The 441,517-nt window shown below is 66.4% G+C and carries 444 protein-coding genes, 6 tRNA genes and 5 pseudogenes (2 of these 455 cut by a window edge); 232 read left to right on the top strand and 223 right to left on the bottom strand.

Features of this window, described 5'->3' with window-relative positions:
- On the bottom strand, positions 1-117 hold the 5' end (the start) of the coding sequence (locus tag AVZ66_RS07370; RefSeq protein ID WP_058983259.1) for a Gfo/Idh/MocA family protein. It extends 849 nt beyond the left edge of the window; the window shows 117 of its 966 coding nt (coding positions 1-117); its start codon is at positions 115-117; its stop codon lies beyond the left edge, outside the window.
- A 101-nt stretch (positions 118-218) separates the two neighbouring features.
- Between AVZ66_RS07370 and AVZ66_RS16590 the strand changes: the two genes are divergently transcribed.
- Positions 219-386, top strand: coding sequence for an HEWD family protein (locus AVZ66_RS16590; RefSeq protein ID WP_197407735.1), 168 nt, complete (start codon positions 219-221; stop codon positions 384-386).
- On the opposite strand, the gene AVZ66_RS07365 is transcribed toward AVZ66_RS16590, so the two are convergent.
- On the bottom strand, positions 383-595 hold the full coding sequence (locus tag AVZ66_RS07365; protein WP_058983257.1) for a helix-turn-helix domain-containing protein: 213 nt from the start codon (positions 593-595) through the stop codon (positions 383-385). The two genes, AVZ66_RS16590 and AVZ66_RS07365, sit on opposite strands and share 4 nt — an antisense overlap.
- A gap of 87 nt (positions 596-682) precedes the next feature.
- On the opposite strand from AVZ66_RS07365, the gene AVZ66_RS07360 reads away from it, so the two are divergent.
- Complete coding sequence (locus tag AVZ66_RS07360) at positions 683-1,201, top strand: DapH/DapD/GlmU-related protein (RefSeq protein WP_058983255.1); 519 nt, start codon at positions 683-685, stop codon at positions 1,199-1,201.
- Here AVZ66_RS07360 and AVZ66_RS07355 read toward each other — a convergent pair.
- From AVZ66_RS07355 to AVZ66_RS16585, 8 genes are all read right to left on the bottom strand, one after another.
- Positions 1,198-1,761, bottom strand: coding sequence for a hypothetical protein (locus AVZ66_RS07355; RefSeq protein WP_058983253.1), 564 nt, complete (start codon positions 1,759-1,761; stop codon positions 1,198-1,200). The two genes, AVZ66_RS07360 and AVZ66_RS07355, sit on opposite strands and share 4 nt — an antisense overlap.
- Positions 1,758-2,534 (bottom strand): mechanosensitive ion channel domain-containing protein, encoded by a 777-nt coding sequence (locus AVZ66_RS07350; protein WP_058983250.1) that lies wholly within the window; start codon positions 2,532-2,534, stop codon positions 1,758-1,760. Before AVZ66_RS07350 ends, AVZ66_RS07355 begins: the two co-directional genes overlap by 4 nt.
- Position 2,535: 1 nt before the next feature.
- Positions 2,536-3,348 carry a diadenylate cyclase DacZ gene (dacZ, locus tag AVZ66_RS07345; protein ID WP_058983248.1) on the bottom strand — a complete coding sequence of 271 codons (813 nt, stop codon included), beginning with the start codon at positions 3,346-3,348 and terminating at the stop codon, positions 2,536-2,538.
- A gap of 83 nt (positions 3,349-3,431) precedes the next feature.
- Positions 3,432-4,778, bottom strand: coding sequence for a hypothetical protein (locus AVZ66_RS07340; RefSeq protein WP_058983246.1), 1,347 nt, complete (start codon positions 4,776-4,778; stop codon positions 3,432-3,434).
- Entirely contained in the window at positions 4,775-5,377 is a 603-nt protein-coding gene (locus AVZ66_RS07335; protein WP_157575629.1) for a hypothetical protein, read from the bottom strand. The genes AVZ66_RS07340 and AVZ66_RS07335 overlap by 4 nt, the downstream gene beginning before the upstream one ends.
- A gap of 39 nt (positions 5,378-5,416) precedes the next feature.
- Positions 5,417-6,856 (bottom strand): MATE family efflux transporter, encoded by a 1,440-nt coding sequence (locus AVZ66_RS07330; protein ID WP_058983242.1) that lies wholly within the window; start codon positions 6,854-6,856, stop codon positions 5,417-5,419.
- The gene (locus tag AVZ66_RS07325; protein WP_058983240.1) at positions 6,856-7,449 is read right to left on the bottom strand and encodes a TetR/AcrR family transcriptional regulator; all 594 of its coding nucleotides are present in this window, start codon (positions 7,447-7,449) and stop codon (positions 6,856-6,858) included. Before AVZ66_RS07325 ends, AVZ66_RS07330 begins: the two co-directional genes overlap by 1 nt.
- An 86-nt stretch (positions 7,450-7,535) precedes the next feature.
- Complete coding sequence (locus AVZ66_RS16585) at positions 7,536-7,685, bottom strand: hypothetical protein (protein WP_197407734.1); 150 nt, start codon at positions 7,683-7,685, stop codon at positions 7,536-7,538.
- Positions 7,686-8,191: 506 nt separating this feature from the next.
- Between AVZ66_RS16585 and AVZ66_RS07320 the strand changes: the two genes are divergently transcribed.
- The gene (locus AVZ66_RS07320; RefSeq protein WP_058983238.1) at positions 8,192-8,917 is read left to right on the top strand and encodes a hypothetical protein; all 726 of its coding nucleotides are present in this window, start codon (positions 8,192-8,194) and stop codon (positions 8,915-8,917) included.
- Between the two features lie 668 nt (positions 8,918-9,585).
- Here AVZ66_RS07320 and AVZ66_RS07315 read toward each other — a convergent pair.
- A tRNA-Leu gene (locus AVZ66_RS07315) sits at positions 9,586-9,669 on the bottom strand.
- A gap of 39 nt (positions 9,670-9,708) precedes the next feature.
- A complete protein-coding gene (locus tag AVZ66_RS07310) occupies positions 9,709-10,128 on the bottom strand; it encodes a hypothetical protein (protein ID WP_231727090.1) in 420 nt (139 codons plus the stop codon).
- A 119-nt stretch (positions 10,129-10,247) separates the two neighbouring features.
- On the opposite strand from AVZ66_RS07310, the gene AVZ66_RS07305 reads away from it, so the two are divergent.
- Positions 10,248-10,556, top strand: a complete 309-nt coding sequence (locus AVZ66_RS07305) for a hypothetical protein (protein WP_058983236.1) — start codon at positions 10,248-10,250, stop codon at positions 10,554-10,556.
- Positions 10,557-10,559: 3 nt separating this feature from the next.
- On the opposite strand, the gene AVZ66_RS07300 is transcribed toward AVZ66_RS07305, so the two are convergent.
- The 5 genes from AVZ66_RS07300 to AVZ66_RS07280 form a co-directional block, all read right to left on the bottom strand.
- Positions 10,560-11,036, bottom strand: a complete 477-nt coding sequence (locus tag AVZ66_RS07300) for a phosphopantetheine adenylyltransferase (RefSeq protein ID WP_058983234.1) — start codon at positions 11,034-11,036, stop codon at positions 10,560-10,562.
- A gap of 39 nt (positions 11,037-11,075) precedes the next feature.
- A complete protein-coding gene (locus AVZ66_RS07295) occupies positions 11,076-11,747 on the bottom strand; it encodes a winged helix-turn-helix domain-containing protein (RefSeq protein WP_058983232.1) in 672 nt (223 codons plus the stop codon).
- 75 nt (positions 11,748-11,822) lie between these two features.
- Positions 11,823-12,932 (bottom strand): glutamate--cysteine ligase, encoded by a 1,110-nt coding sequence (locus AVZ66_RS07290; RefSeq protein ID WP_058983230.1) that lies wholly within the window; start codon positions 12,930-12,932, stop codon positions 11,823-11,825.
- A 101-nt stretch (positions 12,933-13,033) separates the two neighbouring features.
- Complete coding sequence (locus AVZ66_RS07285; protein ID WP_058983226.1) at positions 13,034-13,663, bottom strand: fibrillarin-like rRNA/tRNA 2'-O-methyltransferase; 630 nt, start codon at positions 13,661-13,663, stop codon at positions 13,034-13,036.
- Entirely contained in the window at positions 13,660-14,493 is an 834-nt protein-coding gene (locus tag AVZ66_RS07280; protein WP_058983224.1) for an NOP5/NOP56 family protein, read from the bottom strand. Before AVZ66_RS07280 ends, AVZ66_RS07285 begins: the two co-directional genes overlap by 4 nt.
- A gap of 150 nt (positions 14,494-14,643) precedes the next feature.
- Between AVZ66_RS07280 and AVZ66_RS07275 the strand changes: the two genes are divergently transcribed.
- The 5 genes from AVZ66_RS07275 to AVZ66_RS07255 all read left to right on the top strand — a co-directional run bounded on the left by AVZ66_RS07275 (position 14,644) and on the right by AVZ66_RS07255 (position 17,505).
- On the top strand, positions 14,644-15,207 hold the full coding sequence (locus AVZ66_RS07275) for a DUF2391 family protein (protein WP_058983222.1): 564 nt from the start codon (positions 14,644-14,646) through the stop codon (positions 15,205-15,207).
- Between the two features lie 59 nt (positions 15,208-15,266).
- Positions 15,267-15,452, top strand: coding sequence for an HVO_2753 family zinc finger protein (locus AVZ66_RS07270; protein WP_058983221.1), 186 nt, complete (start codon positions 15,267-15,269; stop codon positions 15,450-15,452).
- Positions 15,453-15,454: 2 nt separating this feature from the next.
- On the top strand, positions 15,455-15,721 hold the full coding sequence (locus AVZ66_RS07265; protein WP_058983219.1) for an elongation factor 1-beta: 267 nt from the start codon (positions 15,455-15,457) through the stop codon (positions 15,719-15,721).
- Between the two features lie 156 nt (positions 15,722-15,877).
- On the top strand, positions 15,878-17,056 hold the full coding sequence (locus tag AVZ66_RS07260; protein ID WP_058983215.1) for a tRNA sulfurtransferase: 1,179 nt from the start codon (positions 15,878-15,880) through the stop codon (positions 17,054-17,056).
- Positions 17,053-17,505 (top strand): DUF5804 family protein, encoded by a 453-nt coding sequence (locus tag AVZ66_RS07255; protein WP_058983213.1) that lies wholly within the window; start codon positions 17,053-17,055, stop codon positions 17,503-17,505. The genes AVZ66_RS07260 and AVZ66_RS07255 overlap by 4 nt, the downstream gene beginning before the upstream one ends.
- On the opposite strand, the gene AVZ66_RS07250 is transcribed toward AVZ66_RS07255, so the two are convergent.
- The 3 genes from AVZ66_RS07250 to AVZ66_RS07240 all read right to left on the bottom strand — a co-directional run bounded on the left by AVZ66_RS07250 (position 17,506) and on the right by AVZ66_RS07240 (position 20,745).
- The gene (locus AVZ66_RS07250; protein ID WP_058983211.1) at positions 17,506-18,504 is read right to left on the bottom strand and encodes a PLP-dependent cysteine synthase family protein; all 999 of its coding nucleotides are present in this window, start codon (positions 18,502-18,504) and stop codon (positions 17,506-17,508) included.
- Between the two features lie 73 nt (positions 18,505-18,577).
- Entirely contained in the window at positions 18,578-20,002 is a 1,425-nt protein-coding gene (locus AVZ66_RS07245; RefSeq protein ID WP_058983209.1) for a hypothetical protein, read from the bottom strand.
- Positions 20,002-20,745, bottom strand: coding sequence for an ABC transporter ATP-binding protein (locus tag AVZ66_RS07240; protein ID WP_058983207.1), 744 nt, complete (start codon positions 20,743-20,745; stop codon positions 20,002-20,004). The genes AVZ66_RS07245 and AVZ66_RS07240 overlap by 1 nt, the downstream gene beginning before the upstream one ends.
- Positions 20,746-21,119: 374 nt before the next feature.
- On the opposite strand from AVZ66_RS07240, the gene AVZ66_RS07235 reads away from it, so the two are divergent.
- Positions 21,120-21,482, top strand: coding sequence for a thioredoxin family protein (locus AVZ66_RS07235; RefSeq protein ID WP_058983205.1), 363 nt, complete (start codon positions 21,120-21,122; stop codon positions 21,480-21,482).
- A 16-nt stretch (positions 21,483-21,498) separates the two neighbouring features.
- On the opposite strand, the gene AVZ66_RS07230 is transcribed toward AVZ66_RS07235, so the two are convergent.
- Positions 21,499-22,467, bottom strand: coding sequence for an arsenic resistance protein (locus tag AVZ66_RS07230; RefSeq protein ID WP_058983203.1), 969 nt, complete (start codon positions 22,465-22,467; stop codon positions 21,499-21,501).
- The gene (locus AVZ66_RS07225; RefSeq protein ID WP_058983201.1) at positions 22,467-24,701 is read right to left on the bottom strand and encodes a thioredoxin domain-containing protein; all 2,235 of its coding nucleotides are present in this window, start codon (positions 24,699-24,701) and stop codon (positions 22,467-22,469) included. Before AVZ66_RS07225 ends, AVZ66_RS07230 begins: the two co-directional genes overlap by 1 nt.
- A gap of 123 nt (positions 24,702-24,824) precedes the next feature.
- Between AVZ66_RS07225 and purD the strand changes: the two genes are divergently transcribed.
- From purD to AVZ66_RS07210, 3 genes are read left to right on the top strand one after another with little or no spacing between them, the layout of a single operon-like run.
- Complete coding sequence (purD, locus tag AVZ66_RS07220; RefSeq protein WP_058983199.1) at positions 24,825-26,111, top strand: phosphoribosylamine--glycine ligase; 1,287 nt, start codon at positions 24,825-24,827, stop codon at positions 26,109-26,111.
- Between the two features lie 60 nt (positions 26,112-26,171).
- Positions 26,172-26,627, top strand: a complete 456-nt coding sequence (locus AVZ66_RS07215; protein WP_058983197.1) for a ferritin-like domain-containing protein — start codon at positions 26,172-26,174, stop codon at positions 26,625-26,627.
- 45 nt (positions 26,628-26,672) lie between these two features.
- A complete protein-coding gene (locus AVZ66_RS07210; RefSeq protein WP_058983194.1) occupies positions 26,673-26,867 on the top strand; it encodes a XapX domain-containing protein in 195 nt (64 codons plus the stop codon).
- A gap of 39 nt (positions 26,868-26,906) precedes the next feature.
- Here AVZ66_RS07210 and AVZ66_RS07205 read toward each other — a convergent pair whose 3' ends face one another.
- The 5 genes from AVZ66_RS07205 to AVZ66_RS07185 all read right to left on the bottom strand — a co-directional run bounded on the left by AVZ66_RS07205 (position 26,907) and on the right by AVZ66_RS07185 (position 31,567).
- Entirely contained in the window at positions 26,907-28,739 is a 1,833-nt protein-coding gene (locus AVZ66_RS07205; RefSeq protein WP_058983193.1) for an FAD-binding protein, read from the bottom strand.
- Between the two features lies 1 nt (position 28,740).
- Positions 28,741-29,610 carry a succinate dehydrogenase/fumarate reductase iron-sulfur subunit gene (locus AVZ66_RS07200; RefSeq protein ID WP_058983191.1) on the bottom strand — a complete coding sequence of 290 codons (870 nt, stop codon included), beginning with the start codon at positions 29,608-29,610 and terminating at the stop codon, positions 28,741-28,743.
- Between the two features lies 1 nt (position 29,611).
- Complete coding sequence (locus AVZ66_RS07195; RefSeq protein WP_058983189.1) at positions 29,612-29,974, bottom strand: succinate dehydrogenase hydrophobic membrane anchor subunit; 363 nt, start codon at positions 29,972-29,974, stop codon at positions 29,612-29,614.
- 1 nt (position 29,975) lies between these two features.
- The gene (sdhC, locus tag AVZ66_RS07190; protein ID WP_058983187.1) at positions 29,976-30,368 is read right to left on the bottom strand and encodes a succinate dehydrogenase, cytochrome b556 subunit; all 393 of its coding nucleotides are present in this window, start codon (positions 30,366-30,368) and stop codon (positions 29,976-29,978) included.
- Positions 30,369-30,550: 182 nt separating this feature from the next.
- Positions 30,551-31,567: a succinylglutamate desuccinylase/aspartoacylase family protein gene (locus AVZ66_RS07185; RefSeq protein WP_058983185.1), complete on the bottom strand. Its 1,017-nt coding sequence runs from the start codon at positions 31,565-31,567 to the stop codon at positions 30,551-30,553.
- 82 nt (positions 31,568-31,649) lie between these two features.
- Between AVZ66_RS07185 and AVZ66_RS07180 the strand changes: the two genes are divergently transcribed.
- Positions 31,650-32,966, top strand: coding sequence for a RimK/LysX family protein (locus AVZ66_RS07180; protein ID WP_058983181.1), 1,317 nt, complete (start codon positions 31,650-31,652; stop codon positions 32,964-32,966).
- Between the two features lie 85 nt (positions 32,967-33,051).
- Positions 33,052-34,140 carry a putative sulfate/molybdate transporter gene (locus tag AVZ66_RS07175; protein WP_058983179.1) on the top strand — a complete coding sequence of 363 codons (1,089 nt, stop codon included), beginning with the start codon at positions 33,052-33,054 and terminating at the stop codon, positions 34,138-34,140.
- On the opposite strand, the gene AVZ66_RS07170 is transcribed toward AVZ66_RS07175, so the two are convergent.
- Positions 34,141-34,719, bottom strand: a complete 579-nt coding sequence (locus AVZ66_RS07170; RefSeq protein WP_058983177.1) for a DNA-3-methyladenine glycosylase — start codon at positions 34,717-34,719, stop codon at positions 34,141-34,143. It lies immediately after the preceding gene.
- A gap of 83 nt (positions 34,720-34,802) precedes the next feature.
- On the opposite strand from AVZ66_RS07170, the gene AVZ66_RS16200 reads away from it, so the two are divergent.
- The gene (locus AVZ66_RS16200) at positions 34,803-35,780 is read left to right on the top strand and encodes a hypothetical protein (RefSeq protein WP_157575628.1); all 978 of its coding nucleotides are present in this window, start codon (positions 34,803-34,805) and stop codon (positions 35,778-35,780) included.
- Positions 35,781-36,118: 338 nt separating this feature from the next.
- The gene (locus AVZ66_RS15685; RefSeq protein ID WP_082678805.1) at positions 36,119-38,107 is read left to right on the top strand and encodes a DUF262 domain-containing protein; all 1,989 of its coding nucleotides are present in this window, start codon (positions 36,119-36,121) and stop codon (positions 38,105-38,107) included.
- 27 nt (positions 38,108-38,134) lie between these two features.
- Here AVZ66_RS15685 and AVZ66_RS07155 read toward each other — a convergent pair whose 3' ends face one another.
- Positions 38,135-38,560, bottom strand: coding sequence for a hypothetical protein (locus tag AVZ66_RS07155; RefSeq protein WP_157575627.1), 426 nt, complete (start codon positions 38,558-38,560; stop codon positions 38,135-38,137).
- Positions 38,561-38,717: 157 nt separating this feature from the next.
- On the opposite strand from AVZ66_RS07155, the gene AVZ66_RS07150 reads away from it, so the two are divergent.
- Positions 38,718-40,685: a 3-hydroxyacyl-CoA dehydrogenase/enoyl-CoA hydratase family protein gene (locus AVZ66_RS07150; protein ID WP_058983170.1), complete on the top strand. Its 1,968-nt coding sequence runs from the start codon at positions 38,718-38,720 to the stop codon at positions 40,683-40,685.
- Between the two features lie 56 nt (positions 40,686-40,741).
- Positions 40,742-40,816, top strand: a tRNA-Glu gene (locus AVZ66_RS07145).
- A 374-nt stretch (positions 40,817-41,190) separates the two neighbouring features.
- On the opposite strand, the gene AVZ66_RS07140 is transcribed toward AVZ66_RS07145, so the two are convergent.
- A complete protein-coding gene (locus AVZ66_RS07140; protein ID WP_058983168.1) occupies positions 41,191-41,814 on the bottom strand; it encodes a sensor domain-containing protein in 624 nt (207 codons plus the stop codon).
- Between the two features lie 95 nt (positions 41,815-41,909).
- Positions 41,910-43,202: an RNA-guided endonuclease TnpB family protein gene (locus tag AVZ66_RS07135; protein ID WP_058983166.1), complete on the bottom strand. Its 1,293-nt coding sequence runs from the start codon at positions 43,200-43,202 to the stop codon at positions 41,910-41,912.
- A 181-nt stretch (positions 43,203-43,383) separates the two neighbouring features.
- Here AVZ66_RS07135 and AVZ66_RS07130 point away from each other — a divergent pair, with 181 nt between their 5' ends.
- Complete coding sequence (locus tag AVZ66_RS07130) at positions 43,384-44,082, top strand: HAD family hydrolase (RefSeq protein ID WP_058983164.1); 699 nt, start codon at positions 43,384-43,386, stop codon at positions 44,080-44,082.
- Positions 44,082-44,708 carry a class II aldolase/adducin family protein gene (locus AVZ66_RS07125; RefSeq protein WP_058983162.1) on the top strand — a complete coding sequence of 209 codons (627 nt, stop codon included), beginning with the start codon at positions 44,082-44,084 and terminating at the stop codon, positions 44,706-44,708. The genes AVZ66_RS07130 and AVZ66_RS07125 overlap by 1 nt, the downstream gene beginning before the upstream one ends.
- Positions 44,709-44,775: 67 nt before the next feature.
- Here the strand turns inward: AVZ66_RS07125 and AVZ66_RS07120 are convergent, their stop codons facing one another.
- The gene (locus AVZ66_RS07120) at positions 44,776-44,976 is read right to left on the bottom strand and encodes a hypothetical protein (protein ID WP_058983160.1); all 201 of its coding nucleotides are present in this window, start codon (positions 44,974-44,976) and stop codon (positions 44,776-44,778) included.
- Positions 44,977-45,122: 146 nt separating this feature from the next.
- Between AVZ66_RS07120 and AVZ66_RS07115 the strand changes: the two genes are divergently transcribed.
- Together AVZ66_RS07115 and AVZ66_RS07110 are read left to right on the top strand one after the other, a co-directional pair.
- The gene (locus AVZ66_RS07115) at positions 45,123-45,950 is read left to right on the top strand and encodes an RNA ligase family protein (RefSeq protein WP_058983159.1); all 828 of its coding nucleotides are present in this window, start codon (positions 45,123-45,125) and stop codon (positions 45,948-45,950) included.
- A 66-nt stretch (positions 45,951-46,016) separates the two neighbouring features.
- Positions 46,017-47,735, top strand: a complete 1,719-nt coding sequence (locus AVZ66_RS07110) for a hypothetical protein (protein WP_058983157.1) — start codon at positions 46,017-46,019, stop codon at positions 47,733-47,735.
- A 7-nt stretch (positions 47,736-47,742) separates the two neighbouring features.
- Here AVZ66_RS07110 and AVZ66_RS07105 read toward each other — a convergent pair whose 3' ends face one another.
- On the bottom strand, positions 47,743-48,084 hold the full coding sequence (locus tag AVZ66_RS07105) for a hypothetical protein (protein WP_058983154.1): 342 nt from the start codon (positions 48,082-48,084) through the stop codon (positions 47,743-47,745).
- A 155-nt stretch (positions 48,085-48,239) separates the two neighbouring features.
- The gene (locus AVZ66_RS17040) at positions 48,240-48,362 is read right to left on the bottom strand and encodes a hypothetical protein (RefSeq protein WP_269432465.1); all 123 of its coding nucleotides are present in this window, start codon (positions 48,360-48,362) and stop codon (positions 48,240-48,242) included.
- A 167-nt stretch (positions 48,363-48,529) separates the two neighbouring features.
- Between AVZ66_RS17040 and AVZ66_RS07100 the strand changes: the two genes are divergently transcribed.
- From AVZ66_RS07100 to AVZ66_RS07090, 3 genes are all read left to right on the top strand, one after another.
- Entirely contained in the window at positions 48,530-48,907 is a 378-nt protein-coding gene (locus tag AVZ66_RS07100; protein ID WP_058983153.1) for a putative zinc-binding protein, read from the top strand.
- Positions 48,908-49,023: 116 nt separating this feature from the next.
- A complete protein-coding gene (locus AVZ66_RS07095; protein ID WP_058983150.1) occupies positions 49,024-50,025 on the top strand; it encodes a hypothetical protein in 1,002 nt (333 codons plus the stop codon).
- Positions 50,022-50,297, top strand: coding sequence for a hypothetical protein (locus AVZ66_RS07090; protein ID WP_082678804.1), 276 nt, complete (start codon positions 50,022-50,024; stop codon positions 50,295-50,297). Before AVZ66_RS07095 ends, AVZ66_RS07090 begins: the two co-directional genes overlap by 4 nt.
- A 23-nt stretch (positions 50,298-50,320) precedes the next feature.
- Here AVZ66_RS07090 and AVZ66_RS07085 read toward each other — a convergent pair whose 3' ends face one another.
- Positions 50,321-50,878 (bottom strand): GNAT family N-acetyltransferase, encoded by a 558-nt coding sequence (locus tag AVZ66_RS07085; RefSeq protein ID WP_082678864.1) that lies wholly within the window; start codon positions 50,876-50,878, stop codon positions 50,321-50,323.
- A 200-nt stretch (positions 50,879-51,078) separates the two neighbouring features.
- Here AVZ66_RS07085 and AVZ66_RS07080 point away from each other — a divergent pair, with 200 nt between their 5' ends.
- The gene (locus tag AVZ66_RS07080) at positions 51,079-52,191 is read left to right on the top strand and encodes an alanine--glyoxylate aminotransferase family protein (protein WP_058983148.1); all 1,113 of its coding nucleotides are present in this window, start codon (positions 51,079-51,081) and stop codon (positions 52,189-52,191) included.
- Between the two features lie 67 nt (positions 52,192-52,258).
- Here the strand turns inward: AVZ66_RS07080 and AVZ66_RS16580 are convergent, their stop codons facing one another.
- Complete coding sequence (locus AVZ66_RS16580) at positions 52,259-52,429, bottom strand: hypothetical protein (RefSeq protein ID WP_197407733.1); 171 nt, start codon at positions 52,427-52,429, stop codon at positions 52,259-52,261.
- A 106-nt stretch (positions 52,430-52,535) separates the two neighbouring features.
- A complete protein-coding gene (locus AVZ66_RS07075; RefSeq protein WP_058983146.1) occupies positions 52,536-53,216 on the bottom strand; it encodes a bacterio-opsin activator domain-containing protein in 681 nt (226 codons plus the stop codon).
- Between the two features lie 97 nt (positions 53,217-53,313).
- Here AVZ66_RS07075 and acs (AVZ66_RS07070) point away from each other — a divergent pair, with 97 nt between their 5' ends.
- The 7 genes from acs (AVZ66_RS07070) to AVZ66_RS07040 all read left to right on the top strand — a co-directional run bounded on the left by acs (AVZ66_RS07070) (position 53,314) and on the right by AVZ66_RS07040 (position 62,230).
- The gene (acs, locus tag AVZ66_RS07070; protein WP_058983144.1) at positions 53,314-55,269 is read left to right on the top strand and encodes an acetate--CoA ligase; all 1,956 of its coding nucleotides are present in this window, start codon (positions 53,314-53,316) and stop codon (positions 55,267-55,269) included.
- A gap of 129 nt (positions 55,270-55,398) precedes the next feature.
- Complete coding sequence (locus AVZ66_RS07065) at positions 55,399-57,189, top strand: bacterio-opsin activator domain-containing protein (RefSeq protein WP_058983142.1); 1,791 nt, start codon at positions 55,399-55,401, stop codon at positions 57,187-57,189.
- A gap of 211 nt (positions 57,190-57,400) precedes the next feature.
- Positions 57,401-59,398, top strand: coding sequence for an acetate--CoA ligase (acs, locus tag AVZ66_RS07060; RefSeq protein WP_058983140.1), 1,998 nt, complete (start codon positions 57,401-57,403; stop codon positions 59,396-59,398).
- A gap of 57 nt (positions 59,399-59,455) precedes the next feature.
- Positions 59,456-59,863: a DUF4212 domain-containing protein gene (locus AVZ66_RS07055; protein ID WP_058983137.1), complete on the top strand. Its 408-nt coding sequence runs from the start codon at positions 59,456-59,458 to the stop codon at positions 59,861-59,863.
- A complete protein-coding gene (locus tag AVZ66_RS07050; protein WP_058983135.1) occupies positions 59,860-61,554 on the top strand; it encodes a cation acetate symporter in 1,695 nt (564 codons plus the stop codon). Before AVZ66_RS07055 ends, AVZ66_RS07050 begins: the two co-directional genes overlap by 4 nt.
- On the top strand, positions 61,554-62,021 hold the full coding sequence (locus tag AVZ66_RS07045; protein ID WP_058983134.1) for a universal stress protein: 468 nt from the start codon (positions 61,554-61,556) through the stop codon (positions 62,019-62,021). Before AVZ66_RS07050 ends, AVZ66_RS07045 begins: the two co-directional genes overlap by 1 nt.
- A complete protein-coding gene (locus AVZ66_RS07040) occupies positions 62,018-62,230 on the top strand; it encodes a hypothetical protein (protein WP_058983132.1) in 213 nt (70 codons plus the stop codon). The genes AVZ66_RS07045 and AVZ66_RS07040 overlap by 4 nt, the downstream gene beginning before the upstream one ends.
- Before the next feature lie 17 nt (positions 62,231-62,247).
- Here the strand turns inward: AVZ66_RS07040 and AVZ66_RS07035 are convergent, their stop codons facing one another.
- Positions 62,248-62,802 (bottom strand): DoxX family protein, encoded by a 555-nt coding sequence (locus AVZ66_RS07035; protein WP_058983130.1) that lies wholly within the window; start codon positions 62,800-62,802, stop codon positions 62,248-62,250.
- A 527-nt stretch (positions 62,803-63,329) separates the two neighbouring features.
- A complete protein-coding gene (locus AVZ66_RS07030) occupies positions 63,330-64,490 on the bottom strand; it encodes an acyl-CoA dehydrogenase family protein (protein WP_058983129.1) in 1,161 nt (386 codons plus the stop codon).
- A gap of 134 nt (positions 64,491-64,624) precedes the next feature.
- Between AVZ66_RS07030 and AVZ66_RS07025 the strand changes: the two genes are divergently transcribed.
- Together AVZ66_RS07025 and rdfA (AVZ66_RS07020) are read left to right on the top strand one after the other, a co-directional pair.
- Positions 64,625-65,413 (top strand): SDR family oxidoreductase, encoded by a 789-nt coding sequence (locus AVZ66_RS07025; protein ID WP_058983126.1) that lies wholly within the window; start codon positions 64,625-64,627, stop codon positions 65,411-65,413.
- 86 nt (positions 65,414-65,499) lie between these two features.
- On the top strand, positions 65,500-66,126 hold the full coding sequence (rdfA, locus tag AVZ66_RS07020; protein ID WP_058983125.1) for a rod-determining factor RdfA: 627 nt from the start codon (positions 65,500-65,502) through the stop codon (positions 66,124-66,126).
- Positions 66,127-66,998: 872 nt separating this feature from the next.
- Here rdfA (AVZ66_RS07020) and AVZ66_RS07015 read toward each other — a convergent pair.
- Positions 66,999-68,228 carry an FAD-dependent monooxygenase gene (locus tag AVZ66_RS07015; protein ID WP_082678803.1) on the bottom strand — a complete coding sequence of 410 codons (1,230 nt, stop codon included), beginning with the start codon at positions 68,226-68,228 and terminating at the stop codon, positions 66,999-67,001.
- A gap of 187 nt (positions 68,229-68,415) precedes the next feature.
- Between AVZ66_RS07015 and AVZ66_RS07010 the strand changes: the two genes are divergently transcribed.
- Entirely contained in the window at positions 68,416-68,835 is a 420-nt protein-coding gene (locus AVZ66_RS07010; protein ID WP_058983124.1) for a pyridoxamine 5'-phosphate oxidase family protein, read from the top strand.
- An 80-nt stretch (positions 68,836-68,915) separates the two neighbouring features.
- Positions 68,916-69,443 carry a winged helix-turn-helix domain-containing protein gene (locus AVZ66_RS07005; RefSeq protein WP_058983122.1) on the top strand — a complete coding sequence of 176 codons (528 nt, stop codon included), beginning with the start codon at positions 68,916-68,918 and terminating at the stop codon, positions 69,441-69,443.
- Positions 69,444-69,446: 3 nt separating this feature from the next.
- Here AVZ66_RS07005 and AVZ66_RS07000 read toward each other — a convergent pair whose 3' ends face one another.
- The 4 genes from AVZ66_RS07000 to AVZ66_RS06985 are packed head-to-tail and all read right to left on the bottom strand — an operon-like array spanning position 69,447 to position 74,711.
- Positions 69,447-71,081 (bottom strand): long-chain fatty acid--CoA ligase, encoded by a 1,635-nt coding sequence (locus AVZ66_RS07000; RefSeq protein ID WP_058983120.1) that lies wholly within the window; start codon positions 71,079-71,081, stop codon positions 69,447-69,449.
- A gap of 2 nt (positions 71,082-71,083) precedes the next feature.
- Entirely contained in the window at positions 71,084-71,584 is a 501-nt protein-coding gene (locus AVZ66_RS06995) for a Zn-ribbon domain-containing OB-fold protein (protein WP_058983114.1), read from the bottom strand.
- A complete protein-coding gene (locus AVZ66_RS06990) occupies positions 71,581-72,774 on the bottom strand; it encodes a beta-ketoacyl synthase N-terminal-like domain-containing protein (protein WP_058983112.1) in 1,194 nt (397 codons plus the stop codon). Before AVZ66_RS06990 ends, AVZ66_RS06995 begins: the two co-directional genes overlap by 4 nt.
- Positions 72,774-74,711 (bottom strand): 3-hydroxyacyl-CoA dehydrogenase/enoyl-CoA hydratase family protein, encoded by a 1,938-nt coding sequence (locus AVZ66_RS06985; protein WP_058983110.1) that lies wholly within the window; start codon positions 74,709-74,711, stop codon positions 72,774-72,776. The genes AVZ66_RS06990 and AVZ66_RS06985 overlap by 1 nt, the downstream gene beginning before the upstream one ends.
- A 220-nt stretch (positions 74,712-74,931) precedes the next feature.
- Between AVZ66_RS06985 and AVZ66_RS06980 the strand changes: the two genes are divergently transcribed.
- A complete protein-coding gene (locus AVZ66_RS06980; RefSeq protein ID WP_058983109.1) occupies positions 74,932-75,828 on the top strand; it encodes an SDR family NAD(P)-dependent oxidoreductase in 897 nt (298 codons plus the stop codon).
- On the opposite strand, the gene AVZ66_RS06975 is transcribed toward AVZ66_RS06980, so the two are convergent.
- Positions 75,825-77,180 (bottom strand): methyl-accepting chemotaxis protein, encoded by a 1,356-nt coding sequence (locus AVZ66_RS06975; protein WP_082678800.1) that lies wholly within the window; start codon positions 77,178-77,180, stop codon positions 75,825-75,827. The two genes, AVZ66_RS06980 and AVZ66_RS06975, sit on opposite strands and share 4 nt — an antisense overlap.
- A 126-nt stretch (positions 77,181-77,306) precedes the next feature.
- Between AVZ66_RS06975 and AVZ66_RS06970 the strand changes: the two genes are divergently transcribed.
- The 3 genes from AVZ66_RS06970 (at position 77,307) to AVZ66_RS06960 (ending at position 80,390) form a co-directional block, all read left to right on the top strand.
- Entirely contained in the window at positions 77,307-78,182 is an 876-nt protein-coding gene (locus AVZ66_RS06970; RefSeq protein WP_058983107.1) for a fumarylacetoacetate hydrolase family protein, read from the top strand.
- 47 nt (positions 78,183-78,229) lie between these two features.
- Entirely contained in the window at positions 78,230-79,615 is a 1,386-nt protein-coding gene (locus AVZ66_RS06965) for a DUF3179 domain-containing (seleno)protein (RefSeq protein WP_058983105.1), read from the top strand.
- Between the two features lie 76 nt (positions 79,616-79,691).
- Positions 79,692-80,390: an ABC transporter ATP-binding protein gene (locus tag AVZ66_RS06960; RefSeq protein WP_197407789.1), complete on the top strand. Its 699-nt coding sequence runs from the start codon at positions 79,692-79,694 to the stop codon at positions 80,388-80,390.
- A 154-nt stretch (positions 80,391-80,544) separates the two neighbouring features.
- Here AVZ66_RS06960 and AVZ66_RS06955 read toward each other — a convergent pair whose 3' ends face one another.
- The 9 genes from AVZ66_RS06955 to AVZ66_RS06915 form a co-directional block, all read right to left on the bottom strand.
- On the bottom strand, positions 80,545-81,627 hold the full coding sequence (locus AVZ66_RS06955) for a branched-chain amino acid ABC transporter permease (protein ID WP_058983102.1): 1,083 nt from the start codon (positions 81,625-81,627) through the stop codon (positions 80,545-80,547).
- Positions 81,627-82,508, bottom strand: coding sequence for a branched-chain amino acid ABC transporter permease (locus AVZ66_RS06950; protein ID WP_058983100.1), 882 nt, complete (start codon positions 82,506-82,508; stop codon positions 81,627-81,629). The genes AVZ66_RS06955 and AVZ66_RS06950 overlap by 1 nt, the downstream gene beginning before the upstream one ends.
- Positions 82,509-82,547: 39 nt before the next feature.
- Positions 82,548-83,807: an ABC transporter substrate-binding protein gene (locus AVZ66_RS06945; RefSeq protein WP_082678799.1), complete on the bottom strand. Its 1,260-nt coding sequence runs from the start codon at positions 83,805-83,807 to the stop codon at positions 82,548-82,550.
- A 134-nt stretch (positions 83,808-83,941) separates the two neighbouring features.
- On the bottom strand, positions 83,942-85,021 hold the full coding sequence (locus AVZ66_RS06940; protein ID WP_082678798.1) for a cupin domain-containing protein: 1,080 nt from the start codon (positions 85,019-85,021) through the stop codon (positions 83,942-83,944).
- 64 nt (positions 85,022-85,085) lie between these two features.
- Positions 85,086-85,268: a hypothetical protein gene (locus AVZ66_RS06935; RefSeq protein WP_058983095.1), complete on the bottom strand. Its 183-nt coding sequence runs from the start codon at positions 85,266-85,268 to the stop codon at positions 85,086-85,088.
- Positions 85,269-85,322: 54 nt separating this feature from the next.
- Complete coding sequence (locus tag AVZ66_RS06930; protein ID WP_058983093.1) at positions 85,323-85,730, bottom strand: thioesterase family protein; 408 nt, start codon at positions 85,728-85,730, stop codon at positions 85,323-85,325.
- Position 85,731: 1 nt separating this feature from the next.
- Complete coding sequence (locus tag AVZ66_RS06925) at positions 85,732-86,433, bottom strand: acetate--CoA ligase family protein (protein WP_058983091.1); 702 nt, start codon at positions 86,431-86,433, stop codon at positions 85,732-85,734.
- Positions 86,426-87,802 (bottom strand): acetate--CoA ligase family protein, encoded by a 1,377-nt coding sequence (locus tag AVZ66_RS06920; protein WP_058983089.1) that lies wholly within the window; start codon positions 87,800-87,802, stop codon positions 86,426-86,428. Before AVZ66_RS06920 ends, AVZ66_RS06925 begins: the two co-directional genes overlap by 8 nt.
- 93 nt (positions 87,803-87,895) lie before the next feature.
- Positions 87,896-88,417: a gamma carbonic anhydrase family protein gene (locus AVZ66_RS06915; protein ID WP_058983087.1), complete on the bottom strand. Its 522-nt coding sequence runs from the start codon at positions 88,415-88,417 to the stop codon at positions 87,896-87,898.
- Between the two features lie 92 nt (positions 88,418-88,509).
- Here AVZ66_RS06915 and AVZ66_RS06910 point away from each other — a divergent pair, with 92 nt between their 5' ends.
- Positions 88,510-89,265, top strand: coding sequence for an ABC transporter ATP-binding protein (locus AVZ66_RS06910; protein ID WP_058983085.1), 756 nt, complete (start codon positions 88,510-88,512; stop codon positions 89,263-89,265).
- On the opposite strand, the gene AVZ66_RS06905 is transcribed toward AVZ66_RS06910, so the two are convergent.
- A complete protein-coding gene (locus AVZ66_RS06905) occupies positions 89,262-89,888 on the bottom strand; it encodes an MBL fold metallo-hydrolase (protein ID WP_231727087.1) in 627 nt (208 codons plus the stop codon). The two genes, AVZ66_RS06910 and AVZ66_RS06905, sit on opposite strands and share 4 nt — an antisense overlap.
- A gap of 103 nt (positions 89,889-89,991) precedes the next feature.
- On the opposite strand from AVZ66_RS06905, the gene AVZ66_RS06900 reads away from it, so the two are divergent.
- Positions 89,992-91,401, top strand: a complete 1,410-nt coding sequence (locus AVZ66_RS06900; RefSeq protein ID WP_058983083.1) for an SLC13 family permease — start codon at positions 89,992-89,994, stop codon at positions 91,399-91,401.
- 36 nt (positions 91,402-91,437) lie between these two features.
- Here the strand turns inward: AVZ66_RS06900 and AVZ66_RS06895 are convergent, their stop codons facing one another.
- Positions 91,438-92,985, bottom strand: a complete 1,548-nt coding sequence (locus tag AVZ66_RS06895) for a class I adenylate-forming enzyme family protein (RefSeq protein ID WP_058983081.1) — start codon at positions 92,983-92,985, stop codon at positions 91,438-91,440.
- A 129-nt stretch (positions 92,986-93,114) separates the two neighbouring features.
- Here AVZ66_RS06895 and AVZ66_RS06890 point away from each other — a divergent pair, with 129 nt between their 5' ends.
- Positions 93,115-93,975 (top strand): UbiA family prenyltransferase, encoded by an 861-nt coding sequence (locus tag AVZ66_RS06890; protein ID WP_058983079.1) that lies wholly within the window; start codon positions 93,115-93,117, stop codon positions 93,973-93,975.
- Here AVZ66_RS06890 and AVZ66_RS06885 read toward each other — a convergent pair whose 3' ends face one another.
- Complete coding sequence (locus AVZ66_RS06885; RefSeq protein WP_058983077.1) at positions 93,976-94,743, bottom strand: IclR family transcriptional regulator; 768 nt, start codon at positions 94,741-94,743, stop codon at positions 93,976-93,978.
- Between the two features lie 110 nt (positions 94,744-94,853).
- Between AVZ66_RS06885 and AVZ66_RS06880 the strand changes: the two genes are divergently transcribed.
- Complete coding sequence (locus AVZ66_RS06880) at positions 94,854-97,889, top strand: FAD-binding and (Fe-S)-binding domain-containing protein (protein ID WP_058983076.1); 3,036 nt, start codon at positions 94,854-94,856, stop codon at positions 97,887-97,889.
- On the opposite strand, the gene AVZ66_RS06875 is transcribed toward AVZ66_RS06880, so the two are convergent.
- The 4 genes from AVZ66_RS06875 to AVZ66_RS06860 form a co-directional block, all read right to left on the bottom strand.
- Positions 97,886-98,437, bottom strand: coding sequence for a hypothetical protein (locus AVZ66_RS06875; RefSeq protein WP_058983074.1), 552 nt, complete (start codon positions 98,435-98,437; stop codon positions 97,886-97,888). The genes AVZ66_RS06880 and AVZ66_RS06875 overlap by 4 nt on opposite strands.
- A gap of 56 nt (positions 98,438-98,493) precedes the next feature.
- Entirely contained in the window at positions 98,494-99,984 is a 1,491-nt protein-coding gene (locus AVZ66_RS06870; RefSeq protein WP_058983072.1) for an aldehyde dehydrogenase family protein, read from the bottom strand.
- 83 nt (positions 99,985-100,067) lie between these two features.
- Positions 100,068-101,309 carry an amino acid ABC transporter substrate-binding protein gene (locus tag AVZ66_RS06865; protein ID WP_197407732.1) on the bottom strand — a complete coding sequence of 414 codons (1,242 nt, stop codon included), beginning with the start codon at positions 101,307-101,309 and terminating at the stop codon, positions 100,068-100,070.
- Positions 101,310-101,870: 561 nt separating this feature from the next.
- Positions 101,871-102,356 (bottom strand): DUF3237 domain-containing protein, encoded by a 486-nt coding sequence (locus tag AVZ66_RS06860; RefSeq protein ID WP_058983068.1) that lies wholly within the window; start codon positions 102,354-102,356, stop codon positions 101,871-101,873.
- A gap of 99 nt (positions 102,357-102,455) precedes the next feature.
- On the opposite strand from AVZ66_RS06860, the gene AVZ66_RS06855 reads away from it, so the two are divergent.
- From AVZ66_RS06855 to AVZ66_RS06830, 6 genes are all read left to right on the top strand, one after another.
- Positions 102,456-102,947: a universal stress protein gene (locus AVZ66_RS06855; protein WP_058983066.1), complete on the top strand. Its 492-nt coding sequence runs from the start codon at positions 102,456-102,458 to the stop codon at positions 102,945-102,947.
- A gap of 38 nt (positions 102,948-102,985) precedes the next feature.
- A complete protein-coding gene (locus AVZ66_RS06850; RefSeq protein WP_058984670.1) occupies positions 102,986-103,492 on the top strand; it encodes an LUD domain-containing protein in 507 nt (168 codons plus the stop codon).
- A complete protein-coding gene (locus AVZ66_RS06845; RefSeq protein WP_058983064.1) occupies positions 103,489-105,711 on the top strand; it encodes an LUD domain-containing protein in 2,223 nt (740 codons plus the stop codon). Before AVZ66_RS06850 ends, AVZ66_RS06845 begins: the two co-directional genes overlap by 4 nt.
- 241 nt (positions 105,712-105,952) lie before the next feature.
- Positions 105,953-106,735: an ABC transporter ATP-binding protein gene (locus AVZ66_RS15680; protein ID WP_082678797.1), complete on the top strand. Its 783-nt coding sequence runs from the start codon at positions 105,953-105,955 to the stop codon at positions 106,733-106,735.
- 2 nt (positions 106,736-106,737) lie between these two features.
- On the top strand, positions 106,738-107,529 hold the full coding sequence (locus AVZ66_RS06835; RefSeq protein ID WP_058983062.1) for an ABC transporter permease: 792 nt from the start codon (positions 106,738-106,740) through the stop codon (positions 107,527-107,529).
- Positions 107,520-108,299 carry an ABC transporter permease gene (locus AVZ66_RS06830; RefSeq protein WP_058983060.1) on the top strand — a complete coding sequence of 260 codons (780 nt, stop codon included), beginning with the start codon at positions 107,520-107,522 and terminating at the stop codon, positions 108,297-108,299. Before AVZ66_RS06835 ends, AVZ66_RS06830 begins: the two co-directional genes overlap by 10 nt.
- Before the next feature lie 64 nt (positions 108,300-108,363).
- Here the strand turns inward: AVZ66_RS06830 and AVZ66_RS06825 are convergent, their stop codons facing one another.
- From AVZ66_RS06825 to AVZ66_RS06815, 3 genes are all read right to left on the bottom strand, one after another.
- Complete coding sequence (locus AVZ66_RS06825; RefSeq protein ID WP_058983058.1) at positions 108,364-109,392, bottom strand: ABC transporter substrate-binding protein; 1,029 nt, start codon at positions 109,390-109,392, stop codon at positions 108,364-108,366.
- Positions 109,393-109,529: 137 nt separating this feature from the next.
- Positions 109,530-109,907 (bottom strand): Rieske (2Fe-2S) protein, encoded by a 378-nt coding sequence (locus AVZ66_RS06820; protein WP_058983056.1) that lies wholly within the window; start codon positions 109,905-109,907, stop codon positions 109,530-109,532.
- Complete coding sequence (locus tag AVZ66_RS06815) at positions 109,904-110,992, bottom strand: amidohydrolase family protein (protein WP_058983055.1); 1,089 nt, start codon at positions 110,990-110,992, stop codon at positions 109,904-109,906. Before AVZ66_RS06815 ends, AVZ66_RS06820 begins: the two co-directional genes overlap by 4 nt.
- A gap of 179 nt (positions 110,993-111,171) precedes the next feature.
- Here AVZ66_RS06815 and AVZ66_RS06810 point away from each other — a divergent pair, with 179 nt between their 5' ends.
- The 10 genes from AVZ66_RS06810 to AVZ66_RS06765 all read left to right on the top strand — a co-directional run bounded on the left by AVZ66_RS06810 (position 111,172) and on the right by AVZ66_RS06765 (position 122,426).
- On the top strand, positions 111,172-112,335 hold the full coding sequence (locus AVZ66_RS06810) for a thiamine pyrophosphate-dependent enzyme (protein WP_058983053.1): 1,164 nt from the start codon (positions 111,172-111,174) through the stop codon (positions 112,333-112,335).
- A gap of 3 nt (positions 112,336-112,338) precedes the next feature.
- Entirely contained in the window at positions 112,339-113,304 is a 966-nt protein-coding gene (locus tag AVZ66_RS06805; RefSeq protein WP_058983051.1) for an alpha-ketoacid dehydrogenase subunit beta, read from the top strand.
- A 60-nt stretch (positions 113,305-113,364) separates the two neighbouring features.
- Positions 113,365-114,810 carry a 2-oxo acid dehydrogenase subunit E2 gene (locus AVZ66_RS06800; protein ID WP_058983049.1) on the top strand — a complete coding sequence of 482 codons (1,446 nt, stop codon included), beginning with the start codon at positions 113,365-113,367 and terminating at the stop codon, positions 114,808-114,810.
- 51 nt (positions 114,811-114,861) lie between these two features.
- Complete coding sequence (gene lpdA, locus AVZ66_RS06795; protein WP_058983047.1) at positions 114,862-116,286, top strand: dihydrolipoyl dehydrogenase; 1,425 nt, start codon at positions 114,862-114,864, stop codon at positions 116,284-116,286.
- A 40-nt stretch (positions 116,287-116,326) separates the two neighbouring features.
- Positions 116,327-117,265, top strand: a complete 939-nt coding sequence (locus AVZ66_RS06790; RefSeq protein WP_058983044.1) for a D-2-hydroxyacid dehydrogenase — start codon at positions 116,327-116,329, stop codon at positions 117,263-117,265.
- Positions 117,266-117,317: 52 nt separating this feature from the next.
- Positions 117,318-118,088, top strand: a complete 771-nt coding sequence (locus tag AVZ66_RS06785; protein WP_058983043.1) for an IclR family transcriptional regulator — start codon at positions 117,318-117,320, stop codon at positions 118,086-118,088.
- 1,951 nt (positions 118,089-120,039) lie between these two features.
- The gene (locus AVZ66_RS06780; protein WP_058983040.1) at positions 120,040-120,915 is read left to right on the top strand and encodes a ParA family protein; all 876 of its coding nucleotides are present in this window, start codon (positions 120,040-120,042) and stop codon (positions 120,913-120,915) included.
- Positions 120,915-121,304, top strand: a complete 390-nt coding sequence (locus AVZ66_RS06775; protein WP_058983039.1) for a hypothetical protein — start codon at positions 120,915-120,917, stop codon at positions 121,302-121,304. The genes AVZ66_RS06780 and AVZ66_RS06775 overlap by 1 nt, the downstream gene beginning before the upstream one ends.
- A 42-nt stretch (positions 121,305-121,346) precedes the next feature.
- Positions 121,347-121,694, top strand: coding sequence for a hypothetical protein (locus AVZ66_RS06770; protein WP_058983037.1), 348 nt, complete (start codon positions 121,347-121,349; stop codon positions 121,692-121,694).
- 93 nt (positions 121,695-121,787) lie between these two features.
- Positions 121,788-122,426, top strand: coding sequence for an NAD(P)-dependent oxidoreductase (locus AVZ66_RS06765; RefSeq protein WP_058984668.1), 639 nt, complete (start codon positions 121,788-121,790; stop codon positions 122,424-122,426).
- Here the strand turns inward: AVZ66_RS06765 and AVZ66_RS06760 are convergent.
- From AVZ66_RS06760 to AVZ66_RS06745, 4 genes are all read right to left on the bottom strand, one after another.
- The gene (locus AVZ66_RS06760) at positions 122,423-123,181 is read right to left on the bottom strand and encodes a TrkA family potassium uptake protein (RefSeq protein ID WP_058983036.1); all 759 of its coding nucleotides are present in this window, start codon (positions 123,179-123,181) and stop codon (positions 122,423-122,425) included. The two genes, AVZ66_RS06765 and AVZ66_RS06760, sit on opposite strands and share 4 nt — an antisense overlap.
- Before the next feature lie 271 nt (positions 123,182-123,452).
- Positions 123,453-123,722: a hypothetical protein gene (locus AVZ66_RS06755; protein WP_058983033.1), complete on the bottom strand. Its 270-nt coding sequence runs from the start codon at positions 123,720-123,722 to the stop codon at positions 123,453-123,455.
- A gap of 85 nt (positions 123,723-123,807) precedes the next feature.
- On the bottom strand, positions 123,808-124,815 hold the full coding sequence (locus AVZ66_RS06750; protein WP_058983031.1) for an aldo/keto reductase: 1,008 nt from the start codon (positions 124,813-124,815) through the stop codon (positions 123,808-123,810).
- A 60-nt stretch (positions 124,816-124,875) separates the two neighbouring features.
- On the bottom strand, positions 124,876-125,937 hold the full coding sequence (locus AVZ66_RS06745) for a zinc-dependent alcohol dehydrogenase family protein (protein WP_058983029.1): 1,062 nt from the start codon (positions 125,935-125,937) through the stop codon (positions 124,876-124,878).
- A gap of 123 nt (positions 125,938-126,060) precedes the next feature.
- On the opposite strand from AVZ66_RS06745, the gene AVZ66_RS06740 reads away from it, so the two are divergent.
- Together AVZ66_RS06740 and AVZ66_RS06735 are read left to right on the top strand one after the other, a co-directional pair.
- Positions 126,061-126,273, top strand: coding sequence for a hypothetical protein (locus tag AVZ66_RS06740; protein WP_058983027.1), 213 nt, complete (start codon positions 126,061-126,063; stop codon positions 126,271-126,273).
- A gap of 106 nt (positions 126,274-126,379) precedes the next feature.
- The gene (locus tag AVZ66_RS06735; protein ID WP_058983025.1) at positions 126,380-127,345 is read left to right on the top strand and encodes an NADPH:quinone reductase; all 966 of its coding nucleotides are present in this window, start codon (positions 126,380-126,382) and stop codon (positions 127,343-127,345) included.
- A 21-nt stretch (positions 127,346-127,366) separates the two neighbouring features.
- Here AVZ66_RS06735 and AVZ66_RS06730 read toward each other — a convergent pair whose 3' ends face one another.
- Together AVZ66_RS06730 and AVZ66_RS06725 are read right to left on the bottom strand one after the other, a co-directional pair.
- Positions 127,367-127,840 carry a redoxin domain-containing protein gene (locus AVZ66_RS06730; protein ID WP_058983023.1) on the bottom strand — a complete coding sequence of 158 codons (474 nt, stop codon included), beginning with the start codon at positions 127,838-127,840 and terminating at the stop codon, positions 127,367-127,369.
- Positions 127,841-127,934: 94 nt separating this feature from the next.
- Complete coding sequence (locus tag AVZ66_RS06725) at positions 127,935-128,729, bottom strand: hypothetical protein (protein WP_058983020.1); 795 nt, start codon at positions 128,727-128,729, stop codon at positions 127,935-127,937.
- A gap of 379 nt (positions 128,730-129,108) precedes the next feature.
- On the opposite strand from AVZ66_RS06725, the gene AVZ66_RS06720 reads away from it, so the two are divergent.
- From AVZ66_RS06720 to AVZ66_RS06685, 8 genes are all read left to right on the top strand, one after another.
- Positions 129,109-130,119 (top strand): HEAT repeat domain-containing protein, encoded by a 1,011-nt coding sequence (locus AVZ66_RS06720; protein ID WP_058983018.1) that lies wholly within the window; start codon positions 129,109-129,111, stop codon positions 130,117-130,119.
- A gap of 62 nt (positions 130,120-130,181) precedes the next feature.
- Positions 130,182-131,342: an ABC transporter substrate-binding protein gene (locus AVZ66_RS06715; RefSeq protein ID WP_058983016.1), complete on the top strand. Its 1,161-nt coding sequence runs from the start codon at positions 130,182-130,184 to the stop codon at positions 131,340-131,342.
- Positions 131,339-132,256: an FAD-dependent oxidoreductase gene (locus AVZ66_RS06710; RefSeq protein WP_058983015.1), complete on the top strand. Its 918-nt coding sequence runs from the start codon at positions 131,339-131,341 to the stop codon at positions 132,254-132,256. The genes AVZ66_RS06715 and AVZ66_RS06710 overlap by 4 nt, the downstream gene beginning before the upstream one ends.
- Entirely contained in the window at positions 132,253-133,434 is a 1,182-nt protein-coding gene (locus AVZ66_RS06705; RefSeq protein ID WP_058983013.1) for an iron ABC transporter permease, read from the top strand. Before AVZ66_RS06710 ends, AVZ66_RS06705 begins: the two co-directional genes overlap by 4 nt.
- On the top strand, positions 133,434-134,324 hold the full coding sequence (locus AVZ66_RS06700) for an ABC transporter ATP-binding protein (RefSeq protein WP_082678796.1): 891 nt from the start codon (positions 133,434-133,436) through the stop codon (positions 134,322-134,324). Before AVZ66_RS06705 ends, AVZ66_RS06700 begins: the two co-directional genes overlap by 1 nt.
- Positions 134,325-134,426: 102 nt before the next feature.
- Complete coding sequence (locus AVZ66_RS06695) at positions 134,427-135,650, top strand: ABC transporter substrate-binding protein (RefSeq protein WP_058983011.1); 1,224 nt, start codon at positions 134,427-134,429, stop codon at positions 135,648-135,650.
- A 141-nt stretch (positions 135,651-135,791) separates the two neighbouring features.
- Positions 135,792-136,280, top strand: coding sequence for an Lrp/AsnC family transcriptional regulator (locus AVZ66_RS06690; RefSeq protein WP_058983008.1), 489 nt, complete (start codon positions 135,792-135,794; stop codon positions 136,278-136,280).
- On the top strand, positions 136,277-137,422 hold the full coding sequence (locus AVZ66_RS06685) for a pyridoxal phosphate-dependent aminotransferase (protein WP_058983007.1): 1,146 nt from the start codon (positions 136,277-136,279) through the stop codon (positions 137,420-137,422). The genes AVZ66_RS06690 and AVZ66_RS06685 overlap by 4 nt, the downstream gene beginning before the upstream one ends.
- A 15-nt stretch (positions 137,423-137,437) precedes the next feature.
- Here the strand turns inward: AVZ66_RS06685 and AVZ66_RS06680 are convergent, their stop codons facing one another.
- A complete protein-coding gene (locus tag AVZ66_RS06680) occupies positions 137,438-138,451 on the bottom strand; it encodes an NADP-dependent oxidoreductase (protein WP_058983005.1) in 1,014 nt (337 codons plus the stop codon).
- Positions 138,452-138,690: 239 nt separating this feature from the next.
- Between AVZ66_RS06680 and AVZ66_RS06675 the strand changes: the two genes are divergently transcribed.
- The 5 genes from AVZ66_RS06675 (at position 138,691) to AVZ66_RS06655 (ending at position 143,356) form a co-directional block, all read left to right on the top strand.
- Positions 138,691-140,148: a hypothetical protein gene (locus AVZ66_RS06675; protein WP_157575625.1), complete on the top strand. Its 1,458-nt coding sequence runs from the start codon at positions 138,691-138,693 to the stop codon at positions 140,146-140,148.
- On the top strand, positions 140,145-140,807 hold the full coding sequence (locus AVZ66_RS06670; RefSeq protein WP_058984666.1) for an ABC transporter ATP-binding protein: 663 nt from the start codon (positions 140,145-140,147) through the stop codon (positions 140,805-140,807). Before AVZ66_RS06675 ends, AVZ66_RS06670 begins: the two co-directional genes overlap by 4 nt.
- Complete coding sequence (locus AVZ66_RS06665) at positions 140,804-141,940, top strand: ABC transporter permease (RefSeq protein WP_231727085.1); 1,137 nt, start codon at positions 140,804-140,806, stop codon at positions 141,938-141,940. Before AVZ66_RS06670 ends, AVZ66_RS06665 begins: the two co-directional genes overlap by 4 nt.
- Before the next feature lie 119 nt (positions 141,941-142,059).
- Positions 142,060-142,530: a peptidylprolyl isomerase gene (locus AVZ66_RS06660; protein ID WP_082678795.1), complete on the top strand. Its 471-nt coding sequence runs from the start codon at positions 142,060-142,062 to the stop codon at positions 142,528-142,530.
- Positions 142,531-142,666: 136 nt separating this feature from the next.
- Positions 142,667-143,356 carry a hypothetical protein gene (locus AVZ66_RS06655; RefSeq protein WP_058983001.1) on the top strand — a complete coding sequence of 230 codons (690 nt, stop codon included), beginning with the start codon at positions 142,667-142,669 and terminating at the stop codon, positions 143,354-143,356.
- 486 nt (positions 143,357-143,842) lie between these two features.
- Here AVZ66_RS06655 and AVZ66_RS06650 read toward each other — a convergent pair whose 3' ends face one another.
- The 3 genes from AVZ66_RS06650 to AVZ66_RS06640 form a co-directional block, all read right to left on the bottom strand.
- On the bottom strand, positions 143,843-145,795 hold the full coding sequence (locus AVZ66_RS06650) for an archaea-specific SMC-related protein (RefSeq protein ID WP_058983000.1): 1,953 nt from the start codon (positions 145,793-145,795) through the stop codon (positions 143,843-143,845).
- A gap of 26 nt (positions 145,796-145,821) precedes the next feature.
- Positions 145,822-146,442, bottom strand: coding sequence for a rod-determining factor RdfA (rdfA, locus tag AVZ66_RS06645; RefSeq protein WP_058982999.1), 621 nt, complete (start codon positions 146,440-146,442; stop codon positions 145,822-145,824).
- Between the two features lie 90 nt (positions 146,443-146,532).
- The gene (locus tag AVZ66_RS06640) at positions 146,533-148,791 is read right to left on the bottom strand and encodes a glycoside hydrolase family 3 N-terminal domain-containing protein (protein ID WP_197407731.1); all 2,259 of its coding nucleotides are present in this window, start codon (positions 148,789-148,791) and stop codon (positions 146,533-146,535) included.
- Between the two features lie 592 nt (positions 148,792-149,383).
- Between AVZ66_RS06640 and AVZ66_RS06635 the strand changes: the two genes are divergently transcribed.
- A complete protein-coding gene (locus AVZ66_RS06635) occupies positions 149,384-151,642 on the top strand; it encodes a beta-glucosidase (RefSeq protein WP_058984662.1) in 2,259 nt (752 codons plus the stop codon).
- Positions 151,643-151,737: 95 nt separating this feature from the next.
- Here AVZ66_RS06635 and AVZ66_RS06630 read toward each other — a convergent pair whose 3' ends face one another.
- On the bottom strand, positions 151,738-152,622 hold the full coding sequence (locus tag AVZ66_RS06630; RefSeq protein WP_058982998.1) for a fumarylacetoacetate hydrolase family protein: 885 nt from the start codon (positions 152,620-152,622) through the stop codon (positions 151,738-151,740).
- A 198-nt stretch (positions 152,623-152,820) separates the two neighbouring features.
- Positions 152,821-154,059, bottom strand: coding sequence for a mandelate racemase/muconate lactonizing enzyme family protein (locus AVZ66_RS06625; protein WP_058982995.1), 1,239 nt, complete (start codon positions 154,057-154,059; stop codon positions 152,821-152,823).
- Positions 154,060-154,182: 123 nt separating this feature from the next.
- Here AVZ66_RS06625 and AVZ66_RS06620 point away from each other — a divergent pair, with 123 nt between their 5' ends.
- Complete coding sequence (locus AVZ66_RS06620) at positions 154,183-155,088, top strand: HEAT repeat domain-containing protein (protein ID WP_058982993.1); 906 nt, start codon at positions 154,183-154,185, stop codon at positions 155,086-155,088.
- Here AVZ66_RS06620 and AVZ66_RS06615 read toward each other — a convergent pair.
- Both AVZ66_RS06615 and AVZ66_RS06610 read right to left on the bottom strand, forming a co-directional pair.
- Positions 155,085-155,324, bottom strand: a complete 240-nt coding sequence (locus tag AVZ66_RS06615; RefSeq protein WP_082678794.1) for a hypothetical protein — start codon at positions 155,322-155,324, stop codon at positions 155,085-155,087. The two genes, AVZ66_RS06620 and AVZ66_RS06615, sit on opposite strands and share 4 nt — an antisense overlap.
- Positions 155,325-155,409: 85 nt before the next feature.
- A complete protein-coding gene (locus AVZ66_RS06610; protein WP_058982991.1) occupies positions 155,410-157,479 on the bottom strand; it encodes an alpha-glucuronidase family glycosyl hydrolase in 2,070 nt (689 codons plus the stop codon).
- 197 nt (positions 157,480-157,676) lie between these two features.
- On the opposite strand from AVZ66_RS06610, the gene AVZ66_RS06605 reads away from it, so the two are divergent.
- The 5 genes from AVZ66_RS06605 to AVZ66_RS06585 all read left to right on the top strand — a co-directional run bounded on the left by AVZ66_RS06605 (position 157,677) and on the right by AVZ66_RS06585 (position 164,149).
- Positions 157,677-159,473, top strand: coding sequence for an ABC transporter substrate-binding protein (locus tag AVZ66_RS06605; RefSeq protein ID WP_082678793.1), 1,797 nt, complete (start codon positions 157,677-157,679; stop codon positions 159,471-159,473).
- 34 nt (positions 159,474-159,507) lie between these two features.
- Positions 159,508-160,506, top strand: a complete 999-nt coding sequence (locus tag AVZ66_RS06600; protein WP_058982989.1) for an ABC transporter permease — start codon at positions 159,508-159,510, stop codon at positions 160,504-160,506.
- Positions 160,496-161,509 carry an ABC transporter permease gene (locus AVZ66_RS06595; RefSeq protein ID WP_197407730.1) on the top strand — a complete coding sequence of 338 codons (1,014 nt, stop codon included), beginning with the start codon at positions 160,496-160,498 and terminating at the stop codon, positions 161,507-161,509. Before AVZ66_RS06600 ends, AVZ66_RS06595 begins: the two co-directional genes overlap by 11 nt.
- Entirely contained in the window at positions 161,510-163,705 is a 2,196-nt protein-coding gene (locus AVZ66_RS06590) for an ABC transporter ATP-binding protein (RefSeq protein WP_058982985.1), read from the top strand.
- Positions 163,706-163,780: 75 nt separating this feature from the next.
- On the top strand, positions 163,781-164,149 hold the full coding sequence (locus tag AVZ66_RS06585) for a hypothetical protein (protein WP_058982983.1): 369 nt from the start codon (positions 163,781-163,783) through the stop codon (positions 164,147-164,149).
- Between the two features lie 13 nt (positions 164,150-164,162).
- On the opposite strand, the gene gfo6 (AVZ66_RS06580) is transcribed toward AVZ66_RS06585, so the two are convergent.
- Positions 164,163-165,248: a D-xylose 1-dehydrogenase Gfo6 gene (gene gfo6 / locus AVZ66_RS06580; protein ID WP_058982981.1), complete on the bottom strand. Its 1,086-nt coding sequence runs from the start codon at positions 165,246-165,248 to the stop codon at positions 164,163-164,165.
- 100 nt (positions 165,249-165,348) lie between these two features.
- On the opposite strand from gfo6 (AVZ66_RS06580), the gene AVZ66_RS06575 reads away from it, so the two are divergent.
- Both AVZ66_RS06575 and AVZ66_RS06570 read left to right on the top strand, forming a co-directional pair.
- Positions 165,349-166,791: an aldehyde dehydrogenase family protein gene (locus tag AVZ66_RS06575; RefSeq protein ID WP_058982979.1), complete on the top strand. Its 1,443-nt coding sequence runs from the start codon at positions 165,349-165,351 to the stop codon at positions 166,789-166,791.
- Positions 166,792-166,876: 85 nt separating this feature from the next.
- Positions 166,877-167,332, top strand: a complete 456-nt coding sequence (locus tag AVZ66_RS06570) for a universal stress protein (protein ID WP_058982977.1) — start codon at positions 166,877-166,879, stop codon at positions 167,330-167,332.
- An 18-nt stretch (positions 167,333-167,350) separates the two neighbouring features.
- Here AVZ66_RS06570 and AVZ66_RS06565 read toward each other — a convergent pair whose 3' ends face one another.
- Positions 167,351-169,390 (bottom strand): endo-1,4-beta-xylanase, encoded by a 2,040-nt coding sequence (locus AVZ66_RS06565; protein WP_058982976.1) that lies wholly within the window; start codon positions 169,388-169,390, stop codon positions 167,351-167,353.
- Between the two features lie 228 nt (positions 169,391-169,618).
- On the opposite strand from AVZ66_RS06565, the gene AVZ66_RS06560 reads away from it, so the two are divergent.
- The 3 genes from AVZ66_RS06560 to uxaC are packed head-to-tail and all read left to right on the top strand — an operon-like array spanning position 169,619 to position 172,812.
- A complete protein-coding gene (locus tag AVZ66_RS06560; RefSeq protein ID WP_058982973.1) occupies positions 169,619-170,389 on the top strand; it encodes an SDR family NAD(P)-dependent oxidoreductase in 771 nt (256 codons plus the stop codon).
- Positions 170,390-170,445: 56 nt separating this feature from the next.
- Positions 170,446-171,399 carry a mannonate dehydratase gene (locus AVZ66_RS06555; protein WP_197407729.1) on the top strand — a complete coding sequence of 318 codons (954 nt, stop codon included), beginning with the start codon at positions 170,446-170,448 and terminating at the stop codon, positions 171,397-171,399.
- Positions 171,400-171,444: 45 nt separating this feature from the next.
- Positions 171,445-172,812, top strand: a complete 1,368-nt coding sequence (gene uxaC, locus AVZ66_RS06550) for a glucuronate isomerase (RefSeq protein ID WP_058982971.1) — start codon at positions 171,445-171,447, stop codon at positions 172,810-172,812.
- A 435-nt stretch (positions 172,813-173,247) separates the two neighbouring features.
- On the opposite strand, the gene xacR is transcribed toward uxaC, so the two are convergent.
- Positions 173,248-174,003 carry an HTH-type transcriptional regulator XacR gene (xacR, locus tag AVZ66_RS06545; RefSeq protein ID WP_058982969.1) on the bottom strand — a complete coding sequence of 252 codons (756 nt, stop codon included), beginning with the start codon at positions 174,001-174,003 and terminating at the stop codon, positions 173,248-173,250.
- A gap of 105 nt (positions 174,004-174,108) precedes the next feature.
- Here xacR and AVZ66_RS06540 point away from each other — a divergent pair, with 105 nt between their 5' ends.
- Together AVZ66_RS06540 and AVZ66_RS06535 are read left to right on the top strand one after the other, a co-directional pair.
- Positions 174,109-175,146 carry an NAD(P)-dependent oxidoreductase gene (locus AVZ66_RS06540; RefSeq protein WP_082678792.1) on the top strand — a complete coding sequence of 346 codons (1,038 nt, stop codon included), beginning with the start codon at positions 174,109-174,111 and terminating at the stop codon, positions 175,144-175,146.
- 88 nt (positions 175,147-175,234) lie between these two features.
- On the top strand, positions 175,235-176,677 hold the full coding sequence (locus AVZ66_RS06535; protein ID WP_058982967.1) for an MATE family efflux transporter: 1,443 nt from the start codon (positions 175,235-175,237) through the stop codon (positions 176,675-176,677).
- Between the two features lie 9 nt (positions 176,678-176,686).
- Here the strand turns inward: AVZ66_RS06535 and AVZ66_RS06530 are convergent, their stop codons facing one another.
- A complete protein-coding gene (locus AVZ66_RS06530) occupies positions 176,687-177,316 on the bottom strand; it encodes a polysaccharide deacetylase family protein (RefSeq protein ID WP_058982964.1) in 630 nt (209 codons plus the stop codon).
- A 312-nt stretch (positions 177,317-177,628) separates the two neighbouring features.
- Complete coding sequence (locus AVZ66_RS06525) at positions 177,629-179,143, bottom strand: phosphoenolpyruvate carboxykinase (ATP) (RefSeq protein WP_058982963.1); 1,515 nt, start codon at positions 179,141-179,143, stop codon at positions 177,629-177,631.
- A gap of 203 nt (positions 179,144-179,346) precedes the next feature.
- On the opposite strand from AVZ66_RS06525, the gene AVZ66_RS06520 reads away from it, so the two are divergent.
- Together AVZ66_RS06520 and AVZ66_RS06515 are read left to right on the top strand one after the other, a co-directional pair.
- Positions 179,347-180,126 carry a hypothetical protein gene (locus AVZ66_RS06520; protein WP_058982961.1) on the top strand — a complete coding sequence of 260 codons (780 nt, stop codon included), beginning with the start codon at positions 179,347-179,349 and terminating at the stop codon, positions 180,124-180,126.
- Between the two features lie 113 nt (positions 180,127-180,239).
- The gene (locus tag AVZ66_RS06515) at positions 180,240-181,781 is read left to right on the top strand and encodes an FAD-dependent oxidoreductase (RefSeq protein ID WP_058982959.1); all 1,542 of its coding nucleotides are present in this window, start codon (positions 180,240-180,242) and stop codon (positions 181,779-181,781) included.
- Positions 181,782-182,317: 536 nt separating this feature from the next.
- On the opposite strand, the pseudogene AVZ66_RS16195 reads toward AVZ66_RS06515, so the two are convergent.
- From AVZ66_RS16195 to AVZ66_RS06495, 5 genes and pseudogenes are all read right to left on the bottom strand, one after another.
- A pseudogene (locus tag AVZ66_RS16195) lies at positions 182,318-182,485 on the bottom strand (aldehyde ferredoxin oxidoreductase N-terminal domain-containing protein); the annotation flags it as partial.
- Positions 182,486-182,547: 62 nt separating this feature from the next.
- Positions 182,548-183,108, bottom strand: coding sequence for a class I SAM-dependent methyltransferase (locus AVZ66_RS06510; RefSeq protein WP_058982957.1), 561 nt, complete (start codon positions 183,106-183,108; stop codon positions 182,548-182,550).
- A complete protein-coding gene (locus AVZ66_RS06505; protein WP_058982955.1) occupies positions 183,108-183,545 on the bottom strand; it encodes a DUF302 domain-containing protein in 438 nt (145 codons plus the stop codon). Before AVZ66_RS06505 ends, AVZ66_RS06510 begins: the two co-directional genes overlap by 1 nt.
- 255 nt (positions 183,546-183,800) lie before the next feature.
- A complete protein-coding gene (locus AVZ66_RS06500) occupies positions 183,801-184,373 on the bottom strand; it encodes a DsrE/DsrF/DrsH-like family protein (RefSeq protein WP_058982953.1) in 573 nt (190 codons plus the stop codon).
- Positions 184,374-184,375: 2 nt separating this feature from the next.
- On the bottom strand, positions 184,376-184,621 hold the full coding sequence (locus tag AVZ66_RS06495) for a sulfurtransferase TusA family protein (RefSeq protein WP_058982951.1): 246 nt from the start codon (positions 184,619-184,621) through the stop codon (positions 184,376-184,378).
- A 248-nt stretch (positions 184,622-184,869) separates the two neighbouring features.
- Between AVZ66_RS06495 and AVZ66_RS06490 the strand changes: the two genes are divergently transcribed.
- The 5 genes from AVZ66_RS06490 (at position 184,870) to AVZ66_RS06470 (ending at position 188,384) form a co-directional block, all read left to right on the top strand.
- Positions 184,870-186,111 (top strand): MBL fold metallo-hydrolase, encoded by a 1,242-nt coding sequence (locus tag AVZ66_RS06490; protein WP_058982949.1) that lies wholly within the window; start codon positions 184,870-184,872, stop codon positions 186,109-186,111.
- Between the two features lie 8 nt (positions 186,112-186,119).
- Complete coding sequence (locus AVZ66_RS06485; protein WP_058982947.1) at positions 186,120-186,611, top strand: YeeE/YedE family protein; 492 nt, start codon at positions 186,120-186,122, stop codon at positions 186,609-186,611.
- Entirely contained in the window at positions 186,611-187,072 is a 462-nt protein-coding gene (locus tag AVZ66_RS06480; RefSeq protein WP_058982945.1) for a YeeE/YedE family protein, read from the top strand. Before AVZ66_RS06485 ends, AVZ66_RS06480 begins: the two co-directional genes overlap by 1 nt.
- Positions 187,073-187,167: 95 nt before the next feature.
- Complete coding sequence (locus AVZ66_RS06475; RefSeq protein WP_058982943.1) at positions 187,168-187,872, top strand: DUF2270 domain-containing protein; 705 nt, start codon at positions 187,168-187,170, stop codon at positions 187,870-187,872.
- Between the two features lie 107 nt (positions 187,873-187,979).
- The gene (locus AVZ66_RS06470; protein WP_058982941.1) at positions 187,980-188,384 is read left to right on the top strand and encodes a helix-turn-helix domain-containing protein; all 405 of its coding nucleotides are present in this window, start codon (positions 187,980-187,982) and stop codon (positions 188,382-188,384) included.
- Between the two features lie 142 nt (positions 188,385-188,526).
- Here AVZ66_RS06470 and AVZ66_RS06465 read toward each other — a convergent pair whose 3' ends face one another.
- Positions 188,527-189,021, bottom strand: a complete 495-nt coding sequence (locus AVZ66_RS06465; RefSeq protein ID WP_058982939.1) for a hypothetical protein — start codon at positions 189,019-189,021, stop codon at positions 188,527-188,529.
- Between the two features lie 177 nt (positions 189,022-189,198).
- On the opposite strand from AVZ66_RS06465, the gene AVZ66_RS06460 reads away from it, so the two are divergent.
- Entirely contained in the window at positions 189,199-191,706 is a 2,508-nt protein-coding gene (locus tag AVZ66_RS06460) for a PAS domain S-box protein (RefSeq protein WP_058982936.1), read from the top strand.
- A 30-nt stretch (positions 191,707-191,736) separates the two neighbouring features.
- Here AVZ66_RS06460 and AVZ66_RS06455 read toward each other — a convergent pair whose 3' ends face one another.
- Both AVZ66_RS06455 and AVZ66_RS06450 read right to left on the bottom strand, forming a co-directional pair.
- On the bottom strand, positions 191,737-192,336 hold the full coding sequence (locus tag AVZ66_RS06455; protein WP_058982934.1) for a PH domain-containing protein: 600 nt from the start codon (positions 192,334-192,336) through the stop codon (positions 191,737-191,739).
- On the bottom strand, positions 192,333-192,953 hold the full coding sequence (locus AVZ66_RS06450; protein ID WP_058982933.1) for a PH domain-containing protein: 621 nt from the start codon (positions 192,951-192,953) through the stop codon (positions 192,333-192,335). Before AVZ66_RS06450 ends, AVZ66_RS06455 begins: the two co-directional genes overlap by 4 nt.
- A 172-nt stretch (positions 192,954-193,125) precedes the next feature.
- Between AVZ66_RS06450 and AVZ66_RS06445 the strand changes: the two genes are divergently transcribed.
- The 3 genes from AVZ66_RS06445 (at position 193,126) to AVZ66_RS16190 (ending at position 194,976) form a co-directional block, all read left to right on the top strand.
- Complete coding sequence (locus AVZ66_RS06445; protein WP_058982931.1) at positions 193,126-194,013, top strand: alpha/beta fold hydrolase; 888 nt, start codon at positions 193,126-193,128, stop codon at positions 194,011-194,013.
- Between the two features lie 60 nt (positions 194,014-194,073).
- Entirely contained in the window at positions 194,074-194,718 is a 645-nt protein-coding gene (locus AVZ66_RS06440) for a helix-turn-helix domain-containing protein (protein ID WP_058982929.1), read from the top strand.
- A gap of 84 nt (positions 194,719-194,802) precedes the next feature.
- Positions 194,803-194,976, top strand: a complete 174-nt coding sequence (locus AVZ66_RS16190) for a hypothetical protein (RefSeq protein ID WP_157575624.1) — start codon at positions 194,803-194,805, stop codon at positions 194,974-194,976.
- A gap of 595 nt (positions 194,977-195,571) precedes the next feature.
- Here AVZ66_RS16190 and AVZ66_RS06435 read toward each other — a convergent pair.
- A complete protein-coding gene (locus AVZ66_RS06435) occupies positions 195,572-196,687 on the bottom strand; it encodes a Xaa-Pro peptidase family protein (RefSeq protein WP_058982927.1) in 1,116 nt (371 codons plus the stop codon).
- 49 nt (positions 196,688-196,736) lie between these two features.
- Entirely contained in the window at positions 196,737-196,898 is a 162-nt protein-coding gene (locus AVZ66_RS16185; RefSeq protein WP_157575623.1) for a hypothetical protein, read from the bottom strand.
- A gap of 99 nt (positions 196,899-196,997) precedes the next feature.
- On the opposite strand from AVZ66_RS16185, the gene gfo6 (AVZ66_RS06430) reads away from it, so the two are divergent.
- On the top strand, positions 196,998-198,068 hold the full coding sequence (gene gfo6, locus AVZ66_RS06430; RefSeq protein WP_058982925.1) for a D-xylose 1-dehydrogenase Gfo6: 1,071 nt from the start codon (positions 196,998-197,000) through the stop codon (positions 198,066-198,068).
- Positions 198,069-198,176: 108 nt separating this feature from the next.
- The gene (locus AVZ66_RS06425) at positions 198,177-198,953 is read left to right on the top strand and encodes an SDR family NAD(P)-dependent oxidoreductase (RefSeq protein WP_058982923.1); all 777 of its coding nucleotides are present in this window, start codon (positions 198,177-198,179) and stop codon (positions 198,951-198,953) included.
- Between the two features lie 113 nt (positions 198,954-199,066).
- On the opposite strand, the gene AVZ66_RS06420 is transcribed toward AVZ66_RS06425, so the two are convergent.
- Together AVZ66_RS06420 and AVZ66_RS06415 are read right to left on the bottom strand one after the other, a co-directional pair.
- The gene (locus AVZ66_RS06420; protein WP_058982922.1) at positions 199,067-200,509 is read right to left on the bottom strand and encodes an aldehyde dehydrogenase family protein; all 1,443 of its coding nucleotides are present in this window, start codon (positions 200,507-200,509) and stop codon (positions 199,067-199,069) included.
- A gap of 109 nt (positions 200,510-200,618) precedes the next feature.
- Positions 200,619-201,353 carry a fumarylacetoacetate hydrolase family protein gene (locus AVZ66_RS06415; RefSeq protein ID WP_058984657.1) on the bottom strand — a complete coding sequence of 245 codons (735 nt, stop codon included), beginning with the start codon at positions 201,351-201,353 and terminating at the stop codon, positions 200,619-200,621.
- Between the two features lie 599 nt (positions 201,354-201,952).
- Here AVZ66_RS06415 and AVZ66_RS06410 point away from each other — a divergent pair.
- Positions 201,953-202,978, top strand: a pseudogene (locus tag AVZ66_RS06410) (ABC transporter ATP-binding protein); the annotation flags it as partial.
- A 422-nt stretch (positions 202,979-203,400) separates the two neighbouring features.
- Here AVZ66_RS06410 and AVZ66_RS06405 read toward each other — a convergent pair.
- Positions 203,401-204,132 carry an MBL fold metallo-hydrolase gene (locus tag AVZ66_RS06405; protein WP_058982920.1) on the bottom strand — a complete coding sequence of 244 codons (732 nt, stop codon included), beginning with the start codon at positions 204,130-204,132 and terminating at the stop codon, positions 203,401-203,403.
- Positions 204,133-204,441: 309 nt separating this feature from the next.
- Here AVZ66_RS06405 and AVZ66_RS06400 point away from each other — a divergent pair, with 309 nt between their 5' ends.
- Entirely contained in the window at positions 204,442-204,759 is a 318-nt protein-coding gene (locus tag AVZ66_RS06400) for an RPA12/RPB9/RPC11 RNA polymerase family protein (RefSeq protein WP_058982918.1), read from the top strand.
- Between the two features lie 40 nt (positions 204,760-204,799).
- Here AVZ66_RS06400 and AVZ66_RS06395 read toward each other — a convergent pair whose 3' ends face one another.
- From AVZ66_RS06395 to AVZ66_RS06365, 7 genes and pseudogenes are all read right to left on the bottom strand, one after another.
- Entirely contained in the window at positions 204,800-206,131 is a 1,332-nt protein-coding gene (locus AVZ66_RS06395; protein ID WP_058982916.1) for a hemolysin family protein, read from the bottom strand.
- A 266-nt stretch (positions 206,132-206,397) separates the two neighbouring features.
- Positions 206,398-207,267 carry a universal stress protein gene (locus AVZ66_RS06390; RefSeq protein ID WP_058982914.1) on the bottom strand — a complete coding sequence of 290 codons (870 nt, stop codon included), beginning with the start codon at positions 207,265-207,267 and terminating at the stop codon, positions 206,398-206,400.
- Positions 207,268-207,406: 139 nt separating this feature from the next.
- A pseudogene (locus AVZ66_RS06385) lies at positions 207,407-207,607 on the bottom strand (IS5/IS1182 family transposase); the annotation flags it as partial.
- Between the two features lie 98 nt (positions 207,608-207,705).
- Positions 207,706-208,521 carry a hypothetical protein gene (locus AVZ66_RS16880; RefSeq protein WP_058982910.1) on the bottom strand — a complete coding sequence of 272 codons (816 nt, stop codon included), beginning with the start codon at positions 208,519-208,521 and terminating at the stop codon, positions 207,706-207,708.
- Positions 208,522-208,696: 175 nt separating this feature from the next.
- On the bottom strand, positions 208,697-211,519 hold the full coding sequence (locus AVZ66_RS06375) for a UvrD-helicase domain-containing protein (protein ID WP_058982907.1): 2,823 nt from the start codon (positions 211,517-211,519) through the stop codon (positions 208,697-208,699).
- 193 nt (positions 211,520-211,712) lie between these two features.
- A tRNA-Glu gene (locus AVZ66_RS06370) sits at positions 211,713-211,787 on the bottom strand.
- A 216-nt stretch (positions 211,788-212,003) separates the two neighbouring features.
- The gene (locus AVZ66_RS06365; RefSeq protein ID WP_058982906.1) at positions 212,004-213,065 is read right to left on the bottom strand and encodes a TrmB family transcriptional regulator; all 1,062 of its coding nucleotides are present in this window, start codon (positions 213,063-213,065) and stop codon (positions 212,004-212,006) included.
- A 198-nt stretch (positions 213,066-213,263) separates the two neighbouring features.
- Here AVZ66_RS06365 and AVZ66_RS06360 point away from each other — a divergent pair, with 198 nt between their 5' ends.
- Positions 213,264-215,963: a glycoside hydrolase family 3 C-terminal domain-containing protein gene (locus AVZ66_RS06360; RefSeq protein WP_082678789.1), complete on the top strand. Its 2,700-nt coding sequence runs from the start codon at positions 213,264-213,266 to the stop codon at positions 215,961-215,963.
- Between the two features lie 18 nt (positions 215,964-215,981).
- On the opposite strand, the gene thyX is transcribed toward AVZ66_RS06360, so the two are convergent.
- Positions 215,982-216,725: an FAD-dependent thymidylate synthase gene (gene thyX, locus AVZ66_RS06355; RefSeq protein WP_058982904.1), complete on the bottom strand. Its 744-nt coding sequence runs from the start codon at positions 216,723-216,725 to the stop codon at positions 215,982-215,984.
- 88 nt (positions 216,726-216,813) lie between these two features.
- On the opposite strand from thyX, the gene AVZ66_RS06350 reads away from it, so the two are divergent.
- Entirely contained in the window at positions 216,814-217,152 is a 339-nt protein-coding gene (locus AVZ66_RS06350; RefSeq protein WP_058982903.1) for a cupin domain-containing protein, read from the top strand.
- Positions 217,153-217,202: 50 nt separating this feature from the next.
- Positions 217,203-217,781, top strand: a complete 579-nt coding sequence (locus AVZ66_RS06345) for an MBL fold metallo-hydrolase (protein WP_058982901.1) — start codon at positions 217,203-217,205, stop codon at positions 217,779-217,781.
- On the opposite strand, the gene AVZ66_RS06340 is transcribed toward AVZ66_RS06345, so the two are convergent.
- On the bottom strand, positions 217,778-218,050 hold the full coding sequence (locus tag AVZ66_RS06340; RefSeq protein ID WP_058982899.1) for a DUF5827 family protein: 273 nt from the start codon (positions 218,048-218,050) through the stop codon (positions 217,778-217,780). The genes AVZ66_RS06345 and AVZ66_RS06340 overlap by 4 nt on opposite strands.
- A gap of 103 nt (positions 218,051-218,153) precedes the next feature.
- On the opposite strand from AVZ66_RS06340, the gene AVZ66_RS06335 reads away from it, so the two are divergent.
- Positions 218,154-218,609 (top strand): hypothetical protein, encoded by a 456-nt coding sequence (locus AVZ66_RS06335; protein WP_058982897.1) that lies wholly within the window; start codon positions 218,154-218,156, stop codon positions 218,607-218,609.
- A 29-nt stretch (positions 218,610-218,638) separates the two neighbouring features.
- Here the strand turns inward: AVZ66_RS06335 and sod are convergent, their stop codons facing one another.
- Positions 218,639-219,241, bottom strand: a complete 603-nt coding sequence (gene sod, locus AVZ66_RS06330) for a superoxide dismutase (RefSeq protein ID WP_058982895.1) — start codon at positions 219,239-219,241, stop codon at positions 218,639-218,641.
- A gap of 150 nt (positions 219,242-219,391) precedes the next feature.
- Between sod and AVZ66_RS06325 the strand changes: the two genes are divergently transcribed.
- Positions 219,392-220,558 (top strand): MFS transporter, encoded by a 1,167-nt coding sequence (locus tag AVZ66_RS06325; RefSeq protein ID WP_082678862.1) that lies wholly within the window; start codon positions 219,392-219,394, stop codon positions 220,556-220,558.
- On the opposite strand, the gene AVZ66_RS06320 is transcribed toward AVZ66_RS06325, so the two are convergent.
- Positions 220,555-221,952, bottom strand: coding sequence for a deoxyribodipyrimidine photo-lyase (locus tag AVZ66_RS06320; RefSeq protein WP_058982893.1), 1,398 nt, complete (start codon positions 221,950-221,952; stop codon positions 220,555-220,557). The genes AVZ66_RS06325 and AVZ66_RS06320 overlap by 4 nt on opposite strands.
- A 203-nt stretch (positions 221,953-222,155) precedes the next feature.
- On the opposite strand from AVZ66_RS06320, the gene AVZ66_RS06315 reads away from it, so the two are divergent.
- A complete protein-coding gene (locus AVZ66_RS06315; RefSeq protein ID WP_058982891.1) occupies positions 222,156-222,701 on the top strand; it encodes a hypothetical protein in 546 nt (181 codons plus the stop codon).
- Between the two features lie 23 nt (positions 222,702-222,724).
- On the opposite strand, the gene AVZ66_RS06310 is transcribed toward AVZ66_RS06315, so the two are convergent.
- Entirely contained in the window at positions 222,725-223,174 is a 450-nt protein-coding gene (locus tag AVZ66_RS06310; RefSeq protein ID WP_058982889.1) for a PaaI family thioesterase, read from the bottom strand.
- Between the two features lie 99 nt (positions 223,175-223,273).
- Between AVZ66_RS06310 and AVZ66_RS06305 the strand changes: the two genes are divergently transcribed.
- The 3 genes from AVZ66_RS06305 (at position 223,274) to AVZ66_RS06295 (ending at position 226,341) form a co-directional block, all read left to right on the top strand.
- Positions 223,274-224,830 (top strand): long-chain fatty acid--CoA ligase, encoded by a 1,557-nt coding sequence (locus AVZ66_RS06305; protein ID WP_058982888.1) that lies wholly within the window; start codon positions 223,274-223,276, stop codon positions 224,828-224,830.
- 70 nt (positions 224,831-224,900) lie between these two features.
- Positions 224,901-225,902: a TIGR04024 family LLM class F420-dependent oxidoreductase gene (locus AVZ66_RS06300; protein ID WP_058982886.1), complete on the top strand. Its 1,002-nt coding sequence runs from the start codon at positions 224,901-224,903 to the stop codon at positions 225,900-225,902.
- Positions 225,903-225,978: 76 nt separating this feature from the next.
- On the top strand, positions 225,979-226,341 hold the full coding sequence (locus tag AVZ66_RS06295; RefSeq protein WP_058982884.1) for a hypothetical protein: 363 nt from the start codon (positions 225,979-225,981) through the stop codon (positions 226,339-226,341).
- Here AVZ66_RS06295 and AVZ66_RS06290 read toward each other — a convergent pair whose 3' ends face one another.
- Together AVZ66_RS06290 and folP are read right to left on the bottom strand one after the other, a co-directional pair.
- Complete coding sequence (locus AVZ66_RS06290; protein WP_058982882.1) at positions 226,342-227,019, bottom strand: 6-hydroxymethylpterin diphosphokinase MptE-like protein; 678 nt, start codon at positions 227,017-227,019, stop codon at positions 226,342-226,344.
- Positions 227,020-227,150: 131 nt separating this feature from the next.
- On the bottom strand, positions 227,151-228,263 hold the full coding sequence (gene folP / locus AVZ66_RS06285) for a dihydropteroate synthase (RefSeq protein WP_058982880.1): 1,113 nt from the start codon (positions 228,261-228,263) through the stop codon (positions 227,151-227,153).
- Between the two features lie 113 nt (positions 228,264-228,376).
- Here folP and AVZ66_RS06280 point away from each other — a divergent pair, with 113 nt between their 5' ends.
- From AVZ66_RS06280 to AVZ66_RS06270, 3 genes are all read left to right on the top strand, one after another.
- Positions 228,377-228,934: a hypothetical protein gene (locus AVZ66_RS06280; RefSeq protein WP_058982877.1), complete on the top strand. Its 558-nt coding sequence runs from the start codon at positions 228,377-228,379 to the stop codon at positions 228,932-228,934.
- The gene (locus AVZ66_RS06275; protein WP_058982876.1) at positions 228,927-229,643 is read left to right on the top strand and encodes an RNA methyltransferase; all 717 of its coding nucleotides are present in this window, start codon (positions 228,927-228,929) and stop codon (positions 229,641-229,643) included. Before AVZ66_RS06280 ends, AVZ66_RS06275 begins: the two co-directional genes overlap by 8 nt.
- A gap of 116 nt (positions 229,644-229,759) precedes the next feature.
- Positions 229,760-231,670: a methyl-accepting chemotaxis protein gene (locus AVZ66_RS06270; protein WP_058982875.1), complete on the top strand. Its 1,911-nt coding sequence runs from the start codon at positions 229,760-229,762 to the stop codon at positions 231,668-231,670.
- A gap of 78 nt (positions 231,671-231,748) precedes the next feature.
- Here the strand turns inward: AVZ66_RS06270 and AVZ66_RS06265 are convergent, their stop codons facing one another.
- Together AVZ66_RS06265 and AVZ66_RS06260 are read right to left on the bottom strand one after the other, a co-directional pair.
- Positions 231,749-232,201, bottom strand: coding sequence for a MaoC family dehydratase (locus AVZ66_RS06265; protein WP_058982873.1), 453 nt, complete (start codon positions 232,199-232,201; stop codon positions 231,749-231,751).
- 49 nt (positions 232,202-232,250) lie between these two features.
- Positions 232,251-233,183 carry a DMT family transporter gene (locus AVZ66_RS06260; protein ID WP_058982871.1) on the bottom strand — a complete coding sequence of 311 codons (933 nt, stop codon included), beginning with the start codon at positions 233,181-233,183 and terminating at the stop codon, positions 232,251-232,253.
- Between the two features lie 169 nt (positions 233,184-233,352).
- Here AVZ66_RS06260 and AVZ66_RS06255 point away from each other — a divergent pair, with 169 nt between their 5' ends.
- Positions 233,353-233,838: an Lrp/AsnC family transcriptional regulator gene (locus AVZ66_RS06255; protein ID WP_058982869.1), complete on the top strand. Its 486-nt coding sequence runs from the start codon at positions 233,353-233,355 to the stop codon at positions 233,836-233,838.
- Here the strand turns inward: AVZ66_RS06255 and gatE are convergent, their stop codons facing one another.
- The 5 genes from gatE to AVZ66_RS06230 form a co-directional block, all read right to left on the bottom strand.
- Positions 233,839-235,707 carry a Glu-tRNA(Gln) amidotransferase subunit GatE gene (gene gatE / locus AVZ66_RS06250; protein ID WP_058982867.1) on the bottom strand — a complete coding sequence of 623 codons (1,869 nt, stop codon included), beginning with the start codon at positions 235,705-235,707 and terminating at the stop codon, positions 233,839-233,841. It abuts the gene before it with no gap.
- Positions 235,708-235,772: 65 nt separating this feature from the next.
- Positions 235,773-236,267: a hypothetical protein gene (locus AVZ66_RS06245; RefSeq protein ID WP_058982865.1), complete on the bottom strand. Its 495-nt coding sequence runs from the start codon at positions 236,265-236,267 to the stop codon at positions 235,773-235,775.
- Positions 236,268-236,351: 84 nt separating this feature from the next.
- Positions 236,352-237,812 carry a PH domain-containing protein gene (locus AVZ66_RS06240; RefSeq protein WP_058982863.1) on the bottom strand — a complete coding sequence of 487 codons (1,461 nt, stop codon included), beginning with the start codon at positions 237,810-237,812 and terminating at the stop codon, positions 236,352-236,354.
- Positions 237,809-238,294, bottom strand: a complete 486-nt coding sequence (locus tag AVZ66_RS06235) for a PH domain-containing protein (protein WP_058982862.1) — start codon at positions 238,292-238,294, stop codon at positions 237,809-237,811. The genes AVZ66_RS06240 and AVZ66_RS06235 overlap by 4 nt, the downstream gene beginning before the upstream one ends.
- Before the next feature lie 66 nt (positions 238,295-238,360).
- Complete coding sequence (locus tag AVZ66_RS06230; RefSeq protein ID WP_058982861.1) at positions 238,361-239,770, bottom strand: class II fumarate hydratase; 1,410 nt, start codon at positions 239,768-239,770, stop codon at positions 238,361-238,363.
- 357 nt (positions 239,771-240,127) lie between these two features.
- Between AVZ66_RS06230 and AVZ66_RS06225 the strand changes: the two genes are divergently transcribed.
- Genes AVZ66_RS06225 through AVZ66_RS06210 form a run of 4 tightly spaced genes read left to right on the top strand, consistent with a single transcriptional unit; the run spans position 240,128 to position 244,479 of the window.
- Entirely contained in the window at positions 240,128-241,414 is a 1,287-nt protein-coding gene (locus AVZ66_RS06225; protein WP_058982856.1) for an ABC transporter substrate-binding protein, read from the top strand.
- A gap of 36 nt (positions 241,415-241,450) precedes the next feature.
- Positions 241,451-242,464: a carbohydrate ABC transporter permease gene (locus tag AVZ66_RS06220; protein ID WP_058984655.1), complete on the top strand. Its 1,014-nt coding sequence runs from the start codon at positions 241,451-241,453 to the stop codon at positions 242,462-242,464.
- The gene (locus AVZ66_RS06215) at positions 242,461-243,321 is read left to right on the top strand and encodes a carbohydrate ABC transporter permease (RefSeq protein WP_058982854.1); all 861 of its coding nucleotides are present in this window, start codon (positions 242,461-242,463) and stop codon (positions 243,319-243,321) included. Before AVZ66_RS06220 ends, AVZ66_RS06215 begins: the two co-directional genes overlap by 4 nt.
- Positions 243,322-243,339: 18 nt before the next feature.
- On the top strand, positions 243,340-244,479 hold the full coding sequence (locus tag AVZ66_RS06210; protein ID WP_058982852.1) for an ABC transporter ATP-binding protein: 1,140 nt from the start codon (positions 243,340-243,342) through the stop codon (positions 244,477-244,479).
- 77 nt (positions 244,480-244,556) lie between these two features.
- Here AVZ66_RS06210 and AVZ66_RS06205 read toward each other — a convergent pair whose 3' ends face one another.
- From AVZ66_RS06205 to AVZ66_RS06185, 5 genes are all read right to left on the bottom strand, one after another.
- Positions 244,557-244,814 (bottom strand): BolA family protein, encoded by a 258-nt coding sequence (locus tag AVZ66_RS06205; protein ID WP_058982850.1) that lies wholly within the window; start codon positions 244,812-244,814, stop codon positions 244,557-244,559.
- A 46-nt stretch (positions 244,815-244,860) separates the two neighbouring features.
- Complete coding sequence (gene fen, locus AVZ66_RS06200) at positions 244,861-245,844, bottom strand: flap endonuclease-1 (RefSeq protein WP_058982849.1); 984 nt, start codon at positions 245,842-245,844, stop codon at positions 244,861-244,863.
- An 88-nt stretch (positions 245,845-245,932) separates the two neighbouring features.
- The gene (locus AVZ66_RS06195; RefSeq protein ID WP_058982846.1) at positions 245,933-246,334 is read right to left on the bottom strand and encodes a PIN domain-containing protein; all 402 of its coding nucleotides are present in this window, start codon (positions 246,332-246,334) and stop codon (positions 245,933-245,935) included.
- Complete coding sequence (locus AVZ66_RS06190; RefSeq protein ID WP_058982845.1) at positions 246,331-246,567, bottom strand: antitoxin VapB family protein; 237 nt, start codon at positions 246,565-246,567, stop codon at positions 246,331-246,333. Before AVZ66_RS06190 ends, AVZ66_RS06195 begins: the two co-directional genes overlap by 4 nt.
- Positions 246,568-246,631: 64 nt before the next feature.
- Positions 246,632-247,210, bottom strand: coding sequence for a GNAT family N-acetyltransferase (locus AVZ66_RS06185; RefSeq protein WP_058982842.1), 579 nt, complete (start codon positions 247,208-247,210; stop codon positions 246,632-246,634).
- Between the two features lie 59 nt (positions 247,211-247,269).
- Here AVZ66_RS06185 and AVZ66_RS06180 point away from each other — a divergent pair, with 59 nt between their 5' ends.
- Together AVZ66_RS06180 and AVZ66_RS06175 are read left to right on the top strand one after the other, a co-directional pair.
- Positions 247,270-247,863: a class I SAM-dependent methyltransferase gene (locus AVZ66_RS06180; protein ID WP_058982840.1), complete on the top strand. Its 594-nt coding sequence runs from the start codon at positions 247,270-247,272 to the stop codon at positions 247,861-247,863.
- 23 nt (positions 247,864-247,886) lie between these two features.
- Positions 247,887-248,285: a DUF3054 domain-containing protein gene (locus tag AVZ66_RS06175; RefSeq protein WP_058982838.1), complete on the top strand. Its 399-nt coding sequence runs from the start codon at positions 247,887-247,889 to the stop codon at positions 248,283-248,285.
- 6 nt (positions 248,286-248,291) lie between these two features.
- On the opposite strand, the gene AVZ66_RS06170 is transcribed toward AVZ66_RS06175, so the two are convergent.
- Complete coding sequence (locus AVZ66_RS06170) at positions 248,292-249,509, bottom strand: MFS transporter (protein ID WP_058984654.1); 1,218 nt, start codon at positions 249,507-249,509, stop codon at positions 248,292-248,294.
- A 139-nt stretch (positions 249,510-249,648) separates the two neighbouring features.
- Here AVZ66_RS06170 and AVZ66_RS06165 point away from each other — a divergent pair, with 139 nt between their 5' ends.
- Positions 249,649-249,855 carry a hypothetical protein gene (locus AVZ66_RS06165; RefSeq protein WP_058982836.1) on the top strand — a complete coding sequence of 69 codons (207 nt, stop codon included), beginning with the start codon at positions 249,649-249,651 and terminating at the stop codon, positions 249,853-249,855.
- A gap of 39 nt (positions 249,856-249,894) precedes the next feature.
- Positions 249,895-250,893, top strand: a complete 999-nt coding sequence (locus tag AVZ66_RS06160) for an ornithine cyclodeaminase family protein (protein ID WP_058982835.1) — start codon at positions 249,895-249,897, stop codon at positions 250,891-250,893.
- A 125-nt stretch (positions 250,894-251,018) separates the two neighbouring features.
- Here the strand turns inward: AVZ66_RS06160 and AVZ66_RS06155 are convergent, their stop codons facing one another.
- The 7 genes from AVZ66_RS06155 to btuC form a co-directional block, all read right to left on the bottom strand.
- A complete protein-coding gene (locus AVZ66_RS06155) occupies positions 251,019-251,993 on the bottom strand; it encodes a presenilin family intramembrane aspartyl protease PSH (RefSeq protein WP_058982833.1) in 975 nt (324 codons plus the stop codon).
- 39 nt (positions 251,994-252,032) lie between these two features.
- A complete protein-coding gene (locus AVZ66_RS06150) occupies positions 252,033-252,260 on the bottom strand; it encodes an H/ACA ribonucleoprotein complex subunit GAR1 (RefSeq protein ID WP_058982831.1) in 228 nt (75 codons plus the stop codon).
- Positions 252,260-252,541 carry a signal recognition particle subunit SRP19 gene (srp19, locus tag AVZ66_RS06145; protein ID WP_058982829.1) on the bottom strand — a complete coding sequence of 94 codons (282 nt, stop codon included), beginning with the start codon at positions 252,539-252,541 and terminating at the stop codon, positions 252,260-252,262. The genes AVZ66_RS06150 and srp19 overlap by 1 nt, the downstream gene beginning before the upstream one ends.
- A gap of 268 nt (positions 252,542-252,809) precedes the next feature.
- Positions 252,810-254,285 (bottom strand): PGF-CTERM sorting domain-containing protein, encoded by a 1,476-nt coding sequence (locus tag AVZ66_RS06140; protein WP_058982827.1) that lies wholly within the window; start codon positions 254,283-254,285, stop codon positions 252,810-252,812.
- Positions 254,282-254,806, bottom strand: a complete 525-nt coding sequence (locus AVZ66_RS06135) for a hypothetical protein (protein WP_058982825.1) — start codon at positions 254,804-254,806, stop codon at positions 254,282-254,284. The genes AVZ66_RS06140 and AVZ66_RS06135 overlap by 4 nt, the downstream gene beginning before the upstream one ends.
- Positions 254,807-254,853: 47 nt before the next feature.
- Positions 254,854-256,071 carry an ATP-binding cassette domain-containing protein gene (locus AVZ66_RS06130; protein WP_058982822.1) on the bottom strand — a complete coding sequence of 406 codons (1,218 nt, stop codon included), beginning with the start codon at positions 256,069-256,071 and terminating at the stop codon, positions 254,854-254,856.
- Positions 256,068-257,171: a vitamin B12 ABC transporter permease BtuC gene (btuC, locus tag AVZ66_RS06125; RefSeq protein WP_058982819.1), complete on the bottom strand. Its 1,104-nt coding sequence runs from the start codon at positions 257,169-257,171 to the stop codon at positions 256,068-256,070. The genes AVZ66_RS06130 and btuC overlap by 4 nt, the downstream gene beginning before the upstream one ends.
- Before the next feature lie 58 nt (positions 257,172-257,229).
- Here btuC and AVZ66_RS06120 point away from each other — a divergent pair, with 58 nt between their 5' ends.
- The 3 genes from AVZ66_RS06120 (at position 257,230) to AVZ66_RS06110 (ending at position 260,497) form a co-directional block, all read left to right on the top strand.
- Positions 257,230-258,375, top strand: coding sequence for a PGF-CTERM-anchored ABC transporter substrate-binding protein (locus AVZ66_RS06120; protein WP_058982817.1), 1,146 nt, complete (start codon positions 257,230-257,232; stop codon positions 258,373-258,375).
- Between the two features lie 66 nt (positions 258,376-258,441).
- Complete coding sequence (locus AVZ66_RS06115; RefSeq protein ID WP_058982815.1) at positions 258,442-258,987, top strand: thermonuclease family protein; 546 nt, start codon at positions 258,442-258,444, stop codon at positions 258,985-258,987.
- A 49-nt stretch (positions 258,988-259,036) separates the two neighbouring features.
- A complete protein-coding gene (locus AVZ66_RS06110; protein WP_058982813.1) occupies positions 259,037-260,497 on the top strand; it encodes an HTTM domain-containing protein in 1,461 nt (486 codons plus the stop codon).
- Here the strand turns inward: AVZ66_RS06110 and AVZ66_RS06105 are convergent.
- The gene (locus AVZ66_RS06105; RefSeq protein WP_058984653.1) at positions 260,494-261,870 is read right to left on the bottom strand and encodes a short-chain fatty acid transporter; all 1,377 of its coding nucleotides are present in this window, start codon (positions 261,868-261,870) and stop codon (positions 260,494-260,496) included. The genes AVZ66_RS06110 and AVZ66_RS06105 overlap by 4 nt on opposite strands.
- 267 nt (positions 261,871-262,137) lie before the next feature.
- Between AVZ66_RS06105 and AVZ66_RS06100 the strand changes: the two genes are divergently transcribed.
- Positions 262,138-262,905 carry an MOSC domain-containing protein gene (locus AVZ66_RS06100; RefSeq protein ID WP_058982811.1) on the top strand — a complete coding sequence of 256 codons (768 nt, stop codon included), beginning with the start codon at positions 262,138-262,140 and terminating at the stop codon, positions 262,903-262,905.
- A gap of 3 nt (positions 262,906-262,908) precedes the next feature.
- Here the strand turns inward: AVZ66_RS06100 and AVZ66_RS06095 are convergent, their stop codons facing one another.
- The 4 genes from AVZ66_RS06095 to AVZ66_RS16875 form a co-directional block, all read right to left on the bottom strand.
- Complete coding sequence (locus tag AVZ66_RS06095) at positions 262,909-263,628, bottom strand: DUF4396 domain-containing protein (protein ID WP_058982809.1); 720 nt, start codon at positions 263,626-263,628, stop codon at positions 262,909-262,911.
- A gap of 149 nt (positions 263,629-263,777) precedes the next feature.
- Positions 263,778-264,182 (bottom strand): hypothetical protein, encoded by a 405-nt coding sequence (locus AVZ66_RS06090; RefSeq protein WP_058982807.1) that lies wholly within the window; start codon positions 264,180-264,182, stop codon positions 263,778-263,780.
- Between the two features lie 210 nt (positions 264,183-264,392).
- A tRNA-Thr gene (locus tag AVZ66_RS06085) sits at positions 264,393-264,466 on the bottom strand.
- Between the two features lie 108 nt (positions 264,467-264,574).
- Positions 264,575-265,672, bottom strand: a complete 1,098-nt coding sequence (locus AVZ66_RS16875) for a class I SAM-dependent methyltransferase family protein (RefSeq protein ID WP_058982806.1) — start codon at positions 265,670-265,672, stop codon at positions 264,575-264,577.
- An 82-nt stretch (positions 265,673-265,754) separates the two neighbouring features.
- Between AVZ66_RS16875 and dph5 the strand changes: the two genes are divergently transcribed.
- Positions 265,755-266,555: a diphthine synthase gene (gene dph5 / locus AVZ66_RS06075; protein ID WP_058982804.1), complete on the top strand. Its 801-nt coding sequence runs from the start codon at positions 265,755-265,757 to the stop codon at positions 266,553-266,555.
- A gap of 123 nt (positions 266,556-266,678) precedes the next feature.
- Here dph5 and AVZ66_RS06070 read toward each other — a convergent pair whose 3' ends face one another.
- From AVZ66_RS06070 to AVZ66_RS06060, 3 genes are read right to left on the bottom strand one after another with little or no spacing between them, the layout of a single operon-like run.
- Positions 266,679-267,464: a VOC family protein gene (locus AVZ66_RS06070; RefSeq protein ID WP_058982802.1), complete on the bottom strand. Its 786-nt coding sequence runs from the start codon at positions 267,462-267,464 to the stop codon at positions 266,679-266,681.
- Between the two features lie 60 nt (positions 267,465-267,524).
- On the bottom strand, positions 267,525-267,944 hold the full coding sequence (locus tag AVZ66_RS06065; protein ID WP_058982799.1) for a hypothetical protein: 420 nt from the start codon (positions 267,942-267,944) through the stop codon (positions 267,525-267,527).
- A 1-nt stretch (position 267,945) separates the two neighbouring features.
- Entirely contained in the window at positions 267,946-269,058 is a 1,113-nt protein-coding gene (locus AVZ66_RS06060; RefSeq protein WP_058982797.1) for a GTP-binding protein, read from the bottom strand.
- A 100-nt stretch (positions 269,059-269,158) separates the two neighbouring features.
- On the opposite strand from AVZ66_RS06060, the gene AVZ66_RS06055 reads away from it, so the two are divergent.
- Together AVZ66_RS06055 and AVZ66_RS06050 are read left to right on the top strand one after the other, a co-directional pair.
- Complete coding sequence (locus AVZ66_RS06055; RefSeq protein WP_058984652.1) at positions 269,159-269,359, top strand: hypothetical protein; 201 nt, start codon at positions 269,159-269,161, stop codon at positions 269,357-269,359.
- Between the two features lie 69 nt (positions 269,360-269,428).
- Complete coding sequence (locus AVZ66_RS06050; RefSeq protein WP_058982796.1) at positions 269,429-269,920, top strand: 50S ribosomal protein L11; 492 nt, start codon at positions 269,429-269,431, stop codon at positions 269,918-269,920.
- Between the two features lie 118 nt (positions 269,921-270,038).
- On the opposite strand, the gene AVZ66_RS06045 is transcribed toward AVZ66_RS06050, so the two are convergent.
- Entirely contained in the window at positions 270,039-270,839 is an 801-nt protein-coding gene (locus AVZ66_RS06045; RefSeq protein WP_058982795.1) for a trans-aconitate 2-methyltransferase, read from the bottom strand.
- A gap of 230 nt (positions 270,840-271,069) precedes the next feature.
- On the opposite strand from AVZ66_RS06045, the gene AVZ66_RS06040 reads away from it, so the two are divergent.
- From AVZ66_RS06040 to AVZ66_RS06025, 4 genes are all read left to right on the top strand, one after another.
- On the top strand, positions 271,070-271,708 hold the full coding sequence (locus tag AVZ66_RS06040; protein WP_058982794.1) for a 50S ribosomal protein L1: 639 nt from the start codon (positions 271,070-271,072) through the stop codon (positions 271,706-271,708).
- Positions 271,709-272,755 (top strand): 50S ribosomal protein L10, encoded by a 1,047-nt coding sequence (locus AVZ66_RS06035; protein WP_058982792.1) that lies wholly within the window; start codon positions 271,709-271,711, stop codon positions 272,753-272,755.
- A gap of 2 nt (positions 272,756-272,757) precedes the next feature.
- A complete protein-coding gene (gene rpl12p / locus AVZ66_RS06030; protein ID WP_058982790.1) occupies positions 272,758-273,096 on the top strand; it encodes a 50S ribosomal protein P1 in 339 nt (112 codons plus the stop codon).
- A gap of 104 nt (positions 273,097-273,200) precedes the next feature.
- Positions 273,201-274,436 carry a tripartite tricarboxylate transporter permease gene (locus tag AVZ66_RS06025; RefSeq protein ID WP_058982788.1) on the top strand — a complete coding sequence of 412 codons (1,236 nt, stop codon included), beginning with the start codon at positions 273,201-273,203 and terminating at the stop codon, positions 274,434-274,436.
- Here AVZ66_RS06025 and AVZ66_RS06020 read toward each other — a convergent pair.
- The 6 genes from AVZ66_RS06020 to AVZ66_RS06000 all read right to left on the bottom strand — a co-directional run bounded on the left by AVZ66_RS06020 (position 274,433) and on the right by AVZ66_RS06000 (position 279,488).
- Positions 274,433-274,753, bottom strand: coding sequence for a cupin domain-containing protein (locus AVZ66_RS06020; RefSeq protein ID WP_058982787.1), 321 nt, complete (start codon positions 274,751-274,753; stop codon positions 274,433-274,435). The two genes, AVZ66_RS06025 and AVZ66_RS06020, sit on opposite strands and share 4 nt — an antisense overlap.
- 67 nt (positions 274,754-274,820) lie before the next feature.
- A complete protein-coding gene (locus AVZ66_RS06015; RefSeq protein WP_058982785.1) occupies positions 274,821-276,323 on the bottom strand; it encodes an HVO_2922 family protein in 1,503 nt (500 codons plus the stop codon).
- A gap of 78 nt (positions 276,324-276,401) precedes the next feature.
- A complete protein-coding gene (locus tag AVZ66_RS16180) occupies positions 276,402-276,539 on the bottom strand; it encodes a rubrerythrin-like domain-containing protein (protein ID WP_231727133.1) in 138 nt (45 codons plus the stop codon).
- A 225-nt stretch (positions 276,540-276,764) separates the two neighbouring features.
- Positions 276,765-277,397, bottom strand: a complete 633-nt coding sequence (locus AVZ66_RS06010; RefSeq protein WP_058982783.1) for a DUF6517 family protein — start codon at positions 277,395-277,397, stop codon at positions 276,765-276,767.
- Between the two features lie 76 nt (positions 277,398-277,473).
- Positions 277,474-278,955 carry a cysteine--tRNA ligase gene (cysS, locus tag AVZ66_RS06005; protein ID WP_058982781.1) on the bottom strand — a complete coding sequence of 494 codons (1,482 nt, stop codon included), beginning with the start codon at positions 278,953-278,955 and terminating at the stop codon, positions 277,474-277,476.
- A gap of 56 nt (positions 278,956-279,011) precedes the next feature.
- Positions 279,012-279,488 (bottom strand): hypothetical protein, encoded by a 477-nt coding sequence (locus AVZ66_RS06000; RefSeq protein ID WP_058982779.1) that lies wholly within the window; start codon positions 279,486-279,488, stop codon positions 279,012-279,014.
- A gap of 87 nt (positions 279,489-279,575) precedes the next feature.
- On the opposite strand from AVZ66_RS06000, the gene AVZ66_RS05995 reads away from it, so the two are divergent.
- Both AVZ66_RS05995 and AVZ66_RS05990 read left to right on the top strand, forming a co-directional pair.
- Positions 279,576-279,920 carry a winged helix-turn-helix domain-containing protein gene (locus tag AVZ66_RS05995; protein WP_058982777.1) on the top strand — a complete coding sequence of 115 codons (345 nt, stop codon included), beginning with the start codon at positions 279,576-279,578 and terminating at the stop codon, positions 279,918-279,920.
- Positions 279,920-280,225: a hypothetical protein gene (locus AVZ66_RS05990; protein ID WP_058982775.1), complete on the top strand. Its 306-nt coding sequence runs from the start codon at positions 279,920-279,922 to the stop codon at positions 280,223-280,225. The genes AVZ66_RS05995 and AVZ66_RS05990 overlap by 1 nt, the downstream gene beginning before the upstream one ends.
- Here the strand turns inward: AVZ66_RS05990 and AVZ66_RS05985 are convergent, their stop codons facing one another.
- Positions 280,226-281,395 (bottom strand): outer membrane lipoprotein carrier protein LolA, encoded by a 1,170-nt coding sequence (locus AVZ66_RS05985; RefSeq protein ID WP_058982773.1) that lies wholly within the window; start codon positions 281,393-281,395, stop codon positions 280,226-280,228.
- Between the two features lie 113 nt (positions 281,396-281,508).
- On the opposite strand from AVZ66_RS05985, the gene AVZ66_RS05980 reads away from it, so the two are divergent.
- The gene (locus AVZ66_RS05980; RefSeq protein ID WP_058982772.1) at positions 281,509-282,390 is read left to right on the top strand and encodes a CbiX/SirB N-terminal domain-containing protein; all 882 of its coding nucleotides are present in this window, start codon (positions 281,509-281,511) and stop codon (positions 282,388-282,390) included.
- Complete coding sequence (locus AVZ66_RS05975; RefSeq protein ID WP_058982770.1) at positions 282,390-283,529, top strand: DR2241 family protein; 1,140 nt, start codon at positions 282,390-282,392, stop codon at positions 283,527-283,529. Before AVZ66_RS05980 ends, AVZ66_RS05975 begins: the two co-directional genes overlap by 1 nt.
- A gap of 1 nt (position 283,530) precedes the next feature.
- On the opposite strand, the gene AVZ66_RS05970 is transcribed toward AVZ66_RS05975, so the two are convergent.
- From AVZ66_RS05970 to AVZ66_RS05960, 3 genes are all read right to left on the bottom strand, one after another.
- On the bottom strand, positions 283,531-284,091 hold the full coding sequence (locus AVZ66_RS05970; RefSeq protein WP_058982768.1) for a hypothetical protein: 561 nt from the start codon (positions 284,089-284,091) through the stop codon (positions 283,531-283,533).
- A 44-nt stretch (positions 284,092-284,135) separates the two neighbouring features.
- Positions 284,136-284,330 (bottom strand): methytransferase partner Trm112, encoded by a 195-nt coding sequence (locus AVZ66_RS05965; RefSeq protein ID WP_058982766.1) that lies wholly within the window; start codon positions 284,328-284,330, stop codon positions 284,136-284,138.
- A gap of 256 nt (positions 284,331-284,586) precedes the next feature.
- Entirely contained in the window at positions 284,587-285,912 is a 1,326-nt protein-coding gene (locus AVZ66_RS05960) for an adenylosuccinate synthase (protein ID WP_058982763.1), read from the bottom strand.
- Between the two features lie 238 nt (positions 285,913-286,150).
- Here AVZ66_RS05960 and AVZ66_RS05955 point away from each other — a divergent pair, with 238 nt between their 5' ends.
- Positions 286,151-286,453, top strand: coding sequence for a hypothetical protein (locus tag AVZ66_RS05955; RefSeq protein ID WP_058982761.1), 303 nt, complete (start codon positions 286,151-286,153; stop codon positions 286,451-286,453).
- Between the two features lie 21 nt (positions 286,454-286,474).
- Here AVZ66_RS05955 and AVZ66_RS05950 read toward each other — a convergent pair whose 3' ends face one another.
- The 3 genes from AVZ66_RS05950 to AVZ66_RS05940 form a co-directional block, all read right to left on the bottom strand.
- The gene (locus AVZ66_RS05950) at positions 286,475-288,604 is read right to left on the bottom strand and encodes a hypothetical protein (protein WP_058982760.1); all 2,130 of its coding nucleotides are present in this window, start codon (positions 288,602-288,604) and stop codon (positions 286,475-286,477) included.
- A gap of 90 nt (positions 288,605-288,694) precedes the next feature.
- Entirely contained in the window at positions 288,695-288,973 is a 279-nt protein-coding gene (locus AVZ66_RS05945) for a UPF0058 family protein (RefSeq protein ID WP_058982757.1), read from the bottom strand.
- A gap of 108 nt (positions 288,974-289,081) precedes the next feature.
- On the bottom strand, positions 289,082-289,300 hold the full coding sequence (locus tag AVZ66_RS05940; protein WP_058982755.1) for a hypothetical protein: 219 nt from the start codon (positions 289,298-289,300) through the stop codon (positions 289,082-289,084).
- Positions 289,301-289,459: 159 nt separating this feature from the next.
- On the opposite strand from AVZ66_RS05940, the gene AVZ66_RS05935 reads away from it, so the two are divergent.
- From AVZ66_RS05935 to AVZ66_RS05915, 5 genes are read left to right on the top strand one after another with little or no spacing between them, the layout of a single operon-like run.
- Positions 289,460-290,056 (top strand): sulfite oxidase-like oxidoreductase, encoded by a 597-nt coding sequence (locus tag AVZ66_RS05935; RefSeq protein ID WP_058982753.1) that lies wholly within the window; start codon positions 289,460-289,462, stop codon positions 290,054-290,056.
- Positions 290,057-290,112: 56 nt separating this feature from the next.
- Positions 290,113-291,441 (top strand): isochorismate synthase MenF, encoded by a 1,329-nt coding sequence (locus AVZ66_RS05930; protein ID WP_058982752.1) that lies wholly within the window; start codon positions 290,113-290,115, stop codon positions 291,439-291,441.
- A complete protein-coding gene (menD, locus tag AVZ66_RS05925; protein ID WP_058982749.1) occupies positions 291,438-293,195 on the top strand; it encodes a 2-succinyl-5-enolpyruvyl-6-hydroxy-3-cyclohexene-1-carboxylic-acid synthase in 1,758 nt (585 codons plus the stop codon). The genes AVZ66_RS05930 and menD overlap by 4 nt, the downstream gene beginning before the upstream one ends.
- 26 nt (positions 293,196-293,221) lie before the next feature.
- Positions 293,222-293,602, top strand: a complete 381-nt coding sequence (locus tag AVZ66_RS05920; protein WP_058982747.1) for a hypothetical protein — start codon at positions 293,222-293,224, stop codon at positions 293,600-293,602.
- A 36-nt stretch (positions 293,603-293,638) separates the two neighbouring features.
- The gene (locus AVZ66_RS05915) at positions 293,639-294,553 is read left to right on the top strand and encodes a 1,4-dihydroxy-2-naphthoyl-CoA synthase (protein ID WP_058982746.1); all 915 of its coding nucleotides are present in this window, start codon (positions 293,639-293,641) and stop codon (positions 294,551-294,553) included.
- Here AVZ66_RS05915 and AVZ66_RS05910 read toward each other — a convergent pair.
- Both AVZ66_RS05910 and AVZ66_RS05905 read right to left on the bottom strand, forming a co-directional pair.
- The gene (locus AVZ66_RS05910; protein ID WP_058982743.1) at positions 294,547-295,758 is read right to left on the bottom strand and encodes a sensor histidine kinase KdpD; all 1,212 of its coding nucleotides are present in this window, start codon (positions 295,756-295,758) and stop codon (positions 294,547-294,549) included. The two genes, AVZ66_RS05915 and AVZ66_RS05910, sit on opposite strands and share 7 nt — an antisense overlap.
- Positions 295,759-295,919: 161 nt before the next feature.
- Positions 295,920-297,575, bottom strand: a complete 1,656-nt coding sequence (locus AVZ66_RS05905; RefSeq protein ID WP_082678785.1) for a histidine kinase N-terminal 7TM domain-containing protein — start codon at positions 297,573-297,575, stop codon at positions 295,920-295,922.
- A gap of 115 nt (positions 297,576-297,690) precedes the next feature.
- Between AVZ66_RS05905 and AVZ66_RS05900 the strand changes: the two genes are divergently transcribed.
- From AVZ66_RS05900 to AVZ66_RS05870, 7 genes and pseudogenes are all read left to right on the top strand, one after another.
- Positions 297,691-298,623, top strand: a complete 933-nt coding sequence (locus AVZ66_RS05900; protein WP_058982740.1) for a 1,4-dihydroxy-2-naphthoate polyprenyltransferase — start codon at positions 297,691-297,693, stop codon at positions 298,621-298,623.
- Entirely contained in the window at positions 298,620-299,627 is a 1,008-nt protein-coding gene (locus AVZ66_RS05895; protein WP_058982739.1) for a mandelate racemase/muconate lactonizing enzyme family protein, read from the top strand. The genes AVZ66_RS05900 and AVZ66_RS05895 overlap by 4 nt, the downstream gene beginning before the upstream one ends.
- On the top strand, positions 299,620-301,077 hold the full coding sequence (gene menE, locus AVZ66_RS05890; RefSeq protein WP_058982737.1) for an o-succinylbenzoate--CoA ligase: 1,458 nt from the start codon (positions 299,620-299,622) through the stop codon (positions 301,075-301,077). The genes AVZ66_RS05895 and menE overlap by 8 nt, the downstream gene beginning before the upstream one ends.
- Positions 301,078-301,221: 144 nt before the next feature.
- Positions 301,222-301,743: a hypothetical protein gene (locus AVZ66_RS05885; protein WP_058982736.1), complete on the top strand. Its 522-nt coding sequence runs from the start codon at positions 301,222-301,224 to the stop codon at positions 301,741-301,743.
- A gap of 6 nt (positions 301,744-301,749) precedes the next feature.
- The gene (locus AVZ66_RS05880) at positions 301,750-302,205 is read left to right on the top strand and encodes a hypothetical protein (RefSeq protein ID WP_157575621.1); all 456 of its coding nucleotides are present in this window, start codon (positions 301,750-301,752) and stop codon (positions 302,203-302,205) included.
- A gap of 55 nt (positions 302,206-302,260) precedes the next feature.
- Entirely contained in the window at positions 302,261-302,950 is a 690-nt protein-coding gene (locus AVZ66_RS05875) for an NRDE family protein (RefSeq protein WP_058982732.1), read from the top strand.
- Positions 302,951-302,975: 25 nt separating this feature from the next.
- Positions 302,976-303,329, top strand: a pseudogene (locus AVZ66_RS05870) (helix-turn-helix transcriptional regulator); the annotation flags it as partial.
- Between the two features lie 106 nt (positions 303,330-303,435).
- Here the strand turns inward: AVZ66_RS05870 and AVZ66_RS05865 are convergent.
- The 8 genes from AVZ66_RS05865 to AVZ66_RS16175 form a co-directional block, all read right to left on the bottom strand.
- Positions 303,436-303,792, bottom strand: a complete 357-nt coding sequence (locus AVZ66_RS05865; protein WP_058982730.1) for a hypothetical protein — start codon at positions 303,790-303,792, stop codon at positions 303,436-303,438.
- Positions 303,793-303,851: 59 nt separating this feature from the next.
- The gene (locus AVZ66_RS05860; RefSeq protein ID WP_058982728.1) at positions 303,852-304,787 is read right to left on the bottom strand and encodes a DUF368 domain-containing protein; all 936 of its coding nucleotides are present in this window, start codon (positions 304,785-304,787) and stop codon (positions 303,852-303,854) included.
- Positions 304,787-307,996: an oligosaccharyl transferase, archaeosortase A system-associated gene (locus AVZ66_RS05855; protein WP_082678784.1), complete on the bottom strand. Its 3,210-nt coding sequence runs from the start codon at positions 307,994-307,996 to the stop codon at positions 304,787-304,789. The genes AVZ66_RS05860 and AVZ66_RS05855 overlap by 1 nt, the downstream gene beginning before the upstream one ends.
- Positions 307,997-308,061: 65 nt before the next feature.
- Positions 308,062-309,498 carry a lipopolysaccharide biosynthesis protein gene (locus tag AVZ66_RS15660; protein ID WP_082678783.1) on the bottom strand — a complete coding sequence of 479 codons (1,437 nt, stop codon included), beginning with the start codon at positions 309,496-309,498 and terminating at the stop codon, positions 308,062-308,064.
- Positions 309,495-310,358, bottom strand: coding sequence for a glycosyltransferase (locus AVZ66_RS15655; protein WP_082678782.1), 864 nt, complete (start codon positions 310,356-310,358; stop codon positions 309,495-309,497). The genes AVZ66_RS15660 and AVZ66_RS15655 overlap by 4 nt, the downstream gene beginning before the upstream one ends.
- Before the next feature lie 26 nt (positions 310,359-310,384).
- Positions 310,385-311,470, bottom strand: coding sequence for a sulfatase-like hydrolase/transferase (locus AVZ66_RS15650; RefSeq protein ID WP_082678781.1), 1,086 nt, complete (start codon positions 311,468-311,470; stop codon positions 310,385-310,387).
- Entirely contained in the window at positions 311,467-312,270 is an 804-nt protein-coding gene (locus tag AVZ66_RS15645; protein WP_082678780.1) for a glycosyltransferase family A protein, read from the bottom strand. Before AVZ66_RS15645 ends, AVZ66_RS15650 begins: the two co-directional genes overlap by 4 nt.
- Positions 312,267-313,172 (bottom strand): hypothetical protein, encoded by a 906-nt coding sequence (locus tag AVZ66_RS16175; protein WP_157575619.1) that lies wholly within the window; start codon positions 313,170-313,172, stop codon positions 312,267-312,269. The genes AVZ66_RS15645 and AVZ66_RS16175 overlap by 4 nt, the downstream gene beginning before the upstream one ends.
- 207 nt (positions 313,173-313,379) lie before the next feature.
- On the opposite strand from AVZ66_RS16175, the gene AVZ66_RS15640 reads away from it, so the two are divergent.
- A complete protein-coding gene (locus AVZ66_RS15640; protein WP_082678779.1) occupies positions 313,380-314,363 on the top strand; it encodes a glycosyltransferase in 984 nt (327 codons plus the stop codon).
- Positions 314,364-314,512: 149 nt separating this feature from the next.
- On the opposite strand, the gene AVZ66_RS05840 is transcribed toward AVZ66_RS15640, so the two are convergent.
- Positions 314,513-315,655 carry a glycosyltransferase gene (locus tag AVZ66_RS05840; protein WP_058982722.1) on the bottom strand — a complete coding sequence of 381 codons (1,143 nt, stop codon included), beginning with the start codon at positions 315,653-315,655 and terminating at the stop codon, positions 314,513-314,515.
- An 89-nt stretch (positions 315,656-315,744) separates the two neighbouring features.
- Between AVZ66_RS05840 and aglJ the strand changes: the two genes are divergently transcribed.
- Positions 315,745-316,665 carry an S-layer glycoprotein N-glycosyltransferase AglJ gene (gene aglJ, locus AVZ66_RS05835; protein ID WP_058982721.1) on the top strand — a complete coding sequence of 307 codons (921 nt, stop codon included), beginning with the start codon at positions 315,745-315,747 and terminating at the stop codon, positions 316,663-316,665.
- Here aglJ and AVZ66_RS05830 read toward each other — a convergent pair.
- The gene (locus tag AVZ66_RS05830) at positions 316,662-317,324 is read right to left on the bottom strand and encodes a hypothetical protein (protein WP_058982719.1); all 663 of its coding nucleotides are present in this window, start codon (positions 317,322-317,324) and stop codon (positions 316,662-316,664) included. The genes aglJ and AVZ66_RS05830 overlap by 4 nt on opposite strands.
- Positions 317,325-317,460: 136 nt before the next feature.
- On the opposite strand from AVZ66_RS05830, the gene AVZ66_RS05825 reads away from it, so the two are divergent.
- Positions 317,461-317,808, top strand: coding sequence for a TRAM domain-containing protein (locus tag AVZ66_RS05825; protein WP_058982717.1), 348 nt, complete (start codon positions 317,461-317,463; stop codon positions 317,806-317,808).
- Between the two features lie 179 nt (positions 317,809-317,987).
- Here AVZ66_RS05825 and AVZ66_RS05820 read toward each other — a convergent pair whose 3' ends face one another.
- Together AVZ66_RS05820 and AVZ66_RS15635 are read right to left on the bottom strand one after the other, a co-directional pair.
- Positions 317,988-319,205: an RNA-guided endonuclease TnpB family protein gene (locus AVZ66_RS05820; RefSeq protein ID WP_058982715.1), complete on the bottom strand. Its 1,218-nt coding sequence runs from the start codon at positions 319,203-319,205 to the stop codon at positions 317,988-317,990.
- Positions 319,206-319,265: 60 nt separating this feature from the next.
- The gene (locus AVZ66_RS15635) at positions 319,266-319,901 is read right to left on the bottom strand and encodes an IS6 family transposase (protein ID WP_082678734.1); all 636 of its coding nucleotides are present in this window, start codon (positions 319,899-319,901) and stop codon (positions 319,266-319,268) included.
- A gap of 76 nt (positions 319,902-319,977) precedes the next feature.
- Here AVZ66_RS15635 and AVZ66_RS17035 point away from each other — a divergent pair, with 76 nt between their 5' ends.
- Positions 319,978-322,656: a nucleotide sugar dehydrogenase gene (locus AVZ66_RS17035; RefSeq protein WP_394326152.1), complete on the top strand. Its 2,679-nt coding sequence runs from the start codon at positions 319,978-319,980 to the stop codon at positions 322,654-322,656.
- 26 nt (positions 322,657-322,682) lie between these two features.
- On the opposite strand, the gene AVZ66_RS05810 is transcribed toward AVZ66_RS17035, so the two are convergent.
- From AVZ66_RS05810 to AVZ66_RS05795, 4 genes are all read right to left on the bottom strand, one after another.
- A complete protein-coding gene (locus AVZ66_RS05810; protein WP_058982709.1) occupies positions 322,683-322,976 on the bottom strand; it encodes a DUF5779 family protein in 294 nt (97 codons plus the stop codon).
- 75 nt (positions 322,977-323,051) lie between these two features.
- A complete protein-coding gene (locus AVZ66_RS05805) occupies positions 323,052-323,495 on the bottom strand; it encodes a DUF5799 family protein (protein WP_058982707.1) in 444 nt (147 codons plus the stop codon).
- A 72-nt stretch (positions 323,496-323,567) separates the two neighbouring features.
- On the bottom strand, positions 323,568-323,963 hold the full coding sequence (locus AVZ66_RS05800; RefSeq protein WP_058982704.1) for an OsmC family protein: 396 nt from the start codon (positions 323,961-323,963) through the stop codon (positions 323,568-323,570).
- A gap of 82 nt (positions 323,964-324,045) precedes the next feature.
- On the bottom strand, positions 324,046-324,768 hold the full coding sequence (locus AVZ66_RS05795) for a metal-dependent hydrolase (RefSeq protein WP_058982703.1): 723 nt from the start codon (positions 324,766-324,768) through the stop codon (positions 324,046-324,048).
- Positions 324,769-324,849: 81 nt separating this feature from the next.
- On the opposite strand from AVZ66_RS05795, the gene AVZ66_RS05790 reads away from it, so the two are divergent.
- The 5 genes from AVZ66_RS05790 (at position 324,850) to AVZ66_RS05770 (ending at position 329,061) form a co-directional block, all read left to right on the top strand.
- Positions 324,850-325,068, top strand: coding sequence for a hypothetical protein (locus AVZ66_RS05790; protein WP_058982701.1), 219 nt, complete (start codon positions 324,850-324,852; stop codon positions 325,066-325,068).
- A 57-nt stretch (positions 325,069-325,125) separates the two neighbouring features.
- Entirely contained in the window at positions 325,126-326,109 is a 984-nt protein-coding gene (locus AVZ66_RS05785; RefSeq protein WP_058982699.1) for an aldo/keto reductase, read from the top strand.
- 65 nt (positions 326,110-326,174) lie between these two features.
- Positions 326,175-326,903: a fumarylacetoacetate hydrolase family protein gene (locus AVZ66_RS05780; RefSeq protein WP_058982697.1), complete on the top strand. Its 729-nt coding sequence runs from the start codon at positions 326,175-326,177 to the stop codon at positions 326,901-326,903.
- 47 nt (positions 326,904-326,950) lie between these two features.
- Positions 326,951-327,466, top strand: a complete 516-nt coding sequence (locus tag AVZ66_RS05775) for a gluconate 2-dehydrogenase subunit 3 family protein (protein ID WP_058982695.1) — start codon at positions 326,951-326,953, stop codon at positions 327,464-327,466.
- Positions 327,463-329,061 carry a GMC family oxidoreductase gene (locus tag AVZ66_RS05770; RefSeq protein ID WP_058982694.1) on the top strand — a complete coding sequence of 533 codons (1,599 nt, stop codon included), beginning with the start codon at positions 327,463-327,465 and terminating at the stop codon, positions 329,059-329,061. The genes AVZ66_RS05775 and AVZ66_RS05770 overlap by 4 nt, the downstream gene beginning before the upstream one ends.
- Before the next feature lie 32 nt (positions 329,062-329,093).
- Here the strand turns inward: AVZ66_RS05770 and AVZ66_RS05765 are convergent, their stop codons facing one another.
- From AVZ66_RS05765 to proC, 4 genes are all read right to left on the bottom strand, one after another.
- A complete protein-coding gene (locus AVZ66_RS05765) occupies positions 329,094-330,269 on the bottom strand; it encodes a Fic family protein (protein WP_082678778.1) in 1,176 nt (391 codons plus the stop codon).
- A gap of 204 nt (positions 330,270-330,473) precedes the next feature.
- A complete protein-coding gene (locus AVZ66_RS05760) occupies positions 330,474-331,805 on the bottom strand; it encodes a glutamate-5-semialdehyde dehydrogenase (protein WP_058982692.1) in 1,332 nt (443 codons plus the stop codon).
- Positions 331,798-332,646 (bottom strand): glutamate 5-kinase, encoded by an 849-nt coding sequence (proB, locus tag AVZ66_RS05755; protein ID WP_058982690.1) that lies wholly within the window; start codon positions 332,644-332,646, stop codon positions 331,798-331,800. Before proB ends, AVZ66_RS05760 begins: the two co-directional genes overlap by 8 nt.
- Positions 332,639-333,415, bottom strand: a complete 777-nt coding sequence (proC, locus tag AVZ66_RS05750) for a pyrroline-5-carboxylate reductase (RefSeq protein ID WP_082678777.1) — start codon at positions 333,413-333,415, stop codon at positions 332,639-332,641. Before proC ends, proB begins: the two co-directional genes overlap by 8 nt.
- A 102-nt stretch (positions 333,416-333,517) precedes the next feature.
- Between proC and AVZ66_RS05745 the strand changes: the two genes are divergently transcribed.
- Positions 333,518-333,910, top strand: coding sequence for a DoxX family protein (locus AVZ66_RS05745; protein WP_058982688.1), 393 nt, complete (start codon positions 333,518-333,520; stop codon positions 333,908-333,910).
- A 6-nt stretch (positions 333,911-333,916) separates the two neighbouring features.
- On the opposite strand, the gene AVZ66_RS05740 is transcribed toward AVZ66_RS05745, so the two are convergent.
- Positions 333,917-334,336 (bottom strand): Rieske 2Fe-2S domain-containing protein, encoded by a 420-nt coding sequence (locus AVZ66_RS05740; RefSeq protein WP_058982686.1) that lies wholly within the window; start codon positions 334,334-334,336, stop codon positions 333,917-333,919.
- Between the two features lie 104 nt (positions 334,337-334,440).
- Here AVZ66_RS05740 and AVZ66_RS05735 point away from each other — a divergent pair, with 104 nt between their 5' ends.
- Both AVZ66_RS05735 and AVZ66_RS05730 read left to right on the top strand, forming a co-directional pair.
- Positions 334,441-334,644 (top strand): type II toxin-antitoxin system HicB family antitoxin, encoded by a 204-nt coding sequence (locus tag AVZ66_RS05735; protein WP_058982684.1) that lies wholly within the window; start codon positions 334,441-334,443, stop codon positions 334,642-334,644.
- Positions 334,644-334,889 (top strand): type II toxin-antitoxin system HicA family toxin, encoded by a 246-nt coding sequence (locus AVZ66_RS05730; RefSeq protein ID WP_058982682.1) that lies wholly within the window; start codon positions 334,644-334,646, stop codon positions 334,887-334,889. The genes AVZ66_RS05735 and AVZ66_RS05730 overlap by 1 nt, the downstream gene beginning before the upstream one ends.
- A gap of 9 nt (positions 334,890-334,898) precedes the next feature.
- On the opposite strand, the gene AVZ66_RS05725 is transcribed toward AVZ66_RS05730, so the two are convergent.
- Positions 334,899-335,324: a hypothetical protein gene (locus tag AVZ66_RS05725; RefSeq protein WP_058982679.1), complete on the bottom strand. Its 426-nt coding sequence runs from the start codon at positions 335,322-335,324 to the stop codon at positions 334,899-334,901.
- Positions 335,325-335,421: 97 nt separating this feature from the next.
- On the opposite strand from AVZ66_RS05725, the gene hisC reads away from it, so the two are divergent.
- Genes hisC through AVZ66_RS05695 form a run of 6 tightly spaced genes read left to right on the top strand, consistent with a single transcriptional unit; the run spans position 335,422 to position 339,140 of the window.
- A complete protein-coding gene (hisC, locus tag AVZ66_RS05720; RefSeq protein ID WP_058982678.1) occupies positions 335,422-336,495 on the top strand; it encodes a histidinol-phosphate transaminase in 1,074 nt (357 codons plus the stop codon).
- The gene (locus AVZ66_RS05715; RefSeq protein ID WP_058982675.1) at positions 336,492-337,049 is read left to right on the top strand and encodes an adenylate kinase family protein; all 558 of its coding nucleotides are present in this window, start codon (positions 336,492-336,494) and stop codon (positions 337,047-337,049) included. Before hisC ends, AVZ66_RS05715 begins: the two co-directional genes overlap by 4 nt.
- Positions 337,046-337,645, top strand: a complete 600-nt coding sequence (locus AVZ66_RS05710; RefSeq protein WP_058982673.1) for a CDP-alcohol phosphatidyltransferase family protein — start codon at positions 337,046-337,048, stop codon at positions 337,643-337,645. Before AVZ66_RS05715 ends, AVZ66_RS05710 begins: the two co-directional genes overlap by 4 nt.
- Before the next feature lie 48 nt (positions 337,646-337,693).
- Positions 337,694-338,227: a multiprotein bridging factor aMBF1 gene (locus AVZ66_RS05705; RefSeq protein ID WP_058982671.1), complete on the top strand. Its 534-nt coding sequence runs from the start codon at positions 337,694-337,696 to the stop codon at positions 338,225-338,227.
- A 39-nt stretch (positions 338,228-338,266) separates the two neighbouring features.
- Positions 338,267-338,914: a triose-phosphate isomerase gene (gene tpiA / locus AVZ66_RS05700; protein WP_058982669.1), complete on the top strand. Its 648-nt coding sequence runs from the start codon at positions 338,267-338,269 to the stop codon at positions 338,912-338,914.
- 43 nt (positions 338,915-338,957) lie between these two features.
- Positions 338,958-339,140 carry a hypothetical protein gene (locus AVZ66_RS05695; protein ID WP_058982667.1) on the top strand — a complete coding sequence of 61 codons (183 nt, stop codon included), beginning with the start codon at positions 338,958-338,960 and terminating at the stop codon, positions 339,138-339,140.
- 26 nt (positions 339,141-339,166) lie between these two features.
- Here the strand turns inward: AVZ66_RS05695 and AVZ66_RS05690 are convergent, their stop codons facing one another.
- The 6 genes from AVZ66_RS05690 to AVZ66_RS05665 form a co-directional block, all read right to left on the bottom strand.
- Positions 339,167-339,613 carry a universal stress protein gene (locus tag AVZ66_RS05690; protein ID WP_058982665.1) on the bottom strand — a complete coding sequence of 149 codons (447 nt, stop codon included), beginning with the start codon at positions 339,611-339,613 and terminating at the stop codon, positions 339,167-339,169.
- Between the two features lie 64 nt (positions 339,614-339,677).
- Complete coding sequence (locus AVZ66_RS05685; protein WP_058982663.1) at positions 339,678-341,072, bottom strand: GntP family permease; 1,395 nt, start codon at positions 341,070-341,072, stop codon at positions 339,678-339,680.
- 115 nt (positions 341,073-341,187) lie between these two features.
- Complete coding sequence (gene dinB / locus AVZ66_RS05680; protein WP_058982662.1) at positions 341,188-342,432, bottom strand: DNA polymerase IV; 1,245 nt, start codon at positions 342,430-342,432, stop codon at positions 341,188-341,190.
- 39 nt (positions 342,433-342,471) lie between these two features.
- Entirely contained in the window at positions 342,472-343,239 is a 768-nt protein-coding gene (locus AVZ66_RS05675; RefSeq protein WP_058982660.1) for a GTP cyclohydrolase III, read from the bottom strand.
- 64 nt (positions 343,240-343,303) lie between these two features.
- Positions 343,304-343,903: a hypothetical protein gene (locus AVZ66_RS05670; protein WP_058982657.1), complete on the bottom strand. Its 600-nt coding sequence runs from the start codon at positions 343,901-343,903 to the stop codon at positions 343,304-343,306.
- Positions 343,896-344,309, bottom strand: a complete 414-nt coding sequence (locus tag AVZ66_RS05665) for a hypothetical protein (RefSeq protein ID WP_058982651.1) — start codon at positions 344,307-344,309, stop codon at positions 343,896-343,898. Before AVZ66_RS05665 ends, AVZ66_RS05670 begins: the two co-directional genes overlap by 8 nt.
- A 178-nt stretch (positions 344,310-344,487) precedes the next feature.
- Between AVZ66_RS05665 and AVZ66_RS05660 the strand changes: the two genes are divergently transcribed.
- Both AVZ66_RS05660 and AVZ66_RS05655 read left to right on the top strand, forming a co-directional pair.
- A complete protein-coding gene (locus AVZ66_RS05660) occupies positions 344,488-345,030 on the top strand; it encodes a SprT-like domain-containing protein (RefSeq protein WP_058982649.1) in 543 nt (180 codons plus the stop codon).
- Positions 345,031-345,236: 206 nt separating this feature from the next.
- Positions 345,237-345,656, top strand: coding sequence for a hypothetical protein (locus AVZ66_RS05655; RefSeq protein ID WP_058982646.1), 420 nt, complete (start codon positions 345,237-345,239; stop codon positions 345,654-345,656).
- Here AVZ66_RS05655 and AVZ66_RS16170 read toward each other — a convergent pair.
- Complete coding sequence (locus AVZ66_RS16170) at positions 345,653-346,603, bottom strand: hypothetical protein (protein ID WP_157575618.1); 951 nt, start codon at positions 346,601-346,603, stop codon at positions 345,653-345,655. The two genes, AVZ66_RS05655 and AVZ66_RS16170, sit on opposite strands and share 4 nt — an antisense overlap.
- 288 nt (positions 346,604-346,891) lie before the next feature.
- Between AVZ66_RS16170 and AVZ66_RS05650 the strand changes: the two genes are divergently transcribed.
- Both AVZ66_RS05650 and AVZ66_RS05645 read left to right on the top strand, forming a co-directional pair.
- Positions 346,892-347,149: a hypothetical protein gene (locus tag AVZ66_RS05650; RefSeq protein WP_058984648.1), complete on the top strand. Its 258-nt coding sequence runs from the start codon at positions 346,892-346,894 to the stop codon at positions 347,147-347,149.
- Positions 347,150-347,211: 62 nt separating this feature from the next.
- The gene (locus AVZ66_RS05645) at positions 347,212-347,604 is read left to right on the top strand and encodes a hypothetical protein (RefSeq protein ID WP_058982644.1); all 393 of its coding nucleotides are present in this window, start codon (positions 347,212-347,214) and stop codon (positions 347,602-347,604) included.
- 309 nt (positions 347,605-347,913) lie between these two features.
- Here the strand turns inward: AVZ66_RS05645 and AVZ66_RS16165 are convergent.
- Positions 347,914-348,090: transfer RNA gene (locus tag AVZ66_RS16165), tRNA-Trp, on the bottom strand.
- 95 nt (positions 348,091-348,185) lie between these two features.
- Between AVZ66_RS16165 and AVZ66_RS05640 the strand changes: the two genes are divergently transcribed.
- Complete coding sequence (locus tag AVZ66_RS05640) at positions 348,186-348,488, top strand: hypothetical protein (RefSeq protein WP_058982642.1); 303 nt, start codon at positions 348,186-348,188, stop codon at positions 348,486-348,488.
- A gap of 37 nt (positions 348,489-348,525) precedes the next feature.
- Positions 348,526-348,732, top strand: coding sequence for a hypothetical protein (locus tag AVZ66_RS05635; RefSeq protein WP_058982640.1), 207 nt, complete (start codon positions 348,526-348,528; stop codon positions 348,730-348,732).
- Here AVZ66_RS05635 and AVZ66_RS05630 read toward each other — a convergent pair.
- Genes AVZ66_RS05630 through AVZ66_RS05620 form a run of 3 tightly spaced genes read right to left on the bottom strand, consistent with a single transcriptional unit; the run spans position 348,729 to position 350,072 of the window.
- Positions 348,729-348,953 carry a DUF5795 family protein gene (locus AVZ66_RS05630; RefSeq protein WP_058982638.1) on the bottom strand — a complete coding sequence of 75 codons (225 nt, stop codon included), beginning with the start codon at positions 348,951-348,953 and terminating at the stop codon, positions 348,729-348,731. The genes AVZ66_RS05635 and AVZ66_RS05630 overlap by 4 nt on opposite strands.
- Positions 348,954-348,998: 45 nt before the next feature.
- Positions 348,999-349,883, bottom strand: coding sequence for a DUF5794 domain-containing protein (locus AVZ66_RS05625; protein WP_058982636.1), 885 nt, complete (start codon positions 349,881-349,883; stop codon positions 348,999-349,001).
- A 3-nt stretch (positions 349,884-349,886) separates the two neighbouring features.
- A complete protein-coding gene (locus tag AVZ66_RS05620) occupies positions 349,887-350,072 on the bottom strand; it encodes a hypothetical protein (RefSeq protein WP_058982635.1) in 186 nt (61 codons plus the stop codon).
- 308 nt (positions 350,073-350,380) lie between these two features.
- Here AVZ66_RS05620 and guaB point away from each other — a divergent pair, with 308 nt between their 5' ends.
- Positions 350,381-351,877, top strand: coding sequence for an IMP dehydrogenase (gene guaB, locus AVZ66_RS05615; RefSeq protein ID WP_058982633.1), 1,497 nt, complete (start codon positions 350,381-350,383; stop codon positions 351,875-351,877).
- 90 nt (positions 351,878-351,967) lie between these two features.
- On the opposite strand, the gene AVZ66_RS05610 is transcribed toward guaB, so the two are convergent.
- From AVZ66_RS05610 to AVZ66_RS05590, 5 genes are all read right to left on the bottom strand, one after another.
- A complete protein-coding gene (locus AVZ66_RS05610) occupies positions 351,968-352,387 on the bottom strand; it encodes a universal stress protein (RefSeq protein ID WP_058982631.1) in 420 nt (139 codons plus the stop codon).
- 31 nt (positions 352,388-352,418) lie between these two features.
- Positions 352,419-353,843: a HAMP domain-containing sensor histidine kinase gene (locus AVZ66_RS05605; RefSeq protein WP_157575617.1), complete on the bottom strand. Its 1,425-nt coding sequence runs from the start codon at positions 353,841-353,843 to the stop codon at positions 352,419-352,421.
- A gap of 48 nt (positions 353,844-353,891) precedes the next feature.
- Positions 353,892-355,355, bottom strand: a complete 1,464-nt coding sequence (locus tag AVZ66_RS05600) for an ATPase domain-containing protein (protein WP_058982627.1) — start codon at positions 355,353-355,355, stop codon at positions 353,892-353,894.
- Entirely contained in the window at positions 355,355-355,969 is a 615-nt protein-coding gene (locus AVZ66_RS05595; RefSeq protein WP_058982625.1) for a response regulator, read from the bottom strand. Before AVZ66_RS05595 ends, AVZ66_RS05600 begins: the two co-directional genes overlap by 1 nt.
- 201 nt (positions 355,970-356,170) lie before the next feature.
- Positions 356,171-356,608, bottom strand: coding sequence for a TRAM domain-containing protein (locus AVZ66_RS05590; RefSeq protein ID WP_058982623.1), 438 nt, complete (start codon positions 356,606-356,608; stop codon positions 356,171-356,173).
- 331 nt (positions 356,609-356,939) lie between these two features.
- Between AVZ66_RS05590 and nadA the strand changes: the two genes are divergently transcribed.
- From nadA to nadC, 3 genes are read left to right on the top strand one after another with little or no spacing between them, the layout of a single operon-like run.
- Positions 356,940-358,058 carry a quinolinate synthase NadA gene (nadA, locus tag AVZ66_RS05585; protein WP_058982621.1) on the top strand — a complete coding sequence of 373 codons (1,119 nt, stop codon included), beginning with the start codon at positions 356,940-356,942 and terminating at the stop codon, positions 358,056-358,058.
- A complete protein-coding gene (locus AVZ66_RS05580; protein ID WP_058982619.1) occupies positions 358,055-359,509 on the top strand; it encodes an L-aspartate oxidase in 1,455 nt (484 codons plus the stop codon). Before nadA ends, AVZ66_RS05580 begins: the two co-directional genes overlap by 4 nt.
- Positions 359,500-360,312 (top strand): carboxylating nicotinate-nucleotide diphosphorylase, encoded by an 813-nt coding sequence (gene nadC, locus AVZ66_RS05575; protein WP_058982617.1) that lies wholly within the window; start codon positions 359,500-359,502, stop codon positions 360,310-360,312. Before AVZ66_RS05580 ends, nadC begins: the two co-directional genes overlap by 10 nt.
- A gap of 124 nt (positions 360,313-360,436) precedes the next feature.
- Here nadC and AVZ66_RS05570 read toward each other — a convergent pair whose 3' ends face one another.
- The 3 genes from AVZ66_RS05570 to AVZ66_RS05560 form a co-directional block, all read right to left on the bottom strand.
- Positions 360,437-360,775, bottom strand: coding sequence for a hypothetical protein (locus AVZ66_RS05570; protein WP_058982615.1), 339 nt, complete (start codon positions 360,773-360,775; stop codon positions 360,437-360,439).
- 2 nt (positions 360,776-360,777) lie between these two features.
- Positions 360,778-361,122, bottom strand: coding sequence for a helix-turn-helix domain-containing protein (locus AVZ66_RS05565; protein WP_058982609.1), 345 nt, complete (start codon positions 361,120-361,122; stop codon positions 360,778-360,780).
- A gap of 328 nt (positions 361,123-361,450) precedes the next feature.
- Entirely contained in the window at positions 361,451-362,041 is a 591-nt protein-coding gene (locus tag AVZ66_RS05560) for a TetR/AcrR family transcriptional regulator (protein WP_058982607.1), read from the bottom strand.
- Between the two features lie 422 nt (positions 362,042-362,463).
- Between AVZ66_RS05560 and AVZ66_RS05555 the strand changes: the two genes are divergently transcribed.
- Positions 362,464-363,123, top strand: a complete 660-nt coding sequence (locus AVZ66_RS05555; RefSeq protein WP_157575616.1) for a polyprenyl synthetase — start codon at positions 362,464-362,466, stop codon at positions 363,121-363,123.
- A gap of 20 nt (positions 363,124-363,143) precedes the next feature.
- Here the strand turns inward: AVZ66_RS05555 and AVZ66_RS05550 are convergent, their stop codons facing one another.
- Together AVZ66_RS05550 and AVZ66_RS05545 are read right to left on the bottom strand one after the other, a co-directional pair.
- On the bottom strand, positions 363,144-363,917 hold the full coding sequence (locus tag AVZ66_RS05550; RefSeq protein ID WP_058982602.1) for an SDR family NAD(P)-dependent oxidoreductase: 774 nt from the start codon (positions 363,915-363,917) through the stop codon (positions 363,144-363,146).
- A 368-nt stretch (positions 363,918-364,285) separates the two neighbouring features.
- Positions 364,286-364,359, bottom strand: a tRNA-Lys gene (locus AVZ66_RS05545).
- A 218-nt stretch (positions 364,360-364,577) separates the two neighbouring features.
- Between AVZ66_RS05545 and AVZ66_RS05540 the strand changes: the two genes are divergently transcribed.
- Entirely contained in the window at positions 364,578-366,035 is a 1,458-nt protein-coding gene (locus tag AVZ66_RS05540) for a DHH family phosphoesterase (RefSeq protein ID WP_058984647.1), read from the top strand.
- A 39-nt stretch (positions 366,036-366,074) separates the two neighbouring features.
- Here AVZ66_RS05540 and AVZ66_RS05535 read toward each other — a convergent pair whose 3' ends face one another.
- From AVZ66_RS05535 to AVZ66_RS05525, 3 genes are all read right to left on the bottom strand, one after another.
- Positions 366,075-366,983 (bottom strand): AEC family transporter, encoded by a 909-nt coding sequence (locus tag AVZ66_RS05535; RefSeq protein ID WP_058982600.1) that lies wholly within the window; start codon positions 366,981-366,983, stop codon positions 366,075-366,077.
- A 97-nt stretch (positions 366,984-367,080) separates the two neighbouring features.
- Positions 367,081-367,371, bottom strand: coding sequence for a PRC-barrel domain-containing protein (locus tag AVZ66_RS05530; RefSeq protein WP_058982598.1), 291 nt, complete (start codon positions 367,369-367,371; stop codon positions 367,081-367,083).
- Positions 367,372-367,434: 63 nt separating this feature from the next.
- Positions 367,435-368,532, bottom strand: coding sequence for a pyridoxal phosphate-dependent aminotransferase (locus AVZ66_RS05525; RefSeq protein ID WP_058982595.1), 1,098 nt, complete (start codon positions 368,530-368,532; stop codon positions 367,435-367,437).
- Between the two features lie 187 nt (positions 368,533-368,719).
- Here AVZ66_RS05525 and AVZ66_RS05520 point away from each other — a divergent pair, with 187 nt between their 5' ends.
- Together AVZ66_RS05520 and AVZ66_RS05515 are read left to right on the top strand one after the other, a co-directional pair.
- Positions 368,720-369,937, top strand: coding sequence for an RNA-guided endonuclease TnpB family protein (locus AVZ66_RS05520; RefSeq protein WP_058982593.1), 1,218 nt, complete (start codon positions 368,720-368,722; stop codon positions 369,935-369,937).
- Positions 369,938-370,029: 92 nt separating this feature from the next.
- Positions 370,030-372,329: pseudogene (locus tag AVZ66_RS05515) on the top strand (DEAD/DEAH box helicase).
- Here AVZ66_RS05515 and AVZ66_RS05510 read toward each other — a convergent pair.
- Together AVZ66_RS05510 and AVZ66_RS05505 are read right to left on the bottom strand one after the other, a co-directional pair.
- The gene (locus AVZ66_RS05510) at positions 372,316-373,218 is read right to left on the bottom strand and encodes a hypothetical protein (protein WP_058982592.1); all 903 of its coding nucleotides are present in this window, start codon (positions 373,216-373,218) and stop codon (positions 372,316-372,318) included. The pseudogene AVZ66_RS05515 and the gene AVZ66_RS05510 overlap by 14 nt on opposite strands.
- A 48-nt stretch (positions 373,219-373,266) precedes the next feature.
- On the bottom strand, positions 373,267-374,691 hold the full coding sequence (locus AVZ66_RS05505) for a S8 family serine peptidase (protein WP_058982590.1): 1,425 nt from the start codon (positions 374,689-374,691) through the stop codon (positions 373,267-373,269).
- 189 nt (positions 374,692-374,880) lie between these two features.
- Here AVZ66_RS05505 and AVZ66_RS05500 point away from each other — a divergent pair, with 189 nt between their 5' ends.
- From AVZ66_RS05500 to AVZ66_RS05455, 10 genes are all read left to right on the top strand, one after another.
- Positions 374,881-375,522, top strand: coding sequence for a hypothetical protein (locus AVZ66_RS05500; RefSeq protein ID WP_058982589.1), 642 nt, complete (start codon positions 374,881-374,883; stop codon positions 375,520-375,522).
- A gap of 68 nt (positions 375,523-375,590) precedes the next feature.
- Positions 375,591-376,133 carry a chemotaxis protein CheW gene (locus AVZ66_RS05495; protein WP_231727079.1) on the top strand — a complete coding sequence of 181 codons (543 nt, stop codon included), beginning with the start codon at positions 375,591-375,593 and terminating at the stop codon, positions 376,131-376,133.
- A 47-nt stretch (positions 376,134-376,180) separates the two neighbouring features.
- Positions 376,181-376,543, top strand: a complete 363-nt coding sequence (gene cheY / locus AVZ66_RS05490; RefSeq protein ID WP_058982587.1) for a chemotaxis protein CheY — start codon at positions 376,181-376,183, stop codon at positions 376,541-376,543.
- On the top strand, positions 376,540-377,586 hold the full coding sequence (gene cheB / locus AVZ66_RS05485; protein WP_058982585.1) for a protein-glutamate methylesterase CheB: 1,047 nt from the start codon (positions 376,540-376,542) through the stop codon (positions 377,584-377,586). Before cheY ends, cheB begins: the two co-directional genes overlap by 4 nt.
- The gene (gene cheA, locus AVZ66_RS05480; RefSeq protein WP_058982583.1) at positions 377,587-379,611 is read left to right on the top strand and encodes a chemotaxis protein CheA; all 2,025 of its coding nucleotides are present in this window, start codon (positions 377,587-377,589) and stop codon (positions 379,609-379,611) included.
- Between the two features lie 2 nt (positions 379,612-379,613).
- Entirely contained in the window at positions 379,614-380,201 is a 588-nt protein-coding gene (locus AVZ66_RS05475; protein WP_058982581.1) for a chemotaxis protein CheC, read from the top strand.
- A complete protein-coding gene (locus tag AVZ66_RS05470; protein ID WP_058982579.1) occupies positions 380,201-381,367 on the top strand; it encodes a chemotaxis protein CheC in 1,167 nt (388 codons plus the stop codon). The genes AVZ66_RS05475 and AVZ66_RS05470 overlap by 1 nt, the downstream gene beginning before the upstream one ends.
- Positions 381,364-381,840, top strand: coding sequence for a chemotaxis protein CheD (locus AVZ66_RS05465; protein ID WP_058982577.1), 477 nt, complete (start codon positions 381,364-381,366; stop codon positions 381,838-381,840). The genes AVZ66_RS05470 and AVZ66_RS05465 overlap by 4 nt, the downstream gene beginning before the upstream one ends.
- The gene (locus AVZ66_RS05460; RefSeq protein WP_058982575.1) at positions 381,837-382,640 is read left to right on the top strand and encodes a protein-glutamate O-methyltransferase CheR; all 804 of its coding nucleotides are present in this window, start codon (positions 381,837-381,839) and stop codon (positions 382,638-382,640) included. The genes AVZ66_RS05465 and AVZ66_RS05460 overlap by 4 nt, the downstream gene beginning before the upstream one ends.
- Before the next feature lie 59 nt (positions 382,641-382,699).
- Positions 382,700-383,563: a CheF family chemotaxis protein gene (locus AVZ66_RS05455; RefSeq protein ID WP_058982573.1), complete on the top strand. Its 864-nt coding sequence runs from the start codon at positions 382,700-382,702 to the stop codon at positions 383,561-383,563.
- 76 nt (positions 383,564-383,639) lie between these two features.
- Here AVZ66_RS05455 and cheF1 read toward each other — a convergent pair whose 3' ends face one another.
- Entirely contained in the window at positions 383,640-384,509 is an 870-nt protein-coding gene (cheF1, locus tag AVZ66_RS05450) for a chemotaxis protein CheF1 (RefSeq protein ID WP_058982571.1), read from the bottom strand.
- 174 nt (positions 384,510-384,683) lie between these two features.
- A complete protein-coding gene (locus tag AVZ66_RS05445) occupies positions 384,684-385,904 on the bottom strand; it encodes a HEAT repeat domain-containing protein (RefSeq protein WP_058982569.1) in 1,221 nt (406 codons plus the stop codon).
- Positions 385,905-386,043: 139 nt separating this feature from the next.
- On the opposite strand from AVZ66_RS05445, the gene AVZ66_RS05440 reads away from it, so the two are divergent.
- On the top strand, positions 386,044-386,709 hold the full coding sequence (locus tag AVZ66_RS05440; protein ID WP_058982567.1) for a hypothetical protein: 666 nt from the start codon (positions 386,044-386,046) through the stop codon (positions 386,707-386,709).
- A 78-nt stretch (positions 386,710-386,787) separates the two neighbouring features.
- Here AVZ66_RS05440 and AVZ66_RS05435 read toward each other — a convergent pair whose 3' ends face one another.
- Positions 386,788-387,594 (bottom strand): archaellin/type IV pilin N-terminal domain-containing protein, encoded by an 807-nt coding sequence (locus tag AVZ66_RS05435; protein ID WP_058982565.1) that lies wholly within the window; start codon positions 387,592-387,594, stop codon positions 386,788-386,790.
- A 9-nt stretch (positions 387,595-387,603) separates the two neighbouring features.
- Positions 387,604-388,434: an archaellin/type IV pilin N-terminal domain-containing protein gene (locus tag AVZ66_RS05430; protein ID WP_058982563.1), complete on the bottom strand. Its 831-nt coding sequence runs from the start codon at positions 388,432-388,434 to the stop codon at positions 387,604-387,606.
- A 157-nt stretch (positions 388,435-388,591) separates the two neighbouring features.
- On the opposite strand from AVZ66_RS05430, the gene AVZ66_RS05425 reads away from it, so the two are divergent.
- The 10 genes from AVZ66_RS05425 to minD all read left to right on the top strand — a co-directional run bounded on the left by AVZ66_RS05425 (position 388,592) and on the right by minD (position 399,137).
- Positions 388,592-388,825: a hypothetical protein gene (locus AVZ66_RS05425; protein ID WP_058982561.1), complete on the top strand. Its 234-nt coding sequence runs from the start codon at positions 388,592-388,594 to the stop codon at positions 388,823-388,825.
- Positions 388,826-388,897: 72 nt separating this feature from the next.
- Complete coding sequence (locus tag AVZ66_RS05420) at positions 388,898-390,796, top strand: methyl-accepting chemotaxis protein (RefSeq protein ID WP_058982560.1); 1,899 nt, start codon at positions 388,898-388,900, stop codon at positions 390,794-390,796.
- Entirely contained in the window at positions 390,793-391,263 is a 471-nt protein-coding gene (locus AVZ66_RS05415) for a FlaD/FlaE family flagellar protein (protein ID WP_058982558.1), read from the top strand. Before AVZ66_RS05420 ends, AVZ66_RS05415 begins: the two co-directional genes overlap by 4 nt.
- A gap of 165 nt (positions 391,264-391,428) precedes the next feature.
- Positions 391,429-392,883: a FlaD/FlaE family flagellar protein gene (locus AVZ66_RS05410; RefSeq protein ID WP_058982555.1), complete on the top strand. Its 1,455-nt coding sequence runs from the start codon at positions 391,429-391,431 to the stop codon at positions 392,881-392,883.
- Positions 392,867-393,310 carry a fla cluster protein FlaF gene (locus AVZ66_RS05405; protein ID WP_058982552.1) on the top strand — a complete coding sequence of 148 codons (444 nt, stop codon included), beginning with the start codon at positions 392,867-392,869 and terminating at the stop codon, positions 393,308-393,310. The genes AVZ66_RS05410 and AVZ66_RS05405 overlap by 17 nt, the downstream gene beginning before the upstream one ends.
- A complete protein-coding gene (locus tag AVZ66_RS05400) occupies positions 393,311-393,757 on the top strand; it encodes a flagellar protein G (protein WP_058982550.1) in 447 nt (148 codons plus the stop codon).
- Positions 393,754-394,509, top strand: a complete 756-nt coding sequence (locus AVZ66_RS05395; protein ID WP_058982548.1) for an ATPase domain-containing protein — start codon at positions 393,754-393,756, stop codon at positions 394,507-394,509. The genes AVZ66_RS05400 and AVZ66_RS05395 overlap by 4 nt, the downstream gene beginning before the upstream one ends.
- Positions 394,510-394,524: 15 nt before the next feature.
- On the top strand, positions 394,525-396,414 hold the full coding sequence (locus AVZ66_RS05390; RefSeq protein WP_058982546.1) for a type II/IV secretion system ATPase subunit: 1,890 nt from the start codon (positions 394,525-394,527) through the stop codon (positions 396,412-396,414).
- A 1-nt stretch (position 396,415) separates the two neighbouring features.
- Positions 396,416-398,155 (top strand): archaellar assembly protein FlaJ, encoded by a 1,740-nt coding sequence (flaJ, locus tag AVZ66_RS05385; protein WP_058982543.1) that lies wholly within the window; start codon positions 396,416-396,418, stop codon positions 398,153-398,155.
- Positions 398,156-398,198: 43 nt separating this feature from the next.
- Positions 398,199-399,137, top strand: a complete 939-nt coding sequence (gene minD / locus AVZ66_RS05380) for a MinD/ParA family protein (RefSeq protein ID WP_058982541.1) — start codon at positions 398,199-398,201, stop codon at positions 399,135-399,137.
- Positions 399,138-399,143: 6 nt separating this feature from the next.
- Here the strand turns inward: minD and AVZ66_RS05375 are convergent, their stop codons facing one another.
- Together AVZ66_RS05375 and AVZ66_RS05370 are read right to left on the bottom strand one after the other, a co-directional pair.
- Positions 399,144-399,428 carry a hypothetical protein gene (locus tag AVZ66_RS05375; protein WP_058982539.1) on the bottom strand — a complete coding sequence of 95 codons (285 nt, stop codon included), beginning with the start codon at positions 399,426-399,428 and terminating at the stop codon, positions 399,144-399,146.
- A gap of 91 nt (positions 399,429-399,519) precedes the next feature.
- Entirely contained in the window at positions 399,520-399,861 is a 342-nt protein-coding gene (locus tag AVZ66_RS05370) for a helix-turn-helix domain-containing protein (protein WP_058982537.1), read from the bottom strand.
- 155 nt (positions 399,862-400,016) lie between these two features.
- Between AVZ66_RS05370 and AVZ66_RS05365 the strand changes: the two genes are divergently transcribed.
- Complete coding sequence (locus tag AVZ66_RS05365) at positions 400,017-400,412, top strand: chemotaxis protein CheW (RefSeq protein ID WP_058982535.1); 396 nt, start codon at positions 400,017-400,019, stop codon at positions 400,410-400,412.
- Here AVZ66_RS05365 and AVZ66_RS05360 read toward each other — a convergent pair.
- From AVZ66_RS05360 to AVZ66_RS05350, 3 genes are all read right to left on the bottom strand, one after another.
- Entirely contained in the window at positions 400,409-401,470 is a 1,062-nt protein-coding gene (locus tag AVZ66_RS05360; RefSeq protein WP_058982532.1) for a phosphotransacetylase family protein, read from the bottom strand. The two genes, AVZ66_RS05365 and AVZ66_RS05360, sit on opposite strands and share 4 nt — an antisense overlap.
- Positions 401,467-403,563, bottom strand: a complete 2,097-nt coding sequence (locus tag AVZ66_RS05355) for an acetate--CoA ligase family protein (protein ID WP_058984645.1) — start codon at positions 403,561-403,563, stop codon at positions 401,467-401,469. Before AVZ66_RS05355 ends, AVZ66_RS05360 begins: the two co-directional genes overlap by 4 nt.
- Positions 403,564-403,627: 64 nt before the next feature.
- Positions 403,628-403,930 (bottom strand): MazG nucleotide pyrophosphohydrolase domain-containing protein, encoded by a 303-nt coding sequence (locus AVZ66_RS05350; RefSeq protein ID WP_058982530.1) that lies wholly within the window; start codon positions 403,928-403,930, stop codon positions 403,628-403,630.
- A 107-nt stretch (positions 403,931-404,037) separates the two neighbouring features.
- On the opposite strand from AVZ66_RS05350, the gene AVZ66_RS05345 reads away from it, so the two are divergent.
- Positions 404,038-404,835 carry a ZIP family metal transporter gene (locus tag AVZ66_RS05345; RefSeq protein ID WP_058982529.1) on the top strand — a complete coding sequence of 266 codons (798 nt, stop codon included), beginning with the start codon at positions 404,038-404,040 and terminating at the stop codon, positions 404,833-404,835.
- A gap of 32 nt (positions 404,836-404,867) precedes the next feature.
- Complete coding sequence (locus tag AVZ66_RS05340) at positions 404,868-406,157, top strand: MFS transporter (protein WP_082678775.1); 1,290 nt, start codon at positions 404,868-404,870, stop codon at positions 406,155-406,157.
- Here the strand turns inward: AVZ66_RS05340 and AVZ66_RS05335 are convergent.
- Entirely contained in the window at positions 406,147-407,592 is a 1,446-nt protein-coding gene (locus AVZ66_RS05335) for an aldehyde dehydrogenase (RefSeq protein ID WP_058982525.1), read from the bottom strand. The two genes, AVZ66_RS05340 and AVZ66_RS05335, sit on opposite strands and share 11 nt — an antisense overlap.
- 95 nt (positions 407,593-407,687) lie before the next feature.
- Between AVZ66_RS05335 and AVZ66_RS05330 the strand changes: the two genes are divergently transcribed.
- Positions 407,688-408,461: a nitrilase-related carbon-nitrogen hydrolase gene (locus AVZ66_RS05330; RefSeq protein WP_058982523.1), complete on the top strand. Its 774-nt coding sequence runs from the start codon at positions 407,688-407,690 to the stop codon at positions 408,459-408,461.
- A gap of 10 nt (positions 408,462-408,471) precedes the next feature.
- Here AVZ66_RS05330 and AVZ66_RS05325 read toward each other — a convergent pair whose 3' ends face one another.
- Both AVZ66_RS05325 and AVZ66_RS05320 read right to left on the bottom strand, forming a co-directional pair.
- Positions 408,472-409,341 (bottom strand): transcription initiation factor IIB family protein, encoded by an 870-nt coding sequence (locus AVZ66_RS05325; protein WP_058982520.1) that lies wholly within the window; start codon positions 409,339-409,341, stop codon positions 408,472-408,474.
- Positions 409,342-409,420: 79 nt separating this feature from the next.
- Positions 409,421-410,104: a haloacid dehalogenase type II gene (locus AVZ66_RS05320; protein ID WP_058982519.1), complete on the bottom strand. Its 684-nt coding sequence runs from the start codon at positions 410,102-410,104 to the stop codon at positions 409,421-409,423.
- A gap of 99 nt (positions 410,105-410,203) precedes the next feature.
- On the opposite strand from AVZ66_RS05320, the gene AVZ66_RS05315 reads away from it, so the two are divergent.
- Together AVZ66_RS05315 and AVZ66_RS05310 are read left to right on the top strand one after the other, a co-directional pair.
- Positions 410,204-411,634 carry a dihydrolipoyl dehydrogenase gene (locus tag AVZ66_RS05315; RefSeq protein ID WP_058982517.1) on the top strand — a complete coding sequence of 477 codons (1,431 nt, stop codon included), beginning with the start codon at positions 410,204-410,206 and terminating at the stop codon, positions 411,632-411,634.
- Between the two features lie 79 nt (positions 411,635-411,713).
- Positions 411,714-412,070: a DsrE family protein gene (locus AVZ66_RS05310; RefSeq protein WP_058982515.1), complete on the top strand. Its 357-nt coding sequence runs from the start codon at positions 411,714-411,716 to the stop codon at positions 412,068-412,070.
- Positions 412,071-412,073: 3 nt separating this feature from the next.
- Here AVZ66_RS05310 and AVZ66_RS05305 read toward each other — a convergent pair whose 3' ends face one another.
- Complete coding sequence (locus AVZ66_RS05305) at positions 412,074-412,679, bottom strand: TetR/AcrR family transcriptional regulator (protein ID WP_058982513.1); 606 nt, start codon at positions 412,677-412,679, stop codon at positions 412,074-412,076.
- A gap of 142 nt (positions 412,680-412,821) precedes the next feature.
- Here AVZ66_RS05305 and AVZ66_RS05300 point away from each other — a divergent pair, with 142 nt between their 5' ends.
- Together AVZ66_RS05300 and AVZ66_RS05295 are read left to right on the top strand one after the other, a co-directional pair.
- A complete protein-coding gene (locus AVZ66_RS05300) occupies positions 412,822-413,463 on the top strand; it encodes a nitroreductase family protein (protein ID WP_058982511.1) in 642 nt (213 codons plus the stop codon).
- A gap of 87 nt (positions 413,464-413,550) precedes the next feature.
- On the top strand, positions 413,551-413,814 hold the full coding sequence (locus AVZ66_RS05295; RefSeq protein WP_058982509.1) for a hypothetical protein: 264 nt from the start codon (positions 413,551-413,553) through the stop codon (positions 413,812-413,814).
- Here AVZ66_RS05295 and AVZ66_RS05290 read toward each other — a convergent pair.
- Complete coding sequence (locus tag AVZ66_RS05290; RefSeq protein ID WP_058982507.1) at positions 413,811-414,479, bottom strand: hypothetical protein; 669 nt, start codon at positions 414,477-414,479, stop codon at positions 413,811-413,813. The genes AVZ66_RS05295 and AVZ66_RS05290 overlap by 4 nt on opposite strands.
- A 132-nt stretch (positions 414,480-414,611) precedes the next feature.
- Between AVZ66_RS05290 and AVZ66_RS05285 the strand changes: the two genes are divergently transcribed.
- From AVZ66_RS05285 to AVZ66_RS05275, 3 genes are all read left to right on the top strand, one after another.
- Entirely contained in the window at positions 414,612-415,709 is a 1,098-nt protein-coding gene (locus AVZ66_RS05285) for an NADH:flavin oxidoreductase/NADH oxidase (protein WP_058982505.1), read from the top strand.
- Positions 415,710-415,902: 193 nt separating this feature from the next.
- Positions 415,903-416,268 carry a hypothetical protein gene (locus AVZ66_RS05280; RefSeq protein WP_058982502.1) on the top strand — a complete coding sequence of 122 codons (366 nt, stop codon included), beginning with the start codon at positions 415,903-415,905 and terminating at the stop codon, positions 416,266-416,268.
- Positions 416,265-416,834, top strand: coding sequence for a hypothetical protein (locus AVZ66_RS05275; RefSeq protein WP_058982500.1), 570 nt, complete (start codon positions 416,265-416,267; stop codon positions 416,832-416,834). Before AVZ66_RS05280 ends, AVZ66_RS05275 begins: the two co-directional genes overlap by 4 nt.
- Before the next feature lie 3 nt (positions 416,835-416,837).
- Here the strand turns inward: AVZ66_RS05275 and AVZ66_RS05270 are convergent, their stop codons facing one another.
- The 3 genes from AVZ66_RS05270 to AVZ66_RS05260 form a co-directional block, all read right to left on the bottom strand.
- Positions 416,838-417,203 carry a Zn-ribbon domain-containing OB-fold protein gene (locus AVZ66_RS05270; RefSeq protein WP_058982498.1) on the bottom strand — a complete coding sequence of 122 codons (366 nt, stop codon included), beginning with the start codon at positions 417,201-417,203 and terminating at the stop codon, positions 416,838-416,840.
- Positions 417,200-418,351, bottom strand: a complete 1,152-nt coding sequence (locus AVZ66_RS05265; protein WP_058982496.1) for a 3-ketoacyl-CoA thiolase — start codon at positions 418,349-418,351, stop codon at positions 417,200-417,202. Before AVZ66_RS05265 ends, AVZ66_RS05270 begins: the two co-directional genes overlap by 4 nt.
- Before the next feature lie 85 nt (positions 418,352-418,436).
- The gene (locus AVZ66_RS05260) at positions 418,437-419,483 is read right to left on the bottom strand and encodes a PAS domain-containing sensor histidine kinase (RefSeq protein ID WP_157575615.1); all 1,047 of its coding nucleotides are present in this window, start codon (positions 419,481-419,483) and stop codon (positions 418,437-418,439) included.
- A gap of 197 nt (positions 419,484-419,680) precedes the next feature.
- On the opposite strand from AVZ66_RS05260, the gene AVZ66_RS05255 reads away from it, so the two are divergent.
- Both AVZ66_RS05255 and AVZ66_RS05250 read left to right on the top strand, forming a co-directional pair.
- Positions 419,681-420,550 (top strand): universal stress protein, encoded by an 870-nt coding sequence (locus tag AVZ66_RS05255; RefSeq protein ID WP_058982491.1) that lies wholly within the window; start codon positions 419,681-419,683, stop codon positions 420,548-420,550.
- Positions 420,551-420,622: 72 nt separating this feature from the next.
- Positions 420,623-421,024 (top strand): hypothetical protein, encoded by a 402-nt coding sequence (locus tag AVZ66_RS05250; protein WP_082678774.1) that lies wholly within the window; start codon positions 420,623-420,625, stop codon positions 421,022-421,024.
- Between the two features lie 4 nt (positions 421,025-421,028).
- On the opposite strand, the gene AVZ66_RS05245 is transcribed toward AVZ66_RS05250, so the two are convergent.
- Complete coding sequence (locus AVZ66_RS05245; RefSeq protein ID WP_058982487.1) at positions 421,029-422,357, bottom strand: glycerate kinase; 1,329 nt, start codon at positions 422,355-422,357, stop codon at positions 421,029-421,031.
- 90 nt (positions 422,358-422,447) lie between these two features.
- Between AVZ66_RS05245 and AVZ66_RS05240 the strand changes: the two genes are divergently transcribed.
- The 7 genes from AVZ66_RS05240 (at position 422,448) to AVZ66_RS05210 (ending at position 431,852) form a co-directional block, all read left to right on the top strand.
- Entirely contained in the window at positions 422,448-423,956 is a 1,509-nt protein-coding gene (locus AVZ66_RS05240; RefSeq protein WP_058982485.1) for a protein kinase, read from the top strand.
- The gene (locus AVZ66_RS05235; protein ID WP_058982484.1) at positions 423,953-424,660 is read left to right on the top strand and encodes a hypothetical protein; all 708 of its coding nucleotides are present in this window, start codon (positions 423,953-423,955) and stop codon (positions 424,658-424,660) included. Before AVZ66_RS05240 ends, AVZ66_RS05235 begins: the two co-directional genes overlap by 4 nt.
- Before the next feature lie 64 nt (positions 424,661-424,724).
- Positions 424,725-425,873, top strand: coding sequence for an alpha-1 4-glucan-protein synthase (locus AVZ66_RS05230; RefSeq protein ID WP_058982482.1), 1,149 nt, complete (start codon positions 424,725-424,727; stop codon positions 425,871-425,873).
- Between the two features lie 54 nt (positions 425,874-425,927).
- On the top strand, positions 425,928-427,082 hold the full coding sequence (locus AVZ66_RS05225) for an extracellular solute-binding protein (protein WP_058982480.1): 1,155 nt from the start codon (positions 425,928-425,930) through the stop codon (positions 427,080-427,082).
- Complete coding sequence (locus AVZ66_RS05220) at positions 427,083-428,690, top strand: iron ABC transporter permease (RefSeq protein ID WP_058982478.1); 1,608 nt, start codon at positions 427,083-427,085, stop codon at positions 428,688-428,690. It begins immediately after the preceding gene.
- Positions 428,683-429,813 carry an ABC transporter ATP-binding protein gene (locus tag AVZ66_RS05215; protein WP_058982476.1) on the top strand — a complete coding sequence of 377 codons (1,131 nt, stop codon included), beginning with the start codon at positions 428,683-428,685 and terminating at the stop codon, positions 429,811-429,813. Before AVZ66_RS05220 ends, AVZ66_RS05215 begins: the two co-directional genes overlap by 8 nt.
- A complete protein-coding gene (locus tag AVZ66_RS05210) occupies positions 429,810-431,852 on the top strand; it encodes a glycosyltransferase family 39 protein (RefSeq protein WP_058982474.1) in 2,043 nt (680 codons plus the stop codon). The genes AVZ66_RS05215 and AVZ66_RS05210 overlap by 4 nt, the downstream gene beginning before the upstream one ends.
- 1 nt (position 431,853) lies before the next feature.
- On the opposite strand, the gene AVZ66_RS05205 is transcribed toward AVZ66_RS05210, so the two are convergent.
- Complete coding sequence (locus tag AVZ66_RS05205) at positions 431,854-432,171, bottom strand: hypothetical protein (protein ID WP_058982472.1); 318 nt, start codon at positions 432,169-432,171, stop codon at positions 431,854-431,856.
- Between the two features lie 75 nt (positions 432,172-432,246).
- On the bottom strand, positions 432,247-432,954 hold the full coding sequence (locus AVZ66_RS05200; RefSeq protein ID WP_058982469.1) for a dolichyl-phosphate hexose transferase: 708 nt from the start codon (positions 432,952-432,954) through the stop codon (positions 432,247-432,249).
- A gap of 112 nt (positions 432,955-433,066) precedes the next feature.
- Here AVZ66_RS05200 and AVZ66_RS05195 point away from each other — a divergent pair, with 112 nt between their 5' ends.
- Together AVZ66_RS05195 and AVZ66_RS05190 are read left to right on the top strand one after the other, a co-directional pair.
- Positions 433,067-433,663, top strand: coding sequence for a response regulator (locus AVZ66_RS05195; protein WP_058982468.1), 597 nt, complete (start codon positions 433,067-433,069; stop codon positions 433,661-433,663).
- A complete protein-coding gene (locus tag AVZ66_RS05190; protein ID WP_058982466.1) occupies positions 433,653-435,971 on the top strand; it encodes a GAF domain-containing protein in 2,319 nt (772 codons plus the stop codon). The genes AVZ66_RS05195 and AVZ66_RS05190 overlap by 11 nt, the downstream gene beginning before the upstream one ends.
- Here AVZ66_RS05190 and kynU read toward each other — a convergent pair whose 3' ends face one another.
- Positions 435,972-437,243, bottom strand: a complete 1,272-nt coding sequence (kynU, locus tag AVZ66_RS05185; RefSeq protein WP_058982464.1) for a kynureninase — start codon at positions 437,241-437,243, stop codon at positions 435,972-435,974.
- Positions 437,244-437,488: 245 nt separating this feature from the next.
- Between kynU and AVZ66_RS05180 the strand changes: the two genes are divergently transcribed.
- Positions 437,489-440,677, top strand: coding sequence for a methyl-accepting chemotaxis protein (locus tag AVZ66_RS05180; protein ID WP_058982462.1), 3,189 nt, complete (start codon positions 437,489-437,491; stop codon positions 440,675-440,677).
- 132 nt (positions 440,678-440,809) lie between these two features.
- Positions 440,810-441,517, top strand: partial view of a DMT family transporter gene (locus AVZ66_RS05175; RefSeq protein WP_058982460.1) — the 5' portion only. 225 nt of this gene lie beyond the right edge of the window; the window shows 708 of its 933 coding nt (coding positions 1-708); its start codon is at positions 440,810-440,812; its stop codon lies off the right edge, out of view.

The raw sequence follows: 441,517 nt of genomic DNA, 5'->3' as shown, positions 1-441,517 counted from the left end.
GGCCGCGGCGTCCGCGCTCCGGGACGCGACTGCCTGAACGTCGTGGTTGGTCGACCGAATTGCGGGGACGACCGCTTCGTCACCGATGTTCGCCGTGGAGAGAATGCCAAAGCGCATGCCGGAACCCGGACGCGCCGACGCCGTAACTGTTTGGACCGACGTCCGTCGAAACCGCGTGGGCAGAACACTCAAGCCGGCGGGCCGACTGCGTACGCCCGATGACCGAAATTCGAGCCCCGAAAGAGCGCACATGTACGCAGTGTGGGCGCTCCGAGCGCTGGGACGAGGAAACGAGCAACTGGCGGGTCGACGGCGAGGTCGGTGACGTCTACTGTGTCCACTCGTGGGACGTCACGGGGTCGTTCACTCCCGTCGAGGAGCCTTAGAGCGGGCGCGCGGCGACGTAGTCGTCGCCCTGTTGTTCGACGAGCCCGCGGGTGCGTAGCGTTTTCAACACGCTGTACAGCGTGATTCGTGGGACGTCGAGTTCGCCGTGGAGGTCGTCCAGTGTCGCGCTCTCGTTCGTGGAGAGGTAGAGGTAGACGAGCTTCCCGCGCGGCGACTCCACGCCAGTCGGCAGCTGTCGAGTAGACATTCGTCGTTTGCCGACTGTAGTTCGACGATAATAAATCCTACCTTCGACAGTAGTCGTACTTTCGGAACCGCCGGGACACGTAGGTTCATGGCGACCGCCCGCGAACCCGCGAGCGTGTCGCGCCACGACCGCCTCGACCGAACGCCGACGCCCGGCCGACGCAACTCCCTGTGGCACTGGCCGGACGCCAAACACCCGCTGCGGGTCGCGCTCAACTACGTCGTCGTCGTGCTCGCGCGCATCTGCCCGAGCCTCCGCGCGAAGAACTGGCTGCTGCGGCGACTCGGGGTCACCGTCGGCGCCGGCGCCGCGTGGGGGTTAGAGTCCACGCCCGACGTCTTCTGGCCCGAACTCGTCACGGTCGGCGAGGACGCCGTCGTCGGCTACGACGCCACGCTGCTGTGCCACGAGTTCCTCCAAGACGAGTACCGCACCGGCGAAGTCGTCGTCGGCGACCGCGCGATGATTGGCGCGGGCGCAGTCGTCCTCCCCGGCGTCCGCATCGGCGAGGGCGCGCAGGTCGCCGCGAACTCGCTGGTCGCCGACGACGTGCCGCCCGGCGAAACCGTCGCCGGCGTCCCCGCCGAACCGCTCGACCGCGACTAGTGTACCGCGCGGACGCGCTCGGCGGCGTCCTCGTCGTAGCTGCCGGGGACGAACGTGCCCGTCGCAGCCAGCGCAGTGAGACTTGCGAACGCCGCGCCGACCGAGAACGACCCGACGGCCCGCAACACGGGGTCGACGGCGACGCCGGCGACGATAGCCGCCAGCGCGAACGCCACGAACGCGAGCACGAACGCCGCCCGCGTCTCCCGGAAGTACCTCCCCGCCGCGTACCAGAACGCTCGAACGCGGCGCGCGAACGGCGCGCGCTCACCGGTCGCCGCGTCCGCTAGTCCGGCCGCGCCCGCCGCCGCCGTGACGCCCGCGCCGTATCCGAGGACGCCCGCCGCCGCGAGCACGTAGACGCCCGCCTGCTCCCACACCGAGAACAAGCCCGCGGCGACGGCTATCAGCACGCCCGAGAGCGCGCCAAGCCACAGCGCCAGCCGCGAACCGTGGTCGCGCGCCCACGCCTGCCGGCCGTCGCCGGCGGCCACAGCGTACCCACCGGCCGTCAACACCGCCCACGCCACGACCGCCGACACTGACGCGACGGGGGTCATTCGCGGACCACGACGACGCCGCGGTCGAACACGAGGTGGTTCGGGAGCACGTACTCCCGGCCGTCGTTCTCGACGCGCGTCACGAACACGTTCACTTCCTGCACGATGCCCTCGTGCTCGCCGATGGCGACGCGGTCACCGATGCCGTACGGCTGCCGCAACAGAAGGTAGATGCCGGACGCCGCGGCCGTCAGCAGTTTGTGCGTGGCGACGGCGGTGAACAGGATGAGCGCCGCGACGTACGCCAACAACAACACGAGCAGCGCGTCGATAGCGACGCCGACCTGCGAGAGCGCGACCAGCGCCGCGACGAACAACACGCTGTACTTCACGGCCTTCGGCAGCACCGACATCTCCGGCACCTTCACGCTCCGCAGTCGCTCGCTGACGAACAGTTCGGCCTTGTCGCCGGCGATTACGCCGAGGAACAACACGACGACCGCGATGACGAACGACGGGAGAAAGCCGACGACGGGATACCAGACGGCGTCTTGGACCGTGAGCCGCGCGACCTCCAGCGACACCAGCACCGCGAACGCGTAGATTATCCACGACGTCAGCCGCGCGACCATCGACACCGTCGACGACCCGACGTCGTGAGCCATCCGCTCGATGCTCGTGCCCTCGACGGCGTCGTCGACCCCGAGCGCCAACAGCAGGCGCTCGTTCACGCGGCCGACGAGGTAGCCGAGCGCCAGCCCCGCGAACAGCACCGCGACGGCGAGCACGTACCGGAAGTCGGGGTCTAGTACCGGACTGAAGTCGACTTGCATGTCAGTACTCCTCGGGGTCGAGTTCGAGGACGAGTTCCCCGCCCTTGAACGCGCGGACGAGGCCGTCGGATTCGGAGAGCACGATGGCGACAGCGGTCGTGTCTCGCGTGATGGCGCCCGCGGCCATGTGGCGCGCGCCCAGTCCCTTCGGGATGTCCGTGCCCTCCGCGCCGGGTTCGAGGTAGCGGTACGCGGAGACGATTTTCCCGGAGTCGCTGATGACGAACGCGCCGTCCAGCCGCGAGAACTCCTTGAGCATCACGTTCACGATGGGGTCACCGACGTGGACGTGGCTCTTCTCGAAGGGGTTGTACGACAGCGGGCGGGACTTGTTCATCACCTTCCCGGCGTCCCCGACGACGAACAGCGCGCCGACGGGTTCGCCCTTCTGTCCCTTCTGCCCGAGTTCGATGGCGACCTCGAAGACGTCCCGGATGACGCCGGGTTCCGCCCGAGAGTTCGCGAACAGGTCGTAGATGCCCGAGTGGCGGGACTCGTCGACTTTCGTGCGCGCCACCATGTCGATGTCGTCACCGAACAGCGGCGCCGCACAGCCGAGTTGGTCGCCGTCGTCGACGGCGCCCTCCGTGAGCGCGCCCTCGATACCGAACCGGATGCGTTCTTTGACGTCGTCGAACGCCAGCGGCAGTTCGACGAACGTCTCCGCGCCGACGGCGTTCTCCGTGGCGACGACCACCACGTCCGCTCCCTCGACGCCCTTCACGCGGTCGTAGTACGAGCTGCTCGGGGAGAACACGAGCAACACGTCGATGCCGTCGAGCACGTCCTCGAGGAGTTCCGGTGGCCTGGCCATTTACTGGAGGAAGCCACCCCACGCGCAAAAAGGTTAGCGGCCCGGCTGCCGCCCGTCTGACAGGAGTGCAGCCTCGAAACGCGCTACGCGTTCGACGCGCCGCTCTCGACCGCGGCGTGCAGTTCTTCGCGAACACGTTCGGTCACCGCGGGAATCGCGTTCGCAGTGTGTACGGCGAGAGCGTAGTTCGCGACGGCGTCCCGCACCTCCCGACGGTCCGGCAGGTCCTCGTAGTCAGACTCGGGGTAGCCACCGAGCCGGTAATCCCCCGTGGCGAGCGCCGTCCGCGCTCGCCACCCGAACAGGTCGGTCAGCGGCGCTGCGTCCACCGACGCTACCGCGTCGACGGCGCGTTCGCGCGCGTCGAGGACGGCGTCCGTCGACGGCGGCATCTTGTACTCGTCGTTCTGGATTGCGTCGGTAATCGAATCGAGCGCCAGCAAGTCGACGAGCGCGCGACCGCTGCTGGTCACTGCCCGCGCGTACTCGGCGTTGTCGACGCGCGACTCCGCGAAATCCATCTCGTGTCGGGCGCCTCCGCTCGTCAGGTCGAACAACCGCTCGGCGGGCGTGTTCGCGACGTTCCGCCAGAAGTCCGACGCCTCGGCGTCCCTGTCGACGTACGACGACACTCGAATGCGCGTGGACCGAGTGGCTGCTCGCAGTCGCTCCGCAGCGGTCGCGACCGCGCTCCAGTAGCCCGACATCGACGAGTCGCGGTAGGTGTCGCGCAGCGCGGCGGCGTCCGTGACCTTCGCGCGCGCCGCTTCGACCCCGCCGACCAGCGAGCCGACGTCCGAGACCGCCCGCTTCGGCTCGTCCGGGAACGGCCGGTCGGCCACGAGGGACTGCTCGATGTCCGCCGCGAGCGTCTCCAAGCGCCGGTGAACGGTGACTGCTTCCACGGCGTTCTCGGCGCGGTACGCCCAGTCCCCTCGGAACGCGTGAAGGTCGTCGCGTATCGACGTACGGCGCTGCCGTAACGCGTCCCGGTCGGCGTTCCCGGTCGCGGCCTCGTACGCGCCCCGGACCGTCGCAGCGTCGACGCGGTAGCGCCGCCAGTCGCCGAGCGCGTCGAGCGTGTCGACCGCAGCAGGCGGCTCCGCCAGCGCTTCATCGGCCTCCTCGCGGTCGGTCGACACGTCGGCGGCGACGACCCCGTTCGGAATCTCCGGGAATTCGGGCACCGCAGCGAGGAGTTCGCGCCCGCGCTCGTAGTGTGTGGTCGCGAGCGCGTCCGGGACGGGACCGGGGTACGTCGGCGACGCGGGTTCGTTCACGGGTTCGACGGCGGACTGCAGTCGCTCGGCGTCGTAGTCCACGCCCGAGTCGCTGTTCCCGACGACGGGCAGCCTCGAACAGCCCGCCGTCGCTGCCAGCGCGACGCCGCTCGCCGCCGCGAGGAACGCGCGCCGACTGCGCTCGGTCACGACCCGTCACCCCCGTCGGCGGAGACCGGTTCCGGACGCCTGTCGCAACTGCTGCTCCACCGAGTCCCCATCGACGTAACGTCGTCCTCCGCGAACGGGAGCCGAATCGCCATGCCGACGGTCTGTTTGTCGCCCTTCGAGCAGGCCACGTCGGCGGACCGAAGGCGCGAACAGAACGCCGTCTGGAAGCCGTCGTCTTCGCGCCACACGCCGCGAAGATGGAGGTCGTAGCACTCTTTTACCGGCCGAGACTGGACGAGTATCGACTCGGAGTCGTAGTCGGTTTCGCGGACGAACGCCGCCAGCTTGCCGGCGGGCTCGCTGTCCACGAACGTCACGTCGTTGAGGGCTGATTCCGTGTTGATGTAGGTGTATCCGCCGGGCTGGCGGTTGTCGCTTGTCGGGCGTTCGCCCTCCCAGAACAGCGCGTCGTCCCCCGACGTTCTCACGGTCAAGAGTTCGTAGTCGGTCACTCGGTCGCCGCGTCGACTGTCGGCTGGCTCCTCAAACTCGCCGTCACTGCTACTGCATCCAGCGAGCGCTACCGCTGTCGCCGTACCGAGCGCGTGGAGGGCGCGTCGGCGAGACCAATCGGGCATCTCGTCGGGCTTCGACCCCCTCGAAGAAGTCGTTTCTGCTCAGTCGTCGGTCGCGGCGGCCTCCGGGGAGGCAACGTCGGACTCCGTGAGGTCGGCGTCCCGCCACGTGCCGCGCTGGTACCACGCGTACGCGACGAGCGCGCCGACGACGTTCGAGACGGCGAACGCCACCCAGATGCCGGTCTCACCGATTTCCTGCGCGGCGAACCACGCCACCGGCAGGCGGATGACGCCGAGCATCAGCACGGAGATGGCAGCCGCGGTGAGCGTCTTCCCCGCGCCGCGGAAGCTCCCGGTGTACGCCCGCATGATGCCGATGAAACCGAACGTGAGCGCGACGTACCGCAGGAACTCCGCGCCCACGGAGACCACTTGGTCGGCGTTCTCTTGGCCCGCGCCGACGAACACGGAGACGATTTGCTCGGGCACGAGGAACGTCACGACCCCGAGCACGGACAGCACCACGAACAGCACTTTCGCGGCGAGCGCCGCGGCTTCCTCCGCGCGGTCCTGATTGCCCGCGCCGATGTTCTGCCCGGTCATCGTCTCGACGCCGCGCGCCACCGCGATGGCCGGCAGGAAGATGACCGAGAACACTCGCGTTCCGATGCCGTACGCGGCCACCACGGGGTCGGGGAACAGCGCCACGACCACCAACAGGAGGTTCATCGAGAGCGCGCGCCCCGTCCCCTCGACGGTCGCGGGGAGGCCGATGCGCGCGAGTCGGCGGAGGTAGCCGAAGTCCGGCGCCATGTCGCGGAGGTTGATTTGGACGCCGCGCGTCCCCTCGAACATGATGGCGATGCCGACGACCAGCGCGAGCGCTCGCGAGAACACCGTCGCGACGGCTGCGCCCTGAATGCCGAGTTCGGGGAACACCCACCACCCGAAGATGAGGAACGGGTCGAGGACGATGTTCAGGACGACGGAGCCGAACATCACGAGCATCGGCGTGATGGTGTCGCCGTACCCGCGCATCAGCGCGATGAACACGAAGAACCCGAACATGAACACCAGCCCCAGCGTGATGACTTCGAGGTAGCTGGTGGCCAGCGGCAACACGTCCGCGGACGCCCCGAGCAGGCGGAGGAGGTCCTCGACGAAGATGAACCCGATGCCGCCGAGCAGGAGGGAGGCGATGCCGGCGAACGTCACCGTCTGACTCGCCGCGTACTCCGTCTCGCGCTCCTCGCCGGCACCGGTGTGCTGGGCGACGAGCACGCTGCCCGCGACCGAGACGCCCATCCCGAGCGAGATGAGCAGGAAGACGAGCGGGAACCCGAAGCTAATCGCCGCGAGCGCGTCCGTGCTGTACTGGCCCAGCCAGAACGTGTCCGCGAGGTTGTACGCCGTCTGGAAGAGGTTCGTGACGACGATAGGCAACGCGAGGAAGAACAGCGGCTTCCCGACGCCCCCGGAGGTCAGGTCGAACTCGTCGGGCCCCTTGAACACCGAATCGAGGCGGCTGCGCAGTCCCATCAGGCAGACACCTCCGTTCGGTCGTCGACGAGGCGCGTCTCGACGTACTCGACGAGCGTCTCGCGGATTCTATCCAGCGGGTGGTCGACGGAGACGCGGCGCGTGTGCGCGCCCTTGATGGTCGTCACGAGGAACTCCGCCGTCGTCTCCGGGTCGACATCGCGGAACTCGCCCGCTTCCACGCCGGCTTCGACGACGTCGCGGATGCGGTCCGCGAGGTAGCGGTCGAACTTCGTGAGTCGCTCCCGGAAGTCCTCCTCGTAGGGCGCTTGCGCCTTGATTTCGAGCATCGCCGTTCGGAAGTCGATGCCGGGCACGTCGCCGCCCTCCGCCAGCGAGAACTCCACGAGCGCGAGCAGGTGCTCGCGGTGGGTCTCCCCCTCGACGCTGTCGAGGTGGTCGACGTAGTCGCCGTAGAGGTCGTCGAGGAACGCCGTGAAGAGGTCGTGCTTGCTGTCGTAGTGGTAGTGAATCGTCGCCTTGCTCTTCTCCGAGTGGTCCGCGATGTCCTGCACCGTGAGGTTCGCGAACCCGTGCTCGCAGAGCGCGCGGTACGTCGCGTCCAGAATCTCGTCGGTCGGTTGCGCCGCCATACTATTCTTATCGGAACTTACTGACTGTTCAGTCAAAAGGGTTCGGGAGGGAGAAGTCGCCTGCCGCTATCCGCGCGTGAGAACGTCTACCGCGGGTGAACCGGCTCCACGCACTCCGGACACTCCGCGTACACCACCGGGCCGTCGGCGCGCTCGTACTCCACGAGCACCGCGCCCGGCGAGATAGCCGCACCGCACTCCGGGCACACACCGAGCGTCTGGGATTCCGTAGACATGGCCTCTCTCAGGACACACGCCGCGGCACCGCAAAAAGTCGACCCAACCGGAGTGAAAGTGGAATGCAGGGGCAGTGTCTCTCGTGGCGCGAGGCCCGGATTTGAGTCAGCGGACCTCTACGGGATAGCGTCCTAAGCACTACTTAGCTCGCACCTGTCTCGCAGTCACGCCGCTTGCTCACGTAGCGGGATTATCTAGAAATGTCGGCGCGAGTCAGTCCTCGGAGGAGGACCGAATCGGCCACAGCGAACGAGGCTCCGATAAACATTATATTAATTATAATTAAAAACACAAAATACTTAGTATCAGAGATATATTTTTTCCTCCCGTGTCGGAACAAAATAATACACGGCGGTCATTCTTGAAGCGTACCGCAGCGGCGGGAATCGGCGGACTAGCACTCACTACCGCGAGCTCGGGAACCGCACTCGCTGCGTCACCCGGGGAAATCTGGGAACTAGAACCCGAGACAAAACGCACTGACGACTACGTCTCGGAGGGTCGCGTGGGCGGCTACACGGAGTGGCTGGAAATGGAACAACAGTTGGCCGTCAGGTTTAGAGATTACAATAGCAACGGTGACGCAAAGCTTGACCTGTTCGCCATCCACCAAGCCAAGTACGGAAATGACAAGGATGGAGAGACGGTAACGCAAGCGGAGAAAAGCTGTCTTACCGGGGCAGGCCTCGGTATTCTTGGACGTGATGGAACGACCACAGTCGCTCCGGACACCGTGGACTACGAGTATATCACGGCCGGTGGGTTACCGTCGGAGGCAACGGTGAAAGATGCGTTGAACCTCGATGACGACGAGGTGGACGACGAAGCGGCTGTCCGACAAGCCCTTGAGAACTCGGATGGTCCGCTAAACACCGAACAAGCCGCCTCGCTCGTCAGTATCGCCGCAGAGATTGCCGCCACGCTGGGGTACGTCGCGGGTAGCTACGTTAGTGTCGGAATGCTCGCATTCGGTGCGGTCATGGCGTTCAGCGGCAATTCGTGGCATACTAATTGGGATAATCACGGTGAGACGTACCAGTGGGGTTGGGATACCTATGATGAACCGGTTGCTGCTGTGACGTTCGTGCCGGACATCGACGTGGTCGAGCCGAACTCCGAACCGACGATCAAAGTAAGAGGAGTCACTGATGGCTTCAAGCAGCGGACCAATGCTCGCGAGTCGTTCGATGAGACCCTCATGAATACAGAGGAAGTTAGCTTCCAGTACTGACTGCTTCCAACGACGCCTCTACTCTTCTTTAGCGGTCACGACAGTGATACAGGATCGTACTACCACACGCTCTTCGTTGTGAGAATTGCTATGATAACAGTACCAGCAGGACGACCAGCTTTGCGATACCGGTCGCAGCCCGGCATCAAGACTGGTTAGGGTGAGTGACGCGGCTCGCACCCGGCGCCGGTATCGAGGCGGTTTCGCGCGTGAGACGGTGTATAGTCTGAGTAGCCTTCGCGCGTCTTGGAGTTCTTCCCGACCGTTTGCAGCCACTCGACCCAGTTGCGTCGGTACTCCACGTAGTCGATGAGCTGCTTTTCGTTGAGGGAATCCCGGTTGGTTCCGGGACTAATTTGAGCTCGCGTCTGTCGTCGATCTCGACGGCGTAGCGTTCGTATCTGTTGGCGGTCATGCTTGTCTGCACAAGCAAAACCACTAGACAGCGAAAGAACCCAGTGCGCGGGACCGGATTTGAACCGATGCGAGAAATGCTCGCTCACTGCGTTCGCTGCGCGTTCATCGCAGGGTTCAAATCCTCTGCATTTTCGTTCTCGCTTCGCTCGAACAGAAAATGCGCGGGACCGGATTTGAACCGAAGGAAGACTCGCTTCGCTCGCCTTCCAGGGTTCGAATCGGTCCTGCTCTTCGCTCACTGCGTTCGCTCATGCGCGGGACCGGATTTGAACCGGCGGACCCCTACGGGACAGCGTCCTAAGCGCTGCGCCGTTTCCTGGCTTGGCTACCCGCGCGCACTTCGAGGTATCGCGGGCAGTCAAATGAGAATTGCGTTACGCGCCCGGGACGCCGAGCGCGCCCAGCGACCCGACGCCGAGGAGTGCGAGCGCCGCGAGCACGACGGTTGCGACGGCCCACGCGGCGACGCCGATAATGCCCGCGCGCGTCCAGCCGACGGGGTAGCGCCACTTGATGACAGCAACCCACGCGACCAGCGCGAGCAGGCCGCCGACCAGCGGCACGCCGTCGAGGAGCGCCCACGCGACAGCGCCGAACAGGGCGGTGAGCACTGCGTCCCCGTACTCGCCGGCGCCGGCGACGTAGTTCGCGGCGACGTGGATGGCGACGCCGCCGACGAGCAGGCTCCCCGCGAACACGACAACGGAGTCGCCGACGGGGCTGGCTTGCGCGGGCGTCGACAGCCCGGCGAACAGTTCCACGAACCCGACTGCGAACGCGAGTGGTGTCGTCATCTGTGGTCGCCACGAGGGCCGTCCGACCCTTGAACTGTCGAGACCGTCGCGCCGGATTCACTCGATTTGTCCCGAGTTCGCCGGCGAAGATTTAGGTGTGGCGCGCCGAACCTACGGGTATGTACCGGGCGGGCGACGAGTTCGACCAACAACGGTGGCTGGACGACCTCGACGGCGTGGCGCGCGAGCTAGAGTTGGACGCGGAAGCGAAGACGACTGCGAAGGACCTCTTCTTGTCGGCGGTGCCCGGCGACGAACGGTCCAAGCCCGCGGTCGTCGCGGCCAGCGTCTACGCGGGCGCGCTCATCGCGGGCGACCAGCGCTCGCAGACCGCGGTCGCGGAGGCCGCCGACGTCTCGCGACTCGCTATCCAGCAGCGCTGGAAGGACCTCCTCGAGGAAGCCGGCTTCGACGCGCCGACGTGGTGAGAACTAGGGACTGTCGGTGTCCGCGGTGAGGGCGCCGTGTTCGTCGATTTCGCCCTGCACGATGCGCGTCGAGGAGATGATGTCGCCGTCCTCGGCGCGGACGTGGTCGACGACCTCGATGTCCAACGGGTCGAGGCCGCGCTCGTCGCGGATGTCGTTGATGCGTTCGCCGGTGGCCTTCGTCTCCGGGGAGACCACGAGCACGTCGAACGGTGGTTCCGTGGCGATGCCGGTCGGTGATTCGAGTTTCCGAACGTCGAACTCGCTGTCGTAGTCACCGGCGATAGCCGCGAGTTCGGCTTCGAGGTCGCGTTCGCGGGCCTCGAACGGCCGGACCTCGCGGTCGACGCTGCGCGTCTGTGCGGCGAGTTCGTCGCTGGTCAACCCGACGGTGACGTCACCGAGTTCGAACGCGCGCTCGAAGAGTTTGCGGTGACCGTCGTGAATCGGGTCGAACGTCCCACCGAGGGCGACGTTCATACGCCGGCGGACGACCCGGCAGCGTTTACCAGTTTGGGTTCAGGAGCGCTGTTCGTCTTCGTCTTCGTCGTCGACATCTCCGACTTCTGCTTCGCCCTCGACGCCGGCTTCCGTGTCGTCGACTTCGCCCTCAGCTTCGACGTCCACGTCGATGCCACCGTCGCCGTCGCCGCCCTCCGCTTCGGCTTCGACGTCCACGTCGACGCCGGCTTCCGTGTCGCCGACTTCCGCTTCTACCTCGAAGCCGTCCTCGACCTCGATGCGGACCGGTTCGTCGGCGGTGTCGGCGTCGTTGCTGCCGAGGTGCGCGTCGAGGTTGAACACGGTGTTGAGTTCGTCTTGGACGCGGCCGACGACCCCGCCGACGAGGTCGCTCGGCGCGATGGCCGTGTACTCGTAGGGGTTGTTGCCGGCGCCCTCGCTCTGTCGTTTGCGGCGCTCGACGACGTCCTCCTCGGCGAGTTCCGCGAGCGCCTCCCGAACCGTCGACGGGTAGAGGCCGGTGCCGTCGGCGACCTCCTCGCTGGTGCTCCACGGGTGCTGGCGGAGGTAGACGAAGATGCGCGCTCGCGTCTCGGTGTCGAGCACCCACGACAGGATGTCGACGACTCCTTGGTCGAAGCCCGCGACGGCGCGCTCTTTCTCCTCCCCGAGTCGGTCCCGCGGCGACTGGTCCTCCCCCGCTGTCTCGTCGGATGTGTCCTCGGACATGCGTCGTCTCGTTCAGGTCAAAAGCGACGTGCCAGTGAAAAACTCTTCGCACGTCGCGGTCTCACCCGGTACTCGCTACAGGACCAGCGACTCGTACAGCGCGGCTTCGCCCGCGTCGTCGAGGAGTCGGCGCTGCGCGCTCGCGCCGGACTCGGCGTCGTAGACGTCGCGGATGCCGGAGACACCGAGGCGCTCGCGCTCCCGGTCGACGACCTCGCCCAGCGACACCTCGCCGCCTGCGTCGCGGCGCACGAACGACGCGTCGTGGCCGCGTCGGGTCGCCCGCCACTTGTTCTCGTCTAAGACCTCTCGCCGGAGCGCGTTGCCCGGGTCGCCGTCCCCGAAGATGTCCGTGACCGTGGGGTCGGCGGCGTCCTCGTAGCGCTGGGCGTAGTCCACGACGAGCGCGTGCGTGTACTCCACGAACGCCTGCACGTTCTCGGGATCGGCTTGGCCGTCGGGCGCGCGCACCTCGACGGTGCCGTGGCCCGAGTGTGGGCGCACGTCGTACCAGAGTTCGCCGCGGTCGTCGATGGCGCCGTTCTCGACCATCAGGTGCTCGAAGCGCTCGAACTCGTCGTAGGAGTCGAACGCCGTGGGAATTCCGGTGTTCGGGAGCGCTTCGAAGATTTTCGCGCGCGCCGACGCCAGCCCCGTGTCGAAGCCGTTCCAGAACGGCGAGTTCGCCGACAGCGCCAGCATCACGGGGACGTGCCAGCGCAGTTGGTTCGCCACCCAGACTGCCTTGTCCGCGTCGTCGACGCCGACGTGGACGTGCAGGCCGGCGGTCGTGTTCCGCTGCTGTGGGTACTGGATGCGTTCGAGTTGGGAGCGATACCGGGGTTTCTCGGCGTGTTCGCGTTCGCGCCAGCGCGCCCCGGGGTGGAGGCCCGCGGCCGCGATGCGGTAGCCGTTCGCTTCGGCGTGCGCGACCAACGCCGCGCGAACGTCCCGGACGGACTCCGCTGCGTCGCCGGGGCCGTCGAGTTTCGGCGTCTGCGTCTCCACGACGAACTTGAACAGTTCGTGGTCGAGGCGTCCCTCCAGCAGTTCGGGCGGGTCGCTCCCGTAGACTAACTGGTCGGTCCCGGCGGTCGGGACGCCGTCATCGCCGACGACGAAGAACTCCTCTTCGACGCCGAGCGTCCCCAGTTCCGTGAACGCCTCCCGCGAACCCACGTCCATGCTGCCGGGAGTTTTCCGCGGCGGCCGTAAATAGTTCTGGAAGTCGGCGGAGCTACCGGGTTACCGCCGCGAACCGGAGTTACCTATTCGACCTATTGTGGCTATTTCGGCGTCGCGACGACCGCGAGGTGGTCGTCGTGGTGTGGCTCCAGCCGCTCGGTCGCCAGCACTTCGTAGCCGTCCCGCAGTCGGTCCAGCACGTCCTCGAAGACCGCCTCGGGTTCGCGCGTGACGTCCTCGCTACGCGCCTTGACCGCGCCGACGAACCGCCCGTCGTCCGCGAGGAACTGCCGGTTCGCGAGCGCGACGTCGGCCTGCCCCCGCGTCGCCACGTCCTGCACGATGACGTCCAACTCCGACTCGACGACGTGCGCGTACGTCTCGGGCTTGCGCGCGTCCTTCAGCAGCGGGAAGAGGTTTCCGCGGTCCTCGGCGACCCCGAGCAGGTCCCGGACTGGTCGCGGCGCGAACTCGACGGCGTACGTCGGCCCCGCGAAGTCCGCGACGTGGCTGACCGTCGTGCCGTTCGCTGCGCCGAGGTAGAGCACGCTGTCGCCGCCCGCGAGTCCCGCGTCGAGGCCGTGTTCGAACGTCGCGCCGAGCTTCGAGCGGTGGGCGTCCCAGCGCCGCCACCCGTCGACGACGGGTTCGCCGTACACCGGCTCGCCGCGCGTCGCGAGCGCGTCCTCACCGTCGAACGCTCGCCGCTGGACGCCGTCGGGCAGACTCATTCCGTCTCACGAGCGCGGATGCGCTCCATTCGCTCGTCCAGTTCCTCCCGCAACTCCGGCCGCAAGTCCCCCGAGTAGTGGTCGATGCGAGCGGCAATAGAGAGTTTCCCGGCGAGCGCGCGCGCCGCCGACCCCCGGTTCTCGGGGTGGGTGTTGCGCACGTAGTCGTGCGTGTAGATGGCGCCGTGCTTCGGCGACGGCGCGTGCCCGCGGAGATGCGCGAACAGGGCGTCCTCCGCGCCCAGCACTTGGACGGTGCCGCTGGGCTGTTTCGCGAGGTCGCCGAGGCCGCCCGCGAGCGCGACGAGTCGCGCCGCCAGCATCGGCCCCGCGAGATTCGAGAGGTTCGGCGCCACCGTCGGCGCCTGCCGCTCGACGTACTCGCGTACCTCGTCTCGTTCGTCGGCGAGGTCCGCGACGCGCTCGCAGAGCGCGACGGCTCGCTCCTCGGTGGCGTTCTCGGGGTCGCGCTCGGCAACCTCGCGCGCGCCGTCGACGCCGCTGTCCACGTCCTCGAAGACACTGCCAGCCCACTCGGTGCCGCGCTCCGCGAGTTCGTTCGCGGCGTCCGCGAGGTCCGCGGCCGCGCGCACCGCGTGAATCAGTTGCTGGTCGTCGGCGCCCTCGCGCTCGCGGACGGCGGCCCGCGTCCCCGCGAGCGTCGCGTCGCGCAGCAGCGCGTAGTAGTCGTCCGTGTCGTCGGCGAACCCCGCGTCGACGGCCCGCTCGGGCCAGTCCGCGGGCGCGTCCGCCGTCCCGTCTCGGACGGCGTCACCCATCGCGTCGGCGTCGCCGGCCTCCGCGCCAGCGAACCACCCTGCTTCAGTCATGTGCAGGCGTACCCGCCGCGCGGGGTTAAACCCACGCGGTCGGCGCCCGACGGACTCCGGCCGCCGCCATCGCTCGGGGCATCCCTCCTGTCGCGCTCGCTCCCGAACCCGTACTGGCCGTTTAAGTCCCCGGCGGGTGTGCGTTCGTCCATGAGCGCGCCGCCCGAGGGGGACCGGAAGGGCTTCTCGGACCTCTTCGACGAACTCGAAGACTTAGACGACCACGTCGAGGACGACGAAGCCCGCGCACAGCTCCGCGAAGTGAAAGAGATGGCGACCGACATGCAGCCCGAGGGCACGTTCGGCCGCGTCATCTACGGCTTCGACGCCAACGACCTCGCGGAAGCGTTCCTGGGGAGTCTCCTGTTCGGCATCCCGATGGCCGTCGAAGGCGGTACCAACGAAGCTGGCGTATTCCTCGCCGGCCACCCCTCCCTGCTCGCCGGTAGTGTCGCTGCCACAGTCGTCATCGTCTACGGCCTGCTGTACGTCGCGCAGTTTCAGGACGTCCGCGTCGCGAACCGGATTCTCGGCCTCGTCCCGCGGCGCCTCGTCGGCGTGCTCGGCGCGTCCACGGTCACCGCGACGCTGCTGTTGACCGCGTGGGGCCGCATCTCGTGGACGGATCCGACGCTCGCCGCATCCACCGTCGTCGTCGCCCTCCTGCCGATGGCCATCGGCGCCGCGCTCGGTGACATCCTGCCGGGGAGCTAGGTCGCGGTCGGCGATGCCGAAAGACAACGGTTAAAACGCGTCCGGGCGCAAAACAATCTATGAGCGAATCCGAAACCGAAGCCAAACGCGCGCGAAAGTGCGTGTCCTGTGGCATCAACATCTCGGGCACCACCGCCGCCGCGTTCAAATGTCCGGACTGCGGCCAGCAGATTTACCGCTGCGCGAAGTGCCGCAAGCAGAGCAACCTCTACGAGTGCCCCGACTGCGGGTTCCGGGGGCCGTAACGATGGGTAAGGTCGCCGCCGTCCTCAAGGTCATGCCGCAGAGCCCGGACATCGACCTCGACGACCTCGAAGAGCGCCTCTCCGAGTCCCTCCCCGAGGGCGCGAAAATCAACGGCGTCGAGACCGAGGAAGTCGCGTTCGGCCTCACCGCGCTCCTGACGACGGTCATCGTCCCCGACGACGCGGGCGGCACCGAAGCCGTCGAGGAGGCGTTCTCGAACGTCGACGACGTCGAGAGCGTCGCCGTCGAAGAAGTCGGTCGCATCTAAGGCGTCTCGCAGTTCGCTCGCCGACTCCCGAACGCTGTTTCTCCCGCTTCCGCGGGGTGTGCGCTCTCGGCTCGGAGCTACGCCCACCCCGGTCTGCGAGTGTTCTGCCCGCCGGCAGGCGATAGGTGTTTACTGCCGGGTCGGCTTCCCTCTACCATGTTACCGCCCGGTGCGGACGCCGTCGTCGTCAGGCACGGCGACATCGGCGTGAAGTCGAGTTCGGTGCAGTCCGACATGGAGCGCCGACTCCGCGAGAACCTCCAAGCCGTCCTCGACGACCGCGACGTCGACGCGACGGTCGACCGCGAGTGGGGTCGGCTGCTCGTCCGGACGCCCGACCCCGACGCCGCCGCGGACGCCGCCGCGGACACGTTCGGCGTTGTCTCCGCGAGTCCCGCGCTCTCCGTTCCCGCGGAGATGCGTTCGATTCGCGGCGCGCTCGCACTCACCGCCCGCGAGTGCTACGACGGCGGCGCGTACGCCGTCGACGCCCGCCGCGCCGGCGACCACGACTTCGGGAGTCACGACGTCAACCGCGAGGGCGGCGACGCCGTCTGGCACGCCGTCGAACAGGACCTCCGCCCGGAGGTCGACCTCGACGACCCCGACATCACGTTCTTCGTGGAAGTCCGCGAGGAGGAGGCGTTCGTCTTCGTCGAGAAGCGCGACGGCCCCGGCGGGATGCCGCTGGGCAGTCAGAAGCCGGTCGTCGCGCTCGTCTCCGGCGGCATCGACTCGCCGGTTGCGGCGTGGGCGGCGATGAAGCGCGGGTCCCCAATTGTGCCGCTGTACCTGGACCTCGGGCCGTACGGCGGCCCCGACCACCGCGCTCGCGCCGAGGAGACGGCGCGCCGGCTATCGGCGTTCGCACCGAACTTCGACATGCGACTCCGGGTCGCGCCCGCTGGCGACGCGGTGCGGCGCCTCGGCGAACAGGTCGGCCGCACGCGCATGCTCTCGTACCGCCGGTTCATGTACCGGGTCGCCGAACGCGTCGCCGAACAGGTCGGCGCCGTCGGCGTCGTCACCGGCGAGTCGCTCGGACAGAAGTCCAGTCAGACCGCCGCGAACTTCGCGGTCGTCGACCGCGCCAGCGACCTCCCGGTCCACCGGCCGCTGTTCTCGCTGGACAAACAGGAGATCATCGCTCGCGCCCGCGAGATCGGGACCTATCGCGACTCCACGCTGGACGTGGGCTGCGAGCGCCTCGCGCCGAACCAGCCGCTGACGGCCGCGTCGATGGAGAGCGTCCGCAAAGACGAACCCGACGACCTCTTCGAGTGGGCGCGCGAGGCCGCCGACGGCGTCGAAGTCTCCGGGGGGATGCCGGCGTGACGCGGGTCTGTATCGTCGGCAGTGACGACGTCGACCTCCGTGCGGACCTGTTCGCGTACGAAACGGCGCGGCGGGCGCTGGCGACCTACGACGTTCGGTCGCCCTACGAGAACGCGGTCGCCGTCGACACCGTGAGCCTCGGCGCCGCGGTGTCGCTGTTGAACGACCTGAACTGGTATCTCGTCCGTCTCGCGGACGCCGCGTTCGTCCTCGAACCGTCGGTCAGCGACGACGAGTGGCTCTCTCGTGACCTCGCGGCCGCGGTCCGCGACGGCGAGGTCCGCGCGCCGGAGACGGACGCGCGACTGAAAGTCTACGGCGTCGAGGACGGCGAACTCGTCGAGCCGATGTACGTCACGCGCGTGCAGGGCGAGCGCCCCGAGTACGACCTCCGTGACGTCGACGAGACGGTCGTCGTGCGCGTGACAGAAGCAGAGTTCGAAGCGTAGTCAGGCGTCGAAGACGCCCGCAGAGAGGTAGCGTTCGCCGGAGTCAGGGAACACCGTGACCACGAGCGGGCAGTCGTCGTACTCGCTGCCGCCGTCCGCGAGCGCGTCCTCGTCGAGGCCGGCGTCCGCGAGGTCCGCAGCGTCGAACGCGGACTCCGGGCAGTTCAGACCGGGTTCGGCGATGCGGTCGGCGACGCGCTCGGCGGCGACGTAGGCGGCGCCGCTGGACTGCCCGACGAGGATACCTTGGTCGCTGGCGAGCCGGCGGGAGGCCGCCTCGGCGTCCTCGACCGGGACGGACTCGACGCTGTCGATGAGGTCGAGGTCGAGGATGTCGCTGACGAAGCTCGGGCCCATCCCCTGGAAGTCGTCGTCGCGGGGGTCGCCGGCCGACAGCACGGGATTGGACTCGGGTTCGACCGCGACGACCTCCATGTCGGGGTACTCCTCCTTGAGCCGGGTCGCGGTGCCCGTGATGGTGCCGCCGGTCCCGACGCCGGCGACGAACGCGTCGATCTCGCGGCCCTCCACTTGGTCGATGATTTCCTCCGCGGTCGTCCGGTAGTGCGCGCGCGGGTTCGCTGGGTTCTCGAACTGGGCGACGCGGAACCCGCCGTCCTCGGCGGCGATGCGGTCGGCGCGCTCGTTGGCGGTCTCCATGTTGCCGTCGACGAGTTCGAGGTCGGCGCCGTACGCGCGGAGGAGGCGCCGGCGCTCCTCGCTCATCGACGCCGGCATCACGATGGTGAGGTCGTAGCCGCGCGCGGCGGCGACGACGGCGAGGCCGATGCCCGTGTTCCCGCTGGTGGCCTCCACGAGCCGGTCGCCCGGCGAGACGTGTCCCTCCCGCTCGGCGGCCAGCACCATCTCTCGCGCCGGTCGGTCTTTCGCCGACCCGCCGGGGTTGAACGCCTCGAGCTTCGCCGCGACGGTCGCGCCCTCGGGAGCGGGGACGCGGACCAGCGGCGACCCGATTGCTTCGAGGATGCTGTCCTTCATTGGTCACGTCTAGGCAGTCCCCCACTAAACGTGTGACGGGCATCGACAGTCCTCGCCGCCTTCGACACTCGGGCTAGCCGGCTGCGTAGACGGCCGCCCAGCGCGGTCCCGCGCGTTCGGAGAGCGCCGCGCCGGCAGCGGCGAGGACCGCGCTCGCGGCGACGAGCGCGCCGGCGTACGTCAGTGGAAGCCCACCGGACGCAGCGGCGAACGCGGCGAGCAACACCGGCACGACGGGGACGGCGACGCCCGCGGTGAACATCGCGAACCGCCGGGCGTCGAAGAGGAACTCGTTCGGGTCGAGGCCCGCGAGCGCGACCGTCACCCCGAACAGATACACCGAGAGGCCGCCGAGCAGTGACAGTCCGACGACGGCGTCGACCAGCGCCACGTCGTACCACACGAGGACGACGACGTACGCGGCTATCGCGGTGGGGAGTCCGGTGAGCAGGAACGCCGTGCGTTTCGCTCGGAACACCGCGGGCACGGACACCGGCAGCGCGAGGTACTCCTCGATGCTGTCGAACTGGGTGAGCCAGTTGTACGTCGTGAACGCGCTCAGCGAGAGAATAGTCCCGAAGAAGACGCCGGGCGTCGGCGCGACACCGACGATGCGCTCGACGACGCCGACGAGGAACGCGGCGAGCGCGAGCAGAATCGCCGCGGAGACGACGGGCTTGAGGAGTCCGCCGCTGGATCGCGCGAGGTCCAGCAGCGTGCGCGCGACCAGTCCGCGCTCGTCGCGGATGGCGTCCGCGAGCGGCCCGAACTGGTTCCGCCGCGTCTCGGCGGGGTCGCGGTGCGTCGGGACGTAGACGGCCAGTGCGGCGGCTCCGGCGGCGAGCGCGGCGACGAGCAGCACGAGCGCGTGGGCGACGCCGGTGGCGGCGACGGCGTTCCACGCGGCTACCGTGTTCCCGGTCGTCCAGACCGCTGCGGCGCCGCCCGCGACGACGACGCCGAGTGCCCGCGACGGGATGCCGCGCGTGCGGGCCGCGATGGCCGCGAACGTCGTGACCATTCCGACAGCGAACACCGCGAGCAGCGACACCCACAGCGACGCGACGGCCGCTGGCGCGAGCGCGCCCGTCACCGCCAGTGGGATGAAGCCGACGCAGACCGGCAGCAGGAACAGCACCGCGTAGTAGCCGGCGTCCTTCAGGAGGAACACGCCGAGCAGCCGACGCCGCGAGAGCGGCAGGTAGCCCGCTGTCGACAGCAGGACTTCGGTTTCCCCGAGCGCGCGCTCCAGCAGGTCGTCGCCCACGAGTCCTGCGGTCCCCGTGTAGAGGCCGAACGCGAGCACGAGGACGCGTGCGCCGTCCGCGATTGCGGCCGCGTCCGTGCCGGTGAACCCGAGTGCGGCGACCGTGGCCGCGCTCGCAACTGCGACGAAGAGGGGGAGCGCGCCGAAGTGCTGGCCGCCGAACAGCGCCGCGTGCAGGCGGTGTTCCTCGCGAACCATCGCACGGAACACCAGCCACGTCTTCGACGCCATCAGTCGCCCCCGCTGGCCGGTGTGTCCCGCGGGTCGGCGCCCTCGACGGCGTCGAGGAACGTGTCCAGCAGCCCCGGCGCTGTTTCCGCGACCGCTCGCTCGGCGACGACGCGACCGTTCGTCACGATGCCGACGCGCGAGCAGACATCCTCGGCGACGTCGATGTTGTGCGTCGAGAGGAACACCGCGTTGCCGGCCGCGGCGTACGACCGGAGGTAGCGCTTGACCTGCTCCTGGACGATGGGGTCGAGGTTCGCGAGCGGTTCGTCGATGACCACCACGTCTGGCTCGTGGACGAACACCTGCGTCAGCATCACTTTCTGCTGTTGGCCCCGGGAGAGGTCAGCGCACAGCGTGTCGAGTTTCGCCGCGAACCCGAGGCGCTCGCTCCACTCGTCGACGCGGTCCGCGAGCACGTCGTCGTCGAGGCCGCGCACCCGTCCGACGAACTCGAAGAATTCCGCGGGCGTGAGGAAACTCGGCGGCGACTGCTGCTCGGGGAGGATGCCGACCCAGCGACGAGTCTCGACGGGGTCGCTGGCGGGGTCGGTGCCGAGCACATCCACTTGGCCGCTGTCCGGCCGGAGCTGTCCGGTCAGCATCTCGATGGTCGTCGTCTTCCCGGCGCCGTTCGGCCCGAGGAAGCCGTACACCTCCCCGCGGTCGACCGCGAGGTCGAGTCCGTCCACTGCCCGCACGTCCCCGTAGGCCTTCCGCAGGGAGTCGGCCTCGATGACACTCATTACGGCGGACTGCGTCGGGCTCGTAAATGAGTCTGTGGGGCCGTCGCCATGGGTGTTCAAATGAGTATTCGTCTGAACCCCGGTTTAGCCGGTGAATCAGTAGATATCCTGGTGGATTGAAAGGGCGAGGCGGTCTCGGCGAACCCCGACGAAGCAAGCACGCGAGCACAGCGAGCGCGCGCAGCGAGTCGCGGGAGTCTCGTGAGTGAAACGAACGAGACCTCGGGAGACGAGCATAGCGAGTCTCCCGCTGGCCGAGAACGTCGAGGGCTTTCAAAACACAACGTCGTCTCCGCTCGTCTCGTCTGCTCATCTGATTACTGCTCGTCGCCGCGAGCGCGAGCCTTTTGCACGCGCCACGCCAACCACTCCCCATGAGTCTGAGCACGATGGAGCCGAACCCGGCGTGGGACGCGGACTCCTACCCGGAGGTCGTAGCGGCGTTCGAGAACCTCGGTGACGACGTGACGGTTCACGTCTGGGGCGCCGACTGGTGTGGCGACTGCCGCGGCCAACTCCCGGACTTCGCCGCCGCGCTCGAAGCCGCGGGCGTCGAGAACGTCGAACAGTACCCCGTCGAACGCGAGGACGGCGAGAAGTACGGGCCGAAAGTCGAGGAGTACGGCATCGAACTCATCCCGACAATCATCATCGAGCGCGACGGCGAGGAACTCGCGCGCTTCGTCGAGGAGGAGAGCGTCTCGCCCGCGGTCTACCTCGCCGAACAGCTCCAGTAGCTGTCTTTCTCCGAATTCATCGCTCCGGCACGAGGTACGCCGGCACGACGCGCGTGAGCGCGACCATCCCGCAGAGTTCGACGAGCGTCTGCGTCACGACGACGGCGGGCGCGAGCGCGTACTCGGCGGGGAGCGCGAGCGCGAGCGGCAACACGACCAGCGAGTTCCGCGTGACCGACGTGAACACGAGCGCGCGGCTCGCCCCCGTGTCCACGTCGAGGCGGCGCCCGGCGGCGCTGGCGAGCAGCGGCATCGCGACGAGGAACGCGACGTAGACGGGGACGACGCTGGCGACGCGGCCGAGCGCATCCTGCACGCGCGGCAACTGGGAGGCAATCACGACGAACAGCGTCGCGGCCATCGCGGGCACCGGCAGCCACTCCACGGCATCCTGCCACTCGCGAGCGCGCTCGGAGTGTTCCGCGCGGCGCTCGGTGAGGTACGCGGCCGTCAGCGGCACCGCGATGAGGTACGCGAACGCTTCCACGAACGGCCGGGCGTCGACGACGGCCGCGGCCTGCGGGCCGACGAACAGCCAGAGGTACGCGGGCAACAGGAGGAGTTGGACGACCATCAGCGCGGGCGTCGTCGCGGTCACCTGTTCGGCGTCCCCGCCCGCGAGCTCCGTGAACGGGACCACGTAGTCGATGCACGGCGTCAGCAACACGAGCAGCGCGCCCACCAACACCACGGGGTCCGAGGCGAGGGGGCGCGTGAGCGCGAACGCGACGACGGGGACGACGAGGAAGTTCATCGCGAGCGCCGCGCCGAGATAGCGCGCGTTCCGGAACGCCGCGCGGATGCGCACGAACGGGATTTCGAGGAACGTCGCGTACAACAGCACGGCGAGCACGGGGTTCACGAGCGCTTCGAGCGCTGTCTGCGTGCTCGGCTGCACGAGTGCAACCACGACCGCGAGCGCCACCGCGACGGCGTACACCGCGACCTGATTGTGCTGGAGCCACCGCTTCGAGGGACGACCCATTACGACGCGTCGGCGGTGACGCGGAACTCCGCGAGCCACTCCGTGATTTCTCCGGTCGTCGTCACGGGCGGCGAGCACGCGCGCCGGCAGACGTACGCCGCCGGTTCGCCGTCGACGGCGCCGCGCTGCGCCCAAATCGGCGGCGCCGACGACAGTTCGAGGTCGTCCAGCCACGCCTCGACTCCGGCCTCGGTCGGCGGCCGAACACTCAGCAGGCGATGCGGGAGGTACGCCCCACCGACGGATTCACGCCACTCCTCGGGGAGCGCGTCCGCGGCGACTGTGACCTCCAGTAGGCCGTTGGCGTGCGTGTCGGCGGCGAGCGCGAGCGTCGCGTGGCTCGTCGGCGTGGTCTCGGCGCGGCCGCCGTACCGTTCGAGCATCGCGCCCGCGGCGTCGCCGTAGCCCGCGTCGGGATCGAAGGCGTCCAGCGCGAGCAGGGCTTCGGCGGCCACGCCGACCGGGGACGGCGTCGGGCCGTCGGCCACGTCCTGCGAGCGCACGCCCACGTCCTCGACTGACTCGGGCGTCTCGTAGAGCGCGCCCGTCTCCGCGTCGTAGCACTCCGCGAGCAGCGCGTCCGCGAGGTCGAGCGCGAATCCGAGGTGGTCGCGGTCGCCGGTCGCCTCGTAGGTCGCGAGCGCGCCCGCGGCGAGGTACGCGTAGTCCTCGGCGTAGCCCACGCCGGCGACGTCGCCGTCGATGACGCGCCGGGAGAGCCGCTCGCCGTCCCACAGCGTCTCCCGGACGTACTCGATTGCGTCGGCCGCGCGCTCGGCGTACGCGTCGTCGAGCGCGAGCCCCGCCTCCGCGTACGCCGACGCCATCAGGCCGTTCCAGCCTGCCAGCACCTTCTCGTCCCGAGCGGGCCGCGGGCGGTCCTCGCGAGCCACGCGCAAGCGCTCCTCTGCGGCGTCGAGCGCGCTCGCGACCTCGGCCTCGGAGCGTTCGAACTCCTCCGCGAGTTCGGACAGTGACGCGGACACCGTGAGCACCGTCTGCCCGTCCTCGAAGTTCCCCGCGGCGTCGACGCCGTAGCGCGCGCAGAAGAGGTCCGCGAGGAAGCCCTCGGACTCGTCGGCGGACGCTTCGTCGGCGTAGTCGCTCACGGCTTCTCGGACGTCTCCGGGCGTCCACACGTAGAACGCGCCCTCCTCGTGGTCGCCGTCCGGTCGTTCCTCAGTACGTTCGTCACGACCGGACGAGCCCGCGGCTTCGCCGCGGACGCCCTCGGGGTTCTCGGGCGGCGCGCTGCGGGCGTCCAGCGTCGCGTAGAAGCCGCCGTCGGAGTGACCGAGTTCGCGGTCCACGAACGCCAGCGTCTCCTCGACCACGTCGGCGTAGCGCTGGTCGCCGAACAGCCGGTAGCCGTCGACGTACAGGTCCGCGAGCGCCGCTTGGTCGTACAGCATCTTCTCGAAGTGCGGGACCGTCCAGTCGGCGTCCGTGCAGTAGCGGTGGAAGCCGCCGCCGAGGTGGTCGAAGAGGCCGCCGTCGGCCATCGAGTCGAGGACGTGCTGGGCCGCGTCGCCGTACCGAGTGTCCGCTGCCGACTCTCGATCGTGCGCGCGCAGGAGCGCGTCGACGCGCCCGGCCTGTGGGAACTTCGGTGCGCGCCCGAACCCGCCGTGGTCGTGGTCGAACGCCCGCAGCAGGTCGTCCGCGGCGGGGAGCAGCGGACTCTCGCCGACGGCGTCGATTGGGTCCGGGAGGGATTCGAGTTCGCCGCGCGCTGTGCTCATCCACTGGTCGGCGCGCTCTTCGAGTTCCTCGCGGTTCTCGCTCCACTCCTCGCTGACGCGCTCGGTCAGTGGGAGGAATCCGGGTTGGTTGCCCTTCGCGTGCTTCGGGAAGTACGTGCCCACGTAGAACGGCTCCTTCTCGGGCGTGAGGAACGCCGACAGCGGCCAGCCACCGCCGCCGCGGACGGCCTGACAGACAGTCATGTACAGCGAGTCGACGTCCGGGCGCTCCTCGCGGTCGACCTTGATGGGGACGAAGTGCTCGTTCAGGACCTCGGCGACCTCCGGGTCCGAGAACGACTCCTCCTCCATGACGTGGCACCAGTGGCACGCCGAGTAGCCGATGGAGAGGAAGATGGGGACGTCGCGCTCGCGCGCGGCCTCGAACGCCTGCTCGTCCCACGGCTGCCAGTTGACGGGGTTGTCGGCGTGCTGGCGGAGGTACGGGCTCGCGGTCTCGTCGAGCCGGTTCCGCGCGGTCGGGTCGGTCATACCCCACCGAGGGCGCGCCGGCGGGTAAACCCCATCCTCGCGGCACGCCGAGATACACGAACGCGTACAACGAGCCGGACGAGTAGGGGAAGATTTACACTTGCTTGCTCACTCTCATCGGACATGACCGAACGAGTCCTGCTGGTCGGCGGCGGCGGCCGCGAGCACGCCATCGCGGACGAACTTGCCGACGACTGCGAGCTGTACGCCGCCGCGGGCAACCGGAACCCGGGCATCGCCGAACCCGCCGACGGCTTCCGCGAACTCGACACCGAAGACCCCGACGCCGTCGTCGACTACGCGCTCGACGTGGACGCGACGCTGGCCGTCGTCGGCCCGGAGGGGCCGCTGGCCGCGGGCGTCGTGGACGCCCTCGACGACGAGGACGTCTACGCGTTCGGCCCGAAGCAGGCCGACGCGCGCATCGAGACGGACAAGACGTTCCAGCGGGAGTTCATGGCCGACCACGACGTGCCCGGGCAGGCCGGCTTCGAGACGTTCGACGACCCGGACGCGGCCGCCGACTACGTCGAGAGCGTCGACCACCACGTCGCGGTCAAGCCCGCCGGACTCACGGGCGGGAAGGGCGTCCGCGTCACCGGCGACCAAGTGTCGAAGGCCGAGGCCGCCGAGTACGTGCGCAACGCCGGCCACGAACAGTGGGTCGTCGAGGAGCGCCTCGTCGGCGAGGAAGTCACGGTGCAGGCGTTCGTCGCGAACGGCGACGTCCGCCCCACGCCGGTCGCCCACGACCACGGCCGCGCCCTGGAAGGCGACGAGGGCGCGAACACGGGCGGCATGGGTAGCTACACCGGCCCGGACTGGACGCTCCCGTTCGTGACGGCGGACGAGTACGAGGCCTGCGTCGACACGCTCGAAGCGGTCGTCGACGGCCTCCCGAAGTACCGCGGCGTCCTCTACGGCCAGTTCATGCTCACCAGCGACGGCCCGAAGGTCGTGGAGTTCAACGCGCGCTTCGGCGACCCGGAGGCGCTGAACACGCTCCCGACGATGGAGACGCCGCTCATAGACGTGCTCACGGCGGCCCGCGACGACGACCCGCTCCCGGACCCCGAGTTCGCGGACGTCGCGACCGTCTGCAAGTACGTCGTCCCCGAGGGCTACCCGACTGACCCCGAGGGCGGCGTGCGCGTCACCGCCGACGCTTCCGACCTCGACGACGCCAAGCTGTTCTACGCGAGCGTCGACGCGCGCGACGACGGCATCTACACGACGACCTCGCGGTCGTACGCCGTCGTCGGGTTCGGTTCCTCGATTCCCGACGCGGAAGCCGAGGCCAGCGCCGCGCTCGGCGACCTCCCCGAGGGGCTGCGCGTGCGCCGCGACATCGGCACGGAGGAACTCCTGCAGGCGCGCATCGATCACGTGAACGCCGTCCACGACGAGTAGCCTCCGACGCGCCGCGAACCGCCACCTGGTTCTTTAACACCTCGCCGCGTAGTCCCCGGTATGACGAGCGAAGAAGTCACGCGACTGCTACGGAAGGCGTACGGCGACGAAATCGAGACGGTCATGAACTACATGACGAACTCCATCGTTCTCGACGGCGTGCGCGCCGAGGAGATCAAGGAGTCCCTCCAGACGGACATCCAGGAGGAGCTGGGGCACGCCGAACAGCTCGGCGAACGCCTCAAACAGCTCGACGAACAGCCGCCCGCGTCCGCCGAATTCGAAGCCCACCAGCACTCCCTCCAGCCCCCGAAGGACACCACCGACGTCCTGTCGGTCATCGACGGCGTGCTCGACGCCGAGGAAGACGCCATCGACACGTACCGCGACCTCATCAACGCCGCCGAGGACGCCGACGACCCTGTCACGGAGGACCTCGCGGTGACGATTCTCGCCGACGAGGAAGCCCACCGCACGGAGTTCCGGGGCTACCGCAAGGAGTACCGCTCGGACTAATCGGTTCCGCGCTCCTTTTGCCGCCGCCGACGCGTAGCTACGGCCATGAACGTCGCTTTCGTCGCCGCCGCCACGCTGACTGGACTCCTCGTCGGCGTCCTGTTCGCGTCCCTCCGCATCCCGATTCCGGCGCCGCCGTCGCTGGCGGGCGTCATGGGCATCGTCGGCATCTGGCTCGGCTACCGACTCGTCAAACACTTCGGGTTCGGCTTCGACCTGCTGGACGCGCTCGGGGTGTAAATCGCGTCGTCGCCGAAACGAGAACAGAAAGCGGCGCCGTCAGTACGACCGGACTTTCGGCTCGTAGGTCTGCTCGGCGCCTTCGAGGATGACCGGCCGGTACCAGAGTTCCGGCTGGCCGTCGTTCCACGAGACGAGCGTGTGCTTGAGGTACTCGTCGTCCTTGCGTTCCTGGTGTTCTTTCCGCCAGTGGGCGCCCCGGAACTCGTCGCGGGCGAGCGCGCCCATCGTGATGGCTTCCGCGACGTCCAGCAGGTTCCGCGTCTCGATGGTGTGCTGGAGGTCGGTGTTGAACGTCCGGGACTTGTCCGCGACGTAGACGTCCTGATAGCGCTCGCGGGCGTCCTGAATGTCACGGAGCGCCTGCTTCAGGCCGCCTTCCTCCCGGAACACGTTGACGTTCTCCGTCATCGACTCCTGGAGGTCCGCGCGCACGTCGGCGTGGTTGACGCCGTCCTCGCGCTCGAGCAGCGTCTCGATGCGCTCGCGCTCCTCCTCGGCGGTCGTCTCGACGACGGCCTTCGGGTCGCTGTCGGGGTTCTCGACGGCGCCGCCGTCCGCGGCGGCCTCCGTCGCGCCGGGTTCGCCGACGGGCACGCCGATGTCCTCGCGCTCGGCGTCCGGGTCGGGACCGGTCTGAATCTTCGGCTCGGGCATGTCGGCGCCCGCTGCGTGGCTGCCGGCGCGCGCACCGAACACGAGCAGCTCGGGGAGCGCGTTGCCGCCGAGGCGGTTGCCGCCGTGGAGGCTCACGCACGCGCACTCGCCGGCGGCGTAGAGGCCGTCGATGCACGTCTCGCCGTGCTCGTTGACCTCGATGCCGCCCATCGCGTAGTGCTGGCCTGGCTTGACCGGCATCGGCTCCTCGAGGCCGTCGACGCCCTCGAAGTCGCGCGCGAGGTGGAGGATGTTCTCCAAGCGGTCGGTGATGCGCTCCTCGCCGAGGTGGCGCATGTCGAGGTAGACGTACTCGTCGTCGACGCCGCGCCCCTCCTGCACTTCGGTGAGTTCGGCGCGCGCGACGACGTCGCGGGAGGCGAGTTCGCCGTCGTTGGTCGCGTACCCGTACTCGAACATGAAGCGTTCGCCCTCGGAGTTGTAGAGGATGCCGCCCTCCCCGCGGACGCCCTCGCTGATGAGCACACCAGTCGAGGGGAGCGTCGTCGGGTGGAACTGAATCATCTCCATGTCCTCCATCGGCACGCCAGCGCGGTACGCGATGGCGACGCCGTCCCCAGTGTTGGCGACGGCGTTGGTCGTGTGGTCGAACGCCTGCCCGAGACCACCCGTTGCGAGAATCACGCCGTCGTTGGCGCGGAAGCCCGCGATTTCGCCGCTCTGAACGTCCCACGCGACGACGCCGTGGCAGTCGCGCTCGTTGGGGTCGTCCTCGTCGGTGACCGCGACCTGGCTGACGTACCACTCGTCGTACACCTCGATGCCTCGTTTGACCACTTGCTCGTACAGCGTGTGGAGCATGTGGTGGCCGGTCTCGGCGCCCGCGTACGTCGTCCGCGGGAACGAGAGGCCGCCGAACGGCCGCTGGCTGACCGTGCCGTCCTCCTCGCGGGAGAACGGCATCCCCCAGTGTTCGAGTTGGATGACTTCCTCGGGTGCGTCCTGCGCGAACGTGTCGACTGCCGGGGCGTCGCCGAGGTAGTCCGACCCCTTCATCGTGTCGTACGCGTGGTCCTGCCACGAGTCGCCCTCCTGCAGGGCGGCGTTGATGCCACCCTCGGCGGCACCCGTGTGCGAACGCACCGGGTGGAGTTTCGTGACAATCGCTACGTCTGCGCCTTGCTCGTCTGCGGCGATTGCGGCGCGTAGTCCCGCGCCACCGCCGCCGACTACGATTACGTCGTGCTCGTACATGTTACCAGAATTTGAGGTTCTGCTTGACGGCCTCGCGCTTCAACTCTTGGATGTGCTCGGTCAGCGGGATGTCCTTCGGACAGACGTTCGTACACGAGAACTGGGTCTGACAGCGCCAGACGCCGTGCTCGGCCTCGATGATTTCGAGGCGCTCTTGGCGCTTGTTCTCGCCCTCGCGCTCGTCCATGTAGAAGCGGTAGGCCTTGTTGATGGCCGCCGGGCCGAGGTACTTGTTGTCGCCCGCGGCGATGTTACACGAGGACATGCACGCGCCACACCAGATACACCGCGTGGAGAGCTTGACCTTCTCGCGGTTCTCGCGGTCCTGTCGCTGCTCTTCGAGTTCGTCGTCGGGCGTCTCGTCGGGGTCGAAGAACGGGTCGACGGACTCCATCTGGTCGTAGAAGTGGTCCATCTCCACGACGAGGTCCTTGACGACTTCCTGATGCGGGAGCGGTTCGACCCGGACGGGACCTTCGAGGTCCGCGATCTGGGTCTGACAGCCGAGTCGCTGGCTGCCGTTGACGAAGAACGCGTCCGACCCACAGACCGCCTGCCGGCAGGAGTGCCGGAAGGTGAGACTGGAGTCGTACTCGTCGCGCGCGTAGATGAGCGCGTCGAGGACGGTCATCCCCTTCTCGAAGGGCACGGTGAAGGAGTCGAACCGCGGCTCCTCTTTGCCCTCGATTTCGGGGTCGTAGCGGAACACCTTCAGTTCGACCGTCTCGCCCTGAATCTCGTCGGCGGCGGCCGCTTCGTCGGCGTCGCGTTGCTCCTTGCGCGCTTGCTTCTCGGCCATCCGCCGCTCCTGTGGCGACGTGGACGAGGGCTGTTCCGTCTCCGAGTCGGTGTCGGGTGTCTGCGTACTCATGTTAGAATCCCGCGAGCGTGTTTGCGACGCGAATCCCCTGCACGACGAGCAACAGCGCCGCGGCGCCGAGGACGACCTGTGCGATGCGCTTCTGAGCGCCGTCGATGCCCTGGTTGACCAGCGCGTTGTAGACGCCGTTGACGCCGTGGAACGTCGCGGTCAGCAGGAACAGAATCATCGTCACGAAGTAGCCGATGTTCTGCATGCGCGCCTGACTGCCCGCGAACTCGATCTCGTAGGCGTGGTGGACGAAGTGGAGGTTGAAGAAGTGGAACGCCAACACGACGACGAGGAACGCCGCCGTGATGCGCTGCAGTAGCCACGCCGTCGAACCCGAACTGAACGAGGAGTATCGTTGTGCCATCTTAGAATGCCCCCGAGACGAACGTCGGCACGCTCGCGACGACGATGACGCCGGTCAACACGAGCGACGCGTAGAAGCTCTTGTCTTGCGATTCCAGGCCGACGCCGAGGTCGACGAACAGCAGGCGGATGCCGTTCAGGATGTGGAAGACGGCGACCGCCAGCAGGCCGACTTCGAGCAACCGGACGAGCGCGAGGCTCTCCAGCCCCTGAATCGTGCTGTTGAACGTCTCGGCGCCCTGCATGGACGTGCTCAGGACGGCGATGTGGGTGAACAGGTAGCCGATGAGCACCCACCCCGTAAACTTGTGAAATACCCAGGCCCACATGCCGGCCGTGAACTCCCGCCACCGGCCGAAGTCCTCGATGAGGCCTCGGTCGTACGACTGACTCATACCATTCAGAGCGTGTGGTCCCTCCGCACATAGAAGTTACTACACGGGCGTGTCGCGCGAACCGCGACGCGGCGGGCGCGTGACACCCGCGCTCGCGGCGAGGAGAGATGCGGAGGCAGTGGCAGGCTGTGGCGGCAGTGACGCTGGCGACAGCCTCCAGAACCGGAGTGTCGGAGGAACGCCTACGACTCTGACGGCCGGGACGACGCCGCTCGCTCGTAGGCGCGCTGGGTCGCCGCGTCGAGTTCCACGAGGTGGACCAGCGGGTTCCCCGGATAGACGACGGGATTCTCCAGTTTCCCGACGAGCAACCCCGTGAACGGCGCCTCGACGGCCGCGACGTCGGTCTTGAACGGGTTCGAGATGCTGCAGATGGTGTCGCCCTCGCGGACAAGGTCACCGCGCTCGTAGTGCATGTCCACGAGGCCGCCGTCGTCCGCGCGAATCCACGTCTTCTGGTCGCTGGTGACGACGGTCCACCACGCCGGCAGGTCGACGGCCGCCGTCGGGAAGACGTCGAACCCCGCGAGCACGCTCTGGACGCCGTCGAGCGCGCGGTCGATGAGTCCTCTTTGGAACCGGTGGGCTTCCCCCATCTCGATGGTGATGGTCGGGACGCCTGCCTCGCTCGCCTCGCGGCGGAGCGTTCCCGACGACCCATCGCTGTCGATGATGACGTTCGGCCCGAACGAGCGCGCGAGTTGCACCACGTCGTCGTCGCTCATGTCCGCGCGAACGTGGAGCATATTCGTTCGGCCGCGCGTCGACGTGTGGAAGTCCAGTCCGAAGTCACACGGCTCAACGAAGTTCCGGAAAATCTGGTCGGCCATCCGCTTGGCGCTCGTGGACGTGTCGTCGCCGGGGAACGAGCGGTTGAGGTCGCGGTCGTAGACGGGGAGGTAGCGTTGCTGGGTGACGAACCCCGGGACGTTCAATACGGGCAGACAGACCAGCGTCCCGTGGAGGTTCGCGTGGGACCACTCGTGGGAGACCTCCCGAACCACTTCGATGCCGTTGAGCTCGTCGCCGTGAGAGGCCGCCGAGAGGAAGACGGTCGGACCGGGCTGCTCGCCGTTCACGATGGAGACGGGGATGCGGACGGGGTCGCCGAGGTACGTCTCGCTGATGGTGTACCGGATGTCCGCGCGCTCCCCCGGGTCCACCCGGCCGCCGTCGTACGTGAACGCCCCGTCAGTCATGGCTCGGTGTTCACGGCCGATGCATAAAACAGGGCCGTCCGCGTCGGCACCGTTTAGTCGCTGCCCCGCGACTGTCTACGGGATGGACAACTCCGTTTCTGTCGGCGTGCTCAGCCTCCACAACAGCAAGGAGACGAAGGCGATACTGAACGCGGTGGAAGCGCTGGGTCACACGGGCGTCTGGCTGCGCGAGGACAACCTCTGCGTGGACATCGCGGACAACGACTCGACGCTCGACCCGAACGTCGACGTCATCGCGAACCGACTCCTCCTCTCGAAGACCGAACAGCCCGCCGAACTGCTGGGGCTCGCGCTGTCGCTGAGCCAGCTGCGACCGATGCTGAACCGCCCGCGGAACGTGCTCACGGCGTTCCACAAGTTCGCGACGGCGACCACGATGGCGGACGGCGACGTCCGACTCCCGGACGCCACGCTCGCGCTCGACGCCGACCGGCTGAACGACGAGAAAGCCAAGTACGGCGACGAGGTCGTCTACAAGACTGCCATCGGCACGCACGGCGGCGGCACGTGGAAAATCGGCGCGGACGAGCGCGTCAACCCCCGCGTCGGCGACCGGTACGCGTTCCTCCAGGAACTCGTCGAACGGGACAGCGACCGCCACCGCGACCTCCGCGTGTACGTCGTGGACGGCGACATTATCGCGACGATGCGGCGGTACGCGCCCGACAACGACTGGCGGACCAACGTCGCGCTCGGCGGCTCCGTCGAGGGCGTCGACGACGTGCCCGAGGAGGCCGCCGAGATGGCGCTGACGGTCGCCGACACGGTCGGCCTCGACTACGCGGGCGTCGACCTCGTGGAGGGCACCGACGGCTGGTACCTCCTCGAAGTGAACCCCACTGCGGGGTTCAAGGGGCTGTTCGAGGCGACCGGCGTCAGCCCCGCGCCCTACGTCGCCAAGCTCGCCATCGAGACGGCGGGCGGCGAAGTCGACGACGAGGCGGTCGCCGAACTCGCCGAGACGCTGGACGACTCGATGCCCGACGCTGTCGCGACCGAGCCCCAGCCCGCCGCCGAGGAGTCCGCGACCATCGGCTACACGGAGGACGTGTTGGTGTCCGGAACGAGCGGCACCGAGCGGGTCGTCGCGAAGTCCGACACGGGTGCCGCGCGCACCAGCATCGACACCCGGCTCGCCGCGGAAATCGGCGCCGGCCCCATCAAGTCGATGACGAAAGTGCGCTCCGGCAGCACGAAGACCGGGAAGTCGCGACCCGTCGTCGACATCGTCGTCGGCGTCGGTGGCGACCGCCACACCGTCGCGGCGTCGCTGGAGGACCGCGGCCACATGGACTACCCGCTGTTGCTCGGCCGGGACATCCTCCAAGAGTACCAGGTCGACGTCAAGCGCCGCGTCGACGCGCCCGACGAAGAGTAACCGAAATCACTCACTCTTTCTTTCCGATAGAACGACTTCCGGGCACGCGCCAAGCTCTTGCGTGCGGCGGCCATCACCGGTGACGATGGCATTCTCGGAGCGGTTCGCCGCGCGCGCCGCGCTCGTCGAACTCCCCGGCGATATCACCGGCGCGATAGGGGATTCGGTTACGGTCGTCCCCGTCGTAGTCGCGCTCGCGGCGCTCTCGGACGTGGCGCTGGCGCCCGTGCTCGTCTGGTTCGGCGTCTTCCAGGTCGTCTGGGGAGCCCGCTACGGCGTGCCCGTGTCCGTCGAGCCGATGAAAGCGCTGGCGGCGCTGGCAATCGCGGGGTCGCTGTCCGCGAGCGGGCTCGCTGCCGCTGGACTGCTCGCCGGTGGGACGCTGCTCGTCGCGGGCGCGACCGGGACGCTCGGGCGCGTCAGTCGCTTCGTCGGTCAACCGGTCGTCCGCGGCGTCCAACTCGCGGTCGCGCTCGTCCTCTTCCGGACCGCCTTCGACCTCGCTGCGACGGACCTCGCGTTCGCCGGCGCCGCGATTGCCGTCGGCGCGCTCGTCGCCGTCGTCTCCGTTCGCGCCAGCGCGCTCGCTATCGTCGCAGTCGGAGCCGCGCTCGCGCTCGCCGAAACCGGCGGCATCTCTCCAGCGATACCCGCGTTCACGGTCGCGCTCCCGTCGCCCGCGGTCTTCCTCGACGCCGGCACCGCGCAGGCCGCAATCGGCCAGCTCGCGATGTCCGTCGGGAACGCCGCCGTCGCGACCGCGCTCCTGCTCGGCGAGTACTTCGACTCGGACGCGACCGCCGACGACCTCGCGACGAGCATGGGCGCGATGAACCTCTTGGCGGTCCCGCTGGGCGCGATTCCGATGTGCCACGGCAGCGGCGGCGTCGCCGGCAAGTACGCGTTCGGCGCGCGCACCGCCGCCGCGAACGTCGTGCTCGGCGTGCTCTACGTGCTCGCTGCCGTGTTCGCGGTCGGCGTCGTCGCGGCGTTCCCCGTCGCGATGCTCGGCGTCGTGCTCGCCGCCGTCGCCGCGCAACTCGCGCACACCAGCCTCGAAACCGACCAGTACGCGCTCACGCTCGGCGTGGGCGTCCTCGGATTGCTCGCCGGCGTCGGCGTCGCGTTCGTCGCCGGCTTGCTCGCCGACCACGCGTACCGCCGGCTCGCGTAGCTACCCCTCGTAGGCGCGCCAGACGTACAGCGACGCGTACGACCGATACGGCTGCCAGTGCCCCGCGATGTCGCGCATCTCCGCGCGCGTCGTGTCCTCGCCGTACAGCGACTGCATCCCCTTCCGGATGCCGAGGTCACCCACTGGGAAGACGTCCTCGCGGCCGAGCCCGAATATTAGCTGCATTCGGGCGGTCCATGGTCCGACGCCCTTGATTTCGGTTAGCTCGTTCATCACTTCTTCGTCGTTCATTCCGTCGAAGTATTGGCGGGAGTAGTTGTTTTCGAGGAATGCTTCTGCGATGTTATGGATGTAGGATGCTTTCTGCTGGGAGAGGCCGACGTCGTGTAGGGTGTCGGTGTCTGTTTCGAGGATTGTGGTTGGTTCAACGTCGACGGTGTTGTAGAGGCGTTCTCGTGTCGCTGCGGCGGATTCCATTGATACTTGCTGGCGGATGATGGAGACGACCATTCGTTGAAAGAGGTCGTCGGCTGGTTCGATGGTTACTGGGCCGTGTTCGTTGATGACTGGGCGGAGGTGTGGGTCGTCTTGGAGGTATTCGACGGCTTGCTCGTTCATTTGCACTGATTGAGGCGCTGTGTATTGATGAATCTGCGGTGTCGAGTAGAAGGTTTACGTGTTATCAGAGTAACATCGCATCCATGTCTGATTGGATTCCGTGGGAGAATCGAACTTCTGAACCCGAGCAGAGGATTCACGAAGGTCTGACTGAGAAGGCTGCAAGGCGTATTGCGTATTCAATAAATCAGAATGCTACGAGAGGTGAAATTGATACAGCCTATTCAGAATATCTGACTGAAACAGGTATGTCTGTGGAGTATTTTGAAACCGCTAATAGGAGACCTGCAAAGGAATCACTGGGGCGTTTTATATTAGAAGAAAGTCTTGATGATGTTCTTACTCTGGTCGAGATACTGTTGAATGAATTATGGGAGCCTTCAAATCTCAGTAGCGAGTCGCCTGACCCACAGGCACTAGTTGATCTCGATTCGAAGCTCAGGCGTATCCTCGTGGAGGAGGGTATCTTACTACGTCTTCGTCCTGATAGTGAGACTGTTGACAACTTCGCAGAGAAAATCCAAAACCACCGAAGTACAAGCGGATACGGTTCCCGTCATTCAACTGGTAAGAGACCTGTAAAGCAATTCAATCTTCATTTCGAACGACTCGCTGATGAGTCGGTAATCGAGGCGGACCAGCAAATCCGTACACTTGCGAAAGAAGAACGGTGGGCTGACGAATTAAGCACCTATGATGAAGCATGGAGCTACTATAAGAACGAAAACTTCTCGTTCATAATCGCAGAGAAACTCTACAATAGCGTAGAGGCCGTCTTACTCAAGATCTGTGTTGAGGAACGTGATTGGAATGAGGAGGGGGATGGTGTCAGTAGTTATTTAGATTCGATGAAGGACCACGGTCTATTTGATCCGAATCAGGCGATGTTCGCGGAGTGGGAGCAAATTCTGAGTGGTATTCAGATTGGGGTTCAGAGGACTGGTGGAGACAGAAAGCGCCATGGGGAGTTTGACCAAGATTACGCGCTTCTATTATTGCATCAGGTGAGTGCGTTCCTGAGCTTCGTGATTAATCGCTACGAGGACGAATACTCTAACTGAGACAGTAGTGTTTGAAAACTATTGAAATGGAGTTTATCACATCAGGAGCATTTTCCGAGTTTGTATATGCAAAAACACGCAGAGGGAAACGGAGATACTTCTATTTGTTATTACACCGGATTGCGTTTCAATAGCAGCTATTTCGTGGAGCCATTCCACAAGCGGTTTTGAATCGTGATTTCGAACTTTGGTGGTTGTATCATTCTGCTTGGTTTCCTGGAGCATCTGATCATTCGGAAGCAATAGTGGAAACTTAGGATACCCTCTCCCTATATCAACGTGATATATTTTATACCATAATACGTAACTGATAAGTGTATGTTACATAATCTCCATCCATGGACGGAAATCCAGATGACAACTTCTCGCTTTCATCAGTATTCAGCCAGTCATATTTCGAGATACCTGATTACCAGAGGGACTTCGCGTGGGAGGAGTCGAATGTTAACGACTTGCTTGACGATATTGAGTTTGTCTACGAGCAAAACAGGGATGCTGCAGACCAGGCCCAGAAGGTAGACCACTATTTTGGAACGATTGTACTTGAGGAACGCGGGTCAATTGAGCCGACTGACTTTGAGGATTACACACAGTTTGCGATAGTTGACGGCCAGCAGAGGCTTGCTACAATCACGGTCATCATTTCTGCGATTATTGAGGAAATGAAGGATATTGCGGCGAAAGCAGATGTTGGTGAGAATATGCAGTCGGATATCGAGGAACGGAGTTCAGATATCCGTTCAAAGTACGTAGAATATGAGGATTTGCCGCGACTTCAACTAGGCGGGCTTGCAGAAGATGTGTATTATGGGGCAATAATCGGTGGCCGGAATGTCGAACGGTATTCCGAAAAGTCAGATTTGGTTGAAACGGAGCGAAAAGTCCTCGCTGCAAAGAGGGTAACTAAATCTAAGCTACAGGAGTGGAAATCACAGAAATGCGACGGTGACCGTGAGCACGCGATCTATTATAAATTCCTCAAAAATATCGTCCGAATTATAACCCAGAGATTTGAGGTGAATGTGAAGGTCGTTGAAGACGTTGATGAAGCAGCCCGGATGTTCAAGGTAATAAACAACCGGGGCCGCGGCCTGCGACTGCACGATAAGGTTCGTAGCCATCTCGTTTACTGTGCTTCACAATCTAAGACTCTGGACTCCGAAAACATCTACAAGAAATTCAATAACATCGTCCAGAACGTCTCCGTACATGACGGTTTCTCCGACGCCGAAATTGACGACCTCGTGAGAATTCATTGGTCGGTATTTACTAGTGAACGATCAGACTCCCGGGCAAAGCGTCCTGGCCCATCGGAGATTCACAGACGGCTCTCCGACCTAGACGATTATGCAAGCGTTCAAAGGGACGACTTTGAGGCGTTCATTCGACCATATATAGACTCCCTAGAGCGATTCTCTGAGCGCTACCCGTATCTCACAGACAGAGATAAATTTGCAGAGAAGTATTCTGGCAACGAGTTCGGCTCGACCGATGGGCAGCTGGACGAAACTGTCCGGAAGATACAGCTGATATACCTCCACCCCGGTGTACGAAACGCGGCTGCTCCACTACTTATCACAGTTGCTGAAAAGTTTGGTGTTGATTCGCAAGAATTTGCGGATATAGTATCTGAATTAGAGCAGCTTGTCTTCGGACATAGTCTCGTGATGTCGCACGGTCCACAGGCTTATTCAAACACTCTAAAATCCGGAGCTAACGATCTATATTGGTCAGATGTAGAGGATGACGAAGTTCCAACCGTTTTCAACTCTGATGCGGACCGGTACGTTGGTCATCAGTCAAAGGAGCTTGGAGTACGAAATATCATAGAGAGAATTAGTGAGAAACGCGAACGGATAGCTCCTATTGATGATGTGGTCTCAGGATACCTTTCCGAGGAAGATGTACTAGATGGTGAATTTAGCCCAGGATGGGGCGGAATAAGGAAGACTGAGCTTGTGAAATTCATTATGTATGAATATGAGCGTTCGCTCAGAAACAAATCTGGGGTTTTGTCTCTACCCCCATACCACCAGTTCCGAGATAGGTTCCAAGTAGAACATATTGTGCCGAAACATGCTGAAGCGGGACACAAGCTTGAAAACCACAATCGGAATAAAAATAGACTCGGGAATCTTGTCGTTTTGAGTGCTGAAGAGAATAATTCGAACAATAACTCATCCTATGCTGAAAAGCAACAGAATGCATATGGTGACTCCTCACTTCAAGTTTTGCGGCAACTCAACAGCAATGAGTTCACGGAAGAAGTTATCACAGAGAGGGAAGAGAATGAACTGTTCTCGTTTATTCGTCAGCGGTGGGGGTGACTAACCGGGCGAAGCCGCCGCGGGAATCTACGCGTTTCGCTCCGCGATCAGGAACCCCGCGAGCGCGCCGACGCCGCTGTACGCGGCGGGCGAGAGGCCGTTCACGAGGTACGGCCCGATGAATCGAATGCCGAGTGCCTCCGCGAACGGCGCGCCGACGGTGATAGCCGTGAGCAGCGGGTAACTGACGACGACGGCGGCACCAGCGCCGAGGCCGACGAACGCGGCGAGTCGCGTCGGGGAGTCGCGGGCGCCCATCCGCCACGCGCCGTACAGCGGGAGGCCGGGAATCACGGCCAGCGACAGCAGCGTGGAGACCAGCGACTGGAGGACCAACTGTGTGGTCGCAGTCGTGAAGCCGCCGGTGAGCGATTCGAGGACGAACAGCCGCATCGCAGTGTGGGCCAGTCCCACGAGGAGACCGAGGGCGGCGGCGCGTTGTTGCGTGTTCACGCCCGAGCGGTTCTCGGGACGCCGACAAGTGCGTTGCGTCTGCGGCGCGGCCAGTCGGCGCTTTCGAAACTACCAGTTTCCACGTGTGTAAACCCGTGAGACGTTCACACTCGCGGATAGGGAAAGCTTCAACGGGGCTGCCGGCGGGAGTACTACCATGGACGTTGATGACATCGAGACCATCGCGGTGCTGGGCGCTGGCAACATGGGCCACGGTATCGCGGAAGTCGCGGCACTGGCGGGCTTCGACGTGAACCTCCGGGACATCAAAGAGGAGTTCGTGCAGAACGGCTACGAGCAACTCGAGTGGTCGCTGGGGAAACTCGCGGAGAACGACCAAATCGGGGAGTCGGAAGCCGACGCCGCCCTCGACCGCGTCACCCCCATCGTCGACCTCGAAGCGGCCGTCGAGGACGCGGACTTCGTCGTCGAGGCCGTCCCGGAGAAGATGGACATCAAGCAGAACGTCTACCGGGAACTCGAACAGCACGCGCCCGACCACGCGGTGTTCGCGACGAACACCTCCAGCCTCTCGATTACGGAGCTCTCGGAGGTCACCGACCGCCCCGAGCGGTTCTGCGGGATGCACTTCTTCAATCCGCCGGTGCGGATGCAGCTCGTGGAGGTCATCGCGGGCGAACACACCGACGACGACGTGCTCGACCTCACCGAGGACCTCGCCGAGGGGATGGGGAAGACGCCGGTTCGCGTCCGCAAGGACTCCCCGGGGTTCATTGTCAACCGCGTGCTCGTCCCGCTACTGAACGAGGCCGCGTGGCTCGTCCACGAGGACGTTGCCACCATCGCGGAGGTCGACTCCACGACGAAGTACGACATCGGTCTCCCGATGGGCGCGTTCGAACTCGCCGACCAGGTCGGCATCGACGTCTCCTACGACGTCCTCGACTACATGCAGGGCGTGCTCGGCGAGGCCTACGAGCCGTGCCCGCTCATCGAGGAGAAAGTCGACGCCGAGGACCTCGGGAAGAAGACCGGACAGGGGTTCTACGACTACGAGAACGGCGGCGCGGAAGTCCCGACCGACGAAATCCGGGACGACATCGCCGACCGTCTCCTCGCCGTGATGGCCAACGAGGTCGCGAAACTCGTCGGGAACGACGTCGCCGACCCCGCCGAAATCGACGAGGCCGTCAAGCTCGGCGCGGGCTACCCCGAGGGTCCTGCGAAGATGGCCGACGAAGCCGGTGTCGACCACCTCTACGAGGCGCTCGCGGCAGCCTACGAGGAGAACGGCGCCGCGCGCTACGAGCCGGCCGACGAACTCGAACGCCTCGCGGACGCCGGCGAGGGGTTCTACGGCGCGGCGGCCGAGGAGGAGACCGCGTCCTACGAGAACCTCGTCGTGACCGTCGAGGACAACGTCGCGCACGTCGAACTCGACCGCCCGCACCGCATGAACACCATCAGCGAGGCGCTGCTCGACGACCTCGGCGACGCCGTCGACGACCTCGACGAGGACGACGAGGTGCGCGCCATTCTGCTGACGGGCGCCGGCGAGAAGGCGTTCTCGGCGGGCGCGGACGTCACGTCGATGGCAGGCAGCGCCGACCCGCTTGACGCCGTGGAACTCTCCCGGAAGGGCCAGCAGACGTTCGGCAAACTCGAAGCCGCCGACGTGCCCGTCGTCGCGGGCATCGACGGCTACTGTCTCGGCGGCGGGATGGAACTGGCGACGTGCGCGGACATCCGCGTCGCCAGCGAGCGCAGCGAACTCGGCCAGCCCGAACACAACCTCGGCCTGCTGCCGGGGTGGGGCGGCACCCAGCGCCTCAAGCACATCGTCGGCGAGGGCCGCGCGAAAGAGATTATCTTCACCGCAGACCGCTACGACGCCGCGGAGCTGGAGGACTACGGGTTCGTCAACGAGGTCGTCCCGAACGACGAACTTGACGACCGCGCGTGGGAACTCGCTCGCGACCTCGCCGCCGGGCCGCCGGTCGCCCAGAAGTACACGAAGCGCGCGATGCTCGCCGGCCGGGACTCCACGGAAGCCGGCCTCGAATCCGAGGCGCAGGCGTTCGGCCAACTGATGAACACCCAGGACCTCATGGAGGGCATCGCGGCGTTCACCAGCGACCGCGACCCCGAGTTCGAGGGACACTGACACGGCCACGGCAGAACGACACGTTTAAACAATTCTCCCGGGTACGAACGAGTGTCGCTCGGTTGGTGTAGTCCGGCCAATCATGTTGGCCTTTCGAGCCGACGACCAGGGTTCAAATCCCTGACCGAGCACTTTTCGAACGGAGTGAGGAAAGCGCGCAGCGAAGGGTTCGAACCCTACCAGTCGCGCACAGCGAACGTAGTGAGCGAGCACGTCTGGTATCGGTTCAAATCCCTGACCGAGCACTTTTCGAACGGAGTGAGGAAAGCGCGCAGCGAAGGGTTCGAACCCTACCAGTCGCGCACAGCGAACGTAGTGAGCGAGCACGTCTGGTATCGGTTCAAATCCCTGACCGAGCACTACTCTGACACCGAACCGCGAAGCGACTGCTGTGTCGCTTCGCGTTCATAGGCGTGTACGTCGAGGGAAGGGATTTGAACCACGGCAGACCGAGCGCAGCGAGGTCTGGCATCGGGTTCAAATCCCTGACCGAGCACACCTGCTGCTACTCTTTCCCTCCGAGCAACGCAGTTGCGACGTCGCCGGTTTGGTCGGCTGCGGCGACGAGCACGTGAACGGTGGTGAGCGCGAGCAGGACGCCGAGTGGGAACGCGAGCAGTCGCTCGGGGAGGGTGTCGATGCTCCACCCGAGGACGGTGGCGGTGCCGCCGAGCGGGGCGAGGAGCAGCGCGAGCGCGCCGACGCCGGCGAGGAGGACGAACAGCCACGCAAGGAAGCCGACCAGCGACTTCACGACGAGGAAGGCGACGCTGCGCCACGTCGTGTTCGAGCGGACGAGCGCGCTGACCGCGGCGAGCACGCCGTCCTCGGAGAGCGACGGGAGGCGCTCGCGGGGCGCGATGTCGGTGTCGAGGAGCGCGTTCGCGACGCGGCGCTCCCAGTCGGCGAGCACGCGCGCGAGCAGCAGCGTCGCCAGCAGGACGGGGACGCCGACGACGAACACGGTGAGCGCGACGCCGAACACGAACCCGAACGCGAGGACGACGTAGTAGAGGAAGCCGAGCGGAATCGCGACAGAGAGGTAGAGCAGCCGTCGGTAGGTGCGTCGGTCGCCGAGCACGCCGACGAACGACCGGAGGCGGTCGGCGGGCGCGCGGGTCGTGGGCATCGCACGTCGGTTCCGGCCGCGGACACAAAAATGCCGGCCGCGTTCTCGCCGGTGGACGAACGGGCGGGCGACCGTGACTGGTGAACTACCGCGCCCTACTCAGCGACTACCGTCGCTGCCTTGAGGGCGCGGCTTCCTGCTTCAACGACACGACTTGCATCCACACGAACGGAGGTATCGCCTCCGTTGGTGGACGTAGCGGTCGCAGTCTCCACAGGCGTCCCTTCGGAGTGAACCACTCCTAGCTCTTTCAATCCGCGCGCCAGCACGTTGTATGCGGCGTTCTCGTCACGATCGGCCGTAAACCCGCACGTTGGGCACGCGTGTTCGCGCACCCACAACGGTTTCTCCGAAACCACCCCACACGACGCACACTCCTTCGTCGTCCCTTCTGGGTCAACCGTGAGGACGTGACAGCCGTTCTTCTCGCCGTGATGCTCAAACACCGTGATGAGGTCGCGCCACCCGACTTCGTGTTTGTTCCGCGCGTTCCCAGCTCCTTCGAGCATCCCTTTCACGTCAAGATCTTCGAGGAATACCGCGTCGTACTGCGTCGTGTAGAAATGCGCGAGTTTGTGCTTGAAGTCGTCTTTCTTGTTCGTCATCCGCTTGTGCACGTCTGCGACGCGGATGCGTTGGTTCTCCCAGTTGTTCGACCCATGGTCCTTCCGAGAGAGCGCGCGCTGTTCCCGTTCGAGGCGTTCTCGTTCGTCGGAAAGGTCGAGACGGGAGATTGCGCGGCCGTCTGAGTCGGTGATGTAGTTCAGAATACCAAGATCAATTCCGACGCAGTCCTCTGGATTGATCTCATCAACGTCGGGTTTGGGCGGTGTTTCAGTTTTGATGGTAAACGTGGCGAACCACTCACCGGTGGCATCTTGTTTGACGGTGAGTTGTTGGATTGACTCGTGGGCGGGGAGGTCACGGTGGAGGCGAATTGGCACCGTGATGGTGTCGCCGGCGACTTTCTTCAGTATGAGTTCAGCGTACCCGTCGGGGCCGCTCTTCTTGTCGAGCTCGAAGCCCTTCTTATTGTACGTGAACGACCGAAAGTCGCGTGGTGATTTCCACCGTAACTCACCGACATCGTATCCCTTCCGTTTGAGTGCGCGGAGACTCTCTTTGTTGTCGTGGATGCGCATCACCGCGTTCTGAAGGACGGTGGAGTAGACGTCGTTGAGGTCGCTCCACCAGTCTTTCATCGCCGGAAGTTCGTTTCGGGCTTTGCGGACGCGTTGGCGGAGCGTTCCTTGGTCTTCCGGAATTTCGTTGAAGCGTTTGAGTCGGTCGTTGTAGAGTTGCCGCACGACATCAACAGTCCACGAGAGCTTCTCGTCGTGCTCATCGGTCGGGAGAAGCGGGTATCGTGGGCTGTACTTGTACGTCATGCGACTGTATCAGATCCAACGGTGAGAATCGACTTAAACGACAGCAAATCGATTCAAGCGGCACCGTACTACACACCAGTTGGTTCTGTATCTCCACCCTACTCACTCCCGCTGGTCGTTCCTTGAGGATAGAGGCTGAGAACCAATAAAGGCTAACACGCTCTTCGGCGAACCCACGGGTATGAGCTACGACGCGGTGTTCTTCGACCTCGACGACACCCTCTACTCGTATCCGGAGTGCAACGAGGCGGGGAAGGCGGCGGCGTTCCGGGAGGCCCGCGAGTTGGGGTACGACCTCTCTCGGGGGGCGTTCGACGACCTGTACATGGAGGGGCGCCGCGAGGTGAAGCGCGAACTCGCGGGGACGGCGTCGGCCCACGAGCGGTTCCTCTACTTCAAGCGCGCGCTGGAGATTCACACCGGCACCCACCAGTCGCGGGACGCGCTCGCGCTCGGGGAGGCGTACTGGGGGACGTACGTCGAGACGATGGAGCTGTTCGAGGGCGTGCCCGAGACGCTCGCGCAACTACAGGACGCGGGCGTGGACGTCGCCATCGTGAGCAATCTCACGACGCGCATCCAGATGGAGAAAATCGACGCACTCGGCGTCGAGGCGCACGTCGACCTCGTGTTGACGTCCGAGGAGACGGGCCGTGAGAAGCCCGCGAGTGACATGTTCACACTGCCGCTCGCGAAACTCGACCGGCGGCCCAGCGAGGCCGTGATGGTCGGCGACGACGTCGAAGCCGACGTCGAGGGCGGGAACGCGGTGGGGTTGACGACGGTGCTGTTCAACGCCGAGGCCAACGGGGAGACGGGCTATCGCCGGCCCGACCACCAGATTGATGCGTTCCGCGAGGTCTTAGAGGTGGTACTGTAATGCTCGCTCGCGAACGCGTCGCGGTTGTCGACCACGCACCGACGCTGGCAGCACTGACTCCCGGGCGCACCGGTAATTTGAGCGTGCGCCGCGGCGACCGGTTCGCCGCGACCCCGACCGGCGTCCCCTACGACGAGTTCGACCCCGCGGACGTCCCCGTGGTGTCGCTGGACGGTGACGTCGTCGCTGGGGAGATGAAGCCGACCAGCGAGGTGCCGATGCACACCGGCATCTACCGGCGACTCGACGCGGGCGCAATCGTCCACACGCACTCGACGTGGGCGACGACGCTGGCGGTACTCGGCGAGGAACTCCCGCCGATTCACTACATGATTACGGCGGTCGGGCGGTCGGTCCCGGTCGCAGACTACGCGCCGTACGGTACCGACGACCTCGCGGAGTTGGTCGTCGAGGAGATGGAGGCTGCGGACTCGCAGGCGTGCATCTTGGGCCATCACGGTCTCGTCGTCACTGGCGACGACCTCGCGTCGGCGGTCGAGAACACGTTCGTCGTGGAGAATCTCTGTCGGGTGTACTTGCAGGCGCGCCAGCACGGGACGCCCGATGAACTCAGCGACGACCAGTTGGCGACCGTCGAGGAGAAGTTCCAGTCCTACGGCCAGTGACAGTCAACGCCGGCGACGAGCGTCGATAGGGAGGGACGACCCCTCGCTCGCGTCGGGCACAGCACGGCTACGCGTTGTTCATCCGGGTCTTGGTGGTGGCGCCGCAGGCCTGACACTCCGCGACCCGGTAGGGCTCACGGGAGAACGCCGCGTTCTGGTCGTCGTCGCTCTCCGTGAGGATGTCGATGGACACCTCGTGTGGTTGTTCGCGGCCGCACTCCGGACACTGTTCGACGATGCCGTCGGATTGGATGTTTTTGCTCGCCATCGGACTGACCTCACCTAACTAATGCTACTGTACGCCCTTCGGAAGTGTGCCTAAATGGTTAGGTCGGTGATGGAGTATGGTGTGGAAACGTGCGACAATCTCGGACGACCGAACGCTTACGCCGGCGGAAGCGCTACCGACAGAGAATGCGCGCGTTCCCGTCCCTCCCGACCGTCGCGGACGCCCCGGCTTCGCTGCTCGACGGCCACCTCTGGATTCAGGAGTGGGTGTGTGGCGGCCCGCTGCGCGTCCAACTCCGCGACTCCGGCCTCCTCCGGTTCGGGGACGCCGACCGTGTCTTCGACCACGACGACGTGCCGCCGGGCTACCGGCACGCCGTCCGGCACGTCCGCGAGCGCTTCGACCGTGACGCGCTCCGCGCCGCGCTCGACGACGTCGAGTCGGCCGTCTTCTACGGCGTCGCCACCCGCCAGCAGCCCATCGACTACGACTGGGAAGCGCTGCCCGGCTTCCTCGGCTTCGACGTCTACCACGCCGGCGACGACCGATTCCTGCCGCCGGACTCTGTGGAAGTGCTGTACGACCGCCTCGGTCTGACGCCCCTACCGGCTGTCGCGAAGGAACTCCGGGGCGCGGACTTCGACCCGCACGACTACGCCCTCCCCGAGTCGTCGTGGTACGACGGTCCCGCGGCGGGCGTGCTCGTCCGGAACAAGACCGGCGACCGCGCAGTCCGTCACGCGGACTCGCTGGAGCGGCCCGAGCCAGTAGCGTTCGACGCCGACCCCGAGGACCTCGCCGAGCGATTCGTCACCGACGCTCGCGTCGAGCGTGCGCGAAAGGCCGCGGCCGGCGACCCCGCTGCGGGCGTCGACGAGGTCGTGGACCGCGTGCTGGAACTGCTCGCGCGCGAGGAGTACGCTCGTCTCTACGGCGACGACGCGCCAGTCGACGTCGCCGCGTTCGAGGCGGCCGCGGCGGACCGCGCCCGGCGGCTGCTGGATGCCGCGTAACTCGGACTGCGAAGGTGTGGTGTGGAATCCGTGCCCTGAAGCCACGCCAGCCCCTATCCGGGTGTAATGACGCGGCGCTTCCGCTGGACTCGCGCGGCTCCGAACGGCTCCGTGACCGTCACGCGAGTCGCCGGCGATCACGAACTCGAAGACGGCGACCCCCAGCGGCGCTACACGCTCTCGGTACCGGCGGCGCCAGACGCCACCGTCGTCGCGGTGACCGGCTGTACGACCACGTGGGAGGACGACACGCTGTGGGTCACCGTCAGCGACGGCGCCGGCCTCGCGCGAGTCCGGCTCCGAACTAGTGGGGCTCACACAGCCTTCCGCTTCCCTGGTCCGACGTTCGACGACCGACTCACGGTCGCTATCGACGGCGACGAAGCGGCCGCACGCGAACTGCTCGCGAACGCCCACTCCCCGGTCGTGCTCGTGCTCGCCTCCGGCCCGTTCCTCGGTGTCGAGGAGTTCGTCTCGCTCGTGGACGCACTCGCCACCGCGAGCGAGGGTGCGTCCGACGACCTCCACGCGACCCGCTACGACCTCGTGCGAATCGCCGCGACGACCGCCGCGGGCCCACCGGTCGCTACTGCCGAGGACTTCGAGGCGCTCGCCGATGGGCTGGACGCCGTCGACGCTATCGGCAACGTGACCGTGTTGGACGCGCTCGCTGGCGCGACAGCGGTCGCCCACGACACCCCCGCCGAAACCAAGCGGTTCCTCTCGGAGTTCGGCTACGAGCTACCGCTGCTCGCCGAGCGCGACGACGGGCGCTTCCTCGCGCACTACCTCGCGCAGGTCGCGCGCACCGCCGGCATCCGCGACGCCAAACAGGCCGCCGCGCGTCGGGCGGCCAACACCGACCACGCGGCGTTCGAGGACGCGAAGGCCGCTGCCGAGCGCGCTGACTACTGGGACCGCGGCGCGGCGTGGCGCGACGCCGTCCTCCCGGCGGCCGGCGAGTCGTTCCCGACGTTCGCGTACGTGCTGGCGAACGCGCTCTACTGGACGGGTGAGGTCGGTCGCTCGGACTCGCGCGCGGACGAACTCCTCCACGAGGGCGCCGCCGCGGCCGCCCGCAGCATCGACTTGGAGTGGGTCCCCGGACACGCCGACTACGAGCGCGCGCGAGCGGCCGCCCACCGCCACCGCAGCAAGCGCAACCACGCGCTCGCGCTCGAAAACTTCGCTGCCGCCCGCGAGGTCGCGGAGTCGCACTCGTTCTTGGACCCGTGGGAACCGACGTACAGCCACGCCGTCGTGGAGTCGAACGCGCTGTCGACGGCCGGCGACCACGAGCGCGCGGTCGCGGTGCTGGACGAGGCGCTCGCGACGCTCCGCGAGCAGGGCGTGCCCGAGGACCGCTTCGAGGAGATGCGCGACCACCTCGCCGGCCAGCGCCACGAGCGCCGCGCCATCGTCGCTGACGACGACAGCGACCGCCTCGCCCACCTCGAAGCCGCGCTCGACCACTACGAGTCCGTGGCGTTCGAGCGCTCGGTCGCCCGCATCGAAGCCAAACTCGACGACGCCGAAGCTGGCGAGGATGCGACGGCTGGTGAGGAAGACAGCGGCGGACGCGCCCGCCCGCAGCCAGTGCTCCGGCCCGACCCCGAAGCGGGGCCGAGCCTCGACGACATCCCGAGCCTCCACGACTCGCTCACGGAGACGGACCCGGGCGCAGTCGGGAGCGCGGACCCGGGCGTACTCCCGGACGAACGCGGCGACGCGCTCGCTGACGACCCCGGCGTGACGGACCGGGACAGCGACCCCTACTATCGCTGACTCGCCGTCATCCGTGTTCCATCACCGGCGTCTCGGCGCGGTGCTGGGCGCGGTCGACCCGGACATTGTCGACGGCGTCGACGCCGAAGCCGTCGGCTAACGCGGTCCGGGCCGCGGCTTCGCCGTCACCGTCGCGGGGCGTCTCGACGGCGACCGCGACGGTCGCGTCGATCTGCAGGTCGTTCAGCCGAGGACGGAGGTCGGTGACGTCGACGCTCTCGACGCTCGCGACGGCGTCGACGCCGTCGAGGACGCTCGCTGCGCCGCACTCCAAGTCGCCGGCGCTGTCGCGCGGTACGTGCATCGTGAGGTCCGCGACGAGGCGGACCTGCTGGCTGGCAGTTGCCATAGGCTCCCGCCGAGAGTCGAACTCGGTGCCGGCAAGGCCGGCGTCCACGGGCTGTCGGGAGCGACAGCCCGCGCTCACCACTCGACCCGCGGAGAAGACGCAGTCGCGCCGCAGTCACGGACGGCAGCCGCGTCCTCCCCGGGTTCGACGCCGCTTCACGCGGCGAGGGTGGACGCGGACTGCGCGTTCGGGCGATAGCCGGCGACCACGAACCCCACGGCGAATCCAGACGGCCCGCTAATCGGGCGGGCGTCCGGTGCGTGGAGTGTGGTGGTCATCGGTGTGTCACCCGGTGTGGGCTCGGTCGCTCCGAGCCGCTGTCACTTGGCCAATTTTGCCCCCGTACAATAAGTTTTGTCGAGGTGTGTAACGCCCTCGCAAGGACTCTCGCGGGCGAACAATTTCGGGGGACGGCTTTCGGCATCGACCTGCGAACGGTGTCGTGATGACCGACTACGACGACCTGCCGTTGGTGTACTCGTGTTCGGGTTGTTCGAGTGCCGCCCAGATGGCCAACGACCTCGCAGTGAGGCTCGACCGCGAGCGCGTCGCGGAGATGTCCTGTATCGCGGGCGTCGGTGGCGACGTTCCGCCGCTCGTGAACATCGCGACGTCGGGTCGGCCGATGCTCGTCGTCGACGGCTGTCCGCTGGAGTGCGCGCGCAAGAGCCTCGAACAGCACGACGTTACCCCTGACCGCCACGTCAACCTCGCCGAGCGCGGCGTCCCCAAGGAGTACCACACCGACTACGACGACGAACAGGCCGAAGAACTCTACGACGACCTCGTGGGGGAAGTCGAACAACTCACGCCGACGCCGTAGGCAACGTTTCGCATTCGCCCTCGAGCGTGCGTCGATTCACATAGCTGGCTTTCGCGCTCGTTCCGTCGTCGCGTCCACCACAAGACCCTTGCCGGTGTTCGCTGAACGTGTCAGCTATGCGCCGGGAACGAGTCTTGGCGGTCGGCATCGCCGTGGTCGTCGTCGCGTCCGCAGTGACGATGGTCGCCGTCCCCGGCGTGTTCGCCGACGACGAACCCGAGGACGTCCGCCCCGGCCACACCGCAATCGAGGAAGTGACGATTGCCACCAGCGACGTCTCGGGCGGAACAGTCACGCTGGGCGTGACCCCGTACTTGCGACACTACGGCGGCACCTCAGAGAACGTCAGCGTCCTCGTGCGCGCCGTCGACCTCGACTCCGGCCTCGTCGAGACGACCCGGACGGTCGACGTCAAGGCGATTTCAGGCGATAGGGAGGTCCCGGTCGAGGTCAACGTCTCCGTGGCCCGCGAAGGCGGCTACCGTGTCGAAACCGTGCTGTTCAGCGACGGCCAGCGCGTCGGCGTGGTCTCGAAGACCGTTCGCGGCGTCGGCACCGTGCAGGCGGGCGGCCGAGTCGCGTTCCACGACTTCGCCGCCGGACTGCCGTCGGTCCAGTACTCGGTCGTCGACGCCGGCGCGAACCGGACGACGCTGGGCGTCTCGACGTACCTCACGAACAGCGGCGCCACCCCGACAGGCTCCGTCACCGTCGAGATAATTGTGCGGCAGGCCGAGTCGAACATCGTCGCGGCGCGCAAGACGATCAGCGCGACGAATATCGCGCCCGGTGAGACCGTCGCTCCGAACGTGACGGTCTCCGTGCCGGCGGAATACAACTACTACCTCGACGCGATTCTCCGTAAGGACGGCGTCATCGTCGACGCGGCGCGTGGCGCGGCGAACCTCGACCCGCAGGAACGCATCGAAGCCGACACCACCGTCCGCGACGTCGGCCTCCGCGTCGAGGACTTCGAGTCCACGGACGACCGGGACCGGCCACAGCCGTCGACGGACGGCGGGGGAAGTAGCGGCGGTGGCGTCCCCGGATTCGGACCCGCGCTCGCAGTCGTCGCACTCGCTGTCGGCGCCGCTATCGCTTGGAGGACACGCTCATGACCGACGAACCTGACTCCGCACGTACCGCCGAATCGGCCGCCGACGGACGCGACGTCCGAGAGGTCCTGCTCAAGGGAACGCTGCTCGTCTTGGGCGTGCTCGCGGTCGTCGCGCTCTTCCAGTTCTACACGAGTGCGAACGCCGCCATTGGCCAGTGGATCGGCCGCGAGTACCGCTCGCTGTTCCGCGCAGCGTTCAACCTCGTCGTCCTGTTCGCGACCGCTGTCGGCATCTCACTGGTCGTCCGCGAACTCACGGGCACGGACGAGTAGTCGCTCCACTCGGCCGTCCCGGTTCAGAGGTGTAGCTCCATCTCGCGTTCCGCGCCGCCGCCGACGGCGTCGAACCCGACCGACCGATAGAGGTTCAACGCGACCCGGTTCGTGCGGTCGACAGTCAGCCAGACGCGCTCGACGCTGTGCGCGCGTCCGTACCCGAGGAGCGCGCGCAGCAGCCGGGAGCCGATGCCCGCGAGCTGGTAGCCGGGCGCGACGAAGATGGCGAGTTCGGCTGCCGACTCCTCGATGGGGACGAGCGTCGCGTGCCCGACCGGCGTTCCCTCGTGGCACGCGGCGACGTCCCAGCCCTCCGCGAGCAGCGTGTCCAGCCAATCGCGGCGCCGGCGCTCGTCGACGGGCGGGATTCGCTGTGCGCGGCTCTCCGCGCCGAAGTCGTCGTACATCGCCGCGAGCGCGTCGAAGTCGCCGGGGCCCGCGGTCCGAATCGAGATGCGTCGGTCCTCGCCGTCGCGGAACTCCACGGGCGGAACGGGGAATCGGTCCTCGGACTGCGGCGGGTGCTCGGCGCCGATGCTACCGGTCGCGTCGGCCGTCCGCGTCGTGTTGGGTGGCATAGTGGGATGTTCGCCCGTGGGGTCCGGGCGGTCGTGGGCTCTGTCGTCACCTTCGAGTACGCTCGCGGGCCCCGGAAAACGGGGGTACCGTTCCAGCATTCTGGGAAACGTGAGACGGCGGCGACACAGCCGGCCAGTGTGGACTCTATCAAAACACACATCCCGCGTTGCTGTGAAGAGGTCGCTATTCACGCGCTCCCATGACCGAAAAACGCGAGTACACCGGCGACTACGACGACAAGACGCTGTACATTCCGGGGCCGACGGAAGTCCGCGAGGACGTACTGGACGCGATGAGCCAGCCGATGTTCGGCCACCGCATGGACCGGATGACGGACCTCTACACGACTATCGTCGAGGACACGAAGACGTTCCTCGGCACCGACAACGAGGTCATCATCCTCACCGCGTCCGGAACGGAGTTCTGGGAGGCGTCGACGCTGAACCTCGTCGACGAGAACATTCTCGTGCCGACGTGCGGGAGCTTCAGCGAGCGCCACGCGAACGTCGCCGAGCGCCTCGGGAAGGACGTCGACCGCCTCGAATACGACTGGGGAGAGGCGATCAAGCCCGGTGACATCCGGGACGCACTCGAATCCAGCGACAAGCACTACGACGTCGTCGCCACCGTGATGAACGAGAGTTCCACGGGCGTCCGCAACCCCATCGAGGAAATCGGGGACGTGGTCGCGGACTACCCGGACACGTACTTCGTCGTCGACGCCGTCTCCGCGCTCGGCGGCGACTACGTGGACATCGACGAACACGACATCGACGTCATCTTCGCGTCCACGCAGAAGGCGTTCGCGATGCCGCCGGGGCTGGCGGTCTGCGTCGTCAGCGACGACGCCTACGACCGCGAACTGGCCAAAGACGAGGCGTCGTGGTACGGCGGCTTCCAGCGCTCGCTGGACTACTACGACCGGAAGGGCCAGACCCACTCCACGCCCGCGATTCCGGTGATGCTCGCGTACCGCAAGCAGATGAAGCACATGCTCGACGAGGGCCACCGCGCCCGCGACCAGCGCCACCGCGAGATGGCCGAGTACACCCGTGACTGGGCCTACGAGCACTTCGACATCTTCCCCGAGGAGGGCTACGAGTCCCAGACCGTGAGCTGCATCGAGAACACGCAGGACCTCGACGTCGCCGCCGTCATCGACGAGGTCTCCGCGGAGTACGACATGGCGTTCTCGAACGGCTACGGGTCGACGCTCGGCGGGGAGACGTTCCGCATCGGCCACATGGGCGAGCACACCGTCGAGAGCATCGAAGCGCTGACCGACGCCATCGAGGACGTCGCCGGCCTCTAGGCTGCTGTCGTCGCTTTCAGTCGATTTTCTGGTTGGGTAGAAAGACTCGCTCCTGTGCGAGGAGCGGTCAGTCCGCGTCGACAGGCTCGAATTCGTCGTTTCCGCAGCCACACGTGCCGTCAGTCCCGATGGGCCGGTAGCCGTCGCCGGCTCGCTGTGCGGGGTACGTGCTGCTACAGTTCGTACAACCAACGATAACGTCAGGTGAACCACCTGTGTCACTGCCGTCGTCTGCCATCGTCGCTACCCGGTACGCAGACGACTCGCGTCGAAGAGGGATGGCCGAGTATATACAACCCATTCAAGTACTATCGCCGCTCCGCTGTTCGTGCTGTGACCCTCGGTCACACTACTGGGGGGGTCCGCTCGCCCTCCGTCGAATCTGGCGCGTCGAAGACGTCGCCGACGAGGTTGCCGTGGCCGCGGCGCAGCCGCTTCGAGAGCGCCTGCTGGCTGATGTCGAGTTCATCTGCGACTTCGTCCATCGTTGCCTCCGGCGGGACTTCGTAGAATCCCGCGTCGAGGGCGGCGACCAGTGCCTCGCGCTGCTTCTCGGTGACGCCGAATCGGTCGGGCGCGCCCGCCTCCTCCGAGCGGTAGACGCGCCGCACCTCGTACTCGACGCCGTGGCGCTCGCAGTACGTCGAGAACGACGGCAGTTGGTCGGGGGTTTCGAACCGGATGCGGAGCTCCCACCCGCCCCGCTGGCCGGTCGCGGAGACGAGCGTCCCGCCGGTCTCCACGACGGCGGTCGCCACCGACTCGACGCCGCCCGGCCACTCCGCGCGGTAGAGGGCCTCGGACTCGTGGGTGTCGAGGCGCGTCGCCTCGTCGATGGTCGGGTCCTCGTTGACCGCCGACTCGAAGGCGTCGAGGTCGCCGTGGACCCAGAAGTACGGCGTGAGCTTCCCGTCCGGGTGCGCGACGACGCGCTCGATTTCGACCACGGTCTCGGGGGCAGCCGCGAGCGTCTCGGCCATCGCGACGGAGTTGGCCGGCACCGCGACTTCCGCGACAACGCTCATACGTGCCCCTCGAACAGCCGGCGTGGTAAGTGTATAGGCCGCTCCACGGGGGTTCGAGGGCGAACGTTTATTCGCGCTAGGCCGTAGGTTCCAATCGATGCCGGGCGACGAGTCGTGGCACAACGCGGTCGCCGGCGAAGCCGTCGAGCCACCGGCGTCGTTCGTCGAGCAGGCGAACGTCACCGACCCCGACCTCCGCGAGCAGTTCGCGCGCGAGTGGCCGGAGTGTTGGGAGCGGGCCGCCGACCTGCTCGACTGGAGTGACGACTACGACGCCGTGCTCGGCGGTGACGGCCCGCCGTTCCGGTGGTTCGACGGCGGGAAACTGAACGCGAGCTACAACTGCATCGACCGCCACCTCGACGACCGGAAGAACCAGGTCGCGTTGACGTGGGAGGGTCGCCTCGGCGAGTCCCGGTCGTACTCGTATCTCGACCTCTACCGGGAGGTCAACGAGTTCGCAGCCGCACTCCGCGAATTGGGCGTCGAGGAGGAGGACGTGGTGACGCTGTACATGCCGGTCGTCCCCGAACTCCCGATTGCGATGCTGGCGTGCGCGCGCATCGGCGCGCCGCACTCGGTCGTCTTCGCTGGCTTCTCCGCGGACGCCCTCGCGATGCGGATGGACGACGCCGACTCGGAGTACCTGGTCACCTGCGACGGCTACTACCGTCGCGGCGCGCCCGTCCACCAGAAGAACAAGGCCGACAACGCCGCTATCGCGCTCGACGACGGCATCGAAGCGACCGTCGTCGTCGACCGACTGGGGGACGACACGCCGCTGGCCGACGACGAGTACGACTACGACAGCCTCGTCACCGAGCACCGCGGCGAAACCGTCGACCCCGTGCCCCGCGACGCCACCGACCAGTTGTTCCTCATCTACACGTCCGGGACGACCGGCGAACCCACGGGCGTCCGCCACACGACGGGCGGCTACCTCGCGCACGCGGCGTGGACGAGCCACTCAGTCTTGGATATCCGCCCCGAGGACACGCACTGGTGTTCGGCGGACATCGGCTGGATTACCGGGCACTCCTACACCGTCTACGGCCCGCTCGCGCTCGGGTCGACGACGATGCTCTACGAGGGGACGCCCGACCACCCGGAGAAGGACCGCGTGTGGGAGCTCATCGAGCGCAACGCGGTCGATGTCTTCTACACCGCGCCGACGGCGATTCGCGCGTTCATGAAGTGGGGCGAACAACACCCGGAGAGCCACGACCTCTCCAGCCTGCGACTGCTGGGGACGGTCGGTGAACCCATCAATCCGCGCGCGTGGAAGTGGTACCACGAGCACATCGGGGACGGCGAGTGTCCGGTGGTGGACACGTGGTGGCAGACCGAGACCGGTGGCATGATGATCACCACGCTCCCGGGCATCGACGACATGAAGCCGGGGTCAGCGGGGCTCCCGCTCCCGGGCATCGACGCTGCGGTCGTCGACGGTGACGGCGAGCCAGTCGAACCGGGGGAGACGGGGTATCTCGTGGTCACGAGTCCGTGGCCGGGGATGCCGCTGTCGATGGTCGAGAACGACGGCTGGTTCACCGACCACGCTCCGGTCTTCCCGGACCTCTCGGGGTACGACTGGGCGTACTTCACGGAGGACGGCGCGACCGTCGACGAGGACGGGTACATCACGCTGCTCGGTCGCGTGGACGACGTCATCAACGTCTCCGGCCACCGGTTCGGGACGATGGAAATCGAGTCCGCTATTGCCGACGTGGAGGGCGTCGCGGAGGCCGCCGTCGTCAGCGGCCCCCACGACCTCAAAGGACAGGCCGTCTACGCGTACGTCAGCGCCGCCGAGGGCGCCAACGAGGCCGCGCTCCGCGACCGCATCACCGACGCTGTCGACGCCGCCATCGGCCCCATCGCGGTCCCGGACGTGGTGGTGTTCACGCCCGAACTCCCGAAGACGCGCTCCGGGAAGGTGATGCGGCGACTCCTCGAAGACATCGCCAACGACGACGACCTCGGGGACACCAGCGCGCTCCGCAATCCCGAGGTCGTCGGCGAACTCGAATCGGCGCTCGGCGACCGCGACTAAGTCGAGTTTCGGAGTACGAGAGGAACGCGAAACGGTATTTTCGGCGTCTTCTTCGATAGTTACCTATCGTGACTTGGGACGCTACTTCTCGAAAGATTCTTGGTTCGCGTTCGAGATGATACACGAAATATGAGTGCGGATGTCGCGGCGCTCTCGGCGGCGTCCTACGAGCGGCTCCGGCGAGCCACGGAGACCCACCGCGAGGAACTCGTCGTTCGCCTCGCCGGCGAAGCCGGGCTGCGACCCGCTGAAATCGCCCGCATCAGGCCCGACGACGTCGTTTCGCACGACTACGCTGGCGTTACGCATCACTTCCTCCGCGTGCGCGACGAGGGCGACGCGGTCGCACGGGACGCCTACCTGCCCGCGGACGTCGAACACGACTTCCGGCAGTACGCACGCACTGTCGACGACGACGAACGCGTGGTCGCGGTGTCGCCGCGGCGCGTCCAGATGCTCGTTGCGGACGTCGGCGACCGCGCGGCCGACCGCACCGGCGACGACGCGCTCCGAGATGTCTCTACGCGAACGCTCCGCCAGTTTTTCGCCCGACAGCTCCTCGACGAGGGCGTCGACCCGCGTGCGGTCGCGGCGGCCGGCGGCTGGGAGCGCCTCGCCAGCCTCGACCCGTTCGTCGACGACGCCGACCGCGGCGACGTCGCCGCGGCGTTCGCCGACACCGAACTCGCGCCCGCAGACCACTCCGGAGACACCGCTGCGGCGCCCGAAACGCGCTTCGACGCCGCGTTCGACCGCGTGCGCGCCGTCGGGGACACGCACTTCGAGGCGTCCACGCGGGACGGCGTCGAAGCACGGACGTGCGACGTGCTCGTCGAGGGTGACGCCTACGCGTTCGCGTGGCTCGCACGGTACAGCGGCGGGACACTCCGGGACGAGACGCGAGCGGGAGCCGCGGACGCGACGGTCGACGTTTCCGCCGATGCCGGAGCCGTCGGGGAGGCGCTCGCGTCCGGAACGGCGCAGGTCACGAACGACGTTCACGGCGACGCCGCGTTCTCGGTGTGGCGCGCAGCCGCCGACGAAGCGGGCTTCGATGCGGTGGCCGTGGTGCCCGTCGACGACCGCGAAACGACGTACGGCGCGCTCGTCGTCGGTGTCGACGGCCGGATTTCCGAGCGCGAGCGCGCGCTGCTGGCGGACCTCGGGCAGCGGGTCGGCCGCACGGTCACGGTCGTCCAGCAGCGCCAACTCCTGCTGGCGGACACGGTGCTGGAACTGGCGTTCGAGACGACCGGCGAGGCGTCGTTCTTCGCCGCTGCGGCCACCGAACACGGCTGTACGTTCGAACTGGACGGCGTCGTCCCCGGTGAGGCCGGGACGCTGCTGTACTTCGTGCGGCTGTCGGGGGCGTCCCCGGACGCGGTGTTGTCGTGGGCGACCGAGCTGCCGGCAGTCGCGGACGGGCGCCTCGTCCGGGACTACGGGGACGAGTCCCTGCTCGAACTCGCCGTCTCGGGTGCTGATGTCGCGAAGACGCTGACCGACCGCGGTGCGTCGGTCCGCGAGGTGACGGCGACGCCCGGCGAGCAGCGCGTCGTCGTCGACGTCACCACGGACACCGACGTTCGGTCGTTAGTCACGGCCGTCACCGACGCGTTCCCGGACGCGGAACTCGTCTCGAAGCGCGAGCGCGACCGGCCCGACGAGACGTCGTCGGCGTTCCGCGCGTCGCTGCACGAGTCGTTGACGGACAAACAGGCGTCGGTGCTGCGCGCGGCCTACCACGCGGGCTACTTCGAGTGGCCCCGCGGCAGCACCGCCGAGGAGCTCGCGGACGCCATCGGTATCACGTCGCCGACGCTGCACAACCACCTGCGGCGCGCCCAGCAGAAGCTCCTCACGGCGTTCTTCGCGGAGGACGACGTCGGCCACGGCGGCGTCGAGTGGCCCGACGACTGACAACGGTTCTCGCGTCGCTAACTGTTTAGTGACGACTGCGGCAGTCGGTCGACAACGAATACTTTGTGGTAGCTGGATTTCCGTCCGTAAACACTGATTTCGACGTTTTAGCGCTCTATTGTCGGTTTCTTCGGTTCGTTCCTCGCTGGCGGGGTGTTGGCATAATTAGGGCCGGTACTTAACACGGATGTCGTGAACGATTGTGATGGATATGCCAGACCAAGACGCTGACTCGGAACTCGAAGTCCGCCTCCCGGAGGGAGAGGTCTTCGAGCCCCCGGAGTCGTTCGTCGAGCAGGCGAACGTCTCGGACCCCGACATCTACGACGAGTTCGAACAGAACTGGCCGGAGTGTTGGGAGCGGGCCGCCGACCACCTCTCGTGGGACGAGTCCTACGACACCGTACTCGACGACTCGAACCCGCCGTTCTACGAGTGGTTCACGGGCGGCGAGTTGAACGCGAGCTACAACTGCATCGACCGCCACGTAGAGGACGGCCGCGGCGACGAGGCAGCTCTCGAGTGGGTCGGCGAACCGACCGACGAGACGCGCACGTACACGTACGCCGAACTCCAGCGTGAAGTCGAGGAGTTCGCGGCCGCACTCCGGGACCGCGGCGTCGAGGAGGACGACATCGTCACCCTCTACATGCCGATGATTCCGGAGCTACCGATTGCGATGCTGGCGTGCGCGCGCATCGGCGCGCCGCACTCGGTCGTCTTCGCTGGCTTCTCCGCGGACGCCCTCGCCACGCGGATGAACTCCGCGGACTCGGAGCACCTGGTCACCTGCGACGGCTACTACCGCCGGGGTGACCCCCTCGACCACCTCGAGAAGACCAACGAGGGACTGGAAGGCGTCGACCACGAGGTCAGCGACGTGGTCGTCGTCGACCGCCTGGGGGACGACGGTTTCGGCCACGACCTCGCGGCCAACCAGACCGACTACGACGACATCGTCGCGGAGTTCGAGGGCGCCGAAGTCGACCCCGTCCCGCGGGACGCCGAGGACATGCTGTTCCTGATGTACACCTCGGGGACCACCGGTCAGCCGAAGGGCGTCAAACACACGACGGGCGGCTACCTGTCGTACGCGGCGTGGACGAGCCACGCGGTACTCGACGTCAAGCCCGAGGACACCTACTGGTGTTCGGCGGACATCGGCTGGATTACTGGCCACTCCTACATCGTCTACGGCCCGCTGTCGCTGGGCACCACGTCGGTGATGTACGAGGGCACCCCGGACTACCCGGACAAGGACCGCCTCTGGGAGATCGTCGACGACCACGACGTCAACCAACTGTACACCGCGCCGACGGCGATTCGCGCGTTCATGAAGTGGGGCAAAGAGTACCCCGACCAGCACGACCTCTCGAGTCTGCGGCTGCTGGGGACGGTCGGGGAGCCAATCAATCCGCGCGCGTGGAAGTGGTACTACACGCACATCGGCGACGAGGACTGTCCGGTGGTGGACACGTGGTGGCAGACCGAGACAGGTGGCATGATGATCACCACGCTGCCCGCCATCAACGACATGAAGCCGGGGTCGGCGGGTCCGCCGCTCCCCGGCATCGACGCGAACATCGTCGACACCACGGGTGAGGAAGTGGGCGCCGGCGAAGCCGGCTATCTCACGGTCAACAACCCGTGGCCGGGGATGCTGCGGACGCTGTACGACAACGACGAGCGGTTCATCAACGAGTACTGGACCGAGTACTCGGATACCGACAGCAGCGACTCCGAGGACTGGGTCTACTTCCCGGAAGACGGCGCGAAAATCGACGAGGACGGCTACATCACCGTGCTCGGGCGCGTGGACGACGTCATCAACGTCTCCGGCCACCGCCTCGGCACGATGGAAATCGAGTCCGCCATCGTCGGCGTCGAGGGCGTCGCGGAAGCCGCCGTCGTCGGCGGCGACCACGACCTGAAAGGCGAAGCCGTCTACGCGTACGTCATCACCGAGGACGGCTACGAGGGAGACGAGGACCTTCGCGAGCGCATCATTGCCGGTGTCGAGGACGCCATCGGCCCCATCGCGCGACCGGAGGAAGTCGTCTTCACGACCGAACTCCCGAAGACGCGCTCGGGGAAGATTATGCGGCGTCTCCTCGAAGACATCGCTAACGGCGAGGACCTCGGCAACACCTCCACGCTGCGAAATCCGGAGGTCGTCGAGGACATCCAGTCGAAGGTCTCGGACGACTAACGACACACCCCGATTTTCACAATCACACCACGGAACGAAATCACAGACCACTCAACTATGACAGACAACGACAACCACGACTCGACCGACGAACCGTCCGCCGAACCGGACGGCGGCGCCGTCGCCGGCGCCTCCCATGCCGGGGACAGCACCGACTATCTCACGTCGGAGGTGAACCTGCTGCGGCCGAGCACGCCGTTCATGCGGGACCACCTCCGCATCATCTGGACTGGCTTCGCCATCTGGGCAGTCGTCGTCTTCGGTCCGGTAACCCTGACTGCAATCGCGCCGGACGTGATGACGTCGACGATGCCCGTCATCGGCTTCCCGCTGCACTACTTCCTCGTCTCCATCGGCGCGCCCGGCGGCGCGCTGATTCTGGCGTTCTGGTACGCGCGAAAGCGCGACGCCCTCGACGAGAAGTACGGCATCGAGCACGCGACTGACGGAGGTGTCTCCGAATGAGCGCGCTCCTCCCGTACGCGGGCAGCGCAGTCGCCCAATCCGGCCTCCTCCCGGAGGGACTGAACGTCTCGTTCAAGCTACTGCCCGCCATCCTCGTGACGGCGATGCTCGCGCTGTTCCTCGTCATCGGCTTCGTGTTCAAAGTCGCCGACACCGAGGGTATGTGGGTCGCCGGACGGTCCATCGGGAACGTCGAGAACGGCATGGCGATCGGCGCGAACTGGATGTCCGCGGCGTCGTACCTCGGCATGGCCGCACTCATCGCCACCTCCGGATTCTACGGGCTGGCGTTCATCGTCGGCTGGTCGACCGGCTACTTCGTGCTGCTAATCTTCATGGCCGCCCAGATGCGGCGGTTCGGGAAGTACACGGCACCGGACTTCGTCGGCGACCGATTCAACTCCGAGACCGCCCGCGCCATCGCCGCGCTCACGACGTTCCTCATCGCGTTCGTGTACGCCATCGGGCAAGCCCGCGGCATGGGGCTGGTCGGCCTCTACATCTTCGGTGACCTCGGCATCCTCGGGCTCACCGGCTACCAGTCGATGGTCGTACTGATGATGGCCATCACAGTCGGGTATCTCACGCTGTCCGGGATGCTCGGCGCCACGAAGAACATGGCCGTCCAGTACGTCATCCTCATCGTCGCGTTCCTCGCGGGCCTGTACGTCGTCGGGTTCGTGAACGGCTACTCGACGATTGTCCCGCAGATCGAGTACGGGGCGTTGTTCTCGGCGCTCGGCAGTGAGTTCAGCGAACCGTTCGTCGGCGGCGGCTACTACCTGTGGATTGCCACCGCGTTCTCGCTGGTGGTCGGTACGTGTGGGCTCCCCCACGTGCTCGTTCGGTTCTACACGGTCGAGAGCGAACGCACCGCGCGCTGGTCGACGGTCTGGGGGCTCGGCTTCATCCTCCTGCTGTACCTCGGTTCGCCCGCGTTCGCGGCGTTCGGTACCGACCTCTACGCGAACAACATCGGTCCCGTCTACGGCGACCCCGGCATGACCGCGGCCGCCGGTGACGTCATCGTCGTGCTCGCCGCGCAGCTCTCGAACCTCCCAACGTGGTTCGTCGGCCTCGTCGCGGCGGGCGGCATCGCGGCCGCCATCGCGACCACCGCGGGCCTGTTCATCACCGGCTCGTCGGCCATCTCGCACGACATCTACAAGAACCTCATCAACCCCGACGCGACCCAGCGCCAGCAGGTGTTCGTCGGCCGCATGAGCATCATCGCACTGGGCGTCATCACGACGCTCGCCGCGCTCGACCCGGCTGCGCCCATCGCGGCGCTCGTGTCGTACGCGTTCTCGCTGGCTGGCGCCGTGCTGTTCCCGATGTTCTTCCTCGGTCTCTGGTGGGAGAACACGAACCGTCAGGGCGCACTCGCCGGCATGACCACCGGACTCGTCATCTGGACGATTCCGATGATCAACGAAGTCGTGCCGAACTACGGGCTGCTCAGCGGTGCCGCGGGCTCGGACGGCATCATCTCCGCGACGCTCGCGCAGTGGCTGCCCGCCATCGGCTCCGCGCTCGTCGCTGTCCCGGTGGTGTTCGCGGTGACCATCGCCGTCTCGATGGCGACCGCCGAACCCGACCTGGAGACGAAGAAGCTCGTCCGGCAGTGCCACAGTCCGGAACCGATGAGCCAACAGGAGAGCGCAGAAGACGTCGTGAGCTCTGACGACTGATGTACGACAATATCCTCGTTCCGACCGACGGCAGTGAAACGTCACGCGCGGCGGTCGACCAAGCGGTCGACCTCGCGGAGAAGTACGACGCGACCGTACACGCGTTGTTCGTCTTCGACGTCGACGCGACGACGCTCGCGCTCGGCACCGAGCAGGTCGAACGCATCCGGCGCGGGAAACTCAGCGAGATGCCGGAAGTGAAAGCCGAAGCCGACGAGGCAACCGGCTACGTCGCGGACGTCGCCGCCGAACACGGCGTCCCCGTCGAGGAGCACGTCACGGCCGGCGAACCCGCACGCGCCATCCGAGAGTTCGTCGAGAACAACGACATCGACCTCGTCGTGATGGGGAGCCACGGCCGCTCCGGGCTCTCCCGCGTCGTGCTCGGTAGCGTCGCCGAGAAGGTCCTCCGGCGCACCCGGCTGCCGGTGTTAGTCGTCGACGCCCGCGGGGAAGAAGAGTCGTGAGCCTGCTCGACGCTGTCCGCGACCACGTCGTCGAACACCACGACGGCATGCTGTTCGACCTCGCGTTCGCGTTCGCGTGGGTCATCGTCGTCACGCTGCTGTTCGAGACGTTCGGAGCGCCGCAGTTGGTGTACTACGGCGCGCTCGCGAGCGGCGTCGTCGCCTACTACGGGTTCGTCTTCTCGCTGCAGCACGCGAAAGAACAGTAACGGAACCACTCCGTTTTCTAGCCGAGCAGGTAGCGCATCCACGGATAGCGCTCGACGAGTGTCTCGCCGCCGACGTCGTAGTTCTCGATGTACGAGTCCAGACCGAGGACGCGCCCGGCGCCGAACGCCGCCACGGACAGGAACACGAGCATGTACGCGAAGTCGCCGTTGATGTAGCCGTGGGTGACGTCCCAGTTGCCGAGGTAGAACAGCAGCATCATGAACGCGCCCCAGAACGCCGCGAGGCGCGTGAGACAGCCCACGATGAGGCCGAGGCCGATGAGCACTTCGCCCCACGGCACGGCGAGGTTCAGGAAGTCCACGAACCACGGCGTCTCGCCCATCGCGACGAAGAGGTCCGCGACCGGACTCCCGTTCGCGGGCGGCGCGTTCTGGAGATAGCCGGCGGCGTTGAAACTCCCCTCCAGTACCTTGTCGGCGCCGCTCCAGAGGAACGCGACGCCCATCATCAGTCGGAGCGCGAGGATGAACCAGACGCTCAGCGAGTGCAGTTTTCCGACGGCGGTGAAGCCGGCGACGGTGCTTTCGAGGCGGTGTTCTTGAGTTGACATACCTACTGGGAACAACACCACCTACCCACATTAGAATGGTGGCTGGTTCTCGGGAGCTTAGAAGTTCTCCGTCGGAATCTGTGATTCACTCTGTGATGGCCCGCGCTGGCGCCGTCCGTGCCCGTCGGTCGGGAAATCCGGAGACCCGTCGCCGACTCTGACTCCATAGGCAAGAGGCAAATATACCAGAAAAATATATTATCTATAATTTTGGTATCTTTGGCTGTTTGTAGTTCGGGGAAATTGCGCGGTCTGGTCTCCGTCGAGCGCCCCACAAAAGTCTGTTTGTGGCCTAAGACGCCAAAATTTGCTCTTCGAAGCTCTGTCTTCGGGTTCTATTCAAGCCCTACAATGGAATAGCCGGAAACTGCACCTAAGGTAACTATTCTTTTGTATAGGACGCGTATAACTGGATGAAGGAGACAAATGGCGGAGGGACAATACGAAAACTCCGCTCGAACGAGTCGCTGCTCGATATCGCTACAAAATATAATAGAATAGGTAGAAAATACTGGATACCATCTATATTACTCGTAGGCTGGGATGCCGGTGAGGTCTTCGCCGAGAATCAGCGTGTGGATGTCGTGGGTGCCCTCGTACGTGTAGACGGTCTCCATGTTCGTCATGTGGCGCATCGGCGAGTAGTCGGTGGTGATGCCGTTGCCGCCGAGCATCTCGCGGGCGACGCGGGACTGGTCGCGGGCCATGCGGACGTTGTTGCGCTTCGCCATCGAGACGTGCTGGGGCCGCATCTCGCCCGCTTCCTTGAGGTCCGCGAGGCGGTGCGCGAGCAGTTGCGCGAGCGTAATCTGGGTCGCCATCTCCGCGAGTTTCTGCTGTTGCATCTGGAAGCCGCCGATGGGCTTCCCGAACTGCTCGCGGTCTGTGGCGTACTCGCGGGCGGTCTCGAAGCAGTCCCGGGCCGCGCCCACCGCTCCCCACGCGATGCCGAAGCGGGCCTGCGTGAGACACGACAGCGGCCCCTTCATCCCCGAGACGCCCGGCAGTCGATTCTCCTTCGGAACTCGGGCGTTCTGCAGGCTGATCTCGCCCGTGATGGACGCGCGGAGGCTGAGTTTGTCGTCGATTTTGTTCGTCGTGACGCCGTCGCGGTCGGTCTCCACGAGGAACCCCCGGACGGGGTTGTCGTCCTCGCTGTGGTCTTTCGCCCAGACGACCGCGACGTCCGCGATGGGGGAGTTCGTAATCCACGTCTTCGAGCCGTTCAGCACGTACTCGTCACCGTCCCGCTCTGCGCGCGTCTCCATCGCCGAGGGGTTCGACCCGTGCTCGGGCTCCGTGAGGCCGAAGCAGCCGACGGCCTCGCCGGTGCCGAGTTTCGGCAGCCACTCGTCTTTCTGCTCGTCGCTGCCGAACGCGTGAATCGGGTACATCACGAGCGCTCCCTGCACGCTCGCCATCGAGCGCAGACCGGAGTCACACGCCTCCAGTTCCTGCATCAACAGCCCGTAGGACTTCTCGCTGACGTTCGGCAGCCCGTACCCCTCCAAGTTGGGCGCGTAGAACCCCATCTCTCCCATCTTCGGGATGAGTTCCTCGGGGAAGGTGCCGTCTATCCAGTGCTGGCCGACGCCCTCGACTTCGCCGTCGACGAACTCGCGGGCGGACTCAAGCAGCAGTCGCTCTTCCTCGTCGAGGTCTGCTTCCAGACCGAAGTAGTCGAGCATACGCCGAGCTATCGACTCCACAGACAAATAACCACCCGCTCGCGGGCCCGCGGGCGAACGTAGCGCCCTCTCGCGCTCGCGGGTCGCTTGCCTGTACGGAAACGTTTTCTGACGCCGCTCCAGTTCATCGTAGTATGGACCTCGAAATCGACGGCAACGCGGCGCTCGTGACAGCCTCTTCGAGTGGACTCGGCAAGGCCTCCGCGAAGGCGCTCGTCCGCGAGGGTGCGGATGTGGTGTTGAACGGTCGCGACGAGGACCGACTCGCCCGAGCGCGCGAGGACGTCGAGGAAGTGGCGAATGGGGATGTCGTGGCAAAGCAGGGCGATCTCACGGACGCCGACGACGTGACGGCGCTCGTGGAGGCGACCGTCGAGGAGTTCGGCACCATCGACCACCTCGTGACCAGCGCGGGCGGCCCGCCGTCGGGCGAGTTCCTCGACATGGACGACGAGGACTGGCAGGAGACGTACGAACTGCTCGTGATGAGCGCCGTGCGACTGGCGCGCGAGGCCGCGCCGCACTTGCAGGACGGCGACGGCGGCACCATCGTCACTATCACGTCCAGCACCGTCAAGGAAGCCAAAGAGCAGTTGGTGCTGTCGAACTCCGTCCGGATGGCCGTTATCGGTCTGGAGAAGACGCTCTCGAAGGAGTTCGCGCCGGACGTCCGCGCGAACGCCGTCCTCCCGGGTTCGCACGAGACGTCGCGCATCCGCGACCTCATCGACCAAGCCATCGAACGCGGGGACTACGACAGCTACGAGGCGGGACTCGCGGACTGGGCGGACAACCCGCTCGAACGCGTCGGCGACCCGATGGAACTGGGGAACACGGTCGCGTTCCTGAGTTCGCCCAAATCCGGGTACATCAACGGCGCCGCGGTGCCAATCGACGGCGGCTCGACTGCGTCGAACCTGTAGCGTCGGGTGGCGTTCGGCCTCGCCGCGACGTGGCGAGGTCGGCTCGCAGGCGTAAGTATAACTGTCCGTGATTGCATACCGGACGTATGGGCGACGCAGAGCACGACACTGGGAGCCGCCGGAGCAAGGTCGCGCGGCTCGTCGATGAGTACGGTCTCGACGGCGTTGGCGCGGAGTTGGAGGCGCGCTGGACGGCGACGGGCGACGACCACTGGAGTCTCCGGGACCTCGCGACGCACTTCAACCGGGAACTCGTCCGGGAGCGCCTCTACGAGGCCGGCATCCACCCTTCCGAGTCCGAGGTGGGGGACGTCGTTCGTTCGTTGACCGGCGGCGGGACGGGTGCTGCCGAGCAGACTCAGCTCCGCCGCCGCCTCGAACGCGAGGGCGTCGACGTTGACGCCCTCGGGGACGACGTGGTGACCTATCAAGCGGTGCGCAGCTATCTCAAGGACTACCGCGGCGCGGAGTACGAGCGCGACACCGGCGACCGCCTCGAAACCGTCGCTGACGCCGTGCAGAAGCTCCGCGGACGGCTGGTCTCAGTGACCGAGACGAAACTTGACCAACTCCGCAGCACGTCCCGCCTCACGCTGGGGGAGTTCCGTGTGATGGTCGACGTGCGCATCCTCTGCACGGAGTGTGACAGCCAGTACAGCGTCTCCGAGTTGCTGACCGCGGGCGGTTGTGACTGCGACGAGCAGCGAGCATAACACGAGTAACGATGTTATTCTGAGAGGGTGCCGGCGACGAGCCCGCGACTCGTGTTTTAGCGTCGCTGTCCGCACGGGTGGCGTGGCCCCTCCGTGGTCACGGGGAGCGTTCTCATCAACTGTGGGATACGCCGGCATTCCCACACGTTCACGGTACTGTCGCGACCGCGGGATTACACTGGTTGCTCTCTACGGAGGTACAGTGGTGACTGTACGAGTATTGAGGTCGAAGAAGTTACACTTATTGGTGTTCTCCCACAGCGAACGCTAGATGTGGCTGGTCTCTGCTTCATTCTGGATAAAAATCTATGAAATAATGCTGCCCGGTCGTGGAGTTCGTGGTTCAACGGGGCGCACAGACTGTGTCAGAGAACACGATATTTACTACGGACGCGATGAATCTATCTCTACCAGTGACAGCTGATTCTCGATACCACTAGAGAAACGGATGTAGAACTTGCTACACTGGCTGTAATAACTCTAGAGGCTTCGAGAAAAACTCCAGGAAATACTGTTCTGTGTCACCGAACGGACTTCGGGTACTGATAAACGGAGGTAAAGCTCGTAGGGTGGAAAATGCGCGTGAGGACGGCTGACACACGACTGAACACCATATTTGCCGCGTACTCGTCGCTCTGCTCGGAATCACAGTGTATCGGCGCGGTTTCCGGTCCGACACCCTATTTCGTTCCCCGTGACCGAATCACACGGTAGGGCGCGATCTCGTCCGCGTTCCCGGCGGTCTGAATGCTCTCGTTTCCGTGAGCCAAGTACTCTGGGGCTCCGATAGGAGTCGTCAGCGTCGGGAGAGCGAAGAAACGGCGCGTAAAGAGAAAACCGACTGTGCCTCGGTTCGGTCCGCGTGGGACCGACTAGTACTGCCCGATGGTCACCGGCGGGCCGCCGTGTGGCCCGTACGGCGCGTCGTCGAGCCACTCGCCCGCGGGCTCGTAGTACGGCGACGCCTTCGCGGCCAGCCACTTCTTCGCTCGCGTGACGTAGCTGTCGCCCTGCAGGTACTCCAGCGCTTGGCCGGCGGCGTTCTTGTTGTACTCGGCGGCCTTCAGGCGCGTGATGCCGTACTGGGTGATTTCGGCGGCGCGTGCAGACTCGACGTCCGCGTTCTGTGCGACCGTGATGGCGCTGGCGGCGGCTTCCGCGTCGGCCACGCCGGAGTTCATCCCGCGCGCGCCGAACGGCGCGAACAGGTGGCCGGCCTCGCCCGCGAGCAGCACGCGGTCGTTGTCGTCGACCATCCGGTCGGCGATGACCTGCTTGAACTTGTACTGGGAGACCCACTCGACGCGGTCGCGGTAGCGCTCGCCGAGCGTCCTCGCGACGAGTTCGCTGATCTCGTCGTCCTCGGTCATCTTCTGGGGGTCGTCGTCTTCCTTGCACTGGATGTCGACCCGCCAGCCGCCCTTGAACGGCACGAGCAGGACGTTACGGCCGTCCACGCGCGGGTGGTCGTAGTGGAACACCCGCTCCTGCATCAGGGGGTTGTCCTCGTCCTCCTCGATGTCCGCGATGATGAAGGAGTTCGCGGACTCGGTGCCGTCGAACTTCCCGCCGATTTCCTTGCGGACCGTCGAGCCGGCGCCGTCCGCGCCGACGACGTACTCGGCGGTGTACTCCTCGCCGCTCTCGGTTTCGACGCGCACGACGTCCTCGCTGGAGTCGACGGTCTCGACGCCGTCGCCCCAGTGGACGTCGATGCCGGCGTCCTCGACGGCGTCGAGCATGTACTCCTCCGTCCAGACCTGCGGGAGACTGGAGAAGTGCGGGAGGTCGCCGTCGCCGCCGGGGTCGGGGTAGGTGCGTTCGAACACTTCCTTCCCGCGGAACAGCGTCCGGCGGGTCGACCAAATCATGCCGTTGTCGACGAGCCGGTGGCCGAGGCCGGGGGAGGCGTTCTCCAGCGTGCGTAGCGTGTCCTTGTGGACGTAGATTGCTCGGCTGCCGGGCCGTTCTCGGTCCTCGGGGTCGGCTTCGAGGATGATGCTGTCGACGCCTCGCGCGTTCAGCGCGAGCGCGGCGGTCATGCCGGTCGGGCCGGCGCCCGCGATAACGACGGGTGCGTCTACCTCGTCTGAGCCACTCATGTATTACAACCCACGTGGAACAGGGGTATAGATGTTTCCCCGCTCGATAGCACGCTACAATAGTGACCAGTACACGATACTGTCGGAAAGGACGAACATGTTCGTACCCGGTTTCTTCGTACCCCTACACTAACGTGTTCGTATGGAAGCACCAGATGCGAGCGACCGGCCCCTTCGTGGCGTCGCCATGGACGAGAACGAACGCGACGAGTTCCTCCGTGAGCGCGGCATCGGCGTGCTGTCGCTGGCCAGCGAGAACGTCGCGTACGGGATGCCCATCTCGTTCGGGTGGGACGGCGAACACCTCTACTTCATCCTCCTCCAGTTCGGGGAGGACAGCGAGAAACTCGACTACGCCGCCACCACCGAGCGAGCGACGTTCTCCACGTACAACTTCGAGGACGAACACCACTGGCGCAGCGTCGTCGCACGCGGCCCCATCGAGGAAGTCTCGGCCGACGACACCGACGACGTCACCGAGACGATGTTCGAGAACGCCCAGTTCGCCAGCCTGTTCCCGCACGGCGAACCCATCACCGACCAACCCCGCTACCGCCTCGTTCCCGACGAACTGACGGGGCAGAAGGGGCAAGGCCACGACGCCTGACCGGCCCACGCACCGCTTTTTGTCGCGGCGACGGGCGACAATCACGAATGCTTAACAGTGTTTACCCGAAAGGAGGCGTCATGACAAACGACACACCGGCGTACGACTTCAAGGACCGCGACGTGGTCATCCTCCGGGAGCTAGCCAAAGACCCCGGCGTCTCCTCCCGCGACCTCGCGGACATCCTCGAAGCCGACTACGACATCGACGTCTCCTACGTCACCGTCAACGAGTCCATCCGCAACATGCGCGACGCCGGCGTGTTCCGGGAGGCCATCGTCCCGAACGAGGAGTACTTCGTCTTCGAGCTGTTCGAGTTCAAGTTCAACCCCGAGTACTTCGCCGACGAGTGGCGCGAGACGATGGAGCACATCCGGGACTCCGAGCACACGCTGATGTACTTCCTCTCGGACGGCGAGTACCAGTGGAAGTCCATCATGCTGTTCCCGACCCGCGAGCAGGGCGAGCGCTGGCTCCACGAGTTCTACAAGAACCACGGCAAGACCGTGCTGAACGTCCGCACGTCCGTGATGACGAACGTCCTGGAGTTCGGCGCCAGCCCCGACCTCTTCGACAACATCGACGCGGAAAACGGGAATTCGCTGTAGGCGCTACTCCTCGACCGGCAGCGACCCGTACCGCTCCTCGAACTCCTCGGTGAGCGCGAGCTTGTCGAACTTCCCGGTGGACGTCTTCGGCACGTCGTCGACGAACTCGAAGCGGTCCGGCAGCCACCACTTCGGGAACTCCGCGAGGAGGTGGTCGCGCAAGTCGTCGACGGTCACGCCGTCCTCGACGACCACGTACGCCACGGGGCGTTCCTGCCACTTCTCGTGGTCCACGCCGATGACAGACGCTTCCGTGACGCCGTCGTGGCCGATGAGCGCGTTCTCCAGTTCGATGGAAGAAATCCACTCGCCGCCGCTCTTGATGACGTCGTCGAGGCGGTCCACGACGTCGATGTAGCCGTACTCGTCGATGGTCGCTACGTCTCCGCTCTTGAAGTAGCCGTCGTCGGTCCACGACGCCTCGCTGGCGTCCGGGCGCTCGTAGTACTCGCCCGCGAGCCACGGCGCCCGCGCCTGCACCTCACCCGGCGTCTCGCCGTCGTGGGGCACCGGCTCACCGTCCTCGTCGCGCAGCCGAATCTTCACGCCCGGCGCGGGGACGCCGGCCTTCATCCGGAGGCGGTCCTGCTCGTCCTCCGGGAGGTCCCTGACTTCCGTCGTCATCAGCGTGTTCGCGAGGTGCGGGGACGCCTCCGTCATCCCGTAGCCCTGTCCGATGGGCGCCTCGTACACTTCGTCGAACTTCCGAATGAGCGACTCCGGCGGGGAACTCCCGCCGATGAGGACGTCCTGGAGCGTCTCCAGAATCTCGGGCCCGAGTTCGTCGGACTCCTCGATGATGCGGTCGACCTCCATCCACACCGTCGGGACGGCCGCCGCAATCGTGACATCCTCGTCGTCTATCATCGGGAGGAGGTCGTCCGGGTCGGTGTGCTGGTTCGGCAGCACGATCTTCGCGCCCGTGAACGTCGTCGTGTACGGGAACCCCCAGCCGTTGACGTGGAACATCGGCACGACGGGCATCACCACGTCGGACTCGCTGACGCCGAACACGTCGGCGTGGCTGTGCATCATCGTGTGGAGGAACTGCCCGCGGTGGGTGTACTGAACGCCCTTCGGCAGCCCCGTCGTCCCCGAGGTGTAACAGAGCGCGCTCTCGGTCTCCTCGTCGATGTCCGGCCAGTCGTAGTCGGTGTCGTAGCCCGCGATGAACGACTCGTAGTCCGTGACGGGGTCGAGGCTCGTCTCCGGGATGTCGTCCTCGTCGCCGAGCACGACGTACTGCTCGATGGTGTCGAGTTCGTCGGCGATGGGTTCGATGGTGTCGACGAACTGTGGGTCGAGGAACAGCAGCCGGTCCTCGGCCTCGTTGATAATCTCCACGAGGTGGTGCTCGGGCAGCCGGTGGTTCACCATGTGGATGGAGCGCTCGCTGCACGACGGCCCGAAGTAGAGTTCGTAGTGCCGGAAGTGGTTGAGCGCCATCACGCCCGAGCGGTCGCCGGGCTCCATCCCGTAGTCGTCTAAGGCGTGCGCCAGTTGGCTGATGCGCTCGTAGGCGTCGCCGTACGTGTAGCGGTGCGTGCTTCCGTCCGGGAGCGCGGTTACGATCTCCTTGTGAGCGAAGAGATCGCGGGCGCGCTCCAGAAACGTCGTAATCGTCAGCTCGTAGTCCATTGTCATGCTGTCTCACCCTGTTGTTCGAACCGGTAAAATACCCGTTGCTGGTCCAGACTGTCCTCGATGTCCACGACGACCAGCGACACCGGGTCGCCGATGGAGAGGTCCTCGTACTCCGCGTCCTCGATGCGCGCCGAGAGCCGAACGTCGACGCCGTCCAGTTCCACGACGCCCGTGACGAACGGCGTGTCCATCCCGAGCGGACTCCCCCGCACGGTGGAGAACGAGAACAGCGTCCCCTCGTGGGGCAGCGAGACGTACTCGAGGTCGTCGCTCGTGCACTCGGGGCAGACGACTCGCGGCGGGAAGTGCAGTTCCCCGCAGCCGTTGCACTGCGTCGTCGAGAAGTCGCCCTCACTGAGGCGGTCGTAGAACTCGTGAATGCGCGTGTGCTCGGCGTCCTGCAGGTCGTAGAAGTCCAGCAGGCGCGGCAACTCGATGCGGTCCGGAATCGAGACGGTTCGCCGCGGCGGCTCGCCGTCGGAATCTGTGTCTGTCATTGTGGGTCCCTCGCGAGCGTCATCACGCTGTGCACGGAGCCGCTCCCGCTGAGGTTGTGGATGAGTCCGGTCTCCGGGCTGTCCGGCACCTGCCGGGCGGACTCCACTTCGCCGTTGAACTGCTTGTACACTTCCAGCGCCTGCGAGACGCCCGTGGCGCCCAGCGGGTGCCCGCAGCCGAGCAGGCCGCCGCGCGGATTGACGGCGATGTCGCCGTCGAGTTCGCTGCGGCCGTCCTCGATGAACTGGCCGCCCTCGCCCTTCTGTACCCAGCCGAGATCCTCGTACTCGATGATCTCGCTGATGGAGAAGCAGTCGTGGACCTCCGCGACGTCCAACTCTTTGACCGGGTCGTCGATGCCCGCCTGCTCGTAGGCCTCCTCCGCGGCCTGCGTGGCCTGCGGCCACGCCGACATCGACGGGAGGTTGTTGATGGAGTTGCTCGCCATGCAGGACTGCCCGCTGCCCGTGACGTAGGCCGCGGTGTCCGTGAGTTCGCGGGCCTTCTCCTCGCTGACGAGCAGGAGGCCGGCGGCGCCGTCCGTGATGCCGCTGCAGTCCAACAGGCACAGCGGCGGCGCGACCGGGAACGAGTCCAGCACGTCGTCGACGTCGACCTCTTTCTGGAACTGCGCGTAGGGATTGTTCGCGGCGTGGTTCTTGTTCTTCGCGCTCACCTTCGCGAGCTGCTCGCGGGTCGTGTCGTACTCGTGCATGTGGCGCTGGGCGTACATCGAGAAAAAGGACGGCGCGTTCAGGCCGTTCACGCCGTCGAACTCGCGGTCGAGCACGTTCGTCATGCTCGACTGCATCTCCTCCATGTAGCCGTCCCCGAGGTTCATCTTCTCGACGCCGAGCACGAGCGCCGTGTCGATTTGGCCGGCGGCGATGGCGAGCCACGCGTACCGCAGCGCGGCCTGCCCGCTCGCGCACGCCAACTCCGTCCGCGCGATCATCTTCGAGGCGTTGACGCCCAGCAGTTCCGCCGCCAGCGGCGCGACGTGACTCTGGAACGCGAACCGCTCGGGCTGAACGGCGCCGACGAACAAGCCCTCCACGTCGTCCGGGCCGAGGCCGTCCACGTCGTCGAAAGTGGCCTTGCCGGCTTCCTGCGCGAGGTCCTTCCACGTCGCCTCGCGCTCGCCCCAGTCCGCGTGGCCGCCGCCGACGATTGCAGCGTTCCGGGGCATTATTCGAACTCCGGTTCGCGGTCGTCTCTGAACGCGGTCACGCCCTCTACCATGTCGTCGGTGGTCGTCAGCAGGCCGAACGCCTGACTCTCGGAGTCGAGGCCCGCCTGCAGACTGGCGTCCTGTCCGTCGTCGATGACGCGCTTGGCGACCTTCAGCGCGGTCTTCGGGCCGTTCGCGAGGTCACCGACGAACTCCTCGACGGTCTCGTCGAACTCCGCCTCGGAGACTGCGCGGTTGAGGAGGCCCCAGTCGGCGGCGCGCTCGGCGGAAATCTGCTCGCCGCGGAAGACGAGCTCCTTCGCGCGGCCCTCGCCGACGATGCGAGTGAGCCGCTGCGTGCCGCCGCCGCCGGGGATGAGCCCGAGGTTGATTTCGGGCGCGCCCAGCGAGGAGTCCTCGGTCGCGATGCGGAGGTCGCACGCGAGCGCAATTTCGAAGCCCGCGCCCAGACAGAAGCCGTCGATAGCCGCGAGCGTCGGGCGCTCGAACTCGTCGATGGCCTGAATCGTCTCGTCGACATCCATCAGTTCGGTCGGTTCGGCGGCCATGAAGCCCGTGATGTCCGCGCCGGAGCTGAACGCCTGCCCCGCGCCGGAGAAGACGACGCAGGACACGTCCTCGACGTCGGCGTTGTCGAGGGCTTCCTTGACCTCGCCGAACATCGTCTCGGAGAACGCGTTCAGGCGCTCCGGGCGGTCGAACTCGATTTCGAGGACGCCGCGCTCGGTGAGGCCCTTGTTGATGTACTGGTAGGGGCCGTCGCCGCCGTAGTCGTGGAACCCGCGGCCGGCGTCGACGCCCGTGTGACCGCTCTCGACCAGCTCGACGAGGTAGTCGTCGGGCGCGAACCGCTCGGAGCCAGTCTCCTCGTGGAGCGTTCGGAGTTTGTCGAGAACCTTGTCGAGGCCGAGTTGGTCGCCGAGTCGACAGACGCCCTCGGGGAAGCGCGCGCCGAGGCGGCTGCCGAGGTCCACGTCGTCCGGGGTGGCGACGTCGCCGCCGACGAGCTTCGCGGCCTCGTTGACCATCCGCGCTTCCACGCGTAGCCAGTCGAAGCCCTCGCCGTCACCGGGTTCGTAGTTCGGCCCTTCGCTCTCCCAGTCGTAGAAGCCCTGCCCGGTCTTCTTGCCGAGGTCCTCGGCCTCGACCTTCTCGGCGATGGCGGGCGGGGAGTCGAGGTCCGTATCCTCGCGGAAGTGGTAGGCGATGTCGATGCCCGTGTAGTCCGCGAGTTCGAACGGCCCCATCGGGTAGCCGCGCTGGTAGACCATCGCGGCGTCGGCCTGCTGAATCGTCGTCTCGTCGCCCGAGAGCATCCACGCGGCCTCCTCGATGAACGGCAGCATGACGTTGTTCACGATGAAGCCGTGGACGTCGCGCTTGACGTCGATAGCGCGCTTGTCGAGGTCGTCGACGAACCCGTGGATGGCGTCTAAGGTCTCCTCGCTGGTCAGTTCGCCGTGAACGACCTCCACGAGGTCCATCTTCACGGGCGGGTTGAAGAAGTGCGCGCCGACGACCTGTTCGGGTCGGTCGGTCGCCGCGCCGATTGCGGTGATGCTCAGCCCCGAGGTGTTCGACGCGAAAATCGCGTCTTCGGGCGCGTACTCGTCGACCTCCGCGAAGGTGTCCTTCTTGAGGTCGAGGTCTTCGGGAATCGCCTCGACGACGAGGTCCGCGTTCTCGGTGGCGGTCTCTAAGTCGACTTCGCCCTCGATGCGCGCGTTCACGTCGTCGGCGGACTCCTCGATGCGGCCCTTCTCTTCGAGTTTGCCGAGGCTCCACTCGATCTGTTCGAGGCCGTCGTCGACGTAGTCGCGCTCGATGTCGCGCAGCACGACGTCGTAGCCGGCGATGGCTGCGATTTCGGCGATGCCGTGGCCCATGCTCCCCGCGCCGAGCACGGTCACGTTCTGTATGTCACTTACTCCCATCGTGCACATAGAAGTTAAGGCGCTTATTTAAACTAACGGTTACTCTGTTTTCTGATATAGGGGTTTTAGTTAACTACTGATGCGGTGAGGGGCGCTCCGGAAGATTTGCATGGCGGGTCGCCGAACATACGAGTATGCACGACAGCCACTCCCATGGTAGTTTCGCTGCCCGAACACGACAGCCCGCAGCGTCCGATGCGAAACTCGCGGAGGGACGGCGATGAGCGCCCTCGATGACTACGTCTGCATCGTCGGTGGCGGCGGGAACGGCCTCGGCGAAGCGACGGCGCGCTCGCTCGCCGAGAAGGGCGCGACAGTCGTCGTCAACGACCTCGGCACGTCCGTCCACGGGGAAGGCAGCGACCCCGAGGTGGCCGAGCGAGTCGCCGAATCCGTCCGCGAGAACGGCGGCGACGCCACCGCGCACGCCGGCGACCTCACGGACTTCTCGTACGCCGACGAACTCGTTGCGGACACCGCCGCCGAACACGGCCGCGTCGACGCGGTGCTGAACTTCGCGGGCATCCTCCGGGACGACATCAGCTACAAGCTCGACCCCGACGACTGGCGCGAAGTCGTTCAGACGAACCTCACGGGCCAGTTCACGCTCCTGCAGGCCGCCTGCAAGCACTGGCGGGACGCCGCGGGCGAGGGCGGCTTCGACCGCCAGCGGTCGTACCTCGCGGCGAGCGCGCGCTCCGCGCGCGGCAACGTCGGGCAGGTGAACTACGCCGCCTCGAAGGCCGGGGTTCTCGGGATGGTGCGCAGCGTCTCCTCGGAGATGCACCGCCACGGCGTCCGCGTGAACGCGCTCGCGCCGAACGGCTACACCCGGATGACCGAAACCGTACCAGAGGAACACCGACCGTACACGCGCGAGGAGATGCCGCCCGAGCGCGTCGCCGCCTTCGCCGCCTTCCTCGTCAGCGAGCACGCCGACGACGTCACCGGCTGTACGCTGTACGCGGGCGGCGACCGCGTCGGCGTCTTCTCGGAACCCACGCTCGACCGCGTGGGCGTTCAGCCGGGCGGCTGGAGCGTCGAAGCGCTCGCCGAACACTTCCGCGAGGACGTCGCCGGCGACGCCGAACTCACCAGAACGGGGAGTTTCTTCTAGTCCCCGACGGACGCGTCCAGTTCCGCCTCGACCTCGTGGACGCGTTCGCGGACGCTGCGCGCCAGCGCGTTCTGCTCGTCGTTCTCGTCGGCGAGTTCGCCGATTTCGTCGACGACGTCGCCGAGACTCTCCAGCGCGTCGTTGAGCATCGTCGTCACTTCCTCGGCGCTGACCGCCTGCTCGTCGGTCGCCTCCGCGATTTCGGCCATCCCCGTGGAGGTCTCCTCGGCGGCGGCGTGAATCTCGCTCTGTCGCTCCCGAATCGTCTCCACGCGCTCGACGGTCGCCTCGATGCCCTCCGTCGTGCGCTCGACGCCCTCAGTGGTCTCGTCGACGATGTCGGTCACGCGCTCGATGGTGGACTCGATGGCGTCCACCTCGGCCTTCGACTGGTCGGCTAGCTCCTTGATTTCGTCCGCGACGACCGCGAACCCGTCGTTGTTCCCGTCCGTGCGCGCGGCCTCGATGTTCGCGTTCAGCGCGAGGAGATTGATCTGGGAGACGATGTCGCTGATGACGTCGACGACGGACTCGATCTCCTCGACCTGCGAGTCCAGTTCGACGGCCGTCTCGTCGAGGTCCGCCGCGGCGTCCTCGACGTCGTCGAGGAGCGCTTGCGCTTCGTCCGTGGCGTCCACGGACGCCGCCGCGTTCTCCGCGACGTTCGACGCGCGGTCGTCCACCTCGTCCGTCTGGGAGGCGATTTCCTCGACGGTCGCGGACAGCGACTCCACCTCGTTGCGCACCTCCGCCAGCGACTCCACCTGCTCGCGGGCGGTCTCCTCGATGAACTGGCTGTTCTCTGCGACCGTCTCCGAGGAGTCCAGCAGTTCCTCCACGGTCGAGTCCACTTCCGAGGTAATCTGCTCTTTTGCGTCCTCGACGGCGCGGCGCTGCTCCACGAGGTCGGTCACCCGCGAGACCATCTCGAAGGAGCCGACGACATCGCCGTCGGGGTCGTAGAGCGGGAGGGCAGCGGCGCTGACGTGCCACTGGCTGCCGTCGTCGTTCGTCCCCGAGCGCACCCGGTCCTCGTTGACGATTTCCTCCGTCCGGACGACCTCCTCCGCGAGCGTGTCCGTGACGTCGTCAGTCCCGATGACGTCGTGGGCGACCTCCCCGAGTACGTCCTCGGCGGGCGTGTTCTGGATGTCCTCCTGTTCGCGGTTCCAGTGGGCGACCCGGCCGCCGTCGTCGACGACCAGCGCCGGCTCGGGGAACCGGTCCGTGAGGTCCTCGAAGAGATGTTTCCAGAAGTCACGCTCGTGGCGGAGGCGCTCGACTTCGCTGGCGTCGTCGGGGGGCTCGTACAGGGCGGCGGCCGCGTCGTGTTCGCGTCGTCGTGATGCCATGTTAATCCTTCCTGCGTGACTCTGTGTAATAAGCGTTAACCGCGATTATCGACAGCGAAACTGGGAACGCTCTCGGCCCGTGGACGAACGCGATGATTTATGAGGTTGCTCGCCCCACCACGATACATGCGATTCGTTCGCTTCAACGGAGACCGACTGGGCTTGCTCACTGACGACGACGGCGTCGTCGACCTCACGGACCGTCTCGACATCGACGCTGAGGACCCGCTCGTCGAGTACATCAACGGCGACTACGACGCCAGCGAGTACGCCGACGCCGACCCCGACTACGACCGCAGCGACGTCGAACTCGGCTCGCCCGTCGAGCGCCCCGGGAAGGTCATCGCGGCGCCGCTGAACTACGAGAACCACATCGAGGAGGCGCTCGCGGACCGCGACATCACCACCGAGGAGTGGTTCAGCATCGAGGACAAGGGCTACTTCCTGAAGGCTCCCTCCAGCGTCGTCGGCCCCGACCACGGCGTCGAACTGCCGTTCTCGGACCGCCGCGTCGACCACGAGATCGAACTCGCGTTCGTCATGGGCGACGACGTCAAAGACGTCGACGCCGAGGACGCGTGGGACCACATCTTCGGTTACACGATTCTGCTCGACATCTCCGTGCGCGGCGACCAGGACCGCTCGAACCGCAAATCCTACGACACGTTCACCGTCATCGGGCCGGCGGTCGTCACGGCCGACGAGATCGACGACCCCCAGGACCTCCAGATGGAACTGGAGTTGAACGGCGACCGCAAGCAGGACGAGAACACCGGCGACATGGTGTACACGTGCGCGGACATCGTCGAGTACGCGTCGCTGGGCGCGACCATCGAAGCCGGCGACGTCATCACCACGGGCACCCCCGAGGGCGTCAGCGAACTCTCCGGCGGCGACACCATCGACGCCGAAATCGAGGACGTCGGCCGGATGGTCGTCGACGTCACCGAGCGCGACGTGCGCTTCGAGGACGTCCACGTGACGAAGGGCGGCCAAGAGTAACCTCCCCGACACGCACACTTTTCTCGGTCGCTCACGCACGCAGTAGTATGCCGACCGATTCGACAGACCTCGACGCGTACGTCGAGCAGTTGCTCGTCCGTGACGCCGACGCCCACGCCGACGCCATCGAAGCGCTCGCCGAGCACGGCGACGAGCGCGTCGTTCCACACCTCCTGGAAGTGCTGGTCATCGACGCCATCGGGAACGACTGGGAGCAGTTCGGTTTCCCGGAAGTCCTGCGAAGCCGCGACCCGCCGCGGTACCTCGACCTCCCGGAGGTCCGCTGGCCGGGCGTCCGCGACGCGCTCGCCGAACTCGCGGCGCCGAACTTCGACTCCGACCACGCGTGGGTAGAGTGGGAGTCGTGGTACAGCCAGCAGGACATCGAACCGCTCGCGGGCTTCGACGAGTGGAAACTCCGCCTCTACGAGTCCTATCTGCCGCCCGTCGGCGGCCTGCTCGACGCCGAACCGCGGAACTTCGACCTGCAGGACGTGCGCTGGGGGAACTGCGACCGCTCGTTCCTCGCGGCGCTGAACGCTCCCGACTTCCTGCCCCGGGAGGACGGCGACTACCTCGACGACGAGGACACCGTGTTCGGGTTCGAAATCGAGGGCACGCAGTACGCCGTCCCGCGAGAGGTGTTGTTCCCGCACGAACTGCTGAACGTCACGCTCGACGGTGTTCCCGTGAGCCTCACGTACTGCACGCTCTGTAACGCTCCCATCCTCTACGACAGGAGAGTCGAGGTCGACGACCACGACGTGCTCACGTTCGGGAGTTCCGGGATGCTGGCGTCCGGGAACAAGGTGATGTACGACGAGGAGACGGAGACGCTGTGGGACCAGCACGCCGGCGTGCCGACGGCGGGCCACTACCTCGCCGAGCAGTCGGACCTCGTGCTCGACCAGTTCGCGGTCACGCAGACGACGTACGGCGAGTGGCGCGCCGAGTACCCCGACACGCGCGTGCTCGACCCCGAGACGGGCTACGACTACGACTACAGCCACTACGACGACCACATCGGGTTCTTCCGCCACTACTGGAACAACGAGGACGTCGTTCAGCCCGGCGTCCAGCAGGCAGACGGCGAACTCCCCGAGAAGACCGACGTCTACGGCCTCGTCTCCGCCGACGCCAGCGAGGTCTGGGTGATTCCCGTCGACGACTTCGACGACCCGCTCGTCGGCACCGTGGACGGCCGCGAGGTCGTCGCGGTCCGGGACGCCACCGGGGACGTCGCCGTCTACGAAGCCCCGCCCACGCCCGTCGAGCGCGACGGCGACGCGCTTGTGGGCGCTGAGGGAACGGCGTGGACGGTTACGCGAAACGAACTCCGCGCCGGCGAGGCGACCCGCGAGCGGATTCCCGGCCGCCACGGCCTCTGGTTCGCGTTCCGCACGCACTACGACGACGCGCACGTGCTACGGTAATCCGGGATTCGAGAGCGACGGATTGCGTACGGAGATAATCTTTTATGGAGGAATCGTGTACGGTGGCCTAATGACCCTGCTCGAAGTAGACGGCATCGACGTCGCGTACGGTGACGTGCAGGTCGTCTGGGACGTCAGTTTCTCGGTGACCGAAGGCGAAACCGTCGCGCTGCTCGGCGCCAACGGCGCCGGCAAGACGACCGTGCTGAAGACCATCTGTGGCCCGCTCACGCCAACAGACGGCGACATCACGTTCCAAGGCGAGTCCATCGGTCACCTCCAGCAGGACGAGGTCGTACCGAAGGGTGTCACCCACATTCCCGAGGGCCGCGAAATCTTCTCGGACAGCACCGTCCGGGAGAACCTGCGCCTGGGCGCGTACACGAACCGCGACGGGATGAGCGAACGGCTCGAACGCGTCTACGAAATCTTCCCGCGCCTCGAAGAGCGCAAGGGGCAGAAGGCGGGGACGCTGTCGGGCGGCGAACAGCAGATGCTCGCCATCGGCCGCGGCCTGATGAGCGACCCCGACCTCATCCTGCTCGACGAGGCCAGCCTCGGCCTCGCGCCCGTGCTCGTCGAGGACGTCTTCGACGCCATCGAGCGCATCAACGAGGAGGGGACGACCGTCCTCATCGTCGAACAGGACGTGAACAACGCGCTCCGCATCGCCGACCGCGGCTACGTGCTCGAATCCGGCCGGATGACGCTGTCGGGGAGCGCGGAGGAACTCTCGACGGACGACCGCGTGGCAGCGTCGTACCTCGGCGGCTGAGGACGGTAGCGCCTCTATTTTCGACGGACTCCGCGACGAACAGTGTTGACCACGACGGACGGGTAGCGTATCAGTGTCAACGGAGACAGGGGCGTAGAACGGGCGTCGAGTCGTTTCTGAAAAACAGAGCGGATGGGACCGCTGACCGGGGCGGTTACTTGCTGTGGTTCGAACTGTGGTCGTCGCCGCGACCGAACCGCCGCGAGATGACGGTGAGGATGCCGTCCTCCTCGACCTCGCGCCGGATATCCTCGACGGCGTCTCGAACGTCCGCGACGGTGACGTCCGACAGGAGCTTGTAGAGGCCGCCCGGCACGAAGATGACGAAGATGATGATGAGCGCGCCCTCGATGGTGGTCGCGAACTCGCCGGCGGTCCGACGCAGGACCGTGTCCAAGCTCAGGAACAGGCCGGCGCCGACCAGCGGCCCGGCCATCGTCCCCATGCCGCCGAGGACGACCACGACGAGCGTGTCCACCATGTAGGTGACACCGAGCGTCGAGTCCGCGTTGATGTAGCCGGAGAACTGCGCGAAGAGCCCGCCCGCAAGCCCCGCCATTCCGGAGGCGACGGCGAACGACATGAGCTTGTACCGCAGCGGATTGACGCCGAGGCTGCTGGCGGCGTCCTCGTCGTCGTGGATGGCGCGCATCCCGAGTCCGGAGCGGCTGTTCACGATGCCGTACGTGACGAGGATGACTGCGACTGTCGCCAACAGCATCAACACGAAGACGGTCTCCGGCTGGACGTTGTTCCGAACGTAGTAGCCCGTCGAGCCGCCGGAGAACCGACGCTGGTCGAGTAACACGAGCTGGACGATAGCGGCGACTGCCAGCGTCCCGATGGCGAAGTAGTGGCCGGTCAGCCGGAACAGTAGCGGTCCGAGCACGAGCGCCAGCAGGCCGGCGGCGAGCGCGCCGACAGCGATGGCGAGCCACGCCGGCGACTGGATTACCTCGGGGAGGCCGGCGCGCCCCGGCGTCGTCAGCCACGCGGAGACGAACGCGCCGAGTCCGAAGAACGCGTGGTGGCCGAGGCTAATCTGTCCGGCGTACCCCGCGACGAGGTTCCAGGACACGCCCAGCATCACGAAGACCAGCCCGGTGAAGACGAGTTCCGTGATGTACGCCGTCGTCGAGTACGGGACCGCGGCGAGCGCCAGCACGCCGACGACGGCGATGGCGACGCGGCGCCGGCTCTCGAAGAGGCCCTCGAAGGGGTCAGTAAGCGACGCCATCACTCACCACCTCCGGAGCTACCGAACAGGCCGTGTGGCCGCACGAGCAACACCAGCACGAAGATGCCGAAACTGATGATGTCCCGGAAGCCGCCACCGAGGTAGAGCACGCCGACGTTCTCGGAGACGCCGAGGATGAGGCCGCCGACGAGCGTGCCGGCGACGCTGCCGACGCCGCCGAGGACGACCACGGCGAACGCCTTCAGCAGGTACGACCAGCCGACGAACGGCGTAATCGGGAACAGCATCGAGAGGAGCGCGCCAGCCGCGCCGGCGAGTCCGGTACCGATGCCGAGCGTGAGCACGTAGATGTTGTCCGTGTCGATGCCCATGTACTGGGCGGCGGAGCTGTTCTGCGCGGTCGCGCGAATCGCCAGCCCGGTGGTCGTGTACTTCAGGAACGCCCACGTGCCGAGGATGAGCGCGACCGAGAGGACGAACGTCACGACGCGCGAGAACGACAGCGTCGCCGCGCCGATGGCGATTGCGTCACCGGGGATGCCGATGTCCGTCGCCTGCGCGTTCCCCCCGAATGCGAGGCGGCCGATGCTCTGGAGCATCAGCGCGAGCCCGAACAGGACGATAATCGGTTGTTCCATGCCTTCTCCGACGACGCGTTCGAGGACGAACCGCTGGAGCGCCATCCCGAGCACGAACAGGACGGCGAACGCGACGACCATCCCGACGATGGGCGTGAGGCCCAGCGAGGTGAACAGGATAATCGCGACGTACGCGCCCACCATCAGCATGTGGCCGTGAGCGAGATTGACGATGTCCATGATGCCGAACACGAGCGAGAGCCCGAGCGCGGCGACGGCGTAGATTCCGCCGAGGAGGAGGCCGTTGAGCAGCGACTGAACGAGTAGGTCGGTCGTTACCATGTGTGAATATGTGTACCGAGAGAGTGGGGTACTAAGAGATTACCGCTCGCTCCACGCCGGAATCGGGTACTGGAAGTCGATGGCGCCGCGGCCGTCGACGTCGGGGTAGACCGTGTGCTGGTTCCCCTCCCACCACTGGCCGGTCGGCGCGGTCAGGTCGCCCTCCGCGGGCAGCCCGTTGTCCTCGAAGCCGAACGTCCCGATGACGGTCTCGAAGTCTTGCGAGCGAAGCGTCTCTTGGAGCGCGCCGGCGTCGGTGGACTCCGCTCCCTGAATCGCCTGCAGCGAGGTCTGAGCGACGTTGTACGCGCCGCCGACCGGCGTGCGGATGAGTTCGCCGTCGTCGAGGCCGTACTCGCTCTCGTAGGCCGACCACATGGCCTGGTTGCCGCCGCCCGTGAGGCCGGGCACCCAGCCGGGACACATGCAGGCGTACGCGCCGGAGTCGCCGAGCGCCGACCACCACGCGGTCGGGTCCGCCGCGCGGACGAACTTCAGCACGTCCGGCGACCAGTTGTTCGCCTGCATCTGGTTGACCGCGGTGATGCCGCCGGGCGGCGTCGGCGTCGACAGCAGCGCCTCGACGTTCGCGCTCTCGGACTGGGAGATGAGCGTCGCGAAGTCCTGGTTGCCCAGCGAGAACGTCTCCCGGAGCACGACGTCGTAGCCGGCGTCCGTGAGCGTCTCCTCCCAGTAGTCGGCCTGTTCTTCGCCCCACCCGCTGTTGGGCTCCCAGAGACCGACGTTAGTCGGGCGCTCTGCCTCCGGAATGAGTTCGAGGAGTCCTCGCGTCGAGCGCGCAACGTCGCGGGACTTCGGGAACGGCGAGTACGTCCACTCGTAGCCCGAGTTGCGGTGTGGCGCCTCGTAGGCGAAGAACGCGCCGATGAACGGGATGCCTTGGCTCTCCGCGTACGCCGAGCCCGCCGTCACGAGGAGGCTGGAGAAGCTCCCCCAGATCATGTCGACTTCGTTGTTACTCGTGATTTGGGTGAGGTTCTGCCGGACGACTTCGGGGTCGCTCTCGTCGTCCTGCATGATGAGCTCGACGTCCGCGTCGAGCTGTTCGTCCATCCGTGCGACGCCGAGCTCGTACCCCTGCTTGACCGCCGCGCCGAGCGAGGAGAACTGGCCGGTCTCGGGTACCGTCGCGGCTATCGTGATTGTCTCGCTGCTGTCGCCGTCTCCGCCGCTGCCGAGGAGGGTGCAGCCAGCGAGCCCGGACATGCCGACGGTTCCGGCCGCGCCGAGTGTTTTGAGATACGTACGCCTGCTCTGTGACCTGTCACTGTCCACCATGCTATACCAACAACTGCATCACTTACATCATAAAACATGCGGTAACCGTTCAAATACTGTCACTTCTCGACGGACACACATGTCGTTCCCATCGAGAAAGAGTGAAAGAAACCGGAGAGGAGTGTCGGCGCGGGCTACGAGGACGGTTCGGCTTCGGCGTAGAAGTTGAGCGCGCGCAGCACCGGCTCGTCGCTGATGCCCAGCAGGGTCGCTTCCTCGCCGTCCGGCTCGTGGTGGTGAATCTCGTCCGGCGGAATCACGAAGATGTCCTTCTCGCCCCACTCTAGGGCCTCGTCGCCGACGTGCGTGACGCCCTCACCCTCGATGACGAAGTACACCTCCGTGGAGTTGTGGAAGTGCGGGTCCGTCGCCTCCTGGAGGAGCTGAGCGCGGAAGTCCATCGTCGGCGTCACCGGCGGCTCGGCCGTCGCCGGGTTCGCGTAGGCCATGCTGTAGCCGTTGTTCGGGTCCGGGTCGTCGTTTTCGGCGCGCTGTCGGAGGGACTCCAGCATGTCCGACCACTGGAAGCGGTACGGCGGCGTCGCCTCCGCGTTCCCCTCGAAGGGGCCGGGAATCGAGCCGTCGCTGTCGTCGTTCGTGGGTCGCCCGCGGCCGTACTGGGACGCCCAGTACCCCTGGGACTTCGTGACCGGCTGGCGTTCGAGTTCGTGGTTCTCGAAGACGTGGCTGTTGTTCAGCGTGTCCAAGAACAGCGGCAGGTCGAGGATGTCCAGCCACGTCGCCGTCTCGTCGCCGTCGTTGACGTGGTCGTGCCACTCCCACTGCGGCGTCGTGATGAGGTCGTTGTCCAGCATCGGGAACTCCTCGCCGGCCACGACCGTCTTCATGTCCTCGTGGCCGTCGATGGTGAATCGGAGCGCGCTGGACGCGTGGCGGTGCGCGGGCGCGGTCTCGCCGGGAGAGACCGTCTGGACGCCGACGTAGATGGTGTTCGAGATGGCGTGGGGCGCGTTCAGCGGCACCGCGACCCGGCGCTGGAACCCCGGCGGCAGGTCGTTGATGGGAACGTCCGCTTCGATGCCGTCGATGGCGGCCTGGATGTCGTCCCACTTCCAGATGTTCGCCCCGATGTCGTCGACGAGGTCGCCCATGTCGTTCTCGACTTCCCACAGCGGGACGAGGTTGTTCTCGTCGAGGAGCTCCCTCGTGTCTGCACTCATCTCTAGGAGGTCCTCCGTCTCTTGCGTTGCCATGGTGTTACATTAGCACAGAATTCTCATAAGTGTACTGGACGCGGCGTCCAGCGGTACGAACGTGTTAGGCCGTCTCCGCGACTTGGTCGGCGTAGACGTCCTTCGAGCGGAACAGCGAGCGGCAGTCCTCGCAGACCATCGCTCCCTGAATCGCGTACTCCCAGAGTTTCCCGCCGCAGTCCAGACAGTCGAAGTGCGCTTCCACGAACGGGTCGGCCTCCGCGTACGGGTTCGTGAACTCGGCCATGCCAGTACCTCGCGCGCCGAACAGCAAAAGCGTACCGTAGACGGAAGCGCCTGCTCAGTCCTCGGTGTACTCCTCGAAGGCCGCGCGCAGGTCGTCGGGTAGCTCCATCGACCCGCCGCCGCCGTGGTGGGCGCAGACCCGCTGCTCGTGGCCCGAGAACGCCACTTCGCCGTTACAGCGCGCCTCGTACTCGAAGCGCACGCTCCGCCCACCGACGTCGGGCGTGAGTTCGATGGTGACCTCGTCGCCGGCCTCCACGGGGTTCTCGAACTCGAAGTTCATCTCCACGAGCGGCAGGCCGAACCCGTGGTCCTGTGAAATCTCCCAGAACGGGAACCCGAGTTCCTGCATGAACATGTCCGAGGTCTCGTGGAGCGCGTCCACGATGCGCGGGTAGTGCGCGATGCCGAACGGGTCCGTGTCCGAGAACCGCACGGTCCACTCGCGCTCGTAGCCCGCCATCTCACTCACCCCCCAGCACGACGAGCGCGTCCAGCGCTACCGCACCATCCTCCGTCGCCAGTACCGGGTTCACGTCCACTTCCGAAATCGCCTCGTGCTCGGCTACGAGGTCGCCCACCGCCGCTACAACCTCGGCAAGCGCGTCGACGTCCGCGGGGTCGCGACCGCGGTACCCCTCCAGCAGTTCGATGGCGGTCAGCTCCTCGACGGCCTCCCGGGCCTCCGCCGCGTCGATGGGTGCGATACGGTGGCTGGTGTCCTCGTAGACCTCCGTGAAGATGCCGCCGAGGCCCGTCAGCACGACCGGGCCGAACGACGGGTCGCGCAGGCCGCCGACGATGACCTCGGTGCCGGCGTTCACGTCGCGCGCTTCCTCTACGAGTACGTCCGCGTCGATGCCGCGGTCGTCTGCCGCTGCGAAGATTGCGTCGGCGGCCTCGCGCACCGCGTCCGCGGAGTCGAGGCCGACCGCGACACCCGCGCCGTCGGCCCACTCGCTCTTGTGCGTCACCGACGGCGAGGAGACTTTCACGACGACCGGGAGGCCGATGTCCGCGGCGGCCTCGACGGCCGCATCCGAATCTCCGGCGACCGAAAACGCGGGCGTCTCGATGCCGGCGTCCGCGAGCAGCGACTTCGCCTCCGCTTCCGTGAGCGTGGTGCGGCCGTCCGCCTGCGCGGCAGCGATGGGGTCCTCAGACATCGGCGCTCACCTCCTCCTCGGCGGCAGCGTCGTCCAGTGTCGCGTACCGCGCGAGCACTGCAGCCGCGTCCGCGCCGCGCTCCGGCGACGTGAACACGGGCACGTCCGCGTCTCGGAGCGCCGCGAGGTCGTCGGCCATCGACTCGGCCGGCCCCTCGGTGGCGAACAGCACGGGCTTGTCCACGCGCTCCGCGAGACCGTCCAGCGTCTCCTGCGGGAAGCCCAGCGCCTCCTCGAACAACTCGTAGACCAGCACCACGTCGACGTTGTCGTCGGCCGCGACGGCCTCGACGATGTCGCCGAACTCCGGCATCGGGCGGCCCGTGTCCACGGGGTTCTCGGCGTACGTGATGCCCGGCAGAATCTCGCCCACGCGGTCCTGCGTGTCCTCGGCGAGCGCCGGGAGCGTCGCGCCCGCCCGCTGCAGGCGGTCCGCGATGATGATGCCCGGCCCGGCCTGCGCGGTGACGACGCCGACGTTCGCGCCGTCCGGTTCCGGGGAGCTCGCCAGCGCCTGCCCGCCGTCGAACAGCTCCGTCGTCGATTCGACAGTGGGGACGCCGTACTGCGCGAACCCAGCGGTGTAGAGCGCGTGGTCGCCCGTGAGCGCGCCCGTGTGGGACTCCGCGAAGTCACCGACGTCCGCCTGCCCGACCTTGTACGCGATTACGGGCGTGTCCGACTCGCGGCACGCTTCGAGGAGCGCGCGGCCGTCGTCCGTCCCCTCGACGTGGAGGACGATGGCGTCCGTGTTCGGGTCCGAGTCGAAGTACGGGATGGCCTCCTCGAAGCCGACGTTCGCGCGGTTCCCGAGCCCGACCATCGTCGCGATGCCGCGGCCCTCGCGGTGCGCGCTGAACGCCAACTGGTGAGCGACCCCGCCGCTCTGCGCGAGAATCGTCACGCCGCCCGGGCGGAGGCGCTCGACGCCGCCCGCGAACGACGCGAGCAGATTACTCGCAGGTGCGACGAATCCACTCGTGTTCGGGCCGAGCAGGGCCACGTCGTGCTCCTCGGCGGCCGCGATGACCGCTTCCTGTAGCTCCTCGCCGTCGTCGCCGGCTTCCGCGAAGCCACCCGCGTAGATGACCGCGCCACCGACGCCGGCCTCGCCGCACTCCTCGACGACGTCCGGGACGATGTGGGCGGGGACCGCTAGCAGCGCGAGGTCGACGGTCTCCTCGATGGTGGTGACGGACTCGACGAACGGCTCGCCGAACACCTCGCCCTCGCCGGACGGGTTCACGGGGTAGACGGTGCCGTCGAACTCGACGGCGTTCGCCATCGCCTCGTAGCCGAGTTTCCCCTCGGTGGCGGAGGCACCGACGACTGCGATACGCTCGGGTCGGAACAGGCGCTGTAAGTTCACGTCCCACAGTACACCGAATGCCACTAAAACGGTTTTCCCTCCGTCAATCGCCGACCCGGCTCCCCGCCCTCAGTGAATATCCGGCCGCCGCGCTCACTCCGGAAGCACCGGGCCGTCCTCGACGACACGCGTCGTCCCGGCGTACTGCTTCGCCAGTTCCGCGTAGCGGTCGCCCGCGCCCGCCCAGAAGTCCCCCTCCAGTTCCTGTCGGACTTCCGCGGGCGTCCCCACAGCGAGCACGCCGCCCGGAATCTCGGTGTCCTCGGTGACCGTGCTGTTCGCACCAACGACGCTGCCCGCCCCGATTTCGGCGTCATCGAGCACCACCGCGCCGATGCCGACGACGCTGCGCTCGCCGACCGTCGCGTCGTGGACGACCGCGTTGTGGCCGACCGTCGCGCCCGCCGCGAGGACGGCGTGCTCGTGCAGCGTCGCGTTGTCCTGCACGTTCGCGCGCTCGCCCACCTCGATGCGGCCGTGGTCGCCGCGCAACACCGCGCCCGGCCACACGCTCGCCTCCGGCCCGATTTCCACGTTCCCGATGACTGTCGCGCGCTCGTCGACGTACGCCGACTCGGCGACCGTCGGCGTCGTGCCGTCGTAAGCTCGAAGCATCGTCTCCTCAGTCGCGGCCAGCGGTTACATGCCTTTGGGGGTTCGGCGGGGAAGGCTACATTTATGCGGGTGTGTAGGTAACGGATACCAAGATGACCGTACTCGAAGGCGAGCACCTCACGAAGAACTTCGGCGGTATCGTCGCCGTCGACGACGTCTCCTTCTCCATCGAGAAGGGGGAGACCGTGGGCCTCATCGGGCCGAACGGCGCCGGCAAGTCGACGCTGTTCCGACTCATCTCCGGCGTCCAAGCGCCGACCGAGGGGACCGTCTACCTCGACGGCGAGGACATCACCGGCATGTCCCCCCACGAAATCTGTCACCGCGGACTCGTCCGCACCCACCAGATCGTCCACCCCTTCGAGAACCTCACGCTCGTGGAGAACGCCGCCGTCGGCGCGGAGTTCGGCGGGCGGAAATCCGTGGACCCCGAGGAGCGCGCCCACGAAGCCCTAGAGTTCGTCGGCCTCGACGACATGGCGCACACCACGCCTGACGAACTCAGCGTCGGCGCGCTCAAGCGCCTCGAAATCGCCCGCGCGCTCGCGACCGACCCCGAAGTCCTGCTGTTCGACGAGGTTGCGGGCGGCCTCGACACCGACGAGACGGAGGCCATCGTCGAACTCATCCGCGAAATCGCCGACCGCGGGAAGACCGTCTTCCTCATCGACCACGTGATGCGCGCGCTGATGTCCGTCAGCGAGCGCGTGTTCGTCCTCGACAACGCCAACCTCATCGCCACGGGTACGCCCGACGAGATTCAGAACGACCGCCGCGTCATCGAAGCCTACCTCGGGGAGGAGGCCGGCGACGCGATTGGCGACACCGCCGACGCCGGCGCGGACTAACTCGGCTTCCCGGCGAAGTTCACGAACGAGTCGAGTTTCTCGCTTGCGTTCTCCGTGACGCTCTCGCCGTGGTAGACGAGGCCGACGTCGAAGTCGAAGTCCAGTAGCTTCCCCAGCGACTCGTCTGCCTCGTTGAGGTTCTCGGAGTAGTAGCCGGTCGGCAGCACGAAGTACCCCTCCGGGAGGCCGCGCGAGTCCGCGCCGAACAGCGCGTCCCCGATGACGGCGACGCCGCTGTCCTCGTCCACCAGCGAGTGGTGTTCGGGCGCGTGACCGGGCGTGTGGACGGCCGTAAACTGGCCGACGTCGTCCCCGTCCCCGAAGCGGTGGTCCGGTTCGTGACCCTCGACATCGAGGTCCTCGGGGAGCCACGTTTCGAGGTCGTAGCGGTCCACGAGGCCGTGGAGGCCGCCGACGTGGTCGCCGTCGCCGTGCGTGACGACGAGGCGCTCCGGCTCGATGCCGAGGTCCGCGAGGGCGTCCGCGACCGTCTCAGTCATCCCTTCGAGGCCGGCGTCCACGAGCGTCGGCACGTCACCGTCGAAGACGAACACGCGATAGCGGCCGCCGTTGGACTCCGCGAGCGTCACGTCGTAGACATCGGGTGCTGGCTCCGTAATCATCGCTTCGACAGTGCGCCCGCGAGCGCCAAACATCTTCCGCCCCTCACGTTCCGGAAGAAAGATTAAGCCAGTTTTCGTCCGTGTGAGCAAACGGTGTTCCTACGTGACGACTGAATCGACGCGGTCGGGCGTCCTCCGCGGGGCGTTCGACCCAGCGTGGCTCTCGCTGCCGGTCGGCGTAGTCGCGGCTGCCGCCGTCCTCCTGTACGCGCCCGTCGCCACCAACATGGCGACGATGCTCGCAATTACGGTCTTCTCCATCAGCCTCTGGGTGGGCGCGCCCGTGGCGCCGTGGCTCACCGGCCTGCTCGCAATCGGACTCGTCGGCGTCTCGTTCTCGACTGACCTCGCGCTCACCGGCTTCGAGTCGGCGGCCACGTGGCTGGTCGTCCTCGGTATCCTCCTCGGGGAAGCCACCCGAGAGAGCGGACTCGCAACCGCCGTCGAACGCACCGCACTCGGCGTGCTCCCCGGGGACGCTACCTCGGACGCGACGACCACGTACCGGAATCTGCTGGTCGTGCTGTCCGCGGCCGCGCTCGGGTTCGTCGTGCTGGTGCCGTCGTCGCTGGTGCGCGTGCTCATTCTCGGCCCAATTCTCATCTCCGTCGGCAAGCGCTTCACCGACCGCAGCGCCCGCGTCGGCCTCTTCCTCGGGCCGCTGTTCGTCACCTACTACGCGGGCACCGGCATCCTCACGGGGTCGCTGGCGAACATCATCATCAACGGGCTGCTGCAGGCGAACGCCGGCGTCTCCATCGGCTGGATGGAGTGGGCCGTCTGGCTCGGCCCCGTGATGTGGGTCGGTCGCGGCGCCCTCATCACGGTCATCGCGTACGTCCTCTACCGGCCCGATGACTCGGGCGCAATCGAGGCACCCGACGCCGAGGAGACGGACGAAACTCCCTCGGAGGCCCGCCGCATGATGGCGTTCCTGCTCGTTGGCGTCGCCATCTGGGCGACGGACTCCATTCACGGCCTCCACCCGCTGTACGGCGCGCTCGCCGTCACCGTCCTCGCGTTCACGCCGCGCGTCGGCGTCGTCGGCGTCGACGCCGTCGAGGACGCCAACTTCTCCATCGTGTTCTTCCTCGGCGCTATCTTCGCCATCGCCGCCGGCCTCCAGCAGACCGGCTTCACGGACGTCGCCGCCGACGCCATCCTCGCGACGTTCCCGCAGGACGCGTCGCTCGCCGTCGCGCTCGGATTCCTCGCGCTCGCGTCGCTGGCGCTGACGTTCCTCATGGAGGGACTGGCGGTCGCGAGCGTGCTGACGCCCGTGCTCGTGGCGTTCGCCGAGGGCGCCGGTCTCCCCCTCGGTCCCGTCGTGATGACCGAAGCGGTCGCGCTCAACGCGTACTTCTTCCCCTACCAGTCCGCCGTGCTGGTCGCTATCCTCGGTCTCGATGTGGTGGACTCGGTGGAACTCATCAAGATGGCGGCGCTGTGTTCGCTGGCGACCCTGCTGTTGTTGTTGCCGATTCAGATCGGCATCTTCGCAGTGGGGTTCTAGAACAGCGGGACTCCAGGAGGAAGGGCGGCGGCCGCGTCAGTCGAAGTGCCGGTCGATTGCCTGCTGGCGCTGGACCGTGCCGGTGTCCGTGCGCGGCAGCGGCTCCTCGCGGATGACGTACTCTCGGGGGCGCTTGTAGTTCGCCAGCGAGTCGTGCTTGCAGCAGAAGTCGTCGAGTTCCTCGGCGTCGACGTCGGCCTCCGCGACGACGATAGCGGTGACTTTCTTCCCCCACTCGGGGTCGTCACGGCCGAACACGAGCGTCTCGGCGACCGCGGGGTGGCCGTCGATGGCGCGCTCGACTTCCGCGGGGTAGATGTTCTCCCCGCCGCTGATGAACATGTTGTCCACGCGGTCCGTGATGTAGAGGAAGCCGTCCTCGTCGACTTCCGCGACGTCGCGGGTGCGAAGCCACTCGTCGAAGAACGACTTCTCCTCGGCCTCGGGGTTGTCGATGTAGCCGTCCGGGACGCCCGGGCCGCGCGCGATAATTTCGCCCTGTTCGCCCGGCTCGACCTCCGCCTCGGGGTCGGGGTGTTCGGTGATGGGCGCCGTCTCCACGACGCGCAGTTCCCACGAGAACGACTCCTTGCCGATGGTGCCGGGGTGGTCGGCTTGCACGGACGGGTGCGCGAACGTGAAGTTCGGGCCGCCCTCGGTCATCCCGTACGTGTTGTAGAGTTGGTCCGAGAGGTACGTCGACGTGCGCTCGACGAGTTCCTCGGTGACGACGGAGCCGCCCGTCCGGATGTACGACAGCGTGCTCGTGTCGTAGGGGTCGGCCTCGTTCTCCTGGACGTCGTTGAGCAGCGACAGCTGCGTGGGCACTGCGAGCAGGCCGGTGGCGTCGTTGTCCTCGACGAGTTCGAGCACTTCGACGGGGTCGAAGTCCGGATGCATGAGGACGGTCGCGCCCGCCATCCAGTGTGGGTACAGCCACGCGTCCGAGGTGACCATGTGGTACCACGGTGTCGTGACGATGGAGAGGTCCGTCTGGGCGATACCGTGCTCCATGACGCCCTGGTACGCGCCGGTCCACATCTGTTCGCCGTCGAACGCGACGGCCTTCGGCGTGGACGTGGTGCCGCTCGTGTAGAAGATGTTCGTCTTGCCGTCCGCCGGGAGGTGGTCGGGGAGCGTGGATGCGGCGGCGTCCAGCGTCTCCTCGTAGTCGAGAACGTCGGGGTGGTCGACATCCTTCGACCCGGCGTGGAACCCGACCGAGAGGTCCGCGCCGTCGATGACGTCGACGGCGGTGTCGGCGTTGGCGTCGTCGAAGAGGAGCGCGTCGGCGCCCGCCGTCTCCACCATGTCGACGAGTTCGCCGGCCGTCCCCCGGAAGGACAACTGCACGGTCGGCGCGCCTCGCTTGTGCCCGGTAATCATCGCTTCGGCCGCCGCCGGCCCGTTCAGCGCGAGGACGGCGAGCGGGGCGTCACCGACCGCGTCGGTGACGGCGTTCGTGAGTTCGGTGCTCCGGCGGTCGAACTCGTCGTACGTGAACGACCGGCCGTCGTCAGTGAGAATGGCGGTGTCGTCGCCGTGGACGCGGACGCTCCGCTCGAATGCTTCCAAGTAGTGCATGCGTTACTGTGCTGTGTGACTCAAGCCCACACCCGCTAATAACAGTATCGATTATTCATTCGGGACGCCGTGGGCGAGTTTTGCGTCCCGACGAGTCAGGCTTTTGTCCCGCTGCGGCGAACCGCCGCTGTGACCGCCGAACCCCGCACCGCCCGCGCACTCCTCGCGAACGTCAAGCCGACGTTCATGCTCCCCGCAGTCGGCCTCGCCGCCGCCGGGAGCGCGCTCGCGCCCAGCGTCTCGCTCCCGCTGGCCGCCGCCCACGCCGCGGCCGTCGCCACCGCGCTCTACACCGCCCACGTCGTCGACGACTACGTCGACGCTCACGTGCGCGGCGAACACGCCCCGGTACTCTCTGCGACCACCGCGAAGGTCGCCGCAGTCGCGTCCTCGATTGCATTCGTTGCACTCGCCGCGCTCCTCTGGACCGCCGGCGCCCGCGCGGCCGTCGCCGCGACGCTCCCGCTGTGGACGCTCGCAGTCCTCCACGCGCCCGCCCTCGACAAACACCCGGTGACCGTCACCGTCGACTACCCGGTCGGCGTCGCACTCGCGTTCGCCGGCGGCGCCCTCGCCCAGACCGGCCGCCTCGCGCCCGGCGTCGCCGCCGTCGCTGTCGTTCTCGCCGTCTCGCTGTCTGGACTGAAGGTCTCTATCGACCGCCTCGACCGGGAGTTCGACCGTAGCGTCGACAAGCGTACGCTCCCCGTGCTGCTCGGGGACCGAACGAGCACGCGTGTCGCCGCCGGGATTCACGTGTCCGCCGCCGCGCTCGTCGTCGGTTTCGTCGCGGCCGCCGTCCTGCCCGCGCTCGCGCTGGTCGCTGCCGTGGCCGCCCTCGCCGACGCCGCGCTCGCCGTCACTGTCGCTCCGCGCCGGTCGGCGCGCGCGCAGATGGCGCTGGCGTACCCGCTGACGGCGGCGCTGCTCGCGGGGCAGTGCGCGAACGCCGGGTGTGCAGCCGCCGAAATCGCGGGACTGGCAGGCTGACTACGAGTACGCGAGGTTGAGTTCGATGTCGTTCGTCGACGCCCGCAGCCGCTCCAGCAGGTCGGTCTCGCAGCGCTCGCGGCTCACACGGTGGGCCGGCCCCGCGACCGCGAGCGACCCCACGATGTCGTCCTCGTAGCGCAGCGGCACCGCGAGCGCGTGGATGCCTTCGAGGTCCTCCCCGAGGTTCAACGCGTACCCCTGCTCGCGGACCGTCGCCAGTTCCGCGTCCAGTTCCTCGCGGTCCGTGACCGTGTTCGGGGTGCGCGCGGGGAGTCCGTGGCGCTCGACCACCGCGTCGACCTCCGCCTCCGAGTAGTGCGCCAGAATCGCCTTCCCGCCGGACGTACAGTGCATGTAGTCCCACGAGCCGAGTATCGTGTTCACGTCGATACCGGTCTCGCCGGCGCCGCCGTAGAGGTACATCACGCGGCCGTTCTCCGGGGTGAACAGCCACACCATCTCGCCGGTCGACGCCACGAGGTCGTCGACGACCGGGCGGGCCGCGCGGTAGACACTGCGGCCGTTCCGGACCGACTGCCCGTAGTCGAACAGCGCGAGTCCGAGGTGGTACTTCCCGTCGCGCTTGACGACAAACCCGTGCTCGCGCATCGTCGCGAGGTGGTTGTGGACGGTGCTCTTCGCGACGTCGAGGCGGTCGGCGAGCTCCGTGACGCCCGCGCCGTCGGCCTCCCGAACGGCCGCCAACACCGCGAACAGCGTCTCGTCGGATTTCACCCCCGTCCGCGTCGTGGGTCCGTTTGGCATATCTTTCTGTTCGCGCGCAACCACTAAACTGTTTCACGAGCGCTACACCGCGAAGCTTCGACGCATCCGAAAACACAAGGGGGTTGTCCGCCGTAGTCGCGGACAACCAGATGGCATCTAACGAGCACGGCGTGCCGGGGCACGACGCGACGCCCCCCGCGGCGGACGGCCGATCGGAGTACGACTACGTCAGCGACAACGTCGAACGCCCCGGTCTCGTCGACGACCTCGAAGCCCGCGTCGCCGGCGAGGTGCGCTTCGACACGTACACCCGCCAACTGTACGCGACCGACGCCTCCGCCTACGAGGTGACGCCCGTCGGCGTCGTCTTCCCCGAGAATACCGACGACGTCGCGTCGGTCGTCGACTACTGCGCCACCCGCGAGATTCCCGTGTTGCCCCGCGGCGGCGGCACCAGCCTCGCGGGACAGACGGTCAACGAAGCCATCGTCCTCGACTTCCAGCGGCACATGGACGGCATCATCGACATCGACCCCGACGGCCGGGAAGCCCACGTGCAGGCTGGCGCCGTCCTCGAAGACCTGAACCAGCGACTCGCGCCCCACGACCTGAAGTTCGCGCCCGACCCCGCCGCGGGCGACCGGAGCGCCGTCGGCGGCGCCATCGGGAACAACTCCACGGGCGCGCACTCCCTGAAGTACGGGAAAACCGACGCCTACGTCGAGGAGTGCGACGTCGTGCTCGCGGACGGGTCAACGGCGACGTTCGGCGAAATCGAGGTCGACGAACTCCGCGAGCGCGCGGACGCCGACGCTGACGACCTGCTGCCGCGCATCTACGCGGGCGTCGTCGACGTCATCGACGACCACGGCGACGAGGTCGAAGCGCGCTTCCCGGACATGAAGCGCAACGTCTCCGGCTACAACTTCGACCGCCTCGTCGACGAAGCCCGGGACGGCACGGTGAACCTCGCGCGCCTGCTCGCGGGCAGCGAGGGGACGCTGGCCGTCATCACGGAGGCGACCGTCTCCCTCGAATCCGTCCCGGAGACGAAGTCCGTCACCCTGCTCACGTACGAGAGCGTCGTCGACGCCGTCTCGGACGTCACGCACGTCCTCGAACACGACCCCGCGGCGGTCGAACTCATCGACGACACGCTCATCGACCTCGCCAGCGACACCGCGGAGTTCGAGGACGTGACCGCACTCCTCCCCGAGGGGACGCGCGCCGCGCTGCTCGTGGAGTTCTACGCCGAAGACGACGAGGACGGCCGCGAGAAGACCGCTGGCCTCGTCGAGGACCGACTCAGTGAAGGCGACGACCGCTTCGCGTTCGACGCGCTGGAAGCCCACGGCGACGAGGAGCGCGCGACCTACTGGAAGCTACGGAAGTCCGGGCTCCCGATTCTGCTCGGGCGCACCAGCGACGCGAAACACATCTCGTTCATCGAGGACGCCGCCATCCCGCCCGAGCACCTCCCGGAGTTCGTCACGCGCTTCCAGGAGATTCTGGAGGACAACGACACGTTCGCGTCCTTCTACGCGCACGCCGGCCCCGGCGTCCTGCACGTCCGCCCGCTCATCGACACCCGGTCCGACGCCGACCTCGCCGCGATGGAGGACATCGCCGACCGCGTCACCGACATGGTCGTGGAGTTCGGCGGGTCGGTCTCGGGCGAACACGGCGACGGCCGCGCGCGCACCCAGTGGAACCACAAACTGTACGGCGACGAACTCTGGGCGGCGTTCCGCGACCTCAAGACCGCCTTCGACCCCGACTGGCTGCTGAACCCCGGGCAGGTCTGCGGCGACGTCTCGATGACCGAGAACCTCCGCTTCGGCCCCGACTACGACTTCGACGCGGGCTTCGACGCGGAACTGAACTGGGACAACGAGAACGGCCTCCGCGGCATGGTCGAACTCTGCCACGGTTGCGGCGGCTGCCGCACCGAGCAGGACACCACGGGCGGCGTGATGTGTCCGACCTACCGCGCGGCCGACGAGGAAATTACGTCGACGCGAGGTCGCGCGAACATGCTCCGGCAGGCGATGAGCGGCGACCTGCCCGACGACCCGACCGGCGACGAGTTCGCCGAGGAAGTCCTCGACCTCTGTGTGGGCTGTAAGGGCTGCGCGAAAGACTGCCCCAGTGAGGTCGACATGGCGAAGATGAAAGCCGAAGTCACCCACGAGCGCCACCAGCGCGAGGGCGCCAGCGTCCGCGACAAGCTGTTCGCGAACGTCGACTCCCTCGCGGCGCTCGGCAGCGCCACCGCGCCCGTCTCGAATCTCGTCTCGAAGGTGCCGGGCGCTCGCACGCTCATGGAGAAGACCGTCGGCATCGCCAGCGAGCGCACGCTCCCGACGTTCGAGCGCGAGACCCTCAAGGACTGGTTCGACGCACGCGGCGGCACGACCGTCCCCGCCGGCGACGCCGACCGGAAGGCCGTGCTGTTCCCGGACACGTACACGAACTACGCGCACCCCGAAATCGGGAAGGCCGCCGTACGGGTGCTGGAAGCCGCGGGCGTCCACGTCGACCTCGCCGACCGCACCGACAGCGGCCGGCCCGCCCACTCGAAGGGGTTCCTCGACAAGTCCCGCGAAACGGCTCGGAAGAACGTCGCGGCGCTCGAACCCCGCGTTCGCGACGGCTGGGACGTGGTGCTCGTCGAGCCCTCCGACGCCGTGATGTTCCAGTCCGACTACCTCGACTTGCTCTCGGGCGACGCCGTCGAGACGCTCGCCGCGAACACGTACGGCGTCTGCGAGTACCTGGACGTGTTCCGGCTGGACGAGGAGGCTGAGTGGAGCGCGCCCGAGGCGTCGCTGTCCTACCACGGTCACTGCCACCAGAAGGCGACGAAGAAAGACCACCACGCGGTCGGCGTGCTGCGCCGCGCGGGCTACGCGACCGACCCCGTCGACTCGACGTGCTGCGGGATGGCGGGGACGTTCGGCTACGAATCCGAACACCACGCCATGAGCGAGGCCATCGGCGACATCCTCGTCGACCAACTCGACGACAGCGAGGGCGAACTCGCGGTCGCGCCGGGCGCGTCCTGTCGCACGCAACTCGGCGACATGCTCGACGAGGACGCCCGCGACGCCGCCGGCCTCGTGCCCGAGGACGGCGAGAGCCCGCCGACGCCTGTCGAACTGCTCGCCGCCGCCGTCCAGAACTAGGGCTCGTTCTCCGCGAGATACTGCCGGCCTTCCTCGGTCTCGCGCAGCAGTTCGTCGAACACCGCGGCGTCCGTCTGGAACTTGTGGACCTGGTGGAGGACGGTGTTGTGGAACCCCGAGATGAACTCGCCGAACTCCTTGAAGAACTCGTGAATCCAGCGCTGCATGTGGTCGTTGTCGCGGAACTGCGTGATGAACTGCCAGTGGTACTCCGAGTCCGCGTTGAAGAACATCAACACGTGCGGGTCGTCCCGGAGCGCCCAGTAGCAGTCCTCCCACTGGTCGGCGAAGTTCGGGTAGTGAAAGGACAACCGGAACAGATAGTGGTTGAAGATGCTCTGGTCGGGGATGACCGTCTCCCGGTAGAGGCCGTCTTCGGCCATCTCGCGGAGAAGCTCGCTGATGCGGTTGTGTGAGAGTTCGATGCCGTACTCCGCTTCGAGGATGCGACTGAGGTCGCGCGTCGAGGCGGTGGGGTTGGCCACCCGAACTTTCAGAATGACGATGTTCCGGGGGGACACCGAGTCGTCTGGCCCGTTCGCTGGCATGCCATCCCCTCGGACGGGGGCCGTGAAATTCCTACTGGTTGGCGACCCCGGCGACCTCAGAACGGGTACTCGCGCGGTTCGTGCTGAACGCTAATCCACTTCTGCTCGGTGACCTCTTCGAGGAAGTCGGTGGTGTTGTAGCCGCCGACGCCGGACGCGTTCGTGCCGCTGAAGGGAACGTGGGCTTCGTCGTTGATGGGCTGGTCGTTGACGTGGACCATTCCGGTGTCCATGCGGTTGGCGATCTCGCGGCCCGTGCCGAGATCGCCGGCGTGGACGCTGCCGGAGAGCCCGTACTCGGTGTCGTTGGCGAGTTCGACGGCTTCGTCGACGTCCGAGAACGGGATGACGGGCGCAATCGGCCCGAAGTGCTCGAAGCACGCCGCGGACATGTCGTTGGTGACGTCTGAGAGGACCGTCGGCTTGACGACGAGCGAGTCGTCGACGCCGTCGATGTCGGCGGTTTCGCCGCCGGTTTCGAGGGTCGCGCCCGCGTCGATGGTTTCCTCGACGTATTCGAGCATCTCGTCGCGCTGGGACTCGTCGATGATGGGGCCGACGACCGTCTCGGGGTCGTGCGCGCTCCCCACCGGCAGCGACTCCGCGCGCTCGGTGAGTCGCTGGACGTACTCGTCGTAGACGTCCTCGTGGACGATGTGGCGGTTGATGGAGATACAGACCTGTCCTTGGTGGACGAACGACCCGAAGACCGCCGCGTCGATTGCTTGGTCGAGGTCGGCGTCGGCGGTGACGACGTGGGCGTTGTTGCCGCCGAGTTCCATCGCGGGTACCGCGAGGTTCTCCCCGGCGAGACCTGCGACACGGCGACCCACGGGGGTCGAACCGGTGAACGCCACGACGTCGCTCTCGGGGTGGCTGGCGACGCGGTCACCGATTTCAGAGCCGCGCCCGGTGACCACGTTCAGCACGCCCTCGGGCAGTCCGGCTTCCTCGAAGAGCTTCGCGAACAGCAGCCCGCCGGAAATCGGCGTGTTCGTGGAGGGCTTGAGGACGACGCTGTTGCCCGCCGCGATGGCGGGCGCGACGGCGCGCATCGAGAGGTTCAGGGGGAAGTTCCAGGGGGAGATGACGGTGACGACGCCCTTCGGGCCTCGTTCGACGATGTTCTCCTTGCCGGGAATGTTCGAGTCGGCGTGCTCGCCTTTCATGCGTCGCGGGAGCGTCGCCGCTTCGCTCGCTTGGTCGCTGGCGAGGTGGACGGACGTCCCGCCCATGATGGCGGAGCCACCGGCCTCTCGACCGAGCAGGCCGACGATGTCCTCTTCGTGCTCGTCGAGGAGCTGCAACACGGTCTCTAGTACTTCCTGCCGTCGCGCGGGCGGCGCCTGCGCCCACTCGGTCTGGGCTTCGGCGGCGGCCTCGTAGGCGGCGTCGACGTCTGCTTCGACGCTCTCGGGGACTTCGGCGACGACCTCGCGCGTCGAGGGGTCTTCGACGGCGATGGTCTCTCCGCTGTCCGCACCGACCCACTCGCCGTCGATATACTGCTCGCTCCAGTCCGCATCGATCGAAAGTTCGAGTGACATCGTCTACCGATTGTGCGGCATACTTCAAAAAGGTACGCGCGCGAGCGGCGACTACCGCATTCGACCGACTCCGTCCCCCGGCGTTACTCGATGGGGAACTGGAGGTCCGCGGCGTTCTCCGTCTGCGGGTAGACGAGTTGCTGTTCGCCGTTCCACCACTGCGCGCTCGCTGCGGAGAGTTGGCCCGGCTCGGGCATCCCGTACTGGTCGAAACTGAACTCCCCGATGACCGTCTGGAAGTCGTTCTCGTCCAGCGACGACTTGACGTCCGCGGGGTCCGTCGAGGACGCCCCCGAGAGCGCCTGCTCGGCGGTCTGCGTGAGGTTGTAGCCCACGCCGACCATCACGCGCGGCACGGCGTTCTCGCCCGCGCCCTCGGTGCTGGCGCGGTAGGTGTCCAGCAGCGTCTGGTTGCCATTCCCGGTCATGCCGGGCGCCCACCCCGGACACATCGTCACGTAGTTGCCCGATTCGCCGAGCGCAGACCACCACGCCTGCGGGTCCGCGGCGCGCACGAACTCGATGAAGTCCGGCGTGTAGCCGCTGTTGTTGAGCTGGGTCATCGCCGTGATGCCGTCCGGGGGCTGCGGGCACGCGACCAGCGCCTCGACGCCCGCGCTCTCGGACTGGGAGATGAGCGTCGAGAAGTCCTGGTTGCCCGCGCCGTACGTCTCGCGCATGGCGACGTCGTAGCCGGCCTCCGAGAGCTTCGTGTCCCACGCTTCTGCCATCTCTTTGCCCCACCCGGAGTTCTCCTCCCAGATACCCACCGTCTGGGGGCGCTCGGACTCGGGAATCAGGTCGAGCAGCCCGGTCGTCGCGCGCGTGACGTCGCGGGTCTTCGGGAACGGCGTGTACGTCCACTCCTTGCCCTCGTCGGTCAGCGGTGCCTGATAGCAGGTGGCGACGGCGAGGAACGGCAGGCCCTCGTTCTCCGCGAGCGCGCTGCCCGCCATCACGAGCGGGCTGGAGAAACTCCCCCAGACCATGTCGACGTCGTTGTTGCTCAGTGTCTGTTGGAGCACCTGCCGGAGCGTCGCGGGGTCGCTCTCGTCGTCCTGCACGATGAGCTCGACCTCTTTGCCGTCGATGCCGCCGTTCTCGTTGATGACGCTGACGCCCATCTCGTAGCCGCGCAGCATCTCGTTGCCGACCGACGAGAGCCGCCCGGTCTCGGGGACTGCGGCCGCGACGGTGATGGTTTCGTCGCCGCCACTGCCGCCACCGCCGAAGGCCGTACAGCCGGCCAGTCCACTCATGCCGAGCGCTCCCGCTGTGCCCACGGTCTTCAGGTACGACCGCCGGGTACTGTCACTGTCAAACATGCCCATACAACCTACTCGACAATCATTATGTTAAATGTTTCCGTTATTCGGGAATTCGATGTGAGTTAATTCTAGACTTGAGCTTACCAGTATATGCCCAAGCCCGCGACTTCGCACACGCTCGGAACTACCGCGCCCGGAGCGACCTCGAAACAGTACGTCTCTGATTACCAAACAATCTATCGAACCGATTGTTCCGGAGAGACGTTCCGCTACTCGTCGACGACGAACGCGAACCGACTCCGGGAGCGAACGCGAGCGCAGTCGCGCACCCGACGCGACACGGAACGAATCCCGGATACCAATTCGCTATTGATGCAAACAATCATCCACTTTCCGATTCGTTTCGACGGATTCCCGCACTCTTTTCCAATCATCACCGAGTCTGAGTCCGCGCGCGCTTCGTCGACGCGTGCTACTACTGTCGAAGTGTGGGATCGAATGTCGACAATCGTGCGACCGATTCGGTGTATTGGCTGACAGACTACTCTGTGGAACTATCAACTGGACAGAAATGCGTAGGGCGACTTGGCAGCGCCGCTTTTCGACGCGGCCGGAGCGTCAGGCGACGCGGTAGACCGCGAGTTTCACACCGTAGGGCTGCCGGACGCCCGTCGCGACGAACACGCTCTGTGTCAGCCACTCCAGTTCCGGGTCCGCGGTCTCGAACTCCGGCACCGACCGGAAGTAGACGTCGTCCGGGTCGACCTCCTCGCCGTCGCGGAGTTTACGGCTGGTCTCGGGGGGCGCCCACCGGATGCCGCGGTTCTCCACGTAGACCCGGGACCCCGAATCCGTCTCGAAGGCGTACTTCGCGACGAGTTCCGTCGGGCGCTCGGTGCGGTAGAGCTGGTAGTCCGCGCCGCCCGGGAGGACGTGGCCGTCGATACGGCCCGAGATGGTGCCGTCCGTGATTTCGATGATGCGTCGCTCGCCGTCGCCGGTCTCCCCGATGACGATTGGGTCGGCGACTTCGATGTCGAGGTCGAAGACGTGTTCGAGTGACGGCGTCAGATGCTCGTTGTCGTGCTCGTCGATGGCTCCCATGCCCCAGTACACGCGGCTCCGGGTACATAGGTGCTATCCCGGGTACCGGGCGCGGGGAGCGGGTACACGTTTTTGTGTCCCGGCCGTGAACCGCCGCGCATGGCAATCGTCGCAGCAGTCGACGGGGAGCAGATTCCGGACCGAGTCGTGGAAGTCGGCGCCGACCTCGCCGCGCAGTACGGCGAAGAACTCGTCGTCGTGCACGTGATGCCCGAAGACGCCTACGAGGAGCGCTCGGACGGCGGTTCCACCGCGAACTTCGGCTTCCCGACGGCCGCGGGAACGGACTACGGCGGCACCGAGGGTGACAGCTACACGGTCGACCAAGCGCAGCGCGACGCCGCCGGGGTCGCCGAGGACATCACCAAGCAGACGCTCGACGACGTACCGGCGGACGCCCGCTACGTGGGCCGCGTCGGCGAAACCGTCGGCGAAGTCCTCGGCGTCCTCGACACGCTCGACGACCCGACCTACCTCGTGGTCGGCGGCCGGAAGCGCACCCCCGTCGGGAAGGCGGTGTTCGGGAGCGCGACGCAGTCGTTCCTCCTGAACGCCGAGATTCCCGTGGTCACCGTCATGACCGAGGGGTGACCGGTAGACATAAGCGCGGCGTGGGCGACGTACGGTACATGCGAACGGACACCACAGACAGGTTCGCGGACTCGCTGGAGGCGGCCGACGTGTCGTGTACGCGCGTCGAAGCCGCGGAGTTCGCGGACGCGCTCGCCGGCGTGGTCGAGCAGCCCGCAGTCGGCGTCCCGCTGGGCATCGACGGCGTCTCCCTCGACGACACCGACGTGGAGATACCGCCGACCCCGCGCTTGCTCCGGGAGGCCGAGACTGGCGTCACGCGCGTCCACGGCATCGTGAGCTACGGGACCTTCGTGATTCAGGGCGACGAAGCGGGGGCGGAGCCGGTGAGCCTCTACCCGACGACGCACGTCGGCGTCGTCCGCGCCAGCGACCTCCACGAGGACGTCGAGGAGACGGCGTCGTGGCTCGGCGAGGAGTTCGACGCCGGGCGGGACTCGGCAGTGCTGGCGACGGGCGCGAGCGCCACCGCCGACATGGGTGAACTCGTGGCTGGCGTCCACGGTCCCCAGCGCGTTCACGCGGTGGTGGTGACGGACCGATGAGCGCCGACCGAGAGCGCAAGGCGGCGAAGCTACGCCACCTCCTCGAAACCGAGGGCGACGCAGTCTTCGAGAACACCACGCACGTCAACGAGGGCCGCTACGAGACCAACAGCCACCGCGACGACATCGACGAACTCCGCGGGCAGGCCCGCGCCATCAAGGAGGACGCCATCGAGCGCCTCCCCGAACTCATCGAGGCGGCCCGGACGTCCGTGGAGGCCAACGGCGGCGAGGTGTACGTCGCCGACGACGCCGCGGACGCGAACCGCTACATCACTGAAATCGCGGAGTCGAAGGGCGCGGAGACGCTCGCGAAGTCGAAGTCGATGACGACGGAGGAAATCGAGGTGAACGACGCGCTCGCGGACGTGGGCGTCGACGTCACCGAGACGGACCTCGGGGAGTTCGTCCTGCAGGTCGCCGACGAGGCGCCCTCCCACCTCGTCGGCCCGGCGTTCCACAAGTCCACCGAGGACATCGCCGAGCTGTTCAACGCGCACTTCGACCCCGCGGAGCCGCTGGAGACAGCGGAGGACCTGACGCAGTTCGCGCGCGACCACGTCGGGGAGAAGATAATGGACGCCGACGTGGGGATGACGGGCGCGAACTTCGTGTTCGCGGAGTCCGGCACTATCGCGCTCGTCACGAACGAGGGCAACGCGCGCAAGTGCGCGGTCACGCCGGACACGCACGTCGCCGTTGCGGGCGTCGAGAAACTGATTCCGAGCGTCGACGAGTTCCCGCCGTTCGCGGAACTCATCGCGCGCGCGGCCGGCGGGCAGGACATCGCGACGTACCTCTCGTTGCTCTCGCCGCCCGTCGACTCGCCGGTCGTGGACTTCGACGCGCCCGACGAACCGCTCGACGGGAGCGCGGACGACCGCGAGTTCCACCTCGTCCTGCTGGACAACGGGCGCACCGAGATGCGCGACGACGACGAGCTCCGGGAGACCCTTTACTGCATTCGGTGTGGCGCGTGCGCGAACTCCTGTGCGAACTTCCAGCACGTCGGCGGGCACGCGTTCGGCGGCGAAACGTACACCGGCGGCATCGCCACCGGCTGGGAGGCCGGCGTCCACGGCCTCGACTCGGCCGCGGAGTTCAACGACCTCTGCACGGGGTGCTCGCGGTGCGTCGACGCCTGCCCCGTCGAGATAGACATCCCGTGGATAAACACGGTCGTCCGCGACCGCGTCAACCGCGGCACGGACACGGAGTTCGACTGGCTGGTCGAGGGGTTGACGCCGGACGCCGACCCGGGCGGCGTCGACGTCCAGAAGCGCCTGTTCGGGAACTTCGGCGCGCTCGCGAAACTCGGGTCCGCGACCGCGCCCGTCTCGAACTGGCTCGCGGACTGGGGGCCGTCCCGGGCGTTGATGGAGCGCGTCGCGGGCGTCGACCGCCGCCGCGACCTCCCCGCGTTCCAGCGGGAGACGCTGGTGGACTGGTTCGAGTCCCGGGAGCCGCTGGCGACTGCCGGGGACGGGGACCGCGAGGCCGTCCTCTACCCGGACGCGTACACGAACTACGTGCTCGTCGACCGCGGGAAGGCCGCCGTGCGAACGCTGGAGGCGCTGGGTGTCGACGTGACGGTCGCGCCGTGCCACGAGAGCGGGCGCGCGCCGCTCTCGCAGGGGATGATTGCGACCGCCACCGAGAACGCCGCGCGCGTCGCCGACAGCCTCGACCCGTACCTCGACGACGGCCGCGACGTCGTGGTCGTCGAACCGTCGGACCTCGCAGCGTTCCGCCGCGAGTACGAGCGCCTGCTCGACGCCGACCGCGCCCAGCGCCTCGCCGCGAACAGCTACGAGGTGATGGAGTACGTCTACGGCCTCTTGGAGAACGGTGCGGACGCCGACACGCTCACCGCTGGCGGCGACGTCGCCTACCACAGCCACTGCCAGCAGCGCACGCTCGACGTCGACCAGTACACCGAAGCGGTCTTCGACCGCCTCGGCTACGACGTGGTGACTTCCGACGTGGAGTGCTGCGGGATGGCCGGGAGTTTCGGCTACAAGTCCGAGTACTACGAGCTCAGCGTCGACGTCGGCGAGACGCTCGCCGACCAGTTCGAGGCGGCGGACGTCGACGAGCGCGAACTGGTCGCCAGCGGCGCGTCCTGCCACGAGCAACTCGAATCGCTGCTCCCGCAGGCGTCGACACACCCTGTCGAACTCGTTGCGCCGGCCGTCGAGCGCGTTCCGCGGTCGCGCTGAGGCGCTCCCGAGCGGGACGGCGACCCCGCCGTCCGGGAAAATTTTTTATACGGCTACGACATCGATTGGGGTGTGACACTCCCACACAGTGAGAGTGGGTTGCCTCCTCACGGACGCTTCCCCGCATCTCAGAGCACAACCTTGGCTGGCACAGCCAACCCACCCGGCGGACGCACCGCTTTCGGACCGACACCCGACGCGGCCGCGACGCGCCCCCAACAACTGGTGGTCGACTGCTAGCATGGACGGCAACGTAACCATCTCCAACCTCGAGAAAGTGTACGACGACGGCAACGAGCGAACCACCGCCGTCGAGGACCTCTCCTTCGACATCGACGGCGGCGAGTTCGTCAGCGTCGTCGGTCCCTCCGGCTGCGGGAAGAGCACTCTCCTGTACCTCGTCGCCGGCTTCCTCGAGGAGACGTCGGGCACAATCGACGTCGACGGGGAGACCATCGACGGCCCCGGCACCGACCGCGGCGTCGTGTTCCAAGACTACGCGCTGTTCCCGTGGCGGACCGTCATGGAGAACGTCACCTACGGCCTCGAAGAACAGGACATGGACAAGGAGGAGCGGCGCTCGACCGCCCAGAAGTACATCGACATGATGGACCTCACGGGCTTCGAGGACAACTACCCGAAGGAGCTCTCCGGCGGCATGAAACAGCGCGTCGGCCTCGCTCGCACGCTCGCGTACGACCCGAAGATTCTGCTGATGGACGAGCCGTTCGGCGCGCTCGACCAACCGCTGCGCGAGGACCTCCAAGACCAACTCATCGACATCTGGGGCGACCTCGACAAGACGGTCATCTTCGTCACGCACGACGTCGAGGAAGCCGTCTACCTCTCGGATACGGTGATGGTGATGACCCGCCACCCCGGCACGAAGAAGACCGTCACGGAGGTCGACCTCGACCACTCGCAGTCCCGCGCGGACATCATCACGAGCGACGAGTTCAACGAAATCAAAAACGAGGTCTGGAAATCCCTCCGCGAGGAGACACAACCCGAGGTGCAACCGTAACCGTGAGCAACGCTACGGTCCGGTCCTTCGAGAACGTCCCCGGTCCGCTCCAGCGAGCCGGGAAGTTCGTCTTCGACTGGATCCCCCTCGCTATCGTCGTCGTCTTCTGGGAGTACGTCAGCGGGGCGTTCGTCCCGGCGGCCGTGTTGCCGTCGCCGACCATCGTCGTCGGCGAGATTCAGACGCTCATCGTCGAGGGGACGATGTACTCGCACCTATTAATCTCGCTGTACCGCATCGGCGTCGGCCTCGGGTTGAGTATCGCCGCCGGCGTGTTGCTCGGCATCGGGATGGCGCGCCTCGAACCCGTCGAGAACTTCTTCGAGATTCTGCTCGCGCTCACGTACCCGATTCCGAAGACGGCGCTGGTGCCGCTGGCGATTCTCTGGCTGGGCGTCGGCACCCAGACCGCGGTCCTCATCGTGTTCCTCGCGTGCCTGCTGCCGATCGTGATGAACGCGTACAACGCCGCCGAGAGCGTCGACCAGAACCTCGTCTGGGCGGCGAAGATGATGGGCACCGACGGCCGACGCCTGTTCGTCAAGGTCATCATCCCCGCGACGGTTCCCGAGATCATGACCGGCATCCGGCAGGCGGTCCCGATTGCGTTCATCGCGCTGGTGAGCGCGGAGCTCATCGCCTCCGACCAAGGCATCGGCTACCTCATCCTGACGGCCGGACAGATCGGCAACTACGCGACGATGTTCGCGAACATCGTCGTCATCTCCGCGGTGGCGTACTTCGCCGTCCGCGGGTTCGAACTGCTCCGTGAACGGGTGTTAGTATGGACGTGACCAACCCGCGTGACCTCGACGCGTCGGTGCTGGTGGAGGTCCTGAAGTCGGTGTACTCGCTGGTCATCATCCTCGTGCTCTGGGAGACAGTCACCCAGATGGGCTGGATTCACTACTACTTCCTGCCGCCGCTGTCGGACGTCCTCGGCCGGTTCGTCGAACTGACGATGAACGGCAAGATGCTGGACAACGCGTACCTCACGCTGAAGCGCGCGTTCCTCGGCCTCGCCATCGCCATCGTCGCGGGCGTCACGGTCGGCGTAGTGAGCGCGCGCAACCGCGTCGCGGACTGGTTCTTCGACCCGATTATCAAGATCGGGTACCCGGTGCCGATTATCGCGCTCATCCCGGTGTTCATGCTGTGGTTCGGCATCGGCGACACCTCGAAGATCATCATGGTCGCGGTGGGGACGTTCTGGCCCATCGCGGTGAACGCCCGCCAGTCCACCAAGCAGGTCGAGAAGAACCTCGTGTGGGCGGCGCGCATGATGGGAACCAGCGACACGCGCCTGCTGTGGCGCGTCGTCCTGCCGGCGGCCGCACCCGGCATCGTTACCGGCATCCAGATTGCGCTGCCGCTGTCGCTCATCATCACGTTCGTCTTCGAGATGATTGCGGGCGGCGGCGGCCTCGGCGCGCTCGAAATCGAGGGCGTGCGGTCGTTCCAGTCGACGCAGACGTACGCCGCCATCATCGCCATCATGCTGGTTGGCCTGCTCCTCGACCGCCTGCTGCGGGCCGCACGGAGCCGTCTGCTTCGCTGGACGTAACGCGCGCTCGTTCTCTTCTTCTCTCGGTCGCAAAAAGGAAGCGGCGAACCGGCTGTGCCTCGTCTCAGTTGATGGACGGAACGTAGTCGTTGGTGGCGTACTCGGAGACGTCGAAGCTCTCTTCGAGGAAGCCCAGGTCCACGAGTTCGTCGATGGTGGACTGGAGGCGGTCCATGTCGATGGTGATGTCCTGGCGGTAGTAGTCGTTGTTGTTCAGGAAGAACCCGCCAACGACGCTCTCCGGGAGTTCGAAGTGTTCGGCCGCCAGCGAGACGACCTCCGAGCGGTTTTCGTAGCTGTACTGAACGAGTTCCGCGAGGTCCTCGCCGAACAACTCGATGGCGTCGGACTTCTTGTCGAGGGAGTTGTTGGACGCGACCGTGTACGCGAACGGGTACTCCTCGTCCCAGAGGTCTTGGCTGGTGACGACTTCGGTGAAGCCCTCGGCGCGCGCGCCGACCGCGAACAGCGCGGGGTAGATTGCCACGTCGATGACGCCGTCCTTGATGCCGGAGGTAATCGACGGGAACGGCAGTTCCACGATTTCGGCGCCGTTCTGCGGGTCGATGCCCGCCGACCGCAGGGCCTTCGAGATGACCGCGTGGGTGCCGGTACCCTGCGCGTTCACGCCGATCTTCGCGCCTTCGAGGTCCGCCGGTTCGCTGATGCCGGTGTCGGGGCCGGCGAACAGCGTGAACCCGTACCACTCGGGGTGGGCGTCCCAGAAGTCCGTCGAGATCATCGAGATGTTCCCGGGGACCGCCTCCTGGCTGACCGCGGACCCGTAGCTCACTGTGGTGAGCAGCGCGAGGTCGACCTCGCCGGCTGCCATCGCGTTCAGCGAGTCTGGCGTGCTCTCGTTGCGCGTGACGTCCAGTTCGTACGACTCGCCGACGTTCGGTAGTTCGTCGCGAAGTTCCGGGATGTCGAACAGCGAGCCGAGGTTCTCGACCGGGACCGTGAACGCGAGGCTGAGGTCCGACGCGCCGCCGCCACCGCCGCCGAGGCAGCCGGTGATGCCAGTGAGTCCGACCGCCGCTGCGGCTGTGCCACTCTTCAGAAACGTACGCCTGTTGGTAATCGTGCGTGCCATCGTACCATACACCACGCTCAACTCACAAAAAGATAGGTGTATATATAGTATCTGATATTACGGACAGGAACGAAAATTTGGGGGTGATTGTCACTCTCTCAAAAGGCAATTAGAAGGGCTGTAACGCCGGAGAACGGCTATTCGGCGTTGACGTAGACGACGCCGTCCTCCACGACGACTTCGTACGTCGGGAGGACGTAGCGGTCGTCCCCGATGTGCTTGCCCGTCTCGATGTCGAACGACCACCCGTGCCACGGACACGAGATGATACACTGGTCGTCGTCGTACTCTTGTTCGACGCGCTCGCCGGGGCCGCCCCACTCACCGACGAGTCGCGGTTCGACTTTCCCCTCGCAGACCGGGCCGCCGTCGTGTGGGCACTGGTTGCGCAGCGCGTAGAACTTCCCGTCGGCCTTGATGACGCCGACCTCCGCGCGCCCGACCTGCACGAGTTCGGCGTCGCCGTCCTCGAAGTCGGCGGCGGGGCCGACCTCGACGCGGGTCTCGGCGCTCATAGGTCGAACACCTCCACGGCGTTCTGCCCGAGAATGTTCTTCCTGTCCTCGTCGCTGAGCATCGGGAGGTCGGTGATGACGCTCGGACTGTCGAAGTCCCAGTGGGGGTAGTCCGAAGCGTACAGCATCCGGTCAGTTCCGATCATGTCGAAGCAGACTTCGAGGAGGTCCGGGCGCGCGGACACCTCCAGCGGCTGCGTGCCGAAGTAGAAGTCCGTGATGTAGTCACCCGGCTTCTTCTCCAACAGTGGTGCCTCCTCGGAGCGCTTGAGGTACTCCTCGTTGATGCGGCTGACCAGCCCCGGGATGTAGGTGACGCCGGACTCCATGAACACGATTTCGAGGTCCGGGAACTTCTCGGCGACGCCCTGACACGCCACGCTGACGATCTGGGACATGTTGGATTCGAGGAACCCGAGCGTGTGCGTCTCGATCATGTCCTGGTAGCCCGCGCGGACGTAGTCGTCGAGGCCGGAGCCGCCGGTGTGGTAGACGACCGGGTAGCCTTCCTCCTCGCAGCGCTCGTAGATGGGGTCGTACTTGCGGTTGCCCAGCGGCGGACTCGCGCCCGCGGTGACCATCACGACGCCCACGAAGGCTTCCTCGTCCTCGATGCGGTCCAGCACGTCCAGCGACGCGTCGATGTCGTGGTACGGCATCGGTGCGAGGCCGTAGATGCCCTCGTCGGGGTCCAGCACTTCTTCGAGCATGTAGTCGATGTACCCCTCCACGAACGCCTCGACCCGGCGGTCGTCGGCGCTGATGCCGCCCATCGCCAGAATCAGGTGCGAAATCTGGAGCGTCACGTCGATGTCGAGGTGGTCCATCCCCTCGACGATGTCCTGTTTGTCGTCGCCGCCGTCGGGGTATTCGGAGAACTCGCGCTCGATTTTCCCGTAGTTGAATCGGTTGCCGGTCGACGCGGGGAAGAACGCGCTCAGGTTCTGTTTGACGCCCGTGCCGCCCCAGCCGCTCTTCTGGAACTTCGTCTTCCACGGTTCCGGCATGTACGGTGCCACCTGCGTGAACGTGTCCGCGTAGTGCCAGTCGCAGTCGACCACGAGGTGTTCGCTGGGGTCTATCATCGGCTGACCACCGCCGTGTGAACGGACGACATGGGTGAACGGAGGTGACGGTTTATAATAAATCTTTAGTCGGTTTCCGGCTGGCTGTCCAGTTTCGTCGCACGCCAGCACGCGGCGGTCGGTGCGTGGTACCCACCCACTAATTTATTTAGCCCCCTGCACAACGTCGTACTCGTCGAATGACCGAGAACGAACCAACCGACCACCCAGCCAACGCTGCCGTCAGCGCTGGCGAACCCCGGTTCCTCACGCAGGACGACCTCACGGTCGACACCCACCAGATTGTGGAACCGGACGGGTCCTACGACGCCGACGACGTCCCCGACCTCGACGCCGAGCAGTTCCGGGACCTCTACCGGTGGATGCTCACCGACCGCGTGTTCAGCAGGCGGATGGTGAGCATCCAGCGCCGCGGAGAACTCGGAACCTTCGGGTCGACCCGCGGGCAGGAGGCGAGCATCATCGGGAGCGCCTACCACCTCCAACCGGAGGACTGGCTCTACGTGGGCCGCGCGTGGACGCCGATGTTCATGCGTGGCGTTCCGATGAAGGACATGATCCTGTTCTGGCGCGGTATCGAGGAGGGCCAACAGTCGTTCGCAGAGCACAACTCCCAAATCGCCATCTCCATCGGCAGCCACCTCCCGCTGGTCGCGGGGCTGGCGTGGGGGATGGACCTCAGCGGCGACGACGCAATCGCCACCGCGTACCTCGGCGACGGCGCGACCTCCACGGGCGCCGCCCACGAGGCCATCAACTTCGCGGGGGCGCTCGGCGTCCCCGCGCTGTTCTTCTGTCAGAACAACCAGTACGCCATCTCGCTGTCCGCCGACGAACAGACCGGAGCGAACACGCTCGCGCAGAAGGCGCTCGCGTACGGCATGGACGCCATCCGCGTCGACGGGCAGGACGTCCTCGCCGTCTACGAGGCCGTCGAGGAGGCCCGCGAGCGCGTCCGCGAGGGCGAACCAGTGTTCGTGGAGTCCGTGACCTACCGGCTGGACGCCCACACCACCAGCGACGACCCGACGCGCTACCGCAGCGACGAGGAAGTCGACGCGTGGGAGGAAAACGACCCGCTGGAGCGCTACCGCGAGTTCCTGAAAGCCGAGGGCCTGTGGGCGGACGTCGACCACGACGCCATCGTCGACGAAATCGAAGCGGAGTTCGACGCCGCGCTGGACGCCGCCAACGAGTTCGCAGAGCGAGAAATCGTCGAAATCTTCGCGCACGTCTACGAGGAGATGCCGCCGGAACTCCAGCGCCAGTACGAGGAGTTCGTCGACCTCCTCGACCGCCGGCCCGAACTGTACGACTACATCGAGCAGCGACCCAAGGGGTGACTCATGCAGGCAACTATCGTAGAAGCAGTCAACGACGCACTACACACGGAGATGGCGGCCGACGACGACGTGATCGTCTTCGGGGAGGACGTCGCCGAGAGCGGCGGCGTGTTCCGCGCGACCGACGAACTCCTCGAGGACTACGGGGAGACTCGCGTGGTCGACACGCCGCTCTCGGAGATTGCCATCGTCGGCGCGGCGACGGGGCTGGCGATGTACGGCCTGCGGCCGGTCGCCGAGATTCAGTTCTCGGGGTTCCTGCCGCCGGCGTTCGACCAGCTCGTGACGAACGCCAGCCGCATCCGCTGGCGCACCCGTGGCGAACTCACCGCGCCGATAGTCGTGCGGATGCCGTACGGCGCCGGCGTGCGCGCGCTCGAACACCACTCCGAGAGCATGGAGGGCGCGTACGCCCACATTCCCGGACTGAAGGTGGTCGCGCCGAGCACCCCCCACGACACGAAGGGGCTGTTGCTCGCGTCGATTCGCGACCCGGACCCCGTGCTGTTCATGGAGCCGAAACGCATCTACCGCTCGTTCCGCGAGGAGGTGCCCGAGGAGGACTACGAGGTTCCCCTCGGCGAAGCCGCCGTCCGCCGCGAGGGCGAGGACGTGACGGTGATTAGCTGGGGGTCGATGATGCCGGCGACGCTGGAAGCCGTCGACGAACTCGATGCCGACGCGGAGGTCATCGACATCCGCACCATCTCGCCGCTGGACACCGAGACCATCGCGGAGTCCGTGAAGAAGACGGGCCGAGCGGTGGTCGTCCACGAGGGCGCGCGGAGCAACGGTGTCGGCGGCGACATCGTCGCGCGCATCAACGACGAGGCGCTGATGTACCTCGAAGCCCCGGTCGAGCGCGTCACTGGCTTCGACACGCCGGTGCCGCTGCTGTCGATGGAGGACTACTACTTCCCGCACTCGCCGCGCATCCTCGACGCCATCGAGAACGCGCTTTCCGCCTGAGTAACTATCACTTTTCTGATAGACAGAAATACTGAAAGGGTCGGCCGACGCGTACAGAGTATGGCCGAGCAGACGTTCGAGCTACCGGACCTCGGTGAGGGTATCGCGGAGGGTGAACTCGTCTCGTGGCTAGTCGAGGTCGGAGAGACTGTCGAAGCCGACCAGACGATAGCCGAAGTCGAGACTGACAAGGCGCTCGTGGAGGTGCCGTCCCCGTACGACGGTACCGTGAAAGAACTCCACGCGGCGGAGGGTGAGACGGTTCCCGTCGACTCCGTCATCGTCACGTTCGACGTCGAGGGCGAGCCAAGCGACGAAACAGCAACGGAGAGTGCGAGCGAATCCGAGGACGAGGAACTGGAATCCGCCGTCGAATCGGTCGACGACGAGACAGCCGACGCCGAGCGCGTGTTCGCGTCGCCGAGCACGCGGACGCTCGCGCGGGAACTCGACGTGGACCTCGCGGCAGTCTCGGGCAGCGGGCCGGGCGGCCGCATCACGGCCGCCGACGTGCGCTCGCACGCCGAATCCAGCAGTGAGGGCGCCGAACCGGCGGAATCCGAGGATAGCGAATCGACCGACGAGACGCCCGTCGTCGTCGAGAGCGACGGCGCGGTCCGCGACCGGACACTCGCGATGCCCGCGACCCGCCAACTCGCCCGGGAGGCGGGCGTCGACATCAACGACGTGCCCGCCAGCGAGGAGCGCGACGGCGAGGCGTTCGTCACGCCCGCGGACGTCCGCGAGTTCGTCGAATCCGGCGGGGAGGCGGCCGAGCCAGCGTCCAGCACGGAGGCCGCGTCTGGACCGGGTGCCGGCGAGCGCGTGCCGTACAGCGGGATTCGCAAGACCATCGGCGACCAGATGGCGCGCTCGAAGTACACCGCGCCCCACGTCGCCCACCACGACGAGTTCGACGCCGCCGACCTCGTGGGCGTCCGCGAGGAACTCGCCGACGCCGCCGAGGCCGAGGGCGTGAACCTCACGTACCTGCCGTTCGTCGTGAAGGCGGTGACGCGAGCGCTCCAGGAGTTCCCGTATCTGAACTCCAGCCTCGACGAGGACGCCGAGGAAATCGTCCTTCACGACGAGTACAACATCGGCATCGCGGTGGCGACCGACCACGGCCTGATGGTCCCCGTCGTGAAACACGCCGACCGGAAGAGCCTCGTCGAACTCGCCGGGGAAATCCACGACCTCGCGTCCCGAGCGCGGAGCCGCGAACTCAAGCGCTCGGAGATGCAGGGCGGCACGTTCACCATCACGAACATCGGCGTCATCGGCGGCGAGTTCTCCTCGCCGATTATCAACCATCCTGAAGCAGCTATCCTCGCGATGGGCCCCGTCAAGAAGCGTCCGTGGGTCGTTGACGACGAAGTCGTCGCCCGCGAGACGATGCGGCTGTCGATGTCCGTCGACCACCGGCTCGTCGACGGCGCGGAGGCCGCGCAGTTCACGAACCGCGTGCAGGAACTGCTCGGGCAGCCAGCGCGCCTCCTGCTGTAAGGGGCTGAACGAACACGTGGACTTTTAGCGGGGGACCGCGAAGCAGGTGGTATGGTAATGGGCGACATAGCGACTGGCACTGACGTGCTCGTCGTCGGCGGCGGGCCGGGCGGCTACGTCGCGGCGATTCGGGCGGCGCAACGCGGCCTCGACACGACGCTCGTCGAGCGCGACGCCTACGGCGGAACGTGTCTGAACTACGGCTGCATCCCCTCGAAGGCGTTCATCACGGCGACCGACCTCGCGCACGACGCCGCCAACGCCGAGGCGATGGGCGTGCAGGCGGAGACGGAGGTCGACATGGCGGCGATGGCAGACTGGAAGGACGACGTCGTCGACCAACTCACGGGCGGCGTCGAGAAGCTCTGTAAGGCCAACGGCGTGAAACTCGTCGACGGCACGGCGGCCTTCGAGGACGAGAACACGGTCCGAGTCGCGCACGGCGGCAGCGGGCAGGGAATGGAGACAATCGAGTTCGAGCACGCCATCGTCGCGACCGGTTCGCGCCCTATCGAGGTGCCGGGCTTCGAGTTCGCCGACGACGCGGTGTGGTCGTCGAGAGACGCGCTGGCGACCGACGAGGTGCCTGAGGAACTCGTCGTCGTCGGCGCGGGATACATCGGCATGGAGCTGTCGACGACATTCGCGAAAGCGGGCGCGGACGTCACCGTCGTGGAGATGCTCGACGACGTCCTCCCGGGCTACGACAGTCGCCTCACGGATGTCGTGAAAGCGCGCGCGGAGGACCTCGGCATCGACTTCCAGTTCGGTGAGGGCGCGGCCGGCTGGGCGGGCGAGGACGGCGACATCACGGTTACCACCGAGACCGAAGACGGCGAGGAGTCGACGTACGACGCCGAGAAGGTACTCGTCGCCGTCGGGCGCGAACCCGTCACGGACACGCTGGAACTGGACGCAATCGGTCTCGAACCCGACGAGAACGGCTTCCTCGCGACGGACGAGCAGGCGCGCACGGCCGTCGAGAACGTTTTCGCCGTCGGCGACGTGGCCGGCGAACCGATGCTCGCGCACGAGGCCAGCAAGGAGGGAATCGTCGCGGCGGAAGTCATCGCCGGCGAACCGAAGGCGCTCGACCAGCAAGCCATCCCGAAGGTGGTGTTCACCGACCCCGAAATCGCGACGGTCGGGATGAGCGAGGCGGACGCGGAGGAAGCGGGCTTCGACCCCGTCGTCGGCGAGATGCCGTTCCGCGCGAACGGCCGGTCGCTGACCACGGGCAACGACGACGGGTTCGTTCGCCTCATCGCGAGCGGTGACGCCGGATTCGTACTGGGCGCGCAAATCGTCGGCCCGGAGGCTAGCGAACTCGTCGCAGAAGTCACGCTCGCCATCGAGATGGGCGCCACGCTCGCAGACGTCGCGTCCACGGTCCACACGCACCCGACGCTCTCGGAGGCGGTGATGGAGGCCGCCGAGCACGCGCAAGGGCAGGCGATTCACACCGTCAACCGGTAATCGCCCAAAGAGTTACCACGGCGCACGGCGACCCAGGCGTATGGCCGCCGCGTCAACCATCGACCGAATCGCGATTCTGGAGTGGGGCGACCACCCGTGTCCCCCCAAGCACCTCCGCGACCAACTCTCGGGCCTCGGCTGCGAGGTGGTCGTCCGGGACGTCGCGGACCTCGCGGACTGCGACGGCGCCGTGACAGTCTACCACCACGACGAGTTCCTCGACAGCGTCGAGTGGGTCCACACCATCCGCTCGGGCTACGAGGACTTCCCGCTGGACGCCTACGAGGACCGGGACATCACGCTGACCAACAGCACCGGCATCGCCGGCGACCTCGTCGCGGAGACGGCCATCGGCCTCCTGATGATGCAGGCGAAGGGCTTGCACCGCTACCGCGACAGACAGAACGACGCCGACTGGGAGCGAATCCCGTGGCAGCGCCCGTTCGAGTTGGGGCAGTCCTCGGTCTGCGTGGTCGGGCTCGGGGCGCTCGGCGGGAGCGTCGCGACGCGAGCGGGCGTCCTCGGGATGGACGTCTGGGGCGTCGACGTGCGCCCGGTGTCGTCGCTCGGCCTCGACCGCGTCTACGACGTCGGGCGGGTCAGCGAGGCCGTCGCGGACGCGCGCTTCGTCGTGCTCACCACGCCCCTATTGGAGTCCACTCGGGGGTTGATTGGCGCGGACGAACTCGAAGCGATGCGCGAGGACGCCTTCCTCGTGAACGTCAGCCGCGGCGAAATCGTCGACCAAGACGCGCTCGTCGCGGCCCTCGAATCCGGGGAAATCGCGGGCGCCGCCCTCGACGTGTTCGCGACGGAGCCGCTGCCCGACGACTCGCCGCTCTGGGAGATGGAGGAGGTCATCGCTACGCCGCACGCGGCCGCCCAGTCCGACAACTACGGCGAGAAGGTCGGCCGACTCGTCGCGACCAACGCGCGGTGTCTGAACGGCGGCCGCGACCCGTGGAACCGCATCGTCTGAGTGCGTTCGTATTTCCCGAACGCTTTTCTCGGTGCCGGTACTCTCGTAGGGTATGGTACAGGAAAACACGGGACCCCAGACCCCCGTGAAGACGGCCGAGCGCACGTTCGAACTCGTGGAGTTCCTGAAAGACGCGGACGGTGCGACGCTAACCGAAGCCACCGAGGCCGTCGGCCTCCCGAAGAGCAGCGTCCACAACTACCTGAAGACGCTCGAGCATCGCGGGTACGTCGTGGAAACCGACGGCGTCTACGAGGTCGGCCTGCGCTTCCTCGACTTGGGGGCGTACGCGCGCACCAACGTCCCGCTATACCCGGTCGCCGAACCGGAACTGGAGACCGTCGCGGCGGAGACGGGGGAGCTAGCGAACCTCCTCGTCGAGCAGGACGGCCGCGGCACGTTCGTCTACCGGAAGAAGGGCGAGAACGCCGTCAAAATCGACTCCTACAACGGCCAGCAGGTCCTCCTCCACACGACGGCCATCGGGAAAGCGGTCCTCGCGAACCTCCCGAAGGACCGCGTGGACGCCATCCTCGACCAGCACGGCCTCCCCGCGAAGACCGAGCACACGATTACGGACCGCGAGGAACTGCACGACGAACTCGACGAGATTCGCGCGGAAGGGTTCTCCTACGACCGCGAGGAGCGAATTCACGGCCTGAAGTGCATCGCGACGCCCGTCTTCCACGGCGAGGAAGTCGCGGGCGCCATCAGCGTCACCGGCCCGACGAGTCGGATGTCCGAGGAGCGCGTCGAGAACGAACTCAAACAGCACCTCCGGAACGCCAAGAACGTCGTCGAACTCAACCTCTCGCACTCGTAGCATCCGCGAGAGGAGAATTCGAATTCGTCAAATACGAACACAGGACAAGCGCTCGGAGCGTTTCTGTCACGTCATCGTGAAAACTGAGGGAACAACGGCCGAGAAACTTACCCGCTCGTCGAGTAATTCAGATTTCCGAAACGCCACGTGAGTACCCGGGTTCGGGCTCGAGGTAGCGTCGCTACACGAGGGATTCGGCCGTAGTCTGCTGTTCGTACTGACCACACCGAGTCGACAGCGGGTATTCTTGGACCGGATATGGGTTGCCTACGCAAACTATTTCCAGAACTGCTGTTCGTATTTTGCGAACCTACGGAGCTGACAAACAGAGGAATAACAAAAGTAACGCTGTTATTCTAACTGTTTGGGGGTGTCGAACGCGATCTCCACACGCGTGCGCTCCTTCGACGACTGGCCTCGACAGTACCCCTCGTCTCGCGACACACCACTTGACTCCGCGGATTCGCTGTCGGAGGGGTGAAGCACAGTCGCTAGCTCGGCGTGTACATCCAGTTCTATATCGCAATATGCGGTTTATTTACCGTGGTTCTGTCGAAATTCTCTCTGCAGTACCAACAGCGACGGCGACGACGAGCGACCAGTGACTGCTCGTCGACGAAACTCCGCGGAGGTTTGGCTACCAGTGCGAATTACGACTCAGCGTAGTTCGGCGCCTCGAACATTCACGAATCTCCCTTAGAGGTCACAGTACGTTTGCAGGAGAATCACGCTCGCGTGCGCGCGCTCGCGACTCGGAGACTGCCCAAGGTGTGGCGGCACGACCAACCAACTGTATCTTCTCGGTGATACCCAAGAACGCATAGTTCCTGCTTTCCAGATGACGGCACGGTCTCGGAGAATTCCTCTGTCTCGACGTAGTGATTGCGTGTGATCGTCTCTTTTCGAAAGTTCCACGCTCCTGAACGTACGTGAGCCTCGGTCTCGCTTTCACGGCTCAGCTGTGATTCCCGAGTTCCCGGTGAAGAACCGCTCTGGGTGGCGGCTGAGCACAAAATAAACTCTATAATGCGATATAGAACCTCCATTCCTGGCGTTTAGCCGTCTCATGAGAGAAATCGCATTAGACGCCCGAACGAGACAGTATAGACCGAATATTACGGCGGAAGTATAATCTGAGAGCATTCAGGCCGGGCTGAATGCGGTTTCAGGCGTGATGGCGGACTAACCTAGCTACTCTTCGAGAAGAGTGCCAGAAACAACTGGTAATAGGTCTACGAACTGACGGTCGCGCTAATCCAGCCAATAGATAACGAGTGTCACTGTGAGGCCCGCAGCGGTCCCCAGCGAAATTGCGCTGAGCCACATGGTATCAGAGAGAACGTAGTACACCCCTGCAGCAACGAGGCTGTACAAGATTAATTGGAGGGAGACTGACGTAATTGTGCGCCAAGATGCGTCCATAGTCTGTTCGTTCGTACAGAGAGTCCCGCGGCGTCAAAAAATGTGTTCTGCCCCACTCGCTCAGCAGTAGCTCTGTTCGTAGCAATCAGCTACAGTCTAAATCGCTGCCCACTGTAAGAACCGGCTGGCTAACGAAACAAGAGATAGTGAGCTCTATTCCGAGCGTGTGCATCTCGCACGGGCCGGGCCGAGAATGTAGTCCTCCCGTAGGCAGTGGCGTGCGGTACCTGTCTGTCCGGTCGACTGGCTTTCCGAGGTGGCCGCGACTCGTGGCTGTGTCGTCAGAACTCCGAGGCGGTCCAGAATTTGTGCCTGCGCTGTCCCGCCGAAATTCGACGAAAGGTATCAAAGGCACCGAAGCTACCTTAGGCACCTATTGCAGCTAACGTAGCTATGCTACCTGGGTTGGCTTGTTCGCCTACCTTCTCTACCTATTCCCGTCGTTTTATGCCTGATGGCGCGAAATATCGGTCTGATTCAGCGTAGGCGCCTCATCTACAATAGGTGCCTATCTCTGACGAGGTACACAATGCAAACGGAACCACGCGCTGTCAGTGTCGGTATCCTGAAGGGAGGCTTCGCGAAGACGACCACCGCACTCAATCTCGCGCGCGAACTCGCGCACCGCAACGAGCGCGCGCTCGTCGTCGACCTCGACGACAACGGGCACATGACGCTCAATCTCGGGTTCGACGACGAGTACAACAGCACCGACGGCGACGGCGGCAACCACGCCGAAGCCGTCCTGCTGGAGGGCGACGACCCCCGCGAGTACGTCGTCGAGGTCGCGGAGGGATTGGACCTCTTCCCCGCGCACGAGGACTTAGAGAGCGTGCAGTCCGCACTCAAGGAGGCGACGATGGGGACGACGCGGTTGAAACGCGACCTCGTCGACCCGCTGCTCGGCGATGAGTACGACTACGTCGTTATCGACTGTCCCGCCAACCGCGGGAAACTCAACGACAACGCGATGTACGCGACGGGCAATCTCATCATCCCGCTGCGCCCCGAGAACGGCTACGAGACAGGGCTGTCGAACACGCTCGACCGGCTCGTCGGGGAGGCCCGCGAGTACTTCGAGTTGAACATCCTCGCGGTCGTCCCCTCGGACCTCCGCAAGCGCATCGACCAGTCCACTCGGGACCGGAAGCTCCTCCGGGAGATCACGACCCGGGACGCCATCGACCACCTCGTCCCGAACTTCGCGTACCTCTCGGAGTCGGACTGGGCGGCCGTCGACGACGGGAGCTACGACGGCGACCTCCCGGGAATCCGGTATCGCGCGGCCATCGACGACGCCCATCAGGAGGGCGTCCCGCTGCGAGACTACGACCCCGAGTGCGACCAGCTCGCGGCGTACGACGAACTCGCTGCTATCGTCGAGCGCGGGGAGGTGACTCGGTAATGGGGTTCGACGACCTCGAAGCCGCCGAGCAGGACCGCGCCGACCGCGGGGACGAACCGCCAGCACCCGAACGCGACGACGACCGAGCGAGTGACTCCGAAGGCACCGCGACGGCGGACGCGTCCACGGACGGGGACGCAGCGTCGTCGGCTACCAGCGAGGAGCCGGCGTTCGAGTACGACGACGTCAAGCAGGCGCCGATGTACGCGCGCCCGGAGTCGTGGACGGCGCTGGAAGACGCACTCGACCTCGATGTCGTGCGCACGCTGCGCGAGGCGGGCGTCCGCAACGAGGAGAAGCGCGAACTCCACGACGCCGTCCTCCGGGTCGCCGCCGACCACCCCGACGAAATCGCGGACGCCGTCCGGGAAGCCCGCGACGAGGACTGAATCTGCCAGAAAGCACAAACCCTAGCCGGCGGTAGCCGGCGTATGGCGTCGTCCCTGCCGGCGGAGTGGGCGGAGGTACAGAACCCCGACTACATCACGGAGAAGTACCGCGCGACGAACCCGACGCTGTTCGTGCGCGAGGACCACGACGTCGGCGTACACGTGCTCCCGGTTTCGACGTCGTCGCCGCACGACGCCGAGCGGTATCGCGCCGCCGCGATTCGCGGGAATCGCGACGAGTTCGACAGCGAGCACCCCATCGAGACCGTCGACGACCGCGAGGCGGCGTTCGAGCGCGCGCTCGAATTCGCGACCCACTACGAGACCGCGTACGCGGACCTTGGTGACGAGGACGCGGCGATGGAGGCTGCCGTCGAGGCCGTCGCGTAGGGCGTTCACGGTCCGGTTCACGATTCTCTTGGAGTATCACCGGGGAGTGCCCCTTCACAAACCCATATGGTTGTCACCGCCGAACTGTCGGGTATGGACGTACTCTTGCTCGGCGCGAGCGGCCGTATCGGCCATCGAATCGCGAACGAACTCCTCGACCGCGGGCACACGGTCACCGGCGTCTCCCGGAGCGGCGACGTCGAGGGCATCGACGACACCGACTTCGAGGCAGTCGCCGGCGACGCGACCAACGCTATCGACGTTGCGGACCTCGCAGAGGGCCACGACGCCGTCGCGTCCGCGCTCGGCCCCAGCGAGAACGAGGACGTGACGGTACTCGTCGAGATGGCGGAAGCCGTCGTCGAGGGGATGCGCGACGCGGGCGTCGACCGCCTCGTGTGGACGGGCGGCGCTGGCGGCCTCCGCGTCGGCCCCGACACGCGCCTCATCGAGACCGAGGACTTCCCCGAGGAGTGGAAGCCGGTGGCGCGCGCGGCAATCGAAGCCTACGACGTGTTCGAGGCGGCCGACGACCTCGACTGGACGTACGTCGCGCCCGCGGCGCTCATCGAACCCGGCGAGCGCACGGGCGAGTATCGGACTGCGGACGGCGAACTCGTCGCCGACGAGGACGGCGAGAGCTACATCTCGATGGAGGACTTCGCGGTGGCGTTCGTCGACGAACTGGAGTCCGGCGAGGCGGTCCACACCTACCTCGGCACCGGCTACTAGAGCGTCGACGTGACTTGTTCGGCGCTCGCGACTTCGGGGATGATGACGCGGTCGGCGCCGGCGCGGCGCGCGAGTTGCTCGTAGGTGTCGTCGCCGACGCGCACGACGAGGCGGACGGTGGGCGCGATTTGACTGGTGTTCATCGCAATCTGGATGTTCGCGTTCGAGTCGTCGATGGCGCCGACGACGACGCCCGCGCGTTCGACGCCGGCGTCGGTCAGCGTCTCCTCGCGCCGGGCGTCGCCTTGAATCGCGAGCAGGTCGTCGTCGAGCGCGCGCTGGAACTCCGCGTCCTGTGACTCGATGACGACGACCTCCCGGTCGGTGTCGTGGAGCGCCCGCGCGATGGTCTTCCCGAACGTGCCGTACCCGCAGATGATGACGTGGCCGCGGAGGTCCGCGACTGCTTGTTCGATGTGCATGTGTTTGAGTTCCGTCTGGATTTGGCCGCCGAACGCGGCCGACAGCACCGTCTCGCCGATCCAGAGGCCGGCGACGACGAGCCCGGAGAGAACGACCACGGCGTAGGCCTTCACGAGCGTCTCGGGGCCGTCGTGGGCTCGAAAGTGGAGTTCGATGCTCGTGGGGTCGAGCAGCCAGAACAGCGCGTCCACCGCGCCGATGCCGCCCAGCGAACTGAATCCCGCGACGCCGGCGGCGACGACCACGGCGAAGGCGGCGACGGGGCGGAGTAGCTGCCGGAGGAGTTGGCGGCGGACGACGGCCCGCAACGGCGTGTCGAGCGAGCGCTTCACCACGGCTCCTCCCGGCTGGTGGTCGTGTCCGTGCCGACCACCACGACCAGAATATGATTCGACGCGTGTCCACTAGTACGTTTCATAGTTGTCCTTAACCGAGTTTAATTCTACGAAATATAGTACATATGCATCCGTAATAGCCTTTACTACGCCACGATTAACCAAACATACTCGAAAGTAAAGTTCAGTGGCGTCGATGACGGGCGGTCCTACCGCGTCACTACCGGAGAAACCGAAGGACACACCGCGAACGGAGCGCGCGGTTTCGTCACAGTCCGCCCTGTCCGCCGCGGAACGCGACCGAGATGTCGTAGTCCAGCGGAAGCACGTTTCCAGCGATACGTTTCCGAATCACGTAGCCGGTGAAGCCGGTGGTGAGCGCGAACCCGGCAGCGAACCAGATTGTGAGGAAGCGCCCGCTGGTGAGCCCCCACAGGAGGCTCTGCGCGGCGACGACGCCGACGAGGATTGTCGCGAGCGCCGCCAGCGCGAGCAGCGCGAGTCCGACGACGCTCCCGACGGTGGACGCCAGTCCCATACTGGATCATTAGAGAGAGTTCCGCTAAGTGTTTTCCGTCGAACGGCTGCCAATTCGGGAGAACGAGCGCGTCCCGGGGCGACCGCTACAGGCCGGCGTACGGGCCTTCCTTGGCTTCCGTGAGCCGGTCGACCTGTTCGTCCGAGAGGTCGATGTCGGCGGCCGCGAGGTTCTCCTCCAGTTGGTCGACGGTGCGCGCGCCGACGATGGGCGCGGTGACGCCGTCGCGGTGGGTCAGCCACGCGAGCGCGACCTGTGCCGGCGTCGCGTCCACTTCGGCAGCCACCTCGTCGAGCACGTCGTGGAGGTCGAAGTTCTCCTCGGTGAGGTAGCCCTCCTCCCAGCGCGTGGACTCGCTGGCCTTCGACTCGCCGGTGAGGCCGTCCTCGCGGTCGTACTTCCCGGTGAGGAAGCCCTGCCCGAGCGGGCTCCACGGACAGACCGCCAGCCCCTCGCTGCGCGCCATCTCGAGGTAGTCTCCCTCGATTTCGCGGTCCACGAGGTTGTACCGCGGCTGGACGACCGTGAACGGCTCCCAGCCCTCGCTGCGCGCGAGTTCGTTGGCCTTCGCGACCTTCCACGCGTTCGGTCGCAGCGTCGACGCGCCGATGTAGTGGACCTTCCCGGCTTCCACGAGGCCGTTCAGCGTCCGCATCAGCTCCCGCGTCGGCGTCTGGTCGTCCCAGCGGTGGATGTACAGCACGTCGATGTAGTCGGTGTCGAGGCGGTCGAGGATGGCGTCCACGCGGTCCCGGACGTTCTTCCGGTTGTTTCCGCGGCTGTTCGGGTCGCCGTCCCGAATCTGCCAGTAGACCTTCGAGGCGATGGTGTAGCGCTCGCGGTCGCGGTCCGCGAGCCAGTCACCGATCCACTCCTCGCTCTTCCCGCCGCCGTAGACGTCCGCGGTGTCGATGTAGCGGCCGCCCGCGTCGGCGTACGCGTCCAGCAGCTTCTTCGCGCGCTTCTCGCCGATTTCGACGTTACCCTCCTCGGTCTCCTTGCCGAATCGCCACGTCCCGAACTGCAGCTCGCTGGTCTGGAGGCCCGTGTCGCCGAACTGCACGAACCCGAGTCCGTCGTCGGAGTCAGTCATGTTCGTTCGGTACTACGCCGACCCGTCGAAAAAGCGTGGGGCAATCGGCAAGCGCGGCGGTCAGAACTCGGTGACGAGTTCGATGCCGCTGGTCTCGTAGTCGGTCATCGCCGCTAGCCGGTCGGAGACGCCTCCGAGGGCGACGCGTTCGGTGACGAGTTTCTCGGGCCGGAGGCTCCCCGAGGAAATCATCCGCAGGAGTTCGTCGTACCGGGACGGCGGCATCCCGCGGGAGCCGAGGACGGAGACGTCCCAGCGCGTGATTTCGTCCACCGGCAGCGAGACTTCGCCCTCCTCGGCGTCGGTCGTCAGGCCGACTTGGACGTGCGTGCCGCGCGTGCGGAGGCAGTCGACGCTGTTCCGGCAGGTCTCCGCGCGCCCGAGCGCGTCCATCGAGACGTGCGCGCCGCCGTCAGTCAGTTCGGCGATGGTCTCGGGGACCGACTCCACGCGGTCCGAGCGCACGGTCTCGGCGGCGCCGACGTGCTCGGCGAGTTCCAGTGGTTCCTCGCGCACGTCGACGGCGACCACGGCGGCGCCGAGCGCACTCGCAATCTGGACGCCAGCGAGTCCGAGGCCGCCGCAGCCGTGGATGGCCACCCAGTCGCCGCCCGCGACGTCCGCGCGGTGAGCGAGCGCGTGGAACGCCGTCGCGTACCGGCAGCCCAGCGCCGCCACCGCCTCCATCGGCACGGCCTCGGGGACGACAGTGGCGTTGAACTCGGCGTGCGGGACGTGGACGCGCTCCGCGAACGCGCCCTGCGCGTCCTGCTCGAACCCGAGCGCGTAGCCGTCCTCGCAGACGTTCCCGTGGCCACGACGGCACTGCGGGCACGACCCCTCCCCGAGGTTGAACGGGACGGCCACCCGGTCCCCGACGGCGACGCTTTCGACGTCGTCGCCGACTTCGGCGACGGTGCCGGCCGGCTCGTGGCCGAGAATCTGGCCGCGGTCGACGCGGTCGTCTGCCCACTCGCCGTGCCCCTTCCAGGAGTGCCAGTCGCTGCGACAGATGCCACACGCTTCCACCGAGACGACGACGCCGTGGGACGCCGGCTCCGGGTCCGGCACTTCCTCGACGGCCAGCGGCTCCCCGTACTCGCGGAGGACTGCTGCGCGCATACGTAGCGTACGCGGCCTCCGGAACTTAACAGTCGCTGTCACCTCCCGACACCTGTCGGGACAAAGACTACTTGTCGGCCACAGGTACGTCGACACACGCCGCCCCACCCACGAGAGATACCCATGGACACGACAAACCGCTTCGATAGAGCCCTCCGTAACGCAGTCGGACTCGCCGGCGAGTGCGTCCTGTTCGGCGTACTCGTCACGCTCACGCTCGCCGTCGTCCTCACAGTCAACGGCGACCCGCCGGGGTTCAGTCTCGCTGTCGCCGCCCCGCTCGGCGTCGTTCTCGGCTGTCTCAGGTACGCCATCCAACGACACCGAGGTAAGTAATCCGTCTCCGTTCGGAACGCCGCTGCGGACCGAGTCGCTCGCTGATTCGACGCCCGTTCCGCCGGAGGCCGTAGTCTTATCTCCTCGTACGCAGTGGCCGTGAAGTATGCGAGCAGTCCGCTTACAGGAACACGGCGAACCGGACGTGATGCGCGTCGAAGATGTCGACCGACCGTCCCCCGATGCGGGGGAACTCCTCGTGGAAGTCGCGGCCGCGGGCGTCAACCCCGTGGACACGTACTTCCGCGACGGGTCCTACGAGCCGGTCGGCCTCCCGTTCACGCCTGGCGTCGACTACGCCGGCACCGTCGCCGAAGTTGGACAGGGCGTTGAGGACTTCGCGGTCGGCGACCGGGTCTACGGCACCGGCATCGGGAACGCGGGCTATCAGGGCGCGTACGCCGAGTACGCCACCGTACCGACGGACCGCACGGTCGCGCTGCCCGACGGCGCGGACGCCGTCGAAGCGGGCGCGGCGGGCGTCGCAGCCGTCACGTCGTGGCGCGCGCTCGTCGACCACGCGGCCCTCGACCCCGCCGAGTACGCGCTCGTCCACGGTGGGTCCGGCGGCGTCGGCCACGCTGCCGTCCAGATTGCGGACGCGGTGAGCGCGCGCGTGCTCACGACCGCTCGCCCCGAGTACCACGACGAGGTCGCCGCGCTCGGCGCCGATGCGGTGTTGGGCTACGCCCGCGACGACCTCGAAGACGCCGTTCTATCGGCTTCCGAGGGCGGCGTCGACGTCGTGCTCGACCACCGCCTCGACGACTACCTCCAGTTCGACGCGAACGTCGCCGCGCAGAACGCCCGCGTCATCGGCATCGGCGAGAACAGCCCGGACCCGGGGTTCACCGACGACGGCGCCGCCCGCTCGAAGGACGTCACCTACCAGTTCATGAGCATGTTCAACACGCCCGATCTGCGCGTGCCGCTGCGCGGGGTCGCGCACCTCATGGCAACCGACGAACTCTCCATCGAACTCGCGCGGACGTACGACCTCGACGAGGCCGCCGACGCCCACCGCGACGTGCTCGCGGAGAGCTACTTCGGGAAGCTCGTCGTCACGCCCTGATAGCGGGTGAAAACGGGTCGGTTACGCCGACTCGACGGCGTCCAGCACGGCGTCGTAGTCGGGTTCGTTCGTCGGGTCGTCGGCGACCCACGCGTACGTCACGTCGCCGTCGTCGTCGAGCACGAACACCGCGCGGTTGGCGATGCCGTAGAGGCCGAGGTCGGGGATGTCCATTTCGAGGTCGTACGCGCGGATGGCGTCGCCGGCCATGTCGCTGACGAGGTCGAACTCGATGCCGTGCTCCTCGCGGAACGCGCCCTGCGAGAACGGCGAGTCCGCGCTCACGCCGAGGAGGGTCGCGCCCGCGTCCTCGAAGTCGCCGAGTCGCTCTTGGAACGCCACCATTTCGTTCGTACACGGCGGCGTGAACGCCCCCGGGAAGAACGCTAACACGACCGGGCCGTCGCCGAGCGCGTCGGCAAGCGCGAAGTCCTCGTGGTCGCTCGTTCCGAGTGTTGCCTCGAACCGCGGTGCGGAGTCGCCAGTAGCTACCATACCAGTCGTTACGTCGGGCCGATACGTTAAGTTAGGTTCGAACGTGGCCGGCCGTCGGCTCACCCCAGCGTCCGCCAGCCGCGACCGTCTCTGGTCAGACCCGCCGAGTGAGGTGACTCCGGATGGTCCGTTGGCTGTCGGCACACAGCGTCTCGACGCGAACGCCCGTCGAGAGGACGGGGTAATCGACGGGGAGGTCGTGGTAGAGATAGCTGGTGAGCGTGCGGTGGGTCATTCCGGCCCGGGCGGCGTGGTTCGTCGACCGGTCGAGGAAGGCCTGCCGGTCGGCCAGTAGCTGTCCGCAGTCTTCGCGGTGCGCGTCGAGCGTCGCGTGTCGGGCCTGCAGCTCGTCGAATCCGAGCTCGGTGAGCGGCGTCTCGTCGGCGCTGACCAGCCACTCCAGAATCGACTCGACGGTCGCCGTCGCCGTCTCCAGCTGCTCGACTTCGCGGTCTACTGCCGTCTCCATCGCTCGGGCTTCGACGCGCCGGGACCGCGACGCCGCGACGACGGCGTCCTGCAGGCTGTTCGTCAAGCCGGTCTCCGTCGCGGGTGCGAGGGCGACGGCGATCGTATCCGAGAGTTCGGACCGAATCGTTTCGAGCAGTGACTCGTCGCCGTTCAGGTCGTCGACGCTGTAGGGGCGAACGGTGTCCCGGAAGGCGGAACGGACCCCGGCACAGCCCGTGTTCGTTCCGGTTGCCGGCCCGGAGGACTGTGCTCCGCCCGCCGAAAGCGCACGGGCTCGCTGGCCGGCCGGGTCCGTCTCCGGGGAGAGCTCCCGTACTCGTGAGATGAACTGGTCGTAGGCCGCGAGCTTCTCTTGGACCGCGCTTCGCTCCGAGCGCGCTCGCTCTCGGGCATCGCGGAGGTGTGTTTCACCGAGCATAAGTCATCGATTGGCGCGGTCGCCGATGCGCTGTCTGTCTGGGCCACGCCACGTGCGAGCCGTCGGGAGACGGCGTCCACGCGACTCGCGGGCGTGGTGGCTGGAGCAGGGCGTGAAGCGCCCGTCTCGCCGGCCAAATCGGGGTGAGCCACTCTCGTCCATCGTTGTTTAGGCTTGCCTAAAAAAGTATAAACGTTCCGCCCCTGACGGAGATACGGACGTGACCCGTTCGCGTCGACCGCGACGTAGCCGTGGCACTGTGGGGGCTTTCGCGGGGCGCAGCGGTCGGTGCCGACCAATCGCACTCTGCTCGGCCCGGCGAACAACCCGACTTTTTCACGGTGTACGTCCGTGGTCCACCCGAGAGGCTCCACGAATCATGGCGGACCCGAACGACTTGCCCACGACGGGCCGGCTGACAGAGTACGTCACGACGGGCGCACACGAGGCGTTTCTGTCGGGGCTGGCACAGTACGAATCGGCGGCGGCCGAGGACCGAAAGGCGGCCCTGCGAGCGCTTCGCGCGCTCGCGACCGAGCAGCCGGCCGCATTCCCGCCGGTGCTTTTGGGGGTCGTCACGTTTCTCACGGACGAGGAGCGCTCGATTCGGTTGACGGCCGCGAAGCTGTTCGTCGCCGTCGCCGACGTGGAGCCGGCGGCGGTCGGGGACGTCGCGGCGCCGCTGGTCGACCGGCTCGCCGACGAGGACGAGTTCTACTACGTCCGCGCTCGTGCGGCGGAGGCGCTCGGCTACGTGGCCCGCAGCGACCCCGACGCCGTCGACTCGCCGGCGTTCCTCGCGGAGCTACGGGTCGGGCTCTCCTTCGACGAGCCGGAGGTCGTGGCGAAGTTGGCGAAGGCCCTGGAATGCGTGGCGCTCGGGCGGCCGCAGCGACTCGCCCACCACACCGCTGCGCTCGCCGCCCACCTCGACGACGGCGACGAACTCGTCCGATACCACCTCTGCACGGCGATCACTGCGGTCGGCTGCGAGCGCCCGGCGGCGCTCGTCGACTGCCGGGGCGCTCTCGTAGACCGTCTCGACGACGACAATCGCTACGTTCGCGGTCGCGCTGCGGAGGCCGTCGGGCTGCTCGCTCGGGTCGACGAACCGGGCGGACCGCTCCCCGAGGAGCGGCTCGCGTCGCTGCGGGACGACGAGGCGTCGTTCGTCGCGGAGCGGGCGCGGTTCGCGCTCGGTAATCTCGCGGACCACACCGGTGACTCCGGGGTCCCCGACGCTGTCGGGACTGTCGAGGGCCTGCGAGAGGGGACCGAACCCATCGTCGAGGATGTCACGTCGCCCGACGAAGACAGGACGTGTTCGCAGTGCGGCCACGTGTTGCCCGAGCATGGCCCCCCGTTGTGTCCGCGATGCGGGGGCCCGTAACACTCTTTTAGGCTCGCCTAAGATTCGAAACGCCTATTGATGATTAGGCGAGCCTAAACTTCATGGACCGAGATTCGCCCACACGGCGCGACGTGGTGAAGTACGGTGGATCGATGCTCACGGCCGGCCTCCTCGCCGGCTGCACCGGTGACGGCACCGCGTCGCCGAGTACGACCGACGCGGACACCTCATCCGGACCCACCAGCCAGACGACGACCGACGGCTCGTACACCGTCACGATGGAGCCCGTCGGCGCCGTCGAGTTCGACTCGCCCCCGGAGACGTGGGTTCCGTACACTGCGGACTACGCCGACATGGGGGTCGCCCTCGGGCACGGCGACGGCCTCGCCGCCATCGGCGTCAAAGCCCGATATGCCACCCACCTCTACGAGGACTTGCCCGGCGTCTCCGTCGACACGGACGGGCTCACGGAGCTCTGGCAGAACGGCACCGGGAAAGAGATCTACTACGAACTCGACGCCGACGTCCACGTCACCGACCCGAACTTCATGGTCAACCGACTCCAGTGGAGCGAGGGCGACGTCGAGGAAATCAGTGAGGGCGTCGCGCCGTTCTTCGGGAACACCATCTTCTCGCGGGCGTACGGCTGGCACGACGACTACCAGTACTACTCGCTGTACGAGGCCTTCGAGAAGCTCGCGCAGCTGTTCCAGGAGCGCGCCCGCTACGAGGCGTTCGCGAGCCTCCACGAGAAGGTGCTCGCGGATGTCGAACAGCGGCTGCCCGACGAGACGCCCGACATCGCCTTGCTCTACCCCGCGGAACTCCCCCCGGAGTCGTTCTATCCGTACCTCGTCGGCGGCGGCACCCAGTCTAAGCACTGGAACGACCTCGGCGTCGGCGACGCGCTCGCCGAACACGGCGTCACGGACGCCCAAGCCGGCGGCGGCGCCATCGACTTCGAGACGCTGCTGGAGATCGACCCGGACGCGCTCGCAATCAGACTGCAGGGCGAAATCTCGGAGTCGTACTTCGAGGAGAACATCCGCTCGCACTTGGAGAACCACGACGCCGCCAGCCAGCTCTCGGCCGTCCAGAACGACCGCGTCGTCTACGGCGGCCTGACCTACCAGGGGCCGATCGTCCACTTGTTCCAGCTCGAACAGGCCGCCCAGGGGCTCTATCCCGAGGAGTTCGGCGGCGAACAGCTCTTCGACCGCCAGCGCGTCGCGAACATCGTCCACGGGGAGTTCCAGGCATGAGTGCCGACGAATCTACTGACGCGACAGCCACGTCCGACTACGACGTCGTCGTCGTCGGCGGCGGGCCGGCGGGCTGCTCGACGGGTGTGTTCACCGCCCGCGAGGGCCTCGACACCGTCATCTTCGACCGCGGGCGCTCGTCGCTCGGGCAGTGTGCGCACTTGGAGAACTACCTCGGGTTCCCCGCGGGCATCGACGTCGAGGCGTTCTACGACCTCGCACACGACCACGCGGAGACGGCGGGCTGTGACGTCGTCCCGGACCTCGTCGAGTCGGTGACCCGGGCGGCCACCGACGGGTTCGTGGTCGAGACGCAGGAGGGACGGACCGTGCACGCGGACCGCGTCGTCGGGGCGACCCGCTACGGGAGCGAGTACCTGAAGCCGCTGGACGACGCCGACGAGATGTTCGTGACCCACTCCCACGGCGGCGAGGAGCACGAACACTTCGACCGGTCGTACGCCGACCGCGACGGCCGCACGCCAATCGAGGGACTGTACGTCGCGTCACCCGTCGACGAGGTGAGCGAGCAGGCGATTACGGCGGCCGGTCACGGCGCGCTCGTCGGCCGGCACGTCGCGGGCGACGCCCGACGAGACGAGGGCTACTGGGACGAGGTCGCCGAGCGCGTCGACTGGCTCCGACGGGAGCGCGCCCGCGACGACGAATGGGGCGACCGGGAGCGCTGGCGCGAGTACTTCCAGAACCACCTGCCCGACGACCACGGGCTGTCGGAGGACAAGCTGGTCGCGTTACGCGAGCAGGAGATCGACGACCTCCTCGACGCGTACGTCACCGACGACGAAATCGACCAGCGGAAGCAACGGGCTCACGACGCGATTCTGGAATCGCTGGAGACGGACCGCATTCGAGCGTATCTCGATCGCGTCGATGACGGCGCGGAGGCACAATGAGCAACTCGGACCCGTCTGCGGCGGCAGAGCAGTTCAAATCACGTCGCGCCGAAGAAGGCCGACTCGCGTGGGTCCAAGACCCGGCGCTGCTCACACTGTGTCTCGCTAGCGTCGGCATCGTCGTGCTCGCGGGACTCGTGCAGGTCAGCTTCGGCTCCTACACGATGCCGGTCAGTCAAGCGTGGCAGGCCGTCGTCGATACCGACGTACTCCTCGACGCGCGGTGGCTGCTCCAGTTCTTCCTCGGGGAGGAGCTGATGCGAACGGTCACTGGGTTCCAGGGGGAGCTGCCGGAGCTAGCGACCGGGACGCTCATCGTCTGGAACATCCGGCTCCCGCGCGTGTTCGTCGCCGCCTTCGTCGGGATGAACCTCGCGGTCTCGGGGGCAATCTTCCAAGCGGTCACGCGCAACGAACTGGCGAGCCCGTTCATCCTCGGGGTCTCCTCGGGCGCGGGTCTGATGATTCTGCTGTCGCTGGTGGTGTTCAGTAGCCTCTCGACGATACTGCCGCTCGTCGCCGCCTTCGGCGGTATGGTGGCGTTCCTCATCGTCTACGCGATCGCGTGGAAGAACGGCACGAGCCCGGTGCGGCTCGTGCTCGCGGGCGTCATCATCTCCACCGTGTTCGGGTCGCTGCAGACGGCGATGTTCTTCTTCGCGGACGACCTCGGCGTCGTCCAGACGGCGATTCAGTGGACGACGGGGTCGCTGACGGGCGTCGGCTGGGCGCAGGTCCGCATGGTGTTGCCGTGGACGGTTATCTCGATGCTCCTCGCGGCGCTCAGCTCGCGCCAGATGAACGTCCTGTTGCTCGGCGAGCAGACGGCGAAGTCCCTCGGCGTCTCCGTCGAGCGCGTGCGGTTCGCGCTGTCCAGCATCGCGGTGCTGGCGGCAGCCGCGAGCATCGCCGTTGCGGGCATCGTGAGCTTCGTCGGCCTCATCGTCCCGCACTTGGTGCGGAACGTCGTCGGGAGCAACTACAAGAAGCTCGTTGTCGGCTGCCTGTTCGCGGGGCCGGCGTTGATGGTCGGCGCCGACGTCGGCGCGCGCCTCGGAATGATGGTGATTACGGGGTCGAACGGCGGCCAGCTCCCGGTCGGCCTCGTGACCGGGCTGGTCGGCGGGCCGTACTTCCTCTACTTGATGCGGAAGAAACAGGAGCTAGGTGAAATCTGATGTTCGAGAACACGAACTTCGTGTCCACGTCGACGGACGGTGAACAGGTGTCCACCGAAGACGGTACTTCGGACTTGCTCGCGGGCGAGCGCGGTGCGGGCCAGCTCGCAGGGAAGGACCTCGTCATCGGCTATCCGGGGACGGAAACGCCAGTCATCGACGGCGAAACGGTCGAGGTCGAGCCGGGGTCGGTGACCGCGCTCATCGGCCCGAACGGCAGTGGGAAGTCGACGCTGCTGAAAACCCTCGCCAAGCAACTGGACGCGGACGCCGGCTCCGTGCTCGTCGACGGTAGCGACATCCACTCGCTGGCGCCCAAGGAGATGGCGAAGAAGCTGGGGTTGCTCTCCCAGGAGAGCGCGTCCCCGAACAGTCTGACCGTCGAGGACCTCGTCTACCACGGCCGGCATCCCCACCGCGGATTCTTCGAGCAGGTGACGGAAGCCGACCAAGCCGCGGTGAATCGCGCGATGGAGCTCGCTGGCGTCGGCCACCTGCGGACGCGCGAGCTGGGGAGTCTCAGCGGCGGCCAGAAGCAGTTAGCGTGGATTGCGATGATTCTCGCCCAGGAGACGGACATTCTGTTGCTCGACGAGCCGACGACGTTCCTCGACCCCCACCACCAACTGGAGGTGCTGGAAATCGTCGAGAAGCTCCACGACGAGAGCGACATCACGGTCGTCCTCGTCCTCCACGACATCGAGCAGGCCGCGCGGTACGCCGACCGCGTCATCGCGCTCCGCGACGGCGCGATTCAGGCGCGGGGGACTCCCGAGGACGTCGTGACCGAGGAGCTGCTGGCCGACGTGTTCCGCATCGAGGCGACGGTCGAGGCGGGAACGCACGGGCCGAAGGTGTCGATGGAGAGCCCCCTCCACGACGACGAGTAACGGGCGTCGGCGCCGAACTCGCACGTTTGCGGCCGACTGTGTCTCTCGAAAACAATCGACGCGGATAGTAACAGTTATGTGTTTTTAGGTCGGCCTAAAAATATGGTCCGAGATGAACACACAGACAAGATTCCCACGCGCAGAGACTTCGTCAAGGGCGGCGGCGCACTCCTCGGCGGCGGCCTGCTCGCTGGCTGTCTCGGCGGGACCGACGGCGGAGCGGACCCGACCGACACTACCGCCTCGTCTGAAGTGCCGACTGAGACGTCGACGAACACGACCACGAGCGAGTCGTACACGGTCAGCATGGCACCGATGGGCGACGTCGAGTTCGAGAACGCGCCCGAGAGCATCTTCACGCGCCTCACGCACCTCGCGGGGATGGCGTTCGCGCTCGGCCGCGGCAACGACGTGAACGCGATGCACGCGCCCGACTACTACGACGCGCTCTGGAACCAGTTCACGCCCCGACTCGACGGCGTCTCGCTGGACTGGACGGGACTGTACTCCTCGTGGGAGCCGAGCAAAGAGAAACTGTACGAGTTGGACAGCGACGTCCACCTCGCAGACCCCGCGAGCGTGTTCGCACTCTCAGGCTGGAATATGGACGACATCGAGGAGATTCGCGACAACGTCTCCCCGTGGTTCGGGAACCAGTTCAGCGACTCGCACGGTGCGCCGCCCGAGGAGTGGGCCGACCAGTACGAGTACTACGGCCTCTGGGAGATGTTCGAGAAGGTCGCCGCAGTCTTCCAGGAGCAAGCCCGGTACGAGGCACTCGCCGAGGTTCGCGACGACCTCTTGAGTACCATCGACTCGGGGCTGCCACCCGGATCCGAACGTCCGGCCGCCGTGCTAATCGGTGCGAGCAGCCTGGACAGCATCTACGCCTACCCGCTCGACAACCCCGGGTTCCTGACCTCGCACATCACGCCACTGGAGCCGGTCAGCGCGTTCAGCGAGGACGTCGAATCGACCTCGACGGTCGGCATGGAAGCGCTCCGGGAGGCGAACCCGGACGTGATTTTCGCGCTCGGCGGGATGCATCCGTCGACCGACATCGAGGAGATTCGCGCCGGCTTCCGCGACGACCCGGTGGGCCAGCAGATCGACGCCGTCGAGAACGAGCGCATCTACGCGCAGGGCGCGCGCTATCAGGGCCCGATTCTGAATCTGTTCCAGCTGGAGATGACCGCTAAGCAGCTCTACCCCGACGCGTTCGGCGACTGGCCGACGTACACGGAGGGGCCGTATCCCGAGATTCCCGCCGACGAACGACTCTTCGACCGGCAGCGAGTCAGCAACGTCATCAACGGGGACTACTGACGGGCACGACTACGTTCGCGCGGCGTTCCGACTCGACGTCCGGGACGGCGTCGTTTCCTGCGAAGCTGGCCGGCGCTCCCGGCGTGTCAGTATCTGCCGTGGGTGAGAAATCCTTTTGTCGCGATACCGTGGAGTGTACGCATGAGCAGTCGCGAGAAAATCCTCCCGTTGTTGCGCGAGAACGCGCGCTACTCCACCGAAGACCTGGCTCGACAGACCGGCCTCGACGTCGAGGAGGTCGAAGCCACCATCCACGAGTTGGAGAGCGACGGCGTCGTGCACGGCTATCGCGCCATTGTCGACCGGAACCAGATCGAACCCGAGCGCGTGCGGGCGTCCGTGGAGTTGAACGTCACGCTCGACCGCGAGACCGGCTACGACGACATCGCCCAGCGCCTCGCGAAGTTCCCCGAAGTCGAGGGGCTGCGACTGGTCAGCGGCGACTACGACTTCGCGATGGACGTCGAGGGCGACTCGATGCGAGAGGTGTCGAACTTCATCAGCGAGCAGGTCGCGCCCGTCCCCGAGATCACGCAGACGGTCACCCACTACATCATGGAGACGTACAAGGAGGGTGGCGTGGAGTTCGAGGACGGCGACGACGACGACCGGCTCTCGGTCTCGCCATGAGTTTCGAGGAGTCCGAGCGCCTCGAAACCGTCCCGCCGAGCGGCATCCGGCGGTACTTCGAACTCGCCGAGGAGCAGGACGACATCATCTCGCTTGGCGTCGGCGAACCCGACTTCGCGCCGCCGTGGGCGGCCCGCGACGCGGCCATCGAGTCACTCGAACGCGGGAAGACGTCGTACACGCCCAACCGCGGGCTGCGGGAACTTCGCGAGGAAATCGTCGCGCACGTCCACGACCGCTACGACCTCGACTACGACGCCGACGAGGAGGTGCTCGTGACGGCGGGCGCCAGCGAGGCCGTCGACTTGGCGTTCCGCGCGTTCCACGACCCCGGCGATACCGTCGCGGTCGTGCAGCCGTCGTACCTCTCGTACGTGCCGGCGGCGCGACTCGCCGGCGCGGACGTCGTCGACGTGCAGACGCGCCGCGAGGACGAGTTCAAACTCACCCGGGAAGTCCTCGAAGCATCGGGCGCCGCGGAGGCGGACACGCTCGTGCTATGCTACCCGAACAATCCGACCGGCGCGACGATGACCCGGGAGGAACTGGAGCCGGTCGCGGAGTTCGTCCGCGAGCACGACCTGCGCGTGTTCGCCGACGAAATCTACGCGGCGCTGTCCTACGAGCACGACCACACCTCGATTGCGACGCTGCCGGGGATGCGCGAGCGTACCGTCGTCTTCAACGGCTTCTCGAAGGCGTACGCGATGACGGGGCTGCGGCTCGGGTACGCGCTCGCGCCGCCGGAAGCCATCGAGTCGATGAATCGAATCCACCAGTACACGATGCTCTCGGCGCCGACAACGGCCCAGCACGCCGCCATCGAGGCGCTGCGCAACTGCGAGGACGACGTCGCGGAGATGCGCGAGCAGTACGACCGCCGCCGGAACTTCGTGCTCTCGCGCTTCGAGGAGATGGGCATCGACTGCTTCCCGGCGTCGGGCGCGTTCTACGTGTTCCCCGAGTGCCCGTGGGACGACAGCGAGGCGTTCGCGGAAGCGCTCATCGAAGAACAGGGCGTCGCCGTCGTCCCCGGTGGCGTCTTCGGCAACGGCGGCGAGAGCCACCTCCGGGTCACCTACGCCACGGGATTGGACGACCTCAAGGAAGCGCTCGCGCGCATCGAACAGTTCATCGACTGACGCGGCCGTTTCGTCCTATTCCTCGGCGACGGCGACGACTTGCTTGCCGATGTTGTCGCCGGAGAACAGCCCGAGGAACGCGTCGGGCGCGTTTTCGAGGCCGTCGACGATAGTCTCGCGGTGGGCGAGTTCGCCGGTGGCGACCCACTCGCCGAGTTGCTCGCTGGCTTCGCCGAACCGCGTCGCGTAGTCGCCGACGAGCAGGCCCTGGACTTTCGCGCGCGCCGCGATGAGCTGCGGGAGCTTCCGCGGGCCGGTCGGCACGCCCTCGTCGTTGTAGTGGGCAATCTGCCCGCAGACCGCGACGCGGGCGTCGAGGTTCAGTTTCGTGAACACGGCGTCCGTAATCGGGCCGCCGACGTTGTCGAAGTAGACGTCCACGCCGTCGGGGGCGGCCTCGTCGAGGGCACCGCGGTAGTCCTCGACGTCCTTGTAGTTGATCGCGGCGTCGAACCCGAGGTCGTCCGTGAGCCAGTCAACCTTCTCGTCGCTGCCGGCGAACCCGACGACCCGACAGCCGTTGAACTTCGCAATTTGGCCGACAACGGAGCCGACCGCGCCCGCCGCGCCGGAGACGACGACCGTGTCGCCGGGCTTGGGTTCGCCGACGTCGAGCAGCCCGAAGTACGCCGTCCGCCCGGGCATCCCGAGCACGCCGAGGTACGCGGGCAGGTCGGCGACCGAGGGGTCGACGGGCGCGACTTCGTCGGCGTCGAGGACGGTGTAGTCCGCCCACGTTCCGTTCCCGGTCACGAGGTCGCCGGCGTCGTAGGTGTCGCTCTCGCTCTCGACGACTTCGCCGACCACGGCGCCCGCCATCGCGTCGCCGACGTCCCACGGTTCGGCGTACGACTCGGCGTCGCGCATCCGGCCCCGCATGTAGGGGTCGACGGAGAGATACTGCACGCGGACGAGCAGTTCGCCGTGCTTCGGACTCGGCACGTCGCCCTCGCGGAGTTCGAAGCTGTCCATGTCCGGTTCCCCCTCGGGGCGTTCGGCGAACACCCACTCGCGGTTGGAGTCTCGCATACCACCCCTTACATTTTGGAACCCGAGGTCAGTTGTGCTTCCAGCAGCCTCTTCCGCCGCTCGGGCGGAACCGCCGAAAGGGTTCGACAAACTACTAATCATAAGTTCCCGGGCGCCGTCTACGGGGACGTGATACCGCGAGGACAGACCGGCGAGACTGTGCCGACCGACGACGGGCGTGCCGAGCGGCGCTTTCGGGGGGAAGCGGGCGTTCGTCTGACCGCTGCGGGGGAACAGCCGTGAGGCGGTCCGTCGCACTGGCAGTTGCCTGCGTGCTGGTCGTCGCGCCCGTGAGCGGCGTCGTCACCGTCGGGAGCGCCGCCACGACGGACGTCGCCGTTCAGTCCGTGGACTTGTCCGTCGACCAGCCCGCGCCGGGCGAGCCGTTCACGCTGACCACGACCATCGCGAACCTCGAGAGCAGTTCGGGTTCCGTTGATGTCACCGACGTGTACGTGCGCAAGTCCGGTACGACGACGGAGTACGGTCGCATCGAGAACGTCGGCGCGATAGCCGCCGGACAGACGCTAGACGTACCACTGACCCTGAGCATCGGGAGTACGGGCGGGAAGCGACTCACGATCCACGCGGTCGTACGGGACGCCGACGGCGACACGAAGCGCGTCAACTACCCGTTGTACGTCGATGTCGAGGAGCCGGACGAGGCAGTGGTGTCGTTCGCGACGCCGGACCTCGTAGCGGGACAGGAGAGTCGCGTGAACGTCTCCGTCTCGAACGGCGACGACGCGACGCTGTCGAACGTTCGACTCGACGTGGCCGGCGACGCGACGGTCGACAACCCCGAGCGCGTGAGCGCGGCCATCGCGTCCGGGGCGCAGGTCACCCACCAGTACCACGTCACGTTCCCGGAAGCCGGCCAGCGCGCGCTCGACGCGACGCTGACGTACAAGACGAGCGAGGGCGTCACCCGGACCACGAACCGCAACGTGACTGTCGACGTGGCCGAGAGCAACATCGACGCCGCGTTGACGGTGACGCCGACGGCGGCGAACGGGTCGTCTGCCATCGAGGCGTCGCTGACCGAGTACGGGAACGTCGAACTCCGCGACGTCGAGGTGCGCGCGCTCAGCGGCGGCGACGTCGTCGCTCGCGCGCTCGCCGCGGACGTGCCGGCGGAGGGGACGCGAACGGCCACGCTCGACGGGTCCAGCATCCCGGCGGGCGACGTGACGATTCGGGCGGCGTACACCGCCGCCGGCGAGCGCCGCAGCGTCGAGCGGACGCTCCAGTATTCGCCCCGGGAAACCGCGGAAATCGCGCTCACGGGCGTCGACTTCACGCGAGACGGTGCAGCAGTCGGCATCAGCGGTGACACCGCGAACCTCGGCAGCGCGGACGCCGGCTCGCTGTTGGTGTCCGTCGGCGAGCGTGACGGCGTTTCGCCGGTGCCGCCGAACGCCGAGTACTTCGTCGGATCCGTCGAGTCGAGCGAGTTCGCGACCTTCGAGGTGACCGCGAGCGTCGACGAAGCCGTCGACCGCGTCCCGCTCACCATCAGTTACTCCGTGAACGGCGAGCGCCACTCGCGGGTCGCGACCGTCGACCTCGGCCAGCGCTCCGCTCCCGGCGAGGGCGGCTCCGGCGGATCGGGGTCCGGTGGCATCCCGTGGCTCGGCGTCGGCGCGCTCCTCGCGGTAGTCGTGGGCGGCGTGGCCGTGTACCGATGGCGCAGATGAGCGTCGTCGAACTCGAAGACGTCGTGAAGCGCTACGACAGCGGCGGTGAGACCGTCGAAGCGCTGAAGGGTGTCAGCATCCACGTCGACCGCGGCGAGATGGTCACGGTCATCGGCCCGTCGGGGTCGGGCAAGTCCACGATGATGAACCTCATCGGGCTGCTGGACACGCCCACCGAGGGGACGGTCCGCATCGAGGGCGAGGACGTCACCGACTACACCAGCGACCAACTCACCGAGAAGCGCCGGTCGAGCATCGGCTTCGTGTTTCAGGCCTTCCACCTGCTGCCGATGCTCACCGCCGTCGAGAACGTCGAACTCCCCTCGATGTGGGACACTTCGGTGGACCGCCACGACCGCGCAATCGACTTGCTCGAACGCGTCGGCCTCGGGGACCGCCTCGAACACACCCCCGACCAGCTCTCCGGCGGGCAGCGCCAGCGGGTCGCCATCGCGCGGGCGCTCATCAACGAACCGGACCTCCTCATCGCCGACGAACCCACGGGGAACCTCGACCAGGACACCGGCGGGAAGATTCTCGACGAACTCACCCGGTTGAAGGAGGTCGAGAACATCGCCATCGTCTCGGTCACCCACGACGAGCAACTGGAGGCGTACGCCGACCGCGTCGTCCGCCTCGTGGACGGAGTGATACAGTGAGCCCGCCGGACATCCTCCGCCAGTACCCGAGCGCGCTGATGGCGTGGCGGAACCTCGGCCGCAACCGCGTCCGCACGGCGCTGGCCGCGCTCGGCATCGTCATCGGCGTCGTCGCCATCGCGTCGCTGGGGATGGCCGGCGCCGCCCTCCAGTATCAGGCGACCGAGAACCTCGGCGGGCTCGCGGACGAAGTCACGGTCACCGCCGGCGAAGACAACCCGGACGGCCTGACCGAGACGCACGTCCGGAAGATTCGGCAGGTGTCCACGGACGCCACCGTCATCCCCATCAAGGGCGACCGGACGACAGTCGCGGCGAACGGCGAGGAGGTGGTCGCGGGCGTCACCGGGGTGACGCAGGCGAGCGCCCTCTACGACGCCGGCGAGGGTGAGGTGCCGTCCCGCCTCGAATCCGGCGCGGTCGTCAGCAGCAACCTCGCCAGCGAACTCGGCCTCGACGTCGGCGACCCCGTCGAGTACGGCGGGCAACTGTACCGGATTCGCGGCGTCATCCAGTCCTCGGGCGGCTTCGGCGGCGGGAGCAACACGCTCGTGCTGCCGGTGTCCGCGCTCGCGGACCAGCCCACGTACAGTCGCGTCACCCTGATTACCGACGGCGGCGACGCCGCCCGAGAGCTAGCGGCGGCCGTCGACGCCCGCCTCAACGAGCGCGAACAGGTCGTCAGCGCCACGACGTCCGCGGCCGCGCTCGAACAGATAAACTCCTTCTTGAACACGCTGAACCTCGCGCTGCTGGGCATCGGCTCCATCTCGCTGGTCGTCGCCAGCGTCGCGATTCTGAACGTCATGCTGATGAGCACCATCGAGCGCCGCGGCGAAATCGGCGTCCTGCGTGCGGTCGGCATCCGCCGCAGCGAGGTGCTGCGCATGCTCCTCACGGAGGCGGGCTTCCTCGGATTGGTCGGCGGCCTCTCGGGAGCGGTCGTCTCGATGGGCGTCGGCTTCGTCATCTTCGAGGCGTTGGTCGGGGACCCGATGGCCGCGCTCGCGTGGAGTAGCTCCCGGTATCTCGTCTACGGCGTCGGCTTCGCGCTCGTGGCGAGCCTCCTCAGCGGCCTCTACCCGGCGTGGAAGGCGGCCAACGAGCGGCCGGTCGAGTCCCTCCGCGGATAGTGACTTGGGCCGGCCACAGGTCGTCTCGGACAACCGATAGCGCCGGTCGCTCGCCGGCGACCTCGGGCGCTCCGTTCCTCGATGCGAGGGGTTTTCCGGCCGTCGCTGCTACTTCGCGTATGACAATCGCTACCGGCGATTCTGTGACACTGGAGTACACCGGCCGAACGGACGACGGCACCGTCTTCGACACGTCGCGTGAAGCCGTCGCCGAGGACGCTGGGCTGACCGACCCCGAGGGCGAGCGCGAGTACGCGCCCCTGACAATCGACGTCGGCGCACAACAGGTCATCGAGGGCATGGAGGAGGGCCTGCTCGGTCTGGAGCAGGGCGAGTCGACGACCATCGAAGTCCCGCCGGAGAAGGGGTACGGCGAGTGGAGCGAGGAGGAAGTCCAGTCCTTCGAGACGGCGGAACTGAGCGAGATGCTCGGCGGGCAGACGCCCGACGTCGGCGAGTATCTGGAAGCCCAGAACGGGCAGGTCGGCGAAGTCGTCCACGCCGGCGACGAGGAGATTCGCGTGGACTTCAACCACGAACTTGCGGGCGAGAAACTGGCGTTCGACGTCGAAATCGTCGACGTCAACTGAACCGCGACACACCCGCAGTCGGCTATCTACTGGGTCGCGTCCGACCGCTCGTCACGTGACGATCCGGCGCGGCCTCGTTTTTCCCGAAGAGTCATACCGGATTGCCGCCATCTTCCGGCACGATGTTCGGAAACGCATGAACGCCGTCGCAACCGCGGCCCTCGCCGTGCTGCTGGCGGCCATCGCGTTCGTCCTCGCGCTCGCTGTTCGCCGCGGGAACGCCGCAGCAGCAGTCAACGCTGGGGCCTCGCTGGTCGTCGGCGCCGTCGCCGTCGCTGCCGCGACCGGGTTCGCGTTCGGCCAGCGCGGGTTCGTCGCGCCGGAACTCGCGTTCTGGACGGCGGTCGCTGGCCTCCTCCACGCTATCGGGATGCTCGGCCCCTACGAGTCGGTCTGGTGGTGGGACCACCTGACGCACGCGCTCTCCGCGGCACTGTTCACCGCGCTCGTGTACGCCGGCCTGCTGGTCGCTGTCGGCGACGCCGCGTCCACCAGCGTCGTCGCCGTTGCCGCCGTCGGTTTCACGGTCGCTGCCGGCGTCTGCTGGGAACTCGGCGAGCTCGTCGCGCGCGCCGTCGGCGAGCGCTACGACGTCGAACCCGTCCTCGTGTACTACGGCTGGAAAGACACCGCGTACGATCTCGTGTTCGACGTCGTGGGCGCGCTCCTCGTCGTGGTGTTCGACGTTCGCGTGTTCGTCGACCTCGCAGCCACCGCGCCCGGCGTCACGCGACAGATACTCGTGTGGGTCGGCGTCGCCATCGTCGCGGGGTCCGTGTCGATGGCGCTGGCGTTGGTCGCGTGGCCCGACGAACAGTTTACGTGACGCAGACGAACCAAATTCAAAAACACTATAATTTTCCGAGTGATCTGGTTCCATCAGTCGATTAGCTATTCGAGTCTCCGGACCTCGACGACGGCTTCTCGACCGTGGGATTTCTGGAAACGTATCGAAGAAAACGCTTGTATAGGTTCGTTAGCGCGTTATTTCGACTGTTAACGAAAATAGCCGTATTGTGTCGTTCTAGAAGCCCCAAATAACTTAGTTGCGCGGGGACGAACCAACGACAGAGACGTAGAGTTCGATACACGCTGAAGTTAGGCGCTCTCTACCCAAACCACATCTTCGGGTCGCGGTCACGAGCGACTACCGATGCGTCGAGTGGTATCGAAACCAAAACACCACATAACAGAACAGACTAAAACGACAACGTATCAGTTCTATTTAACACTGGATATTCGAGCGTTCGTTCCCGTTTCGAGCGAGAACGACGAATCGAATCCGCCGCAAATACGGATGGTGCCGGGGCGCTCAGTCGATTTGCTCGACGTAGGTGTAGTCCTCGGAGAGCGCTTGGGCGTCCTCGGGGAGGAGGGCGACGGTGAGGTGGTCGGCGTAGTCGCTGAAGTAGTCCACGACGCGCGCGATGCGGTCGGAGTCGATGGCTTCCAGGGAGTCCAGCACCATGAACGGGACGTCCTCGTACACCTCGTGGACGAGGTAGCCAGCCAGCGCGAACACCAGTCCGGTCACTTCGCGCTCGCTCTCCGAGAGGTGGTCGATGGTGTCCCGGTAGGACGCGCCGTCGTCGGTGGCGCGGATGACGTGGAGGTCGAACGTCGTCTGCTCGACCTTCCGGCGGCCCTCGCGGACCTCGCGCTCGCGGCGCTCCACCCAGATGCGTTCGATGTTGTCGTACTCCAGCACCGCGAGCACGGATTCCATGTGGTCGTTGAACTCCTCGACGGCCTCGCTCTCGATGCGGTCGACTTTCGTCCGCAGGTCGGTGAGTTCGTCCTCGATGTCCTCGCGCCGAGCGACCAGTTCGTCGCGCTCGCCGAGCGTCTCCTCGCACTCCGCAATTTCGGCCTCGACGTCTTCGAGGTCGCTCTCCGTGCGCTCGATGCGCAACTCGATTCCGTTGGACTCGCGGTGGAGGTCCAGCACCTCGTCGTAGTCGCCGTCCGTGCCCGCGTCCTCGGTCTCCGCTTCGAGGCGCTCGACTTCCTCGCGTTGTTCCTCCAGGGAGTCTTCGAGGGACTCGATGCGTCGCTCGGTGGACTCGATTTCGTTCTCGACCTCCGAGAGGCGTCGCTCGGTGCGTTCGCGCTCGCGCTGGGACTGTTGAATCTCCGAGCGCGTCGCCGAGAGGTCGTCGATTTCGGCGTCGATGTCGCTTCGCTCGTCGAGTTTCTCCGCGCGCAGCTCCCGGAGGTGGTCGACGGTCCCCTCGATGTGGTCCCGTTCGACCTCCGAGCCACACGTCCAGCAGACGACGTTCTCCGTGTCGCCCAGCAGCTGTTGGGTGGGGTCGCTGTCGCCGTCCGCGTCGTCACCGAGCTCGTCGAGGTCCAGGCCTTCGCCGTCGAGCATCTCCTCGTTGAAACTGATGACGCTGCCGAGTTGGCTGATGGTGTCGTCGAGCGCGCGCTTGCGCTCGCGGAGTTCGTCGATGCGGCCGGCGAGGCGGTCGGGGTTCTCGTCGTGCTCGTCGACGTCTTCGAGGTCGGCTTCGAGTTCGTCGCGTTCGTTTTGGAGGTCTTCGAGGGTCTGTCGCTCCGTCTCGAGTTCGAACTCGACGTCTTCGAGGTCGGATTGGGCCTCCCGAAGCGTCTCGAAGGCGTCCTCGATGGCTTCCTTCTGCGAACGGCTCTGTTCGAGGCTGACATCCTTCTCCTCGATCTCCGCTTCGACCTCCGCGAGTTCCTCGCGGGCGTCCTCGAGATCGGATTCGAGGCGCTGCTTCTCGGCCTCCAACTCCGGCAGTTCGTTCTCGATGCGCTCTAACTCCTGAATCTCGTCGTCGAGGTCGCGCTTCTCGTTCTCGAGGTCCCGAATCTCGGCTTCGATTTCGTCGGTGTCGACGGGGTCCATGATGATTTCGCGGAGGTCGTCGCCCCGAGCGACTGCGCGCCGGACTTCCGTGTTCTCCAGGAGGAACGCGAACTGGTCGGCGACAGTGGGGTCGTCGAGGTACGGGTCGCCGCCGTAGACAACGGTGTCGCCGCTGCGAGTGAGCGTCCGAGTGTACGTCTCGTCGCCGACGTGGAGTTCGACTTCGCCCTCTTCGGTGTCGCCTTTCAGCGTCGCGCGTTCGCTGCCGAGGCCCGCCATAATCGCCTGCAGGAACGACGTTCGGTTGGTGGCGTTCCGGCCGGTGAGCACGGTCACTCCGGGCGGCAGCGAAACCTCCGCCTCGTCGATGCCGCCGACGTTGCGAGCGTGAACACGCACGTCACGTTCGACTGACTGATTTGATGCCATTACGACACTCAAACCCCGCCGGAGGCTTAAGTGTTGTCACGTTCCGGGGCGTCGCAGTCACAGCCGCCCTGCCGGAGTAGCTCTCCGGCCGCGTAGCCCGTGCCGCAGTCCCCGCAGATGACGCGCACGTCGACGATGACGTCGTAGTCGTGGTCGCTGAGGTCGCCGCTGCCCGTCAGACTCTCGATGGTGGATTCCGTGACCGCCGTCGTCCGGCCCTGCAGACGCTCGATAACGTCGGCCTTCTGGTCGGGGTCGCCGGACTGGTCGGGGAGTTCGGCTTCGCGGTACTCGGTGAGGTACGTGTGGACCGCTTGGTGCGTGACGAAGTCCGACTGGACGTCGTCGACGTCAACACCCATGGCTTCGAGTTCGCGCTGTTTGCGCATGCGGTCGGCGCTGGAGACGTCGTCCCCCGTGAGCGTCTGGTAGGCGCTCTGTACGTCCGTCTCGGGGACTGCGCCGTCCGAACGCCGGATGGCCTCGTCCAGTACCGCGCGGTTGAACTCGTCGGCGAGGTCCCGCAGGCTCGTCCGCTCGCCGTGTTCGCCCGTCCACGCGACTTCCAGTTGCTCCCCCATGCCGCCGATATCGTACGCCTCGATGACGCGTGCGACCTTGCTGTTGGGCCGTGACGACTCTGTCATACTTCCGTGTATTCGCTCGGGGATTACAAAGCTACTGGTGTAATCCCAAATCGCTGGCGCCCGGGCTACGGCCCCCGCCGCGAACGGGCCTCACTCGGCGTCCGGAACGGTGACGCTGACAGCCTCGTCGCCGACCTCGATACGGTACTCCTCGGGTTCGGTGACGTGGCCCTCGCGGGGCTTGTAGAACCCGAGGCGGTCGACGGGGACCTCGATTTCGACGGTCGTTCGCTCGCCGGCAGCGAGCGTCACGCGGTCGAACCCGACGAGTTCGCGCACCGGACGGACGCGCGAAGCGTGGCGCTGGCGCGCGTACACCTGCACGGTCTCGGTCCCCTCGCGGTCGCCGACGTTCGCCACAGGTACTGTCACCTGCACCGCGCCAGCGGCCGCGCCGCCGTCCACTGTCTCGTCCCCGCGCTCGAACGCCGCCGACACGTTTCCGTACTCGAAGTCGGTGTAGCTGAGGCCGTGCCCGAACTCGAACAGCGGGTCGTAGGAGTCGGGGTGTTCGTCGTCGCCGATGGGCGTCGGGTGGGCGAGATAGTCGTGGTGTTGTGGCAGGTCGCCTTCCGAGCGCGGCACGGTTATCGGGAGTCGGCCGCTCGGGTCGTTCTCGCCGAACAGCGTCTCTGCGACAGCCGTTCCGCCCTCTGTTCCCGGGAAGTACGCCAGCAAGAGCGCGGGGAGGCTGTCGGCCATCCAGTCGACGGCCAGTGGCCGGCCGGTCACCAACACCCCGACGACGGGCGTCCCGGTCTCGTGAACCCGACGCACGAGTTCCTCCTGGGCGTCCGCCAGCCCGAGGTCGCTGCGGGTCGGCCACTCGCCCGTCTCCGAGCCGGCGTTCTCGCTCGGCCCGAACTCGTGGAGGTACCAGCCCTCGCCCACCGCCAGCACCGCGACGTCCGCCTCCACAGCGCGCTCGACCGCGGCGTCGATGTCCTCCGTCTCGTTGAGCGTCGTCCCCTGCGCGTACGACACGTCGCCGCTCGTCGCGTCCTCGACGCCCTCGCGAATCGTCGCGCCCGGAAGTCCGTCGTCGCTGCTGACGCTCCACCCGCCGAGTTGGTGAACCATGTTGTCGGCGTTCGGCCCGCCGACGAACACGTCCTCGTCGCCCGACAGCGGCAGCACGCCGTCGTTCTGCAGGAGCGTCATGCTGTCGCGGGCCGCGTCCAGTGCCTGCTCGCGGTGCGCCGGCGCACCGAGCGTCTCGGCCGCCGTCTCGGCGTCCACCGCCTCGCTCGGCGACTCCTCGAACAGCCCCAGTTCGAACTTCAGGCGGAGCACGCGGCGGACGCTCTCGTCGAGCGTGGCCTCGTCGAGGTCGCCGGCCTCTACGAGTTCGACGACGCGTTCGGCGTGCGGGACGTGACCGACAGACGCCACGTCGACGCCCGCCTCCCGAGCCTGTCGCACGCCGTCGGCGTGGTCGCGGGCGGTGTGGTGGTCCTCGTGGAGGTGGCGAATCCCGTTCCAGTCGGAGACCACGTGTCCCTCGAACCCGAGGTCCTCCCGCAGCAGGCCGCCCAGCAGCGCCTCGGAGCCGTGTGACGGCTCGCCGTTGATGGAGTTGTACGACGGCATGACGGAGTCCACGCCGGCGTCGAGCGCGCGCTCCAGCGGCGGGAGGAACGTGTTCCGGAGCTTGTACTCGGAGATGTCGACGGGCGAGGCGTCCTCACCGCGCTCGGGTTCGCTGTACGCGGGGAAATGCTTCGCCGTTGCGACCACGCCGTCGGGGTCGTCGAGGCCGTCGCCCCGATAGCCGCGCACCTTCGCAGCCGCGAGTTCCGCGACGAGGTGCGGGCTCTCCCCGAACGTCTCGAAGACGCGGCCCCAGCGCGGTTCGCGGCCGACGTCGACTGTCGGCCCGTAGTTCTGGTGCGCACCGGTCGCGCGTACTTCTTTGGCGGTGACTGCCGCGGCGTCCTCGACGCCCTCGGGGTCCCACGTCGCCGCCGCCCCGAGTCCGTTCGGGAAGACGGTTGCGCCGGAGACGTACGCGTTGCCGTGGACGGCGTCGACGCTGAACAGCAGCGGGATGCCGAGTCGCGTCTCCGTTCGTGCGTGCGTCTGCAGTTCCTCGACGGCCGCGGCGACGTCTTCGGGGTCGGTCGCCAGCGCGCCGCCCCAGCCGAACGGCGCCGCGAACCCGAGGTGGTGGTCGTCGATGGCGCGCTTCACGTCGTCGAGGTCGTGGCCGTCGCGCAGGTAGCCCGCCCACGTGCCCGCCGCCTGTCCCGCTTTCTCGGCGACGGTCATCCGGTCGAGGAGGTCGTCTACGCGTCTCTCGGTCGGCGCGTCGGCGCGCTCGTACGTCGGCACGTCGGCGTCGGTGTCCATACACGTACCTGTCACCGGCCCTATTTAATAATTGCTGAGATGGCGATAGAGGGCCTGAAACCCACCATCTCGATAATCACGTTCTGTGATGGCGAATCGTGTTCGGCGGTTCGTCGCCCGAACACGACGGAGTAGTCGCGGCCGCTCGAAGCGGAGGCGGAGCGCTGACAGAACCGTGATAGTCCGTCGCTGGCGCTCTCGCGTCCCGACACGGATTTCGTGGCTCGCCGGCGCAGCAGAAACTCTCGTATCTCGACGAAACCGGGAGTTCGAGTCGGCCCACGACGCCCGAATCTCGTTCTGTATAACAGAACTAGATCGTGGGTGGAATCTGATGGAAACCGCGCCGAAACGCACCGATAGGCCGTTAGCAGCGACTATTTTGGGTTTTCACCGAACATCTGATTTTCCCCGGTTCGAATATTGTTCTGTCATTCAGAACTATTCGCCGCGCTCGTCTGGTGCGTCACGGGTTCGCACATCCGAATTATTAATACCGGGGACGACGACGGCCACGTTGATGCGAACTGGTCCAGACGCCGGTGTCGCCGAGACGCCGACCGACCGACGCGTAGACGACCTCCTCGAGGAGATGACCGTCGAGGAGAAGGCAGCGCAACTCGGCTCCGTGAACGCCGAGCAACTCCTGAACGAGGACGGCACGCTCGACGAGGCGGCCGTCGACGACCACCTCTCGAACGGCATCGGCCACCTCACCCGCATCGGCGGCGAGGGAAGCCTCTCGCCCCGAGAAGCAGCCGAGCGCACGAACGAACTCCAAGAGTACCTCCGCGAGGAGACGCGACTCGGTGTCCCCGCAATCCCCCACGAGGAGTGCCTGAGCGGCTACATGGGCCCGGAAGCCACGACGTTCCCGCAGATGATTGGGATGGCGAGCACGTGGTCGCCGGACCTGCTGGAGACGGTCACGGACACCATCCGCGACCAACTGGAAGCTATCGGCACCGTCCACGCGCTCTCGCCGGTGCTGGACATCGCCCGCGACCTCCGCTGGGGGCGCGTCGAGGAGACGTTCGGCGAGGACCCGTACCTAGTCGCCGCGATGGCTTGTGGCTACGTGGACGGCCTACAGGGCGACGGTGACGGCATCACGGCGACGCTCAAACACTTCGCCGGCCACGGCGCCGGCGAGGGCGGGAAGAACCGTAGCTCCGTCAATATCGGGCGCCGGGAACTCCGTGAGACGCACCTGTTCCCGTTCGAAGCGGCTATCCGGACGGCCGACGCGGAGTCCGTGATGAACGCCTACCACGACATCGACGGCGTCCCGTGCGCCAGCGACGAGTGGCTGCTGACGGACGTGCTGCGCGGCGAGTGGGGCTTCGACGGCACCGTCGTCTCGGACTACTACAGCGTCGAGTTCCTCCGCAGCGAGCACGGCGTCGCCGCCGACGAGCGCGAAGCCGGTGTCGCCGCCGTCGAGGCCGGTATCGACGTTGAACTCCCGTACACGGACTGCTACGGCAGCCACCTCGCGGACGCCGTCGAAGCCGGGGAGCTCTCGGAGGCGACCCTCGACCGCGCGGTCCGCCGCGTGCTCCGCGCGAAAGCCGAGAAGGGCGTCCTCGACGACCCGACTGTGGACGCCGACGCGGCCGACGAGCCGTTCGGCACCGAGGAGGCGCGCGACCTCACGACGCGCGCCGCCCGCGAGTCGATGACGCTGCTGAAGAACGAGGACGACCTGCTCCCGCTGGTCGGCGAAGACACCGACACCGTGGCGGTCCTCGGGCCGAAGGCCGACGACGCCCAAGAGCTCATGGGCGACTACGCGTACCCCGCTCACTACCCCGAGGAGGAGGTCGAACTCGACGCGACGACTCCCCTCGACGCCGTGCAGGCGCGCGCTGACGAGTACGGCTTCGACGTCCACTACGAGCAGGGCTGTACGACGACCGGCCCCGACACGGACGACTTCGACGCGGCCGCCGACGCGGCCGAGGACGCGGACGTGGCGCTCGCGTTCGTCGGCGCCCGCTCGGCCGTCGACTTCTCGGACTCCGACCGCGAGCGCGTCAACATGCCCAGCGTCGCCACCAGCGGCGAGGGCTGTGACGTCGTCGACCTGAGTCTCCCCGGCGTCCAGCGCGCCCTCGTCGAGCGCGTCGAGGAGACCGGCACGCCCGTCGTGACGGTCGTCGTCAGCGGCAAACCCCACTCCATCGAGTCCATCGCGGAGTCGGTGCCCGCCGTCCTGCAGGCGTGGCTCCCCGGCGAGCGCGGCGGCGAAGGCGTCGCCGAGGTGCTGTTCGGCGAGCACAACCCCGGCGGCCACCTCCCCGTGTCGATTCCGCGGTCGGTCGGCCAGCTCCCGGTCCACTACAGCCGGAAGCCCAACACCGCCAACGAGGAGTACGTCTACACGGAGAGCGACCCGCTGTTCCCGTTCGGCCACGGCCTCAGCTACACCGACTTCGAGTACGGTGACCTATCGCTGTCCACGGACGAACTTCCGGCCGCGGGCACGATTACGGCCGAGGCCACCGTCGAGAACACGGGTGACACCGCGGGCCACGACGTCGTGCAGTTGTACGCCAGCGCCCAGAACCCCGACCAAGCCCGGCCGGTTCAGGAACTCGTCGGGTTCGAGCGCGTCTCTCTCGACGCGGGCGAAGCCAAGCGCGTCACGTTCGAAATCGACGCCTCCCAGTTGGCGTACCACGACCGCGACATGAACCTCGCCGTCGAGGAAGGTCCCTACGAGTTCCGCGTCGGCCACTCCGCCGCGGACGTCGTCTCGACGGCGGCCTTCGAGGTAACCGACACGAAGGAAGTCCCTGAAGGCGGACGGACGTACTTCACGGAGACGGACGTCGGAAACGCAGAATAGGAGCGTCCAGTCGTCTTCGCTGGCGCCACAGGCAGCGCCGAAATCTTCTGTTGGCCGTCTTTCCGCCGGTCACACTGCACTGCCGCTCGCCGCGCTCAGACGACAACCGTGTCGTTGACGAGTTCGCCGATGTGGTCGATGTCGATAGTCACTTCGTCACCCTCGTCGAGCGAGAACGTGTCCGGGGGGACGAGTGCGGTGCCCGTGAGCAACACCACCGTTTCCGGGAGGTCGTTGTGCCGGCGGAGGTACTTCACGAGCGTCTCGCAGGTCGTCGCCATCTCCGCGGTCGTCGTCTCGTCCTCGAAGACCACTTCGCCGTCGCGCTCGATTGTCAGCGACATGCCGAGGTCGTGGGGGTCTTCGACGACGCCGCCGGTCGCGACGCAGGGGCCGAGCGAACAACACTTGTCGTACACCTTCGCTTGCGGGAGGTACAGGGGGTTCTCGCCCTCGATGTCGCGGCTGGACACGTCGTTGCCGACGGTGTAGCCGACGACCTCCTCGTGGTGCAGGACGACGCCGAGTTCGGGTTCGGGGACGTTCCACTCGGAGTCGCCGCGCACGCCGATGGCGTCGTTCGGCCCGACGGTCCGGGATGGTGTCGCCTTCAGGAACAGCTCCGGACGGTCGCTGTCGTAGACGTCGATGTAGACCTCCGGCTTCCCGCTCTCGGCTTTCCGGGCCTCCTCGCTGATGCTGTACGTGACGCCCGCCGCCCACACTTCGTCGGGGACGACCGGGAGGAGCGCGTCGCGCTCCGCGCGGTCAAGTTCGCAGCGTTCGGCGTCCTGAATCCGGTCGCGGGCGATGGCGTCGACGGTTCGGTCGCTGGCGTTCGCCGCGCGGGCTAGCTCGGTGAACGACCCGAGGTCGTCAGACGCCGTCGTCAGGTCGTAGGCGTCGTCTTCCCCGTCGACGACGACGAGGGACTCGGAGTCCGTTCCCCGCTCTCTACTAGGGAGTCGGTAATACCGCATACTCGTTGATACACCGATGTAGTTAAAAGAGTATCGCCGCCCTGCGGACAAACCCACTCATAATACTCGGTTGTGCGGCGAAGCGTCGGAGAAGTAGCGCGTGGCGACGCCCGGCACGCGGGCCGGGAGACGCGAGCCAAAGGGTTAGTGTCGGGCGAGTGGGGCGTTACGCCCCGGAATTGACCGAGCTCTGTTGCACTACGCCTCGTCGAACAGGGTCTCGCCTTCGACCATGTGCTCCTCGATGGCGTCGAAGTTGAGGGTCAGACCGAGGCCGGGTTCCTCGGGAATCTCCATGCGGCCCTCCTCGATGAGGCCGTCCTGCTCGACCAGGTCCTCCCACCAGCCGAGTTCGTAGGAGTGGTACTCCAGCGCCAGCGAGTTCGGGATGGCGGCGCCGACGTGCGCGCTCGCCATCGTCCCGATGGGCGAGGAGACGTTGTGCATCGCCACGGGGATGTAGTACATGTCCGCGAGGTCCGCGATTTTGCGGGTCTCGCGCATCCCGCCGACGCGGGGCAGGTCGGGCGCGACGATGTCGACGGCCTGGGGCTCCAGCAGCGTCCGCTGGCCGTGCTTCCGGTAGACGTTCTCGCCGACCGCGATGGGCGTCGTCGTGGACTTCGTGACTTCCTCCTGTACTTCGTGGTTCTCTGGGGGAACGGGGTCTTCGAGCCACCACACGTCGTACTCTTCGAGTTCGCTTGCGAGGCGCTTCGCCGACCCACCAGTGAACGACCAGTGGCAGTCGAAGGCCACGTCGGCCTTGTCGCCGACGCGCTCGGTGGTCGCCTCCACGATGTCGACCTTGTGGTCGATTTCGGGGTTGCGGAGGTGGCGGTTCGCGCGGTCCTTCTCGTGGCCGGAGGGCACGTCGAGGTCGAACTTGATGGCGTCGTAGCCGAGGTTCTCGACGACGCGCTCGGCCTCGTCGGCACAGGCCTGCGGGTCCGCCTCGTTCTCCGTGTGGAGGTCACAGTAGACCCGGACCTCGTCGCGGTACTTCCCGCCGACGAGCTGGTAGGCGGGGACGTCGAGGAGCTTCCCGGCGGCGTCGTGGAGCGCGATTTCGATGCCGGAGATGGCGGAGATGACTTTCCCGGAGATGGAGCCCTCGCCGCTCATCTTCTGGACGAGGTGCTCGTAGAGCCGGTCGATGTCGAGGGGGTTCTCCCCGACGAGGAACGGCTTCATCCGCTCGATGATGGCGGTGTCGCCGCCGCCCCAGTAGGATTCACCGGTGCCGACGACGCCCGCGTCCGTGTAGACGCGGACGAGAATCCACGGGTAGTTGCCGTCGACCATCGTCGTCTGTACGTCCGTAATCTCCGCGTCGCGGACGCCGCCGCGCTCGTTGGAGATGCCCATCGTCTCTGCGGAGAGGTCCCGCATGGTGTACTCCGCGTTCGGGTCGCGGAGCTTCGCGTAATCGACCATTTGCGTCCGTATATTCCACAACCTGATAGTAAAACTTTGGATGTGCCACTCGCTGGCACTCGTCCCGCACACGCCGTCCCCCCGACCCCCACGTATTTACCCCGCGACGCACATCCTTCGGCTATGGCCACGAACTCCTCAGACCCCCTAGCCGGGACTGACCCGACCTCGGTCTCGGCCGACGACGTTGACGTCGCGGAGGTGCGAGCGGCGCTCGCGTCCACGAACCCGCTCGTCCGTCAGCGCGGCGTCGACGCCTGCGAATCGCTCGCCGAAGACGACGTCGACGCCGTGCGTCCGCTGCTCGACGACATCGCGTCGCTGCCCGACGACGACAACGCCGCAATCGGGCTGACCGCAATCTCGACGCTGAAGGCCGTCGCGGCCGCGGACCCCGACGCTCTCGACGGCCGCCTCGACGCGCTCGTCGCCGCGACCGGCAGCGACATCGTCGACGTCCAGTTGACCGCGGCGATGGTCCTCGGAAACCTCGTCGTCGAACGCACAGGCCTCGTCGCAGGGTACGCACCGACCATCGCCGACAACGTCCGTGCGACCGAACCCAGCGACGAATCGGCAGACGTCAGCGAGTTCGTCGAACACCCCGGGACTCGGGAGACGATTGCCGAACACGAACGCGAGGAGCGCGAGCGGCGCGTCTCCGCCCGGCAGACGCTCGCCAACGTCGTCGTCGCCGTCACCGAGGAGACACCGGAATCGGCGCTCGACGCGGTCGACGCGCTCGCGGCGCTGCTGGACGACGAAAACCCGAGTGTCACTGGACCCGCCATCGACGCGCTCGGAGAGCTAGCCGCCGAGAACCCCGCGGCCGTCGCGCCCGTCAGCGACCGACTGCGTGACTGCCTCGACCACGACAACCCGTCTGTGCGTGCGCGAGCAGTCGGTGCTATCGGGCGCCTCGGGGACGTGAGCGCCGTCCCGAAACTGCGGACGCTCGCAGACACCGACGAGAACGAGGACGTTCGAGACCTCGCAGCGGAGACCGCTGCGTTCCTCACTGACGCCTAAGCCGACTCGCTCATTGACCGCTTCGTGCAGTACCAGTACGTCCCCGTGAAGAAGACGATGCCGCCGACGACGAGCACGGCGTCGATGACGAGGATGGGCCACGCGTCGTCGCCGGGAGAGACGAACAGCACGGAGAACCCGAGGAGCAACCCACACGCGATGAGCACGGCGAGTGCGACCTTCATCTGGCCGCGGTGCGCGCAGACGAGATCGAGTAGCGTCGATGTCTTCGACATGCTGACAGCGTCGCGGACGAGCGCCAAAAAGCCAGCGGTGAGCCGAGTCACGGCGGCGTTGGCCGCGCTGTGCGGGGTGTCTGGGTCACTCGGAGGGGACGCGGCCCCGTTCGTCGGGGATGCCCGAGTGGTCGTAGAAATACTCGGTGAGCACGTCGCGCCACTGCTCGGCCTGCGCGACCTGCTCGTCGAAGCGCTCGGCGACGTGCCGGAAGCGCCGGTCGTCTACTCGGCCTTCGAGGTCCCGCCACAGCGCGCGCAGGCGCCGGGCTTCTTCGACGCCCGCGAAGCAGTTGTCGTAGAGGCGCTGGACGACGGTCGTGCCGTCGTCGAGTTCGTGGTCCCACGGCAGGTGGTGGAAGAACAGGAGGTACTTCTCGGGGCAGTCATCGACCGACTCAAACCGCTCCGCGACCGGGTCGCGGTACTGGCTGGCGTACCCGCTTCCGGTCTCGGTGCGGTCGACGCCGACGCCGTCCTCGGTGATACCGTGGTAGCCCGGCCACTCCTCGGGCGACGGGTAGTAGTGGTTTTCGAGGTACTCCTCGCCGTTGTGCATCATGTGCAGCAGGCCGAGTCCGCCGGTCTCGTAGTCGATGCAGGCCGCCCACGAGTCGTGCAGGATTTCGAGGACGGTGTCTACGACATCGTCGTCGGCGCCGAACGTCTGTCGCGCCCACTCGCGCGTCACTTCCTCCGTGTCGGCGTCGGGGTTCCACGCTGCGCGCCCGAACGCGTACAGGTTCGCCTGCGCGAGATAGTGCCCCGTCCAGTTGTAGTCCTCGCCGACGTTCCCGACGCCGACCACGCCCTCGCCGCTCCCGCCGAACAACTCGCTCACGGGCGTCCCGGGGCCGTCGGCGTGCGTGTCGAAGTCGAAGACCTCCGTCCACAGCGGGAGGTGGTAGGTCGCGTGGACGCCCTGTCCGGTGTACTCTTGGGTGATCTGGAGTTCGAGACCGAGGTCCGTCTCGGGCATCGCACCGAACAGCGTCGACGCCGGCTCTCGGGGCTGGAAGTCGATGGGGCCGTTTTTCACCTGCACGGTGACGTTGTCCGCGAACTCGCCGTCCAGCGGCTCGAAGGTGTCGTACGCCTGCACGGCGCGGTCCTCGTGGCTGCCGTAGACGAACGCCCGCCACCAGACGCGCCCGCCGTGGGGTTCCAGCGCTTGCGCAATCGCGTTCGCGCCGTCGACGTGGTTGCGGTCGTAGTCGTAGGGACCGGGCTGGCCTTCGGAGTCGGCTTTGACGAGGAACCCGCCGAAGTCCGGAATCAGGTCGTACACTTCGTCGGCCTTCCGGCGCCACCACTCCCGGACATCCTCGTCAAGGGGGTCGGCGGTGTCGAGGTCACCGACGAGCATCGGCGCGGCGAAATTCACGGAGAGGTACGTCTGAATCCCGTACCGGCGGAACGTCGACGCCAGTCCCGTGAGCGATTCGAGGCGCCGGGATTCGAGGAGCTGCCACCCCTCGAAGGCGTCGAAGGCCTCGTTCGCGCTCTCCCGGGGCGGCTTCGTCGTGTTGACGTTGTTGAGGACGATGCCGTTGACGCCGACGGACGCCAGCAGGCGCGCGTAGTCCTCGTAGCGCTCGCGGAGGTCCGGCAGGCGCTCGAAGTCGAAGATGGACTCGCCGCCGTACCCGCGCTCGACGGAGCGGTGGAACGGCGTGTCCCACTGGTTCAGCAGGCGGTGTTCGTGGGCTGGCTCCTCGCGGACGTCGAGGTCGTCGATTGGCTCGTGCGCGCTCAGCAGTCGGAGGAGGTGGAAGGTGCCGTAGACGAGTCCGCGGTCGGTCGGCGCGGTGACGACGAGACAGTCCGCGTCGTTGTACGTCACCGAGCGGAGCAGGTACCCGCCGTCCGCGAGCGTTTCGATGTCCTCGGCGGGGACGGTGTCGGCAATCATCGCCATGTCGTCGGGCGTGCCGACCGCGAGGAAGCCGTCGGCGGTCTCGGGCGGGTGCTGCCAGAGGTGGGGGTCGCGCCCGAGCAGGGAGGGGAGTGCGCGACGGAGTTCGTCCCGGACCGCGCTGCACTCGGGGGATTCCTCGGCGACGTACGCGTGGCTGCACCGGCGTCGATACGCGGCCCTTCGGTCGTCGTCGGCCACGCGTTCGTATCGGAGCCAGCAGTCGTCGTACTCGTTCATCGTCTCGCTCGGAGGGTCGGGGCCGGTCGGTAAAATGGTAGTGGTCGCGCCACCGCGGTCGCGGCGTGGTTCGGCGGTAGGCACATGTGTCTGTACCACGCGGGTTCTGCAAGCGCGGTCGTTCCGGGTAGATGGTGAGAACGGCGGCGGTATTCTCCCCAATATTTATGACCTATTACGGTAATTGATGCTACGCTATGTCAGCCGACGATGGAAGCGACAGATACGACCACACCGTCAGCCGTCGAAAAATACTGTCAGTCGCGGGGGCGTCCGGCTTAGCCGCCCTCGCGGGATGCAGTAGTGGCGGCGACAGTGGGAGTTCGGACCCGACCGACTCCGGCAACTCGGACGGCTCCGGAACGACCGAGAGCGGTGACACGGTGTACGACGCGACGTACACCAACGCGTACACCGGCAACCCGAACGACCTGCACTTCAACACGTCCGCGATTCAGAACTACCGGTGGCCGGCGGGCCGCTCGGTGTTCGCGCCGTTCCTGAAGTACTCGTTCACCAGCAACGAGTTCGTCCTCGGGGCGCTCAGCGACCTCACGATAGACGACCAGGAGGTGACGCTGACGTTCCGCGAGGACCTGAAGTGGGACAACGGCGACGACTGGACGACCGAGGACCTCGACGTCCAACTGCAGCTAGCGAAGAAGACCGGCAGTTCGCTGTGGGGGTACCTCGACAGCTACGAAATCGTCGACGACCGGACCGCGCGGCTCGTGCTCTCCGGGCCGACGAACCCGCGCATCATCAAGTTCGAGCTCACGAACTTCCTCGTGGACACGAAGGCCGAGACCCACGAGCAGTGGCTCGACAAGGACGCCTCCGAGTTCCTCCGGTGGGCGTGGGAGGACCCGGTCGCCAGCGGTCCGTGGTCGTTCGTCAGCAAGGGTCGACAGGCCTTCGAGTTCGAACGCAACCCCGAGTTCTACAACGCGGACAACATCAACTTCGAGAAGTTCCTCATCGAGAGCTACGGTGGGAACACCGCCCAACAGCAGGCGCTCATCTCGGGGTCGGAGGTCGACGGCGCGCCGAGCCTGTTCTGTCCCCCCGAGATTGTCGACCAGTTCCCGGACAACGTCGAGCAGGTGAACATCCCCGCGAAGTGGGGGTACGGCATCGTGTTCAACCACGACGACCAGCACTTCAGCAAGCGGCCGGTCCGGCAGGCGGTCGCCCACGTCATCAACCGGGAGCAAATCGTCCAGAACGCGGGCCCGCGCTCGAAGTTCGTGACCGACACGCCGTGTGGGATCGCCCCGCGCGACCAGGAGTACTGGCTGGACGACATGAAAAGCGACTTCGAGACGTACGGCGCCGGCGACAGTCAGACCGAGGAAGCCACCCAGCTCCTCCAAGACGCCGGCTACAGCAAACAGGGCAGCAACTGGAAGGACGAGAACGGCAACACCATCGGCGGGGACTACTTCTCGCCGGCGGGCTGGACCGACTGGACGACGATGACGCAGACGGTCGTCAGCCAGCTCAACCAGTTCGGGTTCGACTTCTCCATCAGCACGAAGCCGACCAACGACTGGTTCAACCAGTACTCGAACAGCAACTTCTCGATGGGGAGTCTCTACTGGCTGCCCGGTGGGTCCCGGTCGTCGTTCCCGTACTTCCCGCTGTACTACCAGCTCTGGGAGTCGGAGATCGGCGGCGGTCACAACTACCGCGACCCCGCGCAGACCGAGCAGACGATTCCCGGCCCGGACGGCGGGGAGATGACGATTACGCCGCTGGACGAAGTCGAGCAGATCGCCCGACAGTCCACCGACGAGGACGCCCGAGAGTACGTTCAGCGGGCCGCCTGGCACAACCACATCGAGCTTCCGTTCCTCGGGCTCGTCTCTAAGTACGAGCAGTCGTGGACGACCAGCGACGACTGGACGGTCGCCGGCGACGACAACCCCAACCGCAAGGTGAAGTGGCCGCAGTTCTGGTGGCCCCACGAGGGCGACCTCCAGTACAAAGGTTGAAGCGCCGGCGGTTCACTGTCCATCATATATCAACATGAATTACTACCTCAGACGGACGCTCAGGATTCCCGCAACCATCCTCGCAGTGGCGACGCTCACGTTCGGGTTGATTCGCTTGCTCCCGGGCGGTCCGTTCACGCAGCTACGGATTCAGCTCCTCCAGCGGGGGATTCCGGCCGAACAGGTCAACGAGCGCATTCAAATTCTCCAGAACATCAGACCGGACGCACCGCTATGGCAGCAGTACCTCGACTACATGGTCGGCGTCGTCCAACTCGACCTCGGTCGGTCAATATCGCTGGGCGAACCGGTCGCGTCGGTAGTCGCACGGGCGCTCCCGTGGACTATCTTCCTCGTCGTGACGTCGACGGTGCTGATGTTCGTTATCGGCGTACTCATCGGCGCCGTGCAGGCGTACTGGGAGGGATCGCGGTTCGACAAGATCACGTCCGGCGCGTCCATCTTCCTGATGTCGGTCCCGTACTACATCTTCGCCGTGGTCGGCCTGTTCTTCCTGTCGTTCCACCTCAACTGGTTCCCGACGGGGGACGCGGCCGCACGCAGCATCCAACCCGGATTCTCGCTGGCGTACATCCAGAGCGTCCTCTACCACGCGATACTCCCGATAGCGGCGTTCACCATCGGCGGTATCGGGTCGACGGCGCTCAACATGCGCGGGAACAGCATCCAGGTGCTCGGCGAGGAGTTCGTCGAGGTGGCCCGGCTCCGTGGCCTCTCGGACAATCGCATCGCGACTAGCTACGTCGCGAAGAACGCGATTCTCCCGATGTACACGGGCCTGCTGTTGCAGATCGGGTTCCGGCTCGGCGGCACCGTCGTCCTCGAACAAATCTTCTCGTACCCCGGCCTCGGCTACTACCTGATTGCGGCGGTCAACGCCAACGACTACCCCCTGATGATGGGGTGTTTCCTCGTGATTACAGTAACACTCGTCGTCGCCGTCTTCATCGCGGACCTGACGTACGGATTCATCGACCCACGCATCAGCGCAGGTGATTCCGATGCCTACTGACGCCGACGCGTCCGAGGAGTTCGACTGGCGAGCCGACGAGTCGACCGAGGAAGTCGATTTCCGCGACCGCCTCTCGGAGTTCTACGAGCGCTCGGTCCGAGAGCCCGCCCTCGTCGCGTGGTCGGACACGCGGACGCGCGTCGGGGCCGCCATCCTGAGCGTCTACGTCCTCATGGCGCTCGTGGACGTGTTCGGGCTCTGGCGGGACGCCGTCCCGAACCAGTCCACGCAGCGGCTCCTCGTGCCGTTCCAGTCGCTGAAGTACCCGCTCGGAACGACGCCGTCGGGTATCGACCTGCTGGCGCTCATCATCGACTCGACGCCGTTCATCTTGCTGATGGTGCTTGCCGGCGGCGTCTGGGCGACCAGCCTCGCTGTGGTCGTCGGCACCGTCTCGGGGTACAAGGGCGGGCGTGTCGACGCCGTCATCACGGCTATCTCGGACTTCTTCATGGCGATTCCGGGACTCCCGCTCGTCATCGTGCTCGCCATCACGCTCAGTCCGGAGAATCCGCTGTTGCTCGGCGTGATTCTCACTATCAACTACTGGGCCGGCCTCGGCCGCTCCATCCGTTCGCAGGTGCTGTCGATTCGCGAGAACAGCTACGTCGAAGCGTCGCGCACGATGGGGACGAGCACGTTCCGAATCATCCGCAAGGACATCCTCCCGAACATCATGCCGTACGTGCTGGTGAACTTCGTGAAGGCGGCCCGCTACACCATCTTCGCGTCAGTCGGGCTGTACTTCATCGGCGTGCTCCCCTACAGCGGCCAGAACTGGGGCGTCACACTGAACAACGCGTACAGTCGCGGTGGCCTGTTCACGATGGACGCCGTTCACTGGCTACTCGTCCCGATTACCGCCATCGTCGGACTGGCGTTCGGCCTCCTCCTGTTGAGTCAGGGCATGGACCGCATCTTCAACCCCCGGGTGCGGACCCGCTTCTCGGGGGAGTCCGAGTCAGTCGAAGAAGAAACCGACTCCTCGACGGGGTTGATGTAAATGGCTACTGAGAACTCACTTAGCGACCCGACGACCGACGAGAGCGTCGACGACCCGATTATCGAAGTCGAAGACACGAACGTCACGTTCAACGACGGGCACACGTACGTGCTCGACGACGCGAACGTCAGCATCGACCGCCACGAGGTGTTGGGCATCGTCGGTGAGAGCGGCAGCGGCAAGTCGATGTTCGCGTCCGCGCTCATGGACGCCATCCCCGACCCCGGCGTGCTCAGCGGGAAGATTCACTACCACCCCGAGGACGGGGAGACTGTCGACATCCTCGAGTTGAGCGACGAGGAACTCCGACAGTTCCGCTGGGAGGAGGTGTCGATGGTGTTCCAGGGCGCGATGTCGTCGTTCAACCCGACGATGAAGATTGGCGCGCACTTCGAGGAGACGCTGAAGGCCCACGACAAGAGCGTCTCGGAGGGACTGGAGTTCGCTCGCGAACTGCTGGAGAACCTCTACCTCGAACCCGACCGCGTGCTCGGCGCGTACCCCCACGAACTCTCCGGGGGGATGCAGCAGCGCGCACTCATCGCGTTGAGCATGGTGCTCGACCCCGAGGTGTTGGTGATGGACGAGCCGACCGCTGCGCTGGACTTGCTGATGCAGCGGTCGATTCTCTCGCTGCTGGAGAACCTCCAGGAGGAGTACGACCTGTCTATCGTCTTCATCACCCACGACCTGCCGCTGGTCGCGTCGCTGGCCGACCGCATGGCCATCATCTACGCGTTCCAGTTCGCGGAAATCGGCCCGCGAGACGACATCATCCAGAACTCCGGGCACCCGTACACGCGGAAGTTGTTGAACGCGACGCCGAACCTCGACGCGCCGCTGTCCGAGATGCAGCCCATCGAGGGCGAGGGACCGGCACCGGTGAACGTGCCCGACGGGTGTCGATTCCACCCCCGGTGTCCGCTCGCGACCTCCGAGTGTCGCACCGACGACCCGCCGCTGGTCTCCCACGACGGGAACGAGCACCGGTCGGCGTGCCACCACTGGGAGGAGGCCCGCGAGGAAATTCCGCTGAACTTCGGGGAAGACAGCCCCGACGTCGGGGGAATCGAAGCCACGAGCGACACCGGAGAGAGTCGCGCGACCGGTGAGGACGCGCTCCTGTCGCTGGACGACGTGGAAGTCCACTTCGAGGAGGAACAGGGAGTCGTCGAGCAGTTCCTCGGTGACTCCCGGACCGTGCGCGCCGTCGACGGCGTCTCGCTGGACATCGAGGAACAGGACCTCGTCTGCCTGCTCGGCGAGAGCGGCTGTGGGAAGACGACGCTCGGGAAGACGATGATCGGCCTGCAGGAGCCGACCGGCGGCTCCATCGAGTTCCGCGGGCAGGACATCTGGGAGGCCAAGCGCGGGAACGGCGACATCTCCCACGAGGAGATTCGGCAGGCCCTCCAGATCATCCACCAAGACCCGGGCAGCGCGCTCAACCCGAACCAGCGCGTCGTCAACATCCTCTCGGAGGCGCTTCGCCACACGCACCCGAACAGCGACCGCAGTGAGCGCCGCGCTCGGATGGTCTCCCTGCTGGAGCGCGTGGGAATGTCCCCGGCCGACGACTTCCTCGACCGGTACCCCCACCAGCTCTCGGGCGGCGAGAAGCAGCGCGTCGCGCTGGCGCGAGCGCTGCTGATGAACCCGGAGGCGATTCTCGCCGACGAGGCCATCAGCGCGGTCGACGTCTCGCTGCGCATCGAGATTATGGACCTGATGCTCGAACTGCAGGAGGAGTTCGAGACGTCGTTCCTGTTCATCTCCCACGACCTCTCGAACGCGCGGTACTTCGCCGAGCACGGCGACGGCCGCATCGCGGTGATGTACCTCGGGGAGATCGTCGAAATCGCGTCGGCGGAGCGGCTCATCCACGACCCCCGCCACCCCTACACGGAGGTGTTGCGGTGGGCGACCCCGAACCTCGACCTCGACGCGATGGACGAGTCCGAGCCGCCGCTGCGCGAAGTCGACGTGCCCGACCCGGTGGACCCGCCATCGGGGTGCCGGTTCCACACGCGCTGTCCGGTCGCCCGCGAGGCGTGCCGCGAGGAGAAGCCGAGCCTGCGTGACGTCGACGACGGCGACGGCAAGGCGGCGTGCTTCCGCGAGGACCCGGACCACGCGTACTGGGACAGCGAACCGCTCGAAGGCGCCGAGGAGGACCCGGACGCCGTGAAGCAGTAGTTCCGGGGTTCCTCGCGCTCGGACGCCCGTCACCGCGACAACAGGATTATTACGCGCGGCGGGCAACGTCCACGCATGACACGCTACGAACCGGTCGTCGAGGACGACACGCTCGTTCTCGTCGCCGACACGCGCGACGACCGCGTCGAAATCGGTACCGTCGACGACGTCGTCGCCGCGATGGGCGGCGACACGCACCCGATAGAGTACGACCAGAAGCAGCGCAAGCAGCCGTGGCTGGACACCGACGGCGGCGTGCTCGACGTCGACGTCCACGAGGCCGTGACGACGCTCCCGCACACGCCGGAGACCGTCGCCGAAGTCCGCGACTACGGCATGGACACCGAGCGCTACGGGCTCCCCCGGCGGACCGTGGAGTTCGCGAACGAACTCGTGGACATCCTCGAACAGCAGGGAAAACACGACCCCGAGACGCCCGAGTGAGCCGAGCGCGCGGCTACAGCGAGACTGTGGTGCCGGTTTCTGCGGCTTCGTAGACGGCTTCGAGCGCCTGCATGTCGACGAGCGCGTGGTCGCCGTCCGGGTGAATCGGTTCCTCGCGGAGCACGCGGTCGGCGAAGTAGTCGAACTCCTCGGTCATCTCGTCACCGAACACGTCCCGGCGGCCGTCGTCTATCTCCATCTCCTTGCCGTCGACGCGGAGCGTCAGCGTCTGCGGTGACTCCCCGAGGAACGTCGGTTCGAGGCGGAGTTCGCCGTCGGTGCCGACGACGCGCAGGTGGCCCGAGCGCGCGGCGTGCTGGCTGGCCGTACACGCGGCGTACGTGCCGTCGTCGAACTGCAGCGTGAACGCGGCGTGCTGGTCGGAGACGTCGCGGAACGCCTCGTCCTCGGAGTGCATCTGCGCGGTGACGCTCACGGGGTCGGCGTCGAGGACGAACCGCGCGGTGTTGATGGGATAGATGCCGAGGTCCATCACGGTCGCGCCGTACCCGACGAGGTCGGGGTCGAGGCGCCACTGGTCGGTGTCGCTGGTGACGACGTCCAGCATCTGCTGGGTCATGCTCCCGTGGACGGCCACGGGGTCACCGATGGCGCCCTCGGCGACGAGTTCGCGCATCCGGCGGACCTGTGGGTCGGTCTGCATCCGGTAGGCGACCATCAGCGGGACATCCTCGGTGGCGTCGACGAGCGCCTCGGCGCGCTCGCGGGTCGCCTCGATTGGCTTCTCGCAGAGGACCGCCTTCCCGTGGTCGGCGGCGGCTTCCGCGTACGGCAGGTGGAGCGCGTTCGGCGTGCAGACGTAGACCGCGTCGTACTCGTCTGTGGCCTCGCCGGCCTCGAACTCCTCGTAGGTGAGTGCGGCCTCGACGGTCGGCGTCTCCTCGGCGACCTCCTCGGCTTTCTCGTGGCTGCTGCTGACGACGACGGTGGTCTCGCAGAACGCCGAATCGTCGACGGCCGGCATCGCTTGCTCGCGAGTCCACCAGCCGAGGCTCACCATCGCGACGCGCAGCGTCCCGGATTCGAGGTGCTCCCAGTCGCGATTGCGGACGCTTCGCAGGTAGTCGGGTGCGGACATGGTGTGTGGGTTCGTGGCGCTCCTCAAAAGTGTACTGGACGCCGGACTGGGGAGTGCCGGAATCGTAAGAATGGTATGGGTGAGTTGTGACGTTTCGAGTGTGACCGAGACCAACCAGAACTACGTCGACGGGGAGTGGGTCTCCTCGGAGACGGGCGAGACGTTCGACGTCGAGAATCCGGCAAATCCCAGCGAAACGGTCGCGAGCTACCAGCAGTCCAGTACGGCCGACGCCACCGAGGCCGTCGACGCGGCCGTCGCTGCCGAGGACGAGTGGGCGAGCACACCCGGTCCGGAGCGCGGACGCATCCTCCGACAGGCCGGCAGCATCCTCGCCGACCGCAAGGACGAACTCACGGAGATGCTCGTCGAAGAGGAAGGAAAGGCTCGCCCCGAAGCAGCGGGCGAGGTACAGCGAGCCATCGACATCTTCCACTACTTCGCGGGGAAGGCGTCCGACCTCGGCGGCACGATGAAAGCCTCCAGCAGCCCCGACACCACACTCTACACGCGCAAGGAGCCGGTCGGTGTCGCAGCACTCGTCACGCCGTGGAACTACCCGATTGCGATTCCGGCGTGGAAACTCGCACCCGCGCTCGCCGCGGGCAATACGGTCGTCCTCAAGCCCGCCAGCGCCGCGCCCGGTGTCGTTCTCGCTATCGCCGAGGCGCTCGACGAAGCCGGCCTCCCGGACGGCGTGCTGAACGTCGTCACCGGCCCCGGCAGCAGCGTCGGCAGCGAGTTCATCGAGAACGAGGGCACCGACGCCGTCTCGTTCACCGGCAGTAGTCAGGTGGGGGAGATGGTGTACGACCAAGCGACCGACCAAGGCAAGCGCGTCCAGACGGAGATGGGCGGGAAGAACCCCACGCTCGTCGCGGACTCGGCGGACCCCGAAGAAGCCGCTGAAATCGTTGCGAACGGCGGATTCGGCACTACCGGACAGTCGTGTACGGCGTGCTCCCGAGCAATCGTCCACGAGGACGTCTACGACGAGTTCGTCGACGCGCTCGTCGACGAGGCCGAATCCATCGACATCGGGCCGGGTCTCGAAGCCGAAATGGGGCCGCAGGTCAGCCAGAGCGAACTGGACTCCACGCTCGAATACATCGACATCGCCCGGGACGAGGGAGCGACCCTAGCGGCTGGCGGTGATACGCCCGACGGCCTCGGTGACGGCTACTTCGTCGAACCGACCGTGTTCACGGACGTCGACAACGACATGCGCATCGCTCAGGAAGAGGTCTTCGGCCCGGTTGTCGCCGTCATCAAAGTCAGCGACTTCGAGGAAGGTCTCGAAGCCGCCAACGATGTCGAATACGGCCTCTCTGCGAGCGTCGTGACTGACGACCACACGGAAGCGAATCGGTTCGTCGACGAGGCCGAAGCCGGCGTCGTCAAAGTCAACGAGAAGACGACTGGCCTGGAACTCCACGTGCCCTTCGGCGGCTTCAAGCGCTCGTCCTCGGAGACGTGGCGCGAACAGGGCGACGAAGGCCTCGAATTCTACACCATCGAGAAAACCGTCTACGACAACTACTGACGCCGCCTGCGGTCCACTCGCGGCCCACCCGGGGTCGCTCTTTCGAGAGCCGAGTTTTATACGGAGGGAGTTCGTGGCGGTATCCATGGAAGACGCACTCGTAGTCGTCGACGATAGGGAGAGTACAGCCGGCGTGCTCCGCGAGGCCGCCGCGTACGCGACTGGCGCGGACGCAGAGCTCGTGCTCTACGTGCCGCTGAGCGAGGCGGAGTTCGAGGAGTCGCTGGCCGCGCTCGACGAGATCGGCCGCGTGGAGAACAAGGACTACAGCGACGCGGACGCGCTGAGCGTCGCCCAGCAGTACGCCGAGGACGTCACCGAGGAGGCGCTGGAGGGCTTCGATGTCGACTACTCGGTGGTCACCGACGTCACCGAGGAAGTCGAGGCGCCGCGCATCATCGAAATCGCCGACGAACGTGGCTGCGACCACGTCTTCACGGTGGGTCGCCAGCGCTCCCCCACGGGGAAGGCGGTGTTCGGCGACACGACCCAGCGGCTCGTCCTCAACTTCCCGGGGTTCGTCACCGTCCAGATGGACTGACGGGACGACGCGGACCGCTCACTGCGCGTTCTTCGGGCCGTTGCCGTTTCCGGGACCGTTACCGTTTCCGGGGCTGTTTCCGTTCCCGCGACCGTTCCCGCCGCCCTTCCCGGGCGGCGTGAGTTCGACGGTGACAGTCTCGGTTTCGTCGTCGACGGACACGGTCGTCTCCCCGGAGAGCGCGCCTTTCTCCGCGGTGATTCGGTAGTCGCCCTTGAAGCCGCGTGTAGGGTAGGCGCCGTCGTCGTCCGTCTCGCCGGTTTCCTCGGTCCACCACTCCTCGAAGACGAGTTCGAGGAACTGCTCGCCGTTCTCCCGGAGCGTCCAGTCCGAGTCGTAGTAGGCGCCCGTGGGTCGCCAGTGGTCGTCCTCCCAGAAGCCCCACGAGAGCACGCCCTCTACGGATTCCTTGCTGAACGCCATCGTCAGGAAGTCACGCGTGTAGTCGACCTGCACGCCGACGTCCTGGGCGTTCCGGCGGTCATGGATTTCGATGTCGAACTCCGTGACCAGCAGCGGGAGGTCGAACGCCGCGAACTGGTCGAAGCCCTCCTCCATGCTGTTCTCGCCCGTGATGTCGAGCATCTGCCCCCACTGCTGTTGGTGGTGGCCCATGAAGCCGATGCCGTCGATGGGGTAGTCGTTCTCGACGAGGTGCTGGATGTAGTCGAGGTACTGGCTGCGCTGCCACTGCCCACCGAGCGCGCCCATCTCGTTGGTGTACAGCTCCGTGTCGGTGGTCTCGTCGGCGGCCTCCCACCACTCGTGGATGGCGTCCCAGCCGAGGTCGGGGTCGTCACGGTAGTTGCTCTGCCAGATGGGGTGGTTGTGCATGTCCCATTCCGTGACGTCGCCCTCGAACTCCGCGGCGTGGTCGGCGATTTTCTCGGCGATGACTTCGCGCTTCTCGTCGGCGGGCAGGTCCGGGTCGACGTTCATCCCGCCGCCGCCACCGGTTTGGTCTTCCTCCCAGAGCAGGTAGTGGCCGCGCGTCGGGACGTCGCGCTCGTTCAGCCAGTCGAGGGTCGCCCGCACGTCGTCCTTGTCGGTGTCCCACGTGCCCTCCCACGCGGGGTGCTTGAGACCGTTCTCGACGACGGCCTTGTTGAAGTGCTCCAGGAACGTCTCCCGGTAGATTTCGTCGTCCTCGCTGTCGCCGACGACGTGCTCGACGGAGACGGCGCTCCCGAAGTCGAACTCGTGTTCGACCATCTCGACGTCGACGCTCGCGCCGTCCATCGGCTGGCCGCCGGGGTTCAGCACTTCGACGTCGAAGTCGGTCTTGCGGTGCTGTTCGATGCGCTCGTGGGCGGCCTGCCGCCAGTCGGCGTCCTCGGCGCGCCCCTCGTAGTGGTACGGCGGGAGCGTGCCGAGGCCGACGTCGTCGTCGCTGTAGTCGAACAGCGCGACGCCGCCTACGTCGAGCGTCTGGTCAGCGTACCCGGCCTGGAGTTCCAGCGCGGGCACGTCGGCGCTGCTCGGTCGCTCGCCGACTTCGACGGGGAAGAAGTACCGGAGCCACTCGCCCCGCGGGTCGACGTGCGCGCCGCGCTGGACGAAGTTCTCGCCGACTCGTTCGCCGCTACCGTCGACGTAGCCGAATCGCGCGCTCGCCTCCGCCGCGTCGTCGTCGCTTCGCACCCACGCGACGCCGAGGAGCAGGTCGCCCTGCTCGACGTCGTGGTCGGTAATCAGTCCTCGATACGCGACTGCCGCCGGGTCGTCGGCGCCCGCGACGTCGAGTCGTTCGGCCTGCGTGTGCGGGACGGCGTCCGCGTCGACGCTAACCGTCGATGCTGTACCGTCGCCGACCAGCGAGAACGTCTCGATGGTCGCGGCCTCGCTCTCGTCGTAGACGTACTCGCCCGCCGGGAGTTGCTTGTTCTGTCTGCTCGATGCTGTGAGTTCCGCTCGCAGCGACTCGTGGTAGTTCGCGGCCTGTGCGGCCGCGGTCTGTCCGGCGACGGCGGGGCCCGCTGCCGCCGTGGCGCCGAGCGCGCCGAGTGCTTTGAGGAACGTACGCCGCCTACTGTCGTAACTGCCGTTGTCTCTTTCCATGGAGTGTGCTCACTCCACCCACGCCTACGTATTGTTAGTATTTAATCATTGGTGTCGTTAGTTCATCGTAGTTGTCGAACGGTTCTTACTGACCACTGGCGACTCGGACGGTCGATAGTCGCCACTCGGGGGCGCCTCGACGCGATAGTCGAGTGAGTCGCGCCCGCTGTCGAGCCTGCGGCGTGGTGTTCCACCACGTATAAATCACCGGCGGCGGAACGGTCGCACATGGCTTCAGAGAGCGTGCCGTCCGTAACTGTCGAGGGAAAGACCGCTGTCGTCGTCGGCGGGACGAGAGGAATCGGTCGCGCCATCGCGCTCGGGTTCGCCGAGGACGGCGCCGACGTCGTCGCCACCAGTCGCTCCGCGGACGCCGTCGAGCGCGTCGCCGAGGAACTCCGCGAGCGCGGCGCTGCCACCGCAGAAGTGAGGTGTGACGTGACCGACGCCGACTCCCTGGAAACGCTGCGGGACACTGTCACCGAGGACGTCGGCGACGTCGACATTCTCGTCAACTCCGCGGGAACGGTCGCTCAATCACCAGTCACAGAGATGACCGACGAGGAGTGGCAGCGTGACATCGACGTCGACCTCACCGGCGTCTTCAAGACGTGTCAGGTGTTCGCTCGGGAGATGGAGTCGGGGAGCATCGTCAACATCTCCTCGATGTCCGCCGACCAAGCCCGCGAAGCCCGCGCCGCCTACTGCGCCGCGAAGAGCGGCGTGAACGGGCTGACGCGCGCGCTCTCGGCGGACCTCGCGCCCGACGTCCGCGTGAACGCCATCGCCCCCGGCTTCGTGAAGACCGAGATGGCCGGCCCGAAACTCGAAGACGGCTCGGAGTTCCGCGCGACCGTCGACGAGCGCACCCCGATGGGTCGCGTCGCCGCGCCCGAGGAGATGGTCGGCGCCGCGCTCTACCTCGCCAGCGACGCCGCCTCCTTCACGACCGGCGAGGTCATCACCGTCGACGGCGGCTACGACGACAGCGCGCAGTAACGGGCCCGGCCGCGGCACACGGAACTACTATTGTGGGCGTCCACGAGAGGCGACGTATGGACACGACGACGATGCTCCCGCCGCACCCCGACCGGCGGTGGACGCTCGCCCGACAGCTCGGCCTCTCGACCGCCGTCGTCCGCTTCTGGGGCGAAGACGAGTGGTGGACGTACGACTCGCTGCTAGCCGCCAAAAACCGATTCGCCGACCACGGCCTCTCGCTGGATGTCGTCGAGGACCGCCCGCCGATGACGAACACGGTCCTCGGCCGCGAGGGCCGCGACGAGGAAATCGAGACGGTCAAACAGCTCGTTCGGAACATGGGGCGGGCCGGCATCGACGTCTACTGCTGGGTGTGGACCGAGAACCCGGTCGGCGTGCTCCGGACGTCCGACGAGGTGCCGCTGCGCGGGGACTCCCGGACGACGGCCTACGACCACGAGCAGTCCGAGCAAGCGCCCGACCATCCCGTCGATATCACCGAGGCGGAACTCTGGGAGAACCTCGAACACTTCCTCGACGAAGTCGTCCCTGTCGCCGAGGAGGCTGGCGTGAAACTCGCGCTCCACCCCGACGACCCTCCCACGGAGTCCGTACGGGGCGTCCCTCGGCTCGTCAACTCCGTCGAGAACGTCCAGCGCATCCTCGACCTCCACGACAGCCCGAACCACGGGCTGACGTTCTGTCAGGGCAACTACGCGGCGATGGGTGCCGACGTCCCCGAGACGATTCGGCGGTTCGGCGACCGCATCCACTTCGTTCACTTCCGGGACGTCGACGGCACGCCCGAGGAGTTCGTGGAGACGTGGCAGGACGACGGTCCGACGGACATGCTCGCGGCGATGGAGGCGTACCGCGAGGTGGGCTTCGACGGGCCGATCCGCCCCGACCACGTCCCCCGGATGCTCGACGAGGGTCACCGCGACGATGCCCAAGCCGGCTACACGGACATGGGTCGGCTGTTCGCCGTCGGGTACATGAAGGGGCTGCTGGAGCAGACCGACGCGTAGCCGCGCGTCCAAGCTTTTATTGTCGACCTCGGAGCAGATACTGCCATGAGCTTCCTCGACGAGGACTACCTGCTGGATTCGGCGGCCGCCGTCGACCTCTACGACTCGATTGCCGACCTGCCGGTCGTCGACCCGCACAACCACGTCGACCTCGCGGAGGTCGTCGAGAACGAGCCGTGGGACGACATCTGGGAAGTCGAGGGCGCGACCGACCACTACGTCTGGCAGCTGATGCGCAAGCGCGGCGTCCCCGAGGAGAAGATTACCGGCGACGCCAGCAACCGCGAGAAGTGGGACGCCCTCGCGGCGGTGTTCCCGGACTTCGCGGGCAACCCGACCTACGACTGGGTCCACCTCGACCTGCGGCGTCGGTTCGGCATCGAAGCGCCGCTGAACGCCGACACGGCCGACGAAATCTGGGCGGAGACGAAGCGCCAGCTCGCCGACGACGAGATGCGCCCACAGCAGGTGCTGCGGGACATGAACGTCGAGGTGCTGTGCAGCAGCGACGACCCGACGTCGCAACTCCGCCTCCACGAGCGCGCCGAGACGGAAGTCGAGGGCGTGGACGTCCGGCCGACGTGGCGGCCCGACCGCGCGCTGAAAGTCGAGGGCCCGGCGTGGGAGACGTTCGTCGCCGAACTCGACGAGGTGACCGACGCCGACGTCGACGACTTCGAGGGGTTCCTCGACGCGCTCGCGGAGACGCACGACTACTTCGCCGACCACGGCTGCGTCGCCTGCGACGTCGGCGTCGGGACGAGTCCCGTCTCCCGGCCGGTCAGCGTCGAACACGCCGGCGACGTGTACGCGAAGGCGCGCCGCGGCGCCAGCCTCTCGGCGGCGGAGATTCGCGACTACAGGGCCTTCCTGCTGGAGTTCGTCGGCGAGTTGAACAGCGAGGCGGGGTGGACGACCCAACTCCACGTCGGCGCGGTGCGGGACTACCGCGAGTCGCTGCACGAGGACCTCGGAAAGAACGCTGGCGGGGACGTGTCGACGCAGGACGTCGACCTCGTCGAGGGGCTGGACTACTTCTTGGACCGCTTCGACGGCGAGATGGAGATTGTCGTCTACACGCTGGACCCGACGCACTACCCGAGCGCGACGGTCGTCGCGCGGGCGTACCCGAACGTGAGCATCGGGCCAGCGTGGTGGTTCAACGACAGCCCGCTCGGTATCGAGAACCAACTCGAACGGGTGGCGGCAGTGGACTTGCTCGCGAACCACGCGGGCATGGTCAGCGACTCCCGGAAGCTCGTCTCCTACGGCTCCCGCTTCGAGATGTTCCGGCGCTCGCTCGCGAACGTCGTCGGCGAGATGGTCGAGCGCGGCCGGATGCCGCGAGAGAACGCCGAACGCCTCGTCGAGCACGTTGCCTACGACCGGCCGAAGGAGCTGTACGGCCTGTAGCGCCACAGAAGCCGCAATTCGGCACGGATTCGCTCGCGAGTCCTGAGCGGTGTGGTCGGGTGTGGAACCGCCGCGTTCCGAAAGAACTGAGTGCGTCTGCTCGCTGTTTCGACTTGCACGACCCGGTGGAGGTGCCGCGTACGCGAACAGCGTGTTCTCCGGCGTCTGTCCCCACAGCCGTGCTCGCCTCCCCGGGTGGGTGCCGGTCCGCGTTTTCGCGCAGCCAACCACCGCTGAACAGCAGTCGGTCTGCGGCCACATCCTAGTTCTGAAATACAGAACGAGGGGTCGCCCAATCCGCGATAGGAATTACATACGTAGTACTGTAATGGATTCGTTGCCTGCCTCCGAGTTACCCACCACGGCCCGGTAGAATCCGCGAATAGCGCGCGTTCAGCGAGTGACTAGCCTGTTTCCGAGATACAGAACGAGTGTTCAGTAGTTGATGTTGAGTTCGACGACGTTCGCGGCACTGAGCACTCGCTCGGGGAGTTCTCCGTGGAGGTCGTCGTCGCTGACCCGACTGGCGGGCGCGGAGACGCTCATCGCGCCCAGCACCTCGTCGGAGGAGTCCTTGACCGGCGCGGCGACACAGCGCAGTCCTTCGAGTCGTTCGCCGTCGTCGACGGCGTACCCGCGGTCGCGGACGTCCTCCAGCACCTCGAACAGTTCCTCGCGGCTGCCGACGCTACGCGGTGTCTTCTGTTCGAGGCCGCGGTGCTCGATGATTTCGTCGACGCGGGACTCCGGGAGGTACGCGAGAATCGCCTTCCCGAGCGCGGTCGTGTGGAGGTGCGTCCGGAGTCCGGCGTACGTGTCGAGGTCGACGGCCTCGTCACCCTTCGACCGCATCAGGTAGACGCCCATCCCCTGTTCCTCGACGAGGAGATTCGCGAGTTCGCCGGTCTCGCTGGCCAGCGACTTCACCTCCGGCTCGGCCACCTGATAGAACTCCATGGACTTCCGCGTGGAGCCCCCGACTTCGAGGAACTTCAGGCCGAGTTGGTACTCGTCGCCGGTCTTGAGGACGTAACCGTGCTTCTGGAGGGTCGTGAGGTGGTTGTGGACCGCGCTCTTCCCCATGTCGAGGCCCTCGGTCAACTCCGTGACGCCACAGGGCCCTCGGTCCATCAGCTCCTCGACCAACGCGAGGGTTTTCTCCGTTGTCCGTACCGGATGTTTGGCGTCCATGGTAGTCACTTACTGTCTATGAGGGCCATAAGTGTTCTGGAGGACAGAACAAATTCGGGGGTTGGGCCTCGGAACCACGCCGAGTTTCTGCCGAAGTCATCCGGCATGACCGGAGCGTTCTCCGTCACTCAATCGCTGCGCCGCGAACGACGCCTCGAAGACTCACTCGTCCTCGCGTCCCCGGAATTGAAGGGGTCGGCGTCCCTCTCGCTCGTTGTGAGTACAAAATCATCGACCGTCGTCGTCACGGGTGCGCTCGGCGGCGTCGGACAGTGGGTGGTCGACGCGCTCGTCGACGAACACGAGGTCGTCGGTCTCGACCAGCGACTCCCCAGCGAGGGCGGACCCGAGGGCGCGTCGTTCTTCGAAGTCGACCTGACCGACCACGGGGAGACGGCCGAACTGATTGCGGACGCGGACCCGGACGCCGTCGTCCACCTCGCGGCGATACCGGACCCGACGAGCCACGCCGGTTCGCGAGTGTTCACGAACAACATCGAGAGCGCGTACAACGTCCTCGACGCCGCCGGGCGCGTCGGCGCGGACGTCGTGTGGGCGAGTTCGGAGTCCGCGTACGGATTCCCGTTCGCCGACAGCGTGCTGAAACCCGAGTACGTCCCCATTGACGAGGCCCACCCGCTCCGGCCCGAGGACCCCTACGGCGTCTCGAAAGTCTCCGGGGAAGCCGTCGCAGAAGCGACCGTGCGCCGCCACAGCGTCTCCGTCGTCTCCGTCCGGCCGTCGTGGGTCCAGTACCCCGGCGAGTACCTGACCGAACAGAACCGCGAGGCCTTCGACATCGACGAGCTGGCCGCACGCTCCGAGGACGCGCCGCCGGACGGCGGCATCGGGAACTTCTGGTCGTACATCGACGTGCGCGACCTCGCGTCGATGATTACGGCAGCGCTGGATACCGACATCGACGGCCACGAGGCGTACCTCTGTCACGCCGACGAGAACTACCTCGACGTCGACACCGCCGACCTCTTCGACGCCCTCTTCGAGGACGCGCCGCCCTGTGATACCGACGGCGACGAGGCCGCGTTCACCACCGCAAAAGCCGAACGCGACCTCGGTTGGACGCCCGAGTACACGTGGCGTGAGGCCGCCGAGGAGGCCGTCGACGGGCCGGACTTCGCGTAGGCCGGCGGTTCTCGGATGTCCCGGGTATCGGCGGGTCGGGTCGCTGGAACAACACTTATTGGCTCGCTGCGAGTTGCGGCGGCGTACGGTGGTTCGCTCTCGGAATCCGATTCGACTGCTACTGCTGGGCATCGGCGCGCTGCTCGACCGGCTCGGGCTCGTCAGCGGCGAGCGAGCGCGGGAGACGACCGACCTCGCGTGGCCGCGCATCGTCACCGGTCTCGCGCGAATGTCGAGGAGCGTCGTGGACACCGCCATGGTCGGCGTCGCGCTCGGGCAGACGGCCATCGCCGGGATGGGGTTCACGGGCCCGTACTGGGGGATGTCGTTCGCCATCGGCGGCGGGATGGCCGCCGGGACTATCGCGCTCGTCTCCCAGCACTTCGGCGCCGGCGACCACAGCCAACTCGGGCAGGTGGTGCGGTCGAGTGTCGCCCTCGTGACGGCGATTGCGCTCCCGCTCACAGCGCTGTTCTGGCTCGTGCCCCGGCCGCTCGTCGACGTGCTGTCCAACGACCCGGTCGCTATCGCGTACGGCGCCGACTACCTCCGTGTGCTCGCGGCCGGCGTGCCGTTCGCCATCCTCAACCAAATCGGGTCGCGCGCGCTCGTCGGCGTCGACGATGCGTGGACGCCGATGGTCGTACGCTCCACCGGTGCGGCTGTCAACCTCGTCCTCAACGCGGTGTTCATCTTCGTCCTCGACATGGGTGTCGAGGGCGCCGCGCTCGGCACGGTTCTCGCGGGTATCCTCGTGACCATCACGTTCGCGGTCGGCTTCGCTGGCGTTCGGCTGCCGGTTGTCGGGGCGTTCCCGGTTCGCGTCGACTGGTTCGGCAGCTACCTCCAGTGGGGGATGCTCCGCGACCTGCTCTCTATCAACGTCCCGGTCGTCGGGCGGAACTCCGTGTGGACGGTCGCCCGGTTCCCCATCCTCGCGCTGCTAGCGTTGTTCGGCTCGCACGTGGTCGCCGCGTACGTCATCAGCCGCCGCATCTGGGGGCTGATGAACGCGCCCGGCTGGGGGTTCGGGCTCGCCGCGTCCAGCCTCGTCGGGCAGGCGCTCGGGCGGAGTGACGAGGACACCGCCGAGCAGTACGGCCGCGAGATTACCACGTTCACGGTCGCTGCGTACCTCGTCGCGGCGGTCACGGTCGCAGCGTTCGCGCGCCCCATCGTTCTCGTGTTCGTCGGCGACCCGTCGTCGTCGGCTGTGCCCGTCGCTGTGGGGCTCGTGTACACCGCCTGCGTCGCGTGCGTCCCGCAGGGCGTCACGAGCGCGGTCGCGGGCGCGCTGGACGCGACCGGGGACACGAACTGGCCGTTCTACGGGCGCGCCGTCGGCATGTTCGTGTTCGCCATCCCGCTGGTCTTCCTCGGCGCAACGACGCCGCTCGGACTGCTCGGCGTCCACCTCTCGTTCCTCGCGGAGAGCGTGCCGGGTGCCGCAATCAACTACTATCGCTTCCGCTCCGGGAAGTGGAAGGCCATCAGCCGAGGTTACCGCCCGGAAGCCGCGACCGACGACTGACGCGGCGCACTACCGAATCAGATCCAGCGGGTCCGCGAGGTCGAGGTCGCTGTCGTCGAGCCACTCGACGAACGTCTCGAACAGTTCGACGGAGTTGCTGGCGTCGTGGAACAGGAAAATCTCGTCGCCGTCTCGCGATTCGTTGGCAACTCCCTCGAAGCGCTCGCGCAGCACGGTGATGTCGTCTGTGTTCCAGTCTTCGACGTCGAGCGTCCACGACCAGTCCGCTCGCTCCGTTCCGGCGGCACCGGAATGGTTCGGCCCCGTGAACCCGTGTTCGCGGAGGACGCACTGGAACTGTGGCGCTCGCTCGCCGCCGTCGTCTCCGTACGGGAATCGGAACAACTGGGCTGGGCGCGTGACGCTCGCGCGGTCGTAGACCGCCTCGATGCGGCGTTCGGTGCGTTCCAGTTCTCGCTCGAAGGATTCGATGGTGATGTCAGTCGCGTGGGGATGGGAGTACGTGTGGTTGCCGAGATGGTAGCCCGACTCGACTGCGTGTTCCGCGAGCGCCGGATAGTCGTCCAGCCGTCGTCCCTCGCAGAACAGGACTGCGGGGACGTTGTGGTCGGCTAGCACGTCGAGTTTCGCGCCGAGCGTTTCGGCCGGTGCGTCGTCGATAGTGAGGTGGACGTTCATGCGTAGTTCGGAGTCGCCGTCGGGGTCACTCCGTACGTCGACGGCAGCGTGCGTAAGCGTGGCGGTTACTGGGCCGAAAAGAGGGCTGCCGCATCGTCAGTCGCGCTCGCGGGGATAACTCTCAGTCATCGACAATCAACGACAACGTATAAGGTGTCTGTCGAACAAGCGGCACGTATGCGTTGGAAGTGCCCCCAGTGCAGCAGCGACGTAACGAGAGAACACGGCTCACTCGTCTGCCGAGACTGCGGCCACGCCCCGAAACACGGCTCCGACTGATAGCGCCGAACGAGGCGCCCAGCGGGAGCGCTCTCAGTAGGTCGCGTCGCGGATGTCGTCGTCGAGGTCGTCGAACTGGTCGAGGTAGGTCAGGCGCTCCTCGCGGAGGTCCGTCTGTGCGGTCTGGAAGTCCTCGACGCGGTCGGGCACGCTGAACTGCTCGATGTCGATACCCGGCACGTCGCTGGGAACAGTCAGGTCGAGCGCGTCGTCGTCGGTCCACTCGATGCTCCCGCGAGCGACGCCTTCGAGGACCGCGACGGTCTCTTCGACGCCGACGTCCTCGGGGTCGTCCGTCCCGACGACGCCCGTGTTGATGACGTAACACTGGACGTCGAGGTCCGCGATGAGGTCCCGAAAGCGATTCCCTTCCGCGCCCTCGGAGCCGACGATGAACGGGTTCGTGCCGACGACGCGGATGGACTCACCCACACGAGAGGGGTCGCCGGCGCTGGTTTCGACGGACTCACCGAGCATGAACGCGACGGCCGCCTGCTCGTCGCTGAGCTTCGCGATTGGCGGCATCAGCGGATTCCGCGTGATGAAAAACACCTGGTCGACGCTCTCCAAGTCAATGCCGTCAGCGGCGCTCTGGAGGTGGTCACGCTGGACGACGGCGCGGGCGTTGCGGCCGTAGCGCGGTTCGTCGAAGTGAACCGTGCCGTCGTCGTCGACGGCGACGTTCTCGAGGACGGCGCTCTCGTCGGTGGCGGCGTCGTGGAGTTCGGGTTGCTCGTCGCCGTCGAGGCCGATGGTCTTGATGTAGAGACCGCCGCCCTCGCTGCCCGCGACGGTCCCGTTGGGCAGGAGTGCGCAGACGTCGTCTTGAATCATCTCGACGCCCTCCGGGTCGTCCAACCACAGGCCGTGGCTGGTGAGCGTGGACTTTCCGGTGCCGGAGAGACCCAAGAAAAGCTGGCCGACTTCGCGGTGGCCATCCTCGTCGTCAAGGGTGACGCGCTTGCTGCCGGCGTGGAGGCCCAGTCCGCCCTGTTCTTTGGCGCGCAGCATGAACAAGCGCAGGAACGACTTCTTCGCCTCGCCCGTGTAATCGCTGCCCAGCACGGTCGTGACGCCGTTGTCGGGGTGGACGCGAATCTTCGGCTCGTCGGTCGCGTCCGGGAGTTGGACCGTGACGAAGTCGGGTTCGACGCCCTCCGAGGGCTCCAGCAGTTTCGCCCACGACAGCGCGATGCGGCCGTACTCCTTCGGGAGGAACAGCCGGCAGACGTACGACGAATCGGAGTGGCGACCGACGACACGGTCGACACAGATCACGTCGTTGTCCGGGTTCCGCACCCAGTCAAGCCCCGTCTCGAAGACCGAGAAGTCGGCGTCGTCGAAGTCGGCGTCGACGGCGTTCGCGGTCCGGTCGGCGCTGCGAGAGCGGTAGTCGCTGACGTACGACGGCGCGCCGTACTCCGTCGTCGTCTCGACGTGCGCGGAGTACTCTCGGAGCGCGTCCACGGACGGATTGTACGTGACGTGCTCGGCTGTCTCCGGGTCCGGGTACCCTGTCGGCGTCGGGACGCTACGTTGCCCTACCATTCTGTGTTACCGTCCGCGAGAGAGTTTAATAAGCCTGTTGAAGGCGGGGACTTCGGCGAAGAATATTACTTCGAAACGGGGTACCGTTTTGGAATTCTTCGAATCCGACCGACTCAACCACGAATCCCGCTAGCAACGCGGAATCCGGCTCGGCTTTCACGCCGTCAGTAGATTTTTGTGCTGCGGTGTCCCATGACACACGTATGAGCGACGCGGAGCGCGAGCAGAACCCACAGTACTTCGTCCGGTCCCTACAGCAGTACGTCCTCGCACCGGTCTCGACGGCCGCGCGGGTCGTCGACGAGGAACGAACCGAAGTGAGAGCCGAGCGGGACGCCTACCGGGAGTTCAGCGAGCGCTTGGCGGCCATCGACTCCGCGCCGCCGACGCCGCCGGACCGAGCGACGCGGTTCACCAGCGACACGGCGACGACCGACAGAATCCAACGGGTGCGAACTGCGTTCCGCGAGACCGTACTGGACACGCCACACTACGACGACGTCTACGACGAATCACTCCTCGAACACCTCGCGGGCGAGTTCGGCCCGGAAGTCGCCGACGGCCTCCGTCCCGAGTCGTCGATGTCGTTGTCCGCGCCGTACAAGCAGAAACTCGGCGTGAAGACCGCACGCGCGCTCTCCCGACGCGATAACTTCCTCGACACACTCGACGACGAAGCCCAGTCAATCGAGTCCGCGAGAAGCGCGCTCGCGGAGGTCTTCGGTCCGCTCGACACGACGATAATTCCCGAGTGGCACTGCGAATCGTTCACCGAACGCCTCGACGACGTCGCACGCCACCGACAGCGGACGATACGCGAGCGCGACTCCGTCCCGCAGTTCGACGAGCACTCCGTGTGTGCCCTGCTCTACGACGACGAACCGTGGACGTACCCCGTGCTGACGGCTGTCGCGCGGACCCGCGAGACGGTGAGTTTCGAGCGCTCGGCGTCGCCCGGGTCCACGAACTCCCCGCGACTGTAATCGTTCGACCAGCCACCTGAGGGGCGGCCGCTGGCCGCGACTTATTTTCGATTACACACTCTCGGATAGAACCGTCGGAGCTATTGTCCGCAACCACGGGGTGTTTGGTACCGATGAACGAGACGGTAGACGACGTAACTATCGTGGGCGGCGGCGACGTCGGGCTACTGACGGCGCTCGGTATCCAGCAGATGAACCCGAGCGTGGCCGTCTCCGTCGTCGACGACTTCCAAACGGAGATTCCACAGGTCGGGAAGAGCACGTACCGCGAAATCCAGAACATCCTCCACGGCGCGCTCGAACTGGACGAACACGAGTTCATCTCCGCGGTGAAGCCGATATGGAAGGCGTCGGTGTACTTCCGCGACTGGTGTGACTACCCGGCCTTCCAGTTCCCGTTCGACGCGCCGGCGAAGTACCCGGATGCAAACACGCCGAACGCCGTCGAACACTTCTACCACCACTACGACGAGAGCTACGACAACCCCGACCACCGCACGAGGGGCGAGCAGATTCTCGCACAGGGCAAGTCGCCGTGGTACTACGGCCCCGGCGGCGACCTCGACAAGTACGACAAGGTCGCCTACCACCTCGACACCGAGCGATTCAACGGGTTCCTGCGCCAGCGCTGCCGGGAGCGCGGAATCTCGCTTGTCGACGACGAAATCACCGACGTCGAGACGACTGAATCGCGCATCGACGCCGTGCACAGCGAACAGCAGCGCTACGAGGCGGACCTCTACGTCGACGCGACCGGGTTCAACCGCGTCCTCCGGCGCGAGCAGGACGCCGTGTTCCGGGACTTCGAGTTCCCGCTGGACGCGGCGCTCAACGTCCGCATCGACCGTTCGCTGTCCGACGTGGTTCCGGCGACGGTCGTCGAGACTGGCGACCACGGGTGGTTCTGGCAGATCGACACGTACGACAACCGCGACCTCGGGTACGTCTTCGCCACCGAGTACGCCGACGAGCAGACGGCGATGGCGGAGTTCCGCGAGTTCGTCGCGGACGTCGCTCCCGGCGACGATTCCGACGCCCCAATCGTCACTGAAGCGGATGTCGACAGGTACGACTTCGAGTCCGGCTACTACGACCGCGCGTGGGTACAGAACTGCGTGACTATCGGGAACGCCCAGGGGTTCGTCGAACCGCTACAGTCGACCGCGCTCACCGCGAACGCGTCGCTGGCGGTGCGGTTCGCGAACCTGCTGTCCTCGCACGGCCGTGTCGCCGACGACGCGATTCGGTCGGCGTTCAACGAGACGGTCCGCCGCACGTGGGAGTCCATCCGCGACTTCGTCGGTATCCACTACGAGTACGCGTCGGGCGAAACCGAGTTCTGGCAGGCCGTGGCGTCGCTTGATGTCAGCCCCCGCACGGACAGCGTCGCCGAGGAGTTCGACCGATACGGGTTCAACTGGAATGTCGACGTGGCCGACGACGACTTCGCGGAACTGGACGTCTTCGCGCTGCCGGACTTCTACACCGTCATGCGGAACATGGGCGCCACCTCGGCGTTCTACGAGACCAACGACTTCGAGGTGAGCGACAGCGTCGCGGACGAGCGCGAGCAGTTCTACCGGGACGTCGAACAGAACGTCGAGAGCGACCACCTGACGGTCGAGGAACTCTACAAGGGCATCATGAACTTCTAGGTGCAGTCCGGGACCGGCTGCGAAAACTACCGAGTTGGGACTGGCACTCGCGCAACTACGGCATCTGTATCCCGATTCGGCCACATAACTACCATCTCAATATACTATCTTTCGAACCGATAATTTCGGTTTAGAACAACCGGTATCGAGCCTCGACTCGTCTGCCGCAGCGGTCCGCGGCTGTCCCCCTCTGAACTCGGCTTAGAACCGCGTTGTCTCAGCAAGACGGCTTGAAAACCGTATTGATATATCTTTCCGCCGCTCACTAACTCAGAATGTTCGGTCGCCGCAGTTTCGAGGCGTTCGACGACCGAAGCTAGAAACGAGGTGCCAAAATAGGGCCGTTACGCGCTTCTACTGGCGATTCGTGTTCTCGAACGCACCTGGACTGTGGTTCGAACTGCTCTCGTTACGTCGTGGAGAACAGCACTCGAAAGAGCAGTATATTAGATTGTCAGAGATAATATAGAGACAAGATAGGTATGGTTTCACTCCCGGTTGCGTGTCGTCCTAGTGAGTCGCACTATCGAGTGTTAGGTGGACTGCGCTGCGTTCGGGACGGTGCCGTCGTCGCGGACGTGGACGACGAGGAGGCTGTCGCTGTTGCCGGTGAGTTCGACGGCGCTGTAGCCGGTGTCGGCGAGGTGCCGGGAGACGAACCCGCCCGCGTTCGAGGAGAGCAGGCCGTCCGTGAGCGGGGAAACAGCGGGCGGGTACCGGTCGCCCTACGTAGTCGATGAACAGCACCCCACGACGGCGAACTCGCTCAGTTCGGGTGCGCGACCACGACGAACGTCTCGGGGCGAACGGCCAGCGATTCGACGTCGAACCCGCTGTCGCGGAGCGCGTCCGCCGCGTCCGTCGCGGCGAAACGTTCTTCGAGTGGCGGGCCAGCGGCCCCGTCGCCGCTGGCCGCCCAGTCCGCGACGACGAGCGTTCCGGTGTCACCGAGCACTCGCGCGATTTCGTCGTGGGCGTCCGCGCTCGCGAACTCGTGGTAGGTCATCGTGGACAGCGCCGCGTCGAGACGCCCGGTGTCGAAGGGCAGTTCGTCGACGCCGCTGGTCACGAGTTCGACGTTCTCGGGGACGCCCTTCTCGCGGTAGTAGTCGCGCATCGCGTCCTGCACGTCCACCGCGTACACTGTTCGAGCGTGGGGCGCGACGTCGTCAGTGTAGAAGCCGGTGCCGCTCCCGAGGTCGACGACTGTGTCGCTCGGGTCGAGCGCCAGCGCACCGAGCAGTTCCTCCGCCGAGAGGAACCGGTACCGACGCGCCGCGTCTTCGAGTTTGTCGGCGCGGGACGCGTCGAACGTGTGGTGGCCCATCAGAGGTTCTCGAAGGCTTCGTCCACGAGTTCGCCGGTTTCGGCGATGATGTCGGTCATGGCGTCCTCGTCGGTGTCGAGACCGAGGAGGCGTGCGATGCGCATAATCGAGACGTGGTAGACGCGCTGTTGGCCGGGCGCTTCCTCCCAGACGACGACGTTGCACGGCATCAGCGCGCCGAGTCGGTTGTCGGTCGCGTCGAGCGCGCGGTCGGCGAACTCGGGGTTGCACGCGCCGAGCACGTAGTACGGGTCGCGGTCCGCGTCGACTTTCTCGTTGAGCATCTCCGAGGGCGAGAACTCCACGGGGATGCCGAACCCGGCGTCCGTGAACACCTCGCGCACGTGCTCGACTGCCTCGTCGTGGTCCATCTCCAGCGTCGCCTGCGCCTCGCCGTAGTCCTCGGGGTCGATGTCTGCGGGGTCGATAGGGAGCATAACTCGTGTGGAATATTGGGCGTGGAATACAAAACTCCTTCGACCGAAAATTGCCCGGAACCATTCGGTAAGGAGGAACATTGGCGACGAGTGGCGACCACAAGCGGGCGAGATAGTCGCTCGGTAGCCGTCCTCGAAACGCTCCGGCCCACGCGTTTCCCTTGTATAGAAAACGCAAGACTAGCTCGGTCGGAGCGGTGTCCGCGTGCCGCCCATTCGAGGTGTCGGAGCCGAACGTCGTCGAGGCTCGCTCGGTCAGACGAGTAGTTGGATGTCCGCGTCGGCCATGTCTTGGAGGGCCGTCGCCGCGCCGACACCGACGGTGACGCCGTCGTAGAAGTCCTCTTCGTCGTAATCCAGCAGGTCGATGGTCATCTGACAGGCCTGGAACTCCACGCCCATGTCGAGGCTGGTCTCGACCAGTTCCTCGATGGAGGCGGTGCCGTTGTCGTCGATTTTCTTCTCCATCATCTTCGTCGTCACGCGGTCCATGCCGGGGAGCGCGGCGACGGCGTTCGGCACCGGCATGTTGGGGTTGCCGACGGAACTGAGCTTGAGGTTCTTCGAGCGCTCCTCGTGGAGAATCTCCAGCCCCCAGAACGTGTGGAAGACGGTCACGTCGTAGCCGAACGCGGCCGCGGTGCTGGCGAGGATGAGCGGCGGGTACGCCATGTCGAGGGTGCCCTTCGTGGAGATGATGCTCATCTTCTCGGTGTCGTCGCCGTCGGTAGCGTCGGCGAGCGCGTCTTCGAGTTCGTCGACGCGTGCAGCGAGTTCCGCGCGCGAGGGGGCGTCGTCCGTCGACGCGTCGGATGTGTCCGTGCTCATCGTCACTCCGTCTTGCGCACGTAGTGTTTGTACACGTCGTCGCCTTCCTCTTGGGCGACGAGTTCGACGCCACTCGTTCCGGATGCCCAGCCGTCGATGTCGCTCATACTGCCGGAATCCGTGGCCAGCACTTCGAGGACGTCGCCGGCAGCGAGGTCGTCGATTGCCCCCTTCGTCTTCACCACAGGCATGGGACACGATGCGCCTTTCACGTCGAGCGTCTCCGCGATGTCGTATTCTGCACTCATGATTTGTCTGCCCCGTTGGGTTGTATTGGAGCTACCACACAATATCCGCGTCGCAAGTAAAAGATTGTTGGTTCTTGTATGGACTACAAACTACTCTCTAGTCCGTGATGGATGGTATAGGCCCTAAATCAACTATATTAGCTAATTTTCCGAAATACATCTCTCTTCCACCGAAGTAGTATTGTTCAGTTTAGGAAATACTATGGAAATCCTTTTGTGCATCAGGGCGGTAGAAGCGACTGTACGACATGAACGCTGATGACTTCCCGACTCCCGACGTCGAAGTCGCGTCGGTCGAGCCGGAATCGCTGAAGGACCGCATCGACGCCGACGAGGACGTCACGCTCCTCGACGCGCGGATGCAATCCGACTACGAGGAGTGGCACATCGACGGCGAGAACGTCACCTCGATCAACGTCCCGTACTTCCAGTTCCTCGACGACGACATCGACGAGGACGTCCTCGACCGCATTCCCGACGACCGCGACGTGACCGTCGTGTGCGCGAAGGGCGGCGCCAGCGAGTACGTCGCGGGCACGCTCGCGGAACGCGGGTACGACGTCCACCACGTCGGAGACGGGATGAACGGCTGGGCGCGCATCTACGACGCCGTCGAAGTCACCGGCTACGACGGCCCCGGCACGCTCGTTCAGTACCAGCGCCCCTCCTCGGGCTGTCTCGGCTACCTCCTCTACGACGACGGGGAAGCCGCGATTATCGACCCGCTGCGCGCGTTCACCGACCGCTACCTCGCGGACGCCGCGGAACTCCGTTCCGCGAGCCCTGCCTCGCAGGCTCGGCAGGACGCCGAGGAACTCGGCGTCGACCTGCAGTACGCGCTGGACACGCACGTTCACGCCGACCACATCTCGGGCGTGCGTGACCTCGTCGAGGAAGGTGTCGAGGGCGTCGTCCCCGAAGCGGCCGTCGACCGCGGCGTCACGTATGCAGACGACCTGACTACTGCCGCGGACGGCGACACCTTCGAGGTCGGGGACGCGACCATCGAGGCCGTCTACACGCCCGGCCACACCACCGGCATGACCTCTTACCTCGTCGGCGACAGCCTGCTCGCGACCGGCGACGGCCTGTTCGTCGAGAGCGTCGCGCGCCCCGATTTGGAGGAGGGCGACGACGGCGCACCCGACGCCGCGCGCACACTCTACGAGTCCCTGCAGGAGCGCGTGCTGACGCTGCCCGACGACACGCTGATCGGGGGCGCACACTTCAGTGATACCGCAGACCCTGCGGACGACGGCACGTACACCGCCACTCTCGGCGACCTCGTCGCGGAGATGGACGCACTCACGATGGAGGAAGACGAGTTCGTCGACCTCGTGCTCTCGGACATGCCGCCGCGGCCGGCCAACTACGAGGATATCATCGCGACAAACCTCGGGCAGAACGCCGTCGGCGACGACGAAGCGTTCACGCTCGAACTCGGCCCGAACAACTGCGCGGCGAGCCAAGACTCGCTCGCGGGGGACTGAGGCGGCCGATGGTAACTGACCCACTCCTCGTCCAACTGGCAGCCGAGCTGTTCCCGAACGGTGTCAGTCGCTACGCCATCGGCGGACTGCTCGTCGGCCTCGGCGCCGTCGTCATCTACCTCGGCACCGGCATCAGCGCCGGCGCGAGCACGTTCTTGGAGTCGACGCTGTCGTACGTCTCCGACCAGTCGCGGTTCCAGCGCTACGTCGCGTCGCGGGACTGGCGGCTCGTGTTCACGCTGGGTATCGTCCTCGGCGCGGCTGTGTACGCGGTCGTCTTCCAAGGCGGCGCGTGGACGACGGACGTGCAGCCGTGGCGGCTGCTCGTCGGCGGCGTCTTCGTCGGCGTCGGCACGCGCGTCGGGAAGGGCTGTACGTCCGGGCACGGTATCTGCGGCGTCGGCTCGGCGTCGAAGACGTCCCTCGTGGGGGTCTTCGTGTTCCTCTCGGTCGCTATCGTGACCGCGCAAGTGGTCGCCGCACTCGGGGTGAGCCCGTAGTGCCCGAGACGCGTGCGTCCCGGAACGAGTCAGCGGGAACCGAGCGCCATCCCGCGTTCGCGCCGTTGATTCTGGTCGGCGGCCTCATCTTCGGCTTCGGGTTGGCGTACAGCCGGATGGCGCGACCGGAGGTCGTTCTCGACTTCCTCCAGTTCGAGGACTTCGGGCTGGTGTTCGTGATGTTCGGCGGCGCCGCTGTGACCGGCGCGGCGTACTTCCTCGCGCCGCGGCTGCTCGGTCGCGCGCCGCTGACCGGCGATAGCTTCCAGCGCCGACTGAAGTCCCTCGACAGGAACGTCCTCGTCGGCGGCACCGTATTCGGCGTCGGCTGGGGGATCTCGGGCATCTGTCCGGGCGCCGCCTACGCGAGCCTCGGCATCGGGAACGTCGCCATCCTGTGGGCGCTCGCCGGGATGTTCCTCGGGGCGTACCTACAGGGGTACTGGCGAAGCCGGAGCTAACGCGACACCACGGAGACGACGACAGACTGACTGCGTACCTACAGCAACAATGCGAACGAATCGAATCAGACATCGACCGCGGACCACACTCACGAATGACCGAGACCACTGAGACGCGTTCCGATCCGTCGGAGTCGGAACGCCGCGACGTCGGCGCCGGACTGCTCGACGAGAACATGGGACCGAGTTCGGCGATGGCCCACCTCTACCGGGGGGAAGTCCACCGGATGAAACTCTGGCGCGAGCGCCTCGACCGGACGACCAACTGGGCGGTCATCGTGATGGCGGCCATCCTCACGTGGGCGTTCTCCAGTCCGGACAACCCACACTACATCATCCTCGTGGGGTTGGCGACGCTGGGCGTCTTCCTCGTCGTGGAGGCGCGCCGGTACCGCGGCTACGACATCTGGCGCTCCCGAGTTCGCACCCTCCAAGAGAACGTCTGGTCGGTCGGCCTCGACCCGAGTGAGAACGCCGCCGACGCGGACTGGCGAGCCGAACTCGCGGCGGACTACCGGAGTCCCGCCATCAAGATTACAGCGGAGGAAGCGATTGCGCACCGCCTCCGGCGGATTTACCTCCCGCTGTTCGCGGTGCTCCTCCTCGCGTGGTTCATCCGCATCACCGCGTTCTCGACAGAGGTGTGGCTCCAGACGGCCGCTATCGGGATGATTCCCGGTATCGTCGTTGTCGGGGCCGTGGTCGCCTCCTTCGCTGCCGCCGTCGCGGTTGCGTTCCGCCCGCGGACGTGGCACGCGAGAGGCGAACTCCGCGACGAGGACCTCCGCAAGAAACCGTAATCTGTGGTCGAGGCTGAGACCAGCGAATCCGCGTCGTGTATGCGTGTGGTTGTACGAACCGCGCACAAGTCTTTTATCGCCATAGGCCGAAGGTAGCGTTGACAACAATGCCAGATTCGATGTCCGAGCAGCTCCGTCAGGACATGGAGTGCGAGGGGCTGCTGGAGTGTTTCCACGGCCTCAAGGAACTCGACAGGGAGTGCTTCCAAGCGCTGGTCGACGCCGAGGAACCGCTGACTGTCGACGACCTCGCGGCGGCCGTCGACCGGGAGCGCTCGACGGCGTACCGGTCGGTCCAGCGCCTCCTCCAGACGGGCTTCATCGAGAAGGAGCAAATCAACTACGAGCAGGGCGGCTACTACCACGTCTACTCGCCGAACGACCCCGGGCAGATTACCGACGACATGCAGCGGATGCTCAACGACTGGTACGCGAAGATGGGGCAACTCATCCAGGAGTTCGAGTCGAAGTACGAGCAGGCTGACGGGCCCGCTCCGTCCGCGGAGAGCTAATCTGGCCGCACCGACGATGAGTCGTCTCCCTTCTCGCCGAGTAGTCGTCTCATAGTTGCTACGTTGAGCGTCCTCGACGGCCGGCGAACGACAGCCTAGTATTGTATGGGTAGCACAAATAGCAGACCGAGTTCGCGCTCGTTCAGTCGCGGGCGAGGACGTAGCCGACGAGCGCGCCGACGACGACCGTGCTGCCGAACGTGACGAGCGCGCCCAACGCGCCGAGGAACAGCGGGACGAAGATAAACGACAGGAGGTCAGTGAGCGCCTGAACTATCGGCGATGCTCCTGATTCCCCCTCGAAGGGGTTCCCGCGGACCGCGAGGTAGGCCAGTTCGAGGACGTAGAACGGGACGGGGAGCGCGAGAAGACCGACGAGTCCGCCGACTGCCGCGCCGCGTCGGGGTGAACGCGCGCCGCCCAGTCGACCCCAGAGTAGCTGTGCGAGCAGTCCGCCGCCGAGCAGTCCGCCGACGACGAACAGCCACAGGAGGCCGGAGGGCGGACTGAACGCGCGCCCCGCGAGGAAGTCCCCGACGGGCGCGGCGAAGAGGAACAGGAGCGCGAACACGCCGCCCGCACAGCCGAACGTCAGTGCGGGGTGGCGTCGGGCAGCCGCCAGCGAAATAGTACTCACGTTAACACGAACGCGGCCGCCGCAAATAACCGTTGTCCATCGCTTCCGGTACGAGTGCGTTCTCCCCGACGCGAGCGCCGCGTTCGCACCTCAACAGCCGTTTTGGAGCGGCGACGAGAGTAGCCGGGAGTTCGAAATATGGATAATTTTACGTGTCCGCGGAACTAGGAGCGACCGATGGCCGCCGGCATCCAGATTCTGCACGTCGATGACGAGCCGGGGTTCGCAGACATGACCCGGGAGTTTCTCACGCGCCGGGACGATCGATTCAGCGTACACACGGCCACGAGTCCGTCGGAGGGGCTCTCGTACCTCCGCGAGAATCGAGTGGATTGCGTCATCTCGGACCACGACATGCCGGGGAAGAACGGCATCGAGTTCCTCGAAGCCGTCCGCGAGCAGCGCCCGAACCTCCCGTTTATTCTCTTCACGGGGAAGGGCAGCGAAGCCGTTGCAAGCGAAGCGATATCTGCCGGCGTCACCGACTACCTCCAGAAGGAGGACGGCACCAGCCAGTACGCCGTCCTCGCGAATCGCATCGTCAACGCCGTCGAACAGACCCGCGTCAGGCGGCAGGTCGAGGCGACAGAGGAGAAGCTCACGCAGCTCGCGGGGAAAACGGACGACATCCTCTACATGTTCGACGCGGACTGGAGCGAGGTGCTGTTCGTCAACTCCGCGTTCGAGGACATCTGGGGGCTGTCGACGAGTGAACTCGAAGCAGACGCGACGGCGTTCCTGAAGCGCGTTCACCCCGCGGACCGCCCCGACGTGCAGCGGGCGCTGGAGCGCGTCTCCGACGGCGAAGCGGTGGAAATCGAGTACCGCGTGCAGCGGCCGGACGACGACCAGCGGTGGGTTCGCGCCGACAGCAAGCCGATTCTGGACGACGGCGGCGTCGAACGAATCATCGGGTTCGTCCGGGACATCACCGAGCAGAAGACCCACGAGCGCGAACTCCGCGAGGAGCGCGCGTTCGTCGACCAGACGCTGGACGCGCTCGACGACGTCTTCTTCGTCTTCGACACGGACTTCCAGATGCGCCGGTGGAACGAGCAAGTCGTGAACGTGACGGGCTATCCCGACGACGCCGTCGCGGAGATGGAGCCAGTCGAGTTCGTTCCCGACGAGCAGCGATGCCGTATTCGGAACGCCATCGAGGAGATGATGGAGACGGGGACCGCGACGGTGCAAGCCGACCTCCTCACGAACGCCGGCGAACGACAGCCCTACGAGTTCGTCATCACTCGCCTCGTCGACGACGACGGGGCGGAACTGGGGTTCGCGGGCGTCGGCCGCGACATCTCCGGGAAGAACGCGCGGAAGGCGGAACTCGAACGCGCCCACGACCTCCTCGAGCAAGCCGAACGCATCGCGGACGTCGGCGGCTGGGAGATCGACGCGGAGTCCTCCGCGGTGTTCTGGACCGAGCACCTCTTCGACATCCTCGGCGTAGACCGCGACGAGGAACCACCGCTGGACGAGGCGCTCGACGTCTACCACGAGGACGACCGGAAACTTGTCGAGGACGCGATTTCGCGGGCGCGCGAACGGCAAGAGCAGTTCGACGTGACCGTGCGGTTCCGACGGCCGGACGGCGAGGTCGGGTGGCTCCGCATTCAGGGGATGCCAGCCGTCGAGGACGGCGAGGTGGTGTCGCTCCGGGGCGCCGTCCAAGACGTCACCGAGCAGCGGCAGCGAGAACAGGAGCTAGAGCAGGCGCGACAGGACTACGAGGCGCTGTTCAACGGGATGAACGACATGGCGTGGGTCATCGACACGGACGGCGAGTTCGTCGCTGCCAACGACGCTGCCGTCGAAGAGACCGGGTATTCGAGGGCCGAACTCCTGTCGATGAGTCCCTCCGACATCGACGCGGCCCACGAGGAGAGCGAGGTGATGACGCTCATCAATCGGCTGCCCGACCACGGGACGCAGGTGTTCGAGACCGTCCACGAGACCAGCGACGGGCGAGAGATTCCCGTCGAAATCAGCTCGAGTCTCGTCTCCTACCGCGGCGAGCGCGCGGCGTTGAGCATCGCGCGAGACATCACGGACCGGAAGCACCGCGAGGAGCAACTCGAACAGTTCGCGTCCGTGGTCAGCCACGACCTCCGCAACCCGCTCACGGTGGCGAAGGGGCGACTGGAACTCGCGCGGGCGGACGGCGACAGCGAACACGTCGAGGAGGCAATCGAGTCGCTGGGTCGGATGGACCGTCTCATCGAGGACGTGCTCACGCTGGCGCGGCAGGGCGAAGCGGCACGCGACCGGGAGCCAGTGGCGCTCGATTCGCTCGCAGAGGAGGCGTGGCGCCACGTCGCGAGCGCGGACGCCGAGCTACAGGTCGAGACCTCACAGCGGGTTCTGGCGGATCGGAGCCGCCTCCAACAGCTCACGGAGAACCTCCTCGCGAACGCCACCGAACACGGTGGCACCGGCGTCACGATCACGGTCGGCGACCTCGACGACGGGTTCTACGTGGAGGACGACGGCTCCGGCGTGCCCGACGGCGACCACGAGGACATCTTCGAAGCGGGCTACTCGGCGTCTCCGGATGGGACCGGCTTCGGTCTGAGCATCGTCGAGCAGATCGCGGACGGCCACGACTGGCGCATCGAGGCCACCGACGGGTCGGACGGCGGCGCCCGGTTCGAAATCACCGAGGTCGAATCCGACACCTGACTGTGCGGAAGCGGCCGCGCTCGCGCCGAGTTAGTTCGTGCGTCGACGGAGGCTCCGGTGGAGCGCTCGGACTTCCTCGCGGACCGCCCGCCACTGCTCGACGCTCCCCGGAACCGACTGCTCGGCGCGCCGGCCGCCGGAGACGCTGTCGGTGCGGCCGACCGCTTCGTCGACGAGCGCGCGAATCTCCCGCGGGTCGCCGATTCGCTGGTACGTGAAGTCGCCGCCGCCAGCAATCTCGAATTCGACGGAGCCGTAGCCGAACACCGACCCGGTCAGCGACTGGGAGAACGCGCTGTTCTGGACGGTGTGCAGGGAGGCCTGTGACACCGCCCGCGAGAACACGCCCGTCTTCTTGTACAGCGCTTCGTCGGTAATCACGTACTGCGTGCGGCGGTTCCGGAGGTACCGCCACGCCGGCACCAGTACTCCGAATGGAACCAACACTACTGGCAGCCACGAGTCGCTCGCGGCGGCGCCAGCGAGGCCGACGGCGGCGAACACGAGTCCGACAACGACGGCCGGAATCACGACGGTGACGCGCGGCCGTCCCGTCCACACGACTGACTCCGTGTCGCCGACCGGAATTGCCGGGTCGACGGCCGCGGTCTCGCCGCGCTCCCCGTTCATTCGTCGGTAGAGCGCGCATCCGGGTCCTCGTCGAACATCCCCGTCTCGGTGGACGCTCGCGTGGCGTCGCTCTCGGGCGCCGACTGTGCGTCCAGTGTCGTCCGGATGCCGCGGAGTTCTTCGAGAATGTCGTCGAGCACGTCCGCCTTGGTCTCGCCGTTCTCGGGCGTCGAGTCGCCCTGCGTGGCTTTCACGCGCTTGTTGATGGCCTCTTGGACGTGTCGCGGGTCGGGGACGGACTGGAACTGCATCTCGACGCCGGAGCCGCCGGCGGTGGAGATGTCGACGTTCCCGTACCCGAATCGGGTGCCGAAGAATCCCTGACTGTAGGACGTGTTCTGGACTTTCCCGAAGTCGATGCGTTGGACGTCGCGCGAGAGGACGCCGGACTTCCGGTAGAGCGCGTCCAAAGTGACGACGTACTGCGTGTTCTCGCGGTAGAGGTACGCGGAGGCGATGATGAGCAGGCCGACCAGCACTATCGAGAGCGGGATGCCGACGACGAGCGCGGGGATGAGACTGCTCTTGTGGGGTTTCCCCGACCAGACGACTTCTTCGTCGTCGTCGAGGGTCAGCCAGTCCATCGCGGCGGGGTCCAACTGGGAGGGCTGGGACATATCCGTAGTTCCGCGGCTGCTGGCATGAAGGTTCGGTCTATCGGGGAGTCGAATCAGGTCGTCGGGCGGCCGTCTACTGCTTCCTCGGAGCGCGTCATCGGCGCTCCAAGTTATAAACCACCGGTTCAGTACGGCAATATTGATTCCCGCCCGTGGGGGATACCTTCGGGTAATGGCAGCACACACTCGTTCACCCGACTGCGGCGAGGACCGAGACGGTGAGCGAACGAGGACGATACGACTGGACGCGGACCGCGACCTCACCTACACGGAGTACGGAGCCGAGAGCGGCACCCCGGTGGTGTTCTTCCACGGGACGCCGGGGTCGCGCCGGCTCGGTGCGCTGTTCGAGCGCGACGCACGAGCGAACGACGTTCGGCTGCTCGCCTTCGACAGACCCGGCTGTGGGCAGTCCTCCCCGTGGCCGGACTACTCGATTCGGGACGCCGGACAGCTCGTGACCGCCGTCCTCGACGACGCCGGCGCCGAGGAGGCAGACCTCGTCGCGTTCTCGGGCGGGGCGCCACACGCACTCGCCGCCGCGGCGACGCTCCCGGAGCGAGTCACTCGCGTCGACGTCGTCTCCGGAGCGACCCCACCGAAGGCTACCGCCGACCAGCCCACAGTCCACCGCCTCCTCAGTGGGATGGCGGCGCGAACGCCGCGACTGCTCGGTGGGGCGCTCCGGGCGCAGACGTGGCTCGCGCGCCGCCGCGACCCGTCGTTCGTCCTCGCGCAGTACACGACCGGCGAGCCGTCGGGTATCACCGCCGAGGAAGCCGAAGTCGTGCGCGCGGATTTCCTCGAAGCACTCGCCGACCACCGCTCGGGAACCGTCGCCGAACTCCGACAGACGGCGACCGAGTGGCGCGTCGGCTTCGAATCCGTTTCCAGCGACGTTCGCCTGTGGCACGGCAGCGACGACACGAACGTCCCGCTCGGCGACGCCAGACGCTTCGCGTCAGAACTCGACGGGGCGACGCTCCGCGTCGTCGACAACGCGGACCACCTGCAGACGCTGCTCGACAGCGTCCCGGAGATTCTGGCGGCGTCGCAGTGACCGCGCCCTCGAACCACGGGTATTGATGTGCCGATTCGCCGAACGACGCCCAATAGCGGCATGAAGCGCACGCAGTTCTCCGCGACGTACCCCGACGAGTTCGTCCACCCGCTCCACGAGCGAATCACGGAGGCGAGCGCACTCACGCGCGCCGAACTCCTCTCGTGGAGTCCGACCGCCGACGCGACGACGCTGTTCTGGTGCGACGGCGACCGGGACGCGACGGCGACGGCTGTCGACGCCATCGACTCGCTGCTCGTGCGCAACTTCGTCGAGAGCGACGACGGCACGTACGTGTTCCTCCAACAGCAGCGCTACGAGTTCGCGCCTGCCCTCCTCGACGCGATTGCCGAGGCGCGCGTGGTGTTCCTCCCGCCGGTCGTCTTCTTGGACACCGGCGCGGTACAGTTCGAGGCGGTCGGCGAACCGACGGCGCTCAGCACGTTCCACGAAGAACTCAGCGCGCTCCTCGACGTCACCATCGAATCCGTCCACGAATTCGACCGCCTGCGCTCGCCGTGGGGACTCACCGACCGCCAGCGCGCCGCGCTGGACGCCGCCGTCGACGTCGGCTACTACGAAGTGCCCCGCAGCGGGTCGATTGCTGACGTCGCGGAACGACTCGACTGCTCGACGAGTACGGCCAGCGAACTCGTCCGGAAAGCCCAAGCAGCAGTCGTCGAGCACCACGTCGAGACTACGTGAGTGCCAGCGACAGCCGTTCAGTGCGTTCTGTGGTGTGGCCGTTTCCGTCCTCACTCTTTTACTCCTCCCCGGCTACGGTGGCATATGTTCGGGTCCCCACACGTTCGCTTTCTCGTCGGTTCCCTCCTCTCGCTGCCGCTCTCGTCGATTCTCTCGCCGCCGGACGTGTTTGCCCGGTTCTTCACGCTCGCGGTGCTGGTAGCCATCTCGTACTACCTCAGCTACAACGACGGCTACGACGCACTCCTCGGCGATTGAATCGACGCGCTCGCCCGCTGCCATCTCGATGCAGCGGCCACCTGAACCCGCACGTGCCGAGGCCACTACAGCAGCCATCCGAAACAATCACACAACTGTCTGTTACTGGAAGTAGAAATAGTTTACAAAGTAGAATAGCGTCGTGTCTTCGGACATCGATGTGAGTCAATCAACTCTACTGTCGCTCCCGGAAAACACTTCGTGGAGAGTGATACGAGATGGCTCAGCCGACGCCCGTGAAACGAGTGAGTGATACCGACTGTCGTCGTCTCTTACACCGCAATAACTCGGTAAAAACGCTTAAATTCCGTTTCGTCTTTTCCTCGGACAGTGGCATCGGCCCTTACCAGTCTGCACCACGGTCGACACACGCCCACTCGCTGTTCCGTCGAAATCCCGGCGAGGAAGCCACGCTGGTCGAGTATACGTCGCTCCGACGATTCCTTGCTCGGTAGCTGATAGCGGCCGAACGGACGTCTCGACTAGCCGAGACACGACGGTGCCCGCGACACTCACTCGACGCCTCCCAACCGAACTGTCGAGTGCTACAAAGAGTTCTGATAGGAAGAGTGATTCAGAAGTATAATATTTTCGTCTATTGGACCGCAAGCGGGTCGTGGAACGCGATGGACTCGTCGTAGCCGACCGCCTCGTAGGTCGTCGTCGGCCAGTCGCCAGTCGTCGTCACCACGTCCGTATCGTCCTCCGTGACGAACACCGTGTCCTCGCACTTCGCGCCCTGCACAGTCGGGTTCCACGCGAACGGCATCGGCACCGCGACGACGTCCTCGGCGTCCGGGGTCGCGACCCACTCGCGGGTCGCGTACCCGATAGCGCCGCCCTGATGGTGGGCCTGCCACTCGCCCTCGAAGCCCACTGCTTCGTACGCGTCCGAAATCGCGTCGAAGACGTCGCCGGCTGTCCCGTCCGTCGAACCCGCTTCCCGCGTCGCGGCGACGGCGGTGGCCGCTACACGGCAGGCGGCGTCGTGGCGCTCCCGGAGCCACGACGGCGGGTCGAACGTCACCGTCCGCGTCACCGCGACGTCGTGGCCGCCGCGCTCCGCGACCACCGTCAAGTGCGCGAACTCCCCGAGCGGGTCGTCGCGTGGCGTGTAGTGGCGGTAGCGCTGGGAGCGCTCACCGCCGCCGACGAGGACGACCGGCGCTCGGAACCCGCGTTCGAGGAGCGCCTCCGCGAGCGCGCCTGCCGCCGCTCGCTCCGTCGTCTCGGCAGTCAGCCCTCGTGCGACTTCCTCGACAGCCGCAGTCGTCTCCTCGCAGGCCTCACGGTACCCCTGTCGTTCCGCGGTAGGCATCGGCGCTCGCACACTCACGGGGTCGAACTCGCGCAGACCGGGGATGTCGACGTCGGCGGCAGCCGTGCCGCGGTGGTTGGTCGCCACTGCTTCTCGGAGTGACGCCTCGTGCCACTCGTACTCCGTCACTTCCGGGACGACGCCCGCGGCATCGAACGCGGGGAGTTCCTCGTCGAGGAGGCGCTGGCGCTCGTTGTTCGGCGCCACCACGCGCACGCCGTCCTGTCCGACGCCGACCGCGCCGACGCCGATGTCGCTGGTCGCGTCAATCACTGGGTCCCCGCCGGTCAGCCACGCGTAGTTCGCCGGGCGGCAGAACCAGAGTTCGTCGAGCCCTTCCTCGCCGAGGGCGTCCTCGATTCGTTCGAGCTTCCGCGCAGTCGCGTCGGCCATAACTCACCCGCGCACGCCGGCAACTAAAACCTCGGCATCTCGCCCGCGCTCAGGCGTCATCCAGTTCTAGCGGTCGCTGTGCGTACTGAATCCGGGTCAGCGTCGAATTCATCGCGACCGACGTCATTTCGAGGAGCTGCTCGCCGTTCGGCGAGGGGAGGATTGGCGTCGTCCACCTGTTCCGGAAGTCCGACGGGGAGAACAGCCTCATCGACCAACGCGAGAAACGAGAAGTTACCGCGTGACGCGACGGTCCGCGAGCGGCGCCGAGACACAACCCTTTATTTGACGAGTCCGCGGAGTACGGTGTATGGACTTCCCACAAGCTGTCGACTCGTTCACGGACCGCGACTGGCAATCGGCGACTGACGGAACGGTTCGACTCGCGCTCGTCGGCCTCGGGTGGTGGACGGTCGACGAGGCCATCCCCGCAATCCGCGACACGGAACTCTGTGAAGTGAGCGTGCTCGTCAGTCGCTCCCGGGAGAAAGCGCAGCGGTTCGCCGACGAGGCCGACGTGCCGCACGCGATTTCCGGCGACGACTACCACGACGGCGAGTGCGCCGACGAGTACGACGCCGTCTACGTCGCGACACCGAACGCCTACCACTTGGAGTACGTCGAGACTGCAGCGGAACTCGGGAAGGCAGTGCTCTGCGAGAAGCCCATGGAAGCCGACATCGAGCGCGCCGAGCAGATGGCCGAGGTAGCCGACGACGCGGGCATTCCGCTGATGGTCGCCTACCGGATGCACACGGAGCCAGCGGTCCGACGTGCCCGTGACCTCGTCGACGATGGCGTCATCGGCGACCCCGTACAGGTGTACGGGAACAACTCCCAGCAGTTGCTCTCCATCATCGACGACCCCGACCAGTGGCGCCTCGACCCCGGCGCGAGCGGGTACGGCACGTCGATGATGGACCTCGGCATCTACCCAATCAACACGACACGGTTCATCCTCGGGTCGGATCCCGTCTCCGTGCAAGCGCAGATGGCGTCCACACACGACGCGTTCGCGGACGTTCCGGACGAGCGTTCCACGGCAACGGCGGTCTACGACGACGGCGTACACGCGGCGTTCACGGCGACGCAGAACGCGTACGAGGACACGGAGTTGACGATTACGGGGACGGACGGCCAACTCACGCTGTCGCCGGCGTTCCACATGGAGTGCGAACTCACCGTCGAGACGGACGACCACTCGTTCTCGATGGTCGCCGACGACGTCAACGAGATGACCGAGGAGTTCGACTACTTCGCTGACCGCGTGCTCTCCGGGGAACCCGTGTACGCGGACGGCGACCACGGCCTCTACGACATGCGCGTGCTCGAAGCGCTCCACGAATCCGCGGAAACGGGCGCTACGATTACGCTGGAGTAGACGACGGACTGAGCGCACGACGATCCACCGTCGCTCACCGTTCGGCGGGGGACTGCGTTTCGCCGACACGTAGATTCAAGTGGACAGTCACCAATCCGCACACGTAGCATGGAACTCGACAGCAGCGACCGCGTCGCGCTCGTTACGGGCGCCGGGCGCGGTAACGGTGCGGCGATTGCAGCAGAACTGGCGGCCAACGGCGCGACAGTCGTCGTCAACGACCTCGACCTGGAACCGGCCGAGACGACGGCGGCGTCGATTCGGGAGGCGGGCGGGGAGGCCGTCGCGTACGCGGCGGACGTCTCCGAGAAAGACGCCGTGGAGTCGATGGTCGCAGACGCCACCGAAGAACTCGGCGGGATAGACATTCTCGTGAACAACGCCGGCGTCGGGACGACCGGCCCGTTCCTGACGCGGGACGACGACAGTCGCTTCGAACTCAACCTCGACACCCACCTCTGGGGCGCAATCAACTGCACGGAAGCCGTCGTCGACAACATGGTCGACCAGGGCTACGGAAAAATCGTCAACATCACGTCGATACACACGAAGAACGCCGTCGGGATGTCCCCGGAGTACGACGTCGGGAAGTTCAGCCTGCTCGGGTTGACGAAGAGCCTCGCGCTGGAACTCGGCCGTGAGGGTATCCGCGTGAACGCGGTCGCGCCGGGCTGGGTCGACACAAGAATGACTGACGGGTTCACCGACGAGACTGTCGAACAGATTCTGGACTCGAACCCACTGGACAGGTTCGCACAACCCGAGGAGATAGCCGACGCCGTGATGTTCCTCTCGTCGCCGGCCAGCGACTACGTCAACGGCCACGAACTGCGCGTCGACGGCGGACAGGTCCCAATCGACAGCTGGAAACACGACAACCGGTAGCCGACTCCCCCGAAGTCAGCCACGGAACGCGTCCGGCGACACCCACTCCGTCGAGACGGCCCGTCCGCGATTGTCGAATGCGCGCGGTCTCGGAAGCCGCGCTCGCTGCGCGTTCAGTAGTTGTCGTAGACGGTTTTCTCGATAGTGTAGAACTCCAGTCCTTCGTCGCCCTGTTCGCGCCACGTCTCCGAAGAGGAGCGCTTGAAGCCGCCGAAGGGCACGTGGAGTTCGAGACCAGTCGTCTTCTCGTTGACTTTGACGACGCCGGCTTCGGCCTCGTCGAGGAAGCGATTGGCTTCCGTGTGGTCGTCGGTGACCACGCTGGCGGAGAGGCCGTATTCGACGTCGTTAGCCACCTCTAGTCCCTCGTCGAAGTCGGAGACCTTGATGACGGCGACAACCGGGCCGAAGACTTCCTCTTGGGCGATGCGCATGTCGTTGTCGACATCCGAGAAGACAGTTGGCTCGACGAAGTAGCCGTCACCAAGTCCGTCCGGCGTGTCACCGCCAGTCGCTAGGGTAGCTCCCTCGTCCCGGGCGATGTCGATGTATTCGAGCGTGGAGTCCAGTTCGCTCTGGCTGACCTGCGGTCCCATCTCGTGGTCCATTCCGGGGCCGATGTCGATGGACTCGGCCTCCGCGACGAGCGCGTCGACGAACTCGTCGTAGACGTCCTCGTGAACGATTGCTCGGGAGCACGCCGTACACGACTGTCCCGTAGTGCCGAATCCGCCGTTCGCAACGATTTCGGCGGCTTCCTCGGGGTCTGCTGAGTCGGCAACGAGCGTGGGGTTCTTCCCGCCCATCTCCGTCTGTGCGCGCTTGCCTTGGTCGGTCGCTTGGTCGTACACCATCTCCCCCACCTGACTGCTCCCCGTGAACGACACCGCGTCGACTTCCTCGTGTTCGACGAACGTGCTCGCGACCGAACTACCCGGACCGGTGACGACGTTCAGCACGCCGTCGGGCAGGCCCGCCTCGTCGAGCGCCTCTGCGAGCGCGACGGCCGGACCCGGTGCGACACTGGCGGGCTTGAGGACGACCGTATTGCCCGCGGCGAGCGCGGGTGCGAGTTTCCACGCCGGAATCGCAATCGGGTAGTTCCACGGCGTGATGAGGGCTGCGACACCGACCGGCTCCTTGCGCGTGTAGAGTGTGGTGTCGGGGCTGCTGGAGGCTTTCATCGTGCCGCCGAGGTCGGACGCCTTCCCCGCGAAGTAGTGGAAGATGTCGATGGCTCGCTGTACCTCGCCCGCTGCTTCGGGGCGCGCTTTCCCCTCTTCGGCGACGAGTTGGTCGGTAAGTTCGTCCTTGCGGTCGGCGAGGATGCTGCCGGCCTGTCGGAGGATGCGTCCGCGCTCCGGACCGGGTGTGTTCGCCCACTCGTCCTCGGCGGCCGCTGCGGCTTCGGCGGCTTCGTTGGCGTCCTCGGTGCCGGACTGTTGGTATCGCGCGACGACTTCCGAGGGCTTTGCGGGGTTCGTCACGTCGACTGTCTCGCCGGTCGACGCCGAGACCCACTCCCCGTCGACGTAGTTCGAGCTTGTATCCGTCATACGACTAAACGGTTCACTGTTCACACGGACGGGGATTTTGATACCGGCAGTATTCGCAGCATGGGTGGCGACGGCGGCGCCGCGCCTGACCTGCGCTGGCGGGCGTCGCTCAGTCCACTCGCTCGACGCCGTGTTCGAGCACGCCGACACCCTCGATTTCGACCTCGACGTGGTCGCCGTCACCGAGCGGGCCGACGCCTGCCGGCGTTCCAGTCAAGACCACGTCGCCGGGTTCGAGGGTCACGTACTGGGTGATTTCGGCGACGATTTCGGGGACGGAGAAGATGAACTCCTCGATGGACGAGGACTGGCGGGTCTCGCCGTTCACGCGCAGTTCGACGTCCGCGTCCTCGGGTACGTCGTCGGTGTCGGCGACAACGGGGCCGAGCGGGCACGAGTTGTCGAAGGCCTTCCCGCGCACCCAGTTCTGTTCCTCGTACTGGTCGTCGCGGTTGGACACGTCGTTCGCGCACGTGTAGCCCGCCACCACGTCCATCGCGTCCGATTCGTCGACGTTCCGGGCTTGCTCGCCGATGACGATGCCGAGTTCGACTTCGTGCTCGATGGTGTCTTTGCCCGCCGGGAGCGTGATCGTGTCGCCGTGGCTCGAAACCGTGTTCGGCGGCTTCAGGAAGAGTAGCGGGCGGTCCGGAACGTCCATTCCCTCTTCTTCGGCGTGGTCGGCGTAGTTGAGACCGACGCAGACAATCTTCGAGGGTTCGGTCGGAGCCAACACGTCGACTGTCGAGGGACTGTAGACGCGGCCACCGAATTCGATGCCGTCCTCGGTCCAGGTTCCCTCTCTGACGCTGCCTGCGGGATCGCGGAATCTAACTTGGGACACGTTGGCATCGTCGGACACCACTCACTAACAAATGTTGGTCCTCAACGTGCAGGGTGCGCTTCGGGAAGCCATCCACAGCGCCGTATCCAGGTAGTTTTCTTCCGCCATTACCGGACCCATTCCGCGACTATCCTTACACCAGTACGTTTGTAATGTAGGCGGTATTCTGGGGCTATCGCCGTGCTGAGTACATCCCCAGTCCGGTACTCCCGGAACAAATTCGACAGCGGGAAACTGCCGGAACACCCACGTACAGGCCAGTTATCCGCGATACCTCGATACTGAAATTCATCCCATTCTGTCGGGGGAAGCGTCTCGCTTCGCCCCAGGGAGTTGCGGCGACGAACGAATTGGGGTGAGCAGTTCGAACACTCGAGATCCGCTGAAATTCGCGGTGATTGCCCGCGGGACCGGTCTTCCAGTTGTATCCTTCCCACACGTAAATTTCCGTTAGTACCGGAAAGTAATCTCCGTGGTAGCGAGGCTAGGACACCCACCCAGAGGGTGTAAACGGCTACCACACCCTGGGATTTTATATAGATGTAGGGGTGTGGTCGAACCTGCATGGTCGATAACGATAGTCACGACGACGGTATCGACAGACGAACACGCTGCGGATGATTGCGGGCTTCGAGGATGTCACCGACGGCGACATCCGCATCGACGGCCGACGAATCAACGACATGTCGGCCCAAGAGCGCGACATCGCGATGGTGTTCCAGTCGTACGCACTGTACCCGCACAAGTCCGTCCGAGAGAACATGAGCTTCGGGCTCGCTCAGTCGACGGACACGCCGTCCGACGAGATCGCCGCGACTGTCGAGGAGACGGCCGAGATGATGGGTATCGAAGACCTACTCGGCCGCAAGCCCGGCGAACTCTCGGGCGGCCAACAGCAGCGCGTGGCGCTCGGCCGCGCCATCGTCCGTGACCCGGACGTGTTCCTGATGGACGAACCGCTCTCGAATCTGGACGCGAAACTGCGCGCGCAGATGCGCACGGAACTCCAGCACCTCCAGACGCAGTTGGGCGTGACGACGGTGTACGTCACACACGACCAGACGGAGGCAATGACGATGGGCGACCGAATCGCCGTCCTCGACCAAGGCGAACTCCAGCAGGTCGGCACGCCCCTCGAATGCTACCACGCGCCCGCGAACCGCTTCGTCGCGGGCTTCCTCGGTGAGCCGTCGATGAACTTCTTCGAGGGCGACCTCCGGGACGGGCGCGTCGTGACCGACTCGTTCGAGTACGCGCTCTCCGAGGCGACGCTCGCGGCCCTCGACGCCGACGACGGCGTCGTATTCGGCATCCGTCCGGAGGATATCCACGTCGCCGACTCAGAGTGGCGCGGCCAGCAGTTCGAGGCCGAGGTCTCGGTCGTCGAGCCAACGGGTGAAGTGAACATCGTCCATCTCCAGTTCGACGGCGAATCGTCGCCGACGGAGTTCGTCGCGACGACCGACGGCGTGCCGAACGTCAGCCGCGGCGACACCGTTCAGGTCGGCTTCCCGGAGGACGCCGTTCACCTCTTCGACGAGCAGACCGGAGCGGCGCTCAAGAATCGGAGTTCTTTCGCGGCCGACGACGCCGACAGCACAGTTCGCCAAGACCTGCTCGACTGAACTCCCACGGCCGCTCCGGAAGTGGCAGTCGGCAGCCTCTCTTTGCCATACCAACCAGAAAAATAGAATGTTAGTATAACAGATAGTAGAATTGGCGAGAAACCCAAGAAGAACACGATTGAATGACTTAATCCTTTATTTCCACTTATATCTAATCTAATCATGCCTTTAAATTATTCATCCAACCTTATTCTGTCGGAATATTTTTCCTGGAACTATTTGCTATCTGGTTAGTATTTGAAATAGCCATTTAGAGTTAATAGTTAGTTCTGTCGGCGATTCCGCGCTGGATTAGCTAGGAAATCAGGTGGTTGTAGCTGCTCGATTGGTTACGCCGCTCGGCGTTGTCATCCAGACGATGCCGACCGAGATACCACTCGGAATCGAGCAGAGTGCGAAACCACTGTGGATCGATATTCCCGTTAGAAGTCGACGTGTTCGCCGTCCTCGGGGACGTGAACGTTCGTCGTCTCCGCTCGCAGGTCTTCACGCGACAGCAAGCAGTGGTTGATTGCTTCCATGTGGACGACGACGACCTCGCCGGAAGTGGCGTCGCGGACAGCGTTGACGTCCGCGACGCCCATCGTAATCGGTTCGCCCTGCTCGAACTGGGCTTCGCCGCCGTTGAGAACGACCACGTCGGGCTCGAACGCGTCGAGTGTCTCCGCGACCGGGTCGTACCAGATGGTGTCGCCGGCGACGTACACGGTCTCGTCGCCCTCGAAGACGAACCCCGAGACTGGCCCCATCTCCTCGGCGAGGTCCCCGTGCCCGTGCTGACCCGGCGTCCGATGGATGGTGACACCCTCGAACGCCGCCTCGTCGTCCACAGGGCGGACGTCAGTGAAGCCCTCGTCAGTGAACTCGTCTGCTTCCGCAGGCTGACAGAACAGCGGGACGTCCACGTCCAGTTCCGCGCTGGCCGCCTCGCCCCAGTGGTCGGGGTGGCGATGTGTGACGACCACGGCGTCGTAGTCGAGGTCGATGTCGGGCAGCGGGACGAGTGGGTTCCTCCGGTCGTTCGGCGAGTTCGGAACGGGCGGATTCGCGCCCTGCGACGCGAGCATCGGGTCGACGAGGAACGTCGTGTCGCCGACATCCACGAGAACCGTGGCGTTGCGAATCAACTGCACGCTGGCACCAGTCGTTGACATACGAGGCTACCTACGTCGCCCCTCGGGGTAGGGTTTACCTTGTCACATTCCAACTCGGTGTTACTCACCGGACGAACTCCAGGTCGCAGGGTCGAGAGACACGTCGAGGTAGACATCCAGTGAATCGGCGGCGAACTGCTGTGCCAGCCACGCTTCCGCCCGGTCGAGCCGATACTGGAACGTCGAACGCGCAGTGGACCGCTTCGCTGACGAGTCCAATTGGGGAGTTGGACGTCGGGAGTTCTAGCAGTTTCAGTTACGCATCGAGTGTTAACACATATATTCGAAAACCGAGTACTCGCACTCAATATGCAGTTCTGTGACGGGTGTGGGTCGATAATGCACACGGAGGGCGACACGTGGGTGTGTCGCTCCTGTGGGGCCGAAGAGCCGCGGGACTCGCAGGCGGAAGCGGCGATGGCGACCCAGGACGAACAACAGGACGACGGGGCACCTGACGTGGCCGATGCGACCCAAGACGCTACCGAGACCATGGCGGAGCCCTGTCCGGCCGACGACTGCGACAGCGACCGGGCGTACTCCGAGATGATGCCAAAGCCCGGCGGCTCCTACGAGGTGCGGCTGTTCACCTGCGTCGAGTGCGGCCACAAGTGGCGCGAGACCTGACGGCGCAGCTCACGAACCCCGCTGCGTCGCAGACGCGCGCCTACTCCTCCGCAGGGTCGTCGCTGTCTCGGTCACGAACCCACACCGTCGAGATTCGGGTTCCCTCGACCCCAGTGACCTCGACGACGTGTCCGGCGAGTTCGACGCTGTCGCCGGGTTCTGGTGCGCGGTTGAGTTGTTCGAGAACCAGGCCACCAATCGTTTCGACCTCCTCGCTCTCGAAGTCTCCAGGCAGAATCTCGTTGAGTTTCGACAGTTGAACGCCCCCGTCGATGTCGTACCCTTCGTCGTCGTGCGGGCGTATCGACGGTTCGCGCTCGTCACGGTCGAACTCGTCTCGGAGGTCGCCGACGAGCGCTTCAACGACGTCTTCGACCGTCGCAATCCCCTCGAACGCTCCCCACTCGTCGATGACTGCGGCCATCTGCTGGCGGTCCTCTCTGAACTGAACCAAGAGGTCTCGAACGGTCATCGTCTCCGGAACGACGATAATATCGCGGGCAAGGTCTTCGACAGTCTCAGCGTCGCCGTCGCCTACCTCCGCCTGCAGGACGTCTTTGACGTCGACGTATCCGACGACTTGGTCGCCGTCGTCGGCGTCGATGACCGGATAGCGTGTGTGGCCGGTGTCCAGAACAGTCGAATGGAGTTCGGCGAGTGGCGTGTCTGCCGGCACGCTCACGACGTCTGGTCGCGGGACCATGACCTCCCGCACGATGATGTCGTCGAGGTCGAAGACGCGTTTGATCATCGTGACTTCTGCCGAATCAATATCCCCGCCTTCGCCGGACTGGGTGAGCACTCGAAGCAGTTCCCGCTCGCCGAGTATCTCCTCCGATTCGGATGCGGGCGGCACGCCAAGCGACCGCGTGAACGCGTTGGCCGCCCCGTTGAAGACGACAATCCCCGGGTAGAGCAGGTAGTAGAAGAGCTTCATCGGCGGGGCGAGGAACAGCGAGAGGCGTTCGGTTTGGGCGATTGCGAGCGTCTTCGGCGCGAGCTCACCGAAGACGACGTGGAGGAACGTGATGATACCGAACCCGATTGCGAACGCGACAAGATGGATGAGACTCGCCGGGAGAATCGGCGCCAGAACCGGTTCGAGGAGTGCTGCGACTGCCGGTTCACCGACCCACCCGAGTCCGAGTGAGGCGATGGTGATGCCGAGTTGCGTCGTGGCGAGGTAGTTGTCGAGGTCCGTCATCACCTCCTGGAGCGTCCCCGAGCCGGGCCGCCCCTCCGCGGCGAGTTGGTCGACCGTTGTCCCCCGAATTCGGACGAACGCGAACTCAGAAGCGACGAAGAAGCCGTTCAACACCACGAGGAAGAGTGCGAGAAGCAGTTGTGCCGCCGAAAGCGCGAGATCTACCATCGATCATCCCGAAGCGTGCTGCGGTTCGATTGAGGGCTGTCCATACTAATGACGCTCGTTCCACGTACTAAAACCTTCGAGCGGAGTGACCGGGATTCAGCTCGAATGACTACTGAACTGGTTTTATTCGCCGTTCGGACTGGGGAACGAGATGGTGCCGGTGCCACCGTTGCCGAGGAACGCATCGCGCTCCTCAGCGTCCATCGCTGTCGGATTTGAGCCACTCATGATAGGTAGTGCGATAGACAGTTAGATACGTACCTGCCCTAATCCGGGGCGGAGTCTGTCGACCGAACTGTCAGGACCGGGACGGGGGACGTTCGCACGATCTTTTCAGTGACACTACCGAGTAGATATCGCTCCAGCCCGCTTCGACCGTGCGTTCCCATCACGACCAAATCAATATCATGCTCGTCGATGTATGAGCGAATCTCGCGGTACGGATTCCCGTACTTGACGGCTGTTTCGAGCGCCGAGACGGAAGCCTCGGTGGCTTCGTTCGCGACCGTCTCGACGGCCGTCTGTGCGGCTTCGTCGAGTACCTCGAAGATGTCTGCAGACCGGACATCAACCCCGAAAGACGTGGAATTGATGACCGATACGGCGTGAAGGCGGGCCTGGTACGTGCTAGTGATGTCGACTCCGACGTCGATTGCGCCAGCAGCTTGTTCGCTCCCGTCAGTCGGGATGAGGATATCGGAGTACGGGTAGGTGACTGTCTCGTCGTTCTCCGCGCGGACAGTCAACACTGGGACCTCGGATTGTCGAACGACTTTCTCAGTGACGCTGCCCAGAAGGAACCGTTCGACACCAGTCCGACCGTGCGTTCCCATGGCGACCAAATCAGTGTCCTGTTGGGTGGCGTAGTCTAAAATTTCCTGGTGGGGAACTCCAGTTCGAACAGCGTCTTCAACTGGGATATCCGCTCCAGCGAGCCTATCGTGGACGGCTGTCACGATCTCTGTACTTTCCTCCTGGACCTGTTCCAGTCGGGTGTCGGTATCGAGGCTGCGAGAATCAACCACGCACAGGACGTGAACGGTCGCCTCGTACCGCTCTGCCAAGTCCTCCGCGTATCCGATGGCAACCTCGGCACACTCACTCCCGTCTGTCGGAACGAGAATACTGTCGAACATTGTACTAACAGAATAACTGTCCACGCTCAAAGAACTATGCCACCACTCGGAATTCCGATTTGACAGGTAGAAAAGCGTGTTTTCACGCTACTGCGTCTCCCAGGAGAGAGATGTTTCGCCTAGCTTACACGGGCAGAAATCGCCAGATCTCGATGAGTTCATCGAGGAGCGTCCGGTATGTCGTATTCTTCTGCACCTTGGGGCAGAGCAAGACGATGTGCTGGTGAAGTGAGTACCGTCGTTTCGAGAACTTCGAGGAGTAGCGGGCGACCGCGCGTTGAGCCAAGTGGTATGCTTGTTCCACGAACCGGAGTAACCGCGACTTTGGGCGGGCCTCCATCCGGTCAGACTATCGGTCGAACCTGTAACGCTTCGAGGATTTCAACAGAGCCGTTCACCCGTAATACGGAGGTACCGCCGGTGATTCAGAGACCGGTTTCAGATGACGACCTCCGCGTTGTCGAAGAACTGGTGTTTCACTCGTTCGAACTCCGGGCCGGCCGGAACGAGACCAGGTTTTGGGGAGTCGTCGTCAAATCGGTCCGGGTCCGGGGTGAAGGATTCGAGAATCTCCACGAACGTCGAGCCTTTGCGGCCGGTGATGTGCACGAACCCGCCGTAGCGGCGCTGCTCGAACGCGGTGGTATCCGGGTCGGGGAACGCGTCGTCGATGCAGCCGATGTGTTCTCTGAGGTAGTCAGCGGCGGTTTTCTGGGAGTACTGGCAGTCCGCGTAGTACTGTTCTCGGTTCTCGTCATCGAGGCCTGTTGCTCCGTGTTTCGCGGATTCGTAGCGAACTGCGTCAGCGCTGACATCTCCAGTGAGGAAACTCAGGTTCACGGTGAAACACCCGGGGTATCGAAGAATCACCAGCACGAAAATTTGGTCGTCGACCGTGTATCGTTCTTGTAGGCGATAATAACACTCTAAGTAGTACGCTGCAAGCGCGCCAATCCAGTCCTCGCGCTCGCCGTCGAGGTACGCGGTTGCGACGTCGTAGTAGTCCTCGCCAACGAGCTGTTGTAAGCGGTGTTCGAAGCTTCGCTGCATATCCTCGAGTTCGTCCTCGTACACCTCGGTGACGGGAACATCCGGGTCAGCCAATAGGTCGATTTTCCGCTCGCCAGCGGCCGCGATGCGCTGCATATTCTCGTAGCAAGTGCGCTCCGTCTCCACGTCCGGCAGCGGAATTCGCACTGCCTGGTTGCGTAGGATGTCCGAACCAGTCTGCAGCCGATTCGAAGTATCTGTCATGTCGTATCGTTAATCAGAGGTGTGTATGAAGCACGCGGTATTGATACTACTGGCCTGCAACACGTGCAGATGCGAAATCTGAGTGGCGCGTCTGGCGAACGCTAGTGACTTTCCGGCGGAGTTCGGGAACAGGCACTCACCGCTGTGGGCGATTGAAGCATCGGGTTCGCCAGTATCACTCCGAGGACTGCACGGTGACAGTTTCGTCGACCTCCAATTGGAGGCGACTGTACTCCGTCCCCTGCTTCGTGGGTGATGTGATACGGCAGTTCTCTATGGTAACAGGCTGGTCTTCGTCGGCGAGCCGTCCGAGCAGCTGTTTTTGCTCGTCTGTTGCGTCGAAGAGGTTCACGGAGATGTACTCGTCGTCGTTCCACACCAGTGTCGCGTAGCTGTCGTTGGCTCTGTCGACGGCTCCAGTCACCGTTCGGCGGGTCGCCCCGTCGCTCTGTATCTCTCGGAGGTCGTTGCTGGACAGGGGGTGGAAGTGCTCGCTCTCGGCGTCTGGTAACTCCTCGACGAACACTGACTCTGCCCCCTGCACGGTGAGGACGTCCAGTTGGGATTTCGCGCGCGTGAGTGCGACGTAGAAGAGCCGACGCTCTTCCTCCAACTGATACGAGACGTCGTAGTCGTCGTAGATCTCCGGGGGTTGGTCGACCGGATCGACCCACTTGTCTCCCTTGACACTCGGATAGCCACCGCTCTGGATAACCTTCGGGATGACCACGTGCTCGGCTTGCGACCCCTTCGCGTCGTGTGCTGTTCGGATGTCGACTTCGCCGGGAATCTCGTCTTTCAGCCGGTAGTAGAACGAGGCGTCACCCTCCTTCTGTCGGAGGAGGACCTGTGTCTCGCTGGACGCATGCGGGGACGCCTCGATTAGCGACTTCACCTTCTGTATCATCGACCGGTTGAGTCTATTGGGGAAGGTGTCACACCCGAGGTGGTGGACCGAAATGGGGTCTCCGCCGGGCAGTCCGGATGGGCGCTTCTCGGTCCGGACTTCGTTGTTCTCGATCACCGCGTTGCTGGCGGTGACAACTGTCTGGGGACAGCGATAGTTGTCCTCTAAGCGTGTGTCCGCGAACGCCTCGTACGAGGAGAGGAGTGGGTTGTCGTCCCTGAACACCTCGACCGGGTCCGCCGCAGCGGAGTCGAATTCGTCGGCGCCGAGTTCGTCGCCGAAATTGATGAAGAGGTCGGGTCGGGCGCCCTGGAAGCCGAAGATGCTCTGCCAGTCGTCGCCGACACCGAACACTCTGACATCAGGGAGTTGTTCGGCGAGGTGTTTGACGACGCCGAACTGGACTTGGTTCAGGTCTTGCATCTCGTCGACGAAGACGTACGGATAGCGGTACTCCTCGTCCACTTCGCCTTCGACGAGCAAGTCCCGAGTAAGGACGACCGAGCCGTGGAAGTCGGTCTTGGTTCGGTTGTCGAAGACCGTCGTGAACGCTCGATACGCAGTATCGCTCAGTTCGACGAACTCGGGGACGCCCGCTTCGACGTCGTCGCCCTGTGCTTCGAGATACGACGCTGCGTTCTGCCGTGCCTGTTCTGGGTCCCACTCGCGAACCCGTGCTTGGTTGATGTAGTCGCCGACTTTGTCGACGATTTCGTGGTAGAGGACCATTCGGTCGTAGACGTAGTCGGTCAGCGCCTGGCCTTCGAGCGGGTCGGAGACGTCCACGCCGGCGTCCTTGAGTTGGGTCTCGAATTCGGCCTCGACGGCCGCTTCGAACGAACTGACTGCGCGACTGTCGTCCCAGTCGAACTCGTCGCTTGGTTGCTCGAGCAGATCGTTCCCGTTCAGGACGATGCCTGTCTTTCCCGACGGATCGTACTCCTGCTCGGGGTTCGCGGTGAAAAGGCGGCGAACGGTCTCCGGCTTCTCGTTGCTGCTGTTCCGATAGCGTGGCCGGTCGTCCCTCGTCTCGTCGGAGACGCAGTATTCGACGTAAATCTCGTCACCGGTGTCGTCGTTGAGCAGTTCGAAGTCGAGGGTGTACCCGCCAGACGGCGATGTCGCCCACGTGACGTGGGTCTCGAAGTCGTACTCGAGCGTTCGAGCAGTGAGATACCGCGAAATCACCTGGTGAGCGATTGCTGCTTCGGGGTATTCGTCGCTCGCGGTAGCGAGTTCTTCGCCCTGAATCGTGACCGAGGACTTCTCTCGGAGCGACTCCACCTTGCTGTTGACGACATCGATGTCGTTCGGGTCGTACCGTTCGTCCTTCCACGCATCGAGGAATCGCTCGTACGCTGCTTCGTTATCGGGGTCCGATTCGATATCGCGCCAGATCGAGGCGATTTCCGTCTGCTTCGCTTCCCCGATGACGAATTCGAGGTCCGAGTACTGGTCCTCTGCGACCGCTTTCGAGTACGAGTTGATTGTCCGGATGTCGACTCCCGAAATCCCGAACGTCTCCTCCAGTTCTGCTTCCATTTCGTCCCGGCCGTTGCGGGTGAATGTGAACGCCAACAGGTCACTCGCGCTGACGTCGTCGTACTCGGAGAGAATGAAGCGAACGCGGCGGCCGAACGTCGTCGTCTTTCCGGTCCCCGCTGCCGCGTTGACCCGGTTGTAATTGTCGTTCGAGAAAATCGCCCGGAACTGCTGGTCTGTATGCTCGTGGTCCGGGTTCTCGAAGTAGGAGTTCAACTCCGGACCGTGGGCGGCCACCATTTCGTCCACCCACTCGTCGTTGTAGTCGTCACGTTGCTCGATGAACGTAGTTACCGACGAGAGGTCCTGCACGAGGGTCTGGGCTGCATCTACCACAGCATCGTCGTACGCGTCTGGCTGCTCGAGGAGGGGTTCCAAGCGGTCGATTGCGGTCGTCGCTTCGTCGTACCGCTGGATTGCTTCCTGGACGGTCAGAAAGTCAGTGAAGTCCTGCGCGTACTGGGCCCGCCACTCGATGAGATCATCGCGGATGTCGATGACGCCCGCGCGACTGTCGGTGCCTTCGAGTATCGCATCCGGATCTTCCACCGGCTTCGTGGACGAATCCGAACCGAACAAATTCCGGATGAACGATGTAATTCCTCGCACACGCTCCGTTCCACCACCCATCCATTAAACGATATTTATGCACTGTCGACAATTCGAGGGTGAGCACTCGCTACAACTCCGAACGGTTCACCCTACGCTACGAGCGAAACTACTGGACGGAAAGAGGTTGGAATGCTCCGTCAGGGATTTGAACCCTAGTCCTTGCCGTGAGAGGGCAAGATGATTGGCCGGACTACACCAACGGAGCGCGTCCACTCCTTCGTAGCCGCGAGGTACAAATAACGGTTTCGTCTCGGGACCGCGCTGAGAGAGTGACACACACGTAACCCCGGGGCAGCTAGCGGCCGGCGGAGCGACTCGTGGAGCGTCAGGCTGACTCGCTGTCGGTGGCTTCGAGTGGGTCGGGGAGCGGTTGCAGCGGGCAGGGACTGTCGTCGGCGAGAGTTGTGGGCTGTGTTCGCGTTCAGTCGCCGTCGCGTAACACGACGTTGGTGGCTTCGTAGTCTTCGAGGAACGCGCCGACGGCGCCGACGCTGACGGTCTGTTCGCCGGTGTCGACGTAGAGGGTGTTCTCCATGCCGAAGTCGTTGGACGCGGGGTCGACCAGTCCCTGTGTGGTGTCGGTGATTGTCCCGGTAATCGTGTGTGGGTCGTCGGTGGTTTCGGTCGGGCGGACCGACAGCGTGGCGGCGACGGTGTGGCCGGCGCGGCGGTGGAGGGTGGCGTCGTACAGGGCGTGGCGGAAGTTGTCGCCGTAGTCGTGGGGGAGCGCGGCAGGGCGGCGGACCGAGAGTGTCTCGGAGGCCGCCCAGATGGTGCCGAGGAAGGCGCTCTCGATGGCGACGGCGGTGGAGTAGTTCCGGAACGCGACGGCGTTAGCGTCGCCGTGGTCCCAGCCGAGGAGGGTGGCTGGGGCGATGACGCCGCGTTGCTGGTCGATGCAGAGGTACATCGATTCGTCTCTGGACCAGGATTTGACGACGGTGGCGGCGTCGCCGTAGTGGGCGTCGAGGGTGGCGTCGTCGGTGCCGCTGACGGCGACGAGGACGAGACAGCCGCGTTCGACGGCGTCCCGGAAGACGTCTGCGAGTTCGTCGAAGACGTCGGCGGGGAGTGTGACGAACACTTCGTCGTCGGCGGCGTCGACGAGCGACCGGACGCGGCGGAGGAGGGTTTGGCGCGAGCGGACGAGTTCGAGCGTGTCGAAGTCGTCGTCTGGGCGCTGGTAGTGGTCGTCGAGTTCGTGCATGGTCTCTGTCATCGTGTGGACGCGTTCTTCGAGCGTCTCGGAGGGCGGGTTGGCGCGAATCTGGGTTGGGGTTTGGTGGTCGTCGACGGTGACCAGTCCCTGCCGTTCGAGGGTGTCGCAGACGTCGTAGACGTAGCTGGTGGAGACGTCGGCGTCGGCGGCGATGTCGCTGGGTGTGCCGCGCCCGCGTTCGATGGCCGCGAGGTAGACGCTGGCTTCTTTCTCGGAGAAGCTGAACTGCTGGAGCCTCGAGACGAGACGCTGGTCGTCGGTCATTGGGACTGTGGATGGCGTCGCGACTCAAGAAGGCACGGAGTGCGGCAGCGTCTCGGTCGCACTGCCGCTCGTAACACCACAGTTTCTGACATTCATTTGTCGTGAGGAAACGTTTCGCTACTAGTGGAAAGATATTTCCAGTAATAATCGAGATAATTGGACGAACATTTATTAAATTCCGTGTAAGTTCTCGATTGGATGGCAGACGACACACACGATAACGGTGAACACGCCACGGACGCGACGCGACGAACGTTCCTGAAGGCCGCCGGCGGGACCGCCGCTGCGGTGCCGCTGCTCACGGAGGCCGACATCGCCGGCGCGCAGGACGGCGGCCGCGACATCGAGGACGTCGTCGCCGAGATGACCCTCGACGAGAAGGTGCAACGGACGTACGGAAGCGGCAGTCCGCCCGAGGGAGACTGGAGTATCGCCGGGTCTGTCGCCGGTATCGAGCGCCTCGACGTCCCGCCGCTGCACATGGCTGACGGGCCGACTGGCGCGTCAGTCGGGCAGCCGACCACGGACTTCCCGCATCCGATTGCTGCGGCCTCGACGTTCGATCCGTCGCTGACGGCCGAGCAGGGAGCCGCGATGGCGCGGGAACTGAAAGCCGCGCACGTCTCGGTACTGTTGGCGCCGTCGATGGACCTCTTCCGGGTCCCGTTCCACAGTCGGGCCGGTGAGACGTACGGCGAAGACCCGCTGCTGGCCGGCGAGATGGTCACGCCGTACGTCAGCGGCGTTCAGGACGAGGGCGTCGTCGCGACGGCGAAGCACTTCACGGCGTACAACCAGACGCGAGCCACGGGCGACGTCGCCGACTCGTTCTCCATCGCCGAGCAGAACGTCAGTGTCGACGAGCGACCGCTCCGCGAACTGTACCTCCCGGCGTTCAAAAAGGCGGTTCAGGAGGGCGGCGCGGGAGCAGTAATGGCGGCGTACAACCGAATCAACGGAACGTACGCCAGCCAGCACCGCACGCTCCTCCGGGAGATACTGAAAGACGAGTGGGGCTTCGACGGGTTCGTCGTCTCGGACTGGGGCGGCACGCACAGCACGGTCGACGCCGCCGTCAGCGGGCTCGACATCGAGATGCCGAGTGCGAACTACTTCGGTGACGGGCTCGCCGCGGCGGTCGAAAACGACAATCTGGACGAGGCGGTCGTCGACGAGATGGTCCGTCGCGGACTGCAGGCGCAAGACGAAATCGGAGCCCTCGACGGGAGCCGTGAGGGCGTCGGAGATACGTCGGTAATTGGGGCCGACGAACACACGCAGACAGCGCGGACGATTGCCGAAAACGCGTCAGTCCTGTTGAAGAACGAGGGCGTTCTCCCGTTCGTCGACGGCGTCAGTTCGGTCGCTGTCGTCGGCCCGGACGCGAGCCAGTTCAAGCAGAGCGCTGGTGGCAGCGACGAGGTCGAATCGACGGGCGACGTCTCGCTTGCTGACGGCATCGAAGCAGCGACCGACGACAGTGTCACGGTCGAGACGGCCGCGACCGACAACCTCGAAGTCGTCTCGGCCGACGACGAGTTCGAATACACTTACTACGGCAACGAGGACCTCGAAGGGAGCCCGGTCGAGACCGGGACCACCGAGACAATCGACCTGTCGAGTTTCCCCGAGGAGGCCGGCGGCGTGGTGCTTGAGGGGACAGTCACGCCCGAGGAGAGCGGCACGTACGGACTGGAACTCACCACCCGCGGGCAGGCGCACGTCTACGTCGACGACGAACTTGTCGGCTACAACGAGGCGTTCACGTTCGCCTTCTTCCCGCCGAACCCCGAGCGCTCCAGCGTCGACCTCGAAGCCGGAACGAGCTACGATGTCCGCGTGGAGGTCGCTGGCGGCTCGCCGGCTCGGCTCCGGTGGAATCCGCCGTCCAGTATGGACGCCGCGGTTCAGGCCGCGGAGAACCACGACGCCGTCGTGTTCCTCGGGCGCACGTACACGAACTACGGCGACGACCGCTACAAGTACGGACTCCCGGGCGACCAAGAGAGCGCAATCAGTGCCGTCGCGAACGCGAACGCGAACACGGCGCTGGTGCTGAATACGGAAGCGCCGGTCGCCATGCCGTGGGTCGGCGACGTCCCCGCCATCATGCAGGCGTGGTACCCGGGTCAGGAGGGCGGCCACGCGGTCGCCGACCTCCTGTTCGGGAACGCCAACCCCTCCGGAAAGACGCCCGTGACGTTCGCGCAGAACTACGAGGACTACCTCCCACAGGAGATCAACCCGCTTCCGGAGGAGGGACGCGGCTACCCGGGCGTCGACGGCAACGTCTACTACGACGAGGGCGTGTTCGTGGGCTACCGGCACTTCGACGAAGCCGACATCGACCCGCTGTTCCCGTTCGGCCACGGCCTCAGCTACACCGACTTCGAGTACGAGAACGCCTCGGTCTCGCGGGCCGCGACGACGCCCGAGGACGGCGTGACGGTGAGCGTCGACGTGACGAACACTGGCGACCGCGACGGCGCGGAAGCCGTCCAAGTGTACGTCGGTGCGGTCGATTCGAGCGTCGAGCGACCGCCGAAGGAACTCGCGGGCTTCGCGAAGACGGACGTTGCCGCGGGCGAGACGGAGACCGTCACCGTCGACGTCGACCGCGAGGCGTTCCGGTACTGGGACGAGGACGCCGACGACTGGGCCGTCGACTACGGCGAGTACGAGGTCTCCGTCGCGGCGTCCTCGCGTGACGTTCGCGCGACCGAGCGCGTCCAAGTCAAGGAGTCCGTCCAGCAGTCCACCGCGACCACCACGCAGTCCAACAGCGACACCGAGACAGAGAGCGGGTCGTCGGGCGGCAGCGTCCCCGGGTTCGGCGCGGCCGCGGCGGCCGTCGCGTTCACCGCGGGCGTCGTTCAGCGGTTCCGTGGTGACGACTGACGCTCGCGTCCCGACGTTTTAGGGCGCGAGGCGGTTCTTTCGGTGCTTCATCTCCGACTCGTAGTAGTCGAAGGTGTGCGGGCACCACTCCGCGGCGATGTCCAGCAGTTGCTCGGTGAGGTCTCGAATCTCCCACTGGGCGTCGGCCGCCGCGCGCATGTCCGCGATGTGCATCAGCGACCGCGGGTTCAGCGTGACGACGACGTTCACTTCCGTGCCGATGGGGAGGACGAACCGCGCGTCCTCCGGCGGCATCCCGAGGTCCAGCAGTTCCTGGTAGTCCTCGACGGACTGCCGGACCGACTGCTGGAAGAGTTCCTCGCGCTTCTCGACGGTCTCCGCGTCGACATCCGCGTTCTTCTGGTTGCGGCCCACCCAGTCCGGATCCGTCGCCGACGGCGGCGTCACCACCATCTCGCCGTCCTCGACGGCGGCGGGGTCGACCTCGTCGAAGGCGACGTACCGCATCGACTGCACGTCGAAGCTCGCGTGGCGGTGGCGCGTGAGTTGCGCCATGCACGACCGGCTCATCCCCTCGATGGCGAACGTCGCGCTCGGGTGCTCGAAGGGACCGTAGTGTCCGCGCTGGAGGAGCTTCGCGAGGAAGTTCGCCTTCTGCGCTTCGACGTCGTCGCCCTCGACGCCGTCCATCACTTCCTCGAAGTCCTGTTCGGCCACCCAGCCGCTCATGTAGTCGTTGCGCGCGCCCCGGCAGACGAGTTCCTCGGGGTCGTCGGTCGCGTCGAGAAGACGGACTTGCATACTGGGCGTGGATGCTCGCGCCGCGGACAAAAGCGCTCCGAAGGAAACGGCCACTAACCAGAAGGACGAGTGCGCCGAACCCTCTCGTATGCCCTACCAGAAGGCGACGTTGAACGACGCCGAAACGCCGCTTCCGGACGACGCTCAGGCCGAGATGTTCCGCATGAAAGACGCCCTCGACACCGACGAGGTGGCGTTCACGGTGTTCACGATGGAGCCGAACGCCGAGGGGATGGAACACGACCACCGCGACTCCGGCCAAGAGGAAGTCTACTACGTCGTCGAGGGCGGCGTCGACGTCGAGTTCGGGGACGCCACCGTCTCGCTGGACGAACGCGAAGCCATCCGCATCGACGCCGAGGAGGCCCGACAGATTCGCAACCGCGACCACTACTCCGAACTCGTTCTCGTCGGCGCGCCGCGCTGACGGCATCCGCGTCCCGGTAACCCCTAAGTGTCCGACGGCGTAGCCGGGGTATGGTCACGAATCTCGCTTCCAGCGTCGACGCGTTCACGAGCAACGCCTTCCTCGTGGAGGGCGACCGCACAGTGCTCGTCGACCCGGGCGCGAACTTCGACATAACCAGCGCCGTCCGCGAGCACGTCGACGACCTCGACGCGGTGCTGGTGACCCACCCCCACCCCGACCACGTCGGCAACCTCGACGACGTGAAGGACGCGTTCGGCGTCGACGTGTGGGGGTTCGACGCGAGCGACGATGGCGTCGACCACGAACTCGCGGACGGCGACACGGTCACTATCGGCGACCACGAGTACGAGGCGCTGCACACGCCCGGCCACGAACCCCACCACTTGGTGTTCTACTCGCGGGAGGCGAGCGTGCTGTTCGCGGCTGACCTCGTGTTCGCGAACGGCGCGTTCGGCCGCACCGACTTGGAGGGCGGCGACCGCGACACACTCCTCCGCAGCATCGACCGCGTGCTCGATGCGCTCGACGCTGACTTGGACGTGATGCACGCGGGCCACGGTCCCAGCGTCACGACCGGCGCAGTCCAGAATATCGAGTCGGCGGCGCGGGCCGCCCGGCAGCGCTAGTCGTCCGTCTTGACGCCGTAGTACCCGGGCTCGTCGTCCCCGCGGGGCTCCGCGACGGCGAGGTCGTCGCTGTGGCGCATAATCCACGGAATCGCCCAGTCGAGGAGGACGTTCTCCGTGTTCGGGTCCAGTTCCGCGTCGGCCTCCAAGTCCTGGAGGAGCCGCGCGATTTCGTAGACGGTGTACATCTTGTCGGCGTCGAGTAGCTCCGCGGGCGTGTAGAAGTCACACGGGTGGAGCGCGTCGAAGTCAGTTTTCGGAACGGGCATACTCGCCGGTCGTGCGCCGCGACGAAAAAGTCCTCGGTGCTGGCGCCCCAGCTTGGGGAACGCTTATCCGAGCGTCCGTCACAACCACGGACGAGCGGTCCGCATGACAACACACGACACGCAGCATCAGTCGGCACTCGACGACGGGAAGGCGGCACTTGTCGACGCCCTCCGCGGCGCGCTCGGCGACAACCTCCGCGACGTCTGGGTGCTCGACGAAGACACCCAGCAGTCGCTGTACCTCCGCGAGGATGTCGCCGAACACGTCGAGGACATCGACGTGGAACGCCACCTCGACAACGAACGCTACGGCTTCGTCACGCGAGAGACGTACAACCGCCTCCACTACTCGGAGCTCCGGTACACGCACCGCGGCTTCGACACGTGGGAGCTGTTCCGGACGTTCGTCACCGACGACGACAGCCGAGTCGGGGTCGTGGTCGGCGTGGACTCGGACGGCACCAACTACGACTTCGGCGCGCTCACCGACGCCGTCCACGACGTCGCCGACGACTACGGCGTCGACGCGCTCGGTCCCGCGGCTCCTGACGGCGCGTAGCGCGAAAGAAAAGCGGCGGATGTGCGACGTTACTCGAAGCGCGCGACGACGTCCTCGTAGCGGTCCGCGACGTCGTCCCAGTCGACGACGTCGAAGAAGTTGTCGACGAAGTCGCCGCGAGCGGGGCCGTAGTCGTAGTAGTAGGAGTGCTCCCAGACGTCGAGCGCGAGGATGGGGTGCGAGCCCCAGAGCGCGCCCTTGTCGTGTTTGTCGACGACGACGTTACGGAGCTGCTCGGAGTGGCTGTCGTAGACCAGCAGCGCCCAGCCACCCGCTGCGGAGGCCGCGGCCTCGAATTCGCCCTTCCACGCTTCGTAGGAACCGAAGTCCTCCTCGATGCGCGCGGCGAGCGCGCCGGCGGGTTCGCCGCCGCCGTTCGGACTCATGTTGTTCCAGAACGTGGAGTGGAGGATGTGGCCGGAGCCGTTGTGCGTGACGTTACCGATGGCGCCAGCCGACGACGAGAAGTCACCCTCCTCGCGGTTCTCCGCGAGGGTCTCCTCGGCGGAGTTCCAGCCGTTGACGTAGCCCTGATGGTGCGTGTCGTGATGCCACGTCAGCACCTGCTCGCTGATGTGCGGTTCGAGAGCGTCGTAGTCGTACGGAAGCGGTGGAAGTTCGTAGTCACTCATGGTGCAATCACCCGGGAGGATTATCGTAGCGGTTCGTGTTAAACGTTTGTGGCGTTCGTGCTAGCACGCCCCACGGAAACGGGCGAGTGGCGCCGCTTGCACGCGGTTCGGATGGTCAATCACATACGTCAGGAGGTCCGACGAACGCGCATGCGTTCGTGGCGCGGCGTCGGCCTCGTGACGGGGTGGCAGTTCACCGCGAGTCTCGCCTTCTACGCCATCTTCGCGTCGACGGCGTTCGTGCGCGAGGACTTCGGACTCTCCCGCGCGCTCACGGGCACCGTCGTCACCGCCATCATGCTCGGCTACACGGTTCTGTTGTTCGGCACGGGCGCGGCCGTCGACGGATACGGCGAACGGCCCGTGATGATTGCGGGACTGCTCGGAGTGGCCGTCGGCTGCGTCGGCGTCGCGTACGCGCCGACGTTCCCGCTGTTGCTCGCCGCGCTCGTCGTCCTCGGGTTCGCGTACGCCACCGCGATGCCCGCCACCAACCGCGCCATCGTCGCCGTCTCCCCACGGAACAGCCGGAACCTCGCGATGAACGTCAAACAGGTCGGCGTCACCGCCGGGTCCGGCGCCGGCGCGCTCCTCGTCACCGGCGTCGCCGCCACTCGGTTCGGCTGGCGCGGCGGCTTCCTCGTGGTCGCCGGCGCCGCCGTCGTCGTCGCCGCGGCGTTCGCCGCCGGCTACGAGGGCACCACCGGCTCCGGCACCCTCTCGATGCCCGACGTGCGCGGGCTCCTCGACGATCCCGCGTATCGCGGCCTCGTCGTCGCCGGCCTCTTCCTCGGCGCTACGGTGTTCACGACGACTGGCTACGTCGTCCTGCACATGACGGAGTCCGTCGCCGTCGCCGCCGGCTTCGCGGGCGCCGTCCTCGCGGGCGTACAGGTCTCGGGGAGCGTCGGCCGGCTCGTCGGCGGCGCGCTCTCGGACCGAATGGGCGGCGCGCCGGCCCGCGGCCCCGCGCTCGTGTTGACCGTACAAGCCGTCCTCGCGGCGGTCTGCTTCCTCGGCGTCACTGTCGCGGAGACACCGTGGACGTCCGCCGTCGCGTTCGCGCTGCTGGGGCTGTTCATCCTCGGATTCCCCGGCGTCTACTACGCCACGATGACCGCGATCGTCGACGACGACGAAGTGGGCGCGGCCACCGCGGGCGGCCAGACGATGCTGAACCTCGGCGGCATCGCCGCGCCGCCGCTGTTCGGACTCGTCGTCGACGGCTTCGGCTACGACCTCGCGTGGACGCTCGCTGCCGCGGTCACCGCCGTCGGCGCCGTCGTCGTCTGGACGCAGGTCGCGCGACGGGCCTAGTCGCCGCGCGCCCGCTCGAACATCGAAATCGCTTCCTCGCGGCGCTCGCTGTGGTCCACAATCGGGTCGGGGTAGTCGGGCGCCAGCGACGCGCGCTCCTCGTCGTCCAGCTCCGGCCACGCGTGAATCTTCTCCGCGGGTACGCCCCGCAACTCGGGGACGTACTCGGTGATGTACTCGGCGTCCGGGTCGTATCGTTCGCCCTGCGTTGTCGGATTGAATACGCGGAAGTACGGCTGGGCGTCCGTGCCCGTCGAACCCGCCCACTGCCAGCCGCCGTTGTCGTTGGCCGTGTCGTGGTCGACGAGGCGCTCGCGGAAGTGGTCGTAGCCCGCGCGCCAGTCCTGCAGGAGGTCCTTCGTGAGGAACGACGCGACGATCATCCGGACGCGGTTGTGCATGTACGCCTCCTCGCGTAGCTGGCGCATCCCAGCATCCACAATCGGGTAGCCGGTTTCCCCGCGCTTCCACGCCCGCAGTTCCTCGTCGTCGTCGCGCCACTCGATTGGCTGCTCGTAGTCCTTGTAGTTCTGCGAGACCACGTCAGGGTTGAAGTACAGCACCTGCGCGTAGAACTCCCGCCACGCCAACTGCCCTTGGTACTCCTCGACGCTCTCGCGCTCCGCCTCTCCGTCCGCTCGCTCCATCGCCGCTTCGGTGCGGTCGTACACCTCGCGGACGCCGATTGTCCCGAACTTGAGGTCCTGTGAGAGCCGGGACGTAGCGCCGTCCGCGGGGTAGTCGCGGGCGTCCTCGTAGCGGAAGATGTCGTCCTCGCAGAAGTCCGCGAGGCGCTCCCGAGCGGCGTCCGTGCCCGCGTCAGGCAGCGTCGCGTCCGGCTCCTCGAATCCGAGGTCGGCGAGCGTCGGCAACGCCTCCCCGGACACGTCAGCGAGGTCGCCTTCCGCGGGCTCGGGGAACGGAGCAGGCTTCTCGCGGTCCCGCCACTTCTTCCAGAAGTACGTGTAGACGGAGTACGGGTCGCCGGCGTTCGTGCGAATCTCGCCGGGCGCGTGGAAGACCGCGTCGTGGTGCTGCTCGTGGGCGACGCCCGCATCGTCGAGCGCCGCGCGAACGGCTTCGTCGCGCTCTCTCGCGAGCCCCGAGTAGTCGTGGTTCCAGACCACGCGCTCCGCTCCGTACTCGTCGGCGAGGTCGGGCAGCACCGCCGACGGGTCGCCGCGCCGAACCACGAGGTCGCCGCCGAGGTCGCGGTAGCGCTCGCGGAGCGCCGCCAGCGCGTCCAGCATGAACGCCACGCGCGGCGGACTGGCGTGCGCGAGAATCTCGTCGTCGAAACAGAACACCGGGACGACCTCGCCCGCGTCGGCGGCCGCGGCGAGCCCGCGGTTGTCGGCCGTGCGGAGGTCCCGGCGGTGCCAGAACAGCTGCATGACCCGAGTTTCGGCGTCGCGCTCCCTCAAAGTAGGGGTCTCGACGCCGAGCCGCGTCGGTCCCGACCCACCTAAATTTCGGAACTCCTTTGACGCGTGCGTTGACATATTCCGGCGTGGACCCTGAGAGACTGTCGCGGAGGCTGTTGCGGCTCTGTGGCGCGCTCTTGGCGCCGTTGGGCGCTATTCTGGCCGTTCTAGGCGTGCTCTCTGGTGACGCGACCACGACCGCGCTCGGCGTCGCGGCCGTGCTCGGTGGCGCCGGCGTCTACTGGGCTTCCGGATGGGTCTGGGACTGGTACTGGGACCTGCTCGACGGAGTCCAGAGTGGCGACGTCCAACTCACGACGACCCTTCGTGTCGTCCTACTCGTCTTGTTCGTCCCCGTCGGGAGCGCCCTATTCGCCTCGTTCTGGTGGCTCGCGTCGTTCCTCGGCGTCGTGACCGACGGCGCCCTCGCCAGTGACTTGATTTCGAGGGCCACCGTCGCGGGCAGCGTCGTCGGCGCGGTGTTCGGTGGCGGTTCCTTCGTGGCCGCGTGGACGTTGCGGTCCCAAGACGGGACGCTGGACGTCACGAAGGGGTCTCGCGGCTTCCGGTTGCTGTACGCGCTCAGCGTCTGTCCGCTCGTCGGTTACTGGGTCCTCCTGTTCGTCCACCCGCCGTCCGCCGTCGCGCTCGCCGCGGGGTACCTCGTGAGCTTCGTGGCCGGTGCCGGCGTCCTCATCGTACGAACGTCGGAACTCTGACTGCGGTCGGGTCGTCGAAGCCGCTAGGCGTCCCGGAACACGCGGAACGAGCCGCGGCCGACCGCGACCTCCACGCGCTCCCCCTCGTCGTCCTCGCAGGTGACCGTGACTTCGGCGACGCCGACCGTGGAGCCGACGCGAATCACGTCCGCTTCGGCGACGAGGTCGCCGCGGGCGGGCCGGAGGTACGAGACGTTCAAGTCGATGGTGGCGACGCCCGCAGTGACGGGTTCGTCGAGGGTCGTGCGGACGGCGAGCCCGCCCGCGGTGTCGATGATGGTCGCGGCGATGCCGCCGTGGACGTTCCCCTCCCCGGCGCCGTGGTTGGTGAGTTTCTCGTCGTAGGGGATGCGCAGCGTCATCTCGCCGTCGTCGACGTCCTCCACTTGGAGGTCCAGAAACGAGAGGAAACCGTGTTCGTCGACGTACGATTGGATGAACGCCTGCACGTCCTCGGCGTCGAACGCTGTCATGGCGTCGAATCGACGGGCGGCGGCCAAAAGCCCACCGAGTCGAACGCGCTTCGGGTTTGCGAATGTTTTTCCTGATATATCCCGTTCGGGACGGTAGCAATGACGAATCTGGTTCGACACATCGAGGACATCGTCGAGGAGCAGCCCGACCGGCTCGCCATCGCCTACGAGGACACCGAGCTATCCTACGGGGAGTTCTGGGCGCAGACCGGTCAGTTCGCCGCCGCGCTCCGCGAGGAGGGTGTCGAAGCGGGCGACGTCGTCGGCATCTACCTGCCGAACCTCCCGCAGTTCGTCGTCGCCTTCCACGGCGCGCTCCGCGCGGGGTGTGCGGTCGTCCCGATGAATCCTCAGTACAAGAGCCGCGAAATCCGCCACCTGCTCTCGGACTCCGGTGCCGAGACCGTCGTCGCGCTCGCCGACGTCGTGCCGTTCGTCGAGCAGGTGCGCGACGACACGAACGTCGAGCGCGTCGTCACCGTCGGCGAGGGCGCCGACACGGGCACGCCGTTCCGGGAGTTCCTCACCGACGGCGACGACAGCGTCGCCGACCGCGCGGACGACGACCTCGCCGTGCAGCCGTACACGTCGGGGACGACCGGCCAGCCAAAGGGCGTCCAGCTCACCCACTACAACCTCGCGTCGAACGCCAAGCAGTCCCAGGACATCGTCGCGGGCGGCGTCAAGCCCTCGGACAGCAAGATTGGCGTGCTCCCGCTGTTCCACATCTACGGGATGACGGTGGCGATGAACGCCGCCCTGTTCTCCGGGGCGTCGTTCTACCCGCTGCCGTCGTGGGACGCCCAGCAGGCGCTGTCGCTCATCGAGGACGCGGAGCTGACGCTGTTCGACGCCGTTCCCGCGATGTACAACGACGCCATCAATCAGCCGAACGCCGAGGAGTTCGACCTCTCCAGCCTGCGCCAGTGCACGTCCGGCGGCTCCGGGCTCCCCGTGGAGGTGCTGCGGCGCTTCGAGGAGCTGTACGACGTGGAAATCTACGAGGGGTACGGCCTCACGGAGACCAGCCCGGTGACCCACTTCAACACCCACGACGTGGGCCGTCGCGTTGGCTCCATCGGGAAGCCCCTGGAGGGCATCGACGCCCGAATCGTCACCGAGGACTTCGAGGACGTTCCGCCGGTCGAGGAGGGCCCGGTCGACGAGGACGACGTCGACATGGACGACATCACGGGCGAGTTGGTCGTCGCCGGCCCGAACGTGATGAAGGGGTACTCGGGGCTGCCCGAGGCCAACGAGGAAGCGTTCACCGAGGCAGACGGGAAGCGGTGGTTCCACACGGGCGACCTCGGCTACCAGGACGAGGACGGCTACTTCTACATCGCAGACCGCAAGAAGCACATGATTAATACCGCGGGCTACAACGTCTACCCCCGCGAAATCGAGGAACTCCTCTTCGAGCACGACGCGGTCGCTGACGCCGCCGTCGTCGGCATCCCGGACGAGCGCCGCGGCGAGACGGTGAAGGCGTTCGTCGTGAAGGCGCCCGACGCCGACGTGACCGCCGACGAACTCCAGCAGTTCTGCTTGGAGCGCCTCGCGGAGTACAAACACCCCCGCGTCATCGAGTTCGTGGACGAACTCCCGCGCACGACCACCGGAAAAGTCCAGAAGTTCGAACTCGTCGAGGAGTGAGGCGGCCAACCCACCGCGGGTTGCCACGAGTTGACACAGATTTATGCGGTGCGGCGCGGAACTCGGAGGCGTGACTCGCCGCACCGTCCACCTGCCGGTCGCCGCACAGGACTCGCTGTCGGACGTCGTCGACATCGGAGTGCGCGCCGAGGAACTGGGCTACGACCGCGCGTGGTTCCCGGAGACGTGGGGGCGGGACGCCGTCACTACGCTGTCCGCGCTCGCTGACCGCACCGACACCATCGGCGTCGGCACCAGCATCGTGAACACGTACTCTCGGAGTCCCGCGCTCCTCGGGCAGACCGCCGCCACGCTACAGGAGCACTCCGAGGGCCGGTTCCGCCTCGGCCTCGGTCCGAGCGGCCCCGCCGTCGTGGAGGGCTGGCACGGCGAGGACTTCGGGAACCCTCTGAAGCGGACCCGCGAGTACGTCGACGTCGTCCGGCGTGTGCTGTCGGGCGAGCAGGTCGACTACGACGGCGACATTATCCAGACGCGAGGCTTCCGGCTGCGCCAAGGCCCACCGGAGCCAGCGCCCGAGGTCGACGTCACCGGGATGGGGCCGAAGGCCGTCGAACTCGCGGGCCGGTTCGCGGACGGCTGGCACGCGCTCATGTTCACCCGGGACGGGTTCCGCGAGCGCTACGAAGACCTCCAGCGCGGCGCGGACCTCGGCGACCGCGACGTCGAGGACGTGCAGGCGACGTTCGTGCTGCCGTGCTGTGCCCTCGACGACGGCGAGCGCGCCCGCGACCTCGCGCGTCAGCACCTCGCGTTCTACGTCGGCGGTATGGGGACATTCTATCGGGACGCCCTCGCCCGACAGGGCCACGAGGACGCCGCCGAGACCATCTACGAGGCGTGGCAGAACGACGAACACGAGCGCGCCGTCGGGAGCGTCACTGACGACCTGCTGGACTCGCTGGCGGCGGCCGGCACGCCCGAGACCGTCCGCGAGCGCGTCGCGGAGTTCGCGGCCGTCGACGGCATCGACGCCATCGCCGTCTCGTTCCCGCGCGCCGCCGACCCCGGAGTCATCGACGAGACGATGGCGGCCGTCGCGCCGGAGTGAAACCCACGGTCGGGGAGACTACGAACGCTCTTTGAGCTATCCGGCCTTCTTTACGTGCCGTCAGCCACGACTACGTATGCAGAGTCGAAGCAAACAGGTCGTAGCCGTCGCCCTCGTCGCCGTCCTCGCGGCGACAGCGGGCTGTAGCGCCGTCTTCGGGGGTCCGTCGACGACGAACGTGCTCGTCGTCAACAACGACGAGACGAGCCACGAAGTGACTGTGGAAGTGCTGAACGATGGGGACGCGGTGTACACCGAGGCCTCGACCGTCGACGCCGAAACTGACGCGGAACTGCCGGCGTTCGAAGGGAGCGGCGAGTACACCGTCGCCGTCACCGTCGACGGCGAGACGACCGAGCAGTCCTACGAGTTCACCAGCGACGACGACACGGTCTCCGTCGGCATCGACAACGACGCCACCGTCACCGTCGGCGGGTAGTCACGGTAGCGCGTCAACACTGTCGCGTCGGCCGTCGAGCACGCCGAAGCGGTCGCCGCGGCGGCGTTCGAGCCAGTGGAGGAGGCGTTCGGCCCACGCCAGTTTCTGCGCCTTCTGGTCGCCGACTGAAGAGTCGTCAAAGTCCCACCCGGGGAAGCACAGTTCGGCGGCGCCGAGGTGGTCTGCGAGGAACGCCGCCCGGTCGCCGTCGGTGAACCCGCCGAAGTTGACCACGGGACCGACTGGCTCGGCCTGCGTCGTCCCGAGGACGTGCGCGAGGTCGAACGTCGGTATCTGCTCGCGGACGGCGGAGACGTTGTCGCCGTGAGCGTGCGCCGCGACGGGCGTCCCGGCCTCGGTGAGTCGGCGCGCAGTTCCGGGGTTCTTGTCGAGGTCAGTCACCATCAGGTCGACGTCGACGCCCGCGTCGGCAAGCACGTCCACGGCCGTCGACGCCGCGAACACGACATCCGCGTCGGCCGCGAGTGTGGTCTCGTCGGCCAGTGACGCGGCGCCGCCCGCGACTGCGACCCGCTGTCCGGTGCAGTCCAACCGCGGCAGGTCGAACGGCTCGACGCGCTCGGCGAGCGCGTCCCGCGCTCGCTCGTCAGCGGCCCTATCGAACCCGAAATCGGCGAGTACGTCCTCGTAAACCGGCGCCCAATCGGCGAACTCCATGGCTATGGCTACGTGGTCGAATAAATGAAAGAATTCCTGGTTCGAGCCGAGACGCCCCGCGAAGTACCCCTACCCAGCGGGGGTCCGGCTTCCAACCCGGGATTTTGGCGCCGCGGGTATAAGCTTTCCCGTTACGCGTGGCTCGTCCACGCTGCCGCGAGCTCCCCCAGCGCGCCCTCACGGGATTCAAGGCGCTCGCCGGCCGCTCGGAGGACGCTCAGCGGGCCGGCGACGAACGACGGATCCCCGCCTGTAACAGCGACGCCCGCGTCGGTGAGCGTCGCCCGGTCGTCGTCGTCGAGTCCCTGCACTTCGTACGCGCGAGCCACCGCGTCGTCGGCCGCATCGAAGTCCCCGTCGAAGCGCGCGACGTGGCGTTCGGCCTCGGCGACCGTCGTCACGTCCAGTTCTTCGACGCGAGCGGCGTCGTAGCGGTCGCGGCGGAACTCGTCGCCGACGAGCGCGGCGTCTCGCGTCTCCGCGACGTCATGGGTTCGAATTACGTGTGCGCCGCGCTCGACGGCCATCGACGTCGCCGCCAGCGACACGGGCAGCGCCTCCTCGGTGGAGCGGCCGGCGACCTCTCGGAGGAAGTTCTTCCGGTTAATGGAGACCAGAATCGGGTAGCCGTGCCCGCGGAACTCCCGCAGGCGGTCGAACGTCTCCCGGTCGTCATCGATGGTCTTGGCTTCGCTCCACCCGCCGAACGCGGGGTCGACGATGGTCTTGTCCGTGAAACCGTTCAGCGTGAGCGCGTCGTAGATATCATCAACTTCCTCGATTGCGCCGGGTCGTTCGAGGTCCGGCGGACTCGCCATCTTCACGACCGCCGCGTCGTGGGCCTCACAGACCGCGGGCATCTCGGGGTCGGCGAACCCGCAGATGTCGTTGACCATGTCGAAGCCCCGCGAGAGCGCCTCGTCGGCGACCGCCGCGTACCGCGTCTCGATGGAGAACACGGCGTCGCCCTCGACGCGCTGGATGGTCTCGACGGCGGTATCGAGGCGCTCCAGTTCCTGCTCGGCGGAGAGCACGTCGAACTTCTTGTTCGCGGATTCGAGGCCGACGTCGACGATGTCCGCGCCCTCGCCGACGAGTTCCTCGTCGACGTACGCGGCCGCGTCGTCCGGGTCGTCGAAGACGCTGGGGTCGTACGGCGATTCCTTCGAGACGTTCAACACGCCCATGATGCGGGGCGGGTGGTCGTCTCCAATCGGGAGGCCGGCGGCGTCGACCGTCTGCATGCCTCGAAGGCGGGTCGCGTCCCCCAAAGGCGAATCGGTTCCGGGGTTCGCGGCCGCCTCCCGCGCGAGCGCCTTCACGCGACTTTTGTACGTCGGCCGCCTACTCGGCGCCAATGAGCAAGGTGAGCATCGGCTTCCGGGGGTGGCGCTTCGACGAGGACGAAGTCTTCGACGAAGACGGCGACTACCGTGACTTCGACGAGATGCCCGACGACGCCAGCCAGCGCCTGCGCCGGCTCACGTCGTTGATGGACCGCCCGTGCGACGCCTGCTATCTCCGCCACGGCGACGACGACACGGCGCGCAACACGCCCGCCGCCGTCTACGGCGAACCGCGCGCGGAAGTGCTTTTGTGCGCCGAACACGAGGTCGACTTCTACTACTGGTTCCTCGAGGACGGCGGCGAGCAGTACCGCGGCACGGACGCGCTCCAGGAGGCGTTCCGGGAGTGGTTCGCGGACGGCGAGCGCGCGCCGGAGTGGTACGACGGTCCCGAGCACGTCGCCACCGACCCCGAGGACACGCCGGACCCGGACATCCCGGACCCCGAGATTCACAACGTCGAGTTGCCCGAGGACGAGCAGGCCGGCATCAACCTCCGCCCCGAGATGGAGGGTGCCGACGAACTCGACCTCGATTTGGACGCCGACTACCCGAGAAGCGATGAGTAAGCCAGCCGTCGCCATCGTGGACGCGAAGACGTCGGGGAACGTCGGCACCATCGCCCGCGCGATGAAGAACTTCGGGTTCGAGGAGTTGCTGCTCGTCGATCCGCCGTACCTCGGCCGGGACTCGGAAGCGTACGGCTTCGCTGGGCAGGCCCGCGAGGACGTACTCCCGAACGCCCGCGAACTCTCCTTCGAGGAACTCACGTCGGAGTTCCACACCGTCGGCTTCACCGCCATCACGAACGAGGACGCCACCAAGCACGTGCGCTTCCCGTTCCGCACGCCTGCAGAACTCTCCGACAGCCTCGCGGACGTCGAAGCCGACACCGCGCTGGTGTTCGGCCGCGAGCGCGTTGGCCTCACCAACGACGAACTCGCGGACATCGACGAGGTGGCGTCGATTCCCGCGGCCAGCGACTACCCCGTGATGAACCTCGGGCAGGCCGCCACCGTCGCGCTGTACGAACTCCGCGACCTCGCGATGAACGAGACGCAGTTGCCGGACGTCGAGCGCCACCGCGCCGAGGAGGAGGCCATCGAGCGCTTCTACGACCACGCCGAGGCGTTCCTCGCGGAGATCGACTACCCCGAGGAGAAACGCGACAAGGCGATGCGGATGCTCCGCCGGATGGTCGGCCGTACCCACCCGACCGGCCGCGAAATCAATACGGTGCTCGGACTCATGCGGCGCGCAGAGAACCAGATGGAGTAGCGGTCGGCGGGACCGCCGACCGCGGGGCCGGACGTGTCGGAGGGCCGCCACCTCTAGTTATACGACGTGATACTGCCGTGTGAGGGCTTTTCACGTAGTTTCGAGTCGGTGGGTGTATGTCAGAGGCGACTACCGGGGCGAGCGCGGGCAGCGGGCTGTTGGGGAACTGGCGGCGAGCGGTCCGCGACGTGGTGAAGTACACGCCCAGCGGCGACACGATTCCCGACGAGACGTGGCGGAGCCGCCACCGGAACGTCCTCGTGTTCTTGGCGGCGCACGTGCCGTTGCTTCTATTGCTCGGTACGTACGAGGGCACGGAGTCGGTGACGGGCGCGGTGATTCCCGAAATCCCGTTGACCACGGTGCTCCTCGAAGTTGGCGTCGTCGTCACGCTCGGCGTGCTCTCGGCGGTTCCGCGGCTCGGGCGGCGGACGCGAACCGCGCTCGCGACGATGGGGCTGGCGACGACGTCGGCGTTCCTCGTGCACTTCTCGGGCGGGTACATCGAGGCGCACTTCCACTTCTTCATCGTGATGGCGGTCGTCGCCGTCTACGAGGACTGGGTGCCGTTCGCGCTCGGCATCGCGTACGTCGGCATCCAACACGGCTACTTCGGGATGATAGACCCGAGCCGCGTCTACAACCACGCCGCGGGCATCAACAACCCGTGGGCGTGGTCGTTCATCCACGCGGCGTTCGTGTTGGTGCTGGCGGGCGCGCTGCTGTCCCACTGGCAGTCGACCGAGCGCTCCCGCGAGCAGGCCCGCGAGCAGCTCGCGGAGGCGCGCGTGAAGACCGAGGAAGTCGAGGACTTGGAGGCCAAGCAAGCGGAACTGGAGGCCGCGCGCGCCGAAGCCGAGGAAGCGAAAACGGCCGCCGAGGCCCGCAAGACGGAGGTCCAAGAGTTGTACGCCGAACTGGAGGCCGACGCCGACGCGTACACCGCGGTGATGCGGCGGGCCGCTGACGGGGACCTCGGAGTGCGCTTGGACGCCGACAGCGACAGTGACGCGATGGCCCAGATTGCGGTGGCGTTCAACGAGATGATGGACGAGACGGAGTCGGCGATGCGTGAGATTCAGTCGTTCGCGGACGCCGTCACGACCGCCAGCGAGGACGCGGCTGTCGAGGCCAGCAACGCCGAGGACGCCAGCGAGAAGACCACCGAGTCGATTCGCGAGATTTCCGACGGCGCCAACGAGCAACGCGAGATGCTCGAAACCGTCTCCGGGGAGATGACGAACCTGTCCGCGACCGTCGAGGAGGTCGCGGCGTCCGCGGAGACTGTCGCCGACCGCTCCCACGAGACCGCCAGAATCGCCGAGGAGGGCGAGGAGACCGCCGAACGGGCAATCGAGGAGTCGCGGACGGCCCAAGAGGCGGTTGCGTCGACCGTCGAGAACGTCGAGGCGCTCGACGAGCAGATGGCCGAAATCGGGGACATCGTCGACCTCATCGCCGACGTCGCCGACCAGACGAACATGCTCGCGTTGAACGCGAACATCGAGGCGGCCCGCGCCGGCAGCGGGAGCGGTGGCGGGCGCGGCGACGGGTTCGCGGTGGTCGCCAACGAGGTCAAGCAGTTGGCCGAGGAGACTCGGGAGTCCGCGAACGACATCGAGGCGCGCATCGAGGCGACCCAGTCCCAGACGGCGTCTGCTGTCGAGGACGCGCAGGCCGCCGAGGAGTCGATGGCGGAGGGCATCGAGGCCGTCAAGGACGCCGCCGACGCGTTCGAGCAAGTGGCGGAGAACGCCGAGGAGACCGACACCGGGATTCAGGAGATCAGCGAGACGACTGACGACCAAGCCGCGAGCACCGAGGAGGCGGTGTCGATGGTCGAGGAGGTCGCGGACATCAGTCGCGCGACCGCCGCGGAGACCGACGACGCGGCCAACGCGGCCGCCGAGCAGGCGGCGTCGATGTCGCGGGTGAGCGACAGCGCCGCGTCGCTCAGCGAGCGGGCCGAGCGGCTCCAGTCGCTGCTGGCGTCCTTCGAGGTCGGCGGCGCTCAGTCCGGGAACTGATGGAACGCGGGCGCGACAGCCCGCGTTTCCCCACCGAACTATTCTACCTATTGTTCCTATTCTCAGGTGTTCGGCCAGTCACTCGGTGTTCCGGCACGCGTACATCACGGTCGGTCGCATCTCCAGTTTGACCTCGCCGTCCTGATTCGTCACGGTCTGGTCGAGCGTGACAAGCCCGCGACCGGGGTCGCTCTCCGAGCGCCGCGCCTCCAGAATCTCGACGGTGACGGACAGCGAGTCGCCGGGGACGGTCGGGTTCGGCCAGCGCAGTTTCTCGATGCCGAGCGCACCGAGCGCGGCGGCGCCGCTGAAGTGGCCGTCGACGACGAGTCGCATCGCCATCGAACACGTGTGCCACCCGGACGCCGCGAGGTCGCCGAAGTGCGACTCCTCGCGGGCGCGCTCGGGTTGCGTGTGGAACCACTGGGGGTCGTAGCGTTCGGCGAACTCCACGATTTCCTCCGCGGTGACGTCGTAGGTGCCGAATTCGAGAACGTCACCCTCGTCGAGGTCTTCGAAGTAGACGGTCACGTCAGAAGGCTTCGACAGGTACCGCGTTAGCTGTTGGGGACGCGGCCAGCTAGTGGGAACGGACGGCGTCGGCGGTGGTGACTGCGGCCTCGAAGATGACGTCGCGTTCGAGCAGCGCGAACCCGACGAAGATGGCTGCGAAGCCGGCCAGCGCTTGCGAGTCGACGACCTGCCCGAGCAGCGCCCACGCCATCAGTGCGGCGACGACGGGTTCGAGGTAGCCGACGAGGTGGAGCTCGGCGGCGCCGATGCGGTCCAGCAACTCGAAGTACAGCAGGAAGCCGATGCAGCCCGCGACCAGCGTGAGGTACGCGAGGCTGGCGAGCGCGGGGAGCGTCCACTCGACGCCGGTGAGCGATTCGCCGCGGGCGCCCGCGCCGACCCAGAGGACGCCGGAGCCGAGCAGCATCGCCCACGCTTCCATCGTTTCGACGGGGAGGTCCGTCGACAGCGGGCGCGCGAGAACTGCGCCGAGCGCGAACGCGACGGCGCCGCCGAACACGAGCGCGACGCCGAACAGGTCGGTGCCACCGCCGCCGGGCGAGGCGACGATGACGACGCCGCCGAACCCGGCGAGCAGGCCGATGGCTTCGACGAGGTCGACGTCGCTGTCGAGGAGGATAGCGGCCATCCCCGCGGTGAGTACGGGCGAGAGGCTGACGACGATGGCGGCGACGGCGCCCGACACGCGGAGTTCGCCGAGGTAGAGGAGGCCGTGGTAGACGGCGATGACGAGGAGGCCGGCGATGCTGACCGAGAGCCACTCTTCGGTGCCGCGGGGCAGCCAGCGGTCGGTGGCGTAGGCTGCGTAGCCGAGGATGATGAGGCCGGCCGCGCTGTACCTCATGGCGGCGAACGACAGCGGTGGGACGGTGTGCAGTCCGATTTCGATGGCTGGGAACGAAGTCCCCCAGATGGCGGCGAGCGCGAGGAACATCACGGCCGCGGGGGAGACGCCCAACCGGGGACGTCGGTAGCTCATATTTCTACAAACAGCCGGAGATATATTAGAGTTTTCTTCAAAGAAGGCTTCGTTGGTAGTTCACAGAGCAATATAACGGTCGTTCATTAGTATCGCTGCCAAAACTCACCCGGGGCCGTTGTAGCCGACTCCCACAGGCTTATCCTCGCCCCTATCGATGCCGTCAGGCATGGACGAACGCGACCTCCGCCTCCTGAAAGCAATCTCGGACCTCGGCACCGGCAGCCCCGAGGAACTCCACGAGGAGACCGACATCCCCGTGTCCACGATTCACTACCGCCTCAACAACCTCCGCGAGGAGGGCGTCGTCGAGAACGACCTCTACGACCTCGACCTCGACGAACTCGGCCTCGGCGTCACCGTCGTCCTCGAAGTCCTCACGTCCTACGAGGGGAGCTACGAGGAGGTCGGCGAGAAAATCAGCGGTGTCGAAGGCGTCACGCAGACGTTCTTCACGATGGGCGAGACCGACTTCATGGTGCTCGCACGCCTCCCACACTCCGACGATGTCGAACGCCTCATCTCCGACTTCGAAGCCATCCCGGAAGTCGACCGCACGAACTCCACGTTCGTCATCGCCCGGCAGAAAGACACCCAGCGCCCGCTCCAGAGCTACGAACTGGAGACGCTGCTCGAAGAACTGGCCGACGAGTAGTCAGGCGCGCTGCTGAATCTCCTCGCGCAGCACCTCGCTGACGAGGTCGCCGTCGGCCTTCCCGCGCAGTGCGCCCATGCACTCGCCCATCAGGCCGGAGAACGCGCCCATTCCCTCCGCTTCGACCTGCTCGCTGTTCCGCTCGACGACCTCCACGACTGCCTCCCGGACCTCGTCCTCCGCCGCGGACCCGAGGCCGAGTTCCTCCGCGAGTTCGGCGGCCTCCCGGTCGGGCTGCTCGGCGAGCGCCGCGAGCAGTTCCGGGACTCCCTCCTGCGCGAGTTCGCCCTCGGCCACGAGGTCGAGCACGCCGCGGAAGTGGTCGTCCGCGAGATTCTCGACGGGCACGTCGTTCCGCCGGATTTCCGTCACCGTCGATTCCAGCGTCTGCGCGGCGAGCGTGGCGTCCACGCCCGCGTCCACGACTTCCTCGAACAGCGGCCACCGCCGCCCGTACGCCACCTGCTCGGCCAGCCCCGCGTCGAGGTCGTAGTCGTCCTGGTAGCGCTGGACCTTCTCCGTCAGGAGTTCGGGAGTCTCGACCTGCGTCGGGTCGGGGTCGACGGGCGGCACGTCCGTCTCGGGGTACATCCGCGCCGCGCCCGGTAGCGGCCGCAAGTACTCGGAGGTGCCGTCGTCGTTCGCGCCCCGCGTCTCCTCGGGAACGCCCTCGATGGCCGTCTCCGCCCGCTCCGCGACGGCGTCGATGGCGCCGACCGCGACTTCGGGGTCGTCCGCGACGATTGCGACCGCGTCCTCGTCGCCCGCGCCGACCGCCTCCCGGAGCGCGGCGACTTCCTCCTCGGTGACGCCGTACGCGGGCAGTTCGTCCGTGTGGAAGATGCCGCCCGCGCCGTGGCGCTTCGCGTGGTCGCTGAACTCCGTGCCGAGCCGGCGGTCCTCCTGCAGTTCGCGGCCGACGAGACCGTCAAAGCCGTACAGCGGCACCGCGTGGACCACGCCGTCGGCGTCTAACGCCCCCCTAATGACGCCAGAGCCCGTGTCCGCGAACACGTCGGTCACGTCCTGCGTGTCGCCGACGCTCGCGTCGCGCTCTTGTAGTTCCTCGGCGATGTCCACGAGTTCGACCTGCCGCCGGACCTCCTCGCGCACGAGGTCGTCGATGTCGTCGAGGCTCTGGACGCCTTTCATCTCCACACGCGCGCCGTCCGCGATGGAGACGTTGACGTCCTGCCGAATCGTCCCGAGGCCGCGTTTCACTTTCCCCGTCGAGCGCAGCAACATCCCGATGCGCTCGGCCGCCTCGAGTGCCTGCTCGGGCGTCGAGATGTCCGGCTTCGTCCCGATCTCGACGAGCGGGATGCCCAGCCGGTCCAGCGAGAACTGCACGCCGCCCTCGCGCTCCTCGACGCGCTGGGCGGACTCCTCTTCGAGCATCAAGTCCTCGATGCCGACGCTGCCCTCGCTGGTCTCGATTTCGCCGTCGTGGGCCACCAGCGTCGAGCGCTGGAACCCGGACGTGTTCGACCCGTCGATGACGACCTTCCGCATCACGTGCGCGCGGTCGACCGGGTCCATGTCCAGCAGTTGCGTGATTTCCAGCGCCGCGTCCATCGCCTCCTCGTCGAGGCGGTGGGGCGGCTCGTCGTCCTCCTCGACGAGACACGTCGTGTCGTACGCGAGGTACTCGAACTCCCGCTCGACCTTGCTCTCCTCTAAGGCGGCCTCGTCGATTTCGCCCAACTCGGAGCGCGTCGGGTGGAGGTAGCGCGTGAACGTCCGCTCGGCCTCCTCGGGCTCGCGGAGCTCCGTCGGGCACTCGCAGAACAGCTTCGTCGCCGTGTCCAGTTGCTGGTGGATTTCCAGCCCGGCGACGAGTCCCAGCTCGTCGTAGTCGAACTCGGTCATTACCAGTTCGTGTGCGGGCGAACGATAAAAAACCGTTCAGTCCGGCCGCGCGACCGCGCGGTTCCTCAGCGCTCGAACGGGCCCGTGTTGTCCGTGTAGTGAATCGACCACGAGAACTCGCCGCCGCCACCGACGACGCCCTCCAGCGCCCGCCCGGGGGTGTCCTCGTCCTCGAACGGCGTGTACGCGACGCGGCCCGAAGTCTCGCTGGCCACCGGCTGGCCGTCCACGGTGAACCGAACCGCGTACCAGACGCGCTCCGTGAACACGGACTCGTAGGACACGCTCTCGCCGGGGTCGAGTGTCACGGACGCCGACAGCGTGCGTTGCTCCGGGCGAACGGCCGCCTCTCCCGTGACGCTGTAGGGGTCTTCGTCGGCGGGCGCCGTTCCGACGTCCGTAACGCGCATCGTGATGGAGTGCGGGAGGTCGTCCCGGTTCTCGAACGTGAGCGTTCCCGCTGGTGTCTCACTCGACTGTCGCCACGAACACCCGGCGAGGCCGCCGAGCGCGGTCGTGCCGGCCGCTGCGAGGAACGCGCGTCGGTCGATGGAGGGCATACGGAATCAGTTGGCAGGGGCGTCCATAAGCGGTGGGTCCATTTTCACGGGCGGACAGAGTCGGTGCGCCGCGGTGTCGACAGACTACTCTCCGCGCTGGTAGATGACGTCGAGGACGCGGTCCCGGACGTCGACCGCGATGCTGTCGGCTTCGTCCTCGTCGCGGTCCAGCGCCGCCGCGTCGCCCGCGGATATCGAGCGCGACCCCGCAGTGTCGAAGACGACGGTCGCGAGCCGCCAGCGCTGCTGGAAGACGGTCTGCCGTCGGATGACCGTCTGGATGCGGCGGTAGGGGACGACGCGCGTGCTCCGGTTCCAGAACCCGGACTGCGTGACAACGTGGTCGGGGCCGCGCTCGTAGCCGCGGTGGCGGTGCGTGAGCCGCGCAGCGGGCCACGCCAGCACGAGCAACACGCTGGCGGCGTACCACGGCACGCTGGTGAAGAACTGGTCGACGAGGAATCCGCCCGCGACCACTGCGAGGCCCGCGAGCAGGTACCGGCGGACGTAGCGCTTCCGAGCGCGCTCGGGCGGGCGCTGGACCTCGAAGTCGTGGAACGGTTCGAGCGTGCGCGCGAGCGAGAGCACGTCCTCGCGGGGCGCGATGGGGATAGCGGCCTCCGAGCCGCCGCTGGGCTGGCTGCCGGGCGCGTAGCCCGCAGTCTCGACGGCCAGCGACGCGAAGCCGTACCGCCGCATCAGGACGTTCTCCTCGACGGCGACCGTCTGGAGTTTCGACAGCGGGATGGTGCCGTCGCGACGCGACAGCAGGCCGCGCTCGTATCGCAGGTCGTCGCCGACGCGGCGCAGCCGGAAGCCGTAGAACTGGACGACGCGCGCGACCGTCGACGCCGCCCACAGCGCGAGCGCAGCGACGACGGCGAACCCGACGATGGCGGCGATGCCGAGCCCGGACAGCGAGATGCGGTCGCCGAACGTGGGCGCGAGGAACGTCGCGAGCGCGACCACACCCGACGCTAGCCGCGGGTCGAACGAGAGCGCGCCGTACAGCAGGAGGTCGCGGTCCGACAACTCGAACAGTGTCTCGCCGTCGACCGCCGCGGCGTCTTCGGCGTCCGCCTCCTCGGACTCGGCGCCCTCGCGCTGGAGCGCGGCGCGCTTCTCCCGGATGGCCTCCTGCAGGCGGTCGGCCTCCTCGCGGCCGACGAACCGCAGGTTCGCCTCCGTGCCGCCGCCGCCCGCGGTCTCGACGTCGACTTCGGCGAGGCCGAGCAGGCGCGCGACGAACGACCGCGTGACGTCGACGTTCTGCACGCGGCGCAGCGGAATTTCGCGCTCGCGCCGCGAGAACACGCCCGAATCGATGTCGAGCGTGTCCTCGGTGAGTTCGTACTCGAAGCGGCGGTAGTACGCCACCTCGTACCCACCGAGCGCGGCGAGCACGACGAGGGCGAGCACGACGACGCCGCTGAGCAACACCGGGTCGCCGCCCGCGAGCGCGAACCCCGCGAAGACGAACGCCCACACGACGCCGACGGCGCGCGAGACGACGCGGACGGGAATCGACAGCGGGTGGAGTTTCACACCGCATCCCCGGCGTCGCCGGTCTCGGGCTCGCTCTCGATTGCGAGGCGACGCAGCGTCTCTTGGACGTCGTCGGCGCGCGCGGCGACCAGCCCCGGAATCGAGACGTCGGCGCCGCGCGACCCGGCAGTGTAGACGACCACGCTGCTCAGGCCGACCGCGCGCTCGATTGGGCCGCGGCGCGCGTCGACGTGCTGGACGCGCACGTACGGGACGACAGTGCGGACGTTCACGAGCACGCCGCGCTCGATGTAGAGCGTGTCCTCGCGCACCTCGAAGTGCCACGCTCGGTACCGGAGGACGGTGTGGACGGCGCCGAGCCCGAAGAGCGCGGCGAACAGGCCACCGCCGACGAGCACGGGCGAGACGGCGACGCGGTCGACGACGGCCGCGACGACGCCGGCGACTACGCCGGTGACGAGAGAACCGACGAACACGCGAAAGAGCCAGATGAAGCGCACGCGGGAGTCGAGTCGTTCCATGCGTCGGTCATCGAAACGCGGGTACAAGAAGGTGGGCGGGGCGTCTCCGCGAGCGAGGCGGCGCCGTCAGTCGTCGCCCGAGAGGATGCCGCGGTGGGTCATCTTCTCGGGGTCGAGGGCGTCCTCGGCCTCGGCCTCGGTGAGGTAGCCCTTCTCGACGACTACTTCCTTGACGGACTTGCCTTCCTTGAGCGCGGCCTTCGCGACCTCGCTGGCCTTGTCGTAGCCGATAGCGGGGTTGAGCGCGGTCGCCAGCGCCATCGAGCGCTCGACTTGCTCCTCGCAGTACGCCTCGTTGGCTTCGAGTTTCGCGACGAACTTCTCCGCGAACGCGACGCTCGCGTTCGAGATGATGTCCGCTGATTCGAGGAAGTTGTGCGCGAGCACGGGCTTGTAGAGGTTGAGGTCGAGTTGCCCCTCGACGGCGCCCGCGTTCACGGCGGCGTCGTTGCCGACGACCTGCTTGTGGACCTGATTGACGGCTTCCGCGACGACGGGGTTGATCTTCCCGGGCATGATGGAGGAGCCGGGCTGGTTCTCGGGCTGCTCGATTTCACCGAGGCCGTTGCGCGGGCCGGACGCGAGCAGGCGGAGGTCGTTGGCAATCTTGTTCAGCGAGCCAGCGACCGTGCGGAGCGCGCCGTGGGCCTCGTTCATCGCGTCGTGGGCGGCCTGCGCCTCGAAGTGGTCGTCGGCCTCGCGGAAGGAGACGCCGGTCTCCTCGGAGATGTACGCGGCGGCCTTCTCCGGGAAGTCGGGGTGGGTGTTGAGACCGGTGCCGACGGCGGTGCCGCCGAGCGCGAGCTCCGAGAGGTGGGCCTTCACGTCGCGCACGCGCTCGATGCCCTTCTCGACCTGCGTGCGGTAGCCGCCGAACTCCTGCCCGAGGCGCACGGGCGTGGCGTCCTGCAGGTGCGTGCGGCCGGTCTTCACCACACCGTCGAACTCCTCGGCCTTCTCGTCGAGGGCGTCACGCAGCGTCTCCAGCGCGGGTTCGACGTCCTTCTCGACGGCTTCGAGGGCGGCGACGTGCATCGCCGTCGGGATGACGTCGTTGCTGGACTGGCCGTAGTTGACGTGGTCGTTGGGGTGGACGACGCGCGCGCCCACTTCCTCGCCGAGAATCTCGGCGGCGCGGTTCGCGATGACCTCGTTGGCGTTCATGTTCGAGGACGTCCCGCTCCCGGTCTGGAAGACGTCGACGGGGAACTGGTCGTCGTGTTCGCCCGCGATGACTTCGTCGGCGGCCTCGACGATGGCGTCGGCCTTCTCGTCGTCGAGCAGGCCGAGGTCGTTGTTCGCCTGCGCGGCGGCTTTCTTGACGACGCCGAGCGCGCGCACGAAGCGCCGCCCGAACGTCGCGTCCGAGATGGGGAAGTTCTCGACGGCGCGCTGGGTCTGTGCGCCCCAGTAGGCGTCCGCCGGCACCTGGATTTCGCCGAGACTGTCGCGTTCGGTTCGGTAGTCGTCACCCATACGCGGAGGGACGAAGTGCCGTCGCGTAAAACCCACCGAATCGGTTCCGGCCACCGCGTCCCGACGCGGGCCAGTCCGCTGGGAGCGACGAATCCCCCGAAGACTCGTTTGCGTGATTCGTATCACTTCCGTGGATAGGGCGACGCCGTACGTGGTTTCGGGTGTGATTAGTCCGCGACTCCACGACCCGAAATAACGTTCGTTACATACCCGAAATGGCCATAATCGGGCCGTAGAGCCACTCTCATCCGCACTTGTCAGTCCGTACAGTCATCCTTACTCGGTTTTGGATTAAATATTAGCAACAATTAAGTGGAGCGCTACGAATGGCTCGTGTAGGTTTCACACACGGTTACCATGAGTTCCGATACCAACCTTACACGACGACGGTACCTGCAAGGCGCTGGCGCAGCCGGCGCCGCGCTCACGATGGCTGGCTGTCTCGGCGGTGGCGGAGGCAGCGGCAGCGAAGAAGTCGAACTACTCCACGGCTGGAGCGGCGGCGACGGGCAGGCCGCCTTCGACGCGCTCCTCTCGGGCTTCGAGGAGGCGAATCCGGACGTCGACGTCAACGCCAACGCCATCGGCGGCAGCGGCAACACGACGCTCAACGCCCGCATCAACACCCGCCTCGGCAACTCCAACCCGCCGAGCTCGTGGGCCGAGTGGCCGGGTCAGAACCTCGTGCAGTTCACTGACTCGGACCTGCTCGGCGACATCGAGGAGGACGTCTGGTCGCAGAACAACATGAAGGAGGCCTACCTCGAAGGCCCCCGAGAGGCGGCTCAGGTCGGCGGCTCGTACGTCTGCGTGCCGACGAACATCCACCGCATCAACAACCTGTTCTACAACGCCAACGTCCTCGAGGACGCCGGCATCGACCCGGCGTCCCTCGAGACGCCCGTGGACCTCGTGGAGGCGGCCGCGACGGTCGAAGAGGAGACTGACGCCATCGGGTTCGCGCACGCGATGTCGAACCCGTGGACGACCCTCGAACTGTGGGCGTGCGTCTTCCTCGGCGAGCACGGCCACGACGCCTACGAGGCGTTCACCAACGGCGAAGGCGACATCGACAAGGTCCAGTCCTCGCTCGAAACGGTCGCCGAACTCAGCGAGTACTTCAACTCCGACGCCGGCACCATCGGCTTCCAGGAGGCCAACCAGTACATCATCGACGGCGAAGCCGCCTTCTTCGACAACGGCGACTGGGCCGCCCAGATGTACATCTCCCAAGAGGACTTCGAGTTCGAGAGCGACTGGGGTCACGTCGCGTTCCCCGGTACCGAAGGCCTCTACTCGCTCAACATGGACAGCTGGGTGTTCCCCAGCGGCGCCCCGAACCCCGAAGGCACCAAGCAGTGGCTGACCTACTGCGGGACGAAGGACGCACAGATTCGCTTCAACACGAACAAGGGCTCCATCCCGCCGCGCGCCGACGTCTCCACCGAGGAGTTCGGCCCGTTCCAGACGAGTCAGATGGAGGAGTTCAGCAACTCCGACGCGCAGCCGTACTCCATCGCCCACGGTCTCGCGACGTCGCCGGAGGTCCTCAACAGCCTCAAGCAGGCGACGGTGAGCAACTTCAGTTCCCCGTCCCAGAGCGCCGCCGAGAAGACCGCTCAGGCGTACATCGACGCGTTCTAAGCGTCTCCACCCCCCATTATTCGAATGCTCGAACGAATGCGCAAAGCACTACGGACACTCGGCGGTGTAGACACGGACAGCACCGCCACCACCGGCGACGACCTCCGCACGGACGGCGGCACCGCCACGGCCTCCGAGGCCGGCGACGCCGACGATAGCGGCGGCTTCTCGCTGCCGGCGAGCCGCGACTTCCTCGGCTCGCTGCCGTTCTGGCTGCCGCCGTTCCTCCTGATGGGCTTTTTCGTCTACGGCGCCATCGGCTGGAACTTCGCGCTCTCGCTGGTGAACGTCCAGAGCTTCAACGAACCGAACTACGGTCATCTCGACCTCGAACAGTACGCCCGGGCGTTCGGCGACCCGACGTTCATTCAGGCGACCCAGAACACGTTCGTGTTGCTGGTCGCGTTCACCGCCGCCTGTCTGGTCGTCGGCCTGCTGGTCGCGATTCTCGTCGACCGGAAGGTCCGCTACGAGAACACGTTCCGGACGGTCTACCTGCTGCCGTTCAGCCTCTCGTTCGTCGTCACGGCCCAGTTCTGGCTGTGGATGTACAACATCGAAAACGGAGTGGTGAACCTCGTGACCGGCGCGCTCGGACTCGGTACCTACGACTGGCTGTCGAACCCCCAGCTCGCGCTCGGCGCGGTCGTGTTCGCGCTCATCTGGCAGTTCTCCGGCTACGCGATGGTCGTCTACCTCGCGGGGCTGCGAGCCATCCCCGACGAGCACTACGAGGCCGCGCGCGTCGACGGCGCGAGCACGCTGAAGATGTACTGGCGGGTCATCGTCCCGCAGTTGAAGGGCGCGACAATCAGCGCGGCCGTCGTGCTGGTGGTGTTCGCGCTGAAAGCCTTCGACTTCCTCTACTCGCTGACGGGCGGGTACTACCCGCCGAAAGGGACGGACATCCTCGCGACCCTGATGGTCCGACAGGCGTTCTCCGCGGGCCAGCGTTCGTACGCCGCCGCCATCGCCATCATGTTGTTCCTGCTCGCACTCGCCGTCATCGCACCGTACCTGACCTACCAGTACCGGCGGGGTGAACTATGAGCCGCGACCCCCGACGAATCGGCCTCTACGCCGTCCTCGTCGCGCTCGTGGTGTTCTACCTCGCGCCGCTGGAAATCGGGCTCGTGACGTCGCTGAAATCCGACGCGCTGGCCTCGGCGCCGTTCCTGCCGCCGACACCGAGCGGATTCACACTGTCCGAGTGGACGACGGCGTTCAACGCGCTCAAGGACGGCCTCGTCAACAGCATGCTGCTGGCCGTCCCGGCGACTGTGCTGTCGGCGCTGCTCGGGAGCATGGCCGCGTACGGCCTGACAACCCTGAACTGGCGGGGACAGGTCGGCATCTTCGCGCTGTTCCTCGCGGGCATCTTCATCCCGTACCAGGCAGTGCTCATCCCGCTCTCGAAGTTCTGGTCGGTGTACATGCCGCTGGACGAAATCCTGTGGCCGCTCTGGGAGCTCCCGCTGCTCGCGGCGTACCACGGCGACCTGCTCGCGCTCATCATCTCCCACGCCGCCTACGGCGTCCCCATCTGTACGCTGCTGTTCCGGACGTACTACCGGGACGTCTCCACGGAGATGGTCGAGGCCGCGCGCCTCGACGGCGCCACCGCGTACACCATCTACCGGCGCATCATCCTGCCGCTGTCGGTGCCGATGTTCGCGGTCACGCTCATCTACCAGTTCACGCAGGTCTGGAACGACCTGCTGTTCGCGCTCGTCATCATGGGCCCCGGCGAAGGGGCACCCGTCACCGTCGGCCTGACGAACCTCGGGTCGAGCCTGACCGACGTCGGGTTCGCGGTGAAGATGGCGGGGGCGTTCATCGCGGCGCTGCCGACCATAATCGTTTACGTCATCTTCGGCGACCAGTTCGCCAAGGGTGTCGCAACATGACCTCACGGAGGATTATCAATGGCTGAACTCGTACTCGACGGCGTAACGAAGTACTTCGACGACGACGGCGACCGCATCGTCGCCGTCGACGACGCGAGCATCGACATCGAAGACGGGGAGTTCCTCGTCCTCGTCGGCCCTTCGGGCTGTGGGAAGTCCACCACGCTGCGCATGATTGCCGGCTTGGAGTCGGTCAGCGAGGGCGAAATCCGCCTCGACGGCACGGTCATCAACGACCGCGCGCCCGCCGACCGGAACATCGCGATGGTGTTCCAGTCGTACGCGCTGTACCCCCACATGACCGTCCGGCAGAACATGAGCTTCGGGCTCGAAGAGTCCACGAGCATGGGCGACACCGAAATCGGCGAGCGCGTCGAGGACGCCGCCGACACGATGGACATCCCGGAGCTGTTGGACCGCAAACCCAACGAGCTCTCGGGCGGCCAACAGCAGCGCGTGGCGCTCGGCCGCGCCATCGTCCGCGACCCCGAAGTGTTCCTGATGGACGAACCGCTCTCGAATCTGGACGCGAAGCTCCGGTCGTCGATGCGCACGGAACTCCAGCGCATCCAGGAGGAACTCGGCGTGACGACGGTCTACGTCACCCACGACCAGACCGAAGCGATGACCATGGGCGACCGAATCGCCATCCTCAACGACGGCCGCCTCCAGCAGGTCGCGACGCCGCTGGAAGCCTACCACGAGCCCGCAAACGAGTTCGTCGCGGGCTTCATCGGCGACCCGTCGATGAACTTCTTCGACGCCCACGTCGAGGACAGCACGCTCGTCACCGACCAGTTCGAGTACTCGCTCTCCGAGGCGACGCTCGCGGACCTCGACGGCGAGACCGACGTCACGCTCGGCATCCGCCCCGAGGACATCGAAATCGTCCCCGAAGCTACCGGCGACAACGACTTCGCGGCGACCGTCGACGTCGTCGAACCGCTGGGCAACGAGAACAACGTCTACCTCCAGTTCGACGCCGACGACACCGACACGACGTTCACGGCGGTCGTGGAAGCGACCACGCCGCTGTCCGCCGGCGAGTCGGTCACCGCGCGCCTCCCCGAGTCGACGGTGCACGTCTTCGACGACGACTCCGGCGAAGCGCTGCACAACCGCGACGCCGAAGCCGACGGCGTCCTCCTCGACCAGTAGGTCGCGGAGTCAGCGACCGCTGGTGGCGTCGTCCCGCCACGGCACCAAACCGCTCGTTTTCTGTCCGAAGAGCCGGTTCAGTTCTGCGCTTCGTACTCCTCGGGCGTGTACGTCGACAGCTCCAGCGCGTGAATCTCCTCGGTCATGTGTTCGTCCAGCGCGTCGTAGACGAGTTGGTGTTGCTGGACGAGGCGCTCGCCCTCGAAGGCGGGGGAGACGACCGTCGCGGCGAGGTGGTCGTCGTCGGTTTCGCCGCGCATCCGCGAGATCGTCGCCTCGGCGTCCGGAATCTCGTCCTCGATGATGGCTTCGATGTCCGCGAACGTCAGGTCCATACCCTTCATTCGGTGAGCCGGCGAGAAAAGCCCGTGGGTCCCGGCGTCACGTCCACTGGTCGAGGCCGGTCTGGACGACGCTCTCCTCGATGCGGTCGAACCCGCGTTCGAGTTCCGCCGCGTCGACGCCCCACTCGTCGACGGCGTACTCGCGGGCGGCGTCGATGTCCGGCGACGGGTCCAACTCGAGGTCGTAGTCGTCCGTGACGTCGGGGTTCAAGAACAGTTCGCGGATGCGGTCGGCGTACTCGACGTGCTCGCCCTCGGCGTCGAGGACGCTCCAGAGGTCGCCGTGTTCGCGGATGGCTTTCAGCGCGGTCTTCGGCCCGAAGCCGTCGATACCGGGATTGAAGTCGGTGCCACAGAGGATGCCGACGTCGACGAGTTGCTCCCACGTGAGGTCGTGCTCGTCGAGCGTCGCCTCAAAGTCCATGCGCTCGGGCGCGCCCTTGCTGGTGAGTTGGCGCAGCGTCACGGGCGCGCCGAGCAGCAGGCAGTCGTAGTCGTCGCTGCCCGCGTAGTCGACGTCGTCGTCGACGCGCGCCATGTGCGCGGCCTGCGCCTCGCCCTCCGCGGGCGCCTCGACTTGGGGCACGTCCAGTAGGTCCAGTAGTTCCCGGGATGTCTCGTGGATGGTCTCCGTGAGTCGCTGCGTGCGGGCTTCGAGGCGCGCCGCCTCGATCGCCTCGCCCGCTTCTTTCGCTTCCTCCAGTTGCTCCTCGTAGCGCTCGCGCTGCTCGCGGCGCGCCTCGACCTCCTCGTCTTTGAGTTCCGTGACGCCGCCGTCCCAGACGAAAATCGGCGTGAGGTCGTGCTCGAAGAACTTCGGGAGTCCCTGCACGATGCCGACGAGGTTCGCCACCTCGACGCCGTCGCTGGTGGTGTAGATGTCCTCGCTGGTCCACTGGACCGTCGTCGTGAGGTACTTGTACAGCCAGTTGTGCGCGTCCACGGCCACCACGTCCCCCTCCAGTTCGTCGAAGGGGACCTCCTCGATGACCGCGAGCTGCCGGAGGTCCGCGTTACCCATTACGCTCCCGTAGGCAGTCCGGGGGTTTAACGGTTCAGACACGCCGTCGGTGCAGCCACCGCGCAATCGGGTGGCGGCGGGCCTCGCGTCAGTACGTCTCGACACGCAGCCCAGCTACGCCCTCGAAATCCGCGTCGTTGCTGACGACCGGTTCGTCGAAGGCCAGCGCCGTCGCCGCGACGGCCGAGTCCGCACCGTCGAGAGCAGGCAGCGAGTCCGAACTAGCGTGTGCGCCCCGCAGGCGTCCTGCCTTTCGTGCGAGGGTGTCGTCGAACTCGACGACCGGAAACGACTGAAATAGCTTCTCGTAGGCGGTTTCGAGGGTCTGCCGTTTCGACTCTGGTGCCTTCGCGATGCCGTAGTGGACCTCCCAGGAGACCATCGCTGGAATTCGAGCGGGAACGCCGGTTGCGTCCAACTCTCCCGCTTTCCGCTTCGCCGCCGGCGTCTGCTCGACGAGGCTCCCGAGGAACTGCGTGTCCAGAATCACGGGAGTTCCTCGTCGAGTGCCCGACGGTTCGCCTCGTCATCGGTCTCGAAGTCGGCTTCGAGAGCTCCGGTGTCCCACGCGTCGCTGGCGTCTTCGACGTCGTCCGCGAAGTCGAGCAGGCCGTACCCGCCGACCATCCGTTCGAGCGCCTCGCTGAACGACTCGCCCTCGCGTTTCTCGGCCTCGACGCGGGCGTACAGCCGTTCGCTCACCCGGACCTGCTTCGTACCCATACGGGTACGTTGACGTTGTTGACAGAAGAAAGTGGCGGCGCGTCCCGGCGCCGCAGTGAAGCAGCTACCAGTCCAGTCGCGCTGGCGGCCCGCTGCCGGCCTTCCGGTCGAGGAACGCCGCTTCTTCCTCGGAGAGGTCGCGCTCGCGGTAGACGTCGAGGCCGTCCTGATAGCGCGCCGCGCGGTCCCGACACGGCCGCTCCAATACTAACTCCGCGATACCGGTCTCCTCGCCCGTGAACCCGAAGCCGGCCTTGTGGAGCGCCTCGTACGCGAAGGGGTTGTTCACCGCGATTCTGACGCGCTCGTGGTCGGCGAGCAAGTGGGCGGTCGCGAACGCGCAGAGGCGCGCGCCGACGCTGTCGCCGCGGCGGTCCTCCCGGACGGTGACGTACCGCAGCCACGCCGTCTGGTCGTCGGTTCGGTCGTCGTTGAACGAGACGGCACCCACGACGTCCGAGAGCGTGTCGTCGGCCTCGCGGGCAGCGGGCGGCCAGTCGCCGCGCGCCGCCAACGGCGCGCCCTCGAAGGCGATTGCCTTCCCGGTGTTGGACATCACGAACTTCCCGGCGTAGCTGAACGCGCGCCAGTCGAGTCGGAGCGTCGGCCCGTCGTCGGGGCCGCCGAGCACCGCGTACTGCACGCGCGTCGATTGGACGCCGAGGGCAAAGAGTTGCGTGTCTGCGAGTCGAAGGCGGGCGTATGCACGACGTTGGGTACTTCGAGCGGTTCGCGCCGCTGTACGACCTCGTGATGCCGGCCGCGGACCGCGGCGACCTCGCGGCGGGGCTGGCGGCGGCCGAGCGCCCCGTCGAACGCGTGCTCGACGTAGGCGGCGGCACGGGCCGCGCGGCTCGTGCGCTCGCTCGGGACACCGAAGCAGTTCCGGGATGGGACGTCACGGTCGTCGACGCGAGCGCGCGGATGCTCGCAAAGGCGCGAGCGAGCGGGCTGCCGACGGTTCGCGGCGACGCCGCCGAACTCCCGTTCCCCGACGACAGCGTCGACGCAGTAGTCGTCGTGGACGCGCTCCACCACTTCCCCGACCGAGACGGCGCGCTCGCGGAAGCGAAGCGCGTCCTCCGGCCCGGCGGCGTGCTCGTCGTCCGCGACTTCGACCCCGAGACGCTGCGCGGTCGCCTGCTGGTCGCCGCCGAGCACGCCGTCGCGTTCCACTCGTCGTTCGACGCGCCCGACGACCTCGCCGCGCGGATGGAGACAGAGGGATTGGACGCTCGCGTGCTCGAACGGGGGTTCGCGTACACCGTCGTCGGCGTCGAACCGGGACCGACATAGTGCCTCGATTCGAAGGCAACGGTATGGACCTCTACGACGCCGACCCGCGCGCAGTCGTCCGCTTCCTCCCGGGTGACTTGCTTGCCATCGCCGCGTTCGTGCTCGTGGGCGCGCTCTCCCACGGGACGCTGACGCTCCAGCGCTACGCGGGCATCTTCCTCCCGTTCGTCGTCGGTTGGATCGTCGTCGCGCCGTTCGCGGGCGGCTACGACGCTAGCGTCCGCGAGTCCTCGCGGGCCGCAATCGCGTACGCCGCGATGTCGTGGCTGGGCGCTGACTTCCTCGCGCAGTTGCTCCGCGGGACGCCGTTCTTCCCGGGGAACGCGGACTCGCAGTTCTTCCTGGTCGCGCTCGTGTTCGGCACGATAGCGCTCGTTCTCGCGCGCTTCGTCACGCTCGTGGTCGTCGACTACCGCGGGTAGGCGTTCCTACCGCGCGGCGAGCACGGCGGCGATGCCCGCGCCGGTCACCGCGAACGCCGCCAGCACCGCGAACAGCACGGTCGCGTTCGTGTACTGGAGGATGCCGCCCGCGATTGCGGAGCCGGCCGAGCCGACGCCGAACACGCCGAGGTACGTGTAACCGTAGGAGAGCCCGCGCGTCCCCGAAGGCGTGTACTGGGCGACGGTCGCTTGGTACATCGGCTGGATGACGAACAGCGTGAACCCGAGGAGCGCGCCGACCACCAGCAGCGGCGCGAGGCCGGCGTTCGCGGCCGGGAGGAAGACCACCGCGAGCACGGCGAGCGCGCCGAACGTGACTGCGATGCCGCGCTCGGTGGGGATGCGCTCGGTGAGCTTTCCGCCGGTGTACTGGCCGGCGACGCCGACCATCAACAGCCCTGCGTACGCGTAGCGGTACGGTTCGAGTTCGCGGCCGGCGAATTCGACGGGTGCGAACGCGGGCAGCTCGGAGAGCAGGTCGGGGAGGAACGTGAGGATGCCCCGGTAGTAGAGCCCGCTCAGCATGACGATGACGAAGACGGCGGCGAACGGGCCGACCAGCAGCAGTTTCGACTCGGAGAAGAACTCGCTCACCGAGGAGATGCCGACGCTGGCCTTCGAGTCGCCGCCGTCGGTGGCGGTGACGGCGGCGCGCTCGTCGAAGCGCACGCGGAGCGCGACGACGCCCGCGACGACGGCGGGCACCGCGAGGAGTCCGGTGACGACCCGCCAGTCGGCGACGAGCAACAGCAGCGTGACCGCCAGCGGACCGGCGGCGGTGCCGACGTTGCCGGCGATGCCGTGGTACGCGAAGGCGTCGCCGCGGTCCTCGACGCCCGTGGAGATGAGCGACAGCCCGGAGGGATGGTAGACGCTGGCGGCGATTCCCCAGCAGACGAGCGCGAGCGCAACGACGACGATGGAGGGAGCGACCGACAGCAGGGCGAACGACGCGGCCATGCCGAACAGACAGCCTGCGATGAGTCGCCGCGACCCGACGGTGTCCGAGAGGATGCCACCGGGGAGCGCGCCGAGGCCGAACAGCGCGTAGCCGGCGGCGACGACGAGGCCGATAGTGCCCTGCCCGACCGGGAACGTCTCGAGCCACAGCGGAATCAGAATCGGGATAGAGAGTTCGTACGTGTGGACCATGGCGTGTGCGAGCGCCACGAGTCCGACGATAGAGCGGTCGTTCCGGTTCACGGTGTACAGCACCAGAATTGCCGGTCACCGTTAAAGGCGTGTGGCCTCCGGCAGCCACACGACGCTATAACTTATGCAGAACGTACGTAGAACCCCCGCCAAACTATTATGTGACTGCAGGCCGTCGTGCCAGATAGCTATGGCCGGCTACTACGACGCCCTGCTCGCGGCGCTCCCGCTCTCGCTGGTCGGACTCGCGGGCGGCCTCGCCGTCGCGGGCGTCGACCCCACGCTCGCGCTCACGGTCGGGGGCGTCGCGGCGACCGCACTGACGGCTCACGGACTGTTCGTCAACGACCCCGCGTCGGCGACAGAACGACGCGCCGGCTACGAGTCCGCGGACTGACTCCCCGAGTCTTTTCCACGCGCCCCGCCAACTACGCGTGTGACCGAGACCCTGTTCCTCTCCGACGACGACGTTGCGGGGCTCGCCGACCCCGCCGACTACGTCGAGGCCGTCCGCGACGCGTACCGACAGCGAGGCGAGGGCGCGCCCGCCGAACCGCGCACGAAACTGCTCAACGAGTCGCCGCCCGGCATGTTCACCGCCTACGCCGCCGTCCTCCCCGAAACCGGCGCGATGGGCGGCTACATGTACAGCGCGGGGTTCGCGGACGCCGACGCGTGGTTCATCACGCCGCTGTTCGACGCCGACACCGGCGAACCGCTCGCCATCATCGACGGCGCGCGCATGAATCCGTTCAAGACCGGCGCCGCGGGCGCGGTCGGCGTGGACGCGCTCGCCCGCGAGGACGCCAGCACGCTTGCAATCATCGGGAGCGGCGCGCAGGCCCGCGGCCAGCTCCGCGCGACCGCGACGGTCCGCGACTTCGACGACGTGCGCGTGTTCTCGCCCACCGAGGCCAACCGCGAGTCGTTCGCCGCGGACGCCGACGACTGGCTCGACGCCGACATCGAGGCCGTCCCCTCCAGCACTGCGGCCGTCGAGGGCGCCGACGTCGTCGTTACCGCGACGAACGCCAGCGAACCCGTCTTCGACAGCGACGACCTCGCGGACGGCGCGCACGTCACCGCCATGGGGCAGTACGACCCCGAGAAGCACGAACTCGACGCCGAAACCGTCGAGCGCGCGGTCTACGTACCGGACCTCCGCGACCGCGTCACGCAGGACGCCGGGTCGTTCATCCACGCGCTCGACGAGGGCGTCGTCACCGAGGACCACGTCCACGCCGAACTCGGCGACGTCGTCGCCGGGAACGCACCCGGCCGCCAGTCGCCCGACGACGTCACGGTCTTCGACAGCGGCGGCACGGGCATCGAGACCGCAGCGGCCGCATACATGCTCTACGAGCGCGCGAGCGACCGCGGCCTCGGCACCGAAATCGAGTTCGCCGCGGCGAGCGACGCGCTCACCGGCGAGTAGCGCGAAAATTGAAGTGCGAGAGCGGGACCACGCCGCCCCGTGACCTGACGAGTCGCGCGGAGCGGTCTGCGGGAGCGCGGCGGCCCGCTCCGCGACGCTGTTTCGCCGCCTGTTCGCCCAGCCTCTTACACGTAGGGTGCGAGTCCGAGCGCCTCCACGAGCGGGATGCCCGCCGCGAGCGCGCCGGCCAAGTAGCCCGCGATGGCGCCGCCGTTCAGCAGCGGGAGGCCGGCGTGCGCACGACCCGCGAACACCATCCGCATCAACACGAGCAGGCCAACGAGAGTGCCGACCATCGCGGTCAGCGCCGCCAGTTCCACGCCGAACACCGCCGGCGTGTCGAGGAAGTGCGCCGCGCTCGCGACGAGAATCGTCGGCATCACGGCGTCCCCGAGGCCGATGAAGTACGCCCCGCGGTCCTCCTCGTCGACGCCGTCGAGTTGGCGCTCGTCCGCGTCGTCGTCAGCCTCGGCTTCGTCTTGTTGGTGGTCGCTATCGGCCTCTTCGAGGAACGAGTAGCCGCGCGTCGCCGGCACCACCAACACGATGGGGAGTCGGAGTTCCATCACGCCCTCCGCGAGCGTGAGCATGTGTTCGGTGCCGTAGACGCTGATGGCGTCGTAGACGGCGAGCGCCGACAGCAGGACGAGCGCCGGCAGAATCCCGAAACTGATGCCGAACAGCGCCGCCGCGCCCATCCCGAGGATGGCGCCCGCGCTGTCGATGACCCACCACTCGGGATAGGCGTACAGCGCGACGACGAGCGCCGCAGCGGGCACGTAGGCGGCGGCGTTGACGCCCGCGACGTCGACCGTCGGGAACACGACCCCGAAGACGTACGTCGCGATGAACCCGCTCGTGAACAGGATGAACGCGCGCAGAATCCACTGCTGGTCGTACTTGATGACGAGCAGGATGCCCGCCGTCGCGACCAGCAGGAACGCCACGTAGAAGATGCTGTTCAGGGGATTCTGTGGGTTCTCGGTGGACTGGAGGCCGGCGCTCTCGAACGGTTCGAGGAGCGCGAGCGCGCCGAACTGCACGACGAGAAACAACGCGACGACGCCCACGAGTACCGGGAGGGCGCGGGAGTTCTTCATGCTCGTGGCGTCGGTCCGCCCGTGCTTTGGCTTTGCGACTTAGCGGACGTACAGCGTCTGGCCGACCAGCGCCGGGAGGTGGACGCCGCCCTTCGGCGTGACCGAGAGGTACGGGCGTTCGACCGGCCCGAAGACGTCGACGACACGCCCGACTTCGTCGAGGTTCTGGTCGACGACGCTGTCCCCGATGTCGGGGTGGGCGTCGCTCTCGCAGCGCACGACTGCGACGTTCTGAGCGGTGCGGACGACGTCGCCGGCGCGCTCCATTATTCGCGCAGCGCCGTCACGTAGGCGCCAACGGCCTGCAGGAGGTCGGACTTCCCGGCGTCGTCGGCGTCCTTCACGAGGATGCGACCGGAGTCCTCCCAGTGCTGGCGCGGGTACGCGACGTCGCGTTCGACGACCGCGTCGTAGCCGACCTGCTGGACGGCGGTCGCGACCTCGTCGACCGTCGGTTCGTCGACGGAGAGAGATTCGGGGACGCGGCGGCCCTCGCGGCGCGACAGCGTCGCGTCGAAGTACGCGGGCCAGATGACGTTCTCGACCATACGCCGGGTAGCAGGTCGCGCCGTTAAACGGTATCGGACGCGTGCTCGACCGCAGGGAGAGCACGTTGGAGTGAACGGCGACCAGCGGGAGCCGTGAGCCGCGTGCCCTCGCGACGCGAGGGCACGTGATGGCGAACGCGGAGCGAAGCGATGCGTGAGCCGCGTGGCCGACCGCAGGGAGGCCACGAAACGAGCGAGCGGTGAACGGAGTGAACCGCGAGCCGCGTGCTCGACCAAAACAGAGCGACCCGCGAGCGACGCGCTGGCGCTACTCCGAACGCCGGGAGAGCAGCGCGACGGCGAGCAGCGCCGCGAGCGCGGCGGGGATGCCGAATCCGGGGATGCCCGTGGCGATGCCGCCGGCGGACACCGTCACCGATGCGTCGCCGGCGGCGAGTTCGTACTGTCCGGCTTCCGGGAGAGTGACGGTGACTGTTCGAGACGCACTCTCGCCGGGTAGGAGCGCCGCGTCGACGGTGGCGACCTGTTCGCCGTCGAGGGTCACGGTGATCGGTCCAGTCGCGGGCACGTCACTGGGGTTCGAGAGCGTGACCGTCGCGGTCACGTCGTTTCCGGGCTGGACTCGGGACTCGTCGACGGCGAGGTCGCTCACGGAGACGGTCGCTGGCTCTCGCACATCTAGCGTCGCGGTGGTCCGGCCGCCGGTCACGTTGTACGTGCCGGCGGCGTCGACCGCTTCGTCGAGCGTGACGTCGACGGTTTCGCCGGCCGCGAGGTCGCCGCGCGCTTCTGCGAGTACGTCGCCCTCGAACTCGATGGTGGCGACGTACTCGCCGGAGCGGCCGCCGTCGTTGGTCACGGAGGCGGCGACGGTGACGGTCTCACCGACGTACAGCGTCGGCGGCTCCGCGAACGTCTCGTTGCGGAACGGCCCGCTGATTCGGTACTCGCGCACCTCGAACTCCATGCGCGCGGGTTCCGTGCTGAACGCGGCGGCGTGCTGTCTGCGCGTCCACATTTCCGGGACCTCGCGGGTGTTCGTGTAGCGGTTCGCGCGCTCCTCGACGGCCGGCGAGGACGCGTCCAGCACCGCCGCCAGCACGTCCGCGTTCGTCACGCGGTCGGGGTGCTGGTTCAACTGGTAGAGGACGTCCGCCATCGTCTCCGTGCGGTTCGTCGCGAGGCGGACTCGTCGGTCGATTTCCCCCCACACGAGGCTTCCCTTGAGGTAGTTCGCACCCGAATCCCACGTCGAAGGCTGCGAGAGGATCGCGTCCCGCCACGGGGAGCGCTCGCCGCGCGAGAGCAGCGACTGGAAGCCGTCGAATGACGCGTAGTCGGTCCGGAGCGCCAGCAGGCCGGCGTAGTATTCGGCACCGGCTTCCATCGTCCACCGGCCGCTCTCGGCCGTGTTGAACGCCTGTCTGGTGTGGACGTACTCGTGGAACCAGACGTTGCCGGCGGTGTCGAGGCGTGAGTCCGCGAGCACCCACGCGTCGTTGCCGCCGTACTCGACGCCGCGGACGCCCCAGTCCGTGCTCGTCGGCGCGGCGACGAACCAGACGTCGTCGTCGCGGGCGCCGACGTGGAGCCGATTCGACGCGGCGCCGAGCGCGTCCAGCACGTCGTCCGGCGATTCGGCCATCGAGGCGTGTTCGGGGACGACGAGCGTGAACTGCTGGCCGTTGGCCGTGCGCGTGTGCTCCTCGACGGGGCCGAGGTACGCGATTTCGCCGCCCGTCGACCCCTCGCCGTCGACGGTGACGTCCTCGGTGATGGTCACCGACCCCTCCTCCCCCGGTAGTTCCAGCCCGTGCGGAGTTGCGGGACCGTGACCAACGCCCACTCGCCGGTGTCGACGAACGAGTAGTCACCGCTGGCCTGCACTGACGGGCCGCGCGACCCGCTGGCGGTCTGGTTCGCGGGCAGCGTGAATCGTATGGTCGCGGGGTCGGTCGTGCCGTCCCACTCGTAGTCGTCGGGCGTCCGCGTGAACGAGTCCGACTCGACGTGTTCGGCCCCTGACGGGAGTGTTGTCCGGAGCGCGGTCACGGCGTCGGGCACGTCGTACGTCACCACGACGTCGATGGCGCCGGGTTCCGACGGCGTGAGGTGGAGGTCGATGTCCTTGCGAATCGTCGATGTCTGCACCGTCGCGTCGTCGACCGTCCCGCGGGCGGGCTCGGTCGCGACGTGCACGTTCGACGGCTGCGCGTCCGCGTCGACTGGTCCCTGTACGGCGGCAGCGCCGACAGCCTGTGTCGCGAGGAGGACGACGGCGAGCACGGCGACGACACGTCTCATGCGTAGGACTGTGGCGTCGACACACAAAGGCCACGTGGCTACTGGTGTCAGTTGTCCGCCACGTCGCCGCCGTCGGCGACCGCGAACGCTTCGGACTCGGCGTCGAGCGCCGCGAGCGCGTCCACGACGCCGTCGAGTTCGACGCGCGCGCCGACGGGCCGCCGCGACCCAGTGTCGCCGACGACGATGGCTGCGTCGGCGGCGTCTCGGAGTTCGGCGTTCGCTCCCCACGAGGCCGCGTCGCCCGCGACGACGACAGCGTCCGCAGCAGTGACGAGGTCGCGAGCGCGAGCGACTGCGTCGTGGTCGGGCGTCGCGAACGGCGGGACGGTGACGACGTCGAACCCGAACCGAGTCGCAGTCTCGTGGTCCAGCGACCCCTCACTGACTGGGCCGACGGTCGCGGCCACGCCGGCGTCCGCGAGTTCGCGGAGGACGGGGGTCGCGGCGTCGCCGCCGCCGAGCACGTGGACGCGCTCGTCGCGGTCGCCGTCGGCGTCCGGTAGCGGCGTGACCGTCGGGTCGCCGGTCGCCGGGTCGGTGCCGACCGCGACGCGGGCGTCGAAGGCCTCCCGCACGCACTCGGGCGTGAGCACGTCCTCGGGGCGGCCCGAGTCGAGGACGCGGCCGTCCGCGACGAGCACGAGTTCGTCGCAGTAGCGCGCCGCCAAGTCGAGGTCGTGGATGGCCGCGACGACCGCTCGGTCGGCGTCGTCGGCGAGGCCGCGAACCAGCTCGAGCGTGCGCACTTGGTGGTTCACGTCGAGGCTCGCGGTCGGTTCGTCTAGCAGGAGGACGGGCGTCTGCTGGGCGAGCGCGCGCGCCAGCAGGACGCGCTGTTTCTCGCCGCCGGACAGCGAGGTGACGTCGCGCTCCGCGAAGCGCGCAACCTCCGCGCGCTCCATCGCGCGTTCGACCGCCTCCGGGTCGGGGTCGGAGCCGAACCGCGGGACGTGAGCGTGGCGCCCCATCTCGACGGTCTCGCGGACCGTGAACTCGAAGCCGAGGCCGGTGTCCTGCGGGACGGTGGCGATGCGCCGGCTCGCCGCCTTCGACGCGAGTTCGTGGACGGCTTCGTCGTCGACGAGGACGGTGCCGGCGGCGGGTTCGACGACGCCGTTCATCGCGCGCAGGAGCGTCGACTTCCCGGCGCCGTTCGGCCCGACGACGCCGACGAGGCGGCCGTCCTCGACGCCCGCACTGACGGCGTCCAGAATCTGCGTGCCGCCGAGTTCCACGTCCACGTCGCGGACGTCGAGGGTCACAGCGCGCGCACCTCCCGGTTCCGGAGCAGGTAGAGGAAGAACGGCGCGCCGACGAACGCCGTGACGATGCCCACCGGGAGTTCGGCGGGGCCGGCGCGCGCGAACGTGTCCGCGGCGACGAGGAACGCGCCGCCCGCGAACGCCGACGTGGGGAGGAGGATGCGGTGGTCGGGGCCGACGAGCAGGCGCATCACGTGCGGGACGACGAGGCCGACGAACCCGATGACGCCGGCGACGGAGACGGCGGCGGCGGTGACGACACTCGACACCGCGAGCAGCACGCGCTTGGTGCGTTCGACTTCGACGCCGAGCGTGTGGGCGTCTTCCTCGCCGGCGAGCAGGACGTTCAGGTCGCGGGCGTACGCCAGCAGGACGGCGCTCCCGACGGCGACGACGGGGAGCGTGAGTTCGACGTCCGACCAGTTCGCGAGGTGGAGGTGGCCCATCAGCCAGTACATCGCCTCGCGGATGCTGTCCCCGGAGTGGACGATGACGTAGGAGGTGATGGCGCCGAGGAACGTCTGGACGGCGACACCAGCCAGCAGGAGCGTCGCGACGGGCGTGTGACCGCCCTCGGTGGCGAGGAGGTAGACGCCGAACGCGGCGATAAGCGCTCCCGCGAACGCCGACACCTGGATGCCGAACGGGAGCAGGAGGGGGAACGCGATGGCGGTGACAGCGCCGACCGCTGCGCCCGAGGAGACGCCGATGATGGAGGGGTCGGCCATCGGGTTCCGGAAGAACCCCTGCATGACCGTGCCGGCGACAGCGAGCGCGGCGCCGACGACGGCGCCGAGCACGATGCGGGGGAGTCGAATTTCGCCGACGATGAGTTGCTGTTGGGCGGGCACAGCGAAGTCCAGCGGCGAGGTGTAGACGAGGTCGACGGAGAGCCACGGCAGGTCGCCGACGACGGGGAGCGCGACGGACGCGCCGTAGAACGTGGCGGCGGTGGGGACTGCGAAGGCGTCCAGCGCCGCGAGCGCGACCCGGTGGACGGGGATGTCGACGGGGCCGATGGTGGCGCTGGTGAGCATGACGGCGACGAGCGCGAGGAACGTCCCGGTGGTCCATGCACTCGCCCGTGTGGAGGCACGCATCTTGACAACCGTAGTTTCTTTAGGCAAATATTTATTGCGTTGGCTCCGTCGTCCGCACATGCGACAGTCCTTAGCCGCAGTTGGAGTTGTACTACTGCTGTTGTCCGCCGTCGCGCCGGCCGCCGGCGTCGCCGCCCCGACAGGCAGCGACGCCGCCGCGAACGCCGACACACAGGCGGCCGAGTGCTCGTTCCCGGTCACGATGAGTGACGCGAGCGGCCACAACGTCACCGTCTCCGAAGAACCCGAGCGCGTCGTCACGCTCAACCCCAGCGCCGCCCAGACCATGTGGGAAATCGGCGCCCGCGAGAAGGTCGTCGGCGTCTCCCAGTTCGCCGGCTTCCTCGACGGCGCCGGCGAGCGGGAGGTCGTGACCGCCGGCTTCCCGTCGTCGGTGAACGTCGAGAAGGTCATCAGCCTCGACCCCGACCTCGTGCTCGCGCCCAACACCATCAAGAACGAGACGGTCGACCAGCTCCGGGACGCCAACGTCACCGTCTACCGCTTCGAAGCGGCCGCCTCCATCGAGGACATCTACAACAAGACCGAGACCATCGGTCGGCTCACCGGCGCGTGCAGCGGCGCCGAAACCACGGTCTCCGAGATGCGCGACCGCGTCGAGACCGTCGAAGCGGCCGTCGACGGCGCGGAGCAGCCCAGCGTCTTCTACGACATGGGCGACCGCCGAACTGCCGGCCCGAACACCTTCATCGGTCAGATTATCGACCGCGCTGGCGGTCACAACATCGCGGCCGACGCGAACGCCAGTCGGGCGTACCCCCAGCTCTCCGCGGAGTTCATCGTCGAGCAGGACCCCGAGTTCCTCGTCGTGAGCGCGCTCCCCGAACAACTCGGTAACGACAGTCGCTCGTACGTCGCTGAGGGGTCTGTTCTCCGGAACACGACCGCCTTCGAGGAGGGGAACATCGTCGTCGTCAACGCCAACCACATCAGCCAGCCCGCGCCCCGCGTCGTCGAGCCGATGACGCAGATGGCGGAGGCGTTCCACCCCGAGGCGTACGCCGACGCGAACACCACGACGACCACCACGCAGGAGCCGACGGCGACCCAGACCGAAACCACCGCGCCGACGGACGCCGCGACTGAGACTTCGGGCACGACCATCCCCGGATTCGGCATCTCCACCGCCGTCGTCGCCGCGCTCGGTGCCGCCCTGCTCGCGTCCTCGCGTCGCCGGCTGTAACGACTCCCAGACACCTCTTTTCGTCCGACTGCGTAGCCTTAACACGCCGCGGCGTGAACGCCACCTGTGACCCGACGCGCACTCCTCGTGCTCGCCGTCGTCGCGCTCGCCGCCAGCGCCGGCTGTATCGGCGCGCTCACGACCGACCAGCAGCCAGCGGAGAGCCGGAACGCAACGGTCGTCCACGTCGTCGACGGCGACACCGTCGACGTGCGGTTCGCGGACGGCAGCGAGGAGCGCGTCCGCTTGCTCGGTGTGGATACACCCGAAGTCCACACCGATGTCTCGCCCGGCGAGTTCGAGGGCGTGCCCGACACGGAAGCCGGGCGGTCGTGCCTGCGGTCGTGGGGAGAGCGCGCCAGCGAGTACGCCATCGACCGGCTCGCCGGCGAATCCGTGACCGTCGAGTTCGACGCCGAGAGCGACCGGCGCGGCGGATACGACCGGCTGCTGGCGTACGTCGTCGTTGGGAATGAGTCGTTCAACCGCGCGCTGCTCGCAGACGGCTACGCGCGCCTCTACGACAGCGAGTTCACGCAGCGCGACGACTACGCGGCCGTCGAACGGCGGGCGCGCGAGAACACGACCGGCCTCTGGGCGTGCGCCGGCTGACCCCCGAAACCACGGAAGGCTTATTCGCCGTCCGCCGGCAGTCCCGAACGTGACGGGACGCCTCCGTGCCGCCGTCGCGCGTCGACTCGCCGTCGACACGCGCGCGCTCGCCTCGCTCCGCGTCGCGCTCGCGGCAATCGTGCTCGCGGACCTCGCGCTGCGCGCTCGATTCCTCCGGGCGTTCTACACGGACGCCGGCGTCTACCCGCGGTCGCTGCTCGTCGACCAGTACGGCGAACTCGCGCGGCTCTCCGTCCACACGCTCTCCGGAGCGGCGTGGGTGCAGGGCGTGCTCTTCGCCGTGACTGCAGTGGCCGCGCTGGCGATGCTCGTGGGCTACCGGACGACGCTGGCGACGCTGGTGACCGGGCTGCTCGTCGCGTCGCTGCACGTCCGGAATCCGCTCGTGTTGAACAGCGGCGACCTCCTCCTCCGGATGCTGTTCCTCTGGGCCGTCTTCGCACCCCTCGGCGAGCGGTGGTCGGTGGACGCGCGCAGAGCCGACCGCGAGCCGCGGGCCCGCGTTCTCGGTGTCGCGACGACTGGCCTGCTCGCCCAAGTGGTCGTGGTGTACGCCACGAACGCCGTGCTGAAGCTTCGCGGTGGCGTGTGGCTGTCCGGCGAGGCCGTCCGGCAGGTGCTCGAACTCGACATGTTCACCGTGCTGCTCGGCGAGACACTCGCCAAGTTCCCCGCGCTCGTCGTCGCGTTCGACCGGGTCTGGCTGGCCGCGCTGACCGCGTCCGTGCTGCTCGTCGTCCTCACCGGCTGGCTGCGCGCCGGCTTCGCCGCGCTGTTCGCCGCGATGCACGCCGGGATGCTCGCGTCGATGCAGCTCGCGGTGTTCCCGCTCGTCTCGATTGCGGCGCTGCTGCCGTTCCTCCCGCCGGTGTTCTGGGACCGGCTCCCCGGGTGGCGCGAGGTGCCCGGACTCCGCGACCTACCGCTCGCAGAGTACGCCCGCCGCGTCGAACGCGCGCTCCCAGTTCTTGCCGTGCCGTCGCTTCCTCCTGTCGTGGTTCGGTGGAAGAACCGCGTCGTCCCCGCCCTGCTCGGGGTAGTGCTCGTCGTCGTGCTCGTCTGGAACGCGGCGACGGTCGCACCTGCGGGCGTCGTCGAGGCCGGCCCGATAGACGAACAGCCGGAACCGCGCTGGTCGATGTTCGCACCGACGCCGCTGACCACCGACTTCTGGGTCGTCGCGCCCGCGACGCTGGAGGGCGGCGGCAGCGTCGACGCGTTCCGCGGCGGGCCGGTGACGTGGGACGAACCGCCCGACGTAGCGGAGCGCTATCCGAGTTCACGCTGGCGGAAGTACGTCGCGAACGTGCGCGGCGCCGAACCCGCGGTCGCAGACGAGTTCGCGGGCTACCTCTGCACTCGGTGGAACCGCCGGCACAGTGACGACATCTCGGCAGTCGAACTGTTCATCGTCGAGCAGGAGGTTCGCTTGGACGGCCCGGACCCGGCCGAGCGCGTCAGGCTCGCAGCGAAGAACTGCTCGGCCTAGTAGGGGATGGCGTACAGCGCGACGCCGAGGAACGGCACCAGCAGCAACAGCATCGCGACCGCGTACCCGAACATCTCGCGGGCTTTCACGCCCGTGATGGCGAGCAGCGGGAGCGCCCAGAACGGGTTCAGGAGATTCGTGTGTGCGTCACCGACGGCGTACGCGATGGTGGCTTTGCCGACGGGCACGCCGAGGTCGTTCGCTGCCGCGATAATCGACGGGCCGAGGACAATCCACTCGCCGCCGCCCGAGGGCACGAAGAGGTTGACCGCGGAGCCGACGAGCCACGCGACGACGGGGAACGTCGCCTGCGTGGAGACGTCCAGCAGCGTCTGCGCGAACGTCTCCGAGAGCCCGGAGGCGTTCATCATGCCCTGGATGCCCGCGAAGAACGGGAACAGGAGGATGATGCCCGCGGCGGACTGGGCGGCCTCCCCGAAGCGCTCGCGGTACAGCGTCGGGCGCGTGTAGATGGCGAGGCCGGCGAACAGGAACCCGAAGTTCACGACGTTCAGCGTGAGCGCGTCGAGGCCGTCGGTCGCGAACAGGTACGCGACGTACCCGACGCCCGTGAGCGCGATGAGACCGCCGAGGAGTCGGCTGTTGTCGATGCGCTCGGCGGGCGTCAGCGTGCCGCCGTCGGGGGTGGGGTCGGCGGACCCCTCCCGCCCGCCCGTGGTCGAGTCCGATAGGGCACTCTCGTCGACGTAGTCAGTGATGGGGCGAGCGCGCTTCGGGGACGGCGACAGCAGGTAGAGCATCGCCGCCGCGAACACGATGGAGAGGACGGTCAGCGAGAGCGCGTACGAACTGAAGATGGTCTGTGTCGTCGGAACGACGCCGTCGACGACGCCGGCTTCGATGAAGTCGTTACCGGGCGTCGCGAGCGCGAGCGGGGCGGACCCCGACAGCCCCCAGTGCCACGTCAGCCCGAGACCCATGTACCCCGCGACCGCCAGCAGCGGGTAGTGGACGTCGATGCCCTTCTCGTGGGCGGTCTTGCCCATCTCGCGGGCGAAGATGGCGCCGAGGATGAGGCTGAATCCCCAGTGTACCCACGCGATACCCATCGAGAACACGCCGACGAGCGCGGCGGCCTGTCCGGGCGTACGCGGCAGTTCCGTGAGCCGTTGGAGGAGCGCGTTCACGCGCGGGTGGTACGCGATGACGAATCCGGTCATGAGGATGAGCGTCATCTGCATCGCGAAGCTCAGGAACGCCCAGAAGCCGTCGAACCAGAAGCCCACCATCTCGCCGGGACCGGACCCCTCGACGAGCACGCCCGCGGCGAAGACGACGTAACTCAACAGGATTGCGAACAGGAACGGGCTCGGCATCCAGCGCTCGACGACGCCGGCGAGCCGGTGGCCCATTCGCTCGAAGGCGTTGCCGCCCGACTGTGGTTCCGCGTCTCGTGATGACATACCGGGAGCAACCACACCAGAGGAGTATAATAAATGTAAGGGATATAAGGGAGATTGTACGTCCGGGACGACGCCACTGACCTGTGAGCGCCCTTCTGTGTCCGCTTCGACACAGGCGACCCGCGCAAGCATACGCGAACCACGACGTTCGACGGCACGCGGAGTCGAGCGCGTTCGGACGAACACCTAAGAGCCGGCCGCTCGTCGACCCGGGTGATGCCACGAATCGACCGATTGCGCGTCTACCCCGTCAAGGGGCTGGACGGCACCGAGGTCGACGCCGCCGACGTCACGGAGGGCGGAACGCTCGCCGACGACCGCACGTACGCCTTCTTCGACGACGACGGCGACGTACTCAACGGCAAGCGCACCGCCCGCGTCCACGACCTCGACACCGACTTCGACCGCGACGCCCGCGAACTCGTCGTCGAGACTCGGGACGGCGAGACCGAACGCTTCCACCTCGACGACGACCCCGGCGAGGCGGAGGCGTGGTTCTCCGAGTTCTTCGACGAGGCGCTCGCGCTCGAACGCGACGGCGAACTCGGTTACGTCGACCGCCGCGAGATGGGGCCGTCGGTCGTCAGCACCGCCACGCTCCGCGAGGTCGCGTCGTGGTTCGACAACCTCACTGTCGACAGCGTGCGCCGCCGCCTCCGCGCGAACGTCGAAGTCGCCGGCGTCCCCGCGTTCTGGGAGGACCGCTTCGTCGGCGCCGACGCCCCCGCCTTCGAGGCGGGCGGCGTCCGCTTCGAGGGCATCACCCCGTGCGGGCGCTGCGTCGTCCCCAGCCGCGACCCCGACACCGGCGAACCCACGCCGGACTTCCGCGAGACGTTTGTTCAGAAACGCGAGGAAACCTTCCCCGAGTTCGCCGACCCCGAGGCCTTCGACCACTTCTACACGCTCATGCTCATCGCAGACGTCCCCGACGCGAACCGCGGGCGGACGCTACACGTCGGCGACGAAGTGCGGACAATCTGACTGTCACGCTCCCCCGTCGCCCATCTCCGCTGGGTTCGCCATGCCCTCCTTGACCCCGACGCGAATGAGCGCCACGTTCACGGGGAACGCCGCGACGAATCCGACGGACAGCGAGAACGCGAGTGCGCCCCAGAACAGCGGTTGGCCGATAGTCGCGCCGCCCGCCAGCAGCAGGTCGGTACCGATGGCGGTGACCTCCATCACGGTAATCGACGGCGTCTCCGTGTAGAACGCGTCCGCGACCGCGGTGCCGAGCGCCTCCCCGTCTTGGAGCAGCGGCCCGACGGTCAACCCGTATCCGAACGCGTACGCGAACGCAAACGTTCCGAGCGTGGTCGCGACCGTGTTCTCGATGGCGAGCACGCCCACCAGCAGGACGACGCCCGTCACTTCGCCGGCGCCACAGCCCGAGTAGCAGTGCGCGGTCGAACGCACTCCGCGCCGCCACAGCGAATCGTGGGCTATCTGCGTCCGGCCCGCGTACCAGTACAGCGCCAGCCCCGCCGGGCCCGAGTACAACACCACCAGCGACCAGACCGCCCGCATCAGCGACGGTATCGCCTCGTTGTGCCGCCGCAAATCCCACCACAGCACGCCCACCGACACCGCGACCAGCACCGCCCACGCGGCGAGCACGCGATGGTCCGAGAGCACCGGCCGGACGACATCACGAGCCGGCGCGAGCGCTTCCTCTATCGAGTGCAGGAGACCAGCGACGGACATGCCCACACCTCGTGCCTCGACGCTTTAGGAACTGGTGGCGGCGTCCAGTTCACGGCTCGCCCTTGCCGACGCTATCGACGGTGAGCGGAGTTTCCGAAGTGATGCGTTCGAGGTGCGTCTCGAGTCAGTGAAATCTCGCGGAGCGGCCCTCAGATTTGGGCTTCCACCCACTCGCGAGCGTCCGCAATCGAATCCGGCAGGTCGTCGACGTCGAGCACGTAACACTCGCAGAACGGCTCCCCGCGATAGTACCGACTGACCTTGTCCGAGACGACTGCCTTCGTGGGGTTCGTCTCGACTTCGACCGCGAACGGCGGCTCGTCCAGCCCGTACGCGACGACGTCGATTTCCCCGACACCCTCCTTGACGACCTCGGTGTCGACGCGGTAGCCGCGGTCACGCAGCACCTTCGCGACCAGCGCCTTCGCGACGAGGTGTCTGTCCGTCTCGCTCCCGGAGTTGAACGCCACGGCGTCGCGTTTGTGGATTTGCCAGCCGGCGTTCTGGAGGTCCTTCCGGCCACCGTACTCGTCGTGGTGGCGCTTGTTGTTCACTGGTGGACTCCCCGAGGGTCACCGAACTGTCGGTCCCGAGAATCCGCCCAACCCGAAGTGCTCCAGGAAACGGTCGTGTACACGACTCTCCGATAGTCGCGCGGCCGCTATCCGGGTTCCGGTCCGACGAACGACCCAAGTTGGACGACGCTGACGCTCGGAGAGTAGAAATCAGAGAACGTGGGTGCAGGCTTCGAACCTGCGGCGTAGAGCCGGTAAAGGGATTTGAACCCTTGGCCTATTCCTTACGAAGGAATCGCTCTACCAGTCTGAGCTATACCGGCACACACCGTTTCACTCGTGTCCCGAACCCTGCCTCGCTGCACTCGGCAGGACACCGGCACGCTTCGTGCATTTCTCCGTAACCGGATTCAAGAAATAAGCCTTGCGAATCACCGGCGCGTCAGTCGGGCGTCCACGACGACGTTGAGTTCGTGGGGCGCGTACGACCGCACGGTGCGCTCGTTCTCGATTGTGACGTCGTACTCGGGTTCGGCGGCCTCGCGAATCGCGGCCTCACAGGGCGTGTACAGGTCGTCCTCGTGCTGGAAGTCGTAGAAGTGAATCACACAGTCGTCGCCGGCGAGCGCGACGGCGGTGTCGAGGAACTCGTCGGCGGTGTGGGGGAGGTTCATCACGATGCGGTCCGCCCAGTTCTCGTACTCGCCAGCGACGTCTCGGACGTTCCCCGCGATGGCGGTCACGCGCTCGCTCACCCCATTCCGCTCGGCGTTGCGCCGGAGGTAGTCGACGGCGTCCTCGTTGATGTCCGTTGCGACGACCTCAGCGCCCGCCTCCGCCATCGGGACGGCGTACGGACCGACGCCCGCGAACATGTCGAAGGCGTGCTCGCCATGGCTCTCGGGTCGTCCCTCCCCGTTTTCTCGCGGGCTTCGCCCGCTCGAACGGTCCGAGGGACTCTGTCCCTCGCTACTCGCCCGTTCCGCGGCCTCGCTACGCTCGGCCGCGCGCTCGACTTGTTCGACGACGCGGTGGCGCTCGGTCGCGAGGCGCGGCGAGAAGTACACCGTCGCGAGGTCCAGTTCGAACTCGCAGCCGTACTCCGTATGAACCGTCTCGGTCCCGTTCCCGGCGACGACGTCCCAGTCGCGGACGCGCTCGGTTCCCTTCACCTTCGACGCGCGGTTGACGACCGTCTTCGCACGAACGTCCGACTTCATCACGGCGTCGGCGATTTCGCGGGCGCGCTCGGTGTCGTCCTCGTCGATGATGACGACGTCACCGAGGCGCTCGTAGCTCGGCTCGAATCCGAGTATTTCTGCAGGTGTCGTCGGCGTCTCGCGCTCGGGAACGTCGAACTCTACGACTTCGAGGTCCTCGGGGACTGCCTCGGCGTCGCTGACGGGAATGTAGAGGTCGCCGTCGCTGGCCGTGATGGCGTACTCGTCGACCACCAAGTTCTCGTCCGCGAGCCGGCGGCGCGTGGCTTCGCCCTCGTCCGTCGGGACGCGGACGCACGGCACTGACATGGCCGAGAGTCGGGCGGGCGCGGCCTTACCCGTGTCGCTTGCGTCTCGAAACCCATAGGGCGGTCCGCCGGCTACGGGACGTATGCTCACGTTCGTCGGCCTCGGTCTCTACGACGAGCGCTCGGTCACGGTGGCTGGCGCCGACGCCATCGCCGACGCCGACCGCGCGTTCGCGGAGTTCTACACCAGCAAGCTCGTCGGCGCCGACGTCGCCGACCTCGAAGCCTACCACGACACCGACATCGAGGTGCGGGAGCGCGCGGGCGTCGAACAGGATCCCGAGCCGATTCTCGACGCGGCTGAGTCCGGGGACTGCGTGTTCCTCACGGCGGGCGACACGATGATTTCGACGACGCACGTCGACCTGCGGTTGCGCGCCGAAGAGCGCGGCATCGACACGCGCGTGGTCCACGCTCCCACCGCTGAGTCCGCGGCGTCCAGTCTCACGGGCCTGCAGAACTACCGCTTCGGGAAAGCGACGACGCTGCCCTTCGAGTGGGCGCACGGCGCCGACGGCGTGCCGAGTTCGGTCGTCGAAACCGTCGAGGCGAACCGCGAGCGCGGCCTCCACACGCTCTGTTATCTGGACATCAAGGTCGACCACCCGCGCGTCGACGGCGACGAGTACATGACCGCGAGCCACGCCGCCGGCCTGCTCGCGGACAACTGGAACCCGGACGCGCTCGGCGTCGTCGTCGCGCGCGCCGGCGCCCCCGACGCCACCGTTCGCGCGGACCGTCTCGACACACTCGCCGAGATGGACTTCGGCGACCCGCTGCACTTGCTCGTGATTCCGGGGGACCTCCACCACGTCGAAGCGGACGCGCTCGCGGGTCTTGCGGACGCGCCAGCCGACGTGCTCGAAGAATTCCGAAGCGACTAGGACGGCGCGTCGTCGCGGGACGCGAACGGCGTCTCGACGCGGCCGATGGGCGTACACTCCATACTGGCGGCTACCGAACGCGCCGAGAAAAACAGGCGGGCACGAACCCGCGATGTGGGAACGTCAGTCCTCGCGGTCGACCGGCGACTCCGCGGGGTTCAGAATCTCGATTTCGTGGCCGTCCGGGTCCTCCGTGAACGCGTAGTTGTAGTCGCAGGACTCGGGGTCGCGGTAGTCCTCCGCCTCGCGCTCCATCAGGGTCTCCCAGTCGTCGACGAGGTCATCGGTGCGAATCGCGAGGTGGCCCCACGCGTCGCCGAAGTCGTAGGTACGGCCGTCGTAGTTGTACGTGAGTTCGACCGCCATCGCCTCATCGGCGGCGCCCTCGGGCTTCGCGAAGTAGTTCGCGAACGTGTCGGACTCCCAGCGGCCCGTGTGCTCGTACTCGAACTTCCGCGTCCAGAAGCCGAGGTGTTCGTCGGCGTCCTCGACGCGCACCATCGTGTGGTCGAGGCTCCACTTCGCGCCGTGGTCGCGCTCGACGATTTCGACCTCGTGGCCGTCCGGATCCTTCACGAACGCGTACGACCCGCCGCAGGAGTCGGGGTCGCGGTAGTCCTCGACACCCTCGTCCATGAGTTGCTCGTAGGCGTCGTAGACGTCCTCGACGCGCACGGCGATGTGGCCCCACGCGTCGCCGACGTCGTACTCGTCGGTGTCGTGGTTGTACGTGAGCTCCAGCAGCGCGCCCTCCTCGTGGACGTCCTCGGGGCCGAGGTAGACGATGTCGAACGTGTCGGCCTCCCAGCGGCCGTATTCGACGTAGTCGAGGTGGGTCTTGTACCAGTCGAGGCTCGCGTCGAGGTCGCCGACGCGCATCATCACGTGGTCGAGTACGAACTCGCTCATGTCCGGGGGATGACGCGGCGCGTCGAAAAGCGTACCGAACGCGGAAGCGACCGCACCCGCTCAGTCCAGCAGTTCGTCGCCGTACCCCACCCAGACGGCCGCCCACAGCCACAGCGCGCCCACGGGGAACGCGAGAATCGTGGACTGACGGGACAGCGAGAGCGCGAGAAAGCCGACATCGACGCCCGCGAGGAACAGCAAGCCGGCGGGAATCCGCGAGTCCAGTCCGACGGCGTCATCGACGACTGCCGTCGCAAGTGCGGCCCCGTACAGCAACACCGCGGTCGGCCACGCGGACAGGCGCGGCGGCACGCTTCCGACGTGAGCGACGTACTCCGGCAGGGACGTGAACGAGAACGGGTCGAGGTGGAGGAAGCCGACGGAGAAGACCGAATACCAGCCGCCGTCGAACGTGACGACCACCCACGGCAGCACGCCCGCGAGCACGACTGCTGCGAGGCGCTGCCAGGTGCTCGTCACGCTACCGCCGCGCGATGACGCGCAGGACGTCCTCGTCTTCGAGCACGTGGTCGCGGCCGACCTGCTGGTCGTCGTGTTGCGCGGACGGCCCCGAAACGCGCGCGAACCGGAAGCGCTCGTCGAGCGTGCCGCCGAGCTTCTGGAGGGCGTCGTCGACGGTCTCTCCCCGCCGGATGACCAGCGGCTCCTCGTAGTCGACGCCGCGGCCGGGCTTGTCCATGTAGATGCGGATGAGCCCGAGCTCCTCCCACATTCGTTCCTTGAGGGAGTCCAGCCCTTTCCCCTTCTCCGCGGAGATGAAGATGGCGTCGTCGGGGTCGATGCCGTGCTCGCGGAGGTTCTCCTTCATCGTCTCCGCGTAGGACGGTTCGATGAGGTCGACCTTGTTCACCGCGACGAGCGACGGCATGTAGACGCGGTTGTCCATGATGCCGTCGATGAGTTTGTCCACGGAGGGGTTCCTGCGGATGGTGACGTTGGCGTTGATGAACCCGCGCTCGCGGAGAATCTCCTTGACGGTGTCGTGGTCGAGTTCGAGGTCACCCGAGGTGTTCACGTCGATGCCGTCCTTGCCCTTCCGGCGGACGGTCACCGACGGCGGCTCCTCGTCGACGCGAATGTTGACGTTGTAGAGCTCCTCAGAGAGCCGGTCGTACTGCTCGATTTCGAACGGGGACAGCATGAAGATGACGAGGTCCGCCGCCCGAATCACGGACAGAATTTCTTTCCCGCCGCCGCGGCCGCCGGCCGCGCCCTCGATGAGCCCCGGCACGTCCAGCAGTTGGATGTTCGCGCCGCGGTACTCCAGCATCCCGGGGTTGACATCGAGCGTGGTGAACTCGTAGGAGCCGACCTCGCTGTCGGCGTTCGTCATCGCGTTGATGAGCGAGGACTTCCCGACAGAGGGGAACCCGACGAGCGCGACTGTGGCGTCGCCGTGCTGTTCGACGGCGTACCCGCCGCCGCCGCTGCCGCCGGACTGCTGTTTCTCGAGTTTCTCCTTCTTCTCGGCGAGCTTCGCCTTCAGGCGGCCGATGTGCGCCTCCGTGGACTTGTTGTACGGCGTCTCCGAGATTTCTTCTTCGAGCTGTTCGATTTCCTCCTCCAGACCCATTACTCTGCAGTAGGCTACTGCCGCCGAAAAGCGCTTTCCCTCCCGCCCGACAGGGATTGTTTTCGACACGTTCATACTTCGTCTCAAGAGAATGCCGGTGATGCCGGACCCCTCCAACCTGCGCGACAGCACGCAGATCGTGTTGCCCGCCTCGACGCTGGAGGGGTACCGCGAGGACATCGACGAGGAGTTCACGGTGAGTTTTCTCGAACGCGAGGAGACGGTGCGCATCATCGGCAGCCCCGTCGTCATCAAGAACGTCAGCGAGTACCTCGCTCGGCAGGGCGTGAGCCTCCCGTAGCCGGCTCGGCGACCGACTGGCGCTCCGGAGAAAGAAAGGATTAAAGCCGCGGCGACGGTTCGTTCGGGTATGGCTGAGACTATCGAAGTGCTCGTGGCAGGCGGCCAGGCCGACCCCGGCCCGCCGCTCGGTCCCGAGCTCGGACCGACGCCCGTCGACGTGCAGGCAGTCGTACAGGAAATCAACGAGCAGACCGCCGCCTTCGACGGTACGGAGGTCCCGGTCACCATCGAGTACGAGGAGGACGGCTCGTTCACCATCGAAGTCGGTGTCCCGCCGACGGCCGCCCTCGTGAAGGACGAGGCCGGCTTCGAGACCGGTTCCGGCGAGCCCAACGAGGAGTTCGTCGCGGACCTCTCCATCGAGCAGCTGAAGACCATCGCCGAGCAGAAGAAGCCCGACCTGCTGGCGTACGACACCCGTAACGCCGCGAAGGAAGTCGCGGGCACCTGCGCTTCCATGGGCGTCACCATCGAGGGCGAGGACGCGCGGACGTTCAACGAGCGCGTCGCGTCCGGCGAGTACGACGAAGTTCTCGGCGCGGAAGAAGCGGCAGCGTAAGCAGCGGCGTAAGCCGCAAATCGACGCGTCGAGGGCTCGCGGAGCTTCGCTCCGCGGTGTTCTTGGCGCTGAGGAAGCGGCGGCGTAAGCCGCAGTTCGACTCTCCTCTCGATTCCCGTTACGCGTCCGTTCTGACTGCCTCGAAGCGGAGCCGCCGGTAGTCAGCGGTCCACGTACCGTCCTCGTACAACTCATCTCGGAGGTCATCGGCAACGGCGGCGAGAACGTCGTCGTGTTCTCCTTCGGGGACATCCGCGAGCAGGCTGTCCCCGAACATCCCCAGCCACTCGACGAGGCCGTCGTCGCCGCCGTCCAGCTCGGTCGGCCGGTCGAAGTGCGCGGCGTACCTGACTTCGAAGCCGCGGGCTTCCAGTCGGCTGGCGTACTCGCCGACGGTCGGGAAGTACCACGGGTTCTCGACCTCGCGCCCGCGAGATTCGAGTTCTCGGCTGACCGCGTCCACGATGGCCGAGACGTTGCCCGCGCCGCCGAGTTCGGCGACAAACCGACCGCCGGGGCGGAGCGCACCGGAAACTGAATCCAGCACGTCGCCGTGGTCGTCGCCGGGAATCCAGTGGAGCGCGGCGTTCGAGAACACGGCGTCGAACGGCGCCGCGAATGGAAGTTCGCGGGCGTCCCCGCGGACGAACGCCAGGCTCGGGTAGTTCGTTCGCGCGTCCGCGAGCATCGTCGCCGCGCGGTCCACGCCGACGACGCGCGCGCCTGTGTCCGCGATGGCCGCGGTCAGGTGGCCGGTGCCGCAGCCGAGGTCGAGGACGCGGTCGCTCGGCTGCGGGTCGAGGAGGCCGACGACACCCTCGCCGTACTCGAAGACGAACGAGTGGCTGCCGTCGTACGCGTCGCTGTCCCAGTCGTTGGGCGCTGTCCCGTTGTCGGTGTCCTCGCTCGGTGGCGCCATTCGTGGGTCTCGTCTCGGGGCGCGGGCGCATTACGGTGTCGCTCCGGGGGGTGCTGGCTGGCTCTCGGTCGCCCGAAACGGCCGTGTGGACAGTTCACGCGGCTACTCGGGGTGGTTCGACGGTTTTAAGGGCGCGATGCCCCTCTCTCGAAGCGAGACAGGCTTCGCCTGTTTCACTGACCCGTAGGAGATCCGACCTTCACAGGGTCAATGCACTACGGAGGTGAAAGATGGCAGACAACGATATTGAAGAGGCCGTAGCTCGCGCACTCGAGGAGGCCCCAGAGCGGAATTTCCGTGAGACGGTGGACCTCGCGATCAACCTGCGCGACCTCGACCTCAACGACCCGTCGAATCGTGTCGACGAGGGCGTCGTACTGCCGTCGGGCACCGGACAGGAGACACAGATTGTGGTCTTCGCAGAAGGCGAGACCGCAGTTCGAGCCGAGGAAGTCGCGGACGAGGTCTACGGTGGCGACGAAGTCGCCGACCTCGCCGACGACACCGACGCCGCGAAGGACCTCGCTGACGCGACGGACTTCTTCGTGGCCGAAGCATCCATGATGCAAGACATCGCGGGTGCGCTCGGTCAAGTGCTCGGTCCGCGCGGCAAGATGCCGACGCCGCTCCAGCCCGACGACGACGTCGTCGAGACAGTCGACCGAATGAAAAACACCGTGCAGCTTCGCAGCCGCGACCGGCGCACGTTCCACACGCGCGTCGGCGCGGAGGACATGTCCGCCGAGAACATCGCGGACAACATCGACGTCATTCTGCGCCGCCTGCACGCGGACCTCGAAAAGGGCCCGCTCAACATCGACGCCGTCTACGTGAAGACGACGATGGGGCCCGCCGTGGAGGTGGCTTAGATGTCCGCTGAAGAACGCACGACTGACACTATCCCCGAGTGGAAGCGCCAGGAAGTCGACGAGCTCGTCGACCTGCTGGAGACCTACGACAGCGTCGGCGTCGTGAGTGTCACCGGCATCCCGAGCAAGCAGCTCCAGGACATGCGCCGCGGCCTGCACGGCAGCGCCGCGCTCCGCATGAGCCGGAACACGCTCCTCGTTCGCGCGCTCGAAGAGGTCGACGACGGCCTCGAAGACCTCACCCAGTACATCTCCGGTGAGGTCGGCCTCGTCGCGACGAACGACAACCCGTTCGGGCTGTTCCAGCAGCTCGAAGAGTCGAAGACGCCCGCGCCCATCAACGCGGGCGAGGTCGCGCCCAACGACATCGTCGTTCCCGAGGGCGACACCGGCATCGACCCGGGTCCGTTCGTCGGCGAACTTCAGCAGATTGGTGCGAACGCGCGCATCCAGGAAGGCTCCATCAAGGTCATGGAGGACTCCGTCGTCGTCGAGGAAGGCGACACGGTCTCCACGGACGTCGCGAACGTCCTGACCGAGCTCGGCATCGAGCCGAAGGAAGTCGGCCTGGACCTCCGCGGCGTCTACTCCGAGGGCGTCCTGTTCACCCCGGACGAACTCGAAATCGACGTCGAGGAGTACCGCGCGGACATCCAGTCCGCGGCCGCGTCCGCACGGAACCTCTCCGTGAACGCGGAGTACCCGACGACCCAGACCGCGCCGACGCTCATCCGGAAGGCACAGGGCGAGGCCAAGAGCCTCGGCCTGCAGGCGTCCATCGAGAGCCCGGACCTCGCGGACGACCTCGTCAGCAAAGCGGACGCACAGGTTCGTGCGCTCGCCGCCCAGATCGACGACGAGGACGCGCTCCCCGAGGAGCTCCGCGACGTCGAGGCGCCCGCCGCAGCGGCGGCGGAGCCGGACGAGGACAGCGAGGACGAACAGAGCGACGAACAAGAACCTGAATCCGAGGCAGACGCCGACGACTCCGACGACGACGAAGACGGAGGCGACGGCGCCGAAGGCCTCGGGGAGATGTTTGGTTAACAATGGAGTACGTTTACGCAGCACTCATCCTGAACGAATCTGGCGAAGAGATCAACGAAGACAACATCACCGGCGTCCTCGAGGCCGCCGGCGTCGACGTCGAGGAATCCCGCGTCAAGGCGCTCGTCGCGGCCCTCGAAGACGTCGACATCGAGGAAGCCGTCGCCGAAGCGGCTGCCGCTCCTGCTGCGCCCGCCGCGGGCGCCTCCAGCGGTGACGAGGAAGCCGAGGAGTCCGAGGACGAGGCCGAGGAAGCGGCCGAGGCCGAGGAAGAAGAGGAAGCCGGCGACGACGAGGACGAAGAGGCCAGCGGCGAAGGTCTCGGCGACCTCTTCGGGTAATCCGGTTCCACGACTGCCCGTTTTCTTTCGACGCGACGCCGACCAGCCGACGGCTCACCGCTCGCCCGTAGCTTGAAGTACGAGAGCACGACCAACTCACCGCGATGGACGTCGCCGGCGTGCGCGTACTCGTCTCTCCCAATGCGTCAGCGGCGGCGCTGGCCGCGGTCACCGCGGGCGTCCTGCTGGGGACGTGTTCAGGACTCGTCCCCGGACTACACGTCAACACCCTCGCACTGCTTTTGGCTGCCGCGGCGCCATCCGTTCCGGGGCCGCCACAGCTCGTCGGCGCGGCGATGCTCGCGGCGGGCGTGACCCACTCATTTCTCGACGTGGTGCCGACGCTGGCGCTCGGAGTGCCGGACCCCGCGATGGCGGTGAGCGCGCTCCCCGGCCACCGCCTCGTGATGGGCGGGCGCGGCCGGGAGGCGCTACGCGTCTCCGCGCTCGGCAGTGGCGTCGCAGTCGCAGTCGCGTTCGTCCTCGGCGTCCCCGTCACCCTCGCCGCCACCGTCGTCGCGCCGCTCGTCTACGAACACCTCGCCGTCGTCGTCACCGCGCTCATAATCGTCCTGCTCGCCCGCGAACCGACGCGACGCGCCCGGTTCGGAGCGTGTCTCGCAGTCGCCGCGAGCGGCGCGCTCGGCGTCATCGCGCTCCCGATGCAGGTGGACGGCGTGCTGCCGACGGGTGGCGTACTCGCGCCGCTGTTCGCCGGCCTGTTCGGCGCACCCGTCCTCATCGAAGCCTACCGCGGGGTCGGCGTCCCCGAACAGGACGACCCGGCTGTTGCGGACGGTCCGCGTTCTGTTGCTGGCCCGGGACTGGCGGGCAGTCTCGCGGGCGCCGCAGTCGCGTACGTCCCCGGCGTCTCCGGCGCCATCGCCGCAGTGTTCGCTGTCGAGGCGGCGCGCGCCGAGGGCGACCGGGCGTTCGTCGCGGCGCTCTCCGGCGTCAACACGGCAAATACCGTCTTTGCGCTGTACGCGTTGTTCGCGCTCGGTGCTCCCCACACCGGCGTGCTCGTCGCGTTCGAGCGCGCGTCGCTCCCGCGGACGCTCCCGCTGTTGCTTGCCAGCGTCGCGCTCGCGGCGTGCGCCGGCGCCGTCCTCGTGCCCGTGTTGGGCGACCGCTACTTTCGTCTCGTGCGCCGGCTGAACCACCGGCGACTCACTGCTGGCGTCTGCGCGCTACTGGTCGTGCTCGCGTGGGTGTTAGCGGGCTGGGTCGGCGTCGCACTGCTCGGCGTGGCGACGCTCGTCGGCCTGATTCCGCCGCAGTTCGGCGCGCGCCGCGTCCACCTGATGGCCGTCTTGCTCGTGCCACTGGCGCTCGGCTAGTCGGTTTTCGGCGCGAAGACGGCCAGCGCCTCGGCCGTCTCGACGGCTCGCGGGGAAACGTCCTGTGCGCCGTCGAACCGGACGGCGTCCCCGGGTTCGAGGTCGTAGATGTCGTCACCGAGCGCGAGTTCGAGCGCGCCCGAGCGAACGTAGAGGACGACCATCGAGTCGGGGTGTTGGTGGGCGGGGACGGACTCGCCCTCGTCGAGTGCGAGTCGTACGGTTCGGGGAGTCCGCGTTTCGAACACCTCTGCGTGGGGCGCCTCGGTCAGTGCGTCGACGTCCGCGAGTTCGACGGCTGGCGTGTCGTCGGTCACGTCCGTAGTTCGCACGGCGAGACCCAAACGTCTCGGGCGAACACGTTCGCAAAAGAAGTAGGTCGGCTTACTTGGTTTCGACGTCCGCGCCGGGCGCGTCGCGCTTCACGCTCTCGATGGCGTCGTGGGTCTTCGTCCGGGAACTGTAGCCCTCGCCGCCGTCGGCGATGATGTTCCCGTTGCGGTGGCGGAGCCGCCACCGCCACTCGCCGCCGTTGTCCTCGTACACTTCGAACGCCGCGAACCCGACGTCCAGCGCGTCGGCGTCCGGCGCGTAGTTGCGGACGCGCTCGACGGCGTCCTCGGCTTCGCCGCGCCGCGTGTAGCCCTCGCCGCTGTCGGCGACGACGTTGCCGTTCTCCGCGCGGAGCCGCCAGCGGTAGTCGCCGTCCGCGTCCTCGTAGACGTCGAAGTCGGCGTCGGCGACGCGGTCCTGCAGGCGGTCGACCGCGCGACGGGCGTCGCGGCGGCGGGAGTAACCCTCACCGCTGTCCGCGAGGATGTTTCCGTTCTTGTGGACGAGCCGCCATCGCCACTCGCCGGCGACGTCGCGGTAGATTTCGAACGACGTCGGGTCGAACGTGAGGTACGACGCGGGGCCGGCGTTTCGCCGCACGCCCTCGACGGCGCGCTCGGCGTCGCGGCGGCGCGTGTAGCCCTCGCCGCTGTCCGCGATGATGTTCCCGTTGTCGTGGACGAGTCGCCAGCGGTATTCGCCGCCGTTGTCCTCGTACACTTCGATGGTCGCTTGGCTCTCCTCGGCGGCGTCCGGGAGCATCGGCAGGTCGTCGAGTTTGGTTTCGTCCTCAACGGGTTCCGAAACCGCGTGAATCGTGCCCGCACCGAGCGCGTTCCGGCGCACGCTCTGCATGCCCTTCTGGGCGTTGTGCTTCTGCGTGTAGCCCTGCCCGCTGTCCGCGACGACGTTGCCGTTGCGGTGGCGGAGCCGCCACCGGAACTCGCCGGCCTTGTCCTCGTACAGTTCGAACTGCGCTTGGCTCGTGCGGAGGGACTCGATTTCGCCGTCGAGTTCGTCGCGGGCGCGCTCGGCGGCTTCGAGTTCGCTCTCGACGTCCTCGATGCGCTGGTCGCGCTCCGCGGTTTCGGCGCGTGCGGCCGCCGTCGCTTCGGTTGTTCGCGTCGTCGTGAGCAGCGGAACGAGCACGCCGCCGGCACCGATGATTGCGATGCCGACGACGTAGAGCGCGATGACGCCCTGGTGACCGGTCGCGACCTGCCACTCGCCGGGGAACACGACGAAGAACCACGCGATGGCGGCGGCGCACAGCAGCGCGCCGAGGTAGACGGCTATCGTCGCGGCTCGCTGGAGCGGGAGCCGGATGACAGAGCCGGCGATGAGCAGCGCGAACCCGGCGGCGCCGACGGCGACGCTGTACTCGCGCAGCGAGCTGGCGGACTCGCTGGGTAAGAACAGCAGGATGCCGACGATTCCGAGCACCAGCCCAGCGACGAACACGAGGTAGCCGTACACCTCGTCGGCGGTCTGGGCTCGTCCGATCTGTCGTTCGTAGAAGCCCAGTACTCCGTCCCCGCTGTCTGGAGTTGACATGTACGACGAATCACAGACTAGGTATAAAAACCCACTCGCCGGTCTGACTCGCCGCGCGCGAAATTGGCCGGACTGGCGCTACTCTCGGGGAACTGTTACGTTCCGTACTGGCTCGCCACACTCCGGGCACGCCACGATGTGGGAGTCGCGCTCGAAGCGGCTCAGACAGCCGGTGCACTCGTAGCGGCTCGTCGACGGGGGCGTGTACGAATCCATTCGGACCATGCGTATCGGTATCACACAACCAGTGGTAAGTGTGACCATAATACTGATTTAGGGCATCGTTATTGCTAGTATTTCACTCCAAAACGACCAGAATCAAACACCCAACTGCTAAAGCGCAATAGAATAATCACAACGTCTGGTTTTCGAGAAGGTGGAGTGCGATGAGTGGACGCGCGTCCTACTTCGGGCGCGTCTGCGGGGGCGAAGCGAACTGCGTCAGTGTTCGAGGCCGGCCAGCAGCTCGTCGACGTTTTCCTGCTCGCCGTCGAGGTCCTGCGGGTAGATAGCGACCGCAACGACGTAGTCGCCGTCGTGTTTGACCTTCGTGACGTGGATGAAGACGTCCACGGACTGCCCGCTAATATCTGCGGTTCCCTCGAACTTCGTGACCGTCGTGGACTTGTTGAGCACGGTCACGTCGCGGGTGCTCGCGGTCTGTCCGACAGAGAGGCCGTCGTACTGCTGTTGGGCGAGTTGGGCGAGGTCCTTCTCAGAGTAGTCGTCGATTGGGTTGAACGACTGCCCGACGACGCTCACTTCGGGGCTGGAGAACGCGCCGAAGACGGCGGCTCGCTGCTCGCCGAGAACGGGTACGTCGACGGTGCGCTCGTACATCGCCACCCAGTTGGTGACGGTGACGTTCCGCGACTGGCCGGCCGCGGAGAACTCGCGCGTAATTACCGATTCGTTCACGCTCGCTTCCTCGTAGCCGGTCTCTTGGAGCGCGTCCTCGGAGACCGTGGCTTGGGATGCGGAGAAGGACAGTCCGTCCCCGCCGAGGATACCGAGACAGCCGCTGGTCGCGATGAGTGCGGCCAGCGCTACGGCGACCGCCGTTCGTCGTTGCATAGGTGTGAGGAGCCGGTCGCCGAGGATAAGCTTGGTGGCTCTCGTGTCAGCTATTCAAAGTTGTTCCGGTGCGGTGTCAGAGCCGGTAGGTCGCGCCGTCGTCGGTGTCTTCGACGGTGACACCCAGCGATTCGAGGCGGTCGCGGAGTTCGTCGGCGCGCTCGTAGTCGCCGTCCTCGCGGGCTTCCTCTCGGATGTCCAAGACGAGTTCGACGAGGTCGCCGGCGACTTCGACGTCGCCGCCGTCGACGCTCCCGAACTGGAAGCCGAGCACGCCGCCGCCCAGTTCTTCGAAGGTCTCGATGGCGTCGACGAGCGCGCGGTAGTCGTAGCGTTCGGCCTCGTCGACGTAGCGGTGGACCGCGGACGCGAGTTCCAGCAGCGCGCTCACCGCTGCGCGCGTGTTGAAGTCGTCGTTCATCGCGGCCTCGAAGTCCTCGCGGGCGTCCGCGACGGCCGCCCGGAGGTCGTCGTCTTCGACTTTCGCGTACGCGTCCGGGCTGTCCGCCGCCTCGGTCGCGCGTTCGTAGGCGCGTTCGAGGCGCTCCCAGCGCTGCTGGGCCTCTTGGATGGTCTCCTCGGAGTACGTCTGTCGCTGCGTGTACGACGTCGACACGAGGAACATCCGCACGACGTTCGGGCCGAACGCCTCGATGGCGTTCTTCGTCGTGAAGAAGTTCCCGAGACTGGAGGACATCTTCTCGCCGCCGGTCTCCAGCAGGCGGACGTGCATCCAGTACTTGGCGAACTGGCCGCCCGCCGCGGCCTCGCTCTGTGCGACCTCGTTCTCGTGGTGGGGGAAGACGAGGTCCTGTCCGCCAACGTGGATGTCGATGTTGTCGTCGAGGTGGGCCATGCTCATCGCCGAGCACTCGATGTGCCAGCCCGGCCGCCCCTCGCTCCACGGCGACTCCCACGTCTGACCCGCGGGTTCCTCAAGCGGCGGTAGGTCGTCGCTGCGGTGCTCGTTGGCGTCAGCCGGGTCGACTGCGCCCGCCTTCCAGAGCGCGAAGTCCGAGGGGTGGCGCTTCTCGGACTGCTCGGAGTCGGGGCCTTGGGCTTCCATCTCCTCGACGCGCTGCCCGGAGAGCTTCCCGTAGTCCTCGAAGGCGGTGACGTCGAAGTAGACGGAGCCGTTGGCCTCGTAGGCGTACCCCCCCTCGACGAGCGTCTCCACGAGGTCGATGATTTCGGGGACGTGCTCGGAGACACGCGGGTACACTTCCGCTCGCTGGAGGTTGAGGCCGCGCATGTCCTCGATGACGGAGTCGATGTAGTGGCGCGCGACCGCAGCCTCGGTGTCACCGAGGCCGTCCTCGCCGGCGCGTGCGACGATTTTCTCGTTGACGTCCGTGAAGTTCTGGACGTGGCGGACGTCGTAGCCGACGTGGGAGAGCCACCGCGCCATCACGTCCGACTGCACCCATAGGCGAGCGTGCCCGAGGTGGGAGTCGTCGGAGACGGTGAGCCCGCACGTGTACACGAGGACGTCCTCGGGGTCGTGTGGCTCGAACGCCTCCCGCTCGCCGGAGAGGGTGTTCGACACGTAGAGAGTCATACAGCCGAACGTACGCGCGCCGGCGTTTCAAAGCGTCGGAACCGACGGCGACCCAGTCAGGCGGGAACGGCGGCGAGCGCGTTCTCGACGATGCGCAGGGCGTCCGCACCGTCCCGCCGTTCGACGACCACTGCGAGCGTGTCCTCGGCGACGCCCGCGGCCACCGGGTCGACAGCTGCGGCGTGGAGTCGTTCGAGCGCCGCGGCGAGCGTCCGCGTGTCCACGTCCCCGGTCGCGAGCAGCGCCGTCAACTCCCCCTCGCCGGGTTCGAAGCCGCAGCCCGCGACGACCAGCAGGCCGGCGTCGCTGGCGCCGAGCCCCGACCGCATCGAGACGCGCGCGTCCCGCGAGTCGGTCTCGAATCCCGGTAGCTCCTCGCTGTACCGCCGAATCGCCGCCGCGACCGCGTCCTCGTCGCCGTCCACGTCGAGGAAGCGCGCGGCCGCCGCGTGGTTCACGACGCCCGCGCGGAGCGCTCGCCGCAGGAACGGGTGTTCGTCGACCGCTTCGCGCGTCGCCGCCGCCTGAGTCATACCACGATTTCGGCGCCGGGGGAGCATAAGTCTCAGCGACTGCGAGCACTCCGCCATTTTAAACCCCCGTGGCGAGTACGACGCCCCGTGAGCGAGGACAGCGACCCGACTTCGGTGCTCTCGTTGCTCGACGACGAGCACGCACGCGCCATCCTCGCAGCGGCGAGTACGGAACCCATGTCCGCCAGCCAACTGAGCGAGGCCTGTGACGCGTCGACCGCGACTGTGTACCGGCGAATCGACGACCTGACCGACCACGACCTGCTCGAGGAATCCATCAACGTCCGGTCGGACGGCAACCACCACCGCGTCTACCGCGCGACGTTCCGGCGGTTCACGCTCGAACTCGACGACGGCGAGTTCACCACCGAGGTCGAGTGCGAGTCCGAGGACGTCGCCGACCGCTTCACGAGAATGTGGGAGGGACTGTAATGAACGCACTCTACGTCGTCAACGTCGCCGCGTCGTTCGCCGCGACCGCCGTCGGGCTGTTCATCGGCTACCACGCCTACCGGGGGTTCCGGCGCCACCAGAGCACGGCGATGCGGTACCTCTCGGCGGGGCTGATTCTCCTGACCGCCGTGACCTACACCGCCACGTTCGTCGGCTCCGCGATGCTCCGGTACGGCGTCCTCGACGCTGCCCTGGAGGCGCCGTTCAGGCTCGTCGTCCGGATGCTCCAGCTCGCGGGGCTGCTGTGTATCGCGTACTCGCTGTACCGGCGGCCGTCGTCGTAGCTACTCGCAGCCCACGGAGTCCGCGACGGCCAGTAACGCCGTTTTGTCGAGGTTGGTTCCGACCACGGCGTACCGAGTGTCCCCACACGACCACGTCACGAACTTGGTTCGCGGCGTCGTAAGATATTGGCCGTCTCGGCCCGCGACGGTGACGTTCTCCCCAGACGTGAACCCGCCCGCGTTCGACGACGAAGTCGTCTTGGTGACCGTGAGCCGGTGGTCGTCGGCGGTGACGTACTGGAGGCTGGCTTGCGTCACGTTCCCGCCGACGTACCGCGCCTCCGCGAACTCGTAGCCGTCGGGCACCGCGGGGTCGGGAACCGAGAAGTCCACGCGCTCGCGGAGCGCGCTCACTGAGTCGAAGGACTCCGTGGAGACGTTCAGCGTCTCCACCGTCGCGTTCTCGGGCACGTCGAACTCGAAGGCGTCGTCGGGGAGGCCGGCGTCGAAGGTGACGTTCTCCAGTCGCGTCGACGTCTCGATGGTCCGGTTGCGGTAGTCAAGTCGGTGGGTCGTGTGCAGCGGGTAGTAGTACTGGCTGTCCAGCCACAGCGTCTGCTCGACGGTCAGCGCCGCCTCCGAGACCGCCGTCAGTTCGAAGCCGTGGGCGGTTCGACCAGCAACAGTCCGCGTCCCGAGGTACTCGACTTCGAACCCCTCGATGGCGTCCTCGGGAATCGAGGCGCTCGCTCCGGTCGTGGGAACGACGGGAAGTGGGGAGACGCCGTCGGAGGGTTCCGCGACATCGCCGCCGTCGCGCGCCGCCGAGACGACCCGCTGGAGGTACGCCGAACGGTTCCCGTCGTGCCGACGGCCCGACCACGGGAGATGGGTCACCGCGTTCTCGCTGGCGTCGTACATCAGTAATCCGGACTCGTCGACGACAGTCACGTCGCCCGCGCGGGACTCGGGCGCGAGGATTCGGCGGTACTGTCGGCGTTGGTCGGTGGAGACGTCGTCGCGGACGAGTGCGCGCGTCTCGGTGGTGTCGTTGCCGGTGTCAACAGTCCGAACGCGCGTCGCTTCGAGAGTGTCGAGGGATTTGTACCGCTGGGCGACATCGACATCGGGCGGCGTCTCCGCGTCGTCCGCGAGGACATCGAGACCGCTACAGCCGCTCGTGACGAGGAGGGCGGCGACCGCGACCGCCAACAGCGTCTGTCGCCCCATGTCTATGACCTGATTATTCTACTCCACGATAAAAGGGGCGAACTTCTCCGCTATTCGCGGGGCTGAAGGCCGCTTGCGAAGCCACTAAGGACGCATCTCCCCTACAGGCGAGCATGCAAGCGCTGGTCATCGTCGGTCACGGTTCACACCTCAATCCGGGTTCGTCGGACCCGGCGTTCTCGCACGCGGACACCATCCGCGCGTCGGGCGCCTTCGACGAGGTCCGGGAGGCGTTCTGGAAGGAGGAGCCGTCGTTCCGAGAGGTGCTTCGTACCCTCGAATCCGAGGAGGTGTACGTCGTGCCGCTGTTCATCTCCGAGGGCTACTTCACCGAGCAGGTCATCCCGCGCGAACTCCGCCTCGACGACTGGGACCCCGAGGACTGGGACTCGGACGGCACGGACGCCGACCACGTCACCCTGCGCGCAGAGGACGTGGACAAGACCGTCCACTACTGCGGGCCGGTCGGCACCCACGACTCGATGAGCGACGTCATCGTCGAGCGCGCGAAGTCCATCACCGACGACCCCGACGTGGGGGAGGGCTTCGGACTCGCCGTGGTCGGCCACGGCACCGAGCGCAACGAGAACTCCGCGAAGGCAATCCACTACCACGCCGACCGCATCCGCGACACCGGCCGCTTCGAGGAGGTGAAAGCGGTCTTCATGGACGAGGACCCCGAGGTCGACGACGTCACGGAGTTCTTCGAAGCCGAGGACATCGTCGTCGTCCCGCTGTTCGTCGCGGACGGCTTCCACACGCAGGAAGACATTCCCGAGGACATGGGACTGACCGACGACTACCGGACGGGATACGACGTCCCCACAGAGGTCGACGGCCACCGCATCTGGTACTCGGGCGCCGTCGGCACCGAGCCGCTGGTCGCGGACGTCATCCTCGAACGCGCCGACGACGCGGGCGCTGACCTCGCGGACGCCATCGAACGCGTGCGCCGGCAGACCGAGGGCGACAGCGCCGCGAGCGCGGGGGACTGATGTCGGCAGCCGACACCCTCAGCAGCGTCGAGGCGGCGCTCGTCGAGCACGCCGAGGACGGCATCGACTTCGACGGCCTCGTCGTCGAACCGACCGACGGCGGCTACCACTGGGAGACGCCCGACGAACAGAAGACGGTCGGCGAGGACGCGCTCCGGGAGCGCGCCGACGACCCGTACGCGACTAACTGGTACTACTGGGAGCACGTCGTCGAGGGCCACGACACGCCCCGGCGCGCGTTCCTGCGATGGCTCGAAGGGGCCGACGACCTGTCGGTCCCCGAGCGCTACGACGAACTCCGCGGCGGTCACACGAGTTCGTGGGGCGAACTCGCGGTCACCGCGGTCCTCAGCGAGGGCGGCCGGCGCCGCTACGAGGTCCGCCACGAGGACGACCTGGGTGAAAACGTGGATGCCTACACGGACCCGCTGGAAGCCCGCCACCTCGTGAAACACGACGACGACGGCCGCTACCGGCCGCTGTCGACCGCGCCGTCGCTCCCGCACGGCTGGGCGTTCGTCGACCTCGACGGCAGCGACCTCGTGCAGACCGTCGACTACGTCTACCCCGCGACGGTGTCGAACTGGCACCGGGAGCGCGTCGGCGAGCGCAGCGAGCCGACGAATGGAGCGAGCGGCGACGACGGAGCCGCGAGCCGCGAGGGCTCCCTCGACATCGACCACTGGGACGACGTCGCAGAGCGCCAGTCGGGCATCTACAGCATCGTCGAGCAGCTCGACGACGACGCGCTCGAATGGGCGGCTGAGGCCTGCTGCGTGGACTCGCAGTGCCTGAAGCGCCGCGAGTGGGACGAGAACGACGAGGAGGAACTCGACGTGCCGCGGGGCGACGGCGAATTCCCGTGCCGGGAGCCGTGCTCGCTGTTCATCGCGGCCGCCCGGAAGTTCACGACGCTCGAACGCGAGGAGACCCGCGAGTACACGTTCGAGTTGACGCCCGCAGAGAAAGAACAAGTCGAAGACATCGTCGACGCTGTGGCGGACGGCCGCACCGACGAGATTCGGGAGGCGGACGTCTACGAGGGCGCGAACCGCTACCGCGCTCGGTTCCTGCGCGCGAAACGCATGGACGAACACGGCCTCTCGGGAACGCCGACGTACCCCGAGGACCACGAGTAGGTCACGACGACAACACGTAGGCGGCGACGCCGATGCCGCCGAGAAGCGCGAGCACGCCGACGAGCACCGCCACGGAGTCCGAAATCGAGGCGGTGAGCGCGGCGGCGACCACCACGACTGCGGTCGCCGCGGCCGCTGGGAGGGCGACGTCCGCGAGCGCGACCGAGTCTTCGTCCTCGTCCGGTTCGGACTTCTCTGCGAGCGAGTCGTCGACGGCGACGTCCGGGCCGCCGTCCTTCCGTTCTGTGGTGACGGTGACGTTCACGCGCGCCTTCTCGGCGCCGTAGCCGGTCGAGAGTTCGACGTAGCCCTTCGTCGGTGGGTGGTCCGAGGGAATCGAGATTTCGACGCCGCGGGTCTGGTCGTCCTCGACGTACACTTGGGTCGCGGCAGGCTCCGCGATCGCGGCCAGCCCGTCGTCGAGACGCAGGTGGACGTGGATGGGGCCGCCATGGTTCTCGAAGACGAGGACGAACGAGCGGTCCGTCTCCAGCGTCGCCGCTTCTGGCTGGAGGTCGCGGGGGTGGTCGCGGTTGAGGTGGACGGACAGCCGTTCGGGCACGGTCGATGAATTGTCGCGTGGTTAGAAAAAGCTTCCCGAGGATGTCAAGCGGGGGCTTCCTCGCGCATGTCCGGCGGCAGAAGGTTCGGAATGCCGTCCTCGATGGGGTAGCGTTCGCCGCACTCCGTACAGGTGAGCGTGCCCGAGAGGATTTCGTCGTCCTCGCGCTCCTCGACGTCGAGGTCGAGGTCGTGTTTGTCGAGCGGACAGCAGACGATGTCCACGAGGTCGTCTTTCATGGTCGAACCGAGGACGGCGCGGACAAAAAGCGTGCGGGTTCGGTAGGCAAAACAGTCGTTTTCTCCTGAAAGCCCTCGGACGGTTCCGGGAACCCCGGCGAACGCAAGCACCGCAGGAGCGAGCATCGCGAGCGACGAGGCGCACAGCGAGCCGCGGGACCGGAACCGTCCGCGCTCTTTCGATCCACCAGGTTTCGGCTGCCGAATCGGCAGAAACAGCGGTGGTCGTCGAAGAAGCAGCTACTGGGGAACGACGCTACTGCCCGAAGGGATTCTGCTGGATTACGGTCTCCTCGCGGCCGGGACCGACGCCGAGCGCGTACGCGGGCGTGTCGAGTTCGTCTTCGACGTACTCGACGTACTCGCGGGCCTGTTCGGGGAGCGCGTCGTAGCCTTCTGCGGCGACGGCCTCGGGGTCGAACTCCGGCCAGCCGTCGAAACTCCGGAAGACGGGCTCGCAGTCGCCCCAGCGCTCGGTCGTCGCGGGCATCGAGTAGATGGTCTCCCCCTCGAGTTCGTAGGCGTGGCCGACTTTCACTTCGTCGAGGCCGGCGAGCACGTCGAGGTGGTTGATGGCGAGGCCGGTGAAGCCGTTCGCGCGGGCGGCGTGGCGCAGCATCGGAAGGTCGAGCCAGCCGACGCGGCGCGGGCGCCCGGTGACGGTGCCGTACTCGCCGCCCTCCTCGCGGATGTACTCCGCGAGGTCCTCGTCGTCGCCCGTGAGTTCCGTGGGGAGCGGGCCGGTGCCGACGCGGGAGAGGTACGCCTTCACGACGCCGACGACCTCACCCTGCCCGACGGTGGTCGGACCGAGGCCGGTGCCGGTGGCGGCGTAGCCCGCGGTCGGGTTCGAGGACGTGACGTAGGGGTAGACGCCGTGGTCGATGTCGAGGCTCGTGCCCTGCGCGCCCTCCAGCATCACGCTGTCGCCGTCGTCGATGCGGTCGGCGAGGTAGTCGCCGGCGTTGACGTCCATCCCCTCGTTCTGGATGCGCTCGCCGAACGCGCGGTACTGCTCGAACAGCGCGTCGACGTCGAACTCGTCGCCGGCGTCGCCGCCGTAGACGTCCTCGTAGAGCGCGCGCTTCTGCGGGACGGCGTACTCGAGGCGGTCACGGAGCACCTCGGGGTCCAGCAGGTCGCCGACGCGGACGCCGCGGCGGCCGGCCTTGTCCTCGTAGGTGGGGCCGATGCCGCGGCCCGTGGTCCCGGCGTCGAGGTCCGAGTCGGACTTGACGTCCTCCTCGATGCCGTCGAGCACGCGGTGGTACGGGAGAATGACGTGGGCGCGGCGGGCGACCCGGACGTCGGGGTCGAGGCCGCGCTCGCGGAGCGCGTCGATTTCGTCGAACAGCGTCTCGGGGTTGACGACACAGCCGTTCCCGAGGACGCCGGTCTTCCCGCGGACGGCCCCGGACGGGACCAGCGAGAGCTTGTACTCGTCGCCGTCGACGACGACGGTGTGGCCAGCGTTGTCTCCGCCCTGATAGCGGGCGATGACGTCGGCCGCGTCGCCGAACAGGTCGACGACGCCGCCTTTGCCTTCGTCGCCGAGTTGCGAGCCGACGATGGTGACGGTCATACCCGGCACTTCCACCAGCGTCGTCAAACAGGTTACGGTCTCGTCGCCGGAAGTATGCATGGACTCGCACACCAATCGCAGAAATGCGCGAGTAAGTTGGACGAACGGACATGATAGGGGCGCCGACGACGCCGGACGCAAGCGTTAACTGTTGGCACTCGAAAGCGGATACTGTCGCTTTCTCGCCCGAAGCCTACGACAACCTTTAAACCCCCGCCAAGACAAGTTAACAAATGCCATGATAGACCGGCTTGAGAAGGAAGTCGATATGCTGGAGCGCCATCTGCAGGTCCTCCGCATGGTCATCGAGAACGAACCCATCGGTATCGTGAAGATGTCCAACGAGACCGGTTACCCACACCACAAGGTCCGGTACTCGCTGCGCGTGCTCGAGGAGGAGAACCTCATCGAGCCGTCGTCGCAGGGAGCCATCACGACCGAGCGCACCAGCGAGTTCGTCGACGAACTCGACGGCAAAGTCGACGACCTCGTCGACAAGATGGAAGCGATGAAAATCGACGCCGCCGCCGAAGCCGAGTAACGCCGAGTTCGCTCGTCCCGCCTACAGCTCTGGGACGGTCAGGTGGAACGCGTCGTTGCGGTCCTCGATTAGACAGAGGTGGTAGCCGGATTTCCGGCCCACCTTCACGAAACTCGCTTTGTCGCTGCGGCTGAGGAAGCCGCCGCCCCCCGTCTCCTCGCTCGCAGTTTCTAGTGCCGCCGGCTCGAAGAACGACGACGTGACGTACATCGCCGCGCTGAGTTCGTCGACGCCCTCCCGCACCGCGGTCGCGTCGTCGACGAGCGCGCCCATCTCCTCGCCGGTCACGGGTTCGCGTTCGGCGTTCAACTCCGCGACGACCAGCGGGTCGCCCATGCGGTCCCGCAACACCACGTCGAAGGTCCGCGAGGTCGCGCCGTCCTCCGTGTCGACGGCGACGGTGCCGTCCAGTTCCGCGCGGTCGACGTCCGGGAGCGCCCGGTAGAGGTCCGCGAGGCCGTCCGTGTGGCCGGCGTCCCGAATCTCGAACGGGAGCTCTCGGACCACCCACGAGACGAAGCGGTAGGCCGCCGACGCTTCGAGGAACGACTCGTAGTCCTCGCCGTCGACGGTCGCGTCCGCCGCCTCGAACTGCGTGTGGTGGTCGATGCGGAGGTTCTGGTTCACCGCGTCGAGGTCGGTGCCGGGGCCGAGGTCGTCCAGCGTCGGCTTGCCCTTCGAGTCGTAGCGCACGAAGAGGTTCGTGCCCGACAGCGCCGCCGCCGGCGTGAGGTCGGTCTCGGACGCCGCTTCCTCGCCGCCGGCGGCTTCCAGTTGCGCTTCGAGTTCGTCCGCGCGAGCCTGTAGGTCGTCGCGTTCCGCCTGCAGGTCGTCGCGCTCGGCTTCCAGCACCTCCACGCGCTCGCGGAGGTCCGACCGCTCGGCCTGCAGGTCGTCGATGCGCTCGGCGGCCTCTTCGAGTTTCGCGTCGCGCTGCTTGACCGCGCGCTTGAGCTTGTCGACGGTCGAACGCGGCTTCCCGCCGCTGGACCCGCTACTCGACGTGGACTTGCGCTTCGAAGCCGTGGACTTCGATTTCGACTGCTGGCCGGCGCTCGACGTCTTGGACGACGACTGCGAGCGCGTCGCGCCGCCGTCGGTCGACTCGCTCTTCTCGGGGTCGATGGTGGGCACGGAGCGCGCGTTGCGCCACTCTTCCTCTTGGTCGAAGACGCCCTCCTCGCCCGGCTTCGCGGCGTCAGCCTCGTCACCGGTCGCGTCGCTCTCGGTTGCCTTGGCGCGAGTCGCACTGCCGCCACTCGGTTCGTCAGTTCGAGCGGCGTCCGCTCGGGTCGACGCGCCCGACTTCGGCTCCGGCGACGCTTCGGCGTCGGCCGCTTCGGTCTCGGCGTCCGCCGTCGGCTCCGTCGGCGACTGCTCGGGTTCCGCGCGCTCTTCGTCGGCCTCCGAGGACGACGGACCGGGCGCGGCTTCGGCCGTGTCGCTGGCTGGAGAGTTCCGTTGTTCGGCCGACACCGATTCGTCGCTGTCGTCGACTGGCTCCTCGCTATCGTCGGCCTCGGGTTCGTCGGACCCCGCGCTGGCCGCTGCCGCTGCTCCGGTCGGACTGGCTGCGCCGGCGGCAGCGTCCGCGTCTTCCTCGTCGTCCTCGATTTCGGGGAGCGCCGTGACGTTCACCGGCGACTTCTTGACCTCGTAGACGCCCACCTCGTCGTCGGCGCGCTCGAAGGCCTCGTCGCCCGTGACGAGTTCCTCGCTGGCGCCGACGAACGCCGCGTTCATCGAGCGCCCGCCGTAGTAGACGACGTAGTAGTCCCCCGAGAGGACGTTCTCGGAGAGTTCGATGTAGCCCGTGAAACTCGCGTCCGCGAGCGTGTCCGCTGCCTCCGACAGCGGCGTGTCGTTCGTGTAGTACTTCGCCTGCGTCTCGCCGCCGCGCTCCTGCATCGAGAACAGCAGCGCGAGGCTCGGATGGGGCGCCTCGTACACCGTCCCGGAGGCGTCCTCGAAGTCCTCGAGGTCACCCTCGAAGATGCCGACCACGCGGCCGTTCAACATGAACAACCACGTGTCGTCGGCGACGACCGCTCCCGAGAACTCCCGGTCCGCGAGGTCGTGGAGCTCGCGGAATCCACCCGAGAACGGCCGGGAGTCCCAGGACTCCACCCGCTCGACCGTGTGTGCCTGCATACCCACTGGAAGGCAAGGGGCGCGTATAAGACTTTCCGGGCGGACGAGCGCCCTACGCGCGTCTGACGGCGACGAGCCCGAAAGAACAGCCTACAGTTTGCCGGACGCGTCGTCGGCGAGTTCCTTCATGCGCTTGCTGAGTCGGCCGGCGTTCGAAAACTCGTCCTCGCTCATCGCCGCCGCGAGCGCGTTCCCGAGCAGGAAGACGGCGTGCTTGTGCTCGCTCTTGGACTTGTGGACGTGAGAGGGCTCGACCTCCAGTTCCTCGTACGCCGCGAAGGCGTCGTCGTCGACGTTGTCGAACTGGAGGAACTGGTCTTTGATCTGCACCATCTGTTCGTGGAGGTCGAGGAGCTCGTCCTTGTGCATCGTTGGTTAGGGTAGGGAATTCGGGCGTTTAAGCGTTGTCCGCGACAGCGTACCACGCCCCTCACGGAGACGACACGACGGAGCGGGAGCGAAAGCGGGCGCGCGGGCTTAGAAGACGTACTCGTCTTCGTGGCCCATCATGCCGCCCTCGCTCTCGAGGCCGGCGCCGTCCTCTTCGTCGGAGGGGCCGCTGGTCTTGTACGCGCGAATTCCCGACGACAGCAGCTGTTCGACGGCTTCCTCGCGGCTGACGAACTCCCCCTGTTCGACGAGCTGGGCGATCTGCATCTCGATCTGGTCCGGGATGTTGACTTCGATTTGGGGCATCGTTCTGGGCGGGGCTTCGCCGCCACCGTTCTTAAGCCTGACGGGGGGCGGATTCGGGAGCGTTTTCCGGGCTGAGCCCGCGTACGCCTTCGATTCCCGAAACCGGCGGTTCGACCCCGAGTCGGTAGGAATACGTGGCCGCGACCCCTACACGGAGCTATGACTGTCGTGGACGTCACGGACCTCTACGAGGAGTTCGGCGGCGACCGACTGCCGCCCGGCCAGCGCGAGACGTCGAAGTTCCCCGTGCTGTCGAAGGGCGGGACGCCGAACTGGGACCGCGACGACTGGACGTTCACCGTCACGGGCGCCGTCGAGAATGAACTCTCCCTGTCCTACGACGAATTCAGGGGTCTCGACAGCGTCACGCAGCGACAGGACTTCCACTGCGTCACCGGCTGGTCGAAGTTCGACTGCGAGTTCACGGGCGTGACGTTCCCGCACCTCGCGGACCTCGCGGGCGTCCACGACGACGTGACGACGGTGATGTTCCACGCCCTCGACGGCTACACGACGAACCTCCCGCTGGAGGATTGCCTGCGCAACGAAGTCCTGTTCACGTGGGAATTCGACGGCGAGGACCTCCCCCGCGAGCACGGCGGCCCGCTGCGCGTCGTCACGCCCCACAAGTACGCCTACAAGGGCGCGAAGTGGGTCGACGGCGTGGAGTTCCTCACCGAGCCCGAGCGCGGGTACTGGGAGAAGCGCGGCTACTCGAACACCGCCGACCCGTGGGCCGAACAGCGGTACAGCTAGCGGCCGTCGCTGCCGAAGGATAGGCTATTTAGTCGCAGCGTCCCGAACGACGAACAATGAGTTCTCTGTCCGGCGAAGCGGCCGCCCGCGGGGCGGTCGTGAGCAGGAGCTGCCGGGTGGCCGACGTCTCCTATCGGGCGTTCCTGGCGGCCCGGGACGCGCCCCGCATCCACTGGGCGGACCCGGACGGCCTCGAACTGTCCGGGGTCGGCACCGCCGCCACCGTGACGGCGGCCGGGAGCGACCGCTTCGACGCCGTCCGCGAGTGGGCGTCCGCGCTGTTCGACGACACCAACCACGACGGCCCCCACGTCGCCCGCCCCCGACTGCTGGGCGGGTTCGCGTTCCACGACGACCACAGTCCCAGCGGGACGTGGCGCGGGTTCCCGGCCGCGCAGTTCGTGCTCCCCGAAGTCCAGCTGGCGAGCGCGGGCGAGGAGACGTGGCTGACCGTCACGCGAGCGGGGGAGGACGTCGACCCCACCGATGTCGACGCGGCGCTCGCCGACGCCCGCGAGGACATCGAGTCGCTGCCCGCGATGCAGCCCAGCGGCCCCCGTCCCGGCGTCCAGTCGACGACGCCGACCAGCGACGAGGCGTCGTGGCGCGAACAGGTCGCGCGCGCCGTCGAGCGCATCGAAGCCGGCGACCTCCGAAAAGTCGTCCTGGCGACGGCGCTGCGCGCAGACCTCGAAGCCGACCTCGACCCCCGCGACCTGCTGGAGCGCCTGCGACAGTCGTACCCCTCGTGTTTCCGGTTCCTTGTCGAGCCGACCGGCGACGCCGCGTTCCTCGGCGCGACCCCCGAGCGCCTCGTGACACTCGACGACGACGGCGTCGAGACGGTCGGACTGGCCGGCTCGGTCGGCCGCGGTGACACGCCCGAGGAGGACGCCGAACTCGCCGCGCGACTCCGCGACAGCGAGAAGCTCCGCCACGAGCAGCGCCTCGTCACGGACACCATCGCCGCCAAACTCGAAGAGTTCGGCGACGTCACTGTGGGCGAGCGCAGCGTCCGCAAGCTCTCGAACATCCAGCACTTGAGCACGCCGATTACCGCCGACGTGAGCGCCGACACGCACGTGCTCGACGTTGCCGAAGCGCTGCACCCGACGCCCGCTGTCGGCGGGCTGCCGCCGGACGCCGCACTCGACGTGATTCGGGAGACCGAAACGTTCGACCGCGGCTGGTACGCCGCGCCCGTCGGCTGGGTCGACGGCGACGGCGACGGCACGTTCGCGGTCGGCCTGCGGTCGGCGGTCGCCCGGGACCGCACGGTGACGATGTTCGCGGGCAACGGCATCGTCGCGGACAGCGACCCCAGCGAGGAGTACGAGGAGGTCCAGCTCAAGTACCAGCCGATTCTGGACGAGCTCCGCTCATGAGCGCGCCGAACCGCAACACGCTGTGGGCGCGCGCCGTCGTCGAGGAACTCGTCCGCGCGGGCGTCGAGGCGGCCTGCGTCTGTCCGGGGAGCCGTTCGACGCCGCTGACCGTCGCGCTCGCCGAACACGACGACGTACGAGTGTTCTCGCACCTCGACGAGCGCTCGGCGGCGTTCTTCGCACTCGGTCGCGCGAAACGCACCGGGAACCCCACGCCCGTCGTCTCCACGTCGGGCACCGCAACGGCGAACTTCCATCCCGCGGTGATGGAGGCCAGTCAGGCGCGCGTCCCGCTGCTCGTCCTCACCGCGGACCGTCCGCCGGAACTCCGGGACTCGGGCGCGAATCAGACCGTCGACCAGACGAAGCTCTACGGCGACGCCGTCCGCCACTTTCGGGAACTCCCCGAGCCGGCGGCCGACGCGCGGAAACTCCGCTCGCTCAGAACGTCGGTCTGTCGCGCGGTCGGCGCGACGATCGGCGCGAACCCCGGGCCCGTCCACGTGAACGTCCCGTTCGAGAAGCCGCTCGAACCCGTCGAGGTTCCGGGCGACGTGCCCGAGGACTTCGCCGCGGACAACCTACTCGCCGCTGAGGGACGCGAGGGACCGTTCGTCAACGTCAATCAGAGTCCCGCAGCCCCTGACGACGCGACCCTCGACGCGCTTGCGGAGGCAGCCGAAGCCGCAGACCGCGGGCTCGTCGTCGTCGGGCCCGAGGACGCTCACGGCCTCGCTGCGGACGCGGCCGCGGCGCTGGCCGACGCGACCGGCTTCCCGGTGTTCGCGGACCCGCTCTCGGGGCTTCGATTCGGCGCGCACGCCAGCGGGAGTCGCGTCGTCGGCGGCTACGACGGCTTCCTCGCCGCGGCCGACGCACCCCTCCCCGAGCCGGACGTGGTCGTTCGCTTCGGCGCGTCGCCGACGTCGAAGCCGCTGCGCAACTACCTCCGGGACAGCGACGCGCGCCAGTTTCTCGTCGACCCCGCGGGCGGGTGGCGCGAAGCCACGTTCACGGCGTCGGACCTCGTCGTCGCGGACCCGACCGAGACGGCGCGCGCGCTCGCCGAGCGCGTGGACCGCTCCGCGAGCGACTGGGCCGACCGCGTTGTGGCACTCGAAGCGGACTACTGGAACGCCGTCGACGCCTACGAGCGCGAGGCGCTGCTGGAGGGCGACGTAATTGCTACGGCCGCCGACAACGCGCCAGACCCCGCCACAATCATGGTCTCGAACAGCATGCCCGTCCGCGATCTCGACCGGTTCGCGCGGCCCCGGGGTGCGGAGTTGACTGTGCTCGGGAACCGCGGCGCCTCGGGCATCGACGGTATCACGTCGACCGGACTGGGCGCGGGGAGCGCGACCGACGACCCGCTGGTCGTGCTCACGGGTGACGTCGCGTACTACCACGACGCCAACGGCCTGCTCGCGCTCGACCGCTGCGAGGTGGACGCCACGATTGTCCTCGTGAACAACGACGGCGGCGGCATCTTCCACATGCTCCCCATCGAGGCGTTCGACCCGCCGTTCACGAGCCAGTTCAAGACGCCCCACGGCCTCGACTTCGAACCACTGGGCGACATCTACGGCTTCGAGTTCGCGCGCGTGGAGACGCTCGAGGGATTCCGGGACGCCTACCGGGAGTCCGTCGAGAGCGAGGGGACGCAGGTCGTGGAGGTTCGGACGGACAGCGAGGCCAGCCACCGGGAGCGCGAGCGCCTCGCCGCCGTCGTCGAGCGAGACCTCAACGACTAAGGAACTCGACGCAGCACGTCGGTTCGATGCCCTCCACCACGACGCAACTCGCCGTCATCGCCGCGCTCGCCGGCGTGCTCGGACTGCTGTACGTCGGCGCAATCGCCAACGAAATCGTCGTCGGCCTCGCGGTCGCGCTCGGGTTCGCGGTCGTCGCCGTCCTCCTGTACGCGGGCGGGACGAACCGCGAGACCGTCGCCGCCGTGACGATGGGCGCGTGCGTCGTCTACGGCGTGTTCACGCTCCAGTTCCCGGCCGCGGTCGTCGCGGCCTGCGTCGTCTACCTGACGCTGTGGGTCACCGACGAGGACGGTCCCTTCGACGCGACGCCGCCCGCAATCATCTCCGAGCGCGTCCTCGACGACGAGTCAGCGGACGCGGACGCGGACGGCGAGCCCGCCGAGTAAGGAACCTTTTTGCGCCGTCCGCGCCCGTTCTCGGGCATGGTCTCGGACATCTTCGACGCCGACCGGTGGGAGCCGGTCGCGGACTGCGACTTCGAGGACATCACCTACCACCGCGGGACGGACGTGGACGCGGTCCGCATCGCGTTCGACCGCCCCGAGGTCCGGAACGCGTTCCGCCCGGGCACCGTCGACGAACTCCACGAGGCGCTCGACCACGCGAAACGCCAGACGGACGTCGGGTGTGTGCTCCTCACGGGGAACGGCCCGAGCCCGAAGGACGACGGCTGGGCGTTCTGCTCGGGCGGCGACCAGTCCGTCCGCGGGGAGTCGGGCTACGAGTACCGCGGCGACGACGAGGCCGCCACCGAGGAGGACGAGAACGTGCGGAAGGCGAAGGCTGGCCGCCTCCACATCCTCGAAGTCCAGCGCGCGATTCGGTTCATGCCCAAGCCCGTGGTCGCCGTCGTCCCGGGGTGGGCGGTCGGCGGCGGGCACTCGCTGCACGTCGTCTGCGACATGACGCTGGCCAGCGACGAGCACGCGAAGTTCCTCCAGACGGACCCCGACGTGGCGTCCTTCGACGCCGGGTTCGGGTCGGCGTACCTCGCCAAGCAGGTCGGGCAGAAGAAGGCGCGCGAGATATTCTTCCGCGGGAAGACGTACTCCGCCGAGGAGGCCGAGGACATGGGGATGGTCAACGAGGTCGTCCCCCACGAGGACTTGGAGGACGTCGCCTTGGAGTGGGCCGACGAGATGGCGTCGAAGTCCCCGACGGCGATGCGGATGCTGAAGTACGCGTTCAACATGGCCGACGACGGTCTCGTCGACCAGCAGGTGTTCGCCGGGGAAGCCACCCGCCTCGGCTACATGACCGACGAAGCGAAGGAGGGACGCGAGGCGTTCATGGAGGGTCGCGACCCCGACTTCTCGGATTACCCCTGGTACTACTGACCGGCGCCGTCGGTGGCCGCGAGGCCGTCCGAGTCGCCCTCGTCGGCGCGGCCGACGAACGGTGACGCGGTGGTCTCCGCGGGCCGCTCCCGCGGCAGCACGACGCGGAACGTCGACCCGTCCGCGCCGGTTTCGAGGAGGTCGACGGTGCCGCAGTAGTGCTCGACGAGGCGCGCGACCAAGTAGAGGCCCAGGCCGTGGTCGGCGGCCCGGCGGGACGGCCGCTCGAAGAGCTGCTCGGCGGTCTCGCTGTCGACGCCCGGGCCGTCGTCCTCGATTTCGACGGTGACCGTCTCGGTGCCGACGCTACCGCGCACCCACACTCTCGGTGGGTCGCTGTCGTTGTGTTCGACGGCGTTCGCGAGCAGATTCCCGAACACGCGCGGCAGCAGCGCGTCGGCGTAGACGAACGCCGAGTCCGGCAGGTCCGTCTCCACGACGACGTCCTCGTCGAGGTCAGGGAGCTTCGCCACCTCCTCGCGGACGACGGCGGCCACGTCGACTCGCTCGAAGTTCGTGCGCTCCTCCGTCGCGTGCAACAGCACGCGCACGTCCTGCACCACGCCGGTGACTTCCTCGCTCTTGCGGTGTATCGTCCGACTGTACTCGTAGCCCGACGTGCCCTCCTCGTGTTCGTCCTGGAGGAGTTCCGCGTAGCCGGAGATGACGTTCGAGGCGTTCAGCACCTCGTGGCGCAGCAGGCTGTTGAGGTAGTCCAGCAAGTCCCGCTGGATTTCGAGGTGTTCGGCGCGGACCGTGCTGCGCTCGACTTCCGCGGCCTGCTGGATGGCCCGCGCCTCCGTCACGCCGATGGCCGCGCCGACCCCCGCGCCCATGCCCGCGGACCACCGGAGCCACGCCACCACCTGCATCAGCGAGTCGACCGGGAGCACGGTCATCAACACGACGTTCAGGAGAATCGAACCCACTGCACCGGCGACCACCCACCACCAGACCCGGGGGTGGCGGTCCGGCTCGATTCTGCCGTGTTCGAGCCAGTGAGTGACGTACAGGACGCCGAAGACGGCGGGTGCCATCGTCAAGACGCCCACGAGGAAGTCGGCAGTGAACACGACTTCGGACGCCAACCCGGAAGCTCCCAGCCGAACGGCGGCTTCGATGACGATAGACAACACCAAGACGGCACTCAACGCGCGCAGTCGCCCGGGAGCCGAGCGCAAGCGCCGAAGCGACAGCCCGCTCATTCCGCTGAACGAACGAGTCCAGCGGGTGATAAACTTCCGGTTCTCTCAATTCTGTCCACTGACGGCCGCCTACGGCGACCGAACGTCGGGTCATCGGCTTCCGGTAGCCGGCCGGGACGACGAATGTTTCAGTGACACGTAGCGAGCGGACGCCCACCCCTTCAGGGAGGAGAGGACGTCGAGCGCCCCGTTTCGGTGACGACTACGCGCACGCCGTCCTCGTAGTCCGTGTCGAGGGCCGCCGACCAGCCGTGGACGGCCGCCAGCATCCGCACGTTCGGCAACAGGATGCCCGCCTTCGAGTCCGGGACGGCGCTCCCGTACTCGAAGAACGCCTCGGGGTCGGCGCCGCCCGGCGGTCGGCCGTCGCCCGTGACGGCGAACCAGTCGTCGCCGCGCTCGACAGTCACCTCGCTGGCGCCGTTGTGCGCGGCGAACTCGAAGGCGCTCGCCAGCAGTTCGCGGAGCCGCGTCGGGTCCGCCACGACGTCGCCGTCACCCTCCTCGGACAGCGATACGCCCTCGACGTCCGCGTCCGCCCACGCGTCCGCGACGGCGTCCGCGAAGTCCACGCGCTCGGTGGTTTCGATGGTCTTGCCGTGGCGCGCGAGCACCGAGAGGTCCTCGACGATGCCCGCCATCCGGTCGCTGGACTGGGAGGCCGTCCGCAGGGACTCACGGGCGCCCTCGACGTCGCCGCGGTCGAGGGCGTTCCCGGCGACGGTCACGCGCCCGCCGACAATCTGGAGCGTGTTCAGCAGTTCGTGGCGGATGGCCGCCGCGAATCCTTCGAGTTGGTCGTTGTGCCGTTCGAGTTCGCGGCGCTTGCGCTCGGTGCGCGTGACGTCGGTGAACACGACCATGCGGCCGATGTCCGACTGCCCCAGCGAGAACGACGTGTCGCTCACGAGGAAGTAGCGAGTCTCCCCGTCGACGGCGCGCGCTAGGACCGGGTGGTCGTCGCCCAGCGTCGCCGCGACTTCGGGGACCACGTCGTCGAATCGCTTGCCGGTCGCGCCATCGAGCGCGTCGAAGACCGCCCGTGCGCGACCGTTGTACTCCCTGACGCGGTCCGCGCCGTCGAGGTAGACGACCGCGTCGTCGACGCCGTCGGTGAGCTGGACGGCGAGGAACTCCTCCTCGTAGACGTACAGCACGCCGATAGCGAACGCCGCCACGCCCAGCGGTTCGTAGTTGATGTCCACGAGCAGCGGCGTCGCGAACCCGACGACGTCGAGCACGACCGGGAGACCGGTCACGGCGACGAGCACGCCGAGCGGCCGCGTGTCGTAGTCGGCTTCGAGGAACAGCTCGAACAGCATGAAGAAGCCGACGGCGACCAGCGCGTACGACAGCCCCGCGACGAGCCAGTGGAGGGTGCCGTGCTGGACGGCGAGGTGCGGGAACGGCGCGTCGACGGCCCTCGTCGTGAAGTAGAGGCCGTGGACGTGGTTGGTGAGTTTCACCGCGACGATGCCGGCGTACGTCGCGACGGCGGCTCGGCGGTACCGCGTGTTGCGGTGGAACGACCGCCCGGTGTACGCCGAGCAGAAGTACAGCCACGCCCCAACCGTCGAGAGACCGACGACGAGACTGAAGTCGTACGCGACGTACTTCAGGAACGTCGAGGGCGCGACGAGGAACGCCAGTTCGAACAGCGCCCACCCGCCGCTGCCCGCCACCACGCCCGCGAGTCCGCGCCGCGTGTCGGCGTCCGCGACGCCGAGCGCGCGCCGCAAGCCGACCGCACACCCCACGACGGCGGCGCCGAACACGGCGACGTACGCGAGGAAGGTCAGCGAATTCGCTAACGCCATGTACTCGAAAACATCGCTTCAGCGACTTATACGTGCGGCTAGCGGCGGGCTTCGGCGGACGCGGCCGAGCGCCGGGACCGCCACCGCTATGGGCGCGCTCGCCCAATTCCGGGGCATGACCGATACGGCAGACGTCTCCCGGCGGGAAGCGTGGCTCATCGCCGCGCGCCCGCACACGCTGCCCGTCGCGGCCGCCCCCATCCTGGTCGCGGCGGGGCTGGCGGTCCGCGACGGCGTGTTCGCGCCGCTGCCGGCATTCGCCGCGTTCGTCGGCGCCGCACTCATCCAGATCGGCACGAACTTCGCGAACGACTACTACGACGCCGTGCAGGGCGCCGACACCGAGGAGCGCGAGGGGTTCACGCGCGTCACCGCGGGCGGCCTCATCGAACCCCGCGAAGTGAAGCGCGCGATGTACCTCACGTTCGCCGCCGCCGTTCTCGTCGGCACGTACCTCGTCTGGATCGGTGGCGTCCCGATTCTCGTCGTCGGACTCGTCAGCGTCGCGTCCGGCATCGCGTACACGGGCGGCCCGTACCCGCTGGGCTACCACGGCCTCGGCGACATCTTCGTGTTCGTGTTCTTCGGCGTCGTCGCTGTCACGGGCGCCTACTACGTGCAGGCCGCCAGTTTCGTCGCCGGCGTCCCGGTCGGCCTCCCCGAAGGCACGGTGACGCTGGCGGCGTTCGTCGCCAGCCTCCCCGTCGCCGCCATCGCGACGAACATCCTCGTCGTGAACAACGTCCGCGACCGCGAGGAGGACGAGAAGACCGGCAAGCGCACGCTCGCGGTGCGCTTCGGGGACGCGTTCTCGCGCGGCCAGTTCGCGGCGATGTTCGTGCTGGCGTACGCCGTCCCGGTGTGGTTCTTCGCTAAGACCGGCGAGCCGGCGGTGTTCCTCCCGTACCTCTCCGCGCCGCTGGCCGTCAGCGTCACGAAGACCGTCTTCACGCGGACCGACGGCGACGCCCTCAACCCCGCGCTCACGCGCACCGGACAACTGCTCGCGCTGTACGCCCTCCTGTTCGGCGTCGGCCTCGTGGTATGATTCGCGCGTTCTCTCTCCCACTCTCGCGCCCGCTCGGGACCGCCAGCGGGACTATCGACGAGCGCCGCGGCTTCCTGTTCGCGCGCGAGGGCGGCGTCGGCGAAGCCACGCCACTCCCGGACTGGACCGAATCCCGAGCGGCCTGCGAGCGCGGGCTCGAAACCGCCGACGCTGCTGCGGACTGGGAGGACGCGCTCGCCGCTTGCGAGGGCGCGCCGGCCGCGCGTCACGCCGTCTCGTTGGCGAAACTCGACGCCGAGGCCCGCGACGCGACCGTCTCGCTCGCCCGCCACCTCTGCGACGACCCCGCAGACTCCATCCGCGTGAACGCCACGGTCGGCGACGGCACGCCCGAGCAGACCACTCGTGAAGCGCGCGCTGCGACCGAGCGCGGCTTCGAGACGCTGAAAGTGAAAGTCGGCGCGCGCTCCGTCGCGGCGGACGTCGAACGGCTCCGGGCAGTCCGCGAGGTGACGGACGCGACGCTGCGCGCGGACGCGAACGGAGCGTGGACCCGCCAGCAGGCCCGCGAGGCGTTCGACGCGTTCACCGACCTCGGCGTCGACTACGTCGAACAGCCGCTGTCGGCCGAGGACCTCGCGGGGCACCGTGGCCTCCGTGGCGGCGACGTGGGCGTCGCGCTCGACGAGTCGCTGACCGAGCACGCGCTCGCCGACGTGCTCGACGCCGCGGATTGTGTGATTCTAAAGCCGATGGCGCTCGGCGGCGTAGACCGCGCGCTCGACGCCGCGACCGACGCTCGCGGAGCGGGCGTCGACCCCGTCGTGACGACGACCGTCGACGCCGTCGTCGCGCGCACCGCCGCCGTCCACCTCGCCGCCGCGATTCCCGACGTGTCGGCGTGCGGCCTCGCGACGGCCGACCGACTCGCCGACGACCTCGCGGCCGACCCGGCGCCCGTCGAAGACGGACGGGTTCGCGTGCCCGAGGCGCCCGGCCACGGCGTCAGTGTCGACCTCGCGGAGGTGAACGCAGATGCGTGACGCCGTCGCGCTGCAGACGCGCAGCAACCCCGACGCGACCGCGCTCGTCGACGCCGCCACCGACGCGACGTGGACGTTCCGCGACCTCGACGCCGACATCGAGGAAATGGCGGGACGGCTCGCCGCCTGCGGCGTCCAGCGCGGCGACCGCGTGGCGGTCCTGATGGAGAATCGCCCGGCGTTCGTCCGGCTCGTGTTCGCGTGCGCTCGCCTCGGTGCGGTGCTCGTGCCGCTGAACGCGCGGCTCGCGACGCCGGAACTCAGCGCGCAAGCCGAGCGCGTCGGCCCCGCGCTGGTCGTCTGCGAAGCCGACACCGCGGACGCAGCGCGCGCCCTCCCGGTGCCGGCCGTGAGCGTGGATGCTGAGGGAGACATCGAGCACTTGGGCGCGCGCTCGCCGAAGCGCTTCGAGCCCGCAGCCCTGTCGTGGACGGACACGCGCGCCGTGATGTTCACGTCGGGGACCACGGGCGACCCGAAAGCCGTCCGCTTGACGTACGCGAACGTCGCCGCGAGCGCCGTCGCCTCCTCGTTCCGCCTCGGCGTGCTCCCCGAGGACAGCTGGCTGTGCCCGCTCTCCCTGTACCACATGGGCGGGCTCTCGGTCGTCCTCCGGTCGGCGCTGTACGGGACGACGGCCGTGCTCACGCGCGGGTTCGACGCCGACGGCGTGCGCAGCGCGCTTGCGACCCACGACTGCACGGGCGTCTCGCTGGTCCCGACGATGCTCGACCGACTGCTCGACGCCGGCAGCCTCCCCGACAGTCTGCGGTTCGCGCTCGTCGGGGGCGCGCCGACCCCACCGGAACTCGTCGAACGCGCGCTCAACGCGGGTGTCCCCGTCTGTCCGACGTTCGGAATGACCGAGACCGCCTCACAGGTCGCAACCCTGCACGCGACGGAAGCCCGCGACCGCCCGGACAGTTCGGGGCGGCCGCTGCTCGGGACCGACGTGACGGTCCTCGACGAGGACGGCGACGTGCTACCGGCGGGCGAGACGGGTGAACTCGTCGTCTCCGGGCCGACGGTCACGCCCGGCTACCTCTCCGCGGACGCAAATACCGATAAATTCTGCGAGCACGGCCTCCGTACGGGCGACTTCGGGTTCGTGGATTCTGCGGGATTCCTCCACGTCGGCGGGCGACAGACCGACCAGATTGTCACGGGCGGCGAGAACGTCCACCCCGAGGAGGTCGCGGCCGTCCTCCGCGACCACCCGGCCGTCGAAGACGTTGCCGTCATCGGCGTCCCCGACGAGGAGTGGGGTGAGCGCGTCGCCGCGATCGTCGTCGCGGAGGGCGTGACTGCCGACGACCTCCGCGCGTTCTGCGGGGACCGACTCGCACGCTACAAGCACCCCCGGACGATTGCGTTCGCCGAGACGGTGCCGCGAACCGCCTCTGGGACCGTCGACCGCGAGGCGGTGCGGCGCGAACTCGAGACCGAGTAGGCGAGACTGACTCGCAGTATGCGAGCGACTCGTACCCGGGTGGTTGCCACGTCGAGCCGACTTCCCGATCGCTCACAACAGTATCCACCCAATATATTGGGTTCGTCCCCAGAGTATATGGGCTTCTGCTTCGTATCCGCTATCATGGTCGAATCGTGGACCGAGTCGATGACGGCCCGGGAGCGCGTCGAGACGATTGCGACGACGCTCTCGGAGCCACGAACCGCGAACTGGATCGCGGAGCAGGCAGACGTCAAGTGGGACACCGCGAAGAAGCACCTCGACAACCTCGCCGAGTCGGGCGTCCTCCTGGTGACTGAGGACGACACGTACGTCCCGGACCCGACCCGGGCCTACTTCGACCACCTTCGGGAACTCATCCTGACCAACGACCGAGCGGAACTCCGGGGGGAACTCGAAGCCATCGCCGACCGAATCGAAGACTGGAAAACGACGTACGAGGTGGACGCTCCGGAGGACCTCGAAGCGACGCTCGGAGACGACCTGCCTGCCGACGAGATTCGCGAACGGCGACAGGCGCTCCGTCGCTGGGAGAACAGCCTTCGGTCGCGCGATACCATCCAAACCGCGCTCCAGCTCTACGACGACATCCAGTCACTCACTGACGACGTCCCTGCGAACGTCCGTCTCGAAGGCGCGAGGTAACTCGTCGTGGCCCCGATTTTCGGTGTGTGGCGCCCCGTCGAGCCGAAGCTCCTTCGCCGTGTTCACGACCGCCTCTCACGGACAGGCGGCTGTCTGACTGTCTGGTACGAACCGTCCCAACGGGACGCCAACGAAGTCGTCGCAGAGATCGACCCCGTCGCGTTCCTCGAACGAGATTACTCGGCTTCGAACGTCCGTCTCCGGGTCGAATTCGACCTCGAGGGGGAGCGCCCACACTCCTGGATTCAATGGTGGGAGCCGGAATCAGGTCGTGGGTTTGGGTGGCACGCTGACGAGACAGAACCGGAGTATGGTCCTGTGCATCTCCAGGTCGAGTACGCGGATGGAACGACCGAGCGACGGTCTGCCGACCACATCGAAGACGAGCATCCGTATTCCACCTTCGAACGTCGCCTGACCAGCATTCCGGACCAACTCTCGGAGATTACCTGGAACCGGTAAATCGCCTTGACGAACGCCGACGAGAACTAAGTGCGCGCGGGTCGTAGCCCGGGGCGTGTGTACGCTGGCATTCGCGTGGCAGGCCTACGACGACGCGCCGTTGGTCGTCGGTGCGAACCGAGACGAAGCAGCCGGCCGGCCATCCTCGCCGCCCGCCGTCCGCGGGACAAATCCTGCGGTACTGATGCCCAGGGACGAGGAAGCCGGCGGGACGTGGATCGGCGTGAACGAGCACCGCGTGTTCGTCGCCGTGACGAATCGAGATGCGGACATCGAGGGCGAGCGCTCCCGCGGCCGCCTCGTCACTGACACGCTCGCCGCCGGGTCCGCCGACGGCGCCATCGAGACGGTCGAACGCGAGGTCGCCGCCCGCGAGTACGCGGGCTTCAACCTCGTCATCGCGGACGAACACGAGTGCGTGCTCTTGGAGTGGGACGGCGTGCTGCGGACGCACGCGCTCGACCCCGGGACGCACGTCCTCGTGAACGCCGGCTACGACGGCGGGACGGCGAAGTCGCGCGCAATTCGTGACGCACTGCGCGGCCACGACACTCCGGATGCGTGGCGCGAGGCGGCCCGCAGCGCGCTCGCCGACCACGACACCGGCGCGTGCATCCACGGCGACGGCTACGGCACGCGGTCGTCGTCGCTCGTGACGATTCGCGCGGACGGCGAAGTCGAGTACGAGTTCGCTGACGGCCCGCCCTGCGAGACCGACTACCGGCGTGTAGACGGTCAGCTTTAAACCGCGCGCACCCGGTTGTTCGTACATGAGCGCCGAAGCCACCGAGTCGGACCTCTCGGAGGACGAGCGACGCGGGCTGGAACTCGTTCGAGAGACGCGGGGCGTCTACCAGAGCGAGTTCTGGAAGGAACTGGACGTCTCCTCGCGGAAGGGGAGCCGCATCGCGTCGAAACTCGAAGAGAAGGGATTCGTCGAGCGCGAGGAGAGCGTCCACAACGGGAACACGACGTTCCTCATCACGCCCCTCATCGACGAGCGCAAACTCGACTTCTCGCTGCTGATGGCCGGCGAGATGCTGTCGCCGTTCGTCGGCGAGGAGGAAGTCGACGGGCAGAGCGACGCCTTCTCCCAGTGGATCATGAACCTCGCGTACGAGGACCAGATCGACACCGACCCCGAGCCGGAACCCGAGCCCGAACCGGAACCCGAGGGCGGCCTCGACCCCGGCCCGGACCCCGACCGCGACTTCTAACTGCGACTGCTTCTCACTCCCGCGCAACGACGAGCACGACACCGTCGCGCTCGCTGCTCTGCTCGCCGTTCACTTCCGTCGCGTGTAACGCCGTGAGCGCGTCCTCGACGTTCTCGGGAACGGCGGCGCGGTCGCGGACGTCCGCCCACACGCGTTCTGGAACCCGCAGTATCCACGCGTCGGGTCGACGCTCGACCAGCGGGTCGTCGCGGAACGCCTGCCGCCACTCGTAGACGAGGCCGTCGACGGTCAAGCCGGGGTGGCCGGCGAGCGTCGCCTGCACGGACGCGGCGGCCTCGCGGAGCGCCGTCTCGGTGACGCCGCTGTCTGTGGCGACGCGTTCGAGGATCTCGTCGTCGAACGGAAGCATGGCTATCGGTTCGGAATCGATGGGCAAAACACCACCTCCAGCGGCGGGAACTGACAGGGTTAGTAGTCGAGGTCGTCGGTCGTCGCGTCGAGGACGAGCACGACCGCCGCGCCGAGGACTGCCGCGACGAGGACGCCGCCCGCGCTCGCCGCGCTCCACGTAGGGTTCGCGTCAGCAATCTGAATCGCGGGCGCCCGCAGTGCGCCCGCCATCAGCGCGACGAGGAACGTCAGCGTCGCCGCGCGGTACTGTTCGAGCGCCCACTCGACGACGCGCGCGAACGACAGCAGACCGACGACGGCGCCCGCCGTGAACACGACGAGCGTCGTCACGGGGGCGACGGTCGCACCGAGGTCGCCGCCGAGCGCGGCGTCGGTCGCGTCGCTGACGGCCGACGTCATCGTGTCGTACAACCCCATCGTCAACAACAGGAGCGACCCCGAGACGCCCGGGAGCACCATCGCGCAGATGGCGACGGCGCCCGCGAGGAAGACGACGGGCAGCACTTCAGGGAGCGTGCCGGCTTGGGCCTGCGCGCTCAGGACGAACGCGAGCGCGAACCCGACGACGGCCGCCGCGATTCGTCCCGGGGTGTCGAGCGTGACCTCGCCGAGCAGCACGACGACGGACGCCGCGATGAGCCCGAAGAAGAACGCGAACGTCAGGCCGGGGAAGTCGTTGATGGCGACGTGGACGACGTTCGCGACGGTGACGACGGCGGTGACGAGGCCGACGCCGAGCACCGCGAGGAAGGGCACGTCCATCTCGACGAGCGACGCCCACAACTCCGCGCGCGCGTCAGCGTCCCCGAGTCGCGGCACGAGCGCGAGCAACCCCAGCGCCTCCAGCGGGTCCAGCGCCGCGATGGCGCCGACGAGGCGCTCGTAGATGCCCGTGATGAGCGCAATCGTGCCGCCGGAGACGCCGGGCACCGCGTCCGCGGCGCCCATCGCGGCGCCCTTCAGGTAGACCGCCAGCCACGCGCGACCGTCCATTATGCGTAGCGCCGCCCGAGCGCGCCGGCGACCGCGGGCACAGCGAGTGCGGCCGCGCCGAACGACGACTGCAGGCCGAGTGGCCCGCTACTCGTCGAATCGGTCGTTGTCGACGATTCGATAGCCACCGAGTCTGGGGATGCCAGCGACTGCGTCTCGTTGGTCGTGTCGTTCTGCTCGGCGCCCTCCGGACGGTCGACGACGTGGCGCTCCAACTCGACCTCGGTCGCGGACTCGGTCTCGCCGATGACCTGGCCTTCAGTGACGTCGGCCGTCGCGTTCCACTCGACGGTCGTCAGGTTCTCCGACGTGAGGGCACCGGTCGTGAACTCGTAGGCGTCCGCGGCGCGAACGGACGTGTTCGTGTAGCCGTTCTCGGGGCCGTACTCGTCGTAGCCGGTCGATGAGTACGGGAGCGTCATCGTGAACTCGCCGTCAGCCCCGGTCTCCGCGCGCTGCGTGTACGTGAACTGCGGCGTCTGGTTGCCCGCCGAGAGATGGGTCATGTTCAGCGTGACCGACGCGGTCACCGTCGTGTTCGCGGGGCCGGTCCCCGTGACGGTCGCTCCCTCGACGCGCTCGAAGAGCTTCACGCCCGTGTTGTCACTCGACCCGATGAACCGGTAGTGCTGGAGGGCTTCGACGTACTCCGAGGGAACCCCGTTGAACCCGCCAATCTGGGCGGTGGTGTCGTTGGCGACGTACTGCTCGGCCGCGGTCATGTTGTCGAACTGCCGAATCGGGGACGCCGACTGGTCGAAGCTGTACAGGTCCCCGCCGGTCGTCGTCTGCAGCGTGTCCCGCCAGTCGACGACGATTGGCTGGGCCTGCTGTGCGCTGCCGTGGTACTTGTAGAGCCGCACCATCAGCGACTCGTAGTACGCCTGGTGGTTCAGCGTCGGGAGCTGGCTGAACGACCGGTAGTTCGTGATCTGGCCCTCCTGGTACTGCGAGAGGATGTTCTGCGTGTAGAACGTCCCCGTGGTGAAGTTCCGCGGGCCGTCGTAGAAGATGGTCGGCGCGCCGAACTTCTGCTGGGGCGAGACCATCTGGGAGTCCACCGCGACGTAGCGCGTCTTCGCGTCGTCCTCGTTGACGACGGCGAGCGCGTTCGCGGCCTCGGTCTCGTTCTGCGCGAGCAGGAAGTTCGCCGCCTGCGTGGCGTGTTGCTGGAACGGGTTCGCGACCGGGATCGTCTGGCCCTCGACGGTCATCCAGTGGCCGTAGTCCCACCACGACATCACGCCGTACGCGCCGTCGGGGTAGTCGTAGTCGTCGGTCTGGCTGTACGTCCCGTAGTAGTCCAATTGGTCGGCGTTGTCCGCGCCGCCGAAGTTGCCCTGTTCGGGCGTGTTCGTATTCATCCACTCCATCGCGTCGTCCCACACCGTCACCGCACCGGGGCTGTTCGACGCGCCGACGGTCGTCGCCGACTGCAGCGGCACCTGCTGGCCCTGATTGTTCGTCAACCGCACCGGGCTAGCACCGTCACCAGTCGCGGACGCGGCAACGGGGGCCGCGATGGGGACGAGCACGACCAACACGACGGCGACGACCGTGCCGACCTGGTACCAGTCAACGTCCTCGATCTGTGCGGCCGGCTTGTCGAGGCTCACGAAGCCGAGCACGACCTTCAGCACGTATGCGTTCAGCACGACGACCGGCACGACGAGGTAGTAGTTGAACCGCACCTGCGTGAACGCCGCCGAGGTGATGAACGCGCCCCAGACGACCACGAGCAGTTTCTCCGCGTCGTAGTCGCCAGTCACCGTGACTGCAAGGAGCGTGATGCCGACGATAGCCAGCGAACCGACCTGGCCGTCCACGCCGAGCAGCGTACCGACCGCATCACCAATGCCCGGCGCCACGAACACGAGCCCAACCACGACAACGGCGACCGCCGCGCCACCCATGCGCCGTGGGTTGCCGCTGCGGAAGTGCGGGCGGAGCAGAATCCACGCCGCGCCCAGGAGGGCCGTGAAGAACGCGAGCCCGTATTCGAGGAAAATGACGCCGAACATCCCGAGTCCGTACGTGCTCGTCCGAGAGAGGAACGGCTGGGCCTCACCGATAGTCCGAGTGGCTGCGCCTGCGCTGAAGCCGACGAAGCGCAGAAGGTTCCCCTGAAGCATTCCCCAGAATTCGGGGAGGACGACTGTCGTCGCACCGAGTGCGACGACGAGAATGCCGAATACGGCGAGCGGGTACGAGGTTGCGTCGAGTTCGCGGTTGTCCCATTCGCGGGCGAGCCACGCGAGGAACACGGCGCCGACGCCGACCGCAATAGAGAATGCCGGCTGGAGGATGGAGAAGTTCGAGGGGGAGAAGGAAAGCGTCGACAGCGGAACTAACATCAGCAGGCCGGTCGTCACCGAGCTGACGGCACCGACGACGGCGACGTGGTCGGGGCTCGTGCCGCTGTAGTAGTCGCTGGTCAGCTTCACGAGGTAGAACACGCCGAAAATACCGACGAGGAGAACACCGGGCGGCCACATCCACATGTATGCCGCGGTGGCGGCGCCCGCGAGAACACTCCATCCGACGACGCTTCGGAGACCCGCGACGTCGCGGTCGAGGAACTGCTCGTAGACCGGCTTCTCGCGTTCCGCGACGGTGAGCGCGACCATCGTCGCGAGCACTGCCAGTGACATGAACAACGGCTCCGCGCCGTTGTGGTCCGCGGCGCCGACGAGGCTCCGCGAGAGGAAGTAGCCCGGGAGGAGACCGAGAACGACTGCCGCGAACACGCCACCGAGCCGACCACCGAGACGCTTTCCGATGAAGTACGTCGGAATGGTGAGTAGCGCGCCGAAGACGGCCGGCGCGAACAGTAGCGTCATCGAGATCGTCTCCTGGGACGGACTTCCGAGTCCGACGAGGAGCGCAGCGGTAGCGACAATCTGGTCGAACAGCGTCCCGAACTGGCCGACACTGGTCCCGTTCGGGAAGTTCGTCCAGACGTCGAACGGCATCGTCGACGGCCAGTGCTGGACCGTGTACATCACTTCCCGGAAGTGGTAGTACGCGTCGTTCCCGGAGAAATACACGTCGCCGTTCTGCGTGAAACTATCCCACGCCTGCACGCGCACCCAGAACATGAACGCGAGGACAGCGCCCAGCACGGGTACGTGGTACCAATTTTCGAGAGCGTCGAGAGCTGAACCGGCCGAGATGGAGGATGCTCTCGACTCCTCGTTCTTCTCGCTCATTGGTGGTAGGGACTGACAGCGCGCGAATAAGCCTTGTGAAGTATCGGGAGTTGCGCTATATTTCTTTACGCACGCGAATCTCGATATACAGACACAGTTGTTGACCGCACATCAGGAGATATCACGATTAGAACACTGCCGTAGACGAGAGCACCTGCACCCACGAGGATCCCTAAATCAACCCACGATGAAACCATAATCTGAGTGTTGAGTATGTGGACAATCAGGTACATGCTGATACCAGCAAGAATCTGCATTATGAGTGTCCTTGGAATAGGGGTAATATCGTCAATACGCCGAACTACACTTCTTGTCGTCAACAAATATCTGAGGGCCTCTGCGAGTACAGTCCCAACCACAATTCCGATAGCGCCTATTGAGAAGACTAGTATGGCTCCGATGGCGATATTGAAGGCAAGTGTAAGAGAATTTACTTTTAGGCCTATTTTCGGCAGGTCCATCCCGGAGAGTGTCTGGAAATAAATTGCTGTTTGAGTAGATATGACTTGATAGAGCGCGAGTCCGATAAGATAGGGGCCAGCGTCGGAATATTGCGGGCCAAATGCAGTAACTACAAGCGATTCAGGGATTGCAAGTGCACCAAAAAAGATCGGAATGCCGAGGATGCTCACATAAGAAATCGAGTTGTTCACATCCTCTTTGAACTCCTTCCCCTCTGAAATTAAATTTGAGATTTTGGGCATCAGTGCGGAACCGACGACTCCTGACGCAAACGTTGCTGGTGTAACCATCTTGAATGCTACCTCATAGTTTGCTACTGATGTAGTTCCTGCGAGCAGCCCGAGTAGAATAATATCAATCCTACTGTATGTCTCTCCGACAATAGCGTTCGGTGAACTATACTTAGCGTATTCCCAGAGTGATGAAATCGTTTTTCTGGAAGGGAGAGATGGACGAGTAGAGACAACGTAGACACCAAAGGGGACACTCAAAAGCGTCGCACCCGCAAGCCCGTATCCCATACCGAGTGCGCCAAGTCCACAGAGTACTAATCCAATCTGTAACGGGAGGGTGAAAAGAGATCTTAGAGCATCGTTCCAGACTTGCTTTGATGGATATCCCATAGCCCCCATAATTTGCTGAAACGGGAACCAAAGGATAAGAGAACCGAAGATTGTTAAGAAAAGAGGAGCAGCACCGTTAAGGCCGGTGTATGAAACAATGTAGCTATCTAGGATTAATACACCAGCGCTTATCAAAACAAATCCAATTAAGTTAACTAGTAATACAGCGCCTAGAATCTCCCTTTTGGCTGACCCCGACTCAGACCATCTCTTTCTAACGGCTTGACAAAACCCACGTATGGGTCTGTCAAGAATAAAGACAACAGATAGAAGCAGGTAATAGCCACCGAAGTCGGACTTTCCAACAATCCTCGTGAAAATTAGAATGCCTATAAACCCTGTAGCAGCCATCAAAGATTTGGCTATTAATCCCTTAACGGCTTCCCACCCGAGGTTCATATTACCAGCCTCACTCATAGATATTTTTTGAGTGGACGTAGTCGGTCATTCATATTTAATATATGTTTTGCTAGACGACGCGGGAAGAGGTTCGCAACTCTAACAGCGATAGGATTCTCATGGGGTGTACGATCGAGCCAATAAGACTCTCGTTGAATCTGGGAAAGGTCCCACTTATTAAGGAAGTACCCCTTGCTCTCCAGTTTTCTTTCTTCAGCTGTTCGAAGTTGCAGGTATGATTTATTTACGGTATCATGGTGTGGGAATACAACTGATGGACAGACACCAAATTCCCAATCTGTTTTCCGGTAATGTCCGTAGAAAAAATCAAGATGTTCTTTCTCAATCACATACTCTGGGTCCCAATTATACTCTTCTAAACATTCTCTTCTCAGGAGAATTGCATTAGGAACAAAATCAAACTCAATGAACGCGTGCCCTGATCCCCATAGTGTTTCTTTCTCAGGTGTATATCTCACCAAAACGTCGTTTTCAATCTTAATATCGTGGCACATACCAGAGACTCGCCCATTTTCAACAACAATCCCAGAGACCCCTCCTAACGTAGGATAGTATTCAATTATATCCTTTAAGTTCTGCCAATTCGCGGGTATCTCGTGGTCCGTATCGACGACGAGAAGATAGTCTTCGTTGGATTCTTCGACAAACTTTTTCCGACCTAAACCAAGTCCCGCATCATATTCAAGGTCAATGACGTGAAGGTCCAAGTCCCAGTCTTCATCGTAGATATCACCAGAACCATCTCCATCATCCGAGATATAGACTTTCCGGATATCGGTTTCCTCAACACTTTCTAGAAGATTTCTAAGGTGGTCATACCTCGTGAATACCTTGGTCGCAACAGCTACGTCATCCATTATAATGAATTCTGACCCACGTTATCTTAAACGTACCCAAGATCCTCTAGATCCTCAAGTATCGCATCTTCTTTGACGATACCGGACGGCTCGAACCGCTCTTGTTTGTGCTTAAGCGACGAATCCTCTGTCCTCTCGCCATCTAAGGTTACAACTCCATCTGGATTCGCAATTTGATTACCCTCAATGGCGGCCGCTTTTTCACCATGGCTCGCGTAGGCTGTTTCACGATGGAACTCTCCTTCTCTATACTCTTCACCCAAGATTAATGAGGGGATATCGATGCTTGACACGACAGACCCGAGCTCAGGATCGAAATTCGTCGAGAAGGGGATATGAAGCGTTTCGGGGCGGAGAAGTCCAGGGTGACCCCATCGTCCGTCCTCGCCAAGCATTTCACCATGATCGCCGGTAAGGATGACTCGACAGTCATCAGGAAGCCACTGCCACAACCGTTCAAGTTGTTTGTCCATCTCAATAACTTCTTGTCGATAGAGATCCCTAACAATCTCAGCGGCTTCCTCCTCTACTCCGCCAGCGATTGCCCGCCGGGAAATCGCTTGCGCCTCCTCACGGGAAAGATTCGTTTCATCTGGGTCGTAGGGGTGGTGTGGCTCCATTAGGTGTATCCACCCAAACCATTCTTCGCCAGACACGGCATCAATGAATTCCTCGATTACCGCCTCTGTGGGCCGGAAAGATTTGGAGACACTACCAGGCGAAATCTTTTGATAAAGTGAGTATATGCGTGAGATTCCCCGATATATTCGCCCTTCGGGAAGCGATTCTGCAACTGCCTTCTTTAAGCCTTCCTCAGTAGAATTGGTTGGAGACGTGAAATAGTCGAAACCGACGTCATATCCGTATCGTTCCGAAACGAGATTATTCGTTGTTATTCCAATTGTTTTACTGTCTAACTCCTCAACGAAAGAGCTCTCAATCTCGTTTGACTTCGTGTACGTTCCGGTGAATACGTTCGGAAACGTTCCTAATGTAGCGGTTGCGGTCGCGTAAGCCTGTGGATGAGACTCTCCGAGGAACGACCGAGTATTTTCCATATATTCGTAGTGATCATACCTCAACGAGTCAACGGTGACAAGTAGCGTCTTCATTTATCCCACCCGAAGTTCTCTGGCCCATCAAGGACGATTTCGTCATCCGAAGCAAGACGATACTCCCATGAGGGGAACTCCCTCCACGATAGTCGATCACGGCCATATTCTTCCATACCTTGTGCTTCAATCCAGCCAAGAACCCCCACAGTATCCGCAACAAGAGCTTTCGGAAGTGAAAATTCGTGGTAATGAAAACGGATAATTTGTCGAAGTGAGAAGCCACAGCGGATATTGTCGCGGACCTCATATTTCCACTTCTCTAGCCGGTCGATTATCGATGACACGTCCTCCGTATTAATCTCTTGGCTCTTTGACTCCGGGTAGAGACGTGGGGTAATCTCCTCTGTCGTTATCGCTCTATCAGTATACACGCGTTCCTCTGCCCGGCTTATCGGAGGCCATCCTCCTATTTGATGGGACACCTCTGGAGACGTGAGATAGACAGAGTCGAGAGTCATCAGGAAGAGATTCGGATGTTCTTCACGTAAGGTTTCGTAGAGATCTAGATACTGGGTGAGATCCCCGTAGACCCGATCAGTATCAAGATGCTCCACGACAGCGTCTCCGCTACATCGATTCATGGCTATTTGACGCCCCTCTCCAAGATTTGACTTCTCAACGATTACCTCAATTCGATCGTCATCGAACGATTGGAGTTTTTCGATGCTTCCATCGGTACTTCCGCCGTCGACAATTATGAGCTCTCCATCCTCCGGAAGCGACTCCAGCATCGATGGAATCGATTCATCTAGAGCATCACACTTGTTGTAATTCGTCGTAAGAAAGCTCCATTTCATACGTATCCTAGGCTCTCTAAGCGCTCTTCGACAGTGTCTTCAGAGGTGTCTTCACGCTCCTGTTCCTCTGGGTAGTACGTTCCCTTGTCCTGGCATTCATAGGTATCCCACGGTACCCTTCGCAGGTATGGCGACTGCAGACCTGATGGATGACCATATGAACCCCACTCACCAAATGAGTTGCCATGGTCAGCTGTGATAGCAATTTTTCCGTCGACATTCTCTTTTATGACGTCCAACTCTTCTAAAACGTATTCAAGATTCTCTCGATATGCTTGCCAGGCCTTATTGGTATCTATCGCACCAGACCTCATCTCGGACCAAATATCTACCTTCTTGCCTCCCCTTCCGAAGCCGTCTACAGAAACCCCACTATCAAGGTTAAGGACGCTCCCAATCGCCGGGAAGTGGGGTTGCATATAATGGATTATCATTTTCTGCGGGTTGGACTTTCTCCAAGTGCGGATAGCTTCGTCTGTGATTGGACGAGGAGGGATTGTCCCTTCATCATCATCCCAACCATACTTCCAGACCTCCCGGAGTGTATGAAAATCACTTTCGGAAAGGTAGTCACGGGAGAAGATATTGCCAGTGATATACGCAGTCTCAGAGGTGTCTGAATTTTCGAAGGTATTTTGAATCCATTCTTCAGAGGAGCTCCCTACAGACCAGATATAATCCGTTTCCGAGTCCACTACTGAGCGATATAAATCTAAGCGGCACGCATCCAAGATAATCAAAACGTCCCATTCACGGGAATAGACATTCGTCCCGAACTGGCTGATGTATGGCACCTTTGACGCAGCGCTAACTGCAAAGTCACACACTATCCCGGGGAGTGCTTGTGAACCGTGTTTCTCGTACTGCTTCCGGGATTTGTTAATAAAATCTTGTAGTGACATCTTGACCCCATCTAAGATGGCGGGGTAAATAAAGACGACGCGAACATATCTGTATGGACTTAGATAATTTCTTCAGGTATACTAGTATCCTAAACCGGCGAGAACATAATCGGAAGGACGAATATCGCCTCCGATTCTACCTTTCTCAAATAAACTATCGTGTATTTGGTCGCCGTATTTATATATAATCAGATACTATAAGGCGTAATGCCTCGCGTTTCGGTTGTTATTCCGACGTGCAACGATGAGGATACTATCGAAAGGACCCTTGAGTCACTTAAATCTCAAAGATATCAGGGTTTTGAAGTTATTGTAGTTGATGACGGTAACGATGAGACAGCAGATATCGTTCGAGAGTCACCATATCGAATCATAGATCGCGATTCCACAGGCATCGCGAGTGCATTAAATAGGGGCATTCAGGAAGCGCAGGGAACATATATCGCACGTCAAGACGCCGACGATACTTCACATCCAGATCGTTTGAGGAAGCAAGTCGCGTTCTTGGACGAACATGAGGATATTGGTGTCCTCGGAACTGGAGCTTATATTGTAGAGAATGAGAATGTCAGAGCACGTCGAAGAGTTCTCAAACGTGTTCCTCAGTCAGCTTTCTTCGATAAGAACCATATGATACACGGGAGCGTAATGATGAGACGAAATGCGCTCGAAGAAGTCGGTCTGTATGACGAACGTCTCGATTACATCGAGGACTTAGATCTTTGGGTTCGGATGAGTGACGAATTTGTTGTGGCGAACATAGATGAGCCGCTCTATAATTTCACTATGCATGGAGAAAGCATCTATGGAGAACGGCTCAAAGATGTACTGCTACTCCACAAATTTGTAGAGAAACGAGAAAACGGATTGCCAGAGGACGTTGAAAGAAGCGTGTATAACGGGAATCCCGAAGCAATTTCTGCATATCTTGATAAAAGTGAAATTGCCGACTTATATCGTACCATGGCAATAGAGAACTTGCGGTATGGTCGACTGAAGGAAGCACGAAAAACACTCGGACAGTGCATGAAGAAAAATATAGAAATCATCGACATCCCGCTACTCGTACTCTCTTTAACGACCTCATCAATTACGAAGCGGGTCGCAGACCTATATCGGAAATTCCTCAACTGGAAAATCAACCGCCAGAATCAGAAAATGGAGATAGGCATGGAAAGCTCCACTCACTAGTTCTCGGGATATCTCTCGTTTCACCCTACTGGTTGGAATCACCAAGAGAAAATCTCGTATACTTTATGACGTATTGAGAATTATCATTCGAAGGCTCTGAATTCCAATATAAACGTCCTTCGTAGAGCTTTTCTAAATCCTCGAAATCCTCATTCGAACGCCTCTCGCAACTCGGCGTCCACGTCCCACGTCCCGTCGGAATCCCCAACCAGCAACTCCACGCTCGCCCGCAGCAGCGACACCTGCGTGTCGAAGATCGAGTACAGTGCCTGCACTGGGCCGAGCACGTCTTTCTGACCGAGATACGCGAACGCCGCAACCGCAGCAGGCAACACTAGCCCACCTGCTCCGAACAGCGAGAGTGCTGCCCCCATTCCGACGACGAGCGTTACAGCCAGCAACCACGGCGAGACAATCATGAACCACCAGTTGAACGGGAGCACGACCTTCCCGTACTTTCCATACTTCCCCAGCGCGTCTCGGTGCTGCACCAACAACCGAATCAAGCCCATACCTCGCCGATCTTTCTGCTTGCGGCGCTTCACGAAGTCCGAGAAGCTGGCTTCCATGTACTGCACGGCAGGGTCGAAAATCACGCGGCCGCCCTGCCGGCGAATCTTCAACGCCAATTCAGTATCGTCGGCCAGTGAGTTCGGGTCGATCGGCAACAGTGCGTCGTTCTCGAACGCGGAGAACGGCCCGTGGAAGATGAGCGTCGAGTCGAGGTGCGACTCCAACTGCTGGATGTGCGACTGTACGCCGCGATATCCAGACTCCACCTCACTGCCACCTAGCACTTCGACGTTCCGCCCGGTCACGGCCGCGACATTGTCGTCCGCGAGGTTCGCGGCGGCCTCCCGGAGCACGTCCGGCGGGAGCTTCGAGTCGCAGTCCGTCTTCACGACCATCTCGTTCGACGCCGCCGCGTAGGCATCGTTGAGCGCGGGCGCGAGTCCGCGACGCTCGTCCTCTTCGAGCAACACGAGCTCCGGCGCGTCCAACCCCGCGAAGTACTCACGGATAATCTCCCGCGTGTCGTCCGTCGAGGAGTCGACGGCCACCAGCTCCACCTTCTCCATCGGATAGTCGAGTTCGAGGACATCGTCGAGTTTCGTCTCGACGATCTTCTCCTCGTTGTACGTCGGGAGGACGATGCTGACCGAGGGCTCCCACGCCTGCTTGTCCGCCGGCGACCCCGACGGCCGAATCCACGCGTAGAGCGCGAGATAGCCGACGTAGGGTGCGGCCGTCACCGTGAGGAGCGCGAGCGCGGCCACCGCGAGTGCGTTCATACTGGCGGAGTAGAATACGTTGGGGTAAAACCCCTCCGCCAATACGCGAAAGGAATACGTTTTTGCGCCCCGGCCATCCACTCCCGGTAATGACCGACTACGAGGACGTGTGTGCGCTCGTTCCGACGCGGAACGAGGCGAAGACCATCGGCGACGTCGTGGACGGGCTGTACGACGTCGGCATCGGCCACGTTCTCGTCGTCGACGGCCACTCCGAGGACGACACCCGCGACATCGCGCGCGAGCACGACGCGGAAGTCATCGAACAATCCGGGTCCGGCAAGGGTCAGGCCGTCCGCGAGGGCGTCGAGCACATCGACGAGCCGTACGTCCTCCTGCTCGACGGCGACGCCACCAACCCACCAAAGCAAGCCCCGCGCCTCCTCGATCCGCTCGTCTCTGGAGATGCCGACCACGTAATCGGCGACCGTACGGCGGACATGCAGCCGGGCGCGATGACGAAGCTCAACCAGATCGGCAACCGGCTCATCAACCGCGCGTTCCACCGCATCCACGGCGAGGACTACGGCGACATCCTCTCGGGCTACCGTGCGTTCACCCGCGAATCCTTCGAGGAGATGTTCCTCTCCGCAGAGGGCTTCGGCATCGAGACCGAGATGGCCGTCGAGTGCGCGCGCCACAACATCCCCGTCGACGTCGTCCCCACGACGTACCGTGCTCGTCCGGAGGGTTCGGAGACGAATCTCAACCCGATTTCAGATGGTGCGCGCATCATCTTCACGCTGTACAGCCTCGCGAAGACCTCCAACCCTCTCTTCTACTTCGGGAGCGTCGGCGCCGTCTTCGGCACCGCCGGCGTCGCACTCGCGACCTACGTGGGCTACGACTGGTTCGTGAAGGGCATCTCCCACGAGGCGCTCACAATGGTCGCCGGCGTCCTCCTCCTGCTGGGCGTCCAACTGGTGATGTTCGGTGTGGTCTCGGACATCATGGTCTCGCTGCACCGCGAGCAGCGCCAGCGCATCGACCGCCTCAGGGAGGACGCCTAAAACATCGACCGCACGGCGTCCAGCCACGCTTTCGGCGCGCGTCGCCGCGCGCCGTCGAGCGCGTACTCCAGCGCGCTCGATGCGTCCTCCATCACGCCGTTGCCGTGCCCGACGAGGATGCGCTCCGGGTGGAGCTGGTCGAGCGCCTTCGGCGGCTTCACGCGCAGCATGGGGTGGACGCCGACGCGCTCGTCGCCGGTCGTGAAGTATTTCGCGGTGCCGACGACATCCCCGACGACGAGCGTTTCGCCGTCGTAGAGCGCGGCCTCGTCCCAGCCCGGCCAGTCGACGGTCCGCACGACTTCGAAGTCGGTGCCGGGCAAGCGGTCGGTCACGGGCTGGGTGCGCGCGTCGATGTCGGGGTCGACGAACGACGGCACGAAAATCGGCACGTCGTGGCGTTCCGCGACCGCCGCGGCGTCCCGGCCGTGGCGGTCCATGAGGACGACGACGCCGCGGACCTCGCCGAACGCCGCGAACAGGTCGTCGACGCCGTCGGCGTCCAGGGGGTCGACCACCCAGACACCGCCATCGTCGGTCGCGAGCGCGTGACTCGCGCGCTGCATCGCCTCGTCGGGGTGGGCGATCCAGCCCACGCCGTCCTCGAAGCGGTCGATTTCCGCGAAGTCGGCCGCACGCCCGCTGGCTTTCATCGGCATGCAGACACGTACGGGGACCACGCACAAAAAACAGGGTACGCCGACTGTTCCCGCCGGCACTCCCCCGGTGCGACGACCGAACCGACACAGCCCCGGAGCCGACGGATTGTTGTCCCTCGACCGAGAGGCGTACCGCATGGACTACGTGGTAGTCGCCGCCGGCGTCGGCGCAGTCGTCCTCGCGCTCGGCGTGGTGGCGCTCTGGCTGCGGTTGTCCAGCACCAGTGAGTCACAGCGCGCCCACGAGGCCGCGCAGGAACGCGAACCACCCGTCGAACTCGGGGAAACGTACGAGTTCGGTATCACGGAGTTCACGGACCACCACTCCGGCGAGCGCGTCGCCGTCGGCAAAGTCGAGGGGTTCGTGCTGTTCACCGAGGACATCCCCGAGCGACTCTCCGAGGGCGACGTCATTCGCGCGACCGTGACGTCGTTCAACCGCGAGCAGACGTCCGCGGACGCGATCTTCGAGGGGACGGCCTGAACAGAACAGCGCTGTTCGTGACGAATCACATTAATACGGGTCTGCCGTAGGGGCTGGCAAGGTGGACTCAACGTAAATCGCCTCAGGGTCAAGTGGTTCGAGAGAGCGAAGCTCTCTCGTCATCACGAGACGGCAAAACCGTCTCGGACGACCCCGAGGCTTTCGCGTGGACTCCCGTTCTATGCCTCGGTAGAGGCAGGGGGGACGTACTCCCCGCTCACGTTCAGCGTCCCGCGATTCAAGCGCACGTCTACGGGTGCGCCTCCGTCGTCTGCGTTTTGCCGACGACGGAGATACTGCAAACCGATATTCTTCGCAGCGTTGTAGTCGGCGTGGTTCTCATACCCGCACTGCTGGCACTCGAACGACTCTCCCGACCGATTGTCGTCGTGGGTAAACCCACACGTCGAACACCGCTTCGACGTGTTACGCGGGTCAACCTGCACGGCTTCGATACCGTGTTCTTTGGCCTTGTATTCGACGTACTCGGAGAGGCGTCGGAACGCCCAGACGTGTTGCCACGTCGCTTCGGGAATGTTCTCCCGAATATGGGTCAAATCCTCAAACACGATGTGCGAACAGTCGTTTTCAACGGCCTCCTCGATAAGTTCGTTCGCCACCGCGTGCAGGTGTATCTCGAACCGGCCAGACTCTTTCTGCCCAACACTCTCGATGTTCTCGTGTGCGTGTCGAGACCCACACTGCTGGAGCGAGGCTCGTCGTTTCTCGTACTCTCGACGCCAGTGATTGAACTCGTCTGCCGACCAAAATCGCCCTGTTGAAGCAACGGCGAGGTTGTTCACGCCTAAATCCACTCCAAGGACTGTTCTGTGCTTGGACTCGGATTCAGACGATTCCTTGTCTGCTTCGGCCTTTCGCATCGAAGCGTGGAGATACCAGTCATCGTCGCGGTACTGCAGGTGCGCCATCCGAAACTCGAAATCCTCGTCGGAGACGTACTTGGTTGGCGGCGTCTCCGAGTCGTCGGGGAGGATGTAATCGCACTCAACGCGCCCGTCTACGGTCGAAAGAGAAACGTGGTCGCGGTGGAACGTCGCGCTCCGCTTGTCGTAGACCGCGCTATCGGCAGAAAAGTGCGGTTGTGACGTGTTCTCACCACGTTTGAGGCGCGAGACTCCGCTTTTGACGGCTTCCACCGCCCGTCGAATCCCTTTCTGGACGAGATTCGCGGTAAGGTCAGTTTCGTCGCGGAGTCGGTCGTAGAGGGCGCGTTCGGCTTTGGCTTTCGAGGTGACGTGGTAGCCGTCGTCGCCGTGCCAGCACCATTCGCTTGCGGTGTTGGCGCAGTGTTTGAACTGCTCGACAGTCTCTCGAAGGGAATCGTCGCCTCCTTCGGAAGTGTCGAGTTTGATAACGGCGGTACGACGATACTCCACTGTATTTTCACATATACTATTGGTGTTACTTATGTTTTTGGGGTTGGGCAGTCATCGTGTTTAGTTTAGCGAGTTCCACCAGACGGCGAAGGCTTGCAACCACGATTCCGCTGTTGTTGGCTCGACGTGGCTGAAACTATTACTGAACGAGGAAGTCCGTCGTTTTATCTCTCTAAAAACACGTTCGACAGCATTCCGATTCCCATGACGAACGGTTTGGAATCGGAGCCCGACTCGCTGGAGTGCTGTTTTGAGGTGCTGGGCGTGATCAACTAGAAACACGGCATCTTCGACGTCGTGTTTCTCGCGTAATTCCTGCAGAAATCGTTCAGTCAACGCCGTTGTTGTCGTCGGAAACAGCCGTATATGCAGGAATCTGTTCGAGGCTGGATTGATGGCAGCGTACAGCCAGTACTGCTGGCCGTCGATGCGGATCACCGTTTCGTCAACCGCAATCTGATCCGGACTAGCGTTGCTGGCGGGCTGTAGATCAGCTTTCTGTACCCAATCATGGACCGCTTTTCGCGAGCGTTGGACACCGAACTTCTCAAGTTCTTTTATTGTATTCGAAAGTGAGAGACCAGCCAAATGAAGTCGAATACCAAGCTGCATCAGCTCGCTCGGTGTCCGCTCTCGCTCCACAAAATCTAACTCGATCCAGTCGCTACAGCCACTGAGGCGAGTGATTTCAGCCATAGACAGCAGAAATCACTCTCGCCTCACTTTTCAGTCTTAACTAAACACGACCTGGGCAGTCATTATAGCATGGTTTGTGTCATCGGTTGTCGGCTTCCTCCCCGACCTCAAGGGTCGGGGCACCCTCCTCGTACCGCCTGTGAACGTCGACATCGACCAGGACACCGTCGACACCATCAACGACGGCCGCGCGCCGATTCACGAGCCCGGGCTCGAGGAGCGCATCGCCGAGCACGCGGGCGACCGGCTGCGCGCGACGACGGACTACGACGCGGTACGCGAGACGGACGTGACCTTCCTCGCGCTCCCAACACCATCCGAGGAAGACGGCCGCATCGACACCTCGATTATGCAGGCTGGCGCCGAGTCGCTCGGCGAGGCGCTCGCCGGTAAGGACGACCACGTCGTCGTCGTGAAGAGCACGGTCGTTCCCGGCACGACCGAGGACGTGGTCGCGCCCGCGCTCGAACGCGGTGGCTTCGACGGTGCGACGCTCGCGATGAATCCCGAGTTCCTCCGCATGGGGACCGCCGTCGAGGACTTCCTGAACCCGGACAAGGTCGTCTACGGCGCGACCGACGAGGCCGCCTACGACGTGCTCCACGACGTCTACGAGCCGCTCGTCGACGCCGCCGACGGCGACCCCGCGGTCGTCGAGACGGGACTCCGGGAGGCCGAGATGATCAAGTACGCGAACAACGGCTTCCTCGCGGCGAAAGTCAGCCTCATCAACGACATCGGGAACATCTGCAAGGAGTTCGGCGTCGACGCCTACGAGGTCGCCGACGCCATCGCGCACGACGACCGCATCAGCGGCCAGTTCCTCCGTTCCGGGGTGGGGTGGGGCGGGAGCTGTCTCACAGGCGACCAGCAGATTCTCGCCAAGGACGAAGACGGCACAAAGCAGCTGACGCTCGCCGACTTCTTTGAGCAGTACGTGTCCGGCGAGACAGTCGAGGACGTATCGGTTCTGAGTCGGACCGAAAGCGGCGAGTTCGAGTTCAAGCCGGTGCTTGCTGCGACGCGGCGGCAGTACGACGGCCAACTCCACACGGTCCGGACGAAGATGAACAAGTCGGTGACGGTGACCCACGACCATCCGATGGTCACGCTGGACGGCCACGAACAGGTTGTCCGCGAGGCAGCTGCACTCGACGAGGGCGACGAACTCCCCGTCATGATGGGGCTGCCGAGCGATCCGGTCGAATCGTTCGACCTCATCGACCTCGTGGAGTCGTCATCGGCCTTCGAGAACGACTCCGTCTACGTGAAACCGGAGTTCGAGCTGGAGACCGTCAAAGACGACGTCTACGAAGTCCTCAGGGAGTACAACCGGCAGTTCGACTATCACAAAGTGCACGACCTCGTTCAATCGAACTACCTGCCGCTCGACGTGTTCCTCGACCACGAGGACGAACTGCCCGTCGACCGGACCGAGGTCGGGCTGTACACGACACGCGGTGGCGGCCAGACCTACGTGCCCGCTGTTCTCCCGGTTGACGAGGACTTCTGGCGGTTCGTCGGCTACTATCTCAGCGAAGGCCACATCAACGACGACACCTCGGGACACGGGTCGACCACGCGACGGCGAGTATGCCTGAGTTTCCACCCCTCTGATGAGGCAGCGTACGTCGACGACGCCGAATCCTACTACGAAGACCTGGGAATCCGGTACCGGACAGAGACTCAGGAGACATCGACCCAAATCGAAGTGTCGAGCCGGATTTTCGCCGAGTTCATCGAGTGGCTCGGCTGTGGGACGGGATCGTACTCGGCTGCAGTCCCGGACGAAGCCTACCGCGCGACCGACGACCAGCGAATCGCGCTCCTCGCGGGCCTGTTCCGGGGCGACGGCCACGTTCACTACCCGAGCCACTCGAACGCGGTCGTCTACGACTACGGGTCGGTCAGTGAGGACCTCATCAACGGCATGCAGTTCCTCCTCCACAGCGTCGGCATCGTCCCGAGTTACAAGACGTCCGAGTCGGCCAAATCGACTCGGCCCGCACACTTCCTCCGAGTGAGTTCGAAACACCAGGTTGACGCACTCAAAGAGATGTTCCTCGACGACGAGCGCGACCGAATCGAGACGCGCCTCAGCGACACCCAGGACATCGCGCCAACTGGTCATACGGCCGATGGTGGGTTCACTACCGTCCCAGTCCGTGAGGTGACCGTCGAGGACGCGGACACAGACGTGTACTCGCTGGAAGTCGCAGACACGCACACGTTCGTCACCACGGACGGGCTCGTCGTCCACAACTGCTTCCCGAAAGACACCGCCGCAATCCGCGCAGCGGCCCGCGACGAAGGCTACGAGCCGCTGATGCTCGACGCCGCAACCGAGGTCAACGACCGCCAGCCGGAGCGCCTCCTCTCGCTGCTCGACGACCACGTCGACGTCGATGGCGAGCGCGTCGCCGTGCTCGGTCTCTCGTTCAAACCCGGCACCGACGACATCCGGAACTCCCGCGCCGTCCCCGTCATCGACGGCCTCCAAGCCCGGGGCGCGGACGTCGTCGCCTACGACCCGGTGGCAGCCGAGAAGATGGCGGAGAAGCGCCCCGATGTCGAATATACAGACAGTGCGGGAGCCGCGCTCGACGGCGCGTCCGGCGCCGTGTTCGTCACGGACTGGGACGAGTTCGCCGCGCTGGACGAGGAGTTCGACGGGATGGCCGAACCCGTGGTCGTCGACGGCCGGCGCATCGTCGAGCGCCGCGACGGCATCACGTACGAAGGACTGACGTGGTAGCCAGCCGGAACGAGTAGCGGCCCGTTCTACAGTCGTTCAGCGTCCACGCCGACGCCGGGGGGCGCGACGACGAGGAACTCCCGGAAGTGCATGAGCGTCCCGCCGGCGTCCTTGACGTCGCCCGCGAACCCGGCGGCGAGGTCGTTGAGGTCGCCGTCGACGGCCAGCAAGAGAACGTTGCCGTCGTTGATTTCTGCGAGCCAGTCGCCGTCCGGCGTCGTGCCGTCGAGGACGCCGAGGACGACGCTCCCGTCGAAGGACTCGGGGACGTCGATCTCCTCCTCGGCGTTCCGCAGGTCGAGGTTGAACCCGTCAGACATGGTCGTAGCGTGGGCGCCGCGGGGCAAAAACCTTCCCGACAAGTCGAGCGAGGCCGAGTCGTGGCGCCGCGCGCCTCAGTCGTCGTCCGCGGCGCACCGAACGTCTGCCCACTTGCCGTTCGATTCGAGGTGCGACTGGAGCGCTTCGGCGTACTGGTCGGCGAGGTCTCTGGATTCGGCCGCGAGTTCCTCGTGGTCGTCGTCGTCGCTGCCGAGGCCGAGCGCGTCCTTAATCCCGCCGACGACGCCGCCTCCGCTGTTCGACTGGGCGCCACCGCCGCCCATCGCCGACTGTTCGTCGACGTTCTGCATCTCCGGGAGCACGTGCTCGAGCTTCGACGTGTCCGCGACGATGCGGGCGTTCTCGGGGTCGTCGGCATTCTCGATGTCGAACTCGACGGCAGTCATCACGAGGCCCCACTGCGAGTTCGACAGCGAGGAGCCGCGTACTCGGTCCGTGAACTCGGTGTCGACGGCCATGCGCGCGCCGACCACCATGTCCTCCCAGTTGTCGGTCATGGCCGCGGCTACGCGATGGGCGTGCTTGTATGCTACGACGAAAAAACGAGCGTGGTATCTGTCGGACCGCGTCTAGAAGGCGCCGGTCTCGCCGGTGATTTCGGCGTGGAGTTCCTCGCGGAGCGCGCTGTGGACGTGGCAGATGTCCTCGGCGCGCTCGACGATGGCGTCGAACTCCTCGTCGTCGAGGTCCGCTTCGACGAGGATGTGGAAGCGAACCGCTTCGAGGTCGTCTTCGTCGTCGAGGTCGCCCTCGACGTCGACGTCTATTCGGCCGAGGTCGTCGAAGCCTTCCTTGTTGCCGCCGACGCGGAACGCCGGGACGAAACAGGACGCGTAGTCCGCGAGGAGGACGCCGTTCGGTTCGGGGCCTTCTTCCTCGGTCGCGTCGACGGTCAGTTCGTAGTCGCCGACGCGCGAACGCGTGACGTAGCCTTCCTCGGAGGTACTGGTGACTTCGATTGTCATTACGTACGTCGAGACTCGCGCCCGCGCCGTAAGCGTTGTTCTTTCGGTAGCCGCCACGTGAACGGGACGGCGGCGCCCGCGATTAGTAGCCTTCCGAGAGGTCGAACGTCTCGTCGCCATCGAGGACGACGACGTCGGCGTCGCTGCCGGTGGCTTGGACCTCGCGCTCGAAGTCGTCGGTATCGATTTCGATGGGCGGGAAGGTGTCGTAGTGCATCGGGAACGCGACGTCGGCGTCGAGCCAGTCGACGGCGACGGCGGCCTGCCACGGCCCCATCGTGAAGTGGTCGCCGGCGGGGACGGCGACGGCGTCGGGTTCGAGGTACGGCGCGATGACATCGCGCATCTCCGTGTGGAGGCTGGTGTCGCCGGCGTGGTAGAACGTCTCGCTCTCCTCGTCGGCGACCTGCGTGGGCTTGGTGTCCGAAATCACGTAGCCGGCGGGCATCCCGGCGGAGGTGCCGTAGCCGGTGTCGATGCCGTTGGAGTGGTCCGCGCGCACCATCGTCACGTAGGCGTCGCCGAGTTCGACGGTGCCGCCGAGGTTCATTCCGGTGGTGTTGTCGATGTCGTACTCGTCGGTGAGGTAGCCCGCGAGCTCGGGCGTCGAGACGAAGTGCGCGCCGCGGTAGCGGTCGACGTCCGCGATGTGGTCGGCGTGGCCGTGCGTGAGCAGGACGTGGTCGGGGTCCACTTCCTCGGGGTCGGTGTCGGTCTTGGGGTTGTCGAAGAACGGGTCGATGAGCAGCGTCGTCCCGCCGACGTCGACGCGCCACGTTGAGTGGCCGAACCAAGTGAGTTCCATAGCGAGTACAACTACTCGCGAATAACACATAAAAGCTCACCGCCCGGTGGATACTTCCGAGAGCGCGACGCGGCCACACGCATGGACGCCGCCCGCGACCCTCCCCGTGGAACCGCCGCGAGCAACCGCGACGGCTTGCTCGCGCTCGTGCTCGCGCAGTTGACGCTGCTGACGCTCGTCGCTGCCACCGCCCTCAACGCGCCCGGGATGCTGGTGATGGTGGCGTACGCGTCCGCGCTGGTGGTCGGCCTCCCAGCGTTCGTCGTGGGAGCGGGGTTGCTCGCGCCGGGATTCGACTAACCGGCACACTTCGCAGCATACCCCCACCGTTAGGTGCGTCCGGGTTCGTCGTCCGGTATGAAGCAGCGACGACTCGGCTCGACCGGGTTCGACGTCAGCGAAGTCAGCCTCGGCACGTGGGAAATCGGCGGCGAGTGGGGCGACGTCGGCGAGGAAGAGGGCAAGGACGCCGTGCGCGCCGCGCTGGACGCGGGCGTGAACTTCCTCGACACCGCGGACGTCTACGGCGACGGGCGCAGCGAGCGCCTCATCCGCGAGGTGCTAGCAGAACGCGACGAGGACCCCGTCGTCGCGACGAAGGCGGGCCGCCGCCTCGACCCGCACGAGGCCGACCGCTACACGCACGAGAACCTCGAACGGTTCGTCGACCGCTCCCGCGAGAACCTCGGCGTGGACTCGCTGGACCTCGTCCAGTTGCACTGCCCGCCGACGGACGCGTACTACCAGCCCGAGACCTTCGACGCGCTCGCGGACCTCCGCAACGCGGGGAAAATCGACCACTACGGCGTCAGCGTCGAGAAGGTCGAGGAAGGGATGAAGGCCATCGAGTATCCCGGTGTGGAGACCGTCCAGATTATCTTCAACCCGCTGCGCCAGCGCCCCGCCGAGCGCTTCCTCGAAGCCGCCGACCGCGAGGACGTCGGCGTCATCGTGCGCGTCCCGCTGGCGTCCGGTCTCCTCACGGGCGCCATCGACGAGGACACGGAGTTCCCGGAGAACGACCACCGGAACTTCAACCGCGAGGGCGACGCCTTCGACGTCGGCGAGACGTTCGCGGGCGTCCCGCTCGAACCGGGCGTCGCGGCCGTCGACGAACTCCGCGAGTACGTCCCCGACCAGCTCACGCTGCCGCAGTTCGCGCTCCGCTGGATTCTTGACTTCGACGCCGTCTCCACCGTGATTCCGGGGTCGACATCGCCCGAACACATCCGGAGCAACGTCGCCGCGTCGAACGCCCGGCCGCTCACGCACGAGGCCCATGGCGCCACTCGCGACGTCTACGAGAAGTACGTCGAAGAGCACGTCCACCACCGCTGGTGACGTAGCGCCCGCGCTCGTTTGCCGCACCCGGAACGCTTACGCGGCCACCCCGGGAAGCCGCGGGCATGCACTGGATGCGTTTCCGCGACCCGGCAGGCGCAGTACGACGCGGCGAGTACGAGGACGGCACCGTCTCCTTCGGCGGACGAACGTACGACGTCGAGGACGTCGAGGTGCTGCCGCCGGCGGAGCCGTCGAAAATCGTCTGCGTCGGCCGGAACTACGCCGCGCACGCCGAGGAGCGAAACGCGGAAATCCCGGACCGGCCGCTGCTGTTCTTGAAGCCGCCGAACGCCGTTGCGAGCGACGGCGACACGGTGACGCTGCCCGGCGACAACTACATCGAGCACGAGGCGGAGGTCGCCGTCGTCATCGGCGAGCAGGCCCGGAACGTCGACGAGGAAGACGCGATGGACGTGGTGGCGGGCTACACCGCGGCCGACGACGTGTCGAACCGCACGGACCAATCCGAGGAGCAGAACTGGGTGCGCGGGAAGGCGTTCGACGGCGCGTGCCCGCTCGGCCCGGTGCTGGCGACGCCCGACGAAGTCCCGGACGACGCGAGCGTGGAACTGCGCGTGAACGGCGAGACGCGCCAGACCTCCTCCATCGAGCACTTCATCTTCTCCGTCCCCGAGCTCATCGCCGAGATCACGGAGTACATGACCCTCGAACCCGGCGACGTCATCATCACGGGGACGCCGGAGGGCGTCGACAAACTGGAGGACGGCGACAGCGTCGAGGTCGAGGTCGAGGGCGTCGGCACGCTCTCCCACGACGTCGAGCGCCGGTAGTCGGGAAGGACAACGCTGAAGATTAGGCCGGCCTAACATTCTCGCGAATGGAACTCACGCGACGGGACGTACTCGCCGCGCTCGGTGCCGTGGGTGCCGCGGGCGCTGGCGCGCTCGCGCTCTCCGAGAACGACGACACCGCAGTTGGCGACCACGAAGTAGCGACGCTCGCCGCGGTCGCAGGCGTCGTCTACCCCAGCGAGGTCGACGGCGTCGAGTCGTTCGTCCGCGAGTACAGCGCCGGCCGCTTCGCGGACCGCCCCGAGTACGCAGCGGGCGTCGCGGACGCCGTCGACGTCCTCGACGAGTACGGGCGGAACTGGTACGACGCGGCGTTCGCCGACCTCGACGCCGACGAGCGTGAGGAGGCGCTCTCCGGGATGGAAGTGGACATCGTCGACCCCGTGCCGGACGGCGACGAGCGCGAGCGCGTCCGCTACTACCTCGTGAACGAACTGCTGTACGCGCTGTTCTCGACGCCGACCGGCGGCGAACTCGCGGGCATCGAGAACCCGCAGGGCCACCCCGGCGGCACGACGAGCTACCAGCGGAGGCCACAGTGACGGGCGCGGACCGCCAGCCCACCGAGGGTGCGGACGTCTGCGTGGTGGGCGCTGGCCCTGCGGGCGGCCTCGTCGCGGACCGACTCGCCCGGGAAGGCTACGACGTGGTGATTTTGGAAGCCGGGCCGCGCTTCGACGAGAGCGACCGCGAGCAGCGCATGGAGCGCTCGATTCGGCCCGCGCACGGCCCGAACTCGGTGTGGGGGATGGGCGGCCCGCGGGACGCCTACGCGTCGACGGGCGACCGCCACTATCCCCTGAACGCGGCGCGCGTGAAGGGCGTCGGCGGGTCGACGCTGCACTGGCAGGGGATGGTGATGCGCCTGCACGAGCAGGACTTCGAACTCGAAAGTGCGACTGGCGTGGGCGCGGACTGGCCGATGAGCTACGACGACCTGCGGCCGTACTACGCCGACGCCGAGAACGAACTGGGCGTCGCGGGCGCCAGCGACAACCCGTTCGCGCCGCCGCGCGAGCAGCCCCACCCGCTGCCCGCGTTCCCGCCGAGCTACTCGGACTCGCTGTTCGCCGAGGCCTGCGAGGAACTCGGGATTACGACGCACTCGGTGCCGAACGCCCGGCTCTCGGAGTCGCGCAACGAGCGGAGCGCGTGCGTGGGGTACGGGACCTGCCAGCCGGTCTGTCCATCGGGCGCGAAGTACGACGCCACGATTCACGTTGCACGCGCCGAGCAACAGGGCGCTCGCGTCGTGGACCGCGCGCCCGTCCAGCGCCTCGAACACGACGACAGCGGCGAACGCGTGACCGCGGCCGTCTACGCGACACCGGATGGCACCGAACACCGCCAGGAGGCCCGCGAGTTCGTGCTCGCGGCGGGTGGCGTCGAGAATCCGCGCTTGCTCTTGCTCTCCGAATCCGAGCAGTACCCCGACGGGCTCGCGAACTCCTCGGGGCTCGTGGGGCGGTACTTCATGGACCACCTGTTCGCGGGTGCCGGCGGCACGCTCGACGAGCCCACCCGACAGAACCACGTCGGCTTCAACACCACGGAGAGCCACCAGTTCTACGACCGGCCGGACGACTCGCGGGGCGCCATCAAACTCGAATTCCTCAACTACGCCGGCCCCTCGCCCGTGGAGATGGCGCTGTCGGGCGACGACTGGGGTGACGCGATGCTGGAGCGCATCCGCGACGGCTACGGCACCCACGTCGCGATGGGCGCGCTCGTCGAGCAACCACCGCGGAAGGAGAACCGAGTCCGCCTCCACCCGGAGCGCACCGACGACCACGGGAATCCCGTGCCGGACGTAGTGTGGTCGCTGGACGAGTACACGCGCCGCACCATCGAGCGCGCGAACGAGATTCAGCGCGAGATTCTGGAGGAACTCGGCGCCGATATCGAGTGGACGGTCGGCCCCGACGCGACGGGACCGGCGTTCCACCACATGGGCACGACGCGGATGGGCAACGACCCCGAGACGAGCGTCGTGAACCCCCAACTGCGGACCCACGACCTGCAGAATCTGACGATTCCGTCGTCCAGTGTCTTCCCGACGGGCGGCGCGATGAACCCCACACTCACCATCGCGGCGCTCGCCCTGAAGGCCGCCGACCACGTCGCCGAGCGGTTGTAACCCGGCGGCGTTCCTCGCCCTCGTCGGTCGGGTCAGTACGTCCGCGGCGGCTGCTCGAGAATCTCGAAAATCTCGCGAGCGCGATACTCCTTGTTGCGGCCCTGCCGGGGAACCTCTTCGAGGACGCCGTCGTCGACGAGTTCGTTGATCGCCCGCGAGGCGGTGGGCTGCTCGACGTCGAATAACCGTTGGACGGTCTTGCTGGTGACGTAGGGCTGCTCGAAGAGCGTCACCGCGAGCTGGTTCTTCGTGTACGATTTCCCCCCGTACGATGCTTCGTATTCGCGGCGGAGGTCGGTGAGCGCGAGCGTCCGCTCCACTGATTCGCGGGCTTGGCGTGCGATGCCCTCGACGAAAAAGGAGAGCCAGGCTTCCCACTCGCCGTGGAACCGGATGGCTTCCATCCGTTCGACGTACGCGGCCTTGTTGCGGTTGAAGTACTCGCTGAGGTAGAGGTTGGGGCGTTCGAGGAGGTCGGCGTCGTACAACTGGAGCGTGACGAGGAGTCGGCCGAGCCGTCCGTTGCCGTCGCCGTACGGGTGGATGGTTTCGAACTGGTAGTGGAACAACGCGATGTCCACGAGTGGGTGGTAACTGCCCCCGGTCCGGTAGTAGGTGAACAGGCCGTCCATCAGGTCCTCGACAGCGCCCGGGGCGGGCGGGAGGAAGTCACCGAGGAAGTTCGGTTTCGTCTTGTACGCGCCGACGGTGTCGGTGTCGACGCGGTCGTCCGGAACGCCAGTGAGCAGGGTCTCGTGGAGGGCATGGAGCAACTCGACAGTCAACTCCTCGCCGTGGTCAAGCGCGTCGATACCGTCCTCGACTGCAGTCTCGTAGTTGAGGACCTCGCGGGTGTCCTTGGTTTCGCCCGCTGCAGTGGCTTCTGTCGGTTCCTCCCGGCCTTCGTCGAACGTACGGGTTTCGAGACTGTACAGCGCGTCGTAGTCGACATCGGCACCCTCGATTTCCGCGGACTCCATAGCCTCCTTGCGGAGCAGCGAGGTGTAGAGGACTGGGGGGAAGCCGAGTTCGCGGCTGACCCCACTGAGCTTGCCGAGCCAGAACGTCGCGTCCGCGAGCGCTTCGTAGAACTCATCGCCGAGTGTGAGGCCGCCGGATGGCGGGAGCGGCTCCGGCCTGTAGTACGACTCGCGGCCGTACGAGACGAAGTCGCCGGGCGCATCAGCATCCAACTCGGACTGCTGCATCGATACCTGAACGTTAGAGCGCACGGTGTATGAATCTGAGGGTGGTAGACGAATGAGAAGGCGGAGAATACGACGGCAGATTCATTTTAGGGTTCGAGATGTATCGTTCCGGGCCGCGAGAGGCGGGTCGCAGCCGAGCGGGCCGACCGCAGGTGGACACCCTCCTCGGAACACCGGGAACGCCGAGAATCGCGACGAGACCCGCTACTCGCCGTGGAGGTGGCCAGGCTGCCACTCGCCGTCGAAGTCCTCGTGGGTGAACGGCAGGGCGTCCTCGCCGCTGTACGACGCGACGAGCTGGCCGTCGCCTTCCAAGTAGTACTTGTACGTCGTCAGGCCTTCGAGGCCGACCGGGCCGCGCGCGTGAATCTTCCCCGTCGAGATGCCGACCTCCGCGCCGAGGCCGTAGCGGTAGCCGTCCGCGAACCGCGTCGACGCGTTGTGGAAGACGCTCGCGGCGTCGATGCCGCGCATGAACACCGACGCGGCGTCCTCGTCGTCTGTGAGGATGGATTCGGTGTGCTTCGACCCGTGCGCGTTCACGTGGTTGACGGCGTCGTAGACGTCCTCGACGACCTTGATGGAGAGTTCGAGGTCGCCGTACTCCGTCTCCCAGTCGTCGTCGGTCGCGGGCGCGACGTCCACGATGTCGCGGGTGGCGTCGTCGCCGCGCAGTTCCACGCCCGCGTCCTCGTAGCGCGAGACCATCCCCGGCAGAAAGTCCTCCGCGACGGCCTCGCTGACGAGCAGCGTCTCCACGGCGTTACACACCGCGGGGTACTGGACTTTCGCGTCGAAGGCCACGTCCTCAGCCATGTCGAGGTCGGCGTCGTCGTCCACGTAGACGTGGCAGACGCCCTCCGTGTGCCCGAGCACGGGAATCTGGGTGTTGTCCTGGATGTAGCTGACGAACGCCGAGGAGCCACGCGGCATCACGAGGTCCACTTTGTCGTCCATCTCCAGCAGCCGGTCGACGTCCTCGCGGGCCTCGATTAGCTGCGCCCAGCCCGTCGGCAGGTCCGCGGTCGCGTCCCGGATGATGTCGTAGAGCACGCGGTTGGACTCGCTGGCCTCGCTGCCGCCCTTCAAGATGACCGCGTTCCCGGACTTCAGCGCGAGCGCCGCGATCTGCACGAGCGCGTCCGGACGGGACTCGAAGACGGTGGCGACCACGCCGATGGGGACCGCGACCTTGTACAGTTCGAGGTCGTCGTCCAGTTCACGGGCCGCGAGCGTCTCCCCGAGCGGGTCGTCCTGTTCGGCGACGGACTCGACCATCTCCGCGATGCTCTCCAGTTTCGCGTCGTCGAGCTTCAGGCGGTCGACCAGCGCCTGCGTGTACTCGCCCTCCGCGAGCAGCTCCTCGCCGGCCGCGACGTCCTCCTCGTTGGCCGACAGAATCTCCTCGCTGTTCGCGCGAATCGCGTCCGCCATCGACTGGAGGGCGGCGTCACGGGCTGCCTCGTCGACGTTCGCGAGGTCGAGGGCCGCGCGCTGTGCCTCCGTCACCTGGGCTTCGGTGTCGCGCTCACTCATCGCTATCACCAGTCATGGGGACGAATAGCGTACCCACGGGCTTGGCAGTAGCGATTTTCTCCAGCACGTCGACCTCCGTGGACTCCGCGATGATCGCGGGGATGTCGTGTTCGGCGGCGGCGCGCGCTCGCTCGACTTTCGTTCGGATGCCGCCGAACTGCTCGGCGCCGCTCTCGCTGACCAGCTGCTGGACCTCGTCGTAGTTCTCGGCGACGGAGCCGATGCGCTCGGCGTCCGCGTCGTGTTTCGGGTTCGCGGTGTAGACGCCGCCCACGTCGGTCAGTGTCACCAGCAGGTCGACGTCGACGCCGATGGCCACCGACGAGGACAGCATGTCGTTGTCGCCGATGCGAATCTCCTCGGTGGCGACCGCGTCGTTCTCGTTGATGATGGGGACGATTCCCCAGTCCAGCAGCGTCTCGATGGTGTTGCGGGTGTTCGTGAACCGCTCGGGGTTCGAGAGGTCGTGCTCGGTCAGCAGCAACTGCGCGATTTTCTGGTCGTAGCGGTCGAAGCTCTCCGTGTAGTGGCGCATCAGTTGGCTCTGCCCGACCGTCGCCAGCGCCTGACTCTCCTCGACCGTCTCGACGTCCTCGTCGACGCGACCCGTCCCCGCGCCGACCGCGCCCGAGGAGACGAGCAGGACGTCTTTCCCGCGCTCGCGCAGGTCCATGATGTCGTCGACGAGTTTGTCGAGTTTCTCGCGGTCGAGGCGCGACTGGTCGTCGGTCAGCGAGTTCGTCCCCGCCTTCACGACGACGCGCTGGGCGTCGGCCGCGCGCTGGCGGGCCGCTGTCACCGCGTCGGTGTCCGCGGCCGCCGTCTGCACCTGCTCACTCATCCTCGAACTCCTCCGCGAGTTCACGGGAGCGACGCTCCGCCGCCTCGACGGCCGCGCGCACGGCTTCGTCGGCGTCGCTGTCCCACAGCACTTCCATGCCCTCGATGGTCGTGCCCTTCGGCGAGCAGACCGCTTCGATGAGTTCGTCGACGCTGCGCTCGTCCTGCAGCACCGTCTCCGCGGCGCCCTTGAACGTCTGCGCGGCGAGCGTCTCCGCCTGCTCCTCGGTGAGGCCGCTGTCGACGCCGGCGTCCTTCATCGCCTCGATGAGGTAGAACGCGAACGCCGGGCCGCTGCCGTTGACCGCCGTCGCGGTGTCCATCTGCTCCTCGTCGACGACGACGAACTCCCCGAGGTCGTCGAGAATCGCGCGCACGTCGTCGGTGATGCCCGCCTGCGTCGCGGCCGCGGCCATGTCGCCCGTCTCGGCGGCGAGGTTCGGCATGATGCGGACAACGTTGGCGTCGGTCTTCGCCGCGACGAACTCCCGGGGGACGCCCGCCGCGAGCGTAATCAGGGTCTGGTCGGCGCGCAAGTCGAGGTCGTCGAGCACCGCCGCGGCGACGCTGGGCTTCACCGCGAGCACGACGACATCGGCGTCCCGCGCCGCCGCGCTGTCCGTCGTGGTCGCGTCCGCAGCGTCCGCGACGCCTTCGAGCGCGTCGGGGTCGAGGTCGATTGCTGTTACTTCGTAGCCGCCGGCCTTCGCGAGTCCGCGGACGAACGCCCCGCCCATGTTCCCGCAGCCGATAACGCTGACGTGTTTCATCTTACCTCCACAGAGGGGACTGGGGGTCATACCGTCTACGCTTCCGACACAGCCGTCGCCCCGCAAGTAGGCTTTTGACGACGCCGCGAGAACGACAACCCGATGACAGACGACACCGACCGCTCGCTCTCGACGCTCGGCCGCGTCGCGCTGGGTCTCGGCCTCGCCGCGCAAGCCAGCGAGGACTTCCGAGACATGGAGGACTCCGTCGAGTACGCCGAATCCGCGGGCGTCCCGATGCCGGACGTGATGGCGCCGATAGCGTCCGGAATGATGGTCGTCGCCGGCCTCGGCATCGCGCTCTGGCGGCTCCCCCGGCTCGCGACGGGCGCGGCCGCGACCTTCCTCACAGTCGTCACCGCGACGATGCACGACTTCTGGAACGCCGACGAGGACGACGCCAGCGGCGAACGGCTCGCGTTCTTCGGGAACCTCGCGATGCTCGGCGGCGTGCTCGTCTTCCTCCGGGAAGCGTACCGCTCGGGCGACCAGTAGCGCCGCTCAGAATTGGAGGTGCGACGTCGAACTCGGCCCGCCGTCGTCCGCGTCGTCGCGTTTCAGCCCATCGTGGAGGTACTGCACGTCGTCGTCAGTGAGGTAGACTTGGCCGTCCTCGACGGTGATTTCCACGTCGACGAGCGTCGTGTCCGCGGCTTCGCCGTTGTCGCAGTGGCCGCTGCACGTGTCGAACATCGACCCGTGCTTCGGGCAGACGACCTCGCCGCCCCGGACGACGGCGCCGACGCCCTCGCGGTAGAGCCGCTGGGCCTCGTGTGTGCAGCGGTTCACCCACGCTTCGACGCCGTCCTCGCAGGGTACCAACAGCACCTCTTCGTCTTCGCCGTGCTCGTCTCGCACCGTGAACACCTGACCGCTCTCGTCGTGGACGTCCGCGACGCTCGTCACGCGGTAGCGACTCATTGTGTGCCACAGACCGAGGACGACGCTGTTAACTCTCCCGGTCGGGGCGGAAGCCACCGGGGAGCGGCCCGAAGTTTATACGCGATACCGACGTACGAGCAGGTATGAGCACGGGACGCGAGATTCGGCTCGTCGAGGAGGACGACGGCTGGTGGTCCGCAATCGACGAGGACGCCGGCGTCGCGAGTCAGGGTGAGACCCGCGAGGAGGCGCTAGCGAACCTCGACGAAGCCGTCGAAGCGACGCGCGCGGCACGCGAAGACGACGACGCGCCGCCCGAACCGGACGCGCCGTGGTTCGACGCCTGATGGCGTCACGGGACTTCTCCGGCGCCGACATCGTTTCCGCCCTCCGCAAATTCGGCTTCCACCACGACCGGACGACTGGCGACCACGCGATTCTGGTGTACGAGCATCCCGAAACGGGCGAGAAGCGAACTGTAACCGTTCCGTTACACGACCGCGTCCGTATCGGGACGCTCCAGAGCATCGCCGACCAGTGCGGGGCCGACGACTTCCACTCGTGGTGCGAGTGGATTGACGAACACTGCTAGCGCGAGAGCTCAGAACCCGCCGGTCGCGAGCGCGCCGGCGTCGAGCAACAGCAGGATGGCGACGACGGACGCGCCGTAGAAGATGGACGTGGCGTCCTCGCCGTCTTCGAGTTTGCCGGCGGCGACTTCGGTGAGGCCGGCGAGCGCGAGCCACAGTACGAGCATCGTCAACACGAGGTGGCCGCGGCCCGTGCCCGTGAGCGTGCCGCCGTCCGTGTAGCCGGCGAGCGTGAGCATGTAGCCGCCCGAGAGGAGGAGGACGACGGAACTGCCCCGGGAGATGTTCCGGAGCGTGCCGACGAACGAGTCGCGGGCGCTCGCGGACAGGGTTCCGGCGACGCCGGGCAGCGTCGCGGTCGCGAACAGCACGCTCCCGGTCCACAGGCCGGCGAACAACAAGTGCAAGGCGTACACGACTGTCTCGGTGACTGCCATGGCCGCCGGTAGTGACTGACACGTCGTAAAACGCCGGGGTTGCGGCGGACAACTCCGTGAAGGCAGTCTTAAGGCGCGCCCGCCACTCGACTCGGGCATGGAACTACGGGACCTCTCCGACCACGTGGAGTACCGGGCCGGTCGGGGTATCGAGGAGGTCGCGCGCGAACTCGGGCGCGACCCAGCGGAGTTCGTGAAGCTCTCCTCGAACGAGAACCCCCACGGCCCGAGTCCGAAGGCCGAAGCCGCAATCCGCGAGACCGCCTCGGAGGTCCACCGCTACCCGAAGGCCGTCCACGCCGACCTGACTGCTGCGCTCGCCGACGAGTGGGACGTGGCTGACGAGCAGGTGTGGCTGGCGAACGGCGGCGACGGCGCGCTCGACTACCTCGCGCGGGCGTTCCTCGCGCCCGGCGACACCGTGCTCGTCCCGACACCCGGGTTCACGTACTACGGGATGAGCGCGCGCTTCCACCACGGGGAGGTCGCCGAGTACGACGTGCGGACCGACGACGGCTTCGCGCTCACCGCGGACAGCGTGCTGGACGCCTACGACGGCGAGCGCGTCGTCTACCTGACGAGCCCGCACAACCCGACCGGCCACCGATTCACGCTGGACGCCGTGACAAAGGTCGCCGACGAGACGGACGAGGACACGCTGGTCGTCGTCGACGAGGCGTACGGCGAGTTCACGGACTCCCCGTCGGCCGTCTCCCTGCTCGACGAGCGCGACGACGTAGCGGTGCTGCGGACGTTCTCGAAGGCGTACGGACTAGCGGGTATCCGGCTCGGATACGCCATCACGCCCCCGGAGTGGGCCGACGCGTACGCTCGCGTACAGACGCCGTTCGCCGCGAGCGCCATCGCGTGTCGTGCTGGCACCGCCGCGCTGGACGACGACGAGCACGTCGAGCAGACCGTCGAGAGCGTCGAGTGGGGCCGCCAGTACATACACGACGAACTCGACGCGCGGACGTACGAGAGCCACGGGAACTTCGTGCTCGCGAACGTCGGCGACGCCACCGAAGTAGCGGAGGCAGCCAAGCAGGAGGGCGTGCTGATTCGGGACTGTTCGAGCTTCGGGCTGCCCGAACACGTCCGCATCACGTGCGGGACGCGGGAAGAGACCGAGCGCGCGGTCGCCGTGCTCAACGAGGTGCTCGCGGAGTGAGAGTCGCCGTCACCGGGACGCCGGGCACGGGGAAGACGACCGCCACCGAACACCTCGACACCGACCTCGACATCGTCCACCTCAACGACGTCATCGAGTCCGAGGGCCTCTACACGGAGGTCGACGAAGCCCGCGACAGCAAGGTCGCGGATCTCGACGCCGTCCGCGACTACCTCGAGGGGCGCGAGGACGTGCTCGTCGAATCTCACCTATCGCACCTATTGGAGGCGGACCGCGTGGTCGTGCTGCGGTGCGCGCCCGGGGAACTGGAGCGGCGCCTCGTCGAACGCGGCGAGCCCGCCGAGAAAGCTCGCGAGAACGCCGAGACGGCAGAGCCGTCTCGTGCTCTCGCTCGCAAAGCTCGCGAGAACGCCGAGAGCGAGGCGCTGGACGTCATCCTCTCGGAGGCCGTCCGCGACCACGGGAAGTCCAACGTCTACGAAATCGACACCACCGACCGCGACCCGGAGGCGGTCGCTGACGACATCGAGGCCGTGCTGGCGGGCGACCGCGACCCCTCCGCCGGCGAGGTCGACTTCACCGAGTACTTATGACGCTGGACACGTACCGCGACCTCGCGGCGCGACTGATGCGGCCGTGGGTGCGCGCCGCCGTCAAGGTGGGCGCGACCCCGAACGCGGTCAGCGTCGTCGCGTTCCTGTTCGCGGTCGCGGCCGCCGCCGCGTTCTACGTCGCATCCCCCGTGATGTACGCGGTCGGCGCGCTCTGCGTCGTCGTGAACGGCTGGCTGGACCTGCTCGACGGGGCGCTCGCGCGCGAACTCGGCACGGACTCGGTCGCCGGCGACCTCCTCGACCACGTGCTCGACCGGTACGCCGACGTGGTGGTCGTCGCCGGTCTCGCCGCGGGTATCGGGCGCTACGACCTCGGCCTCGCCGCCGTCACGGGCGTTCTGCTCACGTCGTACCTCGGCACGCAAGCGCAGGCCGTCGGCCTCGACCGCGTCTACGGCGGGCTTCTCGGACGCGCAGACCGCCTCGCGCTCGTAGGAATTACGGGCGGGCTCTCCGTGTTCATCCCCGCAGTCGCCGGATTCTCGCTCGTGGCGTGGCTGCTCGTGCTGTTCGCCGTCGTCGGCCACCTCACCGCAGTCCAGCGGTTCGTCTCCGCGTGGCGCCAACTCTCCTGAAGCGCCGGCGGCGTGCCATTTAAGCGTCGGCCACGGCTACCGGTTCGTATGGCTCAGTGCGAGATGTGTGGCGAGGAGGTCTCGTCCCCGAAGACCGTCAAAATCGAGGGGGCGGAAATCGACGTCTGCGACGACTGCGCGGACTTCGGCACCGAAGTCAAGACCGAATCCTCCAGCACCACCAGCACGAAGTACTCGACGTCCTCGTCTAGTTCGTCTTCGGACGGTTCCAGTTCCTCCTCCAGCGGCGGGTCCTCGGGCGGCCGACGCCGCCGGGACATGTTCGACGAGATGGAGGAACTCGCCGGCGACTACGACGACCGCATCCGGAAGGCCCGCGAGAGCGCGGGGCTCAGCCAGGAGGAACTGGCCGACGACCTCAACGAGAAGGCCAGCGTCATCCGCAAACTCGAACGCGGTGACAGCCTCCCCAGCGACGACGTCCGCGAGAAGGTCGAGAACAAACTCGGCATCTCGCTGACCGAGTCCGGCGACGACGCCGACGAGGACTGGTCCTCGAGCAGCGACAGCGCGGGGCTGACGCTCGGCGACAAGGTCCGCCGGAAGGGCGACGACGGCTAAACCTACAGTTTTTTCGCGCGGGAGTACGCCGTCTGTGACGTGTTCGTACTTGTCAATCTGAAGGCGTACCCCTGCGACCCGGTCGCGGTCGCGGAGGCCGCCGCCGACGTCGCCGAAGCGACAGACTCGACTATCGCCGTCGCGCCGCAGCCCGCGGACCTCGCGCGGGTCGCGGAGACGGGCGCGACGACGTACGCTCAGCACGTCAGTCCCGTCGAGCACGGCAGCCACACGGGGAGCGTGCTCGCGGAGTCCGTCGCGGACAACGGCGCGGTCGGGACGCTGTTGAATCACTCCGAGCACCGCCGCAAGCTCGCGGACATCGACGGCAGCCTCGACGCCGCCGACCGGGTCGACCTCGACACCGTGGTCTGCGCGAACAACCCCGAGCAGGTCGCGGCCGCCGCGGCGCTCGGCCCGGACGCCGTCGCCGTCGAACCGCCGGAGCTCATCGGCACCGGGACGCCCGTCTCGCAGGCCGACCCGGACATCGTCGAGGACGCCGTGTCGGCCGCCGAGGCCGTCGACCCGAGCGTCGACGTCTACTGCGGCGCCGGCATCAGTACGGGCGACGACCTCGAAGCAGCCCGCGAGTTGGGCGCCAGCGGCGTGTTGCTCGCCAGCGGCGTCGCGAAAGCCGACGACCCGCGTGCCGCCCTCGAAGACCTCGTCGAACCGCTCGCGTAGCGCCGGCACAACGCTGAAGGCGCCACCCGCCGACACCGCCGATATGGCCGCCCGCGACCTCCTACTGTTCGGTATCGCCGTCATCCTCACCAGCGGATTCGTCCTCCTCCACGACGTGCTCCGGTACGGCGGCCGCGGCATCGAGAGCACGGCCGTGTTCTACTACGGCGTGTTCGTCGGACTGGGGTTCGCGCTCCTCGGCACGCTGGCCGCCAGCGGCGACTGAGGCGTCGAAAAAAGAGCGGCGTCCGGTTAGGCGGTGAGGACGGTGACCGGGTCGTCGTAGTCGAGGATGACTTTCTGCGTCGCGTCCCCGAAGATGGCTTTCCCCGTCGGCGAGCGCTTGCGCCCCGCGAGGAAGATGTGGTCACAGTCGTACTCGGCGGCCGCGTCGAGTGTCTTGCCGGCTTTCTTCCCGAGGTAGCCCGCCGTCTCGTACTCGACGTCGAGGTCGCCGAGAATCTCGTCGGCGAGGTCCTGCGCGAACTGCGCGGCGCCCGCTTCGGCTTCGTCGGTCGAATAGCTGGCTGTGCCGTTCGGAATCGCTTCCATCGCTTCGCGGCGGCCGCCGTACTCGTCCTCGGTGGTGACGTGAATCACCACGAGGTCGGCGTCGACGCCCGCCGCGAGCGTGCCTGCTTCGTGCAGGAGGTCTTTCGCTGCGTCGGTCGGGTCGATGACTGCGAGTGCGCGGTCCATGAGTGTGTTCTCGTTGTGGGTTGTGATTTGTTTTCGGGGCGATGCGACGACTGCGGCCGTTCGCTTACGCGAGCGGCAGCACCGACGACAGAATCAGCACCGTCACGAGACCGGTGACGGAGATGATCGTCGTCAGTGCGGTCCATGTCTTCAGCGTCTCCGCTTGCGTGAGGCCGCCGATTTCCTTCACGAGCCAGAAGCCCGAGTCGTTGTACCACGAGCAGATGTTCCCGCCCGCGCCGATGACCATCACGAGGTACGCCGCGCTGACGTCGAGTTGGCCGGCCAGCGGTGCCATGATGCCCGCGGCGGTCAGCATCGCAGCGGTCGCCGAGCCCTGCGCGATGCGGACGATAGCGGCGATGAGCCACGCGGTGACGAGCAGGCCGATTCCGAATTCCTGGAGGAAGTCGGCGATGTACGGGCCGATGCCGGAGGCGGCGAGCAGCGCGCCGAAGGCGCCACCCATCGCGGTGATGGCGGCGATGTTCCCCCCGCTCTTCAGCGCTTCCGTGAGTTCGTCCTCCCAGACGGACCGCGAGAGGCCCGTCCAGCGGAGGTAGGTGACGGCGGCCGCCATCGCGGCGATGGTGAGCGCGACGTTCTTGTCCCCGACGAACGCGACGACCGGCTGGATGGATTCGAGGACGGGGTACCACTCTTGGAACGTGCCGACGGCGGTCGCGGAGGCGACGAGCACGACGGCCAGCAGGATGGGCGCAATCGATTCGATGACGCCGGGGAGGCTCGACGTGTCGCGCTGGGCGCGCTCCTCCAGTTCCTCGGTGGTGGTGCCCATCGCGTCCCGCAGCGGGATGTCGAGGCGGGCGTTGATCCAGCGACCGTAGACGAGGCCGGCGACGATGGCCGCGGGAATCGCGGTGGCGACGCCGACAGCAATCGTGATGCCGAGGTCGACGCCGATCTCGTTCGCGACGGCGAGCGGACCGGGCGTCGGCGGCACGAAGACGTGCGTCGTCGCCGCGCCGGCGCCGACCACGACGAGGTACAGCGCGTAGTTCTTCCCGACGCGGGCGCGCATCGAGCGAGCGAGCGGCGCCATCAGGTAGAACACGCTGTCGAAGAACACGGGGATGGCGAGGACGGAGCTGCTTCCCCACAGTGCGATGTCGGAGTTGCCTTCGCCGACGAGCGATTGGAAGCCGCGGACGATGCGCTGGGCGGCGCCGCTCTCCAACATCGATTTCCCGATGATGGCGGCCATCAGGATGGGGATACCGATGCCGGCCATGCCGTTCCCGAAGGCGGTCGCGGTTCTTCCCGCCGCGTCCGCCATCGCGAAGTCGGGGACGAAGACGGCGTTCACGAGGCCGACGGTGAACGCCGCAATCGTGAGGCCGACGAACGCTGGGAGGTCCAGTACGACCAGTAGCGCTACGACTACGGCCAGACCTATCGCGAACGTGAGTAACGGACTGTGTGCGAATTCAATTGCCATGTGTTACAACTTATCAGCCGAATCTAGCGCCACAAAAAAGTTTTTATTACTAATACAATAAATTATTATATCGTTGTAGAATCCGCTCAAATCCGGGCAGAAAGTCGATTCGCGTTCACTCGAACTCGTCGAGTGAAATCTGAGCGTCACTCGCTTCCTCTCGCTCGCTGGTGCGGTCGCGGAGCCGACTCGAAGACGCTGCGTCCCCGTCGGCCCCGCCGTCGCCCTCGAACCCGTCGAGACTGGCTTGCTCGCGCTCCGAGAAGTCGAGATTCGAGACGCGGACGCCGACCTTCCGCACGGACTCGCCCTCGAACTCACCGAGGAGGTCCTGCGTGATGTCGTCGACGAGTCCCGGGTCGTCCACCGGCCCGGGCAGGGACTCGGCGCGCGTGTGGACGTCGAACGGCGGCGTCACGACCTTCACGCCGATGGTGCGGTAGAAGGCGTTCTTCCGGGTGGCGCGGTCCGCGACCGCCGCCGCGAGCGTCGCGACCTGCTCGCGGACGCGCTGGAAGTCGTCGGTCGCGCCGTCGAACGCGGACTCCCGGGAGAGGCTCTTTGGCTTCCCGCGGGGTTCGACCGGGCGGTTGTCCTCGCCGCGGGCGCGCCGGTAGAGGTCCCGGCCCCGGTCGCCGAACTTGTCGGTGAGTTCGTAGGGGTCCGCGTCCGCGAGGTCGCCCGCCGTCTCGATGCCCATCTCGCGGAGTTCCCGCGCGCGAACCGGGCCGATGCCGTGGACGTCCGCGACGTCGATGGGCGCGAGGAACTCCCGAACGTCGTCGGGTTCGACCACGACGAGGCCGTCGGGCTTGTCGTAGTCGCTGGCGAGCTTCGCGGTGCTCATGTCGGGCGCGACGCCGACGCTCGCGGGCACGCCGACCTCGCGGTGGATGCGCTGCTTGACGTGGCGCGCGAACCCGTCCGCGACGTCCCACGCGGTCCGGTCCGTGACGTCCAAGTAGGCTTCGTCGATGCTCACCTCGCGAACGGTGTCGCCGAGGTCGTAGAGGATTTCCTTGACCGAACTGCCGACGTCCTGGTAGAAGTCGAGGTCCACGGGCCGGTAGTAGCCCGCGTCCGGGCTGTCGGGTTCGTCGTCCTTCCGCGGGAGGTTTTCTAAGGCGGCGCCGATGGCTTGCGCGCTCTCGACGCCGTACTCGCGGGCCTCGTAGCTAGCGGTCGCGACGGCGCCGACGGTCTCCCCGGGCTCGTAGCCCATCCCGACCACGACGGGTTCGCCGCGCAACTCGGGTTCGCGACGGCGCTCACAACTCGCGTAGAAACAATCCATGTCGACGTGCAAGACGATGCGCTCCTCGCGTGCTGGCGCACCGGGGAGTCGCTCGCCGTCGACCATCACGCGTGATTCGGGCGCGACGAGCAAAAAACGGCCGGGTCAGGGCTCGGGGACGACTTCGACGTCCGTCTCGTGTTCGCGGGCGTCTTCGAGTGCGTGCTTGGCGCCCATGCCGGCGTCGTGCGGGGAGACGGCGCGGCCGACGCCGACGCGGACGTCGACACCGGCGGTGTCGTGGACGTGCTCGATGGCGTCCTCGTAGTCCGCGGGCGTGAGGTCCGGGCAGACCGCGATGATGTTGTCCCCACCCACGAAGAAGGAAAGCGAGCCGTGGGCGTCGTGCATGTACTGCATGAGCGCGGCGTACCCCTGCTCGATGTGGACGAACGACGAGTACGCGTCGAGTTCGTCGGTGTACGTGCCGGTGGCGTCGACGACGTCGAAGTGCGCAATCTGGATGTCGTCGTCGGTGCGCGCGCCCTCGTCGATTGGCTGGCCGAGCAGCGCTTCGCGGCGGTCGGCGTCCTGCGCGCTGCCCTGTTCCTGGAGGGCGGCGGTCGCCTCGACGAGCGCGTCAGCGGGAGTGGCGCCGGTGCCGATGGAGAGGCTGACGGTGACTGGGTAGCGGTTCCGAATCGACTCCTGAATCCGGGCGTGGTCCTCCAAGTCGAGGCCGTTGCTCACCGCGATCATGTTGTCGAAGCGCGTGAAGAAGACGTAGCCGTCGCGCATGCCGAACGCCTGCGAGAGGTCGGCGTACAGTCGGGACTGCATCGTCTGGAGGTCGACTTCGCGTCGCGGCGACGGCGTCACGGTCCACGGGCCGTAGTTGTCGAGTTGGACGAGGGTGACCTGCGTGTTCGTCACGGTTACCGACACTCGGCCCCACGGAGGTATATCGGTTGTGGATTGCGTTCCAAATCTGTTCCCGTCAGTGGGTGCGCGACACCGACACCTGCTCGCCGCCCTCCGAATACTCGACGGCCGCGTCGAACGGCGGCGTCAACCGCGCCAGCGACTGGTCGTCGTGCGCGACCGGATTCAAGTGGAAGTGGCCGACGGCGTCGGCCTGATTGATCTGCTGGGTGACGACGCGGAGGAACCGGAACAGCGTCCGCACGTCGTGGTACGCCGTCAGTTCACTCACCGAGTCGAAGCAGACGACCGTCGGGTTCGACCGCGAACCCACGCCGTCGAAGAAGTCCCGGACCGCCATCCCCAGTCCCGTGAGGTCCGTCGGGTCGACACTCCGAACGTACGCGCCGCCGCGTCGGCCCTCGTCGACGTCGTTCTCGGTCAACTGCACCAGCCCCAGGTGCGCGCTCTCCGTCGACACGGAGTCCTCCCACGCGTCCAGCCACGTGTCCGCGCCCGCGAACGTCACCACGAGGACGTCCGCCGCCTCCGAGTCCAGCCCCGACAACAGCGCCTCGTGGACGCGCTCGTTCGCGGACGCGCTCCCGTCCTCCATCAGCAGGACGTTCGAGACGCCGTCGAGGTCATCGGCGATGTCGAGGGCGTGCTCACTCACCGTCCATCACCGCCTCGACGGCGTCCAAGACTGCCTGCATCGAGACGTCTCGGTCCAGCGAGACGTACACGCCCTCCGACTCCCCTACGAACCGCAGAACGGACGCGCTCTCCAAGACGACGGCGAACGCCGTCACCTCGCCGAGACTCCCGTACATCTCCTCGTAGAGCTCCTGCTGAGTGAAGTCCAGCCGGTAGTCCGCGTGCAACTGCTCGGCGATCTCGGACAGCCCCTCCGGACCGCCGAGTTCGCCGACCACGTCGTCGCGCGCGTACAGGAGTTCGTACGTCTGCTCGTCGTACTCGACGAACGTCCGCAGCCCGTCACCGGCCGCGTCGTCGACCGCTTCACCGACCGCCGCCGCGTCGAATTCTGACGTCGCAGGCGGCTGGCGGAGTTCGAACATACACGACACTGGGGGTCAGCGACCAAAAGCGTTCGGCGACGCACCCGCCACGAGAACCAACGCCACGGTCACGGCTCCGCAACCTCGACTTCCCGGAATCGCTGGCTTCTAATCGCGGGCTGCCGTCGACCACGCCGACGAACAACCGTCGCGCTCTCCACGCGACGCACACTCCACGATGACCGACGAACCGCAAACGCTGGACACGGAGTTCTACGCGCTCAGCAGCGACGCCGACATCCCGGAGTTTCTCGCCGTCGCGAAAGTCTACGCCCGCGACGTCGTCGAGAACTACGACCTCTCCGTCGACGTGACCGCGCTCGACTGGACCGTCAGCAAGCGCGCGAAACGTCGCGCCGGCGCGGTCGAGTACCGCGACGGCACCCCCGAAACCGTCTCGCTGACGTGGGCGTACTTCCAAGAACACGGCTGGGCCGCCACTGCCGACGTCGTCCGCCACGAACTGATTCACGTCCACCTGCTGAACGAAGCCGGCGACGCCAGCCACGGCGACGCGTTCCGGGAGTGGGCGACTGAACTCCGAACGTCGGTCACCTGCGAGCGCTTCGCCGACCCGAACTGGTGGATCGTCTGTGAATTCTGTGGGAGCGAGATGGCGCGCTACCGGAAGTCGAAGCTCGTGAAGCATCCCGAGGCGTATCGATGTGGTGGGTGTGGCGGGCGGCTGTACGCTCGGGAAGCAGGGGAGAGCGGGGACTGACGCTTCAGTCGAATGGCTCTGCCTCGCTCGCTCGCGCTACGTTAAGTCCGACTCGTCCCCCTTCAATAGTAGTCGTCGAGGAGCATGTCGAATCGCTGCTGGGTGTCCTCGGCGCGCGATTCGGTGACTTCCGCCTTGTACGTGGCGCTCCCGTCATCGTCAATCTGGACATCCAACTCAAGGAGCTCTGCGACTGGCGCATCAACGTGATCGAGCGCGGGCTCGCGGTCGTCTACAAAACCAAGGTCGACGACCACTCGGGAGAGGTCACCGAGAAGCGGATGCACCGGATTCGCTGGGGCGCGCTCGACGGCCACCCGGAGCACGAGACGCTCGCCGGGAAGAAGAAAGAGCACATGGAGAACTTCGCCGAGAACTCGTATCTCGCGGGCGACGACGAGGACGACGACGAGGAAACGATGACCGTCGAGGACATCCCGAAGCCGGTGCGCGATACGCTGATTCGGCGGTTCTGTCAGGTCGGCGTGAAGCAGGCGAAAATCGGAGCGGTGTTCGACCTCGGTCGGAGCACGATCTCGAAGATCAAGAACGAGGAGAGCGTCGAGTTCGGCGACGAGCACGCGTGGGACGACGACGGCGTCTCCGTGGGTGCTGACGACGATTAACCGAATGAATCCCCTGATTTTCGTTCTTTTGAAGCCGAGACAAAATCAGCCATCACATAATCGACAAACTGATTTTTATAATGAACTTCACTTAGCATTAGTAGAAATGAGACGAGAACCATCCAGAAGATGATGAACAGCAAATCGGTGCTAGTACTAGTGACATAACTGATCAGAGGCTGATGATTTAGTATACTTGGCGCTGTTGAACCATCTATAACGATTATACCGATATAGGCGGTCACGAAGAATAGAAGAGTTGTCCAAGTACTTCTGCAAAATGAAAATATAGCTTGAAACTGGCGTGCCCTTCCAGCCTGCAGAAATTCTTGCTGGCTCATAACAATTGTATAAATATCATCGTAGTCCACTTCGTGATGGGCATGAGAATCAAGATATTTGGAGAGTTCTGTCGCGAATTCCTTACATAAGAGTGGCGGAGACTGAGAGTTTATGAATTCGTTTCGGAGTTGTCTTCGGAATAAAATCCGGTGCGGAACTAGCAACTGGTAGCATACTAGTAATACCGGAAGGTACATCGCACCCATCGTCCCATGTACATATTGGAAATATCTACTATTAGTAATCCTGTTTTCAATTGAGGACAGATCTTCACGGCTTCTTTCGACATTCTCTAAAGAAGTTCCCCTCCAAAATCCTGGTCGGAAAAATTCAAAGTTGTGGTAAATTAACTTAGCAGATCTATATGCAGTCCGTTCAACAGTTACTGCAAATGAGTGTAACGCTTGGCCGAGTATAAAACCAAGAATGAGAAATATGATAATTAGGGCTGTGAGCAATAATGTTGAGTCGACACTTCCGAGCGGGCCATCATGCTTGGGTAGTAATGAGATAATTCCCATTAAAAAAGCCGCACCGGGGACTGCCTTAGCGAACAAATCATACGATCCAAAAACTCCGGTGAAACGAGAAGGCATGAAGTCCATCTGTAATATGCGGGATTGTATTGCTTCTGATTTTCCTCAGATAGTTTATTCAAGATGGAAACGCCACGTCACACAGAGGAACACTTCAGGTGGTTGCGCATCCGAAGATACGATTTCCCCGATATGCACACGAACCCTCGTTCGCTCGCGTGCATATTCGCGCCCGGCTGTGCTCGCGCACCCCTGAACCTACCTTGATCCCGATAGGAAACACGGGTTTCACCCGAAAATCGGGGTTCCAGTGAGCCAAACTCAATCGGTTTGAGGGCTCGTATGTACGAGACGAGTATGCGAATCCGAACTGACGGAGAGTACGCGCACCGCGAGGAAACAATCGAGGCGGCCGCCGAGCGCTTCGACTGTAACAAGACGAAAGCCGTGCTCATCGCGTGCGAAGTTTCCGGTGACGTCCTCGACGGCGTCGAAGAGGCGCTGGAGCATCCCGACCTCCCGCCGAGCGTCCGTGACGAGCTGGCCGAGGCCATCTCGACGCGTCGCCTGAATTTCGAAGTCACGAATCCGGATATTTCCGTAAAATTGGAGTGAATGATTAGAACCTTCTTAACAATTATACATAATTTTATCCATCATCAGAATAAGGTCTAGTCGTGCCTGTTTCAACTGATTCCGCGGCATGGCAAGAAGGAGACGAACACGTAACTAAGGATCATCTCCTCCTCGACTTCCTGAAAAACAGTCCTCAAGAAGCATTCCACATTCGAGAAATCGTGGACGAGATAGCCGGGCTGGACTGGGCTGAGATTGAGAACCAGTTGCGTAGAGAAGACGAATTACCAGAAGATGAGGGTTTTGCTGAGGATGAGCGTGAAGACTATGCTATTACCTATCATTACCGGGAGACCGCATTCTACGAGGAGCGACTCAATTCCTTAGTCGAGAAAGGGTTAGTAGATGTAAAAGTCGTAGACGCGAGTGGCTTTGGGGATGAAGTCCCAGATAACTGGGATACAGTAGCTGCTTATTCGTACCATACTGAATAACTCCCTCTTAGGGGCCGGTTTCGGGTGCGGCCGCAGAACGGTGTGGGGTGTTTTAGATTTGTGCCCTTAGGCACACCCCTAACGGGAATCTAACCCTCCGTGTTGGATTTGCCGAGCGCACGCTCTGCGAGGTCGCGTCAAGGATGCTCGTCGACATCACAAGAATCGAGAATGGTGCACTCGGGGCCGGAGGGATTGTGAACCACGGTCGGAGCACAGCTCCTCCCTGGTTCAAATCCCTCGACCGCCACACAACTCGCTCGGCGCGAGAGCCACAGGGGGCTCTCGCGGCCTCAGTTATCGTAGAAGTGGGGCCGGAGGGATTTGAACCCCCGATCGACTGATATCTCCGGTGCGCCTCGGAACTCCAGAGGGTCGTCGTCGCGGACCGATGATCAGTCGGCCGCTCGGTATACCAGTCTGGAATTTCGTCCCGGGCGCGTGGCCTCTGGAGTCAGTCGCCATTCCTGGCTTGGCCACAGCCCCTCGCGTCCTGTCGTACGGTGATTTGTCCTAAGTGCGTTTCGATTCGGTGGCTCCGTTCCACCACCGACAAGGACCGGCCACGCGTATTCGAGTATGTGATTGCACGCGTGTGGCGCGGGTGGACCGAGCCCGCGGACGCCGACGAGTACGAGTCGTTCGTGACCGAGACGGTGTTCCCGGACGCGAAACAGGATATCGAAGCGCTGGAGAGCTTCGAGGTGCTGCGCCGCGAGGCCGACGGAGAAGTGGAGTTCGTGACTATCGCGCGGTTCGCGTCGTGGGAGGGCGTGGAGGCGTTCGCGGGCGAGGAGTACGAATCGGCGCACGTGCCCGAGCGCGCCGAGGCGCTGCTCGCGCGCTACGAGGAGACGGTCGCGCACTACGAGGTCCGCTCGTAGCGATTGGTCTTTCCGGGCCGAGGGCGAACGCCGGGCCATGACCGAGTACCCAATCGTGGTGCGGGAGATCGGCGGGAAGATGCGACTCGGCGTCGAGGAAGCGGACGCGTTCGACGCGGACCTCCGGGAGATCGTCGCGGACGCCTACGAGCGAGTCGATGTCGAGAACTGCGGGGACGGCGAAGTCGTCGGTCACGTGGTCGCGAGCGGCGACGAGGTTGAGGACGTGCGCTGGAGTCGTTAGGCTTCGCGCTCGCTCCACTCGCAGTCCTGGCACTTGTAGCCGGTGACGAACTCCGTCACGGAGGGCATGTAGCCGACGGAGATGACGTCGCCGCCGCAGTCGGGACAGTCGCGGTCGGCGTCCTCGATGGGTTCGGCGTCCATCACGGACTCGCCTTCGACGAGCTCCGCGAGTTTCTTCGGGGTGACCATGCGGCCTTCGACGACGCGGTTGCCGGACATACCGGCGGGACGGCCGCGGGCGGCTAAAGACTTCTCCTCGCGGGCTTACAGCCAGGGCGCGCGTTCTTCGGCGCCGTCCTCGCCGGGGTAGCCGTACGCGGCTTCGTCCTCGTCGTCGGGGTCGTTGCCGCCGTCGGGCGTCGCGGGCGCGGCACCACTGGGACCGTCGTCGGCGGCCGGCGGGACGTCCGGCGTCTCGACGTCGGCTTCCTCGGGGTCGAACGCGAGCAGGCCGGCGACGGCGAAGACGACCAGCGGCGCCTGCGAGGGCACGAGCCCGAACACGGAGAGCGCGAGCGTGCCGAGCGCGACGGCGCTCCCGAACCGGAAGCGGTCGATGTCGACGACCGTGCGGAGGTACGGCTGGAGCGCGACGACCGAGAGCGCGAAGCCGACGGCGACGCCGCCTGCGGCCGCGGCGCGCAGCATCAACTCGGGGTCGGCGCGCAACACGAATTCGGCGCCCGCTGGCTGGACGCTGGCGACGAATCCGAGGCCGATGATGACGCCGGGGGACGGGAGGTAGTCGCCGATGGTCGAACTGGCGGTCTTCGCGGCGATTGCGAGGATGACGATGGCGGCGAAGCGCTCGAACGTCGGGATGTCGACCACCGTGGCGATGGTGGGCGCGAGCGCCGCCTCTGCGGCGGCGACGAGTATCAGCGGCGTGCCGACGACGAGGACGGTGGTAGCCTGCGAACGCGGGTCCTCGTCCATCTCCGCGAGGATGACCGCCAGCGTCGCGCTCCCGCCGAAGACGAGCAGCCCGATCTGGGCGATGCCGACGTAGGTTTCGAGGCCGCCCGCGAGCACGAGGGCGGCGAAGATGCCGTCCACGAGCGGGAGCAGCATGACCGTCGCGAGTAGTCGCGTGTCGCCGCCCACACGCTGCTCTAAGCGGAGGGCGACGGGATGGCGTGAGCTACTCATACACTACCGGCCTGATCTGGACGAACTTTGGTTGGCCCGGTGATACGGGGACGCGCGCGGCGTCGAAAGCGCGAGCGTCGACGTTCCGAGCCAGAATGTGTCCATCAGTTTGCCGAAAAATGTGCGTGCGGCGGAGTCGACGGTGTGGTTGCCGGCGGTGCGCACTACCTCGGGACTGATGGAGTCCATATGTACAATCATTAGGGTCGAATGCATAAAGATTGCGTGAGAAGCGACCGCATGTGATGGTGAACCAAAACCTGTTTTTAAGTCCCTAACTACTGTCCCTCGGGTCGCGTACACGATAGTCGAGAAATAGACGGTAGAAACGGAGAAAGTCTACCGTTCGCCGTTCGATACGGGATTGGCTGTCCGTTCGTCAGATACCGCCGCGCGACGTTGCACGGTCGTGCCGACACCACCCATCCCACGGGAGTTGTTCACGCACGTTCGCCCAATCTCGGAACGTTTTTGCCACCGGCGACGCGACGATTTACATGGCGCACGACCCTTCGACGGACGGCCGATTCTCCGAGAAACTCCGGGTACCAGAAGCATTGACCTTCGACGACGTGTTGCTCCGCCCCGCGGAGAGCCGCGTCGAACCCGACGACGCCGACGTCAGCACGAACGTCTCGACGAACGTCACCCTCAACACCCCGATTCTCTCCGCAGCCATGGACACCGTCACGGAGTCCGACCTCGCCACCGCGATGGCGCGCGAGGGCGGCCTCGGCGTCCTCCACCGTAACATGGACGTCGAAGAGACCGCCGCCGAGGTCGAGCGCGTGAAGCGCGCCGACGAACTCGTCATCGACCGCGAGAACGTCGTCACCGCGACGCCCGACCAGACCGTCAGCGAGGTCGACCGCATGATGAGCCACGAGGGCGTCTCCGGCGCGCCCGTCGTCGACGACGACGACCGCGTCCTCGGCATCATCTCCGGGACGGACATCCGCCCGTACCTCGAAGTCGGCGAGTCCGACACGGTCCGCGAAGCGATGACCGACGAAGTCATCACCGCCGACGAGGACGTCGCGGCCCGCGACGCGCTCGAACTCATGTACGAGCACAAAATCGAGCGCGTCCCGCTCGTCGACGACGACGACCGCCTCGTCGGCCTCGTCACGATGCAGGGCATCCTCGAACGCCGCGAACACGAGGACGCCGCCCGCGACGACGACGGCCACCTCCGCGTCGGCGTCGCCGTCGGTCCCTTCGAGACGGACCGCGCAACCGCCGCGGACGACGCCGGCGCCGACGTCCTGTTCATCGACTGCGCGCACGCCCACAACAAGAACGTCATCGAGTCCGCGCGCGAAATCAGCGAGACCGTCGACGCGGACGTCGTCGTCGGGAACGTCGGCACCAGCGAGGCCGCCGCGGAAATCGTCGACTTCGCGGACGGCATCAAGGTCGGCATCGGTCCCGGCTCAATCTGTACGACCCGCGTCGTGACGGGCGCCGGCATGCCCCAGATTACGGCGGTCTCCGAGGTCGCTGATGTCGCCCACCCCGAGGGCGTCCCCGTCATCGCGGACGGCGGCATCCGGTACTCCGGCGACGCCGCGAAAGCCATCGCCGCGGGCGCCGACGCCGTCATGCTCGGGTCGTACTTCGCGGGCACCGACGAAGCCCCCGGCCGCGTCATCACGATGAACGGCAAGAAGTACAAGCAGTACCGCGGCATGGGTTCGGTCGGCGCGATGCAGTCCGGCGGCGGCGACCGCTACCTCAAGGAGGAAGACGAAGACGAGGAGTTCGTCCCCGAGGGCGTCGAGGCCGCGACGCCGTACAAGGGCCCGCTCTCGGCGGAACTCCACCAGCTCGTCGGCGGCATCCAGTCCGGCATGGGCTACGTCGGCGCCGAGACCATCCCCGAGTTCAAGGCCGACGCCGAGTTCGTGCGCGTGTCCTCGGCCGGGCAGAGCGAGAGCCACCCCCACGACGTCATGATTACCGACGAAGCGCCGAACTACAGTCCCGGCGAGTGACGCCGTAGCGTCCGCTGGCCGCTCTCCATTCTTCTCGTCGACAACCTCCGCTCCGGCGCGGCCCGAAAAATTCGTCGCGGTACTGCGCGCTCAGGCGTCTTCGCCAGTGACGACGACCGGACGGTCGGCGTTCAGGATGACCGACTGCGTGACGCTGCCGAAGATGGCTTTCCCCGCTGGCGAGCGTTTGCGCCCGCCGAGCACGATGGCGTCGACGTCGTACTCCTCGGCCTCCGCGATGATGTCGTCGGTGGTGTCACCGGAGTCGTCGCGGACCTGCACGTCGACGCCCGCGTCCTCCAGGAATTCCTGTGCGCGCCGCACCGACTGAATGCGGCTCGCGGACTTGAACTGCTGGACGTCCTCGGGGAGGTCCTCGGAGTCGCCGGTGAACACGAACAGTACGATTGCTTCGACGCTGTTCTCGGCGTCGGGCAGGTTCGCCACGTAGCGCGCCTGCGAGAGCGCGCGCTCTACGTCGTCGTCGACCGGTACCAGCACGCGATACATGTTCGACACCACGCCCGACGGGGGCTTAAAACTACGCGGGTCCGTCGTCGCGCTCGTCGTCGAGGATGCCGCCGAGTTCGAACCGCGCGCCGCCGCTCTCGGCGTCCGTCGCCCGCACCGTCCAGCCGTGGGCGTCCGCGATCTGCTTGACGATAGCCAGCCCGAACCCGGTTCCGTGGGCCGCCGTCGTGTACCCCGACTGGAACAGTTTCTCGCGCTCGACGCCCTCGAACCCCGGGCCGTCGTCCTCGACGTAGACGCCGCGGCCGTTCTCGGTCACGCCGACCTCGACGGCGACGGCGCCGCCGTCCTTCGACTCGGGACCTCTCGAACCGTGTTCCACCGAATTCCGGAAGAGGTTCGAGAACACCTCTTGGACGCGCGCGGGGTCGCCCGTCACCGTTCGGCCGTCCAGCGCCGGGTCGACATCGAGCGTCGCGTCCCCTGTCGTCACGGTCGCCCACGAGTCCGCGACCAGCCTAGCCAGCGGGACCGACGACCGCTCGCCGATGACGCTGCCCTGCCGGGCGAGCTGGAGGAGTTCCTCGACCATCTCGTTCATGCGCTCGTGGGCCGTCTCGACGCGCTCGAAGGCGTCCGAGTCGCCGGTCTGTTGGGCTTGGTCGAGCCACCCGCTGGCGGTGCCCAGCGGGTTCCGAATCTCGTGTGCGAGCACGCCCGCAAACTCGTCCAGCCGGTCGACCTGCCGCTGGAGCTCCTGCTCGTGGTGGATGCGCTCGGTGACGTCCCGGAGGATGAGGATGCGGTGGCTCGGCTCAGTGTCGAGGTCGTTCCCGTTGCACTCCACGTAGCGGCGGTCGGTCGCCGTCTGCACGGGGATGACGGCCGAGGTGTCGGCGTCGTCGCCATCTAGTGATCCAAACATGGCCTGGACGTCCGCAGGGTCGAACGCGTCGAAGGCGCTCAGCGACCGGCCCCGACAGTCACCGCTCGCGCCGACGAGGTCGCGGAACGCCGCGTTGCTGTCCACGACGACCCCCTGGTCGTCGACGACTATCGCGGGGTCGGGGCTCGTCTCGAACAGCGTGCGGAAGCGGTCCTCCTTGGCGGCGAGCTCCCGGGAGAGGCCGCGCCGCGACAACAGCCCGCGGATGCGAGCGTGGAGGACGGCCTTCTGGACCGGCACGGAGACGACGTCGTCGACGCTCGACCAGATGTCTGTCGCGGTCCGGAGCTCGTCGCTGGACACGAGCATCAAAACCGGGCAGAACAGCGACGCCTCGCGGTTGCGGTAGGCGGCGACCCACTCGGCGTGGCTGTCGTAGGCGCCCTCGTCGAGCAACAACAGGTCCGCGCGCTCGGCGACGTCCTCGAACGTGACGCCCTCGGTCGCCGGCGTGAGCACGTCGTAGGTCGCGTCGAGCCACTCCGTGAGGAGCGCGCGGTTCTGGTCGTGCGAGAGCACCGCACCGATGCACAGCCGGTCGTCGTCCACGAACACGCCGTCGGACCGCGGTTCGCTACGAGACCCCGACATAGGGGGCTACGAGTCGGACGCCCCGTCGTTCACGAACTCCGGCGTCCCAGTCAGGAGGCCGCGGAGGTTCGTGAGCGGTTCGCCGACCTTGATGCCGTGTTCAGTTATCTGGAGGCGACGCAGCGTCCGCTCGAAGTCGCTGGTGCGCTTCTTGAGTACGCCGATGACCTTCTGGAGCTCCCCCTCGATCTCGATGTGACGCAGGAAGACGATGTTGTCCGCGAGATAGCTGATGCCCACTTCGGTCGGGTGGAAGTCACCCGTGACGTGGCCGACCTCGTCGACGAAGACGACGGTCACGCCCATGTTCTTGAGGTAGCGACCGAGCGCGTGCAGCCGCCGCACGAGCGTGTCGTCGTCGCCAGCGAGCGCGAGCTTGTACCCCTTGATGCCGTCTATCATCACGATTTCGGCGTCGCGCTGCTCGACCTCCTCGCGCACCATGCTCGCGAACTCCTGTGGGGTCAAGTCCAGCGGGTCCATCTCCCTGACGGCGAGCGTGCCCCGCTCTATCATCTCCTCGACGGGGATGTCGACGGCCTCCGACCGCGTGAGGAACGTCGACCGGCTCTCCTCGAAGAGGTAGACGACGGAGCGCTCACCCCGGCCCGCGGCCTCCTTCATGAACTGCGTGCCAGTGGTGGTCTTGCCCGCGCCGCTCGGCCCGCTGATGACGCTGACCGTGCCGCGTTCGAGCCCGCCGTGCAGCAGTTCGTCGAGTTCCGGGACGCCCGCGGAGACGGATTCAGCGACGAACTCCTGCTCGTAGTCACCGGGCTGTAGCTCCGGGAACACCTTCACGCCGGAGTCGGTGATTCGGAACGTGTGTTCGCCGCTCTGGGTCGCCGACCCGCGGAATTTCGGCACGGAGACCGTGCGCGCCTCGTGGCTGCGTTCGAGGTCCAGCGTCCCGTCCGCGACGAACTGGATGTCGTCGTCGGGGTTGTTCGGCGTCGACTGCGACGTGAACAGGATGGTTCCGTCCTGCTCGCCGAGGAACTGCTGGAGCGCCAGCACCTGCTTGCGGAACTGGTAGTCGTCCCCCGAGAGATATCGGAGCTGCGTGATGGGGTCGATGAAGATGCGCGCCGGGTCCAACTCCTCGATGCGCTCGACGATGGCCTCGTTGAACTGGTCCGCCTCCACCTCCTCGGGCGCGAAAACACTGTACGACTGGCTCTCGGTGAACACCTCGCTGTCCGGCGTGAGACTCAAAAACTCCACGCCGTCGAGGTCGAACCCGACCGCGGCCGCGTTCGCCCTCACGTCCTCGACGGACTCTTCGAGGTTCACGTACAGCACCGTCTCGCCGTTCTCGACGCCCGCCGACAGGTAGTGGTAGCCGAAGATGGTCTTCCCGCTGCCCGGTTCGCCGCGCGCCAAGTACGCCCGACCCGGAACGAACCCGCCGTTCAGCACGGTGTCCAAGCCGTCGATACCCGTCGAGACCCGGTCCTCGACCCCCGGCATCAGACCGGTCCCCCGTCGGTGTCGACGTCGCGGACGTCCTCACCGGCGTCCCGCTCGATGCGACGGAGTGCGACCTCGAAGTCGTCGCCGTCGAACTCGCTGGCGAGCGCGTCGACCTCCTGCTCCAGGGAGTCGATTTCGGCCTGCAGCGCCTCGTACTTCGGGTCTTTGGTGGCGTCGTCGCCGTACTTCGCCTCCAGCGCGGCGCGCTTCGTGACCAACTGGAAGTACTGCTGGACCGCGGTGTCGTGGTGCTTGCGCGTCAGCAGCGTCTCCACGACGTCGTGGAGGTCGTCGTTCGTCACTGGCTTCGTGAGGTACGCGTCGAAGCCCATCTCCACGATGTCGAAGTCCGGGTCGACGGCGGTCACCATCGCCACCCGGCAGTCGAGGCCGCGCTCCCTGACCTCCGTGAGTACGGCGTCTCCCGAGAGGTCCGGCATGCGGCGGTCCAGCAACACGACGTCGATGGAGTCGTCGAGAGAATCGAGCGCCGCCTGCCCGCTGTAGACGGTCCTGACCGTGTACTCGTCGGACAGCCACGCGGTGAACAGGTCGGCGAGGTCCTTCTCGTCGTCGACGACGAGAACCACCGGGGAACTTTCTTGGTCCATCTGCAATACCGTGTTCTGATTTTCTAGAGGAGTTCCCGTCGTTAAGTCGTTTCGACGAACGTTCAACGATACTTCAAGAATCGTGGTCTCTGTCGTCGAAAACCCGGGACTGCAGTGTGCCGGCCAACACACATCGGGTGAGTGGCTCGGTGAAAGCTCCCGTCGTGAATCCGGGAGTGACAGCGAAGTAGCGTCCTCCAGCTACCGGACTTCGGGTTCGCTGACCGGTTCCGCGAACGCCACCGAGGATTTCACGTCCGTGATCTCCACTTCGGCTTTGTCGCCGGGTTGGGTGCCCGGCACGATGACGATGAACCCGCGCTCGACTTTCGCGATACCGTCTCCCTGGTCGCCGAGCGTATCGATTGTCACCGTCCGAATCTCGCCCTCCTCGACTGGCGGTGACTGGGCGTCGTGGGTCTGGGACGGCGCCGGCGAGGCCCGCGAGGTGTCACTCGATGGTTCGCTCTCGGTTGCGGCGTCAGCCGGCGAATTCAGCAGTGCAACTCGATAGACGTCCTCCGGAGTGAGTGTACTGTCCTCGACGACTTCCGTCGGAATCGAAACGACGTACTGTCCATCCCGCTCTTCGAGCGTGGTTTCGTAGAGTAGTCGCAGCGAATCCGGAATCTCAGACATTGTGCTCGATACGCGGGCTCGGTTAAAGGAAATTGGGATATCCGCTCTGCCGCGCGACATCCATCTCCGCTCTCGCTGCAACTGTGCCGATTCACCACGGGCTTCGAGGAGCGATTTGGTATTTTCGCGTCCTCGCGCAGCGTTGACGCGAACGTTTCGACGGCGTGCTGGCACCACCCATCACTGTGAGCGTCCCGAATGCCGTCGATAGTAGCCGGGATTCAGCCACCAATGCAGTATAACCGGAGTGTATTATCTCTGAGTAACGATATTGAAGACAAATCTTTTTCAAAGATGGCTATGTACGAGTCTAGTACCATATAGACTGACTATGGTCCAAATGGAGACAACAGAAGTCGATAGTGAATTGAGTTTGTTCAAATACGGGAATCTTGAAGCGCTCCCGTCTGAGTACCGGAGTCTCTCAGAGGAAGAGCGCACACAACGAATCGCGGCAGCGCGCGAAACGCTCGGCGACGACGTGCTCGTTCTCGGGCACAACTACCAGCGCCGCGAAATCGTCGAACACGCCGACTACATCGGTGACTCCTACCAGTTGAGCGAGTACGCCGCCGAGTCGGATGCCGAACACGTCGTCTTCTGTGGGGTGACATTCATGGCGGAAAGCGCCGACCTCCTCACGGACGACGACCAGACGGTCTACCTGCCGTCGATGGAGGCCTCCTGCCCGATGGCGGGGATGGCCGAAGCCCTCCAAGTGGACGCTGCGTGGGAGCGAATCACGGACGCCGTCGACGGTGACGCGATTCCCGTCACGTACATGAACTCCTACGCGGACCTGAAGGCGTTCTGCGCGGAGCACGGCGGACTCGTCTGTACGTCCTCGAACGCCGACGACGCCTTCGAATGGGCCCTCGACCGCAGCGAGACGGTGGTGTTCCTCCCGGACAAGTTCCTCGGGCGCAACACCGCGAACTCGATGGGACTCGACACCGTCGTCGAGTTCGACCCGTGGGCTGAGGAGTCGAACGGCGACGTCGCGGACGCCGACGTCGTCCTCTGGGACGGCTACTGTCAGGTCCACGAGCGCTTCACGACCGACCACGTCGCGGACGCCCGCGACGCCCACCCGGACGCGACGGTAATCGTCCACCCCGAGTGCCGGCCGGAAGTCGTCGCCGCCGCCGACAAATCGGGGAGTACCTCGACTATCACCGAGACCGTCGAGGACGCCGGCCCCGACGAGACAGTCGCCGTCGGTACTGAAATCCACCTCGTGAACCACCTCGAGAGGTGGCACGAGACGGACGTCGTCGCGCTCTGTGGCGACGCCTGCATGGACTGCAACGCGATGCGGCAGGTCGACCCGAACTACCTCACGTGGATACTGGAGGGGCTGGCCGACGGCGTCGAGCGCAACGTCGTCAGCGTCGACCCCGGCGTCGCCGCGAGCGCCGAAGTCGCCCTCGACCGCATGCTCGAACTATGACGGAGGTACTCGTTCTCGGGAGCGGTATTGCGGGGTGTAGCGCAGCGCTCGCCGCCGCCGAACGCGGCGCGGACGTGGTGCTCGCGACGAAAGCCCAGCGCCCCGAGGAGACGACGACACACTGGGCGCAGGGCGGCATCGCCGTCACCCGCGGTAATCCCGAGGCGTTCGCTGCGGACATCGTGGACGCGGGCGACGGTCAGTGTGACCCGCACGCCGTCGACGTCCTCGTCGAGGAAGCCGACAGCGCCGTCGAGGACGTACTCGTCGACACACTCGACGTGCCGTTCGCCGACGACTACGGCCGCGAGGCCGCCCATTCGGAGGCGCGCATCCGACACGTCGGCGCGGAGACCGGCAAACACGTCCTCGCACCGTTCCTCGCGCACCTCGACGACCACCCGAACGTCACGATACGCGAGGACACCGCGGCGCTCGAGTTGCTGACCGACGAGGGCCGCGTCCGCGGCGCGCTCCTCGACCGGCCCGACGGCACGAGGGAAGCGGCCGTCGCGGACGCCACCGTGCTCGCGACGGGCGGCGTCGGTGCGTGCTTCCCGCGGTCGACGAACCCCGACACCGCGACGGGCGACGGTCTCGCGATGGCCGCGCGTGCCGGCGGAGATATCGCCGACCTTGCGTACGTCCAGTTCCACCCGACCGCGACGGTCGGCGACGAACCCCTGCTCGTCAGCGAAGCCGTCCGCGGCGCCGGCGCCCTCTTGCGCAACGGCGACGGCGAGCGATTCATGCCCGACGTCCACACGGACGCCGAACTCGCACCCCGGGACGTCGTTGCGCGCGCCGTCACCGACGAACGCGACCGGACGGGCGAGGTGTATCTGGACACGACGCCGCTCGACTTCGCGGGCGACTTCCCGCACCTCCACGAGCGCGTTCTCGACGCTGGCTTCGACCCCGACAGGATTCCGGTCGCGCCCGCCGAACACTTCCTCTGCGGTGGCGTCGACGTCGACGACCGAGGCCGCACGACCCTCGACCGACTCTACGCGGTCGGCGAGGTCTCTCGCACCGGCGTACACGGTGCGAACCGCCTCGCCTCCACGAGCCTCCTCGAAGGTCTCGTCTGGGGCCGACGCGCCGGCCGAGATGCCGCGAGTCGCAGTGTCGTCGACGACGAACCCGAGGTGCCGTCCCGGTCGGAGCGTGACCCAGCGCTCCCCGACGGCTTCGTGGACGGGAAGTTCGAGCGCCTGCACCGCGTACTCGGCGAGCACGTTGGCCTCCGGCGCGACCCTGAAGGACTCGAGCAGGCGTGTTCGGCGCTCCGCCGGCTGAAGGGTGAGACGGACGCCTACGCGCGGACGCGACAAGCGCGCGATGTAACCGAACTTCGGAACGCTGCGACGGTCGGCCTCCTGTTCGCGCACGCCGCCCGCGAGGCAGAGCCGGCGGGCTGTCACGCGCTGGAGGGCGTGCCGTGCCGGTAACGCGTGCGGACGCGGAGCGCTGGCTCCGCGAGGACCTCGGCCACGACGACGTAACGAACGACCTCCCCGGGACCGCGCGCGCTCGCCTCGTCGCAAAAGAAGACGGCGTCGTCGCCGGCCTCGGCGCCGCCAGCGCGGTCTTCGACGTGCTCGGTACCCCTGTCGAATTGCGCGTCGAACCTGGGGAGCGCGTCGACGCGGGCGACGTCATCCTCGCCGTCGAGGACGCGACCCGCACGGTGTTGCGCGGCGAGCGCGTTGCCACGAACCTCGTCGGGCACGCGTCCGGAATCGCCACACGGACGCGAGCCGCCGTCGACGCCGCCTGCGAGGTGAACGAGGATACAGCAATCGCGGCGACGCGGAAGACGACCCCCGGTCTCCGGGGCGTGGAGAAGCGCGCGGTCCGCGTCGGCGGCGGTGACACCCACCGGCTCGACGCGAGCCACATGGTGATGGTGAAGGACAACCACATCGCCGCGTACGGTCTCGAGGACGCCGTCGAACGGTTCCAGGAGCGCGCGTCGTTCGCGACGCGCATCGACGCCGAAGTCGAGACAGTGAACGAAGCGGCGCGCGCCGCGGACGCGGGTGCCGACATCGTCCTCGTGGACAACGCACCGCCAGAAACTGTCGGGGAAGCGCGCGAGTGTCTCGATTCCTCGGTGGTCGTGGAAGCGAGCGGCGGCATCGGCGTCGCGGACGTTCCCGACTACGCGGCGGCGGGCGCGGATGTCGTCTCGATGGGGGCGTTGACGCATAGCGCGCCACCGCTGGACTGCTCGTTTCGCCTCCTCGAGTAGACTGTCACGGGAGTGACGAGGGCACTCTCGGCGCCGTGCGCTGGCATGACAGCTATTTCTCGGAGTTGAGTGCGGAGGACGAACCTATCCCCGAGAACCGCTCTTGCGGGCCGACGACACCAGGTCAGTGGTTGAGTTTCACCGAGCGCCACAGCGTACTCAGTCCCACAATCTGAGCGAGGAGGATGGACCCCGGAATGTACAGCAGGTGGATGTCCGCGTTGAATCCTTCCAGAAACACGTACAGGATTCCCGCGATGGACGCGACGATGGGAAGTATCGTGAGGCAGGTGAGGGCGACGCCCAGCAGCAACATCTGCTTGCTATCGTTTCGGCGGTAGCCCTCGAACGCCTGGAAGATGATGTAGGTGGCGAGGACGACGGCGATGCAGCCGAGGATGATGTTCGCCAAGTACTTCGTATGTCCCGGAGGGAGCCCGGCTTGGAGCGGTAGGGGTAGCATGGTTAGACACTCTCCCAGAGGTCGGTGAACTGGTCCGCGAAGTTCTCGTCAGTTTGCGTGACGTCGACGTCGAGGACACCGTCGTCGAGGTCGACGACGAGGTGGTCGAGGCGAGCCTCGTAGACCGAGAAGTGATGCCCGTCCTCGGCGACCTCCGTCATCTCTTCCAGTAGGCCTACCGCGATCAGTCGCTCGACGCGCCGGTAGACGGTCGGAAGTGATGCATCGCACGTTTCACTGAGTGTTTTCGCGGACATAGTCTGGGTACTCGTTGCTTTGAGGATTGCCCGCGCGTACTCGTCGCTGAGTAGGTCGAACAGTTCCAGCGAGGAGCAATCCTTGTCCACGTGTCCTTCACCTGAGCCGTCCGGCTCAGGTGGCTCATCTACAGCCAAATCCACCTATCCAAAAGGCCCGTATCTAACTAACTAGTTAGTTTGTGGGGATGAAAGCTCAGTCGACAGTGCCCGCCAGCGCCCGGACGGGCGACATTGCCCACGAGAAGGGAATCGAAGCGGTCCTCGGTATTGCGCTCCCGTGCAGGAGATTCAACGTATCGCCAGCGGGGACGCCAAACTGGGCGGCCAACAGGCCGAAACCGCTCGTAGACAACGGGAGTCAAAACCGCCCGAATTCACGGAGAACAGGGTTACTTGACGGGCTGAGCCGGAGCGCTCACAGCAGAACCGCGTCGACGTAGTCGCTCGCCGTCCGACGTGCCGATTCGAGTTCTTCGGCGTCGTCCAACACGACTGCTCGGGTTCGTGCACCGTCGACAATCGTCGCCAACGACCGGGTGGCGTGGCTGGCGTCGACGTCGTTGAACACGCCTTCGTCGATGCCGTGATTGATGACCGCCTTGAGTTCGTACCGGATGTACTCGTCGTTCTGCCGGAACCGGTCGCGGAATTCCGTTTTGTAGGGCGCCTGACTCCGCATCTCGAGCAGCGCGACCGAGAGATTCGAATTTCCTTCGGAGTCGACGAGCATCTTGTCGAGGAGGTGATTCAGCCGTTCCTCGGGGTCTGTCGTCTCGATGTCCTGTATCGCGTCGACGAATCGCTTCAGAATGTAGTCGAGGAACGCCGCCAGCAGTTCGTCTTTCGTGTCGTAGTAGTAGTGGACTGCGGCCGTCGATTTGCCGTACTCGGCCGCGATTCGTTTGATCGTCAGGTCTGCGTAGCCGTGTTCGCAAAGCACCCGGTATGTCGCCTGCATTATCTCCTCGGTCTGCTCGGAGAAGGTGTGCTCCGATTGTCCAGCCATTACGTATCACTTCCGACCACAGGTGGATAACGATTGTGAACAGGCGAATACCTACGATTATGACAGCCAGGATGGGGCTGAAGAGGACCTGAAGAGCGACTTGTGTGTGAATATAGCGCTACACAAAGTTTTTGACTGATTAGTCAGTAGATGCTGTATATGCGAAGTCCCCGCCTCCCGGAAGCTCCGACGGACCAGCCCAGTGCAGCAAACGGGCTGTTGCTACGCTGCCCCAATGTGAGAATTCGGGCGCGACCGCAAGCCGTTCTGTCTTCCTGATGACGCGCATGACCGACCCACTCCCCCTCGACCGAGCGGACATCGACGCTGAACTGGAACGCGTACTAGATGGCACGGAGAATCAGGGGCTGCGTGTCGCGCGAGAAGCCATCGAAGCGCCCGAAGACAGGTGGTACGGACAGTTGGTCGGAGCCACCTACGCGGCAGTGTCGGACTCGCCGAGCGACGACTCGCTCCTCTCTTGTGCCGCCGCAATCGAACTGCTTCGCGGATACACGCGCATTCGAAGTCGATTACTCATCCAGCTCACCGACGACCACCCCCACTCGCTCACGACGGACCCCGGGAGGGCGCTCTTAGCGGGGGACTACCTGTCCACGTCAGCGTTCACCGCACTGACCGCTTCACCGTACCCCGCACTCGAAGACGGTGTCGAGATTCTCGCGACCGCCTTCGAGTCGATTACGGACGCCTTCTTCGGAACGTATCCGACTGCGACGTCAGCGAACCAGGAGCAGGTGCCGGTCCTCGACCAGACGATGGGAAGTCTCGGAGCGGCCGCGACGCGCCTCGGAGCGTCCGTAGCCGGGGATACACAGGCGTCTCGAAGTAAGCTCGCAACAGCGGGACGCGCGGTAGCCACGTCACACGGTATCCACAGGCTCCTCGAATCGGACCCGGGAGAAGCCGTGGTTGTCCTGCCCGAGATAGACGAGACCGAACTCCGAGCGTACGCAGAAACACAGCGACGTGAAGCAGTCGACGCCCACAGGGACGCTGCATCTATCGACCTCTCCGGACTGTTCTCGCTCGCCCCCGGCGAAAACACAGACGCGGCGTAAATGGGATTCAGCGGCGTCGCTTAGTTTGCGGCCTGTCCGCCGTCTACCGGGAGGGTGTGGCCAGTGATGTACGACGCGTCGTCAGAGCAGAGGAACACGGTCGCGCCAGCCATCTCCGCCGGTTCCGCGACGCGCTCCATCGGGACGTCGGTCATCGCGGACGTGTCGAACGGAAGCGACCGCGGGTCGACGTCCGTGTCTGGGGAGTTCGCTTGGATGTTCGTCTTCGTCGGCCCGGGCGCTATCGCGTTGATTCGGATTCCTCTCGACGCGTACTCGAGGGCGACCGATTTGGTGAGCCCGACGACGCCGTGTTTGCTCGCCGAGTAACTGGACAGCCCGCCCATTCCGACGAGACCCGACTCTGACGCCGTGTTCACGATTGCGCCGCCACCCTGTTCTTCCATCACGGGAATTTCGGCCTTCATGCACGCCCAGACCCCCTTCAGGTTGATGTCCACGAGTCGGTCCCACTGGTCCTCCTCGATGTCCGTGGTCTCCGCGAACCCCGTGAGAATGCCCGCGTTGTTGTGCGCGAAGTCCAGTCCACCGTACGTGTCTACCGTGACATCCACCATTCGCTCGACCGACTCGACATCGGACACGTCGACATCGACGAAGGTCGCCTCGCCACCGGCGTCCTCGATCAAATCGACGGTCTCCTGCCCGTTCTCCTCGTCGATGTCCGCGACGACCACATTTGCCCCCTCCTCGGCGAATCGCTGCGCGGAGGCGCGTCCGATTCCCGAGCCGGCTCCTGTCACGACCGCAGTCTTGTCTGCTAGTCCGTTCATAGCTGTTTCCAATGGTAACTAACCATTTAGTTAGTATAGTCTTTTCCCAGTATCCGACGAATCACTCCAAAGCGACCAGACCTGTCCAGAGCGCTCCTCGCTCAGCTATCCCGAGTCGTCGTGCTCGGGCACTGCGTGAGGCGGAGTTGGACGACGGGCTGACCGGGGTAAGTCAGCTGTTCGAGCGTCACGCTGACCACACCCAGATGCCGCTGTTAGTGTCAGAGAACCCTGGAAAGGGATAATTAGAGTAGGGGCCGGGCGCGATATTGAACCGGAATCAGACGGTCGCTCACTTCGTTCGCGCTGCGTCTGATAGGGTTCAAATCGCTACCCGCTTCGCTCCTCACGTTCGTTCGTCGCAGAAGCGGGCCGGGCGCGATTTGAACACGCGACCGACGGATTAAGAGTCCGTCGCTCTGCCAAACTGAGCTACCGGCCCAACGCATTCCATCGTTCGATGCTGTGACTCAAATACGTTCTGATTCGAGATGACAGTCCCCGCGAGGGCATCCGAATTCGGGCGCCGGCGTCAAGACCCTCGACTCGGACTTCGGGCGTGCGAGAACGCGCTGGTGAGGCACTCGTTTGCCGGATTGCGCGCTCGCTCGGCGGCAGGTCGGGAGGATTAAGTGACGGCCTGCGTTATCCGTGGACATCATGAGCAGCCGGGCAACCATCTCCTCGATGTCTACGTACGCTATTCTCGGGTGCGGGAGCGTCGGCCACGCCGTCGCCGAGGAGTTGGTCGAACGAGGCAAGGACGTCCTCATCGTGGACCGCGACGAGGCCCGCGTGGAGGCGCTGCGCGACCAGGACTTGAACGCGCAGGTCGCGGACATCCGCGACGAGGAGGTCGCGGGACTGGTCGCGGACCGCGACGTGGTTCTCATCATGGCGTCGGACGTGGAGGCCAACGAGGCCGCCGTCGCGAACATCCGCGAGCGCAACGACGAGCAGTTCGTCGTCGTGCGCGCCAGCGACCCCGTGACGAGCGACGAGCTCACCGAGCTGGGCGCGGACGTCGTCATCAATCCGTCGTCAGTCATCGCGGACGCGGCGCTGCGCGCGCTCGAATCGGGGGAACTGGAGTACAAGGCCCGCCAGCTCGCGGACGTCATCGAGGGCACGGAGGGCCGGCTGGCCATCGTCACGCACGACAACCCCGACCCGGACTCTATCGCGGCGGCGGCGGCGTTGAACGCCATCGCCGAACACCTCGGGGTGGCGGCGGACATCCTCTACTTCGGGGACATCGGCCACCAGGAGAACCGCGCGTTCGTCAACCTCCTCGACATCGAGTTGACGCCGTACGCCGACGTCGACATCGACGACTACGACACGGTCGCGCTAGTCGACCCGGCGAAGGCGGGCGAGGTGTCGCTGGACCGCGAGGTCGACATCTTCTTGGACCACTACGAGGTCGACGACTCCTTCGACGCGGAGTTCGCGGACGTGCGCCCGAACGTCTCCGCGACGTCGACGATTCTCACGAAGTACATCCAGGAGTTCGACCTCTCCGTGAGCCAGGAGGTCGCGACCGCGCTGCTGTACGGGATTCGCGCGGAGACGCTGGACTTCCGCCGCGACACGACGCCCGCGGACCTCACCGCGGCGGCGTACCTCTACCCGTTCGCGGACCACGACACCCTCGAACAGGTGGAGTCCCCGAACATGAGTCCGGAGACGCTGGACGTGCTCGCGGAGGCCATCGCGAACCGCGAGGTGCAGGGCAGCCACCTCGTCTCGAACGCGGGGTTCATCAGCGACCGAGACGCGCTCTCGCAGGCGGCCTCCCAGTTGCTGAATCTGGAAGGCATCACGACGACCGCCGTCTTCGGCATCGTCGAGGACACCATCTATCTCGCTGCGCGCTCGAAGGACATTCGCCTGAACATCGGGCGCGTACTCAGCGACGCCTTCGAGAACATCGGCGAGGCCGCCGGCCACTCCACACAAGCATCCGCGGAAATCCCGCTGGGCATCTTCACGGGTATCGAGGCCACCGAGGAGAACCGGGAGACGCTGCTGTCGCTGACCGAGGAAGCGGTCACGCAGAAGCTCTTCGACGCGATGGGCGTCGAGTCCGAGAGCTCCAGCGGCTCGAACGGCAGCTAACTGCGCGGTCCTTCTCGTTCCGGCTCGCGCTCGCGACCGTTACCCGACCGCTTTGATGAGGACGAACAGCGTGCCGACCGACGCCAGCGTCGTGACGAAGACGTTCAGGGACGCGAACGCTTCGTCGCCACCGAGTTCGTTCGCGAACACGTACGTCGACACCGCGGTCGGCGTACCGAGCATTACGACGGCGGCCGTGAACGTCGCGGCGTCGACGGACAGCAGCGAGAACGTCGCCCACGCTATCGCGGGCATCACGACGATTTTGAGCGCGGTGACGGCGGCGGTCGCACCGACGTCGACGTTCGGCAGGTCGACGTCCAGCGACGCGCCGACGCACAGCAACGCGATGGGCAGCGAGAGCGTCCCCAGTAGGTCGAGCCCCGTGACCGCAGGCCCGGGGAGCGCGAGGCCGGCGGACCCGACGACTAGTCCTGCGACCAGCGCGAGCAACACGGGGTTGCGCCCGAGTTTCGCCACTTCCTCTGCGAGCGAGGCGTCGGCGTCGCTGACGGTCGTGAGAACGAACACCGTCAGCGGCACCTGCGTCAGCGAGACGACGCCGAGCACGACGCTCGCGACAGCAGTCACGTCGTCGTTGAACGTCGCGGCGACCAGCGGCAGTCCGAGGTAGCCGAGATTCGAGTGGTAGGACTGCGTGACGGCGACGCTGCGGCGGCGTCGCTCGGGGCGGTGGCGGTGGACGAGCCACGCGACGGCCGCGGTCGCGAACAGCACGAACAGCAGGCCGCCGAGCAGCGACGGGGAGACGAGTTCCGCGACGTCGCGGTCGTACGTCGACACGAACACGAGCGCGGGGAGCGCGACGTAGTACGCGGCGTCGTTGAGCAACTGGGTGCGCGCGGCGTCGAGCACGCCGGCGACCCGCAGTCCCGTCCCCACGAGCAACAGGACGAGCAGCACGAGCAACCGACCGACGACTTCCATGTTCGCGTCGAGCGCGCGGAACGGCTTACGCGGTTCGACTCGGGCGGACCACGACGGGAGACGGCAGAAACAGAGCGTCGACGACCGCAGGAACCGTTCAGACCGCGACTTCGGCGTCCTCTTCGGGGCTCTCGTAGCGCTCGACGACGTCGTTGATGAGGACGACGTCGCCGACCGCGCGCACCCAGCGGTACGGGATGAGGACGCCCTTCGTCCCGGTCTCGGTGTCCGCGAACAGCTGCGGGTTGAGTTCGCTGAGCGCGAGGCCGTTCACCACTTCCGCGTCGAGGTTCAGGCGGACGTCCTCGACTTCGCCGACGAAGACGCCGTTGTTCGAGTACACCTCACGGCCGACGAGCGAGGTGATTTCGTCTGCTTCGGAGTCCATGTCGTGTTGATTGTCGCGGTGCCCCATAAGTGTTCGAGGCTCGCGTCTCACGGGCGTCCGACGCTACTGGAATCGGTCGAGGACTGCACCGAGCGCGTCGAGGGCGGGCGCGACCTCGCTGGGGTTGCGTCCGAGGCTCACGCGAACGCGTTCGTCCGCGTCGAAGAACCGGCCGGGGACGATTAGCAGGCCCTCGTCCCACGCGGCGGCAACGAGTTTGTCGGCGGCGACGTGCTCGGGTTCGAGGAACGCGAACGTCGCGCCCTCGGCGAGGAATCCCTCAACGTCGTCGCGCTCGGCGAGGAACGCCTCGAACAGTTCGGTGTTCTCCGCGAGCAGCGTCCGGGAGCGCTCCGCGAGGTGGTCGAGGTTGTGGAGCGCGCGTCGGCCGAGCGCGCGGCTCGTGTCCGCGACGCCGTGGAAGTGGTAGGCGACCGAGCGCGCGTGGTCGACGAACTCGCGGTCCGCGACCAGCCAGCCGATGCGGAGGTCGTCGAGCCCGAAGAACTTCGTCAGCGAACTCGTGACGACGGTGTCGTCGAGTCCGGCCGCGGTCGGCCCGCCGAACGGTGCGTCCCGGGGTTCGGTGACGTACGGCGCGTACACTTCGTCGACGAGCAGGCGCGCGTCCGACTCGCCGGCGACGCCCGCGAGGTCCGCGAGCGTCTCGCGTTCGGCCAGCGAGCCGCTGGGGTTGTGGCGGTTCGTCACCGTGACGAGGTCGGTCCGCTCCGTGAGCGCGTTCGCGGCGCGTTCGACGTCGAGGCGGTAGACGTCGCCGCGCAGGAAGCGGTCGATCTCCGCGCCGAACGCCGCGGGCGTCTTCACGAGCGGCTCGTAGCCCGGTTTCTCGACGAGCACGCGCTGGTTCTCCTCGGCATCCTCGTCGGCGCCGCCGTCGAGCGCGGTCGCAGCGGCGACGACATTCGCCATCGTCGCGCCCGCCGTCACCAGCACTTGCTCGGGTTCGACGCCGTACTCGCCGGCAATCTGGGTCTCCAGCGTCGCGCCCCTCGGCGGGTCGTCGAGGTTCTCTAGGGGCGCCGGAACGGCCTCGGGTTCGTGGCCGCGGTCGCCGCGCAGGTCGCTGGACGCGAGGTCGTAGAGCGCGACCTCGGGTCGTCCGGAAATCCACTCGAGGTACTCCAGCCGCGGGAACATGTCCCCGTCTCGGTTCTCTGGTGGGAAAGTAGTTATCGCTCGCGGTGCGCGACCACCTGATTCAGCGAGAGAGTCTCGCTGTTCACGGCGGGCAGGAATCGCGTAAGCTCCCGTGCCCATCTGTCACGTCACTGCCCGTCCAACACCCCGAATATTATGTATAGTTAGTGCCACTTGTGGCATGTAGATGGAGATTCAGCGTACCGCTGTCGTCAAACTCACCGTTCCCGACGAGCGCCGCGACGACCTGAAACGAACCATGAACACGTTTCGGGACGCCGCGCAGCAATTTGCCAACCGGGGATGGAAGGGTGACGACGACGGGTACGTGATAGCTTCGCGCTCTCGGCTTCAGCCGCTCGTCTACGATGACATACGGGAAGATACTGGGCTACACTCCGATTTGACTGTGGCCGCTGTCAACCATGCCGCCGCCGCGCTAACTGGGTGTGTAGACAAACTGAAAGAGGGAAAAAGAACCTCAAAACCGGTGTTCACCTCAAACACGACTGTCTACAACACTAATGCTATCAGCTACTTTGAGGGCTACTGTTCACTGGCCGCATATGGCGACGGTCGTGTCCATGCCGAGTACGTCTACCCGGACAACTCCCCGCAAGCCGAATATATTGAAAGCGACGAGTGGACCAAACAGGGCGCGAAACTCCGCTACGACCACCAGACTGATACGTACTATCTTCACGTTTCTGTCAAACAGGAACGCGACGAATCGTCGGGAAAAGCCAAGAGCCGAACAGTTCTTGGCGTCGACCGGAACGTAGACGGGTATCTCGCCGTCACTAGTACAGGGGCGTTCATCGGCAACGCTGACCGACTGAATCACAAGCGCCGCGAGTACGAACGTCGCCGCGCTCGGCTACAACAGCAAGGGACGCGAAGCGCCCACCTCACAATCCAGTCTATTGGTGATACCTTTGCCAACTGGTCCGAGAACTTTCTGCATCGAGCGTCGAAACAGTTGGTCAAAGAAGCCGCTTCACAGGGCTGTTCGGTAATCGTGTTCGAGGACTTGGAACAGATACGTGAACGGATCTCTAATGCCTCGAAATTCCAGCAGTGGGCGTTCCGCGAGTTGAAACGCCAAACCGAGTACAAAGCCCGTGCTGAGGGAATCGCCGTCAAGTCAGTCCATCCGGCATACACCAGTCAGCGGTGTAGTCACGCTGAGTGTGGATTCACGCATGAGGAAAACCGCGACGGGGACAACTTCACCTGCCAGAAGTGCGGTAAAGAGCTACATAGCGACTACAACGCGGCACGCAATATCGCACACAGATATATCCAGAACCGGCTCAAGTCTGGTTCTGGACGGGCGACCCATCACCTCGCCCTCAAGTCGGGAACGTTGAACGGGAACGGCGAGTATTCGCCTTCCACGGTATAGTGGACAGACCGGGAGTTCACCTACAAACCTCGGCGTTCACGCCGAGGTAGGTGATCGGAAGCCGTTAGGCCGACCAGCCCCGACCCACGGGCGTGGACGACCTCGCCGACTGGCTCCGGGACCGCCCGCACTACGACGGCCAACTCGTCGACGAGCGCACGCTTCCCGGTCGCGACCCGAGCACGCGGGACGTGCCCCTCGAATCCCGCCTCGAATCCGCGCTCGCCGACCGCGGCATCGACGACCTCTACGACCACCAAGCCGACGCCATCGACGCCGTACGGGACGGCGACGACGTGGTGGTCGCGACGCCGACCGCGAGCGGGAAGAGCCTCGCGTACACGGTGCCGGCGTTCGAGCGCGCGATGGATCACGGCGGCCGCACACTCTATATTGCGCCCCAGAACGCGCTCGTCGCCGACCAGGAGGAGACGCTGTCGGGACTCGCGAACGACCTCGGGTTCGGGAGCCGCGTGCAGGTGGACACGTACACGGGCCGGCTCTCGCGCTCGGAGAAGGAAGCCGTTCGAGACCGCCGGCCGACCGTCCTGCTCTCGAACCCCGAGATGCTGCACTACGCGCTGTTGCCCCACGCCCGGCGGCTCTGGGAGTGGTTCTTCTCCGGTCTCGAAACCGTCGTCGTCGACGAGGTCCACGAGTACCGCGGCGTCTTCGGCGGGCACGTCGCGCACGTACTGCGACGCCTGCGAAGAGTCTGCGAGCGATTCGACGCGGACCCTCAGTTCGTCTGCTGTTCGGCGACCATCGGCAACCCCGTCGAGCACGCCGCGCGCGTGACGGGGCGCGCGGAGTCCGACTTCGCGCTCGTCGACGAGGATACCAGCGAGCGCGGGCCGCGACACTGGCTGCTGTGGAATCCCCCGAGGAGGCCGGTGGCGAGGGGCGACGGCGGTCCTCGCACGTCGAAACCCGGCACCTGATGGCCGACCTCGTGATGCGCGGTCACCAGACGCTGGCGTTCACGCGCTCGCGACAGGGCGCCGAGCGCAACGCCACCGGCACCGCCGACGACCTCCGCGACCGCGGCCAGCACGACCTCGCAAGCGAGATTGCGGCGTACCAGGCCGCGCTGACCGACGACCGGCGGCGCAGCCTCGAAGCCGGCCTGCACGACGGGAGCCTGCGCGGCGTCTGGAGCACGAGCGCGCTCGAACTCGGTGTGGACGTCGGCGGCCTCGACGCCGTTCTCTTGGACGGCTACCCGGGCACGCGGATGAACACGTTCCAGCGCGCGGGCCGCGCTGGTCGGGGCACCGACCCCGCTGCCGTCGCGCTCGTCGCGGGCGAGGACCAACTCGACCAGTACGTGATGAACCACCCCGAGGAACTGTTTTCGGGGGACGCCGAGGACGCCATCGTCGACCCGGCGAACGAACACTTGCTGGACCCACACCTGTCGTCGGCGGCGCGCGAGAACTGGCTGTCCCCCGAGGACGAACGCTACTTCCCGCGGTTCGCCGAGCGCGTGCGAACACTCGAAGACCGGGGCGCGCTCGAACGCCGCGAGACCGACTCGGGCACGCGCTGGACGTACGCCGGCGACGGCAGTCCCCAACACGAGATGAGCCTGCGCTCCATCGACGACCGCGAAATCCGACTGCTGGACCCCTCCGGGGACACCGTCGCGACGATGGAGTTCGCCGACGCGCTCCGGGACGCCCACCCGGGCGCAATCTACCACCATCAGGGGCAGCGCTACGAGGTAGTGGACCTCGACCTCGCGAACGACATCGCCGACCTCCAGCCGACGTACGCGGACCACTACACCCGCGTCCTCACGGACAAGGACATGACTGTTCGCGAGGACCGCGAGGAGCGCGCGCCGTTCGCCCGCGAGGACGTCCCGGTGTGCTTCGCTGACGTCACGCTCACCGAGCAAGTGACGGGCTACGAGCGCCGGAACGCCAAGCGCGGGGAGACGGAGGCGACGGTGAGTCTGGACCTCCCCGAGCAGCCCCTCGACACCCGCGCGCTCTACTACACGGTGCCGCCGGACGTGGAAGCCGAGTTGCGCGCGGCGGGCGACCTGCCGGGCGCGATTCACGCCGCCGAGCACGCGATGATTTCGATGTTCCCGACGGAGTTGCTCTGCGACCGCGGCGACATCGGCGGGCTCTCGACGCCAGTCCACCCGCACACGGGACGACCGACCATCTTCATCTACGACGGCTACCCGGGCGGCGTCGGCCTCGCGAGAGCGGGCTTCGACTCCGTCGCGGACCTCGCGGAGCGCACGCGCTCGATGCTGGAAGCCTGCGACTGCGCGGACGGCTGTCCGGCGTGCGTGCAGTCCCCGCAGTGCGGGAACGCCAACGACCCACTCGACAAGGAACTCGCAACCGACTTACTCGGCGCGCTCACCGGAGCGTGAACGCGGCTTCGGACGCCGCGAGCGTCCGCAGCGAGTGGTAGCGCAGCGCGGTCATAATCGGGACGCTGACCGCGGCGAGGACGACGAACCCGACCAGCCCCGCGACCGCGACGGCGACGAGCGCGAGCGGCGTTATCGCGGCACCGAACACCGCGAGGCCGACCGGCACTGCGACGATGGCGCCGACGAGACCGAACACGATGCCGACACCGACCAGCAGGACGATTTTCACGAGAACGTACACCGCGAACTCGCGCCACTCCGCGCGCAGCGTCGGCCAGAAGCGCCGCCAGCCGTCGAGCACGCCGCTGCCGTGTTCGGCCATCAGCGGCACGACGAACGCGGTCGTGAACTCGGAGACGAGCGCGGCGACGGCGCCGACGACGGCGAACAGCGGAACGGACACGACGAGCGCGAGCAGCACCAGCACGGCGTCCGTGGTCGCCGCGAAGAACACCGGGACTGCGACGCCGGCGGCCGCGAGCAGGACAGCGAACAGGACGAGGAGGCGGAAGCCGAACAGCCGCAACCCCGGGCCGAGTCGCTCGCGGAGCGGCGCGAGGAGGCGGACGTTCCGGGTGCGGAGCGCGTCCACGAGCACGAACTCCATGACTGCGCCGACGGCGGCGAACGCGAGCACGACGACAATCCCTATCGCGAGCAGCGAAAGTGCGGTCGCGATGAATTCGGGTCGCGTGAACGCCTCCCCGTAGTCGACGACCGCCTGCGGCGGGATGTCGACGGAGGCCGTCGGCGCCTGCGGCGGTGACAGCCCCGCGAACAGCGCGATGACTGCGAGACGGACCCACACGCCGACGTCGACGGGAACCAGCAGGGACTTCGTCTCGGCGAGCGCGTCGTCGAGTGACTCGACCGCGTACCACGACATACGCGAATGTTCGACTGGGCGCGCGAAAAAGGTAGGTGGCCGGGGTCGCTACTCGGCGGCCGCCACGAGCGCTTCGAGGTCGAGGTGGCCGTCGCCGTGATACAGTTCGCCCTCCGCGGGCGCGCTTGCGGTCTCTCGAATCAGGGCCTCGACTTCCTCGGCGCTGGCGTCCGGGCGCAGCGAGCGCACGAGTGCGACGGCGCCCGCGACCTGCGGGGCGGCCATCGACGTGCCGGCCTTCCAGCCGTATCCCGGTGCGGTCTCGCCGTCGTCAGTCGTCTCGTACACCGTCGAGTAGACGAGGTCGTTGTACGCGGCCTCGTTGCCGGCGCCGATGGCGTCCAAGTCCGCGTTGCCGCCCGCCGCGCTCACGTCGACGCCCTCGCCGTAGTTCGTGTAGAACGCGGGCTCGGTGGTCGGCTCCTGCAGGCGGTTGCCGGTGAGCCACTTCGCCTCGTTGTCGGCGTGCTTGCCGCCCCAACCGTAGCCGATGGGGCCGGTCGCGCTCACGCCGAAGACGCCCTCGACCTCGGTGGGGAGACTGAGCACGCTCTCGGGCGTCATGTCGATGCCGGCGTTGCCCGCGGAGTTGACGAACACCATGTCGTTCGCGCGAGCGTACTCGACGACGCGCTCGTACGCCTCGACAATCATCTGGACGCCCTCCGCCTCGGGGTCGAGCGGCGGGTAGCCGACGCTGAAGTTCGCCGCGTCACAGCCTTTCTCGGCGGCGGCGACGAGCGCCGCGATGGAGTCGCCGCTCGCGCCCTCCACGCCGGAGAACACGCGGTGGGCGACGATTTCCGTCTCGGGCGCGGTGCCAAGGACGCCGCCCGCGGGGCCGTCGTTGTCGTTCGTGCCCGCGATGATGCCCGCGACGTGGGTGCCGTGGTCGCCCGCGCCGTTCGGCCGCCAGTCGTAGTCGTCGGTGGTGAAGTTCTCCGAGAGGTCCTCGTTCACGACGCCCGCGAGGTCGGGGTGGTCGTCGTAGACGCCGGTGTCCACGACGGCGACGCGGGTCCCCTCGCCCGCTGTCGTGTCGTGAATCGACTTCCCGCCGCCGGGCTTGTCAGTGAGTTCGTTGTTCACGTCCTGCACGCGCTTGTCCCACTGGTACTCGGTGTTCGTCGGTGCGCCGTCGTGGTTGTGGCTGTTGCTGCGACCGCTCGCGTTCGGCCCGCCGTGTTCGACCGGCGGCCCGGCGTCGTCGCGCTGGACGGCGATGTCCGGCGCCGTCGAGTCACCACCCGGAACGGCGTCGGGGTCGCCGCGCGCCGCGAGGAGGTCGATTTGCGAGATGTCGTGGACGATTTCGACGTCGTCGGGCACGTCGCTGCGGTCGACTTGCTTGAGGTCGACGAGGAATCGCTGGTCGTCGCCGCTACCCGCGGAGACGGGCGTTACGCCGAGCGTCAGTCCCCCTACTGCGAGTCCGGCGCCCTTGAGGAAGCGCCGTCTGCTATGGTCTGCCATACCAACAGGTACTAAATTGCAGGCACCTGAAAAAGATTACTAACTGTTTCGAAACATAATATTTCGTGTATCGAAATTCCATGAACGTTAATTGTGGCGGAATAATATCGAGTTCTCGGCGCGTATTGCTGTCGCGGCCGGGCGAGTCCCCGCGATAGACTTTAGACCGCGCGTGGCGAACCTCTAGGTATGCCCCCATCCGGCGACTCGGACGCCGACGAAACCGTCCTCTCTCCGGACGAACTCGACATCGAGGCCCGCGAGGAGGTGGCTTCGATAGGTGAGGACCGGTACGTCATCGGACCCGACGGCCCACCAGACCCCCCGGAGTCTGACGAGACTGACGACAGCGGCGACGCCGACGAATCCACGGCGACCGAATCAGCGCAGGACGACAGCGGCGACGCTGGAGACGGAGACGCGACCGAGCAATCAGTGGACGGAAGCGAGTCCGACGAGGCCGGCGAACTCACTGGCCGGGACGTGAAGCGGTGGCTCGGCGACGAACTCGACGAACACGACAGCGAGTACGCCTACCGCATCGCCGCCAAGTCCGGTAACGCCATCAACCACCAGCAGCTCGCGACCGACGACATCGGCGCGGCGTTCGACGGCCTGCTGGTCTGGTACGCCCAGCAGGTCTCCGCCGGCACACCCGTCGACGAAGCGCTCGGCATCCTCCTCTCGGAGTCCAGCGTGCAGGCCCGCTACCCGACCTCGCGGCTCGTGGCGTACCTCGAAGCCAACGACCTCGGGCCCGAGGACTCCATCGCGGACCTCGTGGAGACGGTTTCGGACAACGACGGACTCGTCTTCCCGAAGCGCAGATAGCGGCCCGGTTTTCCGCGCTGATAACGGCCACGAAAGGGTTTTATCGGTGGTCGCCTGTTCTCACAGCCATGATGAACCTAGAGGGTGGCGAGCGGCAAGCCGACACGGCCGCCCACGTCGTCGAGTTCGAACTCGGCAACGAGGTGTGCGCAATCGACATCGACGCCGTCGACAGCATCGTCGAATCCAAGCAGGTCACTCGCGTCCCGCGCGCGCCGGACGCCGTCGAGGGCGTGATGGACCTCCGCGGGGAGACCACCGCCATCGTCGACCCCCGGGAGTTCCTCGCTATCGAGGGCGACCTCGCCTCCGACAACATCCTCGTGCTCGACCGCGCCGACGACAAGCAGAAGATTGGATTGCGGGTCGCGGAAGTCACGGAAGTCTCGGACTACCCCGGGATGCAGGTCGACACGGGCGACGACGTGAGCCGAATCGGCACTGCGGCCGTCGAGCGCGACCTCGTAAAGGGCGTCATCCGGAAACTGAACGAGGAGTTAGCGGAAGACGACGACATCGAGGACGCCGAGGTCGACCTCGTGTTGTGGCTGGACATCGACCGGCTCATCGACGCGGTCGCGGACACCGAAAACGGCGACAATCAGCGCTGATAATCGGTGAGGAGGGTTTATTAGCCCCTTCCCCAAACGGGAGAAGCATGGCGAAGCAGGTCCTACTGGTGGACGACTCTGAGTTTATGCGGAACTTGCTCCGCGAGATTCTCGAAGAGGAATTCGAGATCGCGGACGAGGCCGAGAACGGGGTCGAAGCCGTCGAGATGTACAAGCAGTACGACCCCGACCTCGTGATGATGGACATCGTGATGCCGATACGTGACGGCATCGAGGCGACCTCGGAAATCAAGAACCACGACTCCAGCGCCCACATCATCATGTGTACGAGCATCGGCCAAGAGGAGAAGATGAAGAAGGCCGTGAAAGCGGGCGCGGACGGCTACATCACGAAGCCGTTCCAGAAGCCCAGCGTCATGGACGCCATCTCTGACGTGTTGGCGGCATGACGCGGGCGCTGGTGGTCGACGACTCGCATTTCATGCGGACGGTCATCAGCGACATCTTGGAGAACGGTGGCATCGACGTCGTCGACACCGCGGCCAACGGCAAGCAGGCCGTCAAGCGAGTCGAGGAACTCGATCCGGACGTGGTGACGATGGACGTGGAGATGCCGGAGATGAACGGCATCGAGGCCGTCGAGGCCATCAACGACCGCCACCCGACGCCGATTCTGATGCTGTCCGCGCTGACCACCGAAGACGCAGACGCGACGCTGGAAGCGATGGAGAAGGGCGCCGTGGACACGTTCGCGAAGCCCGGCGGCACCATCTCGACGGAGCTCTCGGGCCACAGCGAGGAACTCGTGGGGGCCGTCGAGCGCGTCGCCGCCGCGGACCCGACGGCCGGCCACGACGTCGAGCAGTCGGCGCCGACGAGCAGTACGCCGGCGGCCGACGCCGAGTACGTCGAGAACCCGACGCTGCTCGTCGGCGCGTCGACCGGCGGCCCGAACGTCGTCGAGTCGATTCTGAGCGCGCTCCCCGGGGAGGCGGACTTCCGGGTGTTGATCGTCCAGCACATGCCCGACCAGTTCACGTCGCGGTTCGCGAACCGACTCGACCAGACCAGCGAGTACGACATCAAGGAGGCTGAGGACGGCGACCGCATCAGCGGCGGCGAGGGCTTGGTCGCGCGCGGCGACTACCACATGGAGGTGTCGGGGTACTCGAACGGCCGCTTGCGCGTGCGCCTCGACCAGAGCGAGCGCCGCCACAGCGTGCGCCCCGCCATCGACGTGACGATGGAGTCCGCGGCCGAACGCATCACCGACCCGCTCGTCGCCGTCGTGTTGACGGGGATGGGCACCGACGGCGCCGACGGCATCCGCGCCGTCAAGGAAGCCGGCGGCGCGACGTTCGCCCAAGACGAGGCGACCAGCGCGGTGTTCGGCATCCCGGAGCGCGCCATCGAGACCGGCTGCGTGGACGACGTGCTGCCGGCGGACAGACTGACCGAAGCAATCACTGACTCGATACGGAGGAGTACCTGAATGGACGACTACTTGGAAGCGTTCGTGCGCGAGGGCGAAGAACACGTAACGAATCTGAACAACGCGCTGCTGGAGCTGGAGTCCGACCCCAACAACGAGGAGGCGATGGACGCCATCTTCCGGACCGCTCACACGCTGAAGGGGAACTTCGGCGCGATGGGCTTCGAGGACGCCAGCAACCTCGCTCACGCCGTCGAGGACCTCCTCGACGCGATGCGACAGGGCGAGCTCTCGGTCACCGGCGACCGGATGGACCGCATCTTCGAGGGCGTCGACGAGATCGAGGCGTGCCTCGACGAGATCGAGGCGAACGGCGAGGTCGAACGCGACGTCTCCGACACCGTCGAGTCGGTCCGCGCGGTGCTGGACGAGACCGACGAAGCGGAGACCGAAGAGGAGACTGCGGGGCCGGCGGACGCGGGCGGCGACGGCGACGCACTCGGCGTCGACCCGTTCGCGATAGTCGACCGCGAGACCGTCGCGAACGTCGACCGGCGTGTCTTCCACGTCCACGTCGACATGGGCGACTCCCAGATGAAGGGCGTCGACGGGATGTTCGTGCTGGAGGCCGCCCAAGAGGAGTTCGACCTGCTCGGTACCGACCCGAGCCCGGACGAAATCAACGACGGCGAATACGAGGACGGCTTCGACCTCGTCGTCGCCAGCGATGTCGCGGACGTCGCGGCGACCGCCCACTCGTTCCCGAAACTCGACGACGCCACGGTGACGGAACTCACCGACGAGGCGGCGGCCGACGCGGACTCGGAGGCCGACGAGACGGCCGACGAAACCAGTTCCGAGGCAGCCGACAGTAGCGGCGAAGACGCCGACGCCGAGGGTGAGGACGGCGGCGACTCCGAGGACGACAGTGACGCGGTGGCGTCGACGGACACCGAAATTCAGTCCGTGCGCGTCGACGTCGACCAACTCGACGAACTCCACGGGCTCGTCGAACAGCTCGTGACCACGCGCATCAAGCTCCGCCGCGGAATGGAGGGAAGCGACCGGCAGGTCGACGACGAACTCGACGAACTCGACAAGATTTCGGGGAGCCTCCAGGACACCGTGATGGACATGCGGCTGGTCCCGATGAAGAAGATCGTCGGGAAGTTCCCGCGACTCGTCCGGGACCTCGCGCGCGAGCAGGACAAGGATATCGAGTTCGTGGTGGAGGGCGACGACGTCGAACTCGACCGCACCATCCTCACCGAAATCAGCGACCCGCTGATGCACCTGCTGCGCAACGCCGTCGACCACGGCATCGAACCCCCCGAAGTCCGGAAGTCCAACGGAAAAGACCCCGAGGGGACGGTGACGCTGTCCGCGGAGCGCAACCGCGACCAAGTCATCATCGAAGTGCGGGACGACGGCGGCGGCATCGACCGCGAGCGCGTCCGCGAGAAAGCCGTCGAGAAGGACATCCTGACCAGCGAGGAGGCCGACGAGCTCACCGACGCGGAGGTCGAGGATCTCGTCTTCCACCCCGGGTTCTCCACGAACGACGAAGTGACGGACGTCTCCGGGCGCGGCGTCGGGATGGACGTCGTCCGCGACACCGTCACGCGACTCGACGGCTCCGTCTCCGTCTCCAGCGTCCCCGGCGAGGGGACGACGTTCACGATGACGCTGCCGGTGACGGTGGCCATCGTGAAGGTGCTGTTCGTCGAGAGCGGCGGCGAGGAGTACGGCATCCCCATCAAGACCGTCGACGAAATCTCCCGGATGAAGCCGGTCAAGACCGTCGACGGCGAAGAAGTCATCACGTACGACGAGACCGTCTACCCGCTCGTTCGCCTCGGTGACGCGCTCGACGTTCCGGGCGACACCCGCGAAGACGACGGAATGCTCGTCCGCATCCGCGACGCCGAACGGCAGGTCGCGGTCCACTGCGACGACGTCCGCGGACAGGAGGAAGTCGTCGTCAAGCCCTTCGAGGGCATCCTCTCGGGCATCCCGGGACTCTCGGGCGCGGCCGTCCTCGGCGAGGGCGACGTGGTGACCATCCTCGACGTCTCGACTCTCTGACCATGAGCACGATGATAGACATCCGGCGGTTACAGACGGTGAACGAACTCGCCCGCGAGGGCGCGTCGACGGTGGCGGACAACCTCAGCCAGCTCACCGGCGTCGAGACGGAGATGGAGATCACGAAAATCAACGTCCTCGACGTCGAGGACCTCGGCGCCCACCTCGGCAACCAGAAGCAGGTCGGCGTCAACGTCCCGCTGACCGAGAAGCCCTACGGCTCCGTGCTCGTGCTGTTCGACGACGCGAGCGCGCGCCGCGTCGCGTCCACGATGATGGGCGGCATCGAGAGCGACGGCGGCGCGTACAGCGACATGGAGCGCTCGGCGATTCAGGAGGTCGGCAACATCATGACCAGCGGGTTCATCGACGGCTGGGCGAACGTGCTCGGGCGCACCATCGACATCTCCACGCCGAACCTCTTCCGGGCCTCGGGCGACGACATCGTCGCGCACTGCGTCGACCCCGGCGAGCACGAGATCGCGATGGTGTTCGACGCCACGCTGTCCGCGCCGGACGCCGACATCGAGGCCAAGATTTACTCGTTCCCGGACATCGAAGAGTTCGTCTCGATGATAAACAGCATCTGATGCGCGTCGACCTGGACTCGCTGGCGTCGTTCAGCCACACGGGCGCGGAAGGCGGCCAGCGCGCGGCCGACGCGCTCGAAACCCTGACCGGCGTCCCCGCGCACTGCGAACTCTCCCGGACCACGCTCGTCGACGCCGACGGACTCGCGGCGTTCCTCGGCGACGCAGCCACCCGCATCGCGGTGCCGTTCGACGGCGCGCTCGCGGGTCGCGCGCTCGTCTCCTTCGAGGCGTCGTTCGCGGAGCGCGTCGGCGAGGAGACCGGGATGGGGGAGGACGCACTCGCGGAAGTCGCGAACATTCTCACCAGCGGGTTCGTCGACGGCTGGGCCGAACGAGCCGACGAGACCATCGACATCCAGCCGCCGCAGGCGGTCGACGGCGACGACGCGCTCGTCGACGACGTGGCCGTGGTCGACGGCGCCGCGTTCGTCTTCGAGAGCCGCATCGGTCTCGCGGGCGTGGACGGCGTCTGCCGGTTCGCGGTGCTGCCGGCGGCCGACGAGTTCGTCGACTACCTCGGCGCCGACGACGCGCTCTCGGCGGACGCGCTCGCGGCCTACGCGCAACTGACTGCGCACAGTGCGGACGCCGTCGCCGACCACCTCGCCGCGATGACCGGCATCGACCCGGACACCGTCGAATCCCACTTCGACTTCGTGCCCGTCGAGGACGTGCCGTCGCTGCTCGACGACGCCGCCTACGAGGGCGCCGTCTTCGAGAGCGACGGCCCCGTGAACACCGTCCTCGCGGTGCTCTTCGACGAGGACGAGTCCGGCGCCGTCGCGGACGCGCTCGTTCCCGGCGAGGACCCGGACCCGGCGCTCGCGGAGAGCGCCATCGCGGAACTCGGGAACGTCACCGCCAGCGGCGTCCTCGACGGCTGGGCGAACGCGCTCGACGCTACTATCGACGTCTCCACGCCGTCGCACGTCCACGACGACGGGCGTGCGGTGCTGGACACGGTCGCCGCGGCCTACGGCCGTCACGCCGACACCGTCGCCGTCGTCGACGCCACGGTCGCGCTCAGCGACGACCTGACGTGTCGCGTCTGCGCGTTCCCCAGTCCCGAGGACGCCGACACCGTCGCCGAAATCGCGGGCGCGCTCTCCGCGGACGACGCGGACCCGGAGTACCCGCCGGAGTACCGGGGTGAGGAGTCGTGAGCAGCGAGGCGCAGAAGGCGCGCGTGAGCGTCGCCGACTGGCGCGTGACCGACGGCGACGACACCCTCGTCACGAGCGGGCTTGGTTCCTGCGTCGCAGTCGCAGTCTACGACGAGGGCGCGTCGGTCGGGGGACTGCTGCACGCGATGCTGCCCGCCGCGCCGTCGCCCGCCGAGACGCCCGCGAAGTACGTCGACTCCGGCCTCGACGAGATGCTCGCGGCGATGTACCGCCGCGGCGCCGACCCCGACAACGTCGCGGCGAAACTGGTCGGTGGCTCCGCGATGCTGGACATCTCCGTCGGCGACGCCATCGGCGACCGAAACGTCGACGCCGCCGAGCGCGCGCTCGAAGACGCCGGCGTGCCGTTGCTCGCAAGCGAGACCGGCGGCAGTACGGGACGGTCGGTGACCTTTTCCCCCGCGAGCGGTGACGTGCAGATAGACCGCGTCGACGGGGTGAACGTGATTTGACAGACTTCGAAGACCTGCTGGCGTTCGTCGAGCGCGAGACGACGTTCGCGACCAGCTACTACGACGACGCCTACCTCGACCGCCGCGTCTCCGCGCGGATGCGCCGCCAGGACGCCGACACGTACGCCGAGTACCTCGACGTGCTCCGCGAGGACCGCGACGAGCGCGCCGAACTGCTGGACACGCTCAGCGTCAACGTCACGCAGTTCTTCCGGGACCGGAAGGTGTGGGCCGCGCTCGAAGACGTCCTCGTGGAGACCGCCGCCGACCAGTCGTCGGTCTCCATCTGGTCGGCGGCGTGCGCGGACGGCCGCGAGCCGTACTCGCTGGCGATGCTCGCGCTCGACGCCGGCCTCTCGCCGCGGGACGTCGATATTCTCGCCACCGACATCGACGAGGACGCCCTCGACCGCGCGCGCCAAGGCTACTACCAGAGCACGCGCACCGCAGACATCCGCGAGCAACTGGGCTTCCTCGACGACCCGATGGCGTACGTCGACGAGCAGGGCGACGACGGCTTTGTCGTCGCCGACCACGTCAAAGACCTCGTGACGTTCGAACGCCACGACCTCATCACCGACGACCCCAAGTCGGGCTTCGACTTGGTGTGCTGTCGGAACGTCTGCATCTACATCGACAAGCAGTACAAACGCCCCATCCTCGACACCGTCAGCGCGTCGCTGCGCCCGGGCGGCCACCTCGTGCTCGGACAGACGGAGACGCTCCCGAGCGGCGTCAAGGAGCGCTTCGAGGCCGCCGACCCACGCATCCGCATCTACCGTCGGCTGTCCGAGGACTGACCGCGGCGAGGAGTAACGCTTATTCTACCTGACTGACCAACTACTCCCCATACAGGGGGATGTCGGAATCAGCTATCGCGGACTTCGTCACGTCGTTCATTCCCGACACGGCCACGCACGCCGAACCCGTGCGCGGGCGCGTCGTGATGAGCAAGCGCCGCATCGTACTCGCGACCGACAGCGACCGCATCACCATTCCCCTCAAGGGCGTCTTCGACGTCCAACACGACACCGCGCCCGGCGACCTCGCGGAGTTCTTCGACGACACCGTCACCGTCGCCTACGAGCGCGACGGCGAGCGCCACGTCGCCGTCATCGAGGGCGCCGGCGACACCGTCGAACGATTCGTCATCCTCGTGTTCAAGGGCTTGCTGAACGGGTCGGCGGCCCACGTCAAACACCCCGCGCGCCGCGGCGGCCGAATCACCGACCAGCCCTTCGAATCGGCGAAACTGGCCGTCTCACCGGGCACTGTCGAACTCCGAGGGGACGCCGCCACCGAAATCGACGTCTCCACGGTCACGCACTTCGAGCGCGTCGAGCGCGAACTCGGCGGGAGCACGCGCCAACTGCTCTCCGTGCGCCACATGGGGGCGACCGGCGCCGTGACCACCGAAATCGCGCTCGACTCCGGGCGGGAGATGAACCTCCTCGGGCGGTTCATCCGCCTGCGGTACACGAAACTCAAGCAGGAACTGGCGGACGTCGAACTCACCGACGAGGAAATCGAAGCGCTGATCGCCATCTACTCCGGCGGCTCGAACGCCGACCTCGCGACCGTCCTCGGCGTCGACGCGAGCCAGCTCACGATGTTCCTCAACGACCTCATCGAGAAAGCACTCGTCCGCGACGACGACGGCGTCCACCTCACGTCGATGGGCCGGGCCGCTGTCAGCGAACACATCGAAGACGTCAATATGTAGCCGGGCCGCTGTCAGCGAACACATCGAAGACGTCAATATGTAGCCGGCTCGGCAGTCCGCGGCGCCGAACGGCGCGCTACTCCTCGTTGATTGCTTCGCTGGCGATGTTGCGGCCACGGGTCTTCATCGTGACCTCGCGGCGCTTGCGCACCTCTTCGAGCACGTCGACTTCGATGAGCCGGTCGAAGATGGACTCGACTTCGTCGACGTCCATCCCGAGGAAGTCCGGAATCTCGAACGACGACACCCCCGAGTACACCGCCATCAGCACGCGCTTCTCCGTCTCGGAGAGCTCCACCGACCCCTGACTCTTCTCGGCTTCCTTCGTCAGCAGCGACTCCAGAATCGAACACGTGTGCGAGTCACTGGAGAAGTACGTCTGCACGCTCGTGTCCTCGACGGTGTGCTCGACTTTCAGCACGGGGCTCTTCTCGCCTTGCACGTCCAAGGAGGCGGCCTCGGCGGAACCGACGTCGTCGAGGTCCACGGAGACGAACGACCCGTTCTGCATCGCGACGCTCAACTGTTCGTCGTCGACTTTGATTCGCGCGCGCTCGAAGGACTCGTCTTGCACGACCCCGCCTTTCACCGCCGGGTGTTTTACCAGCAGTTCCGTCTGGTCGAGCAACGCGCCGTAGAGTTTGGTCTCGAACTGCTCGGTGTTCTCCCCCATCGAGATCAACACGACGCTCTCGGAGCTCATCCGAATGCTCACGTAGTCGCTGACCTTCGCGACCGTCTGATTGACGTCGTGGCGGCCGCTCAGTCCCGACACGTCCGACAGCGGGAGACTCCGCTTCCCGTCGTTGCCCGCGAGGACGACGCGCTTGTTCGACAAGAGGATGCGGCCGTTCGTCCACTCGGCGTCCTTCATCCGGCGCCCCTCCTTGACCGCCTGCAGGAACTTACCCGCGCCGTCGGCTATCTTGTACTCGGACTCGCTCATTTCGCCTCCTCCAGCGGACGTGCGGGCGTCCCGACCCCGTCGCTTGTCTGCCTGCCCGACGCGTCCGTACTCATTACTTGCGGAACTTATTCCGCTGGCGCATATAACGTTTTGCGTGCGATTCTCGGATTTGAAATCGGGATACGGGACTGGCGCCCTCCCATCGACGCCCCGTCAGGAGTGGCCGCCGAGCTTCGAAATCGCGGAGAACGCCCGCCGCCGCACCTCCGCGTTCTCCGTCTCGTCGACGAGCTTCTCGAGGCGCTTGCGCGAGCGGTCGCCGCCGACCTTCCCGAGCGCGAACGCCGCCATCGCGACCGCGTCCTCGCCGTACTCGTCGGTCTCGATGACCTCCAGCAGCGCCGTCTCCACCATCCGACCGCCGATTTCCGCCAGCCCCGTGGACGCGAACTGCGAGATGAGCTCGTCGTCCTCGCCGAGCACGTCACGGAGCGCCTCCACGGCGTCTATCTTCGTCGACTTGTCGCCCGCGACGCGACCGAGCATCCACACCGCGTTCCGGCGCTGGTGAATCTGGGTGCCCTCGTCGATAATCTCCACCAGCGACGCCACGATGGAGGGGTCGCTTCGCGCGGCCATCCGGTCGACGATGGTCTCCCGGAGTTCGTGGCTGCGGTCCGGCGGGACGTTCGACAGAATCTCGATGAGCGAGAACACCGCCGCGCGACGCACCAAGTCGCTCTCGTCGCCCAACCGCTCGACGAGCGCGTCGACGGGCTTGGCGTTCTCGAACTGGCCGAGCGAACTCACCGCTGTCCGGCGCATCTCCTCGCTGTCGTCGTCGACGACCTGCAACAGCCCCTGCAGGGCTGTCGGACCGTTCAGCCGACCGAGCGATTCGGCGGCCTCCCGGCGCACCCCCAGTGGCTGCCCGTCTAAGTGTTCGACGAGCACGCCCGCGACTGAGGGGTCGCCGACCCGACCGAGCGCGCGCGCAATCCGCGCACGGACCTCCGGATGCGGTTCTGCCTGCAGTCGCTGAGCAAGCGGCTTCGCCGCGTCCTCGACGCCCAACAGCCCCAGCACGTTCGCGGACGCCATCCGCAGTTCCACGGTGTCGGCGCCCAGACGCTCAACGAACGCCTCGGCCTGCGCCCACGTCGCCCCGCTCTCGGGGACGGACTGCCCAAGCCCCTTCATCAGGGCCTCGACCGCTTCCTGTTGCGTGAGCGCGTCGATGGCTGTCGCACGCACTGCCGGGTTCTCGTCGCTCATCGCCTCCACGAGCGCGTCCAACCCCTCCGACTCCGGCTCGTCGAGGTTGCCCAGAATCTCGGCTGCGCGGCGCCGAACCGTCTCCTTCTCGCTCTCCCGGAGCAGTTCGACGAGCTTCTCGACGTCACCGGAGCGTTCGAGCCCGTACAGCGATGGCACTACCGAAACGCTACGGAGAGAACGCATAAGTTGGTGTCGGTGGCTCGGGCCGACACCTCCCCCGGAACCCACGCGAGACTGTTCGACGCGCCAACAGGAGGGCCCAAGCGACATATACGCCGGTCGCATAGGCGCGGCCATGAGCGAAGACGACGATTCGACGCCCAGTGACCCTCCGGAATCCGCCCCCGAGGGAGACGACGAAGGCCCACTCGGCATCTCTCGACGGACAGTGGTCGTCGGCGCCGCCGGTATCGGCCTCGGATCGGTGCTCGGCGTCGGCTACGCCGTGCTCGGCGGGTCGAACGGGAACCAGAGTCGTGCCATCGAACCGGAACAGCCCGACGAAGACGGGACGGCGTCGCTCGGTGAACTCCACTACATCCTCGAAAACAGCGGCACGGAGGGCGCCCGCCTCGACGTCACGGAATTCGTCTACTACAGCGACGACGACACCGTCAGAATCTCCTATCGGACGCGCGCCGGCGAGGTCGAGGACGTCCCACCGCAGCGCCAGCACGTCCGGGAAGTCGGTCAGATGGTTCGCATGTACGCCGAGTACGTCGCGCAGGGCGGCGACAAGGCCGACGTCATTCACGCCCACATCGAGAACCCCAGCGAGCCCGCCGAACAGCCCGACGGCTACCTCGTGCGCCGCGAGTGGGTCGAGAAGTACAACAGCGGCGAATGGGACGGGAACAAGACGCTGAACACGGTGTTCGGTAGCTCCTACACGGACGAGGCGCTCGCGAACGAGACCGCGGACAACTCCACGACGGCCGCCCCGACGAACGCCTCCGAGTAGCGTTTCGGTCTGTTCTGCTGTCGCTATCGCTGTTCGACGAGAGTCACGCGCAAAAAGTAAAGAATCGAGCGGAGCCGATTACAGCGGAACCGTGCTGCCTTCATCGCCAACGAGCGAGTCAGGGATCTGCAGGTTCGCGTAGCGCTGCGAGCCGGATTCCGTCGTAATCGTCAGTTCAACGTTCGCGCTCTCACTGAGGAGCCCGAGTTGGCTGTTGTCGTACGTCCCACTGGAATCGAGGGCACCAGCAACAGGCTGGCCGACCCCATTCCCAGTATTATTGTAGGCCTGCTGAAGCGGGATGATGATCTCGTATCGATCGCTTTCGGAGGTCATCACCGTGTCGTCACTTTCTGCAGTAATCTTCCCGACGAAGTAACCGGGTTCACCGTTCCCGTCTGCTTTAATTTGGTCTGGGCTTCCAGTATTGTCTACGGTAATCGGTGCCTCAGCCTCACTTGCATGGACGAGGTTCGCGAAGGAATCCCCACCGACGTACTGAATGCTCAGTCCCGAGAGGTCAATGTCGCTGGCTCCCGGTGACTTCTGAACGGCCAGCCGGATAGTGTGAGCCTTCGGCGTATCGGTTGTATTATTGAAGTCCGTGAAATTCTGTACAGTGGACTGATCAGTCGTATTGGCGACGATTTGTGTCGTTCCGGATGTATTGGCAATATCACCGACAGCGCCGATGATATTGATGTTGTTTGCGACCTGGTCGGTACTGTCCTGTCCGGTGTCCTCGGCCTGCGTCTGGAGGACACCTGCGGTGTTGATGAGGACGCCGGCGGCGATTGCGGCGACTAGGACCATCGCGATGAACACGATGAGCGTCCCAATCCCCACCTGACCGCGTGCTTCCTCGTCGTTGATGAATTCAAACATTATTCTGGATTAGAGTTGCACCGAGCTGCCACCCTCACCGATGAGGGAGTCAGGAACCTGCAGATTCGCGTACCGCTGCGAACCGGATTCCGTGGTAATCGTTAGTTCGACGTTTTCGCTCTCCTCGAGGAGGCCAAGGTCGCTGTTGTCGTAGCCCTGATAATTCGAGGCCGAGTCATTAATCTGCTCGACGCTTTCAATGTATTGGCCCGCTGCTTTAGAACCAGAACTGATAGCAGCACTCGAGTTGTAGACCTGCTGGAGCGGGATGACGATCTCGTAGCGGTCGCTCTCGCTTGTCATCACCGTGTCCGTCTCCGTGTCCGCCGTAATCGCTTGTACGAAGTACGCAGCAGTGCCTTCACCCTTCACCCACGGCCCGTCAGAGAAGCTATCGGATGCGTTGATCGCAGGGGCTTTCGCCTGGGTGTGGTGGATTAGGTTCGCGAAGGAATCCCCGCCGACGTACTGGATGCTCAGCCCGGAGAGATCGATGTCACCCGCGCCGGGCGACTTCTGGACGGTCAAGCGGAGCGTGTGGACCTCCGAGTCACTAAGTTCTGTGTTGAAGTCGGAAATATTGTTGCTAGCGTTGACGATCGCAGTATCAGTTGCACTCGCGTTCGCAACATCACCGACTGCGCCGATGATGTTGACGTTGTTTGCGACCTGGTCGGTACTGTCTTGGCCGGTGTCCTCGGCTTGCGTCTGGAGGACACCCGCGGTGTTGATGAGGACGCCGGCGGCGATTGCGGCGACTAGGACCATCGCGATGAACACGATGAGCGTCCCGATCCCCACCTGACCGCGTGCTTCCTCGTCGTTGATGAATTCGAACATTGTTGTGGTTTCGTTGCCCCGTTCCCGAGACGGGCACCTGGGGCTCACTCCTATCGAATCCGGAACTACACTAAAAGGTACGCCCCCGGTTATCAGCCGTGAAAACGCCGGTAACCGTCCGCTAAGAGCTAAACACCCGGGAGTCGTGTTGGCGTATATGGGCGACGGAGTCGATTTCGAGGCTGTCAGGCATCGCGTGAAGCTACGCCAGGACACCGGTACGGAGCGATTGTTCGAGAACCGGGACGGAGTGGCGTGTCCGGCCTGCGGCGAGGCGTTCACGGAGGCGCTGGCAACGACCGAGCGCACGTGTCAGCTATCTCCCGGTCCGGACGTCGACGTCTGTATCGTACGGGAGGCAAATCGTATAATTATCTTCACGCACGCGTAGCGGGCACGATTATACGAATTGGTAACCGTGGGGGAAACCTTTTATAGCTACTTGGCACGTCTTGGGCCACGAATGCTGGGTACGCTTCGAAAACTGCTCGGCCGGGGGTCGGAGCAGCCGGCAACGGACGGCGGCACCGACACCGGCCGGTTCTCCTTCGGCGGCCAGGACAGACACGCGGCGGCGGTCCGCGACGGCTACGAAATCGAGAGCGCTCGCCTCGACGCGGGCCTCCCCGAGGAGGCTCGCGACCACCTCGGCGGACTCCTCGACGAGACTGGCCCGGAACCCGCGACGTACGTGCCCGCCTACGAAGCCGCGGGTGTGGACGCTGCGGGGTTCGTCTCCGCACACGACGCCGCCGTCGACGGCGTCGTGCGTTCGGTGTTCGACCGGCTCCGCGAGGAGGGCCTTGACGAGCAAGCACTCGACCGCGCGGAAGCCGAACTGCAGACGGGACTGGACGCCGTGGTACAGAACGCGGCGGCCGGCGTCGACGCCTTCGGCGGCGGTGGTGGTGGCGACGAGCTGAACGTCGAGGACGACGAACTGCTGGATGGCGTCGGCGTGCCGGTGTTCATGCTCGACGCCGATGGTGAGGTCGTCGCGTGGAACGAGGCGCTCGCGGACCTCACGAGGTGTTCGGCCGAGGAAGCAATCGGTATGAGCCACGCCAGCGAGGGATTCTATCCGGACGGGCGTCGCGTCCAGACGCTCGCGGACAAGGTCATCGAGGCGCCGGAGACCGCGGACCGCGAGTTCGGCGTCGACCACGCCGCTACCGGCGACGGCTACGTCGACTCCAGCACGATGGTGACCGCCGACGGCGAGGAACGCGAAATCCGATTCACGGCGTCGCCGATATTCGACGACGGGGAGCTGGTCGCTGTCGTCGAGACCGTCGAGGACCGGACGGAGGACGTCAAGCGCACGGAGGCCGTCGAGGACCTCGTCGCGGAGCTCAGTTCGACTATCGACGCGCTGTCGAACGGCCACTTGGAGCAGCGCGCGTCCTTCGAGCACGACGGTATCATCGACGAGCGACTGCTCGGCGTCGTCGACGACCTGAACGGAATGGCCGACGAGTTCGAGCGCCTCGTTGGGCAGGTCGACGGGCGGACGCAGGAACTGGCGGATTCGATTCGTCGTGCGACCGACGACGCGAACGAGATCGCGGAGACGGTCGACGAGCAAAACGAGATGCTGTCGGACGCCGCCAGCGAGATGCAGAACTTCTCGGCGAGCATGCAAGAAGTCGCGGCCAGCTCCGACCAGGTCGCGGCCGCCGCCGAGCAAGCCCAGACCGCCGCCGAGAACGGTCTCGACGCCAGCGAGGGCGCGAGTCAGGCGACGGACGAGGTCATCGAGATCAGCGACGACCTCGTGGACAGCGTCTCCGAACTCGAGGAGAAGATGGACGAGATCGAGGACGTCGTGGACGTCATCGCGGAGGTCGCCGACCAGACGAATCTGCTGGCGCTCAACGCGAACATCGAGGCCGCGCGCGCCGGCGAGGCCGGCAGCGGCTTCGAAGTCGTCGCCGACGAGGTCAAGCAGTTGGCGAACGAGACCCGCGAACACACCGAGCGCATCGCGGGCAGCATCGACGACGTGCAACAGCAGGCCAACGAGACCGTCCTCGCCGTCGAGGAGTCCCACGAACAGATTTACCGCGCGGGCGACGAAATCGACGACGCGCTGACGGCACTCGAAGAAATCGCGGACGCGGTCGACGAGGCGGCCACCGGAATTACGGAGGTCGCGCGCGCGAACGACGAACAGGCGAACACCGTCGAGGACGTCATCATCACCATCGAGGAAGTCCAAGACCAGGCCGAGCAGGCGGCGGACGCGTCCCAGCGCATCGTCGACGCGACCCGCGAGCAGTCCGAGACGGTGCAGGAACTGGACGAGAGCGTCGACCAGTTGACGTCCAGTGACGAGCAGCTCATCGAGGAGACCGAACGATGACCCTGAACCCACGCGAGTACGACCCCGAGGAACTGCGCAGTGCCGCCCGTCAGAGCGACGGCCAGAACATCCGCGAGCTCAAAGAGCGGCTCACGGAGCACGAGCAGACCGCCGACGAGGCGGTCCGGTCGAGCCAGCTCAAGCAGCTGCTGTTCATGCACTCGAGCGCGAGCGAACAGAACCTCCAGCGGCCGTACTTGGAGACGATGCCGGGGAAGTACGCGGCCGAGATTACGCTGTTCGAGTGGCTGGAGTTCCTCTTGGAGCGCGGGGGCGTGAAGCGCTCGTTGAACGCCATCGACTACTACGAGTCCATCGGCTGGGTCGGCGAGAGCGCCGCCGAGGAACTGCGCGACCACGTCCGTGGGTTCGCGGGGCCGGCCGACGAGGAGTCGCACTCGGACTTCGAGATGACCGACCACGTGCTCAGTCTCGTGTTCATCGCGCGCCTCGCGTCGATGGAGTGACCGCTCGACAGACCACCGGCTGTTTCTGAGCGAGTTGGCTGCTTCTCCCGTCTTCTGCGGCCGTTTCACGTCGCTTCGACGGCCGCAGGTACTGCGATACCAATTGTTCGTTTTGAGAACTGGGGGAGAACATTAATTACGTCGGGAGCACCTGTATCACTCCGAATGAAGTTTATCCACCTCACCCCGGCTGCGCTCGTCTTCGTTCAGTTCGGGGCGCTGGCCGTCGGGATGGCCAGTTGGCTCGACGACGACGAGGAGGGGTCGGGGGACTCCGGCGGCGGCGACGACGACGAGTTCGGCGTCGACGACGAGGAGTTCGACGACGACTTCGACGACGAGTTCGGGTCGTTCGACGATATGGACGGCGGCGGGGGCGGTGGTGCGGGCGCCCAAGATTCGTCCGTGAACGAGCTCGAACACCGTATCGAGGAACTCGAAACCGAAGTGTCGAACGTCGCGTCGAAAGCCAACACTGTCCGCAGCGAGAACGAACAGATCAGTGAGAGCGTCGAGGACGTCGAAGAGAACGTCCGGAAGCTCTTAGAGATATACGAAATGGTGACCCGCGGGGTCAATCCGTTCGTCGACGACGTCAACGCCGACGCGATGGGCGGTGGCGGCGCCGACAGTTTCGGCTTGTTCGACGACGAGGACGGCGGTGGCGACGACGCCGCCGACGACGACCTCGACGCGGACATTACGGACGCCGACGCCGACGACTTCTTCGAGGACGACGCGTTCGACGAGGAAGACGACGAGATGGGGGGCCTCGAAGACGACTTCGAGGAGGACGACGAGATGGACGACTTCGAAGAGGGCGGATTCGAAGAGGACTTCGACGACGGCGACGACGAGATGGGGGAGTTCGGCGAGTTCGACGAAGAGGACGACGACGAAATGGACGACTTCGGCGGCGACGACGACGCCGAGACGGGCGGCGACGGCACGTCCTTCGAAGAACTCAAAGAAGAGTACGAGTCCGGTGACGCCGACTGGGCCGAGGAGGACGAAGCCGAACCGGCGCCGGACGACGCACCGAGCGACGACGAGCCGGCGACCGTGGAAGCCGACGACTCGGAACTTGGCTTCGACGACTCCGACCTCGAAGCGGAGGCCGAGGCAGCCGACGATACGGACGATGTCGGTGAGGACGAGTCCGAAGACGGGTTCGAGTTCGAAGAAGAGGAACCAGCGGAGCCCGAGAGCGTCGACGAGAGCGGTGGCAGCGCGCCCGCCGCACCGGGACTCGGGTTCGCTTCGGACGGCGACGAACCGCACCTCTCGGAGCCGCCGACGGGCTACCTCGCGGACGTCGTCGCCCTGGAGTGGCTGGACTACTTGCTCTCGGAGTTCGGGCCGAAGAACACGGTCCGGACGCTGAACTACTACGAGCGCATCGGCTGGATCGGCGAGCCGGTCCGAGACCACCTCTTCGACTACCTCGAAGGGCTGACCGACTCGGACTACCTCTACCGCGAGGAGTTCGGGACGACGGACCTCACGATGGACGACCACTTAGAGAGCCTCGACTACATCGACGAGTTGGCGAGCGAGAACATCGAGCGCGCCATCGTCGACCGCTTCGACGACCTCCATAGGAATGGGATTCAGCGTTAGTGGCTCCGCGGCAATCCTGTTCATTGCCGCGTTCATCAGTGTCGGCATCCTCTACTCGGCGGCGTACAACGGGTACGAGCGCGTCCAGGACGCCGACGACAGCTACGACGATCGGATGCTCGAACAGCGCAACACCGTCGTGAACGTCACTAACGCGACGTACAACGCCAGCGGGGAGGAGAACGTGGCGGTGAGCGTGACCAACGAGGGGTCGACGACGCTGTCCGTCAACGAGACCGACATCCTCGTCGATGGCGAGTTCCAGCCGCGGGACAGGTACGTGGACTGGGACGTCGAGGGACAGACGAACACGACGCTATGGCTGCCGGGAGAGACCTACAACGTGACGCTCGCCGCGGGCACCAGCGGGTCCCGCGTGAAGGTCGTGACCGCGGGCGGCGTCACGGCGACCGCGGAGGTGGCCTGAATGGCGAGTGTCTCCTCGTCGACGCTCATCATCTTCATCGCGAGCATCCTCGTGGCGGCGTCGGTCGCCGGAACGATGACAAACGGCGTCCAGCGGCTGAGCAGCGCGCTGGGCGACCGGAGCGTCGACGTCAGCGAGCAGATTCGGACGGACATCGAACTCATCAACGACCCCGCGTCGCCGTCCTCGATTTACGCGGACGGGAACGTGACGCTGCTCGTGAAGAACACGGGGTCGAAGGCGTTACCGGCGAGGCCGGGGACGTTCGACGTCCTCGTGGACGGCCGGTACGTCCCGCCGTCGAACGTGACGGTTCTCAACGGCGGCCGGTGGCAGACTGGAGACGTCGCGCGGGTGACGTTGGAGCAGAATCTCTCCGCCGGCGACCACCGCATCTTGGTGACCGTCAACGGTGACGAAGAGCTGCTGGAGTTCAGAACATCATGAGCACGCGAAACCTCTACTCGCTCGGGCTGGACGAACACGACCGACTGAACAACGAACTCGGGGGCGGCATCCCGGGAGGGAGCATCGTTCTCGTGGAGGGCGACTACGGTGCGGGGAAGTCCGCGCTGAGCCAGCGGCTCACCTACGGTCTCTGCGAGGAGGAACACTCGGTGACGCTGGTGTCGACGGAGCTGACGGTACGCGGGTTCATCGACCAGATGCACTCGCTGAGCTACGACGTCGAGGAACACCTCCTGAACGAGAATCTGTTGTTCTTCCAGGCGGACGTCGACTCGGGCGGCAGCACGCTGCGCGGGAACGACGAGGGGAACCGCAAGCAGTTGCTCAAGCGGCTGATGGAGGCCGAGAAGATGTGGGAGGCCGACGTCGTCATCGTCGACACGTTCGACGCCATCCTCCGGAACGACCCGAAGTTCGAGGCGCTCGTTCGGCAGAACGAGGAGCGCCAGGCCGCACTGGAAATCATTTCCTTCTTCAGGGACTTGGTTTCGAAAGGAAAGGTCATCGTTTTGACCGTGGACCCCAGTACTGTAGACGAAGAGGCGATTGGTCCGTTCCGCTCCATCGCGGACGTGTACTTCGAGTTACAGATGGCGGAGGTCGGCAACGACGTCCGCCGCTCTATCGCGGTGCGTCGCTTCGCCGGGATGGGCGAGCAGGTCGGTGACACGATCGGCTATTCGGTGCGGTCCGGGACCGGCATCGTCATAGAGAGTCGGAGCGTAGCGTAAGGGGAGCACACACTTATGGCAGACCACGGGAGCCGCCAGATCGGGCACGAGTTGCGGGAGACCGCGAGTCGGAACACCCATCTGCGCGAGTACCTCCAGCGGTTCAAGCAGTTCACGGGGGAGTTCCCGGAATTTATCGACGAACCCGACGACGAGTGGGAGGCGGACAAGCCGAACGTGCTGTATCCGGTCGGCGGCCCGATTTACTGCCACGTGTACGGCGACCTCGGGAAGGACACGAAGTACTACACCATCGAGCCGGAGCTCTCCGGTCCGGAGGGTGCGGTGTTCGATCAGGTCCGCGAGCGCATCCTCGAGAAGTCCGTGAACAAGCCGGCGCCCGAGCAGGAAGCCGAGTACGACGACCGCATCGAGGAGCTACTTGAGGAGACGGTCCGCATCAACGACGACGACGAGGGCGGCGTCTTCCAGCGGATGCGCACGCTCCCGAACAACCTCGGGTCGCTGGTCCGGAACTTCGACGCGTCCGACATCGCCGACCGGATGGTCAGCGACGAGCGCGGACAGATGTCGCTCGACTCCGGGGACCTCTCGGGGAAGCAAGTGAAGGCGGGCGCGCGCCGCGTTGCCACCGCGCCCAGGCAGGCCGCCCGCCAGTTCCGCGCGGCGGCGCCGCTGGTCCGGGACGCCCTCGAAGAGGCGTTCGGGTTCGGGCGGATTCCCGTCACGCAGTCGACCTACGAGAACATCCGCTACCAGTTGAACCGCGACATCGTCGGCTTCGGGCCGCTCGAACCGGTGATGCGTGACCCCTACAACGAGGACATTCACGTTATCGGCCCGAGTCACTGCTACGTCGACCACGGGACGTTCGGAATGTTGGAGACCACCGTGGACTTCGGGACGCCCGACGAGTTCGACGGCTGGCTGCGGAACATGGGCGAACGCATCGGCGACCCGGTCTCCGACAGCGACCCCATCGTGGACTCCACGCTCCCGGACGGCTCCCGTGTGAACATCATCTACAGCGACGACGTCTCCCTGAAGGGGCCGTCGCTGACGATTCGTCAGGGCGACGAGGTGCCGCTGTCCGTCGGCCAGATTACGAACTGGGGGACGCTCTCCCCCGAGTTGGCGGCGTACCTCTGGTTGTGCTTGGAGAACGAACAGACGGTGTTCGTCGTCGGGGAGACGGCGTCCGGGAAGACGACGACGCTGAACGCCATCATGTCGTTCATCCCGCAGGACTCCAAGATTTACACCGCGGAGGACACCGCCGAAGTGCTGCCGCCCCACGACACGTGGCAGCAACTGCTCACCCGGGAGGGGCAGGGCGAGAACTCCGCGGACGTGGACATGTTCGACTTGGTCGCGGCGGCGCTGCGTTCCCGCCCCGACTACATCGTCGTCGGTGAGGTGCGTGGCGAGGAGGGTCGGATGGCGTTCCAGGCCGCCCAGACCGGCCACCCCGTGATGCTCACCTTCCACGCCAGCGACATCGTCTCGATGATTCAGCGCTTCACCGGGGAGCCGATCAACGTCCCGGAGACGTTCATGGACAACGCCGACGTGGCGCTGTTCCAGAACCGCGTCAAGCAGGGCGACGACGTGCTGCGCCGCGTCACCTCCGTGCAGGAAATCGAGGGCTACTCCAAGGAGATGGGCGGTGTCGTCACCCGGCAGGCGTTCTACTGGGACCCCGTCGAGGACGAGATTGTCTTCCAGGGTCGGAACAACTCCTACGTCCTCGAAGAACAGATTGCGACGCTGCTGGGGTACGCCGACACCCGCGAGATTTACGACGAACTAGACTTCCGCGCGGACATCATCGAGCGCATCATCCAGGAGGACTTGACCGGGTACCACGAGTTCAACGAGACCATTCAGTCGTTCCAGCGGGACGGCATCGAGGGTCTGCCGTTCACCATCACGCGCGGGTTCTAGTATGGCCGCGGAGGACGTCGACGTCGAGCCGACTGGGACGCTCGAAGACATCGAGTTCGGCGACCTCGTCGACTCCGTCGTCGAGTCCTACCGCGAGATGTCGATGCCGGCGTACACGTACGCGTTACTCGTCATCGTGCCGTCGGTGGTCTTCCTGTTCGCGTCCATCGCGGCCGCGTTCGTCGTCGACCTGCCGATGTTCATCGCCGTCCCGATTCCGATGCTGGGCGCGCTCGCGCTCGTGACGGCGGTCCTGTACCCGAAAATCAAGCGCGACCAGCGCCGCACGCGCATGGAGAACCGCTTCCACCTGTTCGTCACGCACATGACCATCCTGTCGACGACGAACATCGACCGCGTGGAGGTGTTCCGACGGATGGGCGCCGAGGCGGAGTACGGGCCGCTTGCCGAGGAGTCCCGTCGCATCGTGCAACTCATCGACGCGTGGAACCAGAGCCTCGACGACGCCTGTCGGATGCGCGCGAACAAGGTACCCAGCGACCTCGTGGCGGACTTCCTCGACCGGTTGGCGTACACCATCAACTCCGGTGAGAGCCTCGAGGCGTACTTGACCTCCGAGCAGGACGCCATCATCCGGAACTACGCGACCGTCTACGAGGGACAACTGGAGAACCTACAGGTGATGAAAGACCTCTACCTGTCGATGGTGTTGTCCGTGACGTTCGCGCTGGTGTTCGCGACCGTCCTCCCGATTCTCTCGGGGACGAACCCGACGATGACGGTGTCGGCGGTCGTCGTGTTGTACTCGTTCATCCAGATCGGGTTCCTGTACGCCATCTACACGGTCGCGCCCAGCGACCCGCTGTGGTACTTCCCGGAGAACCGGACGACGTGGGCGGAGTGGCGCCTCCGCATCGCGACGGGCCTCGGCGTCGGACTGGCGCTGGCGCTCGTGGCGGGGACTGTCGCGGTGTTCCTCGGGTGGACGAGCATCGACCCGCACAGCGTGCCGCTGCCGATGTACGCGGCGGTGCCGACGACGCCGCTGCTCATTCCGGGGTTGGTCGCGCGCGCCGAGGAGAAGCGCGTGAAAGACCGCGACGACGCGTTCACGAACTTCATCCGCGCGCTGGGCGCCAGCGAGACGGCGCGACAGACGACCACCACGCGCGTGCTGGAGACGCTGCGGAACAAGAACTTCGGCGCGCTCACCGACCTCATCGACGACCTCTACAAGCGCCTGAACCTCCGTCTGGACGCGTCGAAGGCGTGGCGGTACTTCACCGCGGACGCCCACTCGTACCTGATTCAGAAGTTCAGCGAGATGTACCTCATCGGCCGGCAGATGGGTGGCGACCCGAAGCACCTCGGCGACCTCATCTCCGGGAACATGGGGGAAGTCCAGCAGTTGCGCCAGCGCCGTAATCAGGCCGCGTCGACGATGGTCGGCGTGCTGTACGGCATCACCGCCGCGGCGACGTTCGCGTTCTTCATCGGACTGGGTATCGTGGACGTCATCTCGGGGCTGGGGTTGAGCTTCTCGAACTCCGCGCTCCCCGTCGACGACCTCATCAACACCGGCATATACGACATCCAACTCATCGAGTACTTGCTGGTGGTGACGGTGCTGGTCAACGCCGTGTTGTCGTCGCTGATGATTCGGGTGGTCGACGGCGGCCACAAGGTGAACGCGTACATCCACTTCGTGGTGTTGACGTGGATATCCTCGATAATTGGCTCGATGACACTACGGCTCGTCGAGTCGCTGCTGTCGGTCTGAGGGGAGCCACACTTATGTATCGTAGTCCGCTATCTCTCCCACGATGAACGAGGCCGGAGGCGACGGACGGGTGTTCGCCGTCGCCAGCGGGAAGGGTGGCGTCGGGAAGTCGACGACCACGGCGAACCTCGGTGTCGCGCTCGCCGACGACGGGTTCGACGTGGCCGTCGTGGACGTCGACCTCGGGATGGCGAATCTCGCCGGACTCCTCGGTGTCGAACCGGACGTGACCCTCCACGACGTGCTCGGCGGTGACGCGGCGCCCGCGGAAGCCACCTACGAGACGAACGGCCTCACGCTCGTCCCCGGTTCGACTGACTTAGACCAGTTTGCGCGCGCCGACGCCAAGTCCCTCCACCGGGTCGTGGAGTATCTCCGCGAGCGCAACGACGTCGTCCTGTTGGACGCGGGCGCGGGCCTGAGCTACGACATCGCGATGGCGATGAGCGTCGCCGACGGCGTGTTGCTCGTGACGACTGCGGAGTTGAACTCGCTGACGGACGCGACTAAGACCGGGAAACTCGTCGGAAAACTCGACAAGCCGGTCGTGGGCGCGGTGTTCACGCGCACCGGCGACGGCGGCTTCGACGACGTGGAGGGGATTGCGGCGGCGCTCGGGACGACCGACGCCGTGACCGCCAGCATCCCCCACGACGACGCGGTGAAACTCGCGGTCCGGAAGGGCCGCCCCGTCGTCGCGCTGAAGCCGGAGAGTCCGGCGGCGCGCGCGTACGACCGCCTCGCCGCGAAGCTCGCGGACAGCGTCGGCATGGAGCCGGCGGAGCCGGAGCCGACGGGCTTCGAGTGGGTCGACCCGGACACGGGCGAGACAGAGGAGCCGGCGGAATCGGCAGCGGAGGACGGTCCCGTCTACGAAATCCCGCTCGAAGACCTCATCGAGGAGGCAGGGCTGGACGCGGACGAAGAGACCTCGAAGCGCCGCGTGAAACTGTACGACCGCGTGAAGTCGAAGTTCTCGTAGCGGCAGTCAGCGTTCCGGCGTGACGATACTGTACATCACGAAGAGGTATCCCACCGTCGTGAGCACGTAGTTCGCCGTCAAAAGCGTCCGCGTGTGTTCGAAATCCGTCACGAACGCCACGATGGTGGTGCTGATTGCGGCGGCGACGACGAGAGTGAAGCCGACCGAGAGATGCATCATCGAGTGCCGACCGGTGTGGAGGTAGGCGCGAATCGCGAACGCCACCATGCTGAGGCCGGCGGTGGCGAGGGTCGCGCTGAAGACCAGGTAGATTACTTCGATGGGGCGCATGGGCGCGTGACTCGTACGCACGTCCCGCAGACCCAGTATAAAGATGTCCCTGTAATTATTATCTCGTAGAATCCCGCGCGCCGGCCGGCGCTCACTGCTCGGAGCGGAGGTCGCTCCAGACGTCCACGAGGGCGTTCTTCGCTTCGGTGCGTTCGGTGGTCTCGATTTCGGTTTCGTCGACGCCGAACTTCACCGAGATTTCGTCGACCCGCCGGCGGTACACTTTCGTGCGGCGGCCCTCGTCGGAGAGTTCCTTTCCTTCGAGTTTGAGGAGGTCGTGTTCGTTGAGCTCCTCGATGCGCCGGTAGCTCGTCGCAATCGGAATGTCGAGCTCTTCGCTGAGCTCTTGGGCCGACTTCGGCGAGTGAGTGGCTTCGAGAATCTCGGCATTGTACTTGTTGCCGAGAACCCGCAACACGTCCACCGGGTCCATCGAACTGATGATGATGATGGAGGGAAAAAAGAGTGTCGGGGTTGTCGTGTCGGGACGGCGGAAAATCGGCCGACAGAGCGGAGAGACGTTGAACAGACGACACTTCCGGCGGCGTAGACCCAACGCTTAATTCGGTCGGCGGCAGATTCGGCGGTATGACATCGGAGACGGACGTGCTGGAGTTCTCGCTCGGCGAAGACCGCTACTGCATCGACATCGCGCACGTCGACGAAATCGTGGACGCGACGGAGGACGTCACGGCGATTCCGAACGCCGACGCCAACGTGGTCGGCGTCGTCGACCTCCGCGGCGAGACGACGACGGTCGTCGACCCGCGCGTCCGACTCGGCGTCGACGGGTCGCCGGACGGCAGTCGCATCGTCGTGCTCTCCGACCACGAGAGCACGGGCCTGCTGGTCGACGACGTCCACGAAGTCGAGTCCGTCGACCCCGACGACATCGACGACTCCGCGGCCTCCGAGACGACGCGCGGCGTCATCCGGCGCGACGACCGCTTCGTCGTCTGGGTCGAACCGGACGCACTCGTCTAGTCGAGCAGGGCGTCGACGTCGGCGTGGTCGTAGAGCAGTTCCTGCATCCGGTCGACGGTGTGTTCGTCGCGGACGCGCCCGCCGCGGACGAGTTCTTCTGCGCGCTCGACGGTCGTCAGCGTGTCCGACTGCACCGAGAGAACGGGCACGCCGCTCTCTGCGGCTTTCCCGAGGACCGCGCCCGAGGGCCGGTGGCCGCCCGTGAGCACGAGACACGTTACACCGGGGGCGTCGAGGGCCGCCGTCTGGACGTCCGCGCGGTCGCCGCCCGTGATGACCGCGGCGTCTTTCGTGCGCCGGAAGTGACTCAGCGCGGCTTCCCCGCTCATCGCGCCGACGAGGAAGCGCTCGACGCGCTCGTCGGTCCCCGCGCCGTCCTCGGTGAGTACCTCGGCGCCGAGTTCCGTCGCGAGGTCTTCGACCGTCACACCCGCGAGGTCTGCGTCCCGCGGGAGCACGCCGAGCACGGGCACGTCGCGGCCGTCGAGGAACGGCGCGACGTCTGTCTCCACGTCGTCGTAGACGGCGTCCTGGACGGCGTTGAAGACGACGCCCGCGCAGCGGTCACCGAGGTCCTCGGCGGCCGCGAGCACGTCATCGACATCGCCCGGTTCGCTGTATTTCGAGAGAACGACGACCTCCGCGTCCAGTAGCTTCGCGACGTCGGCGTCGGTGAGGTCGACGATGCCGCCGGTCGCGAGGTCGTCGGCGCCTTCTACCACCATCAGGTCTTTCTCTTCGGCGAGACCGTCGAAGGCATCCCGCACGCGCTCGCGGAGTTCCGCGGGGTTCTCGCGGCCGCGAATCGCGCCCTCGACGAACGTCGGCGAGTAGACGACGGGTTCGAGTTCGTGCATCTCGGCGTCGAGCCCGAGCAGTTCGCGGGCGAGCATCGGGTCCGCGTCGAGGGTCTTCCCGACGTTGCTCTCCAGCCGGGTGCCCTTGGGCTTCATGTAGCCGACGTCGTCGCCGCGTTCGGTCGCGAGCCGCGCCAGCGCGAGCGCGACCGCGGTCTTGCCGGTGCCTGCTTCCGTGGATGTGACCAGTAGCGTGTTCATAGCTGTTCGGGGTCGATGGTGAGTCGGACGTCCAGCGCCTGCACGCCGTCCGCGGTCGCCAGCAGCGGGTTCACGTCGAGTTCCAGTATCGCGGGGAAGTCGGTGACCAGCTGGCTGAGCCGCTGGACGGCGTCCGTAACTGCTGCCTCGTCGGCCGGCTCGCGGCCGCGCGCCCCGCGCAGCAGCGGCGCGGAGTCGAGGTCGTCTAGCATCTCGTCGGCCTCGCGCTCGGAGACGGGCGCGACGCGGACGCTCGTGTCCTCCAGGACTTCGACGAAGATGCCGCCCAGCCCGAACAGCACGAGCGGCCCGAACTGGGGGTCGCGGTTCATCCCGAGAATCGTCTCCGTCCCGGCTTCGGTGTCCACCATCTCCTGCACCTGGACACCGAGCACGGTGGCGTCGGGCTGGTAGTTCTTCGCGCGCGTCACGAGGTCCTCGTAGGCGTCCCGGACCTCCTCGTCGGGGACGCCGACTTTCACGCCGCCGATGTCGGACTTGTGGAGGATGTCCGGGCTGACGATTTTCATCACGACGTCGCCCGCGATGTCGTGAGCGACCGCCTCCGCTTCTTCGGGGTGGTCGACGACATCGCCCTCGGGCGTCGGGATGCCGTAGGCGTCCAGCAGGTCCATCGCTTCGACACCGAGCCGGCGGGAGTCCCGTTCGGCTGCGGCGTCGAGAATCTCTCGGGCGCGTTCGCGGTCCACGTCGAACTCGGTCGGTTCCTCGTACTCGCGGGCCTCGACGGCGCGCTGGACGGCGAGCGCGTCGAGGCTGCTCACCGCTCGTGCGGGGTCGAAGTAGTTCGGGATGCCCGCCTCCGAGAGCGCGTCGGCCGCGGCCTCGGTGCGTTCGCCGCCCATCAGACACGCGACCACGGGCTTGCCGTGAGCCGCCTGCTTGTCGGCCAAGACCTCCGCGAGGTCGTCGAAGTCGAGGACTGCCGTGGGCGCAGCCACGACGACCGCGCAGCCGACGTCCTCGGAGCCGAGCACGGTGTCGAGTGTGTCCGTGAACCGCTCGACGCCGGCGTCCCCGAGCACGTCCACGGGGTTGTAGACATTCGCCGCGTCCGGCAGCGACTCGGAGAGCGCGTCGAGCGTGTCGTCGCCGAACGACGCCATCGAGAGCCGGGCGTCGCCGACCGCATCCGTCGCCATCACGCCCGGGCCGCCCGCGTTCGTGACGACGGCGACCTCCTCGGAGTCCGGCAGCGGGAGGCCGTCGAGAGCGCGCGCGAAGTCGAACAGCTCTTGGACGTTCTCCGCGCGCACCACGCCAGCCTGCTCGAATCCCGCCTCGTAGGCGGCCTCGCTGCCCGCGATGGTCCCCGTGTGCGAGGACGCGGCCTGCGCGCCGGCCTCCGTGCGGCCGGACTTCACGACGACCGCGGGCGTGTCCTGCGTGACCTCGCGGGCGGTGTCGATGAACTCGCGGCCTGACTCGATGCCTTCGAGGTAGCCGAGGACGACGTTCGTCTCCGGGTCGTCGTGCCACTGCCGGAGGAAGTCGGTCTCGTCCATGACGGCCTTGTTCCCGAGGCTGACGACGTCCTTGAAGCCGATTCCCTGGTCGTTCGCCCAGTCCAGTACGGCCGTGATGAACGCGCCCGACTGGCTCATGAACGACAGCGAACCCGGGAGCGCGTTCGACGGGCCGAACGTCGCGTTCATGTTCGACGGCGTGGAGAGCACGCCGAGGCTGTTCGGGCCGACGAGGTCGAGGTCGTAGTCGTCGGCGACGGCCGCGAGTTCGCGCTCGCGGTCGGCGCCCTCGCTGCCGGTCTCGCTGAATCCCGCGGTGATGACGACGACGTTCCGGACGCCCGCCTCGCCCGCGTCGCGGACCGCGTCGACCACCACCGACGGCGGGACGACGACGACCGCGAGGTCGGTGTCGGGGGCGGACTGGAGGTCCGGGTAGCAGTCGTAGCCCAGCACTTCGTCGCGGCCCGGGTTGACGGCGACGACGGCGCCGTCGAAGTCAGCGAGGTTCGTCACGATGGCGCGACCGATAGACCCCTCTCGGTCGGTCGCACCGACGACGGCGACTCTGTCGGGCGCGAACAGCCCGCTTGCGTCGTCTTCCATCTTCACGTGGACCGACGCCCAGCAGAGGCATAAAAGCGTCCGCGGCTCCCGCGAAACGAGAACCCTACTCGCCCGAGCCGGCGCTTCCCGAGTCAGCGAGCCGGTCCTCGTACTTCGCGATCGCCTCGTCGAGGGCGGCTCCGGCGTCGTAGTCGAGTTCGTCGGCGAGCGCGAGCAGGCAGAACAGGGCGTCCCCGAGTTCGTCGCGGTCGACGTCCGCGTCCGAATTTGCCCCGTAGTCGGTGGATTCGTTGACGTTCTTCGCGAGTTCACCGACCTCGCTGGTGAGGTCGAGGACGCGGTTGGCTGGCGGTGCGTGGAGCTCCTCGTCGTCGAGGAACGCGGCGACACGGGCTTGTTCGTCCATACGCCGAGGGGTGAGACCGAACCACCTTCACTCGCACGGTTTAGGCTTTCCAAAAAATTGTTTCTCGAAAGAAAAGAACTATTCGCGCGACGTTCGTGTTCTCGGATATGGAACTGACGGGAGCGCTCGCGTTCGTGTTCTTCGCGGGCCTGCTGACGGATCTCGCCACCGGCCTCGGGGCACTCCCGTTCTTCTTCGTCGACGACGTCGACGACCGCTGGCGCGTCGCCCTCTGGGGACTGGCCTCCGGCATCATGCTGTCGGCGTCCGGGTTCGGGCTGTTCCGCGAAGGCCTCAACTACGGCACCCCACTCGACGTCGGCGCGGGCGCGCTCGTCGGCGTCGCGCTCGTCGTCGCGGCGCGCCGCGTCATCGACGACCACGAGTTCGAACCCCGCGAAATCGCGCAAGCCGACTTCGAGAAGCTCGTGCTCGTCGCGGGCGTGCTCACGGTCCACTCGTTCCCGGAGGGCGTCGCCGTCGGCGTCTCCTTCGCCGACATGGGGCTGGAGGGCGGCTACCCGATTTTGGGCTTCTCCGTGCCCCTGCTCGCCGTCTTCATGACCATCGCCATCTCCATCCACAACATCCCGGAGGGGCTGGCGGTGTCGATTCCCCTCCACGAGCACGGCGCGCGCCACTGGAAGCTCGTCGGCGTCGCCGTGTTCACGAGCATCCCCCAGCCAATCGGCGCGGTGCTGGCGTTCGCGTTCGTCCAGTTCGCGCGCCCGCTGCTCCCCATCGGCTACGGGTTCGCCGGCGGCGCGATGGTCTACCTCGTGCTCACCGAGTTCATCCCCGAAGCGCGCGAAGTCGGTCGCCGCCTCCCGAACGGCGGCCACCGCGAACTGCTCGTCGGGCTGGTCGTCGGCGTGCTCGCGATGCTCCCGCTGCTCGTCGCGTAAGCGATTTGTCCCCGCCCTGCGACGGTTCGGGCGTGTTCGACACCGGGGACCGCTGGCTGGTCGCGTGGAGTCTCGGCTACGCCGCCGTCGGCGCCGCGTCCGTGCTCGTGCCGCTGTACGCCATCGCGCTCGGCGCGGACGCGTTCGTCGTCGCCGTCGTCGCCGCGACCGCCGCCTTCGCCGGCATCCCCGGCGCGCTCGCGTGGGGCGCCCTCGCCACCCGCACCGGTCGCTACCGGCCATTCCTCCTCGTCAGTCTCGGCCTGTCTGCCGTCTCGTTCGTCGCGCTCCCGCTCGCTGAGTCGCTGCCCGCGGTCGTCGCCGCGAACGCCGCGCTCCAGTTCGCCGTCGCCGCGGCCGCGCCCGTGCTCGCGCTGCTGGTCGTCTCCGGCCACCCCGACGCGGAGTGGGACCGCCGCATCGGCGTGCTGAACGCGTGGCAGGGGTACGGCTGGCTCGCCGGCCTGCTCGTCGGCGCGGCGTGGACCACGGTCGCCGGCCAGTACACGGCCGCAGTCACCGCCCACCGCTGGTTCTTCTACGTCTGCGCGGCGGCGTGCGCGCTCGCCACCGTGCTCGCGTGGCGCTGGCTGCCCGACCGCCCGGACATCTCCGCGGTGCGGTTCGGTCGCGCCACCGTCTCCATCGAGCGCCTCCAGCGCGGCGCGGGTCGAGCCGCCCGACTCGCGCCGTTCTCCGGCGTGCGGTCGTTCTGGGCGCTCCGCCGGCTCGACCCGCGCGCGCTCGCCGCCCGACTGACGCCGCCGCTCTCGGGCTACCTCGCAGCCGCGACGCTGTTCTTCACGGGGTTCGCAGTGTTCTTCGGCCCGCTCCCGTCGTATCTCGCGACCGACCTCGGCCTCGGGTCGGGGAGCGTGTTCGCGCTGTTCCTCGTCTCCAGTGCGGCCTCCGCGGTCGCCTACGAGCGCGTCGGCGCGCTGGCCGCGGCGCGCAGCCCGGAAGTCGTCCAGACCGTCGCGCTCGCTGCGCGCGTCGTCCTGTTCCCGGCAGTCGCGTTCGCAGCCGTGCTCGGTGCGCTCGCGCTCCCGGGACTGGTCGTGCTGTTCGTCGCAGTCGGTCTGACGTGGGCGGTCGTCGCCGTCACCGGCACGACGATCGTCGCGCGACTCGCGCCGCCCGCGGTCCGCGGCGACGCGCTCGGCGCGTACACCGCACTCGGCGGACTCGGCACGGCAGTCGGCAGCGTCGTCGGCGGTCTCCTCGCCACAGAACTCAGCTACGTCGGCGCGTTCGCCGTCGCTGGCGGGCTCGTACTCGCAGGAGCGGTAGTCGCGGCGGCGACCCGCCGGACTACAGAATGATGGACTTCTTTCGGACGAACTCGTGGATGGTGGAGTCCAGTCCTTCGCGGCCGATGCCGGAGTCCTCGTTCCCGCCGAACGGGATGTCACCGAGACCGTGGGAGGGCGCGCCGTTGATGCGGACCGCGCCCGCGTCGATGTACTCGGCCATCCGCATCGCGCGGTCGTAGTCGCTCGTGAACACGCACGCGTCCAGCGCGAGGTCCGACCGGTTCGCGATTTCGAGGGCTTCCTCGTCGTCCTCGAACGTCGTCACCGCGCAGACGGGGCCGAACTGCTCCTCGTCCACGATGCGCGCGTCCTGCGGGACGTCCGCGAGCAGCGTCGGCTCGAAGACGTGGACGCCCTCCTCCTGCTCGTGGCGGTCGCCGCCGCGCACGACCGTCGCGCCGCGGTCGACGGCGTCATCGACCAGTTCCTCCACCCAGTCCGCCTGGTCTTCGCTGATGAGCGGGCCGAGGTCGGTGTCCTCGTCGAAGAGGTCGCCCTGCACCCAGTCGTCCATCCCGGCGTCGATGCGCTCGACGAGGTCGTCGTGGACGGACTCGTGAGCGAGCACGCGCGAGATGGCCGAACAGCGCTGGCCGGCGTACTTCAGCGACCCCTTCGCGGCCGCGCCGGCGGCCTCGTCGAGGTCCGCGTCCTCGAAGACGACAGCGGGCGCGTTCCCGCCGAGCTCCATGTGGAGGTTTACCATCCCGGACTCGTAGGCGACGTGCTTGCCGGCGCCCGACGAGCCGGTCATCGCGATGGCGTTCACGCGGTCGTCGCCGGCGAGTTCGTCGCCGATGACGCTGGCCTTCCCCGGCACGAAGTTGAACGCGCCGTCGGGCAGGCCCGCAGCGTCGACGATTTCCGCGAGGATGGCGGCGCTGACGGGCGTCTTGCTCGCGGGCTTCAGGACGACCGCGTTGCCCGCGGCCAGCGCGGGCGCGACCTGCAGCGCCGTCGTCGCCAGCGGGTAGTTGTACGGCGTGATACAGAGCACGGCGCCGACCGGCTCGTGTTTCACGATGGCCTCCCAGCCCTCGTGGCCGCTGGTGGTGCCCTCGCGGTACTCGCCCTTGAGGTGGCGAATCTCCTCTTTCGCGCGCTCGAAGCGCTCGGCGGCGCTGTCGACCTCCCCGCGGGCCGAGGAGATTGGCTTGCCGGCCTCGCGGACGATGACTTCCGCGAGTTCGGTCTTGCGGTCGCGCAGGCCGTCGGCGATGGCCTGCAGCCACTCGCAGCGCTGGGGAATCGTCGTGTCTCGGAGCGTCGCTTTCGCGTCCTCGGCGGCGGCGAGCGCGCTGTCGGCAGCGTCCACGTCGGCCGCGGCGACTTCGGCGAACGTCCCGCCGTCGGCGAGGTCGGTGACGGGGAAGGTGTCCGGCCCCGTGACCCACTCGCCGCCCACGTACAGCCGCTCCCGGCGACGGATGGCCTCTCGTTCCATACACGTGGGTTGGCACGCCCGCGGTAAAGACTTTACTCAAATTCGTATTAACGCCATCCGTCGGCTTTTTGCCCGCTGCGCGCCGACTCCGCGGCGTGCAGACACCGACCGTCGCCGCCTGTCAGACCGACCTCGCGGACCTCGACCCGCCAGCGAACCTCGCCACCGTCGGCGAGCGCCTCGCCGGCCTCGACGACCACGTCGACGTCGCCTTGTTCCCCGAGTACGCCCTCACCGGCTTCGTCGCCGACGAACGCGCCTACGACACCGCGCTCGCTCGCGACGGCGACGAACTCGACCGACTCGCCGCGTCGGCCGCCGACTACGACGTGAGCGTGCTCGCCGGGTTCGTCGAAGACGCCGGCGACGACTACTACAACACCGTCGGCTACGTCACACCCGACGGCGACCGCACCTTCTACCGGAAGCGCAACCTCTGGGGCGGCGAAGCCGACGTGCTCGCCGCCGGTGACGAGGCCGTGACGGTGTCGACGCCCGCTGGCGAGACGGGCATCGTGACCTGCTACGACCTCAACTTCGTGGACGTCAGCGCCGAGTTCGCCCGCGAGCGCGTCGACGCCCTCTTCGTCGTCGGCGCGTGGCCGGGCGCGCACAGCGAGAACTGGCGACTCCTCCTGCGCGCCCGCGCCCTCGACGGCGTGCGCTGGGTCGTCGGCTGCGGCCGCACCGGCCGCCGCGAACTCCCCGACGCCCGCGCCGTCGACTACGCCGGCGCGTCCGCTGTCGTGCGACCCGACGGCGCCGTCAGCGCCGCGCTCAACCGCGACGAACGCACACTCGTCGCCGACCTCGACCGCGAGATTCTGGCAGAACAGCGCGAGTTCGTCGGCGTGTTCGACGGAGCGTGAACGCCGCCGACTACAGCGATTCGAGGTCGGCGGCGCGCTCGTGGATGTCCGAGGAAGAACAGCCCGCGGGCGTCTTCAGCGCCTTCATCCCGAACGGTGAGCCGGCGCGCTCCCCGGCGACGCGGAGCGCGGCAGCGGCCCACGCGGCCGGTTCGTCGTCGACGGAGTGCTTGTCAGTCGCTGCCGTCAGCAGGTCCCGCGCCGTACTCGCGACGTACTCGGAGGCGGGCAGGTACTCGCAGTACCAGTCGATGGCCGCCATCGCCGTCGCGGGCGGCGGATTCCGCTCTCGCAACACCTCACGTTGCTCCTTGTAGCGGTTCCGGATGGTGACGTGCGTGACGTCCGCCAGTTCCGTGAGCGTGTCCTGCCGGACCTTCATGTCGGCTTCCACGCAGGCGTTGTAGATGGCGGCCGCCGCCCACCCGCTCGGGGACTTCCCGCCCGCGATGCCGGCCTCCTCGCAGTGGTCGACGATTTCGCGGGCGCGCTCGGCGACGCCCTCCGGGAGCGCGAGTTCCCCGGCGTACCGGTCGACGTACTGGGAGGCGTCCGCGAACCCCGAGAGGTCGATGCCGAGTTCGCTGGTGACCTCCTTCGCGCGGCGAAGTAGTTGCGTGCGGTCGACGTCGGTAGCCTCCACGAATTCGTCGACCGTGCGTGGGACTCGTTCGACCTTGCAGGCGACGTAGAGACACGCTGCCGACGTCGTCGCGACGTGGTGCGCGTGGACCGCTTGCTGGTCGCGGTGTCGTCGGAACACCGCGACCGCCGTCTCGGTCGTCTCCGCGGGAATCCCGAGTACGGTCGCGGCGGACTTGATTCGGTCGAGCGCGTCCCCGACCGCCTGCGGCTCGACGCTCGTCTCTTCGGTCGTCATCTAATCGTCAGTTGGTGTGTCACGCGGGGACAAATAGCTCGGGGTTGAGGCGGATACCACGCGCCGCTGTGTCGGCGGGTCAGGCCGACAGCGCCGCGACGAGGTCGTGGAAGTCCGTAATCGTGATGTCGGGGTCGCCCGCGAACGGCTCCCACGGCGTCGCCTTCCGGTCGACCCACGCGCTCTGCATCCCCGCGTGGCTCGCGCCGAGCACGTCGAACCAGCCCGCGGTGACGTGGACGATTTCGTCGATGGGCGTCCCCGTGCGGGCGGCGGCGTGGCGGTACAACTCCGCGTTGGGCTTGAACGTCTCCACCTCGTCGGCGCTCACCGTGTCTTCGAGCACGTCGCCGATGCCGGCGTGCTCGACCATCGACGCCAGCATCTCGGGGTTGCCGTTCGAGACGACGTAGCAGTCGTAGCCCGCGTGCCCGAGCGCTTCGAGACCGTCGCGCACGTCGTCGAAGACGTCCAGTTCGTGGTAGACCGCGAGAATCTCGTCGCGCTCCGCGGTCGTCACGTCGACGCCGTGGGCGTCCAGCGCGTACTGGAGCGCGTCGCGGTTCATCTCGTAGAACGGCTGGTAGGCGTCGATTTGATTGGCGACGAACGTGTACGCCAGCGACCGCGACCGCCACAGCCGGGAGACTGGTTCGGGGTCGGCGACGCGGTCGGCGAGCGCGCGCTCGGCCGCGTCGACGTCCACGAGCGTGCTGTACGAGTCGAAGGTCACCGTCGTGACGCGCTCCGGGTCGAAGCTCATTCGTGCTCGCTTTCACCGCCGGCCCGGATAACTCTCGGGCCAACCGGCGGGGTTCGCGACGGCAGCCGGTTTCTTGACGCCGGCAGCCCTGGACGCCGTATGGACGAATTCGACTTTCTGGTCGTCGGGTCGGGGTCGGGGCTGGACGTCGCGAACGTCGCCGCCAATCAAGGGCAGTCGGTCGCCGTCGTGGAGAGGGGGCCGCTCGGCGGGACGTGCCTGAACCGCGGCTGCATCCCCTCGAAGCTCCTGCTCTACCACGCCGACGTCCTCGAAACCGTCGAGCGCGCCGGCGAGTTCGACATCGACGCCGAGGTGAACGGCGTCGACTTCGCGGGCATCGTGGAGCAAGTCAACGAGGAAGTGAGCGACGATGCGGCGTCGATTCGGCGAGGTCTGCGCTCGTCGAACCAGCACACCCTCTACGAGGGCGAAGCCCGCTTCGTGGCCGACCACGAGGTCGAGATTTCGGGCGGTGAAGACGACGGTGCGCGCATCCGTGCCGACACCGTACTAATCGCGGCCGGCACGCGACCCGCAATTCCGCCCATCGACGGCATCGAGGACACCGACTACCTCACGAGCACTGAGGCGCTCCAGTTGGAGGCGCCGCCCGACCACCTCGTCGTGGTCGGCGGTGGCTACATCGCCGCGGAACTCGGGCACTTCTTCGAGGCGTTCGGGAGCGACGTCACGGTCGTCGGGCGCCGCCCGCGCCTCCTCCCGGAGGCCGACGAGGAGGTGGCCGACGCGTTCACCGAGCGCTTCGCCGAGCGCGCGGACGTCTACACGGGCTACGAGGCGACGAGCGTCACCGAGTCCGGCGGCGACGTCACGCTCGAAGCCCGAGAGTACGAATACGGCGACGACGCGGGCGTCGTCGAGGACGGTGACACCATCTCCGTCACGGGTGACGAACTCCTCGTCGCGGCAGGCCGCACGCCGAACACGGACACCCTGAACCTCGACGCCACGGGCATCGAGACCGACGACCGCGGGTTCGTGGTGACCGACGACTACCTCGAAACCGACACCGAGGACGTGTGGGCGCTCGGCGACGTGGTCGGCGAGTACCTCCTCAAGCACAGCGCGAACCACGAGGCGCAAGCGGTCGCGCGCAACATCTTCGGCCGGGACGCCGAGCCCGTGGACTACTCGGCGATGCCGTTCGCGGTGTTCGCGTCGCCTGAGGTCGCGGGCGTCGGCGCCACCGAAGCCGAACTCCGGGACGCGGGCCGGGAGTACGCGACCAACACCTACGACTTCGCGGACACCGCTCGCGGCGACGCGATGCACGCCGACGGCTTCGTGAAGGTGCTCGTCGACCTCGACGGCGAGATTCTGGGCTGTCACATTATCGGCCCGGAGGCGTCGACGCTGATTCAGGAGGTTGTCACCGCGATGAAAGCCGGGTCCGGGACCGTGCGGGACATCCGCGAGTCCGTCCACGTGCATCCCGCGCTCCCGGAGGTCGTCCAGCGCGCGTTCTCCGGGCAGTTCTCGCGCGGCGGCCACGAACACCACCACTGACCGGGATTACGGACCCGTAACCCCGTTACCGGTCCGTTCGCGCGACCTTTTGTGGGCGGCGCTCGTCGGTGGGGACGCAATGACGAAAGCAGCAATCGTGATTCTGGCAGGGACGGACGGACACAGCAACCTCGGTCGGCTCGTCAACGGCCTCGAAGCCGCCCGCGAGTTCGCCGAGAACCCCGAGGACGACCTCGAACTCATCTTCGACGGCGCGGGCACGCAGTGGATTCCGGAACTCGAAGACCCCGACCACGACTACCACGACCTCTACGCCGCCGTCAAGGACGACAGCTCCGCGTGCGACCACTGTTCGGGCGCGTTCGGCGTCGAGGACGCCGTCGCTGACGCCGGCGTCGTCACCGTCGACGAACACGACGGCCACCCGAGCATCCGCTCGCTCGTCGACGACGACTACGAGATTATCACGTTCTGAGGCCTACTCGTCGGCCAGCACTCGCGATTCGAGGTAGGCGTCGACTTCCTCGCGGACGGTCTCGGTGCGCGCGTTCTCGGCGGTGACGCGCTGGTTCATCGCGCCGTTGACGAGCGTCAGCAGAACGGACGCGACGCTATCCGGATCGACATCGCGGAACGCGCCAGTTTCGACGCCCTCGCGGACGATGCCCGCGAGTTCGTCGCGGAAGGAGTCGTCGCTGCGCGTGAAGTGGTCGCGGTAGCGCTCGTCGTGGGCGGCCTGCGCGCGCAGTTCGACCATCGCTTTCGTGAACTCGTGTCGCTCGTCGGGGTACTCGGTGGCGAGCACGTGGTCGAGAATCGCGTCGAGGTGTTCGCGGGGCGGCAGGTCGTCGTCGGGCGCGGCCTGCTCGAACTCCGCGAGCATGTACTCCAGGAAGTCCAACAGGAGTTCGTCCTTGCTGTCGTAGTGGTGGTACAGCAGCGACTTGCTCTTCTCGAAGTGGTCGCCGATGCGTTGAATCGTCAGTCCCGCGTAGCCGTGCTCGCGGAGCGCGCGGAACGTCGCCTGCATTATCGCTTCCCGCGTGGTCTCTGGCTCGCCGGAGAACGGGTGAGCGTCCGCCATCGGTGAACGGATAGTCAGCCGAGCGGGAAAGCGATGTCGATGGCCGGGCTCGCCGGGCCCGTGTCGGTCGCTGACGCACGCCAATCGGCGGGACGCGCTGGGACCGCCAGCCCTCTCCGTATGGGTAACGTATGGTAACTCGATGTCAGAAGCCAGCCAGCAGCCGCGAACCGACGCCGCCATCGAAGTCCTTCGAAGTCGCCGCTCCGGGCACAACTTCGACCCGGACTCGGACGTCGCCGAGAAGACGCTCGAGGAGATCGTCGAGGATGCGACGCTCGCGCCATCGTCGTTCAACCTCCAGCCGTGGGAGTTCGTCGCGATTCGAGACGACGACCGCCTCGACGAACTCGTCGACATCGCGAACGGCCAAGAACACATTCGGGAGGCGGGCACCGCGATTCTCGTCGCCGGCCACACCGAGCCCAAGACCGCCGACCGCGTCTTCGACGAGTGGGTCGAGGCCGGCCGCGTCGACGCCGAGACCGGCGAAGCGATGAAAGAGCGGACCGTCGCGGGCTACGAGTCCGACCGCGCCGGCCGCGACTACGCGATTCGCAACGCCTCGCTGGCCGCGCAGAACATCCTGCTGTCCGCGCACGCCCGCGACCTCACCGCCACGCCGATGACCGGCTTCGACTTCGAGGCCGCCGCGGAGTTCGTCGACCTCCCCGAGGACACGATTCCGGTCGTCCTGATTGCGGTCGGCCCGAGCGGCGGCGACGAACCCGAGCGCCTGCCGCGCCGCGACGTCGAGGAAGTCCTCCACCGCGAGACCTTCTAACGGCTCCGCTCTCCTGCAGTCTTTTCACGCCGGACAGCCGCGCGACCGGCCACACCGTTTACCAGTCGTCGTGGCGTGGCTCCGAGTATGTCCGATACGTACGTCGACACCGAGGTCGAAGTGGAAGTCGACTCGACCGAACTCGAAGTCGAAGCCGGCGAGGAGGACGAGTTCGAGGCGGAACTGGACGCGCCCGGCGTCTCCATCGAAGTGGAAGCCGAAATCGAGGTCGCCGGCGAGGAAGCAGCCGAAGAGCGCAAGGAAGCCGAGGAGGGCGAGGAAGCCGAGAAGGGCGAAGACGAGTACTACGCGCCGGAAGCCGAGGGGATGGAACTCGACGAAGAAGACTAGAGCTCCAGCCAGCGCGTGGACAGCGACTCGTCGGGGAGGTGCCAGCGCTGCCGGGGGTCGTCGTCCCCGCTGACTTCGACCACGGCGTCGAACTGCCCGAGCAGCCCCTCGACAGCGATGCCGGGGACGTGCTGGCCGACGTGGACGTGCGCGATGCCGTCGCGCTCGCGGGCGACTGAGCCGACTGTCTTCGTGAGTTCGAGCACGTTGAGGAGGTTGTCGTCTTCGAGGAGTGCGCCGAGCGCGTCCACGCACAGACGGAACTGGCCGGGTTCGTAGCCGCCCAGCGACTCGGCTTCGTCCTCGACGGCGTCGCCGAGCGCGTCTACGTCGGAAGCGACTGTCGTCGCCGGTATCGACGGCTCCGGCGGGGCGGCGGCCGCGCCGCGGGCGGCCGACCGGTAGACGACCGTTCGCTCGTCGGGGTCGTCGCCGGTCGGCGACGAACTGGTCGTGTGCGTGTCCGCCTCGCTGCGGACGAACAGGCGCTTCCGCCGTCCGCCGCGGTCGCTGGCGAGGAGGCGCCGGCAACCGTCGCCGCCCGCGTCGCTGCCGCCGGCTTCGAGGACGAGGAGGAGACACCCCGTGGACTTGAGGTCGTCGAGGGCCGCCGCGAAGGTGGCCGGGTCGTCGACCCACTCACGCGCCGGGGAACTGTCTGTCATCGTACGTGTACGGACGCCAACCGAACCGATAAATATTTTGGGTATTCTTCGCGCGATAAAATCTCGGGGCGAAGCCGGCAAACACCCCCTCGTCCACCGCCGATAAAGCCCCGGCAGCGCTACGAGAATTCGATGACAGACGACGTGTTCTCGCCGCTGGAGTTGCGAGACGTGACCGCCCGCAACCGCTTCGTCGTGTCCCCGATGTGCCAGTACTCCGTCGAGGACCGCGACGGCCTCGCGACCGACTGGCACCGCGTCCACCTCGGGTCGCGGGCCGTCGGCGGCGCCGGCATCGTGATGACCGAAGCCACCGCCGTCGAAGCCCGCGGCCGCATCACGCCCGAAGACCTCGGCATCTGGAGCGACGAGCACCGCGACGCCATCGAACCGGTCGTCGACTTCGTCAAGTCCCACGGCGCGACGCCGGGCATCCAGCTCGCGCACGCCGGCCGGAAGGGCTCGAAGTCCCGACCGTGGGAGGGCTCCGAGCCCGTCCCCCCCGAGGACGGCGGCTGGACGGTCGTCGGTCCCTCCGACGAACCGTGGCCCTACGACGAGGAGCCGCCAGCGACCGAAGCCCTCGACAAAGACGGTATCGACGAGGTAATCGAATCCTTCCGGCAGGCTGCGCGCCGCTCCCGGGAGGCCGGCTTCGAAATCGCGGAGGTCCACGCCGCCCACGGCTACCTCCTCCACGAGTTCCTCTCCCCGGTGACGAACGACCGCGACGACGAGTACGGCGGGAGCTTCGAGAACCGCACGCGCATCGTGCGCGAGGTCACGGAAGCCGTCCGCGAGGAGATGGGCGAGGACAACGCCGTGTTCGTGCGCATCTCCGCGACCGACTGGCTGGACGACCGGGACTCGTGGGACGTCGAGCAGTCCGCGCGACTCGCCGACGACCTCTACGAGGTCGGCGCCGACCTCATCGACGTCTCCTCGGGCGGCATCCACCCCGCACAGGACATCGAGTGGGTCGGCCCGAACTACCAGCTCCGGTTCGCCGAACAGATCCGGAACGAGCGCGACACCGACGTGAAGGTCGGCACGGTCGGCGGCATCACGTCTGCCGAGCAGGCCGACGCCGTGATTCGGAACGACCGCGCGGACGTCGCTATCGTCGGCCGCGAGTTCCTCCGCGACCCCTACTTCCCGCTGCACGCCGCGAAGGAACTCGGCCGCGAAGACGAAGTCGACGTCCCGGTCCAATACCACCGCGCGTTCTGACCGTTCCGAATACGAGTGCGTCGTCCGGTCCTCGACGCGAGACCGTCGCTCGCGACGGGTGAAACACCGTCTCCCGTGGTCGATGAGTTCGATACCGCAAGCGACGACCGACAGCTCGCGGCCGAAGTGGATGTGCAAGCTGTGTGCAGTCGCCGAAACGGTTATCAATCTATGTGCAGAAGATGCACATGTTATGAGCGCGAGCGACGAGCCACGACGGGTACACTTCCAGTCCCCGGAGTACCTCGTCGAGCGGCTCGACGCGGTCGCCGACCTCTTCGATACCGACCGGACGGACCTGCTCGTCGAAGCGATTCGCGAGTATCTCGAAGAGACAGCCGACAGCGAGACGTTCCAAGAACTGGTTGCGACGAAGTACTACGACGACCAGCTCGAATTCGAGACCGTCAAGCAACTGGTCGGCACCGAAACCGCCCAGCGCCTCCGCCTCCTCAAGGCCGACCTCGAAGACGAGCCACTAGACCTTGACGCGCCCGAGGACGTCGACATCTACGGTGACGATGCGACGGCGGTCGACGACGCCGACGACGAGCGATGACCGGCCACCGACTGCGGACGGTCGTCGCCGACACGAGCGCGCTCGTCAGTCTGGCTGTGCCCCGTGCCGACGCGACGTACGATACCGGTGCCGCTCCGGACCCGCTGCAGTTCCTGCTCACCTCGTGTGACATCTCCATCCCGCCGGAAGTCGTCACGGAACTCCAAGAGCTCACGCAGTACCAGGATATTCACGGCGCCGCAGCGACGAACGTCCTCGCGGCTCGCGACTACTACACCGTCGAAGACCCCTACGAGCGTGACGACACGCCGAACTCGCGTCCGACGTTCGGTCTCGACGACGGGGAAACCGATGGAATCGTTCTGGCGAACGCGCTCGCCGTCGATAGCTTCCTCACCGACGAGTTCGGCGGAACGAACTTCCCGCTCGTCCACGCGGTCTTGCAGGGGCCACGAATCGTTCCGACGCCGCGGCTCGTCTGTGACTACGCTCGCAACGGCCACATGAGCAACGACGACGCGCGAACGCTGTTGGAAACGATTGGTCCACACCGGAGCTGGGGCAACAGCCCCTACGTTGCGCAGTTACGAGACCGCCTCGAGTGACAACTAGACCGGCTCGAACCGGTAGCCGTCCCACGCTTGGCTGTCGGGCTCGCGGATGCCCGCTTCGGGGTCGCGTAGCTCTTCCTCGTACACTGGTTCGACGTCGTCGCCGATTTCGACGCCGTCGGCGGTCGTGAGCTGGCCGAGCGCGCGCACGCTCTCGCCCTGCACCTCGAACTCGACGATTGCGAGGTGGTTTGGCTCGCGGACGCCCGGTGGCGTCGCCGTGGAGGTCGTCCACGTGACGACCGTGCCGGTGCGGTCGGCGAGGTCGACGGTCTCGGTCTGTTCTTCCCCGCACTCCGGGCAGCGCGTGTGTCCGGGGTACGTGACGTGGCCGTTCGGGCAGCGGTGTGCGTCGAAGCTCATGGCTGTTCGAGGATGGTGGTGGTCACGCAGTTGCCGAAGCCGCCGACGTTGCACGCGAGGCCGACATCGCCCTCGACCTGTCGGTCGCCCGCGTCGCCGAGCAACTGCACGTAGAGTTCGTACGCCTGTGCGACGCCGCTCGCGCCGAGCGGGTGGCCCTTCGACTTTAACCCTCCAGAGGTGTTGATGGGGAGGTCGCCGTCGCGGTCCGTGACGCCCTCTTCGACGGCCTTCCAGCCCTCTCCCTTCTCGAAGAAGCCGAGGTCCTCGCTCTGGAGGAACTCCAGAATCGTGAACATGTCGTGGAGCTCCGCGAAGTCGACGTCCTCGGGGCCGCGGTCGGCCATCTCGTAGGCGATGTCGGAGGACTCGACGACGCCGTTCATCGTCGTCGGGTCGTCGCGCTCGTGGACGACGTGCGTGTCCGTCGCGCCGCCGATGCCGGAGACGACCACGTAGTCGTCGGCGTACTGCTCGGCGACGGACTCCGGGCAGAACAGCAGCGCCGCGCTGCCGTCCGTAATCGGGCAGAAGTCGTACAGCCGGAGAGGGTCCGCGACGATTGGGCTTTCGAGGACGGTCTCCAGGTCGACCTCCTTGCGGAACTGCGCGTGGGGGTTGTCGACGCCGTTGCGGTGGTTCTTCACGGCGACCTGCCCGAGGCTCTCGCGGGGCGCGTCGTACTCGTCGAGGTACTTGCGCGCGGTGAGGCCCGCGAAACTCGGGAGCGTGACGCCGTGCTTGTACTCCACGGGATGCGTGAGGCTCGCGATGACGTCCGTGGCTTCGCCGGTGGTCTTGTGGGTCATCTTCTCGCCGCCGACGAGCAGCGTCATGTCGCTGGCGCCGGAGGCGACGGACTGCCACGCGGCGTAGATGCCCGCGCCGCCGGACGCGCTCGTCTGGTCGACGCGCTGGGTGTACGCGCCGAGCGCGCCGAGGTCGTGGGCGAGCGCGTTCGGGACGCCGGTCTGTCCCTCGAACTCGCCGCTGGCCATGTTCGAGACGTAGAGGTGGTCGAGGTCGTCGCCGTCCACGCCCGCGTCCCGCAGGGCGGCGTCGCCGGCCTCCGCCAGCAACTCCCGCACCCACGCGTCGCGGTCGCCGAACGTCGTCATCGACGCACCGATGATTGCTACGCGGTCCATACCCGCACCGTCTCGGAGCGGGGTCTTTACGCTTTCACGTTCACGCCGACGAACGCGCCCGAGCCGCGAATCGGCGCGCTGGCGTTCAGCGGCCCGGTGCGGCGCGGAGTTCGAGCGTGACGTCGCTCCCGCCGCCCGCGCGCTCCTCGTAGGTGACCGCGCCGTCGTACGCGGTCGCAATCCAGCGCACCAGCCACAGGCCGAGACCGCTTCCGTGGTCCAGCGGCGTCAGTTCGATGTCCCCCGTGAGGAGGCGCCGCTCTTTGTCCGGGAGCCCGGGACCGTCGTCGCTCACCGTGAGTGCGACCCCGCTGTCCGTGCGGCGCCCCCGAATCTGCACCGTTGGCGTCTGGTCGTCGGTGTACCGAATCGCGTTGTCGACGAGCGCGGCGACCGCGCGGTCGAGGTGGCCGGCCGACAGGACGGCTGGCGCGTCGTCGACGTCGACAGTCACGTCGGCGTAGTCCGCTAGCGGCACGTCGTTGAGCGCCGCCGCCACCGCGTCCCCGAGGTCCGTCGGTTCGAGGTCGGGGTCGGCGTCCAGTACGCGCTCGATGTCGCGCGCTTCCTCGCTGGTGCGGTCGAGTGCGAGCGCGCGCTCCCGGACGCCGCGCGCTGCGTCGACCAGTTCCGGGTCCTCGACGCCGTCAGCGAGGCGTTCGGCGTGGTCGAGCAGCGCGTCGATGTCCTCGGAGAGATTGTACCGGAGCACGCGGTTGAGCACCGCGAGTTCGCGCTCTTGGCGAATCTCGTCGGTGAGGTCGGTGTAGAGGGCGAACCCGCCGTCGCCGCCGTCGTAGGGGATGCCGCGGTACAGAAGCGTCTTCAGGCCGTCCTCCGTGCGCCGGTCGACGATGGCGTAGTTCGGCTTGCCCGCGGCGGTGCGCTGGTCGAAGCGATTGCTCTCGGTCATCCGCTCGTTCGGGACGATGAGGTCGTTCAGCGACGCGCCCACGACCGACCCGCGCTCCACGCCGAACATCTCGCAGAACGAGTCGTTGACCCTCGCGACGACCGGTTCCTCGCCGTGCAGTTCGAACTCCACGACGGCGTCCTGTACGTTCTCGAAGAGATACCGGAAGCGACCGCCGTCCTCTCGAGTTTCGAGGGGACCAGCATCGGTTTCGTCCATCGTTACCACGTCCACCCGCCCCACATATGTTTCTTCCCGTACTAGTGGTAAAGAGACATATTACAATATAATTGTTCGCTATCTATTTCTAATATCCTGCGTACATCACGTACTTTCCGTATTATCTGTACGTACGAATTTTCCGAGTGTGGCGCGAACGGGATACTTTATTACTCCCTCGGTCGAACCGGCGGCTAATGAGCATCAACTCCGAGGACCGGCCGTGGCCGCAGGTGCTCGACCACGACGGCGTGGACTGGCCGTCCGACGAGCAGCGCGTGCTCGTCCCGTTCTGCGAGGCGGCGAACCGGACGGAGACGAGTCGGCTCGGCGCGAGCATCGCGTTCGGGAGCGACGGCGAACTGTACCTCCTGCACGCCATCGCCGGTGGCGACTCCGTGAATGGCGACGAACTCCGTCACGAGGCGGAACTGGAACTAGAACTGCGCGAGGAGTTCTCGGTCCCCGTGACGCAGTTCGAGTCGGAGTTCTCGAAGGGCGTCTTGGACTCGTTCGTCGACGCGCACTCGATAACGGCGACCGTCGTCGACCGCGAGGAGCGGGAGTTCTTCGCTCGCGGGCGCGACGAGCAGACGGTCGCGTCGGGGTGTCACACCGTCGTCGGGACGCGCATGGACGACTTCGAGTCGCCGTCTAGCATCCTCGTCCCCGTGGCGAAGGGGCCCCACTCGGGGCTGGCGACGCGAATCGCGGAGGCGATTGCGCGCGCTACCGGCTGCTGGATAGAGGTCTTCCACGTCGTCGGCGAGGACGCCACCGAACAGGAGAAGGGGGACGCGGACGCCCTGCTGGACGCCTACGAGCACCGCCTCGGCGACGACGTCGACGTCGACCACCACGTCGTCGAAGCCGCCGAACCCGCCGACGAAATCATCGAGCACGCCAGCTACCACGACGTGACCGTGCTGGGCGCGCCCGAGAAGGGGCGGCTCAGGCGGTTCCTGTTCGGGTCGACGACCGACGACGTCGAGCGAGACGGCGAGTCCGGGCCCGTGCTGACGGTCCACCGCGACACGGACGAGTCCGTGCTCTCCCGCTGGGTGTAGGCGCCGCCGGTATCACGCGCGATAACTGTAGAGTAACCTTCAAGTACGCGATTGTCGCGTCTCGGAGTGTCGATGCAAACGCTACAGCAGACTGACGAACACACCGTCGCAGTCGACGACGACCACGGCATCCCCGTGTTCACTTACGAGGCGCACGTCTCCGGCGAGGAGCTCCGCGACATCGCCCGCGAGTGGGCGGACGTCGCCTTCGACCGGGGCGCCGAGCGGTACGTCGTGAACGCGCAGGCGATTGCCGCACACGACGACGAGGACAAGCAGTGGCTCGCTGAGACGTGGGTCCCGAACCTCATCGAGAACGGCGTCCACGCGGGCGCCGGCGTCTACGCCGACTCCGCCATCGCGAAGATGGACAACGAGCGCATCGAAGAGCAGTTGAACGCCATCGACTCCGGCTTCGAGTACCGCATCTTCTCCAGCAACCGCGAAGCGCTGTCGTGGCTGGCCGACCAGTAGGCCGTCAGTCCGTCACGACCAACACGCGCAGGTCGTTGACGTTCGTCCCCGTCGGTCCCGTCCGAATCAGCGCGTTCCGGTCGGCGAGGAAGCCGCCGGCGTCGTTCTCGCGGAGCGCCGCGCGGGCATCAGCGGGGTCGTCGACCGTCTCGCCGTCGACGAGCGCGCCGGCGTACTCGCTCGCGCCGTCGATGCCGTCCGTGTCCACGCACGCGAGCGCCGCGCCGTCGGGGAGCCGGTGGGCAGCGGCGAGCGCGCACTCCTGGTTCGGGCCGCCGTCGCCGTCGCCCACGACGGTCACCGTGAGTTCGCCCCCCGAGAGGACGACTGCGGGCGGTTCGACGGGGTCGCCCGTGGCCGCGGCCTCGCTGGCAATCGCGGCGTGGACGCCGCCGACTTCGCGGGCTTCGCCCTCGATGCGCGAGGACAACACGAGCGGCTCGTAGCCGCGTTCGCTGGCGGCGGCACGCGCAGCGGCGAGTGCGGTCGAACCGTCCGCCAGTACGTGCGTGTGAACGTCCTCGAACGCCGGGTCGCCCTTGCTGGGCGTCTCGGGGCGGTCGCCGCGCGCGCCGCGTTCGAGGTGGACGCGGACGGCGGCCGGAACGCCGACCGCGTAGTCGTCCAGCACGACCAGCGCGTCGCCATAGGTCGACGTATCGGGGGCGGTCGGCCCGCTCGCAATCACGTCGAGGTCGTTGCCGACGACGTCGCTGAACACGAGCGTCGTGACGGTCGCCGGCGCGAGCGCTCGCGCGAGCCGCCCGCCTTTCAGCGCCGAGCAGTGCTTGCGGACGGCGTTCACGTCGTGAATCGTCGCGCCCGAGCGCAGCAGGGCTTCCGTCGTCTCCTGCAAGTCCGACAGCGAGAGGCCGTCGGCCGGCGCGGGCATGACAGCGCTGCCGCCGCCGGTTATCACCGCGAGCACGAGCGTCTCCTCGCCGTAGTCGCGGGCGGCGGCGAGCAGCTCCGCGGTGGATTCGACGCCGCGTTCGGAGGGCACGGGGTGGTCGCTGGGGAGCACGTCGACGCCCGGCACTGCTACGGGGTCGTCGGTCACGACGCACCCGCCGTCGAGTCGGTCACCGAGCACGTCAGCGAGCGCGCGAGCGACGTGTGCGGCTGCGTTCCCGCCGCCGAGTACGACGACGCGGTCGTAGTCGGCGAGGTCGTAGGTCGCATCCGCGATGCGGAGCGTGGCTCCATCGACTGCGAGTTCGTCGGCAACGACGCGGTCGGGACGCGCCGCGTCGATGCCGGCGGCGACGCACGCCAGCGCCGTCTCGCGGGCGGGCGTGTCGGCGAGCGCCGCTCGGTCTCGGATGTCCACCATACACGACGCGACGCAGCGACGTGGCAAAACCACCGGGGAAAGCCGAAGGTTGAATGCGGCCGCCGGCCAAGTCGGTCCGTTACCAAGCGCATGGACCGCCACACTGACGGCTCGGTCGACGAGGAGCGGATTGCGGCGCTCCGGCGGTCGGTCGACGCCGACGGCGTCGAGGAGCTCGCAGCGCGACTCCACAGCGACGACGCCGACGAGCGCGCGGGCGCCGCGTGGCGCCTCGTTGACGCCGTCACCACCGACCCGACGGGGGTTCGCGCCGTCCTCGACGACGTTCGAGGCGCCGTCGAGGACGACGACGTGTGGGTGCGACGGGGCGCGACGTGGGTGCTCGCGGAGCTCGCGGAGCGCCAGCCTGACGCGCTCTCCGTGCAGTTCTCCGACCTCGTGTCGCTGACGCGGGCGTCGGACCCGCTCGTCCAGCAGAACGCCGTGGTCGCGGTCGCGGGCGTCACGAAGTCCTATCCGGCGCGGGCCTCTTCTGGCCTGTCGGCAATCGCGGCGCTCACGCAGTCCGAGAACGCGCTCGTGAAGCGGTACGCCGAGCAGGCCGTCGAGGAAGTGACCGCGGCCATCGCGGCGCGCGCCGAGGACGCCGGCTACCCGGTGGTCGTGCGCTCGCATCCGGCGTACGCGGACCTCTTCCCGGACGGCGTCTCCGTGGTCGAGACGGGCGGCGACGACGACCGCTCGCAGCCGATTCACGTCTCCTTCGGGCAGAACGCGCCCGTCCACAGCGAGGAACGCGAGGGCGAGGAGACCGAGGCAGGGCGCCCGAAGGAGATTCCGGACCCACCGGAAGTGACGCTGGCTGCCGACGACGTCTCGCCGAACATGAAACTCCGGGCGGGCGTGCTGACGACGGACTACCGGGCGGACGTCGACGAGGACGTGCTCGAACACGGGCTGGCGACGGTCCGTCGACTGCACGCCGACGAGAGCGAGGTCACGTCCGCGTTCGCGGACGCGGTCGAGCAGTGGGCGGGCGTGGACGACCACGACCACGTGGTCGCCGTCCTCGGGCACGGGCCGCGGTGGCTAGCGACCCGCTACGACGACGGCGACACGCTGGAGGGCCGCGGTGCGCCGGCGACGCTCGCGGAAGCCGTCTGGGACGCCAGCGTCCTCACGCGCGCCGTCAGCCACGCGCACTCGCGGGGCGTCGTCCACGGCGGCGTCCACCCGGGCGCGGTGCGGTTCGTGGCGACGGGCCCGCGGACGTGGGACGCGCCGCTGCTGGGCGACTGGGGGTTCGCACACGCCGCGAGCGCGCGGCAGACACCGCCGATTCCGGGGGCGTTCGCGGCGCCCGAGCACCGTGACCCGGAGACGTACGGGCGCTTCGACCAAGCGACGGACGTCTACGGGCTGGGCGCGCTCGCGTACTTCCTGCTCACGGGTGAACCGCCGGGCAGCCGCGACACGCGGATTCCCGCGTCCGAGCGGAACCCCGCGCTGCCGGAGGAGGCGGACGACCTGTTCGCGCGTGCGCTGGCGCCGGAGAAGCGCGCGCGGTTCGCGACCGTGCTGGACTTCCAGCGCGCGTTCGACGACCTCGCTGCGGGCATCGACGGGGTGCAGCGATGACCGCCGCGGAGACGCTGTTTGCGGTCGCGTTCGCGGGCTACGGCATCGTCGTGGTCGCGGGGCTGTCGTTCACGTACTACGCGGTCCAGAACTACGCGTTCGACCGGCTGGAGGGGTACGACGACTTCTGGGGGTACCTCACGTACCTCGGGTTGGCGTTCGCGGTGTTCGGCGCGCTCGGACTGGCGCTGACGGCGGGCGCGGGGAGCGTGGTGCGCGCGTTCGCGGACGTCTCGCTGTTGGTCGCCATCGCGTTCCTGACGTTCGCGCTCCGGGAGGTGTACTTCAACAGCGCGCTCGCGCCGTCGCCCGACGAGCGCGCCGTCTCCCTCGAACGGGTGCGGCGGCTGGAGTTCGGGTTCGTGGTCGTCGTCGCCGTGGAGTGGCTGGTCGTCGTGCTCATCGACCAGCCGGCGGTGGCGGCGGGCGTGAAGGCGGTTGGCGCGCTCGCGTTCGCGACGTACGGCGTGGCGTTCAGCGAGCGACTGGAGTCGCTGGCCCACGGAACGGTGCTGGATACGCTGCGCCGCCACCTGTTGTTGGTGTTGGTGTGCGCGACCGGCGTCGCGGTCGCGGACGCGTTGGCGCTGCTGGCGCCCGCTGCTGTCGCGGACGGCGTCTTCTACGTGTTCCTCGTGTTGCTCGGCGGCCTGCTGGTGCCGCCGACGGTGCGCCTCCAGCAGTCGGTCGCCGGCCTCACCTGAGTGTTTAGGACGGCCTAAACATCGACACCCATTTTAGGGTGGCCTAAATAGACGAGTCCAACGGATGAACCGAGACGTCTGCGTGGTCGTGCCGACGATTCGGGAGTACGAGTGCATGCGGGAGTACTTCCAGAACGCCCGCGACCACGGCTTCGACCTCGACCGCCTGTTCGTCGTCCTCGTCACCGAGGACTTCTGTGACACCGACGGGATGCGCGCGATGCTCGACGAGGAGGGCGTCGCCGGCGCCGTCTTCGACGGCAGCGACCGCGAATCGTGGTTCGCCGAACAGGACATTGCCGAGTACAGCCACCTGATTCCCGCCGCCAGCCACGCGCAGACGTCGTTCGGCCTCCTCTATCTGTGGGCCAACGACTTCGAGTACGGCGTGTTCATCGACGACGACACGCTCCCCCACGACGAGTGGGACTTCTTCGGAACGCACCTCGACAACCTCGCCCACGAGGGAAGCGTCGAGGAAGTGTCCTCCGACGAGCAGTGGGTGAACGTCCTCTTCCAGTCCGACTCGGACCTCTACCCGCGCGGCTACCCCTACGCCGCGATGGACGAGGACATCGAGACAGACACCACAGAGACGGAGCACGTGGTCGCCTCGCAGGGGCTCTGGACGAACGTCCCGGACCTCGACGCGGTGCGCATCCTGATGGACGGCGACCTGCAGGGACAGGCCCAGACGCGCACGGACTTCGCGGACTTCGACCGCGACTTCGTCGCCGCCGAAGAGAACTACCTCACGGTGTGCTCGATGAACCTCGCGTTCCGCCGCGAGGTCGTACCCGCGTTCTACCAGTTCCCGATGGACGACAACGCGTGGGAGGTCGGGCGCTTCGACGACATCTGGAGCGGCGTCCTCCTGAAGCGCGCGGCCGACGTGGTGGGCGGCGAGATTTACAACGGCGCGCCGCTGTGCGAGCACAACAAGGCGCCGCGGTCGACGTTCGACGACCTCGCCAACGAGGTCGCGGGCCTCGAACTGAACGAGCACTTCTGGAAGGAAGTCGCCGCCGTCGAGCCCGACGAGGACTCCTACGAGGCAGTCGCGCGGGCGGTCGGCGAGCGCCTCGTCGAGGGCGACTACGAGGAGTACAACAACGGCGCGTTCCTCGCGGAGTGCGGGGAGTACCTGCTCGACTGGGTGGACTGCTGTGCGGAACTGGCCGAGCAGCGCGCGGCGGCGCCCGCCGACGACTGACCCGGACGCCGGAACCGGTAGTTATAAGAGTTTTAGGCCAGCCTAATCCAACACATGAGAGAGCGACAGAGTCAGACGCGTCGGCGCTTCCTCGCGGCGGCGGGCGTAGCTTCGACGACCGCACTCGCCGGCTGTTCGGGTATCCTCGGCAGTGGCGGCAGCGACAGTGACGACCGGCCGACGCTCGCGGACTTCCGCGGCTCCGGCGAAATCGTCTCCGACCGACCCGTCCCCGGCGGCACCTCCATCGAGGACCTCCCGGACCTCGAAGGCGAACTCTCCATCTACCTCGGCGGCGGCGAAGGCGGCCGCTACACCACGCTCATCGACCTGCTCGACCAGTACTACGACGGCTTCACGGCGTCCACGCAGACGCAGCCCTCCTCCCAGCTCGCGAACGTCATCGTCGACGAATACGAGAGCGGGACCACGCAGGCCGACGTGTTCTGGTCCGTCGACGCCGGCTCGCTGGCGTACGTCGCGGAGAACGGCGCGACCCTCGAGCTGTCCAGCAACGCCCGCTCGATGGTCGGCGACGACCGATTCGTCACCGACCAGTGGGCGGGCGTCGCCGGCCGGTCGCGCGCGGTTCCGTACAACACCAATCAGTTCAGCGCCGACGAGATTCCCACCAGCGTCGACGAAATCGCGACCGCCGACCGCTTCACCGAGTCCATCGGGTGGGCGCCCACCTACGGCGCGTTCCACGGGTTCGTCACCGCGATGCGCCAACTCCGCGGCGACGACGGCACCCGCGAGTGGCTGAACAACATGCTCGAACAGAACCCCGCGCGCTACGGCAGCGAGTACGCCGCCGTCTCGCAGGGCATCGCGAACGGCGAAGTCGGCCTCGGGCTCACGAACCACTACTACCCGATTCTCGTGTTCGCGAACAGCCCCGACGCCCCCCTCGACCTCGCGTTCACCGAGAACGACGCCGGCGCGTTCGTCAACACCGCGGGCGCCAGCGTCCTCGACGGCGCCAGCGACGCCGACCTCGCGGACCTGTTCGTTCGCCACCTGCTCTCCGCGGAAGCACAGGAGTTCCTCGCCACCCGCGGGTTCGCGTTCCCGATGATAGACGGCGTCGAGCCCGTCGGCCCGCTGCCCACCATCGAGGAACTGTCGCCGCCGGAGTTGGACCTCCAGTCGCTGTCGGACGTCCAACCCACCATCGAACTGCTGGAGGACGTCGGCATCCTCTCGTAGATGGCGGCCAGCGAGCGCCTCGCACGCCTCCGAGACGCGGTCGGTGGCGACGACGAGCCGGGGCTCTCGCTCGCCGTGCTCGCCGGCGCCGTCGCCGCGTTCGTCTCCCTGCCGCTGGTCGGCCTGCTCGTTCGCGCGTCGAACTACGGGTTCGGCCACCTCTTCGGCCTCCTCACGCAGACCGGCAGCCTCGACGTGCTCGCCAACAGCCTCGTGCTCGTGTTCTGGGTGACACTGGGTTGTGTGCTCATCGGGGTCCCGTTGGCCGTCCTCACGGTCCAAACCGACCTTCCGGGGCGGCGATTCTGGACCGTCGTCGCCGCGCTCCCGCTGGTCGTCCCCAGCTACATCGGCGCGTTCACGTTCGCCTCCGCGTTCGGCCCCCAGGGCGACCTCGCGGACGCGCTCGCGCCGCTGGGCGTCGAACGCATCCCCGCCATCTACGGGCTCCACGGCACCGCGCTCGTGTTGATTCTGTTCACGTACCCCTACGTCTTCCTCACCACGCGGGCCGCGCTGCTGTCCTTCGACGGCACGCTCGTGGAAGCCGCGCGCACCCTCAACCACTCGCGCTGGGAAGCGTTCAAGCGCGTCACCGTCCCCCAGATTCTGCCCGGCGTCACCGCCGGCGCGCTGCTGGCGGCGCTGTACGCGCTCTCTGACTTCGGGACGCCCTCCATCATGCGCTACGAGGTGTTCACCCAGCAGATATACATCGCCCAGCGCAGCCTCGGCGTCCCCGAGGGCTACCCCGCGTTGCTCTCGCTGCAACTGCTGGCGGTGGTCGCCGTCGTGCTCGCGCTCGAATCCCGCATCGGCGAGGGCGACGCGTCCTACGTCTCCCGTGGCTCCCGCCAGCCCGGCCGCATCACGCTCGGCGTCTGGAAGTGGCCCGCGATGGCGTTCTGTGCGGCCGTCGCGGTGCTCTCGCTGGGCGTGCCGCTGGGCGTGCTCGCGTGGTGGTTCGAGCAGGCCGGCGCCGCGGTCTTCGATTTCGAACCCGTGGTCGCGTGGAACTCCCTCAAAGTCGCCGTCGCCGCCGCCCTCGTCGCGTCCCTGCTGGCGCTGCCCGTCGCCGGATACGCCGCGCGCTCCTCGTCGCTGTTCTCGACGCTGACCGACCGACTGACGTACGTCGGCTACGCGATTCCCGGCGTCGTCGTCGGGCTCGCACTGCTGTACCTCTCCACGGAGTTCACCCAGTCGCTGTACAAGACCGTGCCGCTGCTCGTGTTCGCGTACGTCGTGCGCTTCCTCCCGCAGGCAGTCGGCACGGTGCGCTCGTCGGTCCTCCAGGTCGACCCGAAACTCACGGAGGCCGCGCGCACGCTCGGCCGGTCGCCGTTCGGCGCGTTCCGGAAGGTGACGCTGCCGCTCATCGCGCCCGGCGTCGCCGCCGGCGCTGCCTTGGTCTTCCTCACGACGATGAAGGAACTCCCGGCGACACTGATGCTCAGTCCGATAGGCTTTGAAACCCTCGTCTCCTACATCTGGCTCGTCAGAGGGGCCGGCTCGTACGGCGCGGCCGCGATACCCGCGCTCGTGCTCGTGGGCGTGTCCGCGCTCTCGATGGTCGTCATCCTCGCACAGGAACGATACAATGGCTGACAGCGAACTCACGACGAACGCGACGGTCGACTCCGACGCCGACGGACCGACCGACGCCGCCGACGCGGTGCTCGAACTCGACGCCGTGACCAAGGAGTACGGCTCCGAGACCGCGGTCACGGACCTCTCGCTGTCCGTCCGCGACGGCGAACTCCTCACACTCCTGGGACCGTCGGGCTGCGGGAAGACGACGACGCTGCGCATGCTCGCCGGCCTCGAACGCCCCAGTGAGGGCGTCATCTCGCTGGGTGACGAGACGGTCGCGGGGCCGTCGACGTTCGTGGAGGCCGAGTCGCGGGGCGTCGGCATCGTCTTTCAGGACTTCGCGCTGTTCCCGCACCTCTCGGTCCGGGAGAACGTCGCGTTCGGACTCACCGACCGCGACGGCGACGCCGCCGACGAGCGCGTCGACGACCTGCTCGACCTCGTGGACATGCCCGGGATGGGCGACCGCTCGCCCGACCAGCTCTCGGGCGGCCAACAGCAGCGCGTCGCGCTCGCGCGCAGTCTCGCGCCCGAACCCGACATCCTCCTGTTGGACGAGCCGTTCTCGAATCTGGACGTCCGCCTGCGCGTGGAGATGCGCGAGGAGGTCCGGCGCATCCTCAAGGAGGCCGGCGTCACCGCCGTCTCCGTCACCCACGACCAGGAGGAAGCGCTCTCCATCTCGGACCGCGTCGCGGTGCTCAACGACGGCCAACTCGAACAGGTCGGCGACCCCGAAGAGGTGTTCGAGCACCCCGAGTCGCGGTTCGTCGCGTCCTTCCTCGGACAGGCGGGGTTCCTCTCCGCGCGCGTCGGCGGCGACACCGTCGACACGTCCATCGGGAGCTACGACCGGACGCTGTTGAAGGGGTTGGCCGACGGCTACGCCGGCGCGATGGTCGACGTGCTCGTGCGACCGGACGACCTCCGCGCCGTCCCCGACAACGAGGCCAACGCCAACGGCACCATCGTCCGCCGACAGTACACCGGACCGTCGTTCATCTACCACGTCGAACTGGACAACGGCGACGTCGTGCGCTGCCTGCACAACCACGCCGAGGACATGGCCGTCGGCGAACCCGTCACCGTCGACCTCGTCGCCGACCACTCGCTGGCGTGGTACCCCAAGCAAGGATGACGGGCGGGCGCATCCGCCAACTCGTCTCTCACGCCCGCGGCAGTCGCCTTTTCACGCCAGCAGTACTCGCGGTCGTCGCCGCGCTCGCGGCGTACGCGCTCTCCGTTACCGTCTTTCCGTACCACTCCACGAACCACGACGAAGCCGTCTACCTCCAGCAGGCCGCGATGCTGCTGGACGGCAAACTGTTCCTCCACCCGCCCGTCGAGGGCTCGTTCCGCCCGTGGTTCTTCGTGGACTCGCCGCGCGGCCTCTATTCGAAGTACGCGCCCGTCACCGCCGCCGTCTACGCGCTCGGCGAACTCGCCGGGAGCTACCGGTACGCGCTCCCCGCCGTCGCCGCCGCCAACGTCGCCCTGCTCTACGGCGTCGTCCGCAACGCCTTCGACCACCGGACGGGGCTGCTCGCAGCCGTCGTCCTGCTGTGCTCACCGCTGTTCGCCGTGCAGTCGGCGGTCTTCCTGCCGTACGCGCCGACGACGATGCTGAACCTCGCGTTCGCGCTCGCGTACTTCCGCGCCGAACGCACCGGGAGCACTCGGTGGGCGGCCGTCGCGGGCGCGTCGGTCGGCCTCGCGTTCTTCTCGCGTCCCTACACGGCCGTCCTGTTCGCGACGCCGTTCATCCTGCACGCCGTCTGGACGCTCCGCGGGCCACTCCGCGAACGCCGTTTCTCCGAACTGTTCCGCCGGCGCGTCGCGACCGCCGCGTTCGGTCTCTGTGGGGTCGCCGTCGCGCTCGCGTACAACGCCGTCGTCACGGGCGACCCGCTGGTGTTCCCGTATCAGGCGTTCGCGCCGCTGGACGGCCTCGGCTTCGGCCGCCGCGAGATACTGAACCACGAGATTCAGTACACCGTCGAGGTGGCGCTGCGCGCGAACGCGAGCGTCCTCGAACAGTTCGTCACCGAGTGGGCGCCGTTCGGCGCGCTCGGCGTGCCGCTGGCGGCCGTCGGCGCGTACGCCACCCATCGTCGGGGTTGGACGTGGCAGCAAGCCGTCCTCGCGGGCGTCGCGGTCAGCGTCGTCGTCGGGAACGTCTACTTCTGGGGGAACTTCAACATCCTCGGGGACATCGACGACCCGAACGGCCTGATTACGACGCTCGGGCCGTACTACCACTTCGACCTGCTCGTCCCCGTGAGCGCGTTCGCCGGCGCCGGCCTGCTCGCGGGCGCCGAGCGCGTCCGCGACGCCGCCGCGAGCCGGCTCTCCACGAACCGCGCGCTCGCAGCGGCGCTGGCCGTCCTGCTCGTCGCGAGCGCGGTTCTCGGAGGCGTCGCGGCGTCCGCGACGGCCGAGCAAGTCCGGGACAACGCCGAACTCACCGACCACTACGAGGCCGCCTACGAGCCGTTCGAGCCGCGGCCGCCCGCGAACAGCGTCGTCTTCCTCCCGGACCCGTACGGCGACTGGCTGAACCACCCGTTCCAGCCGCTGCGCAACGACCCGGGCTTCGACGGCCGGACCGTCTACGCGCTCGACGAGCGCCCGCTCGCCGTCGCCGACGAGTACCCGGACCGCACGCTCTACCGGTACGTCTACCGCGGGTCGTGGTCGCCGTACGGCGGCGACCCGGTCGACCCCGACCTCCGGCGAATTCAGGTCGCGGGCGGCGAGTCGCTGACCGTGGACACGGAGTTGGGGCTGCCGTCGTGGACGCAGACGGTGACGCTCACGCTGACGGCGGGCGACGAGGAGACGTACGTCACGGTCACGCCACGGAACGCGTCGAGTGCGAACGTCTCGCTCGCGGTCTCGAACGGACGCGTGCGACTATCTTCCGGGAGCGAGAACGCGTCGGTGCCGCTCGGTGAAGCGGCCAGCGTCGTACTCGACGCGCACGTCGACGGCGGCTACGGCGCCGGGTTCGCGTACCGCGTCCGGTTCCCCGTCCAGCGGACCGACGACGGCTACCGGACGATGACGCCATATCGAGAACTCTGCACGGACTTGCGGAACTGCGAGGGCGCCGCCGCGTACGTGCCCGGCGTCGGGCCGGACGGCGCCTACGTGAACGCGTCGGTGAGAAGCGAGTGAGTCAGTACTTCGCCTGCCGCTCGGTGAGTCGGTACTGGTCGACCACGCCGGTCAACACGACGACAGCGCCGACGACGGCCGTGACGATGGCGAACAGCCACCCGAACCAGTAGGCGATGGCGACGAGCTGGAGGGCTTCCGGGGCGACCAGCACGGAGCGCGCGGCCACCGCGAGACCGAGCCACGCCGCGTAGAAGACCGCGAGCTTCCACGCCACCGGCAGCCACGTGCCGACGTGGCGGTCGACGACCGCGTACGCCTTCCCGAGTCCGACCGCGTCCTCCCCGGCGACGCCGCGAGTTTCAGTAATCCGAGACATGCTATAACTACGCAGCCGAGTAGCTTATACTCTCGCCCCGTTCGGCGAGAGTTCGAAAAGACAGTTATCGTATGGTTACGCGAGCAGGCCGCGAAGGCGTTCCTCGCCGCAGACTTTCAGAATCGAGCCCACGATTTCGGCGCCGCCGGACAGCGGGTCGAGTTTCGTCTCGCCGAGGCGTTCGTCGTACTCGATTGGGACTTCGAGGACGTCGTAGCCCCGGCAGAGCGGGCGAACGAGCAGTTCCGCGGAGAGGCCGGTGTTCTGCGTCCAGTCGATGTTCTCGATGACCTCGCGGCGGTACGCGCGCATCCCCGTGGTGGTGTCGTGGACGCGCTCGCCGACGAGTAGGGACGCGATAGCGGCGAACGCGGCGTTCCCGAGGCGATTGACCGCGGGCATCTCGTCGGCGCCCCAGTAGAGGCGGTCGCCGCTGACGACGTCGTAGCCCTCGTTGACGTACGCGAGGAAGTCCGGGATGCGCTCCATCGGGTAGGTGTCGTCGCAGTCGGTCGTAATCGCGACCCCGGTGTCGGCCTCGTACAGCGCCGAGCGGACGGCGACGCCGTAGCCCAGCGGTTCCTGTTCGACGACGCGGGCGCCGTGGTCGCGAGCGATTTCGGGCGTGCGGTCGTCGGAACTGTCGACGCAGACGACGTCCGCGCGGCCGTCGGTGGCGTCGGCGATGTCTTCGAGGACGGTCGCGATTGCGGCTTCCTCGTTGTACGTTCCCATGACGACGGTGACGTCGTCGAGCGTGTACGGCCCGTCGGATTCTGACATGGATGCCGGTAGAACGCCGCGTTATTTTAGGCTTGCCAAAACCACAGGGCACCAACAAGTGATAAATAGGTACACGTCGAAGGTCCGGCAGACCCGCGGTGTGCGGAAAACTATGACAGGGGAAGGCACAGACGATTCGGACGCCGGCGAGGCCACAGTGTTGGTCGTCGACGACGAAGAGGGACTCGCCGACCTCTACGCAATCTGGCTGCGCGACGAGTACGACGTCGAAACCGCCTACGACGGCGAAGCAGCGCTGGAAGCGCTCAGCGAGGCCGTCGACGTCGTCCTGTTGGACCGGCAGATGCCGGGCCTCTCCGGCGACGACATCCTCGAAACCATCCGCGAGCGCGGCCTCGACTGCCGCGTCGCGATGGTGACCGCCGTCGAACCCGAACTCGACATCGTCGACCTCGGGTTCGACGACTACCTCCGCAAACCCATCGACCGCGAGACGCTCCGCGAGACCGTCGACCGACTGCTCAGCCGCTCGACGTACGACGAGACGGTCCAGCAGTACTTCGCGGCCGCTCGCAAGCACGCGCTGCTGACCGAATCCAACGACCCGAGCGTCACCGACTCCGAGGAGTTCGAAGCGCTCGAAGACCGCCTCGGCGACCTCCGCAGCCAACTCGACGCCGTCGTCGAGGACTTCGACGACGACGACTACGAGGTCCTGTTCCGCCGGCTCTCCGTCGATGACGAGTGACCGCGACCACCGCAGCGCCCTCCTCGCGTACGCGACGGAAGTCGCCAGCGCCGACGACGTGGACGCGGTCTACGACGCTATGGCCGACGCCGCCGAAGCCGCCTTCGACTTCTCCTCGGCCGTCGTCGAGACCGAAGACGACGGCGTTCTCGCCGTGCGGTCGTGGAGCGGCCGCGCGCCGAGTGTCGGCGGCATCGCCGCTGACGAGGGCATCGCCGGAGCCACGTATCGCACCGGCGACCCCCAGTTAGTCGAAGACGTCCGCGAGGACGCGCGCGTCTCGGACCCGCCAGCGGACGCGCCGCGGTCCGTCATCAGCGTCCCCATCGGCGACATCGGCGTCTTCCAAGCGGGGATGGACGAACCAACCGGTTTCGACGGCGAGGACGTCGAACTCGCGGAGTTGCTCGCGTCCCACGCCTATCAGGCCGTCGAGCGAATCCGCTCGCAGCGCGAACTCCGCGAGAGCGAGGCGCGCTTCCGCGACCTCTTCGAGCAGAACGACGACGCGCTCGTCCTCTACGACGTCACCGCCGACGGCGACACCGAAATCAGACTCGTCAACGACGCCGCCGAGCGCGTCCTCGGCGCCGGCGAGGACGCCCTTCGCGGAGCGTCGCTGGTCGGATTCTTCGACGCGCACCCCGAGCAGTTCGTCCCCGGGAACGGCGCGAAAATCTTCGAGACGGAACTGCCCGACGACGACCGTATCTTCGAAATTACGGTGAAGCCGTTCCGCCACCGGGACGGCCTCGACGCGTTCGCCGCCATCAGCGACGTGACCGAACAGCGCCACCGCGAACACACGCTCACCGGCCTCCACGACGCCACTCGCCGGATGCTCGTCGAGGACGACCCCGACGATATCGCGGCGGTCATCGTGGAAGCCGCGAACGACCTCCTCGACCTCCCGTACGTGGGCGTGTTCTACGCCGCCGACGACGCCGACGAACTCCGTCCGGCGTCCGTCTCCGACCCCGTGACCGGGGACACGCCGCCGACGTTCGAGCGCGGCGAGAGCCTCGCGTGGGCGGTCTACGAGTCCGGCGAACCCGAGACGTTCAGAGACGTTCAAGACCACCCCGACGTCCACAACCCCGAGACGGTGATTCGCGAGGAAATCATCCATCCGCTCGGCGACCACGGCGTCCTGATGATCGGCGCGACCGAGGTCGGGAGCTTCGACAGCACCGACCACGACCTCCTGCGCGTGCTCGCGACGAACGCCGAAGCCGCCCTCGACCGCGCCGAGCGCGTCCGCCAACTCCGCCGGAGGGAAGCCGACCTGCGCCGCGAACACAGCCGGCTCGCGGCGCTGTTCGAGAACGTCCCGAGTCCCACTGCGAGCTTCGTCGTGGAGGACGACGACCCAATCGTCCGCGCGGTCAACCCCGCCTTCGAGGACGTGTTCGGCTACACCGAGGCGGAACTCGTCGGGGAGAACATCGACGAGTACATCATCCCCGCCGACGGCCAAGCGGAGGCCGACGAGTACAACCAGAAGCTCTTCGACGGACAGAACATCAACGTCGAAGTCCGCCGCGAGACCGCCAGCGGGCCGCGGGACTTCCTGCTTGACGTCGTGCCGTTCCGCCTCGACGAGCCGAACATCCACGGCTACGCGATGTACACGGACATCACCGACCGGAAGCAACACGAGCGGGAACTCCAGCGGCAGAACGACCGCTTGGAGGAGTTCGCGAGCATCGTCAGCCACGACCTCCGCAACCCCCTGAACGTCGCCCGCGGCTACCTCGAATTGGCCGCCGAGAGCGGCGACGACGAGTATTTCGACCGCATGGACGAGTCGCTGGACCGGATGCACGAAATCATCGAGAGCGTGCTCGCGCTCGCGCGCCACGGCCGCAGCCTCGACGACGTGCGCGCGCTCTCGGTGTCGGACGCCGCCGCCGACGCGTGGCGGAACGTCGACACCGCGGACGCGACGCTGGCGGTCACCGACGACGTCACGCTCAGCGCCGACTCGTCGCGGTTCACGTCGCTGCTGGAGAACCTCTTCCGCAATGCTGTGGAGCACGGCTCGACGGGGCCCCGGAACGAGGACGGTCCGGGCGTAACCGTCTCTGTCGGTCCGTTGGACGGCGAGGCGGGCTTCTTCGTCGAGGACGACGGCTGCGGCATCGACGCGGAGCGCCGCGAGCACGTCTTCGAGTACGGCGAGACGGGGGCCGACGACGGTACCGGGTTCGGGCTCGCCATCGTCAAGAGCATCGCGGACGCCCACGGCTGGGATGTCTCGGTCACAAGCGGTGAGGATGGCGGCGCGCGCTTCGAGTTCCGGACGTAGTCAGGTCACTTGTTCGTCGCCGTCGCCGTACGCGTGGTGGGCGTCGGCGTCCAGAATTTCGCGAATCTCGTCGACGGCGAGCCACACGTCCTCGAAGCCGACGTAGTACGGGGAGGGCGCGACGCGCACGACGTTCGGCGGCCGGAAGTCCACGACGACGCCGCGGTCCCGGAGCGCGCGGCTCAGTTTCCCGGCCTCGGGGTGTTCGACGGCGACGTGGCCGCCGCGGCGTTCGGCTTCGCGGGGCGTGCCGACGGCGCACTCGGGGAGGCGTTCGTCGACGAGGCTGACGAGGTAGCGCGTCAACTCGATTGAGCGGTCGCGGAGCGCGCCGATGCCGGCGGCTTCGGTGACGTCGAGCGCGCCGAACAGCGGCGCCGCGGCGAACACCGGGACGGTCCCGATTTGGTAGGCTGCGGCGCCGCGTGCGGGGTCGAACTCGGCGGCGAGGTCGAACTGGGTGTCGTCGGCGTTCCCCCACCATCCCGCCATCGACGGCCGCAAGCCGAAGTGGTCCTCGTGGACGTAGAGGCCGCCGATTGCGCCCGGGCCGGCGTTGAGGTACTTGTAGCTACACCACACCGCGAAGTCCACGCCGTCGAAGTGGAGGTCGTGGTCGACGACGCCGACGGAGTGCGCGAGGTCGAACCCCGCGAACGCGTCGTGAACGTGGGCGACGTCGACGATGCCTTCGACGTCGAGCAGTTGCCCGCTCCGGTACAGCACCGACGGCATGAACACGATAGCGGTGTCGTCAGTCACGGCGTCCGCGATTTCCTCGACCGCTATCGTGCGGCCGTCCTCGCTCTCGACGACGACGAGGTTGTCGGCGGGGTCGAGGCCGCGCGCACGCAACTGGGAGCGAATCGCGTAGTGGTCCGTCGGGAAGTCGAGTTCGTTGACGACGACTTCGGTGCCGTCGGCGGCGTCGAGGAACGTGCCGACGAGCGCGTGGATGTTCACCGTCGTGGCGTTGGCGGCGACGCACTCGGCCGGCTTCGCGCCGACGATGCCGGCGAGCCGGTCGCCGAGGCGCTCGCCGTAGTCGAACCACGGCGGCTCGGCCTCCGTCCACCCCTCGATACCTAACTGCTTCCACTGGTCGACGGCGCGTTCGAGGGCCGCGGCGGCGTCCTGTCCGTGTACGCCGAGACTGTTCCCGTCCACGTAGACGGTGCCATCGGGCACGGAGAATCGCTCGCGGAGTCCCGTCAGCGACGCGTCGGCGTCCCGCATCTGTGCGGCCGCGCGGGACGCGTCGAACTCGTCCATGTCTCGAAATCCGCGTGGAGCGGTATGTACGTTCTGTCGAATCTCTCAGCGAGATGAGATCCGCGGATATCGTGTCGAAAATAAACCACGGTGGTTATCGTACGTAAGAACCCCGCAGAAGGTTTAACTACGGGGTATGGCGACGCGGAGGGTATGGCTGATGTCAGAGGCCGACTCGGAGCCGAATCGACGACCACCGCGAGGACGGCAGCGAGCCCGAGAACCGGCGGGGTGTCTACGAGCGAATGAAGATTCGAACGAAACTCATCGCGCTCTGTCTGATTATCTCGCTGATTCCGGTGTCGGTTGTCGGCGTCGCCGGCCTCCAGAACATGGAGTCCGTCGGGTCGTACGCCCAGTCAGAGAGCACCGCGCAACTCGAAACCCAGATTACCGGGGAACTGAACGGAACGGTACAGTCCCGGCAGAGCGAGTTCGAGAACGTCCTGAGCGTGCGCCGCGTCGACGCCCGGTCGCTGGCGGCGTCCACGCCAGTGCAGAACTACGAGGCGTCCACCGCGGGTGAGATGGAACTCATTCGCGAGCAGAGCCAGCGGCAGGTCGGCCACGTCGCGCTCCAGATGCACAGCACCGTCGAGACGGCGAAACAGCAGATTCTCGACCAGGAGTACGGCGGTGACAGTTGGAGCGAACTCAGCGCGTCCGAACAGGAGACCGTCAAGAGCCAAGTCGAGCAGCGACTGTTCGGCACGGACGGCGACTTCACCGAGCCCAGCGGGACCGCCAGCGACGCGCTCCAGCCGGGGTACATCGGTGACACCGGCTACGCGTACGTGACCGACCTCGACTCCGAAATCGTCGCCCACCACAATCTCGAAGACGGCTTCAACCTGCGCGAGGACGCCGACCTCACGGTCTTCGACGGCATCGAGGAGACGGTCCAGTCCAACGACGCGGTGCGCAGCGGCGATGACTGGGGCGTCGCCGAGTACGGCTGGGAGGACACCACGCAGGAGGGAAACCCCGTCGAGGAGAAGTTCATCGCGTACACGTACTACGAGGACTTCGACTGGGTGCTGGCGCCGAACGTCTACTACTACGAGCTACAGACCGGCGCCGTGGAGAACGCCCGCGAGGGCATCCGCGAGTCGTTCCGTAGCTACCTCGAAACCCGGACCGTCTCCGTGAACGGCGAGGAGCGGGAGGCGTACGACGAAATCGTGCTCGCGAACGAGAACGGGAACGGCGTCGTTCGCGCCCACCGGACCGAAGACGGCACCGTCGCCACCGAGACAGTTGCGGACACGTCGTACGCGGACACCGACTGGTACGCGAACACCGAAGACCTCGCGAACGACGAGATTCACGTCAGCGACGTGCAGACCGTCGACGGCGAGCAAGTCGTGTACATCTCGACCCCGGTCTACTACGACGGCGAGTTCGCCGGCGTGGTCGCGCTCCAGTTCGACTACAGCATCGTCTCGGACCTCGTGACCTCCATCACGGTCGGCGACTCGGGGTACCTGACCATCGTCAACCAAGACGGCACGGTCCTGAGCCACCCCAACGAGTCCGTCGTGCAGTCGGGGGCCTCGGTTACCAGCGAGTCCTTCGGCGGGACGCTCGCCGCGAACGCGGGCGAGACTGTGCTCTCGGGGGACACCGGGATGCAGATGTTCGAGCGGACGACTGCGGACGGGACCGATAGCTACTACGCCGCGTACGCGCCCCTGCAGTTCGGCGACAAGCAGTTGGCGCTGCTCGGCGTCGTCCCCGAAACTGACGTGACGGGGCCGACCGCGGCGCTCGGGAACGCGCTGAACCAGCGCACCGCCGACGCGCGGAACCTCATGCTCGGCCTCATCGCGCTCGCCGCCCTCGGCGTCGTGGCGCTGGGCTACTACGCCGCGCGGTACTTCTCGCAGCCCATCGAGGCAATCCGCGACGAAGCCACCGCGCTCTCGCAGGGCCGCTTCGAGGGCGAGACGGACATCGACGCGCCCGACGACGAGGTGGGCGAACTCGTCGACGCGTTCGACGACATGCGGTCGAACCTCCGCCGGCAGGTCGCCCAACTGCGGGACGTCAGCACGGGCCTCGAACGGGGTGAACTCGACCAAGACGTCGACACCGACCTCCCCGGCGAGTTCGGCGCCATCATGACCGAACTCGACGGCGGCATCGACCGTCTGCAGGCCGGCTTCGGCGAGATTCGCACCACCAGCCGCCGGATTCGGGAGGGCGAACTCGACCAAGACGTCGACACCGACCTCCCCGGTGAGTACGGCGCCGTGCTCGCCGACCTCGACGCGGGCGTCGTCCAGCTCTCGGAGAGCTTCGACCAACTGGGCGAGGTCAGCCGACAGCTACGGGACGGTGACCTCGACCAAGACATCGACACCGACCTGCCCGGACAGTACGGGGACGTGATGGTGGACCTCGAAGCCGGCGTCGAGGAACTCGAAGCCAGCCTCGCGGAAGTCCGTGACGTCGCTAACAAGTTCGCGGAGCTGAGCGACGAGACCGCCGCCAGCGCCGAGGAAATCAAGTCCGCGAGCCAGGAGACCGCTCAAGCGGTCGAGGAGATTGCCAGCGGCGCCGACCAGCAGACCGAGCAACTGCAGTCGGTGTCCCAGGAGATGAACGACCTCTCGGCGACCATCGAAGAAGTCGCCTCCTCCTCGGAGGACGTAGTCGCCACGGCCAACGAGGCGGTGGAACTGGCCGACCGCGGCCGCGAGCAGGCCGCGGACGCGACCGACGAGATCTCCGCCATCGAGTCCGAGGCCGACCAAGCCGTCGAGCAAGTCGAAGAACTCGACGACCGCATCACGGAAATCAACGAGATTGTCGGCCTCATCACGGACATCGCCGAGCAGACGAACCTGCTCGCGCTGAACGCGTCCATCGAGGCCGCGCGCGCCGGCGAAGCCGGCGAAGGCTTCGCGGTCGTCGCGGACGAAATCAAGACGCTGGCGGCGCAAGCCGGCGACGCCACCGATGAGGTGGAGTCGCTCATCGACGAGATTCAGGACAGCACCGACGACACCGTCGAGGACATGCAGTCGATGCAACACCGCGTCGAGACGGGCGCCGAGACCATCGCGGGCGCCATCGAGATGTTCGACGACATCGCGGACGCCGTGACGGACGCGGGCCGCGGCGTCGAGGAGATTTCCGACGCCACGGAGGACCAAGCGGTCTCCACCGAGGAGGTCGTCGCGATGGTCGACGAGGTGTCCGCGGTCAGCGAGGAGTCCGCCGCCGAGGCGAGCAACGTCTCCGCCGCGACCGAAGAGCAGACCGCGGCCATCGACGAAGTCACGACGAGCATCCAGGGCGTCTCCCAGTCCGCGAAGTCCCTGCAGAAGCTCGTCGGGCAGTTCGAAGTCGCCGACGACAGCGGCACCGCGGGCCGCGACATCGACGCCGAGGCCGCAGCGGGCGGCCGCGAACAGGCGACAGACGACTGAGCGCGCTCCGATGCGGCCGCGAGCCGAACGTTCACGTCGCCGCGGCGCGACGACCTCGCCGCGCGCGTTCAATCGCTGGCGTGAAGCGGGGTTCGACGCACATATCACCGTCGGGCGGCGACCCTACACCGAATGAGTCGCTACCGGACGGCGGGCCGCTTCCTGCTGCTGTGTGCCATCTGGGGGACAGCGTTCATGGCCACGGATGTCGGCCTCGCCGACCTCCCTGCCGTACCCTTTGCAGCCGTCCGCTTCGATGTCGCCGCCACACTGCTGTTCGCCGCCGTCCTCGCGTCCGGCACCCAGTTCCGCCCCCGGACGCGCGACGACTACGTCTACGTGCTCGTCGGCGGCACGCTCATCATCGGCGCCCACCACGCGTTCCTGTTCACCGGCCAGCAGTACGTCACCGGCGGCGTCGCCTCTGTCCTGCTGGGTCTCGTTCCCGTCGTGACGCCCGCGCTCACGCGACTCGTATCTACGGACGAGAAGTTCACCGCCGCCACCGCGCTCGGCGTCGTGCTCGGGTTCGTGGGCGTCGTCGTCATCGCCGACCCGAACCCGTCGAACCTCGGAGACAGCGCCGTCGGCGTCGCGCTCGTGCTCGCGTCGGCGCTCGCGTTCGCGCTCGCGGCCGTGTTCACGCACAGTCGGTCGCCGTCCATGCCGTTCCTCGCGACGCAGGCGTGGATGATGGCCGTCGGCGCGGTCGTCCTCCACGTCGCCGTGCTCGCGCTCCCCAGCCAGTCGTTCGCGACCGCGACGTGGACGCCCGCCGCGCTGACGGCGCTCGCGTACCTCGCCGCCGTCGCGGGCGTGGGCGGCTTCCTCCTCTACTTC

Source organism: Halobacterium sp. CBA1132 (genome assembly GCF_001485535.1).
In the GTDB taxonomy this organism is placed as follows: domain Archaea; phylum Halobacteriota; class Halobacteria; order Halobacteriales; family Halobacteriaceae; genus Halobacterium.
The sequence above is the reverse complement of the archived record's forward strand: the minus strand, read 5'-3'. Positions and strand labels throughout refer to the sequence as shown.

What these genes read in the sequence shown, in the direction of transcription:
- AVZ66_RS06850 (WP_058984670.1), top strand. Translation starts at nt 102,986, where the DNA reads ATGCGAACGGACACCACAGACAGGTTCGCGGACTCGCTGGAGGCGGCC.
- AVZ66_RS06365 (WP_058982906.1), bottom strand. Translation starts at nt 213,065, where the DNA reads ATGACCGACGACCAGCGTCTCGTCTCGAGGCTCCAGCAGTTCAGCTTC.
- AVZ66_RS06490 (WP_058982949.1), top strand. Translation starts at nt 184,870, where the DNA reads ATGAACGCTGATGACTTCCCGACTCCCGACGTCGAAGTCGCGTCGGTC.
- cheA (WP_058982583.1), top strand. Translation starts at nt 377,587, where the DNA reads ATGGACGACTACTTGGAAGCGTTCGTGCGCGAGGGCGAAGAACACGTA.
- AVZ66_RS05245 (WP_058982487.1), bottom strand. Translation starts at nt 422,357, where the DNA reads ATGGTGGACATCCGAGACCGAGCGGCGCTCGCCGACACGCCCGCCCGC.
- aglJ (WP_058982721.1), top strand. Translation starts at nt 315,745, where the DNA reads ATGACCGACTACGAGGACGTGTGTGCGCTCGTTCCGACGCGGAACGAG.
- gfo6 (WP_058982925.1), top strand. Translation starts at nt 196,998, where the DNA reads ATGGACTTCCCACAAGCTGTCGACTCGTTCACGGACCGCGACTGGCAA.
- AVZ66_RS05425 (WP_058982561.1), top strand. Translation starts at nt 388,592, where the DNA reads ATGGGCGACGGAGTCGATTTCGAGGCTGTCAGGCATCGCGTGAAGCTA.
- AVZ66_RS05610 (WP_058982631.1), bottom strand. Translation starts at nt 352,387, where the DNA reads ATGTATCGCGTGCTGGTACCGGTCGACGACGACGTAGAGCGCGCGCTC.
- AVZ66_RS05290 (WP_058982507.1), bottom strand. Translation starts at nt 414,479, where the DNA reads ATGACAGACAGTTCCCCGGCGCGTGAGTGGGTCGACGACCCGGCCACC.
- AVZ66_RS05980 (WP_058982772.1), top strand. Translation starts at nt 281,509, where the DNA reads ATGCAAGCGCTGGTCATCGTCGGTCACGGTTCACACCTCAATCCGGGT.
- AVZ66_RS06215 (WP_058982854.1), top strand. Translation starts at nt 242,461, where the DNA reads ATGAGCCGCGACCCCCGACGAATCGGCCTCTACGCCGTCCTCGTCGCG.
- AVZ66_RS06045 (WP_058982795.1), bottom strand. Translation starts at nt 270,839, where the DNA reads ATGGCGCCACCGAGCGAGGACACCGACAACGGGACAGCGCCCAACGAC.
- AVZ66_RS06905 (WP_231727087.1), bottom strand. Translation starts at nt 89,888, where the DNA reads ATGATTACGGAGCCAGCACCCGATGTCTACGACGTGACGCTCGCGGAG.
- proB (WP_058982690.1), bottom strand. Translation starts at nt 332,646, where the DNA reads ATGAGTGAGCAGGTGCAGACGGCGGCCGCGGACACCGACGCGGTGACA.
- purD (WP_058983199.1), top strand. Translation starts at nt 24,825, where the DNA reads ATGACCGAACGAGTCCTGCTGGTCGGCGGCGGCGGCCGCGAGCACGCC.
- AVZ66_RS06175 (WP_058982838.1), top strand. Translation starts at nt 247,887, where the DNA reads ATGGACCTCTACGACGCCGACCCGCGCGCAGTCGTCCGCTTCCTCCCG.
- AVZ66_RS06830 (WP_058983060.1), top strand. Translation starts at nt 107,520, where the DNA reads ATGGACGTGACCAACCCGCGTGACCTCGACGCGTCGGTGCTGGTGGAG.
- AVZ66_RS07075 (WP_058983146.1), bottom strand. Translation starts at nt 53,216, where the DNA reads ATGAGCGTTGTCGCGGAAGTCGCGGTGCCGGCCAACTCCGTCGCGATG.
- AVZ66_RS06910 (WP_058983085.1), top strand. Translation starts at nt 88,510, where the DNA reads ATGACCGTACTCGAAGGCGAGCACCTCACGAAGAACTTCGGCGGTATC.
- AVZ66_RS05470 (WP_058982579.1), top strand. Translation starts at nt 380,201, where the DNA reads ATGCGCGTCGACCTGGACTCGCTGGCGTCGTTCAGCCACACGGGCGCG.
- AVZ66_RS05200 (WP_058982469.1), bottom strand. Translation starts at nt 432,954, where the DNA reads ATGTCAGAATCCGACGGGCCGTACACGCTCGACGACGTCACCGTCGTC.
- AVZ66_RS05250 (WP_082678774.1), top strand. Translation starts at nt 420,623, where the DNA reads ATGCAAACGCTACAGCAGACTGACGAACACACCGTCGCAGTCGACGAC.
- AVZ66_RS05630 (WP_058982638.1), bottom strand. Translation starts at nt 348,953, where the DNA reads ATGTCCGGCAACCGCGTCGTCGAAGGCCGCATGGTCACCCCGAAGAAA.
- AVZ66_RS07245 (WP_058983209.1), bottom strand. Translation starts at nt 20,002, where the DNA reads ATGGCGTCGAAGACGTGGCTGGTGTTCCGTGCGATGGTTCGCGAGGAA.
- AVZ66_RS06100 (WP_058982811.1), top strand. Translation starts at nt 262,138, where the DNA reads ATGCCACGAATCGACCGATTGCGCGTCTACCCCGTCAAGGGGCTGGAC.
- AVZ66_RS05665 (WP_058982651.1), bottom strand. Translation starts at nt 344,309, where the DNA reads ATGTTCGAACTCCGCCAGCCGCCTGCGACGTCAGAATTCGACGCGGCG.
- AVZ66_RS06395 (WP_058982916.1), bottom strand. Translation starts at nt 206,131, where the DNA reads ATGGTAGATCTCGCGCTTTCGGCGGCACAACTGCTTCTCGCACTCTTC.
- AVZ66_RS05540 (WP_058984647.1), top strand. Translation starts at nt 364,578, where the DNA reads ATGAGCAGCCGGGCAACCATCTCCTCGATGTCTACGTACGCTATTCTC.
- AVZ66_RS06780 (WP_058983040.1), top strand. Translation starts at nt 120,040, where the DNA reads ATGCAAACGGAACCACGCGCTGTCAGTGTCGGTATCCTGAAGGGAGGC.
- AVZ66_RS16190 (WP_157575624.1), top strand. Translation starts at nt 194,803, where the DNA reads ATGTTCGGGTCCCCACACGTTCGCTTTCTCGTCGGTTCCCTCCTCTCG.
- AVZ66_RS06180 (WP_058982840.1), top strand. Translation starts at nt 247,270, where the DNA reads ATGCACGACGTTGGGTACTTCGAGCGGTTCGCGCCGCTGTACGACCTC.
- AVZ66_RS06120 (WP_058982817.1), top strand. Translation starts at nt 257,230, where the DNA reads ATGCGACAGTCCTTAGCCGCAGTTGGAGTTGTACTACTGCTGTTGTCC.
- AVZ66_RS05990 (WP_058982775.1), top strand. Translation starts at nt 279,920, where the DNA reads ATGAACGCACTCTACGTCGTCAACGTCGCCGCGTCGTTCGCCGCGACC.
- AVZ66_RS07125 (WP_058983162.1), top strand. Translation starts at nt 44,082, where the DNA reads ATGCTCGCTCGCGAACGCGTCGCGGTTGTCGACCACGCACCGACGCTG.
- flaJ (WP_058982543.1), top strand. Translation starts at nt 396,416, where the DNA reads ATGGCCGCGGAGGACGTCGACGTCGAGCCGACTGGGACGCTCGAAGAC.
- AVZ66_RS06970 (WP_058983107.1), top strand. Translation starts at nt 77,307, where the DNA reads ATGCGATTCGTTCGCTTCAACGGAGACCGACTGGGCTTGCTCACTGAC.
- AVZ66_RS07275 (WP_058983222.1), top strand. Translation starts at nt 14,644, where the DNA reads ATGAGCGCGCCGCCCGAGGGGGACCGGAAGGGCTTCTCGGACCTCTTC.
- AVZ66_RS06930 (WP_058983093.1), bottom strand. Translation starts at nt 85,730, where the DNA reads ATGGCGGGCTACGAGCGCGAGTGGACCGTGCGGTTCTCGGACACGGAC.
- AVZ66_RS05805 (WP_058982707.1), bottom strand. Translation starts at nt 323,495, where the DNA reads ATGACCGACAACTGGGAGGACATGGTGGTCGGCGCGCGCATGGCCGTC.
- AVZ66_RS05265 (WP_058982496.1), bottom strand. Translation starts at nt 418,351, where the DNA reads ATGGACCGCGTAGCAATCATCGGTGCGTCGATGACGACGTTCGGCGAC.
- AVZ66_RS07210 (WP_058983194.1), top strand. Translation starts at nt 26,673, where the DNA reads ATGAACGTCGCTTTCGTCGCCGCCGCCACGCTGACTGGACTCCTCGTC.
- AVZ66_RS05455 (WP_058982573.1), top strand. Translation starts at nt 382,700, where the DNA reads ATGTCGGAATCAGCTATCGCGGACTTCGTCACGTCGTTCATTCCCGAC.
- AVZ66_RS06495 (WP_058982951.1), bottom strand. Translation starts at nt 184,621, where the DNA reads ATGAGTGCAGAATACGACATCGCGGAGACGCTCGACGTGAAAGGCGCA.
- AVZ66_RS07095 (WP_058983150.1), top strand. Translation starts at nt 49,024, where the DNA reads ATGCGCCGGGAACGAGTCTTGGCGGTCGGCATCGCCGTGGTCGTCGTC.
- AVZ66_RS06590 (WP_058982985.1), top strand. Translation starts at nt 161,510, where the DNA reads ATGGCTACTGAGAACTCACTTAGCGACCCGACGACCGACGAGAGCGTC.
- AVZ66_RS06350 (WP_058982903.1), top strand. Translation starts at nt 216,814, where the DNA reads ATGCCCTACCAGAAGGCGACGTTGAACGACGCCGAAACGCCGCTTCCG.
- AVZ66_RS06135 (WP_058982825.1), bottom strand. Translation starts at nt 254,806, where the DNA reads ATGAGACGTGTCGTCGCCGTGCTCGCCGTCGTCCTCCTCGCGACACAG.
- proC (WP_082678777.1), bottom strand. Translation starts at nt 333,415, where the DNA reads ATGAAACACGTCAGCGTTATCGGCTGCGGGAACATGGGCGGGGCGTTC.
- AVZ66_RS07290 (WP_058983230.1), bottom strand. Translation starts at nt 12,932, where the DNA reads ATGGACGTGGGTTCGCGGGAGGCGTTCACGGAACTGGGGACGCTCGGC.
- AVZ66_RS07120 (WP_058983160.1), bottom strand. Translation starts at nt 44,976, where the DNA reads ATGGCGAGCAAAAACATCCAATCCGACGGCATCGTCGAACAGTGTCCG.
- AVZ66_RS06310 (WP_058982889.1), bottom strand. Translation starts at nt 223,174, where the DNA reads ATGACAGCGTTCGACGCCGAGGACGTGCAGGCGTTCATCCAATCGTAC.
- AVZ66_RS05305 (WP_058982513.1), bottom strand. Translation starts at nt 412,679, where the DNA reads ATGGCGGACGCTCACCCGTTCTCCGGCGAGCCAGAGACCACGCGGGAA.
- AVZ66_RS06520 (WP_058982961.1), top strand. Translation starts at nt 179,347, where the DNA reads ATGAGCGACGCGGAGCGCGAGCAGAACCCACAGTACTTCGTCCGGTCC.
- AVZ66_RS06000 (WP_058982779.1), bottom strand. Translation starts at nt 279,488, where the DNA reads ATGACTCAGGCGGCGGCGACGCGCGAAGCGGTCGACGAACACCCGTTC.
- AVZ66_RS06150 (WP_058982831.1), bottom strand. Translation starts at nt 252,260, where the DNA reads ATGGAGCGCGCCGGCGACGTCGTCCGCACCGCTCAGAACGTCGCAGTC.
- AVZ66_RS05275 (WP_058982500.1), top strand. Translation starts at nt 416,265, where the DNA reads ATGACCGGCCACCGACTGCGGACGGTCGTCGCCGACACGAGCGCGCTC.
- AVZ66_RS06925 (WP_058983091.1), bottom strand. Translation starts at nt 86,433, where the DNA reads ATGTCTGAGGACCCCATCGCTGCCGCGCAGGCGGACGGCCGCACCACG.
- AVZ66_RS07260 (WP_058983215.1), top strand. Translation starts at nt 15,878, where the DNA reads ATGTTACCGCCCGGTGCGGACGCCGTCGTCGTCAGGCACGGCGACATC.
- AVZ66_RS05260 (WP_157575615.1), bottom strand. Translation starts at nt 419,483, where the DNA reads ATGGACGAAACCGATGCTGGTCCCCTCGAAACTCGAGAGGACGGCGGT.
- AVZ66_RS06060 (WP_058982797.1), bottom strand. Translation starts at nt 269,058, where the DNA reads ATGGGTCTGGAGGAGGAAATCGAACAGCTCGAAGAAGAAATCTCGGAG.
- dacZ (WP_058983248.1), bottom strand. Translation starts at nt 3,348, where the DNA reads ATGGCCAGGCCACCGGAACTCCTCGAGGACGTGCTCGACGGCATCGAC.
- AVZ66_RS06940 (WP_082678798.1), bottom strand. Translation starts at nt 85,021, where the DNA reads ATGGCAACGCAAGAGACGGAGGACCTCCTAGAGATGAGTGCAGACACG.
- AVZ66_RS05360 (WP_058982532.1), bottom strand. Translation starts at nt 401,470, where the DNA reads ATGAACACGCTACTGGTCACATCCACGGAAGCAGGCACCGGCAAGACC.
- AVZ66_RS16590 (WP_197407735.1), top strand. Translation starts at nt 219, where the DNA reads ATGACCGAAATTCGAGCCCCGAAAGAGCGCACATGTACGCAGTGTGGG.
- dph5 (WP_058982804.1), top strand. Translation starts at nt 265,755, where the DNA reads ATGCTCACGTTCGTCGGCCTCGGTCTCTACGACGAGCGCTCGGTCACG.
- AVZ66_RS05855 (WP_082678784.1), bottom strand. Translation starts at nt 307,996, where the DNA reads ATGAGCGAGAAGAACGAGGAGTCGAGAGCATCCTCCATCTCGGCCGGT.
- AVZ66_RS06685 (WP_058983007.1), top strand. Translation starts at nt 136,277, where the DNA reads ATGAGTTTCGAGGAGTCCGAGCGCCTCGAAACCGTCCCGCCGAGCGGC.
- AVZ66_RS06855 (WP_058983066.1), top strand. Translation starts at nt 102,456, where the DNA reads ATGGCAATCGTCGCAGCAGTCGACGGGGAGCAGATTCCGGACCGAGTC.
- AVZ66_RS05415 (WP_058982558.1), top strand. Translation starts at nt 390,793, where the DNA reads ATGACCCTGAACCCACGCGAGTACGACCCCGAGGAACTGCGCAGTGCC.
- nadA (WP_058982621.1), top strand. Translation starts at nt 356,940, where the DNA reads ATGGTCCAAATGGAGACAACAGAAGTCGATAGTGAATTGAGTTTGTTC.
- AVZ66_RS06425 (WP_058982923.1), top strand. Translation starts at nt 198,177, where the DNA reads ATGGAACTCGACAGCAGCGACCGCGTCGCGCTCGTTACGGGCGCCGGG.
- AVZ66_RS06225 (WP_058982856.1), top strand. Translation starts at nt 240,128, where the DNA reads ATGAGTTCCGATACCAACCTTACACGACGACGGTACCTGCAAGGCGCT.
- AVZ66_RS06260 (WP_058982871.1), bottom strand. Translation starts at nt 233,183, where the DNA reads ATGAGCTACCGACGTCCCCGGTTGGGCGTCTCCCCCGCGGCCGTGATG.
- AVZ66_RS05280 (WP_058982502.1), top strand. Translation starts at nt 415,903, where the DNA reads ATGAGCGCGAGCGACGAGCCACGACGGGTACACTTCCAGTCCCCGGAG.
- AVZ66_RS05935 (WP_058982753.1), top strand. Translation starts at nt 289,460, where the DNA reads ATGACTGTCGTGGACGTCACGGACCTCTACGAGGAGTTCGGCGGCGAC.
- AVZ66_RS05635 (WP_058982640.1), top strand. Translation starts at nt 348,526, where the DNA reads ATGACCGAGTACCCAATCGTGGTGCGGGAGATCGGCGGGAAGATGCGA.
- AVZ66_RS05345 (WP_058982529.1), top strand. Translation starts at nt 404,038, where the DNA reads ATGGAACTGACGGGAGCGCTCGCGTTCGTGTTCTTCGCGGGCCTGCTG.
- AVZ66_RS05745 (WP_058982688.1), top strand. Translation starts at nt 333,518, where the DNA reads ATGACAGACGACACCGACCGCTCGCTCTCGACGCTCGGCCGCGTCGCG.
- AVZ66_RS05570 (WP_058982615.1), bottom strand. Translation starts at nt 360,775, where the DNA reads ATGCTACCCCTACCGCTCCAAGCCGGGCTCCCTCCGGGACATACGAAG.
- AVZ66_RS05240 (WP_058982485.1), top strand. Translation starts at nt 422,448, where the DNA reads ATGGACCGCCACACTGACGGCTCGGTCGACGAGGAGCGGATTGCGGCG.
- AVZ66_RS15680 (WP_082678797.1), top strand. Translation starts at nt 105,953, where the DNA reads ATGGACGGCAACGTAACCATCTCCAACCTCGAGAAAGTGTACGACGAC.
- AVZ66_RS07055 (WP_058983137.1), top strand. Translation starts at nt 59,456, where the DNA reads ATGACAGACAACGACAACCACGACTCGACCGACGAACCGTCCGCCGAA.
- AVZ66_RS05740 (WP_058982686.1), bottom strand. Translation starts at nt 334,336, where the DNA reads ATGAGTCGCTACCGCGTGACGAGCGTCGCGGACGTCCACGACGAGAGC.
- AVZ66_RS05405 (WP_058982552.1), top strand. Translation starts at nt 392,867, where the DNA reads ATGGGATTCAGCGTTAGTGGCTCCGCGGCAATCCTGTTCATTGCCGCG.
- AVZ66_RS05525 (WP_058982595.1), bottom strand. Translation starts at nt 368,532, where the DNA reads ATGTTCCCGCGGCTGGAGTACCTCGAGTGGATTTCCGGACGACCCGAG.
- AVZ66_RS07215 (WP_058983197.1), top strand. Translation starts at nt 26,172, where the DNA reads ATGACGAGCGAAGAAGTCACGCGACTGCTACGGAAGGCGTACGGCGAC.
- AVZ66_RS06560 (WP_058982973.1), top strand. Translation starts at nt 169,619, where the DNA reads ATGGCTTCAGAGAGCGTGCCGTCCGTAACTGTCGAGGGAAAGACCGCT.
- AVZ66_RS06860 (WP_058983068.1), bottom strand. Translation starts at nt 102,356, where the DNA reads ATGGGAGCCATCGACGAGCACGACAACGAGCATCTGACGCCGTCACTC.
- AVZ66_RS07130 (WP_058983164.1), top strand. Translation starts at nt 43,384, where the DNA reads ATGAGCTACGACGCGGTGTTCTTCGACCTCGACGACACCCTCTACTCG.
- rdfA (WP_058983125.1), top strand. Translation starts at nt 65,500, where the DNA reads ATGGGCGACGCAGAGCACGACACTGGGAGCCGCCGGAGCAAGGTCGCG.
- AVZ66_RS06995 (WP_058983114.1), bottom strand. Translation starts at nt 71,584, where the DNA reads ATGACAGACACAGATTCCGACGGCGAGCCGCCGCGGCGAACCGTCTCG.
- AVZ66_RS07310 (WP_231727090.1), bottom strand. Translation starts at nt 10,128, where the DNA reads ATGACGACACCACTCGCGTTCGCAGTCGGGTTCGTGGAACTGTTCGCC.
- AVZ66_RS06670 (WP_058984666.1), top strand. Translation starts at nt 140,145, where the DNA reads ATGAGCGTCGTCGAACTCGAAGACGTCGTGAAGCGCTACGACAGCGGC.
- AVZ66_RS07005 (WP_058983122.1), top strand. Translation starts at nt 68,916, where the DNA reads ATGACAAACGACACACCGGCGTACGACTTCAAGGACCGCGACGTGGTC.
- AVZ66_RS05590 (WP_058982623.1), bottom strand. Translation starts at nt 356,608, where the DNA reads ATGTCTGAGATTCCGGATTCGCTGCGACTACTCTACGAAACCACGCTC.
- AVZ66_RS05810 (WP_058982709.1), bottom strand. Translation starts at nt 322,976, where the DNA reads ATGTCTGACGGGTTCAACCTCGACCTGCGGAACGCCGAGGAGGAGATC.
- AVZ66_RS07000 (WP_058983120.1), bottom strand. Translation starts at nt 71,081, where the DNA reads ATGGACTACGAGCTGACGATTACGACGTTTCTGGAGCGCGCCCGCGAT.
- AVZ66_RS07240 (WP_058983207.1), bottom strand. Translation starts at nt 20,745, where the DNA reads ATGAGTGTCATCGAGGCCGACTCCCTGCGGAAGGCCTACGGGGACGTG.
- AVZ66_RS06515 (WP_058982959.1), top strand. Translation starts at nt 180,240, where the DNA reads ATGAACGAGACGGTAGACGACGTAACTATCGTGGGCGGCGGCGACGTC.
- AVZ66_RS05765 (WP_082678778.1), bottom strand. Translation starts at nt 330,269, where the DNA reads ATGCAGCAGTCCGAGTTGGATGCTGATGCGCCCGGCGACTTCGTCTCG.
- AVZ66_RS06400 (WP_058982918.1), top strand. Translation starts at nt 204,442, where the DNA reads ATGCAGTTCTGTGACGGGTGTGGGTCGATAATGCACACGGAGGGCGAC.
- AVZ66_RS05520 (WP_058982593.1), top strand. Translation starts at nt 368,720, where the DNA reads ATGGAGATTCAGCGTACCGCTGTCGTCAAACTCACCGTTCCCGACGAG.
- AVZ66_RS06610 (WP_058982991.1), bottom strand. Translation starts at nt 157,479, where the DNA reads ATGAACGAGTACGACGACTGCTGGCTCCGATACGAACGCGTGGCCGAC.
- AVZ66_RS07335 (WP_157575629.1), bottom strand. Translation starts at nt 5,377, where the DNA reads ATGCCCGATTGGTCTCGCCGACGCGCCCTCCACGCGCTCGGTACGGCG.
- AVZ66_RS15660 (WP_082678783.1), bottom strand. Translation starts at nt 309,498, where the DNA reads ATGAGTGAGGCTGGTAATATGAACCTCGGGTGGGAAGCCGTTAAGGGA.
- AVZ66_RS06990 (WP_058983112.1), bottom strand. Translation starts at nt 72,774, where the DNA reads ATGCCCCGGAACGCTGCAATCGTCGGCGGCGGCCACGCGGACTGGGGC.
- AVZ66_RS05660 (WP_058982649.1), top strand. Translation starts at nt 344,488, where the DNA reads ATGACCGACGAACCGCAAACGCTGGACACGGAGTTCTACGCGCTCAGC.
- AVZ66_RS06620 (WP_058982993.1), top strand. Translation starts at nt 154,183, where the DNA reads ATGGCCACGAACTCCTCAGACCCCCTAGCCGGGACTGACCCGACCTCG.
- AVZ66_RS06885 (WP_058983077.1), bottom strand. Translation starts at nt 94,743, where the DNA reads ATGCCAAACGGACCCACGACGCGGACGGGGGTGAAATCCGACGAGACG.
- AVZ66_RS06455 (WP_058982934.1), bottom strand. Translation starts at nt 192,336, where the DNA reads ATGAACGGGGAGCGCGGCGAGACCGCGGCCGTCGACCCGGCAATTCCG.
- AVZ66_RS07270 (WP_058983221.1), top strand. Translation starts at nt 15,267, where the DNA reads ATGAGCGAATCCGAAACCGAAGCCAAACGCGCGCGAAAGTGCGTGTCC.
- AVZ66_RS06955 (WP_058983102.1), bottom strand. Translation starts at nt 81,627, where the DNA reads ATGGCGTCGCTTACTGACCCCTTCGAGGGCCTCTTCGAGAGCCGGCGC.
- AVZ66_RS05650 (WP_058984648.1), top strand. Translation starts at nt 346,892, where the DNA reads ATGCGAATCCGAACTGACGGAGAGTACGCGCACCGCGAGGAAACAATC.
- AVZ66_RS05375 (WP_058982539.1), bottom strand. Translation starts at nt 399,428, where the DNA reads ATGCGCCCCATCGAAGTAATCTACCTGGTCTTCAGCGCGACCCTCGCC.
- AVZ66_RS06055 (WP_058984652.1), top strand. Translation starts at nt 269,159, where the DNA reads ATGCCGGACCCCTCCAACCTGCGCGACAGCACGCAGATCGTGTTGCCC.
- AVZ66_RS06435 (WP_058982927.1), bottom strand. Translation starts at nt 196,687, where the DNA reads ATGGCCGACGCGACTGCGCGGAAGCTCGAACGAATCGAGGACGCCCTC.
- AVZ66_RS06705 (WP_058983013.1), top strand. Translation starts at nt 132,253, where the DNA reads ATGAGCAACTCGGACCCGTCTGCGGCGGCAGAGCAGTTCAAATCACGT.
- AVZ66_RS06880 (WP_058983076.1), top strand. Translation starts at nt 94,854, where the DNA reads ATGGCATCTAACGAGCACGGCGTGCCGGGGCACGACGCGACGCCCCCC.
- AVZ66_RS06505 (WP_058982955.1), bottom strand. Translation starts at nt 183,545, where the DNA reads ATGCTCCCTATCGACCCCGCAGACATCGACCCCGAGGACTACGGCGAG.
- AVZ66_RS06765 (WP_058984668.1), top strand. Translation starts at nt 121,788, where the DNA reads ATGGACGTACTCTTGCTCGGCGCGAGCGGCCGTATCGGCCATCGAATC.
- AVZ66_RS07225 (WP_058983201.1), bottom strand. Translation starts at nt 24,701, where the DNA reads ATGACCGACCCGACCGCGCGGAACCGGCTCGACGAGACCGCGAGCCCG.
- AVZ66_RS07250 (WP_058983211.1), bottom strand. Translation starts at nt 18,504, where the DNA reads ATGAAGGACAGCATCCTCGAAGCAATCGGGTCGCCGCTGGTCCGCGTC.
- AVZ66_RS06980 (WP_058983109.1), top strand. Translation starts at nt 74,932, where the DNA reads ATGAGCGCCCTCGATGACTACGTCTGCATCGTCGGTGGCGGCGGGAAC.
- AVZ66_RS05430 (WP_058982563.1), bottom strand. Translation starts at nt 388,434, where the DNA reads ATGTTCGAATTCATCAACGACGAGGAAGCACGCGGTCAGGTGGGGATC.
- AVZ66_RS06165 (WP_058982836.1), top strand. Translation starts at nt 249,649, where the DNA reads ATGGCCGGCTACTACGACGCCCTGCTCGCGGCGCTCCCGCTCTCGCTG.
- AVZ66_RS06305 (WP_058982888.1), top strand. Translation starts at nt 223,274, where the DNA reads ATGACGAATCTGGTTCGACACATCGAGGACATCGTCGAGGAGCAGCCC.
- AVZ66_RS06625 (WP_058982995.1), bottom strand. Translation starts at nt 154,059, where the DNA reads ATGGTCGATTACGCGAAGCTCCGCGACCCGAACGCGGAGTACACCATG.
- AVZ66_RS07360 (WP_058983255.1), top strand. Translation starts at nt 683, where the DNA reads ATGGCGACCGCCCGCGAACCCGCGAGCGTGTCGCGCCACGACCGCCTC.
- AVZ66_RS07350 (WP_058983250.1), bottom strand. Translation starts at nt 2,534, where the DNA reads ATGCAAGTCGACTTCAGTCCGGTACTAGACCCCGACTTCCGGTACGTG.
- AVZ66_RS06325 (WP_082678862.1), top strand. Translation starts at nt 219,392, where the DNA reads ATGCGTTCGTGGCGCGGCGTCGGCCTCGTGACGGGGTGGCAGTTCACC.
- AVZ66_RS06500 (WP_058982953.1), bottom strand. Translation starts at nt 184,373, where the DNA reads ATGAGCACGGACACATCCGACGCGTCGACGGACGACGCCCCCTCGCGC.
- AVZ66_RS06565 (WP_058982976.1), bottom strand. Translation starts at nt 169,390, where the DNA reads ATGGAAAGAGACAACGGCAGTTACGACAGTAGGCGGCGTACGTTCCTC.
- AVZ66_RS06605 (WP_082678793.1), top strand. Translation starts at nt 157,677, where the DNA reads ATGTCAGCCGACGATGGAAGCGACAGATACGACCACACCGTCAGCCGT.
- AVZ66_RS07090 (WP_082678804.1), top strand. Translation starts at nt 50,022, where the DNA reads ATGACCGACGAACCTGACTCCGCACGTACCGCCGAATCGGCCGCCGAC.
- AVZ66_RS05230 (WP_058982482.1), top strand. Translation starts at nt 424,725, where the DNA reads ATGAACCGAGACGTCTGCGTGGTCGTGCCGACGATTCGGGAGTACGAG.
- AVZ66_RS05975 (WP_058982770.1), top strand. Translation starts at nt 282,390, where the DNA reads ATGTCGGCAGCCGACACCCTCAGCAGCGTCGAGGCGGCGCTCGTCGAG.
- AVZ66_RS05390 (WP_058982546.1), top strand. Translation starts at nt 394,525, where the DNA reads ATGGCAGACCACGGGAGCCGCCAGATCGGGCACGAGTTGCGGGAGACC.
- AVZ66_RS07115 (WP_058983159.1), top strand. Translation starts at nt 45,123, where the DNA reads ATGCGCGCGTTCCCGTCCCTCCCGACCGTCGCGGACGCCCCGGCTTCG.
- AVZ66_RS05560 (WP_058982607.1), bottom strand. Translation starts at nt 362,041, where the DNA reads ATGGCTGGACAATCGGAGCACACCTTCTCCGAGCAGACCGAGGAGATA.
- AVZ66_RS06640 (WP_197407731.1), bottom strand. Translation starts at nt 148,791, where the DNA reads ATGGACACCGACGCCGACGTGCCGACGTACGAGCGCGCCGACGCGCCG.
- AVZ66_RS05685 (WP_058982663.1), bottom strand. Translation starts at nt 341,072, where the DNA reads ATGGCAATTGAATTCGCACACAGTCCGTTACTCACGTTCGCGATAGGT.
- AVZ66_RS05180 (WP_058982462.1), top strand. Translation starts at nt 437,489, where the DNA reads ATGAAGATTCGAACGAAACTCATCGCGCTCTGTCTGATTATCTCGCTG.
- AVZ66_RS07355 (WP_058983253.1), bottom strand. Translation starts at nt 1,761, where the DNA reads ATGACCCCCGTCGCGTCAGTGTCGGCGGTCGTGGCGTGGGCGGTGTTG.
- hisC (WP_058982678.1), top strand. Translation starts at nt 335,422, where the DNA reads ATGGAACTACGGGACCTCTCCGACCACGTGGAGTACCGGGCCGGTCGG.
- AVZ66_RS05270 (WP_058982498.1), bottom strand. Translation starts at nt 417,203, where the DNA reads ATGAGCTTCGACGCACACCGCTGCCCGAACGGCCACGTCACGTACCCC.
- AVZ66_RS06010 (WP_058982783.1), bottom strand. Translation starts at nt 277,397, where the DNA reads ATGCAACGACGAACGGCGGTCGCCGTAGCGCTGGCCGCACTCATCGCG.
- AVZ66_RS06040 (WP_058982794.1), top strand. Translation starts at nt 271,070, where the DNA reads ATGGCAGACAACGATATTGAAGAGGCCGTAGCTCGCGCACTCGAGGAG.
- AVZ66_RS06555 (WP_197407729.1), top strand. Translation starts at nt 170,446, where the DNA reads ATGGACACGACGACGATGCTCCCGCCGCACCCCGACCGGCGGTGGACG.
- AVZ66_RS05945 (WP_058982757.1), bottom strand. Translation starts at nt 288,973, where the DNA reads ATGCACAAGGACGAGCTCCTCGACCTCCACGAACAGATGGTGCAGATC.
- AVZ66_RS07045 (WP_058983134.1), top strand. Translation starts at nt 61,554, where the DNA reads ATGTACGACAATATCCTCGTTCCGACCGACGGCAGTGAAACGTCACGC.
- AVZ66_RS16185 (WP_157575623.1), bottom strand. Translation starts at nt 196,898, where the DNA reads ATGAGGCTGTTCTCCCCGTCGGACTTCCGGAACAGGTGGACGACGCCA.
- AVZ66_RS05725 (WP_058982679.1), bottom strand. Translation starts at nt 335,324, where the DNA reads ATGGCAGTCACCGAGACAGTCGTGTACGCCTTGCACTTGTTGTTCGCC.
- AVZ66_RS05220 (WP_058982478.1), top strand. Translation starts at nt 427,083, where the DNA reads ATGGCGGCCAGCGAGCGCCTCGCACGCCTCCGAGACGCGGTCGGTGGC.
- AVZ66_RS07110 (WP_058983157.1), top strand. Translation starts at nt 46,017, where the DNA reads ATGACGCGGCGCTTCCGCTGGACTCGCGCGGCTCCGAACGGCTCCGTG.
- AVZ66_RS06790 (WP_058983044.1), top strand. Translation starts at nt 116,327, where the DNA reads ATGGCCGCCGCGTCAACCATCGACCGAATCGCGATTCTGGAGTGGGGC.
- cysS (WP_058982781.1), bottom strand. Translation starts at nt 278,955, where the DNA reads ATGACTCTCTACGTGTCGAACACCCTCTCCGGCGAGCGGGAGGCGTTC.
- lpdA (WP_058983047.1), top strand. Translation starts at nt 114,862, where the DNA reads ATGGTAATGGGCGACATAGCGACTGGCACTGACGTGCTCGTCGTCGGC.
- AVZ66_RS05840 (WP_058982722.1), bottom strand. Translation starts at nt 315,655, where the DNA reads ATGAACGCACTCGCGGTGGCCGCGCTCGCGCTCCTCACGGTGACGGCC.
- AVZ66_RS06450 (WP_058982933.1), bottom strand. Translation starts at nt 192,953, where the DNA reads ATGTCCCAGCCCTCCCAGTTGGACCCCGCCGCGATGGACTGGCTGACC.
- AVZ66_RS16175 (WP_157575619.1), bottom strand. Translation starts at nt 313,172, where the DNA reads ATGTCACTACAAGATTTTATTAACAAATCCCGGAAGCAGTACGAGAAA.
- folP (WP_058982880.1), bottom strand. Translation starts at nt 228,263, where the DNA reads ATGCAGACGGTCGACGCCGCCGGCCTCCCGATTGGAGACGACCACCCG.
- AVZ66_RS07300 (WP_058983234.1), bottom strand. Translation starts at nt 11,036, where the DNA reads ATGAACGTCGCCCTCGGTGGGACGTTCGACCCGATTCACGACGGTCAC.
- AVZ66_RS05215 (WP_058982476.1), top strand. Translation starts at nt 428,683, where the DNA reads ATGGCTGACAGCGAACTCACGACGAACGCGACGGTCGACTCCGACGCC.
- AVZ66_RS07170 (WP_058983177.1), bottom strand. Translation starts at nt 34,719, where the DNA reads ATGAACGAGCAAGCCGTCGAATACCTCCAAGACGACCCACACCTCCGC.
- rpl12p (WP_058982790.1), top strand. Translation starts at nt 272,758, where the DNA reads ATGGAGTACGTTTACGCAGCACTCATCCTGAACGAATCTGGCGAAGAG.
- AVZ66_RS05795 (WP_058982703.1), bottom strand. Translation starts at nt 324,768, where the DNA reads ATGGAACTCACTTGGTTCGGCCACTCAACGTGGCGCGTCGACGTCGGC.
- AVZ66_RS05900 (WP_058982740.1), top strand. Translation starts at nt 297,691, where the DNA reads ATGACCGATACGGCAGACGTCTCCCGGCGGGAAGCGTGGCTCATCGCC.
- AVZ66_RS06345 (WP_058982901.1), top strand. Translation starts at nt 217,203, where the DNA reads ATGGTCACGAATCTCGCTTCCAGCGTCGACGCGTTCACGAGCAACGCC.
- AVZ66_RS07285 (WP_058983226.1), bottom strand. Translation starts at nt 13,663, where the DNA reads ATGAGTCTGCCCGACGGCGTCCAGCGGCGAGCGTTCGACGGTGAGGAC.
- acs (WP_058983144.1), top strand. Translation starts at nt 53,314, where the DNA reads ATGCCGGGCGACGAGTCGTGGCACAACGCGGTCGCCGGCGAAGCCGTC.
- AVZ66_RS06470 (WP_058982941.1), top strand. Translation starts at nt 187,980, where the DNA reads ATGCCAGATTCGATGTCCGAGCAGCTCCGTCAGGACATGGAGTGCGAG.
- AVZ66_RS05955 (WP_058982761.1), top strand. Translation starts at nt 286,151, where the DNA reads ATGATAGACCGGCTTGAGAAGGAAGTCGATATGCTGGAGCGCCATCTG.
- AVZ66_RS05300 (WP_058982511.1), top strand. Translation starts at nt 412,822, where the DNA reads ATGTCAGAAGCCAGCCAGCAGCCGCGAACCGACGCCGCCATCGAAGTC.
- AVZ66_RS07330 (WP_058983242.1), bottom strand. Translation starts at nt 6,856, where the DNA reads ATGGGACTGCGCAGCCGCCTCGATTCGGTGTTCAAGGGGCCCGACGAG.
- AVZ66_RS06290 (WP_058982882.1), bottom strand. Translation starts at nt 227,019, where the DNA reads ATGGAGTTCGCCGATTGGGCGCCGGTTTACGAGGACGTACTCGCCGAT.
- AVZ66_RS07105 (WP_058983154.1), bottom strand. Translation starts at nt 48,084, where the DNA reads ATGGCAACTGCCAGCCAGCAGGTCCGCCTCGTCGCGGACCTCACGATG.
- AVZ66_RS06935 (WP_058983095.1), bottom strand. Translation starts at nt 85,268, where the DNA reads ATGGCCGAGTTCACGAACCCGTACGCGGAGGCCGACCCGTTCGTGGAA.
- AVZ66_RS05325 (WP_058982520.1), bottom strand. Translation starts at nt 409,341, where the DNA reads ATGACGACCGAAGAGACGAGCGTCGAGCCGCAGGCGGTCGGGGACGCG.
- AVZ66_RS07230 (WP_058983203.1), bottom strand. Translation starts at nt 22,467, where the DNA reads ATGGGTCGTCCCTCGAAGCGGTGGCTCCAGCACAATCAGGTCGCGGTG.
- AVZ66_RS05595 (WP_058982625.1), bottom strand. Translation starts at nt 355,969, where the DNA reads ATGGACCAAGAAAGTTCCCCGGTGGTTCTCGTCGTCGACGACGAGAAG.
- AVZ66_RS07100 (WP_058983153.1), top strand. Translation starts at nt 48,530, where the DNA reads ATGACCGACTACGACGACCTGCCGTTGGTGTACTCGTGTTCGGGTTGT.
- AVZ66_RS05225 (WP_058982480.1), top strand. Translation starts at nt 425,928, where the DNA reads ATGAGAGAGCGACAGAGTCAGACGCGTCGGCGCTTCCTCGCGGCGGCG.
- sod (WP_058982895.1), bottom strand. Translation starts at nt 219,241, where the DNA reads ATGAGTGACTACGAACTTCCACCGCTTCCGTACGACTACGACGCTCTC.
- AVZ66_RS05315 (WP_058982517.1), top strand. Translation starts at nt 410,204, where the DNA reads ATGGACGAATTCGACTTTCTGGTCGTCGGGTCGGGGTCGGGGCTGGAC.
- AVZ66_RS06220 (WP_058984655.1), top strand. Translation starts at nt 241,451, where the DNA reads ATGCGCAAAGCACTACGGACACTCGGCGGTGTAGACACGGACAGCACC.
- AVZ66_RS07140 (WP_058983168.1), bottom strand. Translation starts at nt 41,814, where the DNA reads ATGCCCACGACCCGCGCGCCCGCCGACCGCCTCCGGTCGTTCGTCGGC.
- thyX (WP_058982904.1), bottom strand. Translation starts at nt 216,725, where the DNA reads ATGCAAGTCCGTCTTCTCGACGCGACCGACGACCCCGAGGAACTCGTC.
- AVZ66_RS06660 (WP_082678795.1), top strand. Translation starts at nt 142,060, where the DNA reads ATGACAATCGCTACCGGCGATTCTGTGACACTGGAGTACACCGGCCGA.
- AVZ66_RS07180 (WP_058983181.1), top strand. Translation starts at nt 31,650, where the DNA reads ATGGACAACTCCGTTTCTGTCGGCGTGCTCAGCCTCCACAACAGCAAG.
- AVZ66_RS05205 (WP_058982472.1), bottom strand. Translation starts at nt 432,171, where the DNA reads ATGTCTCGGATTACTGAAACTCGCGGCGTCGCCGGGGAGGACGCGGTC.
- AVZ66_RS06585 (WP_058982983.1), top strand. Translation starts at nt 163,781, where the DNA reads ATGACACGCTACGAACCGGTCGTCGAGGACGACACGCTCGTTCTCGTC.
- acs (WP_058983140.1), top strand. Translation starts at nt 57,401, where the DNA reads ATGCCAGACCAAGACGCTGACTCGGAACTCGAAGTCCGCCTCCCGGAG.
- AVZ66_RS06595 (WP_197407730.1), top strand. Translation starts at nt 160,496, where the DNA reads ATGCCTACTGACGCCGACGCGTCCGAGGAGTTCGACTGGCGAGCCGAC.
- AVZ66_RS06805 (WP_058983051.1), top strand. Translation starts at nt 112,339, where the DNA reads ATGCAGGCAACTATCGTAGAAGCAGTCAACGACGCACTACACACGGAG.
- AVZ66_RS15650 (WP_082678781.1), bottom strand. Translation starts at nt 311,470, where the DNA reads ATGAAGACGCTACTTGTCACCGTTGACTCGTTGAGGTATGATCACTAC.
- AVZ66_RS06750 (WP_058983031.1), bottom strand. Translation starts at nt 124,815, where the DNA reads ATGACTGACTCCGACGACGGACTCGGGTTCGTGCAGTTCGGCGACACG.
- AVZ66_RS06720 (WP_058983018.1), top strand. Translation starts at nt 129,109, where the DNA reads ATGGCGGACCCGAACGACTTGCCCACGACGGGCCGGCTGACAGAGTAC.
- AVZ66_RS06050 (WP_058982796.1), top strand. Translation starts at nt 269,429, where the DNA reads ATGGCTGAGACTATCGAAGTGCTCGTGGCAGGCGGCCAGGCCGACCCC.
- AVZ66_RS07025 (WP_058983126.1), top strand. Translation starts at nt 64,625, where the DNA reads ATGGACCTCGAAATCGACGGCAACGCGGCGCTCGTGACAGCCTCTTCG.
- AVZ66_RS06740 (WP_058983027.1), top strand. Translation starts at nt 126,061, where the DNA reads ATGGACACGACAAACCGCTTCGATAGAGCCCTCCGTAACGCAGTCGGA.
- AVZ66_RS06320 (WP_058982893.1), bottom strand. Translation starts at nt 221,952, where the DNA reads ATGCAGCTGTTCTGGCACCGCCGGGACCTCCGCACGGCCGACAACCGC.
- AVZ66_RS05775 (WP_058982695.1), top strand. Translation starts at nt 326,951, where the DNA reads ATGGAACTCACGCGACGGGACGTACTCGCCGCGCTCGGTGCCGTGGGT.
- AVZ66_RS06695 (WP_058983011.1), top strand. Translation starts at nt 134,427, where the DNA reads ATGGTCCGAGATGAACACACAGACAAGATTCCCACGCGCAGAGACTTC.
- AVZ66_RS07195 (WP_058983189.1), bottom strand. Translation starts at nt 29,974, where the DNA reads ATGGCACAACGATACTCCTCGTTCAGTTCGGGTTCGACGGCGTGGCTA.
- AVZ66_RS06770 (WP_058983037.1), top strand. Translation starts at nt 121,347, where the DNA reads ATGGCGTCGTCCCTGCCGGCGGAGTGGGCGGAGGTACAGAACCCCGAC.
- AVZ66_RS06205 (WP_058982850.1), bottom strand. Translation starts at nt 244,814, where the DNA reads ATGGACCTGACGTTCGCGGACATCGAAGCCATCATCGAGGACGAGATT.
- AVZ66_RS05730 (WP_058982682.1), top strand. Translation starts at nt 334,644, where the DNA reads ATGGCGTCACGGGACTTCTCCGGCGCCGACATCGTTTCCGCCCTCCGC.
- AVZ66_RS16580 (WP_197407733.1), bottom strand. Translation starts at nt 52,429, where the DNA reads ATGGCAGACGACGGCAGTGACACAGGTGGTTCACCTGACGTTATCGTT.
- AVZ66_RS07325 (WP_058983240.1), bottom strand. Translation starts at nt 7,449, where the DNA reads ATGGCGGCGCAACCGACCGACGAGATTCTGGACGCGACGTACCGCGCG.
- AVZ66_RS15640 (WP_082678779.1), top strand. Translation starts at nt 313,380, where the DNA reads ATGCCTCGCGTTTCGGTTGTTATTCCGACGTGCAACGATGAGGATACT.
- kynU (WP_058982464.1), bottom strand. Translation starts at nt 437,243, where the DNA reads ATGGACGAGTTCGACGCGTCCCGCGCGGCCGCACAGATGCGGGACGCC.
- AVZ66_RS05710 (WP_058982673.1), top strand. Translation starts at nt 337,046, where the DNA reads ATGACGCTGGACACGTACCGCGACCTCGCGGCGCGACTGATGCGGCCG.
- AVZ66_RS05910 (WP_058982743.1), bottom strand. Translation starts at nt 295,758, where the DNA reads ATGAGCGGGCTGTCGCTTCGGCGCTTGCGCTCGGCTCCCGGGCGACTG.
- sdhC (WP_058983187.1), bottom strand. Translation starts at nt 30,368, where the DNA reads ATGAGTCAGTCGTACGACCGAGGCCTCATCGAGGACTTCGGCCGGTGG.
- AVZ66_RS06700 (WP_082678796.1), top strand. Translation starts at nt 133,434, where the DNA reads ATGTTCGAGAACACGAACTTCGTGTCCACGTCGACGGACGGTGAACAG.
- AVZ66_RS06155 (WP_058982833.1), bottom strand. Translation starts at nt 251,993, where the DNA reads ATGAAGAACTCCCGCGCCCTCCCGGTACTCGTGGGCGTCGTCGCGTTG.
- AVZ66_RS06510 (WP_058982957.1), bottom strand. Translation starts at nt 183,108, where the DNA reads ATGGGCCACCACACGTTCGACGCGTCCCGCGCCGACAAACTCGAAGAC.
- srp19 (WP_058982829.1), bottom strand. Translation starts at nt 252,541, where the DNA reads ATGGTCGAGAACGTCATCTGGCCCGCGTACTTCGACGCGACGCTGTCG.
- AVZ66_RS06655 (WP_058983001.1), top strand. Translation starts at nt 142,667, where the DNA reads ATGAACGCCGTCGCAACCGCGGCCCTCGCCGTGCTGCTGGCGGCCATC.
- AVZ66_RS06735 (WP_058983025.1), top strand. Translation starts at nt 126,380, where the DNA reads ATGCGAGCAGTCCGCTTACAGGAACACGGCGAACCGGACGTGATGCGC.
- AVZ66_RS05395 (WP_058982548.1), top strand. Translation starts at nt 393,754, where the DNA reads ATGAGCACGCGAAACCTCTACTCGCTCGGGCTGGACGAACACGACCGA.
- AVZ66_RS07030 (WP_058983129.1), bottom strand. Translation starts at nt 64,490, where the DNA reads ATGCTCGACTACTTCGGTCTGGAAGCAGACCTCGACGAGGAAGAGCGA.
- AVZ66_RS07015 (WP_082678803.1), bottom strand. Translation starts at nt 68,228, where the DNA reads ATGAGTGGCTCAGACGAGGTAGACGCACCCGTCGTTATCGCGGGCGCC.
- AVZ66_RS06820 (WP_058983056.1), bottom strand. Translation starts at nt 109,907, where the DNA reads ATGAGCGCCGAGACCCGCGTCGAGGTCGGCCCCGCCGCCGACTTCGAG.
- AVZ66_RS06710 (WP_058983015.1), top strand. Translation starts at nt 131,339, where the DNA reads ATGAGTGCCGACGAATCTACTGACGCGACAGCCACGTCCGACTACGAC.
- AVZ66_RS07010 (WP_058983124.1), top strand. Translation starts at nt 68,416, where the DNA reads ATGGACGAGAACGAACGCGACGAGTTCCTCCGTGAGCGCGGCATCGGC.
- AVZ66_RS05530 (WP_058982598.1), bottom strand. Translation starts at nt 367,371, where the DNA reads ATGGACTCCGAAGCAGACGAAATCACCTCGCTCGTCGGCCGTGAGGTG.
- AVZ66_RS05865 (WP_058982730.1), bottom strand. Translation starts at nt 303,792, where the DNA reads ATGCTTCCGTTCGACGACGAGATCCTCGAACGCGTCGCCACAGACAGC.
- AVZ66_RS06865 (WP_197407732.1), bottom strand. Translation starts at nt 101,309, where the DNA reads ATGTTTGACAGTGACAGTACCCGGCGGTCGTACCTGAAGACCGTGGGC.
- AVZ66_RS05320 (WP_058982519.1), bottom strand. Translation starts at nt 410,104, where the DNA reads ATGAGCTTCGACCCGGAGCGCGTCACGACGGTGACCTTCGACTCGTAC.
- AVZ66_RS06690 (WP_058983008.1), top strand. Translation starts at nt 135,792, where the DNA reads ATGAGCAGTCGCGAGAAAATCCTCCCGTTGTTGCGCGAGAACGCGCGC.
- xacR (WP_058982969.1), bottom strand. Translation starts at nt 174,003, where the DNA reads ATGGACGCCAAACATCCGGTACGGACAACGGAGAAAACCCTCGCGTTG.
- AVZ66_RS05355 (WP_058984645.1), bottom strand. Translation starts at nt 403,563, where the DNA reads ATGGAAGACGACGCAAGCGGGCTGTTCGCGCCCGACAGAGTCGCCGTC.
- rdfA (WP_058982999.1), bottom strand. Translation starts at nt 146,442, where the DNA reads ATGACAGAGTCGTCACGGCCCAACAGCAAGGTCGCACGCGTCATCGAG.
- AVZ66_RS06015 (WP_058982785.1), bottom strand. Translation starts at nt 276,323, where the DNA reads ATGTCAACTCCAGACAGCGGGGACGGAGTACTGGGCTTCTACGAACGA.
- AVZ66_RS06190 (WP_058982845.1), bottom strand. Translation starts at nt 246,567, where the DNA reads ATGGGTACGAAGCAGGTCCGGGTGAGCGAACGGCTGTACGCCCGCGTC.
- AVZ66_RS05940 (WP_058982755.1), bottom strand. Translation starts at nt 289,300, where the DNA reads ATGCCCCAAATCGAAGTCAACATCCCGGACCAGATCGAGATGCAGATC.
- AVZ66_RS05535 (WP_058982600.1), bottom strand. Translation starts at nt 366,983, where the DNA reads ATGGAAGTCGTCGGTCGGTTGCTCGTGCTGCTCGTCCTGTTGCTCGTG.
- AVZ66_RS06635 (WP_058984662.1), top strand. Translation starts at nt 149,384, where the DNA reads ATGACCGTCGAGGAGAAGGCAGCGCAACTCGGCTCCGTGAACGCCGAG.
- AVZ66_RS07050 (WP_058983135.1), top strand. Translation starts at nt 59,860, where the DNA reads ATGAGCGCGCTCCTCCCGTACGCGGGCAGCGCAGTCGCCCAATCCGGC.
- AVZ66_RS06440 (WP_058982929.1), top strand. Translation starts at nt 194,074, where the DNA reads ATGAAGCGCACGCAGTTCTCCGCGACGTACCCCGACGAGTTCGTCCAC.
- cheB (WP_058982585.1), top strand. Translation starts at nt 376,540, where the DNA reads ATGACGCGGGCGCTGGTGGTCGACGACTCGCATTTCATGCGGACGGTC.
- AVZ66_RS05620 (WP_058982635.1), bottom strand. Translation starts at nt 350,072, where the DNA reads ATGGACTCCATCAGTCCCGAGGTAGTGCGCACCGCCGGCAACCACACC.
- AVZ66_RS06295 (WP_058982884.1), top strand. Translation starts at nt 225,979, where the DNA reads ATGCAGAGTCGAAGCAAACAGGTCGTAGCCGTCGCCCTCGTCGCCGTC.
- AVZ66_RS05195 (WP_058982468.1), top strand. Translation starts at nt 433,067, where the DNA reads ATGACAGGGGAAGGCACAGACGATTCGGACGCCGGCGAGGCCACAGTG.
- guaB (WP_058982633.1), top strand. Translation starts at nt 350,381, where the DNA reads ATGGCGCACGACCCTTCGACGGACGGCCGATTCTCCGAGAAACTCCGG.
- AVZ66_RS05905 (WP_082678785.1), bottom strand. Translation starts at nt 297,575, where the DNA reads ATGGCGTTAGCGAATTCGCTGACCTTCCTCGCGTACGTCGCCGTGTTC.
- AVZ66_RS06730 (WP_058983023.1), bottom strand. Translation starts at nt 127,840, where the DNA reads ATGGTAGCTACTGGCGACTCCGCACCGCGGTTCGAGGCAACACTCGGA.
- AVZ66_RS05625 (WP_058982636.1), bottom strand. Translation starts at nt 349,883, where the DNA reads ATGAGTAGCTCACGCCATCCCGTCGCCCTCCGCTTAGAGCAGCGTGTG.
- AVZ66_RS05500 (WP_058982589.1), top strand. Translation starts at nt 374,881, where the DNA reads ATGCCCCCATCCGGCGACTCGGACGCCGACGAAACCGTCCTCTCTCCG.
- AVZ66_RS16170 (WP_157575618.1), bottom strand. Translation starts at nt 346,603, where the DNA reads ATGGACTTCATGCCTTCTCGTTTCACCGGAGTTTTTGGATCGTATGAT.
- AVZ66_RS07280 (WP_058983224.1), bottom strand. Translation starts at nt 14,493, where the DNA reads ATGACTGAAGCAGGGTGGTTCGCTGGCGCGGAGGCCGGCGACGCCGAC.
- AVZ66_RS05950 (WP_058982760.1), bottom strand. Translation starts at nt 288,604, where the DNA reads ATGCAGGCACACACGGTCGAGCGGGTGGAGTCCTGGGACTCCCGGCCG.
- AVZ66_RS07305 (WP_058983236.1), top strand. Translation starts at nt 10,248, where the DNA reads ATGTACCGGGCGGGCGACGAGTTCGACCAACAACGGTGGCTGGACGAC.
- AVZ66_RS05960 (WP_058982763.1), bottom strand. Translation starts at nt 285,912, where the DNA reads ATGACCGTCACCATCGTCGGCTCGCAACTCGGCGACGAAGGCAAAGGC.
- AVZ66_RS06965 (WP_058983105.1), top strand. Translation starts at nt 78,230, where the DNA reads ATGCCGACCGATTCGACAGACCTCGACGCGTACGTCGAGCAGTTGCTC.
- uxaC (WP_058982971.1), top strand. Translation starts at nt 171,445, where the DNA reads ATGAGCTTCCTCGACGAGGACTACCTGCTGGATTCGGCGGCCGCCGTC.
- AVZ66_RS05860 (WP_058982728.1), bottom strand. Translation starts at nt 304,787, where the DNA reads ATGGACGGTCGCGCGTGGCTGGCGGTCTACCTGAAGGGCGCCGCGATG.
- AVZ66_RS06785 (WP_058983043.1), top strand. Translation starts at nt 117,318, where the DNA reads ATGGTACAGGAAAACACGGGACCCCAGACCCCCGTGAAGACGGCCGAG.
- AVZ66_RS07150 (WP_058983170.1), top strand. Translation starts at nt 38,718, where the DNA reads ATGGACGTTGATGACATCGAGACCATCGCGGTGCTGGGCGCTGGCAAC.
- AVZ66_RS07135 (WP_058983166.1), bottom strand. Translation starts at nt 43,202, where the DNA reads ATGACGTACAAGTACAGCCCACGATACCCGCTTCTCCCGACCGATGAG.
- AVZ66_RS06810 (WP_058983053.1), top strand. Translation starts at nt 111,172, where the DNA reads ATGACCGAGAACGAACCAACCGACCACCCAGCCAACGCTGCCGTCAGC.
- AVZ66_RS16585 (WP_197407734.1), bottom strand. Translation starts at nt 7,685, where the DNA reads ATGTCTACGGAATCCCAGACGCTCGGTGTGTGCCCGGAGTGCGGTGCG.
- AVZ66_RS05475 (WP_058982581.1), top strand. Translation starts at nt 379,614, where the DNA reads ATGAGCACGATGATAGACATCCGGCGGTTACAGACGGTGAACGAACTC.
- minD (WP_058982541.1), top strand. Translation starts at nt 398,199, where the DNA reads ATGAACGAGGCCGGAGGCGACGGACGGGTGTTCGCCGTCGCCAGCGGG.
- AVZ66_RS16880 (WP_058982910.1), bottom strand. Translation starts at nt 208,521, where the DNA reads ATGACAGATACTTCGAATCGGCTGCAGACTGGTTCGGACATCCTACGC.
- AVZ66_RS05435 (WP_058982565.1), bottom strand. Translation starts at nt 387,594, where the DNA reads ATGTTTGAATTCATCAACGACGAGGAAGCACGCGGTCAGGTGGGGATT.
- AVZ66_RS06255 (WP_058982869.1), top strand. Translation starts at nt 233,353, where the DNA reads ATGGACGAACGCGACCTCCGCCTCCTGAAAGCAATCTCGGACCTCGGC.
- AVZ66_RS05365 (WP_058982535.1), top strand. Translation starts at nt 400,017, where the DNA reads ATGACATCGGAGACGGACGTGCTGGAGTTCTCGCTCGGCGAAGACCGC.
- AVZ66_RS06985 (WP_058983110.1), bottom strand. Translation starts at nt 74,711, where the DNA reads ATGGGAGTAAGTGACATACAGAACGTGACCGTGCTCGGCGCGGGGAGC.
- AVZ66_RS05255 (WP_058982491.1), top strand. Translation starts at nt 419,681, where the DNA reads ATGAGCATCAACTCCGAGGACCGGCCGTGGCCGCAGGTGCTCGACCAC.
- AVZ66_RS06245 (WP_058982865.1), bottom strand. Translation starts at nt 236,267, where the DNA reads ATGCCCTCCATCGACCGACGCGCGTTCCTCGCAGCGGCCGGCACGACC.
- AVZ66_RS06870 (WP_058983072.1), bottom strand. Translation starts at nt 99,984, where the DNA reads ATGTCACTCGAACTTTCGATCGATGCGGACTGGAGCGAGCAGTATATC.
- AVZ66_RS05285 (WP_058982505.1), top strand. Translation starts at nt 414,612, where the DNA reads ATGACAGACGACGTGTTCTCGCCGCTGGAGTTGCGAGACGTGACCGCC.
- AVZ66_RS05295 (WP_058982509.1), top strand. Translation starts at nt 413,551, where the DNA reads ATGTCCGATACGTACGTCGACACCGAGGTCGAAGTGGAAGTCGACTCG.
- AVZ66_RS06570 (WP_058982977.1), top strand. Translation starts at nt 166,877, where the DNA reads ATGGAAGACGCACTCGTAGTCGTCGACGATAGGGAGAGTACAGCCGGC.
- AVZ66_RS05690 (WP_058982665.1), bottom strand. Translation starts at nt 339,613, where the DNA reads ATGGACCGCGCACTCGCAGTCATCGACCCGACCGACGCAGCGAAAGAC.
- cheY (WP_058982587.1), top strand. Translation starts at nt 376,181, where the DNA reads ATGGCGAAGCAGGTCCTACTGGTGGACGACTCTGAGTTTATGCGGAAC.
- AVZ66_RS07200 (WP_058983191.1), bottom strand. Translation starts at nt 29,610, where the DNA reads ATGAGTACGCAGACACCCGACACCGACTCGGAGACGGAACAGCCCTCG.
- AVZ66_RS06845 (WP_058983064.1), top strand. Translation starts at nt 103,489, where the DNA reads ATGAGCGCCGACCGAGAGCGCAAGGCGGCGAAGCTACGCCACCTCCTC.
- AVZ66_RS05410 (WP_058982555.1), top strand. Translation starts at nt 391,429, where the DNA reads ATGAAGTTTATCCACCTCACCCCGGCTGCGCTCGTCTTCGTTCAGTTC.
- AVZ66_RS06105 (WP_058984653.1), bottom strand. Translation starts at nt 261,870, where the DNA reads ATGGGCCACCGGCTCGCCGGCGTCGTCGAGCGCTGGATGCCGAGCCCG.
- AVZ66_RS07235 (WP_058983205.1), top strand. Translation starts at nt 21,120, where the DNA reads ATGAGTCTGAGCACGATGGAGCCGAACCCGGCGTGGGACGCGGACTCC.
- AVZ66_RS06825 (WP_058983058.1), bottom strand. Translation starts at nt 109,392, where the DNA reads ATGGCACGCACGATTACCAACAGGCGTACGTTTCTGAAGAGTGGCACA.
- AVZ66_RS07065 (WP_058983142.1), top strand. Translation starts at nt 55,399, where the DNA reads ATGAGTGCGGATGTCGCGGCGCTCTCGGCGGCGTCCTACGAGCGGCTC.
- AVZ66_RS06540 (WP_082678792.1), top strand. Translation starts at nt 174,109, where the DNA reads ATGACCGGAGCGTTCTCCGTCACTCAATCGCTGCGCCGCGAACGACGC.
- AVZ66_RS05510 (WP_058982592.1), bottom strand. Translation starts at nt 373,218, where the DNA reads ATGTCGTGGTACGCGGTCGAGTCACTCGACGACGCGCTCGCCGAGACG.
- AVZ66_RS06360 (WP_082678789.1), top strand. Translation starts at nt 213,264, where the DNA reads ATGGCAGACGACACACACGATAACGGTGAACACGCCACGGACGCGACG.
- AVZ66_RS06025 (WP_058982788.1), top strand. Translation starts at nt 273,201, where the DNA reads ATGGACGTCGCCGGCGTGCGCGTACTCGTCTCTCCCAATGCGTCAGCG.
- AVZ66_RS17040 (WP_269432465.1), bottom strand. Translation starts at nt 48,362, where the DNA reads ATGACCACCACACTCCACGCACCGGACGCCCGCCCGATTAGCGGGCCG.
- AVZ66_RS15685 (WP_082678805.1), top strand. Translation starts at nt 36,119, where the DNA reads ATGGACGGAAATCCAGATGACAACTTCTCGCTTTCATCAGTATTCAGC.
- AVZ66_RS05790 (WP_058982701.1), top strand. Translation starts at nt 324,850, where the DNA reads ATGGACGCCGCCCGCGACCCTCCCCGTGGAACCGCCGCGAGCAACCGC.
- AVZ66_RS06035 (WP_058982792.1), top strand. Translation starts at nt 271,709, where the DNA reads ATGTCCGCTGAAGAACGCACGACTGACACTATCCCCGAGTGGAAGCGC.
- AVZ66_RS05505 (WP_058982590.1), bottom strand. Translation starts at nt 374,691, where the DNA reads ATGGCAGACCATAGCAGACGGCGCTTCCTCAAGGGCGCCGGACTCGCA.
- AVZ66_RS06070 (WP_058982802.1), bottom strand. Translation starts at nt 267,464, where the DNA reads ATGAGCGAGTTCGTACTCGACCACGTGATGATGCGCGTCGGCGACCTC.
- AVZ66_RS06650 (WP_058983000.1), bottom strand. Translation starts at nt 145,795, where the DNA reads ATGGCATCAAATCAGTCAGTCGAACGTGACGTGCGTGTTCACGCTCGC.
- AVZ66_RS05235 (WP_058982484.1), top strand. Translation starts at nt 423,953, where the DNA reads ATGACCGCCGCGGAGACGCTGTTTGCGGTCGCGTTCGCGGGCTACGGC.
- fen (WP_058982849.1), bottom strand. Translation starts at nt 245,844, where the DNA reads ATGGGTAACGCGGACCTCCGGCAGCTCGCGGTCATCGAGGAGGTCCCC.
- AVZ66_RS05400 (WP_058982550.1), top strand. Translation starts at nt 393,311, where the DNA reads ATGGCGAGTGTCTCCTCGTCGACGCTCATCATCTTCATCGCGAGCATC.
- AVZ66_RS05985 (WP_058982773.1), bottom strand. Translation starts at nt 281,395, where the DNA reads ATGGGGCGACAGACGCTGTTGGCGGTCGCGGTCGCCGCCCTCCTCGTC.
- AVZ66_RS06485 (WP_058982947.1), top strand. Translation starts at nt 186,120, where the DNA reads ATGGTAACTGACCCACTCCTCGTCCAACTGGCAGCCGAGCTGTTCCCG.
- AVZ66_RS07295 (WP_058983232.1), bottom strand. Translation starts at nt 11,747, where the DNA reads ATGTCCGAGGACACATCCGACGAGACAGCGGGGGAGGACCAGTCGCCG.
- AVZ66_RS06525 (WP_058982963.1), bottom strand. Translation starts at nt 179,143, where the DNA reads ATGGTAGGGCAACGTAGCGTCCCGACGCCGACAGGGTACCCGGACCCG.
- AVZ66_RS05885 (WP_058982736.1), top strand. Translation starts at nt 301,222, where the DNA reads ATGGTCGAATCGTGGACCGAGTCGATGACGGCCCGGGAGCGCGTCGAG.
- AVZ66_RS07185 (WP_058983185.1), bottom strand. Translation starts at nt 31,567, where the DNA reads ATGACTGACGGGGCGTTCACGTACGACGGCGGCCGGGTGGACCCGGGG.
- AVZ66_RS06230 (WP_058982861.1), bottom strand. Translation starts at nt 239,770, where the DNA reads ATGGGTGACGACTACCGAACCGAACGCGACAGTCTCGGCGAAATCCAG.
- AVZ66_RS06460 (WP_058982936.1), top strand. Translation starts at nt 189,199, where the DNA reads ATGGCCGCCGGCATCCAGATTCTGCACGTCGATGACGAGCCGGGGTTC.
- AVZ66_RS05600 (WP_058982627.1), bottom strand. Translation starts at nt 355,355, where the DNA reads ATGCCGGGGGTCGAGGACCGGGTCTCGACGGGTATCGACGGCTTGGAC.
- AVZ66_RS06235 (WP_058982862.1), bottom strand. Translation starts at nt 238,294, where the DNA reads ATGGAACGACTCGACTCCCGCGTGCGCTTCATCTGGCTCTTTCGCGTG.
- AVZ66_RS05440 (WP_058982567.1), top strand. Translation starts at nt 386,044, where the DNA reads ATGAGCGAAGACGACGATTCGACGCCCAGTGACCCTCCGGAATCCGCC.
- AVZ66_RS07265 (WP_058983219.1), top strand. Translation starts at nt 15,455, where the DNA reads ATGGGTAAGGTCGCCGCCGTCCTCAAGGTCATGCCGCAGAGCCCGGAC.
- AVZ66_RS06875 (WP_058983074.1), bottom strand. Translation starts at nt 98,437, where the DNA reads ATGCCAGCGAACGGGCCAGACGACTCGGTGTCCCCCCGGAACATCGTC.
- gatE (WP_058982867.1), bottom strand. Translation starts at nt 235,707, where the DNA reads ATGACCGAGTTCGACTACGACGAGCTGGGACTCGTCGCCGGGCTGGAA.
- AVZ66_RS06800 (WP_058983049.1), top strand. Translation starts at nt 113,365, where the DNA reads ATGGCCGAGCAGACGTTCGAGCTACCGGACCTCGGTGAGGGTATCGCG.
- AVZ66_RS15645 (WP_082678780.1), bottom strand. Translation starts at nt 312,270, where the DNA reads ATGAAATGGAGCTTTCTTACGACGAATTACAACAAGTGTGATGCTCTA.
- AVZ66_RS06715 (WP_058983016.1), top strand. Translation starts at nt 130,182, where the DNA reads ATGGACCGAGATTCGCCCACACGGCGCGACGTGGTGAAGTACGGTGGA.
- AVZ66_RS05580 (WP_058982619.1), top strand. Translation starts at nt 358,055, where the DNA reads ATGACGGAGGTACTCGTTCTCGGGAGCGGTATTGCGGGGTGTAGCGCA.
- AVZ66_RS05920 (WP_058982747.1), top strand. Translation starts at nt 293,222, where the DNA reads ATGCCCTCCACCACGACGCAACTCGCCGTCATCGCCGCGCTCGCCGGC.
- AVZ66_RS05420 (WP_058982560.1), top strand. Translation starts at nt 388,898, where the DNA reads ATGCTGGGTACGCTTCGAAAACTGCTCGGCCGGGGGTCGGAGCAGCCG.
- AVZ66_RS07080 (WP_058983148.1), top strand. Translation starts at nt 51,079, where the DNA reads ATGACCGAAAAACGCGAGTACACCGGCGACTACGACGACAAGACGCTG.
- AVZ66_RS05830 (WP_058982719.1), bottom strand. Translation starts at nt 317,324, where the DNA reads ATGCCGATGAAAGCCAGCGGGCGTGCGGCCGACTTCGCGGAAATCGAC.
- AVZ66_RS06270 (WP_058982875.1), top strand. Translation starts at nt 229,760, where the DNA reads ATGTCAGAGGCGACTACCGGGGCGAGCGCGGGCAGCGGGCTGTTGGGG.
- AVZ66_RS06945 (WP_082678799.1), bottom strand. Translation starts at nt 83,807, where the DNA reads ATGGTGGACAGTGACAGGTCACAGAGCAGGCGTACGTATCTCAAAACA.
- AVZ66_RS05760 (WP_058982692.1), bottom strand. Translation starts at nt 331,805, where the DNA reads ATGAGTGAGCGCGACACCGAAGCCCAGGTGACGGAGGCACAGCGCGCG.
- gfo6 (WP_058982981.1), bottom strand. Translation starts at nt 165,248, where the DNA reads ATGTCCGCACCCGACTACCTGCGAAGCGTCCGCAATCGCGACTGGGAG.
- AVZ66_RS06725 (WP_058983020.1), bottom strand. Translation starts at nt 128,729, where the DNA reads ATGCTCGGTGAAACACACCTCCGCGATGCCCGAGAGCGAGCGCGCTCG.
- dinB (WP_058982662.1), bottom strand. Translation starts at nt 342,432, where the DNA reads ATGGTCGACGGCGAGCGACTCCCCGGTGCGCCAGCACGCGAGGAGCGC.
- AVZ66_RS05780 (WP_058982697.1), top strand. Translation starts at nt 326,175, where the DNA reads ATGCACTGGATGCGTTTCCGCGACCCGGCAGGCGCAGTACGACGCGGC.
- AVZ66_RS06775 (WP_058983039.1), top strand. Translation starts at nt 120,915, where the DNA reads ATGGGGTTCGACGACCTCGAAGCCGCCGAGCAGGACCGCGCCGACCGC.
- AVZ66_RS07035 (WP_058983130.1), bottom strand. Translation starts at nt 62,802, where the DNA reads ATGTCAACTCAAGAACACCGCCTCGAAAGCACCGTCGCCGGCTTCACC.
- AVZ66_RS05825 (WP_058982717.1), top strand. Translation starts at nt 317,461, where the DNA reads ATGGACTACGTGGTAGTCGCCGCCGGCGTCGGCGCAGTCGTCCTCGCG.
- AVZ66_RS05705 (WP_058982671.1), top strand. Translation starts at nt 337,694, where the DNA reads ATGGCTCAGTGCGAGATGTGTGGCGAGGAGGTCTCGTCCCCGAAGACC.
- AVZ66_RS06445 (WP_058982931.1), top strand. Translation starts at nt 193,126, where the DNA reads ATGGCAGCACACACTCGTTCACCCGACTGCGGCGAGGACCGAGACGGT.
- AVZ66_RS05550 (WP_058982602.1), bottom strand. Translation starts at nt 363,917, where the DNA reads ATGAACGGACTAGCAGACAAGACTGCGGTCGTGACAGGAGCCGGCTCG.
- AVZ66_RS06630 (WP_058982998.1), bottom strand. Translation starts at nt 152,622, where the DNA reads ATGCGGTATTACCGACTCCCTAGTAGAGAGCGGGGAACGGACTCCGAG.
- AVZ66_RS05965 (WP_058982766.1), bottom strand. Translation starts at nt 284,330, where the DNA reads ATGAAAGACGACCTCGTGGACATCGTCTGCTGTCCGCTCGACAAACAC.
- AVZ66_RS05350 (WP_058982530.1), bottom strand. Translation starts at nt 403,930, where the DNA reads ATGGACGAACAAGCCCGTGTCGCCGCGTTCCTCGACGACGAGGAGCTC.
- AVZ66_RS06615 (WP_082678794.1), bottom strand. Translation starts at nt 155,324, where the DNA reads ATGTCGAAGACATCGACGCTACTCGATCTCGTCTGCGCGCACCGCGGC.
- AVZ66_RS06600 (WP_058982989.1), top strand. Translation starts at nt 159,508, where the DNA reads ATGAATTACTACCTCAGACGGACGCTCAGGATTCCCGCAACCATCCTC.
- AVZ66_RS06095 (WP_058982809.1), bottom strand. Translation starts at nt 263,628, where the DNA reads ATGTCCGTCGCTGGTCTCCTGCACTCGATAGAGGAAGCGCTCGCGCCG.
- AVZ66_RS15655 (WP_082678782.1), bottom strand. Translation starts at nt 310,358, where the DNA reads ATGGATGACGTAGCTGTTGCGACCAAGGTATTCACGAGGTATGACCAC.
- menD (WP_058982749.1), top strand. Translation starts at nt 291,438, where the DNA reads ATGAGCGCGCCGAACCGCAACACGCTGTGGGCGCGCGCCGTCGTCGAG.
- AVZ66_RS06405 (WP_058982920.1), bottom strand. Translation starts at nt 204,132, where the DNA reads ATGTCAACGACTGGTGCCAGCGTGCAGTTGATTCGCAACGCCACGGTT.
- AVZ66_RS06680 (WP_058983005.1), bottom strand. Translation starts at nt 138,451, where the DNA reads ATGCGAGACTCCAACCGCGAGTGGGTGTTCGCCGAACGCCCCGAGGGG.
- AVZ66_RS06815 (WP_058983055.1), bottom strand. Translation starts at nt 110,992, where the DNA reads ATGATAGACCCCAGCGAACACCTCGTGGTCGACTGCGACTGGCACTAC.
- AVZ66_RS05735 (WP_058982684.1), top strand. Translation starts at nt 334,441, where the DNA reads ATGAGCACGGGACGCGAGATTCGGCTCGTCGAGGAGGACGACGGCTGG.
- AVZ66_RS05695 (WP_058982667.1), top strand. Translation starts at nt 338,958, where the DNA reads ATGGCCGCCCGCGACCTCCTACTGTTCGGTATCGCCGTCATCCTCACC.
- AVZ66_RS06280 (WP_058982877.1), top strand. Translation starts at nt 228,377, where the DNA reads ATGAGCAAGGTGAGCATCGGCTTCCGGGGGTGGCGCTTCGACGAGGAC.
- AVZ66_RS06390 (WP_058982914.1), bottom strand. Translation starts at nt 207,267, where the DNA reads ATGTTCGACAGTATTCTCGTTCCGACAGACGGGAGTGAGTGTGCCGAG.
- AVZ66_RS05210 (WP_058982474.1), top strand. Translation starts at nt 429,810, where the DNA reads ATGACGGGCGGGCGCATCCGCCAACTCGTCTCTCACGCCCGCGGCAGT.
- cheF1 (WP_058982571.1), bottom strand. Translation starts at nt 384,509, where the DNA reads ATGAGCGAGTCCGAGTACAAGATAGCCGACGGCGCGGGTAAGTTCCTG.
- AVZ66_RS05310 (WP_058982515.1), top strand. Translation starts at nt 411,714, where the DNA reads ATGACGAAAGCAGCAATCGTGATTCTGGCAGGGACGGACGGACACAGC.
- AVZ66_RS06530 (WP_058982964.1), bottom strand. Translation starts at nt 177,316, where the DNA reads ATGAACGTCCACCTCACTATCGACGACGCACCGGCCGAAACGCTCGGC.
- AVZ66_RS06975 (WP_082678800.1), bottom strand. Translation starts at nt 77,180, where the DNA reads ATGGCATCACGACGACGCGAACACGACGCGGCCGCCGCCCTGTACGAG.
- btuC (WP_058982819.1), bottom strand. Translation starts at nt 257,171, where the DNA reads ATGCGTGCCTCCACACGGGCGAGTGCATGGACCACCGGGACGTTCCTC.
- AVZ66_RS05895 (WP_058982739.1), top strand. Translation starts at nt 298,620, where the DNA reads ATGATTCGCGCGTTCTCTCTCCCACTCTCGCGCCCGCTCGGGACCGCC.
- AVZ66_RS16200 (WP_157575628.1), top strand. Translation starts at nt 34,803, where the DNA reads ATGTCTGATTGGATTCCGTGGGAGAATCGAACTTCTGAACCCGAGCAG.
- AVZ66_RS06420 (WP_058982922.1), bottom strand. Translation starts at nt 200,509, where the DNA reads ATGACGGATACAAGCTCGAACTACGTCGACGGGGAGTGGGTCTCGGCG.
- AVZ66_RS15635 (WP_082678734.1), bottom strand. Translation starts at nt 319,901, where the DNA reads ATGGCTGAAATCACTCGCCTCAGTGGCTGTAGCGACTGGATCGAGTTA.
- AVZ66_RS06895 (WP_058983081.1), bottom strand. Translation starts at nt 92,985, where the DNA reads ATGCACTACTTGGAAGCATTCGAGCGGAGCGTCCGCGTCCACGGCGAC.
- AVZ66_RS05930 (WP_058982752.1), top strand. Translation starts at nt 290,113, where the DNA reads ATGAGTTCTCTGTCCGGCGAAGCGGCCGCCCGCGGGGCGGTCGTGAGC.
- AVZ66_RS07085 (WP_082678864.1), bottom strand. Translation starts at nt 50,878, where the DNA reads ATGCCACCCAACACGACGCGGACGGCCGACGCGACCGGTAGCATCGGC.
- AVZ66_RS07175 (WP_058983179.1), top strand. Translation starts at nt 33,052, where the DNA reads ATGGCATTCTCGGAGCGGTTCGCCGCGCGCGCCGCGCTCGTCGAACTC.
- AVZ66_RS05915 (WP_058982746.1), top strand. Translation starts at nt 293,639, where the DNA reads ATGGTCTCGGACATCTTCGACGCCGACCGGTGGGAGCCGGTCGCGGAC.
- AVZ66_RS05335 (WP_058982525.1), bottom strand. Translation starts at nt 407,592, where the DNA reads ATGGAACGAGAGGCCATCCGTCGCCGGGAGCGGCTGTACGTGGGCGGC.
- AVZ66_RS06915 (WP_058983087.1), bottom strand. Translation starts at nt 88,417, where the DNA reads ATGCTTCGAGCTTACGACGGCACGACGCCGACGGTCGCCGAGTCGGCG.
- AVZ66_RS06745 (WP_058983029.1), bottom strand. Translation starts at nt 125,937, where the DNA reads ATGCGCGCAGCAGTCCTCCGCGAGTACGGGGAGCCGCTGGCCGTCGAG.
- AVZ66_RS06950 (WP_058983100.1), bottom strand. Translation starts at nt 82,508, where the DNA reads ATGGTAACGACCGACCTACTCGTTCAGTCGCTGCTCAACGGCCTCCTC.
- AVZ66_RS16180 (WP_231727133.1), bottom strand. Translation starts at nt 276,539, where the DNA reads ATGGATTCGTACACGCCCCCGTCGACGAGCCGCTACGAGTGCACCGGC.
- AVZ66_RS05495 (WP_231727079.1), top strand. Translation starts at nt 375,591, where the DNA reads ATGATGAACCTAGAGGGTGGCGAGCGGCAAGCCGACACGGCCGCCCAC.
- menE (WP_058982737.1), top strand. Translation starts at nt 299,620, where the DNA reads ATGCGTGACGCCGTCGCGCTGCAGACGCGCAGCAACCCCGACGCGACC.
- AVZ66_RS06755 (WP_058983033.1), bottom strand. Translation starts at nt 123,722, where the DNA reads ATGGGACTGGCGTCCACCGTCGGGAGCGTCGTCGGACTCGCGCTGCTC.
- AVZ66_RS06475 (WP_058982943.1), top strand. Translation starts at nt 187,168, where the DNA reads ATGACCGAGACCACTGAGACGCGTTCCGATCCGTCGGAGTCGGAACGC.
- AVZ66_RS05190 (WP_058982466.1), top strand. Translation starts at nt 433,653, where the DNA reads ATGACGAGTGACCGCGACCACCGCAGCGCCCTCCTCGCGTACGCGACG.
- AVZ66_RS07205 (WP_058983193.1), bottom strand. Translation starts at nt 28,739, where the DNA reads ATGTACGAGCACGACGTAATCGTAGTCGGCGGCGGTGGCGCGGGACTA.
- AVZ66_RS05370 (WP_058982537.1), bottom strand. Translation starts at nt 399,861, where the DNA reads ATGGACCCGGTGGACGTGTTGCGGGTTCTCGGCAACAAGTACAATGCC.
- AVZ66_RS16875 (WP_058982806.1), bottom strand. Translation starts at nt 265,672, where the DNA reads ATGTCAGTGCCGTGCGTCCGCGTCCCGACGGACGAGGGCGAAGCCACG.
- AVZ66_RS07365 (WP_058983257.1), bottom strand. Translation starts at nt 595, where the DNA reads ATGTCTACTCGACAGCTGCCGACTGGCGTGGAGTCGCCGCGCGGGAAG.
- AVZ66_RS06340 (WP_058982899.1), bottom strand. Translation starts at nt 218,050, where the DNA reads ATGCCCGTTCCGAAAACTGACTTCGACGCGCTCCACCCGTGTGACTTC.
- AVZ66_RS05800 (WP_058982704.1), bottom strand. Translation starts at nt 323,963, where the DNA reads ATGACAATCGAAGTCACCAGTACCTCCGAGGAAGGCTACGTCACGCGT.
- AVZ66_RS06210 (WP_058982852.1), top strand. Translation starts at nt 243,340, where the DNA reads ATGGCTGAACTCGTACTCGACGGCGTAACGAAGTACTTCGACGACGAC.
- AVZ66_RS05785 (WP_058982699.1), top strand. Translation starts at nt 325,126, where the DNA reads ATGAAGCAGCGACGACTCGGCTCGACCGGGTTCGACGTCAGCGAAGTC.
- AVZ66_RS06275 (WP_058982876.1), top strand. Translation starts at nt 228,927, where the DNA reads ATGAGTAAGCCAGCCGTCGCCATCGTGGACGCGAAGACGTCGGGGAAC.
- AVZ66_RS06335 (WP_058982897.1), top strand. Translation starts at nt 218,154, where the DNA reads ATGACAACACACGACACGCAGCATCAGTCGGCACTCGACGACGGGAAG.